At 61.7% G+C, this 461,373-nt stretch carries 409 protein-coding genes, 11 tRNA genes, 3 rRNA genes, 4 pseudogenes and 2 riboswitches (2 of these 429 cut by a window edge); of the genes and pseudogenes, 254 read left to right on the top strand and 173 right to left on the bottom strand.

What is annotated here, in order from left to right:
* The 38 genes from rplJ to bfr all read left to right on the top strand — a co-directional run.
* A protein-coding gene (rplJ, locus tag Q9451_RS28485) for a 50S ribosomal protein L10 (protein WP_003255497.1) crosses the window boundary here: on the top strand, positions 1–132 show its final stretch. The gene continues 369 nt to the left of window position 1, outside the view; only the last 132 of its 501 coding nucleotides appear in the window; its start codon lies beyond the left edge, outside the window; it ends in the stop codon at positions 130–132.
* 77 nt (positions 133–209) lie between these two features.
* Entirely contained in the window at positions 210–575 is a 366-nt protein-coding gene (gene rplL, locus Q9451_RS28480; protein ID WP_003255496.1) for a 50S ribosomal protein L7/L12, read from the top strand.
* A 219-nt stretch (positions 576–794) separates the two neighbouring features.
* Entirely contained in the window at positions 795–4,868 is a 4,074-nt protein-coding gene (rpoB, locus tag Q9451_RS28475; RefSeq protein ID WP_012270233.1) for a DNA-directed RNA polymerase subunit beta, read from the top strand.
* Positions 4,869–4,932: 64 nt separating this feature from the next.
* Positions 4,933–9,132 carry a DNA-directed RNA polymerase subunit beta' gene (gene rpoC, locus Q9451_RS28470; protein WP_012270234.1) on the top strand — a complete coding sequence of 1,400 codons (4,200 nt, stop codon included), beginning with the start codon at positions 4,933–4,935 and terminating at the stop codon, positions 9,130–9,132.
* Between the two features lie 211 nt (positions 9,133–9,343).
* A complete protein-coding gene (gene rpsL, locus Q9451_RS28465; protein WP_003255492.1) occupies positions 9,344–9,715 on the top strand; it encodes a 30S ribosomal protein S12 in 372 nt (123 codons plus the stop codon).
* Positions 9,716–9,821: 106 nt separating this feature from the next.
* Positions 9,822–10,292, top strand: coding sequence for a 30S ribosomal protein S7 (gene rpsG / locus Q9451_RS28460; protein ID WP_003246741.1), 471 nt, complete (start codon positions 9,822–9,824; stop codon positions 10,290–10,292).
* 30 nt (positions 10,293–10,322) lie between these two features.
* Positions 10,323–12,467 carry an elongation factor G gene (gene fusA, locus Q9451_RS28455; protein ID WP_012270236.1) on the top strand — a complete coding sequence of 715 codons (2,145 nt, stop codon included), beginning with the start codon at positions 10,323–10,325 and terminating at the stop codon, positions 12,465–12,467.
* Positions 12,468–12,494: 27 nt separating this feature from the next.
* The gene (gene tuf, locus Q9451_RS28450) at positions 12,495–13,688 is read left to right on the top strand and encodes an elongation factor Tu (protein ID WP_003255489.1); all 1,194 of its coding nucleotides are present in this window, start codon (positions 12,495–12,497) and stop codon (positions 13,686–13,688) included.
* A 141-nt stretch (positions 13,689–13,829) separates the two neighbouring features.
* A complete protein-coding gene (gene rpsJ / locus Q9451_RS28445; protein WP_003186070.1) occupies positions 13,830–14,141 on the top strand; it encodes a 30S ribosomal protein S10 in 312 nt (103 codons plus the stop codon).
* A gap of 80 nt (positions 14,142–14,221) precedes the next feature.
* Entirely contained in the window at positions 14,222–14,857 is a 636-nt protein-coding gene (gene rplC / locus Q9451_RS28440; RefSeq protein WP_003255486.1) for a 50S ribosomal protein L3, read from the top strand.
* A 12-nt stretch (positions 14,858–14,869) separates the two neighbouring features.
* The gene (rplD, locus tag Q9451_RS28435; RefSeq protein ID WP_003255485.1) at positions 14,870–15,472 is read left to right on the top strand and encodes a 50S ribosomal protein L4; all 603 of its coding nucleotides are present in this window, start codon (positions 14,870–14,872) and stop codon (positions 15,470–15,472) included.
* Complete coding sequence (gene rplW, locus Q9451_RS28430) at positions 15,469–15,768, top strand: 50S ribosomal protein L23 (RefSeq protein ID WP_003255484.1); 300 nt, start codon at positions 15,469–15,471, stop codon at positions 15,766–15,768. Before rplD ends, rplW begins: the two co-directional genes overlap by 4 nt.
* Before the next feature lie 14 nt (positions 15,769–15,782).
* Positions 15,783–16,607, top strand: a complete 825-nt coding sequence (gene rplB / locus Q9451_RS28425; RefSeq protein WP_345960827.1) for a 50S ribosomal protein L2 — start codon at positions 15,783–15,785, stop codon at positions 16,605–16,607.
* A 16-nt stretch (positions 16,608–16,623) separates the two neighbouring features.
* Positions 16,624–16,899 (top strand): 30S ribosomal protein S19, encoded by a 276-nt coding sequence (gene rpsS, locus Q9451_RS28420; RefSeq protein ID WP_003255482.1) that lies wholly within the window; start codon positions 16,624–16,626, stop codon positions 16,897–16,899.
* An 11-nt stretch (positions 16,900–16,910) separates the two neighbouring features.
* Positions 16,911–17,243: a 50S ribosomal protein L22 gene (gene rplV, locus Q9451_RS28415; protein WP_003103908.1), complete on the top strand. Its 333-nt coding sequence runs from the start codon at positions 16,911–16,913 to the stop codon at positions 17,241–17,243.
* A gap of 13 nt (positions 17,244–17,256) precedes the next feature.
* Positions 17,257–17,943, top strand: coding sequence for a 30S ribosomal protein S3 (rpsC, locus tag Q9451_RS28410; protein ID WP_003255481.1), 687 nt, complete (start codon positions 17,257–17,259; stop codon positions 17,941–17,943).
* Positions 17,944–17,955: 12 nt separating this feature from the next.
* Positions 17,956–18,369, top strand: a complete 414-nt coding sequence (gene rplP, locus Q9451_RS28405) for a 50S ribosomal protein L16 (protein WP_003255479.1) — start codon at positions 17,956–17,958, stop codon at positions 18,367–18,369.
* A complete protein-coding gene (gene rpmC / locus Q9451_RS28400; RefSeq protein WP_002555481.1) occupies positions 18,369–18,560 on the top strand; it encodes a 50S ribosomal protein L29 in 192 nt (63 codons plus the stop codon). Before rplP ends, rpmC begins: the two co-directional genes overlap by 1 nt.
* A 2-nt stretch (positions 18,561–18,562) precedes the next feature.
* Entirely contained in the window at positions 18,563–18,829 is a 267-nt protein-coding gene (rpsQ, locus tag Q9451_RS28395; RefSeq protein WP_008089812.1) for a 30S ribosomal protein S17, read from the top strand.
* Between the two features lie 23 nt (positions 18,830–18,852).
* The gene (gene rplN / locus Q9451_RS28390) at positions 18,853–19,221 is read left to right on the top strand and encodes a 50S ribosomal protein L14 (RefSeq protein WP_002555479.1); all 369 of its coding nucleotides are present in this window, start codon (positions 18,853–18,855) and stop codon (positions 19,219–19,221) included.
* A gap of 11 nt (positions 19,222–19,232) precedes the next feature.
* Complete coding sequence (rplX, locus tag Q9451_RS28385) at positions 19,233–19,547, top strand: 50S ribosomal protein L24 (protein ID WP_003255476.1); 315 nt, start codon at positions 19,233–19,235, stop codon at positions 19,545–19,547.
* A 20-nt stretch (positions 19,548–19,567) separates the two neighbouring features.
* Positions 19,568–20,107 carry a 50S ribosomal protein L5 gene (rplE, locus tag Q9451_RS28380; protein ID WP_003255474.1) on the top strand — a complete coding sequence of 180 codons (540 nt, stop codon included), beginning with the start codon at positions 19,568–19,570 and terminating at the stop codon, positions 20,105–20,107.
* A gap of 13 nt (positions 20,108–20,120) precedes the next feature.
* Positions 20,121–20,426, top strand: a complete 306-nt coding sequence (gene rpsN / locus Q9451_RS28375; RefSeq protein WP_008089807.1) for a 30S ribosomal protein S14 — start codon at positions 20,121–20,123, stop codon at positions 20,424–20,426.
* A 209-nt stretch (positions 20,427–20,635) separates the two neighbouring features.
* Positions 20,636–21,028, top strand: a complete 393-nt coding sequence (gene rpsH / locus Q9451_RS28370; protein WP_003255471.1) for a 30S ribosomal protein S8 — start codon at positions 20,636–20,638, stop codon at positions 21,026–21,028.
* Positions 21,029–21,040: 12 nt separating this feature from the next.
* Entirely contained in the window at positions 21,041–21,574 is a 534-nt protein-coding gene (gene rplF, locus Q9451_RS28365) for a 50S ribosomal protein L6 (protein ID WP_003255469.1), read from the top strand.
* Positions 21,575–21,584: 10 nt separating this feature from the next.
* Positions 21,585–21,935 (top strand): 50S ribosomal protein L18, encoded by a 351-nt coding sequence (gene rplR, locus Q9451_RS28360; RefSeq protein WP_003255467.1) that lies wholly within the window; start codon positions 21,585–21,587, stop codon positions 21,933–21,935.
* 3 nt (positions 21,936–21,938) lie between these two features.
* On the top strand, positions 21,939–22,439 hold the full coding sequence (gene rpsE, locus Q9451_RS28355) for a 30S ribosomal protein S5 (RefSeq protein ID WP_003255465.1): 501 nt from the start codon (positions 21,939–21,941) through the stop codon (positions 22,437–22,439).
* A 2-nt stretch (positions 22,440–22,441) separates the two neighbouring features.
* Positions 22,442–22,618 carry a 50S ribosomal protein L30 gene (gene rpmD / locus Q9451_RS28350; RefSeq protein ID WP_003255463.1) on the top strand — a complete coding sequence of 59 codons (177 nt, stop codon included), beginning with the start codon at positions 22,442–22,444 and terminating at the stop codon, positions 22,616–22,618.
* Between the two features lie 3 nt (positions 22,619–22,621).
* A complete protein-coding gene (gene rplO / locus Q9451_RS28345) occupies positions 22,622–23,056 on the top strand; it encodes a 50S ribosomal protein L15 (protein WP_003255461.1) in 435 nt (144 codons plus the stop codon).
* On the top strand, positions 23,057–24,388 hold the full coding sequence (gene secY, locus Q9451_RS28340) for a preprotein translocase subunit SecY (protein ID WP_003257108.1): 1,332 nt from the start codon (positions 23,057–23,059) through the stop codon (positions 24,386–24,388).
* Positions 24,389–24,416: 28 nt separating this feature from the next.
* Entirely contained in the window at positions 24,417–24,533 is a 117-nt protein-coding gene (gene rpmJ / locus Q9451_RS28335; protein ID WP_002555468.1) for a 50S ribosomal protein L36, read from the top strand.
* A 131-nt stretch (positions 24,534–24,664) separates the two neighbouring features.
* Positions 24,665–25,021 carry a 30S ribosomal protein S13 gene (gene rpsM / locus Q9451_RS28330; RefSeq protein ID WP_003255457.1) on the top strand — a complete coding sequence of 119 codons (357 nt, stop codon included), beginning with the start codon at positions 24,665–24,667 and terminating at the stop codon, positions 25,019–25,021.
* A gap of 18 nt (positions 25,022–25,039) precedes the next feature.
* Positions 25,040–25,429, top strand: coding sequence for a 30S ribosomal protein S11 (gene rpsK, locus Q9451_RS28325; RefSeq protein WP_012270237.1), 390 nt, complete (start codon positions 25,040–25,042; stop codon positions 25,427–25,429).
* A gap of 15 nt (positions 25,430–25,444) precedes the next feature.
* On the top strand, positions 25,445–26,065 hold the full coding sequence (rpsD, locus tag Q9451_RS28320) for a 30S ribosomal protein S4 (protein ID WP_012270238.1): 621 nt from the start codon (positions 25,445–25,447) through the stop codon (positions 26,063–26,065).
* 22 nt (positions 26,066–26,087) lie between these two features.
* A complete protein-coding gene (gene rpoA / locus Q9451_RS28315) occupies positions 26,088–27,089 on the top strand; it encodes a DNA-directed RNA polymerase subunit alpha (RefSeq protein ID WP_003255452.1) in 1,002 nt (333 codons plus the stop codon).
* Positions 27,090–27,131: 42 nt separating this feature from the next.
* Complete coding sequence (rplQ, locus tag Q9451_RS28310; RefSeq protein ID WP_003255451.1) at positions 27,132–27,518, top strand: 50S ribosomal protein L17; 387 nt, start codon at positions 27,132–27,134, stop codon at positions 27,516–27,518.
* Positions 27,519–27,689: 171 nt separating this feature from the next.
* The gene (locus Q9451_RS28305; protein ID WP_012270239.1) at positions 27,690–29,129 is read left to right on the top strand and encodes a catalase; all 1,440 of its coding nucleotides are present in this window, start codon (positions 27,690–27,692) and stop codon (positions 29,127–29,129) included.
* Between the two features lie 163 nt (positions 29,130–29,292).
* Positions 29,293–29,757 carry a bacterioferritin gene (bfr, locus tag Q9451_RS28300; RefSeq protein ID WP_003257116.1) on the top strand — a complete coding sequence of 155 codons (465 nt, stop codon included), beginning with the start codon at positions 29,293–29,295 and terminating at the stop codon, positions 29,755–29,757.
* Positions 29,758–29,829: 72 nt separating this feature from the next.
* Here the strand turns inward: bfr and uvrA are convergent, their stop codons facing one another.
* Entirely contained in the window at positions 29,830–32,664 is a 2,835-nt protein-coding gene (gene uvrA, locus Q9451_RS28295; protein WP_012270240.1) for an excinuclease ABC subunit UvrA, read from the bottom strand.
* Positions 32,665–32,793: 129 nt separating this feature from the next.
* Here uvrA and Q9451_RS28290 point away from each other — a divergent pair, with 129 nt between their 5' ends.
* The 5 genes from Q9451_RS28290 (at position 32,794) to Q9451_RS28270 (ending at position 38,669) form a co-directional block, all read left to right on the top strand.
* Positions 32,794–34,188, top strand: coding sequence for an MFS transporter (locus Q9451_RS28290; protein ID WP_012270241.1), 1,395 nt, complete (start codon positions 32,794–32,796; stop codon positions 34,186–34,188).
* A gap of 9 nt (positions 34,189–34,197) precedes the next feature.
* On the top strand, positions 34,198–34,743 hold the full coding sequence (locus Q9451_RS28285; RefSeq protein ID WP_003255446.1) for a single-stranded DNA-binding protein: 546 nt from the start codon (positions 34,198–34,200) through the stop codon (positions 34,741–34,743).
* 132 nt (positions 34,744–34,875) lie between these two features.
* Complete coding sequence (locus tag Q9451_RS28280) at positions 34,876–36,162, top strand: site-specific integrase (protein WP_012270242.1); 1,287 nt, start codon at positions 34,876–34,878, stop codon at positions 36,160–36,162.
* Complete coding sequence (locus tag Q9451_RS28275; RefSeq protein ID WP_012270243.1) at positions 36,155–37,720, top strand: site-specific integrase; 1,566 nt, start codon at positions 36,155–36,157, stop codon at positions 37,718–37,720. Before Q9451_RS28280 ends, Q9451_RS28275 begins: the two co-directional genes overlap by 8 nt.
* The gene (locus Q9451_RS28270) at positions 37,710–38,669 is read left to right on the top strand and encodes a hypothetical protein (RefSeq protein WP_345960826.1); all 960 of its coding nucleotides are present in this window, start codon (positions 37,710–37,712) and stop codon (positions 38,667–38,669) included. The genes Q9451_RS28275 and Q9451_RS28270 overlap by 11 nt, the downstream gene beginning before the upstream one ends.
* Here the strand turns inward: Q9451_RS28270 and Q9451_RS28265 are convergent.
* Positions 38,641–39,621 (bottom strand): IS5-like element ISPa41 family transposase, encoded by a 981-nt coding sequence (locus Q9451_RS28265; RefSeq protein ID WP_014003920.1) that lies wholly within the window; start codon positions 39,619–39,621, stop codon positions 38,641–38,643. The genes Q9451_RS28270 and Q9451_RS28265 overlap by 29 nt on opposite strands.
* A 79-nt stretch (positions 39,622–39,700) precedes the next feature.
* Between Q9451_RS28265 and Q9451_RS28260 the strand changes: the two genes are divergently transcribed.
* Together Q9451_RS28260 and Q9451_RS28255 are read left to right on the top strand one after the other, a co-directional pair.
* Entirely contained in the window at positions 39,701–40,951 is a 1,251-nt protein-coding gene (locus tag Q9451_RS28260) for a hypothetical protein (RefSeq protein ID WP_345960825.1), read from the top strand.
* Entirely contained in the window at positions 40,944–41,408 is a 465-nt protein-coding gene (locus Q9451_RS28255; protein ID WP_012270245.1) for a hypothetical protein, read from the top strand. Before Q9451_RS28260 ends, Q9451_RS28255 begins: the two co-directional genes overlap by 8 nt.
* A gap of 1 nt (position 41,409) precedes the next feature.
* Here the strand turns inward: Q9451_RS28255 and Q9451_RS28250 are convergent, their stop codons facing one another.
* Positions 41,410–41,685, bottom strand: a complete 276-nt coding sequence (locus Q9451_RS28250) for a helix-turn-helix transcriptional regulator (RefSeq protein WP_012270246.1) — start codon at positions 41,683–41,685, stop codon at positions 41,410–41,412.
* An 85-nt stretch (positions 41,686–41,770) separates the two neighbouring features.
* On the opposite strand from Q9451_RS28250, the gene Q9451_RS28245 reads away from it, so the two are divergent.
* From Q9451_RS28245 to Q9451_RS28230, 4 genes are all read left to right on the top strand, one after another.
* The gene (locus Q9451_RS28245; protein WP_012270247.1) at positions 41,771–42,103 is read left to right on the top strand and encodes a hypothetical protein; all 333 of its coding nucleotides are present in this window, start codon (positions 41,771–41,773) and stop codon (positions 42,101–42,103) included.
* A 44-nt stretch (positions 42,104–42,147) separates the two neighbouring features.
* The gene (gene tnpB / locus Q9451_RS28240) at positions 42,148–42,507 is read left to right on the top strand and encodes an IS66 family insertion sequence element accessory protein TnpB (RefSeq protein WP_012270248.1); all 360 of its coding nucleotides are present in this window, start codon (positions 42,148–42,150) and stop codon (positions 42,505–42,507) included.
* Positions 42,508–42,525: 18 nt separating this feature from the next.
* The gene (locus Q9451_RS28235; protein WP_041166353.1) at positions 42,526–44,055 is read left to right on the top strand and encodes an IS66 family transposase; all 1,530 of its coding nucleotides are present in this window, start codon (positions 42,526–42,528) and stop codon (positions 44,053–44,055) included.
* A gap of 203 nt (positions 44,056–44,258) precedes the next feature.
* On the top strand, positions 44,259–44,732 hold the full coding sequence (locus Q9451_RS28230; protein ID WP_345960824.1) for a hypothetical protein: 474 nt from the start codon (positions 44,259–44,261) through the stop codon (positions 44,730–44,732).
* A 150-nt stretch (positions 44,733–44,882) separates the two neighbouring features.
* Here Q9451_RS28230 and Q9451_RS28225 read toward each other — a convergent pair whose 3' ends face one another.
* Both Q9451_RS28225 and Q9451_RS28220 read right to left on the bottom strand, forming a co-directional pair.
* The gene (locus Q9451_RS28225) at positions 44,883–45,848 is read right to left on the bottom strand and encodes an O-methyltransferase (protein ID WP_322353530.1); all 966 of its coding nucleotides are present in this window, start codon (positions 45,846–45,848) and stop codon (positions 44,883–44,885) included.
* The gene (locus tag Q9451_RS28220) at positions 45,848–47,194 is read right to left on the bottom strand and encodes an ATP-binding protein (protein ID WP_012270252.1); all 1,347 of its coding nucleotides are present in this window, start codon (positions 47,192–47,194) and stop codon (positions 45,848–45,850) included. The genes Q9451_RS28225 and Q9451_RS28220 overlap by 1 nt, the downstream gene beginning before the upstream one ends.
* 371 nt (positions 47,195–47,565) lie before the next feature.
* Here Q9451_RS28220 and Q9451_RS28215 point away from each other — a divergent pair, with 371 nt between their 5' ends.
* The 4 genes from Q9451_RS28215 (at position 47,566) to Q9451_RS28200 (ending at position 51,626) form a co-directional block, all read left to right on the top strand.
* Positions 47,566–48,699 carry a DNA cytosine methyltransferase gene (locus tag Q9451_RS28215; RefSeq protein ID WP_012270253.1) on the top strand — a complete coding sequence of 378 codons (1,134 nt, stop codon included), beginning with the start codon at positions 47,566–47,568 and terminating at the stop codon, positions 48,697–48,699.
* An 8-nt stretch (positions 48,700–48,707) separates the two neighbouring features.
* Positions 48,708–49,940, top strand: coding sequence for an ATP-binding protein (locus tag Q9451_RS28210; RefSeq protein ID WP_345960822.1), 1,233 nt, complete (start codon positions 48,708–48,710; stop codon positions 49,938–49,940).
* A gap of 42 nt (positions 49,941–49,982) precedes the next feature.
* A complete protein-coding gene (locus Q9451_RS28205) occupies positions 49,983–50,963 on the top strand; it encodes an IS5-like element ISPa26 family transposase (protein ID WP_024086516.1) in 981 nt (326 codons plus the stop codon).
* Positions 50,964–51,158: 195 nt separating this feature from the next.
* The gene (locus Q9451_RS28200; protein WP_041166357.1) at positions 51,159–51,626 is read left to right on the top strand and encodes a hypothetical protein; all 468 of its coding nucleotides are present in this window, start codon (positions 51,159–51,161) and stop codon (positions 51,624–51,626) included.
* A 27-nt stretch (positions 51,627–51,653) separates the two neighbouring features.
* On the opposite strand, the gene Q9451_RS28195 is transcribed toward Q9451_RS28200, so the two are convergent.
* From Q9451_RS28195 to Q9451_RS28185, 3 genes are all read right to left on the bottom strand, one after another.
* Positions 51,654–52,034 (bottom strand): very short patch repair endonuclease, encoded by a 381-nt coding sequence (locus Q9451_RS28195; RefSeq protein ID WP_230388269.1) that lies wholly within the window; start codon positions 52,032–52,034, stop codon positions 51,654–51,656.
* Positions 52,035–52,129: 95 nt separating this feature from the next.
* The gene (locus Q9451_RS28190) at positions 52,130–52,831 is read right to left on the bottom strand and encodes a hypothetical protein (RefSeq protein ID WP_012270256.1); all 702 of its coding nucleotides are present in this window, start codon (positions 52,829–52,831) and stop codon (positions 52,130–52,132) included.
* An 87-nt stretch (positions 52,832–52,918) separates the two neighbouring features.
* On the bottom strand, positions 52,919–54,370 hold the full coding sequence (locus Q9451_RS28185) for a hypothetical protein (RefSeq protein WP_150104939.1): 1,452 nt from the start codon (positions 54,368–54,370) through the stop codon (positions 52,919–52,921).
* An 839-nt stretch (positions 54,371–55,209) separates the two neighbouring features.
* On the opposite strand from Q9451_RS28185, the gene fdnG reads away from it, so the two are divergent.
* The 7 genes from fdnG to Q9451_RS28150 all read left to right on the top strand — a co-directional run bounded on the left by fdnG (position 55,210) and on the right by Q9451_RS28150 (position 64,351).
* On the top strand, positions 55,210–58,278 hold the full coding sequence (fdnG, locus tag Q9451_RS28180; RefSeq protein ID WP_148043788.1) for a formate dehydrogenase-N subunit alpha: 3,069 nt from the start codon (positions 55,210–55,212) through the stop codon (positions 58,276–58,278).
* Positions 58,278–59,228: a formate dehydrogenase subunit beta gene (gene fdxH, locus Q9451_RS28175; protein WP_012270260.1), complete on the top strand. Its 951-nt coding sequence runs from the start codon at positions 58,278–58,280 to the stop codon at positions 59,226–59,228. Before fdnG ends, fdxH begins: the two co-directional genes overlap by 1 nt.
* A complete protein-coding gene (locus Q9451_RS28170; RefSeq protein WP_012270261.1) occupies positions 59,225–59,881 on the top strand; it encodes a formate dehydrogenase subunit gamma in 657 nt (218 codons plus the stop codon). The genes fdxH and Q9451_RS28170 overlap by 4 nt, the downstream gene beginning before the upstream one ends.
* 4 nt (positions 59,882–59,885) lie before the next feature.
* On the top strand, positions 59,886–60,806 hold the full coding sequence (fdhE, locus tag Q9451_RS28165; RefSeq protein WP_012270262.1) for a formate dehydrogenase accessory protein FdhE: 921 nt from the start codon (positions 59,886–59,888) through the stop codon (positions 60,804–60,806).
* A 96-nt stretch (positions 60,807–60,902) separates the two neighbouring features.
* Positions 60,903–62,330: an L-seryl-tRNA(Sec) selenium transferase gene (selA, locus tag Q9451_RS28160; RefSeq protein WP_012270263.1), complete on the top strand. Its 1,428-nt coding sequence runs from the start codon at positions 60,903–60,905 to the stop codon at positions 62,328–62,330.
* Positions 62,327–64,249 (top strand): selenocysteine-specific translation elongation factor, encoded by a 1,923-nt coding sequence (selB, locus tag Q9451_RS28155; protein WP_123109241.1) that lies wholly within the window; start codon positions 62,327–62,329, stop codon positions 64,247–64,249. Before selA ends, selB begins: the two co-directional genes overlap by 4 nt.
* Positions 64,250–64,255: 6 nt before the next feature.
* Positions 64,256–64,351 (top strand) — tRNA-Sec (locus tag Q9451_RS28150).
* A 24-nt stretch (positions 64,352–64,375) separates the two neighbouring features.
* Here the strand turns inward: Q9451_RS28150 and Q9451_RS28145 are convergent.
* A complete protein-coding gene (locus tag Q9451_RS28145; RefSeq protein WP_041166359.1) occupies positions 64,376–65,365 on the bottom strand; it encodes an asparaginase in 990 nt (329 codons plus the stop codon).
* Between the two features lie 71 nt (positions 65,366–65,436).
* Positions 65,437–66,879 carry an alanine/glycine:cation symporter family protein gene (locus tag Q9451_RS28140; RefSeq protein WP_012270266.1) on the bottom strand — a complete coding sequence of 481 codons (1,443 nt, stop codon included), beginning with the start codon at positions 66,877–66,879 and terminating at the stop codon, positions 65,437–65,439.
* 177 nt (positions 66,880–67,056) lie between these two features.
* On the opposite strand from Q9451_RS28140, the gene Q9451_RS28135 reads away from it, so the two are divergent.
* Positions 67,057–67,866: a helix-turn-helix transcriptional regulator gene (locus tag Q9451_RS28135; RefSeq protein ID WP_012270267.1), complete on the top strand. Its 810-nt coding sequence runs from the start codon at positions 67,057–67,059 to the stop codon at positions 67,864–67,866.
* 10 nt (positions 67,867–67,876) lie between these two features.
* Here Q9451_RS28135 and Q9451_RS28130 read toward each other — a convergent pair whose 3' ends face one another.
* The 3 genes and pseudogenes from Q9451_RS28130 to Q9451_RS28120 all read right to left on the bottom strand — a co-directional run bounded on the left by Q9451_RS28130 (position 67,877) and on the right by Q9451_RS28120 (position 70,579).
* Positions 67,877–68,722 carry an alpha/beta hydrolase family protein gene (locus tag Q9451_RS28130; RefSeq protein ID WP_012270268.1) on the bottom strand — a complete coding sequence of 282 codons (846 nt, stop codon included), beginning with the start codon at positions 68,720–68,722 and terminating at the stop codon, positions 67,877–67,879.
* An 8-nt stretch (positions 68,723–68,730) separates the two neighbouring features.
* On the bottom strand, positions 68,731–69,522 hold the full coding sequence (locus Q9451_RS28125; protein WP_012270269.1) for a TSUP family transporter: 792 nt from the start codon (positions 69,520–69,522) through the stop codon (positions 68,731–68,733).
* A gap of 17 nt (positions 69,523–69,539) precedes the next feature.
* Positions 69,540–70,579 (bottom strand): annotated as a pseudogene (locus Q9451_RS28120) (hypothetical protein).
* A 257-nt stretch (positions 70,580–70,836) separates the two neighbouring features.
* Here Q9451_RS28120 and Q9451_RS28115 point away from each other — a divergent pair.
* Together Q9451_RS28115 and Q9451_RS28110 are read left to right on the top strand one after the other, a co-directional pair.
* Entirely contained in the window at positions 70,837–71,721 is an 885-nt protein-coding gene (locus Q9451_RS28115) for a sugar nucleotide-binding protein (protein WP_041166360.1), read from the top strand.
* Positions 71,714–72,646 carry an NAD-dependent epimerase/dehydratase family protein gene (locus Q9451_RS28110; protein ID WP_012270273.1) on the top strand — a complete coding sequence of 311 codons (933 nt, stop codon included), beginning with the start codon at positions 71,714–71,716 and terminating at the stop codon, positions 72,644–72,646. The genes Q9451_RS28115 and Q9451_RS28110 overlap by 8 nt, the downstream gene beginning before the upstream one ends.
* 28 nt (positions 72,647–72,674) lie before the next feature.
* On the opposite strand, the gene Q9451_RS28105 is transcribed toward Q9451_RS28110, so the two are convergent.
* Positions 72,675–73,118, bottom strand: coding sequence for a helix-turn-helix domain-containing protein (locus tag Q9451_RS28105; RefSeq protein WP_012270274.1), 444 nt, complete (start codon positions 73,116–73,118; stop codon positions 72,675–72,677).
* Positions 73,119–73,219: 101 nt separating this feature from the next.
* On the opposite strand from Q9451_RS28105, the gene Q9451_RS28100 reads away from it, so the two are divergent.
* Complete coding sequence (locus Q9451_RS28100; RefSeq protein ID WP_012270275.1) at positions 73,220–74,425, top strand: MFS transporter; 1,206 nt, start codon at positions 73,220–73,222, stop codon at positions 74,423–74,425.
* Here the strand turns inward: Q9451_RS28100 and Q9451_RS28095 are convergent.
* The 5 genes from Q9451_RS28095 to Q9451_RS28075 all read right to left on the bottom strand — a co-directional run bounded on the left by Q9451_RS28095 (position 74,413) and on the right by Q9451_RS28075 (position 78,339).
* A complete protein-coding gene (locus tag Q9451_RS28095) occupies positions 74,413–75,096 on the bottom strand; it encodes an OmpW family outer membrane protein (protein WP_012270276.1) in 684 nt (227 codons plus the stop codon). The two genes, Q9451_RS28100 and Q9451_RS28095, sit on opposite strands and share 13 nt — an antisense overlap.
* A 109-nt stretch (positions 75,097–75,205) precedes the next feature.
* Positions 75,206–75,778, bottom strand: coding sequence for a DUF3299 domain-containing protein (locus tag Q9451_RS28090; protein WP_012270277.1), 573 nt, complete (start codon positions 75,776–75,778; stop codon positions 75,206–75,208).
* Positions 75,779–75,787: 9 nt separating this feature from the next.
* The gene (locus Q9451_RS28085; RefSeq protein WP_345960819.1) at positions 75,788–77,053 is read right to left on the bottom strand and encodes an ABC transporter permease; all 1,266 of its coding nucleotides are present in this window, start codon (positions 77,051–77,053) and stop codon (positions 75,788–75,790) included.
* Complete coding sequence (locus Q9451_RS28080; RefSeq protein WP_012270279.1) at positions 77,053–77,763, bottom strand: ABC transporter ATP-binding protein; 711 nt, start codon at positions 77,761–77,763, stop codon at positions 77,053–77,055. Before Q9451_RS28080 ends, Q9451_RS28085 begins: the two co-directional genes overlap by 1 nt.
* Positions 77,764–78,339: a DUF2796 domain-containing protein gene (locus Q9451_RS28075; protein ID WP_012270280.1), complete on the bottom strand. Its 576-nt coding sequence runs from the start codon at positions 78,337–78,339 to the stop codon at positions 77,764–77,766. It lies immediately after the preceding gene.
* A gap of 130 nt (positions 78,340–78,469) precedes the next feature.
* On the opposite strand from Q9451_RS28075, the gene Q9451_RS28070 reads away from it, so the two are divergent.
* Entirely contained in the window at positions 78,470–78,829 is a 360-nt protein-coding gene (locus Q9451_RS28070) for a hypothetical protein (protein WP_012270281.1), read from the top strand.
* 77 nt (positions 78,830–78,906) lie between these two features.
* Entirely contained in the window at positions 78,907–80,391 is a 1,485-nt protein-coding gene (locus Q9451_RS28065; RefSeq protein ID WP_012270282.1) for a hypothetical protein, read from the top strand.
* A gap of 61 nt (positions 80,392–80,452) precedes the next feature.
* Here the strand turns inward: Q9451_RS28065 and trxA are convergent, their stop codons facing one another.
* Genes trxA through Q9451_RS28050 form a run of 3 tightly spaced genes read right to left on the bottom strand, consistent with a single transcriptional unit; the run spans position 80,453 to position 82,469 of the window.
* On the bottom strand, positions 80,453–81,325 hold the full coding sequence (trxA, locus tag Q9451_RS28060) for a thioredoxin (protein ID WP_012270283.1): 873 nt from the start codon (positions 81,323–81,325) through the stop codon (positions 80,453–80,455).
* 31 nt (positions 81,326–81,356) lie between these two features.
* Positions 81,357–82,016 carry a 50S ribosomal protein L11 methyltransferase gene (locus Q9451_RS28055; RefSeq protein WP_012270284.1) on the bottom strand — a complete coding sequence of 220 codons (660 nt, stop codon included), beginning with the start codon at positions 82,014–82,016 and terminating at the stop codon, positions 81,357–81,359.
* On the bottom strand, positions 82,017–82,469 hold the full coding sequence (locus tag Q9451_RS28050; RefSeq protein WP_012270285.1) for a YbaY family lipoprotein: 453 nt from the start codon (positions 82,467–82,469) through the stop codon (positions 82,017–82,019). It lies immediately after the preceding gene.
* Between the two features lie 106 nt (positions 82,470–82,575).
* Between Q9451_RS28050 and nrdR the strand changes: the two genes are divergently transcribed.
* The 12 genes from nrdR (at position 82,576) to Q9451_RS27990 (ending at position 91,279) form a co-directional block, all read left to right on the top strand.
* Positions 82,576–83,040 carry a transcriptional regulator NrdR gene (nrdR, locus tag Q9451_RS28045; protein ID WP_012270286.1) on the top strand — a complete coding sequence of 155 codons (465 nt, stop codon included), beginning with the start codon at positions 82,576–82,578 and terminating at the stop codon, positions 83,038–83,040.
* A 2-nt stretch (positions 83,041–83,042) separates the two neighbouring features.
* Entirely contained in the window at positions 83,043–84,173 is a 1,131-nt protein-coding gene (ribD, locus tag Q9451_RS28040; protein ID WP_012270287.1) for a bifunctional diaminohydroxyphosphoribosylaminopyrimidine deaminase/5-amino-6-(5-phosphoribosylamino)uracil reductase RibD, read from the top strand.
* A gap of 43 nt (positions 84,174–84,216) precedes the next feature.
* Positions 84,217–84,882 (top strand): riboflavin synthase, encoded by a 666-nt coding sequence (locus tag Q9451_RS28035; protein WP_003255399.1) that lies wholly within the window; start codon positions 84,217–84,219, stop codon positions 84,880–84,882.
* A gap of 18 nt (positions 84,883–84,900) precedes the next feature.
* The gene (gene ribBA, locus Q9451_RS28030; protein WP_012270288.1) at positions 84,901–85,992 is read left to right on the top strand and encodes a bifunctional 3,4-dihydroxy-2-butanone-4-phosphate synthase/GTP cyclohydrolase II; all 1,092 of its coding nucleotides are present in this window, start codon (positions 84,901–84,903) and stop codon (positions 85,990–85,992) included.
* Between the two features lie 91 nt (positions 85,993–86,083).
* Positions 86,084–86,560, top strand: a complete 477-nt coding sequence (ribE, locus tag Q9451_RS28025; protein ID WP_003255395.1) for a 6,7-dimethyl-8-ribityllumazine synthase — start codon at positions 86,084–86,086, stop codon at positions 86,558–86,560.
* Positions 86,557–87,057: a transcription antitermination factor NusB gene (nusB, locus tag Q9451_RS28020; RefSeq protein ID WP_003255393.1), complete on the top strand. Its 501-nt coding sequence runs from the start codon at positions 86,557–86,559 to the stop codon at positions 87,055–87,057. Before ribE ends, nusB begins: the two co-directional genes overlap by 4 nt.
* 18 nt (positions 87,058–87,075) lie before the next feature.
* A complete protein-coding gene (gene thiL, locus Q9451_RS28015; RefSeq protein ID WP_012270289.1) occupies positions 87,076–88,044 on the top strand; it encodes a thiamine-phosphate kinase in 969 nt (322 codons plus the stop codon).
* Positions 88,041–88,544, top strand: a complete 504-nt coding sequence (locus Q9451_RS28010) for a phosphatidylglycerophosphatase A (protein ID WP_003255391.1) — start codon at positions 88,041–88,043, stop codon at positions 88,542–88,544. The genes thiL and Q9451_RS28010 overlap by 4 nt, the downstream gene beginning before the upstream one ends.
* Positions 88,545–88,560: 16 nt before the next feature.
* Entirely contained in the window at positions 88,561–89,304 is a 744-nt protein-coding gene (locus tag Q9451_RS28005) for a transporter substrate-binding domain-containing protein (protein ID WP_012270290.1), read from the top strand.
* Between the two features lie 129 nt (positions 89,305–89,433).
* On the top strand, positions 89,434–90,051 hold the full coding sequence (gene ribA, locus Q9451_RS28000) for a GTP cyclohydrolase II (RefSeq protein ID WP_012270291.1): 618 nt from the start codon (positions 89,434–89,436) through the stop codon (positions 90,049–90,051).
* Positions 90,048–90,467 carry a hypothetical protein gene (locus tag Q9451_RS27995; protein WP_012270292.1) on the top strand — a complete coding sequence of 140 codons (420 nt, stop codon included), beginning with the start codon at positions 90,048–90,050 and terminating at the stop codon, positions 90,465–90,467. The genes ribA and Q9451_RS27995 overlap by 4 nt, the downstream gene beginning before the upstream one ends.
* Entirely contained in the window at positions 90,467–91,279 is an 813-nt protein-coding gene (locus Q9451_RS27990; RefSeq protein WP_012270293.1) for a cobalamin-binding protein, read from the top strand. The genes Q9451_RS27995 and Q9451_RS27990 overlap by 1 nt, the downstream gene beginning before the upstream one ends.
* Here the strand turns inward: Q9451_RS27990 and Q9451_RS27985 are convergent.
* The 5 genes from Q9451_RS27985 to ribB all read right to left on the bottom strand — a co-directional run bounded on the left by Q9451_RS27985 (position 91,257) and on the right by ribB (position 97,230).
* On the bottom strand, positions 91,257–93,131 hold the full coding sequence (locus Q9451_RS27985; RefSeq protein WP_041166361.1) for a TonB-dependent receptor: 1,875 nt from the start codon (positions 93,129–93,131) through the stop codon (positions 91,257–91,259). The genes Q9451_RS27990 and Q9451_RS27985 overlap by 23 nt on opposite strands.
* Positions 93,132–93,253: 122 nt before the next feature.
* Positions 93,254–95,149, bottom strand: coding sequence for a 1-deoxy-D-xylulose-5-phosphate synthase (gene dxs / locus Q9451_RS27980; protein WP_012270295.1), 1,896 nt, complete (start codon positions 95,147–95,149; stop codon positions 93,254–93,256).
* 106 nt (positions 95,150–95,255) lie between these two features.
* Positions 95,256–96,143, bottom strand: a complete 888-nt coding sequence (gene ispA / locus Q9451_RS27975) for a (2E,6E)-farnesyl diphosphate synthase (RefSeq protein WP_345960818.1) — start codon at positions 96,141–96,143, stop codon at positions 95,256–95,258.
* The gene (locus tag Q9451_RS27970) at positions 96,140–96,382 is read right to left on the bottom strand and encodes an exodeoxyribonuclease VII small subunit (protein ID WP_012270297.1); all 243 of its coding nucleotides are present in this window, start codon (positions 96,380–96,382) and stop codon (positions 96,140–96,142) included. The genes ispA and Q9451_RS27970 overlap by 4 nt, the downstream gene beginning before the upstream one ends.
* A 197-nt stretch (positions 96,383–96,579) precedes the next feature.
* Positions 96,580–97,230: a 3,4-dihydroxy-2-butanone-4-phosphate synthase gene (gene ribB / locus Q9451_RS27965; RefSeq protein WP_012270298.1), complete on the bottom strand. Its 651-nt coding sequence runs from the start codon at positions 97,228–97,230 to the stop codon at positions 96,580–96,582.
* An 80-nt stretch (positions 97,231–97,310) separates the two neighbouring features.
* A riboswitch (FMN riboswitch) is annotated at positions 97,311–97,452 on the bottom strand.
* Positions 97,453–97,544: 92 nt separating this feature from the next.
* Here ribB and Q9451_RS27960 point away from each other — a divergent pair.
* Positions 97,545–98,750, top strand: a complete 1,206-nt coding sequence (locus Q9451_RS27960; RefSeq protein ID WP_012270299.1) for an RtcB family protein — start codon at positions 97,545–97,547, stop codon at positions 98,748–98,750.
* A gap of 36 nt (positions 98,751–98,786) precedes the next feature.
* On the opposite strand, the gene Q9451_RS27955 is transcribed toward Q9451_RS27960, so the two are convergent.
* The 3 genes from Q9451_RS27955 to Q9451_RS27945 form a co-directional block, all read right to left on the bottom strand.
* Positions 98,787–99,677: an alpha/beta hydrolase gene (locus Q9451_RS27955; RefSeq protein ID WP_012270300.1), complete on the bottom strand. Its 891-nt coding sequence runs from the start codon at positions 99,675–99,677 to the stop codon at positions 98,787–98,789.
* Positions 99,678–99,759: 82 nt separating this feature from the next.
* On the bottom strand, positions 99,760–101,106 hold the full coding sequence (locus Q9451_RS27950) for a sensor histidine kinase (protein ID WP_012270301.1): 1,347 nt from the start codon (positions 101,104–101,106) through the stop codon (positions 99,760–99,762).
* Positions 101,106–101,798 (bottom strand): response regulator transcription factor, encoded by a 693-nt coding sequence (locus Q9451_RS27945; protein WP_012270302.1) that lies wholly within the window; start codon positions 101,796–101,798, stop codon positions 101,106–101,108. The genes Q9451_RS27950 and Q9451_RS27945 overlap by 1 nt, the downstream gene beginning before the upstream one ends.
* Positions 101,799–101,980: 182 nt before the next feature.
* Between Q9451_RS27945 and Q9451_RS27940 the strand changes: the two genes are divergently transcribed.
* Together Q9451_RS27940 and Q9451_RS27935 are read left to right on the top strand one after the other, a co-directional pair.
* Entirely contained in the window at positions 101,981–104,158 is a 2,178-nt protein-coding gene (locus Q9451_RS27940) for a TonB-dependent siderophore receptor (protein WP_012270303.1), read from the top strand.
* Positions 104,159–104,446: 288 nt separating this feature from the next.
* Complete coding sequence (locus Q9451_RS27935) at positions 104,447–105,658, top strand: glycosyltransferase (RefSeq protein WP_012270304.1); 1,212 nt, start codon at positions 104,447–104,449, stop codon at positions 105,656–105,658.
* A 274-nt stretch (positions 105,659–105,932) separates the two neighbouring features.
* Here Q9451_RS27935 and Q9451_RS27930 read toward each other — a convergent pair whose 3' ends face one another.
* The 9 genes from Q9451_RS27930 to Q9451_RS27890 all read right to left on the bottom strand — a co-directional run bounded on the left by Q9451_RS27930 (position 105,933) and on the right by Q9451_RS27890 (position 115,144).
* Complete coding sequence (locus Q9451_RS27930; RefSeq protein ID WP_012270305.1) at positions 105,933–106,634, bottom strand: XRE family transcriptional regulator; 702 nt, start codon at positions 106,632–106,634, stop codon at positions 105,933–105,935.
* A gap of 186 nt (positions 106,635–106,820) precedes the next feature.
* The gene (ppa, locus tag Q9451_RS27925) at positions 106,821–107,348 is read right to left on the bottom strand and encodes an inorganic diphosphatase (RefSeq protein ID WP_003255365.1); all 528 of its coding nucleotides are present in this window, start codon (positions 107,346–107,348) and stop codon (positions 106,821–106,823) included.
* Between the two features lie 93 nt (positions 107,349–107,441).
* Positions 107,442–108,257, bottom strand: coding sequence for a zinc-dependent peptidase (locus Q9451_RS27920; protein WP_012270306.1), 816 nt, complete (start codon positions 108,255–108,257; stop codon positions 107,442–107,444).
* Between the two features lie 21 nt (positions 108,258–108,278).
* Positions 108,279–108,926 carry a DedA family protein gene (locus Q9451_RS27915; RefSeq protein WP_012270307.1) on the bottom strand — a complete coding sequence of 216 codons (648 nt, stop codon included), beginning with the start codon at positions 108,924–108,926 and terminating at the stop codon, positions 108,279–108,281.
* Between the two features lie 187 nt (positions 108,927–109,113).
* On the bottom strand, positions 109,114–109,572 hold the full coding sequence (locus Q9451_RS27910; RefSeq protein ID WP_012270308.1) for a GNAT family N-acetyltransferase: 459 nt from the start codon (positions 109,570–109,572) through the stop codon (positions 109,114–109,116).
* Positions 109,573–109,680: 108 nt separating this feature from the next.
* A complete protein-coding gene (gene eutC / locus Q9451_RS27905) occupies positions 109,681–110,499 on the bottom strand; it encodes an ethanolamine ammonia-lyase subunit EutC (RefSeq protein WP_012270309.1) in 819 nt (272 codons plus the stop codon).
* 8 nt (positions 110,500–110,507) lie between these two features.
* The gene (locus tag Q9451_RS27900) at positions 110,508–111,902 is read right to left on the bottom strand and encodes an ethanolamine ammonia-lyase subunit EutB (protein WP_345960817.1); all 1,395 of its coding nucleotides are present in this window, start codon (positions 111,900–111,902) and stop codon (positions 110,508–110,510) included.
* 46 nt (positions 111,903–111,948) lie between these two features.
* A complete protein-coding gene (gene eat / locus Q9451_RS27895) occupies positions 111,949–113,397 on the bottom strand; it encodes an ethanolamine permease (RefSeq protein ID WP_012270311.1) in 1,449 nt (482 codons plus the stop codon).
* Between the two features lie 226 nt (positions 113,398–113,623).
* On the bottom strand, positions 113,624–115,144 hold the full coding sequence (locus tag Q9451_RS27890; protein WP_012270312.1) for an aldehyde dehydrogenase family protein: 1,521 nt from the start codon (positions 115,142–115,144) through the stop codon (positions 113,624–113,626).
* A gap of 254 nt (positions 115,145–115,398) precedes the next feature.
* On the opposite strand from Q9451_RS27890, the gene Q9451_RS27885 reads away from it, so the two are divergent.
* From Q9451_RS27885 to Q9451_RS27870, 4 genes are all read left to right on the top strand, one after another.
* Positions 115,399–117,414, top strand: a complete 2,016-nt coding sequence (locus Q9451_RS27885) for a sigma-54-dependent Fis family transcriptional regulator (protein ID WP_012270313.1) — start codon at positions 115,399–115,401, stop codon at positions 117,412–117,414.
* A 66-nt stretch (positions 117,415–117,480) separates the two neighbouring features.
* Positions 117,481–118,830: a UDP-N-acetylmuramate:L-alanyl-gamma-D-glutamyl-meso-diaminopimelate ligase gene (gene mpl / locus Q9451_RS27880; RefSeq protein WP_012270314.1), complete on the top strand. Its 1,350-nt coding sequence runs from the start codon at positions 117,481–117,483 to the stop codon at positions 118,828–118,830.
* Positions 118,827–119,456, top strand: a complete 630-nt coding sequence (gene ubiX / locus Q9451_RS27875) for a flavin prenyltransferase UbiX (RefSeq protein ID WP_012270315.1) — start codon at positions 118,827–118,829, stop codon at positions 119,454–119,456. Before mpl ends, ubiX begins: the two co-directional genes overlap by 4 nt.
* A complete protein-coding gene (locus Q9451_RS27870) occupies positions 119,453–119,740 on the top strand; it encodes a YceK/YidQ family lipoprotein (protein ID WP_012270316.1) in 288 nt (95 codons plus the stop codon). The genes ubiX and Q9451_RS27870 overlap by 4 nt, the downstream gene beginning before the upstream one ends.
* Before the next feature lie 48 nt (positions 119,741–119,788).
* On the opposite strand, the gene Q9451_RS27865 is transcribed toward Q9451_RS27870, so the two are convergent.
* From Q9451_RS27865 to Q9451_RS27835, 7 genes are all read right to left on the bottom strand, one after another.
* Positions 119,789–120,433 carry an oxidoreductase gene (locus Q9451_RS27865; RefSeq protein ID WP_012270317.1) on the bottom strand — a complete coding sequence of 215 codons (645 nt, stop codon included), beginning with the start codon at positions 120,431–120,433 and terminating at the stop codon, positions 119,789–119,791.
* A 27-nt stretch (positions 120,434–120,460) separates the two neighbouring features.
* On the bottom strand, positions 120,461–122,194 hold the full coding sequence (locus Q9451_RS27860; RefSeq protein WP_012270318.1) for a C13 family peptidase: 1,734 nt from the start codon (positions 122,192–122,194) through the stop codon (positions 120,461–120,463).
* A gap of 226 nt (positions 122,195–122,420) precedes the next feature.
* Positions 122,421–123,485 (bottom strand): 2,3-butanediol dehydrogenase, encoded by a 1,065-nt coding sequence (locus Q9451_RS27855; RefSeq protein ID WP_223296409.1) that lies wholly within the window; start codon positions 123,483–123,485, stop codon positions 122,421–122,423.
* 52 nt (positions 123,486–123,537) lie between these two features.
* On the bottom strand, positions 123,538–124,644 hold the full coding sequence (locus Q9451_RS27850; RefSeq protein ID WP_012270320.1) for an acetoin dehydrogenase dihydrolipoyllysine-residue acetyltransferase subunit: 1,107 nt from the start codon (positions 124,642–124,644) through the stop codon (positions 123,538–123,540).
* On the bottom strand, positions 124,641–125,663 hold the full coding sequence (locus Q9451_RS27845; protein WP_012270321.1) for an alpha-ketoacid dehydrogenase subunit beta: 1,023 nt from the start codon (positions 125,661–125,663) through the stop codon (positions 124,641–124,643). The genes Q9451_RS27850 and Q9451_RS27845 overlap by 4 nt, the downstream gene beginning before the upstream one ends.
* 33 nt (positions 125,664–125,696) lie before the next feature.
* Entirely contained in the window at positions 125,697–126,674 is a 978-nt protein-coding gene (locus tag Q9451_RS27840; RefSeq protein ID WP_012270322.1) for a thiamine pyrophosphate-dependent dehydrogenase E1 component subunit alpha, read from the bottom strand.
* A 22-nt stretch (positions 126,675–126,696) separates the two neighbouring features.
* On the bottom strand, positions 126,697–127,752 hold the full coding sequence (locus tag Q9451_RS27835) for an NAD(+)/NADH kinase (RefSeq protein WP_012270323.1): 1,056 nt from the start codon (positions 127,750–127,752) through the stop codon (positions 126,697–126,699).
* Between the two features lie 43 nt (positions 127,753–127,795).
* On the opposite strand from Q9451_RS27835, the gene Q9451_RS27830 reads away from it, so the two are divergent.
* Both Q9451_RS27830 and Q9451_RS27825 read left to right on the top strand, forming a co-directional pair.
* Positions 127,796–127,924, top strand: coding sequence for a DUF2264 domain-containing protein (locus Q9451_RS27830; protein ID WP_218187659.1), 129 nt, complete (start codon positions 127,796–127,798; stop codon positions 127,922–127,924).
* A gap of 111 nt (positions 127,925–128,035) precedes the next feature.
* A complete protein-coding gene (locus Q9451_RS27825) occupies positions 128,036–129,889 on the top strand; it encodes a sigma-54-dependent Fis family transcriptional regulator (RefSeq protein ID WP_012270324.1) in 1,854 nt (617 codons plus the stop codon).
* 90 nt (positions 129,890–129,979) lie between these two features.
* On the opposite strand, the gene accC is transcribed toward Q9451_RS27825, so the two are convergent.
* The 6 genes from accC to Q9451_RS27795 form a co-directional block, all read right to left on the bottom strand.
* Positions 129,980–131,335, bottom strand: coding sequence for an acetyl-CoA carboxylase biotin carboxylase subunit (gene accC, locus Q9451_RS27820; protein ID WP_345960816.1), 1,356 nt, complete (start codon positions 131,333–131,335; stop codon positions 129,980–129,982).
* A 17-nt stretch (positions 131,336–131,352) separates the two neighbouring features.
* Positions 131,353–131,814, bottom strand: coding sequence for an acetyl-CoA carboxylase biotin carboxyl carrier protein (gene accB, locus Q9451_RS27815; protein ID WP_012270326.1), 462 nt, complete (start codon positions 131,812–131,814; stop codon positions 131,353–131,355).
* A 99-nt stretch (positions 131,815–131,913) separates the two neighbouring features.
* Entirely contained in the window at positions 131,914–132,369 is a 456-nt protein-coding gene (gene aroQ / locus Q9451_RS27810; protein ID WP_003255330.1) for a type II 3-dehydroquinate dehydratase, read from the bottom strand.
* A 179-nt stretch (positions 132,370–132,548) separates the two neighbouring features.
* A complete protein-coding gene (locus Q9451_RS27805) occupies positions 132,549–134,321 on the bottom strand; it encodes a protein-disulfide reductase DsbD (RefSeq protein WP_012270327.1) in 1,773 nt (590 codons plus the stop codon).
* A 341-nt stretch (positions 134,322–134,662) separates the two neighbouring features.
* On the bottom strand, positions 134,663–136,624 hold the full coding sequence (locus Q9451_RS27800) for a methyl-accepting chemotaxis protein (protein ID WP_012270328.1): 1,962 nt from the start codon (positions 136,622–136,624) through the stop codon (positions 134,663–134,665).
* A gap of 124 nt (positions 136,625–136,748) precedes the next feature.
* On the bottom strand, positions 136,749–138,107 hold the full coding sequence (locus Q9451_RS27795; protein WP_012270329.1) for a diguanylate cyclase: 1,359 nt from the start codon (positions 138,105–138,107) through the stop codon (positions 136,749–136,751).
* Between the two features lie 248 nt (positions 138,108–138,355).
* Between Q9451_RS27795 and Q9451_RS27790 the strand changes: the two genes are divergently transcribed.
* From Q9451_RS27790 to Q9451_RS27770, 5 genes are all read left to right on the top strand, one after another.
* Entirely contained in the window at positions 138,356–139,423 is a 1,068-nt protein-coding gene (locus Q9451_RS27790; RefSeq protein WP_012270330.1) for a DUF2333 family protein, read from the top strand.
* Positions 139,424–139,425: 2 nt separating this feature from the next.
* Positions 139,426–139,962, top strand: coding sequence for an NUDIX hydrolase (locus Q9451_RS27785; RefSeq protein ID WP_012270331.1), 537 nt, complete (start codon positions 139,426–139,428; stop codon positions 139,960–139,962).
* Positions 139,963–140,289: 327 nt separating this feature from the next.
* A complete protein-coding gene (locus Q9451_RS27780) occupies positions 140,290–140,661 on the top strand; it encodes a translation initiation factor Sui1 (RefSeq protein WP_012270332.1) in 372 nt (123 codons plus the stop codon).
* Between the two features lie 151 nt (positions 140,662–140,812).
* Positions 140,813–142,726 (top strand): arginine decarboxylase, encoded by a 1,914-nt coding sequence (gene speA / locus Q9451_RS27775; RefSeq protein ID WP_012270333.1) that lies wholly within the window; start codon positions 140,813–140,815, stop codon positions 142,724–142,726.
* Between the two features lie 211 nt (positions 142,727–142,937).
* Positions 142,938–143,393 carry a transposase gene (locus Q9451_RS27770; protein ID WP_012270334.1) on the top strand — a complete coding sequence of 152 codons (456 nt, stop codon included), beginning with the start codon at positions 142,938–142,940 and terminating at the stop codon, positions 143,391–143,393.
* Between the two features lie 88 nt (positions 143,394–143,481).
* On the opposite strand, the gene Q9451_RS27765 is transcribed toward Q9451_RS27770, so the two are convergent.
* The gene (locus tag Q9451_RS27765; protein WP_012270335.1) at positions 143,482–144,819 is read right to left on the bottom strand and encodes an MATE family efflux transporter; all 1,338 of its coding nucleotides are present in this window, start codon (positions 144,817–144,819) and stop codon (positions 143,482–143,484) included.
* A gap of 178 nt (positions 144,820–144,997) precedes the next feature.
* Here Q9451_RS27765 and Q9451_RS27760 point away from each other — a divergent pair, with 178 nt between their 5' ends.
* Entirely contained in the window at positions 144,998–149,896 is a 4,899-nt protein-coding gene (locus Q9451_RS27760) for an alpha-2-macroglobulin (protein ID WP_012270336.1), read from the top strand.
* 164 nt (positions 149,897–150,060) lie between these two features.
* Here Q9451_RS27760 and Q9451_RS27755 read toward each other — a convergent pair whose 3' ends face one another.
* Entirely contained in the window at positions 150,061–150,354 is a 294-nt protein-coding gene (locus tag Q9451_RS27755) for a hypothetical protein (protein ID WP_012270337.1), read from the bottom strand.
* Positions 150,355–150,431: 77 nt separating this feature from the next.
* On the opposite strand from Q9451_RS27755, the gene pbpC reads away from it, so the two are divergent.
* Entirely contained in the window at positions 150,432–152,786 is a 2,355-nt protein-coding gene (pbpC, locus tag Q9451_RS27750) for a peptidoglycan glycosyltransferase PbpC (protein WP_012270338.1), read from the top strand.
* A gap of 92 nt (positions 152,787–152,878) precedes the next feature.
* On the top strand, positions 152,879–154,543 hold the full coding sequence (locus tag Q9451_RS27745; RefSeq protein WP_012270339.1) for a POTRA domain-containing protein: 1,665 nt from the start codon (positions 152,879–152,881) through the stop codon (positions 154,541–154,543).
* Between the two features lie 39 nt (positions 154,544–154,582).
* On the opposite strand, the gene Q9451_RS27740 is transcribed toward Q9451_RS27745, so the two are convergent.
* From Q9451_RS27740 to Q9451_RS27705, 8 genes are all read right to left on the bottom strand, one after another.
* Positions 154,583–155,359, bottom strand: a complete 777-nt coding sequence (locus Q9451_RS27740; protein ID WP_012270340.1) for a response regulator transcription factor — start codon at positions 155,357–155,359, stop codon at positions 154,583–154,585.
* A gap of 119 nt (positions 155,360–155,478) precedes the next feature.
* A complete protein-coding gene (locus Q9451_RS27735; RefSeq protein ID WP_012270341.1) occupies positions 155,479–155,949 on the bottom strand; it encodes an A24 family peptidase in 471 nt (156 codons plus the stop codon).
* Positions 155,950–156,162: 213 nt separating this feature from the next.
* Positions 156,163–156,732 carry a DUF4136 domain-containing protein gene (locus Q9451_RS27730; RefSeq protein WP_012270342.1) on the bottom strand — a complete coding sequence of 190 codons (570 nt, stop codon included), beginning with the start codon at positions 156,730–156,732 and terminating at the stop codon, positions 156,163–156,165.
* 19 nt (positions 156,733–156,751) lie between these two features.
* Positions 156,752–157,387, bottom strand: a complete 636-nt coding sequence (locus tag Q9451_RS27725) for a DUF4136 domain-containing protein (RefSeq protein WP_012270343.1) — start codon at positions 157,385–157,387, stop codon at positions 156,752–156,754.
* A gap of 22 nt (positions 157,388–157,409) precedes the next feature.
* Positions 157,410–158,159, bottom strand: a complete 750-nt coding sequence (locus Q9451_RS27720; RefSeq protein WP_012270344.1) for a methyltransferase domain-containing protein — start codon at positions 158,157–158,159, stop codon at positions 157,410–157,412.
* Entirely contained in the window at positions 158,156–158,461 is a 306-nt protein-coding gene (locus Q9451_RS27715; RefSeq protein WP_012270345.1) for a MazG-like family protein, read from the bottom strand. Before Q9451_RS27715 ends, Q9451_RS27720 begins: the two co-directional genes overlap by 4 nt.
* Before the next feature lie 58 nt (positions 158,462–158,519).
* Positions 158,520–159,371 (bottom strand): MaoC/PaaZ C-terminal domain-containing protein, encoded by an 852-nt coding sequence (locus Q9451_RS27710; RefSeq protein ID WP_012270346.1) that lies wholly within the window; start codon positions 159,369–159,371, stop codon positions 158,520–158,522.
* Positions 159,372–159,373: 2 nt separating this feature from the next.
* Positions 159,374–160,726 (bottom strand): 3-oxoacyl-ACP reductase, encoded by a 1,353-nt coding sequence (locus Q9451_RS27705; RefSeq protein WP_012270347.1) that lies wholly within the window; start codon positions 160,724–160,726, stop codon positions 159,374–159,376.
* Positions 160,727–160,843: 117 nt separating this feature from the next.
* On the opposite strand from Q9451_RS27705, the gene Q9451_RS27700 reads away from it, so the two are divergent.
* Together Q9451_RS27700 and Q9451_RS27695 are read left to right on the top strand one after the other, a co-directional pair.
* Positions 160,844–162,121, top strand: coding sequence for an acetyl-CoA C-acetyltransferase (locus Q9451_RS27700; protein WP_012270348.1), 1,278 nt, complete (start codon positions 160,844–160,846; stop codon positions 162,119–162,121).
* A 66-nt stretch (positions 162,122–162,187) separates the two neighbouring features.
* On the top strand, positions 162,188–162,967 hold the full coding sequence (locus Q9451_RS27695; RefSeq protein WP_012270349.1) for a helix-turn-helix transcriptional regulator: 780 nt from the start codon (positions 162,188–162,190) through the stop codon (positions 162,965–162,967).
* A gap of 65 nt (positions 162,968–163,032) precedes the next feature.
* Here Q9451_RS27695 and Q9451_RS27690 read toward each other — a convergent pair whose 3' ends face one another.
* From Q9451_RS27690 to Q9451_RS27675, 4 genes are all read right to left on the bottom strand, one after another.
* Positions 163,033–164,976 (bottom strand): methyl-accepting chemotaxis protein, encoded by a 1,944-nt coding sequence (locus Q9451_RS27690; protein WP_012270350.1) that lies wholly within the window; start codon positions 164,974–164,976, stop codon positions 163,033–163,035.
* 168 nt (positions 164,977–165,144) lie between these two features.
* On the bottom strand, positions 165,145–165,555 hold the full coding sequence (gene cueR / locus Q9451_RS27685) for a Cu(I)-responsive transcriptional regulator (RefSeq protein ID WP_012270351.1): 411 nt from the start codon (positions 165,553–165,555) through the stop codon (positions 165,145–165,147).
* On the bottom strand, positions 165,552–167,954 hold the full coding sequence (locus tag Q9451_RS27680; protein WP_012270352.1) for a heavy metal translocating P-type ATPase: 2,403 nt from the start codon (positions 167,952–167,954) through the stop codon (positions 165,552–165,554). The genes cueR and Q9451_RS27680 overlap by 4 nt, the downstream gene beginning before the upstream one ends.
* A 52-nt stretch (positions 167,955–168,006) precedes the next feature.
* Positions 168,007–168,393, bottom strand: coding sequence for a hypothetical protein (locus Q9451_RS27675; protein ID WP_012270353.1), 387 nt, complete (start codon positions 168,391–168,393; stop codon positions 168,007–168,009).
* A gap of 143 nt (positions 168,394–168,536) precedes the next feature.
* On the opposite strand from Q9451_RS27675, the gene Q9451_RS27670 reads away from it, so the two are divergent.
* Both Q9451_RS27670 and Q9451_RS27665 read left to right on the top strand, forming a co-directional pair.
* Complete coding sequence (locus Q9451_RS27670) at positions 168,537–168,734, top strand: cation transporter (protein WP_012270354.1); 198 nt, start codon at positions 168,537–168,539, stop codon at positions 168,732–168,734.
* A 108-nt stretch (positions 168,735–168,842) separates the two neighbouring features.
* Positions 168,843–170,024: a multidrug effflux MFS transporter gene (locus Q9451_RS27665; RefSeq protein WP_012270355.1), complete on the top strand. Its 1,182-nt coding sequence runs from the start codon at positions 168,843–168,845 to the stop codon at positions 170,022–170,024.
* Here Q9451_RS27665 and Q9451_RS27660 read toward each other — a convergent pair.
* The gene (locus Q9451_RS27660; RefSeq protein ID WP_071984764.1) at positions 169,975–170,172 is read right to left on the bottom strand and encodes a hypothetical protein; all 198 of its coding nucleotides are present in this window, start codon (positions 170,170–170,172) and stop codon (positions 169,975–169,977) included. The genes Q9451_RS27665 and Q9451_RS27660 overlap by 50 nt on opposite strands.
* A gap of 487 nt (positions 170,173–170,659) precedes the next feature.
* On the opposite strand from Q9451_RS27660, the gene Q9451_RS27655 reads away from it, so the two are divergent.
* Positions 170,660–171,373, top strand: a complete 714-nt coding sequence (locus Q9451_RS27655; protein ID WP_012270356.1) for a helix-turn-helix transcriptional regulator — start codon at positions 170,660–170,662, stop codon at positions 171,371–171,373.
* 20 nt (positions 171,374–171,393) lie between these two features.
* On the opposite strand, the gene Q9451_RS27650 is transcribed toward Q9451_RS27655, so the two are convergent.
* From Q9451_RS27650 to Q9451_RS27630, 5 genes are all read right to left on the bottom strand, one after another.
* Positions 171,394–172,341, bottom strand: a complete 948-nt coding sequence (locus tag Q9451_RS27650) for an adenosine deaminase (protein WP_012270357.1) — start codon at positions 172,339–172,341, stop codon at positions 171,394–171,396.
* Positions 172,342–172,427: 86 nt separating this feature from the next.
* Positions 172,428–173,114 carry an SDR family oxidoreductase gene (locus tag Q9451_RS27645; RefSeq protein ID WP_012270358.1) on the bottom strand — a complete coding sequence of 229 codons (687 nt, stop codon included), beginning with the start codon at positions 173,112–173,114 and terminating at the stop codon, positions 172,428–172,430.
* Positions 173,115–173,484: 370 nt separating this feature from the next.
* Positions 173,485–174,069, bottom strand: coding sequence for a YigZ family protein (locus Q9451_RS27640; protein WP_012270359.1), 585 nt, complete (start codon positions 174,067–174,069; stop codon positions 173,485–173,487).
* 9 nt (positions 174,070–174,078) lie between these two features.
* A complete protein-coding gene (locus Q9451_RS27635) occupies positions 174,079–174,741 on the bottom strand; it encodes a TetR/AcrR family transcriptional regulator (RefSeq protein ID WP_012270360.1) in 663 nt (220 codons plus the stop codon).
* A gap of 90 nt (positions 174,742–174,831) precedes the next feature.
* The gene (locus Q9451_RS27630) at positions 174,832–175,749 is read right to left on the bottom strand and encodes a LysR family transcriptional regulator (protein ID WP_012270361.1); all 918 of its coding nucleotides are present in this window, start codon (positions 175,747–175,749) and stop codon (positions 174,832–174,834) included.
* Between the two features lie 118 nt (positions 175,750–175,867).
* Here Q9451_RS27630 and Q9451_RS27625 point away from each other — a divergent pair, with 118 nt between their 5' ends.
* From Q9451_RS27625 to Q9451_RS27580, 10 genes are all read left to right on the top strand, one after another.
* Positions 175,868–177,214 (top strand): aspartate aminotransferase family protein, encoded by a 1,347-nt coding sequence (locus Q9451_RS27625; RefSeq protein WP_012270362.1) that lies wholly within the window; start codon positions 175,868–175,870, stop codon positions 177,212–177,214.
* Between the two features lie 73 nt (positions 177,215–177,287).
* Positions 177,288–178,781, top strand: a complete 1,494-nt coding sequence (locus Q9451_RS27620) for a CoA-acylating methylmalonate-semialdehyde dehydrogenase (protein WP_012270363.1) — start codon at positions 177,288–177,290, stop codon at positions 178,779–178,781.
* 560 nt (positions 178,782–179,341) lie between these two features.
* Positions 179,342–180,878 (top strand): 16S ribosomal RNA (locus Q9451_RS27615).
* Between the two features lie 87 nt (positions 180,879–180,965).
* Positions 180,966–181,042: transfer RNA gene (locus Q9451_RS27610), tRNA-Ile, on the top strand.
* 24 nt (positions 181,043–181,066) lie between these two features.
* Positions 181,067–181,142: transfer RNA gene (locus tag Q9451_RS27605), tRNA-Ala, on the top strand.
* 244 nt (positions 181,143–181,386) lie between these two features.
* Positions 181,387–184,279: ribosomal RNA gene (locus Q9451_RS27600) — 23S ribosomal RNA — on the top strand.
* 136 nt (positions 184,280–184,415) lie between these two features.
* Positions 184,416–184,531, top strand: a 5S ribosomal RNA gene (gene rrf / locus Q9451_RS27595).
* Together the 16S, 23S and 5S rRNA genes with 2 tRNA genes alongside form the textbook arrangement of a ribosomal RNA operon.
* Before the next feature lie 168 nt (positions 184,532–184,699).
* Positions 184,700–185,359 (top strand): paraquat-inducible protein A, encoded by a 660-nt coding sequence (locus Q9451_RS27590; protein WP_012270364.1) that lies wholly within the window; start codon positions 184,700–184,702, stop codon positions 185,357–185,359.
* Entirely contained in the window at positions 185,346–185,969 is a 624-nt protein-coding gene (locus tag Q9451_RS27585) for a paraquat-inducible protein A (RefSeq protein ID WP_012270365.1), read from the top strand. The genes Q9451_RS27590 and Q9451_RS27585 overlap by 14 nt, the downstream gene beginning before the upstream one ends.
* Positions 185,962–188,262, top strand: coding sequence for an MlaD family protein (locus tag Q9451_RS27580; protein ID WP_041166362.1), 2,301 nt, complete (start codon positions 185,962–185,964; stop codon positions 188,260–188,262). The genes Q9451_RS27585 and Q9451_RS27580 overlap by 8 nt, the downstream gene beginning before the upstream one ends.
* 153 nt (positions 188,263–188,415) lie before the next feature.
* Here the strand turns inward: Q9451_RS27580 and rpsT are convergent, their stop codons facing one another.
* Positions 188,416–188,694, bottom strand: coding sequence for a 30S ribosomal protein S20 (rpsT, locus tag Q9451_RS27575; protein ID WP_003247625.1), 279 nt, complete (start codon positions 188,692–188,694; stop codon positions 188,416–188,418).
* A gap of 250 nt (positions 188,695–188,944) precedes the next feature.
* Between rpsT and murJ the strand changes: the two genes are divergently transcribed.
* From murJ to ispH, 6 genes are all read left to right on the top strand, one after another.
* The gene (gene murJ / locus Q9451_RS27570) at positions 188,945–190,483 is read left to right on the top strand and encodes a murein biosynthesis integral membrane protein MurJ (protein ID WP_012270367.1); all 1,539 of its coding nucleotides are present in this window, start codon (positions 188,945–188,947) and stop codon (positions 190,481–190,483) included.
* A 118-nt stretch (positions 190,484–190,601) separates the two neighbouring features.
* Positions 190,602–191,552, top strand: coding sequence for a bifunctional riboflavin kinase/FAD synthetase (gene ribF, locus Q9451_RS27565; RefSeq protein WP_041166363.1), 951 nt, complete (start codon positions 190,602–190,604; stop codon positions 191,550–191,552).
* Positions 191,549–194,380, top strand: a complete 2,832-nt coding sequence (ileS, locus tag Q9451_RS27560) for an isoleucine--tRNA ligase (protein WP_012270369.1) — start codon at positions 191,549–191,551, stop codon at positions 194,378–194,380. Before ribF ends, ileS begins: the two co-directional genes overlap by 4 nt.
* Positions 194,373–194,888, top strand: coding sequence for a signal peptidase II (gene lspA, locus Q9451_RS27555; protein WP_012270370.1), 516 nt, complete (start codon positions 194,373–194,375; stop codon positions 194,886–194,888). Before ileS ends, lspA begins: the two co-directional genes overlap by 8 nt.
* Entirely contained in the window at positions 194,881–195,318 is a 438-nt protein-coding gene (gene fkpB, locus Q9451_RS27550; protein WP_012270371.1) for an FKBP-type peptidyl-prolyl cis-trans isomerase, read from the top strand. The genes lspA and fkpB overlap by 8 nt, the downstream gene beginning before the upstream one ends.
* A 14-nt stretch (positions 195,319–195,332) precedes the next feature.
* On the top strand, positions 195,333–196,280 hold the full coding sequence (gene ispH / locus Q9451_RS27545; RefSeq protein ID WP_010951872.1) for a 4-hydroxy-3-methylbut-2-enyl diphosphate reductase: 948 nt from the start codon (positions 195,333–195,335) through the stop codon (positions 196,278–196,280).
* Here ispH and Q9451_RS27540 read toward each other — a convergent pair whose 3' ends face one another.
* Positions 196,281–196,766, bottom strand: a complete 486-nt coding sequence (locus Q9451_RS27540) for a GspH/FimT family protein (RefSeq protein ID WP_012270372.1) — start codon at positions 196,764–196,766, stop codon at positions 196,281–196,283.
* A gap of 109 nt (positions 196,767–196,875) precedes the next feature.
* On the opposite strand from Q9451_RS27540, the gene Q9451_RS27535 reads away from it, so the two are divergent.
* Genes Q9451_RS27535 through thiO form a run of 5 tightly spaced genes read left to right on the top strand, consistent with a single transcriptional unit; the run spans position 196,876 to position 199,679 of the window.
* Positions 196,876–197,058, top strand: a complete 183-nt coding sequence (locus tag Q9451_RS27535; protein ID WP_041166364.1) for a prepilin-type N-terminal cleavage/methylation domain-containing protein — start codon at positions 196,876–196,878, stop codon at positions 197,056–197,058.
* On the top strand, positions 197,055–197,696 hold the full coding sequence (locus tag Q9451_RS27530; protein ID WP_012270374.1) for a prepilin-type N-terminal cleavage/methylation domain-containing protein: 642 nt from the start codon (positions 197,055–197,057) through the stop codon (positions 197,694–197,696). The genes Q9451_RS27535 and Q9451_RS27530 overlap by 4 nt, the downstream gene beginning before the upstream one ends.
* Complete coding sequence (locus Q9451_RS27525) at positions 197,693–198,136, top strand: hypothetical protein (RefSeq protein ID WP_012270375.1); 444 nt, start codon at positions 197,693–197,695, stop codon at positions 198,134–198,136. The genes Q9451_RS27530 and Q9451_RS27525 overlap by 4 nt, the downstream gene beginning before the upstream one ends.
* Before the next feature lies 1 nt (position 198,137).
* A complete protein-coding gene (locus tag Q9451_RS27520) occupies positions 198,138–198,527 on the top strand; it encodes a type IV pilin protein (protein WP_012270376.1) in 390 nt (129 codons plus the stop codon).
* 54 nt (positions 198,528–198,581) lie between these two features.
* Positions 198,582–199,679: a glycine oxidase ThiO gene (gene thiO / locus Q9451_RS27515; protein WP_012270377.1), complete on the top strand. Its 1,098-nt coding sequence runs from the start codon at positions 198,582–198,584 to the stop codon at positions 199,677–199,679.
* Positions 199,680–199,792: 113 nt separating this feature from the next.
* On the opposite strand, the gene Q9451_RS27510 is transcribed toward thiO, so the two are convergent.
* The 10 genes from Q9451_RS27510 to Q9451_RS27465 form a co-directional block, all read right to left on the bottom strand.
* Positions 199,793–201,202, bottom strand: a complete 1,410-nt coding sequence (locus tag Q9451_RS27510) for an amidase (protein ID WP_012270378.1) — start codon at positions 201,200–201,202, stop codon at positions 199,793–199,795.
* Position 201,203: 1 nt separating this feature from the next.
* On the bottom strand, positions 201,204–202,481 hold the full coding sequence (locus Q9451_RS27505) for a Zn-dependent hydrolase (protein WP_345960815.1): 1,278 nt from the start codon (positions 202,479–202,481) through the stop codon (positions 201,204–201,206).
* Between the two features lie 13 nt (positions 202,482–202,494).
* A complete protein-coding gene (locus Q9451_RS27500) occupies positions 202,495–203,190 on the bottom strand; it encodes an ABC transporter ATP-binding protein (protein ID WP_012051120.1) in 696 nt (231 codons plus the stop codon).
* Positions 203,190–203,942, bottom strand: a complete 753-nt coding sequence (locus Q9451_RS27495) for an ABC transporter ATP-binding protein (RefSeq protein ID WP_041166365.1) — start codon at positions 203,940–203,942, stop codon at positions 203,190–203,192. Before Q9451_RS27495 ends, Q9451_RS27500 begins: the two co-directional genes overlap by 1 nt.
* Complete coding sequence (locus Q9451_RS27490; RefSeq protein ID WP_012270381.1) at positions 203,942–204,961, bottom strand: branched-chain amino acid ABC transporter permease; 1,020 nt, start codon at positions 204,959–204,961, stop codon at positions 203,942–203,944. The genes Q9451_RS27495 and Q9451_RS27490 overlap by 1 nt, the downstream gene beginning before the upstream one ends.
* Before the next feature lies 1 nt (position 204,962).
* Positions 204,963–205,823 (bottom strand): branched-chain amino acid ABC transporter permease, encoded by an 861-nt coding sequence (locus Q9451_RS27485; RefSeq protein WP_012270382.1) that lies wholly within the window; start codon positions 205,821–205,823, stop codon positions 204,963–204,965.
* A gap of 65 nt (positions 205,824–205,888) precedes the next feature.
* On the bottom strand, positions 205,889–207,091 hold the full coding sequence (locus Q9451_RS27480) for an ABC transporter substrate-binding protein (RefSeq protein ID WP_012270383.1): 1,203 nt from the start codon (positions 207,089–207,091) through the stop codon (positions 205,889–205,891).
* Between the two features lie 90 nt (positions 207,092–207,181).
* Entirely contained in the window at positions 207,182–207,946 is a 765-nt protein-coding gene (locus Q9451_RS27475; protein WP_041166366.1) for an FCD domain-containing protein, read from the bottom strand.
* A 184-nt stretch (positions 207,947–208,130) separates the two neighbouring features.
* Entirely contained in the window at positions 208,131–208,361 is a 231-nt protein-coding gene (locus tag Q9451_RS27470; RefSeq protein ID WP_012270385.1) for a PP0621 family protein, read from the bottom strand.
* A 94-nt stretch (positions 208,362–208,455) separates the two neighbouring features.
* Positions 208,456–209,475, bottom strand: a complete 1,020-nt coding sequence (locus Q9451_RS27465) for an outer membrane protein assembly factor BamD (RefSeq protein WP_012270386.1) — start codon at positions 209,473–209,475, stop codon at positions 208,456–208,458.
* A 147-nt stretch (positions 209,476–209,622) separates the two neighbouring features.
* Between Q9451_RS27465 and rluD the strand changes: the two genes are divergently transcribed.
* The 8 genes from rluD to Q9451_RS27425 all read left to right on the top strand — a co-directional run bounded on the left by rluD (position 209,623) and on the right by Q9451_RS27425 (position 214,871).
* The gene (gene rluD / locus Q9451_RS27460; RefSeq protein ID WP_041166635.1) at positions 209,623–210,585 is read left to right on the top strand and encodes a 23S rRNA pseudouridine(1911/1915/1917) synthase RluD; all 963 of its coding nucleotides are present in this window, start codon (positions 209,623–209,625) and stop codon (positions 210,583–210,585) included.
* Positions 210,582–211,322 carry a peptidoglycan editing factor PgeF gene (pgeF, locus tag Q9451_RS27455; protein ID WP_012270388.1) on the top strand — a complete coding sequence of 247 codons (741 nt, stop codon included), beginning with the start codon at positions 210,582–210,584 and terminating at the stop codon, positions 211,320–211,322. The genes rluD and pgeF overlap by 4 nt, the downstream gene beginning before the upstream one ends.
* Positions 211,323–211,461: 139 nt before the next feature.
* Positions 211,462–214,026 (top strand): ATP-dependent chaperone ClpB, encoded by a 2,565-nt coding sequence (clpB, locus tag Q9451_RS27450; protein ID WP_012270389.1) that lies wholly within the window; start codon positions 211,462–211,464, stop codon positions 214,024–214,026.
* A gap of 402 nt (positions 214,027–214,428) precedes the next feature.
* A tRNA-Asn gene (locus Q9451_RS27445) sits at positions 214,429–214,504 on the top strand.
* A 4-nt stretch (positions 214,505–214,508) separates the two neighbouring features.
* A tRNA-Pro gene (locus Q9451_RS27440) sits at positions 214,509–214,585 on the top strand.
* Between the two features lie 6 nt (positions 214,586–214,591).
* Positions 214,592–214,667, top strand: a tRNA-Lys gene (locus tag Q9451_RS27435).
* Positions 214,668–214,713: 46 nt separating this feature from the next.
* Positions 214,714–214,790: transfer RNA gene (locus tag Q9451_RS27430), tRNA-Pro, on the top strand.
* Between the two features lie 5 nt (positions 214,791–214,795).
* A tRNA-Lys gene (locus Q9451_RS27425) sits at positions 214,796–214,871 on the top strand.
* Between the two features lie 111 nt (positions 214,872–214,982).
* On the opposite strand, the gene Q9451_RS27420 is transcribed toward Q9451_RS27425, so the two are convergent.
* The 3 genes from Q9451_RS27420 to Q9451_RS27410 form a co-directional block, all read right to left on the bottom strand.
* Entirely contained in the window at positions 214,983–216,278 is a 1,296-nt protein-coding gene (locus Q9451_RS27420; protein ID WP_012270390.1) for an NAD(P)/FAD-dependent oxidoreductase, read from the bottom strand.
* Positions 216,279–216,362: 84 nt separating this feature from the next.
* The gene (locus Q9451_RS27415; protein ID WP_008091951.1) at positions 216,363–216,536 is read right to left on the bottom strand and encodes a DUF3094 domain-containing protein; all 174 of its coding nucleotides are present in this window, start codon (positions 216,534–216,536) and stop codon (positions 216,363–216,365) included.
* Positions 216,537–216,668: 132 nt separating this feature from the next.
* Positions 216,669–217,298 (bottom strand): DUF1780 domain-containing protein, encoded by a 630-nt coding sequence (locus tag Q9451_RS27410; protein WP_003247546.1) that lies wholly within the window; start codon positions 217,296–217,298, stop codon positions 216,669–216,671.
* Between the two features lie 97 nt (positions 217,299–217,395).
* Here Q9451_RS27410 and Q9451_RS27405 point away from each other — a divergent pair, with 97 nt between their 5' ends.
* Positions 217,396–218,079, top strand: coding sequence for an energy-coupling factor ABC transporter permease (locus Q9451_RS27405; RefSeq protein ID WP_012270391.1), 684 nt, complete (start codon positions 217,396–217,398; stop codon positions 218,077–218,079).
* Between the two features lie 211 nt (positions 218,080–218,290).
* Here Q9451_RS27405 and yacG read toward each other — a convergent pair whose 3' ends face one another.
* The 4 genes and pseudogenes from yacG to Q9451_RS27385 all read right to left on the bottom strand — a co-directional run bounded on the left by yacG (position 218,291) and on the right by Q9451_RS27385 (position 221,187).
* Positions 218,291–218,491 carry a DNA gyrase inhibitor YacG gene (gene yacG / locus Q9451_RS27400; RefSeq protein WP_012270392.1) on the bottom strand — a complete coding sequence of 67 codons (201 nt, stop codon included), beginning with the start codon at positions 218,489–218,491 and terminating at the stop codon, positions 218,291–218,293.
* A complete protein-coding gene (gene coaE / locus Q9451_RS27395; protein ID WP_012270393.1) occupies positions 218,488–219,111 on the bottom strand; it encodes a dephospho-CoA kinase in 624 nt (207 codons plus the stop codon). Before coaE ends, yacG begins: the two co-directional genes overlap by 4 nt.
* The gene (locus Q9451_RS27390; RefSeq protein ID WP_012270394.1) at positions 219,111–219,977 is read right to left on the bottom strand and encodes an A24 family peptidase; all 867 of its coding nucleotides are present in this window, start codon (positions 219,975–219,977) and stop codon (positions 219,111–219,113) included. The genes coaE and Q9451_RS27390 overlap by 1 nt, the downstream gene beginning before the upstream one ends.
* A 2-nt stretch (positions 219,978–219,979) precedes the next feature.
* Positions 219,980–221,187: pseudogene (locus Q9451_RS27385) on the bottom strand (type II secretion system F family protein).
* Between the two features lie 216 nt (positions 221,188–221,403).
* Between Q9451_RS27385 and Q9451_RS27380 the strand changes: the two are divergent.
* The 5 genes from Q9451_RS27380 (at position 221,404) to Q9451_RS27360 (ending at position 226,385) form a co-directional block, all read left to right on the top strand.
* A complete protein-coding gene (locus Q9451_RS27380; RefSeq protein WP_012270395.1) occupies positions 221,404–221,814 on the top strand; it encodes a pilin in 411 nt (136 codons plus the stop codon).
* A gap of 71 nt (positions 221,815–221,885) precedes the next feature.
* Positions 221,886–221,961 (top strand) — tRNA-Thr (locus Q9451_RS27375).
* Positions 221,962–222,395: 434 nt separating this feature from the next.
* Positions 222,396–222,902 (top strand): sigma-70 family RNA polymerase sigma factor, encoded by a 507-nt coding sequence (locus Q9451_RS27370; protein WP_012270405.1) that lies wholly within the window; start codon positions 222,396–222,398, stop codon positions 222,900–222,902.
* Positions 222,899–223,897 carry a FecR domain-containing protein gene (locus tag Q9451_RS27365; protein WP_012270406.1) on the top strand — a complete coding sequence of 333 codons (999 nt, stop codon included), beginning with the start codon at positions 222,899–222,901 and terminating at the stop codon, positions 223,895–223,897. The genes Q9451_RS27370 and Q9451_RS27365 overlap by 4 nt, the downstream gene beginning before the upstream one ends.
* Before the next feature lie 82 nt (positions 223,898–223,979).
* Positions 223,980–226,385, top strand: a complete 2,406-nt coding sequence (locus tag Q9451_RS27360) for a TonB-dependent receptor (protein ID WP_012270407.1) — start codon at positions 223,980–223,982, stop codon at positions 226,383–226,385.
* Positions 226,386–226,595: 210 nt separating this feature from the next.
* Here Q9451_RS27360 and Q9451_RS27355 read toward each other — a convergent pair whose 3' ends face one another.
* The 4 genes from Q9451_RS27355 to Q9451_RS27340 form a co-directional block, all read right to left on the bottom strand.
* Positions 226,596–229,040, bottom strand: a complete 2,445-nt coding sequence (locus tag Q9451_RS27355; protein WP_012270408.1) for a TonB-dependent siderophore receptor — start codon at positions 229,038–229,040, stop codon at positions 226,596–226,598.
* Between the two features lie 128 nt (positions 229,041–229,168).
* Complete coding sequence (locus Q9451_RS27350; protein WP_012270409.1) at positions 229,169–230,125, bottom strand: FecR domain-containing protein; 957 nt, start codon at positions 230,123–230,125, stop codon at positions 229,169–229,171.
* Entirely contained in the window at positions 230,122–230,628 is a 507-nt protein-coding gene (locus Q9451_RS27345; RefSeq protein ID WP_012270410.1) for a sigma-70 family RNA polymerase sigma factor, read from the bottom strand. The genes Q9451_RS27350 and Q9451_RS27345 overlap by 4 nt, the downstream gene beginning before the upstream one ends.
* 141 nt (positions 230,629–230,769) lie before the next feature.
* Positions 230,770–232,155 carry a gluconate:H+ symporter gene (locus Q9451_RS27340; RefSeq protein ID WP_012270411.1) on the bottom strand — a complete coding sequence of 462 codons (1,386 nt, stop codon included), beginning with the start codon at positions 232,153–232,155 and terminating at the stop codon, positions 230,770–230,772.
* A gap of 334 nt (positions 232,156–232,489) precedes the next feature.
* Between Q9451_RS27340 and Q9451_RS27335 the strand changes: the two genes are divergently transcribed.
* The 4 genes from Q9451_RS27335 to Q9451_RS27320 all read left to right on the top strand — a co-directional run bounded on the left by Q9451_RS27335 (position 232,490) and on the right by Q9451_RS27320 (position 237,606).
* Positions 232,490–233,419 (top strand): malate dehydrogenase, encoded by a 930-nt coding sequence (locus Q9451_RS27335; RefSeq protein WP_012270412.1) that lies wholly within the window; start codon positions 232,490–232,492, stop codon positions 233,417–233,419.
* Positions 233,420–233,705: 286 nt separating this feature from the next.
* A complete protein-coding gene (locus tag Q9451_RS27330) occupies positions 233,706–234,203 on the top strand; it encodes a sigma-70 family RNA polymerase sigma factor (RefSeq protein WP_012270414.1) in 498 nt (165 codons plus the stop codon).
* 5 nt (positions 234,204–234,208) lie between these two features.
* Positions 234,209–235,138 (top strand): FecR family protein, encoded by a 930-nt coding sequence (locus Q9451_RS27325; RefSeq protein ID WP_012270415.1) that lies wholly within the window; start codon positions 234,209–234,211, stop codon positions 235,136–235,138.
* A 131-nt stretch (positions 235,139–235,269) separates the two neighbouring features.
* Positions 235,270–237,606 carry a TonB-dependent siderophore receptor gene (locus Q9451_RS27320; RefSeq protein ID WP_345960814.1) on the top strand — a complete coding sequence of 779 codons (2,337 nt, stop codon included), beginning with the start codon at positions 235,270–235,272 and terminating at the stop codon, positions 237,604–237,606.
* A 51-nt stretch (positions 237,607–237,657) separates the two neighbouring features.
* On the opposite strand, the gene Q9451_RS27315 is transcribed toward Q9451_RS27320, so the two are convergent.
* From Q9451_RS27315 to Q9451_RS27305, 3 genes are all read right to left on the bottom strand, one after another.
* A complete protein-coding gene (locus Q9451_RS27315; RefSeq protein WP_012270417.1) occupies positions 237,658–238,611 on the bottom strand; it encodes a bile acid:sodium symporter in 954 nt (317 codons plus the stop codon).
* 244 nt (positions 238,612–238,855) lie between these two features.
* Positions 238,856–240,109, bottom strand: a complete 1,254-nt coding sequence (gene glyA, locus Q9451_RS27310) for a serine hydroxymethyltransferase (RefSeq protein WP_345960813.1) — start codon at positions 240,107–240,109, stop codon at positions 238,856–238,858.
* 193 nt (positions 240,110–240,302) lie between these two features.
* Positions 240,303–244,133 (bottom strand): EAL domain-containing protein, encoded by a 3,831-nt coding sequence (locus Q9451_RS27305; RefSeq protein ID WP_345960812.1) that lies wholly within the window; start codon positions 244,131–244,133, stop codon positions 240,303–240,305.
* A gap of 248 nt (positions 244,134–244,381) precedes the next feature.
* On the opposite strand from Q9451_RS27305, the gene Q9451_RS27300 reads away from it, so the two are divergent.
* From Q9451_RS27300 to gdhA, 3 genes are all read left to right on the top strand, one after another.
* Positions 244,382–244,795: a hypothetical protein gene (locus tag Q9451_RS27300; RefSeq protein ID WP_012270420.1), complete on the top strand. Its 414-nt coding sequence runs from the start codon at positions 244,382–244,384 to the stop codon at positions 244,793–244,795.
* Between the two features lie 300 nt (positions 244,796–245,095).
* Positions 245,096–246,763 carry an energy-dependent translational throttle protein EttA gene (gene ettA, locus Q9451_RS27295; RefSeq protein WP_012270421.1) on the top strand — a complete coding sequence of 556 codons (1,668 nt, stop codon included), beginning with the start codon at positions 245,096–245,098 and terminating at the stop codon, positions 246,761–246,763.
* Between the two features lie 221 nt (positions 246,764–246,984).
* Positions 246,985–248,325: an NADP-specific glutamate dehydrogenase gene (gene gdhA, locus Q9451_RS27290; protein WP_012270422.1), complete on the top strand. Its 1,341-nt coding sequence runs from the start codon at positions 246,985–246,987 to the stop codon at positions 248,323–248,325.
* Between the two features lie 188 nt (positions 248,326–248,513).
* Here the strand turns inward: gdhA and Q9451_RS27285 are convergent, their stop codons facing one another.
* From Q9451_RS27285 to Q9451_RS27270, 4 genes are all read right to left on the bottom strand, one after another.
* A complete protein-coding gene (locus tag Q9451_RS27285) occupies positions 248,514–249,011 on the bottom strand; it encodes a GreA/GreB family elongation factor (protein WP_012270423.1) in 498 nt (165 codons plus the stop codon).
* Positions 249,012–249,078: 67 nt separating this feature from the next.
* On the bottom strand, positions 249,079–249,435 hold the full coding sequence (locus tag Q9451_RS27280) for a hypothetical protein (protein ID WP_012270424.1): 357 nt from the start codon (positions 249,433–249,435) through the stop codon (positions 249,079–249,081).
* A gap of 255 nt (positions 249,436–249,690) precedes the next feature.
* Positions 249,691–251,544, bottom strand: coding sequence for a DUF4105 domain-containing protein (locus Q9451_RS27275; RefSeq protein WP_012270425.1), 1,854 nt, complete (start codon positions 251,542–251,544; stop codon positions 249,691–249,693).
* A gap of 71 nt (positions 251,545–251,615) precedes the next feature.
* On the bottom strand, positions 251,616–252,104 hold the full coding sequence (locus Q9451_RS27270) for a DUF3015 domain-containing protein (RefSeq protein ID WP_012270426.1): 489 nt from the start codon (positions 252,102–252,104) through the stop codon (positions 251,616–251,618).
* Positions 252,105–252,365: 261 nt separating this feature from the next.
* Here Q9451_RS27270 and Q9451_RS27265 point away from each other — a divergent pair, with 261 nt between their 5' ends.
* The 5 genes from Q9451_RS27265 (at position 252,366) to Q9451_RS27245 (ending at position 257,038) form a co-directional block, all read left to right on the top strand.
* A complete protein-coding gene (locus Q9451_RS27265; protein WP_012270427.1) occupies positions 252,366–254,804 on the top strand; it encodes an ATP-binding protein in 2,439 nt (812 codons plus the stop codon).
* Between the two features lie 160 nt (positions 254,805–254,964).
* Positions 254,965–255,303, top strand: a complete 339-nt coding sequence (locus tag Q9451_RS27260; RefSeq protein WP_003247487.1) for a hypothetical protein — start codon at positions 254,965–254,967, stop codon at positions 255,301–255,303.
* A gap of 109 nt (positions 255,304–255,412) precedes the next feature.
* Positions 255,413–255,901, top strand: a complete 489-nt coding sequence (locus Q9451_RS27255) for a TIGR00645 family protein (protein ID WP_012270428.1) — start codon at positions 255,413–255,415, stop codon at positions 255,899–255,901.
* A gap of 128 nt (positions 255,902–256,029) precedes the next feature.
* Positions 256,030–256,335 carry a DUF6482 family protein gene (locus Q9451_RS27250; RefSeq protein WP_012270429.1) on the top strand — a complete coding sequence of 102 codons (306 nt, stop codon included), beginning with the start codon at positions 256,030–256,032 and terminating at the stop codon, positions 256,333–256,335.
* An 85-nt stretch (positions 256,336–256,420) separates the two neighbouring features.
* On the top strand, positions 256,421–257,038 hold the full coding sequence (locus tag Q9451_RS27245) for an FKBP-type peptidyl-prolyl cis-trans isomerase (RefSeq protein WP_012270430.1): 618 nt from the start codon (positions 256,421–256,423) through the stop codon (positions 257,036–257,038).
* Positions 257,039–257,166: 128 nt separating this feature from the next.
* Here Q9451_RS27245 and Q9451_RS27240 read toward each other — a convergent pair whose 3' ends face one another.
* The 3 genes from Q9451_RS27240 to Q9451_RS27230 form a co-directional block, all read right to left on the bottom strand.
* Complete coding sequence (locus tag Q9451_RS27240) at positions 257,167–257,412, bottom strand: hypothetical protein (protein ID WP_012270431.1); 246 nt, start codon at positions 257,410–257,412, stop codon at positions 257,167–257,169.
* Positions 257,413–257,496: 84 nt separating this feature from the next.
* Positions 257,497–257,835, bottom strand: coding sequence for a zinc ribbon domain-containing protein YjdM (locus tag Q9451_RS27235; protein ID WP_012270432.1), 339 nt, complete (start codon positions 257,833–257,835; stop codon positions 257,497–257,499).
* A 167-nt stretch (positions 257,836–258,002) separates the two neighbouring features.
* Complete coding sequence (locus Q9451_RS27230; protein ID WP_012270433.1) at positions 258,003–258,971, bottom strand: polyprenyl synthetase family protein; 969 nt, start codon at positions 258,969–258,971, stop codon at positions 258,003–258,005.
* A gap of 244 nt (positions 258,972–259,215) precedes the next feature.
* On the opposite strand from Q9451_RS27230, the gene rplU reads away from it, so the two are divergent.
* From rplU to Q9451_RS27205, 5 genes are all read left to right on the top strand, one after another.
* Positions 259,216–259,530, top strand: a complete 315-nt coding sequence (gene rplU / locus Q9451_RS27225; protein ID WP_003247466.1) for a 50S ribosomal protein L21 — start codon at positions 259,216–259,218, stop codon at positions 259,528–259,530.
* A gap of 38 nt (positions 259,531–259,568) precedes the next feature.
* Positions 259,569–259,826, top strand: a complete 258-nt coding sequence (rpmA, locus tag Q9451_RS27220) for a 50S ribosomal protein L27 (RefSeq protein WP_003247464.1) — start codon at positions 259,569–259,571, stop codon at positions 259,824–259,826.
* A gap of 188 nt (positions 259,827–260,014) precedes the next feature.
* The gene (cgtA, locus tag Q9451_RS27215) at positions 260,015–261,241 is read left to right on the top strand and encodes an Obg family GTPase CgtA (RefSeq protein WP_012270434.1); all 1,227 of its coding nucleotides are present in this window, start codon (positions 260,015–260,017) and stop codon (positions 261,239–261,241) included.
* Between the two features lie 85 nt (positions 261,242–261,326).
* Complete coding sequence (proB, locus tag Q9451_RS27210) at positions 261,327–262,445, top strand: glutamate 5-kinase (protein ID WP_012270435.1); 1,119 nt, start codon at positions 261,327–261,329, stop codon at positions 262,443–262,445.
* Positions 262,442–262,903 (top strand): CreA family protein, encoded by a 462-nt coding sequence (locus tag Q9451_RS27205; protein ID WP_012270436.1) that lies wholly within the window; start codon positions 262,442–262,444, stop codon positions 262,901–262,903. The genes proB and Q9451_RS27205 overlap by 4 nt, the downstream gene beginning before the upstream one ends.
* Positions 262,904–263,007: 104 nt before the next feature.
* On the opposite strand, the gene mksF is transcribed toward Q9451_RS27205, so the two are convergent.
* The 3 genes from mksF to mksB are packed head-to-tail and all read right to left on the bottom strand — an operon-like array spanning position 263,008 to position 267,822.
* On the bottom strand, positions 263,008–265,839 hold the full coding sequence (gene mksF, locus Q9451_RS27200; protein WP_012270437.1) for an Mks condensin complex protein MksF: 2,832 nt from the start codon (positions 265,837–265,839) through the stop codon (positions 263,008–263,010).
* The gene (gene mksE, locus Q9451_RS27195; protein ID WP_012270438.1) at positions 265,836–266,543 is read right to left on the bottom strand and encodes an Mks condensin complex protein MksE; all 708 of its coding nucleotides are present in this window, start codon (positions 266,541–266,543) and stop codon (positions 265,836–265,838) included. Before mksE ends, mksF begins: the two co-directional genes overlap by 4 nt.
* Positions 266,533–267,822, bottom strand: coding sequence for an Mks condensin complex protein MksB (mksB, locus tag Q9451_RS27190; protein WP_012270439.1), 1,290 nt, complete (start codon positions 267,820–267,822; stop codon positions 266,533–266,535). Before mksB ends, mksE begins: the two co-directional genes overlap by 11 nt.
* A gap of 237 nt (positions 267,823–268,059) precedes the next feature.
* Here mksB and Q9451_RS27185 point away from each other — a divergent pair, with 237 nt between their 5' ends.
* The 3 genes from Q9451_RS27185 to Q9451_RS27175 all read left to right on the top strand — a co-directional run bounded on the left by Q9451_RS27185 (position 268,060) and on the right by Q9451_RS27175 (position 269,938).
* Entirely contained in the window at positions 268,060–268,845 is a 786-nt protein-coding gene (locus Q9451_RS27185) for a hypothetical protein (protein ID WP_041166369.1), read from the top strand.
* On the top strand, positions 268,842–269,297 hold the full coding sequence (gene rimI, locus Q9451_RS27180; protein WP_012270441.1) for a ribosomal protein S18-alanine N-acetyltransferase: 456 nt from the start codon (positions 268,842–268,844) through the stop codon (positions 269,295–269,297). The genes Q9451_RS27185 and rimI overlap by 4 nt, the downstream gene beginning before the upstream one ends.
* Before the next feature lie 65 nt (positions 269,298–269,362).
* Entirely contained in the window at positions 269,363–269,938 is a 576-nt protein-coding gene (locus Q9451_RS27175) for a DUF882 domain-containing protein (protein WP_012270442.1), read from the top strand.
* Here the strand turns inward: Q9451_RS27175 and Q9451_RS27170 are convergent.
* Positions 269,878–270,795 carry a LysR substrate-binding domain-containing protein gene (locus tag Q9451_RS27170; RefSeq protein WP_012270443.1) on the bottom strand — a complete coding sequence of 306 codons (918 nt, stop codon included), beginning with the start codon at positions 270,793–270,795 and terminating at the stop codon, positions 269,878–269,880. The genes Q9451_RS27175 and Q9451_RS27170 overlap by 61 nt on opposite strands.
* A 165-nt stretch (positions 270,796–270,960) precedes the next feature.
* Here Q9451_RS27170 and Q9451_RS27165 point away from each other — a divergent pair, with 165 nt between their 5' ends.
* Together Q9451_RS27165 and Q9451_RS27160 are read left to right on the top strand one after the other, a co-directional pair.
* Positions 270,961–271,575, top strand: coding sequence for a LysE family transporter (locus Q9451_RS27165; RefSeq protein ID WP_012270444.1), 615 nt, complete (start codon positions 270,961–270,963; stop codon positions 271,573–271,575).
* 107 nt (positions 271,576–271,682) lie between these two features.
* Complete coding sequence (locus Q9451_RS27160) at positions 271,683–271,967, top strand: DUF4880 domain-containing protein (protein WP_012270445.1); 285 nt, start codon at positions 271,683–271,685, stop codon at positions 271,965–271,967.
* An 89-nt stretch (positions 271,968–272,056) separates the two neighbouring features.
* On the opposite strand, the gene Q9451_RS27155 is transcribed toward Q9451_RS27160, so the two are convergent.
* Both Q9451_RS27155 and Q9451_RS27150 read right to left on the bottom strand, forming a co-directional pair.
* Positions 272,057–272,133: transfer RNA gene (locus Q9451_RS27155), tRNA-Met, on the bottom strand.
* Between the two features lie 95 nt (positions 272,134–272,228).
* Positions 272,229–273,161: a FecR domain-containing protein gene (locus tag Q9451_RS27150; protein ID WP_012270446.1), complete on the bottom strand. Its 933-nt coding sequence runs from the start codon at positions 273,159–273,161 to the stop codon at positions 272,229–272,231.
* Positions 273,162–273,345: 184 nt separating this feature from the next.
* On the opposite strand from Q9451_RS27150, the gene Q9451_RS27145 reads away from it, so the two are divergent.
* The 3 genes from Q9451_RS27145 to Q9451_RS27135 all read left to right on the top strand — a co-directional run bounded on the left by Q9451_RS27145 (position 273,346) and on the right by Q9451_RS27135 (position 276,040).
* Positions 273,346–274,560: an MFS transporter gene (locus tag Q9451_RS27145; protein ID WP_012270447.1), complete on the top strand. Its 1,215-nt coding sequence runs from the start codon at positions 273,346–273,348 to the stop codon at positions 274,558–274,560.
* Between the two features lie 101 nt (positions 274,561–274,661).
* Entirely contained in the window at positions 274,662–274,799 is a 138-nt protein-coding gene (locus tag Q9451_RS27140; RefSeq protein WP_171577253.1) for a hypothetical protein, read from the top strand.
* 83 nt (positions 274,800–274,882) lie between these two features.
* Positions 274,883–276,040 (top strand): MFS transporter, encoded by a 1,158-nt coding sequence (locus tag Q9451_RS27135; RefSeq protein ID WP_012270448.1) that lies wholly within the window; start codon positions 274,883–274,885, stop codon positions 276,038–276,040.
* Positions 276,041–276,046: 6 nt separating this feature from the next.
* Here the strand turns inward: Q9451_RS27135 and Q9451_RS27130 are convergent, their stop codons facing one another.
* The gene (locus tag Q9451_RS27130) at positions 276,047–277,003 is read right to left on the bottom strand and encodes a FecR domain-containing protein (RefSeq protein ID WP_012270449.1); all 957 of its coding nucleotides are present in this window, start codon (positions 277,001–277,003) and stop codon (positions 276,047–276,049) included.
* Positions 276,990–277,505, bottom strand: coding sequence for a sigma-70 family RNA polymerase sigma factor (locus Q9451_RS27125; protein WP_012270450.1), 516 nt, complete (start codon positions 277,503–277,505; stop codon positions 276,990–276,992). The genes Q9451_RS27130 and Q9451_RS27125 overlap by 14 nt, the downstream gene beginning before the upstream one ends.
* A gap of 171 nt (positions 277,506–277,676) precedes the next feature.
* On the opposite strand from Q9451_RS27125, the gene Q9451_RS27120 reads away from it, so the two are divergent.
* The 3 genes from Q9451_RS27120 to Q9451_RS27110 all read left to right on the top strand — a co-directional run bounded on the left by Q9451_RS27120 (position 277,677) and on the right by Q9451_RS27110 (position 281,894).
* A complete protein-coding gene (locus Q9451_RS27120) occupies positions 277,677–278,303 on the top strand; it encodes a DNA-3-methyladenine glycosylase (protein ID WP_012270451.1) in 627 nt (208 codons plus the stop codon).
* 70 nt (positions 278,304–278,373) lie between these two features.
* Positions 278,374–279,426, top strand: a complete 1,053-nt coding sequence (gene ada / locus Q9451_RS27115) for a bifunctional DNA-binding transcriptional regulator/O6-methylguanine-DNA methyltransferase Ada (protein WP_012270452.1) — start codon at positions 278,374–278,376, stop codon at positions 279,424–279,426.
* Between the two features lie 56 nt (positions 279,427–279,482).
* Positions 279,483–281,894: a DUF3772 domain-containing protein gene (locus Q9451_RS27110; RefSeq protein WP_012270453.1), complete on the top strand. Its 2,412-nt coding sequence runs from the start codon at positions 279,483–279,485 to the stop codon at positions 281,892–281,894.
* Positions 281,895–282,000: 106 nt separating this feature from the next.
* Here the strand turns inward: Q9451_RS27110 and Q9451_RS27105 are convergent, their stop codons facing one another.
* The 3 genes from Q9451_RS27105 to Q9451_RS27095 form a co-directional block, all read right to left on the bottom strand.
* Positions 282,001–283,431, bottom strand: a complete 1,431-nt coding sequence (locus Q9451_RS27105) for an aldehyde dehydrogenase family protein (RefSeq protein WP_012270454.1) — start codon at positions 283,429–283,431, stop codon at positions 282,001–282,003.
* 13 nt (positions 283,432–283,444) lie between these two features.
* A complete protein-coding gene (locus tag Q9451_RS27100) occupies positions 283,445–284,944 on the bottom strand; it encodes a cytosine permease (protein ID WP_012270455.1) in 1,500 nt (499 codons plus the stop codon).
* 91 nt (positions 284,945–285,035) lie between these two features.
* Positions 285,036–285,425: a nuclear transport factor 2 family protein gene (locus Q9451_RS27095; protein ID WP_012270456.1), complete on the bottom strand. Its 390-nt coding sequence runs from the start codon at positions 285,423–285,425 to the stop codon at positions 285,036–285,038.
* Between the two features lie 200 nt (positions 285,426–285,625).
* Here Q9451_RS27095 and Q9451_RS27090 point away from each other — a divergent pair, with 200 nt between their 5' ends.
* The 11 genes from Q9451_RS27090 (at position 285,626) to Q9451_RS27040 (ending at position 298,398) form a co-directional block, all read left to right on the top strand.
* Positions 285,626–286,129 carry a sigma-70 family RNA polymerase sigma factor gene (locus Q9451_RS27090; protein ID WP_012270457.1) on the top strand — a complete coding sequence of 168 codons (504 nt, stop codon included), beginning with the start codon at positions 285,626–285,628 and terminating at the stop codon, positions 286,127–286,129.
* Entirely contained in the window at positions 286,126–287,070 is a 945-nt protein-coding gene (locus Q9451_RS27085; protein ID WP_012270458.1) for a FecR domain-containing protein, read from the top strand. Before Q9451_RS27090 ends, Q9451_RS27085 begins: the two co-directional genes overlap by 4 nt.
* Positions 287,071–287,209: 139 nt before the next feature.
* Positions 287,210–289,630: a TonB-dependent siderophore receptor gene (locus Q9451_RS27080; RefSeq protein ID WP_012270459.1), complete on the top strand. Its 2,421-nt coding sequence runs from the start codon at positions 287,210–287,212 to the stop codon at positions 289,628–289,630.
* A 109-nt stretch (positions 289,631–289,739) separates the two neighbouring features.
* Complete coding sequence (locus Q9451_RS27075; protein ID WP_012270460.1) at positions 289,740–290,759, top strand: transporter; 1,020 nt, start codon at positions 289,740–289,742, stop codon at positions 290,757–290,759.
* Positions 290,760–290,861: 102 nt separating this feature from the next.
* Entirely contained in the window at positions 290,862–291,482 is a 621-nt protein-coding gene (gene ycaC, locus Q9451_RS27070; RefSeq protein WP_012270461.1) for an isochorismate family cysteine hydrolase YcaC, read from the top strand.
* Between the two features lie 108 nt (positions 291,483–291,590).
* On the top strand, positions 291,591–292,409 hold the full coding sequence (ppk2, locus tag Q9451_RS27065) for a polyphosphate kinase 2 (RefSeq protein WP_012270462.1): 819 nt from the start codon (positions 291,591–291,593) through the stop codon (positions 292,407–292,409).
* Between the two features lie 36 nt (positions 292,410–292,445).
* A complete protein-coding gene (locus Q9451_RS27060; protein ID WP_012270463.1) occupies positions 292,446–293,642 on the top strand; it encodes a monovalent cation:proton antiporter-2 (CPA2) family protein in 1,197 nt (398 codons plus the stop codon).
* Between the two features lie 40 nt (positions 293,643–293,682).
* A complete protein-coding gene (locus tag Q9451_RS27055) occupies positions 293,683–294,780 on the top strand; it encodes an AI-2E family transporter (RefSeq protein ID WP_012270464.1) in 1,098 nt (365 codons plus the stop codon).
* 3 nt (positions 294,781–294,783) lie between these two features.
* A complete protein-coding gene (locus tag Q9451_RS27050) occupies positions 294,784–296,298 on the top strand; it encodes an efflux transporter outer membrane subunit (RefSeq protein WP_012270465.1) in 1,515 nt (504 codons plus the stop codon).
* Positions 296,295–297,392 (top strand): HlyD family secretion protein, encoded by a 1,098-nt coding sequence (locus Q9451_RS27045; protein ID WP_012270466.1) that lies wholly within the window; start codon positions 296,295–296,297, stop codon positions 297,390–297,392. Before Q9451_RS27050 ends, Q9451_RS27045 begins: the two co-directional genes overlap by 4 nt.
* Positions 297,382–298,398, top strand: a complete 1,017-nt coding sequence (locus tag Q9451_RS27040) for a DUF2955 domain-containing protein (protein ID WP_012270467.1) — start codon at positions 297,382–297,384, stop codon at positions 298,396–298,398. The genes Q9451_RS27045 and Q9451_RS27040 overlap by 11 nt, the downstream gene beginning before the upstream one ends.
* A gap of 8 nt (positions 298,399–298,406) precedes the next feature.
* On the opposite strand, the gene sulP is transcribed toward Q9451_RS27040, so the two are convergent.
* Entirely contained in the window at positions 298,407–300,119 is a 1,713-nt protein-coding gene (sulP, locus tag Q9451_RS27035) for a sulfate permease (protein ID WP_012270468.1), read from the bottom strand.
* A 118-nt stretch (positions 300,120–300,237) separates the two neighbouring features.
* Between sulP and Q9451_RS27030 the strand changes: the two genes are divergently transcribed.
* The 6 genes from Q9451_RS27030 (at position 300,238) to Q9451_RS27005 (ending at position 309,755) form a co-directional block, all read left to right on the top strand.
* The gene (locus Q9451_RS27030; protein WP_060514813.1) at positions 300,238–300,744 is read left to right on the top strand and encodes a sigma-70 family RNA polymerase sigma factor; all 507 of its coding nucleotides are present in this window, start codon (positions 300,238–300,240) and stop codon (positions 300,742–300,744) included.
* Entirely contained in the window at positions 300,741–301,688 is a 948-nt protein-coding gene (locus Q9451_RS27025) for a FecR family protein (protein WP_012270470.1), read from the top strand. Before Q9451_RS27030 ends, Q9451_RS27025 begins: the two co-directional genes overlap by 4 nt.
* A gap of 99 nt (positions 301,689–301,787) precedes the next feature.
* Entirely contained in the window at positions 301,788–304,190 is a 2,403-nt protein-coding gene (locus tag Q9451_RS27020; RefSeq protein ID WP_012270471.1) for a TonB-dependent receptor, read from the top strand.
* 159 nt (positions 304,191–304,349) lie between these two features.
* The gene (locus tag Q9451_RS27015; RefSeq protein ID WP_012270472.1) at positions 304,350–306,458 is read left to right on the top strand and encodes a hypothetical protein; all 2,109 of its coding nucleotides are present in this window, start codon (positions 304,350–304,352) and stop codon (positions 306,456–306,458) included.
* Complete coding sequence (locus tag Q9451_RS27010; protein ID WP_012270473.1) at positions 306,433–308,370, top strand: dynamin family protein; 1,938 nt, start codon at positions 306,433–306,435, stop codon at positions 308,368–308,370. The genes Q9451_RS27015 and Q9451_RS27010 overlap by 26 nt, the downstream gene beginning before the upstream one ends.
* On the top strand, positions 308,367–309,755 hold the full coding sequence (locus tag Q9451_RS27005) for a hypothetical protein (RefSeq protein ID WP_012270474.1): 1,389 nt from the start codon (positions 308,367–308,369) through the stop codon (positions 309,753–309,755). The genes Q9451_RS27010 and Q9451_RS27005 overlap by 4 nt, the downstream gene beginning before the upstream one ends.
* A gap of 144 nt (positions 309,756–309,899) precedes the next feature.
* Here Q9451_RS27005 and ychF read toward each other — a convergent pair whose 3' ends face one another.
* From ychF to Q9451_RS26955, 10 genes are all read right to left on the bottom strand, one after another.
* Positions 309,900–311,000: a redox-regulated ATPase YchF gene (ychF, locus tag Q9451_RS27000; protein WP_012270475.1), complete on the bottom strand. Its 1,101-nt coding sequence runs from the start codon at positions 310,998–311,000 to the stop codon at positions 309,900–309,902.
* A 24-nt stretch (positions 311,001–311,024) separates the two neighbouring features.
* Positions 311,025–311,609 carry an aminoacyl-tRNA hydrolase gene (pth, locus tag Q9451_RS26995; protein ID WP_012270476.1) on the bottom strand — a complete coding sequence of 195 codons (585 nt, stop codon included), beginning with the start codon at positions 311,607–311,609 and terminating at the stop codon, positions 311,025–311,027.
* A 79-nt stretch (positions 311,610–311,688) separates the two neighbouring features.
* On the bottom strand, positions 311,689–312,282 hold the full coding sequence (locus Q9451_RS26990) for a 50S ribosomal protein L25/general stress protein Ctc (protein ID WP_012270477.1): 594 nt from the start codon (positions 312,280–312,282) through the stop codon (positions 311,689–311,691).
* Positions 312,283–312,402: 120 nt separating this feature from the next.
* Entirely contained in the window at positions 312,403–313,344 is a 942-nt protein-coding gene (locus tag Q9451_RS26985) for a ribose-phosphate pyrophosphokinase (protein WP_003247410.1), read from the bottom strand.
* 48 nt (positions 313,345–313,392) lie between these two features.
* Positions 313,393–313,467: transfer RNA gene (locus Q9451_RS26980), tRNA-Gln, on the bottom strand.
* Positions 313,468–313,487: 20 nt separating this feature from the next.
* Complete coding sequence (ispE, locus tag Q9451_RS26975) at positions 313,488–314,348, bottom strand: 4-(cytidine 5'-diphospho)-2-C-methyl-D-erythritol kinase (RefSeq protein ID WP_012270478.1); 861 nt, start codon at positions 314,346–314,348, stop codon at positions 313,488–313,490.
* Between the two features lie 4 nt (positions 314,349–314,352).
* Positions 314,353–314,970, bottom strand: a complete 618-nt coding sequence (lolB, locus tag Q9451_RS26970; protein ID WP_012270479.1) for a lipoprotein insertase outer membrane protein LolB — start codon at positions 314,968–314,970, stop codon at positions 314,353–314,355.
* A gap of 4 nt (positions 314,971–314,974) precedes the next feature.
* Complete coding sequence (locus tag Q9451_RS26965; protein WP_060492847.1) at positions 314,975–316,696, bottom strand: tetratricopeptide repeat protein; 1,722 nt, start codon at positions 316,694–316,696, stop codon at positions 314,975–314,977.
* A gap of 586 nt (positions 316,697–317,282) precedes the next feature.
* Entirely contained in the window at positions 317,283–318,257 is a 975-nt protein-coding gene (locus Q9451_RS26960) for a hypothetical protein (protein ID WP_012270482.1), read from the bottom strand.
* A gap of 10 nt (positions 318,258–318,267) precedes the next feature.
* Entirely contained in the window at positions 318,268–318,756 is a 489-nt protein-coding gene (locus Q9451_RS26955) for a type VI secretion system tube protein Hcp (protein ID WP_012270483.1), read from the bottom strand.
* Between the two features lie 467 nt (positions 318,757–319,223).
* Between Q9451_RS26955 and hemA the strand changes: the two genes are divergently transcribed.
* The 6 genes from hemA (at position 319,224) to Q9451_RS26925 (ending at position 324,572) form a co-directional block, all read left to right on the top strand.
* A complete protein-coding gene (hemA, locus tag Q9451_RS26950; RefSeq protein WP_012270484.1) occupies positions 319,224–320,501 on the top strand; it encodes a glutamyl-tRNA reductase in 1,278 nt (425 codons plus the stop codon).
* Positions 320,498–321,580: a peptide chain release factor 1 gene (gene prfA / locus Q9451_RS26945; protein WP_012270485.1), complete on the top strand. Its 1,083-nt coding sequence runs from the start codon at positions 320,498–320,500 to the stop codon at positions 321,578–321,580. The genes hemA and prfA overlap by 4 nt, the downstream gene beginning before the upstream one ends.
* Positions 321,580–322,410: a peptide chain release factor N(5)-glutamine methyltransferase gene (gene prmC, locus Q9451_RS26940; RefSeq protein ID WP_012270486.1), complete on the top strand. Its 831-nt coding sequence runs from the start codon at positions 321,580–321,582 to the stop codon at positions 322,408–322,410. The genes prfA and prmC overlap by 1 nt, the downstream gene beginning before the upstream one ends.
* Entirely contained in the window at positions 322,404–323,159 is a 756-nt protein-coding gene (locus Q9451_RS26935) for a molybdopterin-synthase adenylyltransferase MoeB (RefSeq protein ID WP_012270487.1), read from the top strand. Before prmC ends, Q9451_RS26935 begins: the two co-directional genes overlap by 7 nt.
* A complete protein-coding gene (gene murI / locus Q9451_RS26930) occupies positions 323,152–323,949 on the top strand; it encodes a glutamate racemase (RefSeq protein WP_012270488.1) in 798 nt (265 codons plus the stop codon). Before Q9451_RS26935 ends, murI begins: the two co-directional genes overlap by 8 nt.
* Before the next feature lie 104 nt (positions 323,950–324,053).
* On the top strand, positions 324,054–324,572 hold the full coding sequence (locus Q9451_RS26925; protein WP_041166373.1) for an acyloxyacyl hydrolase: 519 nt from the start codon (positions 324,054–324,056) through the stop codon (positions 324,570–324,572).
* A 56-nt stretch (positions 324,573–324,628) separates the two neighbouring features.
* On the opposite strand, the gene Q9451_RS26920 is transcribed toward Q9451_RS26925, so the two are convergent.
* The 5 genes from Q9451_RS26920 to Q9451_RS26900 all read right to left on the bottom strand — a co-directional run bounded on the left by Q9451_RS26920 (position 324,629) and on the right by Q9451_RS26900 (position 329,701).
* Entirely contained in the window at positions 324,629–325,327 is a 699-nt protein-coding gene (locus Q9451_RS26920) for an SDR family NAD(P)-dependent oxidoreductase (RefSeq protein WP_012270490.1), read from the bottom strand.
* An 11-nt stretch (positions 325,328–325,338) separates the two neighbouring features.
* On the bottom strand, positions 325,339–326,766 hold the full coding sequence (phrB, locus tag Q9451_RS26915; RefSeq protein ID WP_012270491.1) for a deoxyribodipyrimidine photo-lyase: 1,428 nt from the start codon (positions 326,764–326,766) through the stop codon (positions 325,339–325,341).
* On the bottom strand, positions 326,757–327,656 hold the full coding sequence (locus Q9451_RS26910; protein ID WP_012270492.1) for a MerR family transcriptional regulator: 900 nt from the start codon (positions 327,654–327,656) through the stop codon (positions 326,757–326,759). The genes phrB and Q9451_RS26910 overlap by 10 nt, the downstream gene beginning before the upstream one ends.
* Positions 327,646–328,614 (bottom strand): DUF523 and DUF1722 domain-containing protein, encoded by a 969-nt coding sequence (locus Q9451_RS26905; protein WP_012270493.1) that lies wholly within the window; start codon positions 328,612–328,614, stop codon positions 327,646–327,648. The genes Q9451_RS26910 and Q9451_RS26905 overlap by 11 nt, the downstream gene beginning before the upstream one ends.
* A gap of 100 nt (positions 328,615–328,714) precedes the next feature.
* Entirely contained in the window at positions 328,715–329,701 is a 987-nt protein-coding gene (locus Q9451_RS26900; protein WP_012270494.1) for an NAD(P)/FAD-dependent oxidoreductase, read from the bottom strand.
* 186 nt (positions 329,702–329,887) lie between these two features.
* Here Q9451_RS26900 and Q9451_RS26895 point away from each other — a divergent pair, with 186 nt between their 5' ends.
* Entirely contained in the window at positions 329,888–330,793 is a 906-nt protein-coding gene (locus Q9451_RS26895; RefSeq protein ID WP_012270495.1) for a TIGR01777 family oxidoreductase, read from the top strand.
* 13 nt (positions 330,794–330,806) lie between these two features.
* On the top strand, positions 330,807–331,820 hold the full coding sequence (hemH, locus tag Q9451_RS26890; protein WP_012270496.1) for a ferrochelatase: 1,014 nt from the start codon (positions 330,807–330,809) through the stop codon (positions 331,818–331,820).
* A gap of 118 nt (positions 331,821–331,938) precedes the next feature.
* Here the strand turns inward: hemH and Q9451_RS26885 are convergent, their stop codons facing one another.
* Together Q9451_RS26885 and upp are read right to left on the bottom strand one after the other, a co-directional pair.
* On the bottom strand, positions 331,939–333,213 hold the full coding sequence (locus tag Q9451_RS26885) for a uracil-xanthine permease family protein (RefSeq protein ID WP_012270497.1): 1,275 nt from the start codon (positions 333,211–333,213) through the stop codon (positions 331,939–331,941).
* A 2-nt stretch (positions 333,214–333,215) separates the two neighbouring features.
* Positions 333,216–333,854 (bottom strand): annotated as a pseudogene (gene upp, locus Q9451_RS26880) (uracil phosphoribosyltransferase).
* Between the two features lie 162 nt (positions 333,855–334,016).
* On the opposite strand from upp, the gene Q9451_RS26875 reads away from it, so the two are divergent.
* From Q9451_RS26875 to Q9451_RS26860, 4 genes are all read left to right on the top strand, one after another.
* Complete coding sequence (locus tag Q9451_RS26875) at positions 334,017–334,574, top strand: hypoxanthine-guanine phosphoribosyltransferase (protein WP_012270498.1); 558 nt, start codon at positions 334,017–334,019, stop codon at positions 334,572–334,574.
* A 2-nt stretch (positions 334,575–334,576) separates the two neighbouring features.
* Complete coding sequence (locus tag Q9451_RS26870; RefSeq protein WP_012270499.1) at positions 334,577–335,050, top strand: WbuC family cupin fold metalloprotein; 474 nt, start codon at positions 334,577–334,579, stop codon at positions 335,048–335,050.
* Positions 335,051–335,101: 51 nt separating this feature from the next.
* Complete coding sequence (locus tag Q9451_RS26865; protein ID WP_012270500.1) at positions 335,102–335,572, top strand: hypothetical protein; 471 nt, start codon at positions 335,102–335,104, stop codon at positions 335,570–335,572.
* 68 nt (positions 335,573–335,640) lie between these two features.
* Positions 335,641–335,931, top strand: coding sequence for a PA4642 family protein (locus tag Q9451_RS26860; protein WP_012270501.1), 291 nt, complete (start codon positions 335,641–335,643; stop codon positions 335,929–335,931).
* A 56-nt stretch (positions 335,932–335,987) separates the two neighbouring features.
* On the opposite strand, the gene mqo is transcribed toward Q9451_RS26860, so the two are convergent.
* Both mqo and Q9451_RS26850 read right to left on the bottom strand, forming a co-directional pair.
* The gene (gene mqo, locus Q9451_RS26855; RefSeq protein WP_012270502.1) at positions 335,988–337,496 is read right to left on the bottom strand and encodes a malate dehydrogenase (quinone); all 1,509 of its coding nucleotides are present in this window, start codon (positions 337,494–337,496) and stop codon (positions 335,988–335,990) included.
* A 600-nt stretch (positions 337,497–338,096) separates the two neighbouring features.
* The gene (locus Q9451_RS26850) at positions 338,097–338,330 is read right to left on the bottom strand and encodes a hypothetical protein (protein ID WP_012270503.1); all 234 of its coding nucleotides are present in this window, start codon (positions 338,328–338,330) and stop codon (positions 338,097–338,099) included.
* A 145-nt stretch (positions 338,331–338,475) separates the two neighbouring features.
* Here Q9451_RS26850 and Q9451_RS26845 point away from each other — a divergent pair, with 145 nt between their 5' ends.
* Positions 338,476–339,060 carry a YajG family lipoprotein gene (locus Q9451_RS26845; RefSeq protein ID WP_012270504.1) on the top strand — a complete coding sequence of 195 codons (585 nt, stop codon included), beginning with the start codon at positions 338,476–338,478 and terminating at the stop codon, positions 339,058–339,060.
* 57 nt (positions 339,061–339,117) lie between these two features.
* On the opposite strand, the gene Q9451_RS26840 is transcribed toward Q9451_RS26845, so the two are convergent.
* Positions 339,118–339,324 carry a hypothetical protein gene (locus Q9451_RS26840; protein WP_012270505.1) on the bottom strand — a complete coding sequence of 69 codons (207 nt, stop codon included), beginning with the start codon at positions 339,322–339,324 and terminating at the stop codon, positions 339,118–339,120.
* Between the two features lie 159 nt (positions 339,325–339,483).
* Between Q9451_RS26840 and Q9451_RS26835 the strand changes: the two genes are divergently transcribed.
* Positions 339,484–339,744 carry a hypothetical protein gene (locus tag Q9451_RS26835; protein ID WP_012270506.1) on the top strand — a complete coding sequence of 87 codons (261 nt, stop codon included), beginning with the start codon at positions 339,484–339,486 and terminating at the stop codon, positions 339,742–339,744.
* Between the two features lie 120 nt (positions 339,745–339,864).
* On the opposite strand, the gene Q9451_RS26830 is transcribed toward Q9451_RS26835, so the two are convergent.
* Positions 339,865–341,034, bottom strand: a complete 1,170-nt coding sequence (locus Q9451_RS26830) for a 1-acyl-sn-glycerol-3-phosphate acyltransferase (RefSeq protein ID WP_171577254.1) — start codon at positions 341,032–341,034, stop codon at positions 339,865–339,867.
* Positions 341,035–341,155: 121 nt separating this feature from the next.
* On the opposite strand from Q9451_RS26830, the gene Q9451_RS26825 reads away from it, so the two are divergent.
* The 4 genes from Q9451_RS26825 to Q9451_RS26810 all read left to right on the top strand — a co-directional run bounded on the left by Q9451_RS26825 (position 341,156) and on the right by Q9451_RS26810 (position 343,129).
* Positions 341,156–341,338, top strand: a complete 183-nt coding sequence (locus Q9451_RS26825; RefSeq protein ID WP_012270508.1) for a CPXCG motif-containing cysteine-rich protein — start codon at positions 341,156–341,158, stop codon at positions 341,336–341,338.
* The gene (locus tag Q9451_RS26820) at positions 341,338–341,598 is read left to right on the top strand and encodes a DUF2007 domain-containing protein (RefSeq protein WP_012270509.1); all 261 of its coding nucleotides are present in this window, start codon (positions 341,338–341,340) and stop codon (positions 341,596–341,598) included. The genes Q9451_RS26825 and Q9451_RS26820 overlap by 1 nt, the downstream gene beginning before the upstream one ends.
* A 15-nt stretch (positions 341,599–341,613) precedes the next feature.
* Positions 341,614–342,234 carry an SOS response-associated peptidase gene (locus Q9451_RS26815; RefSeq protein ID WP_012270510.1) on the top strand — a complete coding sequence of 207 codons (621 nt, stop codon included), beginning with the start codon at positions 341,614–341,616 and terminating at the stop codon, positions 342,232–342,234.
* Positions 342,235–342,310: 76 nt separating this feature from the next.
* Positions 342,311–343,129: a M48 family metallopeptidase gene (locus Q9451_RS26810; protein ID WP_012270511.1), complete on the top strand. Its 819-nt coding sequence runs from the start codon at positions 342,311–342,313 to the stop codon at positions 343,127–343,129.
* Positions 343,130–343,171: 42 nt separating this feature from the next.
* On the opposite strand, the gene Q9451_RS26805 is transcribed toward Q9451_RS26810, so the two are convergent.
* The 3 genes from Q9451_RS26805 to Q9451_RS26795 all read right to left on the bottom strand — a co-directional run bounded on the left by Q9451_RS26805 (position 343,172) and on the right by Q9451_RS26795 (position 346,042).
* Positions 343,172–343,756 carry a TMEM165/GDT1 family protein gene (locus Q9451_RS26805; RefSeq protein WP_012270512.1) on the bottom strand — a complete coding sequence of 195 codons (585 nt, stop codon included), beginning with the start codon at positions 343,754–343,756 and terminating at the stop codon, positions 343,172–343,174.
* An 88-nt stretch (positions 343,757–343,844) separates the two neighbouring features.
* Positions 343,845–343,984, bottom strand: a riboswitch (yybP-ykoY riboswitch).
* 39 nt (positions 343,985–344,023) lie between these two features.
* Positions 344,024–345,022, bottom strand: coding sequence for a class I SAM-dependent methyltransferase (locus Q9451_RS26800; RefSeq protein WP_012270513.1), 999 nt, complete (start codon positions 345,020–345,022; stop codon positions 344,024–344,026).
* Positions 345,023–345,076: 54 nt separating this feature from the next.
* Positions 345,077–346,042: a 2-hydroxyacid dehydrogenase gene (locus tag Q9451_RS26795; RefSeq protein ID WP_012270514.1), complete on the bottom strand. Its 966-nt coding sequence runs from the start codon at positions 346,040–346,042 to the stop codon at positions 345,077–345,079.
* A gap of 161 nt (positions 346,043–346,203) precedes the next feature.
* On the opposite strand from Q9451_RS26795, the gene Q9451_RS26790 reads away from it, so the two are divergent.
* The 8 genes from Q9451_RS26790 to Q9451_RS26755 all read left to right on the top strand — a co-directional run bounded on the left by Q9451_RS26790 (position 346,204) and on the right by Q9451_RS26755 (position 358,735).
* Positions 346,204–347,886 (top strand): fatty acid--CoA ligase, encoded by a 1,683-nt coding sequence (locus Q9451_RS26790; RefSeq protein ID WP_012270515.1) that lies wholly within the window; start codon positions 346,204–346,206, stop codon positions 347,884–347,886.
* Positions 347,887–348,217: 331 nt separating this feature from the next.
* Positions 348,218–350,104 carry a DUF1302 domain-containing protein gene (locus Q9451_RS26785; protein WP_012270516.1) on the top strand — a complete coding sequence of 629 codons (1,887 nt, stop codon included), beginning with the start codon at positions 348,218–348,220 and terminating at the stop codon, positions 350,102–350,104.
* A 25-nt stretch (positions 350,105–350,129) separates the two neighbouring features.
* Positions 350,130–351,494, top strand: coding sequence for a DUF1329 domain-containing protein (locus Q9451_RS26780; RefSeq protein WP_012270517.1), 1,365 nt, complete (start codon positions 350,130–350,132; stop codon positions 351,492–351,494).
* Between the two features lie 292 nt (positions 351,495–351,786).
* The gene (locus Q9451_RS26775) at positions 351,787–354,504 is read left to right on the top strand and encodes a LuxR C-terminal-related transcriptional regulator (protein WP_012270518.1); all 2,718 of its coding nucleotides are present in this window, start codon (positions 351,787–351,789) and stop codon (positions 354,502–354,504) included.
* A 159-nt stretch (positions 354,505–354,663) separates the two neighbouring features.
* Complete coding sequence (locus tag Q9451_RS26770; RefSeq protein ID WP_012270519.1) at positions 354,664–356,271, top strand: tetratricopeptide repeat-containing response regulator; 1,608 nt, start codon at positions 354,664–354,666, stop codon at positions 356,269–356,271.
* Positions 356,268–356,960, top strand: a complete 693-nt coding sequence (locus tag Q9451_RS26765) for a HAMP domain-containing sensor histidine kinase (RefSeq protein WP_012270520.1) — start codon at positions 356,268–356,270, stop codon at positions 356,958–356,960. The genes Q9451_RS26770 and Q9451_RS26765 overlap by 4 nt, the downstream gene beginning before the upstream one ends.
* A 298-nt stretch (positions 356,961–357,258) precedes the next feature.
* Positions 357,259–357,903, top strand: a complete 645-nt coding sequence (locus Q9451_RS26760; protein ID WP_012270521.1) for an MBL fold metallo-hydrolase — start codon at positions 357,259–357,261, stop codon at positions 357,901–357,903.
* 109 nt (positions 357,904–358,012) lie between these two features.
* Positions 358,013–358,735 carry an OmpA family protein gene (locus Q9451_RS26755; protein WP_012270522.1) on the top strand — a complete coding sequence of 241 codons (723 nt, stop codon included), beginning with the start codon at positions 358,013–358,015 and terminating at the stop codon, positions 358,733–358,735.
* Positions 358,736–358,772: 37 nt separating this feature from the next.
* Here Q9451_RS26755 and pta read toward each other — a convergent pair whose 3' ends face one another.
* Both pta and Q9451_RS26745 read right to left on the bottom strand, forming a co-directional pair.
* Positions 358,773–360,860, bottom strand: a complete 2,088-nt coding sequence (gene pta / locus Q9451_RS26750) for a phosphate acetyltransferase (protein WP_012270523.1) — start codon at positions 360,858–360,860, stop codon at positions 358,773–358,775.
* 31 nt (positions 360,861–360,891) lie between these two features.
* Positions 360,892–361,194, bottom strand: coding sequence for a DUF3565 domain-containing protein (locus Q9451_RS26745; RefSeq protein WP_041166374.1), 303 nt, complete (start codon positions 361,192–361,194; stop codon positions 360,892–360,894).
* Here Q9451_RS26745 and Q9451_RS26740 point away from each other — a divergent pair.
* Together Q9451_RS26740 and Q9451_RS26735 are read left to right on the top strand one after the other, a co-directional pair.
* Positions 361,193–361,678 (top strand): peptidylprolyl isomerase, encoded by a 486-nt coding sequence (locus tag Q9451_RS26740; protein ID WP_012270525.1) that lies wholly within the window; start codon positions 361,193–361,195, stop codon positions 361,676–361,678. The two genes, Q9451_RS26745 and Q9451_RS26740, sit on opposite strands and share 2 nt — an antisense overlap.
* A 145-nt stretch (positions 361,679–361,823) precedes the next feature.
* Positions 361,824–362,306 carry a glutathione peroxidase gene (locus tag Q9451_RS26735; RefSeq protein ID WP_012270526.1) on the top strand — a complete coding sequence of 161 codons (483 nt, stop codon included), beginning with the start codon at positions 361,824–361,826 and terminating at the stop codon, positions 362,304–362,306.
* A 127-nt stretch (positions 362,307–362,433) separates the two neighbouring features.
* Here Q9451_RS26735 and Q9451_RS26730 read toward each other — a convergent pair whose 3' ends face one another.
* On the bottom strand, positions 362,434–363,624 hold the full coding sequence (locus tag Q9451_RS26730; RefSeq protein ID WP_012270527.1) for a glycosyltransferase family 1 protein: 1,191 nt from the start codon (positions 363,622–363,624) through the stop codon (positions 362,434–362,436).
* A gap of 178 nt (positions 363,625–363,802) precedes the next feature.
* On the opposite strand from Q9451_RS26730, the gene Q9451_RS26725 reads away from it, so the two are divergent.
* A complete protein-coding gene (locus tag Q9451_RS26725; RefSeq protein WP_012270528.1) occupies positions 363,803–365,119 on the top strand; it encodes a PAS domain-containing methyl-accepting chemotaxis protein in 1,317 nt (438 codons plus the stop codon).
* Positions 365,120–365,155: 36 nt separating this feature from the next.
* Here the strand turns inward: Q9451_RS26725 and cysZ are convergent, their stop codons facing one another.
* Positions 365,156–365,884, bottom strand: coding sequence for a sulfate transporter CysZ (gene cysZ, locus Q9451_RS26720; RefSeq protein ID WP_012270529.1), 729 nt, complete (start codon positions 365,882–365,884; stop codon positions 365,156–365,158).
* A 322-nt stretch (positions 365,885–366,206) separates the two neighbouring features.
* On the opposite strand from cysZ, the gene trxB reads away from it, so the two are divergent.
* Entirely contained in the window at positions 366,207–367,169 is a 963-nt protein-coding gene (gene trxB, locus Q9451_RS26715; RefSeq protein ID WP_003247318.1) for a thioredoxin-disulfide reductase, read from the top strand.
* A gap of 58 nt (positions 367,170–367,227) precedes the next feature.
* Here the strand turns inward: trxB and nadC are convergent, their stop codons facing one another.
* Positions 367,228–368,076, bottom strand: a complete 849-nt coding sequence (nadC, locus tag Q9451_RS26710) for a carboxylating nicotinate-nucleotide diphosphorylase (RefSeq protein WP_012270530.1) — start codon at positions 368,074–368,076, stop codon at positions 367,228–367,230.
* 242 nt (positions 368,077–368,318) lie between these two features.
* On the opposite strand from nadC, the gene Q9451_RS26705 reads away from it, so the two are divergent.
* From Q9451_RS26705 to ampE, 3 genes are all read left to right on the top strand, one after another.
* Positions 368,319–370,478: a DUF1631 domain-containing protein gene (locus Q9451_RS26705; protein ID WP_012270531.1), complete on the top strand. Its 2,160-nt coding sequence runs from the start codon at positions 368,319–368,321 to the stop codon at positions 370,476–370,478.
* Between the two features lie 87 nt (positions 370,479–370,565).
* The gene (gene ampD / locus Q9451_RS26700) at positions 370,566–371,138 is read left to right on the top strand and encodes a 1,6-anhydro-N-acetylmuramyl-L-alanine amidase AmpD (RefSeq protein WP_012270532.1); all 573 of its coding nucleotides are present in this window, start codon (positions 370,566–370,568) and stop codon (positions 371,136–371,138) included.
* The gene (ampE, locus tag Q9451_RS26695; RefSeq protein WP_012270533.1) at positions 371,135–371,965 is read left to right on the top strand and encodes a regulatory signaling modulator protein AmpE; all 831 of its coding nucleotides are present in this window, start codon (positions 371,135–371,137) and stop codon (positions 371,963–371,965) included. Before ampD ends, ampE begins: the two co-directional genes overlap by 4 nt.
* Before the next feature lie 39 nt (positions 371,966–372,004).
* On the opposite strand, the gene Q9451_RS26690 is transcribed toward ampE, so the two are convergent.
* Both Q9451_RS26690 and cra read right to left on the bottom strand, forming a co-directional pair.
* Positions 372,005–372,781 carry a TatD family hydrolase gene (locus tag Q9451_RS26690; RefSeq protein WP_012270534.1) on the bottom strand — a complete coding sequence of 259 codons (777 nt, stop codon included), beginning with the start codon at positions 372,779–372,781 and terminating at the stop codon, positions 372,005–372,007.
* 2 nt (positions 372,782–372,783) lie between these two features.
* Complete coding sequence (gene cra / locus Q9451_RS26685) at positions 372,784–373,779, bottom strand: catabolite repressor/activator (protein WP_012270535.1); 996 nt, start codon at positions 373,777–373,779, stop codon at positions 372,784–372,786.
* Between the two features lie 284 nt (positions 373,780–374,063).
* Between cra and ptsP the strand changes: the two genes are divergently transcribed.
* The 3 genes from ptsP to Q9451_RS26670 are packed head-to-tail and all read left to right on the top strand — an operon-like array spanning position 374,064 to position 379,603.
* Complete coding sequence (gene ptsP, locus Q9451_RS26680) at positions 374,064–376,916, top strand: phosphoenolpyruvate--protein phosphotransferase (RefSeq protein ID WP_012270536.1); 2,853 nt, start codon at positions 374,064–374,066, stop codon at positions 376,914–376,916.
* Positions 376,917–377,864 carry a 1-phosphofructokinase gene (gene pfkB, locus Q9451_RS26675; RefSeq protein ID WP_012270537.1) on the top strand — a complete coding sequence of 316 codons (948 nt, stop codon included), beginning with the start codon at positions 376,917–376,919 and terminating at the stop codon, positions 377,862–377,864.
* Entirely contained in the window at positions 377,861–379,603 is a 1,743-nt protein-coding gene (locus Q9451_RS26670) for a PTS fructose-like transporter subunit IIB (RefSeq protein ID WP_012270538.1), read from the top strand. Before pfkB ends, Q9451_RS26670 begins: the two co-directional genes overlap by 4 nt.
* A 146-nt stretch (positions 379,604–379,749) precedes the next feature.
* Here Q9451_RS26670 and Q9451_RS26665 read toward each other — a convergent pair whose 3' ends face one another.
* Positions 379,750–379,971 carry a DUF3820 family protein gene (locus tag Q9451_RS26665; RefSeq protein WP_012270539.1) on the bottom strand — a complete coding sequence of 74 codons (222 nt, stop codon included), beginning with the start codon at positions 379,969–379,971 and terminating at the stop codon, positions 379,750–379,752.
* 202 nt (positions 379,972–380,173) lie between these two features.
* Here Q9451_RS26665 and Q9451_RS26660 point away from each other — a divergent pair, with 202 nt between their 5' ends.
* A complete protein-coding gene (locus Q9451_RS26660) occupies positions 380,174–380,650 on the top strand; it encodes a PA2169 family four-helix-bundle protein (protein ID WP_012270540.1) in 477 nt (158 codons plus the stop codon).
* Here Q9451_RS26660 and Q9451_RS26655 read toward each other — a convergent pair.
* The 15 genes from Q9451_RS26655 to norR all read right to left on the bottom strand — a co-directional run bounded on the left by Q9451_RS26655 (position 380,647) and on the right by norR (position 418,564).
* Complete coding sequence (locus Q9451_RS26655; protein ID WP_345960809.1) at positions 380,647–382,137, bottom strand: sensor domain-containing diguanylate cyclase; 1,491 nt, start codon at positions 382,135–382,137, stop codon at positions 380,647–380,649. The two genes, Q9451_RS26660 and Q9451_RS26655, sit on opposite strands and share 4 nt — an antisense overlap.
* A 234-nt stretch (positions 382,138–382,371) precedes the next feature.
* Positions 382,372–383,706 (bottom strand): OprD family porin, encoded by a 1,335-nt coding sequence (locus Q9451_RS26650; protein WP_012270542.1) that lies wholly within the window; start codon positions 383,704–383,706, stop codon positions 382,372–382,374.
* A 205-nt stretch (positions 383,707–383,911) separates the two neighbouring features.
* Positions 383,912–384,136 (bottom strand): hypothetical protein, encoded by a 225-nt coding sequence (locus Q9451_RS26645; RefSeq protein ID WP_012270543.1) that lies wholly within the window; start codon positions 384,134–384,136, stop codon positions 383,912–383,914.
* Positions 384,137–384,292: 156 nt separating this feature from the next.
* A complete protein-coding gene (locus Q9451_RS26640; protein ID WP_012270544.1) occupies positions 384,293–385,690 on the bottom strand; it encodes a heavy metal sensor histidine kinase in 1,398 nt (465 codons plus the stop codon).
* Positions 385,665–386,339 carry a heavy metal response regulator transcription factor gene (locus Q9451_RS26635; RefSeq protein ID WP_012270545.1) on the bottom strand — a complete coding sequence of 225 codons (675 nt, stop codon included), beginning with the start codon at positions 386,337–386,339 and terminating at the stop codon, positions 385,665–385,667. The genes Q9451_RS26640 and Q9451_RS26635 overlap by 26 nt, the downstream gene beginning before the upstream one ends.
* Before the next feature lie 9 nt (positions 386,340–386,348).
* The gene (locus tag Q9451_RS26630) at positions 386,349–389,441 is read right to left on the bottom strand and encodes a multidrug efflux RND transporter permease subunit (protein WP_012270546.1); all 3,093 of its coding nucleotides are present in this window, start codon (positions 389,439–389,441) and stop codon (positions 386,349–386,351) included.
* Positions 389,438–390,601: an efflux RND transporter periplasmic adaptor subunit gene (locus tag Q9451_RS26625; RefSeq protein ID WP_012270547.1), complete on the bottom strand. Its 1,164-nt coding sequence runs from the start codon at positions 390,599–390,601 to the stop codon at positions 389,438–389,440. Before Q9451_RS26625 ends, Q9451_RS26630 begins: the two co-directional genes overlap by 4 nt.
* A gap of 268 nt (positions 390,602–390,869) precedes the next feature.
* A complete protein-coding gene (locus Q9451_RS26620; RefSeq protein WP_012270548.1) occupies positions 390,870–391,604 on the bottom strand; it encodes a YkgJ family cysteine cluster protein in 735 nt (244 codons plus the stop codon).
* Positions 391,601–391,912, bottom strand: coding sequence for a hypothetical protein (locus Q9451_RS26615; RefSeq protein WP_012270549.1), 312 nt, complete (start codon positions 391,910–391,912; stop codon positions 391,601–391,603). Before Q9451_RS26615 ends, Q9451_RS26620 begins: the two co-directional genes overlap by 4 nt.
* 88 nt (positions 391,913–392,000) lie before the next feature.
* On the bottom strand, positions 392,001–392,900 hold the full coding sequence (locus tag Q9451_RS26610) for a chemotaxis protein (protein ID WP_012270550.1): 900 nt from the start codon (positions 392,898–392,900) through the stop codon (positions 392,001–392,003).
* 140 nt (positions 392,901–393,040) lie between these two features.
* On the bottom strand, positions 393,041–394,225 hold the full coding sequence (locus Q9451_RS26605) for an HlyD family type I secretion periplasmic adaptor subunit (protein ID WP_012270551.1): 1,185 nt from the start codon (positions 394,223–394,225) through the stop codon (positions 393,041–393,043).
* Positions 394,222–396,390 carry a type I secretion system permease/ATPase gene (locus Q9451_RS26600; protein WP_012270552.1) on the bottom strand — a complete coding sequence of 723 codons (2,169 nt, stop codon included), beginning with the start codon at positions 396,388–396,390 and terminating at the stop codon, positions 394,222–394,224. Before Q9451_RS26600 ends, Q9451_RS26605 begins: the two co-directional genes overlap by 4 nt.
* The gene (locus tag Q9451_RS26595) at positions 396,387–397,823 is read right to left on the bottom strand and encodes a TolC family outer membrane protein (RefSeq protein WP_012270553.1); all 1,437 of its coding nucleotides are present in this window, start codon (positions 397,821–397,823) and stop codon (positions 396,387–396,389) included. Before Q9451_RS26595 ends, Q9451_RS26600 begins: the two co-directional genes overlap by 4 nt.
* Positions 397,824–397,886: 63 nt before the next feature.
* Entirely contained in the window at positions 397,887–416,816 is an 18,930-nt protein-coding gene (locus Q9451_RS26590; RefSeq protein WP_345960808.1) for a BapA/Bap/LapF family large adhesin, read from the bottom strand.
* 191 nt (positions 416,817–417,007) lie between these two features.
* The gene (gene norR, locus Q9451_RS26585; protein ID WP_012270555.1) at positions 417,008–418,564 is read right to left on the bottom strand and encodes a nitric oxide reductase transcriptional regulator NorR; all 1,557 of its coding nucleotides are present in this window, start codon (positions 418,562–418,564) and stop codon (positions 417,008–417,010) included.
* Between the two features lie 154 nt (positions 418,565–418,718).
* Between norR and hmpA the strand changes: the two genes are divergently transcribed.
* The 14 genes from hmpA to Q9451_RS26515 all read left to right on the top strand — a co-directional run bounded on the left by hmpA (position 418,719) and on the right by Q9451_RS26515 (position 431,400).
* A complete protein-coding gene (gene hmpA / locus Q9451_RS26580; protein WP_012270556.1) occupies positions 418,719–419,897 on the top strand; it encodes an NO-inducible flavohemoprotein in 1,179 nt (392 codons plus the stop codon).
* A 388-nt stretch (positions 419,898–420,285) separates the two neighbouring features.
* Positions 420,286–420,792 (top strand): disulfide bond formation protein B, encoded by a 507-nt coding sequence (locus tag Q9451_RS26575; RefSeq protein WP_012270557.1) that lies wholly within the window; start codon positions 420,286–420,288, stop codon positions 420,790–420,792.
* A gap of 559 nt (positions 420,793–421,351) precedes the next feature.
* Positions 421,352–422,293: a ubiquinol oxidase subunit II gene (cyoA, locus tag Q9451_RS26570; RefSeq protein WP_012270558.1), complete on the top strand. Its 942-nt coding sequence runs from the start codon at positions 421,352–421,354 to the stop codon at positions 422,291–422,293.
* Positions 422,294–422,296: 3 nt separating this feature from the next.
* A complete protein-coding gene (cyoB, locus tag Q9451_RS26565) occupies positions 422,297–424,315 on the top strand; it encodes a cytochrome o ubiquinol oxidase subunit I (protein ID WP_012270559.1) in 2,019 nt (672 codons plus the stop codon).
* Positions 424,316–424,318: 3 nt separating this feature from the next.
* Positions 424,319–424,945, top strand: coding sequence for a cytochrome o ubiquinol oxidase subunit III (gene cyoC / locus Q9451_RS26560; protein ID WP_345960807.1), 627 nt, complete (start codon positions 424,319–424,321; stop codon positions 424,943–424,945).
* Positions 424,945–425,277, top strand: a complete 333-nt coding sequence (gene cyoD, locus Q9451_RS26555; RefSeq protein ID WP_012270560.1) for a cytochrome o ubiquinol oxidase subunit IV — start codon at positions 424,945–424,947, stop codon at positions 425,275–425,277. The genes cyoC and cyoD overlap by 1 nt, the downstream gene beginning before the upstream one ends.
* 11 nt (positions 425,278–425,288) lie before the next feature.
* Complete coding sequence (gene cyoE, locus Q9451_RS26550; RefSeq protein ID WP_012270561.1) at positions 425,289–426,176, top strand: heme o synthase; 888 nt, start codon at positions 425,289–425,291, stop codon at positions 426,174–426,176.
* A 226-nt stretch (positions 426,177–426,402) separates the two neighbouring features.
* Positions 426,403–427,608: a site-specific integrase gene (locus Q9451_RS26545; protein WP_024570156.1), complete on the top strand. Its 1,206-nt coding sequence runs from the start codon at positions 426,403–426,405 to the stop codon at positions 427,606–427,608.
* A gap of 134 nt (positions 427,609–427,742) precedes the next feature.
* On the top strand, positions 427,743–428,126 hold the full coding sequence (locus Q9451_RS26540; protein ID WP_019043430.1) for a type II toxin-antitoxin system RelE/ParE family toxin: 384 nt from the start codon (positions 427,743–427,745) through the stop codon (positions 428,124–428,126).
* Positions 428,107–428,412: a DNA-binding transcriptional regulator gene (locus Q9451_RS26535; RefSeq protein WP_019043431.1), complete on the top strand. Its 306-nt coding sequence runs from the start codon at positions 428,107–428,109 to the stop codon at positions 428,410–428,412. The genes Q9451_RS26540 and Q9451_RS26535 overlap by 20 nt, the downstream gene beginning before the upstream one ends.
* A 110-nt stretch (positions 428,413–428,522) precedes the next feature.
* Positions 428,523–428,972: a TIR domain-containing protein gene (locus Q9451_RS26530; protein ID WP_236509469.1), complete on the top strand. Its 450-nt coding sequence runs from the start codon at positions 428,523–428,525 to the stop codon at positions 428,970–428,972.
* Positions 428,972–429,598, top strand: coding sequence for a hypothetical protein (locus Q9451_RS26525; protein WP_072270844.1), 627 nt, complete (start codon positions 428,972–428,974; stop codon positions 429,596–429,598). The genes Q9451_RS26530 and Q9451_RS26525 overlap by 1 nt, the downstream gene beginning before the upstream one ends.
* A gap of 6 nt (positions 429,599–429,604) precedes the next feature.
* Complete coding sequence (locus Q9451_RS26520) at positions 429,605–430,741, top strand: nucleoside triphosphate pyrophosphohydrolase family protein (protein ID WP_029158621.1); 1,137 nt, start codon at positions 429,605–429,607, stop codon at positions 430,739–430,741.
* Complete coding sequence (locus Q9451_RS26515) at positions 430,738–431,400, top strand: uracil-DNA glycosylase (RefSeq protein ID WP_060446450.1); 663 nt, start codon at positions 430,738–430,740, stop codon at positions 431,398–431,400. Before Q9451_RS26520 ends, Q9451_RS26515 begins: the two co-directional genes overlap by 4 nt.
* A 74-nt stretch (positions 431,401–431,474) precedes the next feature.
* Here Q9451_RS26515 and Q9451_RS26510 read toward each other — a convergent pair whose 3' ends face one another.
* The 4 genes from Q9451_RS26510 to Q9451_RS26495 all read right to left on the bottom strand — a co-directional run bounded on the left by Q9451_RS26510 (position 431,475) and on the right by Q9451_RS26495 (position 435,745).
* Positions 431,475–432,062 carry a hypothetical protein gene (locus Q9451_RS26510; protein WP_019043436.1) on the bottom strand — a complete coding sequence of 196 codons (588 nt, stop codon included), beginning with the start codon at positions 432,060–432,062 and terminating at the stop codon, positions 431,475–431,477.
* Positions 432,063–432,064: 2 nt separating this feature from the next.
* Complete coding sequence (locus Q9451_RS26505; protein ID WP_080375558.1) at positions 432,065–433,207, bottom strand: toll/interleukin-1 receptor domain-containing protein; 1,143 nt, start codon at positions 433,205–433,207, stop codon at positions 432,065–432,067.
* Positions 433,208–433,287: 80 nt separating this feature from the next.
* Complete coding sequence (locus Q9451_RS26500) at positions 433,288–434,907, bottom strand: CBASS cGAMP-activated phospholipase (RefSeq protein ID WP_072270846.1); 1,620 nt, start codon at positions 434,905–434,907, stop codon at positions 433,288–433,290.
* A 31-nt stretch (positions 434,908–434,938) separates the two neighbouring features.
* Positions 434,939–435,745: a TIR domain-containing protein gene (locus Q9451_RS26495; protein WP_019043439.1), complete on the bottom strand. Its 807-nt coding sequence runs from the start codon at positions 435,743–435,745 to the stop codon at positions 434,939–434,941.
* Positions 435,746–436,045: 300 nt separating this feature from the next.
* Between Q9451_RS26495 and Q9451_RS26490 the strand changes: the two genes are divergently transcribed.
* From Q9451_RS26490 to Q9451_RS26480, 3 genes and pseudogenes are all read left to right on the top strand, one after another.
* Positions 436,046–436,873: a DUF932 domain-containing protein gene (locus Q9451_RS26490; protein ID WP_024570161.1), complete on the top strand. Its 828-nt coding sequence runs from the start codon at positions 436,046–436,048 to the stop codon at positions 436,871–436,873.
* A 65-nt stretch (positions 436,874–436,938) separates the two neighbouring features.
* Positions 436,939–438,987 carry a ParB N-terminal domain-containing protein gene (locus Q9451_RS26485; RefSeq protein ID WP_019043441.1) on the top strand — a complete coding sequence of 683 codons (2,049 nt, stop codon included), beginning with the start codon at positions 436,939–436,941 and terminating at the stop codon, positions 438,985–438,987.
* 61 nt (positions 438,988–439,048) lie between these two features.
* Positions 439,049–439,254: pseudogene (locus tag Q9451_RS26480) on the top strand (hypothetical protein).
* Positions 439,255–439,429: 175 nt separating this feature from the next.
* Here the strand turns inward: Q9451_RS26480 and Q9451_RS26475 are convergent.
* Positions 439,430–440,098: a hypothetical protein gene (locus Q9451_RS26475; RefSeq protein WP_019043442.1), complete on the bottom strand. Its 669-nt coding sequence runs from the start codon at positions 440,096–440,098 to the stop codon at positions 439,430–439,432.
* A 409-nt stretch (positions 440,099–440,507) separates the two neighbouring features.
* Here Q9451_RS26475 and Q9451_RS26470 point away from each other — a divergent pair, with 409 nt between their 5' ends.
* Positions 440,508–441,464: an IS110 family transposase gene (locus Q9451_RS26470; protein ID WP_024570162.1), complete on the top strand. Its 957-nt coding sequence runs from the start codon at positions 440,508–440,510 to the stop codon at positions 441,462–441,464.
* A gap of 58 nt (positions 441,465–441,522) precedes the next feature.
* Here the strand turns inward: Q9451_RS26470 and chrA are convergent, their stop codons facing one another.
* The 3 genes from chrA to Q9451_RS26455 all read right to left on the bottom strand — a co-directional run bounded on the left by chrA (position 441,523) and on the right by Q9451_RS26455 (position 443,619).
* Complete coding sequence (gene chrA / locus Q9451_RS26465; RefSeq protein WP_019043444.1) at positions 441,523–442,752, bottom strand: chromate efflux transporter; 1,230 nt, start codon at positions 442,750–442,752, stop codon at positions 441,523–441,525.
* Positions 442,749–443,051 (bottom strand): PadR family transcriptional regulator, encoded by a 303-nt coding sequence (locus tag Q9451_RS26460; RefSeq protein WP_019043445.1) that lies wholly within the window; start codon positions 443,049–443,051, stop codon positions 442,749–442,751. Before Q9451_RS26460 ends, chrA begins: the two co-directional genes overlap by 4 nt.
* A gap of 274 nt (positions 443,052–443,325) precedes the next feature.
* A complete protein-coding gene (locus Q9451_RS26455; RefSeq protein WP_024570163.1) occupies positions 443,326–443,619 on the bottom strand; it encodes a helix-turn-helix transcriptional regulator in 294 nt (97 codons plus the stop codon).
* A gap of 223 nt (positions 443,620–443,842) precedes the next feature.
* On the opposite strand from Q9451_RS26455, the gene Q9451_RS26450 reads away from it, so the two are divergent.
* The 13 genes from Q9451_RS26450 to Q9451_RS26390 all read left to right on the top strand — a co-directional run bounded on the left by Q9451_RS26450 (position 443,843) and on the right by Q9451_RS26390 (position 455,362).
* The gene (locus tag Q9451_RS26450; RefSeq protein WP_019043447.1) at positions 443,843–444,190 is read left to right on the top strand and encodes a DUF2958 domain-containing protein; all 348 of its coding nucleotides are present in this window, start codon (positions 443,843–443,845) and stop codon (positions 444,188–444,190) included.
* Between the two features lie 342 nt (positions 444,191–444,532).
* On the top strand, positions 444,533–445,282 hold the full coding sequence (locus Q9451_RS26445) for a DUF2285 domain-containing protein (RefSeq protein WP_019043448.1): 750 nt from the start codon (positions 444,533–444,535) through the stop codon (positions 445,280–445,282).
* 83 nt (positions 445,283–445,365) lie between these two features.
* A complete protein-coding gene (locus Q9451_RS26440) occupies positions 445,366–445,656 on the top strand; it encodes a helix-turn-helix domain-containing protein (protein WP_024570164.1) in 291 nt (96 codons plus the stop codon).
* 26 nt (positions 445,657–445,682) lie between these two features.
* Entirely contained in the window at positions 445,683–446,528 is an 846-nt protein-coding gene (locus Q9451_RS26435; RefSeq protein WP_019043450.1) for a replication initiator protein A, read from the top strand.
* A 265-nt stretch (positions 446,529–446,793) separates the two neighbouring features.
* Positions 446,794–447,432, top strand: coding sequence for a ParA family partition ATPase (gene parA / locus Q9451_RS26430; RefSeq protein ID WP_019043451.1), 639 nt, complete (start codon positions 446,794–446,796; stop codon positions 447,430–447,432).
* A complete protein-coding gene (locus tag Q9451_RS26425; protein ID WP_019043452.1) occupies positions 447,429–447,698 on the top strand; it encodes a hypothetical protein in 270 nt (89 codons plus the stop codon). Before parA ends, Q9451_RS26425 begins: the two co-directional genes overlap by 4 nt.
* Positions 447,695–448,219, top strand: a complete 525-nt coding sequence (locus Q9451_RS26420) for a DUF2840 domain-containing protein (protein WP_019043453.1) — start codon at positions 447,695–447,697, stop codon at positions 448,217–448,219. The genes Q9451_RS26425 and Q9451_RS26420 overlap by 4 nt, the downstream gene beginning before the upstream one ends.
* Complete coding sequence (locus Q9451_RS26415; protein ID WP_019043454.1) at positions 448,216–448,803, top strand: S26 family signal peptidase; 588 nt, start codon at positions 448,216–448,218, stop codon at positions 448,801–448,803. Before Q9451_RS26420 ends, Q9451_RS26415 begins: the two co-directional genes overlap by 4 nt.
* A gap of 448 nt (positions 448,804–449,251) precedes the next feature.
* The gene (locus Q9451_RS26410) at positions 449,252–451,240 is read left to right on the top strand and encodes a relaxase/mobilization nuclease and DUF3363 domain-containing protein (protein ID WP_019043455.1); all 1,989 of its coding nucleotides are present in this window, start codon (positions 449,252–449,254) and stop codon (positions 451,238–451,240) included.
* Positions 451,241–451,552: 312 nt separating this feature from the next.
* A complete protein-coding gene (locus tag Q9451_RS26405; protein ID WP_019043456.1) occupies positions 451,553–453,031 on the top strand; it encodes a SulP family inorganic anion transporter in 1,479 nt (492 codons plus the stop codon).
* A gap of 14 nt (positions 453,032–453,045) precedes the next feature.
* Complete coding sequence (locus tag Q9451_RS26400) at positions 453,046–453,909, top strand: universal stress protein (RefSeq protein WP_019043457.1); 864 nt, start codon at positions 453,046–453,048, stop codon at positions 453,907–453,909.
* Positions 453,910–454,150: 241 nt separating this feature from the next.
* Complete coding sequence (locus Q9451_RS26395; RefSeq protein ID WP_023083103.1) at positions 454,151–455,062, top strand: LysR substrate-binding domain-containing protein; 912 nt, start codon at positions 454,151–454,153, stop codon at positions 455,060–455,062.
* A 33-nt stretch (positions 455,063–455,095) separates the two neighbouring features.
* Complete coding sequence (locus Q9451_RS26390) at positions 455,096–455,362, top strand: EexN family lipoprotein (protein ID WP_024570447.1); 267 nt, start codon at positions 455,096–455,098, stop codon at positions 455,360–455,362.
* Here Q9451_RS26390 and Q9451_RS26385 read toward each other — a convergent pair.
* A complete protein-coding gene (locus tag Q9451_RS26385) occupies positions 455,329–455,508 on the bottom strand; it encodes a hypothetical protein (RefSeq protein WP_060446475.1) in 180 nt (59 codons plus the stop codon). The two genes, Q9451_RS26390 and Q9451_RS26385, sit on opposite strands and share 34 nt — an antisense overlap.
* A gap of 89 nt (positions 455,509–455,597) precedes the next feature.
* On the opposite strand from Q9451_RS26385, the gene Q9451_RS26380 reads away from it, so the two are divergent.
* The 6 genes in view from Q9451_RS26380 to trbE are tightly spaced (at most 12 nt apart) and all read left to right on the top strand, a layout consistent with a single transcriptional unit that may run on beyond the window.
* The gene (locus tag Q9451_RS26380) at positions 455,598–457,604 is read left to right on the top strand and encodes a conjugal transfer protein TraG (RefSeq protein WP_019043460.1); all 2,007 of its coding nucleotides are present in this window, start codon (positions 455,598–455,600) and stop codon (positions 457,602–457,604) included.
* Positions 457,601–458,089 (top strand): hypothetical protein, encoded by a 489-nt coding sequence (locus Q9451_RS26375; RefSeq protein WP_023083102.1) that lies wholly within the window; start codon positions 457,601–457,603, stop codon positions 458,087–458,089. Before Q9451_RS26380 ends, Q9451_RS26375 begins: the two co-directional genes overlap by 4 nt.
* The gene (gene trbB / locus Q9451_RS26370) at positions 458,086–459,156 is read left to right on the top strand and encodes a P-type conjugative transfer ATPase TrbB (RefSeq protein WP_019043462.1); all 1,071 of its coding nucleotides are present in this window, start codon (positions 458,086–458,088) and stop codon (positions 459,154–459,156) included. The genes Q9451_RS26375 and trbB overlap by 4 nt, the downstream gene beginning before the upstream one ends.
* Entirely contained in the window at positions 459,153–459,545 is a 393-nt protein-coding gene (locus Q9451_RS26365; protein WP_019043463.1) for a TrbC/VirB2 family protein, read from the top strand. Before trbB ends, Q9451_RS26365 begins: the two co-directional genes overlap by 4 nt.
* Positions 459,542–459,811 (top strand): VirB3 family type IV secretion system protein, encoded by a 270-nt coding sequence (locus Q9451_RS26360; RefSeq protein WP_019043464.1) that lies wholly within the window; start codon positions 459,542–459,544, stop codon positions 459,809–459,811. Before Q9451_RS26365 ends, Q9451_RS26360 begins: the two co-directional genes overlap by 4 nt.
* Before the next feature lie 12 nt (positions 459,812–459,823).
* Positions 459,824–461,373: the 5' portion of a conjugal transfer protein TrbE gene (gene trbE, locus Q9451_RS26355; protein ID WP_019043465.1), read on the top strand. Its footprint extends 901 nt past the window's final position; 1,550 of the gene's 2,451 nt are visible here — the first part of the coding sequence; its start codon is at positions 459,824–459,826; its stop codon lies beyond the right edge, outside the window.

Below are 461,373 nucleotides of genomic sequence, written 5' to 3'. Positions count from 1 at the left end.
GACGTGTTGGCTACCCTGCCGACCCGCGACGAAGCTATTGCACGACTGATGAGCGTTATCCAAGGCGCCACCAGCAAGCTGGCTCGTACTCTGGCAGCCATTCGCGACCAGAAAGAAGCTACCGCTGCCTAAGGCACGCGAACTCTTTCAAAATCATACGTTTAATTTGATGGCTGCGTAGGCTGTCACCCCAATACAGGATTTAAGTCATGTCTCTGACTAACGAACAAATCATCGAAGCAATCGGCCAGAAAACCGTTCTGGAAGTTGTTGAGCTGATCAAAGCAATGGAAGAAACCTTCGGCGTTACCGCTGCTGTTGCCGCTGCTGGCCCAGCTGCTGCTGCTGCCGTTGTTGAAGAGCAGACCGAGTTCAACGTTGTTCTGGTTGAAGCCGGCGACAAGAAAGTGAACGTGATCAAAGCCGTTCGCGAACTGACCGGTCTGGGCCTGAAAGAAGCCAAAGAGAAAGTCGATGGCGCTCCTCAGGTAGTAGCTGAAGGCGTTTCGAAAGAAGCCGCTGAAGACGCTAAGAAGAAGCTGGAAGAAGCAGGCGCCAAAGTCGAGCTGAAGTAATCTCGACTGTGCGATGCCAGCCTGAGCGTTGAGCGAAGGCTGATGGCTGGTGGCTTATGCCACCGGCCTTTTTCCGTTATTGGTGGCCGGTCAGGCCGGTCCCGATAACGAGCTGCAAGACACCCATGTGGGTGGCGCAAACCAAGGGGTTTGCACGATTTTCTGGCTGCTCCCGCCGGGAGAAGCCAAACAAGCAGGTGACCAAGCTGGGGAACGCTGATGGCTTACTCATACACTGAGAAAAAACGTATCCGCAAGGACTTTAGCAAGTTGCCGGACGTTATGGATGTGCCTTACCTCCTGGCCATCCAGCTGGATTCGTATCGCGAATTCCTGCAAGCGGGAGCATCCAAGGATCACTTCCGCGACGTCGGCCTGCACGCGGCCTTCAAATCGGTATTCCCGATCATCAGCTACTCCGGCAATGCTGCCCTGGAGTACGTAGGCTATCGCCTGGGCGAGCCCGCCTTCGATGTGAAGGAATGTGTCCTGCGTGGCGTGACCTTCGCGGTCCCACTGCGGGTCAAGGTGCGCCTGATCATCTTCGACAAGGAATCGTCGAACAAAGCGATCAAGGACATCAAAGAGCAAGAAGTCTACATGGGTGAAATCCCCCTGATGACTGAGAACGGTACCTTCGTTATCAACGGTACCGAGCGTGTGATCGTTTCCCAGCTGCACCGTTCGCCTGGTGTGTTCTTCGACCACGACCGTGGCAAGACTCACAGCTCCGGCAAGCTGCTGTACTCCGCTCGCATCATCCCTTACCGCGGCTCCTGGCTGGACTTCGAGTTCGACCCGAAGGACTGCGTGTTCGTGCGTATCGACCGTCGCCGCAAACTGCCGGCCTCGGTGCTTCTGCGCGCCCTGGGTTACAGCACTGAAGAAGTGCTGAACACCTTCTATACCACCAACGTGTTCCACATTTCCGGCGAGAAACTCAGCCTGGAACTGGTGCCGCAGCGTCTGCGTGGTGAAGTTGCAGTCATGGACATCCATGACGAAACCGGCAAAGTCATCGTTGAGCAAGGCCGTCGTATCACCGCGCGCCACATCAACCAGCTCGAAAAAGCCGGCGTCAAGCAGCTGGACGTTCCAATGGAATACGTCCTGGGTCGCACTACCGCCAAGGCTATCGTGCATCCGGCTACCGGCGAGATCCTCGCTGAATGCAACACCGAGATGACCACCGAACTGCTGATCAAGGTCGCCAAGGCGCAGGTTGTCCGTATCGAGACCCTGTACACCAACGACATTGATTGCGGTCCGTTCATCTCCGACACCCTGAAGATCGACACCACCAGCAACCAGCTGGAAGCTCTGGTCGAAATCTACCGCATGATGCGTCCAGGCGAGCCGCCAACCAAGGATGCAGCCGAGACCCTGTTCAACAACCTGTTCTTCAGCGCCGAGCGTTACGACCTGTCGGCCGTAGGCCGCATGAAGTTCAACCGTCGTATCGGTCGTACCGAGATCGAAGGTTCGGGCGTGCTGAGCAAGGAAGACATCGTCGAGGTCCTGAAGACCCTGGTCGATATCCGTAACGGCAAGGGCATCGTCGACGACATCGACCACCTGGGTAACCGTCGCGTACGTTGCGTCGGCGAAATGGCTGAAAACCAGTTCCGTGTTGGCCTGGTGCGCGTCGAGCGTGCGGTCAAGGAACGTCTGTCGATGGCAGAAAGCGAAGGCCTGATGCCGCAAGACCTGATCAACGCCAAGCCGGTTGCGGCGGCGGTGAAAGAGTTCTTCGGTTCCAGCCAGCTGTCCCAGTTCATGGACCAGAACAACCCGCTCTCCGAGATCACCCACAAGCGCCGCGTTTCCGCACTCGGCCCTGGCGGTCTGACCCGTGAGCGTGCCGGCTTCGAAGTTCGTGACGTACACCCGACCCACTACGGCCGTGTGTGCCCGATCGAGACCCCTGAAGGTCCGAACATCGGCCTGATCAACTCCCTGGCGGCCTATGCCCGCACCAACCAGTACGGTTTCCTGGAAAGCCCGTACCGCGTGGTGAAGGAAGGCGTTGTCAGCGACGACATCGTGTTCCTGTCGGCCATTGAAGAAGCGGATCACGTCATCGCCCAGGCTTCGGCCGCGATGAACGAGAAGAAGCAACTGATCGATGAGCTGGTAGCTGTTCGTCACCTCAACGAATTCACCGTCAAGGCGCCGGAAGACGTCACCCTGATGGACGTTTCGCCGAAGCAGGTTGTTTCTGTTGCTGCGTCGCTGATTCCGTTCCTTGAGCACGACGACGCCAACCGTGCATTGATGGGCTCGAACATGCAGCGTCAGGCTGTACCGACCCTGCGTGCTGACAAGCCGCTGGTAGGTACCGGCATGGAGCGCAACGTTGCCCGTGACTCCGGTGTCTGCGTGGTTGCTCGCCGCGGTGGTGTGATCGATTCGGTCGACGCCAGCCGTATCGTTGTTCGCGTTAACGACGACGAGGTGGAAACCGGTGAAGCAGGTGTAGATATCTACAACCTGACCAAATACACCCGTTCGAACCAGAACACCTGCATCAACCAGCGTCCGCTGGTGAGCAAGGGTGACAAGGTTCAGCGTAGCGACATCATGGCCGACGGCCCGTCCACCGACATGGGTGAGCTGGCACTGGGTCAGAACATGCGCATTGCGTTCATGGCGTGGAACGGCTTCAACTTCGAAGACTCCATCTGCCTGTCCGAGCGTGTGGTTCAGGAAGACCGCTTCACCACCATCCACATTCAGGAACTGACCTGTGTGGCGCGTGACACCAAGCTTGGCCCAGAGGAAATCACTGCGGACATCCCGAACGTGGGTGAAGCTGCACTGAACAAGCTGGACGAAGCCGGTATCGTTTACGTAGGTGCTGAAGTCGGCGCTGGCGACATCCTGGTCGGCAAAGTCACGCCAAAAGGCGAAACCCAGCTGACTCCGGAAGAAAAACTGCTGCGCGCAATCTTCGGTGAGAAGGCCAGCGACGTTAAGGACACCTCCCTGCGTGTGCCAACCGGCACCAAGGGTACTGTCATCGACGTACAGGTCTTCACCCGTGATGGCGTCGAGCGCGACAGCCGCGCCCTGGCCATCGAGAAGATGCAGCTGGACGAGATCCGCAAGGACCTCAACGAAGAGTTCCGCATCGTCGAAGGTGCAACCTTCGAGCGTCTGCGTTCTGCCCTGAACGGCCAGGTGGTCGACGGTGGCGCGGGCCTGAAGAAAGGCACCGTGATCACTGACGAAGTGCTGGACGGTCTGGAGCACGGCCAGTGGTTCAAGCTGCGCATGGCTGAAGATGCACTGAACGAGCAGCTGGAAAAGGCTCAGCAGTACATCGTCGACCGTCGCCGTCTGCTGGACGACAAGTTCGAAGACAAGAAGCGCAAGCTGCAGCAGGGCGATGACCTGGCGCCGGGCGTACTGAAGATCGTCAAGGTTTACCTGGCAATCCGCCGTCGCATCCAGCCGGGTGACAAGATGGCCGGTCGTCACGGTAACAAAGGTGTTGTCTCGGTAATCATGCCGGTAGAAGACATGCCGCACGATGCCAACGGTACTCCGGTTGACGTCGTACTGAACCCGCTGGGCGTACCTTCGCGTATGAACGTTGGTCAGATCCTTGAAACCCACCTGGGCCTGGCGGCCAAGGGCCTGGGCGAGAAGATCGACCGCATGCTCGAAGAGCAGCGCAAAGCCGCTGAGCTGCGCGTGTTCCTGACCGAGGTCTACAACGAGATCGGCGGTCGTCAGGAAAACCTCGACGAGTTCACCGACGAAGAGATCCTGGCCCTGGCCAACAACCTGAAGAAAGGCGTGCCTATGGCTACCCCGGTCTTCGATGGTGCCAAGGAACGCGAGATCAAGGCCATGCTGAAGCTGGCCGACCTGCCAGAGAGCGGCCAGATGGTGCTGTTCGATGGCCGTACCGGCAACAAGTTCGAGCGCCCTGTGACCGTTGGTTACATGTACATGCTCAAGCTGAACCACTTGGTGGACGACAAGATGCACGCGCGTTCCACTGGTTCCTACAGTCTGGTTACCCAACAGCCGCTGGGTGGTAAGGCGCAGTTCGGTGGTCAGCGTTTCGGGGAGATGGAAGTGTGGGCGCTGGAAGCATACGGCGCGGCATACACCCTGCAAGAAATGCTCACAGTGAAGTCGGACGACGTGAACGGCCGTACCAAGATGTACAAGAACATCGTGGATGGCGATCACCGTATGGAGCCGGGCATGCCCGAGTCCTTCAACGTGTTGATCAAAGAGATCCGTTCGCTCGGTATCGATATCGATCTGGAAACCGAATAACACGTGACGCGAAGGGGAGTGGGGCAGGTAATGCCCGCTCCCTGCTCCGCCAGGAGGAAAGGCCTTGAAAGACCTACTGAATTTGCTGAAAAACCAGGGTCAAGTCGAAGAGTTCGACGCCATCCGTATCGGTCTGGCGTCGCCTGAAATGATCCGTTCGTGGTCGTTCGGTGAAGTTAAGAAGCCGGAAACCATCAACTACCGTACGTTCAAGCCTGAGCGCGACGGCCTGTTCTGCGCCAAGATCTTTGGCCCAGTCAAGGACTACGAGTGCCTGTGCGGCAAGTACAAGCGCCTCAAGCACCGCGGTGTGATCTGCGAGAAGTGCGGCGTTGAAGTTGCCTTGGCGAAGGTTCGTCGTGAGCGCATGGCGCACATCGAACTGGCCTCGCCAGTTGCTCACATCTGGTTCCTGAAATCGCTGCCGTCCCGTATCGGCTTGCTGATGGACATGACCCTGCGTGACATCGAGCGCGTGCTCTACTTCGAGAGCTATGTCGTTATCGATCCGGGCATGACCACCCTGGAGAAGGGCCAGCTGCTGAACGATGAGCAGTACTTCGAAGCGCTGGAAGAGTTCGGTGACGACTTCGACGCCCGCATGGGTGCCGAGGCTGTCCGCGAGCTGCTGCACGCTATCGACCTGGAGCACGAGATTGGCCGCCTGCGCGAAGAAATTCCGCAGACCAACTCGGAAACCAAGATCAAGAAGCTGTCCAAGCGCCTGAAGCTGATGGAAGCTTTCCAGGGCTCGGGCAACCTGCCTGAGTGGATGGTCCTGACCGTCCTGCCAGTGCTGCCGCCGGATCTGCGTCCGCTGGTACCGCTGGATGGTGGCCGCTTCGCGACCTCCGACCTGAACGACCTGTATCGTCGGGTGATCAACCGTAACAACCGTCTGAAGCGCCTGCTGGATCTGTCGGCGCCAGACATCATCGTGCGCAACGAAAAGCGCATGCTGCAGGAAGCGGTCGACGCCCTGCTGGACAACGGCCGTCGCGGTCGCGCCATCACTGGCTCGAACAAGCGTCCGCTGAAGTCCCTGGCTGACATGATCAAAGGTAAGCAAGGTCGTTTCCGTCAGAACTTGCTCGGTAAGCGCGTGGACTACTCCGGTCGTTCGGTAATTACCGTAGGCCCGACCCTGCGTCTGCACCAGTGCGGTCTGCCGAAGAAGATGGCCCTCGAGCTGTTCAAGCCGTTCATTTTCGGCAAGCTTGAAATGCGTGGTCTGGCGACCACCATCAAGGCTGCCAAGAAGATGGTCGAGCGCGAGCTGCCAGAGGTGTGGGACGTTCTCGCCGAAGTGATTCGCGAACACCCCGTACTGCTCAACCGTGCACCAACACTGCACCGTCTGGGTATCCAGGCCTTTGAGCCGGTACTGATCGAAGGTAAGGCTATTCAGCTGCACCCGCTGGTCTGTGCCGCGTACAACGCCGACTTCGACGGTGACCAGATGGCTGTTCACGTGCCGCTGACGCTGGAAGCCCAGCTCGAAGCGCGCGCGCTGATGATGTCGACCAACAACATCCTGTCGCCAGCCAACGGTGAGCCAATCATCGTTCCGTCGCAGGACGTTGTACTGGGTCTTTACTACATGACCCGTGAAGCCATCAACGCCAAGGGTGAAGGTCGCGTATTTGCCGACCTGCAGGAAGTCGACCGCGTATTCCGCGCCGGCGAGGCTGCCTTGCACGCGAAAATCAAGGTTCGTATCAACGAAACCGTGAAAGATCGTGATGGCAGCGTGACCAAGAACACCCGCATCGTCGACACCACCGTTGGCCGTGCGCTGCTGTTCCAGGTTGTACCGGCAGGTCTGCCGTACGACGTGGTCAACCAGCCGATGAAGAAGAAAGCGATCTCCAAGCTGATCAACCAGTGCTACCGCGTGGTGGGTCTGAAAGAGACCGTCATCTTCGCTGACCAACTGATGTACACCGGTTTCGCTTACTCCACCATCTCTGGCGTGTCCATTGGTGTGAACGACTTTGTCATCCCTGATGAGAAAGCGCGCATCATCAACAGCGCTACCGATGAAGTGAAGGAAATCGAGAGCCAGTACGCTTCCGGCCTGGTAACCCAGGGCGAGAAGTACAACAAAGTCATCGACTTGTGGTCCAAGGCGAACGACGAAGTGTCCAAGGCGATGATGGCCAACCTCTCGAAAGAGAAGGTCATCGACCGCGAGGGCAAGGAAGTCGAGCAAGAGTCCTTCAACTCGATGTACATGATGGCTGACTCGGGTGCGCGGGGTTCTGCGGCCCAGATCCGTCAGCTGGCCGGTATGCGTGGTCTGATGGCCAAGCCGGACGGCTCGATCATCGAGACGCCGATCACTGCGAACTTCCGTGAAGGTCTGAGCGTACTTCAGTACTTCATCTCGACTCACGGTGCTCGTAAGGGTCTGGCGGATACCGCCTTGAAGACTGCTAACTCCGGTTACCTGACTCGTCGTCTGGTAGACGTGGCGCAAGACCTGGTCGTGACCGAGATCGACTGCGGCACCGACCATGGCCTGCTGATGACTCCGCACATCGAAGGCGGTGACGTTGTAGAGCCGCTGGGTGAGCGTGTACTGGGTCGTGTAATCGCCCGTGACGTATTCAAGCCAGGTACCGAAGATGTCATCGTTCCAGCCGGTACGCTGGTCGACGAGCAGTGGGTCGAATTCATCGAGCTGAACAGCATCGACGAAGTTATCGTACGCTCGCCGATCAACTGCGAAACCCGCTACGGCATCTGCGCCAAGTGCTATGGTCGTGACCTGGCGCGTGGTCACCAGGTGAACATCGGTGAAGCTGTCGGCGTTATCGCTGCGCAGTCGATCGGTGAGCCGGGTACCCAGCTGACCATGCGTACGTTCCACATCGGTGGTGCTGCAAGCCGTACTTCGGCAGCTGACAGCGTCCAGGTTAAGAACGGCGGTATGGTGCGTCTGCACAACCTGAAGCAGGTTGAGCGTGCCGACGGCAACTTGGTTGCTGTATCGCGTTCCGGTGAGTTGGCCATCGCCGACGAATTCGGTCGTGAGCGTGAGCGTTACAAGCTGCCTTACGGTGCGGTGATTTCGGTCAAGGAAGGTGAAAAGGTCGAAGCTGGCGCCATCGTCGCCAAGTGGGACCCGCACACCCACCCGATCGTTACCGAGCTGAAAGGTACCGTGACCTTCGTGGGCATGGAAGAAAACATCACCATCAAGCGTCAGACCGATGAGCTGACCGGCTTGACCAACATTGAAGTACTGGACGTCAAGGATCGCCCTGCCGCAGGCAAGGAAATCCGTCCGGCAATCAAGATGGTCGATGCCAATGGCAAGGATCTGTACCTGCCTGGTACCGACGTACCGGCTCAGTACTTCCTGCCAGCCAACGCCCTCGTTGGTGTGGCTGACGGTGCCCAGATCGGTGTTGGTGACGTTATCGCGCGTATCCCGCAAGAAACGTCGAAGACCCGTGACATCACCGGTGGTCTGCCGCGCGTTGCCGACTTGTTCGAAGCGCGCCGTCCGAAAGAAGCCTCGATTCTGGCTGAAGTCAGCGGCACCATCGCATTCGGTAAAGAGACCAAGGGCAAGCGTCGCCTGGTAATCACTCCGACCGACGGTAGCGATCCGTACGAAGAGCTGATTCCGAAGTGGCGCCACCTGAACGTCTTCGAAGGTGAGCAGGTAAACCGCGGTGAAGTTATCTCCGACGGCCCGAGCGATCCGCACGACATCCTGCGTCTGCTGGGTGTGAGCGCGCTGGCGAAGTACATCGTCAACGAGATCCAGGACGTTTACCGTCTGCAAGGCGTGAAGATCAACGACAAGCACATCGAGACCATCCTGCGTCAGATGCTGCGCAAGGTCGAGATCTCCGAGTCGGGCGATTCCAGCTTCATCAAGGGCGACCAGATGGAACTGACTCACGTACTGGTCGAGAACGAGCGTCTCGCCGGCGAGGACAAGTTCATCTCGAAGTTCACTCGCGTGCTGCTGGGTATCACCAAGGCGTCGCTGTCGACCGAATCGTTCATCTCCGCGGCTTCCTTCCAGGAAACCACCCGCGTACTGACCGAAGCGGCGGTAACCGGCAAGCGCGATTACCTGCGCGGCCTGAAAGAGAACGTGGTCGTGGGTCGTCTGATCCCGGCTGGTACTGGTCTGGCCTACCACAGCGAGCGCAAGCGTCGCCGTGATGCCGACAAGCCGCTGCGCGTAAGTGCCAGTGAGGTGGAAGCCGCACTGACCGAAGCGCTGAATTCCAGCGGTAACTAAGTACAGGGCAGGGCCCCGACCAGCCTCGAACGGGCATCGGCGACATAAAATGTTGCCGATGATCGGGCGGGGTTGGTCGGGGCCTCGTCTTGACTGGGTGCAAGATCCTCTTTAGACTTTTGTACCCTTAAATTTGGTGAGGCTCCGTCTCGCCAATTTTTGGCTTTCTTGCAAGACAATAGAGTCGCAAGACAATCAGTGGAGCTAGTAGATGGCAACTATCAACCAGCTGGTACGTCAGCCGCGTAAGCGTTCGGTCGAGAAGTCCGACGTTCCTGCGCTGCAGAACTGCCCGCAACGTCGTGGCGTGTGCACCCGTGTGTACACCACCACGCCGAAAAAACCTAACTCGGCACTGCGTAAAGTATGCCGTGTGCGTCTGACCAACGGTTTCGAGGTTTCCTCGTACATCGGTGGTGAAGGCCACAACCTGCAAGAGCACAGCGTCGTCCTGATCCGTGGCGGCCGTGTAAAAGACTTGCCAGGTGTTCGTTACCACACCGTTCGCGGCTCTCTGGATACTTCGGGCGTTAAAGGCCGTAACCAGGGTCGTTCGAAGTACGGTACCAAGCGTCCGAAGTAATCGGCCGTTTGCAGACATCCATTTTTTTGAGTCGATAAGAGTAAGGTCGGGCAGGGGTCGAAGACCCACGTCCCGGGCTAACCTGAAGACCGTTTGAGGGCTTATCATGCCAAGACGTCGTGTAGCAGCAAAACGTGAGATCCTTGACGATCCGAAATACGGATCCCAGATCCTCGCCAAGTTCATGAACCACGTGATGGAAAGCGGCAAGAAGGCCGTAGCCGAGCGCATCGTTTACGGTGCCCTGGATACCGTCAAAGCACGCAAGAACAGCGACCCCCTGGAAATCTTCGAGAAAGCTCTCGACGCCATCGCTCCGCTGGTCGAAGTTAAGTCCCGTCGTGTAGGCGGTGCTACTTACCAGGTTCCGGTTGAAGTTCGTCCATCCCGTCGTAACGCTCTGGCAATGCGCTGGCTCGTAGACTACGCCCGCAAGCGCGGCGAGAAGTCGATGGCTCTGCGTTTGGCCGGCGAACTGCTGGATGCTGCCGAAGGCAAGGGTGCTGCAGTCAAGAAGCGTGAAGACGTTCACCGTATGGCTGAAGCCAACAAAGCGTTCTCGCACTACCGCTTCTAATTCAAGCATCAATCATTTTGCGAGGGCTTTATGGCTCGTACTACAGCAATTAACCGCTACCGTAACATTGGTATCTGTGCCCACGTTGACGCGGGCAAGACCACCACTACCGAGCGGATCCTGTTCTACACAGGTCTGAGCCACAAAATGGGCGAGGTGCATGACGGCGCCGCGACCACCGACTGGATGGTGCAGGAGCAGGAGCGGGGTATCACCATTACCTCCGCTGCCGTTACCACCTTCTGGAAAGGCTCCGTTGGTCAGTATGACAACTACCGTGTAAACGTCATCGACACCCCCGGCCACGTTGACTTCACCATTGAAGTAGAGCGTTCGCTGCGCGTACTCGACGGCGCGGTCGTTGTGTTCTGCGGTACCTCCGGTGTTGAGCCTCAGTCCGAAACCGTATGGCGTCAGGCCAACAAATACGGCGTTCCACGTGTTGTTTACGTGAACAAGATGGACCGTGCCGGTGCAAACTTCCTGCGCGTCGTAGGTCAGATCAAGAACCGTCTGGGTCACACCCCGGTTCCTGTTCAGCTGGCCATCGGTTCGGAAGATAACTTCCAGGGTCAGGTCGACCTGATCAAGATGAAGGCTATCTACTGGAACGACGACGACAAGGGCACCACCTATCGCGAGGAAGAAATTCCTGCCGATATGCTGGAGCTGGCTCAAGAGTGGCGCTCCAACATGGTTGAAGCGGCTGCCGAGTCCAGCGAAGAGCTGATGAACAAGTACCTGGAAGGCGAAGAGCTGACCGTCGAAGAGATCAAGGCCGGTCTGCGCGCGCGCACCCTGGCCAGCGAAATCGTACCGGCCGTCTGCGGTTCGTCGTTCAAGAACAAGGGCGTTCCCCTGGTTCTCGACGCCGTCATCGACTACCTGCCTGCTCCGACCGAGATCCCTGCAATCCAGGGTATCAACCCGGACGACAAAGAGCTGGACAAAGAAGATCCGGCTGTTCGTAAAGACGTGCGTCACGCTGACGACGACGAGCCGTTCTCGGCTCTGGCGTTCAAGATCGCGACTGACCCGTTCGTGGGTACTCTGACCTTCGTTCGCGTCTACTCGGGCGTTCTGACCTCTGGTGACTCGGTCATCAACTCGGTCAAAGGCAAGAAAGAGCGCGTTGGCCGTATGGTGCAGATGCACGCCAACCAGCGTGAAGAGATCAAGGAAGTGCGCGCTGGCGACATCGCCGCACTGATCGGTATGAAGGATGTGACCACGGGCGAAACCCTGTGCAACGCCGACAAGCCAATCATTCTTGAGCGTATGGACTTCCCTGAGCCGGTTATTTCGCTCTCCGTAGAGCCGAAAACCAAGGCTGACCAGGAGAAGATGGGTATTGCACTGGGCAAGCTGGCCCAGGAAGACCCGTCGTTCCGCGTCAAGACCGACGAAGAGACTGGCCAGACCATCATCTCGGGCATGGGTGAGCTGCACTTGGACATCCTCGTTGATCGCATGAAGCGCGAATTCAACGTCGAAGCCAACATCGGCAAGCCGCAGGTTTCGTACCGCGAGAAGATCACCAAGTCCAACGTCGAGATCGAAGGCAAGTTCGTTCGTCAGTCGGGCGGTCGTGGTCAGTTCGGTCACTGCTGGATCCGTTTCTCGGAGCCAGAAGTCGACGAGAAAGGCAACATCACCGAAGGTCTGGTGTTCTCCAACGAAGTCGTTGGTGGTGTAATTCCTAAGGAATTCATCGCCCCGATCCAGAAGGGTATCGAAGAGCAGATGAAGAACGGCGTTGTTGCCGGCTATCCTCTGATCGGCCTGAAGGCCGCGGTATTCGACGGTTCGTACCACGACGTCGACTCCAACGAAATGGCGTTCAAGATCGCTGCTTCGATGGCGACCAAACAGCTGGCCACTAAAGGCGGCGGTGTGGTTCTCGAGCCGATCATGAAGGTCGAAGTTGTAACCCCGGAAGACTACCTGGGTGACGTGATGGGTGACCTGAACCGTCGTCGTGGTCTGGTCCAGGGTATGGATGAATCGGTCTCTGGCCGTGTCGTCCGTGCTGAAGTACCGCTCGGAGAAATGTTCGGTTACGCAACCGACGTTCGTTCCATGTCTCAGGGTCGCGCAAGCTACTCCATGGAATTCTCCAAATACGCCGAAGCTCCGTCGAACATCGTCGAAGCACTCGTTAAAAAACAAGGCTAATCCCCTTTAGGCAAGAGGTTCACTGTCGTGGCTAAAGAAAAATTTGATCGTTCCCTTCCCCACGTTAACGTCGGCACCATCGGCCACGTTGACCACGGTAAGACCACTCTGACCGCAGCTCTGACTCGCGTTTGCTCCGAAGTTTTCGGTTCGGCAATCGTTGAGTTCGACAAGATCGACTCGGCTCCGGAAGAAAAAGCGCGCGGTATCACCATCAACACCGCTCACGTTGAGTACAACTCGACCATTCGTCACTACGCTCACGTTGACTGCCCAGGTCACGCTGACTACGTGAAGAACATGATCACCGGTGCTGCCCAGATGGACGGCGCGATCCTGGTTTGCTCGGCCGCCGATGGTCCGATGCCACAAACCCGTGAGCACATCCTGCTGTCCCGTCAGGTTGGCGTTCCGTACATCGTGGTCTTCCTGAACAAGGCTGACCTGGTAGACGACGCTGAGCTGCTGGAACTGGTCGAGATGGAAGTTCGCGACCTGCTGTCCACCTACGACTTCCCAGGTGACGACACTCCGATCATCATCGGTTCCGCTCGTATGGCCCTGGAAGGCAAAGACGACAACGAAATGGGCACTACCGCTGTTAAGAAGCTGGTAGAGACTCTGGACAGCTACATTCCTGAGCCAGTTCGTGCCATCGACCAGCCGTTCCTGATGCCGATCGAAGACGTATTCTCGATCTCGGGTCGTGGTACCGTTGTTACCGGTCGTATCGAGCGTGGTATCGTCCGCGTTCAGGATCCGCTGGAAATCGTTGGTCTGCGTGACACCACCACCACCACCTGCACCGGCGTTGAGATGTTCCGCAAGCTGCTGGACGAAGGTCGTGCTGGCGAGAACTGCGGCGTTCTGCTGCGTGGTACCAAGCGTGACGACGTTGAGCGTGGCCAGGTTCTGGTCAAGCCAGGTTCGGTCAAGCCGCACACCAAGTTCACCGCAGAAGTCTACGTTCTGTCGAAAGAAGAAGGCGGTCGTCACACTCCGTTCTTCAAAGGCTACCGTCCACAGTTCTACTTCCGTACCACTGACGTGACCGGTAACTGCGAACTGCCGGAAGGCGTTGAAATGGTAATGCCAGGTGACAACATTCAGATGACTGTTACCCTGATCAAGACCATCGCAATGGAAGACGGTCTGCGCTTCGCAATCCGTGAAGGCGGTCGTACCGTCGGCGCCGGCGTTGTGGCCAAAATCATCGAGTAATCACTCGACCGATTGAAAAAACCCCCGCTCAGCGGGGGTTTTTTTTATTGGGTTGACACTAAATGGGGGCGTCTATAGAATCACGCCTCCTTTTAGCGGGCGTAGTGCGTCCGTTGGGAACAGCCTGGAGTCTGAAATCCAATGCAAAATCAGCAAATCCGTATCAGGTTGAAGGCTTTCGACCATCGCCTGATCGACCAATCCACCCAGGAAATCGTGGAAACCGCGAAACGTACTGGTGCACAAGTGCGTGGTCCAATTCCACTGCCTACCCGCAAAGAGCGTTTCACCGTTCTGGTCTCCCCGCACGTCAACAAAGACGCGCGTGACCAGTACGAGATTCGCACTCATAAGCGTGTTCTGGACATCGTCCAGCCAACGGATAAAACCGTTGACGCGCTGATGAAGCTTGATCTGGCGGCAGGTGTGGAAGTACAGATCAGCCTCGGCTAAGACTTCGGTCTAGTCGTGTAACGCTCTGAAATGGGCGGCCATAGCGGGTGAAAGCCCCGTACACTCATGAGGTTTACAACATGACTATTGGTGTAATCGGTCGCAAGTGCGGTATGACCCGCATTTTCACCGAAGAAGGTGTCTCCATTCCGGTCACGGTCATTGAGATCGAGCCGAATCGCGTCACCCAGTTCAAAACTGAAGAAACCGATGGCTACCGTGCAGTGCAAGTCACTGTCGGCGAGCGTCGTGCTTCGCGTGTGACTGCCGCTCAGGCAGGCCACTTCGCCAAGGCCAACGTTGCCGCTGGTCGCGGTGTTTGGGAGTTCCGTCTTGAAGAAGGCGATTTCCAGGCTGGCGATCTGATCAAAGCTGAACTCTTCACTGCAGGCCAGCTGGTTGACGTTACTGGTCAGTCCAAAGGTAAAGGCTTCGCCGGTACCATCAAGCGCTGGAACTTCCGTGGTCAGGACAACACCCACGGTAACTCCGTGTCGCACCGTGTTCCTGGTTCCATCGGCCAGTGCCAGACTCCTGGTCGTGTGTTCAAGGGCAAGAAGATGTCCGGTCACATGGGCGCCGAGCGCGTGACTGTTCAGTCCCTGGAAGTAGTTCGCGTAGACGCTGAACGCAACCTGCTGCTGATCAAGGGTGCCGTACCTGGCGCTACTGGCGGCGACGTGGTTGTACGTCCAGCTGTCAAGGCTCGCGGTTAAGGGGAAACTGACATGCAACTTAATGTAAATGACGCTCAGGCGATCGAAGTTTCCGAACTGACTTTCGGTGGCGAATTCAACGAGACGCTGGTTCACCAAGCAGTCGTGGCCTACATGGCCGGCGGCCGTCAGGGTACCAAGCAGCAGAAGACCCGTTCCGACGTGGCTGGTGGCGGTAAGCGCCCATGGCGTCAGAAGGGTACTGGTCGTGCTCGTGCTGGTACCACTCGTGGTCCGATCTGGCGTGGCGGTGGTGTAACCTTCGCAGCTCGCCCTCAAGATCACTCGCAAAAGCTCAACAAGAAGATGTACCGCGCAGCTCTGCGCTCCATCCTCGCTGAGCTGGTGCGTAGCGACCGTCTGGTCGTGGTTCAGGACTTCGCTGTTGAAGCACCGAAAACCAAAGATCTGCTGAACAAGCTGAACGGCATGGGTCTGAGCGACGTACTGATCGTCTCCGACGCTGTTGATCAGAACCTGTACCTGGCTGCTCGCAACCTGCCGCACGTCGACGTACGTGACGTACAGGGTTCCGACCCGGTCAGTCTGATCGCATACGAGAAAGTGTTGATCACTGTCTCGGCCGTGAAGAAATTCGAGGAGCTGCTGGGATGAACCAGGAACGCGTATTTAAAGTCCTCCTTGGCCCGCACGTTTCCGAGAAGGCTACCGTTCTGGCTGAGAAAAAAGGCCAGTTCGTATTCAAGGTTGCTACCGATGCAACCAAGCTGGAAATCAAGAAAGCTGTCGAAGGCCTGTTCAACGTAAAAGTTGAAAACGTGTCGACTGTTAACGTTCTGGGTAAAACCAAGCGTACCGCACGTGGTCTGGGCAAGCGTAATGACTGGAAGAAGGCGATCGTATCCCTTCAGCCAGGCCAAGATCTCGATTTCAGCAGCAGTGCTGAGTAAGGAAGGGGTGCATCATGGCAATCGTTAAATGCAAACCGACTTCCCCTGGCCGCCGTTTCGTGGTCAAGGTGGTCAACAAGGAGCTGCACAAAGGCGCTCCTCACGCACCGCTGCTCGAGAAGAAATCGAAGTCTGGTGGTCGTAACAACAATGGCCGCATTACCACTCGTCACGTTGGTGGTGGTCATAAGCAGCATTACCGTCTGGTCGACTTCCGTCGCAACGACAAAGATGGCATTCCAGCCACTGTCGAGCGTATCGAATACGATCCAAACCGTACTGCTCACATCGCCCTGCTGTGCTATGCAGACGGTGAGCGTCGCTACATCATCGCCCCTAAAGGCGTGAGCGCTGGCGACCAGCTGATCGCAGGTGCCCTGGCCCCAATCAAGGCCGGTAACTCCCTGCAGCTGCGTAACATCCCAGTAGGTAGCACCATTCACGGCGTCGAACTGAAGCCGGGTAAAGGTGCTCAGATCGCTCGTTCCGCTGGTGCTTCGGCTCAGCTGATCGCTCGTGACGGCGTATACGTGACTCTGCGTCTGCGTTCCGGTGAGATGCGTAAAGTACTGGCTGAATGCCGTGCGACCCTGGGTGAAGTCTCGAACTCCGAGCACAGCCTGCGTTCGCTGGGTAAAGCTGGTGCCAAACGCTGGCGCGGCGTTCGCCCAACCGTTCGTGGTGTTGCCATGAACCCGGTTGACCACCCGCATGGTGGTGGTGAAGGTCGTACCTCCGGTGGTCGTCATCCGGTATCGCCATGGGGCTTCCCAGCCAAGGGTGCTAAAACCCGTGGTAATAAGCGTACCGACAACATGATCGTCCGTCGTCGCAAGTAACTAGAGGGATACGACAGTGCCACGTTCTCTGAAAAAAGGTCCTTTTATCGATCTTCACCTGTTGAAGAAGGTCGAAGTGGCGGTGGAGAAGAACGATCGCAAGCCAGTTAAAACCTGGTCGCGTCGCTCGATGATCCTGCCACAAATGGTCGGTCTGACCATCGCGGTTCACAACGGTCGCCAGCATGTTCCAGTTCTCGTGAACGAAGACATGGTCGGCCACAAACTGGGCGAGTTCGCCGGTACCCGCACCTATCGCGGGCACGTGGCTGACAAGAAAGCCAAGCGTTAAGGGGTAAGGAAATGGAAGTAGCCGCTAAGTTGTCGGGCGCTCGCATCTCCGCCCAGAAAGCCCGCTTGGTCGCCGACCAGATCCGCGGGAAGAAGGTGGGCGAAGCGCTCAACCTGTTGGCCTTCAGCAGCAAAAAAGCCGCTGAAATCATGAAGAAAGTCCTCGAGTCGGCCGTTGCCAACGCCGAACACAACGAAGGCGCAGACGTTGATGACCTGAAGGTCTCCACCGTCTTCGTCAACGAAGGGCGTTCGCTGAAGCGCATCATGCCACGTGCCAAAGGCCGTGCTGATCGCATCGTCAAGCGGTCTTGCCATATCACTGTCAAGGTTGCGGACAAGTAACGGAGTCGATCAGATGGGTCAGAAAGTACATCCCACTGGCATTCGCCTGGGAATCGTCAAGGAGCACACCTCCGTCTGGTACGCAGACGGTGCTACTTACGCAGATTACCTGTTGAAGGATCTGAAAACGCGTGAGTACCTCCAAGACAAACTAAAAAGCGCGTCCGTAAGCCGTATCGATATTCATCGTCCGGCTCAAACTGCACGCATCACCATCCACACCGCTCGTCCCGGTATCGTTATCGGTAAGAAAGGTGAAGATGTCGAGAAGCTGCGTCAGGACCTGACCAAGCAGATGGGTGTGCCTGTGCACATCAACATCGAAGAGATCCGCAAGCCGGAACTCGACGCTATGCTGGTTGCGCAGAGCGTAGCTCAGCAGCTGGAACGCCGCGTAATGTTCCGTCGCGCCATGAAGCGCGCAGTACAGAACGCCATGCGTATTGGTGCCAAGGGCATCAAGATCCAGGTGAGCGGTCGTCTCGGCGGTGCTGAGATTGCTCGTACCGAGTGGTATCGCGAAGGTCGTGTGCCTCTGCACACCCTGCGTGCCGATATCGACTACAACACCTACGAAGCTCACACCACTTACGGTGTGATCGGTGTGAAGGTTTGGATCTTCAAAGGCGAAGTTATTGGTGGTCGCCAAGAAGAGCTGAAACCACAAGCACCAGCGCCTCGTAAAAAAGCTGCTAAGTAAGGGGTACGCCAAATGTTGCAACCAAAGCGTACAAAATTCCGCAAGCAGATGACTGGCCACAACCGTGGTCTGGCACTGCGCGGTAGCAAAGTCAGCTTCGGCGAATTCGCTCTGAAAGCTGTTGCTCGCGGTCGCCTCACCGCTCGCCAGATCGAGTCCGCACGTCGTGCGCTGACCCGTCACGTTAAACGTGGCGGTAAGATCTGGATCCGTGTGTTCCCGGACAAGCCGATCTCCAAGAAGCCTCTCGAGGTTCGTATGGGTAAAGGTAAGGGCTCCGTGGAATACTGGGTTGCCCAGATTCAGCCAGGCAAAGTCCTGTACGAGATCGAGGGTGTTTCTGAAGAGCTGGCGCGCGAAGCTTTCGCCCTGGCTGCTGCAAAGCTGCCTCTCGCCACCTCCTTTGTTAAGCGGACGGTGATGTGATGAAAGCGAATGAACTTCGTGAAAAATCGGCACAGCAGCTGAACGAGCAACTGCTCGGCTTGCTGCGCGACCAGTTCAATCTGCGTATGCAGAAAGCAACTGGCCAGTTGGGGCAGTCGCACCTGCTCTCGCAAGTTAAGCGTGACATCGCTCGCGTGAAAACTGTGCTCAACCAGCAGGCAGGTAAGTGATCATGGCTGAAGCTGAAAAAACCGTCCGTACGCTGACTGGCCGTGTCGTCAGCGACAAAATGGACAAGACCATCACCGTACTGATCGAGCGTCGCGTAAAGCACCCGATCTACGGTAAATACGTTAAGCGTTCGACTAAGCTGCACGCGCACGACGAATCCAACCAGTGCAAGATCGGCGACAAGGTTTCCATCCGTGAAACCCGTCCGCTGGCCAAGACCAAGTCCTGGGCACTGGTTGAAGTCCTCGAACGCGCTGTTGAAGTCTAAGGGCTAGGGGTCGGAGAAATTTTATGATTCAGACTCAATCCATGCTCGATGTGGCCGATAACAGCGGCGCTCGTCGCGTCATGTGCATCAAGGTGCTCGGCGGTTCGCACCGTCGTTACGCCGGCATCGGTGACATCATCAAGGTTACCGTCAAGGAAGCAATTCCACGCGGTAAGGTCAAAAAAGGCCAAGTGATGACCGCTGTTGTCGTGCGCACCCGTCACGGTGTTCGTCGCGCTGACGGTTCCATCATTCGTTTCGACGGCAACGCTGCTGTTCTGCTGAACAACAAGCAAGAGCCGATCGGCACTCGCATCTTCGGGCCAGTGACCCGTGAACTTCGTACTGAGAAGTTCATGAAGATCGTCTCGCTCGCCCCTGAAGTGCTGTAAGGAGATCCGACATGCAAAAGATTCGTCGTGACGACGAGATCATCGTGATCGCCGGCAAAGACAAAGGTAAGCGCGGTAAGGTGCTGAAGGTTCTCGCTGATGACCGTCTGGTCATCGGTGGTGTGAACCTGGTCAAGCGTCATACCAAGCCTAACCCGATGGCGGGCGTACAGGGCGGTATCGTCGAGAAAGAAGCGCCTCTGCACGCTTCCAACGTTGCCATCTTCAACGGCGAAACCAACAAGGCTGACCGCGTTGGTTTCAAAGTAGAAGACGGTAAAAAAATTCGTGTCTTCAAGTCGACCCAAAAAGCGGTTGATGCTTGAACACTGCTAGGTAGAAGACCATGGCACGACTGAAAGAGATTTACCGGAACGAAATCGCTCCTAAGCTTAAGGAAGAACTTAAGCTGTCGAACGTGATGGAAGTTCCGCGCGTTACCAAGATCACCCTGAACATGGGTCTGGGCGAAGCGATCGGCGACAAGAAAGTCATCGAGCACGCTGTTGCCGACCTGGAAAAGATCACCGGTCAAAAGCCGGTCGTGACTTTCGCTCGCAAATCCATCGCTGGCTTCAAAGTCCGCGAAGGCTGGCCGATCGGCGTCAAGGTGACCCTGCGTAGCGACAAGATGTACGAATTCCTGGACCGCCTGCTGGCGATCTCCCTGCCTCGGGTTCGCGACTTCCGCGGCCTGAATGCCAAGTCCTTCGATGGCCGTGGCAACTACAGCATGGGCGTGAAAGAGCAGATCATCTTCCCGGAAATCGATTACGACAAGATCGATGCTCTGCGCGGTTTGGACATCACCCTGACCACCACTGCTCGTTCGGACGACGAAGGCCGCGCTCTGCTGCGTGCTTTCAAGTTCCCGTTCCGCAACTGATTGGAGTAGGAAAATGGCCAAGAAGAGCATGAAAAACCGCGAGCTGAAGCGTCAGCTCACGGTAGCCAAGTTCGCTAAGAAGCGTGCTGAGCTGAAAGCGACCATCGTCAACGTTAACGCCTCTCCAGAAGAGCGTTTCGCTGCCGTTGTCGCTCTGCAGAAGCAGCCGCGTGATGCCAGCGCTGCGCGCCTGCGCAACCGTTGCCGCCTGACCGGTCGTCCTCACGGTGTATACCGTAAGTTCGGCCTGGGCCGTAACATGCTGCGTCAAGCTGCAATGCGCGGTGACGTACCAGGTCTGGTTAAAGCCTCCTGGTAATCGCTGCAGGCAAGATCCTGGTGGAAGGGGAGCAATCTTCCGACCGCCGGTGACCTTGCCATCAAACAAGCCCCTATATGGGGCTTGTTTCGTTTCTGCCTTGTGTCTAGAATGACCGGCTCACCTGAGCCTGGGTTTTTTGCCCAGTCCGCTCGGGTGGTTGTCATAGCCGCAAGGCTAATAATTCTTGTATCAGGAGCATCTAGCCCATGAGTATGCAGGACCCGTTAGCGGACATGCTAACTCGCATCCGTAATGCCCAGATGGCTGAAAAGTCCGTCGTAAGCATGCCTTCCTCTACCCTGAAGGTCGCGGTTGCCAAAGTTCTGAAGGACGAAGGTTACATCGCTGGCTACCAGGTAACTGGTGAGGCCAAGCCTTCCCTGTCGATCGAACTGAAGTACTTCGAAGGCCGTCCGGTCATCGAGGAACTGAAGCGCTCCAGCCGTCCAGGCCTGCGCCAGTACAAGGCCGTCACCGATCTGCCGAAAGTACGTGGCGGTCTGGGCGTGTCTATCGTCTCCACCAACAAAGGTGTGATGACTGATCGCGCTGCGCGCGCTGCCGGTGTCGGCGGCGAAGTTCTGTGCACAGTGTTCTAAGGGGGGATAGACATGTCTCGCGTCGCTAAGAACCCCGTTAAGCTGCCATCCGGTGTCGAAGTCAAATTCGCTGGCCAGCAGCTTTCGGTGAAGGGTGCTAAAGGCACTCTCGAACTGAACGTTCACTCGTCTGTTGAAGTTACCGAAGAGTCTGGTGAGCTGCGTTTCGTCGCTCGCAATGGTGACCAGCAAGCTCGTGCCATGGCCGGTACTACCCGTGCCCTGGTCAACAACATGGTCCAAGGCGTAAGCCAAGGCTTCGAGCGTAAGCTCCAGCTGGTCGGTGTTGGTTACAAGGCACAGGCCAAGGGCACCGTCCTGAACCTGGCCCTGGGCTTCTCTCACCCAGTGGACTACGAACTGCCAGCCGGTATCACCGCTGAAACACCTAGCCAGACCGACATCCTGATCAAGGGTATCGATAAGCAGCTGGTAGGTCAGGTGGCCGCTGAAATCCGCGACTTCCGTCCGCCAGAGCCTTACAAAGGTAAAGGTGTGCGTTACGCGGACGAAGTAGTCCGTCGTAAAGAAGCCAAGAAGAAGTAGGGCCTAGTAAATGACCGACAAAAAAGTTATTCGACTGCGTCGCGCTCGCAAAGCACGTCTCAAGATGCACGAACTCGAAGTCGTGCGCCTGTGCGTGTTCCGCTCCTCGCAGCACATCTACGCCCAGGTCATTTCGGCCGACGGCAGCAAGGTTCTGGCAAGCGCCTCGACCTTGGACAAAGACCTGCGTGATGGCGCCACTGGCAACATCGACGCGGCCACTAAGGTTGGCAAGCTGGTAGCTGAGCGTGCGAAAGCCGCCGGTGTATCTCAAGTTGCCTTTGACCGTTCCGGCTTCAAGTACCATGGCCGCGTCAAAGCGCTGGCTGATGCTGCTCGTGAAGGCGGGCTGGAGTTCTAAGTTATGGCAAATAACGATCAAAAGCGCGACGAAGGCTACATCGAGAAGCTGGTTCAAGTTAACCGCGTTGCCAAAACCGTAAAAGGCGGCCGTATCTTCACCTTCACCGCGCTGACCGTGGTAGGTGATGGTAAAGGTCGTGTTGGCTTCGGCCGTGGCAAGTCGCGCGAAGTACCAGCCGCGATCCAGAAAGCCATGGAAGCTGCTCGCCGCAACATGATTCAGGTTGACCTGAAGGGCACCACCCTGCAGTACGCCACCAAGGCTGCCCACGGCGCCTCGAAGGTTTACATGCAGCCTGCCTCGGAAGGTACCGGTATCATCGCCGGTGGCGCAATGCGTGCTGTCCTGGAAGTTGCTGGTGTTCAGAACGTTCTGGCCAAGTGCTACGGTTCGACCAACCCAGTGAACGTGGTTTACGCCACCTTCAAGGGTCTGAAAGCCATGCAATCTCCTGAATCCATTGCTGCCAAGCGCGGCAAGAGCGTCGAGGAGATCTTCTGATCATGGCAACCGTAAAAGTAACGCTGATCAAGAGCGTCTCGGGCCGTCTGCCTAACCACAAGCTGTGCGTTAAAGGCCTGGGTCTGCGTCGTATCGGTCACACTGTAGAAGTCCAGGATACTCCCGAGAACCGCGGGATGATCAACAAGGCTTACTACATGCTGAAGGTCGAGGGCTAATCGATGAAACTCAATGATCTGAGTCCAGCGCCGGGTTCCCGTCGCGAGAAGCATCGTCCAGGTCGTGGTATCGGTAGCGGTCTGGGTAAGACCGGCGGCCGTGGCCACAAAGGTCAGACTTCCCGTTCGGGTGGTTCGATCGCTCCTGGCTTCGAAGGCGGTCAACAGCCGCTGCACCGTCGTCTGCCGAAGTTCGGCTTCGTTTCCCTGAAAGCCATGGACCGCGCAGAAGTGCGTCTGTCCGAGCTGGCCAAAGTGGAAGGCGACGTGATCTCCGTGCAATCCCTGAAGGATGCCAACGTGATCAACCAGCACATTCAGCGTGTGAAAATCATGCTGTCTGGCGAAGTTACTCGCGCAGTCACCATCAAGGGCATCGCAGCCACCAAGGGTGCGCGTGCGGCTATCGAAGCAGCTGGCGGCAAATTCGAGGAATAAATGGCTAAGCAAGGTGCTCTCTCTTCGCTCGGTAAGGGCGGGATGTCGGAACTCTGGGCTCGTCTGCGCTTTCTGTTCATGGCGATCATCGTCTATCGGATAGGTGCGCATATCCCGGTTCCCGGCATCAATCCGGACCGTCTGGCGGATCTGTTTCGGCAGAATGAGGGGACCATTCTTAGCTTGTTCAACATGTTTTCCGGTGGCGCGCTCGAGCGCATGAGCATCTTTGCACTGGGGATCATGCCGTACATTTCGGCATCGATCATCATGCAGCTGATGACCGCGGTCAGCCCGCAACTGGAGCAGTTGAAGAAGGAAGGTGAAGCTGGCCGTCGCAAGATCAGCCAGTACACCCGCTACGGCACCGTTATCCTGGCACTGGTTCAAGCCATTGGCATGTCCATTGGCCTGGCCAACCAGGGCGTGGCGTTTTCTGTGGGCCTGGGCTTCCATGTCGTCGCCGTCTCCACCTTCGTGGCAGGCGCGATGTTCATGATGTGGCTGGGCGAGCAGATCACCGAGCGCGGTGTGGGCAACGGTATCTCGATGTTGATCTTCGCAGGTATCGTTGCCGGTCTTCCGAGAGCAATCGGGCAGTCTTTCGAGTCTGCACGCACAGGCGATATCAATATTTTCGCCTTGGTCGCTATCGGTTTGCTGGCAGTAGCGATTATCGGTTTCGTGGTGTTCATTGAGCGTGGTCAGCGTCGTATCGCCGTTCACTACGCCAAGCGTCAGCAGGGCCGCAAGGTCTTCGCTGCGCAGACCAGCCACTTGCCGTTGAAGGTGAACATGGCGGGGGTTATCCCGGCCATTTTCGCGAGCAGCATTTTGCTGTTCCCGGCTTCGCTGGGTGCCTGGTTCGGTCAGTCCGAAGGTATGGGCTGGCTGCAGGACATCTCGCAGTCGATCGCTCCTGGTCAGCCGTTGAACATTCTGCTGTTTAGTGCAGGGATCATTTTCTTCTGCTTCTTCTACACAGCATTGATGTTCAATCCGAAAGACGTAGCGGAAAACCTGAAGAAGTCCGGTGCCTTTATTCCGGGTATCCGTCCTGGTGAGCAGTCGGCGCGCTACATTGATGGCGTTCTGACCCGTTTGACCATGTTCGGTGCTCTTTACATGATGGCCGTCTGCCTTCTGCCCCAGTTCCTGGTGGTGGCAGCAAATGTGCCGTTCTACCTTGGCGGGACCTCGTTGCTGATTGTGGTAGTGGTTGTGATGGACTTCATGTCCCAAGTACAATCGCACCTCGTTTCGCACCAGTACGAATCCCTGATGAAGAAAGCCAACCTGAAAGGCTACGGTGGCAGCGGTCTGCTGCGCTGATACGCCCCTAAGGTTCGAGGAGTCGGTAATGAAAGTTCGTGCATCGGTGAAAAAGCTGTGCCGTAACTGCAAGATCATCCGTCGCGAAGGCGTCGTACGAGTGATCTGCAGCGCGGAACCGCGTCACAAACAGCGCCAAGGCTGAGTGTGATCTGCGCTTCAAACCCAGCAGCTAGTGTGCTGCTGGGTTGATTATTCGTTTCTACAGCGATATTATCTCGCGCCCTATTTCTTGGCTTCCGGGGCGTAGGTAGCTGTCAATTGGAGTCCCACTGAATGGCCCGTATTGCAGGCGTCAACATTCCAGATAACAAGCATACTGTTATCTCGCTGACCTACATCTATGGTGTCGGTCGCACAACTGCACAGAAGATCTGTGCAGACGCTGGTGTAAATCCAGCCGCTAAGATCAAGGATCTGAGCGACGAGCAAATCGAAACCCTGCGTGGCGAAGTTGCGAAGTTCACCACCGAAGGTGACCTGCGTCGTGACATCAACATGAAGATCAAGCGCTTGATGGACCTGGGTTGCTACCGCGGCCTGCGTCATCGTAAAGGTCTGCCGGTTCGCGGTCAGCGCACCAAGACCAACGCACGCACCCGTAAGGGCCCGCGTAAGCCGATCCGCAAGTAATCGCCCAGGAATATAGACATGGCAAAACCTGCTGCTCGTCCTCGTAAGAAAATCAAAAAGACAGTGGTTGATGGCATCGCCCACATCCATGCGTCTTTCAACAACACCATCGTGACCATCACCGACCGTCAGGGCAATGCTTTGTCCTGGGCGACCTCCGGTGGTTCGGGTTTCCGTGGTTCGCGCAAATCCACCCCGTTCGCAGCTCAGATCGCTGCTGAGCGTGCTGGTCAAGCTGCGCTGGAATACGGTCTGAAGAACCTCGACGTTAACGTCAAGGGTCCAGGTCCAGGTCGTGAGTCCGCCGTTCGTGCATTGAACAGCTGCGGCTACAAGATCGCCAGCATCACCGACGTGACGCCTATCCCGCATAACGGGTGCCGTCCGCCGAAGAAGCGTCGCGTGTAATCAGGAGACAGAAGAATGGCACGTTACATTGGTCCAAAATGCAAACTGTCTCGTCGTGAAGGCACCGATCTGTTCCTGAAGAGCGGCGTTCGCGCTCTGGAATCGAAGTGCAACATCGAAGCAGCCCCAGGTATCCACGGCCAGCGCCGTGGCCGTCAGTCCGACTACGGCACCCAGCTGCGTGAGAAACAAAAAGTCCGTCGTATCTACGGTGTTCTGGAGCGTCAGTTCCGCGGTTACTACCAAGCTGCTGCCTCGAAAAAAGGCGCAACCGGTGAGAACCTGCTGCAACTGCTCGAGTGCCGTCTGGATAACGTCGTTTACCGTATGGGCTTCGGCTCGACTCGTTCCGAGTCGCGTCAGCTGGTTTCGCACAAAGCGATCAGCGTCAACGGTAAGACTGTAAACATTCCATCCTACCAAGTTCGTCCGGGTGACGTGGTCGCGGTCCGCGAGAAGTCGCTGGCCCAGCTGCGCATTGTTCAAGCCCTTGAACTGTGCGCCCAGCGTGGCCGCGTTGAGTGGGTTGACGTGGATGCTGCTAAAAAGTCGGGCGTTTTCAAGAACGTTCCTGCTCGCAGCGACCTGTCTGCCGACATCAACGAAAACCTGATTGTCGAGCTCTACTCCAAGTAAGGGCTAGAAAATAGGTGCATCCATGCAGATTTCGGTAAATGAGTTCCTGACTCCCCGCCACATTGATGTGCAGGTAGTCAGTCCGACCCGCGCCAAGATCACGCTCGAGCCTCTCGAGCGTGGCTTTGGCCACACCCTGGGCAACGCGCTGCGCCGCATCCTGTTGTCCTCTATGCCTGGCTGTGCAGTAGTCGAAGCCGAGATCGATGGCGTACTCCACGAGTACTCCGCGATCGAAGGTGTTCAGGAAGACGTAATTGAAATCCTGTTGAACCTGAAAGGCCTGGCTATCAAACTGCACGGTCGTGACGAAGTTACGCTGACCTTGTCGAAAAAGGGTTCGGGGGTGGTTACCGCTGCCGATATTCAGCTGGATCACGATGTCGAGATCGTCAACCCCGATCACGTAATCGCGAACCTGGCGTCGAATGGCGCCCTGAACATGAAGCTCACCGTAGCTCGTGGTCGTGGTTACGAGCCGGCCGACTCCCGTCAAACCGACGAAGACGAAAGCCGTAGCATTGGCCGTCTGCAGTTGGACGCTTCGTTCAGCCCGGTGCGTCGTATCGCCTATGTGGTCGAAAACGCCCGTGTTGAACAGCGTACCAACCTGGACAAACTGGTCATTGATCTGGAAACCAACGGCACCCTGGATCCTGAAGAGGCTATCCGCCGCGCTGCGACCATCCTGCAACAGCAGTTGGCCGCGTTCGTCGACCTCAAAGGTGACAGCGAGCCTGTCGTAGTCGAGCAGGAAGACGAGATCGATCCGATCCTGCTGCGTCCGGTTGACGACCTGGAACTGACTGTACGTTCGGCCAACTGCCTCAAGGCGGAGAACATCTACTACATCGGCGACCTGATTCAGCGTACCGAAGTAGAGCTGTTGAAGACTCCTAACCTGGGCAAGAAGTCCCTGACTGAAATCAAGGACGTGCTGGCCTCTCGTGGTCTGTCTCTCGGCATGCGCCTCGACAACTGGCCGCCTGCAAGTCTTAAGAAAGACGACAAGGCGACCGCCTGATCGTCGTAATCACCGAACGTAGTGTTTGGTAAGGAATGAATCATGCGTCATCGTAAAAGTGGACGTCACCTGAGCCGTACCAGCTCTCACCGCAAGGCTATGTTCCAGAACATGGCAGTGTCGCTGATCGAGCACGAGCTGATCAAAACCACCCTGCCGAAAGCCAAGGAACTGCGCCGCGTTGCCGAGCCGCTGATCACCCTGGCCAAGGAAGACAGCGTTGCTAACCGTCGTCTGGCCTTCGATCGTACCCGTTCGAAGTCCGCTGTTGGCAAACTGTTCAACGACCTGGGCAAGCGTTACGCCACCCGTCAGGGCGGCTACCTGCGCATCCTGAAGTGCGGTTTCCGCGCTGGCGACAACGCGCCTATGGCGTACGTCGAGCTGGTTGATCGTCCGGTCGGCGGTGCTGTAGAAGCTGCTGAGTAAGACGTTCTGTCTGCTACAAAGAACCGGGCCTAGTGCCCGGTTTTTTGTTTCTACGTACATTGTTTATTTCTATTGATTCAAGTCATGTAATGAATTTGTCCCTGTAACCTTGCTCGTCAATACTCTCTCCAAGCCGATTAGCCGGCGCTTGAAGACCGATAAGGAGAGCCCATGAGCAAGATTCTTACTACCGCCAGCGGTGCGCCAGTAGCCGATAACCAGAACTCCCGCTCCGCCGGCCCGCGTGGCCCATTGTTGCTCGACGACTTTCACCTGATCGAGAAACTCGCCCACTTCAACCGCGAGAACATTCCTGAGCGCCGTGTGCACGCCAAGGGCTCGGGCGCCTATGGCACCTTTACTGTTACCCGCGACATTACCGGCTATACCAGCGCCAAGCTGTTTGAACAGATCGGCAAACAGACCGAGACCTTCCTGCGCTTCTCCACTGTCGGTGGCGAGCGTGGCTCTGCGGATACCGAGCGCGACCCGCGTGGTTTCGCGGTCAAGTTCTACACCGAAGAAGGCAACTGGGACATCGTTGGCAACAACACGCCCGTGTTCTTCATTCGCGACCCGCTGAAGTTCCCGGACTTTATCCACACCCAGAAGCGCCACCCGCAGTCCAACCTGAAGAATGCCCAGATGATGTGGGACTTCTGGTCCCACTCCCCTGAGGCGCTGCACCAGGTCACCATACTGTTTTCCGACCGTGGTATCCCGGATGGCTATCGCCACATGCACGGCTTCGGCAGCCACACCTACAGCCTGATCAATGCCAAGGGTGAGCGTACTTGGGTGAAGTGGCACTTCAAGACCCAACAAGGCATCAAGAACCTCGCTCCGGCAGAAGCAGCGCGCCTGGCGGGTACTGACCCGGACTACGCCCAGCGCGACCTGTTCGAAGCGATCGAGCGTGGCGACTACCCGCGTTGGACGGTTTGTATCCAGGTGATGAGCGAAGCCGAGGCTGCGAGTCGCGACGAGAACCCCTTTGACGTGACCAAGACTTGGTCGCAGAGGGACTACCCGCTGATCGAGGTGGGCGTGCTGGAGCTCAACCGTAACCCGCTCAACTACTTCGCGGAAGTCGAGCAAGCAGCGTTCGGGCCCAGCAATATGGTGCCAGGGGTCGGCCTGTCGCCGGACCGGATGTTGCAGGGCCGTGTATTCGCCTACGCCGACGCGCACCGTTACCGCGTGGGCACCAACCACCAGCAGTTGCCGGTGAATGCGCCTCGCTGCCCGGTTAATAGCTACCAGCGCGACGGTTCCATGGCCACTGGCAGCTACGGCAGTGCACCAAACTACGAGCCCAATAGCCACGTTGATGCGCCGAAGCAGTCGCCACGCCATGCCGAGCCAGCGCTGGCCTTGAACGGTTCGGCGGACCGTTACGATCACCGTGAGGACACCGACTACTTCAGCCACGCCGGCGCGCTGTTCCGCTTGATGAACGCTGAGCAGAAAGCCCTGTTGATCAGCAACATCGCCGGTACCATGGTGGGTGTCAGCGAGGACGTGATTCAGCGTCAGTTGCAGTACTTCTTCAAGGCCGATCCGGCCTATGGCGAAGGGATTGCCAAGGCGTTGGGCGTCCATCTCGCCTAACTCTAAGTGATAAGCAGAACCGCCCTCATTTGGGCGGTTTTTCAATGAATATCACTACTGTTTAACCGATTTTTTGCGTCTTATTGCGCGTTTTTCAGTGACCGCAGGCAAAAGCTGGTTCACACTATGTGGCATAGACGTTTTCACATGGAGAATCAGGGCGATGCAAGGCCACCCGGACGTAATCAACTACCTCGTCACGCTGCTGAAGGGCGAACTGGCGGCACGCGACCAGTACTTCATTCACTCGCGCATGTACGAAGACTGGGGCCTGTCCAAGCTCTACGAGCGCATCAACCACGAAATGGAAGAAGAGACCCAGCACGCCGATGCTCTGATGCGTCGCATCCTCATGCTTGAAGGCACCCCCGACATGCGTGCGGACGATCTGGAAGTCGGCAGCACCGTACCGGAAATGATCGAGGCTGACCTCAAGCTCGAGTACAAGGTGCGCGGCGCGCTTTGCAAAGGTATCGAGCTGTGTGAACTGCACAAGGACTACATCAGCCGTGACATCCTGCGTGCACAGTTGGCCGATACCGAAGAAGATCACACCTACTGGCTGGAGAAGCAGCAGGGCCTGATCAAGGCCATCGGCCTGGAAAACTACCTGCAGTCGCAGATGTAAGTTATCCACAGACTCAAGAAAAAGCCCCTGGCACCAACGGTACCAGGGGCTTTTTCATTGCATCGGCGGCAGTCAGGCTCGGTCCCGCTCCAGCAGCGGTTTCAGGTAATGGCCGGTGTACGACTGTTTCATCTCGCTCAGCTCTTCCGGCGTGCCGCAGGCAATGATCTGCCCACCCTTGGAGCCACCCTCGGGTCCCAGGTCCACCAGCCAGTCGGCGGTCTTGATCACATCCAGGTTATGCTCGATCACCACCACGGTATTGCCGTGGTCGCGCAGGCGATGCAACACGTCCAACAACTGCTGGATGTCGGCGAAGTGCAGGCCCGTGGTCGGCTCGTCGAGGATGTACAGGGTCTTGCCAGTATCGCGCTTGGACAGCTCGCGTGACAGCTTCACCCGCTGCGCTTCACCACCGGACAGCGTGGTTGCCGACTGCCCCAGCTTGATGTACGACAAGCCCACATCCATCAGCGTTTGCAGCTTGCGCGCCAGCGCCGGTACCGCATCGAAGAACTCGCGGGCATCCTCGATGGTCATTTCCAGCACCTCGTGGATGTTCTTGCCCTTGTACTTGATCTCCAGCGTTTCTCGGTTGTAGCGCTTGCTCTTGCACACGTCGCACGGCACGTAGATGTCCGGCAGGAAGTGCATTTCCACCTTGATCAGGCCATCGCCCTGACAGGCCTCGCAACGGCCGCCTTTGACGTTGAACGAGAAGCGCCCTGGGCCATAACCACGTGAACGCGATTCCGGCACCCCTGAGAACAGCTCGCGGATCGGCGTGAAGATACCGGTGTAGGTCGCCGGGTTGGAACGCGGGGTGCGGCCGATCGGGCTCTGGTCGATGTCCACCACTTTGTCCAGGTGTTGCAGGCCGTCCATGCTGCCATGCGGTGCGGCTTCCAGGCTGCTTGCGCCATTGAGGGCGGTGGCGGCCAAGGGGAACAGGGTGTTGTTGATCAGCGTCGATTTGCCCGACCCGGACACCCCGGTCACGCAGGTCATCAGGCCCACCGGGATTTCCAGGTCGACGTTCTGCAGGTTGTTGCCTCGCGCGCCCTTGAGCTTGAGCTGCAGTTTCTTGTTGCGCGGCGTGCGCTTGGCCGGTACGGCGATCTTCTTGCGCCCGGACAGGTACTTGCCCGTCAACGAATCGGGATGGTCCATGACCTCCTGTGGCGAGCCCTCCGCGACGATCTGCCCACCGTGCACACCGGCACCTGGGCCGATGTCGACGACGTAGTCGGCCAGGCGAATGGCGTCCTCGTCGTGTTCCACCACGATCACCGTGTTACCCAGGTCGCGCAAGTGGTTGAGGGTGGCCAGCAAGCGGTCGTTATCGCGTTGATGAAGGCCGATGGACGGTTCATCAAGAATGTACATCACCCCCACCAAGCCCGCGCCGATCTGGCTAGCCAGGCGGATACGTTGTGCTTCACCACCTGACAGGGTGTCAGCGCTACGGTCCAGGGTCAGGTAGTCGAGGCCGACATTGACCAGAAACTGCAGGCGCTCGCAGATCTCCTTGAGGATCTTCGCCGCGATTTCGCCACGGCGCCCGGTCAGGGTCAGCTCGCCAAAGTAGTTGCTGGCTTCACCGATCGGCAGGTTGGTGACGGCTGGCAGGGTCTTTTCGCCCACCCATACATGGCGTGCCTCGCGGCGCAGGCGTGTACCTCGGCAATCTGGGCAAGGTTGCGTGCCGAGGAACTTGGCCAGTTCTTCACGCACGGTGGCCGATTCGGTTTCGCGGTAGCGGCGCTCCAGGTTTGGCACAATCCCTTCGAACGGGTGTGAGCGCTTGACGATATCGCCACGGTCGTTGAGGTACTTGAAGTCGACACTCTGCTTGCCACTGCCCTGCAGAATCACCTTCTGGTGTTCGGCCGACAATTCGCCGAATGGCTCTTCGAGGCTGAAGCCATAATGTGCGGCCAGCGAGCCGAGCATCTGGAAGTAGTACACGTTACGCCGGTCCCAGCCGCGGATCGCGCCTTCGGCAAGGGTGAGTTCGGCATTGACCAGGCGCTTGGTGTCGAAGAACTGTTTTACCCCCAGGCCATCGCAGGTCGGGCAGGCACCGGCCGGGTTGTTGAAGGAAAACAGCTTCGGCTCCAGCTCGCTGATCGCGTGGCCGCACACCGGGCATGCGAAGCGCGCGGAGAAGATCATTTCTTCGCCTTGCTCGTCGTCCATCGGCGCCACCAGAGCGATGCCGTCCGCCAGCTTCAAGGCGGTCTCGAACGACTCCGCCAGGCGCTGCTGCAGGTCGGCGCGGACCTTGAAGCGGTCCACCACCACATCGATGCTGTGCTTTTTCTGCTTGTCCAGCTTGGGCAGCTCATCGAGCTCGTAGAGCTTGCCGTTGACCCGGGCCCGCACGAAGCCCTGGGCCCGCAGTTCGTCGAACACCGCCAGATGCTCGCCCTTGCGTTCGCGCACTACCGGTGCCAGCAGCATCAACTTGCTGCCTTCCGGGCGCTCCAGCACCAGGTCGACCATCTGGCTGATCGTTTGCGCCTCCAGCGGGATGTCGTGGTCCGGGCAGCGGGGGGTGCCGACTCGGGCGTACAGCAGGCGCAGGTAGTCGTAGATTTCGGTAATGGTGCCGACCGTGGAGCGCGGGTTGTGCGAGGTCGACTTCTGCTCGATGGAAATCGCCGGCGACAGGCCTTCGATGGTGTCGACGTCGGGCTTTTCCATCATCGACAGGAACTGCCGGGCGTAGGCCGACAGCGATTCGACGTAGCGGCGTTGGCCTTCGGCGTACAAGGTATCGAACGCCAGGGACGACTTGCCGGAACCGGACAGGCCGGTGATCACGATCAGCTTGTCCCGGGGCAGGGTCAGGTCGATGTTCTTCAGGTTGTGGGTACGTGCCCCACGAATCAGGATCTTGTCCACTGCGGCCTCGCTCGGCGGGCATAAACAAGGAAGTATACGGCGCGCCAGTATGACGCGGCAAAGCGTCGCGTAGATGCCGTCAAGCTGTCGGACTGATAGAATCGCCGCCGGTTCACACGAGGTTAATCCATGCACGACACCCACAACGAGCGCATGAGTGGCGGCGAAACCCGCGCCGCTGGCGGCCTTGCCCTGGTCTTTGCCTTTCGTATGCTGGGCATGTTCATGGTCTTGCCGGTACTGGCCACCTACGGCATGGACCTGGCCGGCGCCACACCTGCGCTGATCGGCCTGGCCATTGGTGCCTATGGCCTGACTCAGGCGGTACTGCAGATTCCATTCGGGATGATTTCCGACCGCATTGGCCGTCGTCCAGTGATTTACCTGGGGTTGGTGATCTTCGCCCTCGGCAGTGTGCTGGCAGCCCAGGCCGACTCCATCTGGGGCGTGATTGCCGGGCGCATCCTGCAGGGCGCCGGGGCGATTTCTGCCGCAGTCATGGCGTTGCTGTCCGACCTCACCCGCGAACAACACCGGACCAAGGCCATGGCCATGATTGGCATGAGCATCGGCTTGTCGTTCGCTGTCGCCATGGTCGTCGGCCCCTTGCTGACAAGTGCCTTTGGTTTGTCAGGTTTGTTCTTCGCCACGGCAGGGCTTGCCCTGGTTGGCATAGCGCTGATCGCGTTCGTCGTGCCCAACACCCACAGCATCCTGCAGCACCGCGAGTCGGGTGTGGCCCGCAAGGCACTCGGCCCAACCCTGCGCCACCCGGACCTTCTGCGCCTGGACGTGGGCATCTTCATCCTGCACGCCATCCTCATGGCCAGCTTCGTCGCGCTGCCGCTGGCCTTCGTCGAGCGTGGCGGCCTGCCCAAGGAAGAGCATTGGTGGGTGTACCTGACCGCGCTGTTCATCTCATTTTTTGCAATGGTCCCGTTCATCATCTACGGCGAAAAAAAGCGCAAGATGAAACGCGTGTTGGCTGGCGCGGTCAGTGTCCTGCTGCTGACAGAGATATACTTCTGGGAGTGGGCTGACGGTTTGCGCGGACTGGTGATTGGCACCGTGGTATTCTTTACCGCATTCAACCTGTTGGAGGCTTCGTTGCCTTCGCTGGTGAGCAAGGTGTCGCCTGCCGGTGGCAAGGGGACGGCGATGGGGGTGTATTCCACCAGCCAGTTCCTCGGTGCGGCACTGGGCGGAATCCTCGGTGGCTGGTTGTTCCAGCACGGTGGGCTGGACACGGTGTTCCTTGGTTGCGCGGTGCTGTGTGCCATCTGGCTGATCGTCGCCTTGCGCATGAACGAGCCGCCGTATGTGACCAGCCTGCGTATGCCGCTGACGCCCGAAGCAGTCCGTGAAGCCGGCCTGACCGAGCGCCTGATGGCCGTGCCGGGTGTGACCGACGCTGTGGTGGTGGCAGAAGAGGCCGCCATCTATATCAAACTGGATACGAAAATTTTGGACCGTGCGACCCTCGAGCGACTGGTGAATCCAGCCTCTTCGGCGTGCGAAGCCTAGGAGAACGTTATGGCCCGTGGGGTTAACAAAGTCATTCTGGTCGGCACCTGTGGCCAGGATCCCGAAGTCCGCTACCTGCCCAACGGTAACGCCGTGACCAACCTGAGCCTGGCTACCAGCGAGCAGTGGACCGACAAGCAGTCGGGCCAGAAGGTCGAGCGTACCGAGTGGCACCGTGTGTCGTTGTTCGGCAAGGTTGCCGAAATCGCCGGCGAGTACCTGCGCAAAGGTTCGCAGTGCTACATCGAGGGCAAGCTGCAGACCCGCGAGTGGGAAAAAGACGGTATCAAGCGCTACACCACCGAGATCATCGTCGACATCAACGGCACCATGCAGCTGCTTGGCGGTCGTCCGCAGGGTCAGCAGCAGGGCGGCGACCCGTACAACCAGGGTGGCGGCAACTACGGTGGCGGTCAACAGCAGCAGTACAACCAGGCCCCGCCTCGTCAGCAGGCCCAGCGCCCGCAACAGGCCCCTCAGCGCCCAGCGCCACAGCAGCCAGCTCCGCAGCCGGCCGCTGACTTCGACAGCTTCGATGACGATATTCCGTTCTGAAAAACAGCTATTTAAGAAGTGACAACATCTGAGGCGAAGCCATTGATTTGGCTTCGCTTTTTTATTGTTTACAGATTTTTGCGGAGTAAGAGCTACATTTGTTAAGCGTTTACCTCCCGAAGGTGTAAACAAATGACTCTGAATCCGTATGCGGTAAAGACGATTGTTTTGAGCTCTGGGGAGCGCCTGCCTGTGCTGATAGCACTTGCCACCGGTGATCCCTTATTCGAGCCGTCTGTTTATGTGCTCAGCGAGATTCGGGCTACCAACAGGGCGAGCAATACGATTGACCAAGTCTTGCGGTCAATCATGGTATTGCAGCTATTCCTCGACTCAAATCAGATTGATATTGACCAGCGGATTCAAGAGGGAAGTGTCTTTCGTTTGAGCGAGCTTGACGAGCTTGTTCGGCACTGTAGGCGGCCTGTCGCTGATCAACTGAAGTGCAATTCCATCCCTCCCTCCCATACATCCGTTCGTAGAGGCGCCGCTGAAAGTTTGCGCCTTGTTCAGCGGCAATTTGCACCAACTGAGGTAGCGGGTCATACCGCAGCTAACCGTATTCGGGTCATCCGGGGCTATCTTGATTGGCTTGTGAGATACCACATGGCGCGTCATCACTCTGGTGCAGCTGAGGGCGAGCGACTTTGGAATGAATGGACATCTTGCAAGGCTGCTCTGGATGCGCGACTGCCGCGCCACAAGGGCCGGAATACCATTGGACTGAGGGAAGGGCTTCAGCCAGAGGTTGCCGAGAGACTCCTCAGCGTCACATCGCCGATCTCGCCGGAGAACCCCTGGAAGGGGGAAGGCGCGCGTATTCGGAATTCTCTCCTGGTCCGCTGGTTCTACGAGCTTGGCCTACGTCGTGGCGAACTTTTAAATGTAAAAATTCCCGACATTAACTTCCAGTCGGAAGAGCTGATTGTGGCCAGACGGGCAGACGATCCGGAGGATCCCCGAAAGGATCAGCCATTGGTCAAGACACGTGATAGAAAGATTCCGTTATCCCCAGGTCTTTGCAGGCTGACGCACGAATATATAACGAATACACGCCGAAACACTGAAGGCGCAAGGCGTCACCCGTTCCTGTTCATCGCCATGGGCACAGGGTCGCCCCTGTCGCTAAGTGCCGTGAATGCTGTTTTCGCCGAACTTCGAAATGCCTTTAATGGCGAGTTCGATGCTGTGACTCCCCATGTTCTTCGCCACACGTGGAACGACCGCTTCTCGGACATAATGGACAATGCGAAGGTCTCTGACGCCGAGGAAGAACGCATGCGCTCGTTCTTGATGGGGTGGGCGCCGACCTCGAAAACCGCTGGGCAATACACTCGTCGACACGTTCGACTAAAAGCTCAGCAGGTGTCTCTAGGCATGCAGTCTAAGCAGACAGAAGGGTGGGGCAATAATGACTGAAGAAGCTGTCTTACCCTCCCGTCTTTCCGGCTACCAGAAGCTTCCGCCCACCGTGAGTACTCTAAGCGGGGCGGTCTTCGATCCGAGTGGAAAACGCTGGGCGTTTCACGATGGCCTCAGTGCAATTTGCGTGAACTTCAACAGACTGAGTGAGTATGCAACAGAGGAGTTTGTTGAGGCTGCGAAGGTCCCCCTGATCTGGTATGCCGAGAACACTGAAGCGTCGACCGTCGCTGCGATATTCGACAACCTAAGGGTGTTATTGGTATCGATAGCTACTGCTCGGGAGCGATTGGTAAATGAAATTGACGCACCACTTCTTATTACTTATAGAGCATCTCTGAGCTCCGATAAGGAGTGGAAGTTAGGAGGCTTGAGGGCATTCTTCAAAAAATGGTACCGCCTTGGAGTTCCAGGTGTGACGGGCGACGCCGTTCGCTTCCTAAATAGCATTCGCCTTAAAGGCGTCCGGAAAGGAACTGCGGTCCTGACCATGGATCCTCTTAAAGGTCCTCTTACGGACGTTGAACGTTCTGCTGTGCACGCGGCACTAAACGATGCCTTTGCCGTTGGCCAGATTCCTCTCGATGACTACCTTTTGGCTTGGCTCTGTTTGCTCTTGGGGCAGAGAAACATTCAGTTCGCAATGCTGAAGGTGTGCGATATAAGTGAGATTGATAAGTCCGATGGGCGAAAGGAGTACGTACTGAGAGTTCCGCGGGTTAAACAAGCCACTGCCGAGGCACGGCGGGAGCAGTTCAAGGACCGCTTGATAACGCCAAGCATAGGGAAACTCCTCGTTTCCCATGCGAACAGTATCCTGGAAAGATTTAAGGATAAAAGAGAATTCTTGGATGCGCCGTCGCAAGCGCCTTTGTTTCCCAAAAAGAACTCAATGAGTTGTGCTCGTCCAAATTTTCATGATCATTCGTCACCTGAGGCGATCGGACACAGAGTTAAGTCAGTGTTCAGTGCTTTGCATGTACGCTCTGAGCGCACAGGTGAACCGATTAAAGTTACATCAAAAAGGCTGCGACATACGGTTGCTACGTCCGCCGCACGGGAAGGGCACGGGGAGCTCATAATTGCTGAGCTGCTCGACCACAGTGACACGCAGAACGTTGGTGTTTATGTGAAAGCTACCCCGGAAATCGTTGAGCGAATTGACCATGCTATAGCACTTCACATGGCACCCCTGGCTCATGCTTTTGCCGGCGTCATCATCAACGACGAATCATTGGCAATCCGCGGCGATGACCCTAGGAGTCGTATCGTTGACCCCCGTTTCGACGCAAGCATGAAGCCAATGGGTAACTGCAGTCGCTGTGGTTCGTGCGGCTTTATGGCGCCAATTGCTTGCTACACATGTAAGAGTTTTCAAGCGTGGATTGATGGCCCTCACGAAGCGGTACTGGAGTACCTCCTGTCCGAGCGTGACCGGTTAATGTCGGGAGTGGATACTCGAATTGCAACCATAAATGATCGGACGATTCTTGCCGTTGCTGAGGTGATAAGACAAATTCGGGAAACTCGGAAGGAGGAAGGTGATGTCTGCTGATATCGCGGTATTCACGCCAAAGGCCGAGATAGATGCTTCAGCGAACTTAGCCGCGTTCGTCACTATGTGCAGATCGCAGCTCACCATTTTCGGTGCAGACCTGCGCTTTGATGACATGGCTTGGGACGTAACTGACACCACGCAGTTGAAGGGGCATGGGAAGAAGCGGGTCCGCGTCTATTTCTCTACTCAAGAAACTGTAGACGACATACTGCCAACTCAGATGGCTGAACCGTTTGTTTCGTTTGCCAAGGCTTACGTACGATATATGCAGGGTATGCGACCGACGAAGAATCCAGCTTTTCGCGTTACTGCGCTGCGCGCCCTTGATGCTGCCCTTAGGCAGAGCGGCCACTTGGTCCCAGTGATGATGGATGGCGACACGTTTAATCGAGCTGCGCGAGCTATCGCTGAACGGCTTTCAGGATCTACGGCCTATCGAGTGGGTTCTCAGCTTGAGTTGATTGCTAAGTTCATGTCAGAAAACCGTCTGACAGCGGTTCCGCTCTCGTGGCGTAGCGCTATCAAACGACCGCTCGATACGGTTCGTGTGGGGCAGGAGTTTGACAAGCGCCGTACCGAAAAAATGCCATCTCAAGCCGCATTGGAAGCGCTTCCTAAGACGTTTCAGATTGCGACCCAGCCTAAAGACGTGCTGTTTTCGTCGATTGCCGCGATTCTCTGCTCTGCTCCTGATCGTATCAATGAGGTGTTACTGCTTGCCGAGAGCTGTGAGGTTCATGACAAAACTTCGGGCGGTAAAGATGCCTACGGTCTGCGATGGCAACCGGCTAAGGATGCTCCGATCAACTTGTCGTGCAGCCGCGGCAAGTTGCAATTTTCCAGGCACCTACAGCGTCATTGGACGAAAAGTGACCGAAAAATCATGTACGGAGAGCTTTTTCGACCGGTTCTCCGTGTTAAACGCGAACCTCACCCATACCCATGAGCTGTTTTCGAACCCTCCACAGGTTTGCCAGGGCGAACAGCGTGGTCAACTGAGCCGTGTTTTTCATCAGCCCACGAAAACGTACTTTCACGTAACCAAACTGCCGCTTGATCACGCGAAACGGATGCTCGACCTTGGCCCGTGTCTGAGCCTTGCAGAACTCGATCTTGCGCTTGGCTTTGTACAGTACGCTGCGCTGGTTCAGCTTGGAATAGGTGCTGCGACGCGCTGCAATCTGCCAGATCACCCCCCGATTTTCATGCTCTTCGCGCCTTTCGACACCGGTGTAACCGGCATCTGCATACACGGCGTTTTCTTCGCCATGCAGCAGTTCAGCCACCTGCGTGACATCGGCCACATTGGCAGCGGTGCCATGGACGTGATGCACCAGGCCGGACTCGACATCGGCACCGATGTGCGCCTTCATCCCGAAGAAATACTGACCGCCTTTCTTGGTCTGGTGCATCTCGGGATCACGCTTGCCTTCTTTATTCTTGGTCGAGCTGGGGGCATGAATAATGGTGGCATCGACGATGGTGCCTTGGCGCAGCGACAGGCCTTTTTCCTGCAGATAACCATTGATGACCGCAAGGATTGCCGGTGCGAGCTGATGCTTCTCCAGCAAGTGCCGGAAGTTCATGATCGTGGTGTCTTCGGGGATTGGCGCGCTCAGCGTCAGGCGTGCGAACTGGCGCATGGGCGTGATTTCGTAGAGCGCTTCTTCCATGGCCGGGTCGCTCAGGGAGAACCAGTTCTGCAACAGATGGATGCGCAGCATGGTTTCCAGAGGATAGGGTTTTCTACCGCCGCCGGCCTTGGGGTAGAACGGTTCGATCAGCTCCAGCAGGCCTGCCCAGGGCACCACCTGATCCATTTCGGCGAGGAAGCGCTCTCGGCGGGTTTGCTTGCGCTTGCCGGCGTACTCAAAGTCGGAAAAGCTCATCTGGCTCATGGGCGGCTCGGATCAGGTGTTGCGGGGATTCTCGCATAACTGAAGGCTTGTTCGGAGATTCCCTAAGGGGGCTGATCCAATGGTTAAATGGATTATTCCCTCGATGGCTCCCGTTGTCGCTGAGGCCATCGCCAAAATTAGGCGTTTGACGGAAGACGCTCGTCGTATTGCTCAATGGTATGAGTTTAATCCTGAAAGGCTGTATCTGCCCCACGATTTGGAACACCTCAGGAGGCAAGAGCTGCTGACAATGGATGAAGTTCAACAGGTGATTTTGCTGGAGAAAGGGTCGGCTTCATTTGCGAGTCAATGGTGCACCGCAAATAATGTGTTGTTGATTAAGAATGACAGCGGCGTATGCGCGCGATTTGCTGATGTTGAAAAGGCCGCAATACTGCAACTTCCATCCGGGTTTCCGCTGCTAAACACGGAGATGGGACTCAAATATTCGGAGGCACTCATCGTAGTGCGGCGTAATGAGCTCCACTCTGCAAGAGGTACATTTAGCTGTGTCATTGAGCCGGTCAGCATCAATCAGGTGAATACAGCACTCGGCACCAGAAGTGAGCATGGCTTTGAGTCCATATTTGAGCGCCTTGGCTTCACTGAACCAGATGGCAGCCGAATCCGAGTATCTACCCATCAGTTCCGTCACTACCTGAACACCCTGGCGCAGGCAGGGGGGATGAGTCAGTTGGATATTGCGAAGTGGTCGGGGCGCTTGGATGTCCGTCAAAACGAGGTTTATGACCATGTGAGCGCAGATCAAATGGTGGCGAAGATTCGCGAGTCCATTGGCGACGAATCCCATATGTTCGGCCCGCTGGCGAAGCTGCCGAAGAATATCCCGATTTCACGAGATGAGTTTGCACGTCTTAAGATTCCGACAGCCCATACAACTGACTTTGGCTTCTGCGTCCATGACTACACGATGATGCCATGCGAGCGGCATGCCGACTGCATCAACTGTAACGAGCACGTATGCGTGAAGGGCGATGAAGGCAAGGCCATAATGGTGAAACGTCGGCTACAGGATGCGCAGGAATTGCTGGTGCGTGCTGAAGCTGCGACGGTGGAGGGCTACTACGGAGCGGATCGCTGGATGGAGCACCATAGAAAGACTGTACTACGTCTGATACAGCTTACAGAGATTCTTGATAACCCAGCAGTTCCAACCGGCGCTGTAATTCAGCTGGCTGATGTTCCGATCATTTCTTCGACGGGAGTGGAGCAAGCGCTAGAGGATCGAGCCGCATTGGATGGTTATTCGACGCTAAAGCGCTTGGCGCCGACTAACGCTAGCCGAATGAAGCGGAGCAAGCATGGCTAAAAGGCGAGCAAAAAATCTCGATGATCATGCCATCGAACACATTGTCTGTGTGTTGGATGGGTGGTCAGGCAAGCTTTCTTGGGATCTGCTCATTGAGGCAATTGAGAAGCACCTGGGTGTTCGTTACACGCGTCAGGCACTCGACAAGCACGCCCGTATTAAATCGACATACCAGGCTACTAAGGCGCGTCTTAGCAAGGTGCCTGGTTCGCGGCTCCACCAAAAATTATCTACTGCAGAGGTTGGAGCGCTTACAGAACGTCTTAAGCGCTTGGAGGCCGAAAACGCTCGCCTGAAAGTGGAGAACGAAAGTCTGCTCGAGCAATTCGTGACGTGGGCCTATAACGCATATTTGAAAGGGATGACGAAAGAATCTCTGAGCACGCCCCTTCCTCGCGTGGATAGAGAGCTGACTAAGCTTACCCGCACAAAGAGATTCGCAGGCGGTAAGGGGTGAGTCAAAGGTTTCCAAGCTCTTCCTGGACACGTTTGAACAGTTGCTCGATGGTCATTGATCTATCGCGCAGTAAGTAACTGTGGACAAGGATCGACACGGGGTGCACCTCCATGACATATGCAATCTCGTCAAGCTTATCGAGGGTCGGGCTCTTCAGGCCTCGCTCAAGCGTGCTGAGATAGGTTCTACTGCTTACGTCGGAAAAATCCTCCTGAGTGAGCCCTTGGCTCATTCTGAGCTGCTTCAGAGCCTGCCCGAATGCTTGTTTCAGTTCCATTTGCCAACCTCGCAAAAGGAACGATGAGGCCTGCGTGAGCTCTTTAGGGCTACAATCTATAGTGTTCATTTGGCGGAGCTATGGCATGTTCAGAACACATCTGAAGGCAGAGGTGAAAGGAGCCGGTGCGTTCGGCGATGGACTTCGCGTTTGGCGCTACGTCGAGCAGGCGATCCAGTGTCCATGGCTTTACGTCTGCTGCACAGAGGAGAGTGGCGACGTAACCTTGAGCAGCATGCTGATGATCGCAGACATGTCGGCGTTCGAAGACGTGCTGTCGCAGCAGACCGAGAGGCTGCGTGTGGAGAATGTGCTGCTGGTTAGCCCAAGGCATCTCAATCGGCACACGGGCTGGCTGATGGAGGGACTCGTGGAGTGTAAGCGCTCCATGAACCCCACATTCAAAGCGCTCAGCTGATTGCCGATGCTGTGCTCCCGATTTCATTCTGGAGCCCGCACGCCATGATGCGTCCCGACGCCAAAGTCGAAAAAGTCTATCTCTACCCCAAGCCCGTCGACTTCCGAAAATCCATTGATGGCTTGGCGGCGCTGGTCGAGTTGGACATCAAGGTGGCGGTGTTCGACCCCGTGCTCTTCGTATTTCTCAACAAATCCCGCAACCGTGTGAAGATCTTGTACTGGGAGCGCAACGGCTTCTGTCTTTGGCTCAAGCGCCTGGAATCCGAGCGATTCAAAACATCACCTGACGCCACCGACGAAGCGATTGTCCTCACCGTTCAGGAACTGAACTGGTTACTCGACGGTTTTGACCTCTGGCGCAATCGCCCGCATCAGGTTTTGACGCCGCGATTCGTCGCCTGATTCGGTATAATCCGGGGCATGATTTCCATGCCCGAAGACCTTCCCGATGACCCCGTACTGCTCAAGCAGATGCTTGCGCAGTTATTGATGGAGCGCACGGTCGATAAGGGCCAGATCGTCGATCTCAAAGAGCAGGTCAAGCTACTGCGCGACCGTCTGTTCAGTCGCAAGTCCGAGCAGACCGTTGAAACCAACACGCCGCAACTCGCGTTGTTCAACGAGCCGGAAAGCCTGTCGATACCTCCGGTCGATGACGACGAAGAAGTGATCGCGCCAACACTGCGTCGTGGCAAGCGCAAACCGCTGTCCGCTGACCTGCCGCGCATTGAAGTCATCCACGAACTGCCCGAACACGAGCAGGCCTGTGCCTGTGGTTGCCGCAAACACGTGATCGGTGAGGAAACCAGCGAGCAGCTGGATATCGTGCCGATGCAGATCCGGGTGCTCAAACACATCCGTAAAATTTACGGCTGCCGTGGTTGTGAAGCCGCTCCGGTCACCGCTGACAAACCCGCACAGTTGATCGAGAAGAGCATGGCCAGCCCGAGCGTGCTGGCCATGCTGTTGGCCACCAAGTATGTCGATGGTTTGCCGCTGCACCGTTTTGAAACGGTGCTGAGCCGACACGGTATCGAGATTCCGCGTCAGACTTTGGCACGCTGGGTGATTCAGTGCGGTGAGCACCTGCAACCACTGCTGAATCTGATGCGCGACCGGTTGCTGGAAAGCCCGGTCATCCATTGCGATGAAACCCGCGTCCAAGTTCTTAAAGAACCGGATCGAGACCCGACCAGCCAATCCTGGATGTGGGTGCAAGCCAGTGGGCCACCGGATCGGAAAGTCGTGCTGTTCGACTACACCTCCAGCCGTGCGCAGGAGGTGCCGTTGCGCTTGCTGGAAAGTTATCGCGGCTATGTGATGACGGACGATTACGCCGGCTACAACGCCCTGGCGTTGCAGCCGGGTGTCGAACGATTGGCGTGCATGGCGCATGCGCGTCGCAAGTTTGTTGAAGCTCAGAAAGTGCAGCCCAAGGGCAAAGCCGGACGCGCGGATATGGCGCTGTCATTGATCAATAAGCTATATGGCATCGAGCGTGAACTGAAGGACGCCAGTGATGAGCAGCGATTGACTGGCCGGCAGGAGAAGAGCCTGCCGATCATGGGGCAGTTGAAAAGTTGGCTGGACAAAACGCAGCCACATGTGACGTCGCAAAGTGTGCTCGGCAAGGCGGTGAATTACCTAGCGAGCAATTGGAGTCGGCTGGAGCGTTATGTGGAGGCTGGGTATTTGCCGATCGACAATAACCCGGCAGAGCGCGCAATAAAGCCATTTGTGATTGGCCGCAAAGCCTGGCTGTTCAGCGACACGCCCAAGGGTGCCGCCGCCAGTGCTCAGCTCTACAGTTTAGTCGAGACCGCCAAGATCAACGGCCAAGAGCCCTATACGTGGCTGCGCCACGTACTGGAGCGGCTGCCCCATGCGCAGTCGGTGGCAGATTATGAAGCGCTGTTGCCGTGGAACTGTTCACCGGAAATGCCACGGTAAACGATGGCCTCACCTTGCGGTAGGTGGGGTTCATGGATCGCTTACCGTGGAGTTATGCGAGGCGATCAGTCCTACGCAGGAGCACTTGGCATATGTCTACAAGTTGGAAGGTGGCGGTAGTTATTGGGACGGATATGTTCAGGATCTGGAGCATACCTCCCTTCGATTGATTTACTCTCGGAGATGACTTTGCGGAGGCGGCCTTGGATCTAGACCAGCAGGGTGAACTGTTTGTCCTTCAATTGATAGATGATATCAGTTTGCCTAGCCCACGACAGGTTGCTGAAGAGTCCCTGGCTGACTTTGAGAAACAAGTCTGGTATGGGGAATTGGACCTAGTTCATTTGCTCAGGAAGCATCTGGTTCGGCCGGATACGGCCGACGAGCAAAGGCGAAGGCTGCTGTACGTAATAGACCGGCTGATCCGTTATCCCTGCATACTGCGTTCGAAAGCTGCTCAGCTAAGGACGGTTTTGAACGAATGGGATGAACTGAAACCCCCACAACCTACCCTTGAGGCTGCTGAACTCGCTGCGCGTCACATGCTGGATAAGAAAGCCTTTGAGTGGGGACTAGAGGAAGATATTACCCCACAAATGAAAGCTGTTCTGAAATATCAGACCCGTCACTATGCCGCAACTTTGGGGCGAATAACGGGATATACTAAGTTAGAGTAGCTCATCTCTATGCAGTAAGTATAAAATCAATTGATTTCAGATGTTGTCAATGCTGTAGGTGGATGTTTTCGACGAATTGCCGGTGCTCGGGAATTTATATGGTAAGGTAAAATAGGTCTTTTTAATACGCGAAGTGGCTTCCGATTCCAGCTAGACCTCCATAACTGCAAAGTTTGGGAAGTACCGATACATTTTGCAAAATTTTTCCGCGTCTGATCGCGGTATGGAACCGAGAGAAAGCTCTACGCCTTCAATATTCGGTAGCTGCTGTTCAATTTTTCGAAGCTCTCTAACTGTAAGCTTAGGCATCTCTATGCGGATGGCTTTATTGTCTATAGGCATGAAGTCTAATTTGTTAAATGAGCAGGATTTATAGCGCTCAATTTCTTCCGGTGAAACAAATATCCCAACTATAGTTGTCATGCGCGCATCGTCCTGATATTCGATTTCGCATATTGGGATAAACTGCATGGCTGTTTCTGGATTTGTATTTCTATCTGATAGTGCAAGCTCTATTTCAGTTGTTAGAATTTTTCTGCATAGTTTGCCATAAGGCCATCCGGCAAGGTCCTCATCTCGCGCTTCATCAGGTACGCGCTCTCTACCAAAAGTTTGCCTAAATCTTTCAATGGCGCTCGCTTTTGACGGGTCATTTTCTTCATGATATTCAATAAGCGCCTTGGCTTTCATACATTGTACAGATACCGCTAAGATAGAGCCCGACACAGCCCTAGATGCTACAGATCGGACATCATGCAGCATTGATGTAACTAAGGTGTCGTCGTAATCTAGCCAGGCAATGGTGCGCTGGTCCCAATTAAGCTTGGGTAGTGCTTCTGACGAATTCGAAAACTTCATACTTATTTGGAATGGGCGGTTTTCTTCGAACCTCTCGCGTGCACCTTCTGATGCTTCTATTGAAACCATGTTTTTGATGCCGAGAGATTTATGGAATAAAATGAAGTCAGAAAACCATACAGACCCAAAGCCAACGTAGCCATAGTCCTCAATTGGTTGGAATGGAGTCAGTCGACGAAAAATGTCGACCAACATTTTTCTCTCTGCATATTTTGCGGGGCGCAGGGAGTAGTCAATCCTTCGAAAACTAGCTGCCATTAGTCACGTTGCCTTTTCAAAATCATATCAAAGCATGCCTCGCCAACAGCCTTGGCCGATCCAAGCCCTAGCGCATCTTGAAGGAAAGTTACATCATCCACGGCCCGGGAGTATTGAATCTTAACCATTTTAGGGCCCTTAACTATCGACCCTCGGGCGGGAGCAGTGAAGTCCTTTTTTACCGAAAATGACTCAGGACGCTGGGGGGACGCTTTTGTGACAAAGTCTAATAGGGCGCTTTTTTCGCGGGTGTTTTCATCAATGTCTGCGTCAAGTTCATTTAGGAAATCAATTACAGGGCGCATCATTTCAAGCATTCGCTGAAATGCCTTTCTCCATATAATACTATCTTGGTCTACATCAGTTTTTGTTGTATTCCAAGGGATTTGTGACGAATCCTCGGAGTCAAAGGATACTATGCCGCGAAATCTGGCAAACTGATTGTGGAAGCTTGGAATTAATGTTTTTCCTGCTTCCTCTTCAATCAAGCCCCAGCCAGTTACAGCTCGTCTGTCCGCCTCTAAAATAACTCGGCCGTTGCAGATGACATTCCATCCAGCTTCCTTAGGAGACGACGTTCCTACGCCTACGATTATTTTCGCAGTTACCGGAGCTGAACCTTCGCTTGTAAACGTGAGTATGTCTGTGCCAGGTGTAAAGCCATTGCTTACCAGCAAATAAATGTTGGTTGCGTCAATGCGAAAATCATTGACTGAAATCTGTAGGCCGTCGGATATGAACTGACGATGCTTTGACTTTATCAGCCCAACTATACTATTTCTGAACCAGGCCGTTCCGAACTTCAGGGCTACTTCAGGTCTTAATTTTGTAACTTTGATATCGGTTCCTGGCGAGGCAGTTGATACACTGTTGTCTTGAGGTTTTGCCCATGGAAAGCTCCACCCAGATTGTGCTTCCCATTCGTCAACATTTACATCAACAGCCCAAGCCTCATTTGAGGTGGCTGATTGCACATTGAAATGGCGGCCAAATTTGAATAGAGCACGCTTCATCCCAACACCAAATTGCCCAATGGAGTGAGATGTGGCTTTTGCGCCGGCTGGACGTCCAAATCGAAACGCGTACTCACGGGCTGTCTCGATATCAAAGCCTCCGCAGTTATCCAAAATGCGGAAATGTGTCTGATCAAGAGTAATTTTCACCGAGCAGCCTTCATACGGTTGCTCTGCCTGCTTAGCCAGTCTCTTGGCGCCGTCAACGCAATTATCGACAAGATCGAGCACTGCCTGTTCGAGAGGGATATCCCGGACAAGCATATCTACGAAGAAAGCCTTTGTTGGCTCTGCACTGATGCTGTCCCTGATCTCAGAATCCGTTTCTGCCACAGTTCCTCCTCGAATTGCACTGATGATGCGATGCTCGTTAGCACTACGCTACCTCATACCCGGTCCGGCGTCATCACGCCGCCATTGAGGACGAGCCAGGTGTAGCCATTCACTGCCTGTCGTCGCTGCAACCTATAAGCGTAGCCTGGGCTGAGTCTGCATGCGGTACGGCGTTCCCTAGCCGTCCTGCATGCGGGCCAGAGAGTCTAATGAATTTGTACTCTTGATGATGTCATAACGCCAGCTTATTCTGACACCATTCAGGTAACGGATCAGGGGTGGGCGTGCACAATAAAGGATTCGATGTCCTGACGATCGACAAAAATGCTATTTCATGGCACTCTCCCCCAATTCTCATCTAGGGGCATGCCGTGGACACCTCAAAACCTCTTGTGATCGACTTGTTTTCTGGTTGTGGCGGCCTTGGGCTTGGAGCTGAATTGGCAGGATTCCATTCGCTAGCAGCAGTGGACGTTGATAAGGATCTCCAGTCCGCCTATAGCTTAAACTTCCCTCTTACGCAAACCATCAACACTGATCTGGCGCTAGTTACACCAAGTATGTGGAAAGGTATCCTTAAAGGAAAAAGGATAGATGGAATTATTGGCGGGCCCCCTTGCCAAGGATTTAGTCGTATAGGTCTTCGGAAAACCGACGACCCGAGAAATGCTTTGCTAGGGCAATATTTTAAACAGGTGCGCGAGTTGAAGCCGAGATTCTTCTTGATGGAGAATGTAGAAGGGCTTTTGGATGAGAAGAATAAACTTGTTCTAGAGGCTGCGCTCAATTTAATTCCTGCAAATTATCATGTTGTTGGTCCGTTGAAAATTAATGCCCTTGACTGTGGGGCCGCAACCTCTCGGAAGCGAGTGGTGATAATAGGTGTCGACTCCTCTTCTATGGACGTTATCACCCAGCAGGAGGTGGTTGCTAGCCTTGTGAAAAGTTCCGTCACTGTTCGAGAAGCCATAAGTGATATCCCCTCTCCTAATGACGATGAGTTAAGAACGTCTGAGCTGTTCACTTGGGCGAAATATAGGAGGGTGTCATTGTCGGAATACGCTTTAAAAATGCGGGCGATGCCACCAAAAGGACTAGGCTCGAAACTTTCATTAGAACGTCTGATACATGGCGAGATTTCTGGCGTAATAAACACAAAGCACACGCAACCAGTAATTGAGCGCTTCAGCGAGACCCGCCCTGGTGAGACGGAGCTGGTAAGTCGATATCCTAGGCTTTCCTGGGGAGGGCATTGCCCTACGCTGCGCGCCGGCACCGGGAGCGATAAAGGCAGCTTTCAGGCTATGAGGCCTATTCACCCCTCAGAGCCACGAGTAATTACAGTTAGAGAAGCGGCCAGACTGCAGGGGTTTCCGGATTGGTTCCTTTTTCACCCCACGATGTGGCATTCTTTCCGGATGATAGGGAATAGTGTTTCGCCACTTATGTCTCATCATTTGATGAGCATTATTGCGGAAAAGTTAGAGCGCAGAGTTGCTGCGTAGGAGGAAGCATGGCGGTCGTGAAGGATAGCATTGAGGTAAGTTTTAACTCGGACGCCGACTATTTGATTCAAGGCCTCACTTCCGATGTGAGCACGATAGAGTGCATATACGACTTAATTGATAACTCTATAGATGCTGCTCGCTCGAAAATTATTCGCGCTTCAAAGAGGTTCAAAAAGGATTCATATGGGTTGCCAGCCTCATATAAGGGCTTTAAGATTGATCTGGATGTTACCTCTCGAAAAGTAGCTGTGTCCGATAATTGTGCTGGGATAGATGAAAGCACACTTTCTGACAAGGTTTTTACAATAGGGAAGAGGTCGAAACACGCTTTTGGTATTGGTCATTATGGGGTCGGGCTTAATCGGGCTATATTCAAGCTTGGAAGTTCTGTGCGGCTGATGACAGATAATGGGGTGCATGCATTCTCTCTTGGGTTTTCTGAGATGGATGTGCGATCAGCAGTCGAGAATAAATCAACTATCCAGGCGAGAAGACTTCCTACAAGTAAGAAAAGTTATTATAAGCTAGAAATCGATAGCGTTAAAAATGATGTGCTATCAGATTTAGGTTCAGATACTTGGCTTGATACCCTGCGAGATCAAATAAGAATTCGCTATGCAATATTTTGTGCTAAAGGGCTGGTAATTAGTGTTAATAAGAAAAAGGTGGGTAGCTTCGGCCCAAAAATACGAAATCCTGATTTCTTAGAGAAGCGAGCAAAGAATTTTGTATCTCAAAGTGGCGTATCCGTGTACCTGGAGGCCGGGCTTCATGAAAATTATCGCATAGCGAAATTTGAAATCGACTATGAACAATTTAAACCGGTTATTAAGGGGCTGACACCTGAATATGGGTGGTATGTTGTTTGCAATGACAGGATAATATTGGTTGCCGATAAAACCAAAATTACTGGCTGGACAACAACGGCTTGGCACAACGAGTATCATGGGTTCCTTGGTTGGGCTCACTATGTTAGCGAGGACCCCTCTCTGCTACCATGGGATACGAAGAAAACTGGTATAAATACAAATAATCAAACGCATATAGAGGTTTTGAGTTCGCTTAAGGAGCTTGCGGATGATTATCGAAGTAGAAATAGAAACTTAAGGCAGCCGAAATCTGGGGGCGTGGCCTCCGAGCCAGCTAAGCCCCGAGGTACTGGTGCTGCTAGCGGGCTTGGTGGAAAACCTCTAGGTGGAGGTGCTGATCCTAAGGAAATCCTGAAAAAGACTTCCTGATTTGGCAAAATCCCCGGACACCAATCGCCGAGCTTTTCGATGATGAAACAAATGACCTTCGCCGATGCCGAGTACGCCGGTAAGCGCAAGCAGACCCGCAAGGAGCTGTTCCTGATAGAGATGGATCGGGTCGTACCCTGGGAGGGTTTGATTGCTCTGATCAAACCTCATTACCCAAAGGGCGAAGGGGGCCGTCCAGCCTATCCGCTGATGGCGATGCTGCGGATTCATCTAATGCAGAACTGGTTCGGTTACAGCGATCCGGCGATGGAAGAGGCGCTGTACGAGACGACGATCCTGCGCCAGTTTTCCGGTCTGAGCCTGGAGCGAATCCCGGATGAAACCACCATCCTCAACTTCCGTCGCCTGCTGGAAAAGCATGAGTTGGCCACCGGTATTCTCGGCGTGATCAATGGCTATTTGGGCGACCGTGGCTTGTCACTGCGACAAGGCACCATCGTCGATGCCACTCTGATTCATGCGCCCAGTTCGACCAAGAACAAGGACGGCAAACGCGACCCGGAAATGCATCAGACCAAGAAGGGCAACCAGTATTACTTCGGTGCCAAAGCTCACATTGGTGTCGACGATGAGTCCGGGCTTGTGCACAGCGTGGTGGTCACTGCGGCCAACGTCGCGGACGTAACCCAAGTCGACAAACTGCTGCACGGTGGTGAGAACGTGGTCTGCGCTGATGCGGGCTATACCGGTGTAGAGAAGCGTGAAGAGCATGAGGGGCGCCAAGTCATCTGGCAGATTGCAGCCCGGCGCAGCACTTACAAAAAGCACGGTAACCGCAGCGCGTTATACAAAGCGATACGTAAGATCGAAAGAGCCAAGGCCCAGGTTCGCTCCAAGGTTGAGCATCCATTTCGGGTGATCAAGCGCCAGTTTGGTTATACGAAAGTGCGCTTCCGAGGCTTGGTGAAAAACACTGCTCAGATGGTGACGCTGTTCGCCCTGTCGAACATTTGGATGGCGCGTCGACATTTGCTCTCCAATGCAGGAGAGGTGCGTCCGTGAAGAGTGAAGTGACTGCTGCGAGGTGCTTGCAGCGGCAAAAAAGGCTGAAATAGACGGCAGGTTTGACCGGGATTTGAGCGGCTACCGTTTTTTGAAAGTGTCGATGGCGAAGTAGCCGGAAAACAGGGGCTACTTCAGACCATCCCTAAAGGCAAAGTGGTTCCTGGATCTGCGATTCATACTAAAGAAATGGATATGTTGATTTACAACTTATCCTCAATTAGTAGCTCGCCACGAATCGCATCCTTCCTTCAAGAGGCTCGGGAGATCTCAATCAAAGAGCACCCATATACAGCAATGATATTGCTTCGTGTATTGTTTGAGGCGGCGCTTCGTGATTATTTGTTGAGGCATAAACATTATCAGAAAGTAAAGGACTCCATTTTCGAGGAGCAGGCTGTTCAGGGTCGGCCTTTCAGTCAAAAGCAGAAGCGTGACTTTACTCCGTCTCTGGCAAATATGTTAAGTTGGGCGGTGAAAAATACTGAAATATTTAGCTCTGACCTGCGGAGAGGAACAAAGACCTCAATAGATAATTTTATTAAGGACCTATCGCGTCTGAATGGTATTGTGCACGAAGATGGAGTGCTTACTGATTTTTCTGAGGCAAAGCAGATAAGGAACAATGCTTTAAAGGCTCTGGAGACATTTTTGGGGAGCTGATTTTACTGATGGTATGTCAGATGGGCCTTATGTTATTGGCCCATCTATAAAATTTTGCAGTTTTTCCCTCAGTTGCTCTAGATTTCTAAGTTCGCATTGCCAGACCGTTAGTACCTGCCAGCCATCTGCTTGGAGGGCATGAATATTTTCTGTATCTCTTCTTTTGTTTTTCTCTATTTTCTCCTGCCAGTATTCGAGTCGGGTTTTCGGAAGTCGCCCATACCTACAGTTAGGGTGGCCATGCCAAAAGCAACCGTTTACGAATATCACCTTCTTCCTTCTCAGAAAGGTAAGATCTGGCCGTCCTTGTAGATATTTTAGATGTAGTCGATAACGATACCCCATGCCGTACACTAACTTTCTGACGATAAGTTCCGGGGTCGTATTTTTTCCTTTGATACGACTCATTAACCAGCTACGCTGCTCGACGCTCAATCTGTCCATTAGGGGGCCTAAGCAATTTCAATTCGACTCGAACGGTTGCTTAATTGAGATATGCTTCTTCAGTACCATACTATCCGGCAGGCTAGATATTCGCCAATAATAATTCTGACGTCGACACCATCTTGCCAATCAACCAGGTATCTGTAGCGTCCGGACTGTATGATCAACCATGCTCCAATTTGAATTGGAGGAACGGGTTTACCCGATGCTCGTAGAAACGCACGGCATCCTATTTCAGGCCATAGCGGCTGAACGCAGTCTTCAAGGATCTCGAAGTCATTTATCTCTTCAGTAGTCATCGTTGGGATGGCGCGAACCGAATAATGGTCAGGCTGATCGTTGCAGGACTCTCCCAACTCGTATGCCGCATGCCCCTGCGCCAACTTCATGATTACGTTGCGGACTCTCCTTTCGTCGGGCTGCCACCAGATATGTCCACAGTCATCCGTTCTACGACATTGTTCCAACTGATTTCTCAATCGCGGATTTCGGGCTAGTGCATGCTTTATCTTCTCTCGTGATAGCTCGCTGATCTCGGTTGTTCCGGACATGGTGCATTCCAGCAGGCACGCTATGTATTCCTCATCCAACGAGAAGCCGCCGTTGCATTTTTGGCAGGCTTCGACGACCGGAAGATTTGCTGGAAGTGGATTATCCAAAAGAACGCGGGAGGGCACATGGTCAACCGTTTCCGGCGGCCCACCGCAATAGGTGCATCTGCCTTTCAAGCGCTCATCTAGAAAGAGATGCTTCGGATCCATACATTAGCTCCAGTTACAGGTGCGGTGTGGGCTCTAAGCTTCAATAACAGTTTGAGGCTACCTCAAAACCTCCGACTCGGGGAAAAACTATCTTTTTCGATTAGCTTTTCTCGCTTGCTTCTGTTGTATGTTTTTTGATTTCTTTGTTTTTAGTTGCTTTCGCTTGCTTGCAGTTTGCCGAACAACGACGGCGGTGCCAAGTTGAAGGCTGTCCGCCGCCGGAAACTGAAAGCTCCTGCTCTCTGTCGGGGTGCTGGAATCCGCGTAGATTCCAAGCGCCGATCTCAGCCTTTCCACCTCAGTCCGCTCCTCCTCAGTGTATTCATCGCGAATGTATACACATACGTCTTCGGAGCCCCCTTGATAGTCTTTCAATGGATGATCGAAACCAAGTGCGATGATGGTCTTAGCTCCAGTGAACTTAAGTTTTGCGCACTGTGCATACGAAAGCAAAAGCCTACTTCGGTATTGCCTGTAGTCCACATAGGACTGCTCTGCAAACTTCGGACATGCCAAAAAAATATATAGGAGATCTGGAGCTTGCTGTGTAGTCAGGGTGCGAGCCCGGCGCACGTACTGCCCGGCCTTTGCTAGTTCCATCATCTCAAAGAAGTGGCGTGATAGCTCACGTCTCATGAACCTGGTTTCACTTGCCATAAGTCGCAGGGCGAGCTCAGTTTCATGATTCTTTTGATTCGCGCCCAGGTCAGTGATCGTTGGATCCCCTACGGTTATAAATTTTTCGATCAACGCATCCCAAAATTCACTTATCTCATTCTGGGCGTGCATCTCCCTGTACTCTGGGCGTGATAGCAGTTCAGGATAAAGTGTTTCATCGAAGCTGATGTGATGAGGAGCGCTTTCGGTACTAGGATGGAATGCATGCTCATTTTCATTAGTATGCATTAAGTAAGATGCAATCAGTTGCTCTTCCCCTGCACTCGTTATCATCGTATTCGGATTGAGCAAGAAGGCCCTACGCGCACCTAGGTATTCGACGAAGTCCTTGATGGTGCTCATCTCGTGCATCAGTACTTCGAGGGAGATCTCATCAAAGACGTGGACAAATTCTTTACTAGAATCTAGCGGGCCAGTGGTAAACGGAAGTTCCGCATAGGCGTTGTGGTCCACGCCGGTTTGGATCATGTGCGAGCCGACGCTGCCTGAGAAGTGCTTCGCGCAGGCCTCAGCACTCCCCCGTGTCACTGCGACAAGGTGAAAACGTATCTTTGTAATGTCGGGAATCTGCACGGGTAGAGGCCGAGTGCATTTGGAATCCAAAAACACCCTATGTGGGAAACGCTCCAGCCAGCTTTTGGCACCATACAACTGCTTTGCAGAACTAGTAACGGCACGTTTATACCAGCGCTTCCAAGCAACCTTGGTATCAGTTTCGGACTGATAGGTGATGTGCTTGTCGGAAAAAATGACGATGTCATCTCCGAATACGACCATTACATCGGCAAACTCTTTCGCGCTTCCCTTCCCATTGTGCATGTCCTGGTCAGTGTGCAAGTTGGCGTGGGCCCACAGGCTCAAGAACGACTTTCGGCATAGCCTCATCAGCAATCGCTCGGAGTCATTCACTCCCTCTGCATCCGATATGTCGAAAACACCTGGTCTTTCCGAGCTAGACATTCAAGTTCCCCCTACTTGTTCAAAATAATCTATCAGAAGCGGAAGCCGGGGTGACGGCGATCTGGCATCCAGCCCAAGCGATGCTTCTCGTCGGTTCAGGTGAGCAGCAGTTGAGCTCCACCCTTCGGCCGCTCTGCGGCGCCGGCAGGGATCTACCTGACGCTCCGTGTGATCTTGCTCGTACGGATGGATGGGTTTTGGCCATGACGAGCGGGAATGGGGCAGTTTAGCCCAACAGCTTTACTGGCTGACGGCTGCCGCTGAAGCAAGCAAAATGTAAACAACCCGCCTGTAGCCTGGGCTTTGTTTACTTTTTTTCTGTTCGGAGATCGTTATGTGTGTCCAAGACCTTGATTTTCAAAGGGTATGCGACCTGTTTACGCTCTCCATGTACACAGAACCGTTCTGATCAGAACAGTCAGACGTCTAGCAAGACCAGAAACCCAGGGCAGTTGCCCTGGGTTTTTTATTGCTTTCGGGGCATGCCAATAGAAAGGTGAATGCCACACGTTGCTTGTCGCAGCATCGGCACCGCTATGAAATCGAGCGCCGCTCGAACGCCGCTCGATTTCACAGACACAAAAAACGCTGAGGCAGGTGCCTTAACTCCTGACTCAAGTCATCGCACCTTCTCGATTCTTGACTAGTCTTATCTATTGGCGGCCGTCAAAACCGCCACCGTGACTACCAAGAGGCGCCGGCCATGTTCCGCGCGTCCACCACCTGATCAGGAGTGCACGATGGACCTCAACCGTCGGCAATTCTTCAAGGTCGCCGCTGTCGGCCTTGGAGGCTCGAGCCTGGCGGCGTTGGGCATGGCCCCGACGCCGGCCTTCGCCGAGCAGGTGCGTCACTTCAAGCTGGCGCATACCAAAGAAGCGCGTAACACCTGCCCGTACTGCTCGGTCGGCTGCGGCCTGATCCTGTACAGCCAGGGCGATGCAGGCAAGAACGTCAAACAGAACATCATCCATATCGAAGGTGACGCCGACCACCCGGTCAACCGTGGCACCCTGTGCCCGAAAGGCGCCGGCCTGCTGGACTTTATCCACAGCCCGAGCCGCCTGCAGTACCCCGAGGTACGCAAGCCGGGCAGCAGGGAGTGGGTGCGGGTGAGCTGGGACGAGGCGCTCGACCGCGTCGCCGACCTGATGAAGCAGGACCGCGACGCCAACTTCATCGAGAGAAACGCCCAGGGGCAAACCGTCAACCGTTGGCTCACCACCGGTTTTCTGGCTGCCTCCGCTGCCTCCAGCGAGGCTGGCTACCTGACCCACAAGGTCGTCCGCGCAACAGGCATGCTGGGGTTCGATAACCAGGCACGTGTCTGACATGGCCCGACGGTGGCAAGTCTTGCCCCGACGTACGGCCGTGGCGCCATGACCAACCACTGGTCCGATATCGCCAACGCGAATCTGGTCCTGGTGATGGGTGGCAACGCAGCAGAAGCGCATCCGTGCGGCTTCAAGTGGGTGACCGAGGCCAAGGCGCACAACAAGGCGCGGCTGATCGTGGTCGACCCGCGGTTTACCCGTACCGCTTCGGTCGCGGACTACTACGCGCCAATTCGCACCGGTACCGACATCGCCTTCATGGGCGGGCTGATCAACTACCTGCTGAGCACCGACAAGATCCAGCACGAGTACGTGCGCAACTACACCGACGTGTCGTTCATCGTCAAAGAGAACTATGGCTTCGAGGATGGGCTGTTCAGCGGCTACGACGAAGCCAAGCGTGTGTACGCCGACAAGTCCGGCTGGGGTTACGAGCTGGGTGAGGACAGCTATGCCAAGGTCGACCCGACCCTGCAGCACCCGCGCTGCGTGTTCCAGCTGATGAAGCAGCATTACAGCCGCTATACCCCGGAACTGGCGAGCATGACCTGTGGCATGCCGCAGGACGCCATGATGAAGGTCTGGGAAGAGATCGCCACATGCTCGGCACCGGGCAAGACCATGACGATTCTCTATGCACTGGGCTGGACGCAACACTCGATCGGTGCGCAAATCATCCGCAGTGCAGCCATGGTCCAGTTGCTGTTGGGCAACGTCGGCATGCCGGGTGGCGGGGTCAACGCCCTGCGGGGGCACTCCAACATTCAGGGCCTGACCGACCTCGGCCTGCTGTCCAACTCGCTGCCGGGTTACCTGACCTTGGCCGGCGATGCCGAGCAGGATTACGCCACCTATATCGACAAACGCGCTTCCAAGCCGCTGCGTCCTGGGCAGCTGTCGTACTGGCAGAACTACGGCAAGTTCCACGTCAGCCTGATGAAGGCCTGGTACGGTGCCAACGCCACGGCGGAAAACAACTGGGGCTATGACTGGCTGCCGAAGCTCGACGTACCGGCCTACGACGTGCTGCGCATGTTCGAGATGATGGGCCAAGGCAAGGTCAACGGTTACATGTGCCAGGGTTTCAACCCAATCGCCGCGCTGCCGGACAAGAACCGCGTCACGGCGGCGCTGGGCAAGCTCAAGTGGCTGGTGATCATGGACCCGCTGGCCACCGAGACCTCGGAGTTCTGGCGCAACGCCGGGCCGTTTAACGATGTCGACACGGCCAACATCCAGACCGAAGTGATACGCCTGCCCACCACCTGCTTCGCCGAGGAAGACGGCTCGCTGGTCAACAGCAGCCGTTGGCTGCAGTGGCACTGGAAGGGCGCCGACGGGCCGGGCGAGACCCGTACCGATGTGCAGATCATGAGCGAGTTGTTCCTGCGCCTGCGCCAACGCTACCAGGCTGAAGGCGGCGCCTACCCAGACGCGATGATGAACATCAGCTGGCCGTACAAGATTCCTGACGAGCCGTCTCCAGAGGAACTGGCCAAGGAAATGAACGGCTGGGCGGTCACCGACCTTACCGACACTACCGGCGCCACGCTCAAGGCCGGCCAGCAGCTGTCGGGCTTTGCCCAGATGAAGGACGACGGCAGCACGGCATCCGGTTGCTGGATCTTTGCTGGCTGTTGGACCGAGCAGGGCAACCAGATGGCCCGTCGCGACAACAGCGACCCATACGGCATGCACCAGGTGCAGAACTGGGCCTGGGCCTGGCCGGCCAACCGCCGCATCCTCTACAACCGTGCCTCCAGCGACCCGCAAGGCAAACCGTGGGACCCGGAGAAAAAGCGCCTGGTGTGGTGGAACGGCAAGGCCTGGACCGGCACCGACGTGCCGGACTTCAAGGTCGATTCGCCGCCCGAGGCGGGCATGAACCCGTTCATCATGAACCCCGAAGGTGTGGCGCGTTTCTTCGCCATCGACAAGATGGCCGAAGGCCCGTTCCCCGAGCACTACGAGCCATTTGAAACGCCAATCGGCATCAACCCGCTGCACCCGCAGAACAAGAAGGCCACCAGCAACCCGGCCGGGCGCATTTTCGACTCGGTGTGGGACACCCTCGGCACGCACGACGAGTTTCCCTATGCGGCGACCACGTACCGGCTGACCGAGCACTTCCACTTCTGGAGCAAGCACTGCCGGCTCAACGCCATTGCCCAACCCGAGCAATTCGTCGAGATCGGCGAGGTGCTGGCCAACGAGAAAGGCATCAAGGCTGGCGACCGAGTGCGGGTGTCGAGCAAGCGTGGGCATATCGACGCGGTGGCGGTGGTGACCAAGCGGATTCGTCCGCTGCAGGTCAACAACCAGACCGTGCACCAGATCGGCATCCCGCTGCACTGGGGGTTCACCGGCGCTACCCGGCATGGCTACCTGACCAACACCCTGGTGCCGTTCCTCGGTGATGGCAATACGCAGACCCCAGAGTCCAAGTCGTTCCTCGTCAAAGTGGAGAAACTCTGATGGCCAGCCAAGACATCATCGCCCGCTCGGCCACCACCACCGTGCCGTCCTCGGTACGCCAGCAGCAGGAGGTCGCCAAGCTGATCGACACCACCAAGTGCATCGGCTGCAAGGCCTGCCAGGTGGCGTGCTCGGAGTGGAACGAACTGCGCGACGAGGTGGGCCACAACCACGGCACCTACGACAACCCCCAGGACCTCACTGCCGAGACCTGGACGCTGATGCGCTTTACCGAGCACGAGCGCGACGACGGCAACCTGGAGTGGCTGATCCGCAAGGATGGCTGCATGCACTGCGCCGACCCAGGATGCCTGAAGGCCTGCCCGAGCCCAGGGGCGATCATCAAGCACGCCAACGGTATCGTCGACTTCAACCAGGATCACTGCATCGGCTGCGGCTACTGCATTACCGGCTGCCCGTTCAACATCCCGCGCATTTCGCAGAAGGACCACAAAGCATACAAGTGCACCCTGTGTTCCGACCGCGTGACCGTGGGCCTGGAGCCGGCTTGCGTGAAAACCTGCCCGACTGGGGCGATCGTGTTCGGCAGCAAGGACGAGATGAAGGTGCACGCTGCCGAGCGCATCGTCGACCTGAAGTCACGGGGTTACGACAAGGCCGGGTTATACGACCCTGACGGGGTCGGTGGTACCCACGTGATGTACGTGCTGCACCATGCCGACACGCCGAAGCTGTACGCCGGCCTGCCGGACCAGCCGGTGATCAGCCCGCTGGTGGGCCTGTGGAAGGGCTTCACCAAGCCGTTGGCGCTGCTGGCGATGGGCGCGGCGGTGCTGGCCGGGTTCTTCCATTACGTACGGGTCGGGCCACAGCGGGTAGAGGACGATGAGCACCCCACGGCGCCCGATGACAGCGTCCACCAGGTGGACCCGGCGGTGCATGTCTACGATCCGAAGCAGCCCGGTGGGCAAGGGGAGCAGCGGCCATGAGCGACAACAAACCCATCCTGCGCTACAACGCCAACGAGCGGACCAACCACTGGATCGTCGCCATCCTGTTCTTCATGGCCGGGCTTTCCGGGCTGGCGCTGTTCCATCCGGCGCTGTTCTGGCTTAGCCACCTGTTCGGCGGCGGGCCGTGGACACGCATCCTGCACCCGTTCATGGGGGTGGCGATGTTCGTGTTTTTCCTCGGCTTGGTGATTCGTTTCTGGCGGGCTAATTTCATCACCGCCAACGATCGCTTGTGGCTGCGCCGCATCGATCGGGTGATGGTCAATCGTGAAGATGGCGTGCCGCCGATCGGCAAATACAACGCCGGGCAGAAGCTGCTGTTCTGGACCCTGCTGGTGTGCATGCTGGTGCTGCTGGTCAGTGGTGTGGTGATCTGGCGCGCCTATTTCAGTCATTGGTTCGGCATCGATGCCATTCGCCTGTCTGCGCTGCTGCATGCGCTGGCGGCGTTCGTGCTGATCCTCAGCATCATCGTGCACATCTACGCCGGTATCTGGATCAAGGGCTCGATCGGCGCCATGCTGCATGGCTGGGTCAGCCGCGCCTGGGCACGCAAGCACCATGAGTTGTGGTACCGCGACGTGACCGGCGACAAGACGCCGGGCAATCACGGACGAAAAGAAGGATGAGCGCTTGAGCACGATACTTGAACCCGGGCAGATCGAAGCGTCGGCGGTGACGCCGCCGTTTCTGCACCTGCCCCCCGTCAATCTGTTCGAGCTGCGCGCCTTGCGCCTTGAGCACCTGGTCGAGGGCAACGCCCTTGGCGACTACCTGAAACTGGTCGCACGGTTGTGCCGCATCCAGCAACAGCTTGTGGATAACCCGCCCGGCGGCATGCCGGTGGCCGAGGAGCGTCAGCGCCTGTGCATAAGTCATGGATTGCCGCCGTTGGCGGCTGACAGCCTGGTGCGTGAGGGGCCTTGGTTGGTCTGGCTGCAGGCCCTGCTACAGCAATTGAGCGGAGAAACCAGCGGCCCGCTGGGTGAGGCGCTGCAGGTACTGCGCGGCAGTGATGACGAACAACGCAAGGGCTGGGGCATCGCTTTGCTAGCTGGCCAGTACGACGCGGTGCCGGCAGCATTGGTGCCGTTCCTCGGGGCTGCGCTTCAGGCGGCCTGGTCCAGTTGGTTGCTGGCGTTGCCGGCGCCTGAGCTCAAACCTGCCGGCAGCCTGGCCCAGTGCCCGGCCTGTGGTTCGCCGGCGATGGCCGGGGTGGTGCGCAACCGTGGCAAGCACAATGGCTTGCGTTACCTGGCGTGTTCGCTGTGTGCCTGTGAATGGCACGTGGTGCGGGTTAAATGTGTGTACTGCGAGTCGAGCAAGGACTTGCGCTACACCAGCCTTGAGGATGACCGTCATGCGCCGGGTAAGGCGCCGCTGCGCGCCGAATGCTGCCCAGGGTGCGAAAGCTACCTGAAACAGAACTACCTGGAGAACGATGCGGCGGCCGAGCCGCTGGCCGACGACCTGGCCAGCCTGGCGCTGGATATGCGCCTGGACGAGGAGGGCTTTCATCGCCTGGCACCCAACTTGATGCTTGCGCCTGGGTAGAGAGTAAGTGTCTACACTGACGTTTCGAGTTGCCCTTTTCGCGGCCGGCCCGCGAATAGGCCAGTACAGACACCGGATTAGCCAAGGTAGTACCGCATGTCTTCCAGCCTCGCCAGCGACACCCCACGCCTGCCTTCAATCGATACCCTCCTGCGCCACCAGGCCTGCCTTCCGCTGATCGATCGCCACGGTCGCGAAGGCGTCCTGGCCACCCTGCGGCAATTGCTCGACGACCTGCGCAACCTTGTCCGCAACGGTGAGCTCACCCCCGCCGAACTGGCCCCCGAAATCCTTCTGGGCCGCACGGGCGAACGCCTGGCCGCTCAGCAACGCAGCCAGGTCCGCCGCGTGTTCAACCTCACCGGTACTGTGCTGCACACCAACCTCGGTCGCGCCCTGTTGCCTGAAGCGGCCATCGAGGCCATGCAGACTGCCGCCCGCTATCCACTCAACCTGGAATTTGACCTGGCTACCGGTAAGCGCGGCGACCGTGACGATTTGATCGAGGGTTTGATCCGTGAGTTGACCGGCGCCGAGGCCGTCACCGTGGTCAACAACAATGCCGCCGCCGTGCTACTGGCGCTCAACAGCCTGGGCGCGCGCAAGGAGGGCATCATCTCTCGTGGCGAGCTGATCGAGATCGGCGGCGCCTTCCGCATCCCCGACATCATGGCCCGTGCCGGCGTGAAGCTGCACGAGATCGGCACTACCAACCGCACCCACGCCCGCGACTACGAGGCCGCCATCGGCCCACGTACCGGCTTGCTGATGCGCGTGCATTGCAGCAACTACAGCATCCAGGGCTTCACCACCCAGGTGCCCACGGCCGAGCTGGCGAGCATCGCCCACCAACGTGACCTACCGCTGCTTGAAGACTTGGGCAGCGGCAGCCTGCTCGACCTTACCCGCTGGGGCCTGCCCGCCGAGCCGACCGTACGCCAGGCCTTGGCCGACGGCGCCGATATCGTCACCTTCAGTGGCGACAAACTGTTGGGCGGGCCGCAAGCCGGGATCATTGTCGGCCGCAAGGACTTGATCGCCAGGATCAAGAAAAACCCGCTCAAGCGTGCGCTGCGCGTCGACAAGATCACCCTCGCCGCACTCGAAGCGGTCCTAGCGCTGTACCGCAACCCTGACCGCTTGGCCGAGCGCCTGCCCACCCTGCGTCTGCTGACCCGTAGCCAGGCCGAGATCCAAGCCCAAGCCGAGCGTCTGGCGCCTGAAGTCAAGGCGCACCTCGGCGAGCAATGGGCCGTCAGCGTAGCGCCTGCTTTGGGCATGATCGGCAGTGGCAGCCAGCCGGTGGCGCGCTTGCCCAGCGCTGCACTGTGTCTGCGCCCGCAGGTGTCGAAGAAGTTGCGCGGGCGCAGCCTGCACGTGCTGGAGCGAGCCCTGCGCGACCTCCCGGTGCCGGTGCTGGGCCGCCTCGACGACGATGCCCTCTGGCTGGACCTGCGCCAACTGGATGACGAAGCCCAGTGGCTCGCTCAATTGCCAGCCCTGCAGTTGGGGCCGGTGCAGTGATCGTTGGTACAGCCGGCCACATTGATCACGGCAAGACCGCGCTGCTGCAGGCGTTGACCGGCCAGGCCGGTGACCAACGCCAGGAAGAGCGCGCCCGTGGCATGACCATCGACCTTGGTTATCGCTACGCGGCGTTGAGTGAAGGCGCGCCGTTGACCGGCTTCATCGATGTGCCGGGCCACGAGCGTTTTATCCACAACATGCTGGCCGGCGCCCATGGCATCGACTTGGTGCTGTTGGTCGTGGCTGCCGACGATGGGGTCATGCCGCAGACCCGTGAGCACCTGGCGATCATCGAACTGCTGGGCATTTCCCAGGCCCTGGTGGCGATCAGCAAGTGCGACCGGGTCGAGCCGTCGCGCCTGGCCGAGGTGCAGATACAAGTTAGTGAACTGCTGGCGCCTGGGCCGTATGCCGGGGCGCGGCAGTTCCCATTGTCGAGCATCAGCGGGGAAGGCATCGAAGCGCTACGTCAGGCGCTGCTGGAAGCCGAAGCAGGTGTGCGACAACGGAGTGCGCGCGGTGGCTTTCGCTTGGCCGTCGACCGTGCCTTTGCGGTTACCGGCGCCGGTGTGGTGGTCACCGGCACGGCACTGGCCGGGCGGGTCAGTGCTGGTGATACGTTGTTGCTGGGTAAGGCCGGCAAGCCGGTGCGCGTGCGTGGCCTGCATGCACAGAACCAGGCCGCGCTGGTGGCTGAGGCGGGTCAGCGGGTGGCGCTGAACATCGCTGCCGAGCGCCTGACCGTGGAGCAGGTGCACCGGGGCGACTGGCTGGTACCCGAATGGTTGCACGCACCCAGTGTAAGGGTGGATATCGAGCTGAACCTGTTGCCGGGCGAAACGCATACCTTCGAACACTTCAGCGCCGTGCATGTGCACCTTGGCACCCAGGATGTAACCGCCAGGGTCGCCTTGCTTGAAGGCCAAAGCCTGGCGGCCGGCCAACGCATGTTTGCCCAGTTGCTGCTGAATGCGCCGCTGCAAGCGGTGCACGGCGACCGCCTGGTGCTGCGCGACCAGCGTGCCCAGCGCACACTGGGCGGCGGCAAGGTGCTCGACCCGTTCGCCCCCAGCCGCCAACGCCGCACCGATGAGCGCCTACGGCAGTTGCAGGTGCTGCGTGATGCCGTGGATCTGGAGCAGGCGCTGCCAGCGCTGCTCGCCAGCGCCCCGGCCGGTATCGACCCACAGCGACTAGAGCGGCAGTTCAATCGCCTGCGCGAAACCTGGCATTTGCCGAAGGATGTACTGGTGGTGGCTACGCGGCAGGGCCAACTGTTGTTCGCCAACGCCCAATGGCAGGCGCTCAAGCAGCAGGTGCTGGCGCAACTGGCGCGTTTCCATGAGCAAGAGCCCGACCAGCTCGGCCCGGACCGTGACCGCCTGCGCCGCTTCGTAGCCTTGCCCCTGGAACGGCCGGCGTTCGTCAGCCTGCTGGATGAATTGCTCGAAAACGGCGCCCTGGCCAGCAGCGGGCCCTGGCTGCATCTGCCCGATCACAAGGTGCAGTTGAGCGAAGCCGACAGTGCATTGTGGGCACGTTTGCAGCCCAGGTTGCTGGCAGGGCAATACGATCCACCCTGGGTCCGGACGCTGGCGAGTGAGGAGAGTTGCGCCGAAGCCGATGTGCGCCTGTTGCTGCGCAAGTTGGCTCGGCTGGGCTTGGTGCATCAGGTGGTGCGTGACCTGTTCTACCCAGAGGCGACGCTACAGCGCATGGCAGAGCTGCTGCTGGGGCAGGCCCGCGAAACGCCAATAGTGCAGGTTGCCGCGTTTCGCGATATGTTGGGCATCGGTCGCAAGCGCAGTGTGCAGATTCTGGAGTACTTCGACCGCATCGGCCTGACCCGGAGGGTGGCCGACCAGCGTCACATCCGCGCCGACAGCGCCCTGGCCCAACAGCAGGCCAGGCACTGAATTCAAGGAAGGCAATCGCGCCCGGTGGCGCGGCCGGGCTTCAAACCCGGTTGGGGACGGCAGCCGTTCCCGGGCAGGTTCGACTCCCGCTGCCTTCCGCCATTTTTCTGGGTACCAAGGCCGCTTCTACGCCCGTTCCCCACACAGGTCCAGCGCAAACCACTGCTCGGCGGCTTCGACATCCAACCCAGCCCCCAGCAGCGCAACCATCTTGCCCAGCGCTGCCTCACGGGTCATGCCGCCACCACTGATCAGGCCGGCCCCGCGCAAGCGGTTACCTGCCGCATAGGTATCGAACACCACGGAGCCTTCTGGGCACTGGCTGATAGCCGCCAGCATCACGCCGCGCTGGCGTGCCGCGCTCAGCACAGCAAGCAGCGCTTGGTCATCCGATGGACCCGTACCGCTGCCATAGCACTCCAGCAGAACCCCTTGTACACCGCTGTCGATCAGCCCCTGCAAGTGCTCGGCCTGCAGCCCTGGGAACACCGGCACTACGGCCAGGTTGACCGGCTGGCGTGGATGCATGTAGCCAAGTTCGGCGGGAATCGCCGAGGCCCGCTCACCACCCCGATGGCGCGGTAGAGCGGCAAAGGCATCGAACGCTTCGCTGCGCAGCTTGGACGCCCGGCAGCCATGCAGCAGTTGGCCGTGGAAGTACAGATGCACTCCACCTTCCAGGCCTTGTTCGAACTGGCGCAATGCGCCGCACAGGTTGGCCCAGGCATCGCTACCCGGTGCACCAGCAGGCAGCATCGAGCCGGTCAACAGCACCGGTACGGGCAGGCCCAGCAACAGGAACGACAACGCTGCAGCGCTGTAAGCCATGCTGTCGGTGCCATGCAACACCAACACGCCATCATGGCCTGCAACATCCACGGCTTCGACGATGGCATCGCGCATCGCCAACCAGTTGTGCTGTTGCATGTTGGCGCTGTCCAGCAGCGGGTTCAGCTCTTGCAGCGCCCATTGCAGCTTGGGTGCATCGGCCATCTGGGCAAAGTGTTCACGCATCCGCGCTTCGAAGCCACCGGCCGGCGCCAGGCCTTCCGGGGTTTCGAGCATGCCGATGGTGCCACCGGTATAGAGAACGAGAAGATTCTTTACTGCACGCATGGCAAGCATCCGTAGCGGTGAGCGGAGAAAGAAAAGCCGCCCGCGGAAGGGGCGGCTGGGCAGGGAGGATATCAGCGCTGCGGCTGAGCTTGGCCGGCTGCTTTGTCAGCGGCTGTTTCCACCTGCGGATTGGCAGGCCAGGCATTACGGTCCAGGTCCAGGTCGGCGAACTTGGATGAGTCGAACACTGGCTGCTGCACACCGGCCTTGCGCTGGTCGTCGTAGTCGCGCATGACGCGCAGGCCGACCTTGAACAGCAGGGCCAGGGCGACCAGGTTGACGAAGGCCAGGCAAGTCATGGTGATGTCGGCGAAGGCGAACACAGTCGACAGGTCTTGCATCGACCCCCAAACCACCAACGCCAGCACCAGGCCACGGAACACCATCAGCACCACACGGTTGCGGCTCAGGAACTGCAGGCTGTTCTCGCCCAGGTAGTAGTTGTAGAGGATGCAGGTGAACACGAACAGCGACAGCGCCACGCTGACGAACACGCGGCCCCAGTCACCCACCACGGCGGCCAGCGAGTTCTGGGTCAGGACAATGCCGTCGCCCTCGAAACCAGGGGTGTAGAAGCCCGACAGCAGAATCAGCAGTGCGGTGCAGGTGCAGATCACGAAGGTGTCGAGGAACACGCTGAAAGCCTGCACCACGCCCTGCGCACCCGGGTGTTTCACGGCCGCCACGGCCGCCACGTTCGGCGCACTGCCCAGGCCCGCTTCGTTGGCGAATACGCCACGTTTGACGCCCATGACGATGGCGCTGCCGAGCAGGCCACCGAAGGCCGGGTCAAGGCCGAAGGCGCTTTTGAAGATGGTTTCCAGCATGGCCGGCACATGTTCGATCTGGGTGCCGATCACGTACAGGGTCACACCGATGTAGGCCAGGGTCTTGACCGGCACCAGCAAGTCCGACACCGCAGCGATACGCTTGATGCCGCCGATGAAGGTGACGGCCAGCAGCACGGCCAGGACGATACCGGTGTGTTTCGGGTCGAAGGCGAAGGCGTTCTGCAGCGAGTGAGTCACGGTGTAAGACTGCAGGCCGATGAAGGCGAAGCCGTAGGTGACCAGCAGCAGGATCGAGAACACGATGGCCATGCTTTTCAGCTTCAGCCCGTGCTGGATGTAGTAGGCCGGGCCACCGCGGTACAGGCCATCGCCATCCGCGCGCTTGTACACTTGGGCCAGGGTACATTCGAAGAAGCTGCTGGACATACCCACCAGTGCGGTGACCCACATCCAGAACACGGCACCTGGGCCACCCAGGGTCACAGCGATACCGACACCAGCGATGTTACCGGCGCCTACGCGGCCGGCCAGGCTCAGCATCAGTGCCTGGAAGGAGCTCAGCTGGCCTGCCTGGCCACGCAGCGATTCCTTGAACACGCTGAACATATGGGCGAAATGGCGGAACTGGACGAACCGGGAGCGGAGGGTGAAGTAGCTACCCAGCCCTACGATCAGCACGATGAGGAGTTTCCCCGAAAGGAAATCGTTGATTACTTCGAGCATTGGAAAATGACCTCGATTCTTATTCTTCGTGTGGAAAGACCAGCGGACGGCAGGCGCACCGCTATTCGTTGGGGCGCATGGTTGGCTATGACAAGAGTGGTTACAATTTCGCGGGTTGCTCTGAGTTGATGCGACTTGATGCTACAATGGCGTCATTCGCGTCACCTGGATTCCGCTATGAGCGATCATTTCGCTACCAACCTCAAGTTGGCCTGCAGCCACTACCGCTCTATTTCCGAAGTTTGCCGCCAGCTGTCGATCAACCGCGCACAGTTCAACAAGTACCTGAGCGGGCAGAGCCGTCCGACGGCTTTCAACCTGAAGCGCATCGGCGATTTCTTCGGCGTTGAGGATTACGAGTTGAACCTGCCGGCCGAGCAGTTTGCCCGGCTGATTGGCGCACGGGTGTCGACCCTGGCCGAGCAGCCCAGCGACCCGATCAGTGAACTGTTCCGCCCGCTGCACGATCATGCCGGCAACCTGTCGCGCTATTGCGGTTACTACTTCGAGTATTCCAACTGCATGTCGGTGCCGGGCACGATCCTGGTGTCACTGGTGCACCTGTGGGAGGAGCGTGGCCGCTTCCTGTTCGAGCGCCAGGAGCGTCAGGAGCGCTCCAGCGCCACTGACCAGCATGCCGAGGTGCGTTGCCGTTATCTGGGGGCGGCGTTCCAGCTGCAGGACCGTTTGTTCCTCATCGACTACGAGTCGCTGACGTTCAACGAAATGAGCCAGACCATCCTCATCCCCAGCTTCAAAAGCCGAATCACTCGCCTGAACGGCCTGAAGGCCGGTGTGTCCAGCGGCGACCGGCGCAACCCGGCCTGCACCAGGGTGGTGTGGGAGTACCTGGGTGAGGAGATCAATCGCATCAATGCTTACCGGCAAGTGAAACTGTACCGGCCGGATGATCCGCGTATCGATGATGATGTACGTGAGCGGCTAAGCGTGAGGCCACTGAGTAACGGTTTGTTTGAAATCGAGTAACTGCCTACGGTCAGGCGTCTTCGAGGATGAAGGTTTCCACGGCGCTCGCAACCTGATCCGCAATCGCTGGCGTACTGCGTAAATGGGCGGCGATGCCATGGTCGCAGTCTGTAAGAAACACGCATTGCAAACGCGCGGCTGCAACTGATTGCATCAGGGCCTGGGTGACCTCCTCAGGAATCGGGCTGTAGCGCTCGGCGCCGGTCAGCCACAGGCTGCCTGCGCTGGTGCCTGGGCCTTTGCCGAATCGCTGTGAGTTGAGCCCGTCATATTCGCCTATCACCATCAGCACTCTGCCTTGGAACTGCTTGAGGAAGGCGTAACTGTCGCAATCGAGAAAGCCATAGGGTTTTCTGATGGCGGCTGTGAATGCCGGACCGAAGGGGGCCTGGTGAGCATGGTCTGGATAGACTGCTGGGCAGACCAGCACGATGCTGTTCACCTGCGGCAATTGTGCTGCAAGTTTCAGCGCAATTGCCGCGCCCAGGCTGTGGCCAATTATCGTTCGGCATTGAGGTGCGATATGCGCGTGGAAGCGTCGTGCCTCATCAAGGTTCGTAGCCAGTGAAGGCGAAGCTGCACCAGGTTCACTGGCAAGGCTATGGCCTGACAGATTAGCAGTGAGCGAACCTATGCCTGCGGCTTGCAAGCGATAGAGCAGGGGGTTGAGCCGGGTAAAGTCGGAGCGCGCGCCACCCAGGACGAATGCAGGCGCTGCGCGCTCGATATCGGGTACCAGCAATCGGGCCTGTTGCTGGTAGGTTCCGAATACTTCGTCGATGAAAAGTTCTTTGCCTGGGGCGGGTTCGTCAAACTGCCATTTCAGGCGCTGAGAAGATCCCGTTTGCAAGTGCATGGTGCCCTCTAAAGTAACAGGTTAAGCCACTCGCCGAGTGGATTGCTCGTGTCGAGCAGTAATTTGAGTGCCATGAGGATGCAGACACTGACCAGCAGCAGCCTTATGAGCCTCGTGCCGAAACGAACTGCGCAGCGTGCACCCAATTGCGCGCCCAGAAAGGCGGCAAGCGCCATTGCCAGCGCCAGCGACCAGATAATCGCTCCGCTGAGTGAAAAGACTGACAGTGCGCCCAGGTTGCAGGCTGCGTTCAAAAGCTTGCTGGTGCACACGGCCTGTATCAAGTGCTGGCCCAAGAGAATTACGCAGGCCAGCATGAAGAACGAGCCGACGCCAGGGCCAAATACTCCATCATAAAACCCAATGAACGGTGTAACCGCCACACAAAACAGGCTAGTCGACATCTTCGCCTTGCGCGCTTGTTCATTCGGGCTTGGACTAAAGGCAAAGTAGGCTGCTATCAGGATCAGCAGCGGGGGGACGCATGCCTGTAAAAGGCTTTTGGGCACATACGTTATCGACAAGGCTCCCAGAGCGCCGCCAATAAACGACATGACCGCCATCGAGCTGCCTCGTCTCCAGTCGATCATGCCTTTGCGGGCAAAGGCGCAAGTAGCCGAAACCGTCGCTGAAGCTGCCTGGAATTTATTAGTGGCAATTGCCGCCAAGGGCTCTATACCGGCGATGAACAGTACGGGGAGCGTGATCAGGCCACCGCCTCCGGCGATAGCGTCGAAAAAGCCGGCCGTGAGTGCGACGAGTGCCAGTATCAGGACAAGCGTTAAATCGATTTCAATCATTGGGTATTTTTCGCTAATCAGCCACGCACCAGCAGCGGATCCTCAACAAGTACCAACGGTGCTGCGAAGGGGGAGTATCCGAATTGACGAATGAGAAGGCGCCGGTTGTCCTCAACTGTCTGGCGACCGTGCAACGCTCTGCTGTTGTTGATTAACAATGCACGGTCGGGCTGCAAGACAAACACCAGTGGTTGTACGCTACTCAGCATTTTCCGAAAAGTACTGAACGCGCGTGCTGCAGCGCTGCAAGCACGCTCATTCAAACTGAAGCGGTAACTGTTGAAGCGTACAGAGAAGCCACCGTTAGGCTCGAACTGAAGCATTGAAACTGCTTCACCTGCTTTGCCTTTTCCGTCAGCAAGCACTCACTGCGAGTGAAGTCGAAAGATTTTGAGGTCAGTGCGAGCGCACCCAGGCTGCTCAAGCGCTCGATGATTTCTTGTAGGGGAAAGACATGCGTAGGGTCATTGGCGGGGTTCCAGCGAGCAGTGAGGATAAGTGCAGAGGGAGCAGGGGAGTGACCATCACTGGAGACTGTTGAACAGTTGTAAGGCGCTTCAGTGTGCGGCCCCAAGCACAAGCCTGCATGCGAGCTGGTTTCAACTTCCAGGCGTGGGTGTTCGCCAACCCGTGGAATTCGGCCTCCTCCCTTGAAGTTGCCAACCAGACGGACCTGCTTGCCCTCGTTGTCGATATCAAAAGCGAAATTTCGGTGTCGTGCGAGCTCCAGCAGCAGCTGATTGCGCGAGGCGAGGTATGTGCAGCGAGGGTTTTGCGCCAAGGCGGTGATATCGGGAAGGTTTTCAGGTATCGGCTCGTCGGCATAAGGCATGTGCCTGTACATCAGCGTAGACAATCTGCCTTCGCCGAAGCGCTGTAGCAGCGAACGCTGCTCGTCAGTCAAGGATTTCTGGATTTGGTCGGCCAATATACGTGCCTGGATTGCAGCCCCCTTTGCTTCCGGGCCGCCGGAGTCTGCAAGGGTTTGGCTTGCAAAGGCTATGGCCCGACTTTGCTCGGGGGAAAAATCCAGGTATGCGGCTTGCGAGTGAGGCATTGAACGTTCCTTGTACTTATTTTTGTGGGGCTCCCCTGTTGGCAAGGGGGGAACTATTGAATGCAGTTATGCTTTTGCGTGGTAGTCAGCTCGTTCCTGGTATGCCGTAGGAAATATCTGTGTGTCGCGATAGTGAGCTTTGGCAGCTCGGAAACCGCACCGCCTGAAGCAGTCACAGGGCCAGACGTTGGACTTCCCGCAGCGGAAACCGCAAAATGCCCCTTTCCTTCATCAACCTCTCCGGATCTGCTGACTCTATGCGTATGCGCCTAATGCTGTTGGGTGGTGGCAATGCCCTCGGGCAAGCGCTGATTCGTCTTGGGGCCGAGGAGGACATCGCATTCCTGGCGCCACGCCCGCCCGAGAACGGCTGGACGCCGGCCAGCCTCACTCAGTTGCTCGACGATCACCGCCCCGACGCGCTGGTCAACCTGGCCTATTACTTCGACTGGTTCCAGGCCGAGTCGGTCAGCGAGCAGCGCCTGGCTCAACAGGAGCGGGCGGTGGAGCGGCTGGCGGAGCTGTGCCAGCACCACCAGATCACCCTGGTGCAGCCTTCCAGCTACCGGGTGTTCGATGGTTCGCGGGCCACGGCCTATAGCGAAAAAGACGAGCCCGTGCCGCTGGGCCTGCGTGGCCAGGCCTTGTGGCGCATCGAGCAGAGCGTGCGTGCGGCCTGCCCACAGCATGTACTGCTGCGCTTTGGCTGGCTGCTCGACGAGAGCATCGACGGCTCGTTGGGCCGCTTCCTGACACGTGCCGAGCAACCACAAGAGCTGCTGCTGGCCGATGATCGACGTGGCAACCCGACGCCTGTCGATGATGCCGCCCGGGTGATCCTGTCGGTGCTCAAGCAGCTCGATTGCAATGCGCCGTTGTGGGGCACCTACCATTACGCTGGCAACGAGGCGACCACGCCGCTGGCGCTGGGCCAGGCGATCCTCACCGAGGCCGGCCAGCACCGCCAACTGGCCGTGCAGGCCCCCACACCGCAAGCCCATGCCGCGCGCCCGGATGCCAGCGAAGAGCCGCAACATGCGGTACTGGCCTGCAAGAAAATCCTTCATACCTTCGGTATCAAGCCGCGTGCCTGGCGCGCTGGCTTGCCGCCTCTACTGGACCGGTTCTACCGCCATGGCTGACGCCCCCATCCTGATCACCGGCGGTGCCGGCTTCATTGGCTCCCACCTGTGCGATGCGTTGTTGGACAAAGGCTACGCCGTACGCATTCTTGATGACTTTTCCACAGGCCGCAGGAGCAACCTGCAGGTCGACCACCCACGGTTGGAGCTGATCGAAGGCGATGTAGCCGATGCCGGGTTGGTTACACAGACAGCGGCTGGCTGCCGTGCTGTAGTGCACCTGGCGGCGGTGGCCTCGGTGCAGGCCTCGGTCGAGGACCCGGTACGCACCCATCAGAGCAACTTCATCGGCACCCTCAATGTTTGTGAAGCCATGCGCGTGCATGGCGTGCGTCGGGTGCTGTTCGCTTCCAGTGCGGCGGTGTATGGCAACAATGGCGAGGGCGAGTCGATTGCCGAAGAGACCCCCAAGGCGCCGCTGACCCCCTATGCCGTGGACAAACTGGCCAGTGAGCAATACCTGGACTTCTACCGCCGCCAGCATGGTCTGGAGCCGGTGGTGTTTCGCTTCTTCAATATTTTCGGGCCACGTCAGGACCCGTCCTCACCGTATTCCGGTGTGATCAGCATTTTCTGCGAGCGCGCTGTACAGGGCTTGCCGATCACGGTGTTTGGCGATGGCGAGCAGACCCGTGATTTCCTCTACGTGGGTGATCTGGTGCAGGTGATGGTGCAAGCATTGGAGCAGCCGCAGGTCGAGGAGGGGGCGGTGAACATCGGCCTCAACCAGGCGACTTCGCTGAACCAGTTGCTGGCAGCGCTGGAGAAGGTGGTGGGGAGCTTGCCAGCGATCAGCTATGTCGCGGCCCGTTCGGGGGATATTCGCCATTCGCGGGCGGATAATCAGCGGTTGCTGGCGCGGTTCAAGTTCGCGCAGGCGACGCCGATGGTCGAGGGGCTGGCGCGGCTTCTGGGCAAGGCCTGATAACCGGGGGCTGCGCAGCAGCCCCAAATCATTCATGCCGCACCATTCTGCGCAGGCAGTCTTCGGCATGCAAAACCCGCCCATCCTGGGCACGCACCTGCAACGTCTCAAGCGCCTGCCCGGTAGCTCCCTCCACCAATTCCGAACGCGCCTCACCCGCCTCGAACAGAAACCGCTCCCCCCATTGCCTCAAGCCAACCACCACTGGAAACACCGACCGCCCTTTCGCGGTCAGCACATATTCCTTGTAGGCACTGCCATCCGATGCCGGCTGCAAGGCCAGCAACTCGCTCTCCACCAGTAGTTTGAGCCGCGAGGCGAGGATGTTCTTCGCCAGCCCCAGGTTCTTGTGAAATTCACTGAACCGGTGCAGGCCGTCAAAGGCATCGCGCAGGATCATCAGCGCCCAACGGTCACCCAGCACCTCCAGGGCCCGGGCTACGGGGCATTGCGCATTGTGTTCATCGAGCATGGTGCAAACCTGTCTTAACGTCTGGTTGCAGATTAAAACCACATTTGCTAAATAGCCAGTGTGTGGTTTCAAATCGAAACCAGATTGACGAGGTTGGTCCGATGGCACCTTCACTGACACGCTGGACAACCCTGTTGCTTGCCATTACCAGCGCCATGGCCGTCGCGACGGTGTACTTCGCTCAGCCTCTGCTTGAGTCGATGGCTGCCGAGCTGGGGGTAGGGCAGCAGCAGATTGGCTGGGTAGTTGGCGCGACCCAGGCGGGCTATGCCCTGGGGTTGCTACTGATCGTGCCGCTGGGTGACTTGGTCGATCGCAAGCGCCTGTTGCTTGGCCAGTTGCTGTTCTCGGCTCTGGCGCTGATCGGCGTCGGCATGTCGCAAAGTTGGGCAATGCTGCTGGTGGCTCTAGCCGTCACCGGGTTGATGGCCGTGATGGTGCAGGTGATGGTGGCGCATGCCGCGAGCCTGGCCTCACCGGGCCAGCAAGGGCAGGCGGTAGGCGCCGTCACCAGTGGTGTGGTGCTGGGCATTCTGCTTGCGCGCCTGGTCTCGGGCGGGTTGGCCGACCTGGCCGGTTGGCGCAGCGTGTACTGGATGGCCGCAGGCGTCTTGATAGTGCTGGCACTGGTGATATGGCGTAGCTTGCCCTCGGTGCAGCCCGTCATGCATCGGTCTGGCTACCGGGCGCTGATTGTGTCCCAGTTCAACCTGTACCGGCACGACAGGTTGCTGCGCCAGCGAGGCATGTTTGGAGTGTTGATCTTCGCCTCGTTCAGCGTGCTATGGAGTGCCATGGTCATGCCGCTCAGTGCTGCGCCGTTGGCGCTGAGCCATACCGAGATCGGCCTGTTCGGCCTGGCAGGTGTCGCGGGTACCTTGGCAGCTTCGCGTGCCGGTCGTCTGGCTGACCAGGGGCAGGGTGAACGCACTACTGGGTTGGCGCTGGCCTTGCTGACGCTGTCGTGGTTGCCCACGGCGTTTGTCGGGGCTTCACTGATGGCCTTCGTGCTGGGAGTGCTGATGCTGGACTTTGCCGTGCAGGCGGTACATGTCACCAACCAGAGCCTGTTGCTGGCCGGGCGTGGCGCGATGGCCAGCCGGTTGATCGGTGCCTACATGTGTTGCTACTCGCTTGGCAGCGGGCTGGGAGCGGTGTTGGCGGCCTGGGTGTTTGCCCATTGGGGGTGGGTCGCAGTGTGCGGGCTTGGCATGGCCATCAGCGCGGTAGCGCTGGGCTACTGGCTATGGCTGCAACGTGCGAGGGCGGCCGAAGCCGCCCTGCCGTGTTCAGGTCAGAACTTGTAGCCAAGGCCGACCATGTACACCCACGGGTCGACATCGACGTCGACCTTGGTCTTGCTGTAGCCCAAAGCGGTCGGGCCGTTGACGCTGGCCTTGGTGTCGATGTCGACGTACCAGACCGAGGCGTTGACCAGCAGGTTGTCGGTGATCATGTAGTCCATGCCCAGCTGGCCGGCGATCCCGATCGAGTCCTGCAGTTTCAGGTTGCTGAAGCCTTGCTGCTTGCGGGCACTGCTGAGGTCTTCATCGAAGAACAGGGTGTAGTTGATGCCCACGCCGGCATAGGGCTGGAACTTGGAGTTCGGTTCCATCGGGTAGTACTGCAGCGACAGGGTCGGTGGCAGTTGCTTGATGTCGGCCAGCTTGCCGTCCAGGCCGCCGCCCAGGCCTTTTACGCCTACGGTGTGCTTGAACGGGGTGGCTGCCAGCAGCTCCAGGCCGATGTGGTCGGTGAGCATATAGGCAAAGGTCAAGCCCAGCTGGGTGTCGCTGTCCAGGGTTGCCTTGGTGCCCGAAACCTTGTTGCCATCGAATTTCAGGTCGCCGCTGCTTTCGTTAGGGGCGGTGGTGATGGCGCCTGCGCGGACGATGACATCGCCTGCCTGGTGAGCGTGGGCAACAGGGGCGGCGAGCGCAAGGGCCACAAGCGAGGCGCCGAGCAAGGACTTGTTCATGGAAGCTCCCAAAGGACGTTATTAATCGAGTAGTCCAATGGTACGGAGCTGGTTAAACAGAAAGTTTGACCCAGCTCAAAGAAGCGTCTTCACGAATTCGAAACAGTTCTCATCTCAGCTCATACGCGTATATTTTCTCGGCCTCCATCTGGTAGCCAGCGTCGGCCAGTTCGCTGCTGGAGGCTCTAACCTGCATCTTCCCCTCGATCCAGTAAGGTTGGTAGAGGTCTTCGACGCGCACGCCCATCTCACTGAAAATGTGCACGATCTGGTTCGACGGTGGGGGTGGCACGTGGATACACGCACCGTAGTAAGGGACCAGCAGGAATTCGGTGGTGCGGCCTTCTTCGCTGACCTCCAGTGGCACGATGTAGCCCGGCAGCTTGACCTGCTGGCCGTCGAGACCTTTCACCACCGGGGCATCGGGGGCTTGCTGGCGCGCGGGTGGGGCAGACTCGGCAGACAGGGCGTTGCTTAGCTGCGACATGTCGTGCAGCGGCGCCAGTTGTGGTGGGATGACCGGGGCGCCTTCGGGGATCAGGGCGGGCCAGTCCAGTTCACGGGGTTCTGAGGCCCAGGCAGGCAATGTCAGCGAGAGCAATATGACCAGTAGAAATTGTGTTGCCTTTACTGGCCTCTTCGCGGGTGAACCCGCGAAGAGGGCGATGAGGTGTTTGATCATTACGCGCACTCAGAGGTGTATGGACAAACCATCGGCCAGCGACTGCCGATACGCCCGCCACGCAGGCACGCTACCCATCAGCAACGCAGCCCCCAGGATGATAGCCAGCAAGGTCCATTCATGAGCGCTAGGTAGGGCCAGTGGCAGATACAAGCCATAGTTCGCCTGTACATACCCCTGCGCAAGGGCAATCCCCGCGTACAGCAAGCCAAGCCCGGCCACGATCCCGACCGCCGCCAGTGACAGTGCCTCCAGTACCAGCAGCCCCGCGATATGCCAAGGCCTGGCACCGACCGAGCGTAAGATCGCCATCTCCCGGCGGCGCTCGTTGAGGCTGGTAAGAATCGCCGTGAGCATGCCAATCAGGCCGGTCAGCACCACGAACAGCGACACCACGAACAGTGCTTGTTCGGCAGTGCCCATCAGGCTCCAGAGCTCCTGCAGGGCCACCCCAGGTAGGATCGCCAGCAGCGGCTCGCTGCGGTACTCATTGATCTCCCGCTGCAGGCTGAAGGTCGCGATCTTGCTGTTCAGCCCCAGCATGAATGCAGTGATGGCGGCAGGTTGCAGGTCCATCGCGCGTGCTTGCTCGGCGCTGATGCGCCCGGCGCCACGGGCGGGTACGCCGTTGTGCCAGTCGATATGGATCGCTTCCATACCCCCCAGGCTGATATGCAGGGTGCGATCGACCGGTGTGCCGGTGCGTTTGAGCACACCGACCACGGTGAATGGTTTGTCGTCGTGCTTGACCAGGCTGATGGCGGCCACGCCGTGGGCCAGTACCAGCTTGTCACCCAGCTTGTAATGCAGCGCCTCGGCCACTTCGGCGCCGAGCACCACTTCGAAGGGGTCGCTGGCGAACTCACGTCCCTGGCTCAGTTCCAGGTGCTGGCGGCGACCGTACTGGTAATGGCTGAAGTAATCCGCCGTGGTACCCATCACCCTGTAGCCACGGTGGGAGTCGCCCAGCGAGATCGGGATTGCCCACTTCACCCGTGGGTCCTGGGCATAATGCTGGAAGCTGTCCCAACGGATGTTGTTGGTGGCGTTACCAATGCGGAACACCGAATACAGCAGCAGGTTCACCGAGCCAGAGCGGGCGCCGACGATCAGGTCGGTTCCGCTGATGGTGCTGGCGAAGCTGGCGCGAGCCTCGGTACGGACCCGCTCCACGGCCAGCAGCAGGCACACCGACAAGGCAATGGCAAAAGCGGTCAGAAACGCAGTGAAACGGCGGTTGGCCAGGCTGGCCAGGGTAAGGCGGAGCAGGTACATCAGGCCTCCCGGGGCTTGGCGGCGCGGTTGAGGTCGGCCAGGGAAAGGTGGCGGTCGAACAGCGGTGCCAGGCTTTGATCGTGGCTGACGAACAACAAGCTTGCGCCGGCGGCGCGGCACTCATCGAACAGCAGGCGGATGAACGCTTCGCGGGTGTCGGTATCCAGTGCCGAAGTCGGCTCGTCGGCAATCACCAACTCGGGCTGGCCGATCAGTGCGCGGGCGGCGGCGACCCGCTGCTGCTGGCCGATCGACAGGCTGTCGGCGCGGCGGGCGAGCAGGGCGGGGTCGTCCAGGCCCAGGTGCGCCAACAGCGTGCTGGCTGCCTGGTCGACACCGCCATGGCGCTGCTCGGCGCGGGCCTTGCGGCTGCGCGAGAAGCGGCAGGGCAGCTCGACGTTTTCACGTACCGACAGAAATGGCAGCAGGTTGAACTGCTGAAAGATGTACCCCGTGTGATCCACCCGAAAACGGTCGCGGGCGCCCTGACTCAGCCCGCCGAGGTCCTGGCCGAGCAACTCGATACGGCCCTGGGCGGGCACGCTCACCCCGCCCAGCAGGCCCAGCAAGGTGGTCTTGCCACTGCCGCTGGGGCCCTTGAGGAACAAGGCTTCACCAGCGTTCAGGCGCAAGGCTGGAATGTCCAGCAGCGGCGGCTGACCTGGCCAGGCGAACACCAGGTCACGCAGTTCGATCAACGGCTGGCTCATTCAGAAGGCGACCGTTGCCTGGGCCGGCGTGGTTTCCACACCTTTCTGGCCATTGGGGCCGATCAGTTGCAAGTTGATTTTCTGGGTGGCCGGGAAGGCCTTGAACAGTGGTGCCAGGTCCACCTGTGTCAGTTTCTCGGGGTTGGCGCAGGTCAGCTGGTAATGGGCGCCAATGTCGCTGTGTTGGTGCCCATGCTCATGATCGTCGCCATCCTCGTCGGCTTTCGGGGCGTCACCGAACAGCGGGCTTTCCAGCGCCTGCTGTTCTTCTTTGCAGCCTGCGGCAGCAGCCAGGCCGACCAGCGTCAACGGTTGTTCGAGCTGCTGGCGTACGGCGGCGACCTTGGCCTTGTCAGCATCGCTGCTGGCCGCGTGCTCGAAACCGACCAGGTTCATGGCCGGGCTGTCCAGCTCAAGCTCCAGGGTGTTGCCATCGAGTACGACGTTGAGCTTGGCTACGCCATGCTCATGGGCGCCGAGTGTGCCATGGGCGTGGTCGTGATCATGGTCATCGTGGGCATGGGCCACGGCCAGTGGCAGCAAGGCGAAGGGCAGGGCGAGCAGCAGGCGACGCATGGACGACTCCGGAGCGGGCTGGAAGGTTGAGTTATGTTATAACAATTTTTCTGCGCGCCGCCAGCCTGCGTGGCTAAGGTTTCATGTTGCGGTAGCATGGCTGCATTGACCTGGGCTCAAGGAATGCATCATGAGAATTCGCGGACAGATTGGTGAATGGCCAGTGGACCTGACCATTGAGCTGGCGCCAGAAGAGTGGGCGCAGCTGGGGCAACGGGTGACGGGGCGTGAGGCGTCTGTAGACGCAACCGCAGTGGTCCACGCCCCGCCAAGTCAGGATGATGGGCAATGGGCAACAGCACGTGAGTTACTGCAACGGGCCGGGCACGTCGCAGGGCCTCAGCTGTTGGAGCAATTGGAAGCGCTGGTAGGAAGTGTCGCGGCAGGTAAACGATTGTTGGTCAGGTTGCGCCATAGTCCAGATGTGCGGGTTGAAAACGTGGGTGATGCGCCGGTTTACCATTGGGTGGGGCCACGAAAAGCCGAATGACCTGTCATTTCTGCCAGTTGTGACGCTTTGGGTGATACGTGACAGTCACCTGAACGGCACTACCGCGGGTGGAAAGAATGGATATCAGCAATGGCGCAAACGATGAAGTCCGCTCCGGCGAGGATAGCCTTTACGGCTGGCCCTTCATGGTGTTCTTCGATTGGCGCAAACTTAATGAGTATTGGAAGGCTCATGCGCTAGAACCGCAGGGCGACGGGTTCTGTGCGCAGGATATTGAGTTTGAAATCGACACGACAATGGAATCGGCACAGTTCTTTCGATGCTCATTGGGGCCATTGAAATTACAGGTGACGGGCGGTGACGGTAGCCCGTTACGGTTGGTGGTCAGACGCAGAATCCTGTCGTGTGTGGTTATTCACCTGGTCCGCTCATTGGGCGGACGGACAAGGACCATCACTCAAGTACGGCATGTGATAGAGGAACAGGGTGTTGAGCTCTGCCTGGAAATAGACCTCGAAGCCAACGCAGGACGCTATGACAGTGAGCAGCGTGTATCACTAGGGTGGGCTAAGTATCCCGTTTTCTATCTCTCCAATGCCTATCAAACATCCACTCGCGATGAACTGGGGGCATTGCCCTATGCCCTCTTTTTCCGGGGGCATGCTGATTCCAGCAAATTCATTCAGCTGGGTAAAATCCAGCCGTTGAGCACCCGAGTACTCAAGCCCATGCATTTCTGGCTTCGCTCGATAAGCGCGGTAGAGAATCAATCATCGTTTCTAGCCTTGTATCCTGTGATTGGGGAGCACGGTATCGCTTTCTTTCCCAACCTCTATCCGCCTATTCCTGTATCAACGGCAGGCGTGTCCATGGTGCTGGATGCGACACGCTATCCTGGGGCTGCGCTTGCCCAGCAGGATATACAAGACTGCCCCAGCCTCCTCATGCCACCGGGGCTCGTGCGTAGTGGGGTTTTGGAAACGGATGGCTCAATTGTTAGGAGTCGCTTTGAACTTCAATCGAGTGAGCCCCCACTCGCACACGTGCAAGTTGAGGGCCAGTCGTTCGGCCTTGAACCCAGGGTGCGGGTGATTAATGGGGCGCAAACGGTAACGCTGAGCCTTTTGCCCAGTAATGCAGGTGAGCATCCACGTTCGTGGAGTCAATATGGAGGTCGGATAGAGCCAAAGGGTTGGGGGTGTACCTTCCTGCCTGACGAACGAGAAGCATCTAGTATCGAGACACTGTGCGAGTATTGCGTCATTCAGGCCGCAGTGGAAAACAGCACGTTCACGTCCACAGTTATGGTTCTTCGTGGCGTTCCGACCGGCTATATTCGCTTGACGCCGTCATTACATGGTCATGTAAAGCTGTGCTATCGAAAGGGAGGTCAGGAAGTCGTGATCCCCTATGAAGATACCTATTGGAGCGGGTTTAACTGTTTTATTGCCAGCAACGGAGCTATCGAACGGTTTGATAATGAGCCCTTTTGTATCATTCGGGCGTACAGCGATCTGGGCGAGGCGTTTATCTGGGCAGTGTTGATCCTGCCTGTCCCACTGATCGACCTGCAGACGGCGCTGAGCCTTGATATTGGCTAATACCTGTAGAATCGATCGATGCAGCCGCCCGATGTCGGGCGGCCGTACCTGGCATTGGCTATCAATACATCGCAGCGAACAGCTTGCGTCGGTAAACGTTGACCAGCGGGTGATCATTGCCCAGTAGCTCGAACACCTGCAGCAATGCCTTATGCGGCAGCCCGTTCTCATAGGCACGGTTACGCTGGAACAGCTTCAGCAACCCCTCCAACGCCGCCTCATACTGTTGGCGCGCCAGCTGCTGGATGCTCAGCTGATAAGCCGCCTCGTCATCCTGCGGGTTCTGCGCCAGGCGGCTTTTCAGGTCAGCCACTTCCGGCAGGCTGGCAGCCTGGCGCAGGAAGGTCAGCTGTGCCTTGGCACCCGCCAGTGCAGCTTTGTGTTCGTCAGTCTTGACCGCGTCCAATACCACCTGCGCTTCGCCCAGCTCACCGCGCTCGGCCAGGCAGCGAGCGTATAGAATCAGCGCTTCGGCATTGCTGTTGTCCTCACCCAGCAGCACCTGCAGCAGTGCTTCGGCTTCCGCGAAGCGGCTTTCGGCAAACAGTGCCTTGGCCTGCTCCAGCGGCGAAGCGGCGGGTGCGGCGGGCATTTGCACATGCGGCTCGAGCATGGCGCGAATCGCCGATTCCGGCTGTGCTCCGGCGAAACCGTCCACCGGCTGGCCGTCCTTGAACAGGACCACGGTCGGCAGGCTGCGGATGCCGAACTGGGCAACCACCTGTTGCTCCACGTCGCAATTGATCTTGGCCAGCAGCAGTTCGCCCTGGTAACCCTCGGCGATCTTGGCCAGCAACGGCATCAGCGCCTTGCACGGCGCGCACCACTCGGCCCAGAAGTCCACCAGCACCGGCTTGTGGAAGGAGTTCTCGATCACCAGTTGCTGGAAGGTGGCATCGGTGGCGTCGAAAATGTAAGGCGTGTCTTGGCTCATTGCGACTCTCGCAAACTCGTGAATGGCACCACTATAAGGCGTCGCGGCTGGCGTGGTACAGGCTGACCCGGCGGAATTCGTGCGGCTCGGCCAGGTCTGGCAGGGTGAGTGCTTCAAGCACGCCCAACTGCCGGTACAGCGGGTGGCTGAAATCGCGTACCCGTGAGTCGGCCACCAGGGCCTGGCGACCGCGGCCAAGGAAGGCATCCAGTAGTGGCAGGTTGGCGCGGTCGTACAGCACGTCGGCAACCAGGATCAGGTCGAAACGGTCGCCTTCGGCGAAGAAATCGCTGCTGTAGTTCAGCTCGACGCCGTTCAGCGCGGCATTCGCGCGGCAGGCGTCGAGGGCCAGCGGGTCGAGGTCGCACGCCACCACTTCCAGCGCGCCAGCGCGTGCTGCGGCAATGCCAGCGATACCGGAGCCTGCGCCGAAGTCCAGCACGCGCTTGCCCGCCACCCATTCGGGGCGCTCGGCCAGGTAGCGGGCCATGGCCAGGCCGCTGGCCCAGCAAAAGCTCCAGTAGGGCGGTTCTTCCAGAATGCGCCGGGTTTCTTCGCTGCTGAAGGCCCGGTCCATGTTCTGGTCATCGATCAGCCACAGCTTCAGGTCGCAGCCGGGCAGTTCGCTGACGACCAGGCGCGCTTCGCCTATCAGGCCGCTGAGCGCCTGTTGCAGGGCCAGCGGTGCCACTTACGGCGCCTTCTCGAAACGCAGCGGGCCAGTGGCTTGGGTTTGGGCCTGGGTAATGCGCACGGGGGGCAGGTGCATGATCAGTTGGCCGGAGCTGCTGGCACGGCCACGCAGCTCGACCCGCGCACCGGCCGGGAAGGCTTCGGGGTTGAAGCGCAGGTGATAGGGCAGGGCCTGGCCGGTACCGGTCAGGGTGCTGCTGGCCAGCAGGCCTTGCGGGCGGTCGCGTTCGTCGATGACCAGCAAGGCCAGCTCCACGTTGGCACCGGCCGGAATTTCCAGCAAGGTGCCACTCAGCTCGCGCTGGTAGGCCGGCAGCGGGCCCAGTACTTCGGCCTGCTTGGCCGAGCGGGCGGGCGTGGGGGCTGGGAGGTTGTCGGTCTTCGGCCTGTCGCTGCCGCAGGCGGCGAGCAGGGCGGCGCAGCACAGCACGACGAGCGCTCGGTAGTGCATGGGGGAGTCCTTAACGGGCAGATTTCCCATGGATGTTAACCCCTTTGGCTTGTCTTGCCAGTGCAATGCGCTACCATGGCCCTCCCTTTTTTTGTTGCCTGCCACCATGCACTGTCCCTTTTGCGGTGCCAACGACACCAAGGTCATCGACTCTCGCCTCGTTGCCGAGGGCGAGCAGGTGCGCCGCCGCCGCGAATGCGTGGCCTGTGGCGAGCGCTTCACTACCTTCGAAACCGCCGAGCTGGTGCTGCCCCGGCTGATCAAGCAGGACGGCACACGCCAGCCTTTCGACGAAGAAAAGCTGCGCGCCGGCATGCAACGGGCTCTGGAAAAGCGCCCGGTCAGCGTCGAGCGCCTGGAAGCGGCGCTGGCGCACATCAAGAGCCGCCTGCGCGCGACCGGCGAGCGCGAAGTCAAATCGCTGGTGGTAGGTGAAATGGTCATGGCCGAGCTGCGCAAGCTCGATGAAGTGGCCTATATCCGCTTTGCCTCGGTGTACCGGCGCTTCCAGGACCTCGACGAGTTCCGCGAAGAAATCGACCGCCTGGCCCGTGAGCCTGCTAGAGAGTGAACATGCCCAGCCAAGCTGCCGTCCTCGACGCCCATTACATGGCCCGCGCGCTGGAGCTGGCGCGCAAAGGCCTGTACACCACTCACCCGAACCCGCGCGTGGGCTGCGTGATCGTGCGCGATGGCGAAGTGGTCGGTGAAGGCTGGCACGTGCGTGCCGGCGAGCCGCATGCCGAAGTGCACGCCCTGCGCCAGGCTGGTGAGCGCGCCATTGGCGCCTGTGCCTACGTCACCCTTGAACCGTGCAGCCATCATGGCCGCACGCCGCCGTGCGCCGAAGCACTGGTCAAGGCCGGTGTGGCGCGAGTGGTGGCGGCCATGCAGGACCCCAACCCGCAAGTGGCAGGCCAGGGCTTGCAGCGCTTGGCCGAGGCAGGCATTGAAGTCGCCAGCGGCGTGCTCGAAACCGAAGCCCGCGCACTGAACCCGGGCTTCCTCAAGCGCATGGAGCACGGCCTGCCGTTCGTCCGCGCCAAGCTGGCCATGAGCCTGGATGGCCGCACCGCGATGGCCAGTGGCGAAAGCCAGTGGATCACCGGCCCGGCTGCCCGTTCGGCGGTGCAGCGCTTGCGCGCCCGTTCCAGCGTGGTGCTGACCAGCGCTGCCAGTGTGCTGGCCGACAATGCACGAATGACCGTGCGTGGCACCGAGCTGGGCCTGGATGCCGAAACCACCGCCCTGGCACTCAGCCGTACACCGCTGAGGGTGCTGGTCGATAGTCGCCTGCGCCTGCCGCTGGATGCGGCTTTCTTCCAAGCCGGGCCGGCGCTGGTGGTGGCTGCTGTCGCAGATGACCCGCGTTATGCCGCTGCCGGCCACGAGTTGCTCAGCCTGCCGGGTGACAATGGCCAGGTCGACTTGCCGGCGCTGCTGCAAGCCCTGGCGGCCCGAGGTGTCAACGAAATCCTGCTGGAAGCCGGTGCCGGCCTGGTCGGCGCCTTTGCCCAGCAAGGCCTTGTCGATGAGTACCAGCTGTTTGTCGCCGGCACCTTCCTTGGCTCCCAGGCCCGGCCGCTGCTGGACTGGCCGCTGGGCAAGATGAGCGAGGCACCAAGGCTGAAAATTACCGAAATGCGCGCAGTGGGCGATGACTGGCGGGTCACGGCCATCCCCTTGCCGGCGCCCGGCGTATAATGCCGGGCTTGCCCCGCGCAAACCGCTTTTTGAGGAAGACCCCATGTTCACCGGCATCATCGAATCCATCGGCACCATCCGCAGCCTGACCCCCAAGGGTGGCGACGTGCGCGTCTACGTCGAAACCGGCAAGCTCGACCTGGGTGACGTCAAGCTCGGCGACAGCATCGCCGTCAACGGTGTGTGCCTGACCGCCGTGGAGCTGCCGGGCGACGGCTTCTGGGCCGACGTCAGCGTCGAAACCCTCAAGCGCACCGCCTTCATCGACCTCAAGAGCGGCAGCAAGGTCAACCTGGAAAAGGCCCTGACTCCCACCACCCGTCTGGGTGGGCACCTGGTCAGTGGCCACGTCGACGGAGTCGGCGAAATCATTTCGCGCAGCGATAATGCCCGCGCCATCCAGTTCCGCGTACGCGCACCCAAGGAACTGGCCAAGTACATCGCCCACAAGGGTTCGATCACCGTCGACGGCACCAGCCTGACGGTCAATGAGGTCAATGGCGCCGAATTCGAGCTGACCATTGTCCCGCACACCCTGTCCGAAACCATCATGGCCGACTACCGTGCAGGGCGTCGGGTAAACCTTGAGGTCGACCTGCTGGCCCGTTATCTGGAGCGTTTGCTTTTGGGTGACAAGGCCGCCGAGCCGAGCAAGGGCAGTGGCATTACCGAAAGCTTCCTGGCCGCCAACGGCTTCTTGAAATCCTGATTGAGAAGGGGGTGCCGCGTGGCGCTCAACAGCATCGAAGAACTGGTCGAAGACATCCGCCAGGGCAAAATGGTCATCCTCATGGATGACGAAGACCGCGAGAACGAAGGCGACATCATCATGGCAGCCGAATGCTGCCTGCCCGAGCACATCAACTTCATGGCCAAGCACGCCCGTGGTCTGATCTGCATGCCGATGACCCGCGAGCGTTGCGAAACGCTGAAGCTGCCACTGATGGCACCGCGCAACGGCTCGGGCTTCGGCACCAAGTTCACCGTATCGATCGAAGCCGCCGAAGGCGTCACCACCGGTATTTCCGCCGCTGACCGCGCACGCACCGTGCAGGCTGCCGCAGCCAAGGATGCCAAGGCCGAAGACATCGTCAGCCCTGGCCACATCTTCCCGTTGATGGCCCAGCCAGGTGGCACCCTGGCTCGCGCTGGCCACACCGAAGCCGCCTGCGACCTTGCGCGCATGGCTGGTTTCGAGCCAAGCGGCGTGATCTGCGAAGTGATGAACGACGATGGCACCATGTCGCGTCGCGCCGAGCTGGAGGTGTTTGCCGCCGAGCACGGTCTGAAGATCGGCACCATCGCCGACCTGATCCACTACCGCATGATCCACGAGCGCACCGTGCAGCGTGTTTCCGAGCAGCCGGTGGAGAGCGAGCTGGGTGAATTCAACCTGGTCACCTACCGTGATGCGGTGGAAGGCGACGTGCACATGGCCCTGACCCTGGGCAAGATCTGCGCCGAAGAGCCGACCTTGGTGCGTGTGCACAACATGGACCCGCTGCGCGACCTGCTGCTGGTCAAGCAGCCGGGCCGCTGGAGCCTGCGCGCAGCCATGGCTGCCGTGGCCGAGGCTGGCAGTGGCGTGGTCTTGCTGCTGGGCCACCCGCTGGATGGCGACGTGCTGCTGGCGCACATTCGTGAAAGCGCGGGTGATGCACCGACCAAGGCACCGACCACCTACAGCACCGTGGGTGCCGGTTCGCAGATCCTGCGCGACCTTGGTGTGCGCAAGATGCGCCTGATGAGTTCGCCGATGAAGTTCAACGCGATATCCGGATTCGATCTGGAAGTTGTAGAATACGTGCCCTCCGAGTGACTTGAGGCGGCATTGACGCCCTCTGCTCGAGTCCAGACCCCTGTCGAGGCCGCTTGTATGCGGCCTCGCTCTTGAAGATGAGAATATCGGAATGACCCTGAAGACCATCGAAGGTACCTTCATCGCCCCCAAAGGTCGCTATGCTTTGGTGGTTGGCCGCTTCAACAGCTTCGTCGTCGAAAGCCTGGTAAGCGGTGCCGTTGATGCCCTGGTTCGCCACGGTGTCAGCGAAAGCGACATCACCATCATCCGTGCCCCCGGTGCTTTTGAAATCCCGCTGGTAGCACAGAAGGTCGCCCAGCAAGGCGCCTACGACGCGATCATCGCCCTGGGCGCTGTGATTCGTGGTGGTACCCCGCACTTCGAATACGTGGCGGGCGAATGCACCAAGGGCCTGGCCCAGGTGTCCATGGAGTTCGGTGTACCGGTGGCCTTCGGCGTACTGACCGTCGACTCCATCGAGCAAGCCATCGAGCGTTCCGGCACCAAAGCTGGCAACAAAGGTGCTGAAGCTGCCCTGTCCGCTCTGGAAATGGTCAGCCTGCTGGCGCAGTTGGAGGCCAAGTGATTAGCGACGAAAGCGATCGTTTCAACCCGCGCGATCCAAAACCTGCGGATGCCGGCAAGCCCTCCAAGAGCGCCAAGCGCCGCGAAGCCCGCAAGCTCGCGACCCAGGCCCTCTACCAGTGGCACATGGCCCAGCATTCGCTGAACGAGATCGAAGCGCAGTTCCGGGTCGATAACGATTTCACCGATGTCGACGGTGCCTATTTCCGCGAGATCCTGCACGGGGTCCCGGCAATCAAGGGCGAAATCGACAAGGCACTGGTGCCTTGCATGACCATCGCACTGGAAGAGCTCGACCCGGTCGAGCTGGCCGTGCTGCGCCTGTCCACCTGGGAGCTGATCAAGCGCGTCGACGTTCCGTACCGCGTGGTGATCAACGAAGGCGTGGAGCTGGCCAAGGTCTTCGGTGCCACCGACGGCCACAAGTTTGTCAACGGCGTGCTGGACAAGCTCGCCCCGGCCCTGCGTGAAGCAGAAGTCAAGGCGAACAAGCGCTGATCCTGGCGCAGCCTGGCCATGGGTGAGTTCGAGCTGATCAACCATTACTTCGCCGCCGCGCCCTGTGCGCAGGGCGGCGAGGGCGTGGCCCTGGGGATCGGCGACGACTGCGCCCTGCTGGATCTTCCCCCCGGTGAGCAACTGGCGGTGTCCACCGACACCCTGGTCGCCGGGGTGCATTTTCCTGTTGCTTGCGATCCGTTGCTGCTCGGCCAGCGTTCGTTGGCCGTGGCGGCCAGTGACCTGGCAGCCATGGGCGCGACTGCAATCGGCTTTACCCTCGCCCTGACCCTGCCTGACGTTGGCCCTGGCTGGCTGTCGGCCTATGCCGACGGCCTCAGCCGCATGGCCCAGCGTTGCCGCATGAGCCTGATTGGTGGCGACACCACTCGCGGCCCGTTGAGTATCACTGTGACCGTGTTTGGTCGCGTGCCGGTAGGCCAGGCCTTGCGCCGCAGCGGCGCACGGCCTGGCGACCTGCTGTGTGTCGGTGGTTCGCTGGGCAAGGCTGCCGGTGCATTGCCGCTGGTACTCGGTGAGCGCGAGGCGCCGGCTGCGCAAGCCGAGCCGTTGTTGGCCCACTACTGGTCGCCAATGCCACAGCTCACCCTTGGCGCACTGCTGCGTGGCCGGGCCACAGCGGCACTGGATATCTCCGACGGGTTGCTCGCCGATTGTGGGCATATCGCCAAGGCGTCCGGCGTTGCGCTGGAGGTGAACCTGGCGCAAGTACCAGTGTCTCCTGCTTTGGAAGCCTTCCTCGGTCGTGAAGCTGCGGTGCGGGCAGCGCTCACCGGTGGCGACGATTACGTACTGGCCTTCACTTTGCCGCCCGAGGCGCTCGCGCCCCTGGCTGCCTTCGACACTATCGAAGTGCATACCATCGGCCGAGTGCTCGAAGGGCAGGGCGTGACCTTGCGCGACGCGCAAGGCCAGGACATCACCCCCGTTCAGCGGGGCTATCAACACTTTAGGGAGACACCGTGACCGATCACCCCAATCAGGTGCCTGCGGAGTTCGTTCCGCCCTCGGTCTGGCGCAACCCATGGCACTTCATCGCGTTTGGCTTCGGTTCCGGCACCTTGCCCAAGGCACCGGGTACCTGGGGCTCGCTGGTTGCCATACCGTTCATCCCGCTGTGGCAGATGCTGCCCGACTGGGGTTACTGGCTGTTGCTCGGCGTCAGCATGCTGTTTGGCTTCTGGTTGTGCGGCAAAGTTGCCAATGACTTGCGCGTACACGACCATGAAGGCATTGTCTGGGACGAGATTGTCGGCATGTGGATCACCCTCTGGCTAGTGCCGGAAGGCTGGCAGTGGCTGCTGGCAGGGTTCCTGATGTTCCGCTTCTTCGACATCCTCAAGCCGTGGCCAATCCGCTGGATCGACCGCCATGTGCACGGGGGTGTCGGCATCATGCTCGACGATATCCTGGCCGGTGTTTTCGCCTGGCTGGGCATGCAGGTTCTGGTGTGGGCGGTTGCCTGAAACAGGGAGCGCGTGAATGGCCATAAGGACTGTGCTGCTGGCAATGCTGCTGAGTGTCGCCCCGTGGGTGAGCGCTGCCGAAGGCGTACCCAAGCAGATCCATCTGGTCAGCGAGGAGTGGCTCGACTACACCAACGCCGACGGTACCGGGGTGGCCTGGGACGTGTTGCGCAAGGTGTTCGAGCCGGCCGGAGTCAAGGTGGTTACCCAGAGCGCGCCCTACAGCCGTGCGGTCGGCCTGGTGAAGCGCGGCGAGGCTGATGCCTGGGTTGGCTCGTACAAGGAAGAAAACGACGACAATCTGTACCCGCGCTGGCACTTCGACATGGACCATATCTACGCCCTGGGGCTGGCCAGCAAGCCAGTGCCTACACCGCAGAACGTGGGCAAATATCGCTTGGCCTGGGTGCGTGGCTACGACTACGGCAGCTACTTGCCTGATGTGCACGAATTTCGCGAGATTCAGCGCCGTGAAGGCATCTTGCCGATGCTTGAGCATGATCGCGTGGACTTCTACATCGATGCGCAGACCGAAGTCGATTATGTCCTGAGCCAGTCTTCGCAGCCCGAGCGCTTCCGTCGTACCCATGTGGCCGAACTGCCGCTGTACCTGGCTTTCGCCCGCAACGACCAGGCCAAGGCTCTGTGCGACCTGTTCGACAAGCGCATGGCCGAGCTGGTACGCAGCGGCGAGCTGAAGCCGATCTTCGAACGCTGGAAGCAGCCGTATCCGTTCAGTGCCGATAGCAAACCCCATTGAAGCCGGGCCTGCTTGACCTAAGCATCGAACTTTTCGATCTTAACCCACGGTATTGAGCCGGCCCACATTCCGCTACCTGCTGATACAATCGGCCCACGAGAAATTTTCAACTTATTCCAGGAGCACAACGTGCCCGTCGTCTTTGTTGCCGCCTCTAAACTCCCGACTCCCTTCGCGACCTTCACCATGCATGGCTTTCTCGACGAAGCCACTGGCCGTGAGCATGTGGTGCTCAGCCTGGGTGATATCGCGGACGGCCAGCCGGTGCTGGGGCGCCTGCACTCCGAGTGCCTGACCGGCGATGCCCTGTTCAGCCAGCGCTGCGATTGCGGCTCGCAGCTGGAAGCCGCGCTGCAGGCCATCGCCCGCGAAGGCCGTGGCGTGCTGCTGTACCTGCGTCAAGAAGGCCGTGGCATCGGCCTGCTGAACAAGATCCGTGCCTACGAACTGCAGGATGGCGGCGCCGACACCGTCGAAGCCAACGAGCGTCTGGGCTTTGCCGCCGACCAGCGTGACTACGCCATGTGCCTGCCGATGCTCGAGCACTTGGGCGTGAAGTCGCTGCGCCTGATGACCAACAACCCACGCAAGGTCAAAGCCCTGACCGACATGAATATCGTGGTTGCCGAGCGTGTGCCGCTGCACACCGGGCACAACCCGCACAACCGTTACTACCTGGCGACCAAGGCCGGCAAGTTGGGCCACATGCTGGGCAACGAGCACCAGGGCGAGGCGCCACAGGCGTGACACGCGCCGAGGTCAAGCGGCGCCTGGCGCTGGCCTGGTGGCAGTACCTGGCCGTGGGCCTGGTGCCGCTGCCGGTCATGGCCTGGGCCTTTGGTGGTGGTGATGCGCTGATCCCGGTGCTGGCCATGCCACTGTTCATCGCCGGTGCGGCCACCATGTTCCTCAGCTTGCCGCGCTTCGGCGCCTACAAGCGTGCACTGATCGCCACCTCCAAAGTGCTCGGCACGGGCGAAGAACCTGGCGCCTGGATCGAACTGGCGCGGGTACGGCGCGTGGCCATGCTGTATGCCTGCTTCCCAGCCTGGGTCGCAGCGCTGACGGTGCTTGTCGGTCTGGAGGCGGTGCCGCAGATCCTGCTGGCATTGTCCACGGTGGTAGTGCTGTACCTCTATCGTATTCCGCGTCAGCTCGGCTGATGCGCCTGCTGCCTGGCCTGCTGGCGCTGTTAGCCTGCACCGCGCTGGCCGCCGACCCCTTGCGGGTGGTCAGCCTGGCCCCCTCGATGACTGAAATCATGCTTGAGCTGCAGGCCGACGACTTGTTGGTGGGCGTGCTCGACGGTGGCGAACGGCCGGCTGCCCTGGGCGACTTGCCCTCGGTCGGGCGCCAAGGGCAGCTGGACATGGAGCGTTTGCTCAGCCTGCGCCCCGACTTGTTGTTGCTGTGGCCTGGCAGCGTATCGCCCGCCCAGCGCGACCAGCTCAAGCGCCTGGGCATTGCCACCTTCAGTGCCGAACCCCATGACATCGACCAACTGATCGAGCAGATCGAGGCCATTGCCGGGCGCATTGGGCGTGCCGAGCAAGGCCACGCGTACGCTCAAGCCCTGCGCAAGCGGCTGCAGCAGCTGCGCCAGCAGTATGGGCGAGACGAACCCTTGCAGGTGTTCTATCAAGTGTGGGATAGGCCGTTGTACACGCTCGGTGGCCGCCAGGTGGTGAGCGACGCCCTGGCCGTGTGCGGGGCGCGCAACGTATTTGCCGACCTCAGCCAGCCGGCACCGCAGGTGAGTGTGGAGTCTGTACTGCTGCGTGATCCGCAGGTCATCCTGGCCGGCGATCAGGCACAGTTGGCCAGCTGGAAGGCCTGGCCGCAGCTTCGAGCCGTGGCTGATGGGCGCCTGCTGGTGGTGCCTGACAAAGGCCTGGAGCGCCCCAGCGGGCAGATGATCGAGGCCACCGCCCGCCTGTGCGCGTTGCTCGCGGCTAAAGCACCGGTGTCCAGGTAACGCTGAACAGCAGCGTGCGGCCTTCTTCGCGGTAGCCGTACTGGCTGCCATCGAAGCTGTACATGGCTCGGCTGTACTGTTTGTCCAGCAGGTTGTCGAGCTTCAGTTCAAGCTCTACATCCGTCGTCAGGCGCATGCCGCCTCGTAGGCCGACAAGTCCATAGCCACCTATGTGCTCATTGTTCGATGGATCGTCGTAGCTGCCGCTGACAGCCTGCCAGCTCGCGCCCACGCTGAAGCGTTCGAACTGACGATCCAGGTCAAGGTTCAACGTGCGACGGGCGCGTCGCTGCAGGGTATGTCCGCTTTCGCGGTCTCGGGGATCAATCATGCTCACCCCCAACTGAGAGGTCCAGCCAGCCCACTCCTGCAGCAACGACAACTCGAAGCCATTGATGCGTGCATTGTCGACATTGCCGGGTCGCCTGAGCGTTGGGTCGTAGTTGATCGCATCGCGTAGGTCGGTGCGATACAGCGAGGCTTCCAGTCGGGTATGGCTGGCCAGTTGGCTGCGCCATTGCAGCTCGTAACTCTTCGAGTGCTCGGGGCGCAGGTCCGGGTTACCGTACTGTACGTCGTAGAGGTCATTGAAAGTGGGGGCGCGAAACCCTTCGCTGTAAGACGCCAGTAGGTCGTTGCGGGAATTCAATGGAAGGGTAAGGCTGGCGTTCCAAGTGGTCTGGTCGCCGTACTGTTGGTTGCGGTCGTGACGTACGCCGAGCTCGCTCGAGAAGTGTTCCCCGGTAAAACGGTACTGGGCGAAGGCGGCGCGGTTCCAGCGGCTGTCTTCGCTGAAGTTCGCCGTGCCATGGAAGCGTTCCTCGTACCAATCGCCACCGAGCATCAGTTGGTTTTGGTCGTCGAAGGCGAGATCGTTCTGCCAGGTGACCTGATCACGATAGGTGTTGTAAATGAAGCGCTGGTCGCTGAGTTTGTCGCGTTTGTCGTCGCGGTTTTCGCTGTGGCCCAGTTCCAGCCTCGAGTGCCAGGCGTCGTTGAGTTGGGCATCGAACCAGCCGCCCAGGCTGCTGACGCTGAAATCGGTGTAGGGCTGTTGTGGATAACTCAGCCAGGTATCTTCATCGAGTCGCCCGTACGGATTGTCGTATTCACTGCGCCCGCGGCTGTCGAGCAGGTTTACACCTGCCTCGAAACGTTCGTTGAACGTATGGCTCAGGCTCAGGTTGAGCGATCGGTTGCGGTAGGCGTCGTGGTCGCCATCGCTGTCGAAGGACGGCCCGGTCGAGTCGATGCCGGCAGTTTCATCCAGGCTGGCGCCCAGGTTGAAGCGGGTCGCATCGTTGCCGCCAGAAAGCCCCAGGCTGCGTTGAAAGGTCTGGTTGCTGCCAGCGGCCATGCGCAGGCGCGGCTGCAGGCCGGGGCCATTGCTACGGCGGGTGAAAATCTGGATCACACCGCCAATGGCATCGCTGCCGTACACCGCCGAGCGCGAGCCGCGTAGCACTTCGATGCGCTCGATCTGGTCGACGTCGAGAAACTGCAGGCCGCTGTCGCCGGAGGTGGCGTTGGCGATGCGCACGCCATCGACCAGCACCAGGCTTTGTGCTGCCTTGGTGCCGCGAATGAAGATGCCAGGCAGGCTGCCACGGCCACCGGTAGGTGCCACCTGCACGCCGGGCACGCGGGTGAGCAGGTCGGTGACGCTGGTGGGTTGCAGGCGGTCGATGTCGGTGCGGGTGAAGACGGTGTTGGCGGCGCTGGTAGCGGTGCGCGATTCGACTTGGCGGCTGGCGCTGATCAATACGTCGGGGAGCTTGAGGGCGTCGTCGCGCTCAGTGGCCAGCAGCGGAAGAGGGAGGCAGAGCAGGGTGGCGAAGGTTGGGGTTTTCATGGGCAGTACCATATTGCGAGGGCTGCGCCCTCGATCGCGACACAAGGCCGCTCCTACAGGAGTCCGCGTTCCTCTGTAGAAGCGGCCTTGTGTTGCGATGGGCCGCAAAGTGGCCCCGAGGGTTACAGCCCGAGCTTGGCCATGCGAGCCTTCACCGAAGCCTCGATCCCGGCTGCATCCAGCCCGCACTCTGCCAGCATTTGCGCAGGCTTGGCGTGCTCGACATAGATATCCGGCAGCCCCAGGTGCAGCAGCGGCTTGAGCACCGCCTGACTGGCCAGGAACTCACCCACGGCAGCGCCCGCACCACCCATGATGGCGTTCTCTTCGATGGTCACCAGCAGTTCGTGGCTGCCAGCCAGCTCCAGCACCAAGGCCTCGTCCAGCGGCTTGACGAAGCGCATGTCGACCACCGTGGCGTTGATCTGCTCGGCCACCTGCATGGCCTCGGCCAGTTGCACGCCGAACACCAGCAGGGCGATTTTCTCGCCTTGGCGGCGAACCACGCCCTTGCCGATTTCCAGTGGCTGCAGGTCACCGCTGATCGGCGCGTTCGGGCCAGTGCCACGCGGGTAGCGCACGGCCGCTGGGCCGTTGTACAGGTGGCCGGTGCTGAGCATCTTGCGCAGCTCGTTCTCGTCGCTAGGCGTCATCACCAGCATGCCCGGAATGCAGCGCAGGTACGACAGGTCGTAGCTGCCGGCGTGGGTCGGGCCGTCTTCGCCGACCAGGCCGGCGCGGTCGATGGCGAACAGCACGTCGAGGTTCTGCACGGCCACGTCGTGGATCAGCTGGTCGTAGGCACGCTGCAGGAAGGTGGAGTAGATCGCCACCACCGGCTTGCTGCCCTCGCAGGCCATGCCGGCCGCCAGGGTCACGGCGTGCTGCTCGGCGATGGCCACGTCGAAGTAGCGTTGCGGGTAGCGTTCGCTGAAGTCGACCAGGTCCGAGCCTTCCTTCATCGCCGGGGTAATGCCCACCAGGCGGTTATCGGCGGCGGCCATGTCGCACAGCCACTGGCCGAACACGGCGGAATATTTCGGGCCGCTGACTTTCTTCGGCGCGGCTGGCTTGTCGGCTGGCTCCAGCTTGGTGATGGCGTGGTAGCCGATCGGGTCGACCTCGGCCGGGGCGAAGCCCTTGCCCTTCTTGGTCACCACGTGCAGGAACTGCGGGCCCTTCAGGTCACGCATGTTGCGCAAGGTGGCGATCATGGTCGGCAGGTCGTGGCCGTCGATCGGGCCGATGTAGTTCCAGCCCAGCTCTTCGAACAGCGTACCTGGCACCAGCATGCCCTTGGCGTACTCCTCGGTGCGGCGGGCGATTTCCCAGGCACCTGGCAGGCGCGACAGCACTTTCTTGCTGCCTTCGCGCATGCTCGCGTAGGTGCGGCTGGAGAGGATCTTGGCCAGGTAGTTGGACAGGCCGCCGACATTGCGCGAAATCGACATGTCGTTGTCGTTGAGGATCACCAGCATGTCGGCGTTGACCTCCTGGGCGTGGTTCAACGCCTCGAAGGCCATACCGGCGGTCAGCGCGCCATCGCCGATCACCGCGATCGACTTGCGTGCACTGTTTTGCAGACGGGCGGCAATGGCCATGCCCAGCGCGGCGCTGATGGAGGTGCTGGAGTGGCCGACGCCAAAGGTGTCGTACTCGCTTTCGCTGCGGCGCGGGAAGGCGGCGATGCCGTCCTTCTGGCGCAGGCTGAGCATGCGGTTACGGCGCCCGGTGAGGATCTTGTGCGGGTAGGCCTGGTGGCCCACGTCCCACACCAGCCGGTCGTCCGGGGTGTCGAACACGTAGTGCAGGGCGATGGTCAGCTCGATCACGCCCAGACCGGCACCAAAGTGCCCACCGGTCTGCCCCACGGTATAGAGCAGTTCCTGGCGCAATTCGTCGGCCAGGGTCTCCAGGTCGGCTTCGGCCAACCGGCGCAGGCCGGCAGGCGTGTCAGCGCGGTCGAGCAACGGCGTGACCGGGCGTTCGCGGGGGATCTCTTGAAACGTCGTGGGCATCAGGCGAGTCGTTATAGGTGTGTGAAGACGCGGCAGTTTACCCCATTGTAGGAAATACTGCCCATTCAGACGGGTGTCGCATGGGGCGCGCAGCGGCCCCAATCCATCAGTTACGGCGTTCGACGATGTAGCGCGCCAGCGCCCGCAGCGGCTCGGCCGTTTCACCGAACCCTTGCAGTGCGATCAGCGCCTGGTCGCGCAGTTCGATTGCATAGGCCTTGGTCGCTTCCAGGCCCAGCAGGGCCGGATAGGTCGGTTTGTCACGGGCTATGTCGGCGCCCTGGCGTTTACCCAGGGTGGCGGTATCGCTTTCCACATCGAGGATATCGTCCTGCACCTGGAATGCCAGGCCGATGGCCTGTGCATAAGTTTGCAGGGCATCGAGCTGCGCTTGTTCGGCGCGGGCACTGGCCAGGGCGCCGAGGCGGACGCTGGCTTCGATCAGCGCGCCGGTCTTGTGTCGGTGCATGAATTCCAGCGCCTGCTGGTCCAGCTTCAGGCCCACTGAGCCGAGGTCGATGGCCTGGCCGCCGACCATGCCGGCCGGGCCGGCAGCCTTGGCCAATGCCTGGACCATGGCCAGGCGGATGTTGTCTGCCTGCGGGCTCAGGTGTGGGTCGAGCAGGGCGCTGAACGCCAGGCTCTGCAGGCCGTCGCCAGCCAGGATGGCGCAGGCTTCATCGAACGCTTTGTGAGTGGTTGGCTGGCCGCGACGCAGGTCGTCGTCGTCCATGGCCGGCAGGTCGTCATGCACCAGCGAGTAAGCGTGGATCAGCTCGACCGCGCAGGCGGCGCCGTTGGCCTGTTCGGCGGGTGCGCCCAGGGCTTCGCAGGCCGCGTAGGCCAGCAACGGGCGCACGCGCTTGCCGCCGTTCATCACGCTGTAGCGCATGGCGGCGTAAAGGCGCTCCAGCTCTTTGGTCGGGGCGATGAACAGCGGTTCGAGGGCGGTATCGACCCGCGCCTGGCAACTGGCCTGGTAGGTACCAATCATACGTCTGGCTCCGCGTCGAAGGGCTGGGCAGCCAGCTCGCCGTCGCGCTCCAGCAGAATTTGCACCTTCTGTTCGGCCTGGGCCAGGGCGCCCTGGCAATCACGGGTCAGGGCGATGCCTTGTTCGAAGGCGGCCAGCGACTCTTCCAGCGACAACTCGCCGTTCTCCAGGCGCTCGACCAGTGCTTGCAGGTCTGCGAGGGATTGCTCGAAATCGAGGGAGGCTTTTTTGCGGGCCATGGCGACTGTCTCGGTGGCATTCAGAACGGCGCGACACTAGCAGAGCGGGGCGGGGGGAGCAAACTTCAGGGGCAATGAGGTGGGTATCAAGGGCTCTTTCGCGGGCACCCCCGCTGCCACAGGTACTCCACAGCCTTGAAGAACTGTGGGGTACCTGTGGCAGCGGGCGTGAACGCGAACAACCTGAAGGTGACCTATCAGGCTGGCTCTGCTTCCAGCTCCAACAAGGCCTCACGATACCGCGCCAGTTCTTCGATGGTGAGCACCGGCAAATTGTACTGCCGCGCATACACCGCCACCTGCTCGCCCCGGGCCATGCTGCCATCGGGGTTCATCAGTTCGCACAACACAGCCGCCGGGCGCAGGCCAGCCAGGCGCGCCAGGTCAACCGAACCTTCGGTGTGCCCACGGCGGGTCAGTACCCCGCCATTGCGGGCGCGCAGCGGGAACACATGGCCTGGGCTGACGATATGGCGCTGTTCGGCGCTGGAACGCAGTGCCGCGTCGATGGTGGTGATACGGTCCTGGGCAGAAACCCCGGTGGTAATGCCTTCTGCTGCCTCGATGGTGACGGTGAAGCCGGTGCCGTGGCGGGCCTGGTTGTTCTGCACCATCGGTGCCAGCTGCAGCGCGTCGACGGTGGCTTCATCCAGGCACAGGCAGACGATACCGCTGCAGTCGCGGATCATCATGGCCATGGTCTGCAACGTAATGTTCTCGGCGGCGGCAATGATGTCCGCTTCGTCCTCGCGGTCGTTATCGTCGAGCAGCAGTACAGGGCGCCCGGCCTGGAAGGCGGCGATGGCGGCGGAAACATTGGGAAATTGCGAAAGGTGCTGGGTGGACATGAAACGCTCCTCGTGAATGATCGATGAACGTCTCGGGGCGAACAAAATGCGCGCGCAAGGGCGCCCGAATGGCCCCTGCCTGACGCCTTCTTTCATCCGGACTATGACCGTCGGCTCTGGAGTTGCACCAGATCTGCTGACCCCCGGCATGGCCGGGGCGCTCGCGGGCTCATCTTTCGATTTACCGCCGGTGGGGACTTTCACCCCGCCCTGAAGACCGGGCAAGCATACCGCACAGTGCCACCCCACTGGCAACCCGCTGTTCTACGACCTTCGGCGGTATCATGCAGGCATGGCCTTTCTGGAGTACCCCCATGGACATTCTCCAAGTCGCCGGCGGCAAGCCGGTCAAATTATGGACTGATGGCGTGCCGGTCGAGGAGGACGCCCGCCGGCAACTGATGAACACGGCCAGGATGCCGTTCATCTTCAAGCATCTGGCGGTGATGCCGGACGTGCACCTGGGCAAGGGCTCGACCATCGGCAGCGTGATCCCCACGGTCGGTGCGATCATTCCCGCAGCGGTTGGCGTGGACATCGGCTGCGGCATGATCGCTGCGCGCACTTCTTTGCACGCCCGTGACCTGCCAGACAACCTGCATGGCCTGCGCAGCGCCATCGAGCAGGCGGTGCCCCATGGCAAAACCTTCGGCAAACGTGACCAGGGCGCCTGGGCCGATGTGCCGGCCAAGGCAGACAAGGCCTGGGGCCAGTTGGCCGGGCGCTTCAAGGCCATTACCGACAAGTACCCGCGCCTGGAGAAAACCAACAACCGTCACCACCTGGGCACCTTGGGCGGTGGCAACCACTTCATCGAAGTGTGCCTGGATGAGGCCGACCGCGTCTGGTTCATGCTGCACAGCGGCTCGCGCGGTGTGGGCAATGCCATCGGCAACCTGTTCATCGAACTGGCCCAGGCCGACATGCGTCAGCACCTGGCCAACCTGCCGGACAAGGACCTGGCGTATTTCGAGGAAGGCAGTCGCCATTTCGCGGACTACGTCCAGGCCGTGGAGTGGGCACAGGACTACGCCCGGCAGAACCGCGAGCTGATGATGCTGGCCGTGGTCGGCGCTGCTCGCAAGGCGCTGGGCAAACCGTTCGAGGCCAGCCTGGAAGCGGTGAACTGCCACCACAACTATGTACAGCGTGAGCAGCACTTTGGCCGCGAAGTGTTGGTCACGCGCAAGGGGGCGGTGTCGGCGCAGAAGGGGCAGTTGGGCATCATCCCAGGCTCCATGGGCGCCAGAAGCTTCATCGTGCGTGGGCTGGGCAATGAGGAGTCGTTCTGCTCCTGCAGCCATGGCGCTGGGCGCGTGATGAGCCGGACCAAGGCCAAAAGCCGCTTCACCGTCGAGGACCAACGGCGGGCCACGGCGCATGTGGAATGCCGCAAGGACAAGGATGTAATCGACGAAATCCCGATGGCGTACAAGGACATCGACGCGGTGATGCGTGCCCAGCAGGCGCTTGTCGAGGTGGTTCACACCCTGCGGCAGGTGGTGTGTGTGAAGGGCTAGCCAGGAGCGCCTCGAACAACTGGCCCGGATACGTCGTTATCTGGCCAGCTGCTTGAGCACCGTACGCAAAGAAGCCCCCAGCATTTGCCCATGGTCCAGCCCCTCGAACCGTTCGAAGCGCACCTGAAGGCCTTTTACCTTGGCCAGGTCTGCCGTCAGTTCGCGCGCGGGCTTCTCCACATCGCCCTTTAACTGCGCCCTGGGGCTCGCAGGTTCCTCGCTGCCCCGCATCAGTAGCAGCCGCGCAGGGTTGTTGCCCAAGCGCTGCTCAAGCCCCCGCGCCTCCTGCACGATGGCCCCGTCATGCCACCACAGTGATGGGCTGGCGGCGGCGTAGTCGCTGAATGCGCCGGGCCGGGTGAACAGTGTATGCAGCACGGCCAGCCCGCCGTAGGAGTGGCCCCACAGGGTTTGCCTTCGCAGGTTGATGGGTGCCACGCCAGCCACCTTGTTGCGCATGGGCCCGGTCAGCAGGTCAACGAACGCCTCCACGCCGCCGCTGGGCTCCCCGGTCAACGGGTCGTGTTGTTCTGTCCGCCCAGGCAATGCCGGGGTGTAGTCATAGGTGCGCGCAGTTCGCTCGATACGCTGGTCGGTCTGGTAACCCACGGCCACAAGCAATGGCGCCTGACCGGCAGCGAGCTTGCCCAGTTGCTGGCTGTCCAGCGCCCCTAGCGCGGCATTGCCATCGAGCATCCACAGCACCGGATACCCGGATGCGGGTGCCGGGCGGTTCGGCTGGCCGACCCACAGGCGGTAGTGGCGCTGGCCGTCTGCCGAGTCCATATCGAGCTGGCTGAAGCGGTACGCCAGGCCCTTGCGCTGCAGCAGCGAAGTGTCCATTTTCTGGTTGTGCTCGGGCTGTGCCAGGGCGACAGGGGCTGCAAGGGCCAGTGCCAAAGCCAGCGTCAGGGTCATCTTGCTCATCAGGCGTCTCGTCAGGGCTTTGCGAGGAGCGCAAGGCGGGTGCGCCAAGATGATAATCAGTCCTGATTGAGCGTAAAGCGCATTAACTTTCTAAACAGTCCCTGGCAAGCGGCAAGGTCATGTGCAGGCACAGGCCAGGGTGGCCGTTGCTGGCCCACAAGCGGCCACCTTGCAGCTCGATGGCGCGGCGGGCGATGGCCAGGCCCAGGCCGAAGCCCGCTCCGCTACCGGCCAGGCGCTGGTAAGGCTTGAAGATGCGTTCCAGGTCGATGTCAGGCACACCGGGGCCTTGATCGCTCAGGCGCAGGTGCCAGCAATCGCCCTCACGCCAGCCATCCAGGCTCACCCGGCCCTCGGCCGGCGAGTGGCGAATGGCATTGCGCAGCAGGTTTTCCAGGGCTTGGGCCAGGCTGTCCAAGTGAGCCTGTACCCGGCAGTCGGTACCGAGCGAACACGGCAGGCGCGACGGGGCCCAGCCGCTTTCGAAGCAAACGTCCTGGCACAGTGCTTCCCATACCGAAAGCATCAACACCGGTTCGGTCGGCAGGCTGGGCTGTTCGGTGTCCATCCAGGCCAGGTCCAGCGTGTCTTCCAGCAGCTTTTGCATGTCGGCGACTTCGCGGTCCAGGCGTTCGCGCAGTTGTGGCGGTGGCAAGTCGCTGTCATGGGCAATGCGCAGCCGCGCCAGTGGCGTGCGCAATTCGTGAGACAGTGTGCGCAACAGCAGGCGCTGTTGTTCCAGGCTCTGGCGCAGGCGCCCGGCCATGTGTTCGAAGGCCTGTGCCAGTTCACCCAGCTCGTCACGGCGTTCCTGCAGGGGCAGGGCGGGGCTGTCCAGGTCGTCGGCACGCAGGGCGTCGGCGCGGTCGCGCAGGCGGTTCAGCGGTACGACCAAATGTCGGTACAACGCCAGGCCCAGCAGCAGTGCGAGCAGTGCGGGTGCAACGCCGTGGGTGATCACATGGGTCCACGGTGTCAGGCCGGTGGGCAGCAGGCGCTCGGGCAGTTGCAGCACCAGGCGGCCGTGCTCGGGGTGTTGCGGGAACTCGATGCTGACATACGGCAGCTCATCCTGCAGGCGCCGGCTCATTGGCCAGTCGAGTTTGCGCATGAAGGTCAGGTGGCTGGCTTGCTCGGCATTCAGTGGCGTGGTGCCAAGGCTTTGCAGGTGCGGCCCGACCAAGGCAACCCAGGTGTCCTCGGCTTGTTCCAGTTGCCTGCGCCAGGCCTCGGCGCCTTCCGCGCCGCCCTGGTTCCAGGCCTGTTCGGCTTGTTGTGCATAGCGGGCCAGGTAATCCTGGTCGGCCTGGGACAGGAAGTAGGTACTGCGCTCTACCGACAGGCCCCAGGTCCAGATCAGCCAGACCAGCAGCAGGCAGAAGCTGACCTGCAGTACCGCCAGTTTCCATAGCAAAGGGTGGCGACGCATCAGGGCTGTTCCGTGTCGATCAGGACATACCCTTGGCCACGCACGGCCTGGATCTGCAGGTGCTGGGCACTGATGTCGGCCAGCTTGCGGCGCAGGTTGCACACATGCACGTCCAGGCCCCTGTCCAGGCGGGTATAGGCCCGGTGCAGCACGCTCTGGTACAGGAAGGGTTTGCTCAAGGCTTCGCCGGGGTGCGCCCGCAGCGTCACCAGCAAGCGGAATTCGGAAGCGGTGAGGCCAGCGGCATTGCCGTTGTGGATAACGTCTTGACGGTCGTGGTCCAGCATCACCTCGCCGACGTCGGTACGCAGCGCCGTGCCACGGTCGAATGCCACACGCCGCAGCAAGGCGTCGACCCGGGCATCCAGCTCCGCCAGGCTGAAGGGCTTGGGCAGGTAATCGTCCGCGCCACGGGTAAAGCCGCTGATGCGATCTTGCTCGGCGCCTAGCGCCGACATCAGCATGACCGGTACCGCCTGTTGTCGGCGCAGCTCGTCGAGCAGGCTGAGGCCGTCGATGCCTGGCAGCATGATGTCCAACAGCACCAAATCGAACTGCGATTGCTGTATCGCATTCAGGGCCTGGGTGCCGCTGGCGCAGGCGTGCACCTGGAAACCGCGGTTGAGGAAATGGCGTTCCAGGTCTTGAAGCAGGCGAGGGTCGTCTTCGACAAGGAGAAGTGAGGTGGGCACGGCAAGCCTTGAATGAGAACTTCTATCAGTTACGAATCATCCCATTGCCAGCGGTCCGAGGGCAACGCCCCAATGTGTTAAGAAGGTTAATGATGCTGCACCCCCGTTTTCGCTCCGGTATCGTTCGCAAAAAGCAACTTGTTTCGTTTGCGAATTATTATCACTTGGGCGAAGGGTGTGGCATGAACGGTTTCAAAGGTGTGGGGAGCCCGCGACGGGTGCGGGGCTGGCTGGTACTGGGGCTGCTGGCGCCATTTTCGTTGTCGGCACTGGCTGAAACGGTAGCGACTCAGGCGGCAGCCGAGGATGCCTCGCTCGACCTGCCAGCATTGACCATCGAGGGCAACCGCCTTTACGACATGCTGCCATCGGAAGAAACCGGGGGCTACAGCGTCGATGCCGCTACAGTGGGCACCAAGACGCCAGCAGCGCTAAAGGACATTCCCCAGTCCATCACCGTCTACACCCAGGACTACGTCAAGGACCGCCAGTTCGTGCACCTGGATGACCTGGCCAAGTACACCGCCGGCCTGCGCACCCTGACCAACGATAGCGGCCGCTCGTCAATCTACGCCCGTGGCTACGAGTACAGCGAATTCAACATCGACGGCCTGCCGGCCCCCATGGCCAGTATCTTCGGCACTGTGCCGTCGCTGGCGGCGTTCGACCGAGTCGAAATCATGCGTGGCCCGGCTGGGCTGTTCAGCAGTACCAGTGAACTGGGTGGCATCGTCAACATGGTGCGCAAGCGCCCGACGGCCGAATTCCAGGGCCACATCGAAGGCAGCTACGGCACCTGGGACACCAACCACGAGGAAATCGACCTGAGCGGGCCGCTGGATGACGCCGGCCGCGTGCGCGGGCGCTTCATCGCATCCCGTGACGACACCAATGGCGAAGTCGATTACAACGCCAACACCAGCAACAGCTACTACGGTGCGCTGGACATCGACCTGGACGAGGCCACCACGCTGTCGTTCGGGCTGATGCACGAAGTGAAGAACATCACCCCGCACAACGGCTACCCGGCCACGTTGTCCGGTGAAGTGCCCGACTTCAGCCATTCGCGTTTCCTGGGGGCCGACTGGAACTACTTCGACGGCAAGACCACCGACCTGGTCGCCGAACTGACCCACCGCTTCGATAACGGTGGCTACGGCCGTGTCGCTGCCCGTGGCTCGCACCGCGATACAAATTACCTGTATGCCTTCACTGCGACCAACGCCACTACCGGTGCCAACTCCGAACGCGCCAGCGCCCGCGATTTCACCCAGGACACCTACTCGCTGGACGCCAGCTACAGCCAGCCGTTCGAAACATTCGGCCAGGTCAGCGAGTTCGTGGTCGGCAGCGACTATAAGAACTACGATACCGAGTACCTCAACGGCACCACCAACCTGGGTGCCATCAACGTCAACACCTATTCGCCGAAGCAGTTCGCCAAGCCGTCGCCCAACTACAGCACCGAAACCGGCATGCAGGAAGAGGAATACGGGCTGTACTCCAAGGTTACGTTCCGCCCGATCGATCGCCTGGCGCTGATCGCCGGTGGCCGTTTCAGCTGGTATCGCGGTGACTTCTACACCACTACCCTGAGCAGCGGCGCCACCACCAATGACAGCAAACGCGTGGACGGTCACTTCACTCCATATGGCGGCCTGGTCTACGACCTGACCGATAACCACGCGTTGTATGCCAGCTACTCGCAGGTGTTCAAGCCGCAGTCCGACACTGACAGCAACGGCCGCGTGCTGAAGCCGCGTGAAGGCGAGCAGTATGAGCTCGGCCTGAAGAGCAGCTACTTTGGCGGCGACCTGAATACCCGGTTGTCGGTGTTCCGGCTGACCGACAAGAACCGCGCCACCACGCTGTACGACGCTGATGGCGTAGCAACTACCGACTCCGTTGCAGCCGGCAAGACACGTGTGAAGGGCGCGGAAGTAGAAGTGAGCGGCAAGCTGACGGCAAATTGGGAACTGCTGGCCGGCTACACCTGGATGGAAACCGAAACCGTCAAGGGTGACGCCGAAACCACCTTCTTCATCATGCCGCGCAACCAGGCATCACTGTGGAGCAAATACACCATCAACCAAGGGCCGCTGACTGGCCTGGCCGTGGGTGGCGGCATATCGGCGATGAGCAACTTCTATTCCGAAAATGGCGGTGTGCGTATCGATGCACCGGGCTATGCCACAGTGGATGCGATGCTGTCGTACCCGGTTACCTCGAAGCTGACGGCCACCTTCAACGTCAACAACCTGTTCGATCGGGACTACCTGTCGCGGGTGGGGTCAACTTCGACATTCAACTTTTACGGGCCGTCGCGCAGCATGATGGTTGGCGCGCGGTATGACTTCTGATGCGTCGATATCCCAGGTGCGGCGCTCATTGAACGATATATATAGCTAGTTTGGCATGACTGTTTTTGGCGCCGGCTTACCGGCGCCACGACCGCCTGGTTTTTTTGCAGCACTGCGTGTGCAATCGGTTGAGTCGCACTAGAGTGTAGCCCTAGCGGAGTGCTTACTGCGTGTGCAGGAGGTCTGCAAGGACGCTGAAACGTTGTTGAGATGGACGGCTGGTTTTGAGGAGTAGGCCCCATGTAGACAATTCAACTGATCGTGTCCAGGCATCCCTGTGAGGGGAATATGATTGAAGACCCATATATCCTGTTTACCCGAATACCGATTGTTGTAAACGAGCAAGGTGAACTTTTTACTGACCCTTTGTGGGTCAAGGATATAGAGCTTCATCTGAGCTACATAGAAAACTTCGGCATCTGCTGCCCTGTTGAAAAAAGCAACAACGTCGAAGGGTTGCAAAGCATTAGTCATCTGAATGTGAAATGGCTTTACGGCTTGAGAAAAGACTATGGGCTTGCCTCTGTATTAAAGAATTTCCTACCCAATTTCATGTGCGTCGCCAAAGCCTGTAAATCGGCGAGGGTCGTGCATTCCGACGGTGCCGGTTGGGCATTTCCGTTGTCCTTCTACCTGCTGCCCCTGAAACCCCTGTTTCGCTTTCAATGGGTTGTTGTCATAGAGTCTTCATTCTGGATGCTGGGCCAGGGTGATACGCGGACGTTCAGGGCAGTCATCGAGCACTACGCACACTCCCTCCTGTTGAAACGCTGTTTGAAGCTGGCAAACGCCAGGATATTCACTCAATCTTTCTACAAGGAATATTTTCTCGGGGGCAACAATAGCCACACGTTAATTAACCCTGCCAGCTGGCTCGATAAGCAGTACATGGCGGCCCCGGAGGCAGTCAGGAGGCGATTCGAAGGTAGGCGTGAGCGTACACTCAACTTGCTTTACCCCTCACGCCTGGTCGTGGATAAAGGTGTCATGGTCGTTCTTGAAGCCATTGAACAACTGAACGTCGAAGGCGTTGAAATCACGATCACTCTCATGGGTGACGGGGATTTGAAAGCGCACTGCCTACGCTTTGCCGCTGAGTACCGTGGCGCCGTCGCGGTGAGGTTTCAGAGCGCAGTCGATTATGGCAAAGACTTTTTCACGATCATTGCCCAGCATGACTGGCTGTTGGTCCCGACATTGAAGCAGGAACAACCCCGAATCATATTCGATGCGTTCAGCCAGGGCGTTCCCGTCATCGGCTCCGACACATCCGGGGTGCAGGATATTACCAGCAGGCACAATGCGCTCACGTTTGAAACCGGTAACCCGTCCAGTTTGGCTGACCGTATTCGATATGCGGCGCGGCACCCCGAGCTGGCGCTGAAAATGGGGCTCGCGGGGCTGGACTATGCGACGGGGAAAACCCACTTGCAGATGCATCAGGTTCGTGAGGAATTCCTGAAGAGCAGCTTGAAGCTCTCGGCCAGCCCGCACATCTGACGCCACGTACGAGGATCTGCCGGTTGTAGCGTATACGACGGGGTATTAAAAAGCCGGCTTGTGGCCGGCTTCTCGGGGACGCTTCCGACTAATTTATGGTAAGCCGCAATCGCCTTAACTGTGTGGCCATCAAGGGCCTGAAAGAGATGGCAGATGCCCGTGTGGGATATCGCCGAGCCCTCTGGACCGCGGCTTGCGCCGGTCGGGGCTAAATGTGCCGCGTAGCATACAAGGGCCCGCGCAGGATGCCCAGCAAAAAATGGCACAGGGTGTTTCAGCCTGGCCGCTGCTGGCGGAAATGTGACCAGTGGAACACCCAGCCAAGGATCTCCAGCCCCTGCGCCTGGCGCTGCGCTGGGGTGTAGCGTTCGACCGCATAGTTACGCCGGTCATGGCTGTGCAGATAGAGCGTATCGTGCAGGCCAAGGCTGAGGCTGTTAACCCTGAGCATGCCGTTGTGCAGCAGGGCATAGGTCTCGCCATCGACCACTCGGGTCATGCTCAGGTCGATGGCCAGGGTGGCCTCCAGCGGAATCAACGGGAGCATGTTGCCGGCCGGCATCGCCAGGCAGATCGCGTTACCGGCCTGTACACCCAACCCCTTCAGGGCCTTTGCCGGCAGGCGCAGGTTTTTGCCCGCCACTGGCGACAGCAGGCTGTTATGCATCTCGTAATAAGGCACGTTCAGTACCCGACCGTGTCGCACCGACAGCGGAGTGGGTGGGTTGGCGAGTGCCGGCTTTGGCGGGCCGTTGCGCAGGATCGGGTTGGGGTGTTTGGGCCCTTCACCGGTGCGCAGCCAACGGCGGTGCACACAAAACAGGTCGGCCAGCTCATCCAGCCGGGCCAAAGGCACACCGCGTTTGAACCAGTTGTTGACGTGCTGCGGTGTGACGCTGCGCTGGGCGGCGAAATCGGAAGGGGTCAGGCCGCATTCATGCAGCAGGGCCTTGAGGCGGTCACCGGAAGTGTTCATGGCAGCGAGTGTAGCGGCGGGGCGCCAGCAAGGATATGAACCGGGTGTTGATGGGGTTTGTGTGAAAAGAGGCCGCCTGTAGGGCGTTGGTGTAGGACTGCGTAGGATTTGTTACTAGTAATCAGCGCATCGCCCTTTCAGGCGTAAAAAAACCCCGCCAAGGCGGGGTTTTTTATGCAACCGGTATCAGCCCTTGTAGGCAGCAACCGATTTGGTGATCGCAGCACGGGCAGCATCAGCGCCCTCCCAGCCTTCGATCTTGACCCACTTGCCCTTCTCGAGATCTTTGTAGTTGGCAAAGAAGTGCTCGATCTGCTGGATCAGCAGGGCTGGCAGGTCGGTGTATTCCTTCACGTCGACGTACAGCTGCGACAGCTTGTCGTGAGGAACGGCGATGACCTTGGCGTCGCCGCCGCCGTCGTCGGTCATGTTCAGTACGCCAACCGGGCGGGCGCGGATTACCGAGCCTGGCGCTACCGGATAAGGGGTAACCACCAGCACGTCCAGCGGGTCACCGTCGTCAGCCAGGGTGTTCGGGATGAAACCGTAGTTGGCTGGGTAGAACATTGGGGTAGCCATGAAACGGTCGACGAACAGCGTGTCGCTGTCCTTGTCGATCTCGTATTTGATCGGCGCGTGGTTGGCCGGGATCTCGATGGCGACGTAGATGTCGTTCGGCAGGTCTTTGCCCGCCGGAATCTTGCTGTAGCTCATTGGGCAGTGCCCCCGTGTTTGACCAAAAAAGTGGCGGCGATTATAGGCACATTCTGCCGGGGCATGCCACGTCTGGCCTGATGTGCGGCCCCGTCAGGCGTGGCTTTCGCGGTACTCGGGGTGTTCGGCCTGCAGCCGGCAAAGGCGCGCCAGCGGGTCTTGCCGGTAGAACTGCGACAACTGGCGGTAGACCTGTGGATAAGCCTGATGCAGCAGGTCGGGGGCACTAAAGAAGTATTCGCTGGTGACGGCAAAGAATTCTGCCGGGTTTTCTGCAGCGTATGGGTCGATGGCGGTTTCGGCGTCAGGGTCGGCATCCAACTGGCGGTTGAGGTCGTCGTAAGCCTGCTGCATGGCTGTTGCCCACTCATCCACCGGCATGCCGCTGTGCAGTGGTGGCAGGCCGTTGGCATCGCCGTTGAGCATGTCGAGCTTGTGCGCCAGCTCATGGATGACCAGGTTGTAGGCCTCCCAGCCACCGCTGCCCAGCACGCCGTTCCAGGCGAGGATGATCGGCCCCTGTTGCCAGGCTTCGCCGCTGTGCTCGCCGTCCCACACATGCTCCACGCCACTGGCATCGCGGTGCCGCTGGGGGCTCTTGAAGTCGTCGGGGTACAGGATGATTTCGTGGAAGCCCTGGTACCAGTTCAGCTCGCCCAGGTGCAGCAGTGGCAACTGTGCCTGGGCGGCCAGCAACAGGCGCTGCTCGTCGTCCAGTTCGACGCCGGGCAGGCAGGTGAGGTGCTTGTCGAGCAGGAACAGGATGCAGGCTTCGCGCAGCCATTGGTCTTCTGCGTCAGTGATGCCGTCCAGCATGGGCAGGCGCTCGCGTACGGCCTGCCATTGCTGTGGCGTGATCGGGTAACGCGCCAGAGTGCGCTTGCGCCGCCAGGCGCTGAATGACCACATGCCGGTTGCTCTTGTGCGGGTTCAGTGAGCCTTGGCCGTGCGGCCCAGACGCCCACGCAGCAGGCCGAGAATCATCGGCACCAGCGACAGGATGATAATGCCCACCACCATCAGCGACAGGTGCTGCTTGATGAACGGCACGTTGCCGAAGAAATAACCCAGGGTGACCAGCCCGCCGACCCACAGCAGCGAGCCGGCGACACTGAAGCCAAGGAAGCGTGGGTAATGCATGTGGGCGATGCCGGCGACGAACGGCGCGAAGGTGCGCAGGATGGGCAGGAAGCGCGCGAGGGTCACGGTCTTGCCGCCATGGCGTTCATAGAACTCGTGGGTGCGTTGCAGGTAATCGCGGCGGAATATCTTGGAGTTGGGGTTGTTGAACAAGCGCTCGCCGGCCGTTCGGCCGATCACGTAATTGGTGCTGTCACCCAGGATCGCGGCAACCATCAGCAGGCCGGCCAGCAGGACAGGGTCCATACCGCCACCCGCAGCCACGGCGCCGGCGATGAACAGCAGCGAATCGCCCGGCAGGAAGGGCATTACCACCAGCCCTGTTTCGCAGAAGATCACGGTGAACAGGATGGCGTAGATCCAGGGACCGTAATTGGTGACCAGCAGATCGAGGTAAGCATCGAGATGCAGGATAAGGTCCAGCGGGTTGAAATCCATGTACAGCACCTGTGTTCTGGGGCGTAGGCTCGGTTACCTGGGGATGGGTAAAATTTCACACATGACAGAAGAGGCATTATACGGCTAAGTCAGGAACATGCCCGGGGAGTTTGTAGCGGGGGGTTACGATAGAGGTAATCCTGTGGCGGCCTCTTCGGGGGCGTGCCCGCGAAAAGGCCGCCACCGGTCAATCCTGGCTGATCGGCAGGATATAGCTCTTGAACTCGGTGTCTTCGCGAAAACCGATGGATTCGTAAGTCTTGTGTGCGACTTCGTTGTCCGCGCTGGTCGACACCCGCATGCGTACGGCGTTGGTGTCCTTGGCCATTTTCTTCGCTTCGCGCATCAGGTGGTCGGCCACCAGCATGCGCCGCGAGTCTTCGGCTACATAGATATCGTTGAGAATCCACACCCGCTTCAATGACAGCGACGAGTAGCTGGGGTACAGCTGGCAGAAGCCCATCAGTTTGCTGTCGTCATCATCCGGTAGCGCCAGGTAGATCACCGATTCATCCCGTTTCAGGCGCTTTTCCAAAAAGCTGCGCGAGCTGTCGGGGTAGGGCAGCTGACCATAGAACTCGCGGTATTTGACGAACAATGGCGTGAGCAGGTCGAGGTGTTCCAGGGTTGCCTTGATGATGCGCATGTGCGGCCCTCAGAGTCCATTTTGGGAAACAGCGGAATGCCAGCAGCTTTCAAGGGCATGCTGCCCAATGCGCGGCACAAGTGCAATCCGCCTTCCGTGACATGTTTTTTACCCTTTGCCGAGCAGGAAGTTACCTTTCTGGCTGGCACTGCCTTCACTCTCCAGGCTATGGACCTCGGCCTCGTCCTTCAAATTCACCCCGGAAAGTTGGCGCCGGCAGGCTTCGCGCATCAAGTACAGCAGGCGGTGAGCCGCCATGCCATAGCTCAGCCCCTCCAGGCGGATGTTGGAAATGCAGTTGCGGTAGGCGTCGGTCAGGCCAACCTTCGGTGCATAGGTGAAATACAAGCCCAGGCTGTCAGGCGAACTCAGCCCCGGGCGTTCGCCGATCAGCATCACTGTCATGCGTGCGCCGAGCAGCTCGCCGACCTCATCGGCCACTGCCACACGGCCTTGCTGCACCAGCACCACCGGGGCGCTGGTCCAGCCGTCGGCGGCGGCCTGCTCCTCGAAGCGGTTCAGAAACGGCAGGGTGTGGCGATGCACGGCCAGCGCCGAGAGGCCGTCGGCGACCACGATGGCCAGGTCGACGCCGCCGGGGTTGGCCTGGGTGTGCTGGCGCAGGGTGGCAATCGAGTCTTCGTTCAGCCGTCGCCCCAAGTCCGGGCGCTGCAGGTACTGGTGGCGGTCGCTGGCGGCGCTGTGCAGCACCAGGCTGTCGCGCCCGCGATCACTCAGCTGGCTGGCCAGGCCGGCGTGGTCGAAGGCCAGGTGTACGGCATCGCGGGCCTGGGCATGGGCGAACTGGAAGTCCAGTTGCGCGCCGGTCGGCAGGCTGGTGCCGGTGCGGCCCAGGGCGATGCGCGCCGGGGTCAGGTTGCGCAGGGCCAGCCAAGGGTTGTCGGGGGTAGGCGTGCGATGGTCCATGGTCGTCCCTATGCAAGCTGTGCCAGGGCCTGGCGAAAGGCCGGTGGCAGGTTGTCACCAAAGCGCACCCGGCCATCGGCCTGGGTGAAGATGCCGGTGCGGGCCAGCCATGCCTCGAATTCCGGCCCAGGCTTCAGGCCGAGGGTCTGGCGCGCGTACAGCGCGTCATGGAACGAGGTGGTCTGGTAGTTGAGCATGATGTCGTCGGAGCCGGGGATGCCCATGATGAAGTTGATCCCGGCCACACCCAGCAAGGTCAGCAGGGTGTCCATGTCATCCTGGTCGGCTTCGGCGTGGTTGGTGTAGCAGATGTCGCAGCCCATCGGCACACCCAGCAGCTTGCCGCAGAAGTGGTCTTCAAGGCCCGCGCGGATGATCTGCTTGCCGTTGTACAGGTACTCCGGGCCAATGAAGCCGACCACGGTGTTGACCAGAAACGGCTTGAAGTGGCGGGCCACGGCATAGGCGCGGGTTTCGCAGGTTTGCTGGTCGACGCCATGGTGGGCGTTGGCCGACAGTGCGCTGCCCTGGCCGGTTTCGAAATACATCAGGTTTTGCCCAAGGGTGCCACGTTTCAACGGCAGGCCGGCTTCGTAGCCTTCCTGCAACACGTTCAGGTTGATACCGAAGCCAGCGTTGGCTGCCTCGGTGCCGGCGATGGACTGGAACACCAGGTCCAGGGGCACGCCACGGTTGATCGCTTCGATCGAGGTGGTGACGTGGGTCAGCACGCAGGACTGAGTAGGGATGTCGTAGCGCTGGATGATGGCATCGAGCATTTCCAGCAGGGCGCAGATCGAGGCGATGCTGTCGGTGGCCGGGTTGATGCCGATCATGGCGTCGCCGTTGCCGTACAGCAGGCCGTCGAGAATGCTGGCGGCAATACCGGCCGGTTCGTCGGTCGGGTGGTTGGGTTGCAACCGCGTCGACAGGCGCCCGCGCAGGCCCATGGTGCCGCGAAAGCGCGTGACCACGCGGATCTTCTGCGCCACCAGCACCAGGTCCTGCACGCGCATGATCTTCGACACCGCTGCCGCCATTTCGGGTGTCAGCCCGGGCGCCAGGGCGCGAAGGCTGTCTTCATTGGCCTCTTCGCTGAGCAGCCAGTCGCGCAGGCCGCCCACGGTCAGGTGGCTGACCGGGGCGAAAGCCTGGGCGTCGTGTGTATCGACGATAAGGCGGGTGACCTCGTCATCCTCGTAAGGGATCAGGGCTTCGTTGAGGAAGTGCGTCAGTGGGATATTGGCCAACGCCATCTGCGCCGCGACACGTTCGCCGTCGTTGCTGGCCGCGACGCCCGCCAGGTAGTCCCCCGAGCGTGCCGGGCTGGCCTTGGCCATTACGTCCTTGAGGCTGTCGAAGCGGTAGACCAGGTGGCCGACCGTGTGTACGAAACTTGCCATACAGAATCTCCAGAGCCGCGGGTTGCCCCGCGGCGGGTGGCGGCGATCAGTGCAGGGCCTCTTCGGCCTTCTGGATCGCGGCGAATTCCTCTTCCGGTGTGCCCGCGACCAGGTGGTGGCGGCTGTAGAAAGCAAAGTAGGCAATTAATACCGCATAGATCACTGCGGCGCCAATCACCACCCGTGGGTCGACCAGGAAGCCGGCGACCACGGCGATGCACGCCAGCACCAAGGCTACGCCCGAGGTGAAGACGCCACCCGGGGTGCGGTATGGGCGTTCCATCTTCGGCCGGCGGATGCGCAAGGTGATGTGCGCGGCCATCATCAGCACGTAAGACAGGGTAGCGCCGAATACGGCAACCAGGATCAGCAGGTCACCCTGGCCGGTCAGCGACAAGGCAAAACCGATGATGCCAGGGATGATCAAAGCCAGCACCGGGGCCTTGCTCTTGTTGGTTTGCGACAATTTGCGGGGCAGGTAGCCCGCGCGGGACAGGGCGAAGATCTGCCGGGAATAGGCGTAGATGATCGAGAAGAAGCTCGCGATCAGCCCGGCCAGGCCCACCAGGTTGACGAAACCGCCCATCCAGGTGTTGCCGCCGTAGGCCTTGGACAATGCCTCGACCAGCGGGTTACCGGACGCTTTCAGGGCTTCGGACCCCGCACCGCCAGGCCCGACCACCAAGATCAGCAGGGCGAAGGCCAGCAGTACCAGCATGGCACCGATCAGGCCGCGTGGCAGGTCGCGCTTGGGGTTCTTGGTTTCTTCGGCGGCCAGTGGCACACCTTCTACGGCAAGGAAGAACCAGATGGCGTAAGGAATCGCCGCCCACACACCGACATAGCCGAACGGCAGGAAGCTGCTGGCGCCTACCGCGTCCGTTTTGGCGATGTCGAACAGGTTGGCTGCATCAAAATGGGGCACCATGCTCACCAGGAACACCGCCAGGGCGATGGCCGCGATAGCGGTGATGATGAACATCAGCTTCAACGCCTCACCCACGCCAAAGATGTGGATGCCGATGAACACGATGTAGAACGCCAGGTAGATCATCCAGCCGCCGATGCCGAACAGTGACTGGCAGTAGGCGCCGATGAACACGGCGATGGCGGCGGGTGCGATGGCGTATTCGATGAGGATCGCCGTCCCGGTCAGGAAGCCGCCCCACGGGCCGAAGGCGCTGCGGGCAAAGCCGTAGCCGCCGCCTGCGGTGGGGATCATCGACGACAGCTCGGCCAACGAGAAACACATGCACAGGTACATGGTGGCCATCAGCAGGGTGGCCAGGAACATGCCACCCCAGCCGCCCTGGGCCAGGCCGAAGTTCCAGCCAGCGTAGTCGCCGGAGATGACATAGGCCACGCCCAGGCCGACCAGCAGTACCCAGCCGGCGGCGCCTTTTTTCAGTTCACGTTGCTGGAAATAGTCCGAACCGACTTTTTCGAAGTCTACGGAAGAGCCTGCCGGCGAGCCGGCGGAATGATCGCTTGGCATAGTTTCACCTGTTGTTTTTCTTGGTGGCCGGAAGGGTTCCGGGCCGATGGTGATGGGTACTGCAGGAAGCGAGCCAGAGCGGTTGGTGCACGGCAACCGCTTTGGCATTGTTAAATGCAGGCCCGGCCTCGTCGCGCGCTTGCCCGCCCTCACAGGGATTGCACAACATTCAAGTCATGTGCAGAGCTTGTGGGAGCGGGCGAGCCCGCGAGGGCCGCGACGCGGATTAGAAGAAGCCCAGCGGATTGATGTCGTAGCTCACCAGCAGGTTCTTGGTCTGCTGATAGTGGTCGAGCATCATCTTGTGCGTCTCACGGCCAACACCGGACTTCTTGTACCCGCCAAACGCGGCATGCGCCGGGTACAGGTGGTAGCAGTTGGTCCATACACGGCCAGCCTTGATGCCACGGCCCATGCGGTAGGCACGGTTGATGTCGCGGGTCCATACGCCGGCGCCCAGGCCGAACTCGGTGTCGTTGGCAATCGCCAGCGCTTCGGCTTCGTCCTTGAAGGTGGTGACGCTGACCACCGGGCCGAAGATTTCTTCCTGGAACACGCGCATCTTGTTGTTGCCCTTGAGCAGGGTCGGTTGGATGTAGTAACCGGTGGCCAGCGAGCCTTCCAGTTTTTCCACCTTGCCGCCGGTCAGCAGCTCGGCGCCTTCCTTCTGGGCGATGTCGAGGTACGACAGAATCTTCTCGAACTGCTGCTGCGAGGCCTGGGCGCCGACCATGGTGTCGGTGTCCAGCGGGTCGCCGCGCTTGATCTGCAGCACCTTCTTCATCACCACTTCCATGAACTGCGGGTAGATCGACTCCTGTACCAGTGCCCGCGATGGGCAGGTGCACACTTCGCCCTGGTTGAAGAATGCCAGCACCATGCCTTCGGCCGCCTTCTCGATGAAGCTTGGCTCGGCTTGCATGATGTCTTCGAAGTACACGTTCGGCGATTTGCCGCCCAGTTCGACAGTTGACGGGATGATGTTCTCGGCGGCGCATTTCATGATGTGCGAGCCAACCGGGGTCGAGCCGGTGAAGGCGATCTTGGCGATGCGCTTGCTGGTGGCCAGGGCTTCACCGGCTTCGCGGCCATAGCCTTGCACCACGTTCAGCACGCCAGGTGGCAGCAGGTCGCCGATCACTTCCAGCAGCACGGTGATGCCCAGGGGCGTTTGCTCGGCAGGCTTGAGCACCACGCAGTTACCCGCGGCCAGCGCGGGCGCCAGCTTCCAGGCCGCCATCAGGATCGGGAAGTTCCACGGGATGATCTGCCCGACCACGCCCAGCGGCTCATGGATGTGATAGGCCACGGTGCCTTCGTTGATCTCGGCCGCGCCGCCTTCCTGGGCGCGGATGCAGCCAGCGAAGTAGCGGAAGTGGTCGACCGCCAGCGGGATGTCGGCGTTTAGGGTTTCGCGGATTGGCTTGCCGTTGTCCCAGGTTTCGGTAATGGCCAGCAGCTCGAGGTTCTGCTCGATACGGTCGGCAATCTTCAGCAGAACGTTGGAGCGGTCCTGCACCGACGTGCGGCCCCAGGCGTCGGCCGCAGCATGGGCGGCATCCAGGGCCTTGTCGATGTCTTCGGCAGTGGAGCGAGGGAATTCAGCGATCAGCTTGCCATTCACCGGGGAGGTATTTTCGAAGTACTGCCCCTTTACCGGAGGAACGAACTCACCACCGATGTAGTTGCCGTAGCGGCTCTTGAAGGAAACCTTCGCGCCTTCGGTACCGGGATGTGCGTAACGCATGGTGTGTCTCCTGGCTATTGTGTTTGTTAGGGAGTTGAAAAGCGTAGAGCAAAGGTTGGGCCAGCGTTGGCTGTGCCAGGCAAATCAATGACTTGGGTCAGTATCACGGCGCTGATCAACAGTCGCTGTGCCGGCGCCGGTACGCGCTGGGTGACATTTTGTGCCATTTGCGACACGTCACAGGCGCGTGCATTGCAAAGCCTTTCCGGGTGGAGGATGCTGGGCTGACGCTCTATCTGCGGAGAACTACAACAATGCAGAGCAACCCTTTCAGTCGCCATGCCCAGCAGGTCCATAGCGTTGCCCATGGTCGGGCTGGGGAGGGCGGCAGTGACCCGTCCATCGCCCGCTCCTGGCTGCGCTGCCTGGAGGACTACCACCTCGACCCTACGGTGATCGAAGCGCCGGTGGTGCTTGAGCATGGGCGCCTGCTGGAAAGCCGCGAGCGCCTGCGCCAGGTGTTGCAAATTGCCGACCATGAAATGAACAGCCTGCACCAGCAGCTTTCCGGCGCGGGCCACGCAGTGCTGCTGACCGACGCCCGCGGGGTGATCCTCAACTGTGTCAGCGCCCCCACCGAGCGGCGTAGCTTCGAGCGTGCCGGGCTGTGGCTGGGCGCCGACTGGAGCGAGGCGCGCGAGGGCACCAATGGCATCGGCACCTGCCTGGTCGAGCGCCAAGCGCTGACTATCCACCAGAACGAGCACTTCCGTGGCCGCCACACCGGCCTGACCTGCTCGGCCAGCCCAGTGTTCGACCCGCATGGCGAGTTGCTGGCGGTACTCGACGTGTCCTCGGCGCGTCCTGACGTATCACGGCAAAGCCAGTTCCACACCATGGCGTTGGTCAACCTGTCGGCGAAGATGATCGAAAGCTGTTACTTCCTTCGCCATTTCGAGCAGCAATGGCTGCTGCGTTTTCACCTGCAGGCCGAGTCGGTCGGTTTGTTCAGCGAAGGCTTGCTGGCGTTCGACGGCGATGGGCGCATTTGCGCTGCCAACCAGAGCGCGCTTAACCTGCTGGGCACTGTGCGGGGCGGTGTGCTGGGCAAACCATTGGAGCGATTTTTTGCCTGTAGCCATGACGAATTGTTCAGCCGCGCCACGCCCGGCGGCAGCACCGCCTGGCCGCTGCGTACCCTGGACGGCCGCCAGGTGTTCGCCAGCCTGCGAGGGCAGGCCCGGGCGCCGGTATGGTCGGTGCCAGCCGCCCAGCCGCGGCCCGCGTGCGAAGTGGAGCCGCTGGTCTGCCTGCTCGACCCGGCGTTGCAAAACGACTTCCGGCGCAGCGTGCGGGTGTTCGAGCGCGATGTGCCCTTGCTGCTGCGCGGCGAGACCGGTTGTGGCAAGGAGGCCTTCGCCCAGGCTGTGCATCAGGCCAGTGAGCGACGCGGCAAGCCGTTCGTTGCCATCAACTGTGCGTCGATCCCAGAAAGCCTGATCGAGAGTGAGCTGTTCGGGTACCGTGGCGGCAGTTTTACCGGCGCGCGCAAGGAAGGCATGCGCGGCAAGCTGCTGCAGGCTGACGGCGGCACCTTGCTGCTGGACGAGATCGGCGACATGCCGCTGGCCCTGCAAACCCGCCTGCTGCGGGTACTGGAGGAGCGCCAGGTGGTGCCGATCGGGGGCGAGCCGCAGGCGGTGGACGTGCGCATTGTCAGCGCCACCCACCGTGACTTGCTGGAGCGGGTAGAGCAGGGCAGTTTCCGCGAAGACCTTTATTACCGCCTCAATGGCCTGGAAGTGGCGTTGCCAGCGGTGCGTGAGCGCAGTGACAAGGCGCAGTTGCTGGACTTCCTGCTGCGCCAGGAGGCGCAGGGGCAGTTGATCGACATCGAGCCCAGGGCGCGGCAGGCACTGCTCGAATTCACCTGGCCGGGGAACGTGCGGCAAATGCGCAATGTGCTGCGTACCTTGGTGGCGCTTTGCGAAGATTCCCGAATCGCATTGGCGGATCTCCCAACCATCGTCCGCAACAACGCCAATCCTGTGGGAGCGGGCTTGCCCGCGAAGGCTGCCTCACAGCCGTATGAGGGCGAGGGTTTTGCCCTCGTTCGCGGGCAAGCCCGCTCCCACACAACCTGCGTTGATTCCGCAGTTGACGGTGAATCCGTGGGTAACCAGGTTTTGCAGGATGCGGAACGGCAAGTTTTGCTGGCCATGCTGGAGGCAAAACACTGGCACTTGACCCGCGTCGCCGAGCACTTGGGCATCAGCCGCAATACCTTGTATCGAAAACTGCGCAAACACGGCATCACCAGGGCCGACTGAGCGAAACAGCGGGTGCGATTTGTCGCGCCCTGGGCTACCCTGCCTCGATGTTTTGCGAGGTCGACCATGCATATTCACATTCTCGGTATTTGCGGCACTTTCATGGGCTCGCTGGCGGTGCTGGCCAAGGAACTTGGCCACCGCGTCACCGGCTCGGACGCCAACGTCTATCCCCCGATGAGCACCCAGCTCGAGGCCCAGGGCATCGAACTGACCCAAGGTTATGACCCGGCTCAGCTGGACCCGGCGCCAGACCTGGTGGTCATCGGCAACGCCATGTCGCGCGGCAACCCGGCGGTTGAATACGTGCTGAACAAGGGCCTGCCCTATGTCTCCGGCCCGCAGTGGCTGGCCGACCACGTGCTGCAAGGCCGTTGGGTGCTGGCCGTTGCCGGTACCCACGGCAAGACCACCACCAGCAGCATGCTGGCCTGGGTGCTGGAGCACGCCGGCATGAGCCCAGGCTTCCTGATTGGCGGTGTGCCGCAGAACTTCTCGGTGTCGGCGCGTTTGGGCGACACGCCGTTCTTCGTGGTCGAAGCCGACGAATACGACAGCGCGTTCTTCGACAAGCGCTCGAAGTTCGTTCACTACCACCCACGTACTGCGATCCTCAACAACCTTGAGTTCGATCACGCGGACATCTTCCCGGACCTGGCCTCGATCGAGCGACAGTTCCATCACTTGGTGCGTACCATCCCCAGCGAGGGCCTGGTCATCCATCCGACCACCGAGCAAGCGCTGGAGCGAGTGATCGGCATGGGCTGCTGGACCCCGGTGCAAACCACCGGTGAAGGAGGCCAGTGGCAAGCTCGCCTGCTCAGCCCTGATGGCTCGCGCTTCGAAGTGTTGTTCGAAGGCGAGGCGCAGGGCGTGGTGGACTGGGCACTGACCGGCCAGCACAACGTCGCCAACGCCTTGGCCACCCTGGCTGCGGCCCGCCATGTTGGCGTGGTGCCGGCCATGGGGATCGCTGGCCTGAGTGCCTTCAAGAGCGTCAAGCGGCGCATGGAGAAGGTGGCCGAAGTGCAGGGCGTGACCATCTACGATGACTTCGCCCACCACCCGACCGCCATTGCCACCACCCTCGACGGCCTGCGCAAGCGTGTTGGCGAGGCACCGGTGATCGCGGTGATCGAGCCACGCTCCAACTCAATGAAGCTTGGTGCTCACCGTGACGGCCTGCCAGAAAGCGTCAACGATGCGGACCAGGTGATCTGGTATGCACCGGCCAACCTCGGCTGGGACCTGGCCGCCACCGCCGCCCAATGCAAGGTGCCGAGCGTGGTGGCCGACAGCCTCGAAGCGATCATCGAACGGGTCAAAGGCCAGGCTCGCCCAGGCACCCATGTGGTGATCATGAGCAACGGCGGTTTCGGTGGCCTGCACGGCAAGTTGGCCGAGGCGCTGAAGTGAACGGGCCGCAACGCATCACCCTGGCCATGACGGGCGCCTCTGGCGCCCAATATGGCCTGCGCTTGCTCGATTGCCTGGTGCGTGAGGACCGCGAGGTGCATTTCCTCATCTCAAAGGCCGCGCAGTTGGTAATGGCCACCGAGACGGATGTGTTGCTGCCGGCCAAGCCCCAGGCAATGCAGGCCTTTCTGACGGAGTACACCGGCGCCGCCGATGGGCAGATCCGTGTGTACGGCAAGGAGGACTGGATGTCGCCCGTGGCCTCGGGCTCTGGCGCCCCAGCAGCGATGGTGGTGGTGCCGTGTTCTACCGGCACGTTGTCGGCGATTGCCACCGGTGCGTGCAACAACCTGATCGAGCGGGCTGCCGACGTTACCCTCAAGGAGCGTCGCCAGCTGATCCTGGTACCACGCGAAGCACCGTTCTCCACCATCCACCTGGAAAACATGCTCAAGCTGTCGCAAATGGGCGCGGTGATCCTGCCGGCGGCGCCGGGCTTCTATCACCAGCCACAGACCATCGACGACCTGGTCGACTTTGTCGTGGCGCGCATTCTCAACCTGCTGAACATCCCCCAGGACATGCTGCCGCGTTGGGGCGAGCATCATTTTGGGGTGGATGATTGAAGCGAGCGCTGGCCAGTTTGCTGGCGCTGGGGCTGTTGAGTGGTTGTGCCACGGTGCGCACGCTGGATGCCGCCAAGCCTGGGGCACCGGTGGTATATGCCGGCACCCGGCTGGATTTGTATGTGATCAACGGCGGGTGCTGCCCGCGTGATCATTATGGGGCTGATGCGCCGGCCTATCCGGGGTTGGACCTGCCGGGGAGCATGCTGCTCGATACCCTGTTGTTGCCGTTATCCTTACTGACAGCGGCAGGTGTAGGCTTCCAGGCCACAGGCGGCCTTTAAGGGCCCTTTCGCGGGGTTGCCCGCGAAGAGGCCCTGGCAGGTAACCCCCTATTTTTTGCCCAGCTTGCGCAATTCATCGGACTCCACAATCCGTATCCCGTCTTCTTCCTCAAGCGCCAGTCGCCACAACGCCCGCGCCAGGGTACACGCCTCGATCCCCCGGTACTTGCCAGGAATCAACCTGGAAAGTGGCGCAACCAGCTGCTCAGTGAGCCGTGGCTCTATCCGCTCGCCCAGCAGGAAGGAGGGCCGCACGATGGTCAGCTGTGGCCAGTCCTGAGCCTTGAGCGCTTCTTCCATCTCGCCCTTGACCCGGTTATAGAAAATTGACGACTTGGGGTCGGCGCCTACTGCACTGACCACCAGCAGATGCCGTGCGCCCATTTCCCTTGCGCGTTTGCTGAACGCCACCACCATGTCCAGGTCCACCGCGCGGAAGGCCGACTCGGAGCCGGCCTGTTTCAACGTGGTGCCCAGGCAGCAATAGGCAATATCGACGCGCCCGGCCAGCTGCGGGAGGAACACCGCCGGGTCGCCCACCGGGTTTTCCAGGTGTGGGTGCTCGGCCAGTGGCCGGCGGGTGGGCGCCAATACGCGGGTAATGGTGGGCTCGTTGAGCAGGCGGTCCAGCAGGTGTTCACCCGTCAGGCCCGTGGCACCGGCAAGCAGGACATGCTGAGGCGTCAAATACATGATGTCTCTCCCTTGTTACACACAAGCTTAGTGGCTGCGGGGCGTTTTTGCCTGTTCCCCCACGGCGGCCTGTGCGGCATTACGCAAAGCTTCTTCGGCCTGTTGGCGGCGCAGGTGCTGCCAGTGTTCAAGCACGGCTGGCGGCGCCCATAGCTGCGGTTCAGAGGCTTCGAAGCCTTCCCTTTGTTCTCGTTCGGCAACGCTGGCGCGCGCCAGTTCAAACGCCTGTTTCAGGTCGTCGGTCTGGTTCAGCGCTTCGGCGAACAAGGCATCGCCAAAGTAGGTGAAGTCGGCCTCTTCCGAGCAGCCGAAGGAGACGCGGTCGGCCCGGGCGGCGGTCATGATCAGCGTGCGCTCATCTTTGAGAGGGGCGATATAGCCCCCTGAATAGCAGGCGGATATGACGATTACCTTGTCGCGGTCCTTCAACGGCGCCAGGGCGGTGGCCAGCTCGTCGGCGGACAGGTCGGCCAGCTGCAGGCGCGGCTGGTCGAGCACCAACTGGTGGTCCTGGCTGCCATGGCTGGTGAGGTAGATGAACACCAGGTCTTCGGGGCCGCTGCGTTCGGCCAGCGTGCTGGCGGCACGGGTGAGGTTCTCGCGGGTGGCCATGGGGCGGGTGGCCATATGGTCGCGGTGGTTGACCAGGGTCACCTGGCCACGGGCGCCAAAGCGCACCTTGAGCATGTTGCTGACATAATCGGCTTCACGCAGGAACACGCTCTGCTGGCCATCGCCGGCCACCACCAGGCTGTACAGCTGGATCGGGGGCGCCGAGCGCGGCACCCTGGCCAGCGCTTCTTCCAGCAGCCGGCCCTGGTTGAGCAGTGCCAGGTCCAGTGGGTCGGGCAGCAGCTTGCCCTTCTGGTCACGCACGCGCACGCCATTTGCCCATACGCCGCTTTCAACCTTGCCGCTGGGCAGGATCAATCGGCCATGGCCATGGTAGGCATCATTGAGGAAGCCGCCGATGTACTGGCTGCCGTCGGCCAGTTGCAGGCTGCCTTGGCCCGATAGGCGCCAATCGGCGAACTCGCCTTTGTAGTGGCTGCCATCGCTGCCCAGCAGTTCGCCTTCACCCACCAGCGAGCCATCCTTGAATTCACCGATCCATACATCGCCATCGGCATTTTCGTAGCGGCCACGGCCCTCCAGGCGGTTGTCCTTGAACTCACCGATGTACTGCTCGCCGTCAACGCTGTCGTAGGTGCCGCTGCCTTGTAACTGGCCGTTGATGAAGTGGCCGCTGAACTGGTTGCCGCTGGCGTCGCTACGCACGCCGGCACCGTTGGGCTTGCCTTTGGCGAACAACCCCTGGTAGCGGCTGCCGTCGGCCAGTTCCAGCTCGCCCGCGCCGTCGTAGAGGTCGTCCTTGAACTGGCCGCGGTAGGTCTGGTCGGCCTGCTTGAGGGTGCCTTCGCCGTCGCGACGGCCATGCTTGAACGTGCCGCCATAGTGGCTGCCCGGGGTGGTCAAATCGCCCAGGCCCTGGAACAGCCCCTCGGCGAACTGGCCACGGTACACCTCGCCGTTCTGGCCATGCCATTCGCCCTGGCCGTGCCACTGGCCATCCTTGAAGCTGCCGGCGTACCAGCTGCCGTTGGGGTAGTCGATCCGGCCCTCACCCTGCAGCAGGCCATCGACCACCTGCCCCCGGTAACGCCCGCCGTCAGGCAGGCGCGCGTCTGGCGGAAGCAGCGATTCGCCATCGCCACAGGCGGCGAGCAGCAGGACCAGGGTAATGGGGAGCAGTGGACGCATGGCGAGGACCGGGCAATAGGTCTGCCGAGTATGACGCAGAATGGGATCCTGAGACAGGGAGCGCAAGGCTTGTACGGCCCCTAAAGCTCACGCGGTACCTGTGGGAGCGGCTTTGGCCGCGAACACCGGCGAAGCCGGTGTCATGCACCGCGTCGCATTCTTCGCGGGTAAACCCGCTCCCACAGGGATTGGTGCCATATGCAAGTGTTTGCCCCAACCAATGGCTTCAGCGCACGCCCGGTGAAACGATGATCTTCACGTTCTCTTCCTTGTTGTTCACCAGTTCCTCGAAGCCCAGCTCGACAATCTGCTCCAGCCCGATCCGCCCGGTCACCAAGGGGCGAATATCCAGTCGTCCATCAGCGATAAAGGCAATCACATCGGCAAATTCACCGTTGTACGCCAACGCCCCCAGCACCTGCTTCTCGGTGGACACCAGTTCGAAAAAGTTGAACTCGCTAGGCTCTTCGAAAATGCCCACCAGCACACACTTGCCCGCCTTGCGGATGGTGTCGATGGCCAACTTGGCCGTGTGCTTGTTGCCGATGCACTCAAAGCTCACATCCGCCCCCAACCCGGCAGTGAGTGCGCGGATTTGCGCCAGGGCATCGCACTGGCTGGGGTCCAGCACCACGCTGGCACCGACTTCCTTGGCTTTGGCCTTGCGCGCCGAGGACATCTCAAGGGCAATGACCTGCGCTGCTCCCGCAGCCTTGGCGCACATGATGGTACACAGGCCAATGGTACCAGCACCCACCACCACCACGGTTTGGCCGAGCAGGCTGCCCGCCTTTTTCACTGCATGCATGCCCACTGCCAGCGGCTCGATCAGTGCCCCGGCTTCAGCAGGGAAGCCCTGCGGCAGCCGGTAGAGCAGGTTGGCAGGCACGTTGACCAACTCGGCGAAGGCGCCGTTGTTCATCAGGCCGGTGAAGGCCAGGCGCTCGCAGATGTTGTACAGGCCGTGGGTGCAGTAGTAGCAGGTGCCGCAATGCTGGCAGGCGTCTGCGGCCACCGGGTCGCCGACCGCAAAGCCTTCCACGCCTTCACCCAGCTTGGCGATCTGGCCGCAGAATTCGTGGCCGAGGATGCACTGGCCCTGAATGCCAGTCAGTGGGTGCGGGGCCTCCACCGGGATGAATACCGGGCCGGCGACGTATTCGTGCAGGTCGGAGCCGCAGATGCCGCACCAGTCCACCTTGATCTGTACCCAGCCCGGCGCAGGGTCGGCTGGCAGGGGTACCTGTTCGACGCGAATATCGTTGCGGCCATGCCAGACGGCGGCGCGCATATGGGTGTGGCTCAGGTCGTTCATTGTTGTTCTCCAGGCTCACGGAAAGGGCTTAGTGCTTGCGCAGGAACGCGAGCAGTTGCTGGTTGACCTGTTCAGCCGCTTCCATCTGCACCATATGCCCAGCCTCCGGCAGCACCAGTACTTCTGCCTCCAGGCCTTCGGCATGGCTGGCCGGGATGATCGCGTCCTTGCCGCCCCACACCACCAGTGCCGGGTGCTGTCCCAACACCCCGCGCAGGTCGTGGCGCTGCCGGTCGCCGTCGGCGAGGGCCGATGCCAGCTGGCGCAAGGCATCATCAACACCTTCCAGGCGCTTGAACTTGAGCATGTCCTCAAGCATTTGCCGGGTGACCAGCGCCGGGTCGGCAAACAGCTGCACCATCTGTGGTTTAAGCGCATTGCGGTTGGCGGCGCTGACAAAACCTTGCAGGTACTGCCCGTTGATTGCGTCACCCAGCCCGGCACTGGCCACCAGGCTCAGGCTGGCCACCCGCTGCGGCGCCAGGCGCGCCACGTTGAGGCTTACCGCACCGCCCATGGAATGGCCCGCCAGGTGGGCCTTGGCGATGTCCAGGTGGTCGAGCAAGGCCAGCACGGTTTCGCTCAGCTCGTCCAGGTCACCCCGTTGCAGGGCCTTGGCCGACTCGCCGTGCCCCGGCAGGTCCAGGGCGATTACGCGGCGTTCGGCGGCCAGCGCCGGGTGGTTGAACAGCCAGTTGTTGAGGTCGCCGCCAAAACCGTGCACCAGCACCAGCGGCGTGCCGCCTTCGCCCAGCTCGAACCAGCGCAGCAGGCGGCCACCGACTTCCGCCTTCTGCGGGGCCGGCCCTTGTGCCTGATCGGCGCCCCCTTCGGCGACGAACTCGGCCTGGAAGCGTTGCACCAGCGCATCGATTTCTGCTTCTTCGGCTTCGCCTTCCACCACCACTGCCAGTAGCGCGCCGACCGGCAGGGTTTCATCCGGCCTGGCCACCTGGCGGCGCAGTACACCACTGAACGGGGCTTCGACGCTGCTGCTGATCTTGTCGGTCTCGACGTCCAGCACCTCGTCGCCCTTGTTGATTTCGTCACCTTCCTGCTTGAGCCAGGCGTCCACCCGGCCCTCGGTCATCGACAAGCCCCACTTGGGCATGGTCAGGGTATGGATCTGGCTCATGCGGCACTCCTTGCAGCTTCGATCACCTTGCGCACGGCAGTTTCGATCTTCGCCGCGTCAGGGATGTACAGGTCTTCCAGTGCGTCGGAGAACGGCACCGGGGTGTGCGGCGCGGTGACCATTTCGATCGGGCCCTTGAGTGCGCCGAAGGCCTTCTGCGCCACCAGCGCGCTGATGTCGGTGGCCATCGAACAGCGCGGGTTGGCTTCATCGATCACCACCAGCCGGCCGGTCTTCTCCACGCTTTCCAGAATGCTGTCTTCGTCCAGCGGGCTGGTGGTGCGCAAGTCCAGCACCTCGCAGTCGATGCCCTGGCGGGCCAGATTGTTGGCCGCTTCAAGTGCCACGTGGACCATGCGTCCATAGGTCACCAGGGTCACGTCGTCGCCATCGCGCAGGAAGTTGGCTTCGCCGAACGGCACGGTGTACACCTCTTCTGGCACTTCGCCTTGCATGCTGTACAGCAGCTTGTGTTCGCAGAAAATTACCGGGTCGTTGTCACGGATCGCCTGGATCAACAGGCCCTTGGCATCGTAGGGCGAGGACGGACACACCACCTTCAGGCCGGGGATGTGCGTCCATAGCGAGGTGAGCATCTGCGAATGCTGGGCTGCCGCGCGCAGGCCGGCGCCGTACATCGTGCGCATCACCAGCGGGGTGACCGCCTTGCCGCCGAACATGTAGCGGAACTTGGCGGCCTGGTTGAGGATCTGGTCCAGGCAGCAGCCGGCGAAGTCGACGAACATCAGTTCGCACACCGGGCGCAGGCCCTGGGTGGCGGCACCGACCGCGGCGCCGACATAGCCGATTTCCGACAGCGGCGCGTCGAGCACGCGGCCGGGGAATTGGTGGTACAGGCCTTTGGTCACCCCCAGCACGCCACCCCAGGCGTCATCCTCGCCGGGTGCACCGGCACCACCGGCGACGTCTTCGCCGATGATGAACACGGTATTGTCACGGCGCATTTCCTGGGCCAGGGCTTCGTTGATGGCCTGCTGGTAGCTGATCTTTCTTGCCATGGTGGTTCTCCTGTTGTTCTTGTAATCCGCGGCTCAGGGGTAGGCGACGTAGACGTCGGTGAGCAGGTCGGCGGGCTGTGGCTTGGGATCGGATTTGGCGCGGCGCACGGCGTCTTCGATCAGGTCCTCGATGCGCGCGTCGATGGCGTCCAGTTGCTCGGCAGTGAGCAGGCCGGCGCGGGTGGTCTTGTTACGGAACTGCATCAGGCAGTCGCGGGATTCGCGCAGGTTTTTCACTTCATCGGGGGCGCGGTAGGTTTGCGCATCGCCCTCGAAGTGGCCGTAGTAGCGGCTGAGCTTGACCTCGATCAGCGACGGGCCTTGCCCGGAACGTGCGCGCTCGATGGCCGCGCCTGCGGCCTCGTACACGGCAAAGAAGTCGAAGCCGTCGATGGTGACGCCTGGCATTCCAAAGCCAGCAGCGCGGTCGGCGATGTGGTCGCAGGCGACCGACCAGTTGGAGGCGGTGGCCTCGGCGTAGCCGTTGTTTTCGGCCACGAAGATGCACGGCAAGTTCATGATCGACGCCATGTTCATGGCTTCGAACACGGCTCCCTCGTTGGAGGCGCCATCGCCGAAGAACGCCACCGACACGTCGTCACGACCCTTGAGTTTGGCCGCCAGCGCGGCCCCGGCCACCAGCGGAGCGCCAGCACCGACGATGCCGTTGGCACCGAGCATTCCCTTTTCCAGGTCGGCAATGTGCATCGAGCCGCCCTTGCCGCCGCATACCCCGGTTTTCTTGCCGTAGATCTCGGCCATCATGCCGTACACGTCCACGCCCTTGGCGATACAGTGGCCATGGCCGCGGTGGGTCGAGGCGATGCAGTCGCTGTCGCGCAGGTGGGCCATGACCCCGGCGGCGGAGGCTTCTTCGCCGGCATACAGGTGGACGAAGCCGGGGATCTCGCCCGTGGCGAATTCCACGTGCAGGCGTTCTTCGAAGGCGCGGATGGTGCGCATCACTTCATAGGCATGCAGCAGTTGTTCGGTACTGAGTTGATTGGACATCTTGTTGTTCTCCAGGGTTGTCTCAACACGGGTTTGCAGGGTGCAGCCGGTGGCCGCGCGGGACGGCCAGCAGGTGATGGCGAGCGGCATGCGCCAGTACGGCCTCGACGTCCACGCTGAGCGGGCCTTGGTGGTCGAGGGTGATGGTGGGCGTGTCGTGTTCGGCAAATTCGATTTCACGTTCGCCATCCAGGGCCAGGGTGCCGCTGGCCAGGCTCAGGCGATGGGCGACGCCGGGCGTCAGTGGGCCGCTGGCGGTAATGCCGCAGGCTTGCAGCAGGCCGGGGGCCAGGGGGGCGAGCAGCGCTTGCTCGGCAGCGGGGTTCAGGCGTACCCAGGCGCCGTGCGGGTCCTGGCGCGATACTGGGCACCACAGGCCGCACAAGGCCGACAGGCCGATGGCATGGGGCTCGGCGAAGCAGGCGAAGACCTCGCAGAGGTCCTCGCTGCGGCTGAGCGCGCGGGCACCGATGAAGCGTTGCGGTGACACGGCCACTTCGACCAAGGCCCATTCCGCCAGCTGTTGCTCTGGCACGTTCACCAGCAGGCGCTTGTTGCGGCGCAAGCCGATGCTGGCCGGCACCCGGCCACTGGCGAGCAGGCCGCCGGCCAGGCCCGCGCTGGTGGCTTCGCGCAGTTCGGGGAAGGCGTTGTTGGTACCGGTGGACAGGGTCACCAGTGGTACGTCACCGGCTTGGGCGGCGACCGCCTTGTGGGTGCCGTCGCCACCCAGCACAGCGATCATCGACACGCCACGCTCGACCATGCGCCGGGTAGCCAGGTGGGTATCGGCCACGGTCTGGGTCAGTGGCAGGTCGAGGATCTCGATGGCCGGCCAGTGCTGATCGTGGGCCCCTGGGCCCTGGCTGGCCTTGAGTACAGCGGCGGCGATGCCGGTCATGTCGCTGGGCAGCAGCACCTGGCCGATGCCGGTGGCGCCGAAGGCTGCGAGCAGGCGTTGAATCGCCGAGGCTTTGTCGGTGCTCGAATAGAGCCCGGCATTGGCGGTCAGGCGGCGTAGGTCGCGGCCAGAGGCAGGGTTGGCAATGATCCCGACAATCGGGGCGGGCAGCGGCATGGCGCACCTCGTATTTTTGTTTGCAAGGGCTTGAGCAAGCGCGGTGCCAGCTTTCTTCGCCTTGGCTGAAGTGGCCGCGCTAGAGGGCTTTGGTCGAGTTATGGCAGGCCTGCACGGCGGCGCCGACGAGACGCCGGGTGCCAGCGCGGGGCTGGCCATGCCGAGACGCTGAGACGCTGCGTCTCAAGCTCGGCAGTAATCACACAGTGCTTGTCGGGGCATGCACAGAGGCGCTTAATGGCCGGACAACGATAAAAACAGCAACGAGAACCGGAGGGCCTGAATGCTTGCCGCGAACTCCCGAGCCCACGTCGACTGCGTCAGCAGGGTGCTGAAGAATGCCGATCGCCTGCCACAGGCGCCGGTTCCTGCGCTGATCCTCGACTCATGGCGCCGCTCCATGGAGCTGTACCGCCTCGACCCTGGGTCCCAGCAGGGGCCGCGTATCCTTTCCCAAAGCCTGCTCAACGAATGCCGCGAACGCGCCGAGCTGTTCCTGCGTATCGCCAGCGATGCCGTGGCACGCCTGCATGAGCGGGTGCGCGGCGCAGACTACTGCGTGCTGCTGACCGACGCCCAGGGGCGCACCATCGATTATCGGGTCGAGTCAGCCATCCGCAACGACTGCCGCAAAGCCGGGCTGTACTTGGGTACCTGCTGGTCAGAGGGCGAGGAGGGCACCTGTGGCGTGGCGGCGGTGCTGACCAGCAAGGCCCCGGTCACGGTGCACAAGCGCGATCACTTTCGCGCCGCCTTCATCGGCCTTACCTGCACTGCCGCACCGGTATTCGACCCGTTGGGCGAGCTTTTGGGTGTGGTGGATGTATCAGCCTTGCAGTCGCCAGACGATCGGCGCAGCCAGCACCTGATCCGGCAACTGGTCGAGCAGACGGCCCGCGAGATCGAAAACGCCTTCTTCATGCACAGTGCCCAGGGCCATTGGGTGATGCGTGCCCATGGCACGCCAGGTTATGTGGAAAGCCAGCCCGATTACCTGCTGGCCTGGGATGCCGATGGCCGCTTGCAGGCCATCAACAGCCTGGCGCGGCAACGCTTGGTGGAGCGCTTGGGGCGTTTGCCCGAGCATATTGGCGAACTGTTCGACCTAGACCAGTTGCGCCGGGTGAGCGCGACTTCGGCCCAGCGCCTGCCCGGCTTGGGTGGTTTGTATGGCCGGGTCAGCGCGCCGCAACGACGCGAGCGCGCGCAGCCGTTGCATCAGGCCCAGGACGCGCGGATCGAGCAGCACCTGCGGTTGGCCACGCGGGTCAAGGACTGCAACCTGGCGGTGCTGGTGCTAGGCGAAACCGGTGCTGGCAAAGAGGTCTTTGCCCGCCAGTTGCACCAGCAAAGCCTGCGCCGCGACGGCCCGTTCGTCACACTGAACTGCGCGGCCATCCCGGAAAGCCTGATCGAGAGCGAGTTGTTCGGCTATGTCGCAGGAGCCTTTACCGGGGCTTCCAGCAAAGGCATGCAGGGGCTGTTGCAGCAGGCCGATGGCGGTACGCTGTTCCTGGACGAAATCGGCGATATGCCGTTGCACCTGCAAACCCGCTTGTTGCGGGTGCTGGCCGAGGGCGAAGTGGCGCCGCTGGGTGCTGCACGGCGCGAGCGGGTGGACATTCAGGTGATCTGTGCCACTCACCGCGACCTGGCAACCATGGTGGCGGACGGGCGTTTTCGTGAGGATCTGTATTTCCGCCTGGCCAATGCCCGGTTCGAGCTGCCGCCGCTGCGTGAGCGCGAGGACCGCTTGGGGTTGATTCACCAGTTGCTGGCCGAAGAAGCCCAGGCCTGTGGAGTGGAGGTGGTACTGGCCGATGCTGCGCTGCAGGCGTTGCTGGTTTATCGCTGGCCGGGCAATTTGCGCCAGCTGCGGCAGGTGTTGCGCTATGCCTGTGCGGTGAGCGAGGGCGGGCAGTTGCACTTGCAGGACCTGCCGCATGAGGTTCGCGGTGACGCGGTTGTTTCGGCTGAAAGCGGCGTATCGTGCCCGGCCCGGCAGTTGCTGCTGGATGCATTGATCCGTCATCGCTGGAAGCCAGCGGATGCGGCGCGGGCTTTGGGGATCTCGCGGGCGACCCTGTATCGACGGGTGCATGAGCATCGTATCGAGATGCCGCGGATGAAGGGGTAGGGCCATTGGGGCCGCATAGCGGCCCCAGATTGTTGCAGGCATAAAAAACCCCGGAACAGGTCCGGGGTTCTGGTACATCACACTACTCGATCAATGCTCGTTGGCCAGCTTGTGTTCGAGGTAGTGAATGTTGACGCCGCCTTTGCAGAAACCTTCATCACGCACCAGGTCGCGGTGCAGCGGGATGTTGGTCTTGATGCCGTCGACGACGATCTCGTCCAGGGCATTGCGCATGCGCGCCATGGCTTCGTCGCGGTCCTTGCCGTAGGTGATCAGCTTGCCGATCAGCGAGTCGTAGTTCGGCGGAACCGAATAACCGCTGTACAGGTGCGAATCGACACGCACGCCATTGCCGCCTGGTGCGTGGAAGTGCTTCACCTTGCCTGGGCTTGGGATGAACTTCTTCGGGTCTTCTGCGTTGATCCGGCACTCCAGCGAGTGGCCACGGATCACCACGTCTTCCTGGCGGAACGACAGCTTGTTGCCAGCGGCGATGCTCAGCATCTCCTTGACGATGTCGATACCGGTAACCATCTCCGACACCGGGTGCTCAACCTGCACGCGGGTGTTCATCTCGATGAAGTAGAAGCGGCCGTTTTCGTACAGGAACTCGAAAGTACCGGCACCACGGTAGCTGATCTCGATGCACGCATCGACGCAGCGCTTGAACACTTCCTGACGGGCCTTTTCGTCGATGCCCGGGGCTGGTGCTTCTTCCAGTACCTTCTGGTGACGGCGCTGCAACGAGCAGTCGCGGTCGCCCAGGTGGATGGCGTTGCCCTGGCCGTCGGACAGCACCTGCACTTCCACGTGACGTGGGTTGGTCAGGAACTTCTCCAGGTAGACCATCGGGTTGCCGAAGGCAGCACCGGCTTCGGTACGGGTGAGCTTGGCCGAGGAAATCAGGTCCTCTTCCTTGTGCACCACGCGCATGCCGCGACCACCACCACCACCGGCGGCTTTGATGATCACCGGGTAGCCGACGTCACGGGCAATCGCCAGGGCGACTTCTTCGTCTTCCGGCAGCGGGCCATCGGAGCCTGGTACGGTCGGTACGCCCGACTTGATCATCGCGTCCTTGGCCGAAACCTTGTCACCCATCAGGCGAATGGTGTCGGCTTTCGGGCCGATGAAGGCGAAGCCGGATTTTTCTACCTGTTCGGCGAAGTCGGCGTTTTCTGCCAGGAAGCCGTAGCCCGGGTGAATCGCGGTGGCGCCGGTGACTTCGGCGGCAGCGATGATTGCCGGGATATGCAGGTAGGAATCCTTGGACGATGCAGGACCGATGCAGACCGACTCGTCTGCCAGGCCCAGGTGCATCAGCTCACGGTCGGCGGTGGAGTGCACAGCGACGGTTTTGATGCCCAGCTCTTTGCAGGCACGCAGGATCCGCAGGGCAATTTCCCCACGGTTGGCGATCAGGACTTTTTCGAGCTTCCCAGACATCGTTGGCTCTCCGCGATTCAAACGACGGTGAACAGCGGCTGGTCGAACTCAACCGGCTGGCCGTCTTCTACCAGGATGGCGTCGATGACACCGCCAACATCGGCTTCGATGTGGTTCATCATCTTCATGGCTTCAACGATGCACAGGGTGTCGCCCTTTTTCACCGTCTGGCCAACTTCAGCGAAGTTAGGCGAGGTCGGCGAAGGCTTGCGGTAGAAGGTGCCGACCATTGGCGAACGGATCACGGTGCCTTTCAGGGCTGGGGCAGCAGCAGCGGCTTCGGCGACAGGGGCGGCGGCGGCAACTGGCGCAGCAACCGGGGCGGCAGCCATCGGTGCTGGTGCGTAGAACTGCTGGGCAGCTGGGGTTTTGCTGTGACGGCTGATACGGACCGACTCTTCGCCTTCCTTGATCTCCAGTTCGTCGATGCCAGACTCTTCCAGCAGCTCGATCAGTTTCTTGACTTTACGGATATCCATTAATCATCAACTCCCAAAGGTTCGGTCAGGGGGCGAAATACAAAAAAACGTATCGGAACGTTTCTCTCGAACCCCGGCCCACTTAGGCCAGGGTTTTCATCATTTGGGCTGTGCGTTGGCAGCCAGTTGTTCCAGCGCGGACTCCAGGGCCAGGCGATAACCGCTGGCGCCCAGGCCGCAGATCACCCCTACGGCAACATCGGAAAAGTAGGAGTGGTGACGGAACGGTTCGCGTTTGTGCACGTTGGACAGGTGCACTTCGATGAATGGGATGCTCACCGCAAGCAATGCGTCACGTAATGCGACGCTTGTGTGGGTGAAAGCAGCCGGATTGATCAGGATGAAGTCCACACCCTCGTTGCGTGCGGCGTGAATGCGGTCGATCAATTCGTATTCGGCATTGCTCTGCAGGTACTGCAGATGGTGGCCTGCGGCGCGGGCACGTTGCTCCAGGTCCTGGTTGATCTGGGCCAGGGTCACGGCGCCGTAATGGCCTGGCTCGCGAGTACCGAGCAGGTTGAGGTTGGGGCCGTGGAGCACCAGTAGCGTTGCCATCTGCGGATTCCTTGGATTTGTAGGGCAATTCGACACAGCGCGGCGAGTGTGCCGTAAAGCGACCGCAAGTGTCCAGTTCCCGGCAATAGCCAGCACGATGTCCGAGATTCGCGCGAAGTATGTGACCAAATAATTAAATCTGGTCACTGATTTCAGGATTTTCCCCGCCTCGCGGGAAGTTATAGACCGGCTTTGCCGCGTACGCGTGCCAGAATTTGTGCAAATTCAGCGGCGTTTATTTCGCCTATCACCCGATCAGCGGTAATTTCGCTGCCGTTCGCTGCAAAGAACAGCAGGGCAGGCGGGCCGAACAGCTGGTAGCGGTCGAGCAGTTTGCGTTGCTCGGCATTGCTTTCGGTGATGTCGAAACGCAGCAGTTTGAAGCCGGTCAACTGTGTCTGCACCTGGGGCGCATTGAGCACCTCATGCTCGATCACCTTGCAACTGATGCACCAGTCGGCGTACCAGTCCAGCAGCACTGGCTGCCCGGCCGCCTTGGCTTGCGCCAAGGCCGCGTCCAATGCGTCAGGCGTGGTGATGGTCTGCCAGGCATCGGCCTTTGCCGTCGGGCTGGCGCCGCTGGCGCCCAGTGTTGCAACTGGCAGCGGTCGCAGTGGGTCGCCCTGGCCACTGAGGGCGCCGTACCAACAGGCCAGCGCGTACACCAGCAAGGCCAGGCCGAGCAGTTGCGCCAGGCGCTGGGGCGCGGTTTTGACGACGAGCTCCAGGGCTCCGAGGAACAGGGCCACGCCAGCAGCGAGGAAGCCGACCAGCAGCAAGGTCACAGGGCCTGGCAGTACACGGCTGAGCAAGCCGATGGCCAGCCCCAGCAGCAGCACGCCGATGGCGTTTTTCACCGTGTTCATCCAAGGGCCGCTTTTCGGCAGCCAGGCTGCGCCACCGGTGGCCACCAGTAGCAACGGTGCGCCCATGCCCAAACCCAGGGCGAACAGCTTGAGCGCGCCGCCCAGGGCATCGCCGCTGGCGCTGATATACAGCAGGGCACCGGCCAGGGGCGCCGAGACGCACGGCGAAACCAGCAGGCTGGAGAGCACACCAAGTATTGCCGCGCCTAGCAGAGAGCCGCCGCGGGTATGGTTGGCGACGTTGTTCAGGCGGTTGCTCAGGGCCTGGGGCAGCTTCAGTTCGAACAGGCCGAACATGGCCAGGGCGAATACCACGAAGAACAGCGCGAAAGGCACCAGCACCCAGGCCGACTGCAGGCGTGCCTGCAGGTTCAGGCCCGCACCGAACAGGCCCATCAGGGCGCCGAGTGCCGCAAAGCTGGCAGCCATAGGCAGCACGTAGGCCAGCGACAGCGACAGCCCGCGTAGCCCGCCAACCTGGCCGCGCAGCACCACGCCAGACAGGATCGGCAGCATCGGCAGGACGCAGGGCGTGAAGGTCAGGCCGACCCCGGCGAGGAAGAACAGCAGCAGCGACTTCCAGTTCCAGGCAGGGGTGGTGGTGGTCGGCGTGTTGCCAAGGCCTTCGCCATCGATGGTCAGGCGTGCGGTTTCCGGTGGGTAGCACAGGCCTTTGTCGGCGCAGCCCTGGTAGCCCACCAGCAAGGTGAAGGCGCGCGGGTCGTTGCGTGGCAGCTCGATGTCGAGCACACCGTGGTACACCTCGACGTCGCCGAAAAACTCATCGTGCTTGGCTTCGCCCTTGGGGATGTTCGGCGTGCCAAGGGCGATATCGGCCGGTTCCGTGCGGAACTGGAAACGGTGGCGGTAGAGGTAATAGCCATCGGTGGCGACGAAACGCAGCTTGATGGTTTGCGCGTCGGCCTGGACCAGGTTGAGCTTGAAGGCTTCGTGCACCGGCAGGAAGTCGGCGTTGTTGGCCAGCGAAGCGGCGCCGAGTGTGGCGCTGGGGCGGTTGTCGAGCAGGCCCGTGGCGAAGGCAGGGCTGGCCAGCAGCAGGAACAGCAGGAAAAACAGGCGGCGCATGGCGGACTCGCGAGGTGGAACGTGCTGGGCATGATAGCGGAGTTGGTGTGGGTTGGGGCCAGTAGTGCCTGCCATGACATATGCGGCGCCTATGAGATCGAGCGCCGCCCGCGCGGCGCATCGCGAGCTGCGCTCGCTCCTACGTTTGTTTCGGGCCAATTATTTCTGTGCGATTTGCGCGCGAACGCCTTGGCGCATGGCGCGATATCGCGTCGTACAAACAAGGCGGTCGCGTGCGCCTGCCACAGGCGTTACTGGCCAATAACAAACGTAGGAGCGAGCGCAGCTCGCGATGCGCCGCGCGGGCGGCGCTCGATCTCACAGGCGCTGAAAGATCCAGGTCAGACTCTGAACGCCCGCACCGCCCGGTTCAGCTCGCCGCCCAGGCTCAGCAAATGCTCGCCTTGCTCACGCCCCTCACCAATACGCTGCAAGTTGTCCTCACCCAGCTCATGAATCCGCTCGCTGTGGTCACGAATTTCGCTCACCGCGCCGCTCTGCTGCGCCGTGACATCGGCAATCCGCACGGCCGTGTCCGAGATGGTACGAATGGCACAGACAATCTCATCCAGTGCTCCGTCTGCCGCCTGGGCCTGATTGGCCGTGGCCTCGGCATGCTCAAGCTGTGCGCGCATGCCGGCCACCGAGCCTCTGGCCGCCTGCTGCAAGCGGTCGATCAGGGCCTGAATCTCGCCGGTAGCGCCTGTGGTGCGCTGTGCCAACGAGCGCACCTCATCGGCCACCACGGCAAAGCCACGGCCCATCTCACCGGCGCGGGCCGCTTCGATCGCGGCGTTCAGTGCCAGCAGGTTGGTCTGCTCGGCAATCGAGCGGATTACCGTCAGTACGCCGCCGATGGTTGCCGACTCTTCCGCCAACTGCTCGATCATGCGGGCGTTGCCTTGCACTTCATCGACCAGGTCACGCAAGCCCGACAGGCTCTGGCCAATTACGGCCTGGCCTTGCTCCACGGCGCGCCCGGCATCGCGGCTGGCATCGGCGGCGGCGCTCGCATCCCCCGCCACTTGCTGAATGGTCGCCTCCAGTTCACCGAGGGCATCGCGGATCTGCCCGGTATCGCCGGCTTGGCGCTCGGCGCCATCGTGCAGCGCGACGCTCATGCCGGCCAGCGCGTGGCTGCTGCCGGCCACTTGCTCGGCGTTGTGGCGGATGGTGCCGACCAACTCGACCAGGTACTGACGCAGGCGGTTGAGCGACGCCTGGATGTCGTGCAGTTCGCGGTTGGTCTTGCCCAGCGCGATGGCCTGGGCGAAGTCGCCTTCGGCCCAGCGCGACAGAGCCGGGGCCAAGCCGGTCAGGGTGCGGGCCAGGCGCCGCTGCAGGGTGTCGATCAGTAGCGCGATCAGCAGGATCAGGCCGATCATCAGGCCTTGGATGATGCGCACTTCGGCAGCGATTTTTGCATGCTGGCCGCGTACCTCGGGCTCCAGCGCGGCGATGGCCTGCTGCACCGCCTCCAGGCGCTGGCGGGTGCTGGCCGCCAGGGCGACGCGGCGCTCGATTTGTTCGCGGGTGCGTTGCAGCTCGGCCGGGTAGCGGCTGAGCAGGCTTTGCAGTTCGCGCTTCAGGCCTACGGCAATGTCTTCCTGCTGGGCGCTGGCCTGGGACGCCAGGCCCATCATCGCGGCGAAGTCGTCGGCGCCGGATTCGGCCGCACGGGTTACGCCGAGCAGGGGCAGACCGTCGACCACCTGGGCCTGGACGCGGATCAGTTGCAGCTCGCGCTCGACTTCGTCGGCCAGCTCCGGGCGGCCGCTGCTGACCAGCTTGTCGCGGGCCAGTGACAGCCGGCCCAGGTGCACGGTGGCGTTGAGCAGTGGCAGCAGGTAACGGTTGGCCTCGGCATTGCCGCTGTCGCGGGCGTAGCCGGCCATTTGTTCAAGGTTCGCCCCCAGCTCCCGCTCGGCTTGCAGCAGCAAGGCTTGTGGGTCGCCGGCCAGCTTGCCGGCGGCCAGCAGTTCATTGGCAGTGAAGGCCTGCAGGCTGTCCAGGCTAGGGCGCAATTGCTCGGCCAGCTCAACGGGCCAGTCGGCCAGGGCGGCCTGCAGCTGCTGGTTGGCTTCCATGGCGGCGGCATGGCGCAGGGCATCGCCGCTGCCCAGGTACGCCTGGATGTTGCGTGCCGCCTGGTTCTGGAACTGTTGGGACAGGCCCAGGTAGCGCTCCATCATCTGGTAGGGGCGCTCCAGGGCCCGCTGCGACCACCACAGGGTTGCGCCCAAGGCGAGGCACACGGTCACCAGCAACAGGGTGTTGAAATTGGTCAGCCACTTCAGGCGCATAGCCGCGAGCTTCCTGGTGAGGGGGAGTGGCGGCTGAAGTTATTGCGATTTTGTGACGCGGTGATGACGGCAAGGGCTTGGCGCCAGAAAAAAGTGGCACAGTGCCGGTACGGTTTTAAGTGACTTAGGGCTCTACACGCACTACGCAATTGCGCCCCGCGTGCTTGGCCCGGTACAGCGCTTCGTCCGCCGCACTGGCCATGGTCAGTGCATCCAGCCCCTCGTCCAGCTGTACGACTCCGGCACTGAAGGTGCACTGCAAATCCCGTGGCTGCGCCGGGTAGAGAATCTCGGCAAAGCGCCGGCGAATTTCGTCCAGTACCCTGTGTGCCGCGTCCAGCGCGGTATTGGGCATGACGATGGCGAACTCTTCGCCACCATAGCGGCCAATGAAATCGGTCTTGCGCAAGCGCTGCTTGAGGAACAACGCCAGGCTCTTGATCACCCGATCGCCCATGGGGTGGCCGTGGCGGTCGTTGATCTTTTTGAAGTGGTCGATATCGAGCATGGCAAAGCTCAACGGCTGCTGTTCGCGGCGGGCGCGGAAGCTGCAGTCTTCCAGCAGTTGCAGGATGTGGGTGTGGTTGTACAGCCCGGTCAGGCTGTCGCGCACCATGCGCGCCTTCAAGTGCCGGGCGCGGGCGGCGCGGTTGCGCACGGTGGTGATCAGGTGACGTGAGCGAAAGGGTTTGGTCAAAAAGTCATCACCGCCTTCGCTCATGGCATCCAGCTGCTTGTCCAGGTCGTCCTCGGCTGACAGGTAGATGATCGGCACGCTCACATAACGGTCACTGTGGCGAATCACCTTGGCCAGTTCCGGGCCGGTGCAGGCTGGCATGTACAGGTCGAGGATGATCAGGTCGGGCTGGAAGTCGGCAAGCTCGGCCATGGTACGGATCGGGTCGGTCAGGCTGCGGGTGACCATGCCGGCGCCGGCCAGCACCCGCTCGGTGTACAGGGCCTGGGTGCGCGAGTCGTCGATGATCAGCACGCGCAGCGGGTCGTGCGGGGTGGCATTGGTCAGCAGTTCGACCTTTTCCAGCAGGCTGGAAGCCTCCAGGCTGCCGGTGAGAAAGTCCTGGCCACCGGCGCGTACGGCGGCAAGGCGGGTTGGGGTGTCGGCTTCGTGGTGGCTGAAGAACAGCAGCGGAATATGTCGCGCCAACCCTTGCTGCACCTGGGCGGCCAGCTGCAGGCCTTGGCCCGTACCGGTGAAGTCGACATCCATGATGATGGCCGAAGGCGGGTACTCGCAGATCGAGGCGAGAAACGCCGTAGCATTGGGCAGTGCTTGCACCACCAGGCCGAAGAACTCCAGTTGCTGGGCCAACCGCTGGGCACGCTCATGATCCTGCAGCAGGATGTACACCGGTTTGCGTGGGGGCGGCAGCAGCAGTGGGTCGAGCGGGTCGTCCTTGCGCAGGCCGTTACGCGTCAGCTGTTGCACGGGGCATTGCGGGCTCGGCTCGACTGCTTTGCTCATGTCCTGGCTACTTATAGGTTGGGATGTGCAGGGGCAATGATGGCTCTATGCTAGCAGCTCTTTTCAAGCGCGTGACTGCCCTGCATCAACAAAGCGGCCAGAACGAATATTCAGTTACTGACTGAATGGTCGCTTATGCGTACGGTGGTGTCTGCTTTATAGTGCTGCCACGCGGGCTTGCCGTGGCACCCTGGCGCAGGCCTGTGGTCCAAGCCCCTGAACCGTCGTGACTGATTAAGGACAAAGCCATGCTGGACTGGAAAAACCGCGAGGCCAAAGCCGAGCCCCGTGAGCGTGTCGATGGCCGCGGCGCTGCCGCCCGTAGCTACCTTGGCGGCCTGTGGAGCCGCGCCCTGGGGACCCTGATCGGGTTGTACCTGCTGGTGTGTATCGGCCTTGGCTGGTACTGGAGCCAGGAGCCCGCGCTGTTCCCGGTGCAGCAGAATGCCCAGGCCGCTGCCGAGCGCAATGGCCAGCAAATGGTGGTGGGCTACACCACCCTCGAAACCCTCAAGACCGTTGCCGGCACCTTGCTGAACAAGCCGGGCGGCTACATTTCCAACGACCGCTTCCCGCCAGGGCTGTGGATGGACAACATGCCGAGTTGGGAATATGGCGTGCTGGTCCAGGTACGCGACCTGTCGCGCGCGCTGCGCAAGGACTTCGCCCGGTCGCAGTCGCAGTCCACCGAAGACGCCGACCTGGCCAAGGCCGAGCCGCGATTCAACTTCGACAACAAGAGCTGGATCTTGCCATCGAGCGAGTCGGAGTTCGAAGAGGGCATCAAGTCGCTGTCCCGCTACCAGACTCGCCTGGCTGCTGGCGACAAGGGCGCGATCTTCTACACCCGTGCCGACAACCTGAACAACTGGCTGGGTGACGTGGCCACTCGCCTGGGCTCGCTGTCGCAGCGGCTGTCGGCCAGCGTTGGCCGGGTCAAGCTCAACAGCACGCTGAAGACCGAGTCGGTCGTCGCCGGCCAGGCGCCGCAAGTGGACGAGGAGTTGGTGGAAACCCCGTGGCTGCAGATTGACAACGTGTTCTATGAAGCCCGTGGCCAGGCGTGGGCGCTGTCGCACCTGCTGCGTGCTATCGAGGTGGACTTTGCCGATGTGCTGGCCAAGAAGAACGCCACGGTCAGCGTGCGCCAGATCATCCGCGAGCTGGAAGCCTCGCAAGAGCCGCTGTGGAGCCCAATGGTGCTGAACGGCAGTGGCTTCGGCATGTGGGCCAACCACTCGCTGGTCATGGCCAACTACATTTCCCGGGCCAACGCCGCGGTTATCGACCTGCGTCAGTTGCTGTCGCAGGGTTGATGATGGCTATCAGCCCAACCGAGGCCGCCCACCGTGCGGCTTCCGACCGCGAACTGGTCACCTGGGTGGACGAAGCCGACCAGGTGCTGGGCGCGTTGCCCCGTGCCGAGTTGCGTGAGCGCGGGTTGATCGGGCGTTGCACGTTCATCCTGCTGTTCAACAGTGCCGGTGAGCTGTGTGTGCATCGTCGCACCCTGAGCAAGGCGCTGTACCCAGGGTATTGGGATGTGGCGGCAGGCGGCATGGTCGCGGCCGGGGAGGCGTATGCCGAGTCGGCCGCACGTGAGCTGGCCGAAGAGCTGGGGATCGAAGGTGCGCAGCTGCGTTTCCACGAGCGGTTCTACTTTGACCAGCCGGACAACCGTCTGTGGTGTGCGGTGTATTCGGCGGTGTCCGATGCGCCATTGCGACTGCAGCCGGAAGAGGTGATCGAGGCGCGGTTCATTGGCCTGGAGCAGGCTGAGCAGGAAAGCCTCAGCAAGCCATATTGCCCGGACTCGTTGGCGGCGTTGCAGCGCTACAAGCTTAGCTTGAAATAAAGCAGGGGCCGCTTTGCGGCCCGATCGCGACACAAGGCCGCTCCTACAAGAGGTCGCGTCCCCCGGCCTTGCGCGGTCTCCTGTAGGAGCGGCCTTGTGTCGCGATCGGGCTGCAAAGCAGCCCCAATACGCGAAGGGTCGCAAAACATTCGCAAAATGCCGCAATCCTGTACTTAGCAACGGCTGCATTTATCGTTACACTGCGCGCCCTTTTCGGGCTGTCGCAAGTCTTGCGGCAGTAGCGCCGCCCCTGCCAGAGTGGGGCTTCGCGGTCGGCCTCAACCCCAAGGCACGACCAGTTTTTGTCCTCAGCACAGAGGAACAAAAGTGGCCAAGAAAGCTTCTTCCTTTTCCGCCCTTGGCGGTCTCGTGTATTCCACCGACGCTGGTCGGCACTGCCCTGACTGTGGCCAGCCAGTGGATGCCTGCATCTGCAAGCAGCAAATTATCCCCGAAGGCGACGGCATTGCCCGTGTGCGCCGTGAGAGCAAAGGCCGTGGCGGCAAGACCGTGACCACCGTCACCGGCGTGCCGCTGCCGCCCGACCAGCTCAAAGAGCTGGCGACCACGCTCAAGCGCCGCTGCGGTACCGGCGGCGCTCTGAAGGACGGGGTTATCGAGATCCAGGGCGACCATGTCGAGCTGTTGATCGGCGAGCTGACCAAACAGGGTTTCAAGGCGAAAAAGTCCGGCGGCTGAGGCCATCGCGCGATTTTTTGCCCAGCGCTTTCTAAACTCGTTCCCGTGGCCAGGGTCTATGCCTGAACACGGATGAATCGTCATTTTCAGCTTTTACACTCGCTCCGCTGCCTGCGGGGCAGTGTCTTCGACTTATCTATAGGGGACTTGAATGTCCGTACGACGCACACGCAAAGACGATGGTAGCCAATGGACCGTGGCCGACAGCCGCAGTGTTTATGGCATCCGCCATTGGGGCGCTGGTTATTTCGCCATCAATGAAGCCGGGCGCGTCGAAGTGCGCCCCAACGGCCCCAACAGCGCGCCGATCGACCTGTACGAACAGGTTGACGAACTGCGCCAGAGCGGCCTGTCGCTGCCCTTGCTGGTGCGCTTCCCCGACATTCTGCAGGACCGCGTACGCCAGCTAACTGGTGCGTTCGATGCCAACATCGCGCGCCTGGAGTACCAGAGCCAGTACACCGCGCTGTACCCGATCAAGGTCAACCAGCAGGAAGCGGTGGTGGAAAACATCATCGCCACGCAAAACGTTTCCATTGGCCTGGAAGCCGGCTCCAAACCCGAGCTGCTGGCCGTACTGGCGCTGGCGCCGAAGGGCGGCACCATCGTCTGCAACGGCTACAAGGACCGTGAGTTCATTCGCCTGGCGTTGATGGGCCAGAAGCTCGGCCACAACGTGTTCATCGTCATCGAGAAAGAGTCGGAAGTGGCGCTGGTGATCGAAGAGGCCGCCGAGCTGAAGGTGAAACCGCAGGTCGGCCTGCGCGTGCGCCTGTCGTCGCTGGCTTCGAGCAAGTGGGCCGATACCGGTGGCGAAAAGTCCAAGTTCGGTTTGTCTGCCGCCCAGCTGCTCTCTGTAGTACAGCGCTTCCGCGATGCAGGCCTGGACCAGGGCATTCGCCTGCTGCACTTCCACATGGGGTCGCAGATCGCCAACCTGGCTGACTATCAGCACGGTTTCAAGGAAGCCATCCGTTACTACGGCGAACTGCGTGCGCTGGGCCTGCCGGTCGACCACATCGACGTTGGCGGTGGCCTGGGCGTGGACTACGACGGCACCCACTCGCGCAATGCCAGCTCGATCAACTACGACATGGACGACTACGCCGGCGTGGTGGTGGGCATGCTCAAGGAGTTCTGCGACGCGCAGGGCCTGCCGCACCCGCACATCTTCTCCGAGAGTGGCCGCTCGTTGACAGCGCACCACGCCATGCTGGTGATCCAGGTGACCGACGTCGAGAAACACAACGACGACGTACCCACCATCGAGAACAAGGAAGCCCTGCCCGAGACCGTGCAGTGGCTGGTCGACCTGCTTGGCCCGACCGATATCGAGATGGTCACCGAGACTTACTGGCGCGCCACCCACTATATGGGTGACGTGGCCGCGCAGTATGCCGATGGCAAGATCAGCCTGGGCGAGAAGGCCCTGGCCGAACAGTGCTATTTTGCCGTCTGCCGCCGCCTGCACAACTCGCTCAAGGCCCGCCAGCGCTCGCACCGTCAGGTGCTGGACGAGCTGAACGACAAGCTGGCCGACAAGTACATCTGCAACTTCTCGGTGTTCCAGAGCCTGCCGGACACCTGGGCCATCGGCCAGGTACTGCCGATCATCCCGCTGCACCGCCTGGACGAAGAGCCGATGCGACGTGCGGTATTGCAGGACCTGACCTGCGACTCCGACGGCAAGATCAACCAGTACGTTGATGAGCAGAGCATCGAGACCAGCATGCCGGTGCATGCGCTGAAGGAGGGCGAGGACTACCTGCTGGGCGTGTTCCTGGTCGGTGCCTACCAGGAAATCCTGGGCGATATGCACAACCTGTTCGGCGACACCGACTCGGTGAACATCTACCAGAACGCCGACGGCAGCGTGTACCACGCCGGTATCGAGACCCACGACACCATCGAAGACATGCTGCGCTACGTGCACCTGTCGCCGGAGGAGTTGATGACGCATTACCGCGACAAGGTGGCCAGCGCCAAGATCACCGCACGTGAGCGTACCCAGTTCCTGGATGCCTTGCGCCTTGGGTTGACCCGGTCTTCGTACTTGTCGTCGTAACCGCCGGGGCCGCTTTGCGGCCCATCGCGACACAAGGCCGTTCCTACAGGCGATCGCGCAGTAATTGCCATACGCGATTTCCCTGTAGGAGCGGCCTTGCGTCGCGAACTGAGGGCGCAGCCCTCACGGCGTCATACCCGGTAATGATCCGCCTACGCCATCCCTCATTGCGACACCTATCCTGCGAATGCAATGTTCAAAGGAATTCGACATGGACCGTCACGGCAATCATCGCTTGCGCCAAGGGCGCTTTTCAGAGTCAGGCAGGCTTTATCTGCTAACTACCGTTACCCGCCAACGGCGCCCGCTGTTCCAGAACCTCTGGTTTGCACGAGCGGCCATTAATCAATTGCGCCTGAGTGATCATGAAGGTAGTTGCCGTACGTTGGCTTGGGCTCTGATGCCAGACCATCTGCATTGGTTGATCGAGCTTGGGCCTACCAGCCTGGACAAACTCATGTGTGCTTTCAAGTCACGCAGCAGTTGTGCGCTTTACCGTATAGGTGCCGAGCGAAAGCACATCTGGCAGCCTGGCTTTTATGACCGGGCATTGCGCAAGGATGAGGATGTAAGGGCTGCTGCCCGCTACATCATCGCCAACCCGATTCGGGCGGGTCTGGTTCGACGAGCGGGGGAGTACCCACATTGGAATTGTGTGTGGCTGTGAGCCGGCAGGTGAGGGCTTCGCCCTCATTTCGCGACACAAGGCCGCTCCTACAGGGATCGCGATACCGAGCCGTTCCGCGATCCCGGCATTACCGAACCCACTCACCTTTCTGCTGCAACCGCCACCCCACCCACCCCAGCGTCACCGCCCGCAACCCCATGAACCCGAGAAACGCCAACCATAGCCCATGGTTGCCGAACCCGTTCATGGCCACCGCCACCGGCAGTGCAATCAGTACCGACACCACCATCGCATTGCGCATCTCCCGCGCCCGCGTCGCACCGATGAACAACCCATCCAGCAAGTAACTCCACACTGCAATCAACGGCAGTACCGCCAGGTAGGGCAAATACGGATAGGCCGCATTGCGCACGCTTTCGATGTCGGTCTGCAGGTCGATGAACAAGTGCCCGCCCAGCAGGAACAACCCGGCAAACCCCAAACTGGTGATCAGCGACCAGCCACAGGCCACCACCAACGAACGGCGCAAGGTGTCGCGGTCGCGGGCACCAATGGCATGGCCGCACAGGGCCTCGACCGCATGCGCCAGCCCGTCGAGGGCATAGGCCGTCAGCAGCAGGCCATTGAGCAGCAGGGCGTTGGCCGCCACCGTGGCCTCACCCAGGCGCGCCCCCTGCACAGTAATCAGCAGGAACACCAGTTGCAGCGCCAGGCTGCGCAGGAAAATATCGCGGTTGACCGCCAGCAGCGGGCGCCAGGCCTGCCAGCGTTTGAGCGCTGCCCAGGCGATCTGCCCCGGGTAGGCACGCAGTGCCGGGCGGGTCAGGGCCAGGCCGAGCAGCGCGGCGCTCCATTCGGCAATGACCGAAGCCCGTGCCGACCCCAGTACGCCCCAATCCAGGCCCAGCACGAACCACAGGTTCAGGACGATGTTCAGCAGGTTGGTGGTCAGCAGGATGGCCAGTGGCGCCCGGGCGTTCTGGGTGCCCAGAAACCAGCCAACCAGCGCATAGCTGGCAAGCGCCGCAGGCAGGCCAAGCAGGCGGGTATGGAAGAAGTCTTCGGTGGATTGCTGCAGGGCTGCACTGGGTTGCATCGCATGCAGTGCCAGCTGGCTGAACGGCAGAGCCAGCAGGCCGATCATCAGGGCGAAACCGACCGCCAAAAGCAGCCCTTGTACCAGCACCTGGCGCAACGCGGCGCCGTCGCCACGGCCAGCGGCCTGTGCGGCGAAGCCAGTGGAGCCCATGCGCAGGAAGCCCATCAGGCCAACCATGAAGGTGAACAAAGTGGCGCCCACGGCCACGGCGCCTAGCTGGTGGGCGTGGGGGAGGTGGCCGATGACGGTGCTGTCGACCAGCGCCACCAGCGGTACGGAGATGTTGGACAAGATCATCGGTGCGGCCAGCGCCCAGACCTTGTGGTGGGTAGGGCGGTGGCGCCAGTCGGCGGAGAGTTGGGACATTTGCTTACCAAGGGGCTTGGGGCCGCTGTACGCCCCTTTAACGAAGGCCACAGTGTAACCACCAGGCAACCATTTCGCGCGACCGTGGTCTCACTGGGCGCGCAACGCCGGGTGCCGCACCTGACGTTGCGCTATAGTTGCTGCCCTCACGTACACGCTGCCCAAGAGTTCCTACTCCATGTTCAACAAAGGATTGTTGCTGGCCTGCGCGCTGGCGTTGCTCAGTGCCTGTGACTCATCCGCGCCGGACAAACCGGCGCCGGACAAACCGGCGGCCACCGCGCCCGCCGAAGCCCCCGCCCCCAAACGCGAAGACCCGGCCGTGCTCGCCAAGCGCTACGAGGGCCGCGAACTCACGGTGCTGGATGTATCCGAAGTGCAGCTCGATGGCGCTGCGACGCTGTCGATCAGCTTCTCCGCGCCGCTGGATGCCAAGCAGGACTTCGCCACCAAGGTGCACCTGGTCGACACCGTCAAAGGCAAGCTCGACGGCGCCTGGGAGCTCTCCGACAACCAGATGGAACTGCGCCTGCGTCACCTGGAACCGCAGCGCAAGCTGGTGCTGACCGTCGACAAGGGCCTGCTGGCGGTCAACGGCAAGCAACTGGACAGTGAATCGATCACCCAGCTGGAAACCCGCGACATGCAGCCGACCATCGGCTTTGCCAGCCGCGGCTCGCTGCTGCCCACGCGCCTGGCCGAGGGGCTGCCGGTGATTGCCCTGAACGTCGACAAGGTCGATGTCGAGTTTTTCCGGGTGAAGCCGGAAATGCTCTCGTCTTTCCTGGCCAGCTGGGGGCGCAACAGCAGCCTGTACTACTACCAGTCCAAGGAAACCCTGGACATGGCCGAGCTGGTCTACAGCGGCCGCTTCGACCTCAACCCCGCCCGCAACACCCGCGAAACCGTGCTGCTGCCCATCGCCGGCATCAAGCCGCTGCAGGACCCGGGCGTGTACCTGGCAGTGATGCGTGCTTCGGGCACTTACGACTACTCGCAGCCGGCGACCCTGTTCACCCTCAGCGACATCGGCGTGTCGGCGCACCGCTACCGCGACCGCCTGGACGTGTTCGCGCAGGCGCTGGAAGGCGGCAAGGCGATGAGCGGCGTCAATCTCGAAATCCATGACGAGAAGGGCAAGTTGCTGGCCCAGGCCAGCACCGATGGCAAGGGCCACGCCCAGCTGCCGATCACGTCCAAGGCCGATACCCTGATTGCTACCCAAGGTGTGCACACCACCCTGCTGCGCCTGAACACCGCCGCCCTGGACCTGGCCGAGTTCGACATTACCGGCCCGCAAGCCAACCCGTTGCAGTTCTTCATCTTCGGCCCGCGTGACCTGTATCGCCCAGGCGAAACGGTGCTGCTCAACGGCCTTCTGCGCGACCAGGACGGCAAGCCGGTCAAGGCCCAGCCGGTGAGTGTGGAAGTGCGTCGCCCGGATGAGCAGGTGAGCCGCAAGTTCGTCTGGGAGGCCGACAGCAATGGCTTGTACCAATACCAGTTGCAGCTCGCCACCGAGGCCCCGACTGGCCGTTGGCAACTGCTGCTCGACCTGGGCGGCGGGCGCAAGCAGGTGTATGAATTTCTCGTCGAGGACTTCCTGCCTGAACGCCTGGCGCTGGAGCTGAAGGGCAGCAGCACGCCGCTGTCGCCGGAGGAGGATGCGCGCATCCAGGTCAATGGCCGTTACCTCTATGGCGCCCCGGCTGCCGGTAATCGCCTGAGTGGCCAGGCCTATGTGCGTCCCCTTCGCGAAGCGGTGCCTGCGCTGCCGGGCTACCAGTTCGGCTCGGTCACCGAAACCGAGCTGAACCAGGACCTGGAGCTGGACGAAGTCACGCTCGATCAGGCTGGCAAGGCCGTGGTCGATATCGAAAGCCGTTGGGCCGAAGCCCGCTCACCGCTGCAACTGACCGTGCAGGCCAGCCTGCAGGAGTCCGGTGGCCGGCCGATCACCCGTCGTCTGGAGCAACCGATCTGGCCTGCCGAGCGCCTGCCGGGCCTGCGTGGCCTGTTCGAGGGTGAGGAAACCGATAGCGACGGGCCGGTGGAGTTCGAATTCCTGGTGGCCGACCGCGACGGCAACAAGCTGGCGGCCAACGACCTCAAGGTACGTCTGATTCGCGAGCGTCGAGACTACTACTGGAACTACTCGCAGAGCGATGGCTGGAGCTACGCCTACAACGAGAAGTTCCTCACCCAGCGTGAGGAGACCGTTAGCGTCAAGGCCGGCTCCACGGCCAAACTGAGCTTCCAGGTTGAATGGGGCCCGTACCGCGTGGAGGTCGAAGACCCGCAGACCGGCCTGGTGTCCAGCGAGCGCTTCTGGGCCGGTTATCGCGCCCAAGATAACGCCGAAGGCGGCGCGGTGCGCCCGGACCAGGTCAAGCTGGCGCTGGATAAACCGTCCTACGCCGATGGCGCTACTGCCAAGGTCACCGTCACGCCACCTGCTGCTGGCAGCGGCTACCTGATGATCGAGTCCAGCGATGGCCCGCTGTGGTGGCAGGAGATCGACGTGCCCGCCGAGGGCAAGACCTTTGATGTGCAACTGGACAACGCCTGGGCGCGCCACGACCTTTACATCAGCGCGCTGGTGATTCGCCCTGGAGAGCGCAAGGCCAACGCCACACCAAAACGCGCCGTGGGTGTGCTGCACCTGCCGTTGGACCGCGCCGAACGCAAGCTGGCGGTGAGCCTGCAGGCACCCGAAAAAATGCGCCCGAAACAGCCGCTGACCGTAAAGGTGAAAGCCGCCAATGCCGATGGCAGCGTGCCCAAGCAGGTGCATGTGCTGTTGTCTGCGGTGGACGTGGGCATCCTCAACATCACTGATTTCAAAACCCCGGATCCGTTTGCCAGCCTGTTCGGGCGCAAGGCCTATGGTGCCGACCAACTGGACATCTACGGCCAGTTGATCGAAGCCGGCCAGGGCCGCCTGGCGAGCCTGGCGTTTGGCGGTGACGCGGCAATGGCCAAGGGTGGCAAGCGCCCTAACACCACGGTCACCATCGTCGCCCAGCAGAGCCTGCCGGTGACCCTGGACGACAAGGGTGAGGGCCAGGCCACGGTCGATATCCCCGACTTCAACGGCGAACTGCGGCTGATGGCCCAGGCCTGGACCGAAGAACACTTCGGCATGGCAGAAGGCAAAACCGTGGTCGCTGCACCGTTGATTGCCGAGCTGTCGGCACCGCGCTTCCTGGCCGGTGGCGACCGCACCAGCCTGGCACTGGACCTGGCCAACCTGTCGGGCCGTGCTCAACAGTTGAACGTTGAAATCACCATCGATGGGCAACTGAGCCTGGCGGCCAACGCCGTGCAGAGCGTTAACCTGACCGAAGGCCAGCGCTCGACACTGATGATCCCGGTACAGGCCCAAGGGGGCCTGGGGCAGGGTAAAGTGCATGTGCGGGTCACTGGCCTGCAGTTGCCAAACGAGCCCGCCACCGCGTTCGAGCGTGAGTGGACATTGGGCGTGCGCCCAGCTTATCCGGCGATGCTCAAGCACTACCGCGTGGCGTTGAAAGACCAGCCATGGACCTTGCCTGAAGCGGACCTGGCAGCTTTCGAACCTGCCGGCCTGGAAGCCAGCCTGGCCTTGTCGAGCCGGCCGCCGCTGAACCTGGCCGAGCAGATTCGCGCGTTGGAAGCCTACCCCTACGGTTGCCTGGAACAGACCACCAGCGGCCTGTACCCGTCGTTGTACGCTGATGCCGATAGCCTCAAACGCCTGGGCATCAAGGGCGAGCCGGCGCAGGTGCGCAAGCGCAAGATCGAAATGGGCATCGAGCACCTGCTGGGCATGCAGCGCTACAACGGCAGCTTTGGCCTGTGGAGTTCGGACAGCGAAGAAGAGTACTGGCTAACCGCCTACGTCACCGACTTCCTGCTGCGTGCCCGTGACCAAGGTTACGGCGTGCCGGCCGAAGCGCTGAAGAAGGCCAGCGAGCGCCTGCTGCGCTACCTGCAGGAACGCAACCTGATCGAAGTCGACTACAGCGAAAATGCCGACCACACTCGCTTTGCCGTGCAGGCCTACGCGGCGCTGGTGCTGTCGCGCAGCCAGCAGGCGCCATTGGGTGCCCTGCGAGGCCTGTTCGAGCGCCGCGCCGATGCCCGTTCTGGCCTACCGCTGGTGCAATTGGCGGTGGCACTGGACAAGATGGGTGACAAACCGCGTGCCGAGCAAGCCTTGCAGGCGGGCCTGGGCATCAGCCGTGGCAAAGGCTGGATGGCCGATTACGGCAGCGCCCTGCGTGACCAGGCGCTGATCCTGGCACTGCTGCAGGAAAGCAACCTGGCCAGCAGCCAGGTCGATCAGCGCCTGTTCGCCTTGTCGGATGAGCTGGCGGCCAACCGCTGGCTGTCTACCCAGGAGCGCAATGCACTGTTCCTTGCCGGCCGTAGCCTGCTGGGCAAGCCGGAAGGCAAGTGGCAGGCACGCCTGGACAGTGCTGGCGAGGTGCGCGAGTTCAACAATGCCGAGGCCGGCATGAAGCTGGAAGGCCCGCTACTGGCATCGCCGCTGAGTGTGCAGAACGAAGGCAGCGAGACGCTGTACCAGCAGCTGACCTTGTCGGGCTACCCACGCCAGGCGCCTGCTGCTGGCGGCAATGGCCTGCAGATTCGCCGAGAGTACTTGGGCATGAATGGCCAGCCGCTGGACCTGCACAACCTGCGCAGTGGTGACTTGGTGCTGGTGCACCTGGCGCTCAAGGCTGAAGACCGTGTACCGGATGCGCTGGTGGTGGATTTGCTGCCAGCAGGCCTGGAGCTGGAAAACCAGAACCTGGCGCAAAGCGCCGCCAGCCTGGACAACGCCAGCAGCGCGGTGAAGGAGTGGCGCGAGTCTATGCAGAACGCCAGCGTAGTGCACCAGGAGTACCGTGATGACCGTTATGTTGCCGCGCTCAAGCTCGACAGCTACGGCACCACCCACCTGCTGTACCTGGCGCGGGCAGTGACCCCGGGCACCTACCGCGTACCGCCGCCGCAGGTTGAGTCGATGTACCGGCCGAACCTGCAGGCTGTGGGCGATGGGCAAGGGGAGATGACCGTAAAAGCCCGCTGAGGCTACGCGGTCTGTTGTAGGAGCGGCCTTGTGTCGCGATCGGGCCGCAAAGCGGCCCCAAAACCTGAGCGCGCGGAGCAACTGTGGTACCGCGTCGCCAGGTTTTGCGGCCGCTGCGCGCCCGATCGCGACGCAAGGCCGCTCCTACAGGAATGGCGCAGTTTCTAGTGAATCACCCAACTCATCACCCACAACCCCAGCACCAGCCAGATGATCCCGAGGATGATCGAGGCGCGCATGAACGCACGGATTGCCGAGTACAGCAGCATAAGGCCGATGATCAGGGCCAGGATGCTGAGTAGCGAGGTGTCCATGCCCAAGGTGCGCGCCAGGCCGTCGATGAAATTGCCACCGGCATTGGCCAGCAGGTTGAACAGCCCGCTCAATGCGTCGACGATGAAGCGGATCAACGACCCCAGTGCCTGGCCCAACCACTCGAAAAAACCTTCTACATGCATAGTTGCTTCCTGATGAACGAATCGGCGAGGTTGCCGTCCCAAAGCCTTTGGCCATTACCTGGCCAGGTCGGTTCCCGATGCCAAGCTTAGCGCGGCCACATCGCCATGCGGGCAGGATGTTGCGTGCCACGCTGATCGGCGTGCTGGTGCTGTGCGGCCTGTTGTGGCTGGCTGATCGTATCTGGCCGCTGCCCATGCCGGGCGACGACCTGGCCCGGGTGGTGCTGGCCGAGGACGGGACGCCGTTGTGGCGCTTTGCCGATGCTGATGGCGTGTGGCGCTACCCGGTCAGCCCCGAACAGGTGTCGCCGCTGTACCTGCAGGCCTTGCTGACTTACGAGGACCGCTGGTTCTACAGCCACCCTGGGGTCAATCCACTGGCCTTGGCCCGCGCTGCCTGGTTGAACCTGCGCGGTGGGCGCGTGGTGTCGGGCGGCAGTACGTTGTCGATGCAGGTGGCGCGCCTGCTCGACCCGCACGACCGCACCCTGGCTGGCAAACTGCGCCAGTTGTGGCGTACGGCGCAGCTGGAATGGCACTTGTCCAAGCGCGAAATCCTGCAGATCTACCTGGACCGCGCGCCGTTCGGCGGCACCTTGCAGGGCGTGGCCGCTGCCAGTTGGGCGTACCTGGGCAAGTCGCCCTTGCACCTGACACCCGCTGAAGCGGCGCTGCTGGCGGTGCTGCCCCAGGCACCCAGCCGGCTGCGCCCAGACCGCCACCACGAGCGTGCTCAGCGCGCGCGCGACAAGGTGTTGCAGCGCCTGGCCGAATACCAAGTGTGGCCTGAGCGGCAAATCCGCGAGGCGGCCGAGGAACCGTTGGTGTTGGCGCCACGCCAGGAGCCGGCCCTGGCACCCTTGCTGGCCCGGCGCCTGAACAGCGCCGACAGCCCGCCACTGATTCGCACCACGCTCGATGCCGCACTTCAGCGGCGCCTCGAAGACCTGCTGCTGGGTTGGCGCGCCCGGCTACCGGAGCGCACCTCGGCCGCCGTCCTGGTGGTCGATGCGCAGACCATGGCGGTGCGCGCTTACCTGGGCTCGATAGATTTGGCGGACGAGCGCCGTTTTGGCCATGTCGATATGGTGCGCTCGCTGCGTTCGCCCGGTTCCACCCTCAAGCCGTTTCTCTACGGCATGGCGCTGGACGATGGCCTGATCCATTCCGAATCGCTGCTGCAGGATGTGCCACGACGTTATGGCGATTATCGCCCCGGCAACTTCTCCATGGGCTTCAGCGGCCCGGTCTCGGCCAGCTCGGCGCTGGCCCTGTCGCTCAACCTGCCGGCCGTGCAATTGCTGGAGGCCTATGGCCCGAAACGCTTTGCCGCGCAGCTGCGCATGGCGGGCGTGCCGCTGATATTGCCGCCGCTGGCCGAGCCCAACCTGTCGTTGATACTGGGGGGCGCCGGCAGCCGGCTGGAAGATCTGGTGGGTGGCTACGCGGCGCTGGCACGGGACGGTAACAGTGCGAAGGTGCGTTTGCAGCCGCAGGACCCGCTGGTAGAGCGACGCCTGTTGTCGCCAGGCGCGGCGTGGATCATCCGACGCATCCTCAGTGGCCAGGCTCGCCCCGACCGCGACCCGCATGCCGAACTGGTGCAGCGCCCGCAACTGGCCTGGAAAACCGGCACCAGCTATGGCTTTCGCGATGCCTGGTCGATCGGCGTAGGGCCGCGCTACCTGATCGGCGTGTGGATCGGTCGCCCCGATGGCACGCCGGTTCCCGGGCAATTTGGCTTGGCTTCGGCGGCGCCGCTGATGCTGCAGGTGCATGACCTGCTGAGCAACCGTGACAGTCAGCGTGGCATCAGCGTGCCAGTGGCGCGTGTACCGGCAAACGTCGGTGTGGCGGCGATCTGCTGGCCGCTGGGCCAGCCGATGAGCAAGCAGGACCCCAACTGCCGACGCCAGCGCTTCGCCTGGACCCTGGATGGCACCACGCCGCCAACCTTGCAGGCCGCTGACCAACCGCTGGGCCTGGGTTTGCGCGAAAACGTGTGGGTCAACGACCAGGGCCTGCGTGTCGATGGCAGCTGCCCGGGCGCCAAGCCCCGTGAAATCGCCTTGTGGCCGGCGCCGTTGGAGCCCTGGCTGCCCCGCCTCGAACGGCGCGCGGCGCGTCTGCCCGCCCTCGACCCGGCCTGCCCGCCGCAACTACCGGCCAGCGCGCCACCGCTGTCGATCGTGGGCGTGCGCCCCGGCGATAATCTGCGTCGCCCAGCCACCAGCAGTGAGCCGCTGCAATTGCATGTATCGGCGTTGGGTGGTGGTGGACGGCGCTGGTGGTTCCTCAACGGCCAGCCGCTGGGTGAAACCCAAGGGCAGGACAGCTTGCTGCTGCGCTTGCCCCAGGTCGGGCAGGCCGAACTCAGCGCGCTGGACGAAAGTGGCGAGACGGCGCGGGTGGCGTTCCAGGTCAGCGAGTAGGTGTTCGACGGCAGCCGGGCCAGCACCTACGCTTGCAGGTGAGGGGGGTGAGCGGCGGGTGCCCCACAACCCAAGGGAACATGGAGCGCCCTATGCGTCCTCTGGCCGTGCCCCTGCTGTTGCTGCCCTGGGCGCTTGCGGCCCAGGGCGAGCCGTTGCCGGGTTTTCTCGACAGCCATGAATACGAGCGGCGCTTGCCCAGCGCCAACCTGCCGATTGCGGCCTACCGCCTCGTCAGCCCCAACATACGGCTGGCCGAGGCGGCTATCCACAAGCCTGACTGGGCTTCGGCCAATACCCCGCTGATACTGCAAAAAGTACGCTTCGAGGGCGGCACGGTGTTCCCCCTGAGCGACCTGCGTGAGCACTACCAAGCGCTGATAGGGCGCCAGACCACGTTGGGTGAATTGCAGCAATATACCGAGCGGCTGACCCAGCGTTATCGGCAGCAGGGCTACTTGTTGTCGTATGCCTATCTGCCACCGCAGGATGTGGCAGAGGGTAGGGTCAGCGTGGTGCTGGTCGAAGGTTACCTCCGTGATTACCGCGTGGACGGCGATATCGGCCCGGCCAGCGAGTATTTGCAACAGTTGCTGGCGCGCCTTGAGGCTGAGCGGCCGCTGACGCGGGAAACGCTGGAGCGTTTTCTGGGCCTGGCCGCGCGCATGCCTGGTGTGTCGGTAGAGGCTGAGCTGACAATGGCGCAGGCCGCTGATGGCGCCGCCCGGCTGACCCTGCATGCGCGGCGCAAGCCATTCGGCGCCGCTGTGACGGTGACCGACTCCAGCCGCGACACTGCACAGGCGTTGTTCACGGCAACCAGCAATGCCCAGACCCGCCATGGTGAACAACTCACGGCCAGTTGGCTGCTGCCTCCAGGAGACGACCAGGTCCATTACCAGCGTCTGGACTACAGCCAGTACCTGGACGCCGCCGGCAGTCAACTGCTGCTGTCGGCTTCGCGCTACCGCAGCGAGCCCGGCACGCGCATACGCCTTGACCATGGTCGCGATATCACCCGCGAGCACGACAGCGAGCGCTGTGCGATAGGGCTTCGTCAGCCGGTGATCGTCAGGCCGGATGAGTGGCTGGTGGTTCAGGGGCACTTGTACGCAGTTCGTGAGCGCGATGAAGACCACACGGATGAGCAGCCATCGTCTCGGGACTACGACACCTACGTGCGTGCGCTGTCGTTCGAGGGCGATTGGCGCGAGATGGAGCAGAGGCGTATGCGTATCGTCAGTGCTGGAGTCTATCAGGGCCTGGATTACCTTGGGGCTCGAAGCGATGCCGACTACGACCTGGACTTTCTGCGGCTGCGGCTTTCCGGCTTGCAGAGCGACGCACTGCTGGATAACTGGCAGGGCGTGGTGTCCGGGGCCTTGTACTGGAGTGATGACAAGTTGCCCGACAGCGAGCGCGCGGGTTTTGGCGGGCAGAGTTTTGGCCGTGGATACCCGCGTGACCAGGCGGACGGGGACAAGGGCTGGGGTGTGGCTTACGAGCTGAGCTACAGCATGCAGGGGAGCGGGCTGGCGCTGGTTCGGCCATATGCGGCAGTGGACACGGCGCAGGCCTGGCATAACCGAGGGCCGGTGGAGGATGCCCACCTGGCGTCGCTGGCGTTTGGTGTGCGGTTAGGAGATGGGCGCGTGTTCAATGTGGCGCTGGAAGTGGCCAAGCCGTTGGCGGATGTGGCGCTCGATAGCCTGGACCGTGGGCCTCGGCTGACCTTGAGCGTTGACGTTCAACTGTAGGGGCCGCGAAGCAGCCCCGGTAATTTACACGCTGCCCCCTCAATGGGTGGTAAACCGCTGATGCACCGGCGATGAGCTAGGGGTAAGCGCCAGTGCCAGCTGGGTGCGGTTGTGCATGTGGGTCAGGCGCAACACCTGTGACACGTAAAGCTTCACGGTATTCTCGGTAATGCCCAGCTCACAGGCGATCTGGTAATTGGTCTTGCCTTTGCTGACCAGGCGCGCCACTTCCAATTGGCGTGGCGACAGCTTCTCGAACGCCGCTGGCAGTTCGCTTTCGCTTTCCTCCACGTCACTGGCACGCCGGTGGGTGCCTTGGCCACGGGCTTTTTCCAGGTCCTGATACAGTTCGTCCACTGAGTCGGCCAGCTCTTGCAGGCGCTGGTTCAACCCACCCAGATCACGGAAGTTTCGCTGGCGCTCCAGCAAGGCTTCTTCCTGCCGGCGTACGCCCGCCAGCAGCTCGTCAAGGTCCATCGGCTTCTGGTAGTAGTCGGCAAAGCCTTCGCGTAGCGCGCGGATCACGTCCTGTTTCTCGGCACGCCCAGTCAACATGATGGCTTCGAACATGCGCGGGCTGCCGTCGAGCCCCTTCAAGGCGCGTACCAGCTCAATGCCATCTCGCTCCGGCATGTGCAGGTCACAGATGAGCAGACCGATGGCCGGGTCTGCCACATATCGCTCGATAGCTTCGTCAGTTGAGTGGGCTGGTATGCAGACATAGCCCTTGGTTTCGAGGAATTCACACAGTTGTTCGACAATGACCGGTTGGTCATCAACCACCAACACCTTCACTTCACTCACTGGTCTGGACACGATCAACTCCCTGTTCGTATACCGCCCTGCTCCCGTGCCAGACGCTCTGGCAGCTTAAAAGTAGTCGCTCTAAGCGAATATGTACAAGGCGTGTACAAGTCTTCGGACCACTGGAAGCCTTATTGGATCCATACGGCCGTCAGAAGAAACCCTGCCAGCACATAGGGGACGAACGCCTGTTTGTCGCCCATTTCCTCGGTCAGGGCCTGCAAACGCTTCTTTACCTTGGGGTTGAGCAAGGTCCACAGGCGCCGGCGGGTAAGCAGCCATACCAGCACACTGACGCCGGCGCCGATAAAGGTGCCGAGCACATATTGCGGGCTGGTGGCCAGGGCCAGGGCGCCCATCAGCTTGACGTCGTCGGCGCCGAAGCGGCCGAGCATATAGCCTGGCAGGGTCAGCAGCATGACGATGGCAAGCGCCCAGCCGGCATCGCTGGCGTCGGCGCCGATCCAGCTGTGGCCGGTGGCGAACAGCCAGATTAGGGCGCAGGTAGCCACGCCCAGGGTCAGCAGGTTGGAGATCTGGCGTTGACGCACATCCTGTTCGGAGCACAAGGCAAGCCACAGCAGGAGAACAATGCTTTGCATTGGCAGGTCGCCCTTCCCAAATGTTGAACACTTCTACCCGGTCAGTCAGGTTTCCTTAAGTGAAGATAGACGGGAACGTGCGGGGGAGTGGGGCGGGATGGGTAAAAAGGCGTGGCTGGAATGGATTTTGTCGTAGCTGACACAGGCCTGCGCGGTCTTTTGCAGGCGCGGCCTGGGCGCAAGGCCGCTCCTGCAAAGACCTGCATCAAGCCGCTATTTCTTGCTGCCTGGCGGATAGTTGGCCAACACCTTGGCCACGGTGTCGTGAATGGCGGTATTGCGTTCTTCAGGACTTGGCGGGTAGTTGTTCATGATCTGCTCGGCACTGCCGCGCCACACCAGCTTGCCGTCACGCCCATCGAACATGTCGACCTGAATCGTGGCGACCTTGTAGTCGACGCTGCGGGTTTCGTTGTACATCGGCCCCCCCCAGTAGCCGCCCCAGTAGCCACCCCAGCCACCGCCATAGTTGGTGGTGATCTGCTGCTGGCGCTGCTCGACGATCAGGTAAGTACGTACGCTCAGATCAGGCCGAGCGCCGCCTTGCACCGGGCGCAGGCCGCGCTGGTCGAGCTGATCAGCGACCGCTTGGCGAATGCGCTGTTCGGTGAGGTCGCTCTTGATCCGTGGGTCGTCCGGGCGATACTGCAGCCCCGGCTCCTGCCAAGCCCAGCTGCGGTAGGCGGCGAAATCGCGGCTGGCATCGAAATCCTGCTGGACGTTATTGCTGGAGCAGGCGGCGAGCAATAACGCGAATGACAGTAGAACGAGACGGCGCAACATGATGGTTCTCCGTTAGCGATTAACTGGGAGGATAGCCGCTGAGCGCCTTGTGCACAGAATCGCGCAAGGCACTTTCGCGTTCGCGCGGCGAGTCCTTGTCGCTGCCGCTTTCGGCGCTGGCGCTCCATACCGGCTGGCCGCTGCGGGCGTCGTACAGGTCGATACGCACCACCATGACTTCGACCTCATAGGTGCGCACGATGGGCACACTGGCATAGCCCCCGTAACCATGGCGGTAGCCACCATAGCCGACACCACCGTAGGGGTACGGCCCGTAGTAGGGGTCGTAGGTGTCGTAGTCACGCACCTGGCGCAAGCGTTTTTCCAGGCGCATGTCGGCGCTGACCAACAAGTCGCCGGAGGCCCCTCGGGCGGGGCGCAGGCCATGCTGATCGAGTGCGCCGCTGACGGCATCGGCCAACTGCGCCGGGTCAGCATTGGCCGAGCCGCTGGGTAACTGGCCGTTGCGCCAGCTCCAGCTGCGGTAGTGCCCGTAATCACGGGCGGGCGCCGGGTAGGCACTGGCGTCGAAAGTGGTAGCGGCCTGTGCAGGGGCTGGTGGTAACGGGCGGCTGCTGGCCACATACGGGTTGCTGCCCTGGCAGCCAGCCAGGGCAATGGGCAGCAGGGCCAGGCACAACAGACGGTACGGCATGTATTCCTCCCGGCGGGGCGGGTTAGCGAGGGCGGCAGACCCAGTGCAGGTAACGGCCAAGGCCAGCGAAACCGGGGTGGCGGCGGTAGGCCAGCTCCATTTCCAGCAGGTCGAGCAGCTCGGCCTTACCCTGGAACTCCTTGGGCATGTAGTCGTGGAACACCCGCACGCCGCTTTCGCTTTCAACCTGCCACATAGGTTCAAGTTGCGCCTTGAGTTCGCGTGGATCAAGCGGTTTCTGTGGGGTCAGGCTCTGCTTTTCACCTTCCAGACGGTTGCTGCGCAACTTGCGGAAATGGCCCTTGAGCAGGTTGCGATAGACCAGTGCATCGCGGTTGTAGAAGGCCAGCGATAACCAGCCGTCGGGGGCGGTGAGCTGGTGCAGCACAGGCAGGATGCTCTCGGGTTCGGCCAGCCATTCGAGCACGGCGTGGCAGAGCACCAGGTCGTAGGGCTCGGTCAGTTGGCCAAGCAGTTCTTGCCAGGGCGCATGAATGAAGGTGGCCGGTTGGCCCGCTTCGGCAAAGCGCGCACGGGCGCCGTCGAGCATGGGGGCTGCGGGCTCGGCCAAGGTCAGCTGATGGCCGCGCTCGGCCAGCCACAAGGCCATGTGGCCCAACCCGGCGCCAATGTCGAGGATACGTAGCGGGCGGTCGGGCAGCGCCTCGGCCAGGTCAGCCTGCAGCACGGCCAGGCGGATCGCACCTTTGGCGCCGCCGTAGATCTTCTCGGCAAAGCGCGTGGCCAGCTCATCGAAGTGACGGTCGTTCATAGGGCGAAGCGCCTCTCGCTATCGGCCAGCTTGGCCCGCACCACCTGATCCATGTCCAGGCCCAGTTCGCTGCAGAGCAGCAACAGGTAGAGCACCACATCGCCGACTTCCTGGCCGGCGTGGGCCAGTTTGTCGGCAGGCAACTGGCGCGATTCGTCCTCGCTCAGCCACTGGAAAATTTCCACCAGTTCGGCCATTTCGACGCTGGCGGCCATGGCCAGGTTCTTTGGGCTGTGGAAGCCGCGCCAGTCGTTGTTGTCGCGGATCTGATGCAGGCGTTGGGTGAGTTCTTGCAGGTTCATCGGGGGTCTCCTAATGCTGCATAGCTTCTGCCCAGGCCCGATGCAAAGCAAGCGGCGCCTACAGCAGAGCCCAGCGCCCGACCATATGCAGCACACCTCCATGGCCATCCAGCCGCAACGTCCCCGAAGGGCCCGCCTCACTGGCACTGAGCACCACCTCCGAAGGCAACCTTACCGGCTTGCGAAAATCCACCTCGAAGGCATAGCCACTGTGCGGCAGGTGCCCGCGTAATGCGGCCAAGGCCATGGCCTTGGTCCACATGCCATGGGCAATGGACGTGGGAAAGCCGAACAACCGCGCACTGACTGCACTGAGGTGAATAGGGTTGTAATCCCCGCAAACCTTGGCATAACGCCGGCCGATATCACTGTCGGCGTACCAGCGGGTGGCCTCGGGCAAAGAACCAGGTTCGGCGTCAGCGGGCTCATCCACTTCGCCTTCCAGCTTCAACCCACGCACCAGCATACGGCTGGTTTCACGCCACAGCAGACCGATGCCGTCTTCAGCCTCGGTGACCAGGTCGAAGGTGCCACCTTTGGCATGGGGCTGCAGGTTGTGCGCATACACCGCAAAGCGCAGCCCTTCGATAGCGCCAAGCGGGCGCAGTACCTCAATGCGGTTGCGCAGGTGCACCAGGCCGAGTAGCGGGAAGGGGAAGTCATTTGCGGTCATCAACTGCAATTGCAGGGTAAACGCCATGACATGGGGATAAGCCGCCGACAGGCGGCCATCATCGGGAAAGTGGCACAGCCTTCGATAGGCGTTCAGATTGCCCGGCTGAACCCGGATGAAACAGCGCAGGCCATCCTCCGGCAACTGCTCGCCGCTGATTGTGCGCTTGCTGGCTGCACGCAGATAAAGGCTGGCGCGGGCCGTTGGGCTGTGCAGGTCGTGCCACTGTCGGCTCATGCTCAAGCCCCCATCAATGCCTGGCCGCAAACGCGCAGCACCTGGCCGTTGACAGCCCCTGAGCCCGGCTGGCTGAGCCAGGCAATGGCTTCGGCGACATCTTGCGGGCGCCCGCCCTGGCCCAGTGAACTCAAGCGTCGCCCGGCCTCGCGCAGGCCCATGGGCATGGCTGCAGTCATATGGGTTTCGATAAAGCCGGGGGCCACTGCGTTGATGCTGCCACCGCGCTCGGCGAGCCGCGGCGCCCAGGCCTGGGCCAGGCCAATCAGCCCTGCCTTGCTGGCGGCATAGTTGGCCTGCCCACGGTTCCCGGCAATACCGCTGACCGATGCCAGCAGGGTGATGCGTGCGTTTTCCCCCAGCGCGCCGTTGTCATACAGCGCCTGGGTCAGCAACTGCGGGGCCTTGAGGTTGACGGCCAGCACTGCGTCCCAGTATTCCGGCGTCATGTTGGCCAGCGTCTTGTCGCGGGTGATACCTGCGTTGTGCACTACGATGTCGATGCCGTCGGGCAGGGCCGCAAGCAGTTGCGCTGCCGCGTCGCTGGCGCAGATATCCAGTGGCAGTGCCTTGCCGCCTAGGCGTGCCGCGAGGGCGTCGAGGTCTTGGCTGGCTTGGGGCACATCGAGCAGTAGCACCTCGGCGCCATCGCGGGCCAGGGTTTCAGCTATGGCAGCGCCGATACCGCGTGCGGCGCCGGTGATCAGAGCGCGGCGGCCCCCCAATGGGCGGGTCCAGTCCTCGACCTGACTGGCACAAGCCCCCATGCGCAATACCTGGCCCGAGATGAAGGCACTCTTGGGCGAGAGAAAGAAGCGCAGGGCGCCTTCCAGCTGGTTCTCGGCATCGGGGGCGACATACAACAATTGGGCGGTCGCGCCGTTGCGCAGCTCCTTGGCCAGCGAGCGGCTGAAGCCTTCGAGGGCGCGTTGAGCAACGCTGGCCAACGGGTTGTCGAGGCCTTCTGGTGCACGGCCAAGCACCAGTACATGGGCACACGGTGCCAGGCTGCGCAACAGCGGCTGGAAAAATTCGCGCAACTGCTTCAGTGCATCGCTGTCGGACAAATGACTGGCATCGAACACCACAGCCTTGATTTTCGGCCCCAGGCCGGCCACCCAGGCTTCAGCCTGCAGGTTGTCGGCATTGAAGCTGTAGACCTCGTCGGTCAGGCACGGGGCGATGGCTTCGACCTGGCTCGCCAGAGGCCCGCCACCCAATACCAGGGCGCCTTCCACCGGGCGCAGGCGGCCAGCTTGCCAGCGCTCCAGCGGCGCCGGGCGTGGCAGGCCAAGGGCATCCACGAGGCGACGGCCGAGATTGGAGTTGGCAAAACCGAGGTAGCGATCGCTCATGGGTGGTCTCCTGAAAGGCAAGCTTGAAAGTGTGGACCAACTTTGTGGCAGGGTCGTTCGAATACGGTAAAAACACCTAGGCTGTACGGATCAAATTGTTTCAGGAGGAGCTAGCGCATGCGTTCATCTCGCCGGGTCGCGATCCTGGGCGGCAACCGAATCCCCTTCGCCCGCGCCAATGGCGCCTACGCCACGGCCAGCAACCAGGCGATGCTCACCGTCGCGCTCGAAGGGTTGGTCGAGCGCTATCGCCTGCATGGGCAGCGCCTGGGTGAGGTGGTGGCTGGCGCAGTGCTGAAGCACTCACGCGACATGAACCTGACCCGCGAATGTGTGCTGGGGTCGCGCCTGTCCCCGCAGACACCGGCCTATGACATCCAGCAAGCCTGCGGCACCGGGCTGGAGGCAGCGCTGCTGGTGGCCAACAAGATTGCCCTGGGGCAGATCGACTGCGGTATTGCCGGCGGTGTGGATACCACCTCCGATGCACCCATTGCCGTCAACGAAGGCCTGCGCCATATCCTGCTGCAGGCCAACCGTGGCAAGAGCCTGGGCGAGCGGCTCAAGCCCTTCTTGAAACTGCGGCCTCATCACCTGAAGCCCGAGTTACCGCGCAATGGCGAACCGCGCACGGGGTTGTCGATGGGCGAGCATTGCGAGCGCATGGCCCAAGCCTGGCGCATTGGTCGCGCCGAGCAGGACGAGCTGGCGCTGCTCAGTCATCAGAAGCTGGCTGCGGCCTATGCCGAGGGTTGGCAGGACGACCTGCTAACGCCGTTTCTCTCGCTGACTCGGGACAACAACCTGCGCCCGGACCTTGGCCTTGAGCAGTTGGCCAGGCTTAAACCTGCCTTTGACCGCAGTGGGCAAGGCACCCTGACGGCGGGTAACTCCACGCCGTTGACCGATGGTGCTTCGCTGGTGCTGTTAGGCAGCGAGGCGTGGGCGCAGCAGCAGGGGTTGCCGGTGCTCGCCTATTTGGTCGATGGGGAAACCGCAGCGGTAGATTTCGTCACGGGCCGCGAAGGGTTATTGATGGCGCCGGTGTACGCTGTGCCACGCTTGCTGGCGCGCAATGGCCTGGCACTGCAGGACTTCGATTACTACGAAATCCACGAAGCCTTTGCTGCCCAGGTGCTGTGCACGCTGAAGGCCTGGGAGGATGTCGATTTTTGCCGCGAGCGGTTGGGGCTGGAGGCGCCGCTTGGGGCGATCGACCGCAGCAAGCTCAACGTCAAGGGCAGTTCGCTGGCGGCCGGGCATCCATTTGCGGCGACCGGGGGGCGGATATTGGCCAACCTGGCCAAGTTGCTGGCGACGGCGGGGAAGGGGCGTGGGCTGATTTCGATCTGTGCGGCAGGTGGGCAGGGGGTGACGGTAATCGTCGAGCGATGACACAGGTTGAACATCGAGACGATGCCAGCTGTTAGGCTTGTCTGGTCAGAACTACAAGAAACCGCCATGCCGATTATCGGTCATCCCCGCGCTATTCCGGTGCTGGACCACCTGCCCAGGCCCCTCTACGCCCGTGCCGAAAGCCTTGGTGCCGGTTCCTGGACCACCCGCCACCAGCACGACTGGGTGCAGTTTTCCTACGCGATCAGCGGCGTACTCGGCGTGTACACGCGTGACGGCAGCTACTTTGCCCCGCCACAGTGGGGGGTGTGGATCCCTGCCGATGCCGAGCATGAAGTGGTCACTTCGATGCAAGCCGAGATGCGCAGCCTGTATGTGCGCCGCGATGCCTGCCCATGGGCGCCTGAGCAATGCCGGGTGCTTGAGGTGACACCACTGGCACGCGAACTGATCAAGCAGTTTTGCCTGTTGCCGGCGGATTACCCGGAGGGTGACAGTGCCGAGGCGCGCTTGGTGGCGGTGCTGCTCGACCAGTTGCGCACGTTGCCGGAAGTCGGTTTTTCACTGCCCTTGCCACGCCACCCTGGCTTGCTGGCGCTGTGCAATGGCTTGATCGCCGCGCCGGACCAGCCGCAGACCTTGCAGCAATGGGCGCGCGAGCTGGGGTGTTCGGAGAAGACGCTGATGCGGCTGTTCCAGCGGGAGACCGGGTTGAGCTTTCGCAATTGGCGGCAGCGCATGCGGTTGCTGTCTTCGCTGGCGCTACTGGAGGCGGGGGAGAATGTGACCGAGGCGGCGCTGGGGTGTGGGTATGACTCCACATCGGCCTACATTGCGGCGTTCAAGCAGTTGTTTGGGGCGACCCCGGGGGAGCTGAAACTTTAGTGCTCGGTTGCCGGTGCCGGTCTCTTCGCGGCATTAGCTGCGAAGAGGCCGGCACAGGCAATGCATCAGGTGCGGAACCTGCGCACCAGCGTGTCCAGTTCATTGGACAGCCCGGCCAGGCTCTCGGAGTCCTGACGCGCCGCCTGGGCCAGTTCGGCCACCAGTTGCGCATCGCCGTGAATCTGGCTGATGTGGCGGTTGATGTCCTCGGCCACCTGGTGCTGTTCTTCGGCCGCCGTGGCGATCTGCGTGTTCATGTCGCGGATCACGTCCACCGACTCACGGATCTGCCCGAAGCTGTCGCGGGCCAGGCCGATACGGCTCACCGACTGCTGCGAAACTTCCAGGCTGGCATGCATCTGTTCGGCCACTTCGGCAGTGCGGCTGGCCAGGTTGCCCAGCAAACCGTCGATTTCGGCGGTGGAGTCGGCAGTGCGCTTGGCCAGGGCCCGCACTTCGTCGGCCACCACGGCAAAGCCACGTCCCTGCTCACCGGCACGAGCTGCTTCGATGGCCGCGTTCAGGGCCAGCAGGTTGGTCTGTTCGGCAATGGAGCGGATGGTGCCGAGGATCGACTGGATGGCGTTGCTGTCACGCTCCAATTGCTGGATCGACTGCGCCGACTGCTCGATCTCGTGGCTCAGGCGGTCCACGCTGCTTACCGCGGCATCGATCTGTTGCTGGCCTTCGCGGGCTTGCTGCTGGCCGCTGTCGGCCGACTGCGCCGCCTGGCTGCAAGACCGCGCTACTTCGTTGGCGGTGGCGACCATCTCGTGGAAGGCAGTGGACACCATGTCCACGGCTTCGCGCTGACGGCCGGCGGCCTCGGCCATGTCGCTGGAGACGCGGGTCGAGCTGCTGGAGGTGCTGAGGATCTTGCTGGCGGCAGCGCCGATGTGCTGGATCAGGCTGCGAATGGCGCCGAGGAATTGGTTGAACCAGCTGGCCAATTGCGCGGTTTCGTCGCGGCCGCGGATTTCCAGGTTGCGGGTCAGGTCGCCTTCACCTTGGGCAATGTCTTCCAGGCCATTGGTGACACTGTTGATCGGGCGCACGATCAGTTTGGCGAAGGCCGCACCGACCACGGCGAACAGCACGGCCAGCACCACGGCGATGACGCCGATCAGCCAGGTCAGGCGGGTGGTGGTCTGCATCACCTCGCTTTGTTCGATCAGGCCGATGAAGGTCCAGCCCAGTTGCTCGTCGGGGTAGACGTTGGCCATGTAGCGCACGCCATTGAGCTCGACCTCGACCAGGCCTTTGCCGGCCTTGGCCAGCTCGGCGTAACCGTCGCCAAAACTCGCCAGTTGCTTGAAGTTGTGGCCTGCATCGCGCGGGTCGACCATCACGTTGCCGTTGCTTTCCACCAGCATTAGGTAGCCACTTTCGCCCAGCTTGATCTGCTTGACGATCTCGGTCAGGCCCTTGAGGGAAACATCGATGTTGACCACGCCGCCGGGGTTGCCCAGCTGGTTGGCCACGGCGCGCACGGTGCTGACCAGCACCGCGTCGTCGGCGGCCCAGTAGTAAGCGCCGGTGCGCACGGTCTTGCCTGGGTTGGCCATGGCCAGTTGGTACCAGGGGCGGGTGCGTGGGTCGTAGTTGACGAACTTCTGCCCGGCCGGCCAGCCCGTGTAGCCGCCGTCATTCACGCCGTAGGACAGGTAGGCATAAGCGGGGTGCGAGTTGGCCAGGCGGGTCATGAATTCGAGGAGCTTGCTGGCCTGTTCGCCCAGTTCGTAGGACGGTGTGGCGCTCATGTACTTGTTCAGCTCGCTGCCCGTGGCAGCGACCATTGGCTGGGAAGCCAGGTACTCGACGTTCTGGTTGATGCCCTGGAAGAAGATGTTCATCGCGTTGCTGACCTGGCGGATTTCCCGGCTGCTACCGTCGAGGAATCCATCGCGGGCTTCGCCACGCAGGTTGAGGACCACCAGAGTGGCCACTAGGACGATGGGCAAGCCGGCGATGACCGCGAATGCCCAGGTCAGTTTCTGTTTGATGCTCATCGACGCTCCCGGAATTTTTTATTGTCGACCCACGAGGCAGGTAGCCAGTGCATCGGCAGCATCCGGGTTTTATGAAGCCAGAACCCCTGTATTTATTGGACAAAGTCGTGTTTGGTGACTATTCGGTCGCGTTTGGACGCTTTTGGCATACCAAACGCTTTTGATCGCTCAGTGACAGCAGTTGCCGGTAGCGCCATTGGCCAGGTCCTTGAGGATCGGGCAGTCCGGGCGGTCATCCCCTTGGCAGTGCGACACCAGCTCGCCAAGGGTATCGCGCAGGCTCACCAGCTCCTCGATGCGCCGGTTCAGTTCATCGATGTGCTGTATCGCCAGTGCCTTCACGTCGGCACTGGCACGCTGGCGGTCTTGCCACAGGGTCAGCAGCTTGCCGACCTCCTCAAGGGAAAAGCCCAGGTCGCGGGAGCGCTTGATGAAGGCCAGGCTGTGCAGGTCTTGCGCCTGGTACAAGCGGTAGCCGCTATCGCTGCGTGTGGCTGGTTTGAGCAGGCCGATGGACTCGTAGTAACGGATCATCTTGGTGCTGAGCCCGCTGCGGCGGGCGGCCTGGCCGATGTTCATGGCGCCTCCTGGGTGCTGCTACTGGTGGGTTTCCACGCCTTGAGCCACAGCGCGTTACTGACCACGCTGACGCTGGACAGGGCCATGGCGGCACCGGCCAGTACCGGGTTGAGGTAACCCAGCGCGGCCAGCGGGATGCCGATCAAGTTGTAGATGAAAGCCCAGAACAGGTTCTGGCGGATCTTCGCGTAGGTCTTGCGGCTGATTTCCAGCGCGGCGGGCACCAGGCGCGGGTCGCCACGCATCAGGGTGATGCCGGCGGCCTGCATGGCCACGTCGGTGCCGCCACCCATGGCGATGCCGATGTCGGCAGCGGCCAGCGCGGGTGCATCGTTGATGCCATCGCCGACCATGGCAACCACACCGTCGCGCTTGAGTGCCGTCACCGTCGCGGCCTTATCGGCCGGCAGCACTTCGGCATGCACATCGTCGATGCCCAGGGCATCGGCCACCACCTTGGCGCTGCCACGGTTGTCACCGGTCAGCAGGTGGCTGCTGATGTGCTGTGCATGCAGGGTGTCGATGGCTTGCGCGGCGCCGGGCTTGAGGCTGTCACCAAAGGCGAACAGGCCCAGCACGCGCGGTTGCCTGCCGCGTTCGATCAGCCATGACAGGGTGCGCCCTTCGGCTTCCCAGGCCTGGGCCTTGGAGGCCAGCTCACCAGGCTGCAGAGCGCTCTCGTCTAGCAGGCGGCGGTTGCCCAGCGCCAGCTCACGGCCCTCGACACGCCCGGCAATGCCGCGCCCGGTCAGCGATTGGCTGTCGGCAACCTCGGGCACGTCCAGCCCCTGTTCGGCGCACGCCTGCAGTACCGCCTTGGCCAGCGGGTGTTCACTGCCGCGCTGCAGGGCGCCGGCCAGGCGGTGCAGCTCGGTACTGCTGCCGTCCTGTGCCTGACTGTGAACCACCCGCGGGCTGCCGGAGGTAAGGGTGCCGGTCTTGTCGAAGACCACGCGGTTGACCGCATGGGCCCGCTCCAGGGCTTCGGCATCCTTGATCAAGATGCCATGGCGGGCGGCGACCCCGGTGCCGGCCATGATCGCTGCGGGCGTGGCCAGGCCGAGGGCGCAGGGGCAGGCGATGACCAGCACGGCAACGGCGTTGATCAGCGCGGTTTCCAGTGGTGCACCGGCCAGCCACCATCCGATCAGGGTGATCAGCGCCAGCACCAGTACAGCCGGGACGAATACCTGGCTGACCCGGTCGACCAGCTTCTGGATTGGCGCTTTGGCGGCCTGGGCGTCTTCCACCAGGCGGATGATGCGTGCCAGCACGGTCTCGGTGCCCAGTGCCTGGGTACGGACCAGCAACCGGCCTTCGCCGTTGATAGCGCCACCGGTGACGCTGTCGCCGGGTTGCTTGGGCACTGGCAGGCTCTCGCCGCTGATCAGGGCCTCATCGGCGTGGCTGCTGCCATCTTCGACCACGCCATCGACCGGGAAACGCTCGCCGGGCTTTACCAGGACCAGGTCGCCCAGGCGCAACTGGGCGATTGCCACGTCCTCCTCCTGGCCATCGACCACGCGCACGGCGCGTTCCGGGCGCAAGGCTTCGAGGGCGCGGATGGCGCTGGCGGTTTGGCGTTTGGCGCGGCTTTCCAGGTACTTGCCCAGCAATACCAGGGCAATCACCACGGCGGAGGCTTCGAAGTACAGGTGCGGGGCCATGCCGGCGGGGGCCTGCGCCCATTGGTACAGGCTAAGGCCATAGCCGGCACTGGTGCCCAGGGCCACCAGCAGGTCCATGTTGCCGGCACCGGCGCGCACGGCCTTCCAGGCGGCTACGTAGAAGCGTGCCCCAAGAATGAATTGCACCGGCGTGGCCAGCAGGAATTGCGCCCAGGCAGGCAGCATCCAGTGCAGGCCGAACGGTTGTACCAGCATTGGCAATACCAGCGGCAGGGCCAACAGCAAGGCTGCGCCGACCGCCAGGCGCTCGTTGCGCAGGCGGTGCTGGGCAGCGCTTTGCTCGTCCCTGGCAGATTGCGGCAGGCTGGCGCTGTAGCCGGCCTTTTGTACGGCGTCGATCAGCAGGTTGTCATCGAGGGCTGTGAGCACTTCGAGGTGCGCGCGTTCGCTGGCCAGGTTCACGCTGACCTGCTCGACGCCGGGCAATTTGCCGAGGGCGCGCTCTACACGGCCGACACAGCTGGCGCAGGTCATGCCGCCGATCTGCAGTTCGAGGGTGCGGGTGGGCACGCCGTAACCGGCTTCGCGCACGGCGTCGACCAACGCCGGCAGGCTGTCGGCCGGGGCCAGAACCCGGGCTTTTTCAGTGGTGAGGTTTACGCTGACCTGTTCAGCGCCTGTGACCTTGCGCAGGGCGCGTTCGACCCGGCCAGCACAGCTGGCACAGGTCATGCCGGTGATCGGCAGGTCGTAAGTGGTGGATGCGGGCATGGCTCTCCTCCTTGGACTGGCCTCCAGCATCAACCTTGCCACGCGGGCAAGGTCAATAGCCCAGATCGGCTCGCTTCAACTCCAGCCCATATTGCCCCATGGCGATGCGGTATTTGTTGATCTGGCCCGCCTGCAGGTTCAAACGCGTGCTGCGCTGGTCTTCGATGCCTGCGGCGCAACCCGGCATTTGCCCGGGTAGCAGGCGCAGGCGCACATCCACAGGGCCCGGCGGCAGGTTGAACGAGGTGGATTGCTCCTGAAATACGCGCCCGGAAAGCTGGTCGTTGAGGTACACGCCGATTTCGCAGCTGGTAGCTACCTCCAGCCGCTCCCGGGAAATGATCAGTACGCTGTAGGCCGAGTTGCCCTCGGCGCTGGCCGGTGGCACCACAGCCAGCGCGCCCAGTAGCCCGACGACGCCCAATGCTGCCCTGAACATGAAAAATCTCCTGCTTGCTTGATCGTCAAAGGCGCAGCTTGGCCGACGCGGGCGCGGATTTCCACCCCGGCTGTTGCAGGCGGGGCTTGACCTTGCCCTGATGGCAAGCTTGAGACTCGTGGAAAACCTGAAGGAGGTAACCCATGCAAGTGTTCAATGTACAAGGCATGACCTGCGGCCATTGCGTGAAAGCCGTGACCCGCGCGGTGCAGGAGCAGGATGCGGCGGCCAAGGTCGAGATCGACCTGGCGGCGAAACAGGTACGGGTGCAGAGTGAGCTGGCGCAGGAGCAGATCCTCACTGCCATTCGGGATGAAGGTTATCAGGCCGAACTTGCCTGAAGACTTGGCAGTGCCCTCCACAGGGGCACTGTGTTGCAAATGTTTTCAGACTGATGGGGTCCACAGCAGGTAGAATCACGCACTTGCTTAGCCTGCTATGGATTCCTGATGAACCTGCGAATGGTGCTCATCCTGGGCGCACTCAGTGCGTTTGGGCCTTTGGCGATCGACTTCTACCTGCCCGCCTTCCCGGCCATGGCGCAAGCGTTCGCTACCGATGAAAAACACGTCCAGGCCACGTTGGCTGCCTACTTCCTCGGCCTGTCCATCGGCCAGTTGGCCTATGGGCCAGTTGCCGACCGCTTTGGCCGACGCCTACCGTTGATGTTCGGCGTGACCCTGTTCACCCTGGCGTCACTGGCTTGTGCCTATGCCCCCAACCTCGACACGTTGGTACTGGCGCGTTTCGTCCAGGCACTGGGCGGTTGTGCCGGCATGGTGCTGTCGCGGGCCATCGTCAGCGACAAGTGCGACCCGGTAGCCTCAGCGAAAGTGTTCTCGCAGCTGATGCTGGTCATGGGCCTGGCGCCGATCCTGGCACCGATGCTGGGTGGGGTGCTGGTGAACCTGGCCGGCTGGCAGTCGATTTTCCTCGCGCTGAGCCTGTTCAGTGCCGGCTGCCTGCTGGCGGTCAGCCTGGGCCTGCCTGAAAGCCTGCCTGAGCATATACCCCGCCAGCCGCTGTCTGGCGCCTTGCGCCAGTACCTGCGTTTGCTCGCTGACCGGGCTTTCCTCGGCCATGCGTTGACCGGCGGTATCGCTATTGCCGGCATGTTTGCCTATATCGCCGGTTCGCCCTTCGTATTCATCAAGCTGTATGGGGTGCCCGCCGAGCATTACGGCTGGTTGTTCGGTACCAATGCTGCGGGCTTTATTCTGGTGGCACAGGTGAACGCCCGCTTGCTGGCCAGGCGCGGGCCAGCCTTCCTGCTGGCCCGCGCGGTTTGGCTGTACCTGGTTGCGGGCCTGGTGCTGCTGGGCGTGGCGGCATTGCGACCCGCGCAGTTGTGGCCGCTGCTGATACCGCTGTTCATCTGTATCGCCAGCCTTGGTTGCATCATTCCCAATGCTTCCGCCTGCGCCATGAGCGGGCAGGGTGCGCGGGCCGGCAGTGCCTCGGCACTGATGGGCTGCGTGCAGTTCAGCGTTGCCGCAGGTGCGGCGGCGCTGGTCGGGCTGCTGCATGATGGCAGTGCAGTGCCGATGGCAATGGTGATCAGCCTGTGCGGGGCGCTTGTGGTCAGTGTCGCGCTGTTGACCCGACGTTTGCAGGCCAAGGCTCCCGCATGAGCGGGTGAGGTGCCTGCAGACGGGTTTCCAGCGTAGCGACGAAGGCGCGCGCCTCGGCCTCGCTACGGAAACTGACCACATGCTGATCGAGCTGGACTTGCCAGGGGCAGGCGGGGTTTCGGCTCGACGCACTTACGACAATTTTCATCGCGGCATACCTCCAGGAAGGGGAGCCGCTCAAGTGTAGCGCTGGCCCACCAGCCTGCCATGGCACTGCTTCAGCGTCCTGACTGACGGTAAGTGCGTACATTTTCCAGACGGTGTTTCCTGCTTTGGGCGCAAAGCCTGCAATTCCCCAGAACTTTCGCTTTGTTGCGCGCTAATTTTTGAAGGTTGCTGTGGGCCGTATCTGAAATTGCTGCAAGCCTATTTTTATCAGAATGTTTCAGTGCTTCTGTATGGGTGTACCTGGGCCTTGTTTGGCTGGGTTCGAGCCGTTTTCCAAAGCTGCCTCGCTGAGTGCCAAGGGTAGGCATACCCAATGGTTTTCGCCTTGGGTAGGTCGGCGCGTGGTCGTCTGAACGGTGTTTTCTGCGGCTTATACTGGCGAACCAGGCCAGTGCCAGCGAGACGCGCTTCCCTGCCAGGGTTGGCAATCGCATCCACACAGTGAACTTGCAGGGAGTTACAGGGACATGAACGCAGCCAGCAGTATCAGCCAAATCGCCAGCCTGATGGCCGACCCCAAGCGCAGTGCCATGTTGTGGGCATTGATCGATGGCACGCCACGGTTGGCCAATGAACTCGCGATAATGACCGGCCTGACTTCGTCGTCGGCCTGCGCGCACCTCTCGTTGCTGTCGTCGGCCGGTTTGCTCAAGCATGAAGCCAGGGGCCGTAAACGCTACTTCTGCCTGGCAACCCCTCAGGTCGGGGCGGCGGTTGAGGCCTTGGCCAGCGTACAGCTGGAAAGCGTACGGGGAGAGCGTGACAAGGCGCCGGTATCATCGCTGCCCATGTCGATGCGCCGGGCACGCCGATGTGGCGACCACCTGGGCGGGGCGTTGGCCAGTGAGTTGTATGATCGCCTGGTGGTGGCCGGCTGGCTGGACGGCTGTGGTCGACAGTTGATGGTCAGTGACGAGGGGCGGGCGCAGTTGGCGTTGGTCGGGGTCTACATCGATGCTCTGGCGCCACACCAGCAACGAGGTTGCGTGATCTGCCGCTGCACCGAGTGGGATGACCAGGGCCCGCACCTTGGGGGCGTGCTGGGCCAGGCCTTGTTCAGGTTGTTTTTGCAATCTGGCTGGATACGTGAGGCCGAGGACACGCGGGCTTTGCATATTTCGGCGCTGGGCGTCCAGCAGATCAATCGCATTGCCCGCGTGGCGACGTTGCAGGTCGGTTGAGCGCAACGTCGTCATGCGACTCAGATCAAACGTGCGTCAAGGCTGTTCTGCGCCAGGCGACGGGCTTGGTCTTCGGTCATGCCCAGGTGGGTGTGCAGGGCGTGGAAGTTTTCCGTGACATAGCCGCCGAAGTAGGCCGGGTCGTCCGAGTTGACGGTGACTTTCACGCCACGCTCGAGCATGTCCAGGATGTTGTGCTGGCTCATGTGATCGAACACGCACAGCTTTGTGTTGGACAGCGGGCACACGGTGAGCGGGATCTGTTCTTCGATGATGCGCTGCATCAGGCGCTCGTCCTCGATGGCGCGCACGCCATGGTCGATACGCTTGATCTTCAGCAGGTCGAGGGCTTCCCAAATGTACTCGGGCGGGCCTTCTTCTCCCGCATGGGCAACGGCGACGAAGCCTTCGCTGCGGGCGCGGTCGAACACACGCTGGAACTTGCGTGGCGGGTGGCCCATCTCCGAGCTGTCCAGGCCTACGGCAATGAACGCATCGCGGAACGGCAAGGCCTGGTCGAGGGTCTTGTGCGCCTCATCCTCGCTGAGGTGGCGCAGGAAGCTGAGGATCAGGCCACTGCTGATGCCCAACTGCTCGCGGCCGTCCTTGAGCGCCTGGCTGATACCGTTGAGCACCACTTCGAAGGCGATACCGCGGTCAGTGTGGGTCTGCGGGTCGAAGAACGGTTCGGTGTGAACCACGTTCTGAGCCTTGCAGCGTTGCAGGTAGGCCCAGGTCAGGTCGTAGAAGTCCTGCTCGGTACGCAGCACATCGGCGCCCTGGTAATACAGGTCGAGGAACTCTTGCAGGTTGTTGAAGGCGTAGGCGCCGCGCAAGGTTTCCACATCGTTCCAGGGCAGGGCGATCTTGTTGCGCTCGGCCAGGGCGAACAGCAGCTCGGGCTCCAGCGAGCCCTCCAGGTGCAGGTGCAGCTCGGCCTTGGGCAGGGCGTTCAACCAGTCATACATAAAAAGGGGTCTCAATCAGGTACGGTTGCCGCCATTCTACAGGCACCGGCCAGGCAATGCGCCCGGCCGGCCCGCGACCGGGTGAATCACCAGACCAAGGGTTCGCCTTTGTAGTTGATGAAGCGCAGGCCGCCGTTGCCACTTTGCGCCTTGATCTGTTCGAGCATGCCACGGGTGCTGGTGAGCACATCGATTTCGGCGTTTTCGCCGCCCATGTCGGTTTTCACCCAGCCCGGGTGCATGGCCAGTACGCACAGGTCGGGGCGCTGCTGCTCGACAACAAAGCTGTTGATCATCGAGTTCAGTGCTGCCTTGCTGGCTTTGTACAGGCAGATTTCACCGCCGTCGGGTATGGTCACGCTGCCCAGAATAGAGCTCATGAACGCCAGAACACCGCTGCCCTCGCGTACCTGGCCTACCAGCCGGCGTGCCACGCGGATCGGCGCCACGGCGTTGGTCATGAACAGGTCGCCGATGTCTTTGGTCTGTACCGTCTCCAAGTCTTGCGGCAACGGGCCCATGACACCTGCGTTGATGAACACCAGGTCGAATGCCTGGCCTTGAAGGCGTAGCTTCAGGCCGTCGAGCTGGGCAGTGTCGTTCATCTCCAGCTGCTCGATGTGCACGCCGGGCACGTCCGCCAGGGCACCTGGCTGCTGCGGGTTGCGGACGGTGGCGGTGATGTTCCAGCCGTCTTCGTGCAGGCGTTGTACCAGGCCCAGGCCAAGCCCCCGCGAGGCGCCGATGATAAGTGCGTTTTTTGCGTTAGCCATGTGAGCGCGCTCCGTTGGTCGGTGGCAAAGAAAGGTATTGAGGATAATGCACAGCGGCAGTCGCTGCCTGCCTATGGCTGTATAAAAAACGATCAACTATGCCTGGGCCTTGCCTGGCCGGGCGCCTGGCCTGTTAGCGCACGGGTTATCCACAGGCTGGTCCACAGTTATTGTGTGCAAGCTGAGGCTTTCGCGCGCTGGCCCGCCAGGCCTTGCATTGAGGATAACTCGAGCGCTTTCAGCAATTTGCGGCTGTCATCAAATAGTGATCAATTTATGATCAAAACGCTGCAGGCCTTGAAAATAGCTGGCTGCAAATGAGTGCCCCAAGGTTATCCACAGGCAGGCCCACAGGTGTTGTGGGCAATGTTCAGCGCGCTTCGAGCAAAATGCGCCCGCGGCTCAGATCGGCCAGTTGCTGCTGCAATGGCGCCAGGTGGGCGTCACCCAGGGCAATCAACAGATCCACGCCATTGGCGGTGAACTGTTCATCCAGGACCAGGCCGTCAACCTCTGCCAGGCGCAGCTTCACCAGCGCAAGTTCGCTGAAACTGCAGCTGCAGGTGAATTCGCTGCGCTGTACCAGCAGGCGTTTGGGTGCTTGTTGCAGGCACTTGTTGGCGCCGCCGCCATAGGCCCTTGCCAGTCCGCCTGTACCCAGCTGGATACCGCCGTACCAGCGGATCACCAGAACCACCACCTGGTCGCAATCCTGCGCTTCGATGGCCGCCAGGATCGGCCGCCCTGCGGTCCCGCCGGGCTCGCCGTCATCGCTGCTGCGGTACTGCGCGCCGAGTTTCCAGGCCCAGCAGTTGTGGGTGGCGGCAAGGTCGCTGTGGCGTTCGATGAAACTCATCGCTTCGGCGGCACTGCTGATTGGCCCGGCGAGGGTGATGAAGCGGCTTTTGCGGATTTCCTCGCGGTACTCGCAGAGGTCGAGCAGGGTAGAAGGCATAAAAAGTAGTCAGGCAGCCGGCTTGATGCCGCAGCCCTTCAGAATGATGTGGATAAGGTTGTTGCTCGCGTCTTCCATGTCCTGCTTGGTCAGGCGGCTGCGGCCGGTCACCTGGCAGATCTGGGTGGCGAAGTCGGCGTAATGCTGGGTGCTGCCCCAGAGCAGGAAGATCAGGTGCACCGGGTCGACAGGGTCCATCTTGCCGGCTTCGATCCAGGCCTGGAACACTGCAGCCCGGCCGCGGAACCATTCGCGGTAGTCGGCACTGAAGTATTCGGTCAGGCAGGTGCCACCGCTGATCACTTCCATGGCGAAAATCCGCGAGGCTTGCGGGTTGCGCCGAGAGAACTCCATCTTGGTGCGGATGTACTGGCTCAGGGCTTCGCCGGGGTCATCCTCGACGCTCAAGGCGTTGAACGTGCTGTCCCACAACTCGATGATGTTGCTGAGCACGGCAATGTACAGGCCCAGCTTGTTGGTGAAGTAGTAGTGCAGGTTGGCCTTGGGCAACCCTGCCTTGAGCGCGATGGTGTTCATGCTGGTGCCCTTGAAACCATGGCGGGCGAATTCGTCTTCGGCGGCCTGGATAATGGCCTGTTCGTTCTTCTGGCGGATGCGGCCTGCGGGCTTGCCCGAGGCGGAGAGGCGATGCGCAGGGACTTCTAGGGTCATGGACGATTCCGTACGGGGCAATGGCTGCGGCTGTCGGACAAGATTACCTGCCTGTGCCGAAGTGACAAGCGTTTGCGGCACAGACTGGCATCAACGTGTCGCAGCCAGGCTTTCGAGGAAGCTTTCCAGCACCAGGTTGGGGCGCCGGCCTTTGCGGGTAACCCAGCTCAGGCTCAGGTCGTAGAAGCGCTGCCGGGGCTTGAGCGCACGCAAACGGCCCTGTTGTACCCAGAACGTGGCGTAGTGGTCGGGCAGGTAGCCGATGTAGCGCCCGGTCAGGATCAGAAACGCCATGCCCTCGCGGTCCGAAGCGCTGGCCGTGCAATTCAGCGCCTGGTAATGCGCCTGAATTTCGGCAGGCAGGCGGAAGGTGGGGGTGATGGCTTCCTGGCTATTGAGGCGCTCGTCGTCGATTTGCTGGTCATCGGCATAGAACAACGGATGGCCAACCGCGCAGTACAGCAGCGAGCGTTCGCTGTACAACGGCTGGTACTCCAAGCCCGACAACGGGCTGGTCTGCGGCACTACGCCCACGTGCAGGCTGCCGTCGAGCACGCCGTGCTCGACCTGGCTGGGGGCGATCATGCGGATCTGGATGCGTACATCCGGGCCACGATCCTTGAGCTCGGCCAGGGCATGGGTGATGCGCATATGTGGCAGCGTCACCAGGTTGTCGGTCAGGCCAATGTTCAGTTCGCCACGCAAATGCTGGTGCAGGCCGTTGACCTCGGTGCGGAAGCTCTCCAGAGCGCTGAGCAGTTGCAGTGCCGAGTGGTAGACCTCGCGGCCTTCCTCGGTCAGCGAGAAACCGGCGCGACCACGCTGGCACAGACGCAGGCCGAGGCGTTGTTCGAGGTCGTTCATCTGCTGGCTGATGGCCGAGCGGCCAATGCCCAGTACGTTTTCGGCGGCTGAGAAGCCACCGCACTCGACGACGCTGCGGTAGATCTTCAGCAAGCGGATGTCGAAATCGCTGACTTGAGCGAGTGGATCGGGGCGTCGGCTCATTAGTTTAGTCACGACCTGTCTGAAGATTAGAAATGTAGGCTTTTTCCGACTTTATCGCCGTGCCAATTTAGCTGCAACAACATCCATCGTTGCCTAATCGTCTTTCGAGGAACCGCCGATGAACATGCCCGAAACCGCCCCTGCCGGTATCGCCAGCCAGCTCAAGCTGGATGCCCACTGGATGCCCTACACCGCCAACCGCAATTTCCAGCGCGACCCACGCCTGATCGTGGCGGCCGAAGGCAACTACCTGGTCGATGACCAGGGGCGCAAGATCTTTGACGCCCTGTCTGGCCTGTGGACCTGCGGCGCCGGGCACACCCGCAAGGAAATCACTGAAGCGGTGACTCGCCAGCTGGGTACGCTGGACTATTCCCCCGCGTTTCAGTTTGGCCACCCGCTGTCGTTCCAGCTGGCGGAAAAGATCGCCGAGCTGGTGCCGGGCAATCTGAATCATGTCTTCTATACCAACTCCGGTTCCGAATGCGCTGACACCGCGCTGAAGATGGTACGTGCCTACTGGCGCCTGAAAGGCCAGGCGACCAAGACCAAGATCATCGGCCGTGCTCGTGGCTACCACGGGGTGAACATCGCCGGTACCAGCCTGGGGGGTGTCAACGGCAACCGCAAGATGTTTGGCCAACTGCTGGACGTCGATCACCTGCCTCACACTGTGTTGCCGGTGAACGCCTTCTCCAAAGGCATGCCAGAAGAGGGCGGTATTGCCCTGGCTGACGAAATGCTCAAGCTGATCGAACTGCACGATGCCTCCAACATTGCTGCGGTCATTGTCGAGCCGCTGGCAGGTTCGGCCGGTGTGCTGCCACCGCCGAAGGGTTACCTGAAACGCCTGCGTGAAATCTGCACCCAGCACAACATCCTGCTGATCTTCGACGAAGTGATCACCGGCTTCGGCCGCATGGGCGCGATGACCGGCTCGGAAGCCTTCGGCGTTACCCCGGACCTGATGTGCATCGCCAAACAGGTGACCAACGGCGCCATCCCGATGGGCGCGGTAATCGCCAGCAGCGAGATCTACCAGACCTTCATGGACCAGCCGACGCCGGAATATGCCGTGGAATTCCCGCACGGCTACACCTACTCGGCGCACCCGGTAGCCTGTGCCGCCGGTATCGCCGCGCTGGACCTGCTGCAGAAAGAAAACCTGGTGCAGTCCGCTGCCGAGCTGGCGCCGCACTTCGAGAAGTTGCTGCACGGCGTAAAGGGCACCAAGAACGTCATCGATATCCGTAACTACGGCTTGGCCGGCGCCATCCAGATCGCCGCCCGTGACGGTGATGCCATCGTTCGCCCATACGAAGTGGCGATGAAGTTGTGGAAGGCAGGCTTCTATGTACGCTTCGGGGGCGACACTCTGCAGTTCGGCCCAACGTTCAACACCACGCCGCAAGAACTGGATCGCCTGTTCGACGCCGTCGGCGAAAACCTGAACCTGATCGACTGATCTTTCCGATTTCGATGTCAGGCGCGTGCAGGTATCGCGCGCCTGTCTCTACCTTCTTTATCTGGAGTTTTGCATGAGCATTGTTCAGCACCTGATCCATGGCGAGCTGGTTTCCAAGGGAGAACGCACCGCTGATGTCTTCAACCCGTCCACCGGCCAGGCTGTTCGCAAGGTCGAGCTGGCCAGCCGCGCGACCGTGCAGGAAGCGATCGACTCCGCCAAGGCGGCCTTCCCGGCCTGGCGCAACACCCCGCCGGCCAAGCGCGCCCAGGTGATGTTCCGCTTCAAGCAATTGCTGGAGCAGAACGAAGCCAAGATTTCGCAGATGATCAGCGAAGAGCATGGCAAGACCCTGGAAGACGCAGCTGGCGAGCTGAAGCGCGGCATCGAGAACGTCGAGTTCGCCTGTGCAGCGCCAGAGGTTTTGAAGGGCGAGTACAGCCGCAACGTCGGCCCGAATATCGATGCCTGGTCCGACTTCCAGCCGCTGGGTGTGGTTGCTGGCATTACCCCGTTCAACTTCCCGGCCATGGTGCCTCTGTGGATGTACCCGCTGGCCATTGCTTGCGGTAACGCGTTCATCCTCAAACCTTCCGAGCGCGACCCAAGCTCGACCTTGTACATTGCCCAACTGCTGCTGGAAGCCGGCCTGCCGAAGGGCATCCTCAACGTGGTGCACGGTGACAAGGAAGCGGTGGATGCGCTTATCGAAGCGCCAGAAGTAAAAGCGCTGAGCTTCGTTGGTTCAACCCCGATCGCCGAGTACATCTATGCCGAAGGCACCAAGCGCGGCAAGCGCGTGCAAGCCTTGGGTGGCGCGAAGAACCACGCCGTGCTGATGCCGGATGCCGACCTGGACAATGCTGTAAGCGCACTGATGGGCGCGGCCTACGGTTCGTGTGGCGAGCGTTGCATGGCTATTTCGGTTGCGGTGTGCGTGGGCGACCAGGTAGCCGATGCCCTGATTGCCAAGCTGGAACCGCAGATCAAGGCGCTGAAGATTGGTGCCGGCACCTCGTGCGGCCTGGACATGGGCCCGCTGGTGACTGCTGCTGCCCGTGACAAGGTAGTGGGTTACATCGATGACGGGGTTGCTGCTGGTGCCAAGCTGGTGGTGGATGGCCGTGGCTTGCGTGTGGCCGGTAATGAAGATGGCTACTTCGTGGGGGGTACTTTGTTCGACAAGGTGACCCCGCAGATGCGCATCTATAAAGAAGAGATCTTCGGCCCGGTGCTGTGCGTGGTGCGTGTGAACAGCCTGGAGCAGGCCATGCAACTGATCAATGATCACGAGTATGGCAACGGTACCTGCATCTTCACCCGTGACGGTGAAGCGGCGCGCCTGTTCTGCGACGAGATCGAAGTGGGCATGGTGGGTGTGAACGTGCCGCTGCCGGTGCCGGTGGCTTATCACAGCTTTGGTGGCTGGAAGCGTTCGCTGTTCGGTGACCTGCATGCCTATGGCCCTGACGGGGTGCGCTTCTATACGCGTCGCAAGGCGATTACCCAGCGTTGGCCGCAGCGTGCCAGCCATGAAGCGTCGCAGTTTGCATTCCCTAGCCTTTAAGGCCGGTGACTAAAGCGGGGAGGCCGGTAGGCCTCCCCGCTTTGTTTTTCAGCGATATGAAGGTTTATTGAAATTAAAGGTTGACGGGGTTTCGAATCCCCTTATAATGCGCCCCACTTCCATCGACATCGGAACGACAAACTCCTTGATATTCAATGAGTTAAGTAGTTAAGGTGGTGCTGGAGGGGCTACGATCGAATGATCGCAAGCGGTTGAAATGGTGGTTGACAGCGCTTCTTGGTGCTGTATGATTCGCCTCCCGCTACGAGAGATCGCAGCGAGCCAAGTGTTTGAAGCTAAACGAGTTTCTCGCAAAAAACTTCAAAATAAACGCTTGACAGGCTCTGAGGAAAGCGTAGAATGCGCGCCTCGGTTGAGACGAAAAGCTCTTAACCAAACGCTCTTTAACAAATTGAATCAAGCAATTCGTGTGGGTGCTTGTGAGTACGGACTGATAGTCAAAAAGATTATCAGCATCACAAGTGGCCATGCGAGAAATCACATAGTCATTTGAGATTGCTGAGCCAAGTTTAGGGTTTCTTAAAAACCCAAGCAGTATTGAACTGAAGAGTTTGATCATGGCTCAGATTGAACGCTGGCGGCAGGCCTAACACATGCAAGTCGAGCGGATGACGGGAGCTTGCTCCTTGATTCAGCGGCGGACGGGTGAGTAATGCCTAGGAATCTGCCTGGTAGTGGGGGACAACGTTTCGAAAGGAACGCTAATACCGCATACGTCCTACGGGAGAAAGCAGGGGACCTTCGGGCCTTGCGCTATCAGATGAGCCTAGGTCGGATTAGCTAGTTGGTGGGGTAATGGCTCACCAAGGCGACGATCCGTAACTGGTCTGAGAGGATGATCAGTCACACTGGAACTGAGACACGGTCCAGACTCCTACGGGAGGCAGCAGTGGGGAATATTGGACAATGGGCGAAAGCCTGATCCAGCCATGCCGCGTGTGTGAAGAAGGTCTTCGGATTGTAAAGCACTTTAAGTTGGGAGGAAGGGCAGTAAGTTAATACCTTGCTGTTTTGACGTTACCGACAGAATAAGCACCGGCTAACTCTGTGCCAGCAGCCGCGGTAATACAGAGGGTGCAAGCGTTAATCGGAATTACTGGGCGTAAAGCGCGCGTAGGTGGTTTGTTAAGTTGGATGTGAAAGCCCCGGGCTCAACCTGGGAACTGCATCCAAAACTGGCAAGCTAGAGTACGGTAGAGGGTGGTGGAATTTCCTGTGTAGCGGTGAAATGCGTAGATATAGGAAGGAACACCAGTGGCGAAGGCGACCACCTGGACTGATACTGACACTGAGGTGCGAAAGCGTGGGGAGCAAACAGGATTAGATACCCTGGTAGTCCACGCCGTAAACGATGTCAACTAGCCGTTGGAATCCTTGAGATTTTAGTGGCGCAGCTAACGCATTAAGTTGACCGCCTGGGGAGTACGGCCGCAAGGTTAAAACTCAAATGAATTGACGGGGGCCCGCACAAGCGGTGGAGCATGTGGTTTAATTCGAAGCAACGCGAAGAACCTTACCAGGCCTTGACATGCAGAGAACTTTCCAGAGATGGATTGGTGCCTTCGGGAACTCTGACACAGGTGCTGCATGGCTGTCGTCAGCTCGTGTCGTGAGATGTTGGGTTAAGTCCCGTAACGAGCGCAACCCTTGTCCTTAGTTACCAGCACGTTATGGTGGGCACTCTAAGGAGACTGCCGGTGACAAACCGGAGGAAGGTGGGGATGACGTCAAGTCATCATGGCCCTTACGGCCTGGGCTACACACGTGCTACAATGGTCGGTACAGAGGGTTGCCAAGCCGCGAGGTGGAGCTAATCTCACAAAACCGATCGTAGTCCGGATCGCAGTCTGCAACTCGACTGCGTGAAGTCGGAATCGCTAGTAATCGCGAATCAGAATGTCGCGGTGAATACGTTCCCGGGCCTTGTACACACCGCCCGTCACACCATGGGAGTGGGTTGCACCAGAAGTAGCTAGTCTAACCTTCGGGAGGACGGTTACCACGGTGTGATTCATGACTGGGGTGAAGTCGTAACAAGGTAGCCGTAGGGGAACCTGCGGCTGGATCACCTCCTTAATCGACGACATCAGCCTGCTGATGAGCTCCCACACGAATTGCTTGATTCACTTGTATAAAGACGATGCTGTAACGCGACCCTGTTATAGGTCTGTAGCTCAGTTGGTTAGAGCGCACCCCTGATAAGGGTGAGGTCGGCAGTTCAAATCTGCCCAGACCTACCATCACATGGTTAAGGCGTAAAATACGGGGCCATAGCTCAGCTGGGAGAGCGCCTGCCTTGCACGCAGGAGGTCAGCGGTTCGATCCCGCTTGGCTCCACCACTTTCGCAGTAAGCAGTTACTTGTCAGAACTTAGAAATGAACATTCGTTGATGAATGTTGATTTCTGACTTTTGTCAGATCGTTCTTTAAAAATTCGGATATGTGATAGAAATAGACTGATGGCCAGTTTCACTGCTGGTTAATCAGGCTAAGGTAAAATTTGTGAGTTCTGCTCGAAAGAGCGACGTGCGAATTTTCGGCGAATGTCGTCTTCACAGTATAACCAGATTGCTTGGGGTTATATGGTCAAGTGAAGAAGCGCATACGGTGGATGCCTTGGCAGTCAGAGGCGATGAAAGACGTGGTAGCCTGCGATAAGCTTTGGGGAGTCGGCAAACAGACTGTGATCCAGAGATCTCTGAATGGGGGAACCCAGCCAGCATAAGCTGGTTATCTTGTACTGAATACATAGGTGCAAGAGGCGAACCAGGGGAACTGAAACATCTAAGTACCCTGAGGAAAAGAAATCAACCGAGATTCCCTTAGTAGTGGCGAGCGAACGGGGACCAGCCCTTAAGTTGGTTTGAGATTAGTGGAACGCTCTGGAAAGTGCGGCCATAGTGGGTGATAGCCCCGTACACGAAAATCTCTTATCAATGAAATCGAGTAGGACGGAGCACGAGAAACTTTGTCTGAATATGGGGGGACCATCCTCCAAGGCTAAATACTACTGACTGACCGATAGTGAACCAGTACCGTGAGGGAAAGGCGAAAAGAACCCCGGAGAGGGGAGTGAAATAGAACCTGAAACCGTATGCGTACAAGCAGTGGGAGCCTACTTTGTTAGGTGACTGCGTACCTTTTGTATAATGGGTCAGCGACTTATATTCAGTGGCGAGCTTAACCGAATAGGGGAGGCGTAGCGAAAGCGAGTCTTAATAGGGCGTTTAGTCGCTGGGTATAGACCCGAAACCGGGCGATCTATCCATGGGCAGGTTGAAGGTTAGGTAACACTGACTGGAGGACCGAACCGACTACCGTTGAAAAGTTAGCGGATGACCTGTGGATCGGAGTGAAAGGCTAATCAAGCTCGGAGATAGCTGGTTCTCCTCGAAAGCTATTTAGGTAGCGCCTCATGTATCACTGTAGGGGGTAGAGCACTGTTTCGGCTAGGGGGTCATCCCGACTTACCAAACCGATGCAAACTCCGAATACCTACAAGTGCCGAGCATGGGAGACACACGGCGGGTGCTAACGTCCGTCGTGAAAAGGGAAACAACCCAGACCGTCAGCTAAGGTCCCAAAGTCATGGTTAAGTGGGAAACGATGTGGGAAGGCTTAGACAGCTAGGAGGTTGGCTTAGAAGCAGCCACCCTTTAAAGAAAGCGTAATAGCTCACTAGTCGAGTCGGCCTGCGCGGAAGATGTAACGGGGCTCAAACCATGCACCGAAGCTACGGGTATCACCTTTTGGTGATGCGGTAGAGGAGCGTTCTGTAAGCCTGTGAAGGTGAGTTGAGAAGCTTGCTGGAGGTATCAGAAGTGCGAATGCTGACATGAGTAACGACAATGCGAGTGAAAAACTCGCACGCCGAAAGACCAAGGTTTCCTGCGCAACGTTAATCGACGCAGGGTTAGTCGGTCCCTAAGGCGAGGCTGAAAAGCGTAGTCGATGGAAAACAGGTTAATATTCCTGTACTTCCAGTTATTGCGATGGAGGGACGGAGAAGGTTAGGCCAGCCTGGCGTTGGTTGTCCAGGTTTAAGGTGGTAGGCTGGAATCTTAGGCAAATCCGGGATTCTAAGGCCGAGAGCTGATGACGAGTTGCCTTTAGGCGACGAAGTGGTTGATACCATGCTTCCAAGAAAAGCTCCTAAGCTTCAGATAACTGGGAACCGTACCCCAAACCGACACAGGTGGTTAGGTAGAGAATACCAAGGCGCTTGAGAGAACTCGGGTGAAGGAACTAGGCAAAATGGCACCGTAACTTCGGGAGAAGGTGCGCCGGCGAGGGTGAAGGACTTGCTCCGTAAGCCCATGCCGGTCGAAGATACCAGGCCGCTGCGACTGTTTATTAAAAACACAGCACTCTGCAAACACGAAAGTGGACGTATAGGGTGTGACGCCTGCCCGGTGCCGGAAGGTTAATTGATGGGGTTAGCGCAAGCGAAGCTCTTGATCGAAGCCCCGGTAAACGGCGGCCGTAACTATAACGGTCCTAAGGTAGCGAAATTCCTTGTCGGGTAAGTTCCGACCTGCACGAATGGCGTAACGATGGCGGCGCTGTCTCCACCCGAGACTCAGTGAAATTGAAATCGCTGTGAAGATGCAGTGTATCCGCGGCTAGACGGAAAGACCCCGTGAACCTTTACTATAGCTTTGCACTGGACTTTGAATTTGCTTGTGTAGGATAGGTGGGAGGCTTTGAAGTGGGGACGCCAGTTCTCATGGAGCCATCCTTGAAATACCACCCTGGCAACTTTGAGGTTCTAACTCAGGTCCGTTATCCGGATCGAGGACAGTGTATGGTGGGTAGTTTGACTGGGGCGGTCTCCTCCCAAAGAGTAACGGAGGAGTACGAAGGTGCGCTCAGACCGGTCGGAAATCGGTCGTAGAGTATAAAGGCAAAAGCGCGCTTGACTGCGAGACACACACGTCGAGCAGGTACGAAAGTAGGTCTTAGTGATCCGGTGGTTCTGTATGGAAGGGCCATCGCTCAACGGATAAAAGGTACTCCGGGGATAACAGGCTGATACCGCCCAAGAGTTCATATCGACGGCGGTGTTTGGCACCTCGATGTCGGCTCATCACATCCTGGGGCTGAAGCCGGTCCCAAGGGTATGGCTGTTCGCCATTTAAAGTGGTACGCGAGCTGGGTTTAGAACGTCGTGAGACAGTTCGGTCCCTATCTGCCGTGGACGTTTGAGATTTGAGAGGGGCTGCTCCTAGTACGAGAGGACCGGAGTGGACGAACCTCTGGTGTTCCGGTTGTCACGCCAGTGGCATTGCCGGGTAGCTATGTTCGGAAGAGATAACCGCTGAAAGCATCTAAGCGGGAAACTTGCCTCAAGATGAGATCTCACTGGGATCTTGAATCCCCTAAAGGGCCGTCGAAGACTACGACGTTGATAGGTTGGGTGTGTAAGCGCTGTGAGGCGTTGAGCTAACCAATACTAATTGCCCGTGAGGCTTGACCATATAACACCCAAGCAATTTGCGCGTCAGCCAAATTGCGGTGGTGAAGATGATACGAACCGAAAGTTCGCAACGAACCACACAATCACATATCCGAATTCGCTGGGCTGTCCATCTGGACATTCTGGCTACAGAATTTCTTGACGACCATAGAGCATTGGAACCACCTGATCCCATCCCGAACTCAGCAGTGAAACGATGCATCGCCGATGGTAGTGTGGGGTTTCCCCATGTGAGAGTAGGTCATCGTCAAGATTCATTTCGCAAAACCCCTATCTGCGCATGCAGGTAGGGGTTTTGTCTTTGTAGCCTGAAAAGCCACGTCTCATAGGGATTACCCCACCCCCCTCTAGGCCAAGGTCAGCTCCCACAATTCGAGCCAGAACACTAGAATAGCTCCACGCACCTATTCAGAAGCGCTATATGCCCAACTCTGTCGAACCTGAAACCTTGGCCCAATTGCCGTTGGACGAGCTTGTCGCCTGCCACGAATGCGACCTGCTGCTGCGCAAGCCCGTGCTCCAGCACGGTGAGAAAGCCCAATGCCCACGTTGCGGTTACGAGCTTTATGCTCATCGGCACAACGTGGTCAACCGTAGCCTGGCGTTGGTACTGACCGCGCTGTTGCTGTTCGTGCCTGCCAATTTTCTACCGATCATGCAGTTGCACCTGCTTGGCCAGACCTCGGACGATACTGTCTGGAGCGGCGTACTGGGCCTGTACAATTCGCAGATGCGTGGTGTAGCGGTAGTCGTCTTCCTGTGCAGCATGGCCATCCCCTTGGCAAAACTGCTCTGCCAACTGGCGGTACTGCTGAGTATCCGCTTGAACGTGGGGCGTAACTTCGGCCTGTTGTTCTACCGCATCTATCACCACCTGCGTGACTGGGGCATGCTCGAGGTCTATTTCATGGGGGTGTTGGTGGCTATCGTCAAGCTGGTGGACCTGGCCGAGTTGACCGTGGGCCTGGGGCTGTTCTGTTTCATCAGCCTGTTGTTGATCCAGGTATGGCTTGAGGTGGTGATGTCACCGCACCAGATTTGGAGTGCACTTTCGGGGGAGGACCTGCATGCGGGCGATTGATGCAGGCATTCTTGTCTGCAATGAATGTCATGAACTGAACAAGCAAGTGCAAGACAGCACGTCGCAGACCTGTACACGCTGCGGCGCCATTGTCCATGCTCGCCGCCCAAACAGTATCGTGCGTACCTGGGCGCTGCTGATTGCCGCGTCGATCTTGTACATCCCGGCCAACCTGCTGCCGATCATGACTGTGAGTACACTCGGTCAGGGCAGCCCCGACACGATCATGTCCGGCGTCATTACCCTGCTCAAGCACGGCATGGTGCCCATTGCTGCGGTGGTGTTCATCGCCAGTATCCTGGTGCCCACGTTCAAGCTGGTGGGCATTGGCCTGCTGCTGTACTCCGTTCAGCGTCACCAGCCGCTTTCGGCGCGGCAACGGATATTGATGTACCGCTTCATCGAATTCATTGGGCGCTGGTCCATGCTCGATATCTTCGTCATCGCCATCCTGGTGGCCGTGGTGAATTTCGGCCGAATAGCCAGTGTCGAAGCCAACCTGGGCGCTGTCGCCTTCGCAACTGTGGTGATCCTGACAATGCTTGCCGCTTTAACTTTCGATCCCCGACTGATTTGGGATAACACGGAGTCGGATGACGACCATGAGTGACCTGCCAACGGCTAAAACCCGCCCAGCCTCTAACTGGTCGGCCATCTGGATCTTGCCTTTGATCGCCTTGATGATCGGTGGCTGGCTCGCGTGGCAGGCCTACAGCTCGGCCGGCGTAGAAATTGAAGTCCGCTTCGAGTCGGGTGAAGGTATCGTCGCCAACAAGACCGAAGTCATCTACAAGGGCATGCCGGTAGGCAAGGTGAAGAACCTGGTGCTCGATGCCGAGGGTGACAACCAGGGGGTGATCGCCACCATCGAGATGAACAAGGCTGCGGAGCCTCACCTGACCAAGGGCACACGCTTCTGGCTGGTTAAGCCCAGTGTCAGCCTGGCGGGTATTACCGGCCTTGAGACACTGGTGTCGGGTAACTACATCGCCGTCAGTCCGGGCGAGGGGGAGCGTACCAAGCGCTTTACCGCGTTGAAGGTGGCACCGCCGCTCTCGGATACGGAACCTGGCCTGCATCTGACCCTCAAGGCCGACAGGTTGGGTTCGCTCAACCGTGACAGCCCGGTGTTCTACAAGCAGATTCAGGTGGGTCGGGTGAAAAGCTACCGACTTTCCGAGGACCAGAGCACCGTCGAGGTCAAAGTCTTCATCGAGCCCGCCTACGCCAGCCTGGTGCGTAAGCACACGCGTTTCTGGAATGCCAGCGGCGTCAGCATCGATGCTTCGCTGTCAGGTGTGAAGGTGCGCAGCGAGTCGCTGTCGAGCATCGTGGCTGGTGGTATCGCCTTCGCCACGCCGGAATACCGCAAGGACAGCCCGCCCACCGACCCGAGCCTGCCATTCCGCCTGTATGAGGACTTTGATGCAGCCCAGGCCGGTATTCGGGTCAAAGTGAAACTGAGCGATTATGAAGGCCTGCAGGCGGGTCGCACGCCGGTTATGTACAAGGGTATTCAGGTGGGCTCGCTGAAGGCCCTGAAGATGGAAGACAACCTGTCCAGCGCGTCGGCCGAGTTGACACTGGACCCGCTGACCGAAGACTACCTGGTGGACGGGACTCAGTTCTGGGTAGTCAAACCGTCGATTTCCCTGGCGGGTATCACTGGCCTGGAAGCGCTGGTCAAAGGTAACTACATCGCCATTCGCCCCGGTGAGAAGGGCGCACGGCCAGAGCGTGAGTTCGAGGCCCGTGCCAAGGCGCCGCCACTCGATCTCAAGGCGCCGGGCCTGCACATGGTGTTGTTCGCCGACACCTTGGGTTCGCTGGAAGTCGGCAGCCCGGTTATGTACCGCCAGGTGAAGGTGGGTAGCGTCCAAAGCTACCAGTTCGCTCGCAACAGCAACCGCATCCTGATCGGTGTACATATCGAGAAGGAGTACGAAAAACTGGTCAATGGTTCGTCGCGCTTCTGGAACGTCAGTGGTATCACCCTGACCGGCGGCCTTTCTGGCATCAAGATCAAGAGTGAATCACTGCAAACATTGATGGCCGGTGGTATCGCCTTCGACACGCCGCGGCCCGATGTGGCGCTGAAACGGCACATTCCGCGCTTCCGCCTGCATGACAGCCAAGAAGCGGTAAACCGTGCCGGCACGTTGATCACCATCCGTGTCGACCGTGCAGATGGCCTGAAGCCGGGTACGGCGATCCGCTTCCGTGGCCTGGATGTGGGCAGTATCGAAAGCGTCGACCTCACCGATGACTTGCAGGCCGTGCTGCTGCGGGCGCGCATTACCGAAGCGGCGGACCGTATCGCCCGCGCCGGTACGCAGTTCTGGGTGGTCAAGCCAGCATTAGGCCTGGTGCGCACCGAGAACCTCGACACCCTGATTGGCGGCCAGTACCTGGAAGTGCAGCCGGCAGCCAAGGACCGTGGTCCGCAGCGTGATTTCATTGCCTTGGCCGATGCTCCACAGGTGGCGGGGCCAGAGGTCGGTCTGCCGTTGACACTCAGTGCGCCACGCCGTGGCTCGATCAAACCGGGTGTGCCGGTGACCTACCGTGAGGTTGCGGTGGGCAAGGTGACAGGCTTCGAGCTGGGCCAGAGCGCTGACCGTGTGCTGATCCATATCCTCATCGAGCCGCGCTATGCCGCCTTGGTACGCAGCGGTAGCCGTTTCTGGAACAGCAGTGGCTTCGGTTTCGATTGGGGGCTGTTCAAGGGCGCTACGGTGCGCACCGAGTCGGTGCAGACCCTGATCGATGGCGGTATCGCTTTTGCAACGCCAGATGGCGAGCAGATGGGCAACCCAGCACGACCGCAGCAGACATTCGCCTTGTTCGACAAGGCGGAGGATGAATGGATGCAGTGGGCGCCGAAGATCCAAATCGCCAAGTAAGAGTGTCTGCAGGGGCGGGTTTGCCCGCTCCTGCAGGTGTCAATTGATGATGAATTGTGTCAATTGACCATTAATATTGGCGTCGAAGGATTTCAATAAATTGCAGGCAACAAAAAACCGACCCTAGGGTCGGTTTTTCGACTAGCGCGTCGCTTAGGCAGCTGCAGCTTCTTTCAGCGCCTTGATGTGGCCATTCAGACGGCCTTTGTGACGAGCAGCCTTGTTCTTGTGGATGATACCTTTGTCGGCCATACGGTCGATTACAGGTACAGCCAGAACGTAAGCGGCTTGCGCTTTTTCGGCGTCTTTTGCGTCAATGGCTTTAACTACATTCTTGATGTAGGTGCGGACCATGGAACGCAGGCTGGCGTTGTGGCTGCGACGCTTCTCAGCCTGTTTTGCACGTTTCTTGGCGGAAGGTGTGTTGGCCACCGTCGAGCTCCTCGAAAGACTTTAGGTAAATAGCAAACAAAATAGGCCGCGAATCATGCCGATCAGTAGATCGATTGTCAAGGCCACCTGCAAGGTTCCGCCGAGCGGTGCGCCAACAAGCGGGAAAGATTCCTTTCTGCTGCGCGACCTGTACACTCGGGAATTTTTGGCTCCCCTGCGAAGGCGCGGGAGTATCGCACATTCGGACGCTGTCTGGCAGCGTCCTCTGTCATTGGCGTGAATCTTTTCGATGAACCTGCTCAAATCCCTGGCTGCAGTAAGCTCGATCACCATGATTTCGCGGGTGCTGGGCTTCGTCCGCGACACCATCCTGGCGCGCATCTTCGGTGCCGGTGTCGCCACCGACGCCTTCTTCATCGCGTTCAAGTTGCCCAACCTGTTGCGGCGGATCTTCGCTGAAGGTGCATTCTCCCAGGCCTTCGTGCCGATCCTGGCCGAATACAAGACCCAGCAGGGCGAGGAGGCGACACGCACCTTCATTGCCTACGTCAGCGGCCTGCTGACCCTGGTCCTGGCCCTGGTGACCGCCATCGGTATCCTGGCGGCGCCCTGGGTGGTGTGGGCGACGGCCCCGGGTTTTGTTGACAGCGCCGAAAAATACGAGCTGACCACCGCCCTGTTGCGAGTGACCTTTCCTTATATATTGCTGATCTCGCTGTCTTCCCTGGCCGGTGCGATCCTCAATACCTGGAACCGTTTCTCGGTACCGGCCTTCACCCCGACCTTGCTGAACGTGGCGATGATCGCCTTCGCCGTGCTGCTGACACCGTACTTCGACCCGCCGATCATGGCCTTGGCCTGGGGCGTGCTGGCCGGTGGCCTGGCGCAGTTGCTGTACCAGCTGCCGGCACTGAAGAAGATCGGCATGCTCGTGCTGCCGCGCCTGAACTTAAAGGACGCCGGTGTGTGGCGGGTACTGAAGCAGATGCTGCCGGCGATTCTCGGGGTGTCGGTGAGCCAGATCTCGTTGATCATCAACACCATCTTCGCTTCCTTCCTGGTGGCCGGCTCGGTGTCGTGGATGTACTACGCCGACCGCCTCATGGAGTTGCCTTCGGGTGTGCTGGGCGTGGCATTGGGCACGATCCTGCTGCCGACCCTGGCCAAGACCTACGCCAACAAGGACCGCGAGGAGTACTCGCGGATTCTCGACTGGGGCCTGCGCCTGTGCTTCCTGCTGGTGCTGCCCTGCACCCTGGCGCTGGCCATTCTTGCCGAGCCACTGACCGTTGCGTTGTTTCAATACGGCAAATTCAGTGCGTTCGATGCGGCCATGACCCAGCGGGCGCTGATGGCCTATTCCGTGGGCTTGCTGGCGATCATTCTGGTCAAGGTACTGGCACCCGGCTTCTATGCGCAGCAGAATATTCGCACGCCGGTGAAAATCGCGATCTTCACGCTGGTTTGCACTCAGTTGTTCAACCTTGCCCTGGTCGGGCCGCTCGCACATGCCGGCCTGGCATTGGCGATCAGCCTCGGTGCCTGCCTGAATGCCGGCTTGCTGTTCTGGAAGCTGCGCAGTCAGCAGTTGTTCGAACCTCAGCCAGGCTGGGCAATGTTCCTGCTCAAGCTTGTTTTGGCAGTGGCACTCATGTCGGCGGTACTGTTGGCGGGCATGCACTATATGCCGGCCTGGGAGCAGGGCATCATGCTCGAGCGCTTCCTGCGCCTGGGGGCATTGATCCTGGCGGGCGTCGTGACGTATTTCGGCTGCCTGTACCTGTGCGGCTTCCGGCCTCGGCATTTCGCCCGCAAGGCCTTGCACTAAGGCTTGGGGCGGGTCAAACGTCGGTTTTTCGCATTCCACGCCGCCCTTGGGCGCTGCTGCCTGTCACCAGCGCCCGGGTGTGGTTATAATCGGCCACTTTATGAGCAAGAAGCGCGTTATGCAGCTGGTTCGAGGTCTTCACAACCTGCGCCCCGAGCACCGGGGCTGTGTCGCCACCATTGGCAACTTCGACGGGGTTCACCGCGGCCACCAGGCAATCCTGGCGCGTCTGCGCGAGCGCGGCCAGGCCTTGGGCCTGCCGACCTGCGTGGTGATCTTCGAACCGCAACCACGCGAGTACTTCGCCCCTGAAACCGCGCCGGCGCGCCTGGCCCGCCTGCGCGACAAGGTCGAGCTGCTGGCCGCCGAGGGCATTGACCGGGTTTTGTGCCTGGCGTTCAATCAGCGCCTGAGCAAGCTCAGCGCCGATGCCTTCGTCAAGGCCATCCTGGTCGACGGCTTGGGTGTGCGTCATCTCGAAGTGGGCGATGACTTCCGCTTTGGCTGCGACCGTGCTGGCGATTTCGCCTTCCTGATCGAGGCCGGCAAGCAGTACGGCTTTACCGTCGAGGCCGCCAACACGGTAATCCAGGACGGCCTGCGGGTCAGCAGCACCGAAGTGCGCAAGGCCCTGTCCGAGGGCAACTTCGAACTGGCCGAGCACCTGCTGGGTCGCCCGTACAGCATCACTGGCCGCGTACTGCATGGCCAGAAGCTGGCCCGCCAGCTCGGCACACCTACCGCCAATATCCAGCTCAAGCGCCGCCGCGTGCCGCTGTCCGGGGTCTACCTGGCCAGCATCGAAATCGACGGCAAGGCCTGGCCGGGTGTCGGCAATATTGGCGTGCGTCCCACCGTTGCCGGTGATGGGCGCCCGCACCTGGAAATTCATCTACTGGATTATGCCGGTGACCTGTATGGCCGGCGCCTGACGGTGGAGTTCCACCACAAGCTGCGTGAAGAGCAGCGATTCGCCTCCCTGGAGGCGCTGAAGTCGGCGATCGATGCGGATATCGCCGCCGCACGTGCACATTGGCACGCTCAACCGCTAACGAAGAGCCTGAAATGACCGACTACAAAGCCACGCTTAACCTTCCGGACACCGCCTTCCCCATGAAGGCCGGCCTGCCTCAGCGCGAACCGCAGATCCTGCAGCGCTGGGACAGCATTGGCCTGTACCAGAAGCTGCGCGAAATTGGCAAGGATCGTCCCAAGTTCGTCCTGCACGACGGCCCGCCCTATGCCAACGGCAAGATTCACATCGGTCATGCGCTGAACAAGATCCTCAAGGACATGATCGTCCGCTCCAAGACCCTGGCCGGCTTCGATGCGCCGTATGTACCGGGCTGGGACTGCCATGGCCTGCCGATCGAGCACAAGGTCGAGGTTACCCACGGCAAGCACCTGTCCGCCGACCGCACCCGCGAGCTGTGCCGCGAATACGCCGCCGAGCAGATCGAAGGGCAGAAGACCGAGTTCATTCGCCTGGGCGTGCTGGGTGACTGGGACAACCCGTACAAGACCATGAACTTCGCCAACGAGGCCGGTGAAATCCGCGCCCTGGCCGAGATGGTCAAGCAAGGCTTCGTGTTCAAGGGCCTCAAGCCTGTGAACTGGTGCTTCGATTGCGGTTCGGCCCTGGCTGAAGCGGAAGTCGAGTACGCCGACAAGAAATCCCAGACCATCGACGTGGCCTTCCCGGTTGCCGATGAAACCAAGCTGGCCGCTGCTTTCGGCCTGGCGTCGCTGGCCAAACCGGCCGCCATCGTGATCTGGACCACCACCCCGTGGACCATCCCGGCCAACCAGGCGCTGAACATCCACCCGGAGTTCAAGTACGCCCTGGTCGACACCGGCGAGCGCCTGCTGGTACTGGCTGAAGAGCTGGTCGAGTCGTGCCTCAAGCGCTACAACCTGGAAGGCTCGATCATTGCCACCGCCCAAGGTTCGGCGCTGGAGCTGATCAACTTCCGTCACCCGTTCTATGATCGCCTGTCGCCAATCTACCTGGCCGACTACGTCGAGCTGGGCGCGGGTACCGGCGTGGTGCATTCGGCACCTGCCTACGGTGAAGACGACTTCGTTACCTGCAAGCGCTACGGCATGGTCAACGACGACATCCTCACCCCGGTGCAGAGCAACGGTGTATATGTCGAGTCGCTGCCATTCTTCGGCGGCCAGTTCATCTGGAAGGCCAACCCGGCCATCGTCGAGAAGCTGAGCGAAGTCGGTGCGCTGATGCACACCGAAACCATCAGCCACAGCTACATGCACTGCTGGCGCCACAAGACCCCGCTGATCTACCGTGCTACTGCGCAGTGGTTCGTGGGCATGGACAAGCAGCCAACCACCGGCGAGCCGCTGCGTGAGCGCGCGCTGAAAGCCATCGAAGACACCAAGTTCGTGCCGGCCTGGGGCCAGGCGCGCTTGCATTCGATGATCGCCAACCGCCCGGACTGGTGCATTTCGCGTCAGCGCAACTGGGGCGTGCCAATCCCGTTCTTCCTGCACAAGCAGACCGGCGAACTGCACCCGCGCACTGTCGAGCTGATGGAGCAAGTGGCCAAACGCGTCGAGCAGGAGGGCATCGAGGCTTGGTTCAAGCTGGACGCCGCCGAGCTGCTGGGCGTTGAAGCCGACCAGTACGACAAGATCACCGACACCCTCGACGTGTGGTTCGACTCGGGTACCACCCATTGGCACGTGCTGCGTGGCTCGCACGACATCGGCCACACCACCGGCCCGGTCGCCGACCTGTACCTGGAAGGCTCTGACCAGCACCGTGGCTGGTTCCACTCGTCGTTGCTGACCGGTTGCGCCATCGACAACCACGCGCCATACCGCGAGCTGCTGACCCATGGCTTCACCGTGGACGAAAACGGCCGCAAGATGTCCAAATCGCTGGGCAACACCATCGAGCCGGAGAAGGTCAACAACACCTTGGGTGCCGACATCCTGCGCCTGTGGGTTTCGGCCACCGACTACTCCGGTGAAATGGCGGTTTCCGAGCAGATCCTGCAGCGCAGCGCCGACGCCTATCGCCGTATTCGCAATACCGCGCGCTTCTTGCTGTCCAACCTGTCCGGCTTCGACCCGGCCCGCGACCTGCTGGCCCCGGAAGACATGCTGGCACTGGACCGCTGGGCCGTGGACCGCACCCTGCTGCTGCAGCGCGAGCTGGAAGAGCACTACAGCGAGTACCGTTTCTGGAACGTCTACTCCAAGGTGCACAACTTCTGCGTTCAGGAACTGGGCGGCTTCTACCTCGACATCATCAAGGACCGCCAGTACACCACTGGTGCCAACAGTGTCGCCCGCCGCTCCTGCCAGACCGCGCTATACCACATCAGCGAGGCGCTGGTGCGCTGGATCGCGCCAATCCTGGCGTTCACCGCCGACGAAATCTGGCAGTACCTGCCGGGCGAGCGCAACGAGTCGGTAATGCTCAACGGCTGGTACCAGGGCCTGAGCGAGCTGCCGGAAGGCACCGAGCTGGACCGCGCCTACTGGGACCGCGTGATGGCGGTGAAGGCCTCGGTGAACAAAGAGCTGGAGAACCAGCGTACCGCCAAGGTGATCGGTGGCAACCTGCAGGCCGAAGTGACCCTGTACGCCGACGAAGGCCTGAGCGCCGACCTGGGCAAGCTGGGCGACGAACTGCGCTTCGTGCTGATCACCTCGGCCGCCAGCGTGGTGCCGTTCGCTCAGGCGCCGGCCGAAGCCGTGGCCACCGAAGTCGAAGGCCTCAAGCTGAAGGTGGTCAAGTCCGGCCACGCCAAGTGCGGCCGTTGCTGGCACTTCCGCGCCGACGTTGGCAGCCACCCGGAGCACCCGGAAATCTGCAGCCGTTGCGTCGACAACCTGAGCGGTTCGGGTGAGGTGCGCCACTATGCCTAACCCTGCAGCGGGGCGCTTCGGGCGCCTTGCATGGCTTTGGCTGAGCTTGCTGGTCCTGGTCCTCGACCAGGCCACCAAGCTGTACTTCAACAACGCCCTGACCATGTACCAGCAGATTGTGGTCATCCCTGACTACTTCAGCTGGACGTTGGCCTACAACACCGGTGCCGCGTTCAGCTTCCTCGCTGATGGCGCTGGCTGGCAGCGCTGGCTGTTCGCCCTGATCGCCGTGGTGGTCAGTGCCGTGCTGGTGGTATGGCTCAAGCGCCTGGGGCGCAACGAGACCTGGCTGGCCGTGGCACTGGCGCTGGTGCTGGGTGGCGCCATCGGCAACCTGTACGATCGCATCGTGCTGGGCCATGTGGTCGACTTCATCCTGGTGCACTGGCAGAACCGCCACTACTTCCCGGCCTTCAACGTGGCCGACAGCGCCATCACCGTTGGTGCGGTGATGCTGGCGCTGGATATGTTCAAGAGCAAGAAGTCCGAGGATCCGGTCCATGACTGACACCCGTATCGGCCAGAACACCGAAGTCACCTTGCACTTCGCGCTGCACCTGGAAAACGGCGACACCGTCGACAGCACGTTCGACAAAGCCCCGGCCACCTTCAAGGTTGGCGATGGCAACCTGCTGCCGGGCTTTGAAAGCGCCCTGTTCGGTTTCAAGGCCGGTGACAAGCGCACTGTGGTAGTGGCCCCGGAGAACGCTTTCGGCCAGCCTAACCCGCAGAACGTGCAGGTTATGCCGCGCTCCAACTTCGAAGGCATGGAGCTGTCCGAAGGCCTGCTGATCATCTTCAACGACGCCGCCAACACCGAGCTGCCAGGTGTGGTCAAAGCGTTCGATGACGACCAGGTGACCATCGACTTCAATCACCCATTGGCTGGCAAGACCCTGACCTTCGAGGTGGAGATCCTCGAGGTGAAGGCCCTGTAAGCCTGGAGCCGAGCATGCAAATCAAACTCGCCAACCCTCGCGGCTTTTGCGCGGGGGTCGACCGGGCGATCGAGATCGTCAACCGCGCGCTGGAAGTCTTCGGCCCGCCGATCTATGTGCGCCACGAAGTGGTGCACAACAAGTTCGTGGTGGAAGACCTGCGCAACCGTGGCGCCATCTTTGTCGAAGAGCTGGACCAGGTACCGGACGATGTCATCGTCATCTTCAGTGCCCACGGTGTTTCCCAGGCCGTGCGCCAGGAAGCGGCTGGCCGTGGCCTGAAAGTGTTCGATGCCACCTGCCCGCTGGTGACCAAGGTGCACATCGAAGTGGCCAAGTACAGCCGCGATGGCCGTGAGTGCATTCTCATCGGCCACGAAGGGCACCCGGAAGTCGAAGGCACCATGGGCCAGTACGACGCCAGCAACGGTGGCGCCATCTACCTTGTCGAGGACGAGGAAGATGTTGCCAACCTGCAGGTGCGCGACCCGGACCACCTGGCCTTCGTCACCCAGACCACGCTGTCGATGGACGACACCAGTCGCGTCATCGACGCCCTGCGTGCACGCTTTCCGAACATCGGTGGCCCGCGCAAGGACGACATCTGCTACGCCACCCAAAACCGCCAGGACGCCGTCAAGCAACTGGCAGGCGAGAGTGACGTGGTGCTGGTGGTCGGCAGCCCGAACAGCTCCAACTCCAACCGCCTGCGCGAGCTGGCCGAGCGCATGGGCACTCCGGCTTACCTGATTGATGGTGCCGAGGACCTGCAACGCGGCTGGTTCGACCAGGCCGCGCGTATCGGCATCACTGCCGGTGCTTCGGCCCCCGAAGTGCTGGTGCGTGGCGTGATCGAGCAACTCAAGGCTTGGGGCGCCACGGGCGCTGAAGAGCTGGATGGGCGGGAGGAGAACATCACCTTCTCGATGCCTAAAGAGCTGCGGGTTCGGTCGCTGATCTGATCAGGGCCTTGCGCACAGCGGATGATTCGGTTCGCCTGTGCGCAAGGCTACTCTGCCAGTGCTTGCCAGAACCACATGATAAGGGCTGTTGGTTTTTTCGCAGACTACAAGCCGGCCACTCAGCTGAGCGTTGTTTGGCTGCATCGGCACACCCTGTGCACTGAATTTCACCTGCCCCCCCGTATTCGCTGCGATGTACATGGGTCGAGAAAGCCGATGTTCACGCAGCACTTGCTGATTGTGCTCTAACACTGCACGCCAGCCATTCCCCCAATTACCGTCCAGCGCCACTACAACTACCGGTTGGCCCTGCAGCACGGCATGGCTGCGCGCACTGCGCAGTGCCTGGGCCAGATCTCGGGCCGCTGCCGCCCGGTGTAGGTCGTCACTCATCCTGGCGTAGGCCGGAATACCCAGCTGTGTCAGCAAGACAGCCACCGCCAAGGCCGACAACATTTGAATCAGTGTTACGCCGCGTTGCCTCACCGTGCATTCCTCCCTGGAAGTGCTTGGCTATAGCTTCACGTTCGCTGGCCAAGCGTTCTAGTCGGCCGGTTCCAAGGCTATTGCAGGAAAAGTCACGGGAGGTGCAAGGATGCACGTAAGGCAACGGGGCATGACGCTCCTGGAAGTGCTGTTGGCTGTCGCGGTTGTGGCCGTGGGCATGTTCGCAACCGCAGCGATGCAGTTGCAGGCATTGCAGGCGACGGAAAGCGCACGCCGTGATGGGCGGGCGGCGATGGCGGCGCATAGCGAGCTTGAGCGGAGGCGGCGATGAGGCGCCGCCAGATTGGGTTCGGTTTGCTTGAAGTTGTGATGGCACTGGCCATCGGGTTGCTGCTGCTGGCGGCGGCCAGCCAGCTCTTTACCTCCGCACACCAGGCTTGGCGCCTGCAAAGCACGGCAGTGCGTATGCAGGATGAAGCACGTCAGGCATTACTGCGTATGGCGCAGGACATCCGCATGACGGGGATGTTTGGCTGTCTTCAGCTCGGTCCAGGCGACTTCAACGCCCCGGGCTCACAGTTGGCTTTCGCCCGACCATTGGAAGTTGATTCCACTACCCTCAGCCTGGTTGTAGCGGAGTTGCCCGGACAGGCTGGCAAGTCTGACTGGCTCTTGCACACAGACTGCATCGAGAAAGTGAGCGTGGATGTGGATCCCAAAGAGGGCTATCCACTGGCGTTTCCTATCAGCAGATACGTCTACCAGCTCCAGGGCAACCAACTGAAGTTCAAGCGAGGAAGAAGCTTTCAGCCGCTGGTCGAGAATGTACGAGAGGCGCGCTTCGAACGTGTGCAAACACCCGAAGGAGTGAGAGTGGATATCGCGCTCACGTTGTACGAGCCCACGCTCAAACTCGAACAGCGCCATGAGCTTAGCGTGGCGCTGCGCAACTCGGTGCCGGGGCCATGAAGCGTCAACGCGGTGTCGTGCTGCTGTTGGCGTTGGTACTGAGCCTGCTGCTCGGCTTGCTGGCGGCCTCAGCCCTGAGTGATGCCTTGGTGGAAACGCGAATGGCCGGTCACCTGCGCGATGGTCTGCTGGCGCTCGAAGAAGCGGAGGCCACCTTGCAAGCAGGGGAGGCCGAGATCAAGCGTGCACCTCCTGATCCGTGTTCCGCGTGCATGCCGCCAGCTCGACCGCACGACCTGGCCGGGCAGTGGCACAGCACGCAAGAGGGCTATTTCCACCTGCAGAATCTTGGCCCGAGTAAGCGCGCGCAGGCCACCCTGTTTCGGATAACCGCCGTGAGCAAACAAACCCAGTCACGACAGGTACTGGAAGCCGTCTACGCCGTGGCCGACGACAAGATGCAACGCATGGCCTGGCGACAAAGACTCAGAGGAGACTGACATGCAGCAAGGCTTGAGCCTGATCGAGTTGTTGATTGTGCTGGCCGTGACCGGCATTCTGGCAGCCATTGCCTACCCCAGTTACAGCGACCAGCTTCGGCGAGCCGCGCGCAGCGAAGTGGTTGGCCTGCTGCATGATGCCGCCCTGCGTCTGGAGCGCCACCGCGTGCGCACCGGCGAGTATGCCGAGGGCGACCCGGCCTTGCCCGACGGTACCCGCTACTACAGCCTGCAGGCCCAGCGCGGCAGCGACACCTTCACGCTGCACGCCCGGCGGCTGCCGAATGGGCTGATGGCACAGGATGGCTGTGGCGATTTCCAGCTCGACCAGGCTGGCGCGCGCAGCAACCCCGGTGCCGTTGGTGGCAGCGAGCACTGCTGGGGAAGCTGAAGGTTGAATGATGCCCGGTGCATCGCGGTTTTACTTCAGGTGTTGGATCGACAGATGAACAAGCAAGTAGTGGTGGTCGGCGGCGGGGTGATTGGCCTGCTGACGGCGTTCAACCTGGCGGCAAAGGTCGGCCAGGTGGTGGTGTGTGATCAGGGCGAGGTTGGCCGCGAGTCGTCCTGGGCTGGCGGTGGCATTGTTTCGCCGTTGTACCCATGGCGCTACAGCCCGGCGGTGACCGCCCTGGCGCACTGGTCGCAAGACTTTTATCCACAGCTGGGCGAGCGCTTGTTCGCCAGCACCGGCGTCGACCCCGAAGTGCACACCACTGGGCTGTACTGGCTCGATCTGGACGACGAGGCCGAAGCGTTGGCCTGGGCCGAGCGCGAGCAGCGACCGCTTAGCGCCGTGGATATCTCGGCGGCCTATGACGCGGTGCCGGTGCTGGGCCCGGGCTTCAAGCGCGCCATCTACATGGCTGGGGTGGCCAATGTGCGCAACCCACGGTTGGTCAAATCGCTGAAGGCGGCGCTGCTGGCGCTGCCTAACGTGACCTTGCGCGAACACTGCCAGATCACCGGTTTCGTGCAGCAGGACGGGCGCGTGACCGGGGTGCAGACCGCCGACGGCGTGCTGGTGGCGGATGACGTGGTGCTCAGCGCTGGCGCCTGGAGTGGTGACCTGCTGCGTACCCTTGGCCTCGAACTGCCGGTAGAGCCGGTGAAGGGCCAGATGATCCTGTTCAAGTGCGCCGACGACTTCTTGCCGAGTATGGTGCTGGCCAAGGGGCGCTATGCGATCCCACGGCGTGATGGGCACATTCTGGTGGGCAGTACGCTGGAGCATGCCGGTTATGACAAGACCCCGTCCGGGGATGCGCTGGACAGCCTGAAGGCATCGGCGGTGGAGTTGTTGCCTGAGCTTGAGGGGGCCACGGTGGTGGCGCACTGGGCGGGGCTGCGGCCGGGCTCGCCGGAAGGTATTCCGTATATCGGGCCGGTGCCGGGGCATGCGGGGTTGTGGCTGAACTGCGGGCATTACCGTAATGGGCTGGTGCTGGCACCGGCTTCGTGCCAATTGTTTACCGACTTGCTGACCGGTGCCGAGCCGATTATCGACCCGGCGCCTTATGCGCCAGAAGGTCGTTTGGGCTGAGGGCTTCTTCGCGGGTAAACCCGCTCCCACAGGTGCAGCACAGGTTTGAAAACCGTGTGATCCCTGTGGGAGCGGGTTTACCCGCGAAAGGGCCAGCGAGCCTGTTAGAGCGCTCAACCGGTAATAGGAGCCTGCAAGTGCCGGCTTGGGTAATGCTGTTCATACACCTTGCACACCCGCAGCACCTGCTCATCGGCGAAGCGCCCGGCCACCACCTGCAGGCCCACCGGCAACCCTTCGCGGGTAAACCCGCAAGGCACCGAAGCCGCCGGCTGTTGCGTCAGGTTGAAGGGGTAGCTGAACGGCGTCCACTCCATCCACTGCGCCATCCCCGACCCAGGCGGCACGTTGTGCCCAGCCTCGAATGCCACCAGCGGCAGCATGGGGGATAGCAGCACGTCATAGCGCTGGTGGAAGGCATTCATCTTCGCTATCAACGCTGCCCGCGCCTCAAGCGCCTGGGTGTATTCGCGCAGGTTGATCTGCGCCCCTTGCTCGGCAATCCAGCGCAGCCCAGGGTCCAGCAGCGCCCGTTGCTCTTCGCTGAGCGCGCCGGCCAGGCGGGCCGCGCCGGCGAACCACAAGGTGTTGAAGGTTTCCAGCGGGTCGCTGAAGCCAGGGTCCACTTCCTCTACCTGCGCACCCAGCCGCGCCAGGCGTTGCACCGCTTGTGCCACCAGCGCCTGGACCTGCGGGTCGACCTGCACGTAACCGAAATTCGCGCTGTAGGCGATGCGCAGGCCGCTCAGGTCTTGCTGCTGGCCCAGCCACGGTGTCTGCCGTGGCGCACCGGCCAGGCCATCACGGGCATCGGGGCGAGCGACACAATCGAGCATCAGCACCGCGTCGTCCACGGTGCGCGTCATTGGCCCCAAGTGCGACAGCACGGTCATGGCGCTGGCTGGCCACTGCGGCACATAGCCGAAGGTTGGCTTGATGCCGAAGGTGCCGGTAAAGGCGCAGGGAATACGAATCGAGCCACCGGCATCGCTGCCCTGGTGCAGCACACCCAGGTTCAGCGCCGCGGCTGCCGCGGCACCACCCGACGAGCCGCCGGCAGTCAGCCTGGTATCCCAGGGGTTGCGGGTGATGCCGTACAGCGGATTGTCTGTTACCCCTTTCCAGCCGAACTCCGGCGTGGTGGTCTTGCCCACCAGCACCGCCCCGGCCTCACGCATGAACGCGGAGAAGGGCGCATCGATGTCCCATGGCCCGGCGCCCGAGGTGGTGCGCGAGCCTTTGCGGGTGGGCATGCCTCGGGTCAGGGTCAGGTCCTTGATCGAAGCGGGTATGCCATCCAGCCGGCCACAGGGCTCGCCACGTTGCCAGCGCTGTTCGCTGGCGCGGGCGGCGGCGCGGGCCCCTTCGCCGTCGACATGGCAGTAGGCGTTGACTGCCGGGTTGTGCAGGTCGATGCGCGCCAGCACATCGTCGACTACCTCGACTGGGGACAGTTGGCGGCGCTGGTACAGCTCGAGCAGTTCGACGGCAGTGAACTCGCCAATCGCGGTTTTCTGGGTCATCTCAACGGGCTCCCGGGTTGGCGGCCTGGAACATGGCGCGCAACAGTACGTCACAGCCGTCGGCCAGGTCCTGCGGTGCGGCATTTTCGATTTCGTTGTGGCTGATGCCGCCCTCGCACGGCACGAAGATCATCCCGGCCGGGCCCAGCTCGGCGAGGAAGATGGCATCGTGGCCGGCGCCGCTGACGATATCCATGTGGCTCAAGCCCAGCTCGCGCGCGCCCTGGCGCACGGCGTCCACGCACTGCTCGGCGAAATACAGCGGCGGGAAGTCGGCGGTCGGGGTCAGCGTGTAGCTCAGCCCGTGCTTGGCCGTGCTGCTTTCGATGGCGGCCTGTACTTCGCTGACCATGGCGGCGAGGTGCTTGGGGTCGAGGTGGCGCAGGTCGATGGTCATCTGCACCTGGCCTGGGATGACGTTGCGCGAGCCTGGGTGCAGGGTCAGGCAGCCCGCTGTGCCGCAGGCATGTGGCTGGTGGGCGTGGGCCGTGCGGTTGACCGCAGCCACCACGTCGGCGGCGCCGACCAGGGCGTCCTTGCGCAGGTGCATGGGGGTGGGCCCGGCATGTGCCTCGACGCCGGTCAGCACCAGGTCGAACCACTTTTGTCCCAGACAGCCCTGAACCACGCCAATGGTGGTGCGCTGGTCTTCCAGCACCGGGCCCTGTTCGATATGCGCTTCGAAGTAGGCGCCGACGGCATGCCCGGTCGGCACGCGTGGGCCGGCGTAACCGATGCGCTGCAGCTCCGCGCCAACCGACACGCCCTGCTCGTCGACCTTGTCCAGGGTCTCCTGCAGGCCGAACTTCCCGGCGAACACGCCCGAGCCCATCATGCAGGGCGGGAAGCGCGAGCCTTCTTCGTTGGTCCACACCACCACTTCCAGTGGGGCTTCGGTGGTCAGCTTCAGGTCGTTGAGCGTGCGCATCACCTCAAGGCCTGCCATGACGCCGTAGCAGCCATCGAACTTGCCGCCGGTGGGTTGGGTATCGATATGGCTACCGGTCATGACCGGCGGCAGGGCAGGGTTGCGGCCGGGGCGACGGGCAAAGATGTTGCCGATGGCGTCGACGCTGACCGTGCAGCCGGCCTCTTCGCACCAGCGTACGAACAGGTCGCGGGCCTGGCGGTCGAGGTCGGTCAGGGCCAGGCGGCACACGCCACCCTTGGCAGTGGCGCCGAGCTGGGCAAGGTCCATCAGCGATTGCCAAAGGCGCTCGCGGCTGACCAGTGAACCTTGGCCAAGCAAGTGCTGCGAAGGATCGATGCGGGTGTTCATGGGCGTTCTCCTTTCAGGCGCTCAGGGCCAGGTAACGGTTCTTGATGCTTGGGTCCTCGCGGAACTGCGCGGCGCTGCCCTGGTAGGCGACCCGGCCCTGTTCAAGCACGTAATGGCGATCGGCGAGTGCATCGCAGACCATCAGGTTTTGCTCCACCAGCAGGATCGACAGGCCTTCGTCCTTGATCCGCCGCAGGATCTTCACCAACTCGTCGACGATCACCGGGGCCAGGCCTTCGGTGGGTTCGTCGAGGATCAGCAGCTTGGGGCCGTTGAGCAGGGCGCGGGCGATGGCCAGCATCTGCTGCTCGCCACCGGACAGGGCGAAACCACCATTGCGGCGCCGCTCCTTGAGCCGTGGGAACATGCTGTAGACGTCCTCCAGCTGCCAGCGGCTGGCCTTGCGCACGGCTATCTTCAGGTTCTCTTCCACACTGAGCTGGCGGAAGATGCCACGGTGCTCAGGCACCAGGGCAATACCAAGCCGGGCGATATCGAAGATTTCACGGCCGACCAACTGTTGGCCGTTGAAGCTGATCTGCCCCTGCCGTGGGCGGACGATGCCAAGGATGCTGCGCAGGGTGGTGGTCTTGCCGGCACCATTGCGCCCGAGCAGCGTCACCAGTTCGCCTGCTTCAACCTTGAGCGAGACACCTTCGAGCACATGGCTCTTGTCGTAATAGGAGTGGATCGAATCGACGTTGAGCATCAGGCGGCCTCTCCAAGGTAGGCGGTGCGTACGCGCTCGTCGTTGCGCACCTGTTCAGGGGTACCCTCGACCAGAATCTGGCCGTGGCTCATCACCGTGATGCGCTGGCTGATCGACATGACGATGCTCATGTTGTGTTCGATCAGCAGCACGGTGTGGTCGCGGCCGAGGTCGCTGATCAGGTCGGTCATCACCGGAATGTCGTCGATGCCCATGCCCGAGGTGGGTTCGTCGAGCATCAGCAGGGTGGGCTTGGCGCAGATCGACATGCCCACTTCCAGCACCCGTTGCTGGCCGTGTGACAGCTCGCCGGCCAGGGTTTCGGCGCGGGCGCTCAGCTTCAGGCGTTCCAGCACCTGGTCGGCGGTGTTCCAGTGGCTGCGTTTGTGCTCCACACTGCGCCAGAAATTCAGGGCGCCCAGGCCGTCTCGGCCCTGGGCGGCCAAGCGCAGGTTTTCGCGCACGGACAGGTTTTGGAACAGGCTGGTGAGCTGGAACGAACGCGCCATGCCCAGCGCTACCCGCCCGTGGGACGGCTTGCGGATGATGTCCTGGCCGTTGAACAGGATCTTGCCCGCCGTGGCCTGACGCTCGCCGGTCAAGCAGTGGAACAGGCTGGTCTTGCCAGCACCGTTGGGGCCGATGACGGTGTGGATGGTGCCGGCGCGGACCTTGAGGTCAACGCCTGCGACTGCCTTGAACGGCCCGTAGGCCAGCTCCAGTTGGCGGGTTTCCAGGAGGTAGTCGCTCATCATAGGGTCTCCTTGGTCTTGGCCTGGGATTTGTCATTGGCACTGCGGGTGGCCAGCAGGCGCTTGCCCAGTTCGGCCAGTCCACCCCACAGGCCGCCCCGCATGAACACCACCACCAGAATCAGGATGACCCCCAGCAGCATCAGCCAGCGTGGCCACAGCTCCGACAGCACGTCACCCAGCAGCACGATGGCGCCGGCCCCCAGCAGTGAGCCGAACAACGAGCCGGTGCCGCCGACGATGGTCATGATCAGGATGTTCTCGCTCATCATCAGGTCGATGTTCGACAGCGGCGCAAAGTGCAGCAGCATGGCGTACAGCGCGCCGGCGATGCCGGTGATGGCGCCCGACAGCATGAACACCAGGATCTTGAAGTGGCGGGTGTCGTAGCCAATGGCGGCAGCGCGGGTCTCGTTCTCGCGGATAGCCAGCAGGGTGCTGCCGAATGGCGAGCGGATCACCCGCAAGGCAGCGGCGAAAATCAACAGGAACAGCCCGGCGACGAACACATAGAAATGCCGAGGGTCAGCCAGGTCGACCAGCACATGGCCGGCGATTTCGATGTTGGGCCGGGGCACATCGAGCAGGCCGTTGTCGCCGCCGGTCCAGCCGCTTAGGGTATAAGCCAGGAAATAGGCCATCTGGCTGAAGGCCAGGGTCAGCATGACGAAGTAGATGCCCGTGCGGCGGATCGCCAATGCGCCCACCAGCAGTGCCAGGAAGGCGCCGAACACGGCTGCGCCAAGCAGCGCGGCGAACATGCCCCAGTGCAGGTGAATCATCAGCAGCGCCGCGCCATAGGCGCCCACGCCAAAGAAGATGCCCTGGCCGAACGACAGCAGGCCGGTGTAGCCGAGCAGCAGGTTGCAGGCCAGGGCGGCCAGGGCAAAGATCAGGATTTCGGTGGCCAGGGTGGCCGAAGGCAGCAGCAACGGCAGCGCCACCAGGCTGGCAACCACCAGCAACAGCAGTGCCGGGGCGCGGCCCTTGGCGACTGGCAATGGGTTTTTCTCGCTCATGTCAGGCTCTCCCAAACAGGCCATAGGGACGGACCAGGATCACTGCGGCCATGGCGCCGTAGATCATCAGGCTGGCGCCTTGCGGCCAGAGGCTGGTCATCATGCTTTGCACCACACCCACCAGCAGGCCGCCAACCAGCGCACCGCCGAACGAGCCCATGCCGCCGATCACCACCACCACGAAGGCAATGCCGAGGATCTCCGGGCCGACGAAAGGCTGGGCGCCGCGTAGTGGTGCGAACAGCACACCCGCCACCCCGGCCAGGCCCACGCCCAGGGCGAAGGTCAGGGAGAACAGGCGAAAGATATTGGTGCCCAGCAGCGATACGGTTTCGGTGCTTTCGCTACCCGCGCGCACCAGTGCGCCGAAGCGGGTGCGCTCCAGCAGCAACCACAAGCCAACGCCGATCAGCGCGGCGAAGCCGATCAGGAACAGGCGGTAGTAGGGGTAGATGAAGTCACCGAGGATCAGCACGCCGCGCAGCTCCGGCGGTACGGCAATGTTCTTGCCCACCGGGCCCCAGATCAGCACCGAGGCTTCCTGGATGATCAGTGCGATGCCGAGGGTGACGAGGATCTGGAAGGTGTGCGGCAGGTGGTAGATGCGCTTGATCAACAGGCGCTCGACGGCCCACGCCAGTGCGGCCACTACCAGCGGCGCAATCAGCAGCGCCAGCCAGAAGTTGCCGGTTATCGCTACGGCGGTGTAGCACAGGTAGGCGCCCAGCAAGAAGAACGCACCGTGGGCGAAGTTGACGAAGTTGAGCAGGCCGAAAATGATCGTCAGGCCCACGGCGATGAGGAAGTAGATCATCCCCAGGCCCAGGCCGTTGAGCAGTTGGAACAGGTACAAATCGAGCATGAGCGTGCCCTCGACAGCGCGCGAGGCGGCTGCCTGTACAAGTGTTTGTGACTAACGCCGCGGCTTCAGGCCAGGGCGCAACCGGTGTGGTCGACCTCGACGAACGAGCGGCCCGAACTGATGACTTCGGCCAGGTCGTCCTCGTCGCGCATCTGCCCCTGGGGCTTGCCGCGCAGCAGGTAGTAATCCTTGAGCACCTGATGGTCACCCGGGCGGATCAGTTCTTCGCCGGTCGGGCCTTGGAAGCGCATGCCCTGCAATGCCGCAGACACGGCGGCACCGTCCAGGCTGCCAGCCTTGACGATGGCCTCGAGCATGACCTTGGTGCCGATGTAGTCAGCGGCCAGTGGGTAGTTGGGGTTGATGCCGTAAGCCTTGCGGGTGGCGGCGACCAACTGCTTGTTCAGCGGGGTATCGACCTGGTGCCAGTACTGCGCGCCCAGGTACACGCCCTCGAGCACGTCGCTGCCCAGCTCCTGGAACTGGTCGAGGCCGGCAGACCACACCATCAGCACTTTCATGCGGTCCTTGATGCCGAAGTTGACCGCCTGGCGCAGGGCGTTGGAGGCCTGGCTGCCGAAGTTGAGCAACACCAGCACGTCGGGTTTTGCGGCGATGGCGTTGGTCAGGTAGCCAGAGAATTCCTGTTCCTGCAGCGAGTGGTAGCTGTTACCGATGTGTTCCACCCCAAGCTCGGCGAACACCTTGCGGGCGTTGTCCAGCAACGCGTCACCGAACACGTATTGCGGGGTGATGGTGTACCAGCGCTTGGCCTGTGGTAGTTGGCGGATCATCGGCACCAAGGTTTCGCGAATGGCGCCGTAGGTGGGCACCGACCAGCGGAAGGTCGAGGCGTTGCAGTCTTTGCCGGTGATTTCGTCGGCGCCCACAGGCGTCATGAACACGCCGCCGGCTTTGTGGATTTCCTTCGACACCGCCAGTGCCGAGGAGGACAGGGTGCAGCCCTGGAAGAAGCGTGCGCCATCCTGGCCGATGGCTTCCTGTACCTTGCGCACCGCCTTGCCGGCGTTGCCTTCGGTGTCGATGACCTTGTACTTGAGCGGGTGGCCGAGCAGCTGGGGGTATTCGGCAATGGCCAGGCGCGAGCCCATGTCGGCGTACTTGCCGTAGCTGGCGAAGGCGCCCGACATGGACTTGAGCCCATAGAAGGTCAACGGTTGGTCGGCGAATGCCCGGTGCGCCCCCAAGGGGAGGCTACCTAAGGCACCCAGGGCAAGGCCTGCCTTGAGCAGGGTACGTCTTTGCATGAGTAACTCCTTGGTTGTGGTTATTAGGCAGGAGTGGCAATGACAAAGCGGGTACGGCCGGGCCTGTGTGCAGGCCTCTTTCCAGGCGCATCAGTGGTTGTGGTTGAACTCCAGCAGGAAGTTACGGGCAACCTCGCCTTCCAGCGCGGTCATGTGGTGCTCGGCGTCGCACATGTGTTCGTGCATCAGCCGGCGTACAGTGGGTTCGTCGCTGGCGCGCAGGGCGGTCAGCAGTTGCTTGTGGTAGTCGATGTTGGCGGCGGCGAACTGTTGGCGCTTGGGCAGGTAGGCCTTTTTCAGCACTACCAAGTCGCGCAACAGGTCGTTGAGGAACACCGCCATGAAACGCAGCAACGGGTTGGGGCAGCGGTCGGCCAGCAAGGTGTGGAACTCCAGCTCGGCCAGGCGCTGCTCGCGCTGGCCTTCTTCGCTGTCTTCCGGCGCGCTGCAGAAATCGATGTTGGCCTGCAGCACGGCATAGTCCGCTTCGCTCAGCTTGCCCATCACCGAGACCGCCAGCTCCACCTCGATGACTTTGCGCAGCTGGTACACCTGCTCGCCGTCCAGGTGTTGAAAGTGCAGGTAGTTGCGCAACGCACGGCTGGCCGGTTCGGTGCCCACTTCGTTCAGGTAGGCGCCGCCGGTCGGCCCGGTACGGGTGCTCACCAGGCCTTCGACCTCCAACGCCTTGAGCGCTTCGCGGGCGGTGCCCTTGGAACACTCGAAATGCTCCATCAGCTCACGTTCGGTGGGCAGGCGATCGCCTGGGTGCAGCGCTTCGGTGACGATCGAGCGCTTGACCGATTCGACGATCACATCGGACAGCTTCTGGCGCTTGCGTTTGGGTTTGAGCATTTCGCTATTTTTCATATTTATGCGGATAAATAGGATTTAGCGAATTTTACTGGGGTGGGTCAATGCTGGCGGCGGGGGAGGGGTCGTAAATGGTGTGAAAGGGTCGGGGAGGGATAAGTATCGGCAGGAGTATGCGTAGCGAGTGTAGGAGCGACGCAAGGTCGCTCCACAGCGGGCTTTGTGTTCAGTTCTGGCGGCCAGGGCCTTGCTGCAAGTGTGCCTGGCTGCAATACCAATCGTTGCCTTGCTGCAGCGCCCGGTCGTTGGGCAGGTGCACACCGCAATGGGCGCAGCGCACCATCTTCAGCGGCGCATCCAGCTTCGCCTCGGGGTGCGACTGTTGGCTGACTTTGAACTTGCGCCACAGCCAGAACGCGGCGGCGATCAGGGCAATCCAGAAAAGTAGGCGAACCATGGTGTCCAGCTTGTCGATTGAAGAAGCCGACAGTCTAGGACGCGGCCAATAAAAAAGGGAGGCCCAAGGCTTCCCTTTCATTTACCGCTGCGGGTCAGTCGAACAGACCAAAGGTCATGTAGCTGAACCAGGAGCGGTCTTTCTCGGCCTCTTTCGGGCCTTCCGGCACGATCGGGTCGCCGTTTTCGTCTTTAGGCAGCAGCTCTTGCGGCATCTCGTCACGCGCGTCCTGGAACTGCTTGACCACGTCCTGGTTGGCGCGGGTTTCGCCCGGCGGCAGCGGGGCGTCGGTCTCGATCAGGCCCAGGGTGGCCTTGGACAGCCAGCCACGGCCGTCAGACTCGGTCTGCTTGGGCTGGAACTCGCCATCGACCAGGCTCGGGTGGTCCGGGTAGTTGAGCTTGAGGGTTTCCAGGCTGCTGGCGGCCAGTTCGTCCAGGTGCATTTTCTGGTACGACTCGACCATCACTGCAAGGCCGTCACCGACCGATGGGGTTTCCTGGAAGTTCTCGACCACGTAGCGGCCCCGGTTGGCGGCAGCTACGTAAGCCTGGCGGCTCAGGTAGTAATCGGCCACGTGGATTTCGTACGAGGCCAGCAGGTTGCGCAGGTAGATCATGCGCTGCTTGGCGTCTGGCGCGTAGCGGCTGTTGGGGAAGCGACTGGTCAGCTGGGCGAACTCGTTGTACGAGTCGCGGGCGGCGCCCGGGTCACGCTTGGTCATGTCCAGTGGCAGGAAGCGCGCCAGCAGGCCACGGTCCTGGTCGAACGAGGTCAGGCCCTTGAGGTAGTAGGCGTAATCGACGTTCGGGTGCTGCGGGTGCAGACGGATGAAGCGCTCGGCGGCCGACTTGGCGGCCTCAGGCTCGGAGTTCTTGTAGTTGGCGTAGATCAGCTCGAGCTGCGCCTGGTCAGCATAGCGGCCGAACGGGTAGCGCGATTCCAGGGCCTTGAGCTTGTTCACGGCGCTGGTGTAGCTGGAGTTGTCCAGATCAGCCTGGGCCTGCTGGTACAGCTCGGCCTCGCTGAGGTTCTCGTCAATGACCTCTTTATTAGAGGAACAGGCCGCGGTAAGCCCGAGGATGGCGATCAGCAGCAGGTGTTTCACTTGCATGGCGGCTTGCGTCCCTTTGACGGCCGCTGTCTTGGGCGGTGCCGTCCTGTTATGATGAGCGCCCCGGCCAACCCCGGGACAAAAGAAGCCGTATTTAACCACAAGCTCGCAGCCGAAACCAAAGGCTGTGCGCCCGCCGAATCGAGCATGTCCGAGATCATTCAACTTAGCGCAGAGGTACCGTCCGAACTGGGCGGCCAACGCCTCGACCAGGTCGCCGCCCAATTGTTCGCCGAGTACTCGCGTTCGCGGCTAACTTCGTGGATCAAAGAGGGCCGCCTGACGGTCGATGGTGCAGTCGTGCGCCCTCGAGACCTCGTCTATGGCGGTTCGCTGCTTGCCTTGGAGGCCGAGCAAGAGGCCCAGGGTGAGTGGATCGCAGAAGATATCGAACTGGATATCGTCTACGAAGACGACCATATCATGGTGATCAACAAGCCTGCCGGGCTGGTCGTGCACCCGGCCGCCGGGCATGCCAGCGGTACGCTGCTCAATGCGCTGCTGCACCACGTGCCAGACATCGTCAACGTGCCGCGCGCCGGTATCGTTCACCGCCTGGACAAGGACACCACCGGCTTGATGGTGGTGGCCAAGACCTTGCAGGCGCAGACCAAGCTGGTCGAGCAGATGCAGGCCCGCAAGGTCAGCCGTATCTACGAGTGCATCGTGATTGGTGTGGTGACAGCCGGTGGCAAGATCGACGCGCCCATTGGCCGCCATGGCGGCATGCGCCAGCGCATGGCGGTAACCGACGGCGGCAAGCCGGCGGTCAGCCATTACCGTGTGCTCAAGCGCTTCCGCTCGCACACCCATGTACGAGTGAAGCTGGAAACCGGCCGCACCCACCAGATTCGCGTGCATATGGCCCATGTAGGTTTCCCCCTGGTTGGCGACCAGACGTACGGCGGGCGCTTCCGTATTCCGCCGGCTGCCAGCCCAACCATGGTCGAGGCGGTCAAGACCTTCCCGCGCCAGGCGCTGCATGCGCGTTTCCTCGCCTTGGCCCACCCGATTACCGGTGAAATCATGAAGTGGGAGTCGCCACTGCCGGATGACTTCGTCTGGTTGTTGTCGCTTTTGAACCAGGACCGCGAGAGCTTCATCGGATGAGTGGCCTGGCGCAGTCGCTGCTGATCCCCGACTGGCCGGCCCCGGCCTCGGTTCGCGCCTGTGTCACCACCCGTCAGGGCGGCGTCAGCCTGCCGCCTTATGAAACCTTCAACCTTGGCGACCACGTGGGGGACGACCCTGCCGCCGTCGCCGAGAACCGCCGTCGCCTCAGCGCCCCGTTCGGCATTCAGCCGGCCTGGCTCAAGCAGGTACATGGCCTGGTGGTGGCGGATGCCGACCCAGCCGTGGTGGCCGAGGCCGACGCCAGCTGGACCGACCAGCCTGGCATTGCCTGCACCGTAATGACTGCCGATTGCCTGCCTGCGCTGTTCTGTGACCGCGCGGGCACCCGTGTGGCCGCGGCACATGCAGGCTGGCGTGGGCTGGCTGGCGGTGTGCTGGAAGCCACCTTGGACCGCCTGGCACTGCCGGCGGAAGAGGTGCTGGTGTGGCTGGGGCCGGCCATTGGCCCGCAGGCGTTCGAGGTAGGGCTGGAAGTGCGCGATGCCTTCACTGCCGTGCATCCAGAAGCCGCCCGGGCGTTTGTCGAGGGCGAGCGGCCGGGCAAGCTGATGGCCGACATCTATGAGCTGGCGCGTATTCGCCTGGCTGCTCGTGGCGTCACTGCCGTTTATGGCGGTGGCTTTTGCACGGTCAGCGATCAGCGGTTCTTCTCCTATCGCCGTACCCCGCAGGGTGGGCGGTTTGCATCCTTGGTGTGGCTGGAGCCTCGCTAATCCAACAGGTTGACTTCGGTCAACCCCGCTACGCTTGAATCTTCCAGAATCAACCTTATCTATAAGGTCATCTCAGGCAGGTTCTTCATAAACAGGCGCTGTCCATCGCTCCGACCTGCCCTTTAAAGGAAGGTACACCATGCGAATAGACCGTTTGACCAGCAAGCTGCAACTTGCAATATCCGATGCCCAGTCCCTGGCCGTTGGCATGGACCACCCTGCCATCGAGCCCGTGCACCTGGTACAGGCGCTGCTTGAACAACAGGGCGGCTCCATCAAGCCTCTGCTGATGCAGGTAGGCTTCGACATCAACAGCCTGCGCCAAGGGCTGGTGAAAGAGCTCGACCAACTGCCGAAAATCCAGAACCCCACCGGCGATGTGAACATGTCGCAGGACCTGGCGCGCCTGCTCAACCAGGCCGACCGCCTGGCCCAGCAGAAGGGTGACCAGTTCATTTCCAGCGAACTGGTACTGCTGGCCGCCATGGACGAGAACAGCAAACTCGGCAAACTGCTGCTGAGCCAGGGCGTGACCAAGAAAGCCCTGGAAAACGCCATCAACAACCTGCGCGGCGGCGCGGCAGTGAATGACGCCAACGCCGAGGAATCGCGCCAGGCCCTGGACAAGTACACCGTCGACCTGACCAAGCGTGCCGAAGAAGGCAAGCTGGACCCGGTGATCGGCCGTGACGATGAAATCCGCCGTACCGTGCAGGTACTGCAACGCCGTACCAAGAACAACCCGGTGCTGATCGGTGAGCCTGGCGTGGGTAAAACCGCCATCGCCGAGGGCCTGGCCCAGCGCATCATCAATGGTGAAGTGCCAGACGGCCTCAAGGGCAAGCGCCTGCTGGCGCTGGACATGGGGGCGCTGATTGCCGGTGCCAAATACCGCGGCGAGTTCGAAGAGCGTCTGAAAGGCCTGCTGAACGAGCTGTCCAAGCAGGAAGGCCAGATCATCCTGTTCATCGACGAACTGCACACCATGGTCGGCGCTGGCAAAGGCGAGGGCGCCATGGACGCCGGCAACATGCTCAAGCCGGCCCTGGCCCGCGGCGAGTTGCACTGCGTCGGTGCCACTACGCTGAACGAGTATCGCCAGTTCATCGAGAAGGACGCCGCCCTGGAGCGCCGTTTCCAGAAGGTGCTGGTAGAGGAGCCGAGCGAGGAAGACACCATCGCCATCCTGCGTGGCCTGAAAGAGCGCTATGAAGTGCACCACAAGGTGGCCATCACCGACGGTGCAATTATCGCTGCGGCCAAGCTCAGCCATCGCTACATCACTGACCGCCAGTTGCCGGACAAGGCCATTGACCTGATCGACGAAGCGGCCAGCCGTATCCGTATGGAGATCGACTCCAAGCCGGAAGTGCTCGACCGCCTTGATCGCCGCCTGATCCAGTTGAAGGTGGAGTCGCAGGCGCTGAAGAAAGAAGAAGACGAAGCGGCAAAAAAACGCCTGGAGAAGCTGACCGAGGAAATCGAGCGGCTGGAGCGTGAGTATTCCGACCTGGAGGAAATCTGGGCCTCGGAAAAAGCCGAAGTGCAGGGCTCGGCGCAGATCCAGCAAAAGATCGAGCAGGCTCGCCAGGAGCTGGAAACCGCCCGTCGCAAAGGCGACCTGAGCCGCATGGCCGAACTGCAGTACGGGGTGATCCCGGACTTGGAGCGCAGCCTGCAGATGGTCGACCAGCACGGCAAGACCGAGAACCAGTTGCTGCGCAACAAGGTGACCGAGGAAGAAATTGCCGAAGTGGTGTCGAAGTGGACCGGTATTCCCGTGGCCAAGATGCTCGAAGGCGAGCGTGAGAAGCTGCTGAAGATGGAAGCGTTACTGCACCAGCGCGTGATCGGTCAGGGCGAGGCGGTAACCGCCGTGGCGAACGCCGTGCGCCGCTCGCGTGCCGGGCTGTCCGACCCGAACCGGCCAAGTGGTTCGTTCCTGTTCCTCGGCCCTACCGGCGTGGGCAAGACCGAACTGTGCAAGGCGCTGGCCGAGTTCCTGTTCGACACCGAAGAGGCGATGGTGCGCATCGACATGTCCGAGTTCATGGAGAAGCACTCCGTGGCTCGCCTGATTGGTGCACCGCCAGGCTATGTAGGTTATGAAGAGGGCGGCTACCTGACCGAGGCTGTACGGCGCAAGCCATACTCGGTGGTGCTGCTGGACGAGGTGGAGAAGGCCCACCCGGATGTGTTCAACGTACTGCTGCAGGTGCTGGAAGACGGCCGCCTGACTGACAGTCATGGGCGCACCGTGGACTTCCGCAACACCGTGATCGTGATGACTTCCAACCTGGGCTCGGCGCAGATTCAGGAGCTGGTGGGTGACCGCGAGGCGCAACGTGCGGCGGTGATGGATGCGGTGGGTGCGCACTTCCGTCCGGAGTTCATCAACCGCATCGACGAAGTGGTGGTGTTTGAGCCACTGGGCCGTGAGCAGATCGCCGGCATTACCGAGATTCAGCTGGGCCGCCTGCGCAGCCGTCTGCTGGAGCGCGAACTGTCGCTGAGCTTGAGCCCGGACGCGTTGGACAAGCTGATTGCCGTGGGTTACGACCCTGTATACGGCGCACGGCCGCTGAAGCGGGCAATCCAGCGCTGGATCGAAAACCCATTGGCGCAGCTGATCCTGGCAGGCAAGTTTGTGCCGGGTGCGGCGATTACCGCCAAGGTGGAAGGCGACGAAATCGTCTTTGGCTAATTTGCATCCTCATGAGCCCCGCATCTGCGGGGCTTTTTTTTGCTTCTTTACAGGCGCTGTGGATACCGAGAGGGGCGGGTTTGCCAGCGAAGAAGCCGGCACAGCCCAGTAAAACCGGGGCTTTCCGGCCGCTTTGGATAACCTGCTGAAATTTTTGAAATTTTTGCTTGCATCATATTTAGAGTGCCCCTAATATACGCCGCGTTGTCAGGCACTAAGCGAATCACCAGCAACAACGGTGACCGCAAAACAACTTACAAATCAGTAAGTTGAATGAAAAAAAGTGGTTGACAAGCAAAACGAAGAATGTAGAATAGCCGGCCTCAGCAGCGACAACGCGAAAGCGAAGCAGCTAAAGAGTCCGAAGCGAACACAGTCTTCGGAGTTGTACCGAAGTTCAGTTCCGCGATAGCTCAGTCGGTAGAGCAAATGACTGTTAATCATTGGGTCCCTGGTTCGAGTCCAGGTCGCGGAGCCAATCTCGGGGTGTAGCGCAGTCCGGTAGCGCGCCTGCTTTGGGAGCAGGATGTCAGGAGTTCGAATCCCCTCACCCCGACCATTTTCCGGGTCGTTAGCTCAGTTGGTAGAGCAGTTGGCTTTTAACCAATTGGTCGTAGGTTCGAATCCTACACGACCCACCATGTAAAGAAGGGCATCTCAAAGAGATGCCCTTTTTTTTGAAAGACCCGGGGTGTAGCGCAGTCCGGTAGCGCGCCTGCTTTGGGAGCAGGATGTCAGGAGTTCGAATCCCCTCACCCCGACCATTTTTGGGTCGTTAGCTCAGTTGGTAGAGCAGTTGGCTTTTAACCAATTGGTCGTAGGTTCGAATCCTACACGACCCACCATGAACAAAGGGCATCTCGCAAGAGATGCCCTTTTTCTTTGCCTGTCAGAATGTTGGGCCTGCCTTGCAGGCCTTGCGCCGCGAGAGGGGCGCTAAGCGCCCCCGGCAACTGTCAGTGCAGCTTCAAGCGCGGTTCTGTACCCCGGCCAATCTTGCTACCCAGCATCATCAACGCCGTGCGGAAAAACCCGTACAACGCCATCTGGTGCATGCGGTACAGCGACACGTAGAACATCCGCGCCAGCCAGCCTTCCAGCTTCACACTGCCCATCAGGTTACCCATCAGGTTGCCCACCGCCGAGAAGCGCGACAGCGACACCAGCGAGCCGTAGTCCTTGTACTCGTAGGTCGGCAGCGCCTTGTTCTCCAGCCGCGCCTTCAGGCTTTGCGCCAGCATCGAAGCCTGTTGGTGCGCAGCCTGGGCCCGTGGCGGTACGTTGCGGTCGCTGCCGGGTTGCGGGCAGGCGGCGCAGTCACCGAAGGCGAAGATGTTGTCGTCGCGGGTAGTTTGCAGGGTAGGGCGCACGACCAGCTGGTTGATGCGATTGGTTTCCAGACCATCGATGTCCTTGAGGAAGCCTGGCGCACGGATACCCGCCGCCCACACTTTGAGGCTGGCCTGGATCACTTCGCCGTCCTTGGTTTTCAGGCCGTCCTCGGTCACTTCACTGACCGCGGCGTTGGTCATCACCTTCACCCCGAGTTTCTCCAGGGTCTTGTGCACCGGCACGCTGATGCGCTCCGGCAGCGCCGGCAGTACGCGCGGGCCGGCCTCGATCAGGGTGATGTGCATGTCTTTGGGCTGGATGCGGTCAAGGCCATAGGCCGCCAGCTCGTGGGCAGCATGGTGCAGCTCGGCCGCCAGCTCCACACCGGTGGCACCGGCGCCCACAATGGCTACGCTGATTTTTTCGCTGGCCACGTCGCCGGCGTGGGCGCGCAGGTAGTGGTTGAGCAGTTGCTGGTGGAAGCGCTCGGCCTGCTTGCGGGTATCCAGGAACAGGCAATGTTGCGCTGCGCCCAGGGTGCCGAAGTCGTTGGTGTTGGAACCCACGGCGATGACCAGGGTGTCGTAGCCCAGGGTGCGCGCAGGCAACAGCTCGCGGCCCTCTTCATCGAGGGTGGCGGCCAGTTGAATCTGTTTGCCTTCACGGTCCAGGCCGCTCATGCGCCCCAACTGGAAATTGAAGTGGTTCCACTTGGCCTGGGCCACGTAGTTCAGTTCGTCTTCCGAGGAGTTCAGCGAGCCAGCGGCCACTTCGTGCAGCAATGGCTTCCAGATGTGCGTGAGGTTGGCGTCGACCAGGGTGATGTCGGCCTGCTTGCGCTTGCCCAGGCTTTTACCCAGGCGGGTCGCCAGTTCCAGGCCGCCGGCGCCGCCGCCGACAATCACGATGCGATGAGTCATGGGAATATCTCATAAGGTTTACGGAATTCGTGCCCCAGAGGGGCGGCCGCAAACTGCACGAGGGAAGGGCGAGCGCGAAGCAGCTCATAGCACCAATCCACTCAGCAGGCGGCTGATGAGACCCAACCCGATGGTCACGGCCAGCACCAGCACAAGGAGCAGCCACGGCCGGAAGGGCCTGCGCTCGACTTGGTGCTGGGGGGCTCGCAGATACTCATCGACACGACGCTGATCTTCCGGGTTCAGGCGGCTGGTCATGGTGGGCCTCGTCAGGTAGACGTTTGTGACTGCGCAAACGCTACAGCGTTCGCGCAAGCGCTTGAAACAAATGATAATGCTTTCTATCCCTGGCGCCGAGTGTACGCCATCGCAAACATTCGCTGCACTGGATCAAAGACTGATGCCTACGTCGAAGACGATGCTGCGGCCCAGGTTGCCGCGCAGGAAGTCTGGCGCGTCAGGGTGGGCGAACAGCACCCGGGCAAAGGTTGGCCCGACCAACGACAGTGAGCGCCAGCCCTGGCGCAGGTACTCGGTGGGCGGCGGGAAGTGGGTGTTGAGGTCGAGCACTTCGCGCTTGAGGCTGGAGAACGCGATGATGTCCAGCTCGTTCAGCTCCAGCCCGCGTTCCCGGTAATTGTGCGCCTTCTTGCGCAAGGTCGGCGCCAGGCGCCCCAGCAATTCGGTGGCACTGATGCGCCGTGGGCGTGCTTCACGCCGCACCAGCTGCGCCAAGGAAAACGCACTGCGCCTGCGCTGCAGCTCTTCGCGCCATTCATCGTTCAGTCGGCGGCCCTCGTCGAGCACGAAAAATACCTCGAAGGCCGCGTCGCGGAACAACACGTCCGGCGGCTCCTGGCCGGCTGGGGTGAAGTCCTCGCTGCGATAGGGAATGTTCAACCCCTGCAACAGGCGCTGGCACACCCAACGCTCCCGCTCCCACTTGCGGGCGTTGGAGAGAAAGGCATTGGCTTGTTCGGCCTGGATGGTAAGCAGGCGCAGGTAGTCTGAGTCATCCATGCAGACAAGCTTAGCCGTTAAACCATGACGATAAGATGCTGAATTTGAATGGGTGTAGACTGGGATTGTCCATAGCATCGATAGGGGTATTTGTCAGGTGATCAGCGCGCAGGTGTTGTCCGGCACCACCGTTACCCTTGGTTGGCTGGGTTATGTGCCATTGCTGATCTGGGCGGTAAGCCGGGTTCGCTGGGTTGAGCTGTTCACCGACCGGCGCCGTCAGCATTTGCTGTTTGGCACAGTCTTTTGCCTGTTCGCACTGTGGCTGGTGAGGCGCGATTTCGATACCGGGGTGTCTTACCACTTCATTGGTATGACGGCGGTCACCCTGTTGCTGGACTGGCCGCTGGCGGTGCTGGGCGGGGTCATGGCCCAGCTTGGTTTGCTCGTGTTGGGGCGTCAGGACTTGGCAGCGTTGGGGGTGAATGGCTTGTTGCTGGTGGGCTTGCCGGTGCTGATTACCGAAGTGTGCGCGGTCTTGGTCGAACGTGCCCAGCCGCGCAACCTGTTCGTTTATATCTTCTGTTCGGGGTTCTTCCCGGCCGCGCTGACCGTGCTGGTTTGTGTGCCTGCGGCGCTGGGGGTGTTGTGGCTGGATGGGCGCTTTGCCCTGCCGGAGTGGCTCAGCGACTTTGTCGGCTACCTGTGGCTGATGATGTTCCCCGAAGCGTTCATCAACGGCATGGTCATCAGTGCGCTGGTGGTGTTCTGCCCGGAATGGCTGGAAACCTTCAACCGCACACGGTACCTGCAGGCGCCCTGGAAGGAAGATGAGCGGTGATCATGCGGTCTAGAAAATAGTGGGGGACCTTGTAGGAGCGGCCTTGTGTCGCGATGGGCTGCAAAGCAGCCCCCGTTTTTGGCGTTAGAGCAACAATTGCTGGGGCTGCTTTGCAGCCCATCGCGACACAAGGCCGCTCCTACAGGTACCGCGCCAGTCTCAAGGATTTGGTCTGGGGCAAGGGGCCCGGCACAACCGCCTTGCAATCAGCTCAGTGCCGCGGCTCCAGGTCCCCCGAATACAGCTCATCTTCGGACTCTTCCGACCCCGCAATCTTGTGCTCCTCGGCCGCCCAGGCCCCCAGGTCGATCAGTTTGCAGCGGTCCGAGCAAAACGGCCGGAACGCGCTTTTTTCGGTCCATTCCACAGGTGCGCCACAGGTCGGGCAATCGACGGTCAACGGCTGGCTCATGGCTGGCCTCCTTTCAAAGTCAGGTAAAAGTGGTGCAGGCGGTCAATCTGCTCATGCAGTGCGGCCAGGTCGCCGTCGTTGACCAGCACATCATCGGCATGGCGCAGGCGTTCCTCGCGGGCCAGTTGGGCCTGCAGAATCGCTTGCACCTGCTCGGCACTGGTGTTGTCGCGCGCCAGAGTACGGGCTATTTGCAGTTCTTGCGGTGCATCGATCACCAGTACACGCTGGGTTTTGTGGTACTGGCCCGACTCGATCAGCAGCGGCGACACGTAGATTGCATAAGGCGACTGCGCCTTTGCCAGGTAGCTGAAAATCTCCTGCCCGATCAGCGGGTGCAGCAGTTGCTCCAGCCATTTGCGCTGCGCCGGATCGGCGAAGATCAGTTGGCGCAGAGCGGCGCGGTCGAGTTGGCCGTCCGCCTGCAGCACACCCGGGCCGAAGCGCTCGACGATGCTGGCCAAGGCCGGGCGGCCAGGTTCGACCACCCAGCGCGCTGCCTGGTCGGCATCGACCAGGTGCACGCCAAGCTCGACGAAGCGTTCGGCAGCGGCGCTCTTGCCGCTACCAATGCCGCCGGTCAGGCCGAGAATCCAGGGGGTAAAGGCTGCAGTGGCCATCAGTATCCAAGCAGTTGCATGTAAGAGGCGTACATTTCATCACCCCAGAGCACAGCAATCCACCCCGCAATCGCCAGATAAGGGCCAAACGGTATCGCTGTCCCCATCGCATGCCGGCGCAAACGCAGCAAGCACAGGCCAACCAGCGCCCCCACCACCGACGACAGCAGCAGCGTCAACGGCAGCACCTGCCAGCCACCCCAGGCCCCGATCAGCGCCATCAGCTTGAAATCGCCATAGCCCATGCCTTCCTTGCCGGTGATCAGCTTGAACAGCCAGTACACGGTCCACAAGCTGAGGTATCCGGCCACCGCGCCCCACAGCGCGTCGGTCAGTGGGGCATAGATGCCAAAGGCATTGACGATAAGCCCCAGCCACAGCATCGGCAGCACCAGCGCATCCGGCAGCAACTGGTGGTCCGCATCGATCAGGCTCAGGGCCAGCAGGCACCAGGTGAGCGGTAATGCCAGCAAGGCTTCGACCGAAGCGCCAAAGCGCCAGGCCACCACCAGCGAAAGCAGCGCGCTGGCCACTTCCACCAGCGGGTAGCGCGGGCTGATGCGGGTTTTGCAGGATGAACACCGCCCGCGCAAGGCCAGATAGCTGATCACCGGGATGTTCTCCCACGCGCGAATCGGATGCGCGCAATGTGGGCAGCGGGAGGCCGGTAGGCACAGGTCGAACCGTTCGTGTTGCGCAATCGGCTGCCCCAACATCTCCTGTGCTTCACGCTGCCATTGCCGCTCCAGCATGATCGGCAGGCGATACACCAGCACGTTGAGAAAGCTGCCCACCAGCAGGCCGAGCAGCGTGGCCAGGGTGAGGAAGTACGCCGGCTGTTCAGCCAGCAAAGTCCATGAAGTCATGTTCAGATCAAGCTACCCAACTGGAAGATCGGCAAGTACATCGCCACCACCAGGCCCCCCACCAGCAGGCCCAGGATCAGCACGATGGCGGGCTCCAGCAGGCTGGTCAACTGGTCCAGCGCCTGGCTGACCTGTTCCTCGTAATGGCTGGCGGCTTTTTCCAGCATCTGGTCCAGCGTGCCGCTGGATTCACCGATGGCCGTCAGTTGCACCAGCAAAGGCGGAAACAGCGGATCACTGGCCATCGCCTGGTTCAGCCCCTGCCCATTGGCCATGCCCTGGCGCAACCGCAGCACCGCTTGCTCGTGCAGCTCGCCCCCAGTCACTCCAGCCACCGTTACAAGCGCATCCAGCAACGCCACGCCGGCGCCGTAGGATGTTGCCAGGCTACGCGCAAACCGTGCTAGCGCCGCCTGCCCCAGCAATTTGCCAAACACCGGCAAGCCCAGCACCCGCCGAGATATCCACAGGCGCGCAGGCGTGTGCTGCCGGTAAAGCTGGCGCAAGGCAAAACCCAGCACCACGCCCATCACCAGCAGTAGCGGGGCAAACCGACTCAGCCCTGTGGACAAGTCGATCACCCACTGGGTAAATGCCGGCAACGTCGTACCCATGCCCGAGAACATGCTCTCGAACTTCGGAATCACCTCCAGCAACAAAATCGCTGACACCCCCAGCCCGGTCAGCAACAGCAGCAGCGGGTAGATCATTGCCTTGCGCACCTTCTTGTGCAGCACCCGTCGCTGCTCCAGCATGCCCGCCAGCTGCTTGAGCTGCCGGTCAAGCGTGCCGGAATGCTCACCCACCCGCACCAGGTTGCAGTACAACGCATCGAACCATGCCGGGTGACGCTGCAACGCATCCGCCAGCCCCAGGCCCGAGGCCACATCCTGTTTCAATCTACCCAGCAACGCAGCCTGCGCCGCATCGCAACCACTGCGCCCCATCACCTCGAACGCCTGCAGCAGCGGCACCCCGGCCCTGAGCAATGTCGCCAACTGCCGGCTGAACCCTGCTGGGTCAGCCTTTTCGCGCCGCTTCGGCAAACGGAACGTCAGCCCGCTGGCCGGCCGCAAACTGGCCACCGTGATGCCCTGGCGGATCAGCGCAGCGCGCACATAAGCGGGCTGCGGCCAGGTGTCTGGCCGCTGACCGATGTGCCGCTGGCGTCGGTGCCGTGCCAGCTGTAAAGGAGTGAAGATGAAGTCATGCGAAGGTCCTTTTTCTGCTCCAGCGACAAGGCTGGAAACAGCTTGCCGCGTCCATGCAAAGGCATGCGTCCGTGATGCTCACTAGAGTAGTTCAGCGAAGATGACGCCCAAGCGGGCAGGGGTGACAAAAGGTGTCTGTTCAGGCCTACTGCGCCGCTGCCGGTTGGGGCGCCACGGACCTCAACGTGTTAGCGAATCAAAAAGGAAATACGTTCATGAAAGGGCAACGCGGTATCACCCTGATCGAACTGATGATCGTCGTCGCGATCATCGGCATTCTGGCGACCATCGCCTTACCGATGTACACCAACCACCAGGCCCGCTCCAAGGCTGCGGCCGGGTTGCTGGAGATCAGCGCGCTGAAGACGGCGATGGATCTACGCTTGAATGACGGGAAAGACGTAACGGGCGTGACCGAGCTGGGTGGCCAGCCGGCGACGGCGCATTGTGCGATCGCAGCCGATGGCAAGGCGGCGGATGGCAGCGGCAGCATTGCTTGCACGCTGGTGGATGCGCCGGCCAATGTGGTGGGCAAGTCACTGACTTTGAAGCGTTCGGCAACTGGATGGGCGTGCACCACCGACATCGAGGAAGGCCTGGCGCCCAAGGGCTGCAAGGGGGCTTGAGGGTAGGGTAATAAACTAGCGGAAACAGGGGTTTGCGTTGCGGGTGTGAGCAGTGGTACGTTGCGCTACACGCCGGTGTAGCTCAGTCGGTAGAGCAGCGCACTCGTAACGCGAAGGTCGCAGGTTCGATTCCTGTCTCCGGCACCAGTTCAGGTTCCAGCGAAGGCTACCAAAATCTCTGGAACCCCCGTAAAACCCGCCTTTTGGCGGGTTTTTTCGTTATAGCGTTCCGTCGGATTCCGACAGCTGCCAGCCGATTTAAGGGGGTAATGGTCGGGATAAAGTCGATTCGAGAAAGGGGTTTGCCCTTTTGGCTCGTACTACTGCTTTCTTGACTGACACCGGCTGCTCGGCCAAACCTGGTTTTGGCATCACGATGAAATGCTGGAGTGCGAACACAACCCGCGATTGAGCTTTCGTAACAAGGCCGGTTACCGCAGCCTGGTGGTCCATTCCCGTTGGATAGGGGTATTGGGGCTGCTACGCAGCCCTTCACACACTGCGCCCTTTTGCATCCTTGTCGGCACCCTATTAGTCAAATATGATACCGCTTCTCATTTGCATCAATTCTGTGACCGCTAATGGCATCCGTCGATACCGCTCAGTTCACTGCTCTGTACGAACAGCAACACCGCTGGTTGCGTAGCTGGCTGTATCGGCAATTGAGTTGCTCACACCGCGCTGCTGATTTGATGCAGGACACCTTCATGCGTCTGTTGGTCAGTGACCAGGCGTTTGAAGTCCGCCAGCCTCGGCCTTTCTTGGCCAAGGTGGCACGCAGCGTCCTGTCCAACCACTATCGCCGCGCACGCTTGGAAAAAGCCTACCTGGATGCGCTCCAGACGGAAGACGAAAGCGTGCTGCCGGATCTGGCGACCCAACTGATTGTTTTCGAGACGCTGGTTCGGCTCGACGAAGCGCTCTGCGAACTGGATGTCGCCGTCAAAAAGGCTTTTCTCTGGTCGCAACTGGACGGGCTCAGCCACGGAGAAATTGCCGAACGGTTGGGTATTTCGATCGCTACCGTCAAACGCCATATCATCAAGGCGGGTGCGCGATGCATGCTGGTGACGGGATCGCTGCAATGACGATTTCCGGTAACGCCGTTAGCCGAGAACCATCGCTATCGCCAAAAATGTGTGAGGAGGCGATGGAGTGGTGGCTCGATATGCAGGAGGCCAATTTCGATTCATCCGCACAGGCCGCTTTTGTGGCATGGCGCAGTGAACACCCTTTGCATGAACTGGCCTGGGAAAAAGCCTTGGCGCTGGGGGAGCAGCTCGACTCTTTGCGCACCCGAGGCGATCCAGACCTTGCCCGGCGGGCGCTGTTGCTTCCCTCCCAGGAAAAGCTGAGCAGGCGTCGGGCGATAAAAGGGTTGGCATTGTTGCTGGCTGCAAGCGCCGGTGCATGGATGAGTCGAGACAGCGAAATGGTGTCGCGCCTCAGTGCCGATTACACCACGGGTGTGGGCGAGCAGCGACGTGTTGCGCTGGCCTCGGATCTGTCGCTAGAACTCAATACCCATAGCGCGATAAACGCTCGTGCGACGGGCCATCGTTGGCACCTTCGATTGCTCAGCGGCGAGGTCTTGATTGATGCTGCCTTGAACCCGGCGCTATACATCGATACCGCTCAGGTTCGCACGCAAGCGTCCTCGGCACGTTTCACGATACGGCAGCTCGACAATGGCTCTACCCAGTTGGCGGTCTATCGTGGCTCGCTTCAAGTGACCCCGACTCAGGCCGGCACCTGGACTGCCCTGCAAGCTGGGCAACTGGCGCGTTTCGGGCCGCTTGGGGTGCTCGATCAGGGTGTAATGCAAGCATCCAGCCCCGCCTGGGCCGAAGGCATGATCGTCGCCAACGGCCAACCGCTTCAGGCTTTCCTCGACGAACTTGGCCGCTATCGTCATGGGTATCTTGGGTGCGACGCCGCCTTGGCCAATCTGCGCGTGTGGGGCACCTACCCGCTGGCTGACAGCGATCGAGTCATCGATGCCGTCGCCCAGACGCTGCAATTGGAGGTACAGCGTTTCACTCGCCTGTGGATCAACTTGCGTCCCTCGCCAGCGAACGTCTGAAGTTTTTTCGTCCTCGATGAGCCGTTTTGATTTCTGGCGAGACTCATAGGCCATACATCAAAAATCATCGGGGGAACTTCACATGCCTCACCGCAGTATTTCGTCGCACTACAGGTCGCTCGCCAACACATTGGGTTGCGCCGCGGCGGTTCTGATCGCTACTTCATCGCCCGTGTGGGCAGCCGCCGATAACAGCGTGCAACACTACGAAATTCCCCCGGCGTCACTCGGTACTGCGCTCAACCAACTGGGCCAGCAAGCCCATTTGCTGCTGTCGTTTCCCAATGATTTGATTGCCGGGCAAAACAGCCCTGGTTTGAGTGGTGATTACACGGTCGACGGTGCTTTACAGGTGCTACTCGCAGGCAGCCAACTCATTGCGGTTCGCCAGCCGGATGGGCGATACACCCTGCAACGAGCGCCAGCTTCTAGCGCCCTGGAGCTTCAAAGCATTTCAATTTCGGGCAAAGCGCCCGGGTCGACGACAGAAGGTACCGGGCTGTACACCACCTATTCATCCAGCAGTTCGACCCGCCTGAACCTGACCCCCAAAGAAACCCCGCAGTCGCTGACCGTCATGACCCGCCAGCGCCTGGATGATCAGCGCCTGACCAATCTCAGTGACACCCTCGATGCCACGCCGGGCGTCATCGTGTTGCGCGACGGACTGGGTGCGGAGTCTGACGGTTACTTCTCTCGGGGCTTCGAGATTCAGAACTTTGAAATCGACGGCGTGCCCACCGTCAAGCGCATGGACAACTACACCCAGAGCATGGCCATGTATGACCGTGTGGAGGTGGTGCGCGGTGCTACCGGCTTGATCAGCGGCCTGGGCAGCCCTTCAGCGACGATCAACCTGATCCGCAAGCGTCCGACCGCTGAGGCACAGGCCAGCGTCTGGGCCGAAGCCGGTAATTGGGACCGCTACGGTACCGGCTTTGATGTGTCTGGCCCGCTGACCGAAACCGGTAACGTACGCGGTCGTGTGGTCGCCGACTTCAAGACCGAGCGGTCCTGGGTCGACCGCTACAAGCAGGACTCGCAACTGATCTACGGCATTACCGAGTTTGACCTGACTGAAGACACCCTACTGACCATGGGCTTCAGTTACCAACGCACAGACGTTGACTCCCCAATGCGCTCTGGCCTGCCGACCCGTTTCACCGACGGCTCTCGCACCAACCTCAAACGCTCGCTCAATTCAGCTCAAACCTGGTCGTACAACGACCATGAACAAACCAGCTTTTTCACGTCGATCGAACAGCAGTTCGCCAATGGTTGGAGCGGGAAGATCGAGCTGACCCACTCCGAAAACAAGTTCGATGAAGTCTTCAACTACGTAAACGGTGGCCTCAACCCGGACGGAAGCGGCACCACTCAGTTGCCCGTGCGTTTCTCTGGTATCCCGCGCCAGAACAACATCGATGCCTACCTGACCGGCCCGTTCGGCCTGTTGGGCCGCGAGCACGAGTTGATTGCCGGTGTGACCTTGTCCAACTACTACGAGAACGTGCCAAGCTATGGCGGCTGGAAGTACGACTATTCCGGCTCTCCGGCCGGGGCGATCGACAACCTGCTGAACTGGAACGGCAACTCGGTAAAACCGGAATTCAACGTCACTGGCAAATCCACTAACGACGAAACCCAATACGCCGCTTATCTCGCCACGCGCCTGCATGCCACCGACGCTCTCAGTATCTTGCTGGGTAGCCGCGTGATCGACTGGCATCGTGAGATCGAGGACAAACCCTACAACGCAGAAAAAACCAAGACCAAAGAGTCGGAGACCGGCGTCTACATTCCGTATGCCGGCGTAGTGTATGACGTCAACGATACGTGGTCGCTGTATGCCAGCTATACGAAAATCTTCAACCCTCAGTCGTCCTGGGTTCGCGACATCAACAACAAACCACTGGACCCGATGGAAGGCACCGGTTATGAAGTTGGTATCAAGGGCAGCCACTTCGATGGCAAGCTGAACTCCAGCGTCGCGCTGTTCAAGATCGAGCAGGACAACCTGGCGATCTGGATCGATACCCCAGGCGGCAACACGTACAAGTCAGAACAGGGCACCACTACCAAGGGCGCTGAATTCACCCTGGATGGAGAACTGGCTGAAGGCTGGCAGGCATCTGCCGGTTATGCCTATGCAGTCAGCACCGACGCTGACGACCAACGTATCGTTACTACCCTGCCTCGCCACAGTCTGAAGACCTTCACCAGCTATCGCCTGCCGGGCATCTTGAACAAGGTCACCCTTGGCGGCGGTGTGAACTGGCAGAGTAAAACCGGTGCCGACCTGCACACCTTCACTCAGGGCAGCTATGCCGTCACCAACCTCTTGGCGCGCTACGACTTCAACCAACATCTGAGTGCGTCTGTGAACCTGAACAACGTGTTCGACCGCGAGTACCTCAGCTATGCCGGCGACCACGGTATGTACGGTGCGCCAAGAAACATCATGACGGGTATCAAGTACAACTTCTGACTTGTGCCCTTGAGGGAGGCTGGGGCTGCTGCGCAGCCCATCGCAGGCAAGCCAGCGCCTACAGCGATTGTGTGGGTGTTTGAGTTCTGCGCAAGGCCGCTGCTGGGCGATGCCACGGTAAGCACGGAACCTGTAGGAGCAGCACAAGGCTGCTCTTACCGGGTGACGCGATAGCCTGGGTGATGGCCAGGCCCCTGGCCCGCGCTGGCCTCAGAAGTCCCAGCGAGTAGTGACCATGACGTTGCGCGGTTCGCCGTAGATGGCCGAGTTATAGAAGCCGACGTTGGTGTAGTAATACTTGTCGAAGATGTTGTTGAGGTTGACGGTCGCCGACAGGTTCGGGGTGATCTGGTAGCGGGTCATCAGGTCCACCACCCAGTAGGATTCTTGCGTAACGTCCTCGTTCACGCCCTTGGGGCTGTTCCAGATCTGCTGCCAGGCCTTGTTCTGCCAACGCGCACCACCGCCAACGGTGATCTTGTCCAGGTCACCGGTGAGTTTGTAGGTGGTGTAGAGGCTTAGCTGGTCTTCGGGCTCGAAGGTGGAGAGCTTCACGTCGTTGCTGTCGCGCACCACCTTGTGGGTGTAGCCGCCCTGCACCTGCCAGCCCGGGGCCAGCTCGCCGGACACTTCCAGCTCGTAGCCTTTGGTGGTCGCCTTGCTGCCCTTGAACGCGTAGTTGGGCGGGGTAGGGGTCTGGTTGTTGTAGGCGTCATCCGGCACCGAGCGGTTGCTTTCCTTGACCTCGAAGTAGGCCAGGCTGGCGTTCAGGCGGCCGTCGAAAAACTCGCTCTTGATGCCGATTTCGTAGTTTTCGCCTTCATCCGGCTCGATCAGTTTGTTGTCGCGGTCGCGGTTGTAGTTTTCCTGGGGCATGAACACGTCGGTGTAGCTGGCGTAGACCGAGAAATTTTCGTTCAGGTCGTAGATGGCGCCGGCATAGGGAATGAAGCGCCCGGACTCGGTGTAGGTCGGGGTCAGGCCGGTCAGGCTGTAGTTGACGACGCGGCCACCCAGCAGCACTTTCAGGTCGTCGGTCACGTTCAGGCGGGTGGTGAGGTACACGCCGGTCTGGCGGATGACATCGTCGGTGCGCTGCGACACCGGACCCCAGTCGGGCTTGGGCAGGTTGCCGTGCCAGTTGTTGTAGTCCACCCGGTTCGGCACCGAGAAGGTTTCGTCCCAGTAACCCTTGCCGCTCCAGTGGGCCTTGCTGATCGAGCCGCCCAGTACCAGGTCATGCTCGCGGCCGAGCATGCTGAACGGGCCGCTCACGTAAAGGTCAGCCGAGTCGCTTGTGGTGTCGCCCTTGTAGCGTTGTGCGTTGATTTCAGCGCTGCCGTCGGGCTGCGGCTGGTCGAATTGGATGGCGCCCATTTGCGCATCGTAGCCGTTGTACTTGTGGTCCAGTTGCAGCTTGGTCACCCAGCCGTCACCCAGGTCGTGTTCCAGGGTGGCGAACACCGTGCGGGTGTATTGCTGCCAGCTGCTCCAGTCGGTCGAGTTGCTGAACGAGCGCTTGGCGTCGTTGCGCTCGCCCTTGGAATTGAGCAGCGGGAAGCTGCCAGACCAGGTGGAACCCTTGGGGTCGTTGTCCTGGTAGTCGGCGCCTACCGTCAGCAGCGTGTCAGGTGACAGGTCGAACTCGAGGATGCCGTAGAACACCGAGTTCTGGCTCGAGTAGCGGTCGATGAACGAATGCTTGTCCTGATAGGCGGCCACGGCCCGGCCGCGAACGTTGCCGGTTTCGGTCAGCGGGCCGCTGACATCCAGTTCGCTGCGGTAGTTGTCCCACGAGCCTGCACCCAGGGTGGCGTGGCCCTGGAAGTCGGCGGTGGGCTTTTTGCGTACCAGGTTGATGGTGCCGCCCAGCGAGCCTGCGCCGCTGAGTAGGCCGGATGCGCCCTTGAGTACTTCGATACGGTCGTAGATCGCCATGTCGCTCAGGGTGTTGCCTGCCGAGTAGGCGACGTTGCGCACGGCGGAGGGGATGCCGTCGTACTGGAAGTTGTTGATCGAGAAACCGCGCGAATAGTAGTTGGTGCGATCAGTGTCGTAAGCCGACACGGTAATACCTGGGGTGTGGCGCATGACTGCGTCGACAGTGTTGAGGGCAAAGTCATCCATGTGCTGACGAGTGACCACGCTGATCGACTGCGGGGTTTCCCTGGGTTTCAGCACCAGGCGGGTGGCCGTGGCGATGGTGCCGGGCGTGTAGGACCCCGTGCCTTCGGTGACGGTGCCCAGCTGGTTGCTGATGATGTTGGTTGCACTCAACTCCAGGGCGCCACCACTGTCGGCAACGACCTCCACCGTATAGTTGCCACCGCTATTGAGTGCCCGAAGGCCAGTACCCGCCAGCAGCTGGGCCAGGCCCTCGTCAATGTCATAGCTGCCATTGAGCCCAGCGCTGCGCTTGCCGGCGGTCAGCTGGGCGTCGGCAGAAAGCAGGATGCCGGCCTCGCTCGCGAAGCGGTTCAACGCCTGATCCAGGCCGCCGGCGGGGATGGCGTAACTGCGTGATTGCTCGCTGGCGCCAGCCGATGTTGCGGGCAGCGCCAGTAGAAGGGGGCTGCTGCAAAGCAAGCCGGCAAACAGGGTGTGACGAACCGCAAGGCTCAATCGAGAACGGGGTGTTGTGGGCAGATACGGCATTCTGACTGTTCCTCTTGAGAATGCTTCTTGGTTAAATTCAAGAGGTATCCCGGACGAGTCGGTAAAACCGACAACGGGCAGCAGCGTTTTTTTCATTCATTGCCGTTGCAGCACTTGGGTAACGCTGGTCATGCGGGACTGATGGTGGTCCAATAACGTGTCAGGCGGTGTACTTTTACCGGTAGGGATTGCTCTAGCGCTGTAAGTACGCGGTCGGTGTCTGCCAGCGGAAAAACGCCGGTTAGCGGCAGGGCGGCGACGGCAGGGTCGCAGCGCAGCATACCGGCCCGATGGCGAGCCAGTTCTGCGGTGAACTGCCCGAGCGGCATGCGCTCGGCGATCAGCCGACCATCGTGCCAGGCGATGGCGTTGAGATTCGCGGGTGCGATGTCACCGATCTGGGTGGTGGAAAACCAGCAACCTTGTCCGGCTTGCAGGCGTATGGCGCGAGCCTGACGCGGGCGCAGTTCCAGTTCGCCCTCAAACAGGTCGACCTGGCATTTATCGTCATGTTGGTACACGGAAAAGCGCGTGCCGAGTGCCAGGACATCCCCGGCTATGGTGTCCACGATCAGTGGGCGTTGCGCGGGGTCATGGCCGCTGTCGAGCAGCAACTCCCCAGCGAGCAGGCGAATGCGGCGCTCGCTTGCGCTGAACTGGATATCAACCGCGCTACCGCTGTTCAAGCCAAGCCGGCTGCCATCGGCCAACGTGCGCTGCAGGCGCTCACCCGTGCCGCTGCGCAGATCTGCCATGGCCTCGCGCCAAGGCAATTGCGATTGGACGATGTAACCGCTGCCGCCAGCCAAAAGCAGGGCGCTGAGCAGTTTCAGCGTCTGTCGACGGCGCGCGTCAGGCTGCTCCCGTAGCACGGCCAGCGCGGTATCCGCTGACACACCGCTCAGGGTATGTTGCAGGTGCTCCAGGCGCTGCCACGCACGGGCATGTTCCGGGTCCGCATTTCGCCACTCAGCAAAGCGACGCTGTTGTGCCTTGTCCAGCTCGCCGCTCCATTGCAGCATTAACCAATGGCTGGCCTGTTCGACGATGGCTGCGGCGATGGGCGTTTCGTTGGAAGTTTTCATTCGGCGTACAGCACCTGATAGCAGGCGGTGATGGCGCGCAGCATGTACTTTTGTACCGAGCTGACACTGACTTCGAGGCGTTCGGCGATTTGGCTATAGGTCAGCCCTTCAAACTGCGACAGCAGGAACGCCTCGCGCACCTTCGCCGGCATGCTGTCGAGCATGGCGTCGATCTGCATCAGGGTTTCGATCACGATGGCGCGGGTTTCCAGCGACGGGCTTTCTGGTTCGGGGAGGGCGGCCAGGCTCTCCAGGTAAGCGTGCTTGATCCGTTGGCGGCGCCATTGGTCTATGACCAGGTTGCGGGCGATCTGGGCCAGGAAACGGCGGCCGTCGTTCTGCTCTGGCAGGCGTCGCGTTACCAGCAGGCGCAGGAAAGTGTCCTGGGCAATATCCGCAGCCCGTTCTCGATCACCAAGGCGCAGACGCAGCCAACCTTGCAGCCAGCCGTGGTGGTCGCGATAAAGGCTGTCGAGGGGTTGTAACGGGGCATCAGTGGGCACGTTCCTCTTCCCGTCAATTGGCCGCAGATAAGAATCAGTTGCAATTGTAGGGGGGAAGAGGAAATTTGGAAACTGCCTTTGCCGGAATCGGCTGCACAACCTTCTGGCGATGGGGCGTGCAGCTTGAGCAATGCCCCGGGATCAACTCACAGTAATTGCCGCATTCAAGACCAGCACCACAATCAACCCGACCACCGCCACGATGGACTGCACCACCGAGATGGTCCTGGTGGCTTCGCCCATGGTCATCCCAAAGGACTCTTTCACCATCCAGAACCCTGCATGGTTCGCATAGTTGAAGAACAGCGAGCCACAGCCGATGGACAAGGCCAGCAACGGCAGGTTGAGGCTGGGGTCAGCACCCGCCAGCGGTGCCAGCAAGCCGGCAGCCCCAACGATACCTACCGTGGCGGAGCCGGTAGACACCGAAAGCAACATCGCGATCAACCACCCCAGCATCAAGGGCGGGAAGGCCGATTGCTGAGTCAGGTGCACAATGGCATCACCCACCTTGGCGCTGGTCAGCATCTCCTGAAAAGCCCCGCCGCCGGCGATGATCATGATGATCGAGGCGATAGGCTTGAGGCTTTTGCCCAGTGCATCGCGCAGGTGTTCGGCGTCACCGCCGCGCGCCAGTACCAGGCTGGCGCCGGCGAACAGCACGCCCAGCAACATGGCGATCAGCGGGTTGCCGAGGAAACTGGCCAGCTCCAGCAACGGGTTGCCCTTGGGTAGCAGCATCTCGGCGACGGCATGCACCAGCATCAGAATCGCCGGCAGCAACGCGGCCAGCATGCCGATCGCTACGCCGGGGCGGGGTTGATCGTCGGCTTTTTCAGCCAGGGTGAACTGGTCCAGCAAAGCCTGATCAGGCCGAGTGCTCATGCGCGGCGAAATGAACATGCCATACAGCGGGCCGCCCAGGATCATTGCCGGGATAGCCGCCAGGAAGCCGTAAAGCATGGTGGGCCCAACCGAGGTCTTGAGTACCGCGATGGCGGTCAGGGGGCCAGGGTGCGGCGGTACCATGCCGTGCATGGCAGCCAGCGCCGAAATCACCGGCACGCCTACATACACGTATGCAGAGCCCTTGAAGCGGGCCTTGCTTTCCAGCTTGCGCGCCACGCTGAAAATCAGCGGCAGCATGATCACCAGGCCCACTTCGAAAAACATGGGGATGCCAATGACGAAGGCAACCAACATCATGGCCCACGGAATCATGCGGTCCGAGGTGCGCTTGAGGATGACATCAGCGACCTGCTCGGTGACGCCAGCGTCAGCCAGAATTTTGCCGAGCATCGCGCCAAGGGCAATCACCACCCCGACGGCCCCCAGGGTTTTTCCAGCGCCGGTAAGCAAGTGGGAGACGATGCTGCCTGGCTCCATGCGGGTAGCGAAGCCCACCCCAATGGACACCACCAGCAAGGCCAGCAGCGGGTGCATCTTCAGGCGCGACACGATGAGTGCCACCAGCACCAGGACACTGACCAGAGCGGTCAGTAGCAGCTGTATATCCAAGGGGGTCATTCAGGCAGTCTCGGTTGGGCGGGCGCTTTAGCTGAAGGGGTGAATCCGAGGCGGGTGCACACAGGGGCAGCACCGGGCGAAAAAGCATTGCAGGGCAGAGCATTCATGGGGTGATTCACCTTGTTATTTGGTCATCTATATGAATCCTCTCAAAGTATTCGCGTTGCGGCGGGAGACTGTCAAGAGCAGGCAGTCGGGTCTTGGCGGGCGTGCCGATGCGGGTTGGCTCTGATGGCCAGGTATCGCCTTCGGGTGGCCTTTTGGCCCCAGCGGGCAATACTTCTTTCTATACGCAGGCGTGTTCCTAGTGGCGCGCGCCGCTGGGAGGTGTCTGGTGAACAAATTGACAATCGTAGGTGCCGGCCTGGTCGGCGAGGCCGCGGCGCAGATCATTGCCCGGGATGAGTTGTGCCGTGAGCTGGTGTTGATGGATGTTCAGGGCGAGCTGGCGCAGGGCAAAGCGCTGGACGTGTGGCAGGCCGCCGTGGAGTCTGGCTCGGATACCCGAGTCTACGGCGGGGCCAAGGCCGAAATGCTGGACGGTTCCGACCTGGTGGTGATTACGGCGGGCGTACCGCGCAAGCCCGGCCAGTCACGTCAGGATGTGCTGAGCATCAACCTGCCGATACTGGATGGCATCATGACGGACATCAAACACCATGCCCCGGCAGCGACGGTATTGGTGGTGTCCAACCCGGTCGACGTGCTGACCTATCGCGCCTGGAGCGTCAGCGGGCTGGGGCGCGACAAGGTGTTTGGGCAGGCGGGCGTGCTGGATACCGCACGCATGAAGTGTTTCATCGCCGAGCAAACCGGCTTTTCTGCCAAGGACATCACGGCGCTGGTGCTGGGGGGGCATGGCGACAGCATGGTGCCGCTGATGCGCTACTGCCAGATCGGCTCGGTGCCGCTGTCGCATTTTCTCTCCAGCGAGCAGATCGAGCAGATTGTCGAGCGAACTCGCAAAGGCGGCGGCGAGATTCTGGGCTTGAAGAAGATGGGCAGCGCCTGCGATGCACCGGGCGTGGCGATTGCACAGATGGTGGATGCCATCGCCAATGGGCGAAACCGCATTTTGCCGGCTGTGGCGATTCTGCAGGGTGAATATGGGCGCAAGGATATTGCCATGGGCGTGCCCTGTGTACTCGCAGACGAGGGGCTTGCGCGGGTGATCGAGTTGCCGCTGGATGCGCAGGAACAGGCGATGTTCGACCAGTCTGCGGATCAGGTGGCGCGGGATATTGATGAGATGAAGGCTTTGTAAGCGAGGGGCAGATCACGCGCCGCGCAGGTGGCGCTCGGTTTCTAGACCAAGCGCCACCCATGACCAACGCCGCCGACGTTCCGCGCTCCAATTGCCCGTTCCCAGTGCTACAGCCCCAGGCCTCGAACTGGAGGCACTCTACCGTTTCCATCACGGCTGGATCCGCCAGTGGCTGCAGCGCAAGCTCGGCAATGCCCAGGATGCGGGGTGCAAGGCGCCCGTTGTAAATGAAAACCCTTATCGTTAAAGTCAGCGCCTTCTTCCCCCGCCCGGGTCGCCCCCACGCATGAAGACCGAAGAGCTGGAACTGGCTTTCAAGGCCCATGCCGGAGAGTTGCGCGCGTTCCTGTACCGCCAGTTGCGCAACACCGACACCGCCGCCGACCTGGTGCAGGAAACCTACCTGCGCATGCTGCGCCAACCACCCCGGGCCCCGGTGCTGAACCTGCGCAGCCTGCTGTTTCGCATTGCCCGCAACCTGGTCATCGACCACACCCGCAGCCGTGGCACGCGGGGGCAGCATGACGAAGGTATGGCGTACCTGTACGAAGTCACCGGCGAAAGCCCCGAGCCATTTGCCGAAGTCGCCGCCCGGCGCGAGCTGGCGCTGATGGCCGAGGCGTTGCAGCGCCTGCCGCCACGTTGCCAGGAGATTTTTCTGCTGTGCCGCCTGGAGGGTATGGCGCACAAAGCGGTGGCCGAGCAGTTGGGCGTTTCCGTGAGCACGGTGGAGAAGCAGTTGGCCATTGCGCTGGACTTTCTGGGCCAGAGTTTGCAACGTTGACCGTTATGCACAAGCCTTCCGCTCCCCTCGACCCCTCACCTGACGTACGCCGGGCTGCCCAGGCCTGGGTAGTGCGTCTGACTTCGGGGGATGTGCGGCCTGGCGACGTGGAGGCGGCGCGGGCCTGGTGCGCGCAGGCGCCGGAGCATCAGCAGGCGTTTGTCGAGGCAAGACGGCTATGGGCGTTGAGCGGGCAGCTTCAGGCCCCTGCGCGGCGGCGTGCGCCGGCCCGGCAATGGGCGTTGGCCAGTGCGGCGGTGCTGGTGCTGGGCGTCGGCGTGGCGTTGGCCTGGCATGGGCAATGGGGCGCGGATTATCGGACCGGGGTAGGGGAGCGCCGGGTTGTCACGTTGAGTGATGGCTCGCGTATCAGCCTGGATGCCGAGTCGGCTGTGGACGTTGAGATGAATGACCGGGCGCGGCGTATCACCTTGCGCAAGGGCGAGGCGGTGTTCGAGGTGGCGCATGACCCGGCACGGCCGTTCACCGTGCAGGCAGGGGCGGTGCAGGCTACGGCGTTGGGTACTGTGTATGCAGTGAGCCGTGAGGGCGCGTCGGTGGGGGTGGTGGTCAAGCGTGGGCGGGTGGCAGTCAGTGATACCGCCGACCGGGTCGAGCTTTCTGCCGGTGAAGCGGTGGGGCGAGAGGCTGGGCGGTTGGGCGGCAAGCACGGGCTGGATGTGGACAGTGCACTGGCCTGGCAGCAGGGGCGGCTGGTGTTCGAGCAGGCGCCGCTGGCGCAGGTGCTGAAGGCTCTGGAACGGTATCGGCCGGGGTGGTTGCTGATTGGCGATGAGCAATTGCGTGGGCTCAAGGTCAGTGGCACCTTCCAGCTGGACCGGCTGGATGAAGGCTTGGCGACCCTTGAGCAGGCGTTCCCCCTGAGCATTCATCGGTACTCGGATTTTCTGCTGGTGTTTGAGGCGCGCGACTGAGCACGGGTTAGCCTGCATCGACAATTATTTTTACGGGTCTGTCACAGTCATCCGTCATCCCTTCTCAAAAACGAATGCTTCGTATTTGAAAGGGGAGTGTGATGGACCGAGGGCAATTTCGCAGGGCGTCGATGACGTCGTTTTCTTTGCTGTGCGCGCTGCTCCCAGGGCTGGCCCTGGCCGAGCCGCGTGAGTTCGACATCGCCCCGCAACCCCTGGCCAGTGCGCTCAACCGTCTGGCCGCGCAGGGCGGACTGCAGGTGATCTTCGATGGCAATTTGGTGCAGGGCAAGAGCAGCCGAGGCGTCACTGGGCGGCATGAACCGGAAGCGGCGCTGTCCGAGCTACTGCAGGGCAGTGGCCTGACCTGGCGCGCCACCGGCAGCACCAGCGTCACCTTGGAGCCCGCTGCGCAATCGTCTGGCGCGCTGGAGCTTGGGGCCACGTCGATCGTTGGCCAGGCCTACAGCTCCGTCAGCCCGGACGATGGCTACGTGGCCAAGCGCTCCTCGGTCGGCAGCAAGACCGACACCCCGTTGATCGAGACCCCAGCCTCGGTCTCGGTCATTACCCGCGAGCAGATCGAGGCGCAGCAACCCAAGACCGTGGCCCAGGCGCTGCGCTACACCCCAGGCGTCAACACCGAACTGGCTGGCCCGCAGTTCGTCGTCGATCAATTGTCCATCCGCGGTTTCCAGCAGGGCACCGGGCGCATGCTGCGCGATGGCACCCGTACCTTCCTGCCGGAGTTTCTCGGCTGGGACGCGCCAGAACCGTATGGCCTGGAGCGCATCGAGGTACTGCGTGGTGCCAGCTCGGTGTTGTACGGCGCCTCGGACCCAGGCGGGCAGATCAACCTGGTGAGCAAGCGCCCCACCCAGCAGCCCTTGCACGAAGTGCAGTTGCAGGCCGGCAACCTGAACTATCAGCAAGGCGCCTTCGACCTGGGTGATGCGCTGGATGACGAAGGCATCTGGAGTTATCGCCTGACCGGCCTGTTCCGCGAAACCGATGCCCAGACCGATCACATCACCAACCGCCGGCAGTACATCGCCCCGGCGCTCAGCTATCGGCCCAGTGCCAATACCGAGTTCACCCTGCTGGGTGAGTATCAGCGTCAGACTGGTAACTTCGCCAACTCGCTTCCCGCCAGCGGCACCGTGTTCCGCGATGCGCGTGGCCGGCTGGACCGTGACACCTACGTGGGCGACAGCGCCTACGACTTCATGACCAACGAAAAGACCTCGTTGGGCTATGTGTTCGAACATCACTTCGATGAAACCTGGACCCTGCGCCAGAATGTGCGCTACAGCAACTACCGCCAGGCCAGCAGCGAAATCGCCTTGTTCGGCCCAGTCGGCGGTGGGCAGTATTCGCGTTACAGCGACCAGCGCAAGGGCGATGGCCGTTTGTTTACGGTGGACACCCATGTTCAGGCCGACTTCGCGACCGGGCCGGTGGAGCACACTTTGCTGAGTGGGGTGGACTACAACAACGGCAAGTTCGACCAGCAGCAGTCACTGGACTTCATCCTGCAAAGCTTCGACCCGTTCCAGCCGGTGTACGGTCAGCCGCTGAGCACAGTGCCGTTCAGCTTTGCCAGCTATGAGCAGAAGCTGTCCCAGACCGGCGTGTACCTGCAGGACCAGCTGCGTATCGACAACTGGGTGTTGCTGCTGGGCGGGCGCTACGACTGGGCGGTCAACCAGAAGGACGATCGCGCCCCGCAAACTCAGAAGGACGAGAAATTCAGCGGCCGTGCCGGGTTGGTCTACCTGTTCGATAATGGCCTGGCGCCGTACGTCAGCTACAGCGAGTCGTTCCTGCCGGTGATGGGCATTACCGCCGATGGCACCCAGCTCGACCCGGAAACCGGCAAACAGTACGAGCTGGGCCTGAAATACGAGCCACCGGGCAGCAACAGCCTGTACACCATCGCGGTGTTCGAGCTGACCAAGCAGAACGTCACCGAGACCATCAACGGCTTCAGCCGCCAGGAAGGCGAAGTACGCTCACGCGGTGTCGAGCTGGAGGCCAGAACCGAGCTGGCGCCGGGATTCAACCTGATTGGCAGCTACACCTGGAACGATGTCGAAGTTACCCAGTCCGAGCGCGGCACCCAGGGCAATACGCCGTTCCGTACGCCGGAGCACATGGCCTCGCTGTGGGCGGACTACCAGTTGCAAGGTGGATCGCTGAACGGGCTGCGGCTGGGCGCTGGCACCCGTTATGTGGGTAGCACCTTCGGCGATGCGCAGAACAGCTTCAAGGTCGACAGCTACGTGCTGGTGGATGCGATGGTCAGCTACGAGTTGGGCAAGCTGGACGCTTCGCTCAAAGGCGTGGAGCTGGCGCTCAATGCCAGCAACCTGTTCGACAAGGAGTATGTGGCCGGCTGTTTCAGCGATATGGGCTGCCAGTATGGGCAGCAGCGCACGGTTTACGGGACGGTGACGTATAACTGGTGATTACCCAAGGGGCCGCTTTGCGGCCCATCGCTGGTATTGCGGGTGCCGGTGTCAACGCACCAACCGAGGCACCATTCGCACATAAACCAGCTCACTCACCAGCTCCACCAGCGTTTGGGTGATCACCGCCGCTGCCGCCAACCCGCGTATGTCTTCCGGCAGCGCCAACGCTAGCGGCAATACGACCAACGAATTGCGTGTGGCGGCGCTGAAGGTTACCGAGCGTGCTTCGGTGGCCGGCAGGCGCAGCAGCCGCGCGCAGACGAACCCGAGCACAGGCGCCAGCAGCATGAAGCCGACGTACACCGGAATCACCGGCAGCAAACGGTCGAAATCACGCAGCACCACGGCTATCTGCGACGCGATCACTACAACCAGCACCAAGGCCATCGCTGGCACCGGCAGCCACGCCCAGGCGTCATTCCAGGCTGCGACAGTGCGCGAGCGACGGGCGCCGGCGCTGGTGAGTACAGCGAGCACCATCGGCAACACGATCAGCAGCACGAAGGCTTCCACGAACGGGGTGACGGAGATTGCCACCTGGTTGCTGTCGCCCAGCATCAGTGCCAGGTACACCGGCAGCAGCACCAGTTGCAGCAGCAGCAGCACGGGCGTGGCGGCCAGGGTCAGGCGCGAGTCGCCTTTGCCGATGTGGGTGAACACCACCACATAGTCGATGCAGGGCGTGAGCAGCACCAGCAAGGCACCGACGAGAATCGCCGGGTGCTCGACCAACCCGCGAGTGATCGCCCAGACCAACAGCGGCACAAGAATGAAGTTGGCGAGCAGCAGGGCGCCCATGAAACGGCGATTACCCAGGCCTTGGCGCAGGTCGAGGAAAGGGATTTGCAGAAACATCGCGTACATCAGCACGGCAATGGCCGGGGTGACCACGGCTTCCAGATACCGCGCGCTGTCAGTGGCCACCAAGCCGAAGGCAACGGCGGCGAGCACGGCAGCGAAGTAGATCGGGATCTGGTGGGTCTCGAGTTGTTCTCTGGTCAAGGTGTGGCCTGTGGTTGGTAATGGGGAGTCAGCTTGGACTGGGCCCAAGTACTGAAGGCAAGCATATTACCTGTGGGAGCGGGTTTACCCGCGAACACCGGCGTAGCCGGTGCCATTCACCTCGTTGCCTTCTTCGCGGGTAAACCCGCTCCCACAGGGACCGCGACAGGTCAGCGAACCTGGTTCATGAAAAACGAAAAAGCCCGGCACTGGGCCGGGCTTTTTCACTTCAGGCTGGCGCCAATCAGTTGCCGTAAACCGGCAGCTTCTTGCAGATGGCCTTGACCTTCTCACGTACGGCGTCGATCACCGCTTCGTTGTTCAGGTCAGCCAGGATGTCGCAGATCCAGCCAGCCAGTTCCTTGCACTCGGCTTCCTTGAAACCACGGGTGGTAACGGCTGGGGTGCCGAAACGCAGGCCCGAGGTGACGAACGGCGAACGTGGGTCGTTCGGGACCGAGTTCTTGTTCACGGTGATGAAGGCTTTGCCCAGGGCAGCGTCAGCGTCCTTACCGGAAATTTCCTGCTTGATCAGCGACAGCAGGAACAGGTGGTTCTGGGTGCCACCGGAAACCACGTCGAAACCACGCTCGATGAACACGCTGGCCATGGCCTGGGCGTTCTTCACGACTTGCTGCTGGTAAGCCTTGAACTCAGGTTGCAGGGCTTCTTTGAAGCAGATGGCCTTGGCGGCGATTACGTGCTCCAGCGGGCCGCCTTGGGCGCCTGGGAAGACAGCGGAGTTCAGCTTCTTCTCGATGTCGGCGTTGGCACGGACCAGGATCAGGCCGCCGCGTGGGCCGCGCAGGGTCTTGTGGGTGGTGGTGGTGACCACGTCGGCGAACGGCACCGGGTTCGGGTACACGCCAGCGGCAACCAGGCCGGCAACGTGGGCCATGTCGACGAACAGGTAGGCACCGACCTTGTCGGCGATGGCGCGGAAGCGGGCGAAGTCCAGAACCTGCGAGTAGGCCGAGAAGCCGGCAACGATCATCTTTGGCTTGTGCTCGACAGCCAGGCGCTCGACTTCGTCGTAGTCGATCAGGCCGTTGCCGTCGATGCCGTACTGGATGGCGTTGTACAGCTTGCCCGACGAGCTTACCGAAGCACCGTGGGTCAGGTGACCACCGTGGGCCAGGCTCATGCCCAGGATGGTGTCACCGGCCGACAGCAGGGCCAGGTAGACGGCAGCGTTGGCCTGGGAGCCAGCGTGCGGCTGGACGTTGGCGTAGTCGGCGCCGAACAGCTCCTTGGCACGGTCGATGGCCAGTTGCTCGACGATGTCGACGTACTCGCAACCACCGTAGTAGCGCTTGCCTGGGTAGCCTTCGGCGTACTTGTTGGTCAGGACCGAGCCCTGAGCTTCCATGACGGCCGGGCTGGTGTAGTTTTCCGAAGCGATCAGCTCGATATGCTCTTCCTGGCGCAGGGCTTCTTGCTGCATGGCTTCGAAGAGCTCGGCGTCGTACTTGGCAATGGTCAAATCACGGCTGAACATGGCGGTCCTCAAGGATCGGGGTAATTTGGGTGGGCATTCTAACCGATTGATTCGCGGCTGGCATATGAAGTGGCATCAAGTCGCGGACCAATGGGGCTCATGTTGCATCCCGCGCCGTGTCTGGGCTGCGTAGATCCATGAGTTGACTCTAAGGTCCATTTTCAGGGGCGCCGCGCGCCCCATCGCTGGCACATCAATGGAACATGAACAGGGTCTCGTTGGAGAACTGCGCCTCGAACTGATGCGCCGGCATCGGCCGCCCAAACAGGTAGCCCTGCACCTCGTCGCAGCCATGCTCGCGCAGGAACTCCAGCTGTTCGTGGGTTTCCACGCCCTCGGCGATTACCGCCAGGTTGAGGCTGTGGGCCATGGCGATGATCGCCCGGGCGATCTGCGCGTCCTGCTCGCCTTCGGGCAGGCCGTCGACGAAGGTGCGGTCGATCTTCAGTACGTCGATGGGGAACTGCTTGAGGTAGTTGAGCGACGAGTAACCCGTGCCGAAGTCGTCCACCGCAATGCTCAGGCCGAGGTTTTTCAGGCTGGCAAGAATCTGCAGCGCCTCGTTCACTTCGCGCATCAGGATACTTTCGGTCAGCTCCAGCTCCAGGCATGCCGGTGGCAGGCCGCTTTCTTCGAGGATATTGGCAATCCGCGTGCCCAGTTGCCCGTCCGAGAACTGCCGCGCCGATATGTTCACCGACACCTTGGGTACCCGCACCTTGGCCTTGTGCCAGGCCTTGAGCTGGCGGCTGGCCTCGCGCAGCACCCAGTCACCCACGTCCACCACCAGGCCCAGTTCTTCGATCACCGGGATAAAGTCGCCCGGTGGCACCAGACCACGGGTTGGGTGGCGCCAGCGCAGCAGGGCCTCGGCGCCCGTCAGGCGCTTGCCGTCGCCGCTGAACTGCGGCTGGTAGTACAGGATGAACTCGTTCTGCTCCATGGCATGGCGCAAGTCGCTTTCCAGCTCCAGGCGCTCCAGTGCGCTGGCGTTCATTTCGGCCTGGTAGAACTGGAAGTTGTTCTTGCCGCGTTCCTTGGCGTGGTACATGGCGGTGTCGGCGTTTTTCATCAACTGGCTCAGCTCGCTGCCATCCTGCGGGCTGAGGGCGATGCCGATACTGGCCGTGACGAAGAATTCACGGTTTTCCAGCACAAACGGCCGCACCAGGCTGCCGAGAATGTTCTCGGCCACATGGATGGCGCGGTTCAGGGCCATCTCGCGGGTGGGGCGCGGTTGCAGCAGCAGGGTGAACTCGTCGCCGCCCATGCGTGCCACGGTGTCGTCGTCATCCACGCAGGCCAGCAGGCGCAGGGCCATGTCCTTGAGCATGCGGTCGCCGGCGGCATGGCCGAGGGAGTCGTTGATCGGCTTGAAACGGTCGAGGTCGAGGAACATCAGCACCACCCAGGCCTTCTGCCGCTCGGCCTGTTGCAGGGCGTTGTACAAACGGTCCTGGAACAGCGTGCGGTTGGGCAGGTGGGTGAGGGCGTCGTAGTAGGCCAGGCGGTGGATGCGCTGTTCGCTGGCTTTGCGCTCGCTGATGTCGGTGAAGAAGCACACGTAGCTGGCCAGGTCGCCTTCGTCGTCCAGTACCGCCGTGATGCCCACCCAGGCCGGGTAGTGGTCGCCGTCACGGCGCTTGAGCCACACCTCGCCTTCCCAACTGCCGCGCTGGTGCAGTTGCTTGACCACATAGCGCAGGTGGCCCTCCTGCTGTTCGTCGACGGTGAGCATGCCCGGCAACTGGTCGAGCACTTCACTGACGGCGTACCCACTGACGCGGCTGAACGCCTCGTTGGCCTGGACGATGTAGCCGGCCGGGTCGGTGATGAGGATCGCCGACGTGGAGTGTTCGAATACCGTTGCGGCCATGCGTAGGTCTTTTTCGGCACGGCGTTGCTGGCTGATGTCGCGGCCCACCCCAAGCACGCCCTCAAAGCGCTGGTCATCGTCCCACACCAGCACCAGACGCAGCTCGATGGGGATCTTGCGGCCATCGGCACGCAGACAGTCGAACAGGAACAGCTGGGTCGGTAGCTGGCTGCGCAGTTGCGCCAGTTGCGATGGCTCCCCCATGGCTTTGCTGACGCGCTCCATCAGGCTGTAGATGCCGGTGAGCTGGGCCGGGTTGGCGATGATCGACTGCCAGCCGTTGGCGAAAATCCAGTCGGCCTGGTAGCCCAGCACGCTCTGCACCGAGGGGCTTACATAGTTGAGCTTGAGCAGGCTGTCGGTGGAGAAGATCACGTCGCTGATGCTTTCGGCGAGCATGCGGTAGCGCTGCTCGCTGTCGCGTAGCGACTGGCTGGCCTCGATCTGCACGGTCACATCCTTGCCCACGCCGATGATGCGCGTCACCAGGCCTTCGGCATCGCGGGTCAGCACCTGCTCGCGAATGTCGTAGCAGCGCCAGCCGCCGTCGCGGTGGCGGAAGCGCAACTGGCAGTGCAGCGGTTGGTCATGGCCGCTGTCGCGCTGTTGCTGGCGCAGGGCCTGGTAGTGCGCGGCATCCTCGGGGTGCAGCAGCAGCTCCCAGAAGCGGTCGCCCATCTGTGCCAGCTCGGTACGGTCGTAGCCCAGGGTCTGGCCGAGGTGACGGTTGCTGAAGATCATCCGCTGGCTCAGCACATCCTGCACGTACAACTGGTCGGGTACGGTGCGCACCACGTCCGACCAGAAGCCTTCGCGCTCCAGCAGCGACAGCTCGACCTGTTTGCGGCTGGTGATGTCGCTGATGCTGAGGATCACTGCCTGGTAGTCGCGGCGCTGCTGCGGCAGGCGCGCCATCAACCACAGGTGCAGCTCGCCGCCCAGCGGTGCCGGCAGGCGCACTTCCAGCTCAAGCAGCTGGCGTTGCTCGATCAGTGCGTCGATCAGCTGCATGCCGACGCTGTCGCGGCCATCGCCGGTGCCGTCGATCAGCCGCTGCCATGCGCCTTCGTGGCACTCGATGTTCAGCAGTTGGCGCGCCACCTGGTTGACCTCGGTGATCTTCAGCTCCAGCAGTAGCGAGCGACGCAGGTTCGGGTCCAGCGCCAGGCTGTGCTTGAGCGCAGCGCGGTTGCGCAGGTGGTAGCGGTCGAGCTGGCTGGGCAGGCTGGACAAATCGAGCACGCACAGGGCCACGCCGGTGCCTTCGAAAATTTCCTGATAGCGCCGGCGGTCTTCCTGCAGGGCGCGCTGGCGGCGGCGCATGTTGATCAGCGCCAGCACCGGCAGCAGGGCGCAAAACAGCACCAGCAGGCATTTGCCGATCAGCGCCGGCAATAACTTTTGCTGGGCCAGCTCGGCGTCGAACAGGCCGCGCAACTGCCAGGTACTGTTGTCGATGAAGGCCAGCATCACGCTTTGCAGCGGCGCGTTGCTGGTATCGGTTGGGGCGTGGCTCTGCAGCACCTCGCCACTGCGGCTGTTCTCCAGCAGCCACAGCGGGTGGCCGCCACCATCGAGGTAGAGGGTGAGCTCGCGGTAGTAGTCCGGTGAAAGGCGCAGCAACCAGTAGCCACGGTCCTGTTCGGCGGCCTGGCGCAGCAACAGATACAGGGTGCGGTTGTCGGCCGAATTGGTGAAGAAGTACGGGCGCCCCTGGTTCAGTGTCAGCAGTTCGTCAAGCAACTGGCGGTCCGGGCTGCCGGCCAGGCTGTCGACGCGCAGTTGCCCGGCACTGTCCAGCCAGGCCACGCTTTGCAAGGCAGGCAGGCGCTCGCGCAGGGTGTCCACCAGGCTCGGCAGGGCAGCGGGTGTCGGTGCATTGACATAGGGCTGCACCACATTCACTGCCTGCTGCGCCTTGAACGCCATGTTCAGGCTCAGGTGGTCGGCCAGTTCCGCGGTGGCGTCCAGGCTCTGTTTGCGCAGGTCGGCCTGGGTATGGTTGAACTGGGCGAATAGTTGCCACAGCAGCAGGCCCAGCAGAATCAGGGCCAACAGTGCCAGCGCACCCTTGATCGACCCGCGCAGGGTAACGGCGGGCGCTTGTTGCGCGGTACGCAATGACGACGGATGAGTAAGGTTGGTCAAGCGTTGATCCTGCGATTGGGCTGGCGATGGCAGGGAAGGATCATGCACGGTGTATGCCGGTGCCTGGTTGTTGCGACGCGGTGGCGCACTATAAGGCCGGACACCCGAAACCGGCTAGCATGCCTAGGATTATGGCAAAGTGCCAGCCATGTTGACCGATGGTGCCTGCCCGGTGGTTCGGCAAGCCCCTGCAACCTGTGCGAGAATAGCGCCCGCTTCACATGACAACGCATCGGAGATGTTCGGTTTTGGTTACTCACTTTTCCTCCAATGGCCTCGATTCCGCCTGTGGGCGCAGCAGTCAGACCCTTGTCAGCACTGCCGTGACCGAGGACGTATCCTGCAAATCGTGCCAGCGTTCGCTGGTCAAACCAGACGCGGCTGCCACCGCCAAGAGCAAGGCCCCATCGCTGGCTGAACTGCGCAAGACCGCCAAGGTGGCAGCTGCGCCGGCCGTTGCCGTGGCTGCGGCCAAGCCTGCTGCCAAGCTTGTCAGTACGGCGCCTGCGGCCGCCAAGCCGGCTAATGTGGCCAAGGGCGCCGAGCAGCAGCCTACCCTCAGCGCAGGCTTCAGCGTGAAGTCCGCCTGGGCCTCTCGCCTGGCTGAGCAGGGCGACCGTTGCCGTTTGCCGCGTGGCAAGGCCAAGCAGCGTCACGTCTGAGCCCTCTTCGGCCACTGCGGCGGCCCTTTCGCGGCTAAAGCCGCTCCCACAGGTGCTGTATTGCCCTTGAAGGCAGTGATATTCCTGTGGGAGCGGCTTTAGCCGCGAAGAGGCCGGAACAGGCAATAGACCCCCCCAAGGATCACACCGATCCCACCCCCCACTGGCGGTCCCTCCTATGCAACGCTGCGCGTTGGCGTAGAATGGTCGACTTTGTTCAATGACACCCAACACATCCCCCAGGCCATGCTGCCGGGGCGATCGTCGATGTCTTTACCTATCTGATTAGAGGGCTTGGTTTTGGCTCAATACGTCTACACCATGCATCGGCTGAGCAAGGTCGTGCCGCCGAAGCGGGAAATTCTCAAGAACATTTCCCTGTCGTTCTTCCCGGGCGCCAAGATTGGCGTGCTCGGCCTGAACGGCGCCGGTAAATCGACCCTGCTGCGGATCATGGCGGGCGTCGACAAGGAATTCGACGGCGAAGCCCGTCCGATGCCCGACATCAACGTGGGTTACCTGCCCCAGGAACCGCAACTGGACGCGACCAAGACCGTGCGTGAAGTGGTCGAGGAAGCGGTCAGCGTGATCAAGGACGCCCAGGCGCGCCTGGACGAGGTCTACGCCGCCTACGCCGACCCGGATGCCGACTTCGACAAGCTGGCCGCCGAGCAGGCCAAGCTGGAAGCCATCCTGCAGGCCGCCGACGGCCACAACCTGGAGCGCCAACTGGACGTCGCCGCCGATGCCCTGCGCCTGCCGGCCTGGGATGCGCGCATCGAACACCTGTCTGGTGGTGAGAAGCGCCGTGTGGCCCTGTGCCGCCTGCTGCTGTCGGCCCCCGACATGCTGCTGCTCGACGAACCAACCAACCACCTGGACGCCGACTCGGTGGCCTGGCTTGAGCGCTTCCTGCACGACTTCCCTGGCACCGTGGTAGCCATTACCCACGACCGTTATTTCCTCGACAACGTCGCCGGCTGGATCCTGGAACTGGACCGCGGCGCCGGTATCCCGTACGAAGGCAACTACTCGGGCTGGCTGGAAGCCAAGTCGGACCGTCTGGCGCAGGAATCCAAGCAGCAGAGCGCCCACGAGAAGGCCATGAAAGAGGAACTGGAGTGGGTGCGCAAAGGCGCCAAGGCCCGCCAGTCCAAGTCCAAGGCCCGTCTGCAGCGCTTCGAAGAAATGCAGTCGCAGGAATTCCAGAAACGCAGCGAAACCAACGAGATCTACATCCCGGCCGGTCCGCGCCTGGGTGACAAGGTCATCGAGTTCAAGAACGTCACCAAGGGCTACGGCGACCGCGTGCTGATCGACAACCTGTCGTTCGCCATGCCCAAGGGTGCCATCGTCGGCGTGATCGGTGGTAACGGTGCCGGTAAGTCGACGCTGTTCCGCATGCTGATGGGCAAGGAGCAGCCAGACTCGGGCAGCATCGAGATCGGTGAAACCGTGCAACTGGCCTGTGTGGACCAGAGCCGCGAGGACCTGGACGGCGCCAAGACCGTGTTCCAGCAGATCTCCGACGGCTCCGACCAGATCCGCATCGGCAACTACGAGATCCCTTCGCGTACCTACGTTGGCCGCTTCAACTTCAAAGGTGGCGACCAGCAAAAATTCGTCAAGGACCTGTCCGGTGGTGAGCGTGGCCGCCTGCACCTGGCGCTGACCCTGAAGGAGGGCGGTAACGTCCTGCTGCTCGACGAACCGTCCAACGACCTCGACGTCGAAACCCTGCGTTCGCTGGAAGAGGCCCTGCTGGACTTCCCGGGCGCCGCGATCGTGATTTCCCACGACCGTTGGTTCCTGGACCGTGTGGCTACCCACATCCTGGCGTACGAAGACGACTCGAACGTGGTGTTCTTCGAAGGTAACTACACCGAGTACGAAGCGGACCGCAAGAAGCGCCTGGGCGATGCCGCTGCCCAGCCGCACCGTGTACGGCACAAGAAGCTGGCTCAGTAAGCCGGTTTTTTGATGCACAGGAATGGGGCCCATGGTGGCCCCATTTTTGTGCCCGCAGCACAGGCAGAAGCAGGGTGCTTGGCGGTTATTTTGTATACATTTATATAAAACGCACCAAATAATTTCAAAAAAACGACATCTCGCCCTATTCCGGTGCGATTGCTTCTTGGTACATTCCTGAAAAAACCAATAAGTCCAAAACCTTCGGTGAGATGTCTACCATGATCGAATCTGTCGACAATTTCCTTGCACGCCTGCAACAGCGTGACCCTGGCCAACCGGAATTCCACCAGGCGGTGGAAGAGGTGTTGCGCACCCTGTGGCCATTCCTTGAAGCCAACCCTCACTACCTGCAATCCGGCATCCTCGAGCGCATGGTCGAGCCCGAGCGCGCTGTACTGTTCCGCGTGTCCTGGGTCGATGACCAGGGCAAGGTGCAGGTCAATCGCGGTTACCGCATCCAGATGAGCAGCGCCATTGGCCCGTACAAGGGCGGGCTGCGTTTCCACCCGTCGGTTAACCTCAGCGTGCTGAAGTTCCTGGCCTTCGAGCAAGTGTTCAAGAACTCCCTGACCTCGCTGCCCATGGGCGGCGGCAAGGGCGGCTCGGACTTCGACCCTAAAGGCAAGAGCGACGCTGAAGTGATGCGCTTCTGCCAGGCCTTCATGAGCGAGCTGTACCGCCACATCGGCGCCGACTGCGACGTACCGGCGGGTGACATCGGTGTGGGGGCCCGCGAAATTGGCTTCATGTTCGGCCAGTACAAACGCCTGGCCAACCAGTTCACCTCGGTGTTGACCGGTAAAGGCATGACCTACGGCGGCAGCCTGATCCGTCCGGAAGCCACCGGCTATGGTTGCGTGTACTTCGCCGAAGAAATGCTCAAACGCCAGGACAAGCGTATCGACGGCCGCCGCGTGGCGGTGTCCGGTTCGGGCAACGTTGCCCAGTATGCCGCGCGCAAGGTCATGGACCTGGGCGGCAAGGTGATTTCGCTGTCTGACTCCGAAGGCACCTTGTACGCTGAAGCCGGCTTGACCGATGCCCAGTGGGACGCCTTGATGGAGCTGAAGAACGTCAAGCGCGGCCGCATCAGCGAGCTGGCCGGGCAGTTCGGCCTGGAGTTCCGCAAAGGCCAGACCCCATGGAGCCTGCCGTGCGACATCGCCCTGCCGTGCGCCACGCAGAACGAACTGGGCGCCGAGGACGCCCGCACGCTGCTGCGTAACGGCTGCATCTGCGTGGCTGAAGGCGCCAACATGCCGACCACCCTGGAAGCTGTGGATATCTTCCTGGACGCCGGCATCCTGTACGCCCCGGGCAAGGCCTCCAACGCCGGTGGCGTGGCCGTATCGGGCCTGGAAATGTCGCAGAACGCCATGCGCCTGCTGTGGACTGCCGGTGAAGTGGACAGCAAGCTGCACAACATCATGCAGTCGATTCACCATGCATGCGTGCACTACGGTGAAGAAGCCGATGGCCGTATCAACTACGTCAAAGGTGCGAACATCGCAGGCTTTGTGAAAGTGGCCGATGCGATGCTGGCTCAGGGCGTCGTCTGATCTGAGGCTGCTGGGGGCCGCTTTGCGGCCCTTTCGCGACACAAGGCCGCTCCTACAGGGGGCCGCTTTGCGGCCCTTTCGCGACACAAGGCCGCTTCTACAGGGGACCGCGACAACCTGAATGATCGCGCAATCTTGTAGGAGCGGCCTTGTGTCGCGAAAGGGCTGCAAAGCAGCCCCCAGGGCCCTCAGCTTTCACCCTCAATTTCAAGTATCTCGATCACCTGATCCCCCACCGGCCGCCGCCAAACCACTTCATCCCCAGGCCCCGCACCCAGCAAAGCCCGCCCCAACGGCGACCCCCAGTTAATCAATCCACGCCCAGCATCCGCTTCATCCTCGCCTACCAGTCGCACCACATGCTCCTGGTCCTGCGCATCCACGAACCGCACCCGGCTACCAATCTGCACCTTGCTGCGAGAAGCCGCCGCCGGCACCACTTGGGCACTCTGTACCCGCGCGCTGAAATAGCGCAGGTCGCGCTCGGTATCGGCCAGCCGCTGCTTGTCGCCACGCTCACCTTGTGCCAGCAGTTCACTGCGCAAGGCATTCAGCTCGGCCACGCGCGCCTGTAACTGCTGCAGTCCGCTGGCAGTGACGTAGTTGGGTTGTTCGCTGATGCGTCGCTCGACCGGCTGGTCGGCCTGGGCGGCGGCCTGGTCTTCGTTGACGAATGCTCGGCTCATGCGGGGGCTCCTTGTGCAGGAGACCATCATGGCAGGCTGCCGGTTTCAAGGGATGTCCGTTTGCGACTCAGTCGTGGCGATAGGCCTTGGCGGCACCACGGTCCTTTTCCTGCTCCCACTCGCGGTCGCGCTGGTCCCAGAAGCGCTCGTGGTACTCGCGCTGTTCTTCACTGTTCTGCATGGCGTGGCACTGGCGGAAGCCGTCGTCCCAGCCGGTTTCGTACTGGCGCTCGTGCAGGTAGCGCGGCACGTTTTTGCTGAACCCGCCCACCATCAGCCCGGCCGCCTGGCGACCGCTGCTGCAGCCGTCCTGAAAGCCATCGGCATAGGCCGGGGGATAACCATGGTTGACCATCTGCTCGTGGGTGGTTTCGCAACCTGACAGCAACAACGCAATGCACACGCCGAACCAGTACCGCGACATAACCACCAGACCCTCCCGTTGATGGTGGAAAGTCTAGGTGGCGATTTGTCGGGGAGGTGTCAAAACAGTGTCAAAGAGTTGGTTGGGATACTCAGCTTTCAGCCTGACGCGCTGTCTGTAGGAGCGGCCTTGTGTCGCGATCGGGCCGCAAAGCGGCCCCGGGATTTCAGCGATGATGCAAATATTGCTGGGGCCGCTCTGCGGCCCGATCGCGACACAAGGCCGCTCCTACAAAAAGCGCGCAGGCCCGACCCGCTAGTAGTGATACCACTTCAGTTCCAGCATCACCTCGTTCTGCGCGGTAGCCAAATGGCTGAATTCGCGCGAAGCACTCAACCGCAGCCCAAGGTTCTGGCTGATTTCCCATTGCTGGTTCAGGCTCACGCTGCGCCGCACTTCGCCATTGGTGAAGTAGTCGCCCTTGGCCTCGAGCGTCATGTTGCCCAAGCCGTTGCGCCACAGCAGCCCGCCATTGAACCCCGCCGCTGGGGCGATGAACTGGGCGAAGTCATTGTGATGCTCGACCCGCACCGTGCCCAGGGCAAAGCCCAACAAACCGTCGGCCAGCTGCCAGGTGCCACCGGCGCCGCCGTTCACATGGCTCACCAGCACCTCGTCATCGTGCTTGCCCGGCACCCGCTCCAGCCCACCAGCCACCTGCCATGACCAGGGCTTGAGCAGCTCGTTGCGTGGCGTCAGTGAGCGAATGGTGGCCAGGTCCAGCCGTTGTACCTGCCAATCGTTGCCTTCGTACTGGCGCACCTTCAGTTGCAAAATTTCGATCTGCGCGCCCAGCGGGAAGCCATAGGCGTTGTCATTCAGGTCGTGGTAGGCCATGCGCAGGCCGTATTCGGCGTAGGCACGGTCTTCACGGGTGCCCACGCCCAACTGCCAGGTGCGCGAGTCATGACCATCCTCGGGCAGGCCGGGGCGTTCGATTTGCAGGGGCGGCGGTGGGTTGCCGTTGATTGCACGCAGCAGCTCGAAGCTGCGTTTTGCCTGGCCGGGGTCGCGTTCCTGGCCATTGGCCCGGTACCGCTCCAGGCGATACGCCGCATCTTGCACCAGCGCCTGGCGTTCGCGGGGCAGGGCCTTGAACTCGGCGCTTTGCAGCTGCGCGGTGTCGGCGCTTGCCGCCAGTACCTGGCGTTTTTCGTTGTGGTCAAGCGGCTCGGCACGGGCCAGCAACTCGCGCTCGCGAGAGGGGCGGTAAGTCTCACTGGCGACCAGGCCGGACTGCTTCACGGCTTTCACGGTGTCGGTGGGAATGGCGGTTAGCGGAAACTGTGATGTCAGGTCCAGGCTCGGCCGGGCCACTTGCAGCAGCTCCAGTAGGCGATACGAGCAGTTTTCATCGAAGAAGAAGTAGTCGAACTGGATCTGCTTCAGCTCCCACACGTGCTCGACCATGCGCCCGGTTTCCTCGGGTGTCAGGTCCAGCTGGTACTCCCACAGGTCGCGGTTTTCCAGGCTGCGGTATTCGGAGAGTTTTTCCTGGTAGGGCATCAGCGCGAACAGCCCTGGGTAGCCCCCCATCAGGCCTTTCCAGGCGTACAGGATGCTGTTGTCGCTGCCTTCGATGTAGGCACCGAAATTGATCGCGTAGCTCAGCAGGGTGGTGTCGTCGCTGCGGGTGGTGGACTGGTCGATGCGCAGCAGCGTGTGGCCGAACATCGACGACGGGCTGTTCAGGTAAGCTGCCGGGAAGATCAGCGCGGCGCTGTGCGGGTCGATCGACTGGTACCAGGTCTTGAATTCCTGGCAGTCCGGTTGCGGCAAGCCTTGCAGGTCGAGTTGTTCGCGCAGCCAGCGGGTACGCGCCGGGAATACGCATTGGGCGTGCTTGTCGCCGAGGCTGGCCGGGGCATACAGCGCGTCGACCGTGGCCTTCAGCTCCTTGTCGGGGTGATGCGCACCGTCCTCGGCGAGGAAGAACGCATCATCGTCCACATAACTGCGCCAGCCGCCGAGCTTGGCGGTTTCGTAGTGACCAATGGCGAGCCAGTAAGGGGTATTGGCCAGTTGCTGGAGACGGCCTTGATCCAGCACGGGCGCGGCTTGTACGGGGGCGCAGGCACACAGCGCCAGGGCAGCGAGGCGTTTGAGCATATCGGGCAACTACTTCTAAACGATGCCGAAAAAGGCGAAACCCGCCCCGGGTGGGGCGGGAGCAGCTGTGCTTAGGCCTCGGTGGCGTATTTGGCCAGGCGTGGGTCGCTTTTCAGAACGGCCAGGGTGTTGCTGTGAACCGTTTCGGCAGTGACGTCGGCGCTGCTGAAGATTTGGTTGAAGTGCTGGTGGGTGACCGAGTTGAAGTAGCCGCGGTCTTCCGGGGCCACACCAAGGACGACGGCATAGGTGGTCAGTGCTTCGCCCTGGCCCATGGCCATGTCTTCGGACAGCTCGTTCATCATGCCGTTCATGGCGAACCAGGACTTGCCGCCGTAGGTCAGCGAAGCCTTGGTCGAGCAGCCGTTGGTGCCGGAGGTCATGCCGAAGGTGGCGTTACCGGAGGTGCCGTTTGTGGTGGAAGCCAGGAAGTGTGCCGGCGTGCCGCGCTGGCCTTCGAACAGCATGTTGCCCCAGCCGCAGTTCGGGCCGCCAGGCGCTTCGGCCATGGCGTTCAGCGAGACCACGGTGAACAGAGTACCCAGAAGAATCCGTTTCATAGCATTTGTTCTCTTTGTCTTAACCAAGGGTCAGGGTTTCTGGCAACTCGGTTGCCAGGTCGGGAAAGCTTTTCACCCACCCGCGCAGCTTGGAGTTTAGGCACGATCTAAAGGTTGCGTTGTTGATTGCGAAAAATTTGCTGTTACATGACCTGCACGGGCTAAGACCTGCCGCGATATTAAAGTCCCGTAGAGCCTTGCAAGGCGCGCTGGGGCAGCGCCAGAATGCTGGTCATCTGCCCGCCGAAGTAAGGAAACCCAATGCCCGATCCTGTCGCTGCGCGCCTGCGTCTCGCGCCTGAAGCCCTGACCCGGCGTTTCTCCCCCGAGCAGTTTGCCTTTACCAATACCGACGATCTGGAGCCGTTTCGCGGAGTCCTGGGCCAGGAGCGTGCTGTCGAGGCCCTGCAGTTTGGCGTGGCCATGCCGCGCCCTGGTTACAACGTGTATGTAATGGGTGAGCCCGGTACCGGGCGCTTCTCGTTCGTCAAGCGCTACCTCAAGGCCGAGGGCAAGCGCCAGCAGACCCCGGCCGACTGGGTCTACGTCAACCACTTCGACGACACCCGTGAGCCACGGGCACTGGAGCTGCCGTCTGGGAGCGCCGCCGAGTTCATCAGCGACATGGGCGGGTTGATCGACAACCTGCTGTCCACGTTCCCTGCCGTTTTCGAACACCCGTCCTATCAGCAGAAGAAGGGTGCTATCGACCGTGCCTTCAACCAGCGCTATGACCGCGCCCTGGACGTGATAGAGCGCGCATCGCTGGAAAAAGACGTGGCCTTGTATCGCGATGCCAGCAACGTCGCCTTCACGCCGATGGCCGATGGCAAGGCGCTGGATGAAGCCGAGTTCGCCCAGTTGCCGGAAGCGGTACGCGAGCAGTTCCACGAAGACATTGCCTTGCTCGAGGAACAGCTGAACGAAGAGCTGGCCAGCTTGCCGCAGTGGAAGCGCGAGTCGAACAACCAACTGCGCCAGCTGAACGAAGAAACCATCACCCTGGCGCTGCAGCCGCTGTTGGCGCCGCTGTCGGAAAAGTACGCCGAGAACGCGGCGGTCTGCGCATACCTGCAATCGGTGCAGTTGAACCTGCTGCGTACCGTGGTCGAGCAACTGGTGGATGACAGCAAGACCGACGCCGTGGCCCGCAAGCTGCTCGAAGAGCAGTACGCGCCCAGCCTGGTGGTGGGCCATCACGCAGCCGGCGGCGCGCCGGTGGTGTTCGAGCCGCATCCGACCTATGACAACCTGTTCGGCCGTATCGAATACAGCACCGACCAAGGCGCGCTGTACACCTCCTATCGCCAACTGCGCCCAGGCGCGCTGCACCGTGCCAACGGTGGCTTCTTGATTCTTGAAGCCGAGAAGATGCTGGGCGAGCCGTTCGTTTGGGATGCGCTCAAGCGTGCACTGCAGTCGCGCAAGCTGAAGATGGAGTCGCCGATCGGTGAACTGGGCCGTGTCGCCACGGTCAGCCTGCAGCCGCAGATGATTCCGCTCAACGTCAAACTGGTGATCATCGGCTCGCGCCAGCTGTACTACGCGCTGCAGGACCACGACCCGGATTTCCAGGAGATGTTCCGCGTGCTGGTGGACTTCGACGAAGACATGCCGATGGTCGACGAGAACCTGGAGCAGTTCGCCCAGCTGTTGCGCACCCGCACCAACGAAGAGGGCATGGCGCCGCTGACCAGCGACGCCGTGGCGCGCCTGGCCACCTACAGCGCTCGCCTGGCTGAAAACCAGTCGCGCCTGTCGGCGCGTATCGGCGACCTGTTCCAGTTGGTGAGCGAGGCTGATTTCATTCGCCAGCTGGCCAGTGACGAAATGACCGACGCCGGCCACATCGAGCGTGCGCTCAATGCCAAGGCCACCCGCACCGGGCGTGTGTCGCAGCGGGTGCTGGACGACATGCTCGCCGGCATCATCCTCATCGATACCGAAGGTGCTGCAATCGGCAAGTGCAACGGCCTCACGGTGCTGGAGGTGGGCGACTCGGCGTTCGGTATGCCGGCACGTATTTCGGCCACTGTGTACCCAGGCGGCAGCGGCATTGTCGACATCGAGCGTGAGGTCAACCTTGGCCAGCCGATCCACTCCAAAGGCGTGATGATCCTTACCGGTTATCTGGGCAGCCGCTATGCCCAGGAATTCCCGCTGGCGATTTCCGCGAGCATCGCCCTGGAACAGTCCTACGGCTACGTGGACGGTGACAGCGCCTCGCTGGGCGAAGCCTGCACGCTGATTTCAGCCTTGTCGCGCACGCCGCTCAAGCAGTGTTTCGCTATCACTGGTTCCATCAACCAGTTTGGTGAAGTGCAGGCAGTGGGCGGGGTCAACGAGAAGATCGAGGGCTTCTTCCGCCTCTGCGAGGCGCGAGGCCTGACGGGCGAGCAGGGGGTGATCATTCCGCGTGCCAACGTTGCCACCCTGATGCTTGATGAGCGCGTGCTGCAGGCCGTGGAGAACGGCATGTTCCACGTCTATGCGGTCAGCCAGGCTGATGAGGCGCTGAGCCTGCTGGTGGGCGAGGAGGCCGGGGTGCTCGACGACAAGGGGCTGTTCACCGAGGGCAGCGTCAATGCTCGGGTGGTGGAGCGCCTGCGTGAAATTGCCGAGATGATCAGCGAAGAAGAAATCGAGAAGGCAGAAAAGGAACACCTGGAAGAGGTGATTGCCAAGGCCAAACCGGCTTGAGTCAATAAACTGGCGCTGGCGGCGATGTGCTACCGTTCAGCGCCGGTTTTCCATCTTTCTGTACTGTTCTTCTATGCTGGAACTTAAGGACGGTATCAGGTTCAGGATGGAAACAGCCTGAGGTTCAGGCTGAACAAGGCTTTTTGGAGGGGACGCGGCCATGCGCAACCTCAGCCTCACACGCCAGTGCCTGGGCCTGGTGACCCGCATCGAATGCAGCATCCGCCCACTGGCCGGGGACAACGGCATGTGGACGTTGCTGTTCGCCGCCGGCATGGCCGGTGAACAACCTTCCGCGATCAAGGCGCAGGGGCCGTTTCATGGGCCGCTGGTGGCCGAATCGGTGCTCAATGCCATCGTCGACAGCCTGACCTTGCATGGGTACCAGGTGGCCGAAGACCCGCAGATCTGGTGTTTGCATTTGCAGGCGCAGTTACGGCGGATCAATGGCGAGCGGTGCCGTAATCTTGGGGATTACCAGTTTCATCCAGAGACCTGAACGATTGCCGGGGCTGTAAAACAGCCCCCCGTTCACCGGGCTTTTGCTGTAACAGGTGGCTGGCTATACTCGCCGTCGATTTTTAGTCACCTGATGAGTCCTGAACTTCATGGAACGTATCCTCGAAAACGCGATGTATGCCTCGCGCTGGCTGCTCGCCCCGATCTACTTCGGCCTGTCCCTTGGCTTGCTGGCCCTGGCACTGAAATTCTTCCAGGAAGTGGTCCATGTCCTGCCCAACGTCTTCGCCCTGAGCGAAGCCGACCTGATCCTGGTGATCCTGTCGCTGATCGACATGTCGCTGGTGGGTGGCCTGCTGGTCATGGTGATGATCTCCGGGTACGAGAACTTCGTTTCGCAACTGGACATCGACGAAAGCAAGGAAAAGCTCAACTGGCTCGGCAAGATGGACTCTTCGTCGCTGAAGATGAAAGTTGCCGCATCGATCGTGGCGATTTCGTCGATTCACCTGCTGCGAGTGTTCATGGATGCGCAGAACATCTCCACCGATTACCTGATGTGGTACGTGATCATCCACATGACCTTCGTGATCTCGGCGTTTTGCATGGGCTACCTGGACAAGCTGACCAAGCACTAAGCCAGGTTGCTGCATTCACCGCCCGTCCGTTGCAAAACGGACGGGCGGTGTTGTTTCTGGCTTGTGCTTTCGGCTGGCCTGTAGAAAAAATGAGCACTCATGCGTGGTTCTCATCGCGAGGTGCTCTCATGAACCTGCATCAGCTCAACACCGAGGCCAGGGCTGGCCATGTCGACGAACTGAACCTGATCGCCATCGAAGGCGGTGACTACCTGCTCGAGGCCCGGGTCAAAGGCCACGCTCACCCTCTGTCCGATACCCGTGGTGAACGCTTGCGCGTGCACTCGGTGGAAGATGCGCGCAAGTTGCTGCAAACCATCCCCATGGTCTCGATGAACCTGGTGCATTGGTCGGTGCAGGACGAAATGTGCGGCATGGGTACGCACCCGGAAGAAGACCTGAAGGTGCCGATCTCCCAGCGCTCGGCCTGGTAGCTGCTCGCCGCGCCCCAGTGTGCTAGGCTGCTCGCCCTTTTCATCAAGGGCGCGGCTGCACTGCGCCCTGCAGTGGAGCACGACAATGTCCGAACTCAATCTGTCCACCGACGAAACGCGCGTCAGCTACGGTATCGGCCGTCAGCTGGGCGGCCAGCTGCGCGACAACCCGCCACCAGGCGTCAGCCTGGAAGCCATCCTGGCCGGCCTGACCGACGCCTTCAACGGCGCCGACAGCCGCGTCAGCGAAGCCGACCTGTCGGCCAGCTTCAAAGTGATCCGTGACATCATGCAAGCCGAAGCGGCCGCCAAGGCTGAAGCCGCTGCTGGCGCTGGCAAGGAATTCCTGGCCGAAAACGCCAAGCGTGATGGCATCACCACCCTGGCTTCGGGCCTGCAGTTCGAAGTACTGACCGCAGGTGAAGGCGCCAAGCCGACCCGCGAAAGCAACGTGCGTACGCACTACCACGGCACCCTGATCGACGGCACCGTGTTCGACAGCTCCTACGAGCGCGGCCAGCCGGCTGAATTCCCGGTTGGTGGTGTGATCGCTGGCTGGACCGAAGCCCTGCAGCTGATGAACGCTGGCAGCAAATGGCGCCTGTACGTGCCGAGCGAGCTGGCTTACGGTGCCCAAGGCGTTGGCAGCATCCCGCCGCACAGCGTACTGGTGTTCGACGTCGAGTTGCTCGACGTTCTGTAATGCCCCTCGGGGCCGCATTGCGGCCCATTCGCGGGCAAGCCCGCTCCTCCAGGTATTGCGCAGAACTCAAACCTTGCGCGGTCGCTGTGGGAGCGGGCTTGCTCGCGAAGAGGCCAGCCCTGCTGGCCTCAATTCCAATCTGTCCCCATCGGGCGCAATGCCCGCGCATAGCAGAACAGAAACAAGTTCCGCACCAATTCCTTCAGTACCCCAGGTTCACTCGAATTCAACCCGCTCATGTCCAGGTCGCCCTGGTCACGCAATTCGTCGAGTGCATCTTGTTCAAGCACCGCACACACTTCGCCGGTTTCCCGATGAAGAATGCGCAGGTAGGGGTGAGGGCGGTCCAGCCAGGCGTCGATCAGATAAGTCATGGCTATTCTCCTTGGAAAGCGGTTCCAATGAGAATAATTCTTATTGTCAAAATAGCAAGCGCCAATTGGCGGATTTTTGTGTAATCAGACTTTGCGCACGAATTCGGACTTCAGCTTCATGGCGCCGATACCGTCGATTTTGCAGTCGATATCGTGGTCGCCGTCACACAGGCGGATGTTCTTGACCTTGGTGCCAACCTTGACCACCAGGGACGAACCTTTGACCTTGAGGTCCTTGATCACGGTGACGGTGTCGCCGTCCTGCAGGATGTTGCCGACCGAGTCCTTTTTCACCACCTCGTCGCTGGCCTCGGCATCGCCGCTGGCCGACCACTCGTGGGCGCATTCAGGGCAGATCAGCTGAGTGCCATCCTCATAGGTGTATTCGGAGTTGCATTTTGGGCAGGGTGGCAGAGTGCTCACTTCGGATCCTCAAACAAACAGACGGGCGGTTAAAAGCCCACATTGTAAAAGGTATTTTTCCAGAAGTGATTATGTCCGGACAAAAGCATCGCGGGCAAGCCCGCTCCTACAGGCGGCGCAGTCCTTGTAGGAGCGGGCTTGCCCGCGAATGAAGACGACTCTGTCTGTCAGTGAGTACGCGCGACCGCAAACTCGCTCAGCTCAACCAGCGCATCCCGGTATTCGCTGGCTGGCAGTACTTCGAGGCATGCAATGGCACGCTTCACATAATCACGCGCCAGCTCTGCGGTGTACTTCAGCGCGCCGGACTCTTCGACCGCCACGCGAATCTGCTCCAGATCCTCCAGGCCACCCTTCTGGATCGCCTGGCGAACCAGTGCGGCCTGCTCGGCAGTGCCTTCGCGCATGGTGTAGATCAGCGGCAGGGTAGGCTTGCCTTCGGCCAGGTCGTCACCGACGTTCTTGCCCAGGGTTTGCGAGTCACCCTTGTAGTCCAGCAGGTCGTCGACCAGTTGGAAGGCCACGCCCAGGTGGTCGCCGAAGGTGCGCAGGGCTTCGCGCTGCTCATCAGTGGCTTCGGCCAGCGCTGCGGCGCTGTGGGTCGAGGCTTCGAACAGCATCGCGGTCTTGCCGCGAATCACCTCCATGTAGACCTCCTCGGTGGTGCTGGCGTCGCGTACCCGCGACAGCTGCAGCACTTCACCCTCGGCAATCACCCGGGTGGCCTTGGAGAGGATCTGCATGACCGGCATCGAGCCCAGTTCGACCATCATTTCGAACGAGCGCGAATAAAGGAAGTCACCCACCAATACGCTCGGCGCATTGCCCCACAGGGCATTGGCGGTGGAGCGGCCACGGCGCATGCCGGACATGTCGACCACGTCGTCGTGCAGCAGGGTGGCGGTGTGCAGGAATTCAATGGTGGCGGCCAGCAGGCGCAGGTCGTCGCCTTCACGGCCCAGGGCCTTGCCACACAGCAGTACCAGCAGGGGACGCAGGCGCTTGCCACCGGCCGACGTGATATAGTCGCCGATCTTCGATACCAGCGGCACGCGCGAGGTCAGCTGCTTCTTGATGATCTCGTCGACGGCGCTGAAATCATCAGCCACCGCGCGGTAGAAGGTTTGGGGTTGCATCGGCTGCTCCAGTGAGGTTGCGCGGCATGCTAGGTCGCGGGTCCCGGTGTGTCAAGGCGCGGTGCCAGCTGGCCGGGGGCGGTACTTGCAAGCAAAACCGCGGTTGCGTACAATCGCGCACCCTAACTTCCTGGGCAGCACCTGCCTTACGCAATTGCGCCGGGCCGTTCCAGCCCTGTGCAGCCATGCCAGCCAATACTCATCATATAAAGCGCTGGGTGAGCAGGATTATCGGAGAAATACCATGTCTTACGCAGTAATCGTTACCGGCGGCAAGCAGTACAAAGTCGCTGAAGGTGAATTCCTCAAGATCGAAAAACTGGAAGTCGCCACTGGCGAATCCGTGACCTTCGATCGCGTTCTGCTGGTCGCCAACGGTGAAGAAGTCACCATCGGTGCTCCAGTTGTTGCTGGCGCTAAAGTAGTGGCCGAAGTCGTTTCGCAAGGCCGCCACGACAAGGTTCGCATCATCAAGTTCCGTCGTCGTAAGCACCACATGAAGCGTATGGGCCACCGCCAGTGGTTCACCGAGATCAAAATCACCGGCATCCAGGCTTAATCCCCTAGATCCCCTGAATTTATTTGGAGAATTGAACCATGGCTCACAAGAAGGCTGGTGGTAGTACTCGTAACGGTCGCGACTCAGAATCTAAACGCCTTGGCGTGAAGATGTATGGCGGTCAGGTTATCAAGCCAGGCAACATCATCGTCCGTCAGCGCGGCACCGAATTCCACGCTGGCTACGGCGTTGGCATGGGCAAGGACCACACCTTGTTCGCCAAGATCGAAGGCGTGATCAAGTTCGAGAAGAAAGGCGAGTTCATGCGCCGTTACGTGAGCATCGTCGCCGCTTAATCGCGACGTCGCTCCAGAAGCCCCGTCATGCGACGGGGCTTTTTCGTTTGTGGTGAGCCTCTTGCAAAGCTGTTTGTCTGGGTTGCCGGCGTTGGTTTCTACGGTCGTACGGGGCCGCCGCGCTCATTTTTGCAAGAGCCTCATGTTTTTGAGTCATTCAGCTCGTCTGCCGACGAGAGGCGGTTTTAATGAAGTTTGTTGACGAAGTATCGATTCGGGTCAAAGCCGGTGACGGCGGCAACGGTTGCATGAGCTTCCGTCGCGAGAAATTCATCGAGAACGGTGGCCCCAACGGCGGTGACGGCGGTGATGGTGGCTCGGTGTACATGGTTGCCGACGAAAACCTGAACACCCTGGTCGACTACCGCTACACCCGTCACCACGAAGCCCAGCGCGGCTCCAACGGCGGCAGCACCGACTGCACTGGCAAGAAGGGTGAAGACCTGTTCCTGCGCGTGCCGGTCGGCACCACCGTGATTGACGCCTCGACCCAGGAAGTGATCGGTGACCTGGTGACCCCTGGCCAGAAGCTGATGGTTGCACAAGGCGGCTGGCACGGCCTGGGCAACACCCGCTTCAAGTCCAGCACCAACCGTGCGCCGCGCCAGACCACCCCAGGCAAACCGGGTGACCAGCGTGACCTGAAGATGGAAATGAAGGTGTTGGCCGACGTCGGCCTGCTGGGCCTGCCGAACGCCGGCAAGAGTACCTTCATTCGCTCGGTCTCGGCCGCCAAGCCGAAAGTGGCCGACTACCCGTTCACCACCCTGGTGCCAAACCTGGGCGTGGTCAGCGTCGACCGCTGGAAGAGCTTCGTCATCGCCGACATCCCCGGCCTGATCGAAGGCGCTTCCGAGGGTGCCGGCCTGGGTATCCGCTTCCTCAAGCACCTGGCGCGTACTCGTGTACTGCTGCACCTGGTGGATATCGCGCCGCTGGATGAAAGCAGCCCGGCCGATGCCGCCGAAGTCATCGTCAACGAGCTGACCCGCTTCAGCCCGTCGCTGGCCGAGCGTGAGCGTTGGCTGGTACTGAACAAGTCGGACATGGTCATGGACGACGAGCGTGATGAACGTGTTCAGGAAGTGATTGATCGCCTCGAGTGGGAAGGCCCGGTCTACGTGATCTCGGCTATCTCCAAGCAGGGAACCGACAAGCTCAGCCATGACCTGATGCGCTACCTCGAAGACCGCGCCGATCGCCTGGCCAACGACCCGGCCTACGCCGAAGAGCTGGCCGACCTCGACCAGCGCATCGAAGACGAAGCCCGTGCCCAGCTGCAGGCCCTGGACGACGCGCGTACCCTGCGCCGTACTGGCGTCAAGAGCGTGCACGACATCGGCGACGATGACGGTTGGGATGATGATTTCGAGGACGACGAAGACGGCCCGGAAATCATTTACGTGCGCGACTGACCGGTTGCAGTACACTAAACGCCGCTCTCTGGAGCGGCGTTTTTGTATCCACGGTATCTACAGATTCGACATAGGTTGGAAGAAGATGCGAAGCAAGGTGACGGGCGCCAAGCGCTGGGTCGTGAAGATTGGCAGTGCTCTGCTGACCGCCGATGGCAAGGGCCTCGACCGCGGTGCCATGGCCGTTTGGGTCGAGCAGATGGTCGCGCTGCGTGAGGCAGGCGTGGAGTTGGTACTGGTCTCCTCCGGGGCTGTGGCTGCCGGCATGAGCCAGCTGGGCTGGACCACGCGACCGAGCGCGATGAACGAGCTGCAGGCGGCTGCCTCGCTCGGCCAGATGCGCCTGGTGCAGGCCTGGGAGTCGAGCTTTGGCGAACACGGCAAGCACACCGCGCAGATCCTGCTGACCCATGACGACCTGTCCGACCGCAAACGTTACCTGAACGCCCGCAGCACCTTGCGCACCTTGGTCGACCTGGGTGTGGTGCCGGTGATCAACGAAAACGACACCGTGGTCACCGATGAAATCCGCTTTGGCGACAACGACACCCTCGCGGCACTGGTGGCCAACCTGGTCGAGGCCGACCTGCTGGTGATCCTCACCGACCGCGATGGCATGTTCGACGCCGACCCGCGCAACAACCCCGAAGCTCAGCTGATCTACGAAGCCCGTGCCGACGACCCGTCGCTGGACGCCGTGGCCGGTGGTACCGGGGGCGCCCTGGGCCGTGGCGGCATGCAGACCAAGCTGCGCGCTGCGCGCCTGGCCGCCCGTTCCGGTGCCCACACCATCATCATCGGTGGCCGCATCGAGCGCGTGCTGGATCGCCTCAAGGCGGGTGAGCGCCTGGGCACCCTGTTGTCGCCCGAGCGCGGCATGCTCGCTGCGCGCAAGCAATGGCTGGCCGGCCACCTGCAGACCCGTGGCACCCTGGTGCTGGATGCCGGTGCCGTGCAGGCACTGCGCCAGGCCAACAAGAGCCTGTTGCCGGTAGGTGTGAAGACCGTGCAGGGCAGCTTCCGTCGTGGCGAGATGGTGGTGTGCGTTGGCCCGGACGGTATCGAGGTGGCCCGCGGCCTTGCCAACTACAGCGCCCTGGAGGCGCAGAAGATCATTGGCCAGCCCTCGGACGCGATCGAGTCGATTCTTGGCTACAGCGCCGAGCCTGAGCTGGTACACCGCGACAATCTGGTGCTGGTATGAGCCTGTTCAAGCGGGTGATTGCCGTGGCAGCGCTGGCACTGCCAATGCTGGCCGGGGCCGAGGAAGTCGGCCAGGTGTCCACGGTCTTCAAGTTCCTTGGGCCGAACGACCGCATTGTGGTCGAAGCGTTTGACGATCCCAAGGTCGAGGGCGTGACCTGCTACCTGTCACGGGCCAAGACTGGCGGCATGAAGGGTGGCTTGGGGCTGGCGGAAGACCGTGCGGAGGCGTCGATTGCCTGCCGTCAGGTCGGGCCGATCAACTTCAAGGGTGAGTTGAAGGATGGCGAGGAAGTGTTCAAGGAACGCACCTCGCTGGTGTTCAAGACCATGCAGGTGGTGCGCTTTTTGGACAAGAAGCGCAATACGCTGGTGTACCTGGTGTACAGCGACCGCATGATCGAAGGCAGCCCGCAGAATGCGGTGACCGCGATACCGATCCTGCCTTGGGCTCATTGATAGCCTGGTAGATTGCCGGGAGGCCTTCGGCCTCCTTTCGCGACACAAGGCCGCTCCTACAGGGGAGCACATATCCCTGTAGGAGCGGCCCCATCACACCGATATCAGGCCAATTCCTCGGCCTGATCCTCACGCACAACCGCCTTCACTTCATCCAGCCGGCTGATGAACTTCCAGTCCGCCTCGTCGATGTAGATGCCGTTTGGCCCGCTGCCACCTTCCAGGTCGATCGCCACGCGTGCCGATACCTGCGGCTTCACGCTCGCCAGAATCGGCACGAAGCCCAGCTGCAGGCTGGTTTCCAGCAGTGCCGCCTGGTTGCGTTCGTCGATGTCCGCCGCTTCGTCCAGGTAGTACGGCAGGCGAATGCGACCGGCCAAGTCGCGGTCCATCAGGTGCAGCAACAGGTACATGTTGGTCAGCGCCTTGATGGTCATGGTGGTGCCGTTGGACGCTGCGCCGTCGATGTCGGCGTGGATGATCGGCTGGCCGTTGACCTTGGTGATCTCGAACGCCAGCTCGAACAGGTCCTTGAGGCCCAACTGGTTGTGGTTGGCTGCCACCAGGCGTGCCAGGTATTCCTTGGCCTCTTCGTTCTTGTTGTCCTGATCGGCACTTTGGGTCAGGTCGAACACCGACAGGGTTTCGCCTTCTTCGTACTGGCCGGCACTGTGGATGATCTGGTCGATGTGCTTGAGCGCTTCCTTGTTCGGCGCCAGTACCACACGGAAGCTTTCCAGGTTGGACACCTGGCGCTTGTTGATCTCGCGGTTGAACAAGGCCAGCTGGTGCTCGAGGCTGTCGTAGTCGCTGCGGATGTTGCGCAGGGTACGGGCGATGTCGGTGACTGCAGCGCGGCGGGCCTTGGCCAGGGTCAGGGCCTCGTCGGTTCGGTGCGCATAAGCGTTCACCAGCAACTGCAGGCGGCGTTCCATGTCGTCTTCGCTGTCGAACTTGGCCACGCCTTTCAGGCGCACCTGGGCGTACAGCGCCTCGATCTGGTTATCCACACGTTGCAGGCCTTGCCAGCTGTCCTGGTAGTCGTTAAGCAGCGGCAGCAGGTTGTCCATCGAGTCGTCGATGGCTTCCATGAACGGCGTGCCGTAGGGCAGGTCGGCCGGTAGCAGTTGGCGACGACGCAGGGCGTCTTCCAGGGTGCGCTGCTTGGACTCCAGGTCACCAAGCTGCCTACCGACCAGCTGCAGCTTGGCCGACAGCTGCTGGACACGCTCGGTGAAGGCATCGCTGGAGCGCTTGAGTTCGTCCTGGGCGGCTTCCAGTTGCGACAGCTGTTCCAGCTTCTCGGGCTCTTCGGCGGCCAGGGTTTGGCTGCGGCGGAAGTCCTCCAGCGCTTTCTGCGCATCCAGCACTTCCTGGTACAGGGTTTCGGTCTGCGCTTTGGAGGCGGAGCGGTCGGCGGCCACGGCTTGCTGGGTCTTGAGCTGCTTCAGCTCTTTTTCCAGGCGCTCTTTCTGGTCGCGCAGGGCGGCGCGGTCCGCCAGGGCTTGCAGTGCCGGCGGGTCGATGTGGGTCAAGTCGATGGCCAGGCCCGGGGCTTCGAAACGTTCGCCCTTGAAGCCATCCAGCACCGCTTCCAGCGTTTTCACCCACAGGTCGCTGTCGTCCAGCTCGATGCCACGGTCGCCCAGCGGCAGGCTGAACAGTGCGCCGTTGAACAGGCGCATCAGGCGGTCGACGTCCTGCTGCGAGAACTCTTCGCGCAGGCGGGCGTAGCTGTTGTTGTCGGCGTGGTCCAGCTGCTGCTTGACCTGCTTCAGGCGTTTTTCCAGGTCGCGTACGCGCTCGTCCAGGTCTTCGGCACTGAACTGCCGCGACTGGGCCAGGGCGCCGGCCAGTTCGTCGTGGGCGTCCTTGGCCGCCAGCAACTGCTGCTCCAGCACCTTGACGTCATCGACCAGGGCGAAGCGGTGCTTGAGCACCGACAGCTCGCCCAGCCAGCGCTGGATACCGGTGATTTCACGTTCCAGGCGCATCAGTTCCTGGGTACCGCCGCGCTGATCGTTCTGCAGGCGGTCCTGCTCGCCACGGTAGTGCTCGGACTGGATGACCAGCTCTTCCTTGCGCGCCATGGCGTATTCCTGCCAGGTGCCCAGCAGGGTGTCGAGCACAGGCGAAATGCGGTGCAGCTTGCCGCGCAGGATGTCGCGCTGGGCAACACCACCAGCCAGGGCCTCGACCAGTGGGCCGGCAGCAACCAGGGCGTTGTAGTCCTGCTCCATGCGGCGTACGTCGCGGAAGGCCTCTTCGCACGCCGCGATGTAGTCGACGCTGCCTGAACGCAGGCTGTGCTCGAACGCGTCGAGGAACAGCTGCTTGAGCTTGGCCGCGGTGATTTCGCGCATGTGCAGCAGGTTGATGAACAGCGCGCGGAAGGTTTTCAGGCTTTGTTCGCTGGTGGAGCGCAGCGGGATCATGGTCAGGTCCAGCGGCACCGAGGTGTGGCCGCCAACCAGCAACCGGCGCAGTTCGTCCGGCTTCACTTCATAAGCCTTGATGCCAAGGCGCTCGAGGTTGGTGAACAGCTCTTTCTGGCGTAGGCAGGTGTCGTTTTTCTGGTAGTGGGCCAGGTCCAGTTCGCCCTTGTAGGCGAAGAACTGGTGGCCGAAACCGCCACCCGGGCCGCGGCCGACCACGCCGATCACGTGCGGGCCGTGGGGCAGGCTCAGTTCGCAGAGAATGTACGAGGTGTCGCTGGCAAAGTAGAAGCGGCGCGACTGCTCGAGGCTGTACTTGCCGAAGCTCATGTCCGACATGCGCGCCAGGATAGGGAACTGCAGGGCGTTGATCGACGCCGATTTACCCAGGTTGTTGGCGCCGTACACCGACAGCGGGTGCTCCAGCGGGAACAGGCCAAGGCTGTAGCCGGCGGTGTTGAGCAATGCGAAGCGGCGGATGCCGTAGCGTTCCTGGCTCATGCGTCAATCTCCTGTTGCTCTTCGCGGATGGCCCGGGCCAGCGCGTCCTCTTCGCTTTCCTCGCCCTCGAAGGGCGTGAGGTCGAGCGGGTCGTCGGTGCGGTTGAGTTCTTCGGGGCTTTCTTCTTCGACCAGTACCGGGGTCGGCAGCGGCAGGTCGCTGTGCAGGGTGGCGGCTAGGTCGCGGTCTTGCTGCACCGAAAGGCACACATCGAGGAAGCGATGCATGGGCGGCAGGAAGCGGTAGATACCGCCTTCCTCGTGGGCGAAGCCGAGCTGGGTCATGCGCCGCAGGATTTTTTCTTCCAGTTCGTCCACGGTCTGCACTTCGGCCTGCAGGAACAGGTCGCGGTACTTGTCCAGCAGCGAGGGCAGTTCGTCGCGGCCAATGCTGCCGCCGTCGAGCACGGCCATCGGGTCACGGCCCTGGTCGGCAAGATGTTCGACCAGGATGAAGGTGAACAGCGACAGGCGCTGCGCGGTCTTGTTGACCTGGGCGGCGGTCATGTCCGGGACGAAGTAGTAGAAGCCACGGGTGTCGCACACCAGTTCGAAGCCCAGGGCCTTGAACAGGGTGCGGTACTGGTCCTGGAAATTCGACAGCTGCGCATACAACTCGGGGTCGCGGCGGCTGACGTGGAAGCCTTTGAACAGCTCGCGGAAGATCGGCGCGAGCTGGGACAGTTCGGAAAGATCAAGATGCATGGGCTGGGCTCGCGTTGGATTCGGTAGGCGCGCTGGCGGCGTCTTCGCGGCTGGAGGTCAGGGCGAACGAGCGCAGGCTGACCAGGTGTTCCTGAGTGGTGTACTCGCGGCGGTCGAGGCGTTCGCGCTTGAAGCGCTTTTCCCGCGACAGGCGCGAGAACCAGTACAGCAGCTCGTCGGTCGCGCCTTCGGGCTCCTGCTCAAGCAGCCAGACCATCAAGTCGGGCAGCGGCAGGGCTTGTTCGCAGCGTTCGGCCATTTCCTTGACCGTGCGCGGGGCGCGGGGCAGGGCACCGGACTGGGTCTTGTGGGCCTTGGGGAAGCGCGCCGGCTTGGGCTCGAAGCGGGCCAGGGCGTAAACGTAGGCCTCGACCTGGCTGGCACTGCCAAGGAAGGTGCTTTGCGGGCGGGTGAACATCGGCATGGCCGCTTGCGGCACGGCATCGATGCCCTTGCGCCGGATCACCGACAGGGCCAGTGCGGCGCCACGGGTCACGGCATTGTGCCGGCGTGCTTCTTCGCGCAGCGGCAGTAGCAACTCGCGGGCGTGGCGCAGCGTCAGCTGGGCGCTGGTCTGCATTTCCAGGATGCGTGCGTGGGTACGCAGCAGCATGTCGTCATCGACCAGGTGGCCCAGGCGCGCCTGTTCGCCCAGCAGCTTCAACAGCACGGTCTCGACCTTGCGTACGCCCTGCTCGAAGGCGCCGTCGGCGTTGACCAGCTGGATCATCGGCTCGACGTATTCGTCCCAGGTGGCGAGTACTTCGGCATAACGCTGGCGCAGCGGAATCTGGCGGTTGCTGGTCTTGGCCCGTTCGGCCACGGCTACCAGCGCCTGCTCGTCGTTGTCGAGTTTTTTCAGCACATCGCGCACGCGCATGTCGAGCAGGCGCAGCTGGCGTGCCAGGTCGTCGCTGTCGCGATTGTCGAAGGCATCCTGGATGTGCCCGGCCAGGCGTTCCAGGTGGCGCAAGTACGCTTCGATTTCCAGGCACAGGCCCAGCCGGTGTTCGCGGCGCAGGTAGGCGAGGAAGTCGTGGATCTGCGCGTTGAGCTCGAAACGGTTCGGGCTCTTGGCAACCGGGACCAGGATATCCAGGCGGATCCACACGTCGAGTAGCTGGGTGATGTCCTGCGGGGTGCTTTCGAGCTGCTGGCGGGCCACATGCTGGCGCAACTCGACCAGGCTCAGGGTGCCCTGGTCGAAACGCTCGCACAGCGGCTCGATCAGGGCCCAGTGTTCGGCTAGGGCGCGCAGGACGCGCTTGGGTTCGATCATTGGCTTCGACTCGTTGCCAAGAAAAAGGGGGCGATTGTACTGCATCCCGGGGGGAGGTTTTCACCCCTTGGTCTGTAATGAGGGATAACCTTATGGCTAGTAGGTGTATGGCGTTGTTTTTGGGGCGTTTTTGAGCGCGAGCGCCGCACCGGCGGCGCTCGGTCTGATAGGCGCTGCAAAAACCAAGGCGTACACGTTAGAATGCCCAATTGTCTTCACCCCTCGGATACCCATCCCTTGCTCACCGAACCCCGTCGCCGCGCCTACCTTTCCGCCATGCAAGTGGTGCACTGGTTGCCGCGCGCCGAACTGCCGTTCGCCGCACCGTCGCGGCCGGAGCTGTTGTTGCCGGTGGCGACGGTCGAGGATGTCGATTTCGAAATCAGGCCGGCATCGGCTGCAAATGACGCTCCCGCCACACCCCAGGCCCGTTCCGGCGAACGGCCGAAAATCGAGATCCCGCGCCCGAACAGCGCGCCCAAACCCGCCGCCAAGCCGGTCGAGGCCGAAGAGCAGCCGGCGGCACCCCGCCCGGCGCCCGTGCCACCTCCACGCTTCTCGTTGCAGTTGCTGCGCACCGGCAGTTGCCTATTGCTGGTGGAGTTGGCCACAGGCCAGCCGTTCCAGAGCCGCGACCCGTCCTACCTGCTGCTCAAGGACATGCTGCGTGCCGCCGGCCTGCCCGACGCCCCGCAGATCATCGGCGAGCCTGTGCGCTGGCCGCTGCTGGTGCGCGGCAACATGGACCAGGGCCCGGAGGCCGCGCGCGATTTCGTCCAGGGTTTTGTCCAGGCCCGCCTGGAAGACGCCCCGAGCACCTGTCTGTGGCTGATTGGCTTGCCGGCACTGCGCTTTGCCGCCAATGCCGATGCCGAGGCCTATTACCAACCCCTTAAGCTGGACGGCCTGGGCGACGCCTGGGCGCTGCCGGGCCTTGAACTGTTGATGGACGAGCCGCAACGCAAGGCGGACGTCTGGAAAGCCATGCGCCAGCTGATGGCGCGCTGGAAGAGCGTTGAATGAGTGACTCGATCAGTTTCCGCCCGATGACCGAGGCGGATCTGGATGCCGTGCTTAAGATCGAATATGCCGCGTTCAGTCATCCCTGGACCCGCGGAATCTTTCAGGATGCGCTCAAGTCGTACGAGGTCTGGCTGATGTTCGACGGCCAGCAGCAAGTGGGCCATGGCGTAATCAACGTGATCATCGACGAAGCCCACCTGCTCAATATCACCGTAAAGCCGGAAAACCAGGGTTGCGGCATGGGCCTGCGCCTGCTCGAGCACCTGATGGCCCGGGCCTACCAGCTCAATGGTCGCGAATGTTTCCTGGAAGTACGCGCCAGCAACCAGTCGGCTTATCGTCTATACGAACGTTACGGTTTCAACGAAATCGGCCGGCGCCGTGACTATTATCCGATTGCTGGTGGCCGTGAAGATGCCCTGGTGATGGCCTGCACGCTGCTTGAGGATTGACCTGGCTTAATCGATAGCAGCCACGGCGTGGTTTTCTTTGTTCTCCAAGCACGGATGGCTTAAGGATGAAAAAACTGCTTCTTGTAGCAGGCCTGTTGATTGCCGGGGCTGCTCACGCCGATGAGCGCGACGTGTGGATGTTCGCCCAGTGGGCTGGTGACCATCAAACTCGGCCCTTTCGTGAAATGCTGGTCGATGCCCGTCTATATGGGGTAGTGCCTATCCATCAGTTGCTGCGGTCGGCCTCGGACTGGAAGCTGTGCCGAGCGTCGCCTTTCGCCGTGCCACCCGCCGGCAATTGGCCGGCTGTGCGCACCACCCTTGCGTTGATCAAGACACTCGATGACCAAGGCATCCTGCGCCAGTTCGAGGTGGTTTCGGCTTACCGTGAGCCGCGACTGAACGCCTGCGCCGGCGGGGCAGCGAACAGTGCGCATATGCGCGCTTTCGCCGTCGATATCTTGCTGCCAGCCTGGGCCGACCCCAACCCGCTGTGCCGTTTCTGGCAGCAGCACGGGCAGGCCTGGAACATGGGCCTGGGGCGCTATCCTTCAGGCCGCATTCACGTGGATACCGCCGGTTATCGCACCTGGGGTGGCGATGGCAGTGCGGGGTCGTCGTTCTGCAACAAGCCCAAATGAGCCAGAGAGCGCCGGCATTCGTCCATTACCCACTCGGCGAAGCGCTGGCGTTTGCTGTTGTCGTCCAGGGGCAGTGGGCTAAGCAGGTGATAGGCCGAGCCGTCGCGCACAAAACCGTAGGGGGCCTGCAACTGCCCGCTGTCGAGTTCGTCGCCCACCATCAGGGCTGAGGCCATGGCCAGGCCCAGGCCGGCGCTGGCGGCCTGGATAGACAGGTAGAAGTGCTCGTAGTCGCTGCGTTCGTTGTGCAGTGCCTGCTGGCCGCTCAGGCGCAGCCAGGTGGGCCATGCAGCGGGGCGGGTGGTGCTGTGCAGCAAGCGCTGGCCGTCCAGTTGAATGGGGGCGCCGGGGTGGCGCACCGGGCCGATCCATTCGTCACAGATTTTCTGGTTGTACAGCTGGTTGCCCCAGTGGAAGTCGTCGCGGCGGATTGCCAGGTCGACACCGCTGCGGGCGAAGTCCAGCGGCCCGCCTGCGGCCACCAGGTGCAACTGCAGGTCGGGGTGTGCAGCATGGAAGCGGGGCAGGCGTGGGATCAGCCAACGCATGGCGATGGTCGGCTCGCAGGACAGCACCAGCACATTGTCGCGGGCCTGTTGTTGCAAGCGCTGCACGGCGCCTTCGAGTTGTTCGAATATTGCCTGGGTAGTGCCTTGCAGGGCTCGGCCGGCGGGGGTGAGGAAAATGGCCCGGTTACGGCGCTCGAACAGCTCGACGCCAAGGCTTTCTTCAAGCAGGCGTACCTGGCGGCTGACCGCGCCGTGAGTGACGTGCAAGTGTTCGGCGGCGCGCACGAAGTTCTCGGTTTGGGCGGCGATGTCGAAGTAACGCAAGGCATTTAATGGCGGCAGTTTCATGGTCTTCCTGCTGGCCTGAGCAAGCGTTTGCACAGGTTAACGTTTTGCTTGTCTGTGAGGAAAACTATCAGATTTACAGCACTTTAAATCGATTTTTACTCTTCTATAAGCACTCGATAATAACGCGGTCTGCGCATTTTCATCGCCTATCGAGAGCCCCTCAGCATGACCGAACTAATTGCCGTCGCCTTGTTTACCCTGCTCGCCGTCATCAGTCCTGGCGCCGACTTCGCCATGGTCACTCGCAGCAGTTATGCACAGGGCCGCAAGGCCGGGCTGGCCGCCGCAATGGGTATCGCCCTGGGGGTACAAGTGCACGTGCTGTATACGGTCTTGGGCATTGCCGTGGTTATCAGCCAGAGCCCGGCGCTGTTCCTGGGCATGAAAGTACTGGGCGCGGGCTATCTGGTTTACCTGGGCTACAAATCGCTTACCAATACTCAACGCATCAGCCTTGAGGGGGGCGGTCAATCGGCCGCCAGCATGGTGCAAGCGCTGCGCACCGGCTTTCTGACCAACGCCCTCAACCCCAAGACCATGTTATTCGTCATCAGCGCCTTCACCCAGGTGGTGCAACCTGGTAGCCCATTGAAGCAGGCATTCGCCTACGGCGCATTCATGTCCTTTGCCCATTGGCTTTGGTTCAGCCTGGTCGCAGTGTTTTTCTCCAGCACAGCATTGCGCAAGGCAATGATCGACCGTCAGGTGCTGGTGGACCGCGTCATTGGGCTGGCGTTGATCGGGCTTGGCCTGGCAGTGGCGGTGGCCGGTATCCGTTGAGCGGGGATGATTGCATGTTGGGGTGATGGCTATTTAGGATAGAATCATTCCCATTTGCGAAGCTTCGCGATGATACCAACCCCATCTGCCGCCGCTGAGGCCTGCCTGTGAGCCCGGAAATCCTTCACGAAGCTGCCGAATGGCTGGTGCGTCTGGAGGGCCAGCCGAGTGGGCGCGACCGTGAGGCGTTCCGTGCCTGGTTAGCGCAGGACAGTGAGCATCTGGAAGCATTCCAGCGCATGCATGAAACTCTGGGCCCCATGCAAGTGCTCAAGCAGGCGCCTGCATGCAGCGCGCAACTGAGCTGCAATCAGCAGCGCCTTTCGAGCCGGGGGCTGAAGGCACTGGCCTTGATCGTGGCCGTGGTATTGGCGCTGTCATTGGCGCTGTAGCTGCAGCAGGGGCCAGCCTATCGCCAGGCGACAACTTTTTCGTAGGCAAAGAAAAAGGGCTTACCTTGCGGTAAGCCCTTCGTCTTGTTTGGTGGCTACACAGGGACTTGAACCCCGGACCCCAGCATTATGAATGCTATGCTCTAACCAACTGAGCTATGTAGCCGATGGCGCGCATTATTCTCTTGAACGGCCCCCCTGTCAACACTCATTTCAAAAAAAATTTGCACGCTTTCAAAAACTTAGCAGCCAGCCCCTGTTTCAGCGCACCACAAGCCAGTGTCCCAGCACGCCCTGCAGTTGCAGATGCTGGGCGTCAGCCAGGGATTGCAGGCTTTCGCCAGGCCGGTCGAGATTGAAATCGCCGCTCACGCGTCGATGCGCCACTTGTTCATCCATCATCCACAGACGCTGCCCTTGGTAACCGGCAAGGCGTTCCAGCACTTGCCCCAAAGGCATGTCGGTGGCTTTCAGGCGACCGCTGCGCCAGCTGTCGGCGGTCTTCAGGTCGGCCTTCTGCACCGGGTCGATGCGCATGCCATCGAAGGTCACCCGCTCACCCGCCGAGACCATGCGCTGCTCACCGCCCTGGGTGACCATGGCCTTGCCACTGAGTACCACGAGTTCGTCACGCCCGGCATGGCGGGCTACCTGCAGGCGGGTGCCGTACACCTGGATGCGGGCGTTGCCGACTTCTACCTCCATGGCTCGCCCGTCGAGCATCACTTCCATGAACACCTGGCCCTGCACCAGGTGCAGCAGGCGGGTGCGCCCGCGCAGGTCGACGTTCATCGCGCTGGCGCTGTCCAGGTTCAATGTCGTGCCATCTGCCAGGCGCGTGCTGCGGCGCTCGCCCACATCGGTGTGCAGCTCACTGGCCAGGCGTTGCATCAGCGGCCAGTACAGGTAGGCTGCGGCGCCCAAACCAAGCAGGAATACAACCGCCAACCATTTGCCCAGGTGGCTGCGCTGCACAGCGACTTGCCGTGGGCGAGGGCGAGCGGGGGGTGGTTGCAGTTGTTGCCAGAACGTTTCCAGCTCGGCATAGGCGTGTGCGTTCTCAGGGGCTTGGCACCAGGCCGCGAATGCCTGGCGCTGGGTGTCGTCGCAACCGGGCTGGCGCAGCAACGAAAACCACTCCAGCGCTTCCTGCTGTGGGTCGGGCTGCAGTTGCTTGGCGGGCATCGGGCTCATGGGTTCGGTCTGCTCACGATAGGGGCCGTTTCGCCCAACGATGACAGGGATAATGAGCCAAGGATGCTAATTATATTGAGAACCATTTTCAAGTACGTTGCGACAGAGGGATAAAAAAGGTAGCTATGTATCTATTTGTTTCCCGATAATCGGATCCCAAACCTGAGGACGGAGATTTAGGCAAATGGCCACCAGTAGTGCCTCCACCGCATCCACCGCTGCAACGGCCAACCAGGCCACACCGCTGGTGATGCGCATCATCGGTTTCTGTGCCTTGGCGCACTTGATCAACGACCTGATCCAGTCGGTACTGCCGGCGATCTACCCCATGCTCAAGGCCAACTACGACCTGAGCTTCGCCCAGATTGGCATGATCACCCTGACATTCCAGATCACCGCCTCGCTGTTGCAGCCCTGGGTCGGCTTCTTCACCGACCGCCGACCGACGCCCAACCTGCTGCCCCTAGGCACCCTGTGCACACTGGTGGGCATCGTGATGCTGGCCTTCGTCGGCAGTTTCCCGATGATCTTGCTGGCGTCGGCGCTGGTGGGCATCGGCTCGTCGACCTTCCACCCGGAAACCTCGCGTATCGCGCGGTTGGCTTCGGGTGGGCGTTTCGGCCTGGCCCAGTCGACTTTCCAAGTGGGCGGCAACACCGGTTCAGCACTGGGCCCGCTGCTGGCGGCGGCCATCGTCATTCCGTTCGGTCAGACCCACGTGGCCTGGTTCGGCCTGGCGGGGCTATTCTTCCTCGGTGTCACCCTGATGCTGCGCGGCTGGTACAAGGAGCACCTCAACCAGGCCAAGGCGCGCAAGGCGGTGCAAGCCACCCACGGCATTTCGCGCAATCGGGTGATCGCGGCGCTGATCGTGCTGGGCCTGTTGGTGTTCTCCAAGTACTTCTACATGGCCAGCTTCACGAGCTACTTCACCTTCTACCTGATCGAGAAGTTCGGTGTATCGGTGGCCAGCTCGCAGCTGCATCTGTTCCTGTTCCTCGGCGCGGTAGCAGCGGGCACCTTCTTTGGCGGGCCGATCGGTGACCGTATCGGGCGCAAGGCGGTGATCTGGTTCTCGATCCTGGGCGTGGCGCCGTTCACCTTGGCGCTGCCGTATGCCGACCTGTTCTGGACCACGGTACTGAGCGTGGTGATCGGTTTTATCCTGGCGTCGGCGTTCTCGGCCATCGTGGTGTATGCGCAGGAACTGGTACCGGGCAGTGTGGGCATGATTGCCGGGATCTTCTTCGGCTTGATGTTCGGCTTTGGCGGCATTGGCGCGGCGCTGTTGGGGTATGTGGCAGACCTGCGCGGTATCGAGTATGTGTACGGGCTGTGCTCGTTCCTGCCATTGTTCGGGCTACTGGCGGTGTTGTTGCCGAGCACCGGTAAGCGCTGATGCAAGCGGGGCTGCAAAGCAGCCCCGACGATTGACGATTGGGCACCCTTGGCCTAGAGTGCCGCCTCTTTTTTTCAACCACCTGCGTAGTAGCCAAAGCAATGTGCCGTACCCAATCCCTGCCCAGCGCCCGCCAGCCTGCCTTCCAGGCCCTGCGTCGTGCATGGCCGAGCGACACGGTACTCAAGCGCCGCCGCAGCGTGCTGTTTGCCTTCACCTTTTCGCCACACCTCGCCTGAACTGATCTGCGCTTTTGCGTCGCTCGCCGCCCCGGCGTGCGCGCCTGTGTCTGCACGTCTTTTCGGTTTGCAAGGAGTGGTACATGAACATGCGTTTACTGGCGGGCCTGTTGTTCGCCGTTTCGGTTGTGGGTTTCAGCCTGGGGGCCAGCTTGCCGCTGGTGTCGTTGCGCCTGCATGAGGCGGGGGCAAGCACCCTGGAAATCGGCATCATCTCGGCCATCCCTGCCGCAGGCATGATGCTCTCGGCGTTTCTGGTCGACGCCTGTTGCCGTCATCTCACCCGGCGCACCATCTATCTGCTGTGTTTCAGCCTGTGCACGGTCAGCATTGCCTTGCTTGAATCGGCTTTCGGCTCGCTGTGGCTGCTGGCGCTGCTACGCCTGGGGCTGGGGCTTGGCATGGGGATCGCCATCATCCTCGGCGAGTCGTGGGTCAACGAACTGTGCCCAGAGCACAACCGCGGCAAGATCATGGCCCTGTACGCCACCAGCTTCACCGGTTTTCAGGTGCTTGGCCCAGCCATGCTGGCAGTGCTGGGCGCAAACAGCCCCTGGATAACGGGTGTCGTCACGGTCTGCTATGGGCTGGCGTTGCTGTGCATCGTGCTGACCGTGCCCAACGACCATGTCGAACACGAAGAGGGCGAAAAGAGCTTCGGCCTAGCCGGGTTTTTCCGTGTGGCGCCGGCGTTGTGCATGGCCGTGCTGTTCTTCTCGTTCTTCGATGCCGTGGTGCTGTCGCTGCTGCCGGTTTACGCCACCAGCCATGGTTTTGCCGTTGGCGTGGCGGCGTTGATGGTGACAGTGGTGTTTGCCGGCGACATGCTGTTCCAGCTGCCGTTGGGCTGGTTGGCCGACCGGGTCGAGCGCACCGGGCTGCACCTGGCGTGCGGGCTGGTGGCGATGGCGATCGGCATCGGCTTGCCTTGGCTGCTGAACCTGACCTGGCTGCTGTGGCCGCTGCTGGTGGTGCTGGGCGCGGTGGCAGGGGGCATCTATACCCTGGCGCTGGTGCTGATCGGGCAGCGCTTCAAGGGCCAGGACCTGGTGACAGCCAATGCCAGCGTGGGCTTGTTGTGGGGCGTGGGCAGCCTGGTGGGGCCGTTGGTCAGTGGGGCAGCCATGAACGTCGCGCCGCATGGCTTGCCCATGGCGTTGGCACTGATGGCCGGGCTGTTCGTGTGCTTTGCCAGGCAGTCGTATCGGCGTGCAGGGCGGATGCGGGCTGTGGCGGAATAATGCCCCTCACGCCGCGCCGATGCTCACCCAGTAGCGGGTCCTGTAGTCGACCCGCACCGGCAGGCTGCGGCTGAGCAACTGCAGGATTTGCTCGGTGTCGGCCAACTGATAGGTGCCTGAGACCTTCAGGCCCGCCACCTCTGGAGCGCAGCGCAACAGGCCCGGGCGGTAGCGGCCGAGTTCGCTGACAAATTCGGCAAGTGGCATTTGTTGCACGCTGAGTACCCCGTCAGTCCAGCCCCAAGGGTCGCTGTGCAGCGCCAACGCCTGGATGCTGCCGTTGGTCCCGACTTGCAAGGTTTCACCTGGCAGCACCTGCCTCGGTGAGGCCGAGGCAGGGAACAGCGTGACTTCACCTCGACGCACCGACAGCAGCAGGCCCTGGCTGTTTTCACGCAGCAACAGTTGGCCATCGACGGTGGTCAGCGGACCGATACGGGTGTCGATGTGGAACGGGCGGTTGTCATTCGGGTTGCTGTCCAGGCTGATTTCGCCCCGTATCAGCTCCAGCTGGCGTTGCTGCGCGCTGAAGTGCAGGTCGATGGCGCTGGCAGTGTTGAGCTGGATACGGCTACCGTCAGTACTTTGCCACTGGCGCCGTTCACCCGTGGCGGTGCTGCTGTCGGCCAGCAGTTGTGGCAGGCCCAGCGGTTCGCGTGCGGCCCAGCCCAGGCTGCCGCCTACGGCCAACAGCCCCAGCAACTTCAGGTGGTCCCGGCGGCTGACGCGTTGGCGCTGGCTACCCTCCAGGGTGCGTCGGCTCAGGTCCTTGGGCAGCCCGGCCAGCTCGTCGCTTAGATGACTGACCCGCTGCCAGGCCAAGGGGTTGTGCGGGTGGCTGCCCAGCCACTGCTGAAACTGCTGCTCGGTACGCGCGCTGGGGCTGTCGAAGCGCAGTTTCACCAACCAGTCGATGGCCTGATCGACCTGCACCTGTGCCGGCGTATCATCAGGCATCGGCATAGCGCAACCGATAGCAGACACCCAGGGCCTTGGCCAGATCGCGCTCGACGGTGGCCCTGGACACCTCCAGGCGTTGGGCGACCTGCACGATGCTCAAACCGTCGAGCTGTGCCAGCAGGAACGCCTGGCGCACGCGCGGCTTCAACTGGTGCAAGGCGCGGTCGAGGCGTTCCAGGCTATCGAGGATGACCAGCCTGTCCTCTTCGCTGGGCACTTCTGCTTCGGGCAGGTTAGCCAGGCTTTCCTGGTAAGCCCGTTCCAGCGCGCGGCGGCGGAACTGGTCGATCATCAAGCCACGGGCGATGCTGCTGAGGTAGGCGCGCGGCTCCTTCAGCGGCGACACCTGGCGGGCGCGCAACACGCGCACGAAGGTATCCTGCGCCAGGTCTGCGGCGTGTTCGCTACAGCCGACCCGGCTGCGCAACCAGCTGCGCAGCCAGGCATGGTGGGACTGGTAGAGCAGAGCGACCTCGGTCGGTTTGAGCGTGTCGTTGAACTGCATCGTAGCGAAGGCCCGGTCCCGTGATGTGTGCGATTGTGAATAGTTCTCAATTCTATGCGGGGAGGATGGCGCGGAGCAATGGTATGCCAGGAATTAGCCGCGCAAGAACCGGCGTTTGCCCGATGAGCGGCTGCGCTAAGCTGGACCTGCAATCGACTTGACGGAGTTGCCATGATTCTGGCCGACCTTTCCCCCGAGGCCTACCGCGAGGCCACCGCACACCTGGCGTCACTTGACCCGGACTGGTCGCGGCACATTGCGGCGACCGGGCCTTGTCTGCACCAGGCCACCTCGGGACGTGAGCCTTACGAAGCGTTGGTGCGGGCGATTGCCTATCAGCAGCTGCACGCGCGTGCGGCGGAAGCGATCCTGGGGCGGTTGCTGGCTCTGTTTCCGGCGAATGCCTTCCCGCAGCCAGAGCAGTTGCTGGCGGTTACCCCGCAAACCTTGCGGGCCTGCGGCTTCTCGGCGAGCAAGTTGGCGACGATCCAGGGTATCGCTCAAGCCAGTCTGGAGGGCTTGGTGCCGACGCGGGAGCAGGCGTTGGCCATGGCCGACGAGGCCTTGATCGAACGCCTGGTGGCGCTGCGTGGGGTAGGGCGATGGACGGTCGAGATGCTGCTGATCTATAGCCTTGAGCGATCGGACATTTTGCCAGTGGACGATTTTGGTGTGCGTGAAGGGTACCGGCGGCTCAAGGGGCTGGAGAAGGCGCCGACACCGGCGCAGATGCGCTCGCTGGGGGGCGCTTGGCGGCCGTTTCGTACGGTGGCGGCCTGGTATCTGTGGCGTGCCTGAGGCTATTGCATTGCCCGTTGCGGCCCTTTCGCGGGCCAGTACAGGCGACAACTTATCTGGATGCTGAACCATGACCCTCTACACCACCCCCGACCAACGCTGGCAAGCTGTCGAGTCCCGCGACGCCACCGCCACAGGCCACTTCGTGTACGCCGTACGCACCACTGGTGTGTACTGCCACCCTGGCTGTAAATCACGCCTGGCCAAACGCACGAACGTCGATTTCTACGACACCCCCGCTGCTGCCGAAGCCGCGGGCTATCGCGCCTGCAAACGCTGTATCGGCAAGGCCAGCACCGCCCGCCATCGCCAGCTGGTCACCCGCGCCTGCCGGCTGATCGAAACCAGCGACCCCGCGCCCAGCCTCGACCAGCTCAGTGCGCAACTGGCCGTCAGCCCCTTCCACCTGCACCGGCTGTTCAAGGCCGAAACCGGCGTTACCCCCAAAGCCTACGCCACGGCCTTCCGCGCCCGTCGCTTGCGCGCGCACCTGGAAGACGGCCAGCGCTCGGTCACCGATGCCATCTACGACGCCGGCTACAACTCCAACAGCCGCTTCTACGAAAGCGCCGACCAGCGCCTGGGCATGCGCCCACGGCAGTACCGCGCCGGCGGTGCCGGGGCTACCCTCCATTTTGCCTTGGGGCAGTGCTCGCTGGGCGCGATTCTGGTGGCCCAGAGCGACAAGGGCATATGCGCGATCCTGCTGGGTGACGACCCCGAAGCCTTGTTGAACGCCTTGCAGGACCAGTTCCCCAAGGCTCACCTGATAGGCGGTGACAGCGCCTACGAACGGCTGGTCGCCGAAGTGATCGGTTTCGTCGAGGCCCCGGCGCTGGGCCTGGCCCTGCCGCTGGATGTGCAAGGCACCGCGTTTCAGGAGCGAGTGTGGCAGGCCCTGCGCGAGGTGCCGGCCGGCAGCCGGGTCAGCTACACCGACATTGCCGAGCGCATTGGCGCGCCCAAGGCCGTGCGTGCAGTGGCCATGGCCTGCGCGGCCAACCCCATTGCCGTGGCCATCCCCTGCCACCGCGTGGTGCGCCGGGATGGCGACATCAGCGGCTACCGCTGGGGCGTGGAGCGCAAAGAGCAATTGCTGAAGCGAGAGACGGCACTCTCCTGATTGCCAGAAGCCGCGTAGAATCCACCGCCAAATCGAATTGTAAAGAGGAATATTCGATGAGGCGTGTCAGCCTTGCCCGTAGTTGCCCAGGCCTGATGGCCCTGCTGGCCTTTATGCTGGTGCTCGCCAGCCCGGCGTGGTCGGCCCCGGCCACGCCATTGTCCAATTTGGCGGCTGCCGAAGCGCCAGCACTGGACGAAAACGCCAGCCTTGAACAGCTGAACGACCGCCTGGACCAGATCCGTCAGGGCGTCACCAGCGAGGCCAACGACGACCTGCTGTCGCAACTGCGTCTTGCAGCCATGCAGGTTCAGCGTCAGGCCGATGCATTGAGTGCACAGCGCACTGCCGATGTGGGAAAACTCGACGACAAGCTGAAGGTCATCGGCCCGGCCCAGCCGGACGAGGCACTCACTCTGACCCAGCAGCGCAAAGCGCTGGAGGCTGAGAAAAAGGCGCTGGTAGCCCAGCAGGACCAGGCCATCAAGCTGACCCAGTCGGCCCGCGACCTGTCCACGCAAATCGTCAACCTGCGCCGCAGCCAGTTCAACTCGCAGATCACCAGCCGTGCCGCTTCGCCACTGAGCCCGGCGTTCTGGCAGAGCATCATCCGCCCCACCCAGGACGACGTGGCGCGCCTGCGCGACCTGCGCGGCGAGGCAGCCGATGCCATCAACAGCGCCTTCAGCGCCGATCACCGCTGGCTGTTCATTACCAGCCTGGTGGCGGCGATCCTGGTATGGACCTTGGTGCGCCGCGTGCTCGAGCGCTTGCTGGCCAGTGCCATGGTCGGCTGGCTGCCCGAAGGGCGCCTGCGCCGCAGCGCTTTGGCCCTTGGTGTCAGCCTGGCAACCTTGGGTACCATCGCCGGTTCTGTTTCGTTGCTGCGCTGGGGGCTGGAAAGCAGTGCAGAGTTGGGTTCGGATATCGCCAGCCTGACCAACCACATTCTCGCCCTGGTCGTGTTCAGTGCCTTCATTACCGGCCTGGGCCGCGCCATGCTGATGCTGCAGCGGCCGTCCTGGCGGCTGCCGCCGATCCATGACGAAGTTGCCAGCGCGCTGGGCTGGTTCCCGAAGGTACTGGCATTGGCCCTGATGGTCATGATGACCATGGAGCGCATGAACAGTGTGATCGGCGCCAGCCTGGCGCTGACGGTGGCCGTCAACGGGCTGACCGCACTGGTAGTGGCGTTCATCTTTGCCGGCGCGTTGCTGCGTTATCGCCACACCCTGCGCAAGCATGAACTGGAGCGCCCGACGGGCCTGGCTGGACTGATCCCGTTCGTGATGGTCATCTGGCTGGCGTTGATCCTGCTGGCACTGCTCACCGGCTACCTGACGCTTGCCTATTTCCTCACTGCCAAGTTGCTGTGGGTCAGCCTGGTGGTCACTTGTGCCTACTTGCTGACCACCTTCTTCGGCGACCTGTGCGAAACCCTGCTGTCGCCACGCCAGCCCGGAGGCCTGGCGCTGGCCTCGACCCTGGGCCTGGCACCTCGTCACCAGGCGCAAGCCAGCACCATCCTGGCTGGCATCGGCCGCACCATCGTGCTGTTCCTGGCGCTGTTGCTGGTGTTGATGCCATCGGGTACCAGCCCCAGCGAACTGCTGCTGAGCCTGGGCGATTGGGACGGCACCGGCGGCAAGCTGCTCGGCAACCTGAATATCGTGCCGCAGGACATCCTGCTGGCCCTGGCGATTTTCTTGGGTGGCCTGTTCGCCATCCGTGTGGTCAAGCGCTGGCTGAGCGATCGCCTGCTGCCGGAAACCGACATGGACGCCGGCATGCGGGCCTCGCTGGTGACCCTGGTGGGTTACCTGGGTTTCCTGTTCCTGGCCATGCTGGTGATGTCGACCTTGCGCATCAATCTCACCAGCCTGACCTGGGTGGTCAGTGCGCTGTCGGTCGGTATCGGTTTCGGCCTGCAGCAGATTGTGCAGAACTTTATCTCCGGCCTGATCCTGTTGACCGAGCGCCCGGTGAAGGTGGGTGATTGGGTGAGCCTGGCGGGTGTCGAGGGCGATATCCGCCGCATCAACGTGCGCGCCACCGAAATCCAGATGTCAGACCGTTCAACGGTGATCGTGCCCAACTCGCAGTTCATCTCGCAGAACGTGCGCAACGTGACCATGGGCAATGCGCTGGGTGTGGTCAGCATTACCTTGACACTGCCGCTGGAGACCGATGCCAACCAGGTGCGTGAGCTGCTGCTGGCGGCCTACCACGAGCATGAGGCGATTCTGGATGCGCCGGCTTCTTCGGTGTCGTTCAAGGACCTGACGACCAGTGGCATGGTGATTGGCGTCAGCGGCTACGTGGCCGGGCCGCGGCAGGTGTCAGGCACCCGCAGCGACCTGCTGTTCACCATTCTTGGGCGCCTGCGTGACGAAGGTATTCCCCTGTCTTCGCCACAGAGCATGGTACTGGTGCAAGAGGGTGTGCGCCCCGCTGACGAATCGGTGTGAATGCCGGGGGCTGCTCTGCAGCCCTATCGCGGCACAAGGCCGCTCCCACAGGTACCGCGCATGCTGAAGGGCTGCACACTTGCTGGGGGAGCGGCGCCTTGCGATGTTAGCCGAGGCAGCGCGTCACATGCTTGACCGATTGGTACGCCGACAACCCCCAAGGCCCCAGCTCGCGGCCGATCCCGCTGCCCTTGGTACCGCCCCACGAGGTTTCGACGAACACTGCCTGCACAGAGTTGATCCATACGTGGCCAACCTCCAGCGCATCGGCCACGCGCTCGGCACGCTCCAGGTCAGCGGAGCAGACGGTGGCTACCAGCCCGAAGCGGCTGTCGTTGGCTTCGGCAATCGCCTGTTCTTCTGTCGCAAAGCGCCGTGCGCACAGCACTGGGCCAAAGATTTCCTCGGTCCACAGGCGGCTGTCTTTCGGCACGTCGGCATACAGCGTGGGGCTGACGAACCAGCCATCACGGTCCAAAGCCTTGCCGCCGGCCAGGCACTGCAAACCTTCTTCCCGCGCCGTGGCAAAGTAGCTGGCCACCTTCAGCCACTGCGCCTGGCTGGTCAGCGGGCCCATGTCGACCTCTTCGGTCAATGGGTTGCCCACCCGAAGGTTTTCCAGTGCCGCCTGCAAGCGTGGCAACAGTGCATCGGCAATACCGTCCTGGACCAGCAGCCGTGAAGTGGCCGAACACATCTGCCCGGCGTTCCAGCTGATGCCGGCAACAATCCACTCCACTGCCTGGTCGATGTCGCAATCGTCGAACACCACGATGGCCGACTTGCCGCCCAGCTCCAGTGTCACCGGCCGGCACTGCGCCGACGCGCTACGCATTACCTGGCTGCCGACGCTGTTGCTGCCGGTGAACGACAGCTTGTCCAGGCCGTTATGGTTGCTGAGCGCGGCGCCAGTCTCGGCCTTGCCGTTGACAATGTTCAGCACGCCGGCCGGCAGGCCCAGCGCGTCGGCGAGCTGGCCGTAGGCTTGCTCGATCAGCGGGGTGACCTCCGACGGTTTGAGCACCACGGTGCAGCCGGCAGCCAGGGCCGGGGCGAGCTTCCAGGCACTGGTGACCAGCGGGAAGTTCCACGGCACGATCAGGCCGACCACGCCCACCGGCTCCAGGCGGGTGCGGGCGGTAAAACCGGGTGCGGCCAGCGGCACGTCACGGTTTTTCGACGGCAGTTGCTCGGCCAGTTCGGCGTAGTAGCCGAAGGTGGCGATGGCGTCATCCAGGTCGATTTCGGCCTCGTGACGGGGTTTGCCGTTGTTGCGCATCTGCAAGGTGATCAGCGCTTCACGGCGCTGCCCGAGCTGTTCGGCAAAGCCACGCAGGAAGGTTGCGCGTTCGCTGGCGCTGGTGTTTTTCCAGGCGGGCAGAGCGCTGCGGGCAGCGGCTACGGCCTGGTCGACCTGGGCCACGCTGGCGGCCATCAGTTCGGCGAACGGTTGCCCCAGCGCAGGGTCGTTGACGCTGATGCAGTCGCTGCCCTGGCCTTCGACCCAACGGCCGGCGATATAGTGGGAAGTGGTCATGGTCGGTTTCCAGTCAGGCCATTTCGGCAGTGGTCACAGGCGTGCGCGCGGTGCTTTTGCAGCGCACCCAACGCGGGCCCTGGGGGCCATACACGCCAGCAGGTTCAGGGAACAGGTTGAGCAGAAGCAGGTACAGCACGCCAGCCAGCCCCAGGGTGACCGGCAGGCTCAGGTCGATGCCACCGGCCAGGTCGCCCAGCGGGCCGACGAACTGCCCCGGCAGGTTGACGAAGCACAGGCCGACCGCCGCGCTGGGGATCCACGCCCCCATGCCGCGCCAGTTCCAGCCGTGCAGGAACCAGTAGTGGCCACCACGCTGGCCGCGGGTGAACACCTGCAGGTCATCGGCGTGGTAGAAGCCGCGGCGAGTAATCAGGCCAAGGACCATGATCACCATCCACGGGCTTGTGCAGGTAATGATCAGCACGGCAAAGGTCGACACGCTCTGCACCAGGTTGAAGGTGAAGCGGCCAACGAAGATGAAGCCGATTGCCAGCACGCCGATCAGCAGCGTGGCGCCGGCACGGCTGAGCAAGCGGGGGAACACGCTGGACATGTCCAGGCCCGTGCCATACAGCGCGGTGGTGCCGGTGGACATGCCGCCGATCACCGCAATCAGGCACACCGGCAGGAAGAACCAACTTGGCGCTACCGCCAGCAGGCCGCCCACATAGTTGTTGGCGGCGATGTAGTCCGGTGCCTGGGTGGCAACCAGGGTGGCAGTACACAGGCCGAACAGGAACGGAATCAGCGTTGCGCCCTGTGCCGCGATCACTGCCAGCATGATGCGTGCCTTGGGCGTCTCACGCGGGATGTAGCGCGACCAGTCGCCCAGGAAGGCGCCAAACGACACCGGGTTGCTCATGGCCAGGATCGCTGCGCCGACGAACGCCGCCCAGAAGCCTGCCTGGCCAAGGTTGACACTGCCTGCATAACCCGCATCGAACGGGCCGGCAAAGGCGACGATGCCCAACAGAAACAGCAGGCTTGAAGCCCACACGGCAATCTTGTTGACCCACAACATGAAGCGGAAGCCGAAGATGCATACCACCAGTACCAGCACCGCGAACAAGCCGTAGGCCAGGCCCAGGGTCAGGTCGGTTTCCGGCAGGCCGGCCAGGCGCTTGGCTCCGCCGACCAGGGCATCCCCCGAGCTCCAAACCGACAGCGAGAAGAACGCCACCGCCGTGAGCAGTGACAGGAACGAGCCGACGATACGCCCGTGCACGCCAAAGTGCGCGCCTGACGAAACGGCGTTGTTGGTGCCGTTGAGCGCGCCGAACAACCCCATTGGTGCAAGGATCAGCGCACCGACGCCAACGCCAAGCAGAATGGCCCACACACCCGCCTGGAACGACAGCCCGAACAGCACCGGGAAACTGCCCAGCACGGCGGTAGCGAAGGTATTGGCACCGCCGAAGATCAGGCGGAACAGGTCTAGTGGGGAGGCGTCGCGTTGATCGGCGGGGATCTGTTCGACGCCGTTGGTCTCGATACCGGTCGAGTGGCTCATGGTGGTGCTCCAGCGCGGTAGTTGTAGCCTGCGCAGTGCGCGGGCCTTCTTGTGGGTGCGATGGCAGGGCGGCAGTGCCGCGTAAAGGTGATCAGGCCGGCGTTACGACCGACAGGTGCTCGTGACAGGCCAACCACTGGTCGGCCTGGCGGCGAAAGACAATAGTCTCGCGTTCGCTCAAGCGGTGTTCTTCACCGGCGATACGGATATGCGTGGCCACATCGTGCATGAAGATCGCCACGTCACCTTGCAGGCTTACCTGAGCGTTGCTCGACTCGCAGGCGAGCACGGCAAAGCCTTCGGCCTGCCACTGGGCCCAAAGGTCTTCGTAGGCGCGGCGCGACAGCAGCGGCTGTGGCAAGGTGTGGAACAGGAATGTGGCGTCTTCGCTGAAACAGGCGAAATAGCGGGCGGTGTCGTTGCTGGCGAACGCGGCGACGAGGTCGGCGGCGGCTTGGCGCACCTGGAGTGTCTGGTCCACGGGAGTGGCCTCACGGTTTTTGTGATTATGGTGAAGCGATTCTGGTGGTGGTTGGCGAGGGGACAAATCGCTGACGGCAAATAATCAGTTCAGGAATTTGTGAAGTGATGGCCATGGGCAAGTCTCTTGAAATGCGCGCACTTGTAAATAATACTGCTTCCCATTAACACCCTCGCGTAACCCTGCCTCGAGGTACTCCCGTGTCGTCGCTGCCCCACAACGCTCAAGTCGGCGAGCTTTACCGTGGCCATCACTCCTGGCTGCGTGGTTGGCTGTTCAAGCGCCTGGAGTGCCAGCACCAGGCTGCCGACCTGGCCCAGGACACGTTCCTTCGCCTGCTGGGGCGTGACACCTTGAATGGCCTGCGCGAGCCACGTGCATTTCTGGCCACCGTCGCCAAGGGGCTGGTGGTGGACCATTATCGCCGGCTGAGCCTGGAACGGGCCTGGCTCGACAGCCTCGCGGCGCTGCCTGAGCCGGAAGCTCCGTCAGCCGAAGCGCGGGTGCTGGTGCTGGAAACCCTGGTGGAAATCGACCGGATGCTCGATGGGCTGAAGCCCAAGGTGCGTAGCGCGTTCCTGCTGTCGCAGCTGGACGGGCTGACTTATCCACAAATTGCCGAACAGCTGGGCCTCTCGCTCAGTTCGGTGCAACAGTACATGACCCAGGCGTTCGGCCATTGCTACCGGGTGCTGTATTCGTGAGCGCATCGGAACCGACTGAGCAAGTGGTGGCGCAGGCCATCGGCTGGCGCGTGCGCCTGGCCTCGGGGCTGGCCCAGGTCGAAGAACTGGAAGCCTGCCAGCGTTGGCGCGGTTTGCACCCAAGCCATGAGCAGGCCTGGCAACGGCTGGCGGTGTTCGACGGGCGCCTGGGGGCGATGCCGCCACCCCAGGCAAGCCAGGCCCTGCGTTACCGCGATCGACGCACGGTACTCAAAGGGCTGGCGTTGCTATTGGGCGGCTCAGCCGTGGTCGGTAGTGCCAGCCTGGGGATGCGCGGCTCGCCCTGGCTGGCAGGGCAGCGCACTGCCATGGGTGAGCGCAGGCGCCTGCAGCTGCCGGATGGCGGCTGGCTGCAGATGAACAGTGGTAGCGCGTTGGACCTGGCATTCGACAGCCAGCAGCGGCGTATAAATCTGCTGGCTGGCGAGGTGATGATCCAGACCGGCAAGCAAGGGGCCGAACGGCCATTCTGGGTTGAAACCCCCTTGGGGACCTTGCAGGCACTCGGGACCGGTTTCTCGGTGCGGCTGAATGACGAGAGTGCGTTGCTGGCCGTGGAGGAGGGGGCCGTTGCGGTGCGGCCGGGTACCTTGCTGCAATCTGCAGCCGTTATACGCGCGGGGGAGCAGGTGCGTTTCAACCGGCAAAGGGTATTTGCGACCCAGCCATTGGACCGTGACGCACTGGCTTGGCGCGACGGGTATCTGGTCGTTCGGCAGTGGCCTTTGGCCCGCCTGTGTGCCGAGCTCGGGCGTTATCGCAACGGGGTGTTGCGCTGTGACCCTGCGGTAGCGGACTTGCTGATTTCCGGGGTGTTTCCGCTGGACGAGCCGGACCGGGCGCTGGCGGCATTGGGCCGTACTTTGCCTGTGCGAACGCGGTACTTGACCCGCTGGTGGGTGACCCTGGAGCCGGCCTGACAAAGCGCGTGAGCCCCTTCGCGGGCATGCCCGCGAAAACGTTCATGCACATCTCACAGAAACTATTTTCTTTTTTTTGCAGTTTTTTCGCCGTGGCTCGGCCTCCTTGCAATTCCGCTCATGACCACAAGGAACCCCCATGGCGTCGTCCCCGCACACCCCGCTTGCCCGCGCTCTGCGTATCGCCCTGCTGGGCCTGAGTGTCAGCCTGCCCATTGGCAGCCTGGCGCAGGCTGCGCCAAGCCACCACGTCGAAGTCCCGGCCGGTAGCCTGGAAGGTGCCCTCAACGCCTATGCCCGCCAGGCCGGCGTGTTGCTGAGTTTCGACCCGGCACTCACACGTGGCCTGAGCAGCCGCGGCCTGTCAGGTGATTACCCGATCGACGTAGGCTTCGCTTCCCTGCTCGGCAACACTGACTTGGCCGCCGAAGCCAGCAGCGATGGCAGCTGGCGCCTGGTACGTGCGACGAGCCAAGGGGCGGTCACCTTGCAGGCACAGACCATTTCCGCCCTAGGCGAAGAGAACCCGCTGGGGCCGGTGGGCAGCTACGTGGCCAAGCGCAGTGTCACTGCAACCAAGACCGACACGCCTATCCATGAGACCCCGCAGTCAATTTCGGTGGTAACCCGTGAACGCATGGAGGCTCAAGGCGTGCAGTCGGTCAATGAGGCCCTGCGTTACACCCCGGGCGTGTCTTCCTACGGCGCCAACAACCGCTCCGACTGGTACACGGTCGTACGCGGCTTCTCGCCGACGACCTATCTAGACGGCCTGCAACTGCCGACCACCATCAACCTGGCCAGCTGGATGGTCGACCCCTACATGCTCGAACGTGTCGAAGTGCTGCGTGGTCCGGCAGGCGTCTTGTATGGGCAGGGCGACCCCGGTGGGGTGATCAACCAGGTATCCAAGCGCCCGAGCACGGTCAGCAGCCACGAAATCCAGGCCCAGTACGGCACTGACGCGCGCCGACAGCTGGGCTTCGACAGCACCGGCGCGTTGGATGACGAGGGCGTTTGGAGCTACCGCATAACGGCCATCGGCCATGAAGCCAACATTCGCGACACCCCTTGGGAGGACAAGCGCCAGGCACTCTCCGCCGCCCTGACCTGGCAGCCGTCGGAAGAGACCCGGCTGACCGTAATGGGCAATTACCTGGCGGACGATTCCAACGCCCAGGACAACTTCCTGCCGGCAGTTGGTACTTTGTCCCACTCGCCCTACGGCAAGATCGGTCGCGATACCTTCACCGGCGACAAGCACTTCTCAAAGTACGAGAAGACCCAGTACAGCCTCGGCTACGAATTCGAAACGCGCCTGAACGACGTCTGGCAGCTGCGCCAGAACCTGCGTTATTCGCATCTGGACCTGAATGACAACATGGTCTTTGGTGTTGGCACTACCGCCTACTACGGCATGGAAGGTGGTGACGAGCGCACACTGTTACGCTACGCCGGCATCGAGAACCCCAAGTACAGCCGCTGGGCTGTGGATAACCAGGCCCAGGCCGACTTCAGTACTGGCGACATCCGCCATACCCTGCTGATCGGTGTGGATTGGCAGCGTCAGCAAACCTCTGACCCGCAGGCCTACGTCCTGACCACCCCTGTCGACCTGTATGGCGGCACGGACTATGGCCCGGTCGACCCAAGCCAGTTCACTCCGGACACCTGGAGCTACAGCCATCAGACCAGCCGACAAACCGGGTTGTACCTGCAAGACCAATTGCACTTCGACGACCATTGGGTACTGACCCTGGGTGGTCGCTATGACTGGGCCACATCGCAAACCCGAAACTGGACCGATGCCGGTTCCGATCCCGAAATACATACCCGTGACGAGGCGTTCAGTGGCCGGGTTGGCCTGGTGTATCTGGCCGACAACGGCCTGGCACCCTACCTGAGCTACAGCGAAGGTTTCACGCCAAACCCTGGCACCGATGCCAACAATCAGCCATTCGAGCCCACCGAAGCCAAGCAATACGAAGCGGGTATCAAGTACCAGCCACCGGGCTCGAACAGCTCGCTGACTGCCGCTGTCTTCGAGATTACCCAGGACAACGTGCTGACCACTGCGCCAGGCAACCCCAATGACAAGGTACAGACGGGGCAGGTGCGCTCGCGTGGCATCGAGTTGGAAGGGGTGGCCAGCCTGAGCAACGAGCTCAACTTGATCGCCACCTATACCTACCAGGACGTGAAGGTGACCAAGGCCAACGACGAGACCGATGGCAAGACGCCCATCAGCATCCCGACACCGCGCAACCTGGCCTCGGTATGGGCTGACTACACCTTGCACGATGGCTTGCTCAAGGGCCTGGGTTTCGGCGCAGGGGTGCGCTACACCGGTCGCAATCCGGGGGCACCGGACAACTCGCTGAACGTGCCGGCCTATACCTTGCTCGATGCCGCCGTGCATTACGAAACCGGGCCGTGGCGGTTTGCGGTAAACGCCAGCAACCTGGCCGACAAAGAGTATGTGGCGGGATGCTATGACGCTACCCGCTGTATCTACGGCAATGGTCGCACAGTGCTGGGCACGGCCACCTATCGCTGGTAGACACCGACCCTGTGGGAGCGGGCAGTGCCGCTGAAGGTTGCTGTCATCTGGCTGCAACGAATATTCAGCAACATTTCTGCCATCTCCCCGTGCCTCATTGCGAGTTCGAATGGGCCATCCCGCGCTGCACCTGCCACAGGACCACGACCTGTTCGGCTTGCTCTACGCCTTCGCTTTCCGCCCCGGCCAGCCAGGGCGCGAAATCGATTCGACGCAGTTGTTGCACACGCTCGGCCAGCCGCTGGAGCCCGGCGAGTTTCTCTGGGTGCACCTGAACCTGGCCCACGCCGCCTGCGAGCGCTGGCTGCGCACCCACCTGCAGTTGCCCGACGCTTTCTTCGAAACGCTGCGCGAAGGTTCCCGCTCGACCCGCATCGAGCACGCCGACTCAGCACTGCTGGCAGTGGTCAACGATGTGGTGTTCAACTTCGGCCTGGTGTCGTCGGACATTTCCACGCTGTGGGCCTGTGCCAGCAGCCAGTTGCTGGTGAGTGCGCGACTGCAGCCGTTGCACTCGGTGGACAAGCTGCGTTCGTCGGTCAAGCAGGGTGAGCGTTTTCATTCGTCCATCGAACTGTTGGTCCACCTGCTGCGTGACCAGGGCGATGTGCTGACCCAGATCGTGCGTGAAACCACCACCAGCGTCGATCGCATCGAAGACCAGTTGCTGTCCCAGCGCCTAAGCGACAACCGTGCCGAGCTGGGCAGCATGCGCCGGGTTCTGGTGCGCTTGCAGCGCCTGCTGGCGCTGGAGCCGGGGGCGCTGTTGCGCTTGCTCAACCGCCCGCCGGAGTGGCTGAAGGAACAGGACATACGCCAACTGCGTGCCGCCACTGAAGAGTTCACCCTGGTGATCAGCGACCTCACCGCCCTGGGCGAGCGGATCAAGCTGCTGCAGGAAGAAATCGCCGCCAAGGTCAACGAACAGACCAACCGCACGTTGTTCACCCTGACCGTGGTAACGGTGCTGGCGCTGCCGATCAACATCATCGCGGGCTTCTTCGGCATGAACGTGGGTGGCGTGCCGCTGGCGGAAAACCCCCATGGCTTCTGGGTGCTGGTTGCCCTGGTGGCGACCTTCACCGTGCTGGTTGGGCGCTGGGCGTTTCGCAAGCGCCGGGAATACTAAAACTGGGCAGGCACAGAACAGGCGAACCGACTGACGGTCGCTCCCACCCTTCATCCTTGCCTACGCTGATACTCCCAACCCGCTGAAGCAAGGAGATCCACCGTGAGCTTCCAATACAAGCGTCTGGACAAGAACAACGCCGCCGTGCTGCTGGTCGACCACCAGACCGGCCTGCTCTCGCTGGTAAGGGACATCGACCCCGACCGCTTCAAGAACAATGTGCTGGCCCTCTCGGACCTGGCCAAGTACTTCAAGCTGCCGACCATCCTTACCACCAGCTTCGAGACCGGCCCCAACGGCCCGCTGGTGCCGGAACTGAAAGAGCAGTTCCCCAACGCCCCCTACATTGCACGCCCCGGCAACATCAACGCCTGGGACAACGAAGACTTCGTCAAAGCAGTCAAAGCCACCGGCAAGAAGCAGTTGCTGATCGCCGGTGTCGTCACTGAAGTGTGTGTGGCCTTCCCGGCCTTGTCGGCACTGGAGGAGGGCTTCGAAGTATTCGTTGTCACCGATGCATCAGGCACCTTCAACGAACTGACCCGAGATTCGGCCTGGCGGCGCATGGAGGCTGCGGGGGCGCAGCTGATGACCTGGTTCGGCGTGGCCTGCGAGCTGCACCGTGACTGGCGCAATGACATCGAGGGGCTGGGTACCCTGTTCTCCAACCATATCCCCGACTACCGCAACTTGATGACCAGTTACAACAAGCTGGCCAAATAGCGCCTCCCGGCGGGGCTGCACGGCAGCCCCCGCATCAATCTGCAAGCGAAGCGGCAAACCGTCATGAATCGACCATACTGACTCTTCATTCGCCTTCAGGAGAGTGTCATGTCGAAGCCGTCCAGGAAGAAACCCACCCAGGAACAGCCAGAAAAACTGGGCGGCAAGGCCTACGAAAAAGCGCTCAGGAACCTGCATGTAGAGCTGGTGAAGCTGCAGGAGTGGGTGGTGGCCAAGGGCTTGAAGGTATGCATTGTCTTCGAAGGCCGCGATGGCGCCGGCAAGGGCGGCACCATCAAGGCCATTACCGAGCGCGTCAGCCCGCGGGTGTTTCGTGTGGTGGCGCTGCCGGCGCCGACCGAACGGGAAAAATCCCAGATGTACCTGCAGCGCTACCTGGGCCACTTGCCTGCGGCAGGCGAAGTGGTGATCTTCGATCGCAGTTGGTACAACCGCGCAGGGGTCGAGCGGGTAATGGGCTTCTGCTCCGATGAGCAAGTGGATAAGTTCCTGACCGGTGTGCCGGTGTTTGAAAAGGTCATGGTCGAGTCGGGGATCATCCTCATCAAGTACTGGCTTGAAGTCAGCGCCGAAGAGCAAACCCGGCGCTTGCAGGATCGCATCACCGACGGCCGCAAACTGTGGAAGCTGTCGCCGATGGACCTCAAGTCGTACACCCGCTGGGATGACTATACCCAGGCGCGTGACGACATGTTCCAGGCCTCGGATACCGCTTGGGCACCATGGTTCATGGCCCACTCCAACGACAAACGTCGCGCTCGGCTGAACATCATCAGCCATCTGCTCAGCCGTATTCCCTACAAAGACATCACCCGCGAGCAGCTGGTGAAGCTGCCCAAACGCGGCAAGATCGGCAAGTACAAGGCTGTGGCCTACCCGTTCAAGGTCGTCGAAGAACGCTTCTGAACCCCTTCCTACGGGAAGCTGCGAAGGTACGAGCTCATGCCTCATGACGGCAGCCTGCTGCAGGCGACGGTGGTGTTCCTGTTGGCCGTGGTGCTTCTGGTACCGCTGGCGCAACGTCTGAAAATGGGGGCGGTACCGGGTTATCTGTTGGCGGGTATCCTGATTGGCCCGTCGGTGCTTGGGCTGCTCGGCAACCCGGACAACGTGGCGCGGCTGTCGGAAATGGGCGTGGTCATGTTGCTGTTCGTGATTGGCCTGGAGCTGTCCCCACGGCGTCTGTGGACCATGCGCCGGGCGCTGTTTGGCGTCGGCAGCTTGCAGGTGGGGCTTACCGCCGTGCTGCTTGGGCTGCTGGCGTATGGGGTGTTCGACCAATCCAGGGCCGCTGCCATCGTGCTGGGCCTGGGCCTGGCGCTGTCGTCCACCGCCTTTGGCTTGCAGGTACTGGCCGAACGCAAGGACCTGGGCAAGCCTCACGGCCGTCTGGCCGTGGCCATTCTGCTGTTCCAGGACATTGCCGCCATTCCCCTGATTGCTGTGGTGCCGTTGCTCGGTGGTGATGTCAGCACCGCCGACGAAGGTGCCTGGCCGTTGCTGGCCGTGGCTGTTGGCATTGGTGTGCTGATTGTTTTTGGCCGTTATCTGTTGACCCCGGTATTCAAGTGGACGGTGGGGTCGGGTCTGCCTGAGCTGTCGACCGCCACGGCTTTGCTGGTGGTGCTGGGCACCGCCTGGTTGATGGAGCACGTGGGTGTTTCGATGGCGCTGGGGGCCTTTCTGGCCGGCGTGCTGATGGCCGAGTCGCCCTTTCGCCACGAACTGGAAACCCAGATCGAGCCAATCAAAGGCCTGCTGCTGGGGCTGTTCTTCGTTGGCGTGGGCATGAGTGCCGACCTGCGCCTGCTGTTCGGCATGCCGCTGATGGTGTTGGGGCTCACCTTGCTGCTGGTCGCCATCAAGCTGCCCTTGTTGTATGGCCTGGGGCGCACGCTCGGTGGGCTCAACAAGGCACAGGCGCTCTGCCTGGGCGTAGTGCTGGCCTCGGGGGGCGAGTTCGCCTTCGTGGTGTTCAAGCTGGCGCTGGACCATCAGGTCCTCACCCAGCAGGTGCACGACCTGCTGGTACTGGCCATCACCTTGTCGATGGCCGTGGTGCCCTTGGTAATGATGGCCTTGGCGCGGCAGCTACGCGACGACAGCCCCGTGCAGGTATCCCCTGAAACGGGCCAGTGAATTGCGCCTGGCTGGTGCATTGAATGTCGGGAGGTGGATCATGCAGTCGAGTTTCAAGCTGGACAGCGCCCTGTCGCGGGGCTTGCTCGATGTACTCATCAAGGCCGGCCTGGTGGCAGCCTTGGTGATCTTCTCCTTCCAGGTATTCCAACCGTTCCTGGAGTTGATGCTGTGGGCGGTGATCCTGGCGGTCACGTTGTACCCGTTGCATTGCCGTATCCAGCGCCGCACTGGGCTCAAGCAAGGCTATGCGGCGACGCTGGTGGTGCTGCTGGTACTGGTGGTGCTGTTGGTGCCGATCTACCTGGTCGTGATGTCCATTGGTGAATCGGTGGACAGCCTGGTGACCTTGCTCAAGAGCGGTGCCTGGAGCGTGCCGGTCCCACCTGACTCCGTGGCGAGCTGGCCACTGATCGGGCCGAAGGTGCATGCGCTGTGGTTGGCGGCCTCCGAAAACATGGCCAGTGTACTGAATCAGTGGATGCCCCAGATCAAGGGTGCCGGGCTTACCGTACTGGGCGCTGCGGCCAGTGCCGGTGGGGCCTTCCTGCTGTTCATCGGCGCGATCATCATTTCCGGGGTCATCATGGCCTTCGGTGAACGCGGTGAAGTCGCAGCGCAGCGTATTGCCATGCGGGTTTCGGGCGAAGAGCGCGGTAAGCCCTTGGCCACGCTGTGCACCGCTACCATTCGCGCGGTGGCGCAAGGCGTGATCGGCATTGCGTTCATCCAAATGCTGTTGATCGGTGTCGGTTTCGTCATCAAAGGCGTACCAGGGGCAGGGATGCTGGCCATCGTCATCCTCATGCTTGGGATTGCCCAAGCCCCGGCCACGTTGGTCACGGTGCCGGTAATCATTTATGTATTCAACACCGACGGCTTCACGGTGGCGGCCATCGTTTTTGCCGTCTACACCTTCGTCGCCGGCCTTGCCGATAACGTGCTCAAACCAATGCTGCTGGGGCGCGGGGTCGATGTGCCGATGCCGGTGGTGCTGATTGGGGCACTGGGCGGCATGGTGGTCAAAGGCATCATCGGGTTGTTCATTGGCCCGGTAATCCTAGGCGTGACCTACGTGTTGTTCTGGCAATGGGTTGCGCTGCAGGTGCCGGAGCAACCGGCACCCCCCGCCGCCTGAGCCATGCCCAACTGCTGCTATGGCCTGGGGTTGCTGATGCTGCTGGCTGGTTGCACCCAGGTCGGCCCCGATTTCGAAAAGCCCCAGGCCCCGTGGCTGGACGGCTGGAGCACACCCATGCTGGAACAGGCAGGGCGTAGCGCCACCACCCCTGACCTGCGCCAGTGGTGGGCGGTGTTTGCCGACCCGATGCTGGACGCGCTGATTGCCGAGGCCGACGCCAACAACACCAACCTGCGCGTGGCTGGCCTGCGTATCGCTGAAGCTCGTGCGCAATTGGCCATCGTGCAGACCGGGCGTTATCCACAGCTGCAGCAACTGAGCGCGCAGAGCCTGTACCTGAAGCAGAACCAGTCCGGTACTGCCACCGCCCGTGATTCGGTGTTCTGGCAATCCAGCGTCGGCTTCGACATTGGCTGGGAGATCGACTTCTGGGGCCGCTTCAGTCGCGCCATCGAAAGCGCAGATGCCCTCTACTTCGCCTCCCAGGCCAACTACGCCGACGCCATGTTGCTGCTGCGTGCGCAAGTGGCCGACACTTACTTTGCCCTGCGTACCGCCGAGGCGCGGCTGGATATCGCGCAAGAGAACGCCAAGCGCCAGGCGCGTAGCCTGGAGATCACCGAGCGGCTTTTCCGCCACGGCGAACATGACGAACTCGACTGGCAGCAGGCGCGTACTCAATACCTGGCGACCCTGGCCACCATCCCTGAATTCGAGAATCAGCTCAACGCCCTGCGCAATGTGTTGTGCTCATTGCTGGGCCGCCCGCCCGGGCCGCTGCCGCAGTTGCAGGCCGGTCATGGCCAGCTGCCGCTGCCAGAGCGCGCAATATTGCAGGACGTGCCTGCCAACCTGCTGCAGCGCCGGCCAGACATTCGCGCCGCCGAGCAGGCAGTGGCGGCGCAGTCGGCGCTGGTCGGGGTGGCCGAGGCCGATCTTTATCCACAACTGAGCCTGCTTGGCAGTATCGGCTGGACCTTTCTTTCGGCCAGTCACCTGCCCAACACTTTCGACCTGGCGGCAGGGCCGAGCCTGATCTGGAACCCGTTCGACTACGGCCGGCGCAAAAATGCCGTGCGGGTGGAAGATGCCCGCTTGCAGCAACTGATCGAGCTGTACCAACAGGGTGTGCGCGAAGCCGCCCGTGAAGCCGACGACGCTGCCAGCGGTCTGGTGCGCTCGCTGCAAAGTGCAACCATTCGCGACCAGGCTTCCCAGGCGGCGCAACGCTCGCTGACCCTGGCCAGCTCGCAGTACCGCGAAGGCTTCGCCGACTTCCAGCGGGTGCTCGATGCCCAGCAACTGCTGTTGCAGCAACAGGATGGTTACCTGGTCAGCCGTGGCAACGCGGTCAGCAGCCTGGTGACGTTGTACAAGGCCCTGGGCGGAGGCTGGGACACCCGCCGCGCGCCGATCGACCCGGCCACCCGCCAGCACATGCAGCAACGCACCGACTGGGGCGAGCTGCTCGACGTGCCAGCCTCCAGCGCACATGCACAAGGTGAAACCGAATGAGCGACACCAGGCCAGCGCCGCCCCCGTCAGCCCCTGATCGCGGTATGCGCTGGGTGCTGTTGCTAATTGCCGTGAGCCTGCTTTGGTACCTGCTGGCGGACCGCTTCACGCCATACACCCAGCAGGCACGCCTGCAGGCCTACGTGGTGCCGGTGGCCGCCGAAGTGGCCGGGCAGATCAAGCGTGTGGCCGTCGGCAACAACCAGGAAGTGCGCCAGGGCGATGTGCTGTTCGAACTCGACCAAGAACAGTACCGCATTGCCTTGGCCCGCGCCGAAGCCGATCTCGATACCGTGCGCCGGCAGATCGGCGCCAGTACCGCTGGCATCGACTCCGCTCAGGCTGCGCTCGTGGCGGCCCAGGCCAATGAGCGCAAGGCGCGGCAGGACGCAGAACGCCTCAAGCGGCTGATTGACGAAGACCCCGGCACGGTATCGGTGCGCCGCCTGGAAGGCGCACAGGCCACCCGTGACCAGGCCATAAGCCAAGTGGCGGCGGCCCGTGCTGAAGTGGTGCGCGCCCGTGAACAGCAGGGCGGTGCACAGGAGGACAATGCCCAGCTGCGCAGTGCAGCGGCCAACGTGGAAAAGGCCCGCCTGGACCTTGCCCGTACCGTGGTACGCGCTGATGCGAACGGGTTGATCACCGACTTGCGCACCGACGTTGGCCACTATGTCGGGGCGGGCAGCCCGATGATGACCCTGATCAGTATTCATGACGTGTGGATAAGTGCCGACATGACCGAGAACAACCTCGGTCGGCTGCGCCCCGACACGCCGGTGCTGGTGGTGCTCGACGCGCTGCCCGGCACTGTGTTGAAGGGGCGTATACGCAGCATTGGCTACGGTGTGAGCGTGGGCCAGCCTGCAGCGCCGGGTACGCTGCCGACCGTGCAGAACAGCCGCGAGTGGCTGCGTTCGGCGCAGCGCTTCCCGGTGATCGTCGAGCTGGAGCGCGACCAGCTTCAGGACAAGACCGTGCTGCGGGTCGGTGGCCAGGCCGAGGTCATGGCCTTGCCCGGCGAAGGCAACCCCCTGAACCTGCTGGGCCGGTTGTTCATGTGGCTGATGAGCTGGCTGTCATATGCCTATTGAGCTGCGCCGCCTGCGCGCCCTGCGCCTGGCCTGGGGCGTGGCACTGTGCCTGGCGGTGAGCTTTGGTATCGGCTTGCCGGTGCCGATCCTGGCACCTGTGTTTGCAGTATTGCTGCTCGCCATGCGCAGTCAGCCACTGCCCCTGCGTGCGGCGCCGGCCCTGGCGCTGCTGGTGCTGCTAAGTTGCGGCAGCGGTCTGCTGCTTATTCCGCTGTTGCGCCATGCCCCAACGGCTGGCGTGTTGCTGGTGGGGGTGGGGGTTTTCCTGACATTGCGCTATGCGTTGAAGGGGGGCAACGGCCTGCTGGCCAACCTGCTGGTGGTCGGCCTGACCATGATTGCTGCTGCCGGCACCAGCGATTTCACATTGGCGCTTTCGGTAGTCGAAGCGCTGGCCAAGGGCATGCTGCTGGCGGTGCTGGGCACGACAGTGGCGCATGTGCTGTTTCCCGAGCCAGCCGATGCGCCGGCACAACCGGCGGCGGCGCTGCTGGCCAGCGAGCATGTCAGCTGGGTGGCGCTGCGGGCCACACTGATCGTGATGCCGGCCTTTCTCCTGGCGTTGATCGCGCCGGACCAGTACATGCCACTGATCATGAAAGCCGTGAGCGTTGGGCAGCAGGCCGGCGAAACCCGTGCGCGGCACGCCAGCCGAGAGCTGATCGGTTCAACCTTGCTTGCTGGGGTGTTGGCGATAGTGTTGTGGGGCGCGTTGAGCCTGTACGTGCACCTGTGGATGTTCTTCCTGTGGGTACTGCTGTTCGCGCTCTGGCAGGCGCGACGGCTGTACCAGGCCGTGTCGAACCGGCAGAGCCCGGCTTATTGGGTGAGCTGCCTGACGACAATGCTGATCCTGTTAGGGCAGTCGGTGCAGGACAGTGCCGGCGGGCAGGACGTTTACCGCGCCTTTGCCGTGCGCATGGCACTGTTTCTGGCGGTGTCGGTGTATGCCAGTGCCATGCTTATCTGGATTGACCGGTTTCGGCTTCGGGTACGGGCTGTTTAATTCCTCTGTCAGGGCTGCCAATCGACCCCACTCTCTTCCAGATAGGCATCCACTGCCGCGCCCACTGTAGGGTGAAAAGCCCTCTCTCCCATATGCTCGAACAACCCGAATCGCCGCATCTTGTCCTTCACCGGGTCCTTCATTTCGGCAAACTGCAACTCCACCCCCCGTGCCTCCAGCGCTCGGTCCAGCTCGGCCAGCATGTCCGCCGAGGTGATGTCGATACTGGTCACCGGTTCCGCCGCAATTATCAGCCGCTGCACCGGCGTCGGCGACGCGTCCACCGCCGCCATCACTGTGCTCTGGAACTGCTCGGCATTGGCAAAGAACAGCGGCGCGTCCCAGCGCAGCAGCACCAGCCCCGGAATACGCCGGGCCTGTGGATAACGCTGCACGTCATGGTAACCACGCAGCCCATCGGCACGCCCGAGCACCGCGTGGTGCGGCCGCCAGCCGTCCCACAGGAACTCGATCACCGACACCGCCACGGCAATGCAGATACCGGGAATGGCGCCGAACACCGCCACACCGACAAAGCAGGTGATCGACAGCCAGAATTCCCACTGCTGCATGCGGAAAATACGCTTGAGGTCGGCGAACTCGAACAGCCCCAGCGCAGCGGCAATGACCACCGCAGCCAGCGCGCTGTTGGGCAGGTGCTGCATCAGATTGGGCGCTACCAGCAGCAACAGGGTTACTGCCAGCGCGCCGATGATGCCGGTGAGCTGGGTCTGCGAGCCGGCGGCTTCGGCCACCGGTGTGCGTGACGAACTGCTGCTGATCGGGATGCCTTGGAACAGCCCCGAAGCCAGGTTGGCCACGCCCAGGCCGAACATCTCCTGGTTGGGGTTTACCGGCATTTTCAGGCGTGCGGCATAAGAGCGTGACAGTACGCTGGTGTCGGCGAACGACACAAGCGCCACGGCAACCCCGCCCAGTATCACTTCGACCAGGTCGATGTCGGTTACCCAGGGGAAGACGAAGCTGGGCAGGCCCTGGGGCAATTGCCCGAGTACCTTGACGCCCATTTGGTCGAGGTTGAACAGGCTTACTGCCAGCGTCGCCAACACCACGGCGATCAAGATGCCTGGCAGGCGCTTGAACGGTTTGAGCAGCAGGATCAGCACCAGGCTACCGGCGCCCACGACGAAGCTTGGCCAGTGCCCCTGGCCGGCGAACAGCGCCTGGCCCAAGTGCCAAAGGTCGCGCAAGGGCCCCTCACTGTCGACTTTGAGGCCGAACAGCTTGGGCAACTGGCTGATCAATACGGTGAGGGCGATGCCGTTCATGTAGCCGTAGCGGATCGGCTTGGACAGCAGCTCGGTGATAAAGCCCAGGCGCAGCAGCCCGGCAACCACACAGAACGCCCCGGCGACCAGCGCCATCATGCTGGCGATTGCGATCGCCCGCTGCGGGTCGCTGGCAGCGTACTGCACCACCACTGCCAGGATCGGCGCGGCCAGCGCCGAGTCCGGCCCCAGCACCAGGATGCGGCTGGGGCCGAACAGGGCATAGGCCAGCAGCGGGATGATGGTGGCGTACAGCCCATAGATACCGGGGACGCCGGACGCTTCGGCGTAGGCGATGCCCACGGGTACCAGCATGGTGGTGAGCACCAGGCCGGCGGCGATGTCCTTGGGTAACCAGGCCGCTTTGTAGTGGAGCAGGGTGACCAGGCCGGGCAGCCAGCGTTGCCAGTCGAAGCGTGTGGTGTCGGGCATGGTGCGGGCTCTGGAGAAGGAGGGGGCTCAATCACAGAATAGGTGTTGGCGCCGGGTAGCGCTTCCCGCGTCTCGCCTATAAAATGCGATAAATTCTCATTAGCTTTTGGTCCTGCCCGTGTCCGCATCCCACACCAGCAAGCTGGGTTTGTTTTTCAGCGATCACCACCGCTGGTTGCTGCGGCATGTGCAACGGCAACTGAGCAACCGCCCAGACGCCGAGGACACGGCTGCCGAAACCTTCTGCCAGCTGCTTGCCGCACGGGTCGACCCAGCGGCCATCGAGCAGCCGCGCGCCTACCTCTCGACCATTGCCAGGCGACTGATTTCCGACCGCCATCGCCGCCGACGCCTGGAGCAGGCCTACCTGGAGCGGCTGATGCTGCTGCCTGAAACGCTGGCGCCCTCGCCGGAAGAAACCCACCTGCTGCTGGAAGCCCTGCACGCCATCGACCGCAGCCTGGCAGGGCTGCCGCTGGTGGTGAAGAAGGCGTTTCTCATGAGCCAGCTCGATGGCCTGGCCTATGCGGAAATTGGTCGGCGCCTGGGCGTATCCGAACGTACGGTTGGCCGCTACATGACCCAGGCCTTGCGCCAGTGTTACCTGAGCGGGGCGCAAGCATGAACCGGCGCGTACTGAACCCTGCCGCCGAACAGGCAGTCGCGTGGATGGTGCGCCTGCGCTCCGGGCGAGACGATGCCCGGCAACAGGCGCTTTTTCAGCAGTGGCTGGGTGATGACCCGGCCAACGTCCATGCCTGGGAGCAATTGCAACGTGGCTTGGGCGAGCACTTCGAGGTTGTGCGCCGAGCTCCTGGCGCTTTGCGCGATACCTTGCTGCAGCCGGAAGTCGGTCGGCGCGATGTGTTGCGGGCAATGGCCGGGCTTTCTGTGCTGGGTGGCAGTTTGTGGTTCGCCGCCAGCAGCGATACCGGCCAGGCATTGACGGCCGATTTGCGTACAGGCACCGGCGAACGTCGCAGCCTGACGTTGGCTGATGGCAGCCGGCTGGCATTGAATGCCGACAGTGCGGTCGACCTCGCCTTTTCCGGCAGCCATCGGCTGGTGCGCTTGCGCAGGGGAGGGCTGGTGGTGCAGGTGGCTGCAGACCCGAGCCGTCCGTTCATCGTGCGTAGCGCGCAAGGTGATGTGCGCGCACTGGGTACGCGTTTTCTGGTCGAGCAACTGGCCGACGCCACCCGCGTGGTGGTGCTGGAGCACGCCGTGCGCGCTTCGTTGCCCAATGGCACCGAGCTGGACTTGGCAGAGGGTCAGGCAGCGTTGTTGCATGCGCAGCGCATCGAGCCACTGGCGGCGGGGCAGGCCTACCGCGCCGACTGGGTGCAAGGTCACCTCAGTGTGCTGGACGAGCCCCTGGCGTTGGTTATCGATGCCTTGCGCCCGTATCGCCCGGGGTTCGTCCGTGTCAGCCCGCAGGTGCGCAACCTGCGGGTACAGGGGGTGTTCCCGCTGGATGACAGCGAGCGCACCTTGGCTGCCCTTGAAGAGACGATGCCGATCAGCGTGAAACGCTACGGTGCCTGGCTGACCTTGATCGAAGCGCGCTGAGCGGGCTGCTTTCGAATGAAAATTTTTATCATTCGTGTCCGGTTTTTCTTGCTCGTCCCACCTCTCTCCTGACAACAGCAAAAATTCAGGAGTATCCACGTGTTCAAACCTTGGCCCCTCGCCCTTGCCATCGCGCTGGCAACCGCACCAACGGCCGTCGTCCAGGCGCAAGGATCTGCGCAGCAACAGCGGCAGCGTTTCGACCTGCCGGCCGCCAGCCTGGCGCAAACCCTCAACACCATCGCCCGCCAAGGTGGGCAGGTGATGTCGCTGGACCCGGCTCTGGTCGTCGGCAAGCAGGCCCCCGCGATCCAGGGTGAGATGAGTGCCTTGCAAGCCGTGCAGCAGGCGCTGGTGGGCAGCGGCCTGCAACTGATCGTCACTGGCAGCGGCACCTTCAGTGTGGTGCCGACGGTGGACGCCAAGGGCGCGCTGGAACTGGGTGCTACCAACATCAACAGCGTGGGGCTGGGCGAAACCACCGAGGGTTCTGGCTCGTACACCACCGGCGCCGTGACGATCGGCAAGACCCCTCAGTCGCTGCGCCGTACACCGCAGTCGGTGACCGTGGTTACGCGCAAACTGATGGACGACAAGAACCTGGTCTCACTGGACCAGGTGATGGTCCAGACCACAGGCATTACCCGCGCCAACCGTGGCTACGGCAACCATCACTTCAGCTCCCGGGGTTTCGACATCACCGACGACAGTTACATGGTCGACGGCGTGGCCGGGCAGGCCTACGCCTACACCGGCTGGATGATCCCCGACATGGCGGTGTTCGACCGTGTCGAGGTACTGCGAGGCGCCTCGGGCCTGTTGGTAGGGGCGGGCAACCCAGGCGGTGCGGTCAACCTGGTGCGTAAGCGCCCGACGTCGGAGCCACGTTTCTCCGTGACCACCCGTGCCGGCTCCTGGGACAATTACCGGCTGGACCTGGACGCCAGTGGCAGGCTGAACCCGCAAGGTTCTCTGCGCGGCCGCGTGGTGGCGTCCTACGAGGACCGTGGTTACTTCACCGATGTCAGCAAGTCCAAGCGGCCGTTGCTGTACGGCATAGTCGAAGGCGACCTGAGCGACGCCACTACCGTTGCTTTGGGTTTGCGCCGGCAGACTTCGCGCATTGACGGCTACAGCGTGCTGGGCTTGCCGAACAACCCGGATGGCAGCAACCCGCACCTCAAGCGTTCCACCTTCCTGGGCCAGGACTGGGCCACGCTGCAGACCCGCACCGACGAAGTGTTCGCCGACCTCAATCACCGTTTCACCGACAACTGGAGCGGCAAGCTGGCGCTGTCGCACTCCGAAAGCAGTTACAACCGCAGCGCCATCGAATGGAGCGCAGAGGACACGCTGGAGTACGGCAGCCCCACTGGGCCGATGATCAACGACACCAGCTTTCACAAGTTCGATGTCACCGCCAACGCGGTGGACGGCCACCTGGACGGCGAGTTCGAAGCGTTTGGCCTGAGCCATCAGCTGTCGCTGGGGGCCAACTGGTCCCGGCGCAAGATGAATGACAAGGACGCCACGGTAAAGCTCGACAGCCCCATCCCGCTCAATGTGTTCGACCCGGACCACAGCATTGTCCCAGAACCTTCGCGACAGGGATGGGACTACAAGGAAGACACCTTCGATACCCGTTACGGCACCTACCTCAATGCCCGCCTGCACATGACCGAGGACCTCAGCCTGGTACTGGGCGGGCGCCTGAGTTGGTACAAGACCGAGGCCTGGAGTGGCGGGCTGAAAAGCACCAATGAACAGAAGCACGAGTTCACGCCTTTCGTTGGTGCCATCTACGACCTGAACAACAACTGGTCTCTGTACGCCAGCTATGCCGATATCTTCATGCCCCAGGCCAGTTACCGCAGTGCGGGTGGCAAGATGCTTGACCCCGCTATCGGTTCCAACTACGAAACCGGCATCAAGGGCGAGTTGTTCGACAAGCGTCTGAACCTGTCCTTTGCGCTGTTCTATATCGAACAGGAGGACGTCGCCGCTCGCGACTATGCCAATGATGGCAACTGTCCCACAGACGTTGCAGGCCGTTGTTACGTGAACAGCGATGGCATCAGCCGCAGCAAGGGCTTCGAGGCAGAGGCCAGCGGTGAGTTGCTGCCGGGCTTGCAGGTGGCGGCGGGTTATACCTTCAACACCACGCAGTCGGAGACTGGCGGGCCGATCTCGGCACAAACGCCCAAGCATCTGCTGCGGGTGAACACCAACTACACCCTGCCGGGTGAGTGGAACCGCCTCAGTGTCGGCGGTGGTGTGTCGGCCCAGTCCCATTACTACGACGCTTACAATGGCGTGAGCAACAGCGGCCGGGCGGTGTTCGATGCACGGGCGGCGTACAAGCTCGACCAGCACTGGACGGTGGGCGTGGACGTGGAGAACCTGCTGGACCGCAAGTATTTCGACTCGACCGGTTACTGGACCCGCGGCACTACTTACGGCGCGCCGCGTAGCTACATGCTGACCTTGCGTGGGGATTTCTGACGTTCTAAGGGTGATTGCCCTGCGATCACCCAGCCCATCCGGGGGCGCAGACATGCATCGACCTTCGTCCCTGTAAACTTCTATCGATTGATGCCGATACACCTTGTGTATCCCGGTGCCCGTCCCGCCAGGCATTGTCAAAGAACAAGGAGTTTCATCATGTACGCCTCGCTCATCGATCCCGTCACACAGGCTTTGAGGCAGGCGCTCGATATCGCCGTACACTTTGACCGAAGTACTCAGGAGCGAGAAAAGCTTCGTGCGGTGCTGCGCAAGTTGTTGGTGATCCGTGAAATGCACTCCAGCTTTTTTGTGTGCATTGGCGGAACTCAGGGCGCGGGCAAGACGCATCTTTTGCGCGAGTTGTACGATCTGGAGGACTGGCTGCCAGACAACCCTGGGCGTGGCGAATGTCGGCCGCTCTTCGTGCTTGAGCGCGACTGTAAAACACCCTATGCCTGCGGTGTGGACGAGCTGGGTCAGGAAACAGAGATAGACCAGCAAACCCTGTTCAATGAACTGCGCAGCTTCGCGGCAGGCGAGCGTTTCATGTTGCTGCGCCTGTATGTGCCTAAGCGTCACTTCGGCGAGCGCGCGGGTTTCTTGCTGTTACCTGGCTACGAAAAACTCAACCGGACCAACAGCCTGTGGCAGCAGGAAATGCGCGATACGCTCAAGCATGCCACGGGCAGTATCTTGGTGACCAACGCCAATGCTCTGGCTACCCAGTCCACTCAAGATGTATTGGTGGAAATGCTGGAACAGGCGTTACCCGGCCGGCACCCGATCATTGCCATTGGGCGCACGGAGAACCAGTCCCAGGAAACACGTGAAGAATTGCGTGTCTCTGCGGCGTTGAACTGTCAGGTGCCGGCCGACCAGGCAGATCGTGTTGTCTGCGTTGGCCGTGGTGAGGAATACAAGGCGCTCTGGATACCACAACTTCTCCAAGCGTTAGGCCAATACGCCGAGCCGGGGCTGGACGTCTATCAGCAACGGCTGACAGATCTGCAGGCCGTTCTAGAGCTGGAGCTGGAAGTCGCGGTGGGTTTCCTGGATGGCCTGATCGACAATGCAGCAGCTTCTGCCAGTGCCAGCGAGGGGCTGGTCAAGAAGGTTCTGGATCAGTTCCGACGTTCCTCGGATGCCTACCGAGTGAAGTATAAAAAACGCCTTCTTCAACATGTCGACCAGTACACGCGGTGTGCGATAGGCAGTGCTACACATGCGTTTGGCGAGGAGGAGGAGGGGTGGTCCAATGTGGGTAGAAATATCGTCGATTTCCTCTCGCTCAAGACCAGCGAACCCGAGCAGCGCTACATCAGCCGTATTCACAAGCATTGGGAGCAGCAAGGCGAGCAAACCCCGGTGCATGCGATTTACCTGGCGCTGACGCATGTGGCTGACGATCACTTCAAACTGGGGCTGGAGGCTGCCCTGGATGAAAATCCTGCCCTGCTGCTGGAACACCGTCAGCAGCAACAGCCCGCTCGGTACCTGGGTTACGAGAAGGCTGACGGCACTGTGGTGGTTCCTGAGTGCAATCTCCCGGCTGCGCCTGACTTGCAAAAAAGTGTCTGCTTGTTGTTGAACCAGACTATCAGCGAGAACCACCTCGACCCCGCCACGGTTCGTACTCGGCAGTTCGATACTGCATTGAAGCTTCTGCCGGCACTGACCATGGAGTATCTACGCATGAGCCAAGGTATGGCGTTGTTCCAGCGGCAGGTGGTCGATACTGCCCAGCTGGTCAAGTATGACCCCGATGCCCTCGCCAAGGACATTCGTGCTTCGTTGCCAGGCTTTACCCAGGGAGCCAAGCAGGTAGGGCGTGCGTTGCTCGCAATAACCGCAGTGGACTTGGCCATCGATGGCAGCCTGGATGTCCTTCCGGTACTGGCTGGCGGTACTGCCACGGGGTTGGGAGCGACACTGTCCATGGCGGCAACCGGGCTCATGGGGCTGGGCTTCATTGGTTACAAGGCTGCCAGTTCGGTCCACCAATACAATGTCGCCAAACGCAACTTCATCGTGGCCAGCCTGGAGCGCTTCAGGGATCACCTGGTGGAAAGCAGCCTTGAGCACTACGACGAGCTCATGAACAAGATCGAGGAGCGGATCGAGCATAATCTCAGTGTGGCCTACGGCATTGATGCCAATCAGTTTTCCGAGCGTGATGCACTGGCAAGGGTGATGCGCGCCTTGAATGCATCGCGACGCCATCTGACTGCCGAGATTGATCGTGCCCAAGCCTCGTTCGTGGTCTGAGCGTTATCGTCAGCGCCATGACTGGGCGCTGCAAGCCTACGACCGTTTTGTCCATGAGCTGGCCCCGGAGGTCAGTGGCCAGCTCCGGCGTTCCGAGCAAGTGACCGTGGTGGTGTATGGCGCCACTCAAGTGGGCAAGACGACCTTGATCCTTGACCTGCTCGGCCTCGTCTCGGACACCCGCGAGGAAATTGCCGAGGTGCTGCGGGGTGGCCAGACGCTGGGCAAATCAGCGACGATCATGCCGTTGCGCTACGGGCGCTCAAGCGACGATCACTGGTACATCGGCCAGAGTGGTCCGCTGGACAGGCAGGCGGCTACCCGGGCACTTGCTGATACCCGCCGAGCGGTGGAGCAAGGGCAGCGCACTGGCATCGATCTAACCGACATTCTCATTCCTGCTCGGTTTTTCCCGCTGGCGAGCGAGAATGCTCTGGACGTCGATGTCAAACTCATCGACCTGCCCGGACTGGACGCGCGCAATGCCCACGAGCGTGAGCTGGTTGCAACACTCGCTCGAACCTTTGTCACGGTGGCCGATTTGGTGCTGCTCGTAACCCAGGCCAGCAGCCTTGGGTTCTTGCGGCCAGAAAACTTGCAGATAGAAGAGCTGGCTAATTGGGTGCATCAGCCGGTGCGCTTTCGGGTGGTCATTACCTCGAGCTTTTCTCTGAGCAGCGTGCGCAAGCGCATGTTGGCCGCCCCGATGGATGTAACAGCACTGCGCTCGGCAATGAGCGAAGAAATACAGACACTCGAATTGACCATCCCCGAGCATTTTCAAAGCAACCTCTTTGTGATGGAGCTTGGGGATTCGGCGCGTGAGATGGCTGAGGCAGACCCCGCGTACTTCGCCCTGGTATGCCCTGTTGTCGATACCTTTCGGCGACAGCTGATCGAGGATATCAAACGCTCCAGCGGGCCATTGTCCCGCGTGTTCGCTGCCTTTCAGCTCGACCAGGTGGTGACCGGGCAGATTGCGGCGTTCGAGGACAGTTATCGAGAGCAAAGACGTGAGCGGCTCGCAAGCCTGGAGGCATTCGAGTCACGGCAAAAAGCGCTTTATCCGTTGCAGTCAGATGATGATGTAGCCAGAGTGCTGCAGGTGCGCAGGGACGAGTTGCTGGCAGAGCGGCAATTGACGGAGCAGTGGACGCATATGCTCGAAGGACTGCTGCGTATCGACATCGGGCCAATTCTCGAAGGGCTTTTCCCCACACATGTCACTGCGCGGGGAGAGCAAACGGTACCTGCGGTACAGGAACTGCTTCGTTGTGCGAAAAAATGCCTCAAGCACCAGCTCGAAAGCTGGATAGAGGCCTTTCAAACACTGCTTTTTAGTAGTTTTGGTGAAGAACTACAGGGCCACTGCAAGGTGCTCATGCGCGCAGTGCGTCCTGTGGTTTTTGACGAAAGCGATTTTCATCCGTTGGACTATCACCTCGACCAATACACGCTGGAAAGCTATTTCTGGTCGTCCAGCTACGAAACAGACATGGGTATGCTCGAACATGTCATTGCTGTGAGCAGAGGCCGTTGTATTAAGTTGGCGCACATGTGCTTCATCGAGGCAGTGAAAAATCAAGCTTCTGAACAACAACGCGCCTTGCCAGAAGTCGATCGGCAGTTGCGCGCGGTGCAGGAAGCCCTTGATAAGCACGCCAGGCACCTGCGTGGACTGCAGGCCTTGAGCGACCAATTGAGCGTGAACATCGCCCGCATGGAAGGCTCGAAAAAGATGGCCCAGCATTTTGAGCAGCGTGTTGATCAGAGCCTGTCGCGGGCGTTACAGGCATGCACAGACGAACTTGATAAGGGGCAGTGCGCCACGGACAAGTTTCTTGGGCTCATGCAAGCCCATCTGCTTATCAGTGAAGCCGAAAAATTCTATTCCGGGAAGGATGCTCAATGATCGACCAGGACGTTAAGGGCGAACGCGCTGCTGCCAAGCAGGAGTTGACTCAGTTACTGGTCGATATTCTGGTACCGCCGCTGAAAACTGAAGTGAGCGCATTGCTCGAAGAAAACATTTACCCCTTGGAGCGCAGTATCCTCGAGCGCCAGGACCGATTGGAAGCTCAAACAGGCAAAGTCACACGTTTCATCAACAAGCATTACCCAGAGAGCAGTCTCCCGCTTGAAGAGCAACTGCAAACGCTGGAGTTTGCCCAGCAGGATGCAAACGAGCTTGCGCAGTCGCGCAATGTACAATTGCTGGAGATCCTCGGGCAGCACAGTCAGCAATCCCAGGATATTCAAACCGGTGTTGTGGGGTTGTCAGCGCAGATCGGTGGAGTTGGGGAACACCAGGTTGCCTTGCAGGCGCAAGCGCAACGGTTGGGCGATGCCAGTTTACAGAGCGTTGCCCAGCTAACTCAGAATCTGGCGTCCTTCGCGCAATGGCACCAGCAAGCACATACTCAAGCGGTAGACGCAGTCCAAGCCATGGGGGCCGCTGCAGACAGTAAGCTGGATCAGTACCAACAGCAGCAGCAATCGCAATGGCAGGCGGTCAGCCATCAAACCATCAGTATTCAAACTGAGCTTGAGGCGCTGGCCCAAGGGCTGGAAACCGCAGAGGGGCGCCGGGTAAATGCCGAAGACCAGCTTCAGCGCTGGGCTCAAACGAATCAGGAGGATGTCAGTCAACTTGCCCAGCAGCTGGCTTCGCTGATCTCGGCGCAGCAGCAGGGCCAAGCTGAGCTACATGAAACGATGTGCATGCTGGGTGAGGCTGCGGCCGGCAAGTTCGAGGGTCAACAGCAGCGGTTGGCGTCGTTGTTCATGGCGCAACAACAGGCCCAGATCGAGCTGCATGCAACGATACGGACACTAAGCGAGGTTACGGCCGGCAGGCTTGATGCTCATCAACAGCAAATGCAGAAGCACTGGCTTACAGTGCATGGCAGCGCACAGCAGCGTTTGGGTCGTAGCCTTGGCAGTTTGTTGGAACAGCTGCGTGAGTTGGACAAGGAAAGCGTGAGTCGATTGGAAAAACTCACCCTGCTAACGGCCGATCACTTGCGCTCGGCCGTGCACAAGGAGGTTTCAGCACTGGGGCAGCAATTGCAGGACCTATGGCAGACTCAGGCAAACAACCTGCATGAGCGGCTAGGCGAGCAACATCAGGCACTTTCGGCCGCCCATGCGCACCACCAGACATATCAAGCGCAGGCATTGGCGCTCAAGGCTCAGGTGGTCAATGGCCAAAAGCACCTTAAATGGGTGGCGTATGGTTGTGCGGCGCTTGCAGCGGCCAATCTTGGTGGTTTGTTGTATCTCGTATTGGGACCGTAGCGAGTTGGTTTCTAAGATACGAAGCTGTTTCTTGGCCGGGGTTACAGATGAAAATGGTGGCCCTTGAATACAAAACCCCCGTATCGCCTGGCGATCACGGGGGTTCTGAAGTCTTTCAAGTAGCGTGGAATTCCACGGTGCCCATCAGACGTTAAAGCGGAAGTGCATCACGTCACCGTCTTTGACGATGTAGTCCTTGCCTTCCAAACGCCATTTACCGGCTTCCTTGGCACCGCTTTCACCCTTGAACTGGATGAAGTCATCATAGGCCACCACTTCAGCGCGGATGAAGCCTTTTTCGAAGTCGGTGTGGATCACGCCTGCGGCTTGTGGTGCGGTGGCACCTACGCGTACGGTCCAGGCACGTACTTCCTGCACGCCGGCAGTGAAGTAGGTCTGCAGGTTCAGCAGCTCGTAACCGGCGCGGATCACGCGGTTCAGGCCAGGCTCTTCCAGGCCCAGGGCCTCGAGGAACATGTCCTTCTCTTCACCGTCTTCCAGCTCGGCGATTTCTGCCTCGATCTTGTTGCACACCGGCACCACTACCGCGCCTTCTTCCTCGGCGATGGCCTTGACCACGTCCAGGTGCGGGTTGTTGTCGAAGCCGTCTTCGGCCACGTTGGCGATGTACATCACCGGCTTGCTGGTCAGCAGGTGGAAGCCACGAATGACAGCTTTTTCGTCGTCAGCCATGTGCTTCATCAGGCTGCGTGCAGGCTTGCCTTCGGTGAAGTGCGGGATCAGCTTTTCCAGTATTGCCTTCTGCGCCAAGGCTTCCTTGTCGCCGCCTTTGGCGTTGCGGGCTACTTTCTGCAGCTGCTTTTCGCAGCTGTCGAGGTCGGCGAAGATCAGTTCGAGGTCGATGATCTCGATGTCACGCTTGGGGTCGACGCTGTTGGAAACGTGGATCACGTTCTCGTCTTCGAAGCAGCGCACCACGTGGGCAATGGCGTCGGTCTCGCGTATGTTGGCGAGGAACTTGTTGCCCAGGCCTTCGCCTTTCGACGCACCGGCAACCAGGCCGGCGATGTCGACGAATTCCATGGTGGTCGGCAGGATGCGGTTTGGCTTGACGATTTCAGCCAGCGCAGCCAAACGAGCGTCGGGCATAGGCACGATGCCGCTGTTTGGCTCGATGGTGCAGAAAGGGAAGTTCTCCGCCGCGATGCCAGACTTGGTCAGGGCGTTGAACAGGGTGGACTTGCCGACGTTGGGCAGGCCGACGATGCCGCAATTGAAACCCATGGGTATTCCCCTCTCTAAAGGAAATCAGGCCTTCTGGCTGTGCAGCTCGCGCATCGCCTTGGCGAAATCGCCGGCAAGCACATCCGGCAGCACGCCGAGGGCAAAATCGATGCTGGCGTCGAGCTTCTCCTGCTCGGCGCGCGGCGCGCGGCCCAGGACGAAGTTGGATACCAGTTTGGCGTCACCCGGGTGGCCGATGCCAAGCCGCAGGCGGTGGAAGTCGTTCTGGTTACCGAGCTGCGCGATGATGTCGCGCAGGCCGTTATGCCCACCATGGCCGCCGCCGCGCTTGAGCTTGGCAACGCCTGGGGGCAGGTCGAGTTCGTCGTGTGCCACCAGGATCGCTTCCGGCTTGATGCGGAAGAAATTGGCCAAGGCCGCCACGGACTGACCGCTGCGGTTCATGTAGGTGGTAGGGATCAACAAACGAACGTCGTTGCCCTGATGGCTGAATTTAGCCGTCAGGCCGAAATATTTTTTGTCAGCAGTCAGCGAAACTCGCTGGGCGCTGGCAATGCGTTCAACGAAAAGAGCCCCTGCGTTATGCCGGGTCTGTTCGTATTCGGGGCCAGGGTTACCCAGGCCAACGATCAACTGGATGGCGGTCACGTCAGGGGCTCTTCCTTGGAGTTGGTGGGTTACAGTGCGCGCGGCACTGTAACCCGATCAACGCCGGCGTGCGAGTGGATTACTCGGCAGCGCCTTCTGCTTCTGGAGCAACGCGTGGAGCGTGAACGTTGGCAACAGCTTTGTCATCACCGTGGGCCAGAGCGACGAACTCTACGCCTTTCGGAGCTTTCAGGTCCGACAGGTGGATGATGGTGCCGACTTCGGCGTTGGCCAGGTCAACTTCGATGAACTCAGGCAGGTCTTTGGCTTCGCAGGAAACTTCGATCTCGGAAACAACGTGCGAGATCTCGCCGCCTTTCTTGACCGGGGCTTCTTCACCGATGAAGTGAACCGGAACCTTGGCAGTCAGCTTCTGGCCAGCAACGACGCGAACGAAGTCGGCGTGCATGATGAAGCCTTTGGCTGGGTGGCGCTGCATGGCCTTGACCACGACGTTCTGCTTGGCGCCGTCGACGTTCAGTTCGATAACGTGGCTGTAGGCAGCTTCGTTTTCGAACAGTTTGGCGATTTCCTTGGCCACGATGGTCAGGGATTGGGCTTCTTTATCGCCACCGTAAACAACAGCAGGGATGCTGGCGGCGTGACGCAGGCGGCGGCTCGCACCTTTCCCCAGGTCAGTACGCGCTTGGGCGTTCAGGATGAAGTCAGTCATTTTGTTTCTCCAAAATAGCCTCCCGTATGGCGTTTGCGACCAGCGCCAGACGGGGATGGCAAAAAAGCCCCGCCCCAACACAGGTTGGGGCGGGGCGCTTCACATCAACACGTGTCCCGCTTAGCGGAACATCGCGCTGATCGATTCTTCGTTGCTGATGCGGCGTACCGCTTCAGCGACAACCGGTGCGATATCCAGCTGGCGGATACGGTCACAGGCTTGAGCAGCGGCGGACAGCGGTACGGTGTTGGTCACCACCAGCTCATCCAGTACCGACTTCTCGATGTTCTCGATCGCGCGGCCCGACAGGACAGGGTGCGTGCAGTAGGCGTAAACCTTGGCAGCGCCGTGCTCTTTCAGGGCTTTGGCCGCGTGGCACAGGGTGCCGGCGGTGTCGACCATGTCGTCTACCAGGATGCAAGTGCGCCCTTCGACGTCGCCGATGATGTGCATAACCTCGGAGTGGTTAGCCTTTTCGCGGCGTTTGTCGATGATACCCAGGTCGACGCCCAGGGACTTGGCGACAGCGCGTGCGCGCACGACACCACCGATGTCCGGGGAGACGATCATCAGGTTCTCGAAACGCTGGTCTTCGATGTCGTCGACCAGTACGGGCGAGCCGTAGATGTTGTCGACGGGGATATCGAAGAAGCCTTGGATCTGGTCAGCGTGCAGGTCGACGGTGAGTACACGGTCGATACCTACGACAGTGAGCATGTCAGCGACGACTTTGGCGCTGATGGCTACACGTGCCGAACGCGGACGGCGGTCCTGGCGGGCATATCCGAAGTAAGGAATCACGGCGGTGATTCGGGAGGCTGAGGAGCGGCGGAAGGCGTCGGCCATCACTACCAGTTCCATCAGATTATCGTTGGTCGGGGCACAGGTCGGCTGAATAATGAAAACGTCTTTACCGCGAACATTTTCATTGATCTCAGTGCTGATCTCGCCGTCGGAGAATTTACCGACAGAGACGTCACCGAGAGGGATATGCAGCTGACGTACGACACGCCGAGCCAGATCGGGGTTAGCGTTCCCCGTAAAGACCATCATCTTGGACACGCGCAGTACCTGAAGGCTGAGGGTATACCTGGATGAGTATAAGGAAAATGGCAGGGGCGGCTGGATTCGAACCAACGCATGGCAGGATCAAAACCTGCTGCCTTACCGCTTGGCGACGCCCCTGTATCTGTTGCTGCGAACGCTTATGCGCTCGACTTCTTGACCAGACTTTGCAGCTTGCGATGCAACATCGAAATATTGCTTCCTTTCGCCACAAACCCTGTTTGGGTCGCTGAAAGAAGGGCCAGAACTTTATCAGCTTCGGCTTTGCTTGGGAAGGCCCCAAACACACAACTTCCAGTGCCGGTTAGCCGAGCCTCAGTGAATTTCCCCAGTGAATTCAACGCATTGCGAACTTCTGGGTAATTCTGCTCTACCACCGGTTGGCAGTCATTTCGACTGTTTCCCTCGGGAACGGGGCGCATCTTAAGGGGGAGTGAATCACGTGTCAACTGTGGATGTGAAAAAATTTCTACTGTGCTGACAGACACTTGCGGCACCAGTACGACATACCAGGGCTCGATCGGGTCGACCGGTGTCAGTTGCTCGCCCACACCTTGGGCGAACGCCGCATGGCCGCGTACGAACACCGGCACGTCGGCGCCCAGGCTCAGGCCCAGTGCGGCCAGGCGGTCTTCGTCCCAATCCAGTTGCCACAGGTGGGCGAGGGCCAGCAGGGTGGTGGCGGCATCCGAGCTGCCGCCGCCGATGCCGCCGCCCATGGGCAGCACCTTGGTCAGCCAGATATCGGCACCGAGTGCGGTGCCTGATTGTTCTTGCAGCTTGCGCGCGGCGCGCACGATCAGGTTGCTGTCGTGGGGGACGGCCTCGATCTCGGTGTGCAGGCGGATCACGCCGTCTTCACGCAGGGCGAAGCTCAGTTCGTCGCCGTGGTCGAGGAACTGGAACACCGTTTCCAGCTCGTGGTAACCGTCGGCGCGGCGGCCGATGATGTGCAACCACAGGTTGAGCTTGGCCGGGGCGGGCAGGGTGAGCGTGTGCATAGGGTCAGTGCCCCAGCTGGCGCGGTTGCCAGTCCTTGACCACCAGGGTCACGTCCAGGTCCTTGCCGTGCAGTTTCAGGCGCTCGGGCAGCCAGTAACCGTTTTGTTCGGTGTAGCTCAGGTACTGTACCTGCCAGCCATCCTGATCGAGGCTGGCCAGGCGGCTGTCACCATCCAGGGTCAGCTTGCTCTTGCTGTCGGGGGCAGGCAGGCCGCGCACCCACCAGACCAGGTGCGAGACTGGCAGCTGCCAGCCCAGTTGTTCTTCAAGCAGGGCTTCGGGGCTTGTGGCCTCGTAGCGGCCCTGGTTGGCCACTTCGAGCACCACGCCACCTGGGCGCCCGGTCAGGCGTGCGGCGCCACGGCCCAGCGGGCCGGCCAGGCGAATGTCGTAGTAGTCCTGGCGTTGCAGCCAGAACAGGGTGCCGCTGCCGGAGTCGCGCGGGGCGCGGATGCCGACCTTGCCGTTGATCTGCCAGCCATCGAGGCTGCTCAGCTGTTCTTTATGGGCGCGCCACTGCTGCGGGTCGCCGTGACCCTGCAGGGCTTCTCGGCTACCGAAGCCGGCACAGCCGGCCAGCAGGGCGATAAGGGTGAAGGTGATGCAATGGCGCAGGAACATGGCGTTAAAGAGTCTCGGATCCGGTCAGGCGCAAAATGGTCTTGCGCAGGATGGGGCTGTCGGCCTGGGCTTCGAAGCCCTTCGCCCAGACCTGGCGGGCTTCACGGCGCTTGCCATTGGCCCACAGCACTTCGCCCAGGTGAGCGGCCACTTCGTGGTCGGGGAAGCTGGCAAAGGCCTGGCGCAGGTAGGTTTCCGCTGCGTCGAGGTTGCCCAGGCGGTAGCTGACCCAGCCCAGGCTATCGAGCACTGCCGGGTCGTCCGGGGTCAGCTGGTGGGCTTTGTCGATCAGTGCCTTGGCTTCGGTATAGCGAGTGGTGCGGTCGGCCAGGGTGTAGCCCAGGGCGTTCAGGGCCATGGCGTTTTCTGGCTCGCGGGCGATGATGGCGCGCAGGTCTTTCTCCATTTGCGCCAGGTCGTCGCGCTTTTCGGCCAGCATGGCGCGGGTGTACAGCAGGTTGAGGTCGTCCGGGTAGCGCTGGATGGCTTGCTGCAGCACCTGGCTGGCCTGGGCGTCCTTGTTGTTGTTGCTGTAGCTTTCCGATTCGATCAGGTACAGCTGGATGGCGTAGTCTGGCTGGGCTTCGCGGGCTTCGGCAAGTAGGCGCGAGGCCTCGCTGCTGCGGCCGTTGGCGATCAGGATGTCGGCCTGGCGCAGTTGTGCCGGCAAGTAGTCGGGGCCAGGGCCGACCAGGGCGTACTCACGCAGGGCGCCAGCAGGGTCGTGGCGCTCCTCGCGGATGCGGCCCAGGTTCAGGTGTGCGGCGTCGACGTTGCTCTCACGCTCGATCAATTCCTGCAGGTAGCCTTCGGCTTCATCCCAGTCTTTGTTCTCCAGGCACACCAAGGCCAACGAGTAGCGCAGTTCGTCATCATCGGGGTATTGCTGGACCAGGCTGAGGAACTCGCCCTTGGCATCGGCGATGCGGTCCTGTTCGACCAGGGTGCGGGCGTAGGTCAGGCGCAGGCGTTTGTCGTCCGGGTTGTCGCGGATTGCGCCGCGCAGCAGTGGCAGAGCCTCCGGACCACGGTCCAGGGCCTGCAACAGGCGAGCGCGCAGGAGGATCGGGGCAATTTCGCCGTTTTGAGCCGGGTGCGATTCGAGCAGCTCCAGGGCTTCTTCGGCCTTGCCGTCCTGATTCAGCAACAAGGCCTTGCCGAATACCAGTTGGCCGTTATCAGGGTATTTCACCAGCAGGCGCTCGAAGCTTTGCAGCAGGCCGTCGCGGGTGCTCTGGTCGGTTTCGGCCGCAGACAGGGCGAGGAAGTCGAAGTGGGTGTCGCCCTGGCCCTGCAGAACCTTTTCCATGTAGGCCATGGAGTCGTCATAGCGGCCAGCGCGGGCCAGTTGGATGGCGGCGGCACGTTGGGCGTCGAGGTTCTGCGGGTCGTTACGGGCCCAGACTAATGCATTGTCCAGCGACGGCTCGTCAGCGCCGAGGTATTCGGCAATGCGGTAGGCGCGCTCGGAAACCCCAGGGTCCTGGGTTTTTGCCGCCTGGTCGGTGTAGTTGGCCAGGGCGATGTCGAAGCGGTTGCGCTGGCCGGCCAGCTCGGCTACCAACAGGCTATAGAGTGTGTCCTGCTTGAACGAGCCATACACCACGGGCTTTTCCGCCTCGCCCTTGCCGGCTTCGGCGACGGGAGGCTCGGCTTTTTGCGGGGCCAGGCTCTGGCAGCCCTGGAGCAGGGCGAAGGCAAGCAGCAATGCGTATGGTTTGTTCATAGAAAGGCTTATAGGAGGACTCACCGGCGGTCGGAGCATGATGACACAAGCGCGGGGGCAAACCCACCTGCGAAGGTCGTGGTTTACAGCCTGGGTGGTGCAGGTGTGGGACAACAGGCTAAGGCATGGGTTCGTTGCAGTGCGGCTCGGGCTCAGAATGCCTGTTCCGCGAGAGGGTATGGGGATGTTCGCCTCTTTTGCACTTTGAACTAGCCTCGTTCGAGGTATCTTGTGACGCATTCGAAGATGATTAATGATGACACTGAGAGCATGAGGTGGTACCAGAAAAAGAGGATCAGGCGCTTGGTTCTCTGGGGGAAATTTTTTATGTCAGAGATATCTGCCAGATTACGGCGCAGGTAAAAATTCGGGGTCGACAGCATTCCTGCTATCATGCAAAGTCTCATCGTTTTGCCGAAAACGCCTGCCGTAGAGTACGCTGAGCGGTTTCCTTGTACGAATTTGCAATTTGTCAAAAGCGTCTCGAAGCTTTCAACGTGCCGATATGCGATATAGGTCAGTGCGGAAACACTGAAAAGCAGCGAGATCAGAACAAGAAAAGAGATGATTATCCATAAAGTGCTTGTCATTCACCTGAGACCTCGTACAAAAGTTCTCCGAGCCTTGCTCCCTGTGTTTTGCCGACATCACCTACTAGCATGCCTCCAGTCGCCCCCCCAATGACTGCACACGCGAGTGTGCCGAGGCCTCTTGTAGGAACACCAATCGCTATACAAAGTTGCTCAATAGCATAGCTACCCAGATACGCGCCACCCGCGGCTCCTCCTAGACTTCCGGCTAATGAAGCGCCTTCAATATATGCTGCTTTCCTGCAAGCGTCTTGCCGCCCTAATGTGCATGCCTTCTGAATATCTAATCCAATAGACGCAACCTCTAGCGATATGCCTAAATAGGTACCTTTTTTTATCAGGTTGGCAGCCTTGCCCACTCCGGCAACCTTATCCGCATACCCTGCAATTTCTCCTGTATGCAAATAGCTTTTCGTGGAGATGCCAAGGGTTCTTTTAATCGACCCTTGGTTTCGCAGGCTCGTACCGAACGCGGCCATTTTGCTCAACTGCTCATCCAGCCTCCCAAATAGCGCCGCTCGCTTGGCATAGAACTGATCGCGCGCTTTGAACGTCCCAGAACTCATGTGCTCCTGATACAGTTTCTCAATTTCCAGCAACGTGTCTTGAGTGGCCTTCAGGTATCTGCTCCACCCATCGCTGACCACGCCTGCACCCATGGATGCATGGGCGAGCAGGCTCTTCAGCAACTCGAAGTTCTCAAGAAAGAACTCGTCGGCACCTTGCCCGCTGCGCATTAGCCCCATGTGCGTAGCGGCAGCCTTTGCCATCAGATACGCCTCCTGGCTAGTACATGAAGGCGTGGACCAGTCACCGACAATGACCAGTTCGCCGCTTCTGACCACACTGTTGTAAATGTGTGAGTTCAGTACATCGAACTTGCTGGCCGAATTCCCGCTCAGGGCAAGGCCAGCCTTGAGTGTGTGGTAGTTCTGCATTTTGGGGTTGATGAACGCGCGAGCTTCGGTCATGGCAATTACCTCACGCGTATTTCTTGTTGCCGATCCGGTCCCAACCGCCGGCAATATTGCCGCCGCCCGAACCGTCGATACGCTTCTGTAAGGTGTAGGTGGTCTTGATCCTTCCGTAATCGAGGCGAACTACCTCGACAGGCACGCCATCGGCAGCACTCTGTGTGTAGTCTGCAATGATCACTTCTTCGAGAATAATCTCGTAATACTTGAGCTTGTCGCCGCCCGCGCGGCACAGTGCGAGTTTGACCTCCTTGAGATGCTGCCCTGCGCAGCTGGCCTCCATGAGCTTGCAACTGGCGCTGTCGAGAAACTTGGTAAAAGTGAAGTGGCTCACCTCGGCGCGCCCCGAAGTGGCGCCCCCTGCCGAGCTGGCAGTGGCGGAAGTGCTTTGGCTTACACCGAAATCATAACCGGTGACTTCAATCCATTTGCTGTGCTTTTCATCCAGAGCTTCGCCCGCGATGTCGTCGATTTTTATATAAGCGTCAAATGCCATGCTTATCTCTCTTTGGCAATCATTTTCAGGGGGGCTGATGGGGAACTTGACCCGGTCAGTGATTGGCAAGGCTAGGTACGGATATTGGGCAAGGCAATAGAGAGGGCTGACTTTAGGAAATGGACTACAAGGTTGTGGATAACTTTGCCAAGGGTGTATCGCTAAGTTTAATTAATAGGTGTTTTTTGTAGGAAATTTGTCCACATTACCAGCGCGCAGGTCGAGGAGCGCGGCGCGGGGAGGTGACCGGAGATAATCGCTTTGCCTGCCCTGGCCTCTTCGCGGGCAAGCCCGCTCCTACAGGATTCGTGCTTGCATCGGCTGCGGCGCTCTGCCGAGAGGGCTGTGGACAGAGCTGCCTTGGGGCCCGGTCGGCCAGGGCTATCACGACAATAGCGAACGGTGGTTGTCCTAAAACCTGCGAAAGAGGACAATTATCGGCTTCCCGTCACAACCAGCGACCTTGCATGGCCTTTCTTGCACTTGGTATCAACCATAAGACTGCCTCGGTAGACGTACGCGAGCGCGTGGCGTTTACCCCAGAGCAGCTGGTAGACGCCCTGCAGCAGCTCTGCCGACTGACATCCAGCCGCGAAGCGGCGATCCTGTCGACCTGCAACCGCAGCGAGCTTTATATAGAGCAGGACCACCTGTCCGCCGACGCCGTGCTGCAATGGCTGGCCGACTATCACCGCCTCAGCCTCGACGAGCTGCGTGCCAGTGCCTACGTGCACGAAGAGCACGATGCCGTGAAGCACATGATGCGCGTGGCCTCGGGGCTGGACTCGCTGGTACTCGGCGAACCACAGATCCTCGGCCAGATGAAGTCCGCCTACGCCGTGGCCCGCGAAGCCGGTACCGTCGGGCCGTTGCTCGGTCGCCTGTTCCAGGCCACCTTCAGTGCCGCCAAGCAGGTGCGTACCGACACCGCCATCGGCGAAAACCCGGTGTCGGTGGCGTTTGCCGCGGTCAGCCTGGCCAAGCAGATCTTCGCCGACCTGGGCCGTAGCCAGGCCTTGCTGATCGGCGCCGGCGAAACCATCACCCTGGTCGCCCGCCACTTGCACGAGCAGGGCGTACGCCGAATCGTGGTGGCCAACCGTACCCTGGAGCGCGCCAGCATCCTGGCCGAGCAGTTCGGCGCGCATGCGGTGCTGCTGGCAGACATCCCCCAGGAACTGGCCAACAGCGACATCGTCATCAGCTCCACCGCCAGCCAGCTGCCGATCCTGGGCAAGGGCGCGGTCGAAAGCGCACTGAAACAGCGCCGGCACAAGCCCATCTTCATGGTCGACATCGCCGTACCACGCGACATCGAAACCGAAGTAGGCGAGTTGGACGATGTCTACCTGTACACCGTCGACGACCTGCACGACGTGGTGGCGGAAAACCTCAAGAGCCGCCAGGGCGCAGCCCAGGCCGCCGAAGAGCTGGTTACCGTGGGGGCGGAGGACTTCATGCTGCGCCTGCGTGAACTGGCGGCGGTGGATGTACTCAAGGCCTACCGCCAGCAAAGCGAGCGCCTTCGCGACGAAGAACTGCAAAAGGCCCAGCGCCTGCTGGCCAACGGCGGCAACCCCGAAGACGTGCTGGCCCAATTGGCCCGGGGCCTGACCAACAAACTCCTGCATGCCCCCAGCGTGCAGTTGAAAAAGCTCTCGGCCGAGGGGCGCGTCGATGCGCTGGCCATGGCCCAGGAACTCTTTGCCCTCAACGAGGGCTCGACGGACAAATCCCCGCAATGAAAGCGTCGCTGCTGAACAAACTGGATATTCTCCAGGACCGCTTCGAAGAACTCACCGCACTGCTCGGTGATGCCGAGGTCATTTCCGACCAGACGCGCTTTCGCGCGTATTCCCGCGAATACGCCGAAGTCGAGCCGGTCTACGCTGCTTATAAAGAGTGGTGCAAAGTCCAGGGCGACCTTGAAGGTGCCCAGGCGCTGCTCAAGGACAGTGACCCGGACCTGCGTGAAATGGCCGTGGAAGAAGTGCGTGAAGCCAAGGAACAACTGCTGACGCTGGAGTCGCAGCTGCAGCGTATGCTGCTGCCCAAGGACCCCAACGACGGCCGCAACGTGTTCCTCGAAATCCGCGCCGGTACCGGTGGCGACGAGGCGGCAATCTTCTCCGGCGACCTGTTCCGCATGTATTCGCGCTACGCCGAGAAACGCGGCTGGCGGCTGGAGATCTTGTCCGAAAACGAAGGCGAGCACGGCGGCTACAAGGAAATCATCGCCCGCGTCGAGGGTGAGAACGTCTACGGCAAACTCAAGTTCGAGTCCGGCGCACACCGCGTCCAGCGTGTGCCCGAGACTGAATCCCAAGGCCGCGTCCATACCTCCGCGTGCACGGTCGCGGTGCTGCCCGAGCCGGACGAGCAGGCAGCCATCGAAATCAACCCGGCCGACCTGCGCGTGGACACTTACCGTGCCTCCGGTGCCGGCGGCCAGCACGTCAACAAGACCGACTCGGCGATCCGTATCACCCACTTGCCCACCGGTATCGTGGTCGAGTGCCAGGAAGAGCGCTCGCAGCACAAGAACCGCGCCCGCGCCATGTCCTGGCTGTCGGCCAAGCTGAACGACATGCAGACCAGCGCCGCGCAGAACGCTATTGCCAGTGAGCGCAAGCTACTGGTGGGCTCCGGTGACCGTTCCGAACGCATCCGCACCTACAATTATCCACAGGGCAGGGTGACCGATCACCGCATCAACCTGACCTTGTATTCCCTGGACGACATCCTCAGCGGTGGCGTAGAGGCGGTGATCGAACCGCTGCTGGCCGAATATCAGGCCGATCAACTGGCCGCCCTGGGGGACTGATGACTATCATCGCCAGCCTGCTGCGCAACGCGCAGTTGCCCGAATCGCCTTCTGAGCGGTTGGATGCCGAACTGCTGCTGGCTGCTGCCATCGGCAAGTCGCGCAGTTACCTGCACACCTGGCCTGAGCGTATCGTCAGCAGTGAAGATGCCGAGACCTATGCCGGCTACCTGCAGCGCCGTCGTGGCGGTGAGCCTGTGGCCTATATCCTTGGGCAGCAGGGCTTCTGGAAGATCGACCTGGAAGTGGCGCCGCATACCCTTATCCCGCGGCCCGATACCGAGCTGCTGGTCGAGACGGCCCTTGAACTGCAACCCGCTGCGCCAGCCAAGGTGCTGGACCTGGGGACCGGTACCGGTGCCATCGCGCTGGCGCTGGCCAGCGACCGCCCGGCCTGGCAGGTCACGGCGGTGGACCGGGTGGAGGAGGCTGCGGCCCTGGCCGAGCGCAACCGCCAGCGCCTGGGGCTGGACAATGCCCAGGTGCGGGTAAGCCATTGGTTCGACAGCCTGGCCGGCGAGCGTTTTGACCTGATTGTCAGCAACCCGCCCTACATCGCTGCCGAAGACCCGCACCTGGTTGCCGGGGATGTGCGCTTCGAGCCCAGCAGCGCGCTGGTGGCCGGTGCCGATGGCCTGGACGACTTGCGCGTGATCGCCGCGCAAGCCCCCGCGCACCTTTTGCCGGGTGGCTGGCTGCTGCTGGAGCACGGCTACGATCAGGCCGCTGCAGTACGTGCCTTGCTGGCTGAACAAGGCTTTGTCGAGGTGGCCAGCCGCACGGACCTGGGCGGCCATGAACGCATTACCTTGGGGCGCTTGCCATGCTGACTGATCAGGAATTGCTGCGTTATAGCCGCCAGGTATTGCTGGCTCAGATCGACATCGACGGCCAACTGCGGCTTAAGAAGAGCAAGGCGCTGATCGTAGGGCTCGGTGGCCTGGGCTCCCCGGTTGCCCTGTACCTGGCCGCCGCCGGGGTGGGGGAGCTGCACCTGGCGGACTTCGACACCGTCGACCTGACCAACCTGCAGCGTCAGGTGATCCATGACAGTGCCAGCGTCGGCATGACCAAGGTCGATTCGGCCTTGCAGCGCCTGCAGGCGATCAACCCGGAAATCGCCCTGGTCGCTCACCGTCAGGCCCTGGACGAGGATTCGCTTGCGGCCGCCGTGGCGGCGGTCGACCTGGTACTGGACTGCTCCGACAACTTCTCTACCCGCGAGGCGGTCAATGCGGCCTGTGTCGCCGCCGGCAAGCCGTTGGTCAGCGGGGCGGCAATCCGCCTGGAAGGGCAACTGTCGGTGTTCGACCCACGCCGTGACTACAGCCCTTGCTACCACTGCTTGTACGGGCACGGCAGCGAAGCCGAACTGACCTGCAGCGAAGCCGGTGTCATCGGCCCGCTGGTGGGTCTGGTGGGTAGCCTGCAGGCGTTGGAGGCCATGAAGCTGCTGGCCGGCTTCGGCGAGCCGCTGGTCGGCCGCCTGCTGTTGATCGATGCACTCGGCACCCGTATCCGCGAGCTGCGCGTCAAGCGCGACCCGGCTTGTGCTGTCTGTGGCAAGCGCGATGGCTGAGCGCTCGGCGCCGGTCGGCGTGATGGACTCGGGGGTCGGCGGTTTGTCGGTGCTCGCCGAGATCCAGCGCCTGCTGCCCAACGAGACGCTGCTGTATGTGGCCGATTGCGGCCATGTGCCTTACGGCGAGAAGTCGCCGGATTATATCCGCCAGCGCTGCCGACACATTGCCGGGTTCTTCCATGAGCAAGGCGCCAAGGCCATGGTGCTGGCCTGCAACACCGCCACCGTGGCGGCGGTAGCAGACCTGCGCGAGTTGTACCCAACCTGGCCTTTGGTGGGCATGGAACCGGCCGTGAAGCCTGCTGCGGCTGCTACCCGTTCGGGCGTGGTCGGTGTACTGGCAACCACTGGTACCTTGCAGAGTGCCAAGTTCGCAGCTTTGCTCGACCGCTTCGCCAATGATGTGCAGGTGATTACTCAGCCTTGTCCGGGGCTGGTCGAATTGATCGAGACCGGTGACCTGACCAGCCCGGTGTTGCGCCAGATGCTGTGGGGGTACGTGCAGCCACTGCTGGCTGCAGGTTGCGATACGCTGATCCTCGGCTGCACCCATTACCCTTTCCTTCGCCCGTTGCTGGCCGGCATGGTGCCGGCGGATGTGGCTGTCATCGATACGGGCGCTGCCGTAGCACGCCAACTGCAGCGGCTGCTGGGGGCAAACGATCTGCTGGCCGAAGGCCCGGCCGGCGACGCCCGCTTCTGGACCAGCGCTGATCCAGAAATCCTAAGAAAAATCCTACCTGTGCTGTGGCATAAGTGCGGCGATGTGCAAAGCTTTGCGTTGTGAAAAAAACGTGAAAAACAGCTGAACTATCGTTCCACTGCCGCTTTCTACCGCTTTGCCTGACATGAGGCGGACTAATAACAGCATCAGGAAGAAGGATGTTTCTCATGAAGAAACTGCTGGGCTTGGCGGCGGCTGCCGCTTTTACCTTGGGGCAAGTGGTATCGGCGCAAGCAGCCGATGTGTCGTTCTCGGTGGGGCAGACCGGTGACTCGACCATGGTCTACCGTCTGGGGCTGCAATCGAATTGGGATGCCAGCTGGTGGCAGACCAGTGTCGGCCGCCTGACCGGCTACTGGGATGGGGCCTACACCTACTGGGATGGCGACAAAACCGCGAGCAACCATAGCCTGTCGTTCGCGCCAGTGTTCGTCTACGAATTTGCCGGGGAGTCGGTGAAACCCTATATCGAAGCGGGGATCGGCGTGGCGGCGTTCTCCAGCACCGAGCTGGAAAGCAATGAGCTAGGCTCGGCCTTCCAGTTCGAGGACCGCATTGGTTTTGGTCTGCGCTTTGCCGGCGGGCATGAGATCGGAGTGCGGGCGATTCACTATTCCAACGCGGGAATCAAGCAGCCCAACGATGGCGTAGAGAGCTACAGCCTGCATTACCGCATGGCGCTTTGAATTCGCCTGCACCGGCCCTTTCGCGGGCTTACCCGCGAAGAGGCCGGTTTGAGGCCTTATCGCGTCAAAGGCCACAGGCTACTGATGTCCAGCGTCTCCAGTACCAGTTCTGGTTCTTGCTGCGGCAACCGTCGCAGCAACTCCTCAGCGACACTCTGTGCCGTCCACTCCTCCGGTATCGCCTGTGCCGACGTCACTGGCACCTTGAGCGACTGTGGCGCCACGATGGTCAACGCTATCCCTTGGTCCATCAGGGCCTTGCGCTGCTCGCGCAGCCACTGCGGTGTGTTGTTCCACCCTGCGGTCGTTTGGGTGGGCGCATACAGCTGCAATGCCGAATAACGGTTGAACACCGCCATCACTTGCGCTGAGACGCCCTTCGCCAGCAAAGGCAATGCCTGTGTGAGGCAATGCTCGCCCGCTAGTTGGTTGCTGGTGACGATGGCCTCTATCAGTTCGCTATCGGCCAAATTGTCTGCCAGGTAATCGCAGGTACCGGCGTTGATGATCAACCCATCCAGCGAACACCACGCATGGCAGATTTGTTGGCAGGCCGCTACTGCTTGTCCTTCGGTATGCAACTGCCAGGGCAGGCGCAAAAAGTGCCGACCATGCCGTGCTGCCAAAGCATTCAACTCATCGCTTTCCTTTGCGCTGGCGGCAACGCGATGCCCTTGTTCGAGCAAACGTTCCACCAAAGCCAGACCAAGTCCGTTGCTGGCGCCTGTAACCCAAAAACTTCGTGAGTTAGCCAAGACGTTGTCCTCTAATCCTGCCGACGTGGTAGGCCTTTGAAGGCTTCCAGTGCACGCTGGCGACTGCTGCCGAGAATGACCATTGGACGGTGATACGAATTATTAGCAAAAAGATCATCAGATTTCATCGGCTCATGGATAGTTTTCTCATCCATGTCGCGTAATTCGGGCAGCCAGTGCCGGATGAAGCGCCCCTGTGGGTCGAAACGCTGAGACTGAGAAACTGGGTTGAAAATGCGGAAATAAGGCACAGCGTCGGTGCCGGTGGACGCGCTCCACTGCCAGCCGCCGTTGTTGGCGGCCAGGTCGCCGTCTATCAGGTGGCGCATGAAGTGTCGCTCGCCCTTGCGCCAGTCGATCAGCAGGTTCTTGCTGAGGAACATGGCCACGACCATGCGCAGGCGGTTGTGCATCCATCCGGTGTGCAGCAGTTGGCGCATGGCCGCATCGATGATCGGGAACCCGGTGCGGCCCTGTTTCCAGGCTTCCAGGTCCGCCGGGGCGTCACGCCAGGGCAGGGCTTCGGTATGGGCGCGAAAGGCGCGGTGGCGCGAGACCTGTGGGTAACCGTTCAGGATGTGCTTGTAGAACTCGCGCCAGAGCAGCTCGTTGATCCAGGTCTGCACGCCCGTACTGCCGCTGTCGAACTCGCCCCGGTTGCTGGCCAGTGCGCCGTGCAGGCATTGGCGCGGCGAGATCACGCCAGCGGCCAGGTAGGTGGAGAGTTGGCTGGTGCCGTGCTTGGCAGGCAGGTCACGCAATTGTTGGTATTCGTCGATGGTTTCGTCCAGAAAGCGGGACAGGCGCGCCTGCGCTTCGGCCTCACCCGCCGGCCAATGCTCACGCAAGGCGCGCGTGGGGGTTTCAAAACCGTCTACGTGTTGTGGAATCGGGTCACTTTGGATTTGCAGCGGTGCCTGACGCTCCACCCGGCGGGCCAGGGCAGGCAGGCTGCGGTGCAGGTGTTCCAGGCAGGTCTTCTTGAACTGGCTGAAGACCTGGAAGTAGTCGCCGCTGCGGGTAAGGATGGTGCCAGGGCGGAACAACAGCTGGTCGAGGTGGCTGCAGGCCTGGATGGACGACTTCTCCAGCAGCGCGCGGGTCGCATCGTCGCGTTGCTGTTCGTTGATGCCGTACTCTTCGTTCCAGTGCACGCTTTGCACCTGGTGTTGGCGGCATACATCGAGCACCGCCTGGGGGGCCTGGTCCCAGGTGTCGATCTTGCGGATCAGCAGGGGGATATTCAGGCCTTCGAGCGATTGGCGCAGGGCGCGCAAGTTGCGCAGCCAGAAGTCGACCTTGCAGGCGGCGTCGTCATGGGCTTGCCATTGCCCTGGGCTGACCAGCCACAGGGCGATGGTCGGCCCGCGCTCGGTGGCGGCGCTGAGTGCAGTGTTGTCATCGATGCGCAGATCGCTGCGCAGCCAGGTCAGGTGCATGGGGTATTCATCTCTACAGGCTGACGGTCATGGGCTTGAAGCAAGCGCAATGCCGCCTGCGGGGTATCGAACAGAAAAACATCGGGCAGCGCGCAAGCCTGCAAGCGGGCTTCGTGCAGGGGCAGCGTAGCGCCGCCCAGCAGCGTGATACCGGGCATGCCTTGCAGGGTGCGTAGCAGCGCCTTGTCATCGATGCGTGGGCCCAGATGCAGCAGCACGGCCCGTGGTTTGAGCGCATTGACCGCGTGGTGCAGTTGCGGGCCGGCGACTGGGTGCTCGAACACTTCGACCGGCACGCCGTTGCTGGTGAACAGCCAGGCGCACAACCACAGGCCTGGGCTGAAGGCCCGCTCGCAGTCCTCCACCAGCAATACGGCGGGGCCTTGCAGCAATTGGTTGTCGTGGTAAATGCGGGCGCCGAGCTTGCTGCGCAGCCAACTGTGGAAAAACACTTGCTCAAGCCGCGCATTGAAGTAGTTGCGCCACCGCAGGTCGAGCAGATCGAGCAGTGGCAGCAGCAATTGCTCGCACAGGGTGACGGCCGGGTACAGGGCCATGGCCTGGTTGAGCTGTTGGTCCAGCGTGCGCTGCGACAGGTTGGCGATGGCCTCGATCAATTGGAACTGCCTGGCCTGCCAGTCGCCTTTGGGTAGCGTGCTGGAGGGTTTGTCGAGCAGCTCGCGTACTTGACCGACCGATGCGCCTCGCTGCAACCAGCCAAGGATCGCCTCGACCCGCTCGAGCTGTTCCAAGGGGTACAGGCGATGCCCCTTGGCGGTGCGCTGGGGTTTGAGCAGGCCATACCGGCGTTCCCAGGCGCGCAAGGTGACCGGATTGACGCCGGTACGGCGGGCCAGTTCACCGATGGGCAGCAAGGTTTCAGACTGCATTGCGCAAGCCCAGGCTTTCAGGGTGCGGTTGCAGGTAGGCCTGCTGCTGCAGGTACGGGTCAGGGTGCTTGCGCAGATGGTGCTTGAGCAGAGTCAGGGGCACTACCAGCGGCACGACGCCCTGTTGGTACTGGCCGATGACCGTCTGCAACTCGGCCTTGTCCTGCTGCGTCAGGGCATCCTTGAAGTAACCGCTCAGGTGCTGCAGCACGTTGCAGTGGGTGCCGCGGCTGGCGCAGCGGCGCAGGGCCTGCATCAGTTGGCTGAAATAGCGCGGGCCGAAGCTGAGCGGGTCGTCATCCTTGCTCATGCTGCCAAGCAGGCGGCCGAGGGTGCGATAGGCCTGCGGGTTGTTGGCCATCAGCAAATACTTGTAGCGCGAGTGAAAGCGCACCAGGGCGCCACGGCTCAGCCCTTCGGCCAGCAGGCGCTGCCAGTCGGCGTAGGCGTATACGCGGCTGATGAAGTTCTCGCGCAGCACGGGGTCATGCAGGCGGCCTTCTTCTTCAACGGGCAGGTCCGGGCGCAGAGCGCAGAAAGCGTGGGCATAGACGCCACGCCCGCCATGCAAGGCTGGGTGGCCGTTGGCCTGGTAAACCTTGACCCGTTCCAGGCCGCAAGAAGGTGACTTCTGCATGAAGATGTAGCCGCAGATGTCGTCGAGCTCAGCCGCCATTTGTTCGCCATAGGTGCGCAGCGGGCCGGTCAGGTCCATGCCAGGGTCGCGGGTGCCGACCACTTCGGGTTGTTCGGGGTTGCCTACCAGGCGAATGGGGTCACGCGGAATGCCCAGGCCGATTGCCACTTCCGGGCACACGGGCAGCCATTCGAAGTGTTGTTCCAGCTGTGTACGGCAAAGATCGGAGGCCTTGTGGCCGCCGTTGTAGCGCACGCTGTGCCCAGTCAGGCAGGCACTGATGGCGATACGCGGCTTGCTGCAGGCGAAAGAGTCGAGCATGGCTGCCTCCGAAAAACCTGTACATTACTAAAAACTTGTACAGGTTTATTCCAGCACAGCCTAGCCGTTATGCAAACCAGTATTTTTGTATAGCGCTACATCACTCAAGGTGTTCGAGCAAACGTCGCGCGGCTTCCTGGCCACTGAGCCACGCGCCTTCGACACGCCCGGAAAGGCACCAGTCACCGCAGGCGTACAAGCCCTGATCGGCATCGGCCAATGCGCCCCATTCATGGTTGCTGCTGGGGCGGGCGTAGAGCCAGCGGTGCGCCAGAGCGAAGGTGGGCGCCGGTACCACGCAGCCGACCAGTTCGGCGAATTCGCCCCACAGCTGTTCGATCACTTCTTCCTTGGACAGGTCGATGTGCTGCCGGCTCCAGTCCGAGGTGGCGTGCAGTACCCAGGTATCCAGGTGCTCGTCGCGGCCGGGTTTGCTGCGATTGCGGGCCAGCCAGTCGAGTGGGTTGTCCTGCACGAAGCAGCCTTGCATCGGGGTATCCAACGGTGACTGGAAGGCCAGGGCGACGGCCCAGGTCGGTTCCATCTGTACACCGGCGGCCACGGCGGCCAATTTGGGGGTTGCCGCCAGCAGTGGTGTGGCCTGCGGGGCCGGTACGGCGATTACCACGCGGCTGTAGGGGCCATGGCTGCAGCCTTCGGTATCCTGCAGGTGCCAATACTGCTTGCCGCGAAACACTTCCGCTATACGGCAGCCGAAGTTGACCGTCACGTCCTTGAGCAGGCCACGGGTGATCGCACTCATGCGTGGCACGCCTACCCAGCGCGTCTGCTCGTCGGGGGAGGGGGTGAGTTCGCCATCACGGTAGTTGTACAGCTGCGGCTTCCACTGCTCGGCCCAGCCAGCGGCAACCCATTGTTGCACCTGATCGACAAAGCGCCGGTCACGGGCGGTGAAGTACTGGGCGCCGAGGTCGAGTGCGCCAGCCTCGCTGCGCTTGCTGGCCATGCGCCCGCCACTGCCGTGGCCTTTGTCGAACAAATGCACGGATTGTCCGGCCTTCTGCAAGGCCTGGGCGGCTGACAAACCGGCGATACCGGCCCCGATGATGGCGATAGGTACTGTCATGATGGCCTCTTCAAACCTTGCTGTGAGCAGACTACGCTGTCAGGCAAACCTGTACAATGCAGAACTTTTGTATAAGGTTATTCCGCTTTGGTGGTAGGTTGGCCTATGTTTATCCGAGAGCGTCGGGTCAAAAAAGTGCCTTGATGTTAAAAATAGACCACCGCCGCACTCTGCGAGGACACAGCCATGCATATATTGCTGACAGGTGGCACCGGTTTGATTGGCAAGCATCTGTGCCAGTACTGGCTTGGCCAGGGGCATCGGCTCACGGTATGGAGCCGGCGTCCTGAGCAGGTGGCGAACATTTGCGGTAGTGGCGTGCGTGGCATCGCCCGCCTGGAGCAACTGGAAGCAGACGATCATCTTGATGCGGTGGTCAACCTTGCCGGTGCGCCAATCGCGGATAGGCCCTGGACGGCGGCCCGGCGCAACGTGCTGTGGGCCAGCCGCGTCACCCTCACCGAGCAGCTGCTGGCGTGGCTGGGCTCCCGTGAACAGCGCCCGCAAGTGCTGATTTCCGGCTCTGCGGTAGGCTGGTACGGTGACGGCGGCGAACGCGAGCTGACCGAGGCCTCACCACCGGTGCGGGAAGACTTCGCCAGCCAGTTGTGTATTGCCTGGGAAGAGACGGCACAGCGTTCTCAAGCGCAAGGAATCCGCGTGGTATTGGTGCGCACCGGGTTGGTGCTGGCCAGCGATGGCGGCTTTTTGTCGCGCCTGCGCGTGCCCTTCAAACTGGGGCTGGGTGGGCCTTTGGGCGGTGGGCGGCAGTGGATGCCCTGGGTGCATATAGACGACCAGGTCGCCCTGATTGATTTTCTCTTGCAGCACAAGGATGCCAGCGGTCCTTATAATGCCTGCGCCCCAGAGCCGGTGCGCAACCGTGAGTTCGCCAGGCGGCTGGGCCGTGCGCTGCATAGGCCGGCGCTGCTGCCTGTACCGGCGCTGCTGCTCAAGGCCGGCCTTGGCGAAATGTCGACCTTGCTGCTGGGCGGCCAGCGCGCGCGCCCGGTGCGCTTGCTGGCGGCGGGCTTCACCTTCCGCTTCAACGATCTGCAATCGGCGCTGGACAACCTGTCCAGCCGCCTCTGACATAGGACGCTGCATGACCGATCACGCCCTGCTGCTGGTCAACCTGGGTTCCCCGGCCTCCACCTCGGTGGCCGATGTGCGCCGCTACCTCAACCAGTTCCTGATGGACCCCTATGTGATCGACCTGCCTTGGCCGGTGCGGCGCTTGCTGGTGTCACTGATCCTGGTCAAGCGCCCGGAGCAGTCGGCACATGCCTATGGTTCGATCTGGTGGGAGGAGGGCTCGCCACTGGTGGTGCTGACCCGTCGCCTGCAGGCGGCAATGGTCGAACACTGGCCCCATGGCCCGGTGGAAATCGCCATGCGCTATGGCCAGCCGGCTTTGCCCGAAGTGTTGGAGCGCCTGGCCGCCCAAGGCGTGCGCAAGGTGACGTTGGCACCGCTTTATCCACAGTTCGCCGACAGTACGGTGACCACGGTGGTCGAGCTGGCGAAACAGACGGTCAGTGAGCGCGGGTTGCCGTTGCAGATGCGCGTGCTGCGGCCGTTCTACGATCACCCTGACTACATCGAGGCACTGGCTGCCAGCGCCCGGCCGTACCTGGAGCAGGATTACGACCACCTGCTGCTGAGCTTCCACGGTTTGCCGGAGCGGCACCTGAAGAAGCTGGACCCGACCGGTAATCACGACTTCCAGGCAGCTGACTGCTGCAAGGATGCCGGCGCCGAGATGCGCGCTGTGTGCTACCGCGGGCAATGCCTGGCTACAGCCAAGGCCTTTGCTCAGAAAATGGGCATACCCGATGGTAAGTGGTCGGTGTCGTTCCAGTCGCGGTTGGGGCGGGCCAAGTGGATCGAACCCTATACCGAGGCGCGGTTGGACGAGCTGGGCAAGGCGGGCGTGAAGAAGCTGCTGGTGATGTGCCCGGCGTTCGTCGCCGATTGCATCGAAACGCTGGAAGAAATCGGCATGCGGGGCAGCGAGCAGTTTGTAGAGGCGGGTGGGCGAGAGCTGGTGCTGGTGCCGTGCCTGAATGATCACCCGGAATGGGTGAGGGTGTTGGCGGATATGTGTGAAAAGGCCTGAATAGCTGGGGGCCGCTTTGCGGCCCTATCGCGACACAAGGCCGCTCCTACAAGCAGATCGCGGTCCCCTGTAGGAGCGGCCTTGTGTCGCGAAAGGGCTGCAGAGCAGCCCCGGGATCTTAAGGCAACTGGTCATCCAGCTTCTTGTGCTTCCAGCCATCGTTGCCCGGCAGGATCAGATTCAGGGCAATAGCCACGATGGCGCACAGGGCGATGCCCTTCAGGCCCCAGTCATCCGGGCCGTCACCACTGCCGATCAGCACGCCGCCGATGCCGAACACCAGGGTCACCGACACGATCACCAGGTTGCGTGCTTCGGCCAGGTCGATCTTGTGGCGGATCATGGTGTTCATGCCCACTGCCGCAATCGAGCCGAACAGCAGGCACAGGATACCGCCCATCACCGGTACCGGAATGCTCTGCAGCAGCGCGCCGAACTTGCCGATGAATGCCAGTGTGATGGCGAAAATCGCCGCCCAGGTCATGATCTTCGGATTGTAGTTCTTGGTCAGCATCACCGCGCCGGTCACTTCGGCGTAGGTGGTGTTGGGCGGGCCGCCGAACAGGCCGGCTGCAGTGGTAGCCAGGCCATCACCCAGCAGGGTGCGGTGCAGGCCGGGTTTTTTCAGGTAGTCACGGCCAGTCACGCTGCCGACCGCGATCACCCCGCCGATATGCTCGATCGCTGGCGCCAAGGCAACCGGTACGATGAACAGAATGGCCTGCCAGTTGAACGCAGGTGCGGTGAAATTGGGAATTTCCAGCCACGGTGCAGCGGCGATCTTGGCTGTGTCGACCACGCCAAAGGCGAATGACAGGGCAAAGCCCACCAGTACGCCGGAAATGATCGGTACCAGGCGGAAAATGCCTTTGCCGAACACGGCGACGACCAGGGTTGTCAGCAGGGCTGGCATGGAGATCAGCATGGCGGTCTTGTACGGCATCAGTGCCGCGCCGTCGCCACCCTTGCCCATCGCCATGTTGGCGGCGATTGGCGCCATGGCCAGGCCGATGGAGATGATCACCGGGCCGATCACCACCGGTGGCAGCATGCGGTCGATGAAGCCGGTGCCTTTGATTTTTACCATCAGGCCCATGAAGGTGTACACGAAGCCTGCAGCCATCACGCCGCCCATGGTCTCGGCCAGGCCGAACTGGCCCTTGGCGAGGATGATCGGGGTGATGAAGGCAAAGCTCGAGGCCAGGAACACCGGCACCTGGCGGCCGGTGACCAGCTGGAACAGCAGCGTGCCGATGCCGGCGGTGAACAGCGCGACGTTCGGGTCGAGGCCGGTGATCAGGGGCATCAGCACCAGCGCGCCGAATGCCACGAAGAGCATCTGCGCGCCCGAAACGACCTGGCGCCACAGCGGGTCGTTGAAGCCGTCCTGCATGGTCAGGCGTCCTTTTGCTTGGTGCCGAAGATCTTGTCACCGGCATCGCCCAGGCCCGGCACGATGTAGCCGTGTTCGTTCAGGCGCTGGTCGATCGAGGCGGTGTAGATCTTCACGTCCGGGTGGGCTTTTTCCACCACTTCGATGCCTTCTGGCGCGGCGACCAGCACCATGGCGCGGATCTCTTTGCAGCCGGCCTTTTTAAGCAGGTCGATGGTGGCGACCATCGAGCCGCCGGTGGCCAGCATCGGGTCGATGATCAGGGCCAGGCGCTGGTTGATGTCCGGCGCGAGCTTTTCCAGGTAGGTGTGGGCTTCGAGGGTTTCTTCGTTACGGGCAACACCGACGGCGCTGACCTTCGCCCCAGGGATCAGGCTGAGCACGCCGTCGAGCATGCCGATGCCGGCGCGCAGGATCGGTACTACAGTAATCTTCTTGCCGGCGATTTATTCAACCGAGACCTTGCCACACCAGCCATCGATCTCGTAGGTTTCGAGGGGCAGGTCCTGGGTGGCTTCATACGTCAGGAGCGCGCCGACTTCCTGGGCGAGTTCGCGAAAATTCTTGGTGCTGATATCGGCACGGCGCATCAGGCCGAGCTTGTGGCGGATCAGCGGATGGCGGATCTCACGAGTGGGCATAGGGGGGCTCCGAAAGGCGGGCAAAAAAACCGCGCTAGATTAATCTATTCAGCCTGTGCTGTCGTCTGGTCATTCTGGACGTTAGTCCATAAATGCTTGATCTGTGACGAGCGGATGCGTACCTTTGCCCGCTTTTCCAAAATGCACCCCCCGGAGAGCGCCATGTCCGCCGATCTCGAGCATATCCGTCAAGTCATGCGTGAAGCTGACTGCCTGTACACCGAAGCCGAAGTCGAAGCGGCCATCGCCAACGTCGGCGAGCAAATCTGCAAGGACCTGCACGACAAGAACCCCGTGGTGTTCTGCGTGATGAACGGCGGCCTGATCTTCTCCGGCAAACTGCTGACCCACCTGCAGTTCCCGCTGGAAGCCTCGTACCTGCATGCCACTCGTTACCGCAACCAGACCAGCGGCGGTGAGCTGTTCTGGAAGGCCAAGCCGGAAGTCTCTTTCATCGATCGCGACGTACTGATCGTCGACGACATCCTCGACGAGGGCCACACCCTCAGCGCCATCATCGAGTTCTGCAAGCATGCCGGCGCGCGCTCGGTGTACACCGCAGTTCTGATCGACAAGGATCACGACCGCAAGGCCAGCCCGGACCTCAAAGCCAACTACGTAGGCCTGCCTTGTGTCGATCGCTACATCTTCGGCTATGGCATGGACTACAAAGGTTACTGGCGCAACGCTAACGGCATCTTCGCCGTAAAGGGGCTGTGACCATGCGCCAGCCTGCGTTCATCGACCAATCGCTGTTCGCCGGGCTGGCCGAAAAGGCTGCTGCCAACCCGCGTGGGCGGCAGCACCACAACTTCCATGAAATGGAAGATCCCTGCCACCGCATGGCGGTCGGGCTGCAGCCGAGCACCTACATTCCACCGCACCGCCACTTGAGCGACGACAAGGCGGAGACCTTGCTCGTGCTCAAGGGGCGCTTCGGCCTGTTGATCTTCGACGAGCAGGGCGCCGTGACTGACAAGCGGGTGCTGCAAGCGGGTGGCGACTGTCTGGGTGTGGACCTGGCGCCCGGTACCTACCATGGGTTGGTGGTGCTGGAGCCGGACAGCATCCTGTTCGAATGCAAGGCCGGCCCATACCGGCCGGTGGGCGAAGGTGAACATGCACACTGGGCGCCACGTGAAGGCGAAGACGGCGTAGCCCAATACCAGGCCTGGATGCTTGCGCAGTTCGATTGATGCTGCTTGTACCCGGCATGCTAGAGTGCTCCTTCATACAAGGAGCCTCACATGCGTGCGATTCTTCCCCTCCTGCTGGCCGTCAGCCTGCCACTCGCCGCCGCACCACTGCACAGCCAGTTCCTGCCACCCGATGATCAGTCCCTGCGCCAGGAAGCACCGACCAGCCAGCAATTGCTGCAAGTGACCGACTATTCGGTGGTCGTAGGTGCCCAGCGCCAGTCCGACCAGCAACCGATCCCGATCACCTCGTCGTTGCAGGTGCGCCTGAAGGGCAAACCGCTGAGCAAGGGCGCGACCATCGCTCAGGTGCTGCTGACCTTCGACGGTGAAGCCGCCAAGAGCCTTAAAAAGCCCGTGTATGACGAAAAAAGCCGCACCTTGAGCCTGAATTACCCGGTTAGCGATTACCGCGTAATCATGGACCTGCTGCGCAACGAAACCCTGTACGTGCAATTTCTGACCTACGGCAACGGCCACATCTGGGCCGACCTGCACACCGGTACCGTACGTACGCGTTGAGGCGCGTAGCCTGCGGGGGGTAAACTGCCGGCCTTCGAAATTCCGTGATGGTCCAGTTGGAGTCGGCAATGCGTAAAGACAAGAAACAGGTAATCGGTGACGAAATCAGCGACGACTACATCAAGTCGTTCCTTCAGTTCGAGCCGGCCGATGGTGTGACCTCGCCGTCGGCGCACAAGCTGGTCAAAGCCTACCGTGGCCTGCGCGTCGACGATTTCGAGCGATTTGTCGGTTTCTTCGTCGAAGCAGGCCTGGACCTGGATGGCAAGGACGAGCACGGCAAAACCTTCGTCGAGCAGATTGCCGACCAGCGCAATGCGCCTGAGTACATCGAGATTATCGATAACGCCCGCGGCTGACCAAGGTCCAGCCACAAAAAAACGCCCCGAGGGGCGTTTTTTCGTTACCGGGCGGATCAGGCGTAATGCTTGGCTGCCGGGCTGCTTTCTACCAGCTCCAGCGCCACGTCGTTGTCGGCGCTGATCTTGTGGTACAGGGCGGCATCGGTTGCCAGGGTCTTCTCGCGAGCCGGGAAGATTTCTTTGAGCTTGGCAGCCCAGGCACCCTTGGCCTGCTCGGGGAAGCAGCGCTCGATCAGTTCCAGCATGATCGACACGGTCACCGAGGCACCCGGCGATGCGCCGAGCAGCGCGGCCAGGCTGCCGTCCTGGGCCGAGACCAGCTCGGTACCAAACTGCAGCACGCCGCCTTTTTTCGGGTCTTTCTTGATGATCTGCACGCGCTGGCCAGCCACTTCCAGGCGCCAGTCTTCGGCCTTGGCCTGTGGATAGAAGCGACGCAGGGCTTCCAGGCGCTGCTCCATCGACTGCATCACTTCGCTGACCAGGTACTTGGTCAGGTCCATGTTGTCGCGGGCCACGGCCAGCATCGGGCCGATGTTGCCCATGCGCACCGAGAGCGGCAGGTCCATCAGCGAACCGTGCTTGAGGAACTTGGTGGTGAAGCCGGCATAGGGGCCGAACAGCAGCGAAGTCTTGCCGTCCACTACGCGGGTGTCCAAGTGCGGAACCGACATCGGCGGGGCACCTACGGCGGCCTGGCTGTACACTTTGGCCTGGTGCTGCTTGACGATTTCCGGGTTGTCGCAGCGCAGCCACTGGCCGCTGACCGGGAAGCCGCCGAAGCCTTTGCTTTCCGGGATGCCGGACAATTGCAGCAGCGGCAGGGCCGCGCCGCCAGCACCGAGGAAGACGAAGCGGGCGTCGACTTCACGGCTGCCGCCGCTGTTGACGTCCTTGATGCTCACGGTCCAGCCGCTGCCATTACGGCGCAGGCCGACAACCTTCTTGCTGTATTTGACCTGCGCGTCCGGCGAGTCACCCAGCAGTTTGAGCAGCTTGTTGGTCAGTGCCCCGAAGTTCACGTCGGTGCCTTTGGCCACGCGGGTAGCGGCGATGTGCTGGTCGGCCGGGCGGCCAGGCATCATCAGCGGCATCCAGTCGTTCATCACGGCCTTGTCTTCGGTGTATTCCATCTCATGGAAGGCGTGGTGCTGCTTGAGCAGCTCGAAGCGCTTCTTGAGGAAGGAAACACCCTTGTCACCCTCGACGTAGCTCAGGTGTGGGACAGGGTTGATGAAAGCACGCGCCGAGCCGAAGTTGCCCTTCTTGCTCAGGTAGGCCCAGAACTGGCGCGAAACCTCGAACTGGGTGTTGATGTGCACGGCCTTCTTGATGTCGATGCTGCCATCGGCGGCCTGCGGCGTGTAGTTCAGCTCGCACAGGCCGGCGTGGCCGGTGCCTGCGTTGTTCCAGGGGTTGGAGCTTTCCGCGGCTCCGGAGTCCATCGCCTCGACGACCTCAAGCTTCAGGGTCGGGTCAAGCTCCTTGAGCAGTACGGCCAGGGTGGCACTCATGATGCCCGCGCCTACCAGTACCACATCAACCGATTCGTTCTGCGCCATTTAACGCGTCTCCACAATCTACAGCTACCTAATTGACAGCATAGGACCTGGGTTTGCCAGGGTCGCCATGTCCGACTTTTCGCAGTTCTTGCAACTTCCGCGGACACCGCCAATCAGTCTTCGGGTTCGTGTATTGAACGCCGTTTGCCACAGGTGCGGCAATTCGACTTATGGTCAAGGTGTCGTGCGTGCGTTATGGAACGGTTCAGACACTCATACGGGATGAGCGCATTTGCCGCCTGTTCAGGGCTGTTCGGGACACATCTGCCGCTTTTGCACATGCCAGACTGTTCATTTGCTCGCCACACTCTTGTGAAGTTGTGAAAACCGTTTTTTCACGCTCTTTTGGAGACGTGAACCTCAAAAGGGGACTGCGCGATGGCAACCCGCAGGTTCATGCAGTGTGAAGGGCCGGAAAAGCAGGCACGACAGCCGATGCAAGACCTGAGTGGAAGGCTCTCTGTGGGCGAAGCGGTGAAGTTGCCGGGGTCAATCGGCGAGTGCGGGGCCCGATCAGGAGACGTCCTTATAATCGGGGGGAGATTATAGCGATGTCGCGGGCAGAAATGTCGCCATTCGTGGTTTTTATTGCAGCGTTTGTCAGGCCGCGAGGAGGCGTTGATGCCAACGGCGGCTTGCACGCGCGCAAACACGGGCGTCGGCGGGCAGCTCGCGGCCCAGCCAGGCCAGCTGAATTTCACCGACCTGGACCCAGCCGCTGCCGCTTGGCGCCTGGCTGCATTGCTTGAAGGCCAGGCATTTGCCTTGGGCGTCGAGGCGGGCGTAGGCGTTGTGGCGCGGGCGTTGGAAGAGCAGAGTCCAGAGCGAGGCCATGGCAGTGAGTCCTTTGCGTTAGGGCTTGGCGCAAGGATAAGGGCGTGGCCATGAAACGATTGTGACAAGCGAGGCTGGCCGATGACTGGTCTGTGCCTGGCTAGGTATACTGTGGGCCTTTGCCGCATTTTCTGGAGAAACGCGCATGTTGCAACGTCTGTTGTTCGGTTTGATCGCCGTGGCCAGCCTCAGCCTGGTCGGTTGTGCCCACAGCCCGCAACAACTCAACCCGCAACCCACGCTCAAGGCCCAGCTCGCCCCGGTCGGCCATGGCCAGCCAGTGGTGGTCCGGGTAGTTGATGGCCGCCCATCGCAGTCCCTGGGCACTCGCGGTGGCATGTACCCCGAAACCAGCACCATCAGCGTCAGCGGTAACGACGTGGTGCCCAAGCTGCAGGCTCAAGCCGAAGCCGCTGTGCGCCTGCTCGGCTTCACCCCGACGGCAAACGCCTACAACGCGCCACAGCTGACCGTGACCCTGGCCGAACTGAAATATCAGTCGCCGAAAGACAACCTGTACGTGACCGAGGCCACCATCGGCGCCACCTTCCGTGCCGACGTACGTAACGGCGGTCGCAGCTACAGCGGCCGTTACGGTGCTTCGCTGGACCAGCGTTTCGGCATGGCGCCGAATCAGGACACCAACACCCAACTGGTGGGCGACGTGCTGAGCGATGCCTTGACCCGCATGTTCAAGGACCCAACCATTGGGCAGGTGCTGGGCCAGTAAGCGTTTAGGCGTATAAAAGAAACCCGCTGCCAGGCAGCGGGTTTTTTTATTGCTGGCTCAAGCTGCTGCTATGTGGAAGTCCAGCAAGCTGAAACCAGTCCCGGTATCCACCTCGGGCAAGTCTTCATGCACATGCCCGCCCAGCGCACAGTAGACCAGCCACTGGCGGTCCTGCACATTGATGGCAAAACCATCGATCAACGCCTGTTGTTCATCGCTCTGGGCAACGAGGTAGAGGCGGTCCTGGTTTTCGGCGTGCAGCATGAACAAGCTCCGGGTCATGAAAGGCCGACAGGGTGGCCTGCTCAGATGACGAGCGGATGACAGATGAAATTTAATGACACTTTGTCGCCCATACCGGGCGCCGGAGATCGACTTGGGTAGAATGCGGGCCTTTGCCGCTGCTCACACCGAGGTCGCGTGATGTCCTTGCAAGTGCTCTGGGGGTTTTTGGCCGCCCATCCCACCAAGTTGATCAACCTGCTGGCGCTGCTGCTGACCTGCCCAGGCGGTTTGCTGCTGCACAGTGCACGGCGACGCGAGGCCGAGACCCGCGAATACATGGCTGTGGACGAAGGGGTAGTGGACGCGTTCGACCTGCGGGTGCCACGCTATTTCTACATTCTCGGCTTTTCGTGCCTGGCGATGGCGTTGCTGTTGTCCTGGTTCAGTACCTGGGTCTGAGAACCATTGGGGCCGCTTTGCGGCCCATCGCGACACAAGGCCGCTCCTACAGGAGATCGCGGTCCCCTGTAGGAGCGGCCTTGTGTCGCGATTGGGCTGCAAAGCAGCCCCGACAATCCTTCAGGCCACAGGTGCCTGCTGCTTGACCTGATACTGGTTACGCACCGGCGTCGCATACTGCAACACCAGGTATGGCCGCTGCTCTTCAGGGCAGGCATCCAGACGGCGCTGCCATTCTTCCTTGGCTTTTGCCAGCTCATCCGTCGGGAACACCTTCTCGGCACTCGGCACCTGCAACGCCTCATCCTTGGCATCCCACATCGCATACGCCAGGTAATGCACCGGGAACAGCCGGTAGCCACCCAGAATCTGCCGGTCGATTTCCGACGCCAGCTGCTTGGTGTCTTCGTGGTATGCGGTCACTGGCGGGGCGAAGTTGATGTGCACCCGGCCCTTGTAGCCGGTAATGCCCTTGGCGATGCTGTTGTCGTCCTCGCCTGGCGCCTTCTTGTAGGTACCGGTGGTGGCGCGGATGTACAGCTCGCGGGCCTTGGCCTGGTCACACGGGTCGTATTCGTAGCTGATCGACACCGGCGTCAGGTTCAGGCTCTGGATCACCGCACCGAACGGCTCGTCCTTGCGGCTCATGTGGAACATCTTGAGGATCGCCGAGTCGGTGCGGTCGTCACCGTCCTTGGCCCGGCCTTCTGCCTGGGCGATCCAGATCGACGTAGCATCGTTGCGGATCGAGTGGTTGATATAGGCCGAAAGCAGCTGGTAAGCCGCCAGCTTCTCACGCCGGCCGCTGATCGAGCGGTGCACGATGAAGCTCTTGTTCAGGCGCATCATGTCGCTGACAAAGGGCTTTTGCAGCAGGTTGTCGCCAATGGCGATGCGCGGCGTGGGCAGGCCGGCATGGTACACCGCGTAGTTGACGAAGGCCGGGTCCATGACGATGTCGCGGTGGTTGGCCAGGAACAGGTAGGCGGTGCCGGCCTTGAGTTGTTCCACGCCGGAATAGGTAACGCCGTCAGTGGCGCGGTCGATGGTCTGGTCGACGTAATACTCGACTTTGTCCTGCAGGGTGGAAACGCAGGTGACGCCGGCGAATTCCTTGCGCAGGCGGCGTGCAATCAACGGCTTGAGCAACCAGCCGAGAGCACCAGCCGCACGCGGGAAGCGGAAGTGGGTGAGGATATCGAGGAATGCCGGGTCGCTGAGCAGGCGTGCCAGAACGGCAGGGACCTCAGCGTCGTCGTACGGTCGGATGGCATCGAATTCGCCCATCATGCTCTCTTGTTGGAAACGGCTAGGGTAATAGGTAGGGGCGGGCTCCGAAAAACGGCTCGGACGCACACAGGCCCTGTAAACAGACCGGCAATTATACGCATAAGTCACCCCGGAGGCCGCGATGCTGGAAACTGCGATCTACGATTGCCCTTATTGTGGCGAAGAAGTCGAAACCACGGTGGACCTGTCCGGTGGCGATCAGGAGTACATCGAGGATTGCCAAGTGTGCTGCAAGCCTATCCGTTTCGTGCTGCAGGTGCATGGCGAGGAGTGGATGCTGGATGTCTTTGGTGAGAATGACTGATGCGGCGGATCTACGAACCGGAAAACCTGCTCGAAGCCGAAATGCTGGTCGGTATGCTGGCCAGTGAGGGCGTCGACGTGCAACTGGTGGGCCGTGACTTGATGGGCGGTGTGGGCGAGCTGCCGCTGCAAGGGCTGCTGGGGCTTGCGGTGGCCGATGAGCAGGCCGAGTACGCACGGCAACTGATCGATGCGTACAATGACGCCCAGCCACTGGTTGGCGACGAACCGGAGAGTTTCCCCGGTACCTTGATCTGCTAGGTTCTGAATTCGCCCATGTGTGGACGTTACGCCCTGTTTCGCTGGCCCCAGGCCCTTGCCAGTCTGCCGGGCTTTCCCGTCGGTCAGCCGGCCCAATGGAATATCTCGCCCGGGGCTTCGGTGCTGATCCAGCGTCAGCTCGACGGCCAGCAGCAACTGGTCAAGGCGCGCTGGGGGCTGACCCCGGCCTGGCTCACCGACCTGTCCCGCACCCCGGCCCACGCCCGCGCTGAAACCCTGGCAGAGCAGCCGATGTTTCGTGAAGCATTTCGCCAGCGCCGCTGCCTGATGCCGGCCAACGGCTTTTACGAGTGGCGGGGCAGCGTGCGTAAGCGCCCATACTGGTTGACCCCGGGGGAGGGCGCCTCGCTGTACTTCGCGGCGGTGTGGGAAGCCTACCCGGTGCAGGACCAGGTGTGGCTGAGCTGCGCGGTGGTGACCCAGGCGGCCATGAACCAGCGCCGTCCGCTGATACTGGATGAGGCCGGGCAGGCGGCCTGGCTTGACCCGGATACGCCAATTACCCGCCTGCACGAGCTGCTGGCCAGCCCGCCTGCGGTGTTGCGTGAGCGGGCCTTGGCCAATTTCGTCAATGACCCGAAACTGGATGCGCCGGAGTGCCTCACCCCGGTTTGATAAATCTTCCCTGTGGCTATGGCAGCCAATGGCGACTCGGCCTAGGATACGCCGCATGTGGATAGGGAGTGTTTTCATGCGTAAGTCTTTTGTCGTCAGCCTGCTGAGTGCTGGCATCCTGCTGGCCGGCTGCCAGGCGGTGAACACCACCAGCGGAGGTGCTGTTGGCGTCGAGCGTCAGCAGTACATGTTCAGCATGCTCTCGACCGATGAGGTCAACCAGATGTACGCCCAGTCGTACCAGCAAACCCTGGGTGAGGCCTCGAGCAAGGGTGTGCTCGACAAGTCCAGTGCCGATGCCAAGCGGGTGCAGGTCATTGCCAACCGACTGATCGCCCAGGCGCCCAAGTTCCGCCCGGATGCCGCGCAGTGGGACTGGCAAGTCAACGTGATCAAGAGCGACGAACTCAACGCCAACTGCGGCCCGGGCGGCAAGATCATCGTCTATACCGGCCTGATCGATCAGCTCAAGCTCAGCGATGCGGAAATTGCCGCAGTGGTGGGGCACGAGATTGCCCACGCCCTGCGTGAGCACAGCCGCGAGGCCATGTCCAAGGCGTACGGTGTGGAAATGGCCCGCCAGGGTGCCGGTGCCATCTTCGGCCTCGGCCAGAGCAGCATGGCCATGGCCGACACCGTGGTGAACTACGCCATGACCTTGCCCAACAGCCGGGCCAACGAAAACGAGGCCGACCTGATTGGCCTGGAGCTGTCGGCGCGTGCCGGTTATGACCCGAATGCCGCGATCACCTTGTGGAACAAGATGAGCAAGGCTTCCGAGGGTGCACCGCCTGAGTTCATGAGCACTCACCCGGCGTCGGAAAGCCGCATTGCTTCGCTGCAGGCGGCAATTCCGAAGGTGATGCCGCTGTATCAGGCCGCGGCCAAGCCGTAACTGTGTGAACCCTGGGGCCGCTTTGCGGCCCCGCTTCCCTGCTTAACCTACCCAGCCACTGGCCTTCATTGCCGAGTACACGGCCACGATCGCCAGGACGAAGAACGCCGTGGCCGCCAGGCGACGAATCAGCGTCAACGGCAGTTTGTCTGCCGCGAAGTTACCCGCCAGAACCACCGGCACGTTGGCAATCAGCATGCCCAGGGTGGTGCCGAGGATGACCATGATCAGGTGCGGGTACTGTGCTGCCAGCATCACCGTGGCAACCTGGGTCTTGTCACCGATTTCGGCCAGGAAGAACGCAATCAGCGTGGTCAGGAACGGCCCGAAGCGGCGTGCCGGGTTCTCGTCGTCATCCATCTTGTCCGGTACCAGGGTCCACAGCGCTGTGGCGGTAAAGCTCGCGGCCAGGATCCAGTGCAGTGCCGAGTCGCTGAAGAAACTGCCGAACCACGCCCCTACGGCACCGGCCGCCGCATGGTTGGCCAAGGTGGCGGCGATGATGCCGGCGATGATCGGCCAGGGTTTGCGAAAGCGAGCCGCGAGAATGAGCGCGAGCAGTTGCGTCTTGTCGCCGATTTCGGCGAGGGCAACGATAGCGGTGGGGACCAGCAGAGATTCCAGCATCAGGATTCCTACGGGGGCGGGTCGACACGGCTATGACACGTACAGCCTCCCCGCCCCGGGTAAGGTGTGCGTGTCATAGGTCTTGTCAAACCCTGGATCCGTCTATGCGGATCTCTCCATGCAGGCTGGCATGGCGGGTCGCACGCGCCATGGTCTGTGGACCAAGTATGTTGACGCGTACCGGGCGAGCTGGGTGCTCGCGGGAGACTACTCCCCTAGGACGGTGCGGATTCTGCCTAGGCAAAACGCTTTCGGCAAGCGCTGTTTTTATCCGTGCGTTGCCTGATAGATGCGGAAACCATCGGCCTCGTCGCGTACCTGGCAGTTGCCCAATGCCCCTTCGATCAGCGGCTGGTAGCGCAGGAAGCTGTTGGCCACCAGGCGCATTTCGCCACCTTTTCGCAGATGAACGGCTGATTTTTTCAGCAAGTTCTCCGAAGCCTGATAGTTGGTGTGTACGCCGGTGTGGAACGGCGGGTTGCTCAGGATAAGGCTCAGTTCGGTGGGGGCTGCGTCAATGCCATCTCCGCTGATCACGTCGCCTTCCAGGCCGTTGGCGGCCAGCGTCAGGCGGCTGGCGGCCACGGCGAAGGCATCCACATCCAGCATGGTCACCCGGCTTTGTGGGTAACGGCGCTTGAGCGTGGCACCCAGCACCCCGGCACCACAGCCAAAGTCCAGCATGTGGCCGTCGGGTAGGCCATCGAGGTGTTTGAGCAGCAGGGCGGTACCCCGATCGAGGCGACCATGGCTGAATACACCCGGCAGGCTGACCACTTGCAGCGGGCCGTCTTCCAGGGCCAGCTCGAAGCGCTCGGCCAGGCTTTCCAGCGGTTTTGCCTGCGGTGCCTGGTCGATGGTCACTTGCCACAGTTGGCAATGGCGAGCGCTGTCCAGCTTGCGTGGCTTGCCAAAGGCCTGCAGCTGCTTGGCCGCCCCTTCGATGCCGCCGCGTTTTTCGCCGACCAGGTACAGCTCGCGGCCGGCCAGGCGCGACGCCAGGGCGTTGAGCAGGTAGGCGGCCAGCTCGCGGGACTTGGGCAGGAACAGCACGGCACTGTCGAAGGGCAGGTCGGGCGGCTCGACCGCATAGTGGCTGCGGCCGGCAAAGCGGCTGTCGAGCATGGCCTGATCGCCGGCATGCCAGGTCCAGGCCTGGGCCTGGGGCAACTGGCCGAGCAGGTCGTCGGCGGGGGCGCCAGCGATCAGCAGCGGCCCCTGGAACAGCTCTGCCTGGCGGAGCAACACTTCACTGCGCGGGTCCATGGACGACGCCTCCTGGAAAAAAGTGGCGCAGTGTAGCAGAGGCCGGCGCCGGGCTCAGCTGACCACGCGGCGTGGCTGACCAGCGAAGAAGGCCTGGGCGTTTTCGCTGAGCTGGCCAACGATGCGCTGGCGCGATTCCACCGCGCCCCAGGCGCTGTGCGGGGTGATGATCAGGCGCGGGATGTCGGGTTGGAGCAATGGGTTGCCATTGACCGGCGGCTCCACACTCAGCACGTCGGTGGCCGCGCCGCCCAGGTGGCCACTGCGCAGGGCGTCGGCCAGTGCCTGTTCGTCGATCAGGCCACCACGGGCAGTGTTGACAACCAGTGCATTGCGCTTGAGCAGGCCCAGTTCGCGAGCGCCGAGCATGTGCCGGGTATGCTCGTTCAACGGGCAGTGCAGGGTCAGCGCATCGACTTGCGGCAGCAGTTCGTCAAGCGGCAACCGGTCGGCGCGCTCCGGGCGACCGGGAATCTGTCCGCTCAGCACGCGCATGCCGAAGGCTTCGGCCAGCCGTGCCACCGCGCCGCCCAGTTCGCCGTGGCCGAGCAAGCCGAGGGTTTTGCCTTCCAGTTCGACGATGGGGAAGTCCAGCAGGCAGAACTGGCTGGCCTTGGCCCACTGGCCGTCGGCAACCGCCTGGTTGTAGTCGCACAGACGCGTCGCCAGGGCCAGCAACAGGGCGAGGGTATGCTGAGCGACTGACGGCGTGCCGTAGCCCTGGCAGTTGCACACCGTGATGCCTTGGGCGCGGGCTGCTGCCAAGTCGACATTGTTGGTGCCGGTGGCGGCCACCAGAATCAGCTTGAGCTGCGGGTTGGCGGCCAGGGTCGCGGCGTCGAGCATGACCTTGTTGCTGACCACCGCGACGGCGCCCTGCAGGCGTTGGCTTACCTGGTCCGGGCGGGTTGCATCGAACAGTTCGAGCTCATCGAACTGGCTTCGTAACGGGGAAAGGTCGAGGTCACCAAGATCTAGGGATTGGTGGTCGAGAAACACAGCGCGACGCGGGCTGGGCATCAGTAAGGCTCCGTTGGCAGGGCAGGGATGATCCATCACTCGGACAATGCCACTCATACCCCGCGTAGCCAAATCATTCCTTCGGCTGATTTAGCCGTCACATTGGCGAACTACAGTGGTTACCACATTTGTCTGGCCCGCTTTTCAGAAAAGGGATACCCATGTTGCAGACCCGCATCATCAAGCCCGCCGAGGGCGCCTACGCCTACCCACTGCTGATCAAACGCCTGCTGATGTCTGGCTGCCGCTATGAAAAGACCCGCGAAATCGTCTACCGCGACCAGTTGCGGCTCACTTATCCACAGCTCAACGAGCGCATCGCACGCCTGGCCAATGTGCTGACCGAGGCCGGGGTAAAGGCCGGTGACACCGTCGCGGTGATGGACTGGGACAGCCACCGTTACCTGGAATGCATGTTCGCCATTCCGATGATCGGCGCCGTGGTGCACACCATCAACGTGCGCCTGTCGCCCGAGCAGATCCTCTACACCATGAACCACGCCGAAGACCGCGTGGTGCTGGTCAATAGCGACTTCGTCGGCTTGTACCAGGCCATCGCCGGGCAGTTGACCACCGTCGACAAGACCCTGTTGCTGACCGACGGCCCGGACAAGACCGCCGATTTGCCCGACCTGGTCGGCGAGTACGAGCAACTGCTGGCCGCCGCCAGCCCGCGCTACGACTTCCCTGACTTCGACGAGAACTCGGTGGCCACCACCTTCTACACCACCGGCACCACCGGTAACCCCAAGGGTGTGTATTTCAGTCATCGTCAGCTGGTGCTGCACACACTGGCCGAGGCCTCGGTCACCGGCAGTATCGACAGCGTGCGGCTGCTGGGCAGTAACGACGTGTACATGCCGATCACTCCGATGTTCCATGTGCATGCCTGGGGCATCCCTTACGCTGCCACCATGCTCGGGATGAAGCAGGTGTACCCTGGGCGCTACGAGCCAGACATGCTGGTCAAGCTCTGGCGCGAGGAGAAGGTCACTTTCTCCCATTGCGTGCCGACCATCCTGCAGATGCTGCTCAACTGCCCGGCTTCGCAAGGGCAGGATTTCGGCGGCTGGAAGATCATCATTGGCGGCAGCTCGCTCAACCGCTCGTTGTATCAGGCCGCTCTGGCACGTGGCATCCAGCTGACTGCTGCGTATGGCATGTCGGAAACCTGCCCGCTGATCTCCGCCGCCCACCTTAACGATGAGTTGCAGGCCGGCAGCGAGGATGAGCGTGTTACCTACCGCATCAAGGCCGGTGTGCCGGTGCCACTGGTCGAGGCAGCCATCGTCGATGGCGACGGTAACTTCCTGCCAGCAGACGGTGAGACACAAGGCGAGCTGGTGTTGCGTGCGCCGTGGCTGACCATGGGTTACTTCAAGGAACCGGAAAAGAGCGAGGAGCTGTGGCAGGGTGGCTGGCTACACACCGGCGATGTCGCCACCCTCGACGGTATGGGTTACATCGACATCCGCGATCGCATCAAGGATGTGATCAAGACCGGTGGCGAGTGGGTCTCCTCACTCGACCTGGAAGACTTGGTCAGCCGCCACCCGGCGGTGCGCGAAGTGGCGGTGGTGGGGGTGGCCGACCCGCAATGGGGTGAGCGTCCGTTTGCCCTGCTGGTGGTGCGTGATGGCCACGCCATCGACGCCAAGTCGCTGAAGGAGCACCTCAAGCCGTTTGTCGAGCAAGGTCACATCAACAAGTGGGCGATTCCAAGCCAGATCGCCGTTGTTACTGAAATTCCCAAGACCAGCGTCGGCAAGCTCGACAAGAAACGCATCCGCCAGGACATCGTCCAATGGCAGGCCAGCAACAGCGCGTTCCTTTCCACCTTGTAACTGCTTTGCGGGTCGTGTGCGTCAGAACGCGACCCGCATGCTAGAGAGGCTGGCGCCTTGCCAAATGGCAAAAATGCGCCATCCTTGAGCACTGCCAGCACGCAATCGGGACAAATAGCAGCGAGTTGGCGGCATGGAGCGCAAATCACACTTTAGAGGGATCAAGCGCCTGTGCCTTGCTGGCTATAGTCGGGGCCAGGGGATTTTCAGGAATGGGGGAGGGCAACACGCGCAAGCCGTGTCGCCGCGGGTGCAAACCTGCAAACCGGTCGCTCGGGCCGTTCTTGAAAGGACTCACTGCCATAACAATAAAGTACATGGAGTAGCGTCGATGAAATCTGCAAACCTGTTCTGGCGCCGGGCCAAGTTGCCCTTGGCCGTCAGCCTTGCTTCCACGCTCGCAAGTCCTGCTTTCGCTGTCAGCTTCAACATGGGTGAAATCGAAGGCCAGTTCGACTCGTCGCTCTCCATCGGCGCCAGCTGGTCGACGGCCAACCCCAACAAGAACCTGATCGGGGTGAACAACGGCGGCAAGGGCCTGTCGCAGACATCCGACGATGGCCACCTGAACTTCAAGAAGGGCGAAACCTTCTCCAAGATCTTCAAAGGCATCCATGACCTGGAGCTCAAGTACGGCGACACCGGCGTGTTCGTGCGTGGCAAGTATTGGTACGACTTCGAGCTGAAGGACGAAGGCCGCGAGTTCAAGGACATCAGCGACTCCAACCGCAAGGAGGGCGCCAAGTCGTCCGGCGCCGAGCTGCTCGACGCCTTCGTCTACCACAACTACTCCATCGGCGATCAGCCCGGTTCGGTGCGCTTTGGCAAGCAGGTGGTGAGCTGGGGTGAAAGTACCTTCATCGGCGGCGGCATCAACTCGATCAACCCCATCGACGTGTCGGCGTTTCGCCGCCCAGGGGCCGAGATCAAGGAAGGCCTGATCCCGGTCAACATGTTCTACATCTCCCAGAGCCTGACCGACAACCTGTCGGCTGAGGCCTTCTACCAGCTTGAATGGGACCAGACGGTCGTCGACAACTGCGGCACCTTCTTCTCGCAGCCGGACATCATTGCCGACGGCTGTACCGACAACCTGCGCGTGCTGAACAGCAGCCGTACGGTGCCGGGCGCGGCCCAGCAATTCCTTGCTACCCAGGGCGTGAACATCAACGAAGAGGGTGTGATGGTGCGCCGTGGCGCTGACCGCGACGCGCGTGACAGCGGGCAGTTCGGCGTGGCCATGCGCTACATGTTCGAGCCATTGGACACCGAATTCGGTGCCTACTTCATGAACTACCACAGCCGTGCGCCAATCTTCAGTGCCACCGGCGCCCCGGCTTCGGTGTTCTCCGGTATCGCCGGCCTGCCGGCACAGCTGCGAGCCTTGGCACCCTTGATCGTGGCGGGTAATTCGCAGTACTTCGTCGAGTACCCGGAAGATATTCGACTCTACGGCCTCAGTTTCTCCACCACCTTGCCAACCGGCACGGCATGGAGCGGTGAGATCAGCTACCGGCCCAACGCGCCGGTACAGTTGAACACCACCGATATCCTGTTTGCCGGTGTTCGTCCTCTGGGCGGCGCACTGACCAATGCTTCGCTGCTGGCGGGTACACCGGGCCAGGACCTGCACGGCTATCGCCGTAAAGAGATCACCCAGTTCCAGACCACCTTGACGCACTTCTTCGACCAAGTGATGGGCGCTAGCCGCATGACCGTGGTGGGCGAACTGGGCGTCACCCACGTCGGCGGCCTGGAGAATGCGCACGATACCCGTTATGGCCGCGACCCGGTGTTCGGCCCTGGCCCATTGCCGTCCACGGGCGGCGCGGACACCTGCCAGGCGCTCAACGCCAGCACCATCGCCGGCGCCGGTGCCGGTGCATCCACCACCAACCTGAACCGCAAATGCGAGAACGATGGCTACACCACCAGCACATCCTGGGGTTATCGCGCCCGTGTCATTTGGGATTACAACGACGTATTCGCTGGGGTGAACCTGAAACCGAGCGTGGCCTGGTCGCATGACGTGTCCGGCTACTCGCCGGGCCCTGGCGCCAACTTCGAGGAAGGCCGCAAGGCTGTCAGCCTGGGCTTGGATGCCGAATACCAGAACACCTACACGGCAAGCCTGTCGTACACCAACTTCTTCGACGGCAAGTACAGCACCGTGGATGACCGCGACTTCGTCGCCCTCAGCTTCGGCGTGAACTTCTAAGCATTCAGATCCAGGACGACACGACATGAACAAGACCAGAAGTCTGCTGCAAGCCGGTGTGCTGGGCCTGTCCCTGCTGGCGACCAGTGTCATGGCTGCGGTATCCGCTGACGAGGCGGCCAAGCTGGGTAGCACCCTGACCCCAATGGGGGCGGAAAAGGCCGGTAATGCCGACGGCTCCATCGGCGCGTGGGAGCCGCTGTCGAAAACGGCGGGCAGCGTCGACGGCAAGGGTTTCCTGTCCGACCCGTACGGCAGTGACAAGCCGCTGTTCACCATCACGGCGCAAAACGCCGACCAGTACAAGGACAAGCTCTCGCCAGGCCAGCTGGCCATGCTCAAGCGCTACCCGGACACCTTCAAGATCCCGGTGTTCAAAACCCATCGAGGTTCAACCGTCCCGGCCGATGTGTTCGCGGCCATCAAGGAAAACGCCACCAAGACCACCCTGGTCGAGGGCGGCAACGGCCTGAACAACTTCCGCACGGCGGTACCGTTCCCGATCCCGAAAACCGGCCTGGAAGTGATCTGGAACCACATCACCCGCTACCGTGGCGGCAGTGTCAGCCGCCTGGTCACCCAAGCTACGCCGCAGCAGAACGGCTCGTTCAACCCGGTGTACTTCTCCGACCAGTTCGTCTTCCGTGACAAGATGAAGGACTACGACCCGAACAACCCAGGCAACATCCTGTTCTACTTCAAGCAGGAAGTGACCGCGCCCGCGCGCCTGGCTGGGACCGTGCTGCTGGTGCACGAAACCCTCGACCAGGTGAAGGAGCCGCGCAAGGCGTGGATCTACAACGCCGGCCAGCGTCGCGTGCGCCAGGCGCCGCAAGTGTCCTATGACGGCCCGGGTACCGCTGCCGATGGCCTGCGTACCTCCGACAACCTGGACATGTTCAACGGTGCACCTGACCGCTATGACTGGAAGCTGGAAGGCAAGAAGGAGCTGTACATCGCGTCGAACGCCTTCAAACTCGATGACCCCAAGCTGAAATATGCCGACATCATCAAGGCCGGGCACATCAACCAGGACCTGACCCGTTACGAGCTGCGCCGCGTGTGGCACGTGGTCGCAACCCTCAAACCGGGCCAGCGACACATCTATGCCAAGCGTGACTTCTACATCGATGAAGACACCTGGCAGGCTGCCGTCATCGACCAGTACGACGGCCGTGGCCAGCTGTGGCGCGTGTCCGAGGCCCACGCCCAGCCGTATTACAACGTCGAGGTGCCGTGGTACACCCTGGAAGCCATCTACGACCTGCAGTCCGGTCGTTATCTGGCCCTGGGCATGAAGAACGAAGAGAAGCGTGCCTACGATTTCGGTTTCAGTGCCAGCAAGGCCGACTTCCAACCAGCGGCGCTGCGCCAGTCGGGTATTCGCTAAGCTGAACACCACTAACTCCGTGTGATCCCCAGAACGCCCCGGCTTGCCGGGGCGTTTCTATTTTTCTGTTCTGGCCTCTACGCGGTCTTGCCCGCGAAGAGGCCAGAACAGGCAATAAATCTGCTGAATACCCACCCACACCCCCGCTACGGCCTCTGTCCATCAGCCATGTTGCTTTTTGTCGCAGTCTTTTCCGTGGCAATTGCGCCCATCATCTTCAAATGCGCCGCGTTACCCGCTAGTCTCGCAAACATCCATACCGCCGTAGTCTTCCAACCAGAACGAGCCGGCCATGACAGATCTGTCCCGTACGCATGGATTCGCGAGTCAGGCCCTGGGCCTGCTGGACGGGCGTTTCTTCCGGCCTCCGTTGCCGGACGGCCATGTGCCGCGCCAGCGCCTGTGTCAGCGTCTGCACGCCGGCCTGGGCGGGCGGCTGCTGCTGGTCAATGCCCCGGCAGGTTTCGGCAAAAGCTCCCTGGCCATCGAATTTTCCGAAGCGCTGCCCGAACACTGGCGCAGCTTGTGGCTAGGCCTGAGCCAGCGCGACGCCGACCCTGGCCGCTTCCTTGAACGCCTGCTCGAAGGCCTGCAGCAGTACTGCCCAGCACTGGGCGGCCAGGCCATGGGGCTGCTGAAAATGCGCCAGCGCCACCAGCCGTTCGCCTTCGAAGAGTGGCTCGACGGCCTGCTCGACGAGCTGGCGCTGTACCTGCAAGCCGATACGCCGCTGCTGCTGGTGCTGGACGACTATCACCTGGCCCAGGGGCCGGTGCTTGACCGCTGCCTGCAGTTCTTCCTCAATCACCTGCCCCCCGGCCTTGTGTTGCTGGTTACCAGCCGCCAGCGGCCAGACTGGCACCTGGCGCGCCTGCGCCTGTCACGGCAGCTGGTCGAGCTCAACGAGCAGGACCTGCGCCTCACCGCGGATGAGGCGCTGGCAGTGATTGGCCGCCAGCCCACGGGCCTGCGCGGTCAGGCCCTGGACAACCTTATTCAGCGCAGCGACGGCTGGGTGGCCGGGTTGCGCTTCTGGCAGCTGGCGGCCAGCGACAGCGCTGACGAGCAAGCCTTGCCCCAGGCGCTGCATGGCGGCGAGGGCCTGATCCGCGACTACTTGCTCGAAGAAGTCATCGACATGCTGCCCGTGGACGTGCAGGCCTTCTTGTACGAAACCGCCTGCCAGGAGCGTTTCTGCGCCCCGCTTTGCGATGCGCTGCGGGGCCGCCACGACAGTGCCGCGATCCTGCGCTTCCTGCAGGCGCATCAGGTGTTCCTGGTGCCGCTGGACGAGCATGGCCACTGGTTCCGCTATCACCACTTGTTCTCCGACCTGTTGCGCAGCCGCCAGGCCAGCGAGCCGCTAGCTGGCCTGCACCTACGGGCCTGCCGTTGGTTCGAAACCCAGGGCCTGCTGGACGAAGCTGTGGAGCAGGCCTTGCGTGCCGGCCACCTGGATGTCGCCGCAGACCTGGTGCAGAGCCTGTCCGAGGAGCAACTGCTGGCCGAACAGAACGTCGGTATGTTGCTGCGCTGGAAGATGGACCTGCCCGACAGCCTGCTGATCAGCACGCCACGGTTGATCGTGCTGTACAGCTGGGCGTTGGGCCTGGCTTGCCAGCTGGACGCAGCCGAGGAACTGGCCGGCTACCTCAGCCGTTTTCTACCCGCGCCTTCGGCAACCGCGCAAAAGTCGATGCTGGCCCAGTGGCTGGCGCTGAGTGGGGTCATTGCCCGTGGCCGTGGCGACCGCGAACGCACCCTGGCCTATTGCGGCGAGGCGCTACAGAGCCTGCCGAGCAAGCGTTATGGCCAACGCCTGGTGTGTTTGTCGACGCTGTCCAACCTGGCCATTGCCGATGGCGACTTCTGGCGGGCCCGAGGCTGGAACCGCGAAGCCCTGGAGCTGGCCCAACGGGTCGGCAACCCGTTGTTCGAGGCCCTGGCCCATTACGACCGGGCGCGAGTGCTGCACGCCCGTGGCGAGGTGCTGCGCGCACTGGACGAAGTGCGCCAGGGCCTGCAACGCCTGCAGGGGCTTTCGGCGCAGCGGCTGTATGCCGTGCGTGCGCGCCTGACGCTTTACGAAGGCTACCTGCTGGTCTCACGCCTGCAGCCGGCCCAGGGCCGAGCACGCTTGCGTGCAGGGCTGGGCGAGGCGCGGGCGTGCCGAGACATCAGTGTGCTCATCGGTCATTGCGTGATTGCCACGCTCGATGGCCGGGAAGGGCACTTTGCCGAAGCCTTTGCCGAATTGGCCGAGGCCGAGCGCCTGATGCATATCTGGGACGTGCCCCCGGTCTATTACCTGGCCATGATTACCCTGGTCAAATGCGAACTGTGGCTGGCCCAAGGGCGAACCGACCTGGCAGAGTCCTGGCTGCTGCGTCTGGGCCAGACCTACGGTGGCGAGCAACCGGCAGCAGCACCGGAGTTCCACCCGCTGCTGCCGTTGCATATTGCGTTGCAGCAGGCTTTGCTCGAGCGCATCCAGTTGCGTGGCGAGGATGCCGAGCAACGCCTGGCAAGCCTGGTAGCGCGTGGCCAGGCCAGTGGCGGCATGATGCTCACCGTCAGTGCCCTTTGCCAATGGCTTTCCCAACTGCTGGACGAAGGCAGGGAAGGGCAGGCCGCGCAGTTGCTGCCAGGTTTGCTGGAGGCAGCCCATGGCGGTGTGCTGCAACCGTTCCAGCCACTTCTGGAAAAGCACCCGCAATGGCTTCATGAGCAACTGCAGCCAGCGGCCGCTTGCCCGGTTCAAGCCGAACTGCTCAAGCACCTGCCGCCAGTGCCCACCGCCAGCACAGGCACCGGCGAGGCGCTGAGCGGCCGCGAACTGGCCGTGCTCGAACTGATTGCCCAGGGCTGTTCCAACCAGCAGATCAGCGAGCGGCTGTTCATTTCCTTGCACACCGTGAAGACCCACGCCAGCCACATCAACAGCAAGTTGGGGGTTGAGCGACGCACCCAGGCGGTGGCAAAGGCAAAAACGCTGGGGTTGCTGGCGTGATACTGGCTCTGCAGGTCATTGCTCGTTAAAGTGATGGCATGAGGCCATGGTTTGTGGCCGGTAATGCTCTACCCTCATCTTTCCCGACCGGCTGCCGATACAGCGATCGGTGGCATCGCCTCGCGCGATTTTTCAATCATTCCAAGGCAGGTCGTGTTGATGCTGCAGTACGGGCAAAAGAGCTTTCTGATCGTCGACGATTTTACCGACTTTCGCACGTCGACCCGTTCCATGTTGCGTGAGTTGGGCGTGCGCGACGTGGACACCGCTGACAGCGGCGAGCAGGCGCTGCGCATGTGCGCGCAGAAGCGCTATGACTTCATCCTGCAGGACTTCCACCTGGGTGACGGCAAGAAGAACGGCCAACAGGTGCTCGAAGACCTGATCATCGACAAGCACATCAGCCATGAGTGCGTGTTCATCATGGTCACTGCCGAGAGTAGCCAGGCCATCGTGCTCAGCGCCATCGAGCACGAGCCCGATGCTTACCTGACCAAACCCTTCAACCGGGTTGGCCTGGCGCAGCGCGTCGAGAAACTGTTCCAGCGCAAGACGCTGCTCAAACCGATCCTGCAGGCGCTGGACCGCAATCGCCCGGCTGAAGTGCTGGCCGCTTGTGCCGAGTTGTGCAAGAAGGACCCGCGCCTGGCACCGCTGTGCTTGCGCTACCGGGCCGATGCCCTGCGCAACCTCAACCGTTTTGAGGAACTTGAAAAGTTCCTCAAGGCCATCCTGGCCAGCCGCCCGCAGCCGTGGGTGTACGCCGCGTTGGGCGCACTGATGCACAAGCGTGGCCAGAACGCCCAGGCCCAAGGTGTCTACGAGCAGGCGCTCAAGGCGTTCCCGATCATGCCAGGCCTTTACGATGGCATGGCCGAGGTGCTGGTGGCTCAGGGTGATACCCGACGCGCGCAGAACCTGCTTGAAGAAGCCGTACGTTTATCGCCTCTGTCTGTGCGTCGGCAATCGACGCTGGGCAAGCTGGCGCTGGAAAACGAAGACTTCGAGAGTGCATCGAAGGCGTTCCGCCATGCGGTGAATCAGGGCCAGAGCTCGCGCTACAAGGATGCCGAAAACAACCTCGGCCTGGTGCAGGCGCTGATGAGCAAGAACGCAGGCTTCGGCTTGGATGCCCGTACCCGTGTCGAAATCAACACCACGCTCAGCGAAGTGGCCAAGGAAAACCCCGAGGACCAGGGCTTGCAAGTGCGTGCGCGGATGATGAAGGCTGCCAGCCTGCAGCAGGCGGGCGACCCGGAAACAGCCGGCAAGCTGACCGAACAGGCGATCCAGCGCCTGGACAAGATGAACCAGTTCTTCTCGGTCGATTCGGCCCTGACCGTTGCTGCGCAGTTGCAGGCAATGGGGCAGGAAGCCGCCGCCATCGGCGTGCTGAAGAGCTGTGTGGAAAGTTATGGCGATGACCCGAAGGTCATGGAAAAAGTGGGCAAGCTGACGGACGACCCCAGCGTGCTCAACGCCATTACCGAAGCGGTCACCCTCAATCGCCAGGGTGTACGCAGTTACCAGGGAGGGCAGCTTGGCGAGGCGTTGCAACTGTTCCGCAAAGCGCTGGGTATGCAGCCGAAGAACATCAGCATCGCCCTCAACACCGCCCAGGCGCTGCTGCGCATCGGCGGTGACAACCCTCAGCCCGCGATCATGCAGGAATGCCAGGACGCCTTGACCAGCGTCGCCGGTATCCCTGCCAGCGACAATCGCTATGACCGTTACCGCAAACTGCACATCCGAGTGTTCGGCGCATGAATCAAGACAATCAGGGGCTGGATTTTTCCACGGTGATCGCCTCCACCGTGCACGACCTCAAAAGCTCTCTGTCAGCGCTGATCCAGTCCCATAGCCAGTGGGTGGAGCGCTTGCCCGAAGAGCTGCGCGGTGGTGCCGAGCAGGGGATCATGGAGCACGAGTTTCGCCACCTCAACGGCATGCTGGTACAGCTGCTTGGGCTGTACAAACTGGGCATCAACCAGTTGCCGGTGTGCCCGGACTACCACGAACTGGATGATTTCATTGAAGCGCAGTTGGCGGCGCACCAGGAAGTGCTCAAGCACAACGACATCCTCGCCACCTGGCGCATCGACACCGACAACCCGCTTGGCTTCTTCGACCGTGAGCTGGTGGCCTCGGTAATCGCCAACGTCATCACCAACGCCACCCGCTTTGCCGGGCACGCCTTGCTGATTACCATCGAAGAGGCCGACAACCAGTTGGCTATCTGCGTCAACGATGACGGCCCGGGTTATCCCAAGCACATGCTCGAGCGCCAGGAGGAGTACATCCAGGGCATCGACTCGACCAGCGGCAGCACCGGCCTTGGCCTGTACTTCGCGGCGCGGATCGCGGCACTGCATGAAAGCGGCGGGGTGCGCGGGCGGATCGAGATCTCCAATGGCGGGGCGCTGGGGGGTGGGTTGTTCAGGTTGTTCCTGCCTTAGGCCGGCAGAGCATGGCGTTGGATTTTCAGCGCCCTTCAGATCGAGCGCCGCCCGCGCGGCGCATCGCGAGCTGGTGCTCGCTCCTACGCTTGTTTCGGGCCAGTTATGCCTGTTACAGACGCGCGCGACCGCTTTTTTTCGTACGGCACAATATCAAGACATGCACCAGAGGGTTCGCGCGCAAATCTCGCTGGTACAATTGGCCCGAAACAAACGTAGGAGCGAGCGCCAGCTCGCGATGCGCCGCGCGGGCGGCGCTCGATCTCACAGGCGCTGCAGCGTCCAAGACAGGCCCTTCATGAAGACTGCCCCGACCACCCTCATCCGCGAAACCTTTCCCGTAGGCCCCTTGCAGTGCAACTGCACGCTGATTGGCGACCCATTGACCAAGAAAGCCATCGTCGTCGACCCGGGCGGTGACCCGGACAAGATCCTCGCGCGCCTGCAAGCCCACGGCCTCACGCTGGTAAGCATCATCCACACCCATGCGCACTTCGATCACTTCCTGGCCTCGGGCAAGCTCAAGGAGCTGACGGGCGCCACGTTGCACCTGCACAAGGACGACCAGGCCCTGTGGGACAACCTGGAGATGCAATGCCAGATGTTCGGCGTGCCTTACACGCCGGTACCTCCACCCGATCGCTGGTTGGGCGATGACGAAGAGCTGGCCTGTGGCTGTGGTGTGGCCCTGCACACGCCTGGACATACCCCGGGCTCAATGAGCTTCTGGTTCGCCGACGCCAAACTGCTGATTGCCGGCGACACCCTGTTCCGCCGTGGCATTGGCCGCACCGATTTGTGGGGTGGTGACCAGCGGGCTATCGTTCGCTCCATCAAGGAGCGGCTGTACCGGCTGGACGAGGAGGCCATCGTGGTGACCGGCCACGGGCCTGACACTCGTCTGGGCGACGAGATGCGCGAAAACCCCTTCGTGCGTGCCTGATGGCACATGAAGGCACTTTCATGGAATTTTTCGTTGCCGATGCAATCCAAGGCTGGCATAGATCCCTTTGAGATCTGCCGCATTTACGAATTTTAGTAGGAGCTTGTCCATGTTCACCATGCGTCGTCTGATTATCGTCGCAACTGCCGCTGCCCTGATGACTGGCTGTGCCAGCCAGAATCCTTACGACAACCAGGGTCAGGCGCAGGGCTCCACTGGGATGAGCAAGACCGCCAAGTACGGCGGCCTGGGCGCGCTGGCCGGCGCCATCGCCGGTGCCGCCATCGACCACAACAACCGTGGCAAGGGTGCGCTGATCGGTGCTGCCGCAGTGGGTGCCGCCGCCGCCGGTTATGGCTATTACGCCGACAAGCAAGAGGCCGAACTGCGCGCGCAAATGGCCAACACTGGCGTGGAAGTGCAGCGCCAGGGTGACCAGATCAAACTGATCATGCCGGGCAACATCACCTTCGCTACCGACTCGGCCAACATCGCGCCAAGCTTCTACTCGCCGCTGAACAACCTGGCGGGCTCGTTCAAGCAGTTCAACCAGAACACCATCGAAGTGGTCGGCTTTACCGACAGCACCGGCAGCCGCCAGCACAACATGGACCTGTCCCAGCGCCGCGCGCAGGCAGTCAGCACCTACCTGACCTCGCAGGGTGTGGATGCCTCGCGCATCTCGGTACGTGGCATGGGCCCGGACCAGCCGATCGCCAGCAACGCCGACGCCAATGGCCGTGCGCAGAACCGCCGCGTGGAAGTGAACCTGAAGCCGATTCCGGGGCAGCAGTATGACCAGCAGCAAGGTCAGGTTCAGCAGTATCCCTGATTGATTCCTGGGGCCGCTTTGCGGCCCCAGTGATTTGCTAGCGCACCACGCTGGCCTGAATCGCCGTCAGGGCAATGGTATGCACGATATCGTCAACCTGTGCCCCGCGTGGCAAATCGTTCACTGGCTTGCGCAAACCCTGCAACATCGGCCCCAGGCTGACCCCGTCGGTGCTACGCTGCACCGCCTTGTGCGTGGTATTGCCGGTATTCAGGTCGGGGAACACGAACACCGTGGCACGCCCGGCCACAGGGCTGCCTGGTGCCAGCTCCCGAGCAATGGCCGGGTTGGCTGCCGCGTCATACTGCAAAGGCCCATCGATCAGCAACGCCTCTGCTGCACCTTGCGCCAGGCGAGTCGCTTCGCGCACTTTCTCGACTTCTTCATCGCTGGCCGAATCGCTTGAATAACTGATCATCGCCACCCGCGGCGCGATACCGAAGGCCTGCGCCGATTCGGCGCTCTGGCGGGCGATCTCTGCCAGTTCGGCAGCACTGGGGTGGGGGTTCATCACGCAGTCGCCGTACACCAGTACCTGCTCGGGGAACAGCATGAAGAACACCGACGACACCAGGCTTGAGCCTGGCGCGGTCTTGATCAACTGCAGCGCCGGGCGGATGGTATTGGCGGTGGAGTGAACCAGGCCCGAGACCAGGCCGTCCACTTCGTCCAGGGCCAGCATCATGGTGCCGATCACGACCGGGTCTTCCAGTTGCTGCTCGGCCATCGGTGCGTTGAGGTTCTTGCTCTTGCGCAGCGCCACCATGGGCTCCACGTAGCGCCCGCGAATCAGCTCGGGGTCGAGGACTTCCAGGCCGGGCGGCAGGGCAATGCCTTGAGCGCGGGCCACGGCCTCGACATCTTCGGGCTTGGCCAGCAGTACGCAGCGGGCAATGCCACGGGCCTGGCAGATGGCTGCGGCCTGCACCAACAGCGGCTCGGCACCTTCTGGCAAAACGATGCGCTTGTTGGCCTGCTGCGCGCGCTGGATCAACTGGTAGCGGAACACTGCCGGCGACAGGCGCATTTCACGCGGGGTGCCGCAGCGTTGGTGCAGCCAGGCTGCGTCGAGGTGGCTGGCGACGAAGTCGGTGATGAACTCGGCGCGCTCGCGGTCGTCCACGGGAATCTCGCGGTTCAGTGAGTTGAGCTGGTTGGCCGTGTCGTACGAGCCGGTGCTGACCGACAGGATCGGCAGGCCGGCCTGTAGGGCGCCGCGGCACAGGCCAAGGATGCGCGCGTCGGGCTTGCTGTCGCTGGTCAGCAGCAGCCCGGCCAGTGGCACGCCATTGATTGCCGCCAGGCTGACGGCGAGGATGATGTCGTCGCGGTCGCCCGGCGTGACCACCAGGGTACCCGAGGTCAGCAGCGGCACGGTGTTGGCGACCGTGCGTGCGCAGATGATGATCTTGCTCATGCGCCGCTGCTCGTAGTCGCCGGCATTGAGCACCTGGGCGCCGAGCAGCTCGGCCACGTCGCGGGTACGCGGGGCGTTCAGCTCGGGTTGGTAGGGAATGCAGCCAAGCAGGCGGAAGTCATTGCCGCGCAGCAACGGCGAGTGTTCACGCAGGCGGGTGGCGAAGTCGGCCATGCTCTCGTCGGTGCGAACCTTGTTGAGGATCACCCCGAGCACTTTCGGGTCGCGCGGCCCGCCGAACAGCTGGGCCTGTAGTTCGACCCGGCCGGACAGTTCGCTGAGCACTTCGTTTTCCGGTGCCGATACCAGGATCACCTCGGCATCCAGGCTTTTCGCCAGGTGAAGGTTGACCCGCGCGGCGTAGCTGGCGTGGCGCGTGGGCACCATACCCTCGACCACTACCACGTCATTGCCGATACAGGCTTGCTGGTAGAGACGGATGATTTCCTCCAGCAACTCGTCCAACTGGCCATCGCCGAGCATGCGCTCGACCTGGGCCAGGCTCAGTGGTACCGGAGGGTTGATACCGTGGGTGCGAGCCACCAGTTCGGTAGAGCGCTCGGGGCCGGTGTCACCCGGGTGGGGTTGGGCGATCGGCTTGAAGAAACCGACCTTCAGGCCGGCGCGCTCCAGGGTACGCACCAGGCCCAGGCTGATGGATGTCAGGCCGACACCGAAGTCGGTCGGCGCAATGAAAAATGTCTGCATGCGTGCTTCTCGAAATAAGCGGTGCAAGAAATTAACGGCCAAGGGTAGCGCTATCGGCCCCTTGTGCGCACCAGCCGCACGCGAAAGGCTGGCCAATGTGCTGCGCGCGCTGGGCCGGGTCAAGCACCCAGGGGCGTGCCTGCCACGGCGGTTGGTGGCGCAGGTGCTGGGTGTGGCCGCAGGACAGTTCGGCCACCCAGTGGCCTTCTTCGTCCTGATGGAAGCCTGTGATCCGACTGATGGGCCGTTGCTCGTCCGCGGTGCGTTCGCAATCGGACGATGGCTTGGTTACACTTGTCCGCTCTACATTCTTTTGCAAAAGGTCTTGCCCCATGCTGATCGCCGCCAACAAGGCTGTCTCCATCGACTATACCCTGACCAACGACGCCGGGGAGACCATCGACAGCTCCGCCGGTGGCGCGCCGCTGGTCTACCTGCACGGTGCCGGCAACATCATCCCAGGCCTGGAAAAAGCCCTGGAAGGTAAACAGGCTGGTGACGAGCTGAACGTTACCATCGAGCCGGAAGACGCCTACGGCGAATACCTGGCCGAGCTGGTCAGCACCCTGAACCGCAGCCTGTTCGAAGGCGTCGACGAGCTGGAAGTGGGCATGCAGTTCCACGCTTCGGCACCGGACGGCCAGATGCAGATCGTCACCATCCGCGACCTCGACGGCGACGACGTCACCGTTGACGGCAACCACCCACTGGCCGGCCAGCGCCTGACCTTCAAGGTCAAGGTTGTCGACGTGCGTGACGCCAGCGAAGAAGAAATCGCTCACCGCCACATCCACGGTGAAGGTGGCCATCACCACTGATTTTCTGCGCTAAGCTCAGAAAGTCGCCAGGCGCTCGGGCAAGCCGATTTGCCTTCCTACGGGAGGTGGACGGTTTGGACGAGCGCCTTTTTAGTGGGCGCAATTCGCCCCCGCGGCAACCGGGAACCTGAGAGGGGATTTCATCATGAGTGCATTTCACGACCTGAAACTGGACGCGCTGAACGGCGGAGAGCTGCCGCTCGCACCGTTCAAGGGGCAAGTGGTGCTGGTGGTCAACGTTGCCTCCAAATGTGGTCTCACGCCGCAATACAAGGCCCTGGAAAACCTCTACCAGGTTTACAAGGACAAGGGCTTCAACGTGCTTGGCCTGCCGTGCAACCAGTTTGCCGGCCAGGAGCCGGGTAGCGAAAAGGAAATCCAGGACTTCTGCAGCCTCAACTATGGGGTGAGCTTCCCGCTGGGGGGCAAGTTGGAGGTCAACGGCCCGCAGCGCCATTCGCTGTACCGTCTGCTGGCGGGTGAGGGGGCCGAGTTCCCCGGTGACATCACCTGGAACTTCGAGAAGTTTCTGGTGGGCAAGGATGGGCGAGTACTGGCGCGTTTTTCACCGCGCACGGCGCCGGATGACCCGGCGGTAGTCCAGGCCATAGAAAAAGCACTTGCCTGAAGTTTTACGCACTTCCTGTAGGCGCGGCCTTGTGCCGCGAAAGGGCCGCAACGCGGCCTCTCGATGGTTGCGGTAGTGCTGAAATCCGGGGGCCGCTGTACGGCCCATTCGCGGGGCAAGGCCGCTCCTACACTGATCGCGTGGGGCCCAAGCTTGAAGCAGGTGCGGCAGCAGATGGGTTCTGGGCTGAATGCAGATACCCCTCGAACTGCTCGACAATCGCGGGCCAGCCCTGACGGCTGGCATGCTGCCGCGCATTCAGGCGCACCCGGCGCAAGGTTTCCTCTTCTTCCAGCAGCCAGCAGGCGGCATCGATGAATGCGGCCTCATCCCCTGGCATGGCCAGCCCGCCACTGTGTCCATGGCGAATATGCTGCGCAGCTGCCGCCTCGTCATAAGCAACCACCGCCAACCCCGAAGCCATGGCCTCGAGCACCACGTTGCCAAAGGTCTCGGTCAAGCTGGGGAAAAGGAACAGGTCGCCGCTGGCATAGTGCTCGGCCAGCACCTCGCCGCGCTGGGCGCCACAGAACACTGCATCTGGCACCTGCTGTTGGAGGCTGGCACGCTGCGGGCCGTCACCGACCATGATCAGACGCAAGCGCTTCTGGGGATAAGTTTTCTGCAATGCCTCGAGACAAGGCCGCAGCAAGCCAAGGTTCTTTTCCACCGCCAGCCGTCCGACATGCAATACGGCGATATCATCCGGGCCGAGCCCCCAGCTTTCACGCAACGCCTGGTTGCGCCGGGTCGGGTTGAACAGGCCGGCATCGACACCTCGTGCCAACAGTTCCAGGCGCTCGAACCCACGGCGTTCAAGCTCCAGGCGCTGGCTGACACTGGGTACCAAGGTGATCGCCGTGCGCCGATGGAACCAGCGCAGATAGTGGGTGAGCAGGCGCGCCAGCAGGCCCAGACCGTACTGGCCGGAGTACTGCGGGAAGTTGGTGTGGAAGCCGCTGACGACCGCGATACCCAGGCGCCTGGCTGCGCGTAGGGCGCTGAGCCCTAGCGGCCCTTCGGTGGCGATGTACAGCACATCCGGGCGCTGCCGGCGCCAGCGCCGCAACAGCTTGTGCATCGATACCTCGCCCCACTGCAAACCCGGATAGCCCGGCAGGGCCCAACCACGGCACAGCATCAGGTGCGGGTCGTTTTGCACGGGGGCTTCGCCGGCCTGGCGCGGCCGTACCACCTCGACTTCATGGCCGCGTTGACGCAAGCCTTCACTGAGGCGGCCAAGGGTGTTGGCCACGCCGTTGATCTCGGGTGGGAAGGTTTCACTGACCAGGGTAATGCGTAGGGCGGGTGTATTCATGACAAAAAGTTTCCGCCTGCAGGATTGCGCCAATGTGACTGCCATGTGACGTACAGATGACGCCTGACCGCTGACGCTTTCGCCTTTATGAATATTTCCTCGCACGGCACTCAAGAAGGTGTCATCGGCAGCCGATGAAGATGCATTCGACTACGTGATGCGCTCCAGGAGAGCGGTGATGTTCAACAACAAGCTCAAGCAAGAAATTCGGCAGTTGCGCGAAGACCTGATGTCCATGGAACAGGTCAAGAGTAGCCTCGACAGCGAGATGCTGGTACTGCAGCTCGACCCTCAAGGACGGATCGAGATGGTCAACGGCAACTTCGAGAGCGAGATGCTCTACCGTGCCGAACAATTGCTTGGGCGCAATATCGAGGACATCGTCCCGGCTCATGTGAAGACCCTCGACTTTTACCAGCGCATGAAAAGCGCGATCAGCCGGGGCGAGCACCTGAACGGCGCGTTCCGTCTGTTGCGCGGCAATGGGCAGGAGGCCTGGCTGCGTTCGATCCTGCAGCCGGTCAAGAACAGCGAGGGGCGCATCAAGTACTTCACCCTGCATTCCAGCGACCTTACCCGTACTATCGAGACCTCGCGCGAGCACGAAAGCCTGATCAAGGCGCTGATGCGCTCCACCGCAGTGATCGAGTTCGAGCTCGACGGCACCATCCTCACCGCCAACGACCGTTTCCTCGCCACCGTCGGTTATCGTCTGGAGCAGATTCGCGGTAAGCACCACCGCATATTCTGCGAGCCGGAGGAAGCCAACTCGGCCGGCTACCAGGCCTTCTGGGACAAGCTGCGCCGTGGTGAATACGTTGCCGAGCGCTTCAAACGCATCGATGCCCATGGCCGGGTGATTTGGCTGGAGGCTTCGTATAACCCGATTTTCGATGCCCACGACGTGCTGTACAAGGTGGTCAAGTTCGCCACGGTGATTACCGATCAGGTCAACCAGGAGCAGGCAGTGGCCGAGGCGGCAGATGTCGCCTACAGCACCTCCCTGGGTACCGATGTCAGCGCCCGCAAGGCCACCGAGGTAGTCACCCAGACCGTCAGCGTGATGCGTGGCCTGGAGGCCTCGATGCAAGAGGCGGCCGAGGGCATCCAGGCACTTGATACTCAGTCGCGGGTGATCGGTTCGATCATCAAGACCATCAGCGACATTGCTGGGCAAACCAACCTGCTGGCGCTTAACGCAGCCATCGAAGCGGCCCGTGCGGGCGAGCAAGGGCGGGGTTTTGCCGTGGTTGCCGACGAAGTGCGCCAACTGGCCTCGCGCACCAGCACCGCCACCGAGGAAATCGCTCGGGTGGTGCAGCAGAACGAGCAACTGGCGCAGGCGGCAGTGTCGATCATCGACACCAGCAAGCGCCAGGCCGAACAGGGGCTGGCGCTGGCGGACGAGACGGGCAGCGTGATTGTCGAGATTCAGGATGGGGCGAAGCGAGTGGTGGATGTGGTGGGGCAGTTCTCCAGCCGATTGGGGCAGTGACGCCCCAGCCCGGCAGGGGTATGGCGGGCGCGGGGATCAGTTGCGCTCGCGCACCCAGAACAACGTAGCCCCCGCCACCGCCGCCGGCATCATCAGCACGTTCACCCCCGGAATCATCAGCGCCAGGTAGGTGATGCCGCCAAAACCCAGGCTTTGCCAGCGCTTCTGGCGCAGCCAGGCGAGCATGTCCTGCCAGCTCATCTTGTTGTTGTCCGCCGGGTAGTCGATGTACTGGATGGCCATCATCCATACACCGAAAATGAGCCACAGCGGCGCCGCCACCACGTTGACCACCGGGATCAGCGACAGGATGAACAGGCCGATGGCCCGCGGCAGGAAGTACCCCAGCTTGCGCATTTCGCGGCTGAAGGTGCGCGGTACCATGGCCAGCAGTTCGCCCCAGCTGAACGCCGGGAAGGTGTCTTCGCCACGGACCACCACCTCGACCTTTTCCGCCAGGAAGCCATTGAATGGGGCGGCGATGATGTTTGCCACCAGGGTGAAGGTGAAAAACACCATCAGCAGCAGCAAGGCAACGAACAACGGCCAAAGGATGTAGCTGAGGAAGCTCAACCAGTCAGGCAGCGTTGGCATCAAGGCATCGAGCCACAGCCCGAACTGGTGGCCGGCGAAGTAGATCAGGCCACCGAACAGCAGCAGGTTGACCGTTAGCGGCAGCAGCACGAACAACCGCAGGTTGGGGCTCAGCACCAGTTTCAGGCCTTCACGTAGGTACTGGGGGCCAGAGAGGACAGGGGCTTGCATCTAGTTACTCCGCACAGAAGGAAAACGCGCTGACCTTACCGAGTTTGCCGCGCCGACGAAAGGCGGGTAGCGGGCGGGAAACGGGCTGTAACAAAAGCGTCAGGGGCATGGCTATCGATGAAATCGCAGCATAGACGATGCCTATGAGGTGGATTGTCGAAGGATATTTCCTTAATCTTTGCGACCTCGCTACAGTGCGCTCAACTTTCCGCTTTCTGGGCCTGCGCGTTGTAGCCTTCCCCAAGTGCTGCGTGGGTCCTTTTTAATTTTCCAGCTGGCGCAGCCGGTACACCGATACCGGCCCGCTCGACAGGAGTTCGACATGTCTGAAGTACGTCATTCGCGCGTCATCATTCTCGGTTCCGGCCCTGCCGGTTATAGCGCTGCGGTGTATGCCGCCCGTGCCAACCTCAAGCCGCTGCTGATCACCGGCATGCAGGCCGGTGGCCAGCTGACCACCACCACCGAAGTCGACAACTGGCCGGGCGACCCCCACGGCCTGACCGGCCCGGCGCTGATGCAGCGTATGCAAGAGCATGCCGAGCGTTTCGAAACCGAAATCGTCTTCGACCACATCAATGCTGTCGACCTGGCCAACAAGCCGTTCACCCTGCAGGGTGACAGTGGCAAGTACACCTGCGACGCGCTGATCATCGCCACTGGCGCCAGCGCTCGCTACCTGGGCCTGCCGTCGGAAGAAACCTTCATGGGCAAAGGCGTTTCGGCCTGTGCTACTTGCGACGGTTTCTTCTACCGCAACAAGCCGGTCGCCGTGGTCGGCGGTGGCAACACTGCCGTGGAAGAGGCGCTGTACCTGGCCAACATCGCCAGCAAGGTGACCTTGGTACACCGTCGCGAAACCTTCCGCGCCGAGAAGATTCTGGTCGACAAGCTGAACGCGCGCGTGGCCGAAGGCAAGATCGAGCTCAAGCTCAACGCCACCCTGGACGAAGTGCTGGGTGACAACATGGGCGTGACCGGTGCGCGCCTGAAGAACAACGATGGCAGCAGTGACGAGATCAAGGTCGACGGCGTATTCATCGCCATTGGCCACACCCCGAACACTTCGCTGTTCGAAGGCCAGCTGACCTTGAAGGACGGCTACCTGGTAGTCAATGGCGGCCGTGAAGGCAATGCCACCGCCACCAACGTCGAGGGCGTGTTCGCCGCCGGTGACGTGGCTGACCACGTTTACCGTCAGGCCATTACCTCGGCCGGCGCTGGCTGCATGGCGGCATTGGATGTGGAGCGTTACCTGGACGGGTTGGCCAACGCTTCGTTCTGATCCAGCAAGGCAACAAAAAACCGGCTCAGTGGCCGGTTTTTTGTTGCCTGCGTTCAGCTCACAGGCTCAATCGCATCGACAGGTCTACCGCCTTTACATCCTTGGTCATGGCGCCAATCGAGATGTAGTCCACCCCAGTCTCGGCAATCACCCGCAAGGTCGTTTCGTTTACCCCGCCACTGGCCTCCAGCTTGGCCTTGCCAGCGTTGATACGCACCGCTTCGCGCATTTCGTCCAGGTTGAGCTCGTCGAGCATGATGATGTCTGCACCAGCGGCCAGCGCCTCACGCAGTTCTTCCAGGCTCTCCACCTCGATTTCCACCGGTTTGCCCGGTGCGATGCGGTGCGCCGCCGCCACGGCTTGGGCTACGCCGCCGCTGGCAGCAATATGGTTTTCCTTGATCAGGAAGGCGTCGTACAGGCCGATGCGATGGTTGTCGCAGCCGCCACAGGTCACCGCGTACTTCTGCGCCAAGCGCAGGCCAGGCAGGGTTTTGCGGGTGTCCAGCAGGCGTACCTGGGTGTCTGCCACCAGGTCGGCGAGGAAGCGTGCACGGGTGGCGACCCCCGACAGCATCTGCAAGAAATTCAGCGCGCTGCGCTCACCGCTGAGCAGCGAGCGGGCCGGGCCTTCCAGATGGAACAGCGGCTGATTGGCAGTAGCCCGTTCACCGTCGGCCACCTGCCAGTGCACTGCAACACGCGGGTCGAGCTGGCGGAACACGGCATCGACCCAGGCGGTGCCGGCGATTACGCAATCCTCGCGGGTGATGATGGTGGCCTTGGCCAGGCGCTCGGCCGGGATCAACTGCGCGGTGATATCGCCACTGCCGATGTCCTCCAACAATGCGCGGCGCACGTTGGCTTCAATTTCAGCGGTCAGGTCGGCAAGGCGTAGGTTCGGCATGTTCGGCTCCACAAGCTAGATGCCGGCGATTATAGGGCAGGGGGCTTGCGTGTACAGCCGCCTTGATGATGACCATTGGTCGGGCGTGGTGAGCAGACCGTGCAAAACAGGGTCACTGAACAGCCTGTAAAACGGCGCTGGCAGCTGTACGAAATTTTATCGATAATAGCGACCAGTATTTGGCGTCATAGCTTTGACGATGATGGGCCCGTCCGGGCAAGACACCCTGCAAGGAGTCCAGGATGCAAAAAGAAGGCAAGGTGGTGCCCTTGGCGGCAGCCATCGACCGAGGCGGGCGTGCGCCTCTGCCTTGCCTTCCGGTCTTGCTACTGCAAGTGCGCGACAAGGCTGCTCTGCAGTTGCGTCAGGGTTTGCAGGACTTGTTCGACAACGCCGACGACACCCTTTTCGAAATGGCCGACAAGGCCTTGGACTGCTGTGACCAGAGCCTGTACTTCGAGGCCATGCGCGACTTGCGCCTGAAGCGCAAAAGCATCGAACGTGGTTTTCTCGATACGTTCTACGACACCTTTGCGCGCATGGGCCAAATCGACCTGCTGGCTCAGCAGGTCGAGCCGGGCAACCTTTGCAGCAAGGCCCAACTGGAGCGGGCTGCCGCCATCGATGGCATGGTGGCGCGGGTGTTGTCACGCGATGGCATTGCCTTGCAGCAGTTGGGCTTGCGTTTGCAGGCGCTGCTCGACCGGCCGCTGTACGAGCCGCACAACCCGTTGGGGCCTGCCGCATTATGCAGTTACTTCCTCGATGCCGGGCGTAACCTTGGGGTTGGTTTGCGGGTCAAGCTGGTGCTGCTCAAGCTGTTCGAGCGCTATGTGCTGCGCGATGCCGATGTGATCTATGGCGAAGCCAACCAACTGCTGGCCGCCGCCGGTGTGCTGCCCGAACTGCAGCCGGCACCGCGGCGGCGGGCTGAAGACCAGCGCATGCGTGCACGGAGGGGGCACGCGAACCTTGGTCAGACGGTGGGCGCGGATGCGGCAGGGCAGGCTTTCTTTGCCTCGGTGCAGGCGCTGCTGGCCCCGGTGCGCGGGCAGTTCGCCCCGCGCTTGCAGGCAGTGTCTGCCGCCCAGCCGATCAGCTGCGCCGACCTGCTCCGGCTGCTATCGCATTTGCAGCACTACGTGCCCGCCACCCACGAGGCCGATGATTTCGAGCTCGGCCAGCAGCTTGAGCAACTGTTGTTGCGGGTCAGCGTGCGCAGTGGCACGCGCCGGCGCCTTGCCGTGGCCGACGAAGACATGATCAACCTGGTTGGCATGCTGTTCGCCTTCATCCACAACGACGACAACCTGCCGGCCAGCCTGCGGGCGCTGATTGCCCGCTTGCACATTCCGCTACTCAAGGTGGCCTTGTTGGACAAGGGGCTGTTCAGCCGGGCGAGCCATCCGGCGCGCCGGCTGCTCAACGAGGTCGCCGGTGCGGCGATTGGCTGGGAATACGGCAGGGAAGGGCAGCGTGACAGCTTGCACTTGCGGGTAGAGCGTATCGTCCAGCGCCTGCTCAATGATTTTGCCGAAGATGTCGGCTTGTTCACCGAGCTGCTCGACGACTTCCTCGCTTTCAACCAGGACGAGCGGCGGCGCAACGAGTTGCTGGAACAACGCACCCGTGATGCCGAAGAAGGCCGAGCCCGGACGCTGCAGGCCAGGCAGCAGGTGCAAGATGTGCTCAACCAGCGCCTGCGCGGCCGAGTATTGCCGCAGGTGGTGGTACATATGCTGGTACAGGCCTGGAGCCAGGTGTTGCTGCTGGCTTGGCTGAAACAGGGCGAGAACTCCCAGGAATGGCGCGACGCGTTGCAGACGATGGACACGCTGCTGGCCAGCATCACTGCGCCCCATGAGCCACAAGCCTTGTTGCAGCAGGTGCCGGGCCTGCTCAAGGCGCTGCGTGAGGGCTTGGCCAGCGTGGCCCTGGACGCGCTGGCCACCCGCGAGTTCTTCCTGCAATTGGAGCAGTTGCACCTGCGCGCCTGCGCAGGTGCCCAGGTGCTGCCGAGTGGCGATGGGCAACTTCTGGCTGATGTACGGGTGGCCGAAGACATTGTGCTGGCAATGGCCGAAGAGCCCGCCTGTGTGCCGCTGCAGATCGCCGACGGGCAGGCTGCAGCGTTACACCAGGTTCAGCGCCTGCGCATCGGCACCTGGGTCGAGGCGCTCGATGAAGACGAACCCCTGCGCTGCAAGCTGGTGGCACGTATAAACAGCAGTGACCGGCTGGTGTTCGCCAACCGCACCGGCATGAAAGTGCGCGAATGGAGCAGCACCAGCCTGGCCCAGGCACTGCAGCGGGGCGAAGTGCGCGTGCTGGATGACGGGCTGCTGTTCGAGCGTGCACTGGAGGCCGTGCTCGACGGCTTGCGGCAAGGGCTGGTGCAGTAGCGGCAGCATTACAATCATTCACATGCACACGGTGTTGGCCACAGGGCATACTGTTGTCTTGTTCATGGCGTTTTCAGGATCTGCCCCATGCAATTGGACCGTGCCACTGGCTGGTTCCACGGAATCGGAATCACCCACTGCCCCTCGCCGAACTTCAATGCGCGCCCAGAGGGCGAATCGATTTCCCTGCTGGTGATCCACAACATCAGCTTGCCCCCGGCCTGTTTCGGCACCGGCAAGGTGCAGCAGTTCTTCCAGAACTGTCTGGACCCCGATGAACATCCCTACTTTGCCAGCATCAACCATCTGACAGTGTCGGCGCACCTGTTCGTCGAGCGTGACGGTGCGGTGACCCAGTTCGTATCGTTACGTGACCGCGCCTGGCATGCGGGGGTGTCGAGCTTCGACGGGCGCGAGGGCTGCAATGATTTTTCCATCGGCATCGAACTGGAGGGCACCGACGACCAGCCCTATACCGATGCCCAGTACGCTGTGCTGGAGCAACTTACCCGGCACATCCGCGATGCCTGGCCGGCCATCGACCTGAGCCGCATCCAGGGCCATAGCGACATTGCCCCGCAGCGCAAGACCGACCCCGGCCCGGCCTTCGATTGGCCGCGCTACCGTCAGGCGCTGCAGCACAATGAGGATGAGGCATGAGTTTTCTGGTTTTGTTGCTGGCGCTGTGGGTCGAGAAGTTCTCGGCTTTGCGCCATCAGGTGCAGCGCGATGGGTTCTTCCTTGGCGAACTTGTACGCCTTGAGCGCAGCGGTAAGGTGCACCCGTGGTGGACGCTGGCCATTCTGGTCTTGGCGCCGGTCGCGCTGCTGGTATTGCTGCTGCATGTGCTGGAGCCAGTGGCCTATGGCTTGCTGGCCTTGCCGGTGCACCTGCTGGTGCTGATCTACAGCCTGGGCCGTGGCGATGCCAAGGCCTCGATGGGCCCGTTCCGCGATGCCTGGCGGCGGGGCGACGACCAGGCGGCGCTGCATGTGGCCGAGCGTGACCTGGGCCTGGTGGCCGATGAGCCGCACAGCCTGCTGGTACGGGTACAGGGCAACCTGCTGTGGCAGGTGTACCAGGGCTTTTTCGCGGTGATCTTCTGGTATTTCGTGTTGGGCCCCGGTGCGGCGTTGGCTTATCGACTGCTGGCACTGTGTGGCGAACACAGCAAGCAGCCGACGCTCAAGGCGCGTGCCGAGCAGCTGCGGCACATCATGGACTGGCTGCCAGTACGGGTGCTGGCGCTGAGCTTTGCCCTGGTGGGCAACTTCCTCGCCGTGACACGGGTAATGCTGCACGAGGTGCTCAACTGGCACATCAGCGCCGCGCACCTGGTGGCCCGGGTCGGGCGTATTGCCGATGACATTCCAGAGGAAGAAGACAGCCAGCGTGGGCTGGGGCGGCTGGACAGTCTGTGGGAGCTGCTGCTGCGCTGTGCGGTGTTGTGGTATGCCGGGTTCGCGCTGTGGACCGTGCTGGTTTGATTCATGGCCGCAGCCACAAAAACCACGCTCACCTGGATTTCACCAGCCAAACAACTCGCAGGCATTGCGGCTACTGGCCTGCGCCAGCTCTTCTACATCCAAGCCCATCACCTGGGCCAGCGCCCCGGCAATGTCCGGCAAGTGTTCCGGGCTGTTGCGCATCCCTGGGTGCATCACCGGCGCCATATCCGGCGCATCGGTCTCCAGCACCACGCTCTCCAGCGGCAGCCGCGCCAGCGTCTTGCGCAGCCGCAGCGCCTGCGGCCAGGTGCCGGCGCCACCAAGCCCGAGGCGGAAGCCCAGCTTGATGTACTCACGGGCCTCTTCGTAACTGCCGGCAAACGCATGGATCACCCCCGCCCGCGCCGGTTTGTAACGCTTGAGCGTGGCAATTACCTGGGCATGGCTGCGGCGCACATGCAACAGCGCGGGCAGGTCAAAGTCGCAGGCCATTTGCAGTTGCGCTTCGAACAGGCCCTGTTGGCGCGTTTTGTCCAGGTCCTCAAGGTAATAGTCCAGGCCAAACTCGCCCACGGCGCATAGCCGCGGGTCGCCGCGCAGGCGCTCCAGCCATTGGCGTAATTGCGTCAGGTGCTCTGGGCGATGCTCGTCGAGGTACACCGGGTGCAGGCCGAGTGCCGCAAACAGGCGTTCATTGGCGCAGGCCAGGTCCCACACCCGTTGGAAATTTGCCTGATAAACCCCCAGCACCACCATCCGTTCCACCCCGCGTGCCGCCGCGTTGGCCAGCAGGCGCGAGCGGTCGGCGTCGAAGTCGGGGAAGTCCAAGTGAGTGTGGGTGTCGATCAGGCGCATTTTCAGGCCGCTGTGATGCGTTGCTTGAAGGTGCGGCCAACGGCATGCACGCCGGGTTCGTAGCGTTTTTCCTCAATTGCGGCCAGGGCCAGTTCCAGCGCGGTGGCGGCAATCAGGCCATGCTGCTGGGCCATGGCATTGACCGGTAGCGGCAGGAAGTCGAGCAGTTGGTTGTCGCCAAAGGTGCCCAGTTGCAGCTGACGCGAGTCGGCAGGGCGTGCCTGCAGGGTGTCGAACACCCCTTGCAGCAGCACATAGGAGGTGGTCACCAGGGCATCCGGCAAGCCACCCAGGTCTTCGATCAGCTGCTGCATCAGGCGTTGGCCGCACTCGCGGCTGAACGCTTCGCCCTGGTAGCGGCGCACTTCGCCGGCATAACCTTGCAGGGCTTCGTCGAAACCGCCTGCGCGCGCCTGGCTGACCGACAGCTCGGGGCGTGCGCCGATCAAGGCAATGCTGCGTGGGGCCGAATTGAGCAGGCTGGCGGCCAGTTGGCGGCTGGCATCGCGGTCATCGCTGATCACCGAGCAGAAGTGCGCAGGGTCCAGGCGGCGGTCGATGGCGATCACCGGCAGGCCTTTGTCCTGCAAGTCACGGTAGCTGTCATCTTCTGGCGGCAGGCAGCTGGCAACGAACAATGCATCGCATCGGCGCGCACGGAACAGCTGCTGCAGTTGGCGCTCGCTGTCGGGCTGGTCGTCGCTGCTGGCGATCAGCAACTGGTAGCCGCGGGCGCGGGCGCCTTGCTCCAGTTGCTTGGCAATGCGGGCGTAGCTGGGGTTCTCCAGATCCGGGAGAATGAAGCCCAGGGTGCGGGTATGCCGGCTGCGCAGCCCAGCAGCCTGCGGGTTGGGGGTGAAGCCGTGGGCTTCGACCACCGCGCGTACCCGCTCGACAGTACTGTTGCTGATGCGCTGCTGTTCAGCCTTGCCGTTGATGACGTAGCTGGCAGTGGTCACGGACACACCGGCCAGACGGGCGATATCGCTGAGTTTCACCGAATTTTCCTTGTTATTACCGGGGCTGGCTGTAAGGCCGGACCGGGTAGTTTGACCCGGCACGGGCATCACGCGCAGACGACCATTGTCGCAATTGTCCGACAGGATGGGGCTTTTTACCGGGCAGATTATCGAGTAACGTGGCCGTCTGGTCAGGTTAAACGTTTCAGCTGCCGAATTTTCTGCCTCGGCTGCCATCCGTGCAAGGCTGCGGAACTGGCCCTTTATGTGAATTTCACAACAATACTCCAGTACCCGAACGGGAACTGCAAAAGGAGAAGGTCATGCTCGAGCTCGCCAAGGAGCAGATAGCCATGGGCCAGACGGCCGCCGACAAGGCCGAGGCATTGAGCCTGCTGGCGGACCGGCTGGTCGGGGACGGCCTGGTCGCCGAGGGTTACCTGCAAGGGCTGCAAGCCCGCGAGGTGCAGGGCTCGACGTTCCTTGGCCAGGGCATCGCCATCCCCCATGGCACGCCGCAAACCCGTGATCTGGTGTATACCACCGGCGTGCGTCTGCTGCAGTTCCCCGAGGGTGTGGACTGGGGTGACGGGCAAATGGTCTACCTGGCCATCGGTATCGCCGCTCGCTCCGACGAACACCTGCGCCTGCTGCAGCTGCTCACCCGCGCCCTGGGCGAGACCGACCTGGCCGAAGCGCTGCGCCGGGCCAGTTCCGCCGAAGCGCTGCTCAAGCTGCTGCAGGGCGCACCACAGGCACTGGCGCTGGATGCGCAGCTGGTTGGCCTGAACCTGCCGGCTGAAGACTTCGACGAACTGGCCTGGCGCGGTGCCCGCCTGTTGCAACGTGCCGATTGTGTCGACAGCGGCTTTGCCGCCGTATTGCAGCAAGCCGAGCCGCTGCCGCTGGGTGAGGGCCTTTGGTGGCTGCACAGCGAGCGTCAGGTACGTCAGCCGGGCCTGGCGTTCATCACCCCCCAGCAGCCGTTGCGCTATCGCGACCAACCGCTCAACGGTTTGTTCTGCCTGGCGAGCCTAGGCGCCGCTCACCAAGCCTTGCTCGAGCGCCTGTGTGAAGTGCTGATTGAAGGCCGTGGGCAGATGCTCTACCAGGCCACCAGCAGCCGCGCGGTACTGGAAGTGCTGGGCGGCGAAGCGCCGGCGGATTGGCCCAGCGCGCGTATTGTGCTGGCCAACCCTCATGGCCTGCATGCCCGCCCGGCCAAGGTGCTGGCACAGCTGGCCAAAGGCTTTGAAGGGGAAATCCGTGTGCGCCTGGTCGACAGCGCGCAGCCAGCGGTGTCGCTGAAGAGCCTGAGCAAGCTGCTGAGCCTGGGCGCCCGCCGTGGTCAGGTGCTGGAGCTGGTCGCCGAGCCTGGCATCGCCGCCGATGCCTTGCCGGTGCTGCTGGCCGCTATCGAACAAGGCCTTGGCGAAGAGGTTGAACCGCTGCCGCAGAGCGTCACGCCCATGGCCGATCACCCACCCGAAGTGCTGCAGGCCCCAGCCGCCGGCAGCCGTATCCAGGGTGTGGGCGCAGCGCCCGGCATTGCCAGTGGCCCGGCGCATGTCTGTGTCGAGCGTGAGTTCGACTATCCGTTGCGTGGCGAATCCTGCGCCCAGGAGCGGCAGAAGCTGCGCGCAGCCATCGCCAGTGTGAACAGCGAACTGCAGGCGTTGGTGCTGCGCAGCGACAAGGCCATTGGCGAAATTTTCGTCACCCATCAGGAAATGCTTGCCGACCCGGCCCTGACCGACGATATCGAACAGCGCCTGGCCCAGGGCGAAAGCGCTGCGGCCGCCTGGATGGCCGTGATCGAAGCCGCAGCCCGTCAGCAGGAGTCGTTGCACGATGCCCTGCTCGCCGAGCGCGCCGCCGACCTGCGCGACATTGGCCGCCGCGTGCTGGCGCAGCTGTGTGGAGTGCAGGCGCAGGTTGAACCCGAGCAACCCTATGTGTTGGTGATGACTGAAGTCGGCCCGTCCGATGTCGCCCGCCTGGACCCGAACCGGGTTGCCGGCATCGTCACCGCCCAAGGCGGTGCCACGGCCCACAGTGCCATCGTCGCCCGTGCATTGGGCATTCCGGCGGTGGTCGGCGCAGGTGCGTCGATTCTGCTGCTGGAGAGTGGCACGCCGCTGCTGCTCGATGGCCAGCGTGGAGTGGTCAGCGTGGCGCCGCCAGTGGATGAGTTGCAACAGGCGCTGGCCGAGCGCGACCTGCGTGAGCAGCGCCTGCAGGCTGCCTGGGCCAACCGCTTCGAGCCAGCCGTCACCCGTGATGGTCATGCCGTCGAGGTGTTCGCCAACATTGGCGACAGCAACGGCATCGCCAAGGTGGTGGAGCAGGGCGCCGAAGGCGTTGGCCTGCTGCGCACCGAACTGATTTTCATGGCCCACCCTCAAGCGCCGGACGTGGCCACCCAGGAGGCCGAGTACCGCCGTGTGCTTGATGGCCTGGGCGGGCGGCCACTGGTGGTGCGCACCCTCGATGTCGGTGGCGACAAGCCGCTGCCTTACTGGCCCATCGCCGCCGAGGAAAACCCGTTCCTTGGTGTACGTGGCGTACGCCTGACGCTGCAGCGCCCGCAAATCATGGAAGACCAGTTGCGCGCCTTGCTACGGGCCGCCGACCAGCGACCGCTGCGCATCATGTTCCCGATGGTTGGCCAGGTGCACGAATGGCGCGAGGCTCGGGCCATGGTCGAGCGCCTGCGTGCAGAAATCCCGGTCGCCGACCTGCAACTGGGCATCATGGTCGAGGTGCCTTCGGCGGCCCTGCTGGCAGCGCAATTGGCGCGCGAAGTGGACTTCTTCAGCATCGGCACCAATGACCTGACCCAGTACACCTTGGCCATCGACCGTGGCCACCCCAGCCTCTCGGCCCAGGCCGACGGCCTGCACCCGGCAGTATTGACCCTGATCGACATGACGGTGCGTGCCGCCCATGCCCAAGGCAAGTGGGTGGGCGTGTGTGGCGAGCTGGCGGCCGACCCGCAGGCGGTCGCCGTGCTGCTGGGCCTGGACGTGGACGAGCTCAGTGTATCCGCGCGCAGCATCGCCGAAGTCAAGGCACTGGTTCGCCAGGCCGATCACCAGACGGCCCGCGCCCTGGCGCGCGAAGCCTTGCAACAGGACAGCGCTGCGGCAGTTCGCGCGCTGGTGGAGCGTTACTGAATGGCCAAGATCCTCACCCTTACCCTGAACCCGGCGCTGGATATCACCGTCGGCCTGGACACCCTGCGCCCTGGGCAGGTCAACCGTAGTCAAGCGCAGCAAAGTCACGCAGCGGGCAAGGGGCTGAACGTTGCCCAGGTATTGGCCGACCTGGGGCACAGCGTGACCGTCGGCGGTTTCCTCGGGCAGGACAACCTGCAGCCCTTCGAGGCGTTGATCGCCTGGCGCGGCTTTGCCGACTGTTTTGTCCGCGTGCCGGGCGAAACCCGTAGCAACATCAAGCTGGTCGAGGCCGATGGCCGCGTCACCGATATCAACGGCCAGGGCCCGGAGGTCGATGAGGCGGCACGCAGCGCCTTGCTGCGCAGGCTGCAGCAGGTCGCCCCAGGTCATGATGCGGTGGTGGTGGCCGGCAGCCTGCCGCGTGGGATCAGTGCCGACTGGTTCCGTCAGTTGCTCGAACAGCTGAAGGCGCAAGGCCTCAAGGTGGCCCTGGATAGCAGCGGTGAAGCCCTGCGTGCTGGCCTGCAGGCTGCGCCCTGGCTGGTGAAACCCAATACCGAGGAGCTGGGCGAGGTGCTTGGTCTGGCTGTGGATAATCCGGCGCAGCAGCGCGCTGCCGCCGAGCGCCTGCTGGCCGCTGGCGTTGAGCACGTGGTGGTCTCTGCAGGGGAGCAGGGCGTCAGCTGGTTCCGCCGCGATCTGGCCGTGCATGCCTGCCCGCCCAAGGTGCGGGTCGCCAGCACGGTGGGGGCGGGGGATTCGCTGGTGGCCGGCATGGTTCATGGCCTGCTGCAGGGCGAGGCCCCCGCGCAGACCTTGATTCGTGCCACTGCAATTGCCGCCCAGGCCGTCACCCAGGTTGGCTTCGGCATCCGTGACCGCGAGCAACTGGAACGTCTGGAAGCCGCCGTGCAACTGACAGAACAACAAGAGGGTTGCCGATGAACATTGCCATTGTCACCGCCTGCCCCAACGGCCAGGTATCGAGTGTGCTGAGCGCGCGCCTGCTGGCTGCCGCTGCCCAGCGACGTGGTTGGAGCACCAGTGTCGAAGTGCTGGATGCCGAGCACCCTGAGCGGCAACTGAGTGCGGCACAGATCGCCGAGGCCGACTGGGTGCTGGTGGTCAGCACCGGCCCGGTGGACCTGGCCCGCTTCGTCGGCAAGCGCCTATACAAGAGTACGCCGTCCCAGGCCTTGGCTGATCGCGAGGGCTTCCTCGACGAAGCGGCCGCCAACGCCCAACTGCTGAGCGCATTGCCAGACACCCCGGCCGCAGCTGGCAGCGCCGCTGCTCGTATCGTTGCCGTCACTGCCTGCCCGACCGGCGTTGCGCACACCTTCATGGCTGCAGAAGCTTTGCAGCAAGCCGCACAGCAACTGGGATACCAGCTCACCGTCGAGACCCAGGGCTCGGTCGGTGCGCGCAACCCGTTGTCCGCCGAAGCCATCGCTGCAGCAGACGTGGTGTTGCTGGCCGCCGACATCGAAGTACCCACCGCGCGTTTCGCCGGCAAGCGTATTTACCGCTGCGGCACCGGCATCGCCCTCAAGCAGGCCCGCGCCACGCTGGACAAAGCCTTGGCCGAAGCCAAGGTGGAAAACAGTGCAGAGGCTGCGGCGGCCAGCACGGCAGCCAAAGGCGAGAAGAGTGGGGTATACAAGCACCTGCTCACTGGCGTGTCGTTCATGCTGCCGATGGTGGTGGCCGGTGGCCTGCTGATTGCCCTGTCGTTCGTGTTCGGCATCGAGGCCTACAAACAGCCGGGCACCTTGCCGGCGGCGTTGATGCAGATTGGCGGCGAGGCTGCGTTCAAGCTGATGGTGCCTTTGCTGGCCGGTTACATCGCCTGGTCCATTGCCGACCGACCGGGGTTGGCCCCAGGCATGATCGGCGGTTTGCTGGCCAGCACCCTGGGGGCTGGTTTCATTGGTGGCATCGTCGCGGGTTTTCTTGCCGGTTACAGCGCCAAGGCCATTGCCCGTTGGGCGCGCTTGCCGAGCAGCCTGGAAGCGCTCAAGCCGATCTTGATCATTCCGCTGCTGGCCAGCCTGTTCACCGGCCTGGTGATGATCTACGTGGTTGGCCAGCCGGTAGCGGCGATGCTCGAAGGCCTTACGCACTTCCTCGACAGCATGGGCACCACCAATGCCATTCTGCTGGGGCTGTTGCTGGGCGGCATGATGTGCGTCGACCTTGGCGGGCCGATCAACAAGGCCGCCTATGCGTTCTCGGTGGGGCTGTTGGCTTCGTCGAGCTACGCGCCGATGGCGGCGACCATGGCCGCTGGCATGGTGCCGCCGATCGGCCTGGGTATTGCCACCTTCCTGGCCCGGCGCAAGTTCGCCCAGAGCGAGCGTGAGGCGGGCAAGGCGGCACTGGCGCTGGGCTTGTGCTTTATCTCCGAGGGGGCTATCCCGTTTGCCGCCAAGGACCCGCTGCGGGTGATCCCGGCCAGTATCGTCGGCGGTGCGCTGACCGGTGCATTGTCGATGTACTTTGGCTGCAAGCTGATGGCACCGCATGGCGGCTTGTTCGTGCTGTTGATCCCCAATGCGATCAACCATGCGCTGCTGTACTTGCTGGCGATCGTGGCGGGCAGCCTGTTGACGGCGGTGGTGTATGCGGTGATCAAGAAGAGCGAGCAGGTGGAGCTGGCGGTGGCGCCGGTTAAAAGTGCCTGAGCTGACCCCGTCCTGAGGCAGAGGCCTTGTGTCGCGAACGGGCTGCATGGCAGCCCCAGATTTCAGCTTCGCCGCATAGATTGCTGGGGCCGCTTTGCGGCCCTTTCGCGATACAAGGCCGCTCTCACTAAGCCCGACTTGACCTGTCAGCGCCCATGTTTCTTGCGTAACGGCACCAACAGATCACCCAGCCCGTTGTGGTCGATCTCATGCATCAACGCCAGTAACCCACCCAGTTCTCCCGCCGGGAAACCCTTGCACGCGAACCACGCCAGGTAGTCCCCCGGCAGGTCGGCAATGATTCGCCCTTGGTACTTGCCGAACGGCATGCTGCGGGTCACCAGCAGTTCGAGGGTTTCCGGCTTCATCTACGGCGCACCTGGTTGTTCAAAAGCGCCGACCATACTGCAATCTGCACGAAGCCCCAAGCGGCAATCATGCAGAACGCCGTTGCCAGTCCGCGTCATTTGTTTTGTAACTATCTGAATAATAAGCGGTTTTATTTATCTGGCAGCATGGCACGAACGCTGCACCTGTGTAGATGACTATCACCTGCCAAGGAGTTCGACCATGAGCAACCCCAACAAAGACGTGATTGACGTGCTCAACGACCTGATCGAGTACAGCAAGGATGGCGAGAAGGGCTTCAAGGCCTCGGCCGATGATGTGAAGAACGCCGAGCTGAAAGCGTTCTTCGTCCAGCGTGCCAGCGAGTGCGCCAACGCGGCCGGTGAACTGCAGAGCGAAGTGCGCCGCCTGGGCGGCGACCCGGAAACCTCCACCAGCATCAGCGGCGACCTGCACCGCGGCTGGGTCAACCTCAAGTCGATGGTTACTGGCAAGGACGAAGAAGCGGTGCTGAACGAAGTGGAGCGCGGTGAAGACCACGCCCTCAAAGCCTACAAGGAAGCCCGCGAAAAACTGGTGAAGCTGGGCCGCACTGCCAGCGACACGACCTACAGCCTGGTGGAAAAACAGCTGCAAGGCGTGCAGCGCAACCATGACCAGGTCAAAGCCCTGCGCGACTCCGCCCGCGCCCGTTCCTAATCGGCCGGGCTCTCTACCCGGTTGCGGCCTTTGGCTTTGGCCCGGTAGAGCGCTTCATCCGCGGCACCCAGCACCCTGCTCAGGTCATGCTGGGTGCCGGACAGGCCGATGCCAATGCTCACCGTAACCGCGTGGGCATCATCGGCAAACGGCGCCAGCGCCTCGACGCTCGCACGGATGCGTTCAGCCAGCAGCTGCGCACCGGCCAGGTCGGTTTCTGGCAGCACTACCTGAAACTCCTCCCCTCCATAGCGCGCAGCCAGGTCCGCCGGGCGACGGATACAAGCCTCGATAGTCTTGGCCACTTCGCGCAGGGCGTGGTCGCCACCGGCGTGGCCATGGCGTTGGTTGAATGCCTTGAAATGGTCCACATCGACCATCAGCACCGCCAGTGGCTTGCGGTTACGTTGGGCGCGCGCCCATTCCTGGCGCAACACCAGATCCAGTCGGCGGCGGTTGGCCAGGCCCGTCAGGCTGTCAGTGGCCGCCAGCGTGGCCAAGCCTTCTTCGGCTTCGTGGCGGCGGCGCAATTCACGACCCAGCAGCAGCGTCAGCCAGAGAATGCCGACGCACAGCACCCCGGTGGCGACGCTGACCAGAATCGCGGTGCGGCGCCAGGATTCAAACACCTCGTCGGCCGAGTGCACCACCAACACGATCAGGGGCAATTGCGCGACACGGGCGAAGGTATACATGCGCGGTTTGCCGCTGCCGCCGGAGCGGGCGGTGAAGCTGCCGCTGCGTTCACTGAGGATGCGCTTGAAGTTGGGCCGTTCGGCGTAGTTGCTGCCGATCAGCGGGTCGTGCACGCGGGAGGGCTGGCGGGCGAGCAACTGCCCGTCGGTATTGAACAGGTTGATGCTGCTGTCATCCCCGATGTCCAGGCGCTGGAACAGTTCACTGAAGTACGACAGGCGCAGCGCACCCGCCGCCAACCCGGCGAACTCGCCATTGGGGCCGGAGATACGCCGGCTGAAACTGATGCACCAGTCCAGGTCGCCGAGCTTGGCCTTGAACGGCGGGCCTACCAGCAGGCCGAGGTTGGCATTGTGCTGGTGAGCCTTGAACACCCCGGTGTCGCCGAAGTTGGCCTTGCGCGGCACGCTGCTGGTGGAATCGCCGACGACGTTGCCTTGTTTGTCCAGCCACAGCACGTCACCGCGCTTGCGGTCGACGAACGCTTCATTGAACAGCAGGCGCTGGCGCAGTGGGCCAGGAGTTTGCGCCAGGTCCTTGCGCCCGACGGCCCAGATCAGGCCTTGCAGCGACTGGTCGTACAGTTCGGCGTTGCGCAGGATGTCGCTTTCGATCAGCTGGACGATGTTGTTCGACGCGCGCACCGCCGACAGCTCGACGCTGTCGCGCTCGCGGGCCAGCAGGTAGCTGACGATAGCCACGATGGCGAGCACGGCAAGGCAACTGCCCAGGTTGAGGATCAGTTCGGGGTGCGACCTGTAGACTGGGAAACGCGGGGATTGGGTGGGCATGCTCGCTACTGCGTGGGCAGGGCCATTCGCGGCGGCAATATTCTAGGGAAGCAGAGATTGTCGGACAAGATTTGTCCGACGGAATCACGCAGAGCTGTATTTCGGCTTCACGCCGAACCCTGTGGGAGCGGGTTTACCCGCGAAGAATCCACCGCGGTGCTTGGCACCGGCTTCGCCGGTGTTCGCGGGTGAACCCGCTCCCACAGAGTCATATGTATTGTTTACAAACGGCGATCAGAACACGTTAAGCGGGTAATCCACGATCACGCGTACTTCGTCGTTGTCGCTGTTGCTGTCGATCGACGCATAACCCTGGCTGCCACGGTGGGTGGCGTAGCGCACCAGTACCGACAGGTCCTTCAGGTCACCCGCCTGGAACACGTACTTCACGTCCAGGTCGCGTTCCCAGTGCATGGCGTTCTTGCCATCTTCCCGGTAGTAGTCGTAATGCGTGGTGTCCTGGGTGGCCTTGGTCAGGTCGGCTTCACCGCGCGAGTACGACAGCGAAGTGGTCAGGCCTGGCACGCCGACACCGGCGAAGTCATAGTCGTACTGCAGCTTCCACGAGCGCTCGTTCGGCGCGTTGAAGTCCGAGTACATGCGCGAGTTGTCCAGGTACACGCTGTCGCCCAGGTTGATGTAGTCGAACGGCGTGTTGCCGTTCACGCGCTGGTAGGCGGCGGTGATGCTGTGGAACCCGGCGTTGACGGTGAAGTGCACGCTGTAGGTGTTGTTGTCGATCTTGCCCAGCAGGGCCTGGCCGGTGTCCTGGGTGTGGTAGAAGTGCACGCCCGGGTTCAGGCTGACCAGGTCATTGACCACGTAGGTGTAGTCGAAGTCAGCGTAGTACTGGTTCCAGATGTCCTTCAGCTCGGCGGCGTACAGGTTGGCGGTGATGTTCTCGGTACCGCTCCACGATGCGCCGGCCCAGTTCAGGTGCTTGCTCTTGTCGTGCTCGTCCAGCGACCCGTAGTAGGTGTCGATGCGGCGGTGGCCGCTCTGGTTGTAGGGGTGGGTGAAGCTCACCTGGCCGCCTTCGAGCAGCAGGCCGTCGATGCTGGTGTTGGTCAGGCTCACACCACGGAAGGTTTGCGGCAGCATGCGGGTTTCGCCGCCGGCGATCACCGGGTTGGTGAGGAACAGGTCACCAGCTTTCAGTTCGGTGTCGAAGGCCTTGAGCTTGACCGCAGCGCCAGCCGTGGAGAACGAGTGCGGGGCAGCCCCCAGTTCGCCGTCGTCCTTGATGTGCTCAGGCAGGATGCTGGTGCCGGCATGGCCGCCACCGCCGTCGAGCTTCAGGCCCAACATGGCATGGGCGTCCAGGCCAAAGCCGATGACACCGGGGGTGTAACCCGACTCGAAGCGCGCAACCGCGCCCTGGCCCCATTCGCGGGTGTCGCGCACGCCAGCGTTGTGGTTGTCGCGGTTGAAGTAGGCATTACGAAAATGCAGGTTGAAGGACGACCCTTCGATGAAGCCATCAGCCTTGTCTTCATCTGCCTGGGCGGCGAAAGGGATCGTTGCAGTCAACGCAATGAAAAGCGGGGTAAAACGAAACGCGGAAGGCACCGGTACTAGCTCCTTTGGTCTGACGGTGGGGCAGTTTTTATTTTTGAATGTGCGTCTTTTTTATAGGGTGACGTTACAGCCGGGCTGAGAGTTAAAGCACATAAAAAAAGCCGCTGATTGGCAGCGGCTTTAAAAGGCTAACATATCGGCACCGGTGGTGCCCATGGCGTAGCCAAGGGAAAACGGGAGCAGTGACAGCGCGTGATCAGCTGTCGGCATTGGCATCGACAGAAACTTTGGAAGCTGTCTGTTTTGCGTCTTTGGCGGCGTCTGCCTTATTTGCGGCTACCGCGTCGCGGGCCTCTTGATGGACAGCGGCGAACTCAGCATTACGGGCGACGAAAGCCTGGGATTCTTCGGCCATGGCCAGGGGCGACAACAACAGGGAAGACAGGACGAAGACGCTGGCAATACCCATACTGTTGGACATTTGAAACTACCTTCTTGCGGTGCAAGTGCTAATGAGGACGGGGGTAAAGTTAGCCCTTTCAATGCACTTGAAACAGAGCGAAGTGCGATAAGCACTGTTGCGCAAAAGGTAACGATTCATGAGAAAGCAATAGTACTTTCGCCGCAAACCCCCGTCCTAGACGCGGTCCCTGTGGGTGGGTAACTGGATACCGAAGGTATTGGCCCCCGCTGCACTGCGTACAAACACCTCCCCACCATGCATCAGCGCGATCGCCTTGACGATCGCCAAGCCCAACCCATGGTTGCCACCACCACTGTTGCTGCGTGCAGCATCCACCCGGTAGAAACGTTCGAACAGTAACGGCAGGTGCTCATCATCAATTGCCGGCCCCGGGTTACTCACGGCAATGCTGACCTGTTCCGGCCGGGCATCGATCCGCACCTGGATCACCTGGTGTGGTGCGGTGTGCTGCACGGCGTTGTTCAGCAGGTTGATCAGCGCCCGGCGCAGCTGGGCTTTTTCAATCGGCGCCTGGGCGTCGCCGGTCACGCTCACGCTGACCTGCGCGTCTTCGAGGATGTAATCCAGGTAGTCGAGGGTGGTCGCTACTTCCTCGGCCAGCGAGGCCTGGGTCAGGGCGGTGGCCTTGCTGCCTTGATCGGCGCTGGCCAGGAACAGCATGTCGTTGATGATGCTGCGCAGGCGCTCCAGCTCTTCCAGGTTCGATTGCAGCACTTCGAAGTAGTGCTCGGCGCTGCGGCCACGGGTCAGCGCCACCTGGGTCTGACCGATCAGGTTGGTCAGCGGCGAACGCAGTTCGTGGGCTACGTCGGCGTTGAACGCTTCCAGCCGCGAATAGGCCTGGCTGACGCGGTCGAGCGCAGCGTTGAAGGCGCCGGCAAACTGCGCCAGCTCCGGGGCCAGCGCGTGGGTCTGCAAGCGCCCGTCCAGGCGAGGTGGCGCCAGTGCCTGGGCCTCGTTGGACAACGCCAGCAGCGGCCGCAGGCCAATGCGCGCCACCCAGTAGCCCAGCACTGAAGCCAGCAGCACGCCAAGCACGGCCAGCCCGACAATCGCCACCAGCAGGCTGTGCTGTGCCTGCCAGAAGGTTTCGGTGTCAATGCCGATCAGAAAACGCAACGCCGGCCGCTCGCCCAGCGCCGGCAGTTCGCTGACCAGTACTTTGTATGGGTAGGGCCGGTCAGGCAGACGCAAGTCGCGCATGCCTTGCGGCCCTTCGGCGAAGGCACGCACCAGCTCGCTGGGGTGGCCGTATTCATAGGCCGGGTTGCTGCTGACCACCCAGAAGCGAATGCGCTTGTCCTCTTCGCTAAGCAGGTTGAGCTTGTTGTTGATCTTGGCCCAGTGGTCGGGTGTGCCATAGCGGTTGAGGGTGGATTCGAGCACGCTGAAGCGCGCATCCAGCTCCGCCTGTGGCAGCAAGTCGAGGCTGCGATCGACCTGGCGGTACAGCGCCGAGCCGATCAGCACGAACACACCCAGCGCCACCAGGATGAACAACGCCGACAGGCGCAGCGCGATGGAGTTACCCCGCACGGTTTTCCAGGACATAGCCCATGCCTCGGATGGTGTGCAGCAACTTGTTGTCGAAAGGCCCGTCGAGTTTCGCGCGCAGGCGCTTGATTGCCACTTCCACGACGTTGGCATCGCTGTCGAAGTTGATGTCCCAGACCAGCTCGGCAATCGCCGTCTTCGACAGGATTTCACCCTGCCGCCGGGCCAGCACGCTCAATAACGAGAACTCCTTGGCCGTCAGATCCAGGCGTTGACCGGCGCGAGTGGCCTTGCGCGCCATCAGGTCGATCCACAGGTCTGCCACCTGCACCTGCAGCGGTTCGTGGCTGCTGCTGCGCCGGGTCAGGGCCTGCAGGCGGGCGACCAGTTCGAGGAACGAGAACGGCTTGCCCAGGTAATCGTCAGCGCCCTCACGCAGCCCATGGATGCGGTCTTCGACACGCTCGCGGGCGGTCAGCATGATCACCGGCGTTTGCTTGCGAGCGCGCAAGGCGCGCAGCACGCCATAACCGTCCAGGCCTGGCAGCATCACATCCAGCACGATTACCGCGTAGTCACCCTCCAAGGCCAGGTGCAGGCCATCGATGCCGTCCCGCGCCAGGTCCACGGTAAAGCCCTGTTCGCTCAGGCCGCGATGCAGGTAGTCGGCGGTTTTTTCTTCGTCTTCGATGATCAGCACACGCATGGTCTTGTCCTAACTGGCACTTGGCGCTGCCGTTCGGGCAGCCTGGCGGCGGTGGAACAGGCGCTCCAGGGCCAAGTATATGACCGGGGTGGTGAACAGCGTCAGCGCCTGGCTCACCAGCAGGCCGCCGACCACCGCAATGCCCAGCGGTTGGCGCAGCTCGGCCCCAGTACCAAAACCGAACATCAGCGGCACGGCGCCGAGCAAGGCTGCCAGGGTGGTCATGATGATCGGCCGGAAGCGCGTCAGGCACGCCTGGTGAATCGCCTGTTCAGGTGTCAGGCCGTGATGGCGCTGCGCTTCGAGGGCGAAGTCGATCAGCAGGATGCCGTTTTTCTTGACGATACCGATCAGCAGCACCACACCAATCAGCCCCATGATGCTGAAGTCCTGGCCCATGGCCCACAGCAAAATCAGCGCACCCAGGCCGGCCGAGGGCAGGGTGGAGATGATCGTCAGCGGGTGGACGAAGCTTTCGTACAGCACACCGAGAATGATGTACACCGCCACCAGTGCCGCCAGAATCAGCCACGGCTGGCTCGACAGCGAGCTTTGAAATGCCTGCGCCGCGCCCTGGAAGTTGCCGCTGATCGAGTCCGGCATGCCCAGTTCGCGCTGGGTGCGATCAAGGATGCTCACCGCATCGCCCAGGGCCACGCCGGGCGCCAGGTTGAACGACAGGTTGGCGGCCGGGAACAGGCCATCGTGGCTGATCGACAGCGGGCCGGTGCTGGGTGGCGCCACGTGGGCCACGGCCGACAGTGGCACCATTTGGTTGGTCAGCGGCGAGCGCAGGTAGAAGTAGTTGAGGCTTTCGGCCTTGCCGCGCTGGCGCGCGTCCAGTTCCAGGATCACCTTGTACTGGTTGGTCTCGGTCTGGAATTCGCTGATCTGCCGCTGGCCGAAGGCGTCGTACAGGGCCTGGTCGACGTCGGTGGTGGTCAGGCCGAAACGTGCTGCGGCCTGGCGGTCGATATCGATGCGGGTGACACTGGCGCCCAACTGCAGGTCATTGGACAAGTCGCGGAACGCCGGGTTTTCCCGCAGGCGGTCGGTCAGGCGCTGGGTCCACAGGTTAAGCGCGTCGCCATCGTTGCTCTTGAGCACATACTGGTACTGGGTGCGCGAGGGCCCGGAGCTGAGGTTGATGTCCTGACCGGCGCGCATGTACAGCACGATGCCCGGTACCTGGGCCAGCTTGGGCCGCAGCCGGTCGATCAGTTCGCTGGCCGAGACATCGCGTTCGCCGCGCGGCTTGAGGGCGATCCAGAAGCGGCCGTTGGCGATGGTCTGGTTGCTGCCGGTAACGCCCACCGAATGGGAGAACGCACGCACCGCAGGGTCTGCGCCGATGATTTTGGCCAGTGCCTGGTGCTTCTCGATCATCGACGGGTATGACACATCCGCCGCCGCTTCGCTGGTGCCCAGGATGAAGCCGGTGTCCTGCAGGGGGAAGAAGCCCTTGGGGATGCCCACGTAACCTGCCACCGCCAGCGCCAGGGTCACACCGAATACACCGAGGGTCAGGCGCTGGTGGGCGAGGGCCCGGTTCAAGCCTTTTTCATACCACTTGACCAGGCGCTCGCCAAACCCACCCTTGTGCTCGCCGGGCGGGCGGCGCATGAACAGTGCGCACAGGGTTGGCGCCAAGGTCAACGAGACCACCACCGAAATCAAAATGGTGGCGGTGGCAGTGAGGGCGAATTCCTTGAACAGCCTGCCGACCACACCGCCCATGAACAGCAGCGGGATGAACGCGGCAATCAGCGAGAAACTGATCGACACCACGGTAAAGCCGATTTCCCCAGCGCCCTTGAGCGCCGCCGTGCGGCTGTCGTCGCCGGCCTCCAGGTGGCGATGGATGTTCTCCACCACCACGATGGCATCATCCACCACGAAGCCCACCGAGATGACGATGGCCACCAGGGTGAGGTTGTTCAGGCTGAAACCCAGTACGTACATCAGCGCGCAGCTGGCGATCAGCGATACACCGAGCACGCTGGACACCACCATTGTCGCCGACCACTGGCGCAGGAACAGCGCCATGACCCCGATCACCAGGGCCACTGCGATCATCAGGGTCAGTTCCACTTCGTGCAGCGAGGCGCGGATGGTCTGGGTGCGGTCCTGCAGCACCGACACCTCGACCGAGGCCGGCAGCATCTCTTGCAGCTTGGGCAGGGCGGCCAGTACCCGGTCCACGGTATCGACGATGTTGGCCCCAGGCTGGCGGAAGATCACCAGGTTCAGCCCCGGCTGGTCGCCGGACCAGGCTTTGACATAGGCGTTTTCGGCGCCGTTGATCACCTTGGCCACGTCCTTCAGGTGCACGGGGGCGCCGTCGCGGTACGAGACGATCAGTTGCGCGTAGTCCTCGGGGTGGAACAGCTGGTCGTTGGCGGCGATGGTCGACACGCTGTGCTCGCCGTAGAGCGCGCCCTTGGCCAGGTTCAGGCTGGTTTGCTGGATGGCCTGGCGCAGGTCGGCCAGGGTCAGGCCGATGGCGGCCAGTTTTTCGGGCTGCGCCTGCACGCGGATGGCCGGGCGTAATTGGCCGGTGATGTTGATCAGGCCCACCCCTTCGATCTGGCTCAGTTGGCGGGCCAGCAGGGTTTCGGCGTAGTCGCTGAGGTCGTTGCCGGGCATTTGGTCGGAACTGACCGTCATTACCAGCACCGGGCTGTCGGCTGGGTTGACCTTGCGCCAGGTCGGCGGGTTGGGCAGGTCTTGCGGCAGGCGCGCAGTGGCGGTGTTGATCGCTGCCTGTACTTCCTGGGCGGCAGTGTCGATGTTCTTGTCCAGGGTGAACTGCAAGATCAGGGTGGTCGAGCCCAGCGCACTGCTGCTGGTCATCTGGGTCATGCCGGGGATGGCGCTGAACTGCACTTCCAGGGGCGTGGCGACCGACGAGGCCATGGTTTCCGGGCTGGCGCCGGGCAGTTGGGCCGTGACCTGGATGGTCGGGAAGTCTGCCTCGGGCAGTGGCGCCACCGGCAGGCGCGGGAAGGCGATGGCCCCCAGCAGCACCAGGGCGAAGGTCAGCAGCAAGGTGGCGATGGGATGGTCGATGCACCAGGCCGAAACACCGTTGCGCGTGTTCATGGCTGGCTCCGGCGATCCGCCATTTCCGACGGCACGGGGGCGTCATGGGTGATCTCGACCCGTGAGCCCGGCTTGAGCCGCGACTGGCCATCGAGCACCAGGCGCTCGCCCGGCTTGACCCCGGCTATGATGTTCAGCCCGCTGTCCTGGTACAGCACCTTGACCGGCACGCTGGTGACCTTGTCGCCGTCCAGGCGGTAGACGAAGTGCCCGTCGACGCCGCGTTGCACCACGGGCGGCGGCACCACCAGGGCGTTTTCTTCCACAGCTGTGCGCAGGCGAATGGTGACCAACTGGCCTGGCCACAGGCGGCCGTCCTTGTTGTCGAACTCGGCTTTTACCCGCACGGTGCCGGTGGTGGCGGAAATCTGGTTGTCGATCAGTGCCAGATGGCCTTCGCCGAGCAGGCTGCGTTCGCCATCGGCGTCCATATAGGCCTGCACCAGCGCCGGGGTTGGCGCCTTCAGCAGGCTCTGCAGGGTTGGCAGCATTTGCTGTGGCAGGGCGAATTCGACGGCGATCGGGTCGATCTGGGTGACGCTGAACAGCCCTTGGGTATCGCTGGTGCGCACCAGGTTGCCAGGGTCGACGTTGCGGATGCCGACGCGCCCGGTGACCGGCGAGCGGATCTGCGTGTAGGAGAGTTGCACCTCGGCGTTGGCGATGGCGGCCTGGTTGCCCTTGACCGTGGCCTGCAACTGGTTGACCAGCGCCTGTTGCTGGTCAAGGGTCTGCTTGGACACGCCGTCATCGCTGCTGAGCAGGCGGTAGCGCTTGAGGTCGACGCCGGCCACCTGGATCTGAGCCTGGCTTTGGCCGAGCTGGGCGCGGGCCTGGTCGAGGCTGGCGCGGATGCTGCGATCATCGAGGGTGGCGAGCAGGTCGCCCTCCTTGACCCACTGACCTTCCTTGACCAGCACTTGCGTGAGTATCCCCTCGACTTGCGGCCTGACCTCGACGCTGTGCAACGACAGCACCGAGCCGATGGCGCTGGCATAGCGCGGCACGTCTTGCTGGGCAACGCTGACAACGCGCACAGGGATGGCGGTTTGTGCGCGGGCGGCCGGTTCGGGTTGGCGCTGGCCGAACCAGATGCCCGCTACCACCAGGACCAGAAGCGCCAAGGCGGCGAGGATGACTGAGCGGGACGGACGTCGCATCGGTGCGGGCACCTTGACCAGGTAGGAGGGAACGGTTGTCGGTATTCAATCTTATAGCCCCCCAACCGGGTCGGCAGCGTGACCGCTGGCTGACAGCGCTGTCAGTTTCGCCTGCCGCAGAATACGATTCCGTGTAGGAGCGGCCTTGTGTCGCGATCGGGCCGCGAAGCGGCCCCGGCAATCTATGGGGTAACGCTGAAATCCGGGGGCTGCTTCGCAGCCCGATCGCGACACAAGGCCGCTCCTACAAGGGGGGCGTGCGTCTTGGCTAGAAACCGATAAAGGCGTAGTACAGCGGGGTTTCGTTGGTCGTGCGCAAACCAAGCCCCTGCAAGCTCCCCGCCAGCGCTTCATCCTGCACATGCAAGGTCCACTGCGCGGCGTCATCTCCCTGCACCTGCGCCAGGGCCGTGGCAAACGCCCCCATGTCTGGCAGGTACGCGGTAAACCCATTGCCCTTGAGCGCACTGGTCGTCATGCCCAGTGCCTGGCACACCGCCACCTTGATGGCAATGTCGTCGCGGTCGGCCTGGCGCGAGGCTTGTACCAGCGCCTTTAGCTCGGCGTCGACCAACTGCGTGCCATGGATCAGCTCCGGGCCCTGTTGCCAGGCCTCCGGCGGGCAGTCCTTGGTGTCCGGGCGTAGCGGAATATGGGGGTTGATTTCCACCGGATAGATGCGACAGACCAGCGGGCGCTGGTCATAGATGGTGCACAGGTCGTTGTCGTCGAGGTTGCGGCAACGCCCAGGGTTGAATGCGGCAAAGGTCACCGAAACGCGTGCCTCGCCGTCGCCGCACTGCACCGGATGGGAACGGCGCAGCACATGATCACGCTGCTCCAGCGGCATACCGGGGCCGTCGGTCACGAAGGCCTCGATCAGCACGATCACCTGGCCTGCATCCTGCGCCCAGCGGCGCGCTTCGGCCAGGGTCAAAGGTACATGGTGCCCGGTGCAGCATTTGCCGCAGCCGGTACAGCCGAAACGCAAGCTGTCGGTCACTTGGCTTCCGGGCTCCATTCGCTGACGAAGGCACGCTGGTGCTGGCGGTCGTATAGGCACAGTTCGGTGCCGGTGCGCTTCTGCATGTGCTTTTGCGGGTACACGCCTTCAATGAGCAGGGCACTCATGCCCACCTGGTCATCGAACTCGGCGGGCTTGCCGCGGGCGTGGGCGTCCTTGAACTGGCTGGCGGCCAAGCAGGCTTTTAGCATCTGCTGGCGCTGCTCGTTCCAGGCCTGGCTGCTTGAGGCCTGGGCAATACCGCTGAAGAGGGCACAGCTGATCAGGATGGCGCTGAAAAACTTCATACGTGATTCCGGCAATTTTCTTGCGAAGGGCGCAAATTATGCCCGACTCACCCCCGACGGCAAGCCGGGGAGATTGTCTCTGAATATATCAGTGCTCGGCGAATACCACGGTACGCGCGGCCACCACCAGACAATCGGTCAGTTCCGGTGAAGAGAACTTGGTAAGGATGGCATTGGCCCCGGCCTGGGTCGCCTTTTCGCTGCTCATGGCACTGTCCAGCGAGGTGTGCAGCAGCACGTACAGGTGCTGGAAGTCGGGTGTTTCACGCAGGGTACGGGTGAAGGCGTAGCCGTCCATTTCGCTCATTTCGATATCGGAGACGATGATGTTGATCTCCTGCGCGGTGCCCTGCAGCTCCAGCAGCACGTTGATGGCATCCTTGGCGCTGCGTGCGGTGTGGCACTCTATGCCCAGGTTGCGAAGGGTGTGCACCGACTGCTGCAGGGCCACCTGGCTGTCGTCCACCACCAGGATGTTGGCGGCGGCCAGCAGGCTTGCGTCTTCTTCGCTCAAGGTGCCGTGCGCAGGCTCCGCCACGGGCGGGGCGATGGCGTGAATGACCTTCTCGATGTCCAGCACCTGCACCAGGGTGTTGTCGACGCGGGTCACGCCGGTGATGAACGAGCGGTTGCCCGAGGCATAGGGTGGCGGTTTGATGTCGGTGCTCAGGCAATGCACGATGCGGCTGACCGCCTGCACATGCAGGCCCTGGCGCGAGCGGCTGATCTCGGTGACGATCAGGCAGCCACCCTGCGGGTCGGCCAGTGGTTGTTCACCGATGGCGCGGGACAGGTCGATGACCGACAGCGAATGGCCGCGCAGGGTTGCCACACCTTTCACATGGGGGTGCGACTCGGGCAGCTTGGTCAGAGACGGGCAGGGAATGATCTCGCTGACCTTGAGCAGGTTGATTGCCATCAGCTTGCCGCTGCGCAGGGTGAACAGCAGCAGGGACAGCGAGTCCGCGCGGGCATTTTGCGTGGCCATGGTGACCTTCGGTGGGGAACAGGGAATAACCGGTTATCGGCCTGTTTGGGTTGGGCTTTAGGGTTGGTGGGATTGTCTTGAGTTTTGTGTTGTTGGGGCGGCGCTCGGTCGCCCCAACAACACAAAACTCAAGGCATGCACTACCGTTCGCGCAGGGCCTCCTTGGCCCGGTTCAGCGGCTTGATCAGGTAATCGAGGATGGTCTTCTCACCGGTGCGGATATCCACCGTGGCAATCATCCCCGGCACGATCGCGAAATGCTTGCCGGCCTTGTTCTGCAAGCTGTCCTGCTCGGTGCGGATGAACACGCGGTAGTAGTAGATCTCCGGCTTCACCTCATCCTGCAGGGTATCCGGCGAAATGCCCACCACCTTGCCATCCAGCCCGCCATACACCGAGTAGTCATAGGCACTGATCTTGACCTTGGCCGCTTGGCCGGGGTGGATGAAGGCGATATCACGCGGGGCGATGCGGGTTTCGATCAACAGGCGCTCGTCCATCGGCACGATTTTCATTACCTGGCCGCCCGGTTGCACCACGCCGCCCAAGGTATTGACTTCGATGTCCTTGACGATGCCGCGCACCGGCGAGCGCAGGGTCAGGCGGGTGAGCGAGTCGCTGCGCCCGCGGATCACTTCCGACAGGCTGTCCGCTTCGGCGCTGGCCTTGGCCAGTTCTTCCCGGGCACGTACCAGGTAGTCGGAGCGGGCTTCGTTGGCCTTGAGCTCGAGCTCTGAACGCTGGCGGTTCAGGCGGATCACCTCGACCCGGCTGGAGGCGCCCATCTTCGCCAGGTTCTCGGTGATCTGCAGCTCGCTGCGCACCAGTTGCAGCGAGTCCTGAATGCCAGCGAGGGTCTGTTCCAGGCCACGGCGTCGGGTCTGGTACAGGGCGGTTTCGGCATCGATCAGGTCGGGAGAGTCGCGCAGGCTTTCCGGGAAGGTCAGCGGTTTGCCGGTCACTTCTGCCTGCAGGCGGGCCTGGCTCGCCTTGGCGGCACGGTACTTGGCTTCGCTTTCGCCAACGCTGGAAGCGGTTTTGGTCGGGTCGAGCTGGGCCAGCACCTGGCCGCGCTCGACCAGGTCGCCTTCGGCCACGCTCATCTGCGCGACGATGCCGCCCTCGAATGACTGGATCACCTGCTCGCGCGAACTGGGGATGACCTTGCCGGTACCGGTGGACACTTCGGTCACCTCGAACCAGGCCGCCCAGGCCAGGAACGCCGCCAGCATCAGCGCGCAAAGGGTGATGATGCGGCCGGCGCGGAATACCGCCTGATCGTCCTGCCCGTCCAGGTAGGAGGCCGGAAGCTCATGGTTGCTCATGCCTGGGCTCCTTGCAGTTTGGCCAGGGCGGCGTCGCGCGCGTCGTCGATGACGATGCGCCCGGCATCCAGCACCAGAATGCGGTCGACCCGTTGCAGCACGCTCAGACGGTGGGTGGCGATCACCAGGGTGCGGCCCTGGCAGAAGCGTTCGAGGTTATCCAGCAGCTTGCGCTCGGTCATGTCGTCCAGCGACGCGGTCGGCTCGTCCAGCAGCAGCACCTGCGGCTGGCGCACCAGCAGGCGCGACAGCACCAGGGCCTGGCGTTGGCCGCCGGACAAGCCCAGGCCGCCTTCGAGGATCAGGTGGTCCATGCCCTTGGGCAGACGGCGGACGAAGTCCAGCGCGCCGGTGGCGGCCAGCGCGGCCACCAGTTCCTGGTCGCTGGCCTGGCCGGCGCCGAGGGTGAGGTTTTCCCGCAGGGTGCCGTGGAACAGCCGCGCGTATTGCGGCAGCAGGCCCACATCACGGCGTAGGTCGGCAGGGTCGAGGTGGGCCATGGCGATGCCGTCCAGGCTGATCTCGCCTTGTACCAGGTCCATGGCCCCGCCCAAGGCTTGCAGCAAGGTCGATTTGCCAGCACCGTTGCGCCCAAGCACGGCAATGCGCTCGCCCGGCTGGATATCCAGCTGGCCGATGTTCAGTACCGGTGGGGACTCTTCGCTGTAGCGGAAGTTGGCCTGGCGCAAGCGGTACTCGCCACGGATGGCCGGCAGGTGCACGCGGGCTTCGCCTTCGGGGTGGTCGACCGGCGACTGCATCAGCTTGTCCAGGCCCTGGAGGGCTACCTTGGCTTGCTGCCAGCGGGTCAGCACATGGGTCAGTTGCGCCAGCGGGGCCATCATCCGCGACGACAGCATCGACGCCGCCACCAGGCTACCGGTCGTGAGGTCGCCGGCGATGACCATGGGTGCACCGATCACGATGACCACGGCGAACACCGCGCCCTGCACGTTCTGCGTCCAGGTCACCAGGCCGTTGGTGAGGGTGCGCAGGCGCAGGTTGGTGTGCGCGCAAGCCGCGTTGTACTGGTTCCACTGCCGCTCGAAGCGTGCCTCGGCCTGCAGTGCCTTGATCTCGTCCAGGCCCTGGATGCTCTCTACCAGCATGGCGTTGCGCAGCGCCGACTCGCGCATCGAGGCATTGGCCAGCCGTGCCAGGCGCCGTTGCGCGAGCAACCCGGGTAGGACCATGGCCAGCAACGCGACCAGTGGGATGAACACCAGCACGCCGCCGATCAGCCAGAACACCAACAGGAACAGCAGAAAGAACGGCAGATCGGCCAGCGCCGTGGCGGTGCTTGAGGTGATCAGATCGCGGATCGACTCCAGTTCGCGCAGTTGCGAGATGAACGAGCCAGTGGATTTCGGCCGCACCGAGTTGCGCAGGCGCAGGGCATGCCCGTAGACCAGGTCGCTTACCCGCAAGTCGGCGCGTTTGCCGAGCAGGTCGGTCACCTTCAGCCGCAGCAGGCGCATGCTGAAGTCGAACACCAGTGCCAGCACCACGCCACCAAACAGCACGTAAAGGGTTGGCAGGGATTCGGCCGGGATCACCCGGTCGTACACCTGCATCGAGAACAGCACCCCGGCCAGCGCCAGCACGTTGGCCACCAGCGAGGCGACCATCACCTGGCCATAGGGGCGCAGGTCGCGCAGCACGATGCGGGCGAACCAGTGGCGGTCGTAGGGCGCGGTGTAGTCGTCGGTGCGCACGTCACGCAGCGGCCTTGCCGGGCGCAGCAGGGCAACGCGGTTGATGCGGCCCTTGAGGGTGTCGCGTGGCAGGCGCGAGGTCAGGCCCTGGTCGCCGGCGAATACCACCGCCACGTCGTCCTCTTCGGTCACCGACTCGACCACTGCCAGCTGGCCATCGTCCAGCTCCAGCACCAGCGGCGTGCGCCATTGCCGCAGGCCCTTGGCATCGAAGCGCACGAAGCGCAGGGCCAGCCCGGCCTGACGGGCCATGTGCCGGAGGATTTCGTCCAGTGGGCGAGCATCCTCCACGGCGGCCAGGCGAATGCGCTGGGGCGACACGTCCAGGCGGTAGTGGTGTGCGACCTGAAGCATCACTTCCAGCCACGGCCCAAGGTCTGGCCGATGAGCTTCTTCGGCCGCTGGGGCAGGCGCCTGGTTGGGCAGGGTTACATTGATCGGATCGCTCATGGCTGGATCTCCACACCTTGCAGGTTGCGCCCCTCAAGGCCAAAGGCCGTGCGCAGGGCGCCGGTGTTGTACAGGCAGTCGACATCCAGGCGCAGCAGGTCGGAGCGGGTGCCGGCAAGTTCGAAGCGTGACTGGTAGATCTCCTGCTCGGCGTTGAGCAGGTCGAGCAGTGGCCGCGTGCCCAGGTCCAGGTATTGGCGGCCGTAAAGCATGCGTGCTTCCTGGATGCTGACCTGGCGCGCTTCCAGCGACGTCAGCCGGCGGCCCAGCCCGGAGGTTTGCGCCATGGCCTCGGCCAGGCCCCGACGCGCCTGCAGGCGTGCCGCATCTTCGGCGGAATCGGCGGCGGTCAGCGCATGGCCGGCAGCGCGGGTGCGGGCACTGATGGCACCGCCCTGGTAAATGGGCACTTCGACGTTCAGGTAGATGCCCGCCTGGGTGCGGTCCATGCGTGAGTTGTCGCGGTTGTAGTCGTTGTCCAGGTAATGGTTGACCTGCGGTTGCAACGACACCGTCGGGTAGGCTTCCGCCTTGGCCTGGGCCAGCTCGGCCTGGCCTTGGGCGCGCTGGGCCAGGGCCATCAGCACCGCAGGCAGGCGGTCATCGCCCTGCGCGGGGCGCTTGCAGGCCTGGTTCAGCTCGGCGGGTGAATCCTCGGTCAGAGCTGGTGGGGTAACACGCCCCATCAGCGCCGCCAGGGTCGAGCGCCAGCGCTCGTACTGCGACTGGTACTCCTCGAGCGTGGCGCGGGCGCTTTCCACACGAGATTCGGCCTGCACCACGTCGGAACGGGTGCTGGCGCCCATGTCGCTGCGCTGGCGGGCCATGCCGGCAATGTCGCCAACCCCGCGAACCTGGTCGCGGGCGATGGTCATCAGTTGCTCGTAGCGGCGGGTTTCGATCCAGGCATAGGCGGTGTCGCGAGCCAGTTCGTCGACCACCAGCAGGATATTGGCCTGGGCGCGAGCGGCGGCGGCCTGGGCCGCGCTGACGGCGCTGTCGACCTTGCCGAAGTCATAGAGCATTTGCTTGAGCGACAGGTTCAAGGCCTGGCTGTTGCGGTCGCCGCCGTAGCCGGTGTCATAACCGGTGCGGATACCGCCGGAAATTTGCGGGTAGTACCCGGCGCGGGCGACGTTGATGCCTTCGCCCTGCTTGTACAGGTTGCCGACGGCCTCGGCGATGCTTGGGTGCCACTGTGCGGCCTGCAGCACCGCATCGGTCAGCCCCAGGCGCTCGCCGCTGGCGACCGGGGCCATGCCGATGGGCGGGCGGGCGGGCACCGCTTCGGGCGCATCGCGTAACAGCGATGGCCTGATCTGGCGTAGTTGGGGGTCTATGTCATCGGCTGCGTGGGCAACCGGGTGGAAGTCAAGGGCCAGGAGCCCGAAGGCTCCCAGCAACAGCGGTGACAGCGGACTGCTTCGCTTCACATAGTTCCCTTACTGCTGGTCGTCCATGCCGCCGGGCATAGGCTCGGCGGGTTTGCAGCGGCTTCAGACCACATGGATACCGTTCTGTACCCACAGGTGATGGCTTGGATCCTCCTGAGCCGTGTATTGGTTATAGTCGATGCCGTCGACGGTTTGGTTCCCGACCAGCGTCCAGTTGTCCGTCATGTGAACCGAGTCTTTGTCGTCCCCTTTGATGACCAGGGTGTCGGTGCCGGTTTCGGTGATTGCCACCACGTCCGCCAGGTTGAGGGTCAGCGCCACCGAGCTGGTGTCGTTGAGGTCGATGATTTCGATGTCGTGCACCCGCCCGGCCAGGTTGCCCAGGTCGATGCTGGCATCACCGCCGCCCCACAGGAGGGTGTCGGTCCCCGTGCCGCCGTCAACGCTGGCGAAGTTCTGGTCGACCACCACCAGCGTGTCGTCACCCGCACCACCCTGCAGGGTGATGTGGCCACCCTGGCTGCCATCGAGGTGGTCGTTGCCGTCGGTGCCGGCGATCACATCGGTGGCGGCTGCCAGGCTGGCCAGCGCCACGGCTTCGTCACCGCTGTCGGCCAGCAGCGATGTAGTCGTGACCAGGCCGGCGGCATTGTCCAGGTTGATGGTCAGCGTTGCGGTGTCGGTGGTGCCGTTGGGGTGGGTCAGCTCGTAGGTGAAGGTGTCATGCTGGCCGACCGCCGCCGAGGTGAGCCCCGCGTTGAGGGTGTAGGTGTAACTGCCGTCGGCATGCACCAGCAAGGTGCCATAGGTGCCGGCAACGCTCACCCCGTTGTAGCCCGGGATGGTGTAGGTGTTGGCCGCTGTCAGCACGCTCAGCACGGTCAGTGCCGAACCTACGTTGTCGTCAGTCAGCAGGTTACCGGTAGCTGCCGTTGCACCACTGACCACGAACTCGGTCAGGTGCGTGGTGGTGGCGTTCAGGCTGGTGGTGATGGAGCTGAGCAGGCCGATGCCGCCGGCGGTGACACGTACGTGGTAGGTGCCGGCCCCCTGGTTCTGGAAGGTATAGCCGGCGCCGCCACCCAGCAGGCTGATCAGCGAACCACCCGGCACCGACTGCACCAGCACGTACTGGCCGGTGGCCGGGTTGAGCTTGAGCAGTTCGATGGTGGTGCCGTTGAGCAAGCTCAACAGGTTGGTGGAGTTGACCACCACCTGTAGGTTTGCGGTGGTATCGGCGGCCACCGTGGTGGTGTAGGTCGCCTGGCGCGAACCAACCAAGGGCAGGCTCAGCGAACCCAGCGTACTGCTGCTGGTGTCCACCCGGTTGGCCAGGGTGAGGTGGCTGAAGCCGACATCGTTGACCGCGTCGACCACCGTGGCGGGCGCTGCGTAGTTGATGTTGCTCCACACCTCGTTGGCCTGCGGGCTGTCGATACGCACGTACAGGTTGGCGGTATCGGACAGGCCGTTCGGGTGCACCAGTTGGTAGCTGAACACGTCTACCTTGCCGACGCTGTTCGGGCTGCCGTTCGGCGTGTAGGTGTAGCTGCCGTCGGCACTGATCACCAGGGTGCCATACAGGCCCTGCACCGTGGTGGACGTACCGGCCGAGACGTAGCTGCCGTTCTTCAACACTTGCAGCACGGCGGCGCTGTCCGGGCCACGGGCGTCCACGGCGCCGTCGGTGCCCACATCGGTGATGACGTTGCCCGAGGTGGCAGTGCCGGTGCCGGTGAACTGGGTCAGGCTGGTGGAGGTGATGTCCAGCGAGGTGGTGACGTTGGTGACCAGGCCAATCCCGCCACTGCCGACTGTCAGGCGGTAGTCACCGGCTTGCAGCACGCCGATATCCACCTGCAGGCCAAGCGGCAGCACGATCAGGTCGAGCAGCCCCTGGGTGTTGCCGGTGGCGATGGTCACCCAGGCGCCGCTGGCGTCTTTTACCTGCAGGGTGAAGCTGGAGTTGTTGAGCAGGGCCAGCACGCTGTTGGTGGTCAGTGTCAGGGTCGGGTCGGCCGTGGTACCGGCCGCCACCGTCCAGGTGTAGGTCTTGGTGAAGCCAGACAGCAGCGTGGTGAAGCTGTCGGTGTAGGTCTTGGTGGCGGTGACCGGTGCCAGGTTGACCGTGGCCGTGGCCAGGTTGTCGCTGGCGATGACCGGCGCGTTGGCATCCACATCCGGCGCGGTGACGTTGACGTTGCCCGACACGTTGCCGCGCGGGTCGCTGAGGGTCACCGAGACGACCTGGCCGTTGTCCTGAGGCGGGCTCAGGGTCACGCTGAAGGTACCGTTGGCCTGCACCGTTGCGGTTTGCAGCACGGTACCGCTGGCGCTGCGTACGGTCACGGTGGCACCCACTTCGCCAGTACCGGTGAGGGTACTGCCGTCGGCACTGAACAGCAGGTTGCCGGCAGCCGCAGGCGGGGTCAGGTCCGGTGCGGTCAGCCCCGTGCTGGTGGACACGTTGCCGGCGCTGTCGGTGAGGGTGACGCTCAGCGCCTGGTTGTCGATCTGCGCCGCCGTCAGGCTGACCACGAACAGGCCGTTGCTGCCCACCGTCGCGGTTCCCAGCACGGTGCCGGCGCTGTTGCGCACGGTGACCGTGCTGCCGATCTGGCCAGAACCACTGACCGCGGTGCCGTTGGCGTTGATGGTGGCCAGCGGGGCGGCGGGCGGGGTGGTGTCCGGTGCGGTCAGGCTGGTGCTGGCCGACAAATTGCCCGCAGCGTCCGACTGGCGCACTACCAGCAATTGCCCGTCGTTCTGTGGCGACGTCAGCGTGATGCTGAAGGTGCCATTGGCGAGGACCACGCCAGTACCGACCTGACCGCTCGGGCCTTGGACCGTGACGATCGCGCCTGCTTCGCCGTTACCGGTGAGTACGGTACCCGCGCCGTTGATGGTGACGTTGTTCGGCGCGGCAGGTGGCTGCAAGTCGGCGGCGGTGTAGCTGGTACTGCCGGACACATTGCCCGCGGCGTCAGCCTGGCTCACGCCCAGTACCTGGCCATTGAGTTGCGCGGCGTTCAGGTTGACGGTGAACACGCCTCCGCCATTCACCAGCGCGGTGCCGAGCACGTTGTTGCTGGCGTCGCGCACTGTCACCGTGGCACCGGCTTCACCCGTGCCGGTCAGCACCAGGCCATTGATGGACAAGCCGGTCACCAGCGGATTGGTCGGTGGTGTAATGTCAGTCGCTTGCAGGAAGACCGGCTGCGATTCGCCGCCCAGCAGCGATACTGCCGTCACCGAGATGTGTTGGCCATTGAGCTGTGCCGCATTCAGCGTCAAGGTGAAGGTGCCGCCGAGGTTAGCCACGCCTGAACCGATCAGGTTGCCTGCGGCATCGTAGACGCGAATGCTTGCGCCGGTAGTTGCACTGCCCGTCAAGGTCAGGCCGTTGCCGCCCAGTATCACGTTGGTAGGTGGCTCCGGTGGCGGGATCAGCGGGGTGACATACGATGCGACCGCAGACGTGTTGATACCGTCGGACTGCGTCACTGTCAGGGTTGCGGCTGAGCCCGGTGTTGGCGAAAGCGCTACTTGGAAGTTGCCAGCGGCATCCACCACGCCCGTCCCAATCACGACGCCGCCGAAACTGACGGTAACTGTGGCATTGGCTTCGCCCTTGCCAGTCAGCACGTTATAGGCGTTGTTGATCGCCAGGTTGGTTACCACGTCGGGTGGCGAGGTGTCATTGGTCTGGTAGGGGACAGCCACCGAAGCATTGCCGGCATCGTCCGTGGATACCACCGTCAGCAGCTGGCCGTTGTTCTGCGCCGGGCTGATCGGCACCGTGAACTGGCCGTTTTCACCGACTTCCACCGTGCCTACGATGTTGTTGTTCGGGCCACGTACCGTGATGGTGGTGCCGGCTTCGGCCGTACCGGTCATCGACGTACCTGCAGGGTTGAGCAGCAGGTTGGTCGGCTGCACGGGTGGCGTCAGGTCTGGCGCAGTCACTGTCAGTGGCGCCGACGGGTTGCCGGTGGCGTCCTGGGCGATGATGGTCAGTGTCTCGCCGTTGATTTGCGGGCGGTTCAGGTCAAGGACAAAGGTGCCGTCCGGGTCGACCGTCACCTGGCCGAGCAGGTCGCCATTGTTGTTGATCACGGTGACGCGGGTGCCGGCTTCAGCGGTACCCACCACTTGTGTGCCGCCGTCGTTGATGGACGCAATCACGGTGGCCGGTGGCGTGGTGTCAACCGCCGTGACCGAACTGATTGGCGAGACGTTGCCGGCGGCATCGGTCAGGGTCACTTGCAGAACCTGGCCATTGAGCTGCGCTGTCGTCAGCTCGACCACGAAGGTGCCATTGGCTGCCACCACGGCGGTACCGATCTGCGTAGTGCCGACGTACACGCGCACCGTGGCGCCCACTTCGCCGACACCACCCAGTTCATCGCCCGCTGCATTGAGCCGCAGCTCGGTTGCCGCGGTAGGCGGCGTAAGGTCCGGCGCCTGCACATTGACCGGCAGGCTGATGTTGCCAGGTGGGTCGGCCTGCAGCACCGACAGTGTCTGATTGTTGATTTGTGCAGGAGACAGTTCGACGTGGAAGCTGCCGTCGGCAAGCACGGTGCCCGTGCCCAGTACGACCCCCGCGGCGTTGCTGACGATCACCGTCGCACCGGCTTCGCCCAGGCCGCTGACCACGCTGCCGTCGGCATTGATCACCACTTGGGTGAGCGGCGCCGGTGGGGTGAAGTCCGGGGTCTGCAGGGTGGCCACTGGCGACACGTTGCCGGCCGCATCGGCCTGGGTGAAGCTGAGCAGCTCGGCGTTGCCCAGCGCAGGGTTCAGCGTGATGGTGAAGTGGCCGCTGGCATCGACGGTGGCACTGCCAATGGCCTCGCCTGCCGGGTTGGTCACGGTTACCAGCGCGCCAGCTTCGCCGCGCCCGGTGAGGGTGACGCCATCACCGGAAACGGCCAGTTCGCTGGGTGCTGTTGGTGGTGTGGTATCGGGGGCGGTAATGGCGCTGGCGGCAGACTGGTTGCCAGCGGCGTCCGTCAGCACCACTTGCACCTGTTGGCCGTTGGCTTGAGGCGAGGTGAAGTTGACCTGGAAGGTACCATCGGCTCGCACCGTGGCATTGCCCAGCACCGTGCCATCGGCGGCGATAACACGCACAGCCGCACCCGCTTCGCCGGTGCCATTGAGCAGGCTGCCACCCCCGGCAAAAGCCAGGTTGCCAGCAGCATCCGGCGCGACGCGGTCAGGGGCTGTCAGGCTGACGCTATTGGACTCGTTGCCGGCCACATCGGCTTGGCTGGCGCTGAGCTGTTCGCCGTTGATCTGCGCAGCACTCAGGTTGACGCTGAAGTTGCCGTTGGCGTCGACCAGGGCGGTACCCAGGTCGATACCGCCTTCGCCAATCACGGTAACGGTCGCGCCTGCCTCACCGTGGCCACTGAGCACCAGGCCGTCGTTGGACAGCACCAGGTTGGTCAGTGGTTGCGGCGCCGTGGTGTCCGGCGCCTGCAAGGTAGCCGGCAGCGAAACTGCGCCGTCACTGCCGGTGGCGTTCACTTGCAACACTTCGCCATTGGCCTGGGCACTGCCCAGGTTGACAGTGAAGGTGCCGTCGTTGGCGACCGGGCTGCTGCCCAGCAGTACGCCATTGGGGCCATACACCTTGACCGTGCTACCCGCTGCGGCGGTGCCGGTCACCGACAGGCCGTCGGCCGCCAGTACCAGGTTGTCCGGTGTGGCCGGTGCCAGCACGCCCGGCGCGGTGACGCTTTGCGCAGGGGAAACGTTCTGTGCAGCATCGGTTTGAACCACGCTGAGGCTTTCACCCGTGATCGCGGCCGGCGACAAGGTCACGCTGAAGTGACCGTCCGCCGCGACCGTGGCGTTGCCCAGCACGGTACCGTCCGGTGCCCGTACGGTAACCGTTGCGCCTGCCTCGCCGTTGCCTGTCAGGGTGACGCCATTGGCGGAGACCGCCAGGTTGGTCACGGCTGCTGGTGGCGTGGTATCGGCGGCGGTGTAAGGCGCGGCCGTCGACACGTTGCCGGCGGCGTCAGTGGCGGTCACTTGCAGGGTCTGGCCATTGGTCTGGGCGCTGTTCAGGGTGACCTGGAAAGTGCCGTTGCTGCTGGCTAACGCAGTGCCCAGCACATTGCCGCTGGCATCGCGCACGGTCACGGTGCTGCCGGCCTCGGCGTTACCGGTCAGTTGCAGCCCGGTACCGGACAGGGCCAGGGCTGTCGGCGCCGCAGGTGGGGTGAAGTCCGGCGCGGTGACGGCCACGGGGGTGGAGGTGTTGTTGCCCGCGTCGGTCTGGGTGACGCTCAGGTGCTGGGCGTTGAGCTGGGCGCTGTTGAGGGTAAGGGTAAAGCTGCCATTGGCTGCCACCAGGCCGGTGCCGATGATGGTGCCGTCCGGGCCGCGAACGGTGACCGTGGCGCCGGCTTCGCCCAGGCCAGTCAGGGTCAGGCCGTTGTTGTTCAGCGCCACGTTGGTCAGCGGCGCTGGCGGGGTGAGGTCCGGGGTTGGCACGTTGATCGCTGGCGAAGTGTTGCCGGCGGCATCCACTTGCGTAACGCCGATGGGCTGGCCGCTGGTTTGCGGGGTGTCGAAGGTCACCGTGAAGCGACCGTCGGCGCCCACCGTGGCGGTTCCGAGCACGGTGCCGGCGGCGTTGCGTACCTGCACGGTAGCGCCCACTTCACCGCTGCCGGACAGCTGCCGGCCGTCCTGGCTCAACAGCGGGTTACTGATGGCCGCGGGTGGCGTGCGGTCTGGCGTGGCCAGGCTGGCCGGGCCGGACACGTTGCCCGCAGCATCGCTGAGGGTGACTTGCAGCGGGCTGCCGGTGACCTGCGCGCTGGGCAGGGTGACCTGGAACTGGCCGCTCTGGTTGACCGTGCCTGTGGCCAGGATGGCACCACTGGCATCGCGTACGGTAACGCTGGCACCGGCTTCGCCCTGGCCGCTGAGCACGGTGGCTGCGCTGTTGAGGCTCAGGTTGCTGGCCGCCAGCGGTGCTTGCAGGTCGGGTGCCTGTAGGGTGGCCGCGAGCGAAACGTTACCTGCAGCGTCGGCCTGGGTGACGATCAGGTTCTGCCCATTGGCCACAGCTGGCGAGAAACTGATGCTGAACAGGCCGTTGCTGCCGACGGTGGTAGTCCCCAGCAGAGTGCCTTGCGCGTCTGTCACGCGCACGGTTGCGCCCACTTCGCCCTGACCGGTCAGCGTGCTGCCGGTGGCGGTGAGGTTTACTTGGGTCGGTGCGTTCGGTGCCGTGGTGTCGTTGGCCACGATGATGGCTGGCACCGAAGGCAGGCCATCGACGGTAACCTTGGCACTGACCTGCAAGGTCTGGGCATTGAGCTGGGCATTCTGGAAGAACACTCGGAAGGTGCCGTCGCTGCCGACCGTGGCGGTGCCCAGGGTGACGCCCCCGGAGGTCACGGTTATCAGCGAGCCGACCGTGCCCTGGCCGGTCAGCAGGAAGCCGTCGGCGCTGATGGAGAGGGCCGACGGCGTGGCCGCTTCGGTACCGGCCGGGCCAGCCAGCGATACTTCGGGCGATTGGTTGCCGGTAGGGTCGATCACGACCACATCGACCGTTTCGCCTGTCGTCAGCGGTGGGTCGACCTCTACCACGAAGGTGCCGTCCGGCCCCACGGTTGCCGTACCGCGCACGGTGTCATCCGGGTTGCGGATTTCCACTGTGCTGCCAGGCTCGGCGGTGCCGCCGACCGTGCTGCCGTCCGGGCTCACGGTGAGGCCGGTCGCAGGTTCCGGGTTGGTTGTGTCAGGGGCGGTGACAGGGACCGGCGCCGAGCTGTTACCGGCTGCGTCGGTCACCACCACGGTCACGGTCTGGCCATTGTTTTGCGGGGTATTCAGCGGCACGCTGAAACTGCCGTCCGGGTTGACCGCGACGGTGACCACATTGCCGGCCCCATCGCTCACGGTCACCGAGGTGGCGCCAGGTGCGTTACCAGTGACAGCCGTGCCATCGCCGCTGACGGCCACGTCGGTGGGCAGTGCCGGTGGCGTGATGTCCGGTGCATTGATCTGGCCGGGCTGCGATACATTGCCAGCCACATCGGTCAGGGTCACGTTGAGGGCCTGGCCGTCCAGCTGGGCGGGCGACAGTGGCACTGTGAAGCTTCCGCCTACGGGTACCACGATGGTGCCTACCAGCGTGCCATCGGTAAGCCGCACTTCAACCGTGGCGCCTGCTTCACCGGTACCCTGGATGGCATTGCCGCCTGGGGTGATGGTGAGCCCGGCCGGTGCGTTTGGCGCCGTGCTGTCGTCAGCGGTGAAACTGGCCGACGGCGAGGCATTGCCGCCGCCATCGATCAGCACCACGGACAGTACTTCGCCGTTGGTCTGGGCGGGGCTAAGCGGCACTTCGAATGTGCCGCCTGCACCCACCTGGATGGTACCCAGCAAATCGCCTGCAGCGTTGCGTACCTCTACGGTGCTGCCAGCTTCGCCTTGGCCGCTGAGCAGTGTGCCGGTAGGGTCAAGGCCCAGGCCTTGCGCCGGCAGTGGCGCCTCGAGGTCAGGCGCGGTAACGGTGCCCGCGAGTGAGCCGTTGCCCGTATTGTCCGCTTGAGTGACAGACAGCGTCTGGCCGTTGAGCTGCGGCGGGTCGATTGTCACCTGGAAGGTGCCATCGGGCTGGACCGTTGCGGTGCCCAGTACTGCGCCGCCAGTGCCGGTTACGGTCACCTGTGCACCTGGCTCGCCGCTGCCGCTCAGGCTGCTGCCGTCGCTAGCCAGGATCAGGCCGGTGGGTATATCGGGAGCCTGCGTATCCGGTGCCGCCAAGTCGACCGCCGCCGAAAGGTTGCCGGCTGCGTCGCGTTGCTCCACGGTCAGTGCCTGGCCGTTGGTCTGCGGCGTGTCGAGGGTGATTTCGAACGCGCCACCAGCGCCGACCAGCGTGCTGCCCAGTACGCTGCCATCTGGCCCGCGCACGGTAACGGTGGCGCCCGGTTCGCCGTTGCCGGTGACCGTGGTGCCGGTGCCGTCGATGGCAGGGCTGGTGACCACTTGCGGTGGGGTTGAGTCCGGTGCGGTGAAGTTCACCGGCCCGGCGCTATTGCCCTGGGTGTCGGTGGCTTCGACAGTCAGGCTTTCGCCATTGCGCTGTGCTGCATTGAGGGTGACGTCGAAGCGGCCGTCGCCGCCCACGGTGGCGGTGCCGAGCACGTTGCCGTTGGCGTCGCGCACGGTGACGATGGAACCGCTTTGACCTTGGCCGGTGAGGTGAAGGCCAGCGGTATCGATGGCCAGCCCCGAGGGTTGCAGCGGGCCATCGGTGTCGGGCGCGACGATGGTGGCGGTCGAGCTGTTGCCGGCAGCGTCGCGCAGTACCACGTCCAGCTCCTGGCCGTCGGTCTGCGGCGGGGTCAGGACCACGCTGATCACGCCATCGGCACCGACCTGGGCGTTGCCCAGCACGGTACCGTCGGCGCTGATGACCTGCACGGTGGTGCCCGGTTCGCCACGGCCGGTGAGCAGGCCGCCATCGGCGCTCAGTTGCAGGTCGCTGGCCTCATTGGGCGGGGTGATGTCGGGGGCGGTGATCGGGGTAGGCAGCGAACTGTTGCCAGCGCCATCGACCGCCACGACAGCCAGAGCCTCGCCGTTGGCCTGGGCTGGGGTCAGGCCGATGGTGAAACTGCCATCCGGGCCGGCCTGGACGCTGCCCAGCACATTGCCCTGCGCGTCACGCACCTGCACCTGCGTACCTGCCGGTGCGGTACCGGAAACGCTGGAGCCATCAGCGGCCACCACCACGTCGCTCGGGCTTTCGGGCCGCGGTGTATCGGTAACGATCACACTGACACCCACCGAGATATTGCCGGCGGCATCGGTTTGCACCAGGACGATGGTTTGGCCTGCGGTCAGTGGTACATCCAGATCGACCACGAAGGTACCGTTTGGCCCGACAATCCCGCTACCAAGGGCGGCGCCCTGCGTATCCCGTACCTCCACCGTGGCACCGGGTTCGCCACGGCCAGACACGGTTAGGCTGCCATCACCTGCCACCACCTCGGTGACGATCGTCGGTGCGGTAATGTCCGGGGCCACGTAGCTCAGCGGCACCGAGGTGTTGCCTGCTGCGTCGGTCACGGTGATGGACAGGGTTTCGCCATTGGCCTGTGGCGGGTCGAGGGTCAGGCTGAAACTGCCATCCGGTGCGACGATGACGCTGCCGATCAGGTTGCCCGAGGCATCTTTCACCTCCACCCTTGCGCCCCCTTCGGCAATGCCGGCGAGGCTGTCGCCATTGGTCAGCACCAGGCCGGTCGGTTGCAGTGGTGCTACCTGGTCTGGCGCTGTCAACGGGCTGGGCGTGGAGACGTTGCCGGCGGCATCGGTCAGGGTCACCTGCAGGGCCGAGCCATCCACCACTGGGGTTGGCAGTTGCACGTTGAAGCTGCCATCGGGCTGAACGGTGCCGCTTGCCAGCACTTGGCCCTGATCGTTGCGCACTTCTACAGTGGCACCCACTTCGCCACGGCCGGAGACCGTGCGGCCATCGTTGCTGATGGCCAAGTCGGTGGCCGGCGCCGGTGGCGTGGTGTCGCCGCCATTGTCCACGATCGGCGCGGTGACTGTGCCGGCCGTGGAGGCATTGCCTGCGGTGTCGGTGGCGGTCACTTGCAATTGTTCGCCCGCCACTTTTGGCGGTGTGAGGCCGATGTTGAAGGCGCCACTGGCCCCCACCACGACGCTGCCCAGCACAGTAGTGCCATCGGCGGCCAACACACGCACGGTGCTGCCGGCTTCTGCGCGGCCGCTGACGACGGTACCGTCGCCATTGATTGCCAGGTCGCTCGGCGCTACAGGTGGCGTGATGTCGGGTGCGGTGACCTGCACCGGCAGCGACGAGGTGCCGTTGTTGTCGATGGCCACGACGTCCAGTAACTCGCCATTGGCCTGGGCCGGCGTGAGCACCACGGTGAAGGTGCCCTCGGCACCGACCACGATGCTGCCAACCAGCGTGCCGTTGGCGTCGTGCACTTCCACACGGCTGCCAGCCGGGGCAGCGCCGCTGATGCTGCCGCCGTCAGCGGCCACCACCAGTTCACTTGGGCTGGTCGGCGTGACCACCAGTGGCACGTCGTAGGTCAGGGCCTGGGAAGCGTTGCCGCTCGGGTCGGTCTGCACCAGGCTCAGGCGTTCACCCGGCAGCGCTGCCGGGTCGAGGCCAATCAGGAAGGTGCCGTTCGCAGTCACGGTGCCGCTACCGATCAGCGTGCCATTGGCATCGCGTACCTCCACGCTGGCACCGGCTTCGCCGCGACCACTCAGGGTCAGGCCGTCGGCACCGACCACGATGTTGCTGACCACGGCGGGCGGGGTGATGTCCGGGGCGTCGAACTGCAGTGGGGAAGAGACGTTGCCAGCGGCATCGACCAGGCGGACGTCGAGCACTTCGCCATTGGCTTGGGCCGGCGACAGGGTGACGCTGAAGCTGCCATTCCCGTTGACCAGGCCGGTACCGAGCAGGTTGCCCGAGGCATCGCGTACCTGCACGGTCGCGCCTGGCTCGCCGCTGCCGCTCAGGGTCACACCGTCGGCCAAGGCCAGGCCGGTCGGCTGGGCCGGGGCCTGCAGGTCTGGGGTAACCACCGTAGCCGGTGTGGAGGCATTGCCAGCGGCGTCGGTCAGCACCACTTGCAGGGTGCTGCCATCCTTCACCGGTGGGTTGAGGGTGATCTGGAAGGTACCGTCGGGGTTAACCGTGCCGCTGGCCAGTACAGTGCCCTGGGCATCGCGCACTTGCACGCTGGCACCGGCCTCGCCACGGCCATTGAGCTGGGCGCCGGCCAGCCCGACTACCAGGTTGGTGGCGGCATCTGGTGGCGTGGTATCGCCACCGTCGATGTCCGGCGCGGTGATGTTGCCGGCGGTGGAGGTATTGCCGGCTGCGTCGGTGGCGGTGACTTGCAGCTCTTCACCATTCACCTGTGGTGGGTCGAGGGTGATACTGAAACTGCCGGTGGCGCCCACCATCACGCTACCCAGCACAGTGGTGCCATCGGTGGCCAGCACGCGCACGGTGCTGCCCACTTCGGCGCGGCCGGTGACCACGCTGCCGTTGGCACTGATCACCAGTTCGCTCGGGGTAACCGGTGGGGTGATGTCTGGCGCGGTGACTTGCACTGGCAGCGACGAAGCGCCGCTGCCGTCGATGGCCACCACATCCAGCAGCTCGCCGTTGGCCTGTGCCGGGTTGAGGATGACGGTGAAGGTGCCACCAGCACCCACCACCACACTGCCGACCAGCGTGCCGTTGGCATCGTGTACTTCCACCCGGCTGCCCACCGGCGCTGTACCGGTGATGCTGCTGCCGTTCGCAGCCACAACCAGGTCGCCTGGGCTGGCTGGCGCGGTGGTTACCGGCACTTCATATTGCAGGGCCACGGAGGCGTTGCCGCTGGCATCGGTCTGCACCAGGCTCAACTGAGCGCCCGGCTGCGCGGCGGGGTCGAGGTCGATCAGGAAGGTGCCGTTGGCACCAACGGTGGCGGTACCGATGACAGTGCCGTTGGCGTCACGTACTTGTACGGTGGCACCGGCCTCGCCACGGCCACTGAGCACCAGGCCATCGGCGCCGACCACGATATTGCTGACGGCGGCTGGCGGGGTAATGTCCGGTGCGGTGAACGCCAGCGGCGTCGAGCTGTTGCCAGCGGCGTCCACCACGCGAATGTCCAGTGCTTCACCATTGGCCTGGGCTGGGAACAAGGTGACGGTGAAAGTGCCATCCTCGTTGACCAGGCCAGTGCCGATCAGGCTGCCGGCGGCATTGCGCACCTGCACGGTGGCGCCGGGCTCGCCACGGCCGGTGAAGGTGACACCATCGGCCAGGGCCAACTCGGTTGGCTGCGCCGGGGCCTGCAGGTCTGGCGCGGCGACAGCGCCGGGTTGCGAGACATTACCGGCAGCGTCGGTCAGGGTGACTTGCAGGGTACTGCCGTCGGTGATGGCTGGGCTCAACGTGATGGCGAAAGTGCCATCCGGGTTGACCGTGCCCGTGGCCACTACGGTGCCAGCGCCATCGCGCACCTGAACGCTGGCACCGGCTTCGCCACGACCGCTCAGCTGGTTGCCGGCAGCGTTGATCACCAGGTTGGTCGGGGCATCCGGTGGGGTGGTGTCGCCGCCGTCGATATCTGGCGCGGTAAGGCTGCCAGCGGTGGAAGCATTGCCCGCCGCATCGGTAGCAGTGACTTGCAGCACCTCGCCGTTTACCTGTGGCGGGTCGAGGGTGATGCTGAAGCTGCCGGTAGCGCCAACGACCACGCTACCCAGCACGGTGGTGCCGTCGGCGGCCAGCACGCGTACGGTGCTGCCCGGCTCGGCGCGGCCAGTGACCACGCTGCCGTCGGCATTGATCACCAGTTCGCTCGGGGTAACCGGTGGGGTGATGTCTGGCGCGGTGACTTGCACCGGCAGCGACGCAGCGCCGTTGCCATCGATGGCCAGCACATCCAGCAGTTCGCCATTGGACTGGGCTGGGGCGAGGGTGACGGTGAAGCTGCCATCGGGGCCCGCTATCACACTGCCAATCAGCGTGCCGTTGGCATCATGCACTTCCACACGGCTGCCGGCAGGTGCCGTACCGCTGATACTGCTGCCGTCCTCGGCGAACACCAGGTCGGTGGGGCTGGCAGGTGCAGTGGTGACCGGCACTTCGAACTGCAGTGGCGCAGAGGCATTGCCGCTTGGGTCGGTCTGTACCAGGCTCAGTTGCTCGCCAGGCTGCACGGCGGGTGAAAGGTCGACGAGGAAAGTGCCATTGGCCGTGACCACGCCGCTGCCGAGCAAGGTGCCATTGGCATCGCGCACCTCCACGGTGGCGCCTGCTTCGCCGCGACCACTCAGGGCCAGGCCGTCACCGCCGACCACGATATTGCTGACGATCGCTGGCGGGGTGATGTCCGGCGCATCGAATTGCAGCGGGGCCGAGGTGTTGCCGGCGGCATCCACCAGGCGTACGTCGAGCGCTTCGCCGTTGGCTTGAGCAGGCGACAGGGTGAGGCTGAACAGGCCGTCAGCACCGACGATACCCGTACCGATGACCGTACCTGCAGCGTCGCGCACTTGCACAGTGGCGCCCGGCTCGCCGCGACCGGTGAAGGTCACGCCGTCGGCCAGGGCCAGGTCTGTCGGTTGTGCGGGCGGCAGCAGGTCGGCCGAGGTGACCGAGCCCGGTTGGGAAACGTTACCAGCAGCATCGGTCAAGGTGACTTGCAGGGTACTGCCGTCGTTCACCACGGGGCTCAGGGCTACCACGAACGTGCCATCCGGGCCGACAGTGCCGGTGGCCAGTAGATTACCTGCTGCATCGCGGACCTGCACGGTGGTCCCGGCTTCGCCGCGACCACTGAGTTGGCTGCCGGCCAGGCCGATGACCAGGTTGGTTGGGGCATCTGGTGGCGTGGTATCGACCCCATCGATGTCCGGCGCGGTGACCGAACTGGCCACAGAGGTGTTACCAGCGGCATCGGTGGCAGTGGCCTGCAGTACTTCACCATCTACCTGCGGTGGGTTGAGGTTGATGCTGAACGCGCCGGTCGGGCCGACCACGGCAGTGCCTAGTTCAGTGCCATCGGCTGCCAAGATACGTACCGTGCTACCGGGTTCGGCACGGCCGGTGAGCACCGTACCGTCAGCACTGACGGCCAGTTCGGTCGGGGCCGCAGGCGCAGTGATATCGGGTGCAGTGACTTGTGTTGGCAGCGAGGACACCCCGCTGTCATCGATAGCGACTACGTCCAGCAGTTCGCCATTAGCTTGGGCAGGATTCAGCTCGATGCTGAAACTGCCATCGGCATTGGCGATGGCGCTGCCGATCAGGGTGCCGTTGGCATCGTGCACTTCGACGCGGCTGCCAGCCGGCGCGGTACCGGTGAGCGTTGTGCCGTCGGCATCGATGGCCAGATTGCTCGGGCTATCAGGGGCGGTGGTCAGCGGAACGTCGTACTCCAGGGCCACGGAGGCGTTGCCGCTTGGGTCGGTCTGCACCAGGCTCAGGTGTTCACCCGGCTGCGCGGCTGGGTTGAGGTCGATCAGGAAGGTGCCGTTGGCACCGACCACACCCGTGCCGATCACGTTGCCGTTGGCATCGCGCACTTCGACGGTGGCACCCGGTTCGCCGCGGCCGCTCAGGGCCAGGCCATCTGCACCGACGGTAATGTTGCTCACCGCAGCAGGCGGGGTGATGTCGGGGGCATCGAACTGCAGCGGGGCCGAGGTGTTGCCGGCGGCATCCACCAGGCGTACGTCGAGCGCTTCGCCGTTGGCTTGAGCAGGCGACAGGGTGAGGCTGAACAGGCCGTCAGCACCGACGATACCCGTGCCGATGACCGTACCTGCAGCGTCGCGCACTTGCACAGTGGCGCCCGGCTCACCGCGCCCGGTGAAGGTCACGCCGTCGGCCAGGGCCAGGTCTGTCGGTTGTGCGGGCGGCAGCAGGTCGGCCGAGGTGACCGAGCCAGGTTGCGACACGTTGCCAGCAGCATCGGTGAGGGTCACCTGCAAGGTACTGCCGTCAATGACGGCAGGGTCCAGGGTGACGGTAAAGGTGCCATCCGGGCCGACGGTGCCGGTCGCGATGATGTTGCCTGCGGCGTCTCGCACCTGGACGGTGGTGCCGGCTTCGCCGCGACCACTGAGTTGGCTGCCGGCCAGGCCGATGACCAGGTTGGATGGGGTATCCGGTGGCGTGGTATCACCGCCGTCGATGTCCGGCGCGGTGACCGAACTGGCCACAGAGGTGTTACCAGCGGCATCGGTGGCAGTGGCCTGCAGTACTTCACCATCTACCTGCGGTGGGTTGAGGTTGATGCTGAACGCGCCGGTCGGGCCGACCACGGCGCTGCCCAGCTCGCTTCCGTCTGGTGCGAGGATGCGCACGGTGCTGCCCGGTTCGGCGCGGCCGGTAACCACAGTACCGTTGGCATTGACTGTCAGTTCGGTTGGTGCAGCTGGCGCAGTGATGTCCGGTGCGGTGACCTGCGCTGGCAGCGACGAAAGGCCGCTGCCATCGATGGCGACCACGTCCAGCAGTTCGCCATTGGCTTGGGCCGGATTCAGTTCGATGCTGAAACTGCCATCGGCATTGGCGATGGCGCTGCCGATCAGGGTGCCGTTGGCATCATGCACTTCCACGCGGCTGCCAGCCGGCGCAGTACCGGTGAGCGTTGTGCCGTCGGCATCGATGGCCAGATTGCTCGGGCTATCAGGGGCGGTGGTCAGCGGAACGTCGTACTCCAGGGCCACGGATTCGTTGCCGCTTGGGTCGGTCTGCACCAGGCTCAGGTGTTCACCCGGCTGCGCGGCGGGATTCAGGTCGATCAGGAAAGTGCCGTTGGCACCGACCACGCCCGTGCCGATCACGGTGCCGTTGGCATCGCGCACTTCGACGGTGGCACCCGGTTCGCCACGCCCACTGAGCGCCGCGCCACCCGGGCCAACCAGAATATTGCTGACAGCATCGGGCGGGGTGATGTCCGGCGCATCGAACTGCAGCGGGGCCGAGGTGTTGCCGGCAGCATCCACCAGGCGCACGTCGAGCGCTTCGCCGTTGGCTTGGGCAGGCGACAGGGTGAGGCTGAACAGACCGTCAGCACCGACGATACCTGTGCCGATGACAGTACCTGCAGCGTCGCGCACTTGCACAGTGGCGCCGGGCTCGCCACGGCCGGTGAAGGTCACGCCGTCGGCCAGGGCCAAGTCTGTCGGTTGTGCGGGCGGCAGCAGGTCGGCTGAGGTGACCGAGCCCGGTTGGGAAACGTTACCAGCAGCATCGGTCAAGGTGACTTGCAGGGTACTGCCGTCGTTCACCACGGGGCTCAGGGCTACCACGAACGTGCCATCCGGGCCGACAGTGCCGGTGGCCAGTAGATTACCTGCCGCATCGCGGACCTGCACGGTGGTCCCGGCTTCGCCGCGACCACTGAGTTGACTGCCGGCCAGGCCGATCACCAGGTTGGTTGGGGCATCTGGTGGCGTGGTATCACCGCCGTCGATGTCCGGCGCGGTGACCGAACTGGCCACAGAGGTGTTACCAGCGGCATCGGTGGCGGTCGCTTGCAGCACTTCGCCGTCTACTTGTGGCGGAGTCAGGTTGATGCTGAACACGCCGGTCGGGCCGACCACGGCAGTGCCTAGTTCAGTGCCATCGGCTGCCAAGATACGTACCGTGCTACCGGGTTCGGCACGGCCGGTGAGCACCGTACCGTCAGCACTGACGGCCAGTTCGGTCGGGGCCGCAGGCGCAGTGATATCGGGTGCAGTGACTTGTGTTGGCAGCGAGGACACCCCGCTGTCATCGATAGCGACCACGTCCAGCAGTTCGCCATTGGCTTGGGCCGGATTCAGTTCGATGCTGAAACTGCCATCGGCATTGGCGATGGCGCTGCCGATCAGGGTGCCGTTGGCATCATGCACTTCCACGCGGCTGCCAGCCGGCGCGGTACCGGTGAGGGTGGTGCCGTCGGCGTCGATAGCCAGGTTGCTCGGGCTGGTTGGGGCAGTGGTCAGCGGAACGTCGTACTCCAGGGCCACGGATTCGTTGCCGCTCGGGTCGGTCTGCACCAGGCTCAGGTGTTCACCCGGCTGCGCGGCGGGATTCAGGTCGATCAGGAAAGTGCCGTTGGCACCGACCACACCCGTGCCGATCACGTTGCCGTTGGCATCGCGCACTTCGACGGTGGCACCCGGTTCGCCACGCCCACTGAGCGCCGCGCCACCCGGGCCAACCAAAATATTGCTGACAGCATCGGGCGGGGTGATGTCGGGGGCGGTGAATTCCAGCGGTATCGAGCTGTTGCCGGCGGCGTCGACCTGGCGGATATCCAGGGCTTCACCGTTGGCCTGGGCAGGCGAAAGCGTAAGGCTGAAGCTACCGTCGGCATTCACCAGGCCGCTGCCGATGAGGTTGCCGGCCGCATCACGCACCTGCACGGTGGCGCCGGGCTCGCCACGTCCAGTGAGGGTTACACCATTGGCCAAGGCCAGATCGGTCGGCTGGTCGGGGGCGGTGGTGTCAGGGTTGTCGACGTCGGGTGCGGTGACGCTGGCCACAGGCGACGTATTGCCGGCCGCGTCTGCCGCGCTCACTTCAAGGGCCTGGCCGTCGGTTTGTGGCGGTTGCAGGGTTATGCTGAACTGGCCGTCCGCACCGGCCACCCCAGTGCCCAGCAGCACGCCGCCTGTGCCCCGTACCGAAACCGTCGAGCCCGGTTCGGCACGCCCGGTAAGGGTGGTGCCCTGTGCGTCGATGACCAGGTCGGTCGGTGCCAGCGGCGCCGTCACATCCGGGGCGGTGACAGTGCCGGGCGCCGAGACATTGCCCGCGCCATCGGTCAGGGTGACTTCAAGGTTTTCGTTGTTGATCTGTGGCGGGTTCAACGCCACATTGAAACTGCCGTCGGCTGCCACGGTGCCGCTGCCAATCAGGTTGCCGGCGGCGTCACGGATGTTCACCGTGGTGCCCGCTTCGCCGCGGCCGGTCAGGCGCAGGCCATCCGGCGAAACCAGCAGGTCGATGGGCGTGGCCGGTGCTGTGGTGTCAGGGTCCGAGCCACCGCTGCTGCCGCCACCGCTGTGATTGGCCGCAGCCGCCACACCCCCGACACCGAGCAGGCTGAGCCCGGCAATCGCGAAGGTCGACATGGCGCTACCGGCGGTGCCGATCCCTGCAACCAGTTCGTCCAGCGAAGCCACGTCCTCGAAGGTGAAACCGGTGAACGCTGCCGCGTCATACTGGGCGTGCCACAGGGTGCCGTCTTCGCCGACGAAGACGATGTCGCTGCCAACCCCGGCCTGGTCCACGGCGAAGAAGTTGCCGATGGTGACCTTTTCACCGGATTTCAGGGTCACGATCAAGTCTTGCCCGCGCTGGGTAACGGTGGCCACCTTGTCGGGCGATACCGGCATCTGCACGACGCCTGGCCCTTTGAGATTGATGTTGCCCCAGGCGCTCTGAGTGGCGACTTCGGATTGCTTATCGGCGACGACGATGTTGTCCATGGATGCTCCCTGCTGGTATCCGGATCCCCCGGCCCGACTGTTCGGGCCACAACCTGCGTAGCAGAGCCATTTCCGGGCTTTTTACGCACAGCCTCGACCAGGCAGTCGAGAATGGGGTGGTTAGGGAGATATAGCAGCCAGGGTGGAAGCAACCAGATGGCTTTCTGGGTTAATCCTTTTGTGAGTAGGTCTCAGCGAAGCCCCAATCGGCGGGCCAATCGGCTTAAATTGGCGCGGTCCAGGCCAAGCTCACGCGCCGCTGCTGCCCAGTTGTCCTGATGCTTTTGCAAGCAGGCCTCGATCACTTGGCGCTGGTAGATATCGACCGCTTCGCGCAGGCCGCCTTCAGGCAGGGTGGCCGCTGGCGACGGGGCCGCGTGGGAGGGCGGCGAACCTGGCATTGCCGGCGATACGCGCAGGTCCAGATCGATGGCTTCGAGGGTGAGGATGCGTGGCCGGTCGGGGTGCTGGCCCAGCGCCTTGAGTGCCGAGCGGCCGATCAGGTGCTCCAGCTCGCGCACATTGCCCGGCCAGTCGTAGGCGATGAGTGCGGCCTGGGCCTCATTGCTCAGGCGCAGGCTGTTCAGACCCAACCGTGAACGGTTCTGTTCGAGGAAATAGCCAGCCAATAGCAGCACGTCCCGTCCACGTTCGCGCAACGGCGGCACGTGCAACGGGTACACGCTGAGGCGGTGATAGAAGTCGGCGCGGAAGTTGCCGTTACGCACTTCGGCAGCCAGGTCGCGGTTGGTAGCGGCGATCAGGCGCACGTCCACCCGGTGCTCGCGGTCCGAGCCCAGGCGCTGCAACTGGCCGCTTTGCAGCACGCGCAACAGCTTGGCCTGCACCGTCAGGGGCAGTTCGCCCACTTCATCGAGGAACAGCGTGCCGCCGTTGGCCAGTTCGAACTTGCCACGGCGCTCGCCATGCGCGCCGGTGAAGGCACCGCGCACATGGCCGAACAGTTCGCTTTCCACCAGGGTGTCGGGCAGGGCAGCGCAGTTGAGGCTGATCAACGGCTTGTCGGCGCGGCTGCTGGCCTGGTGCAGGGCCTGGGCCACCAGCTCCTTGCCGACGCCGGTTTCGCCGGTAATCAGCACGGTCAGGTCACTGCCACCGACCAGGCGAATTTCCTCTACCAGGCGTTTGTGCGCGGGGCTTTGGCCAATCAGCTCTTTATCCTGGCCACTGGCCTGGCGGTAGATCTCGGCGCGGTGGTGTTCGTCTTCGGCGCGCAGGGCCAGGTGCTCGATGCGCTCGGCCACGGTAACGGTGGCGGCAGCCAGGCTGGCGAAGGCCTGCAGGGCGTCCAGCTCCAGGCTCTGGAACTGCCCGGGGGTGAGGGCGTCGAGGGTGACCAGGCCCCAGGGGCGCTCATCGACCATCAACGGGCAGCCCATGCAGTCGTGCACTTCAAGGTCGGCATCGGTGGCGTTGACCAGGCCATCGTAAGGGTCGGGCAGTTCGGAGTCGCTGGCAAAGCGGGTGGGTTCCGGGCGGCTGAGCAGTATCTGGAACCGTGGGTGCTCGCTGACCCGGAAGCGCCGGCCCAAGGTGTCCGGGCTCAGCCCATCCACTGCCAGCGGCACCAGCCATTCACCATCCAGGCGCAGCAGTGCGGCAGCATCGCACGGTAGCAGGCTGCGCATGGCCTGCAGCAGGCGGCGGTAGCGTTCCTGGTCGGGCAAATCACGGGACAGGTCGCTTACCAGAGGCAGCAGGGCGGTCAGCAGCGGCTTTGTGGTCATATGGACTCCTGTAGGTCGATATGACTATACGCTGGGGTAGGTCGTTTTGACATGACCTGCGTCAAACCCCTGATTTTGCGGGCGATAAAAGTTGGCACGATTGCTGTAGTAGCAGGGACAGTCATTTGAAGCCACAGGCTCAGGAGTTGTTGCAATGCTCAATGCCGAACAACGTGCAATCATCAAAGCCACTGTACCCCTGCTGGAAAGCGGCGGCGAAGCACTGACCACTCACTTTTACAAGATGATGCTTAGTGAGTACCCGGAGGTACGGCCGCTGTTCAACCAGGCCCACCAGGCCAGCGGTGACCAGCCGCGTGCGCTGGCCAACGGCGTGCTGATGTATGCCCGCCATATCGACCAGTTGGAACAACTGGGTGGCCTGGTCGGGCAGATCATCAACAAGCATGTTGCCCTGCAGATTCTGCCGGAGCACTACCCGATCGTCGGCAGCTGCCTGCTGCGCGCCATCGAGGAGGTGCTTGGCAAGGACATCGCCACCCCTGCCGTGATCGATGCCTGGGCTGCGGCCTATGGCCAGTTGGCCGACATCCTGATTGGTGCTGAAGAGAACCTCTATAAAGAGAAGGAAGAGGCCGAAGGCGGCTGGCGCGGTACTCGCGAATTCCGCCTGGTGCGCCGCGAGCAGGAAAGCAGCGAGATCGTCTCGTTCTACTTTGCCCCGGTGGACGGCAAACCGGTACTCAAGGCCGAACCTGGCCAGTACATCGGCTTGAAGCTGGACATCGACGGCGCCGAGCAGCGCCGTAACTACTCCCTGTCGGCGCTGTGCGATGGCAAGGAGTACCGGATCAGCGTCAAGCGCGAGGCGGGTGGCAAGGTCTCCAATTACCTGCACGATGAGCTGGTGGTGGGCGATACCCTGCAGCTGTTCCCGCCGGCGGGTGACTTTACCCTGGCCGCCAGCGACAAGCCGCTGGTGCTGATCAGCGGTGGCGTAGGCATTACTCCGACCTTGGCGATGCTGCAGGCAGCGTTGCAAACCCGCCGTGAGGTGCATTTCATTCACTGTGCGCGTAACGGCGCGGTGCATGCCTTCCGTGACTGGATCGATGGGCTGGCAGCGCGTCATCCGCAACTCAAGCGCTTCTACTGCTATGCCGAGCCAGAAGGTGGCGCTGCAGCCGATGCCGTGGGTTTGCTGAGCGAAGACCTGCTGGCCGAATGGCTGCCGCAGGAGCGTGATGTGGATGCCTACTTCCTGGGGCCCAAGGCTTTCATGGCCGCGGTCAAGCGCCAGCTGAAGGGCCTGGGTGTGCCGGAGCAGCAGAGCCGTTATGAGTTCTTCGGGCCGGCGGCTGCCTTGGAGTGATGTGAAACCTGTACCGGCCCTTTCGCGGGCAAGCCCGTGAAAAGGCCGGTACAGGCAAATATCGTTATCCCTGCGGCACTACACCTTCCTGCCTATATATAAGGAAAGATGAAACCGGGCACAGCGCTTTCATCTTTAATCCTCCTTTAATCACGGTATCCTTCACTCCCGGGTGTCGAGGGGCTTGCCCCTGCGCGGCACTCGGGCAGCCGTTTTTTTGCCGCTCGGCGTTGAACCGACGTCGTTGCGGCCGGTCTCAGCCACACCGGATAGCCCTGCGCAGCGCTATCACGCCGCTTCCTCGGCACGCTCACAGGCCTTGCCCAGCGTGTAGACTTGCGCTCAGGCAGGCGGACCACGCTGCCACTATCCATCGAAGGAACCGGTAATGAACGAACAAACATCGCGCCTGAATCGGGAACGGCGCTTTCTGGTGCTGCTGGGCCTGATCTGCCTCTCGCTGATCGGCGGCGCTCTCTATATGCAAGTGGTGCTGGGCGAGGCACCTTGCCCATTGTGCATCCTGCAGCGTTATGCGCTGCTGTTCATTGCCGTGTTTGCCTTCATCGCCGCAGCGATGCCTGGGCGCCGCAGCTTGAGCTTCTTCGAAGCGCTGGTGGTGCTCAGTGCCATTGGCGGAGTCGTTGCGGCCGGCAACCATGTGTATATACTCGCCAACCCCATGGTCAGTTGCGGCATCGATACCCTGCAGCCGATCGTGGATGACCTGCCACTGGCCAAGCTGTGGCCGCTGGCGTTCCAGGTCGATGGCTTCTGCAGCACGCCGTACCCGCCGATCCTCGGCCTGTCGCTGGCGCAATGGGCACTTGTGGCGTTCGTGCTGACTGCTGTGCTGGTTCCGCTCGGGATCTACCGCAACCGACGCCAGGCTTAGACAAAAGTCCCGAATTGCATGGGGTCTTTTACACCGCATGAGAAGAGCGAAAAGTTGCGCACCGCTTGATCCAGATCAACCTCTAGGCCTTGCAGAATGCGGCTTTGAGGCCTAGCAAGCGGGGTGCGACAAACTGTCGCGAAGTTGAATTATTGAGCAGCATTGTTACGCATTCTGTAAAAGACTGTTGCTCAATAAGTCATAGTCAAGGGTTGGCGACCTATCTACAATCGCCCCCAATTTCCGTTCGGCACTGCTTGCGAGTCGCAGGATTGAAGGAAGCCCCAGCGCTCCTTTTTGCTGACTTCGTCAAGTTTCGCCCAACGGCGATACCGGGCGGACACCCCTCCGCGTTTTCCCGCACCAAATGGACTTGGTCTGAAGTACAGGCCTGTTGCCTACGAAACCATAAGCACCGCTAACCCGCTTGAAGCCAAGGTCCTGCAGTCGGACCCCAGGCAGGAGCGAGTACGGGCGCGAAATGCCTCACTTGGCAGGACGAAGTGTTGGCTACCAAAACACAAATTGCATTGAAGCAAGCTGATCTAGAGGTCGTGAGATGAGTAAAAAGCGTTACCCCAGACTGTTTGGCATATTGCCCTTTTTAGGCATGCTTTTACTCAGTGGGTGCAACTGGACCCTGCTCGACCCGAAGGGCCAGGTCGGCATTGAGCAAAAGAACCTGATCCTGATCGCTACCGGCCTGATGCTGCTGGTGGTAATCCCTGTCATCATCATGACCTTGGCGTTCGCCTGGAAGTACCGTGCTTCCAACAAGGCAGCCACCTACACCCCTGACTGGTCGCACTCGACCAAGATCGAGGCTGCGGTGTGGATCATCCCGATCCTGATCATCATCGCCCTGGGTTACGTCACCTACCACTCCACCCACAAGCTGGACCCATACCGTCCACTGGATTCCGATGTGAAGCCGGTGCAGATCGACGTGGTCGCGCTGGACTGGAAGTGGCTGTTCATCTACCCGGAGCAGGGCATTGCCACGGTCAACAAGATCGTCTTCCCAGCTAACACCCCGGTCAACTTCCGCGTCACTTCCGACGCCGTGATGAACTCGTTCTTCATCCCGGGCCTGGGTGGCCAGATCTACGCCATGGCCGGCATGACCACCAAGCTGCACCTGATCGCCAACGAAAACGGCGAGTTCGACGGTATCAGCGCCAACTACAGCGGTGCTGGCTTCACCGGCATGAAATTCAAGGCTACTGCCACCTCTCAGGAAGACTTCGACAAGTGGGTCGCCGAGGTCAAGCAGTCGCCGAAGAAGCTGGACAAGGCCGAATACGACGCCTTGGCCAAACCAAGCGAAAACAACCCAGTCGCGCTGTATAGCGAGGCTTCGCCTGAGCAGTTCCAGCTGATCGTCGACAAGTACGAAGGCATGAACCGCGGCCGTAGCCACGAAGAAGCAGGCAGCAAAGATCTGGCCACAACCAAGGGTGTGGAATCGAGTATGCAACCAGCTGCCGGTGCAGAGGAGTAAGAGATGTTCGGTAAACTAAGCCTGGAGGCGATACCCTATCACGAGCCGATAGTCATGGTGACGCTTGCCATGATCGCGCTCGGCGGTATCGCTGTCGTCGGTCTTATCACCTATTTCCGCAAGTGGACCTACTTGTGGAGCGAGTGGCTGACTACTGTCGACCACAAAAAGATCGGCGTGATGTACATCATCGTCGCGATGATCATGCTGCTGCGCGGCTTTGCCGACGCCATCATGATGCGTACCCAGCTGGCTGCCGCAACCGGTGGCTCCGAAGGCTACCTGCCGCCTGAACACTATGACCAGATCTTCACCGCTCACGGTGTGATCATGATCATCTTCATGGCGATGCCGTTCTTCACCGGCCTGATGAACCTGGCGGTTCCTCTGCAGATCGGTGCACGTGACGTTGCCTTCCCGTTCCTGAACTCCCTGAGCTTCTACCTGCTGCTGGCAGGCGTGCTGCTGGTCAACATCTCGCTGGGCGTTGGTGAATTCGCCAAGACCGGCTGGGTTGCCTATCCGCCGCTCGCGGGCATTCAGTACAGCCCTGGGGTGGGTGTCGACTACTACATCTGGGCGCTACAGCTATCCGGATTGGGTACGACGCTTACCGGCGTGAACTTCCTCGTCACCGTGATGAAGATGCGCGCACCTGGCATGAAGCTGATGGACATGCCGATCTTCACCTGGACCTGCACCTGGGCCAACGTACTGATCGTCGCTTCGTTCCCGATTCTGACCGCTGCACTCGCACTGCTGACTGTTGACCGTTATCTGGACTTCCACATTTTCACCAACGAGCTTGGTGGGAACCCGATGATGTACGTCAACCTGTTCTGGGCGTGGGGTCACCCTGAGGTTTACATCCTGATCCTGCCGGCCTTCGGCGTGTTCTCGGAAGTGACTTCGACGTTCTCTGGCAAACGCCTGTTCGGCCACCACTCGATGATCTACGCATCGGGCGCGATCGCCATCCTGGGCTTTGCGGTATGGCTGCACCACTTCTTCACCATGGGTGCCGGCGCCAGCGTCAACACCTTCTTCGGCCTGGCGACGATGCTGATCTCCATCCCGACCGGTGTGAAGCTGTTCAACTGGCTGTTCACCATGTACCAAGGCCGTGTGCGCTTCACCGCACCGATGCTCTGGACCCTGGGCTTCATGGTCACCTTCTCCATCGGTGGCATGACCGGCGTACTGCTGGCCGTTCCGGGTGCTGACTTCGTTCTGCACAACAGCCTGTTCGTTATTGCGCACTTCCACAACGTGATCATCGGTGGCGCGGTATTCGGCTACATCGCCGGTTTCGCCTTCTGGTTCCCGAAAGCCTTCGGCTTCACCCTGAACGAGAAGTGGGGCAAAGCTGCCTTCTGGTTCTGGCTGTCGGGCTTCTACGTTGCGTTCATGCCGCTGTACGCCCTGGGCTTCATGGGCATGACCCGTCGTCTGAACCACTCCGACAACCCACTGTGGGAACCCTACCTGTACGTAGCCGTTGTCGGCGCCGTGCTGATCCTGTTCGGTATCGCTTGCCAGCTGATCCAGCTGTACGTATCGGTTCGCGACCGCAACCAGAACCTGGACGTGACCGGCGACCCATGGGGCGGCCGTACCCTGGAATGGTCGACTTCGTCGCCACCTCCGTTCTACAACTTCGCCCACATGCCTGAGCAGGTTGGCCTGGATGCATGGCACGAAACCAAGGAAACCGGCAAGGCTTACAAGCCGGCGACCAAGTTCGACGCCATCCACATGCCAAGCAACACCTCGACGGGTCTGTTCATGGGCCTGTTCCTGACCGTCTTCGGCTTTGCCTTCATCTGGCACATCTGGTGGCTGGTTGGCGCAAGCCTGGTTGCAACCATCGCTGTCTTCGTTCGCCACGCTGCCCGTGACGACCAGGGCTACATGGTTCCGGCCGAAGAAGTGGCGCGCATCGAAGGCGAGCGTATGAAAGCGCTGGCCAAAGCAGGTGCTCTGCCTGCCGGCGCACGTGTCGAATCGTTTGAGCGGGTGTAATCAATGTCCAGTCAAGTAATGCACGGCGGCGCTGCTCATGGTCACGACCATGGGCATGACGACCACCACCACGACTCGGGCCAGATGACCGTACTGGGCTTCTGGCTGTACCTGATGACCGACTGCATCCTGTTTGCGTCGCTCTTCGCCACCTACGCGGTGCTGTCCGGCAGTTTTGCCGGCGGCCCGTCGGGTCATGACATCTTCCAGCTCGATTTCGTAGCTGTTGAAACGCTGTTCCTGCTGCTGTCCTCGATCACCTTCGGCTTCGCCATGCTGAAGATGTTCGATGGCAAGAAAGCGGGTGTACTGGGCTGGTTGGCTGTGACCTTCCTGTTCGGTGCAGGCTTCATCGCGATGGAAATCTATGAATTCCATCACCTGATCAGCGAAGGCTTCGGCCCGCAGCGCAGTGGCTTCCTGTCGGGCTTCTTCGCCCTGGTAGGTACCCACGGTCTGCACGTGACTGCTGGTCTGATCTGGATGGCAGTCATGATGTACCAGATCAACAAGCACGGCATCACGCCGACCGCCAAGACCCGCATGAGCTGCCTGAGCCTGTTCTGGCACTTCCTGGACGTGGTCTGGATCTGCGTATTCACCGTCGTTTACCTGCTGGGAGTTCTGTAATGGCTAACGCACACGACACTCATCACGAAGGTAACCACGGCAGCGTCAAGTCGTACATGATCGGCTTCGTACTGTCGATTATCCTGACTGCGATCCCGTTCGGCCTGGCCATGACCGCCAGCCTGCCGAAGAACCTGACCGTACTGATCATCGTTGCCATGGCCGTGATCCAGGTAGTTGTTCACCTGGTTTACTTCCTGCACATGGACCGCTCGAAAGAGCAACGCAACAACGTATCGACGTTCCTGTTCACCACCATGGTGATCGCTCTGCTTGTCGGCCTGTCGCTGTGGATCATGTTCAGCATCCACTTCGAAATGTTGGCCAAGTGAGGTAAGACTGCATGTCCGTTAAGCACTTTATCCAAATCACCAAACCGGGGATCATTTTCGGTAACGTGCTTTCCGTGGCAGGCGGTTTCTTCCTTGCCTCGAAGGGCCATGTGGACTTCGCCCTGTTCCTGGCGGTGGTGATCGGTACTTCGCTGGTGGTCGCGTCCGGATGCGTGTTCAACAACTGCATCGACCGTGACATCGACCACAAGATGGAGCGCACCAAGAACCGCGTCATGGTGCAGGGCGGCATGTCGCTGCCCCTCGCGCTGATCTACGCCACCCTGCTCGGGGTGGCGGGTTTCAGCTTGCTGTATGTTCAGGCCAACCCGCTGTCGGCGTTCTGCGCGCTGATCGGCTTCATCGTCTACGTCGGTTTCTACAGCCTGTGGCTGAAGCGTAAATCGGTGCACGGCACCTTGGTCGGCAGCCTGTCCGGTGCCATGCCTCCGGTGATCGGCTACTGCGCCGTCAGCAACAGCTTCGACCTGGCTGCGGTAACCCTGCTGGTGATGTTCAGCCTGTGGCAGATGCCGCACAGCTTTGCCATCGCGATCTTCCGCTTCAAGGATTACAGTGCTGCCAACATTCCGGTTCTGCCGGTGGCGCGCGGTGTTCTTGCGGCGAAGAAGCAGATCGTGCTGTACGTGCTGGCCTTCGTGCTCGCCACCTTGATGCTTACCCTCGGCGGTTACGCCGGCCTCGGCTACCTGGCCGTGGCGGCTGCCATGGGCCTGTACTGGCTGTACATGGCTTGGGGTGGCTACAAGGCCGAGGACGACAGCAAGTGGGCCCGTAAGGTATTCGGCTTCTCCATCCTCACCGTCACTGCCCTGAGCGTGATGATGGGTGTGGACAGCCAGACCGCTGCGGACGTGCTGATGACTTACGCACGCTGATACTGCTGCCTGTTTCACGAAAACCCCGGCCATGTGCCGGGGTTTTTTTATTTCACCATGACTCCAGCACCGCATTTCGCTGGACTACGCCCAAGCCCGATACAGCAGGTTTATCAATAACTTAGGCGAGTTCAACATATGCCGGTGCTTTCCGAAACCTGACCCGGCTTCCCCTCTGCTGACCCCTATGAGGCTCCTGGAAACCGGGTCTTTCCGAGGAGTCATCGTGGCAAAAATCAAGCTCACCAAGTCCGCAGTCGATGCGGCACAACCTCAGGCGCAGGCCGTCGAATTCCGGGACACGCTGGTGCCCGGCTTCCTGTGCAAGGTTACGCCAGCAGGCCGCAAGGTGTTCATGCTCCAGTATCGGACGAACGCCGGCGAACGCCGCAAGCCCGCCTTGGGCCTCTATGGGGAACTCACCGTCGAACAAGCCCGTTCCCTTGCCCAGGAGTGGCTGGCCGAGGTCCGTCGGGGTGGTGACCCCGGTGCGGCCAAGACCGCCGCGCGCAAGGCCCCGACCGTCGCTGAACTGTGTGTGAAGTTCATGGAGGACCACTCCAAGCAGCGCAACAAGCCCAGCACGCAGGCCGGCTACCAAAAGTGCATCACCCGTAACATCATCCCGATGCTGGGCCGCATGAAGGTGCAGGACGTGAAACGCCCGGACGTGGCCGGGGCGATGAAGAAGATGGCGCACAAGCCCGCGGACGCGAACCGCACGTTCAGCGTGATGCGCAAGATGTTCAACCTGGCCGAAGTCTGGGGCTACCGGCCGGACGGCACCAACCCGTGCCGCCATGTCCCGATGTACCCCAACGGCAAGGCCACGCACCTCATCAGCGACGAGGAGATGGGCAAGCTGTTCCGGTATCTCGACTATCTGGAAACCGATGGGTTGGGGCTGGATCATGCGATCCTTCCGCTGGCCATCCGGTTGCAATTCGAGTTCGCGGGCCGCCGCTCCGAGATCGTCACCCTGCAATGGGATTGGGTGGATTTGGAGAACCGGCGCGTGGTCTGGCCCGACAGCAAGACCGGCGGCATGTCCAAGCCCTTAAGCGAGGAAGCCTACCGCCTGCTTTCCACCGCGCCGCACCAGGACGGTTGCCCGCACGTGTTCCCGTCCCCGAATCATCCGGGGCAGCACCTGACCACGGGCGAGTATTACAGCGGCTGGACGCGCATCCTCAAGCGCGCCGGCGTGACCCACGTGGGCACGCACGGCATCCGCCACCGTTCGGCCACCGACATCGCTAACTCGGGGATTCCGGTGAAGGTCGGCATGGCGCTGACGGCGCACAAGACCGTGGCAATGTTCATGCGTTACGTCCACACCGAGGACAAACCGGTACGCGAGGCGGCCGAACTGGTGGCGAACCGGCGCAAGGCGATCACCGGGGCGCAGCGCCCGGTAGAGGTGGCAGCATGAGCAGGTTCCAACACATGGCTTCTGCTGCCGGAATTGTCGCGACACTGTCACGACAATTTCAGGGTCCCCTCCTTGGCCGGCTGCGGGACTGGAAAAGTATGCCCGTTTCGGGCATACTTTAGAGGTTGCCTGACATGAATGTCCTCAAGCGCAAGGACTTTGCACGGTGGCAGGCGGGCGAGAAGCTGCCCGATGCCGCCTTGTGCCGGGCGGTTCACGAGATGGAGGCTGGCCTGATTGATGCTGACCTGGGCGGCTTCCTCTACAAAAAGCGGGTGGCCCGTCTTGGTGGCGGCAAGAGCGGCGGTTATCGAACGCTGCTGTCAGCGCGAATCGGTAGCCGCTATGTGTTTCTGCATGGATTCCCAAAAAGCGATAAGGCGAACATCACGCAGGACGAAAGGAAGGCGCTGCAGTTCGCCGGAAAGGTGTTTCTGGAGCTATCGGCAGAGGACTTGATGAAAGCGCTGCAGATAGGCGTTCTATTGGAGGTGTGTTGTGACGAGCAAGCTCATTGAATCCCTGCGCGGCGATCTGGCCGCGCTGCACGATGCCGGCGCGATCGGCAAGGTGACGATGCGCGAGTTCGACGCCATCTGCCCGCCGCCAGTACGGGAGTTCAGCGCGGCCGACATCAAGCGGCTGCGCGAGGAACTGAAGTTCAGCCAGCCGGTGTTCGCACTGCACCTGCACACCACGGCATCCACGGTACGCAAGTGGGAGCAAGGCGACACCCATCCTGCAGGGCCAGCCCTCAAACTGCTCAATGTCATCGCGAACAAGGGGCTGCAGGCAATCCTTTGATCAAGACAAATAGGTCTGCACTTCCCGCAGACATCTGCCTCAAATGAAGTTACGATGTTTAACGGTTGTAAAAACATCTATGGAGGTAACGGGTGGCGGAGACGAGAAACGTGTTTATCAGCCATGTCCATAAGGACGATCATGGACTCCAGAAGCTCAAAGATCTACTGGCTCCGAAGGGTCTGGATGTCAGAGACTCCTCGATTCATACAGGGAAGTTCAACAACGCCACTGATGAGCACTACATAAAGACCCAAATTCTGGCACCTGCGATCAACTGGGCTGGCGTCTTCATTTGCTACGTTTCTCCCCAGACAAAAGATAGCGATTGGGTTAACTGGGAGATTGAATATGCTGCAAAGCAGGGCAAACGCATTGTGGGCGTTTGGGAACATGGTGAAAAAGAATGTGATATTCCCGATGCCTTGAAGGAATACGCTGACGCCTTGGTTGGTTGGAACGGCGATGCAATCATTGATGCGATTAATGGCAAAGACACATGGGAAAAGCCTGATGGTGGTTCCTGCAGCACTGTTCCCCTTAAGCGACACCCCTGCTGATGGCTCGCATTCACTCCTACGTGGTGCGCTACGACAGTGGTTTTGCACCCAATCCGTTTTATGGTCACTGTACGCTAGTAACCTGTAAGCCAGGTATTCGCCGCAGTGCCGAAGTTGGTGACTGGGTCATCGGCAGCGGCAGCAATGCCCATGGCGTGGGTCGAGGTGGACATCTTGTGTACGGCATGCGCGTTACCGAGGTAATGACACTCGACGAATATGCGCTGAATCCCAGTTTTGAATCGAAAAAACCTTTTCGCAACGGAAGCCGGAAGCAAAGTTGTGGAGACAACATCTACTTTAGAGATGGGCCTGAGGCAGCTTGGCAGCAACGAGATTCTTTTCACTCCCGGGAAGACGGAACACTTAATCCTCAGCACGTACAGCGCGACACTGGAGTAAACAGGGTTTTGGTCAGCAATGACTTTGTTTATTTCGGAGGGACGGGGCCAAAGTTCCCTCTAGAACTGCAAGACCGAAATGGTAGACCTCTGTGCAAAAGTGGCATAGGGTTGACTTGCTTTAATGATCCTCAACTGCTTGCCAATCTAGAGAAATGGATACGTAGTTTGGGTGTTGCCGGCTATCAAGGGCCCCCATTCGAATGGCTCACTCTTCGCGGATAATTTGACATGCAAAAAGAAGGATCTCTTCTGCTCTCGGATTATGCAGCAGAAATTGCAGCTACCGATGTGCTCAATCCGACCGATTTTTCCCCAGTTCTTCAAGGTTTATATGGGGAAATAGGCGGAATTATGGCTACGGCAAAAAAGCATATTCGGGAGAAATCCGCCTATCCTGGGTTTAAGAAGGCGGCCGAAGAAGAGTTTGGCGACACTCTCTGGTATCTGGCAGCGCTCTGCAGGCGTATGCAAATTCCCCTTGAAGAGGTTTTTGCCGAGGCAGCGAACCATGGGGATTTTAAGAACGTGGGAGCCGCCAGCGACATGGCCGAGGGCGCGTTGGCTTACATTGCCATGCCAATTGCTGAACCGGGTTCGGTGGATACCACGCTGGTACGTTTAGGTCAGTCAGCCGCAGCATTGTTGGGTAGTTCCCCTACGCATAGTGATCTAGTTTCCTTTGCACGAGCTTATTTGGACGCCATTCGTGCTGCCGAATTGATATTTTCAGAAGTGGCGCGCGGCAATCTTCGGAAAGCTCGCGGGGCCTTTTTAGAGCCACAACCTGCTGATTTAATTGGTCTTGATTTCGATAGCGATTTCGGGGATGAAGAACAACTGCCCAGAAATTTCAAAATTAGAGTCAATCAACGAGGAAGCGGAAAGAGCTATCTTCAATGGAATGGGGTATTTATAGGAGACCCTCTGACTGACAATATTGCTGACCGCGATGGTTATCGATTTCACGACGTCTTCCATTTTTCATATGCGGCCGTACTACATTGGTCACCCGTGATTCGGGCATTGATCAAGCATAAACGAAAAAGCAAGCCGAAGTACGATGAGGAGCAGGATAGTGGTCGAGCCATTGTTGTTGAAGAAGGCCTTACTGCCTGGATTTTTTCTAGAGCAAAGGAATTGAATTTCTTCGAGAAGCAGGAGAAGATTTCTCTGGGAATTCTGAAAACCATTGGTGAATTTGTTAGCGGCTATGAAGTGGAAAAGTGTCCGCTGAAGTTGTGGGAGAAAGCTATCCTTGACGGGTATGCCGTTTTTCGGCAGCTCAAAGAAAATCAGGGAGGTTGGATCATTGGCGACCGTGAACAGCGCACAATCAAATATATGCCGCTGGAGCTTGAGAAATGAAGACTCACCCTTTTGTCGAGGCGGTGGCCTCGCTGCAGTTTGAAAACTGTTTTAACCCGTATTCAGATCGTTGCGAAGTGCATGACCGTCGCGATGCACCTCGGCGCCGAACTGCGGCGCTTTCTGCCATGCTGCGTTGCGCGCTGGAGGAACCGGTCGATGCAATATGGATTGGCCGAGACCTTGGATACCGTGGGGGGCGCCGCACGGGGCTGGCCCTGACTGATGACGTTCACATGACCCATCATGCCAAGCGTTGGGACCTCGATTTAGTTGCAGAACGACCTACCGTAGGAAGCGCAGTGGCTGAGCGAACTGCTGCAGTCATATGGAACATGCTGGAGCACATTGATGCTCGTATCTTCCTTTGGAACGTCTTCCCACTTCATCCGCACGAATCGGGTGATCCGTTTACCAACCGGCAGCACAATGCTCGTGAAAGACGTGCGGGCGAAGAATTGCTGCAGCAACTTATTGACCTATTGCAGCCATCCCGCATCGTTGCCATAGGAAATGACGCTGCCGCAGCAGCTCATCGCATCACGGATACGGTGCCCGTTATTTGTGTGAGGCATCCGAGTTACGGTGGCCAAACACAGTTTCAGGAGCAAATTTCGGAACTCTATGGATACCCACTACGGAATCAATCACTTTTTTGAACGGGCGTTGGCGGTTTCTTTAACCAGTTGCAATCGATGCTGCGAGCCAGCTGATCACATTGTCGCGGATATGGCTAGCGTCCCTTATCATCGATGGCCATCGTGAGGTGAGTGTGAAAGAGCCGAGCGAAGTCCACGTCGGCAAGATCTCCATCGGCGAAGTAGCCTCGATCCTTGGAGAGATTCAACGCCGCTCCCCCCGGTGAAGGGACAGGCAATACCTTGGCGGCTGGGTGAAAGTGTCTGAACAGTTCGTGCTCCGCCTCTACGCCCTCCATGCCCCCGATGAATACTGCCGCAACTAAGTCTTCACGTGACAGCATTTGCTCGCGCATCATCAACAGGCTCGCTTCCCGCTCATTGGGAATCGCTTCGGTATAAACGACATTCTGGAAGTGCTTGTTCTCTTCGGGATAGCGGTCCTCAAAGAATCTACTCTGATACAAGATCACTGACTGGGAGTAGTCCACACCCAAGTCTTCACAGATTGTCCAGATCATCGGCGTAATGGCAGGATGGCCGCCCCAGACAATCTTGTGCCGACGAATCACAGCCATTGCCAACTCTCGTACTGCACATTGGATAAGGAACGGATTAGCCGTTTCATGATAAGTGCCTCGGCCAACAAGCGGCACGCTGGCCGAAAGGAAGATGGCGCTCATGCTCAAGCCACCCAATCTGCAAATTGCCAACCTGCCTCGCTCGACTTGACCCATCGTGCGGAATGGATGTACTGGCCAAGCCAGTCCAAATGTCCTAGCCATCGAGGATGCAAGCCGACGTGATCGTAGACAACGGCGACTGACTGATCAGGTGAATTTGTCGAGGCCTCATGCAGTGTTGTCGATGTAGGAACACCAACCGTGGGATACACCACCACTGCCCGACCATCTGGCAGTCGGATATGAACGGCCCTGTTACTCCCCACTCCGATTACTTGACCACCGATCGTTTGAATGGCATTTCGCAGATTGCTCACAAGATTGACGGAACGCACGGCATGGCTCTGACTGCGGACTTCCTCAAGTTGCAAGCAGATGCGCTCTACCGCCCCGTCGGCCAGACGCCCTGTGCCCGGGTCTACTTCTTCGGGCAATAGTTCTGCCCGGCTTGCAGTAGCTGTGCGCGCAGAAGGTGTGGCATCCGGCCAGCCGACCCGAAGAACGCTGATGCCCTTGGCCAACGCGCGTCCGAACTCCGCGCTCGTCCAGCGACTTTCGAAATAACCTGGCGTGTCGAGCATCACGAGCACATCAGAATCGCAGAGCCGATGCCACAGCATGGTCTGGAAGTCCTCCGCAGGTGGAATGCCGTGCGTGTCGAGGAATACGTCGAAAAGTCGAACTGACAAAGCGTCAAACAGTTGCAAAGCAGCTTCTCGGGCTTCACCTCGGCGGTAGCTCACAAAAACCCGCCGCTGCCGAGGGAGTAATCCTGCACATTCCAGCAATGCGGTCGCAACGCGTTGTGCACCACCTGCTGCATACGCTAGGCAGTTGAGCGGTTGCAACATTGCAGGAATCTCTGCGCTGACTCTACTGACATCCGACGCCACCGGCAGCAATGGGATGCCACGCTCTAACAGCTTTGCAACATTGGCAATAGGAGCATTCTCACCTCCAAAAAAAACTGCGGCGGCTGATCTTTGCTGCGGCGGCTCGAACGATTCGGGACAAATATCCCATCCGACCTCATGACCCAGCCTCAGATTGAACATGCCTACGGCGTGAGCCACGATATTCTCAAGCTCAGAAATCTGAGCAGCACTTGGTGCCCCAAGTATTGCAAGCTGATATAGAGAAGGCATGTTTACCTTAGTCGAATAATTTTTAGAAATCGGGCGAAAGCATCCCACTCAGGCACGATTCCTGTGGGCCTCCAGGCAAATTAATACCGTTGCCATTCTGGAGCCAACAGTCCATCCAAGAATCTAGATCGAACGGAAACAAAAGAATCCTTGCCTACATCATTTCCCCGCACGGCCATATCTTCAATCGCTTCTGCATCATCAAGTTTAATTTCTACCGGAGTCTGTTGATTAATCCGAAGATGGCGTGTTGGGCCTAAAAAACCATCGGCCAAAACTAGTGCCCCATGCTCCTGGGCAGCAAAGAAGAGATCGGCACTATTGGGTGCCCATCCAGCTTTCCCTTTTCCAAGGGACTCCGTGAAATCGCTTTCACTGCCCATTGTGCCGACACTTAAAACATCTATTCGATCCAAGGGTATTTTTAGATAGCGAACAGCTTCTGCCAGTGCGGGGAGAATTGGATTGTTCGCCCAAACACCACCATCAAGAAAAGATTCAGGCGCAACCGGCCCATCCCAGACAGATTCGTCAAAATATGTAGGGGCAGCTGAAGATGCAAGTGCGGCATCGACCGCTGAGATATCTCGAAATGCTGTTCTATCTGGGGTATGGGCTGTGACAATAGCTTCAGCTTGTCCATGTTTGGCTCTTACTGTAGGAATAACGAGCCTGCAGCATGAGGCATCAGTTATTCTCCTATCACCATACACTTTGCACAGTAAATCTCGGAGCGTGGAAGATTCGTGCTTGGATTTCAACCAATGTCGAAGCTTCCTATCTTTTGGGAAAATTAACGGTCCTTGCTCTTGGTAGAATTTCAATATATCGCGCGGAGCTATTCCGAGGGCAAGCCCGATTGCGAGTATTGCACCTGTCGATGTGCCAGCCACTAAATCGAAATGCGATACTAGATTGTTACCGCCACCACTCCTGAGCATGTCATCCCACTTAGCCAAGACGGCGGCAGTAAACGTCCCTCGCAATCCTCCCCCATCAAGAGCAAGAATTCGAAAATTACGCCCCCGTGAAACACTGCGCCGCACGAGCGGCAGAAGCTTTAGCTGATTGACAATGGTTTCTACAATACGTTCGATAGACGTATCGTTCGCAATTTCTCGGTTTGCATTCTCAGATAGTCCATTTTGCAATCTTGAAGGCAAGCTCGGGTTGTCCTTTAGATAACCCGCAATTGCTCCCCCAAATCCTGCAACAACGAAACCTGGCTTTCCGAGTTCTAGCATCGCATCAAGCTCAGTGGGGACCCCTGCTTTGGCCTTATTTATGTCCCACCACTTACCTCCAACGCAGACAACCGCATCCGATCGCTCGGCCATCCAGTCTCGCATTGGAGTTAAATCACTATTGCTTACTCCATCAGCTTCTGCGGGAACTATTTGCACCGCTGCGAATTGGCGTTGGATTTCTATTTCTGCAATTTGTTCATCTGTTTCGGCAAATTTTTGAGCACGAACCAATGTTAAGGCTCCTACCTCACCTCCCGCATGAAGAAAATCTCTCGCGGCATCTTCTAATGGTTTAGACAAGGACGGGTGACTGCCATGAATCACTGAACCTCCCTCGCTAAATATTCGCGATGCTAGTGCCTTCACAAACAAGCATATTTCTTCTTGCCGCTCATCTGGAGCAGATCCTGAGAGGTGAATTCGCACCCCTGCAAGAGGTTGTCTTGGAATCATGCGTTAAACCTGGTTGGCTGGAACGATTAAATTACGAGTAATTTCCCCTGATCTCAATGGCTTTTTCGATCCAGTCCTCAAGGTTTTCCTTGATGTGACTGTACACATTAGTACTGGAGGAATATGGCGGATTGTAAGTTTTTACGATTTCATCCATGGAGACACCATTTATAGTGAATTTTGAAAATGGATTGCTTCCCTTTTCCGCTTGATCTCCGTCGCTATCCTTGAGATTGTGGATGTAGATCCCAAGCACCCCCTTCTTATCCTTCCACGCTTTCTTTATTTCGTAGTTAATCCATTTTCTCCCAGCCGTATTCTCTCCAACAAGAATGATTGCAACCGTCTTTCCTTTTAATTGCTCATCAATCCACTCTTGAATTGCATCATCTCCGCCTGCCTTCACATCTTCCCAGTCGTTATCGGAAGCGGGCTTGTTTCCATCTATAACACCCATGCTTCTGACTTGGGCAGCTCTCCAGTTGTCTGGCTGGTAGTGAAAGCTGTAAAAGGCTCTACGCGTCATTTTTTCTCCTGATGCTTCTTTGCGGCTAAAGATACGATTTCCATCCAAGTCACAATTTACAACAAGTATCTTCATTTGTTGAAATTTGGGGTGACTTGCGTGGGCATCCCCGGCCAAGTGGACATGGCCGGTCGCGCTGTCGTGCGCGTAGCGCATCGAGCCGCCGCACCCTTCGGCCACGGCGTCTCGCCCCCTTCGGGCTTCCATCGTTCCCTCGCTCCGCTTGGCTGACGCCTCCGGCCCGGCTTCCAGATCCGGGCCTGCGCGCTTGCGCTTGCCGTGCGGTCGGCACACAGGGAGGGCCGTTGCCATGTCCAGCCGTCTTCCCTGACTCCATCACCTTGTCAGCGACCGTAGCCCGCTCCCGTAGGCCGTCAAGGCGCGCAGGGCCGTGTCCTCGGCTGCGCCTGCGGGCCGCACCCACCCTGCGCTTGTTTCCTTGACGGCCCCCGTCCGCGCGCTCCTTTGGCCGCGGGCGATGAACTCAGGAAAGACGGTGGCAACAGGGCCAACCGGGTTCCTCGTGCCGACCGCACCGAACAGCCGAAAGGCTGGGCTCCGAATCTAGGAATCCGGTGTGCGGTTTTCTTCAACAGCCTCAGGAGAAAGACCATGCAACTCGCATCCCGCTTCGCTCACCACTCCCCCGCATTGCGCAGCGAAACCCCGCTGTCCGATGACCAGATTCGCAGGGTGGCCCCGTCCATCTTCGCGGACGCTCCGCATGAGAGCCGTTCCGAGCGGTACAGCTACATCCCCACCGCCGCCGTGTTGACCGAGCTTCGCAAGGAGGGTTTCCAGCCCTTCATGGTGTGCCAAACCCGCGTGCGCAACGAAGGCCGGCGCGAGCACACCAAACACATGCTGCGCCTGCGCCACTCCAACCAGATCAACGCCCGCGAAGCCAATGAAATCATCCTGCTGAACTCGCACGACGGCACGAGCAGCTATCAATTACTGGGTGGCATGTTCCGCTTCGTTTGCAGCAATGGCCTTGTCTGCGGCGACACCATGGGCGATGTGCGCGTGCCCCACAAAGGCGACGTGGCCGGGCATGTCATCGAGGGCGCCTATCAGGTGCTAGGTGGCTTCGAGCATGCGCAGGAATCGCGCGAATCCATGCAGGCCATCACGCTGGATGCAGGGGAATCGGAAGTGTTCGCCCGCGCTGCGCTGGCCCTCAAGTACGACGACCCGACCAAGCCCGCGCCCATCACGGAATCGCAAATCCTGATGCCGCGCCGGTTCGATGACCGCCGCCCCGACCTGTGGAGCGTGTTCAACCGCACGCAGGAGAACTTGACCAAGGGCGGATTGGCTGGCCGCGCCGCCAATGGCCGCAGGCAGCGGACCCGGCCCGTGCAGGGCATCGATTCCGACATTCGCCTGAACCGCGCCCTGTGGCTGCTGGCCGATGGCATGCGTCAGCTCAAGGCCTGAACCGTTCCCCCGCCGGAGGGGCGGTTCCCCTCCATTCCCTTGTTTCACTCGATTGGAGATTCACCATGAACGCCGTTACCTACACCGAAGCCCAAGCCCTCGACACCCGCGCCAACGTGCTGCAAGCCGCCGACCCGAGCAAGCACATGATTCTGGTTCCCCTGTCGCGGCTGGTGCTGCGCCCCACGGGCCGCAACGTGCGCAAGACCCCGCGCATGTCCATTCCCGAACTGGCCGCGAGCATCCAGCGCGTGGGCTTGCTGCAAAACCTGATCGTGATTCCCGCTGCCGATGGCGAGCATTACGAGGTGGTGGCCGGTGGTCGCCGCCTTGCGGCCCTCAAGCTGCTGGCGAAGAAACACCGCATCGCCAAGGATTGGCAGGTGCCTTGCCTGCAAGTGGCCGATGGCACGGCCCGTACCGCGAGCCTCACCGAGAACGTGCAGCGCGAAGCCATGCATCCGGCAGACCAGTTTGAAGCGTTTGCGGCATTGGTGGCCGAAGGCCGCCCCATCGAAGACATTGCAGCGGATTTTTCCGTCACGCCGCTGGTGGTGCAGCGCCGCTTGAAGCTGGCGAACGTCTCGCCGCGCCTGATGGCGGACTACAGGGCCGATGCCGTGACGCTCGATCAGTTGATGGCGCTCTCCATCACCGACGATCACGCCGCGCAGGAGCGTGCGTTCTACGATGCGCCGCTGTGGCAACGCAGCCCCTCCGCGCTGCGCGAACGCCTGACCGAGCGCGAGATTGACGCCTACCGCCATCCGCTCGTGCGCTTCGTGGGGCTGGATGCCTACGAGCAGGCAGGCGGCGGAGTTCGCCGTGACCTGTTCGCGGAGGATGACGCGGGCGTGTACCTGAGCGACGCCGCCTTGCTGGAACGGCTGGCGCAAGACAAGCTGGCAGGCATCGCCGCCGAGGTGAAGGCCGAGGGCTGGGCTTGGGCCGATGCCACGCCCGGCATGACCCATGCCGACCTGCACGCCTTTCAGCGTGCGCCGAGGGAGCGGCGCGCACCCAACAAGCGCGAAGCACAGCGCATCGAGAAGCTGCAAGAGAAAATGCGCGCCATTGGCGAAGCCGTGGACGCCGCGATGGATGCCGAGGACGAGGAGAAGGCCGACGCCTTGCAGGAGGAAGGCGAAGCCCTGGGCGAGCAGTTGCAGGCGCTGGAAGAAGGCTTGCGGGGATACGGCGCGAACGTGAAGGCCGCAGCCGGTGCCATTGTGACCATCGACCGCAACGGCGAAGTCGTGATTCATCGCGGGCTGCTGCGCGAGGCCGAAGCTAAGGCGCTGCGCACGCTCGAAAAGCTGCGCCAAGGCTTCAGCGACCCGGACGCCGCGAACGATGACGAAGGCGAGGAAGACGAAGCGCCCAAGACAGCAGCGATTTCCGACCGACTGGCTCAGCGCCTGAGCGCCCATCGCACCGCTGCACTGCAAATCGAGGTAGCCCGGCATCCACAGGTGGCGCTGGCCGCGCTGGTGCATGGCATGGTGCAGACCCTCTTGCAGGGCCGCTACTACGGTCATGATCTACCGCTGGGCGTGCGCCTGACGGTGCAAGACCGGCTGGAAGGCATGGCCCCGGACTGGCCCGATTCACCCGCCGCCGTGGCGCTGCGCGAATTGCAGCAGGCGTGGGGCGGCAAGCTGCCCGACGACAGCGCCGAACTGTTCGCCGCGCTGCTGGCGATGGAGCAAGGCGAACTGGTCAAGCTGCTGGCCGTGTGCGTGGCTTCGACCGTGGACGTGGTGACGCCGCGTGCCACGGTACAGCAGCCGGGCGCGGAACTGGTGCAGGCTGTGGGCCTCGACATGGCCGCATGGTGGAGGCCGACCGCAGAAGGCTACTTCAAGCACGTTCCGAAGGCAGCGATTCTGCAAGCCGTGGGCGAGTTGGTGCCCGAGAGCGTCAACCGGCTGGCGAAGCTCAAGAAGGCCGACATTGCCAGTGAGGCCGAGCGGCTGGTGAACGGCAAGGGCTGGATGCCTGCCATCTTCAAGACGGCAGACGCGCCCGAGGAAGGCCTGCAGGATGCGGCGCAGGACGGCGCGGAAGCAGCCGCCACCGTGACGCATGAACCTGCCGAGGCATTGACCGCCTGACCCACGCCGAAGGCAAGCGCCCCGCCCGGGGCGCTTTGCCGCAGGGAGCCGAACCATGCCCATCATCAACACCACCAGCCGCCCGCGCATGGCGGCAATCTACGCCCCCGGCACCGTGCGCCCCGCCGCTGGCACGGCGAGGGCGACGTGCGCGGCTATCGTCCGCCCTCGGGTTGGACGGCACGCGCCGACCTCACGGACATTCATCCCATCACGGGCCGTGCCTTGGCGCGGGCCGTGTGGTGGATCATCGAGACGAAGGAATAACCGTCGTCGACACCGCGCCCAGGCCGTTCCGCCCTGGGCGCGGTGAACTTCAAAAATCCGGGCGCGGCGGTGGCCGCGCCCGGTGTTGAGAGCCGACAGCCCAATCAGAACGCCGCCGCCTTTGCAGGCCCGGCTGCGGTGTTGGCGCGTTGATACAGATGGCGCGAAGGCGCAATCACACCTTGATCGGGCCAAACATCCCCGTGTAGATCAGCGTTTCCCAAACCTTCTTGATCCCCTGTCCGGTCTCCTGGCTCACGAACAGCGACGATCGCGCGCCATGGGGGGCGCCCAGGAAATACGAGCGCATCGACTCCCATGTCTCCGCGACCTGGGACCAGGTCCAGCACGGAACCTCTTTCTCCAGGATCAAAGGCACTGCGATGGACAGCGGGATCATCTTGTCCATCGGTAAGGGCTCTTCCCAGTTGCACTTGACCAGTATCGGGGTGGCTTCTGGGTTGTAGAACTGCACATCCAGCTTCTCCGCTGTGATGTAAGCAGCGTGGTGGCGAGGAAGGGCTAGAACCGAGTCCAAGACCTCCTGACCATCGCCATAGGGACAGGTGATGAATCCATTGGCGAAGTACCGCGTGTGGTCGAGGCCTTTGTAGCCGCAGCGATCACTCGGTGTGGTGACGGGGTGGCGGCTATCGTGGTTGCGCACCAGTGGGTGCCATGAAGGGTATCTGTCAACCACCGGCCCGAGTTCATCCACGATGTCCTGCAGCGCTTGCTTGCTTCGCGCTCTTTCAGATTCGTCCGCATCCCGGGGGCGCAGGACAAGGTATTTCTCCACTTCTTCGTACCCGGCTTGCGCCGCTTCGTCTGCTCGAAATGCCATGATAGAACCGTCTTTCCTGATTTATGCGCGATGTTGATGAGTTTCGCATAAAATTGATGTTTTGTGCAAATTATGTCTAATTCATGTGGATCGCCAAGGATGGGGGAGGTTTTGCTGGGTTTTGGCGTGTCGACGCTAGCGCCGCCAAGCTCTCGGGCTGCGCCCCGTGCCGACTTCGCTGTCACGGCCATTCGGCTTCGATCCCTTGTATCTTTGAAGTGCGTGTTCGGCAATGCCGTCACGCCCGGACCTGCCAGGGTTCGGGGTTGGCCGCAGCATGTAGCCCGTCATCCCTCGGTGCCACTTGAGCCCGTGCGTGAGTCCTGGGCGCATGCTCGCGCCCGATCTCTGAAAGCCCGAACAGTTGCGTGAACGCCGTTCGCATTTGCAAGGAAGGGACGCGGAGATCATGGCCAATCAAGTTGCAGTCGGTATCGACATCTCCAAGAAGACCATGGATGTAGCCATCGGGCACGAGCAGTCCACGGCCATATTCAGTAACGATGGTGCTGGGCACCAAGCGCTGATCGCAGCGTTGAAGAACCATCCGGTCTCGCTGATCGTGATGGAGGCGACTGGACAGTACCAACTGGCCTGTGCTTGCGCTCTACAAGCTGCGGGATTCGCTGTCATTGTCATCAACCCTCGGCAGGCCCGGGACTTCGCCAAGGCCATGGGGCGATTGGTCAAGACCGACAGCGTGGATGCCAGGATGCTGGCTGAACTGGCGCAGGTGCTGAACCAGCGTCCTGATCGAGATCGCTTCATCAAACCGATGCCAGACCAGGTACAACAACACCTGCATGCACTGGTGCTTCGACGGCGGCAGTTGGTACGCTTGCTGGTCAGCGAGCGCCAACGCAAACACATGGCGCATCCGGAGGTCGTGCAAGATATTGCGGAACTGATGGATATGCTCGCGACGCAGCTTGAGGCGCTGGATCGAAGGATTGCGGAGCATCTGGCTCAATACCAGTCCGATCTGGCCACATTGCTCAAGAGTGTCAAGGGAGTTGGCCCGGCGACGGCTGCGACGCTGATTTCCGAGCTGCCGGAGCTTGGCCAGCTCAAGGCCAAGCAGATCTGCGCGCTGGTAGGTGTCGCACCGATGAACCGGGACTCAGGCCAGGCTCGCGGTAAACGCATCATTTGCGGCGGGAGGGCTACGGTCAGGAGCGCGTTATACATGGCCGCCATCGTTGCCATGCGGCACAACGCCGTGATACGGCGTTGCTATGAGCGCCTGCTGGCGGCTGGCAAGCCGAAGAAGGTTGCCATCGTGGCCTGCATGCGCAAGCTGCTGATCATCATGAATGCCATGGTCAAAACCGGGCGGCCATGGAATGACCAGCCTGCTCCGGCGTGACTTTCTATATGGTGGGCGGTAGTCACCATGCCCGGCCTGCGCACTGCGCCGACTGGCTTCAGATACCGATCGCCATGACCCAGCCCGCCAGCCCGGCCAGCAGCACCACGAGCGCTGGAGGCACGCGACCCACCGTCAGTAGCCCGAACGCAAGCAGCGCCAGCCCAAAATCCGCCTTGCCGTGGATGGCGCTGGTCCACATAGGGTCGTACAGGGCCGACACCAGAATGCCGACCACGCCAGCATTGATGCCTGCCATGGCCGTCTGGATACCCGCGCGGTGGCGTAGCCCTTCCCAGAACGGCAGCGCGCCGACCAGCATGAAGAAGGCCGGGAGGAAAATGATGCCCAGCAGGGCCAGCCCGCCGATCCAGCCATGCAGCGGCCCGTGGGCGACCGCGCCGAGATAGGCCGAGAACGTGAACAGCGGTCCCGGCACTGCCTGCGCCGCGCCGTAGCCGGCGAGGAAGTCAGCGTTGCTGACCATGCCACTGGGCACCACGGTGGCCTGCAGCAGCGGCAGCACGACGTGCCCACCGCCAAAGACCAGCGCACCAGAGCGGTACACCCCTTCCAGCAGCGCGACCGTGGACGAGCCCGTGGCAGCGGCCCACAGGGGCAGCCCGACGAGTGGCACTGCGAACAGCAGCAGCGCCACGATGCCCAGCTTGCGCGAAACCGGGTAGCTGTGGGCCTGGCCGCCGCCAGGTTGCGCGATCTTCAATCTCCACCAGCCCAGGAATCCCGCCGCCGCGATGGCGGCAAGCTGTCCCGCGGCTGAGGGCATGATCATGGTCAGCAGTGCCGCCAGAATGGCCAGGGCGGCACGGGGCCGGTCAGGACACAACGACTTGGCCATGCCCCATACGGCCTGCGCCACGATGGCCACGGCTACCACCTTGAGCCCATGGATCCAGCCGGACTGGGCCAGCCCGTGGTACTCGGCGATGCCAAAGGCGAACAGGATCAGCGCAATCGCCGACGGCAAGGTAAACCCCGCCCAGGCCGCCAGCAGCCCCAACCAGCCCGCGCGGCCCAGCCCCAGCGCCATGCCCACCTGGCTGCTGGCCGGCCCTGGCAGGAACTGGCACAGGGCGACCAGATCGGAATAGCTGCGGTCGTCCAGCCAGCGGCGGCGCTCGACAAACTCCGAGCGGAAATAGCCCAGATGCGCGATCGGTCCACCGAAGGAGGTCAGTCCCAGTTTGAGGAAGGCGCCGAAGACTTCGACGGGTGAGCCACGTGCGGCTGCGGCCTCATGCTGCAAGGTGTTGGTGGAATCTGTCATCTGTGCATCGCCTCCCCGGTGAATTCTCGGATGCGTTCCTTGGCCAGCGCCAAGCCTTCATTGCCCTTGGGTGTAATCGTGTAGAGCTTGCGCACGGTGCGCCCCTCACGCTCTTGGCGGGAGACGAGGTATCCGTCGCGCTCCATCTTGTGCAGCATTGGGTACAGCGTTCCAGGAGACAGGCGGTAGCCGTGGTGGGCTAACTCGTCGATCATCCATTGCCCATAGATCTCCTGCTCGGCCGCGTGGTGCAGCACATGCAGGCGGATCAGCCCTGACAGCAGGTCGTGGTGCTCCATGGCGCGGGGTGTTGGTTGCTCTTTCATATCGAATAACGATAACGAAAGTCGATATTATCACGGCACGCAGATGCCCCGAAGAGGCGCGCCTCTTCGGGCGCGCTTGGGAGGCTTGACTTTCAAGACAGTTGCTCACGTCTTCGCGCCAACGGCGCTGCGCGCTTTGTTTGCCTCCAGGGGAAAGCCCTGCGGGCTATCCCCGCCGCGCAGGCTTGGCGCCCCTGCATACCTCGAACCGGCGGCGCCGGATCGGCCATGCCAGCGCCGACGCGCGCTATGGCGTGTCACTCTTCTTCGCCACAGTCTCCAACTCCTGGCGCACCTGCGCCAGCAGCTGGTCGGCCTGCTGCAGGTCGTCGCAGGCATAGGCCAGGGTCAGCAGCGTGAGCGGGTGCACCTCCATGACCTCGCACAGCTCGGCCAGCTTGTTCAAGGTGGGGCTTTTGAGGTCGCGCTCCAGCGTGCTCATGTAGGTGCGGCTGGACACGTCGGAGAACGCCTCCTGGCTCAATCCACGCGCTTTCCTGATGGTCTTTAGTGCCTCCGACAATGTATGTTTCGCTGCCAACCTTGGATCTCCCCAAAATCCAAGATGACAGCCGATTGCGCCCTATAGGACTACAATCTATAGTGTTCAACTATGCTCGCCTGCCGCTTTCGTGCTTTTACGGAAATCCGTATCTGTGGCTTCTCACAGAAGCGCAAAGCCGCATCCGTGTCTTTCCTCAAACCCGCCGATGCGGTTTTGCGCTTTCACGCTTCGGCGGTTTTGTGCGAATGAGGGGACGCCCATGAACCAGCTCATCACCGAGGACGAGCGCAGGCTGTTGCTGGAACACGGCCAGGCCCGCGCCGCTGGCCGGGCCATCGACCCGCTGCCCGTGGTGCGGCTGTTCACGCCGGACGCACACGCCACCTGGCTGCTGGTATCGCTCGACCCCGCCGACGGCGATACGGCCCATGGCCTGATCGACTTGGGGATCGGCATGCCCGAGCTGTGCGAGATCAAGCTGTCCGACCTCACATCCATCGTCGGGCCGAGCAAACAGCCCGTGATGCGGGACCGGTATTTCCGGGCGGTGCGCCCGTTGTCGGAGTACCTGCGGCTGGCTCAGGAGAATGGTTCCATCCTCGATTGAGCCGTTCGCGCCCAAGCCAAGCCGGGCGCATTGAGACTATTTCGGTCTTGCTCCAGACCCGTCAGGTCTTAGTCCGCACTGTTGCACCAAATCGGTGCCATCGTGACGTAAACGGTCATGATGCCGGCCGTGCCATCGGGCACGGTGGATATCGCAGGAGGCGCGCATGTTCTCGCGCGCCACCGTCGCATTCAGACGATCCATGCAACCCATCGGATGCATTTCGTCTTGACACGCAAGTTACTAAGCTACCAGCTTATTCACGATTGGATGCTAGTTCGATGCGGTGACGTTTGCGTGTGAAACCGGTGACGGCCGTCCTGCTCTACGGGAGCTTGCGTCATGGCCGAACCGCACCACCTCGCGCACTGGTATCCGACTGCCGCCTACCTCTACGTGCTGTGCCTAGACACGCTGGCGCTGGCCTGGGAATACCTGCGCCGCCATCCTGACTACCAGCTCGACTGGCTGCGCCGTGCGCACCGCCCCGATGCTGCGCATCGCTGGGGCATGCGTCTGCTGGAAGACCCAGCCCTGGATGCGCGTGACGCGCATCCGGCCTGGCTCCCCGGCCATGAGGCCGTGGTGCAACTCCACCCCGATGCCGATCCGCCACCGGATGCCGAGCCGTTCGCGTTTTGGCGTATTCCCGGCCACAAGCAACTGTTGCATGACGGCAAGGGACTGGCGCTGATCGCGCGCAGCCCCGGCCATTGCCTGCGCTATGCGCTGGCGCCTGGCCTGGAGGACGGCATGGCCGTGGCCCATGCCTACCGTGGCCGTGGGGCCACCCACGTGCCTGACACGCCAGCACCCATGGCTCGGCCCCGGCCGCCCCCTGCCGCGTTGATGGAGCTGCACACCCTGCAGGCGCTCGATGCGACCCTGGCGGGCGCGTCCTTGCGCGAGGTGGCTGAAGGCCTGTTCGGCGCGGATACCGCGGCCGGTTGGTACAGCGATGGCGGCTTGCGCTCCAAGGTGCGCCGCCTGGTGCGGCGCGGCGATGCGCTGATGCGCGGCGGCTATCGACGCCTAGCACAGCTTGCGCCGCTTGAGAAGGGCCGTTTTGAAGGCCACGCAAAACGACCCTGAGCAGGAGAGCTTCGTTTTCTGAGACTGCCTCCATCCGGTTGCGCTGTGTGGCCGGAGCCCTGCAACCGATGGAGGTTCTCACCATGCGTCCTGCTCCCTTGCGGCCTGCCGCCGCACCCGCAACCACCCCGGCCGCTGCCGCGCAACCGCAGCGTTATCTGACCAACGACGAGGCCGCCGACTACCTGCGGCTGTCGCCGCGCACGCTGGAAAAGCAGCGCGTGCTGGGTGGCGGCCCCAAGTTCCGCAAGTTCGGCCGGCGCGTCATGTACGCCGTGGCCGACCTCGATGCCTGGGCTTCCGAGCGCAGCTTCGAGAGCACGTCCGATCCCGAATACGCCGAGCAGCACTCGGCGGACAGCCGTGCGCGCTGACCGCTGGAGCGCCGGAGGCCATCGCCATGTCCAGCCCCTTGGGGCAAGTTCGGCAGGAACGCGAGCAGCTCGATCTGTTCCGTGCCCTGCCGGGCGACATGGCGCCGCGCGACAGCCAGGACCTGATGGCCTTTCCGTTCTTCTCGCTGGCGAAGTCGCGGCGCACGGAGCCGATCGACTTCCGCGCCAGCGGCATCACGATCCGCGTGGAGGGCACGCAGGAGCATGGCATCGCCACGATCTGGGATGCGGACGTTCTGATCTGGGCCGCCAGCCAGATCGTGGAAGCGCGCGATGCGGGCTTGCGCCCGTCGCGGCTGATGCAGGCCACACCCTACGAGATCCTGCGCTTTATCGGGCGCGGTACGTCGCTGCGCGACTATCAGCGCCTCAAGGCGGCCTTGGATCGCCTGCAGTCCACCACGGTGGCCACGTCGATCCGGGAGACAACCGGAAGGCGGCTGCACCGCTTCTCGTGGATCAACGAGTGGAAGGAGCTGGCCGATGCCCAGGGCACACCCTTGGGGCTGGAGCTGATCCTGCCGGACTGGTTTTACGCGGGCGTCATGGATGCTGCGCTGGTGCTGACCATCGACCCAGCGTATTTCCGGCTGACCGGTGGGATCGAGCGGTGGCTGTACCGACTGGTGCGCAAGCACGGCGGGCGACAGCCTGGCGGCTGGCAGTTCGACTTCCAGCACCTGTACCGCAAGTCGGGCAGCGTGGCGCGGTACTACGACTTCGCCGCCGACCTGCGGGCACTGGTGGCGCGGCAAGCCTTGCCTGGCTACCAGTTGGGCATCGAGTACGTCTCGGGCATTGCCTCGCCGCTGCTGACGTTCCGGCCCGTGCCGTCCACGGCACGGGGATAACTGCTGCGCAGCCTGTGGACGGACTCGTGCTATCAGGCAACAGAGGTATCGTGCTATCAGGCAACGAATCCTCGTGCTATCAGGCAACAAAATCGGCCGCCAAGCCAATGATGGCGCGGGTTTCGGCCTCTCCTAACTTCCCTAACTTAAATTCTCTAACTTTTAGTAGAAGCGCCGCGTCTCGGTGGACAACCACCCAACCGGCGAGCGAAGGGCACGAAAACCAGCAGCGACAGCCGGGCTCTCCAGCAGGGAGGGCCAGGCTATGATCGTCGCGCTGCTCAACCAGAAAGGCGGCGTCGGCAAGACCACGCTCGCCACCCACATCGCCGGCGAGCTGGCGATGCGCGGGCAGTCGGTCATCCTGCTGGATGCCGACCCGCAAGGCTCCGCACTGGACTGGACGCAGCGCCGCAGCCAGCAAGGTTTGCCACGGCTGTTCAGCGCCGTGGGCCTTGCACGCGAAACGCTGCACCAGGAGGCGCCAGAACTCGCCAGGCGGGCTGATCACGTCATCATCGACGGGCCACCGCGCATCGCCGCCTTGGCGCGCTCCGCGCTGATGGCAGCCGAACGCGTGCTGATCCCGGTGCAGCCCAGCCCTTACGACCTGTGGGCCAGCGCCGAGATGGTGGCGCTGATCCGCGAGGCGCAGGTGTTTCGGCCTGCGCTGCGCGCGGCCTTCGTCATCAACCGGCGCGTAAGCACCACCGTGATCGGGCGTGAAGCACGCGGCGCGCTGGCCGATCAGCCACTTCCTGCGCTGCACTCGGAAGTGCATCAGCGCATCGTGTTCGCCGACAGTGTGGCCGCTGGCCGGCTTGCGCGCGAGATGGCGCCAGACAGCGCCGCCGCGCGCGAAATCACTGCGCTGGTCGATGAACTGCTGCGGTGGCCGTCATGAGCAGTCCTGCCAGCAAGCGCACGGGCAAGCGCATCGGCATCGGCATCGGCGCGCGTCCGCCCGCGAATCCGCACGCCGAGGCGTGGATTCGCCAGGGCAGTGCCGATGACCTCCAGAAAGGCGACCTCTACACGGCCCGCCTGACCCTCGACATCACGCCCGCCATGCGGGCGCGCATCAAGGTATCGGCCTTCACGCAAGGCGTGACGGTGGCCGATCTGTTGCGCGCGCTGCTGGAGCGGGAATTCCCGGAGAAGTCCTCATGAACACACCCGCCTCGACGGCTTCGGCACCGCCGTCCATCCCGCCTGTCGGCGTGGCCGACGGCGTGCCGCTGACGCGCGTTGCGCTCGCATACATCGACCAACGCTTCGACCTCTACCTGCGCTTCGGTGATCCTGCTCGCATCATCCGGTTCGACCGCTGGCGCCGCTGCGCGGTGTTCACACCGAACGCGGTTCTATGCCGCATCCGTTGGCAGGCCAACGACTACGGCACGATCCGCTGGCAGCTCATGGTGATGCAGGCTTGCATGCCGATGGATGGCGCGCAGCGCATCCCCGGCGTGCAACCAGGCGCACGCCTGTTGCTGCACGTCGAGGGTGAGCAATCGGTGCGTGCCGTGCTGGCACGCATCGACGCCATTGAGGCGCTGAGCATCGCACCTGCTGGCACTTCGCCCGCGTACTGGCGCACGCTGGGCAACCGGCTCGCGGCGCGCTTGCCGTTGCCCGAATACAGCGCCGAGCGGCACGCCGCCTGGCTGGCCGGGAGGGCGCTGTCATGACCACGATTTCTGTTCCCACTGCTCTCACGCATCCACACTCGCGCCTGCGCGCCCGCCTCATGCTGGCGGGCCTGTCCGCCTGCGGCCTCGCTGCGCTGGCCTGGGCGTCCTTCGTGCATCCACTGCCGCGCCTGACCTACAACCCGTCCGACAGCGTGGCGGTCGGCTGGTATCGCGTCGATCCGCTCGACCATCGCACCAGCTCGCTGCCACGTCCTTTGTCCGTGGGCAGCATCGTGCTGGTGCCGATGCCCGCAGAGGCTGCCGCCCTCGCTGCGCATCGCGGCTACCTGCCGACGCGCATCCCGTTGCTCAAGCGCGTGGGCGCGATGGCGCCGCAAGAGGTGTGTATCGCTGACGGCAAAGTCCGCATCGACGGCGTGCCTTCAGCCGCCGTGCTGCCTGCCGATCGCTGGGGCCGGCCGCTGCCATCCTGGCAGCAGTGCCGTCGCCTTCAGCCTGGCGAGCTGTTCCTGCTCAGCGTGACCAATCCGGCGTCGTTCGACAGCCGGTATTTCGGGCCGGTCAGCGCAGCCGCCGTGATCGGCGTTGCGCGCCCGGTTTGGCTGGAGTCGCGCCCATGATGGCCGCCGATTCGCTGTACGTCGCCATGCATCTCATCGTGCCATCGGGCGTGTCGTTCCGCTGTTCGTCGCCGTGTCGTCGCGCATGCAGTGCGTGTGCATTCGCACCGCACTTCGCGCTGTCTCAGGCGCAGCCGTCCCACGTGCAGGCGTCTTGCCTCGAACACGGCTGGCCTGCGGCCATCGCCGTGTTCGCCGGTGCGCTGGCTGCTGGTGCAGCCTTGCCACCGGGCCGCAATTGCCGGGAGCGGATGCGGGAGGCAAATGCGGAAGGCAAGACAAAAGGACGCGGCACCGGGCCGCGCCCAAAGCCTGTCTGCACATGGGGGTGGCGCGGCACGGAGCGGCTTCGCCACCGTGCCGCGTGGGGCGCGAGGCCCGCGCCAACGCAGGCATGTCCGCGTGCTTTGCACGACAGGACACGCCGTAGCTTGCGAGGAGCGCATCCATGACCGACCACCGCGACGACGATTTCCGCGTGCGTCCCAGCGCCCCGAAGAACCGGGGCAAGGGCCAGGGCCAGAGCTTCGTTTCCAAGGTGCTCAAGCAGGCGGGCAAGGCCAGCGGCGGCAAGTCCTCGATACGCCATTCCGCCGTGTCCGGCGGCCAGCGCGCAGGCCAGCGGCCCGGCTCGCGCCTGGGGCGCGGCCACACGGCGGCGCGTTTCGCCGGGGCGAAGCTGACGCCCATGTCGCGGCGCGTGACCATCAAGACGCTGCTGGTCAATCACCAACGGGCCAGCCCGCAGTCACTCGCCAAGCACCTGCGCTACATCGAGCGCGACGGTGCGGGCCGCGATGGCGAGCCGGGTCTGGCCTACGGGGCGCAGGCCGACGATGCCGACCTTGAAGCCTTGAAGGAACGCTGTGCCGATGACCGGCACCATTTCCGCTTCATCGTCTCGCCCGAGGATGGCGCCGAACTGGACGACCTGCGCACCTACACGCGGCATCTGGTGAACCGCATGGAAGCTGACTTGGGCACGCGGCTGGATTGGGTGGCGGTGGATCACTGGAACACCGACAACCCGCACACCCACCTGATCGTGCGCGGACGCGACGACACCGGCAAAGACCTCATCATCGCGGGCGACTACATCGCCCACGGCTTCCGCCACCGGGCCGCCGAGCTGGCGACGGAATGGCTGGGGCCGCGCACTGAACTGGAGATCCAGCAGACCTTGCAGCGCGAGGTGGAACAAGAGCGGTGGACGAGCCTCGACTGCACGCTGCAACGCGAGGCCGGCGAGGATGGCCGGGTGCAGATCGAACGCTTCAATGAACCAAAGCTGCAACGCCAGCGCCTGCTGTTGATCGGCCGCCTGCAACGCTTGCAGCGCATGGGCCTGGCCGACGAGACGCAGCCCGGCACCTGGGCCGTCCATGCGGATGCCGAGAAGACCTTGCGCGCCCTGGGCGAGCGCGGCGACATCATCCGCACCATGCAGCGGGCCATGAGCGGCCAGCCGCGCGAGCTGGCGGTGTTCGAGCCCGGCGACGACGGCCGCACCGTCATCGGCCGCGTGGCCGCCAAGGGGCTGGCCGACGAGTTGCACGACCGCGGCTATCTGGTCATCGACGGCGTGGACGGCAAGGCCCACTACGTCGCGTTGAACACCCGCGACGAGCTGGCGAACTATCCCACCGGAGCCGTGGTGGAGGTACGCGGTTCCGCCGTGGTGCGGGCGGCCGACAGGAACATCGCCGCGTTGGCGAGCGATGGCCTCTACCGCACCGATCATCACCTGGCGATCGAGCAAGGCCGAGCTGAGCCCGGCCGCGACCCGCAGGAGGTCGTCGCGGCCCACGTCCGCCGGCTGGAAGCCCTGCGCCGGGCCGGCATCGTGGAGCGCGTGGCCGATGGCTTATGGAGGGTGCCGGACGACCTGGCCGAACGTGGCCGCCAGTACGACTCGCAACGGCTGGGCGGCGTGGCCGTAGAGCTGAAATCTCATCTGCCGATTGAGCGGCAGGCACGCGTGATTGGCGCCACTTGGCTCGACCAACAACTGATCGGTGGCGGCAAGGGGCTGGGCGACTCGGGCTTTGGCGGTGACGCCAAGCAAGCCATGCAGCAGCGCGCCGACTTCCTTGAAGAACAGGGGCTGGCCGAGCGGCGGGGACAGCATGTGATCCTCGCCCGGAATCTGCTGGGCACGCTGCGCAATCGAGAACTGGCGCAGGTCGCCAAGGACATTGCCGCCGAAACCGGCCTGGAGCACCGCCCGACCACAGACGGGCAACGTGTAGCAGGTATCTACCGCCGATCCGTCATGCTTGCCAGCGGGCGCTACGCGGTGCTCGATGACGGGATCGGGTTCAACTTGGTGCCGTGGAAGCCTGTGATTGAGCGGCGACTAGGACAGCAACTTGCTGCGACAGTCCGGGGCGATACGGCGGTTTGGCATTTCACGCGGCAGCGCGGGTTAAGCCAGTGATCCACCTCACGACGATGGCTTTTATGGGGTCGTCATGCCTCTCAACTTGCCGCTACGCGCAAAGACAGGTTACAATTCAAGAGCAATTTTCAAATTCACAGCCAACACTATTGGAGTATCGACCAGTGTAACTATCAGTCTCGCAGCGAGCCGTTTCCTAATTTCAATCTTCGCTCGCACGAGGCTGTATGTATGACTGGCTGTGGTTTGCCAGCCCATAGTCTTGGGCTGTTCTCTATTCCGGGATCGGAAAGAGGCATTCGCGCCTAGTCCCGTTCCAGCCTGCGGCCGAGCCTACACCGGAATAGATCAATGATGAAATCCTTACGTCAGGACTGGTTCTCCAATGTCCGACGCGACCTGTTAGCAGGCGTTGTTGTAGCGCTTGCCCTTATCCCTGAAGCAATCGCTTTCTCGATTATCGCAGGCCTTGATCCCAAGGTCGGCCTGTATGCCTCATTCTGCATAGCCACAGTGATAGCTTTCACTGGCGGTCGCCCTGGCATGATCTCGGCAGCCACAGGCGCGATGGCATTGCTGATGGTCACCCTCGTTAAAGAGCACGGGCTGCAGTACCTGCTCGCTGCCACCGTCTTAACCGGTGTACTCCAGATCATCGCAGGCTGGCTGCAACTGGGCACGCTGATGAGATTTGTTTCACGCTCAGTTATTACTGGCTTCGTAAACGCCTTGGCCATTCTGATCTTCATGGCTCAACTGCCGGAGCTGACGAACGTAAGCTGGCACGTCTATGCCATGACGGTTGCAGGCCTGGGCATCATTTACCTCTTCCCTTACGTTACTAAGGCGATACCGTCGCCGCTTGTCGCCATCGTGGTGCTGACAGCCGTCTCGATCTTACTCGGCCTCGACATTCGCACAGTAGGCGATATGGGGCAGTTGCCCGACAACCTGCCGGTGTTCCTACTGCCCGATGTCCCGTTGAGCTTGGAGACACTCCAGATCATCTTCCCAGTATCTGCAACTTTGGCCGTAGTGGGTTTGTTGGAATCCATGATGACGGCTTCCATCGTCGATGACCTCACCGACACGAGCAGTAACAAAAACCGGGAATGCGTAGGTCAAGGCGTCGCAAATATCGCGAGCGGCTTTCTTGGCGGAATGGCCGGTTGCGCGATGATCGGTCAGTCGGTCATCAATGTGAAATCCGGTGGCCGCGGCCGTCTCTCCACATTGGCCGCTGGCGTATTTCTTCTGCTGATGGTGGTTTTTATCGGTGACTGGGTGGCCCGTATCCCAATGGCAGCACTCGTCGCTGTGATGATCATGGTGTCCATCGGCACCTTTAATTGGGCCTCGATCCGTAACTTGCGAGAGCACCCTAAAAGCTCCAGTGTGGTGATGCTCGCGACTGTCGCTATGACAGTGGGCACCCACGATCTGGCCAAAGGCGTGCTGGTTGGTGTGCTGCTCTCGGGATTTTTCTTCGCCCAAAAGGTCGGTCGGATCTTCCATGCCTCCTCGCACACGGAGGACGAAGGCCGCATGCGCGTTTACACCATTACCGGCCAAGTGTTCTTTGCATCGGCCGAACGCTTCGTCAATTCATTCGACTTCAAGGAAGCCATTGAAAAGGTGCGAATTGACGTCGGCCGCGCCCATTTCTGGGACATCACTGCGGTTAGCGCCTTGGACAAGGTAGTCATCAAATTCCGGCGAGAAGGTACGGAAGTGGAGGTGACTGGCCTGAACGAGGCCAGCGCCACGATGGTGGACAAGTTCGGGATTCACGACAAGGACGGCGCAGCGGACATGCTCGCAGGCCACTAAGAGGAGAGCAAATCATGAAAAACGAAAATAAAGTGCTTGCTTGCGTCGATCAATCACGCTACGCGGTTCATGTGGCCGACTGCGCTGCCTGGGCGGCACGCCGTATTGATGCTCCGCTGGAGCTTCTGCACGTGATCGACAGCCATCCCGAGCGGGCAACGGATGACGATCACAGCGGCGCAATCGGTATCGACGCTCAAGAGAGTCTGTTGGCACATCTGTCTGCAGAAGATGAAGCACACGCCAAGAGCGCGAGGGAGCAAGGCCGGTTGTTTTTGAACCGACTGCGCGAACGCGCAATCTTGGCAGGTGCAGCCCGTGTCGATGTGCGACAGCGCCACGGTTCTCTGGAAGATACGTTAATTGAGCAAGCGCAAGGCTTGCGTTTGCTGGCGTTGGGGCGAAGAGGCAAAGGGGCCAGAACGCACGAAAATGAGCTAGGCCATCACGTCGAAAACATTATTCGCGCTTTAAAGCTTCCGATTCTTACTGTAAGTGAAGAATTCAAGCCTCCTGAGCGCGTCATGATCGCTTTTGATGGCGGCACTGCAATTCGGCGTGGCATGGAGATGTTGTCCAGCAGCCCTTTGCTGCGAGGCTTGCCCATCAGAATTTTGATGTCTGGAAATCAATTTGGCGGTCAAGCCAAATCGCTTGAATGGGCGAAGCAAACTCTGTCGAGAGCGAGCTCTGAAGTGACCGCTTCGCTAGTGCCCGGAGATGCCGGAGCAGTGGTCGAAAAGGCAGTGAAAGAACAGGAAATTGACCTGCTCATTATGGGGGCATTCAGTCACTCGCCACTGCGCGCTCTTCTGTTCGGAAGCAAGACGGCTGAATTACTGCGTTCGTCACACATTCCAATTCTTCTACTGCGTTAAGTCTTGATCAACGCCACTAATTGGCTGTCAGGTTTGAGCCAAACCGATCACCGTCAACCGGCAATACATCTGGATGGGAAGTTTGAAGCGAACTAGTTGATCTGCGCTGCATAAGGCGATTTGTCCCGCTGATAACAACCTGTCCTTTTAGAAGTTTTCAACACATTGGCGGTTCATGACGAGAGTTTGTTGAAAGGCGCGCGTGAGCGGTGGCCACGCGCCTATGGACAGGGAGATTCCTATGGAATTGCGTCATCTACGCTGCTTCTTGGCCGTCGCAGAAGAACTGCACTTCGCACGCGCCGCTGAAAAACTACACATCGAGCAATCGCCGTTATCGCGCACCATTAAAGAACTAGAAGCTGATGTCGGCGAGCAGCTATTCATCCGTACTAGCCGCAGCACTCGATTGACACGGGCAGGGAAGCTTTTCCTCGAGCATGTTCCTCGCATCTTCACGGCCTTACAGCAGGCTCGCGATAGCGTTAAGGCAGCGGCCAATGGCTTTCATGGGCAACTGCGCATCGCTCTGTCTGACGGCATCACGCCTTCACGTTTACCGACGTTACTCGCGCTATGTCGGCAGGAGGAACCCGAAGTCGATTTGCGCCTTTTCGAGGTGCCGCTTTCTCAACAGATCAAGGGGCTACATGACGATCTATACGATGTTGGGTTTGCGCAGTGGAACAAAGTCGGCCAAGGTATCGTAGCCGAGGCGGCGTGGCGTGATGCGTTAATGGTGGCAGTGCCTGCGCGGCATCCATTGCTCAGGTACAAGCGCATTCCGCTTGAAGAGGTTCTGCGTCATCCACTAGTGCTTTGTGATCCTTCGATTTGCGAAGGGCATGCCCGGCAGGTTGACGGCATGCTTCAGCGAGCAGGCCTGGAACCGCTGATTGCAGAACGTGTTGCGTCCTTCGACCTAATGATGGCGCTAGTGGCAGCAGGCTTTGCCTTGGGTTTAGCCGGAGCGCCACATATCACAGGTAGCCGCGAACCCGGCGTAGTCGCCCGTTCGCTGGCAGGGCGAACTCCCATGCTCGTTACGTATGTGCTGTACCGCGAGGACGAGTTCACCGAATCGGTGACACGATTCAAACAGCGCGTCCACGCAATCGACTCTCCCGAAGGGACGGAAAAACCCACGTTTTAAACCCTATCTGCGAGAGGATGTCGGATCATGATTTTGAAGCTGATTGCCCCGTTCTTGCTGGTTGCTGCAATCACCGCCTGCGGCCCATCCGAGCCGTCGAACCAGGAAGCTATTGTGCCGACCGTCGAAGAGCTGGCCGCCGATCCCGAGCGCTTGAAGGAACTGCGCCTCCAGTGCAAGACCGAGCGCCCGACGATGGGCGACGTGCTGTGCAACCGGGTGGCCGAAGCGACGAACAAGCGCTTCTTCGGCGACGGCAAGGTGCCTTACACGCCATCGGAAACGCCGCCGAAGTTCTGACCGTTGGCGGCTTGCCGCATATCCTGTTTTTCTTTCTTAACACGCCGCAGCGCGCTCATGCCTGCGGCGTTTTTATTGGCTTTGTCCCTGCATGAAACCATGCTTTCTGCATCACCTTGCTGCCGATAACGGTCTTTGACCGGCACTGAACCGACACCGATCCTGACGTCTGCGGCACGCCTTCGTGCCGCGTTTTCCACGGGGAATCAGCGCAGGAGAAATCGGAGGCCAAGGTATGCAGGCTCAAGGTGTGTTGTTCGGGCAGATCGCCGCCGTGTTCGGCATCGTGATCGCCGGTGTGTGGGTTGCCACGCAATGGACAGCCGCAGCCTTGGGCTACCAACTACGCCTGGGCTCGCCCTGGTTCGACTTCCACGGCAAGCCGGTCTATTACCCGTGGAAGCTTTTCGAGTGGTGGTTCTTCTTCGATGCCTACGCGCCGCAGGTCTTCGACACCGGCGGCATGATCGCGGCAAGCAGCGGCCTGCTGGCCGTGGCGGTCGCCATCGCCATGTCGGTGTGGCGCTCGCGCCAGGCGCGCAAAGTGACGACCTATGGCTCGGCCCGCTGGGCCGATGCCGCCGACATTCGCAAGGCCGGGCTGACGCAGCCTGCTGGCGTCTTTCTCGGCCAGCATGACGGCCACTACCTGCGGCACGAAGGGCCGGAACACGTCCTGACCTTTGCGCCGACGCGCTCCGGCAAGGGCGTGGGCCTGGTGGTGCCGACGCTGCTGTCCTGGCCGGCATCCGCCGTCATCCATGACATAAAGGGTGAGAACTGGCAGATCACCGCTGGCTGGCGCAGTCGATTCAGCCACTGCCTGCTGTTCAACCCGACCGATGCCAGTTCAGCGGCCTACAACCCGCTGCTGGAAGTAAGGCGCGGCGCGCATGAGGTACGCGACGTGCAGAACATCGCCGATATCCTGGTCGATCCCGAAGGCGCGCTGGAGAAACGCAACCACTGGGAAAAGACCAGCCACGCGCTGCTGGTCGGGGCGATCCTGCATGTGCTGTACGCGGGGGAAGACAAGACGCTGCGCGGCGTCGCCAACTTCCTCAGTGATCCGGCCAGCCCGTTCGAGCTGACCTTGCACCGGATGATGACGACCAAGCACCTGGGCGGTGCCCAGCATCCCGTCGTTGCATCCGCTGCCCGCGAAGTGCTCAACAAGTCGGACAACGAGCGGTCGGGCGTGCTGTCCACCGCCATGTCGTTCCTTGGTCTGTACCGTGATCCGACCGTGGCGGAAGTCACTTCGCGCTGCGACTGGCGCATCGGCGACCTGATCGCAGCAGAGTATCCGGTATCGCTGTATCTGGTAGTGCCGCCTTCCGACATTTCGCGCACCAAGCCGCTGATCCGGCTGATCCTCAACCAGATCGGCCGGCGGCTCACCGAATCGCTCGATGGCAGTGACGGTATCGAGCGCCGGCACAAGCTGCTGCTGATGCTCGATGAGTTCCCGGCGCTTGGCCGTCTGGACTTCTTCGAGACGGCGCTGGCCTTCATGGCGGGCTACGGCATCCGCAGCTTTCTGATCGCGCAGTCGCTCAACCAGATCGACAAGGCGTACGGGCAGAACCATTCGATTCTGGACAACTGCCATGTGCGCGTGACCTTCGCCACCAACGACGAACGAACCGCCAAGCGTATTTCAGAAACTTTGGGCACCGCCACTGAGTTGCGCGCCCAGCGCAACTACGCAGGCCACCGGCTTGCACCGTGGCTGGGGCACCTGATGGTGTCACGCCAGGAAACCGCACGTCCGCTGCTGACGCCGGGCGAAGTGATGCAACTACCGACCGATGAAGCGGTGGTGATGGTGTCCAGCGTCGCACCGATCAAGGCGAAGAAGCTGCGCTACTTCGCCGACGCCAATTTCAAACAACGGGTATTGCCCCCGCCTGTAGTAACGGCTGGCCCCTACGCCGATGTACCGCCTGCACGACCTGACGATTGGAGCGGCCTGGCAATACCCGCGGTTCCTGCGGCACCGGCCACGGCATCCGCCGATGACCTGGAGGCCTTGGGCTCGACTGACGACGGCGGCCCACGCCGCCAGCCCGAACTGTCGGAAGCCATCGCCTATGCCCCCGAGATGGACGCCCCGACCAGCGATCTGTCGCTGCTCGATGACGACGACATGCCCCCGGTGCTTCCCGACCAGCTCGACCCCGCACTGCAACGCACGGCGCGACTGGCTTCTCTCGACCCCAACGACGGAATCAACCTATGAGCCAATACCGATTGAACCTGTTCATTCAGCACGAGCACGCCAAGCGCCTGGACGAGCTAGCCACGAAGAAAGGCGTCTCGAAGTCCAGCATCGTCGCCGCTGCCTTGGCGTCCTGGCTGTCGCCCGATGCTGGCGACCAGCGTGAGGCCGCCATCGCCAAGCGGCTGGATCGTCTGTCGCGGCAGGCCGAGCGTCTGGAGCGTGACCAGAACATCCAGATCGAAACGCTGGCGCTGTTCATCCGCTACTACCTGACCGTCAGTACGCCGGTGCCCGAAGCCCATCAGGATGCGGCTCGCGCTCAGGGCAAGGCTCGTTTCGAGCAGTTCGTCGAACAGTTGGGTCGGCACCTGATGCGTGGCCGCAGCCTGGTGCGCGACGTGGTGGAAGAACTGCACCCCCAAGGTCGTGAGTTCGGCATGCGCATGGACGACGCGGCGGCGTTGGCCGAAGCCCATCAACGCACAGCGGAGCGTGCGTCATGAGTGCCGTTCCACAGACCCCGCCCGATCCACGCTCATCCGCTGAGGCGTCCCAGGATCGCCGCATCCAGATGCTGCGCACGGCGATGGGGCCGGTGATCGCTGCTGCGCTGGAAGACCCGGACGTTGTGGAGGTGATGCTTAACCCCGACCGGACATTGTGGGTGGATCGGCTGTCCTCTGGCCGTGCGCCGCTCGGCGTCGAACTGCCCGAGGCCGATGGCGAACGCATCATCCGCCTGGTGGCCGCCCACGTCGGTGCGGAGGTACATCGCGGCCAACCGCTCTTGACTGCCGAGCTGCCGGAGACGGGCGAACGCTTCGAGGGCATCTTGCCGCCCGCTGCACCTGGCCCGGCCTTTGCGCTGCGCAAGCGTGCCGTGAGCATCATCGGTCTGGATCGCTATGTGGCCGAAGGCATCCTGACTGCTGGGCAGGCCGAGTTTCTGCGTCACGCCGTGCGCGAGCGGCACAACATCCTAATCGCCGGAGGCACCAGTACCGGCAAGACCACGCTGGCCAATGCCTTGCTGGCCGAGATCGCCGCCACCGGCGACCGCGTACTGGTGCTCGAAGACACCATCGAACTGCAATGCGCTGCCCGTGACCATGTGCCGCTGCGCACCCGCGCAGGCGTGGTGTCGATGCAAGAGCTGGTGCGCGCCACGATGCGGCTGCGCCCGGATCGCGTGATCGTCGGCGAAGTGCGCGGCGGCGAAGCGCTGGATCTGGTGAAGGTCTGGGGCACTGGCCACCCCGGTGGCATCGCCACCATCCATGCCGGCTCCGCCTTGGGTGCGCTGCTGCGCCTGGAACAACTGATCCTCGAAGTGGCGGTGCATCCGCCCCGCGCCCTGATCGCCGAGGCGGTCAATGTCGTGATCCACATCGCAGGCCGTGGACGCAAGCGCCACGTCGAAACCATTTCTCGCGTCGTCGGTTTCGACGGCGAGGGCTACCGCCTGGCGGATGCGCTGGAAGCACCGTTCTCCGAGCTTCCGCCGGTTCCTCTTGCAGCCGCTGCCGCTGCGCCTTCCTCGATCCCTGACCAACCTGGAGAACTGCCATGACGCAGATGCACGTTCCTGCTTTCCGCTTTTCCGTAAATCCGCTTTCCCACCTGTCCAGCCTGGCACGACTGCGTAGCCTGGCCCGCCCCGCACGGCAAGGGCTGCTGCTGGCAGCGCTGCTGCTGTTCCTGGCCGGAACCGCGCAGGCGGCCGGTTCCTCGATGCCGTGGGAAGGCCCGCTGCAATCCATTTTGGAGTCGATCCAGGGGCCGGTGGCTCGCATCGTCGCGGTCATCATCATTATTGCGACGGGCCTGGCGCTGGCCTTCGGTGATACCAGCGGTGGCTTCCGCAAGCTGATTCAGATCGTCTTCGGCCTGTCCATCGCCTTCGCGGCTTCGAGCTTCTTCCTGTCGTTCTTTAGCTTCTCCGGCGGGGCCGTCGTATGAGCACGGCCACCGATCTTCCGGGGTTTGAAGTGCCGCTGCATCGCTCACTGACCGAGCCGATCCTGCTGGGCGGTGCGCCGCGCACCGTAGCGATCGCCAACGGCACGCTAGCCGCCGCCGTCGGGCTGGGCCTGCAACTGTGGATTCCCGGCGTGGTGATGTGGATCGTCGGCCATTCGCTGGCGGTTTGGGGGGCGCGTGTCGATCCGCAGTTCATGCAGGTCTTCGCCCGGCACATCAAACACAAGCCGCTGCTGGACGCATAGGGAGAAGCCGACATGCTGAACCTTGCCGAATACCGCCAGCGGCCAGCGCTCTTGGCCGACTGGTTGCCTTGGGCCGGGCTGATCGCGACGGGCGTGGTACTGAACAAGGATGGCTCGTTCCAGCGCACGGCACGCTTTCGCGGGCCGGATCTGGACAGCGCCACGCAAGGCGAACTAATAGCTACATCAGCGCGGCTGAACAACGCACTGCGCCGGCTTGGTTCGGGCTGGGCCTTGTTCATCGAAGCCGAGCGCCGCCCGGCAGCAGGCTATCCACGCTCCGAATTCCCGGAGCCGTTGTCATGGCTGGTGGATGAAGAACGCCGCGCGGCCTTCGAGGAATCCGGCCAGCATTTTGAGAGTGCCTATCACTTCACACTTGCCTATCTTCCACCAGAAGAGTCCCGCGCCCGCGCCGCCAAAATGCTCTATGAGAACCCGCCAGGCGATGGCGTGGACTGGCGTGGGCGGCTGGAAGCCTTCGTGGCGGAAACGGATCGCGTGTTCGACTTGCTCGACGGCGTGATGCCGGAAATCGCCTGGCTCGATGACAGCCAGACACTGAGCTACCTGCACGCCACGGTGTCCATGCGGCGCTACCGCGTCGGTGTGCCCGACGTGCCGTTCCATATCGACGCACTGTTGGCCGACTGCGCCCTGGTCGGTGGTCTGGCGCCCATGCTGGGCGACCAGCACCTGCGCGTGGTGTCGGTGCGAGGCTTTCCGACTTCGACGTGGCCAGGGATTCTGGACGACCTCAACCGCCTGGGCTTTGGCTACCGCTGGAGCACGCGCTTTTTGTGCCTGGACAAAGCTGAGGCGGAAAAAGAACTCGGCCGCCTGCGCCGCCAGTGGTTTGCCAAACGCAAGAACGTCGTCGCGCTGTTGCGCGAAACGATCTTCCAGCAGGAAAGCCCGCTGGTCGATACCGATGCTAGCAACAAGGCGGCCGACGCCGATGCCGCCTTGCAGGAACTGGGCAGCGATCAAGTCGCTTTCGGCTACCTCACCGTCACTGTGACGGTGCTCGATGCCGACCCGGCCGTAGCCGACGAGAAGCTGCGCATGGTGGAGCGCGTCATCCAGGGCCGGGGCTTCGTGACCATCCCCGAGACCCTCAATGCAGTCGATGCCTGGCTGTCGTCCATCCCTGGCAATGCCTATGCCAACGTGCGTCAGCCCATCGTCTCGACGCTGAACCTGGCGCACATGATGCCGCTGTCAGCGGTGTGGGCCGGGCCGGAGAAGAACGCGCATCTGGATGGCCCGCCGTTGATCGTCACCCGCACCGATGGCGCGACGCCTTTTCGCTTGGTCACGCACATCGGCGACGTGGGCCACACGCTGGTCGCCGGGCCGACCGGCATGGGCAAGTCGGTCTTGCTCGCTACGCTGGCGATGCAGTTTCGCCGCTATCCCGGCTCGCGCATCTTCGCCTTCGATATGGGCCGCTCCATGCGTGCCACAATCCTCGGGCTGGGCGGCGAGCATTACGACCTAGGCAATGACGGGGCGATTGCTTTCCAGCCATTGGCCCGCATCGACCAGGAGGGCTACCGCAC

This window comes from Pseudomonas sp. NY8896 (assembly GCF_039634505.1).
The sequence above is the reverse complement of the archived record's forward strand: the minus strand, read 5'-3'. Positions and strand labels throughout refer to the sequence as shown.

Coding starts and splice junctions, on each gene's coding strand:
- Q9451_RS26810 (WP_012270511.1), top strand. CDS start 342,311: ATGCGTAAGTCTTTTGTCGTCAGCCTGCTGAGTGCTGGCATCCTGCTG.
- sulP (WP_012270468.1), bottom strand. CDS start 300,119: ATGCCCGACACCACACGCTTCGACTGGCAACGCTGGCTGCCCGGCCTG.
- Q9451_RS27165 (WP_012270444.1), top strand. CDS start 270,961: ATGACCGAACTAATTGCCGTCGCCTTGTTTACCCTGCTCGCCGTCATC.
- Q9451_RS26365 (WP_019043463.1), top strand. CDS start 459,153: ATGACGCAGATGCACGTTCCTGCTTTCCGCTTTTCCGTAAATCCGCTT.
- rpsK (WP_012270237.1), top strand. CDS start 25,040: ATGGCAAAACCTGCTGCTCGTCCTCGTAAGAAAATCAAAAAGACAGTG.
- Q9451_RS26525 (WP_072270844.1), top strand. CDS start 428,972: ATGGCTCGCATTCACTCCTACGTGGTGCGCTACGACAGTGGTTTTGCA.
- Q9451_RS26505 (WP_080375558.1), bottom strand. CDS start 433,207: ATGCCTTCTCTATATCAGCTTGCAATACTTGGGGCACCAAGTGCTGCT.
- Q9451_RS26425 (WP_019043452.1), top strand. CDS start 447,429: ATGAGCAGTCCTGCCAGCAAGCGCACGGGCAAGCGCATCGGCATCGGC.
- Q9451_RS27125 (WP_012270450.1), bottom strand. CDS start 277,505: ATGCAGTTCAACGACACGCTCAAACCGACCGAGGTCGCTCTGCTCTAC.
- Q9451_RS27325 (WP_012270415.1), top strand. CDS start 234,209: ATGCACAAGCCTTCCGCTCCCCTCGACCCCTCACCTGACGTACGCCGG.
- pgeF (WP_012270388.1), top strand. CDS start 210,582: ATGAGTGGCCTGGCGCAGTCGCTGCTGATCCCCGACTGGCCGGCCCCG.
- Q9451_RS27355 (WP_012270408.1), bottom strand. CDS start 229,040: ATGCCGTATCTGCCCACAACACCCCGTTCTCGATTGAGCCTTGCGGTT.
- cyoD (WP_012270560.1), top strand. CDS start 424,945: ATGGCTAACGCACACGACACTCATCACGAAGGTAACCACGGCAGCGTC.
- Q9451_RS28305 (WP_012270239.1), top strand. CDS start 27,690: ATGAGCAAGATTCTTACTACCGCCAGCGGTGCGCCAGTAGCCGATAAC.
- prfA (WP_012270485.1), top strand. CDS start 320,498: ATGAAAGCGTCGCTGCTGAACAAACTGGATATTCTCCAGGACCGCTTC.
- Q9451_RS27760 (WP_012270336.1), top strand. CDS start 144,998: ATGTTCAACAAAGGATTGTTGCTGGCCTGCGCGCTGGCGTTGCTCAGT.
- Q9451_RS28170 (WP_012270261.1), top strand. CDS start 59,225: ATGAGCGACAACAAACCCATCCTGCGCTACAACGCCAACGAGCGGACC.
- Q9451_RS26590 (WP_345960808.1), bottom strand. CDS start 416,816: ATGGACAACATCGTCGTCGCCGATAAGCAATCCGAAGTCGCCACTCAG.
- Q9451_RS27690 (WP_012270350.1), bottom strand. CDS start 164,976: ATGAGCATCAAACAGAAACTGACCTGGGCATTCGCGGTCATCGCCGGC.
- Q9451_RS28050 (WP_012270285.1), bottom strand. CDS start 82,469: ATGCACTACCGAGCGCTCGTCGTGCTGTGCTGCGCCGCCCTGCTCGCC.
- Q9451_RS26820 (WP_012270509.1), top strand. CDS start 341,338: ATGCGGCGGATCTACGAACCGGAAAACCTGCTCGAAGCCGAAATGCTG.
- Q9451_RS26850 (WP_012270503.1), bottom strand. CDS start 338,330: ATGGCCTCGCTCTGGACTCTGCTCTTCCAACGCCCGCGCCACAACGCC.
- Q9451_RS28280 (WP_012270242.1), top strand. CDS start 34,876: ATGACTCTGAATCCGTATGCGGTAAAGACGATTGTTTTGAGCTCTGGG.
- yacG (WP_012270392.1), bottom strand. CDS start 218,491: ATGAGCCAGCCGTTGACCGTCGATTGCCCGACCTGTGGCGCACCTGTG.
- Q9451_RS27330 (WP_012270414.1), top strand. CDS start 233,706: ATGAAGACCGAAGAGCTGGAACTGGCTTTCAAGGCCCATGCCGGAGAG.
- Q9451_RS27955 (WP_012270300.1), bottom strand. CDS start 99,677: ATGAGCAAGATGACCCTGACGCTGGCTTTGGCACTGGCCCTTGCAGCC.
- Q9451_RS27475 (WP_041166366.1), bottom strand. CDS start 207,946: ATGCTCAAACCCAAACGCAAGCGCCAGAAGCTGTCCGATGTGATCGTC.
- Q9451_RS27805 (WP_012270327.1), bottom strand. CDS start 134,321: ATGCGCCGCCTGTTTTTCCTGCTGTTCCTGCTGCTGGCCAGCCCTGCC.
- prmC (WP_012270486.1), top strand. CDS start 321,580: ATGACTATCATCGCCAGCCTGCTGCGCAACGCGCAGTTGCCCGAATCG.
- Q9451_RS28255 (WP_012270245.1), top strand. CDS start 40,944: ATGGCTAAAAGGCGAGCAAAAAATCTCGATGATCATGCCATCGAACAC.
- Q9451_RS27470 (WP_012270385.1), bottom strand. CDS start 208,361: ATGGTTCGCCTACTTTTCTGGATTGCCCTGATCGCCGCCGCGTTCTGG.
- Q9451_RS27415 (WP_008091951.1), bottom strand. CDS start 216,536: ATGACCAGCCGCCTGAACCCGGAAGATCAGCGTCGTGTCGATGAGTAT.
- Q9451_RS27715 (WP_012270345.1), bottom strand. CDS start 158,461: ATGAACCTGCAAGAACTCACCCAACGCCTGCATCAGATCCGCGACAAC.
- Q9451_RS26445 (WP_019043448.1), top strand. CDS start 444,533: ATGGCCGAACCGCACCACCTCGCGCACTGGTATCCGACTGCCGCCTAC.
- Q9451_RS27960 (WP_012270299.1), top strand. CDS start 97,545: ATGGACATTCTCCAAGTCGCCGGCGGCAAGCCGGTCAAATTATGGACT.
- Q9451_RS27940 (WP_012270303.1), top strand. CDS start 101,981: ATGAACGGTTTCAAAGGTGTGGGGAGCCCGCGACGGGTGCGGGGCTGG.
- Q9451_RS27910 (WP_012270308.1), bottom strand. CDS start 109,572: ATGCGCATCATCAAGGCAACCCTGGAACACCTCGACCTGCTCACGCCA.
- Q9451_RS26900 (WP_012270494.1), bottom strand. CDS start 329,701: ATGACAGTACCTATCGCCATCATCGGGGCCGGTATCGCCGGTTTGTCA.
- eat (WP_012270311.1), bottom strand. CDS start 113,397: ATGCCAAGCGATCATTCCGCCGGCTCGCCGGCAGGCTCTTCCGTAGAC.
- Q9451_RS27535 (WP_041166364.1), top strand. CDS start 196,876: ATGCACGTAAGGCAACGGGGCATGACGCTCCTGGAAGTGCTGTTGGCT.
- Q9451_RS26725 (WP_012270528.1), top strand. CDS start 363,803: ATGTTCAACAACAAGCTCAAGCAAGAAATTCGGCAGTTGCGCGAAGAC.
- Q9451_RS28250 (WP_012270246.1), bottom strand. CDS start 41,685: ATGGAACTGAAACAAGCATTCGGGCAGGCTCTGAAGCAGCTCAGAATG.
- rpsL (WP_003255492.1), top strand. CDS start 9,344: ATGGCAACTATCAACCAGCTGGTACGTCAGCCGCGTAAGCGTTCGGTC.
- Q9451_RS27860 (WP_012270318.1), bottom strand. CDS start 122,194: ATGCGTCCACTGCTCCCCATTACCCTGGTCCTGCTGCTCGCCGCCTGT.
- Q9451_RS27985 (WP_041166361.1), bottom strand. CDS start 93,131: ATGAAAACCCCAACCTTCGCCACCCTGCTCTGCCTCCCTCTTCCGCTG.
- Q9451_RS26460 (WP_019043445.1), bottom strand. CDS start 443,051: ATGGAGCACCACGACCTGCTGTCAGGGCTGATCCGCCTGCATGTGCTG.
- Q9451_RS26375 (WP_023083102.1), top strand. CDS start 457,601: ATGAGCCAATACCGATTGAACCTGTTCATTCAGCACGAGCACGCCAAG.
- rpsN (WP_008089807.1), top strand. CDS start 20,121: ATGGCCAAGAAGAGCATGAAAAACCGCGAGCTGAAGCGTCAGCTCACG.
- hmpA (WP_012270556.1), top strand. CDS start 418,719: ATGCTCAATGCCGAACAACGTGCAATCATCAAAGCCACTGTACCCCTG.
- Q9451_RS27835 (WP_012270323.1), bottom strand. CDS start 127,752: ATGCCGCTGCCCGCCCCGATTGTCGGGATCATTGCCAACCCTGCCTCT.
- Q9451_RS27630 (WP_012270361.1), bottom strand. CDS start 175,749: ATGAGCCGACGCCCCGATCCACTCGCTCAAGTCAGCGATTTCGACATC.
- Q9451_RS26905 (WP_012270493.1), bottom strand. CDS start 328,614: ATGCTCGACTCTTTCGCCTGCAGCAAGCCGCGTATCGCCATCAGTGCC.
- Q9451_RS27705 (WP_012270347.1), bottom strand. CDS start 160,726: ATGAGCGATCGCTACCTCGGTTTTGCCAACTCCAATCTCGGCCGTCGC.
- Q9451_RS27150 (WP_012270446.1), bottom strand. CDS start 273,161: ATGAGCCCGATGCCCGCCAAGCAACTGCAGCCCGACCCACAGCAGGAA.
- Q9451_RS27135 (WP_012270448.1), top strand. CDS start 274,883: ATGAACATGCGTTTACTGGCGGGCCTGTTGTTCGCCGTTTCGGTTGTG.
- Q9451_RS28235 (WP_041166353.1), top strand. CDS start 42,526: ATGATTTCCATGCCCGAAGACCTTCCCGATGACCCCGTACTGCTCAAG.
- Q9451_RS28115 (WP_041166360.1), top strand. CDS start 70,837: ATGCGTATGCGCCTAATGCTGTTGGGTGGTGGCAATGCCCTCGGGCAA.
- Q9451_RS26910 (WP_012270492.1), bottom strand. CDS start 327,656: ATGCAGTCTGAAACCTTGCTGCCCATCGGTGAACTGGCCCGCCGTACC.
- proB (WP_012270435.1), top strand. CDS start 261,327: ATGCGAAGCAAGGTGACGGGCGCCAAGCGCTGGGTCGTGAAGATTGGC.
- Q9451_RS27650 (WP_012270357.1), bottom strand. CDS start 172,341: ATGTATGACTGGTTGAACGCCCTGCCCAAGGCCGAGCTGCACCTGCAC.
- Q9451_RS27640 (WP_012270359.1), bottom strand. CDS start 174,069: ATGCCTTCTACCCTGCTCGACCTCTGCGAGTACCGCGAGGAAATCCGC.
- rpsH (WP_003255471.1), top strand. CDS start 20,636: ATGAGTATGCAGGACCCGTTAGCGGACATGCTAACTCGCATCCGTAAT.
- Q9451_RS26835 (WP_012270506.1), top strand. CDS start 339,484: ATGTCCTTGCAAGTGCTCTGGGGGTTTTTGGCCGCCCATCCCACCAAG.
- Q9451_RS26415 (WP_019043454.1), top strand. CDS start 448,216: ATGACCACGATTTCTGTTCCCACTGCTCTCACGCATCCACACTCGCGC.
- Q9451_RS27060 (WP_012270463.1), top strand. CDS start 292,446: ATGCCTCATGACGGCAGCCTGCTGCAGGCGACGGTGGTGTTCCTGTTG.
- Q9451_RS27505 (WP_345960815.1), bottom strand. CDS start 202,481: ATGAACACCCGCATCGATCCTTCGCAGCACTTGCTTGGCCAAGGTTCA.
- Q9451_RS26790 (WP_012270515.1), top strand. CDS start 346,204: ATGTTGCAGACCCGCATCATCAAGCCCGCCGAGGGCGCCTACGCCTAC.
- rpsE (WP_003255465.1), top strand. CDS start 21,939: ATGGCAAATAACGATCAAAAGCGCGACGAAGGCTACATCGAGAAGCTG.
- Q9451_RS26935 (WP_012270487.1), top strand. CDS start 322,404: ATGCTGACTGATCAGGAATTGCTGCGTTATAGCCGCCAGGTATTGCTG.
- rimI (WP_012270441.1), top strand. CDS start 268,842: ATGAGTGACTCGATCAGTTTCCGCCCGATGACCGAGGCGGATCTGGAT.
- cyoE (WP_012270561.1), top strand. CDS start 425,289: ATGTCCGTTAAGCACTTTATCCAAATCACCAAACCGGGGATCATTTTC.
- trbB (WP_019043462.1), top strand. CDS start 458,086: ATGAGTGCCGTTCCACAGACCCCGCCCGATCCACGCTCATCCGCTGAG.
- Q9451_RS27770 (WP_012270334.1), top strand. CDS start 142,938: ATGGACCGTCACGGCAATCATCGCTTGCGCCAAGGGCGCTTTTCAGAG.
- Q9451_RS27920 (WP_012270306.1), bottom strand. CDS start 108,257: ATGTGGTCATTCAGCGCCTGGCGGCGCAAGCGCACTCTGGCGCGTTAC.
- Q9451_RS27485 (WP_012270382.1), bottom strand. CDS start 205,823: ATGCTCGATTTGTACCTGTTCCAACTGCTCAACGGCCTGGGCCTGGGG.
- Q9451_RS26615 (WP_012270549.1), bottom strand. CDS start 391,912: ATGAAGTTTTTCAGCGCCATCCTGATCAGCTGTGCCCTCTTCAGCGGT.
- rplR (WP_003255467.1), top strand. CDS start 21,585: ATGACCGACAAAAAAGTTATTCGACTGCGTCGCGCTCGCAAAGCACGT.
- Q9451_RS27025 (WP_012270470.1), top strand. CDS start 300,741: ATGAACCGGCGCGTACTGAACCCTGCCGCCGAACAGGCAGTCGCGTGG.
- Q9451_RS27800 (WP_012270328.1), bottom strand. CDS start 136,624: ATGCGCCTGAAGTGGCTGACCAATTTCAACACCCTGTTGCTGGTGACC.
- thiL (WP_012270289.1), top strand. CDS start 87,076: ATGGGTGAGTTCGAGCTGATCAACCATTACTTCGCCGCCGCGCCCTGT.
- mpl (WP_012270314.1), top strand. CDS start 117,481: ATGCATATTCACATTCTCGGTATTTGCGGCACTTTCATGGGCTCGCTG.
- Q9451_RS28090 (WP_012270277.1), bottom strand. CDS start 75,778: ATGATCAAACACCTCATCGCCCTCTTCGCGGGTTCACCCGCGAAGAGG.
- Q9451_RS26845 (WP_012270504.1), top strand. CDS start 338,476: ATGTTGCAACGTCTGTTGTTCGGTTTGATCGCCGTGGCCAGCCTCAGC.
- Q9451_RS27055 (WP_012270464.1), top strand. CDS start 293,683: ATGCAGTCGAGTTTCAAGCTGGACAGCGCCCTGTCGCGGGGCTTGCTC.
- Q9451_RS27680 (WP_012270352.1), bottom strand. CDS start 167,954: ATGCCCGCATCCACCACTTACGACCTGCCGATCACCGGCATGACCTGT.
- gdhA (WP_012270422.1), top strand. CDS start 246,985: ATGATCGAATCTGTCGACAATTTCCTTGCACGCCTGCAACAGCGTGAC.
- Q9451_RS27700 (WP_012270348.1), top strand. CDS start 160,844: ATGCGTTCATCTCGCCGGGTCGCGATCCTGGGCGGCAACCGAATCCCC.
- aroQ (WP_003255330.1), bottom strand. CDS start 132,369: ATGGCAACGCTACTGGTGCTCCACGGCCCCAACCTCAACCTGCTCGGT.
- fkpB (WP_012270371.1), top strand. CDS start 194,881: ATGACTGACACCCGTATCGGCCAGAACACCGAAGTCACCTTGCACTTC.
- Q9451_RS26440 (WP_024570164.1), top strand. CDS start 445,366: ATGCGTCCTGCTCCCTTGCGGCCTGCCGCCGCACCCGCAACCACCCCG.
- rplP (WP_003255479.1), top strand. CDS start 17,956: ATGTTGCAACCAAAGCGTACAAAATTCCGCAAGCAGATGACTGGCCAC.
- Q9451_RS26435 (WP_019043450.1), top strand. CDS start 445,683: ATGTCCAGCCCCTTGGGGCAAGTTCGGCAGGAACGCGAGCAGCTCGAT.
- Q9451_RS27725 (WP_012270343.1), bottom strand. CDS start 157,387: ATGCCGTACCGTCTGTTGTGCCTGGCCCTGCTGCCCATTGCCCTGGCT.
- Q9451_RS26705 (WP_012270531.1), top strand. CDS start 368,319: ATGCAAAAAGAAGGCAAGGTGGTGCCCTTGGCGGCAGCCATCGACCGA.
- Q9451_RS27005 (WP_012270474.1), top strand. CDS start 308,367: ATGATCGACCAGGACGTTAAGGGCGAACGCGCTGCTGCCAAGCAGGAG.
- Q9451_RS27245 (WP_012270430.1), top strand. CDS start 256,421: ATGTCCGAACTCAATCTGTCCACCGACGAAACGCGCGTCAGCTACGGT.
- Q9451_RS26395 (WP_023083103.1), top strand. CDS start 454,151: ATGGAATTGCGTCATCTACGCTGCTTCTTGGCCGTCGCAGAAGAACTG.
- rplU (WP_003247466.1), top strand. CDS start 259,216: ATGTCTTACGCAGTAATCGTTACCGGCGGCAAGCAGTACAAAGTCGCT.
- Q9451_RS27350 (WP_012270409.1), bottom strand. CDS start 230,125: ATGAAAACTTCCAACGAAACGCCCATCGCCGCAGCCATCGTCGAACAG.
- Q9451_RS26895 (WP_012270495.1), top strand. CDS start 329,888: ATGCATATATTGCTGACAGGTGGCACCGGTTTGATTGGCAAGCATCTG.
- Q9451_RS27735 (WP_012270341.1), bottom strand. CDS start 155,949: ATGCAAAGCATTGTTCTCCTGCTGTGGCTTGCCTTGTGCTCCGAACAG.
- Q9451_RS27285 (WP_012270423.1), bottom strand. CDS start 249,011: ATGAGCCGAGCATTCGTCAACGAAGACCAGGCCGCCGCCCAGGCCGAC.
- Q9451_RS28190 (WP_012270256.1), bottom strand. CDS start 52,831: ATGGATCCGAAGCATCTCTTTCTAGATGAGCGCTTGAAAGGCAGATGC.
- Q9451_RS26735 (WP_012270526.1), top strand. CDS start 361,824: ATGAGTGCATTTCACGACCTGAAACTGGACGCGCTGAACGGCGGAGAG.
- Q9451_RS28260 (WP_345960825.1), top strand. CDS start 39,701: ATGGTTAAATGGATTATTCCCTCGATGGCTCCCGTTGTCGCTGAGGCC.
- Q9451_RS28110 (WP_012270273.1), top strand. CDS start 71,714: ATGGCTGACGCCCCCATCCTGATCACCGGCGGTGCCGGCTTCATTGGC.
- Q9451_RS26520 (WP_029158621.1), top strand. CDS start 429,605: ATGCAAAAAGAAGGATCTCTTCTGCTCTCGGATTATGCAGCAGAAATT.
- Q9451_RS27015 (WP_012270472.1), top strand. CDS start 304,350: ATGTACGCCTCGCTCATCGATCCCGTCACACAGGCTTTGAGGCAGGCG.
- Q9451_RS27100 (WP_012270455.1), bottom strand. CDS start 284,944: ATGAGCCACTCGACCGGTATCGAGACCAACGGCGTCGAACAGATCCCC.
- Q9451_RS27645 (WP_012270358.1), bottom strand. CDS start 173,114: ATGGCTAACGCAAAAAACGCACTTATCATCGGCGCCTCGCGGGGGCTT.
- Q9451_RS27130 (WP_012270449.1), bottom strand. CDS start 277,003: ATGCCGATGCCTGATGATACGCCGGCACAGGTGCAGGTCGATCAGGCC.
- Q9451_RS27170 (WP_012270443.1), bottom strand. CDS start 270,795: ATGAAACTGCCGCCATTAAATGCCTTGCGTTACTTCGACATCGCCGCC.
- Q9451_RS26885 (WP_012270497.1), bottom strand. CDS start 333,213: ATGCAGGACGGCTTCAACGACCCGCTGTGGCGCCAGGTCGTTTCGGGC.
- Q9451_RS27930 (WP_012270305.1), bottom strand. CDS start 106,634: ATGAACACTTCCGGTGACCGCCTCAAGGCCCTGCTGCATGAATGCGGC.
- rpmA (WP_003247464.1), top strand. CDS start 259,569: ATGGCTCACAAGAAGGCTGGTGGTAGTACTCGTAACGGTCGCGACTCA.
- Q9451_RS28200 (WP_041166357.1), top strand. CDS start 51,159: ATGTTGATTTACAACTTATCCTCAATTAGTAGCTCGCCACGAATCGCA.
- Q9451_RS26660 (WP_012270540.1), top strand. CDS start 380,174: ATGAGCAACCCCAACAAAGACGTGATTGACGTGCTCAACGACCTGATC.
- Q9451_RS26805 (WP_012270512.1), bottom strand. CDS start 343,756: ATGCTGGAATCTCTGCTGGTCCCCACCGCTATCGTTGCCCTCGCCGAA.
- Q9451_RS27420 (WP_012270390.1), bottom strand. CDS start 216,278: ATGACTCATCGCATCGTGATTGTCGGCGGCGGCGCCGGCGGCCTGGAA.
- fusA (WP_012270236.1), top strand. CDS start 10,323: ATGGCTCGTACTACAGCAATTAACCGCTACCGTAACATTGGTATCTGT.
- bfr (WP_003257116.1), top strand. CDS start 29,293: ATGCAAGGCCACCCGGACGTAATCAACTACCTCGTCACGCTGCTGAAG.
- cyoC (WP_345960807.1), top strand. CDS start 424,319: ATGTCCAGTCAAGTAATGCACGGCGGCGCTGCTCATGGTCACGACCAT.
- Q9451_RS26955 (WP_012270483.1), bottom strand. CDS start 318,756: ATGGCATTTGACGCTTATATAAAAATCGACGACATCGCGGGCGAAGCT.
- Q9451_RS26495 (WP_019043439.1), bottom strand. CDS start 435,745: ATGGCAACGGCCCTCCCTGTGTGCCGACCGCACGGCAAGCGCAAGCGC.
- trxA (WP_012270283.1), bottom strand. CDS start 81,325: ATGAGCCAAGACACGCCTTACATTTTCGACGCCACCGATGCCACCTTC.
- Q9451_RS27140 (WP_171577253.1), top strand. CDS start 274,662: ATGTGCCGTACCCAATCCCTGCCCAGCGCCCGCCAGCCTGCCTTCCAG.
- Q9451_RS27490 (WP_012270381.1), bottom strand. CDS start 204,961: ATGAGCGAGAAAAACCCATTGCCAGTCGCCAAGGGCCGCGCCCCGGCA.
- Q9451_RS26670 (WP_012270538.1), top strand. CDS start 377,861: ATGAACATTGCCATTGTCACCGCCTGCCCCAACGGCCAGGTATCGAGT.
- Q9451_RS28035 (WP_003255399.1), top strand. CDS start 84,217: ATGTTCACCGGCATCATCGAATCCATCGGCACCATCCGCAGCCTGACC.
- Q9451_RS26875 (WP_012270498.1), top strand. CDS start 334,017: ATGTCCGCCGATCTCGAGCATATCCGTCAAGTCATGCGTGAAGCTGAC.
- Q9451_RS27205 (WP_012270436.1), top strand. CDS start 262,442: ATGAGCCTGTTCAAGCGGGTGATTGCCGTGGCAGCGCTGGCACTGCCA.
- Q9451_RS28005 (WP_012270290.1), top strand. CDS start 88,561: ATGGCCATAAGGACTGTGCTGCTGGCAATGCTGCTGAGTGTCGCCCCG.
- Q9451_RS28245 (WP_012270247.1), top strand. CDS start 41,771: ATGTTCAGAACACATCTGAAGGCAGAGGTGAAAGGAGCCGGTGCGTTC.
- rpsC (WP_003255481.1), top strand. CDS start 17,257: ATGGGTCAGAAAGTACATCCCACTGGCATTCGCCTGGGAATCGTCAAG.
- Q9451_RS27660 (WP_071984764.1), bottom strand. CDS start 170,172: ATGAAAATTGTCGTAAGTGCGTCGAGCCGAAACCCCGCCTGCCCCTGG.
- Q9451_RS27730 (WP_012270342.1), bottom strand. CDS start 156,732: ATGTTGCGCCGTCTCGTTCTACTGTCATTCGCGTTATTGCTCGCCGCC.
- Q9451_RS28095 (WP_012270276.1), bottom strand. CDS start 75,096: ATGAACAAGTCCTTGCTCGGCGCCTCGCTTGTGGCCCTTGCGCTCGCC.
- coaE (WP_012270393.1), bottom strand. CDS start 219,111: ATGGCCACTGCAGCCTTTACCCCCTGGATTCTCGGCCTGACCGGCGGC.
- Q9451_RS26610 (WP_012270550.1), bottom strand. CDS start 392,900: ATGGCCACGCAAAATGCCCGCGCGGACTCGCTGTCCCTGCTGCTGTTC.
- pfkB (WP_012270537.1), top strand. CDS start 376,917: ATGGCCAAGATCCTCACCCTTACCCTGAACCCGGCGCTGGATATCACC.
- Q9451_RS28125 (WP_012270269.1), bottom strand. CDS start 69,522: ATGATTGAAATCGATTTAACGCTTGTCCTGATACTGGCACTCGTCGCA.
- rplL (WP_003255496.1), top strand. CDS start 210: ATGTCTCTGACTAACGAACAAATCATCGAAGCAATCGGCCAGAAAACC.
- rplC (WP_003255486.1), top strand. CDS start 14,222: ATGACTATTGGTGTAATCGGTCGCAAGTGCGGTATGACCCGCATTTTC.
- Q9451_RS26630 (WP_012270546.1), bottom strand. CDS start 389,441: ATGAACACGCGCAACGGTGTTTCGGCCTGGTGCATCGACCATCCCATC.
- pta (WP_012270523.1), bottom strand. CDS start 360,860: ATGCAGACATTTTTCATTGCGCCGACCGACTTCGGTGTCGGCCTGACA.
- Q9451_RS28145 (WP_041166359.1), bottom strand. CDS start 65,365: ATGCGTGCAGTAAAGAATCTTCTCGTTCTCTATACCGGTGGCACCATC.
- Q9451_RS26360 (WP_019043464.1), top strand. CDS start 459,542: ATGAGCACGGCCACCGATCTTCCGGGGTTTGAAGTGCCGCTGCATCGC.
- Q9451_RS27255 (WP_012270428.1), top strand. CDS start 255,413: ATGGAACGTATCCTCGAAAACGCGATGTATGCCTCGCGCTGGCTGCTC.
- rpsJ (WP_003186070.1), top strand. CDS start 13,830: ATGCAAAATCAGCAAATCCGTATCAGGTTGAAGGCTTTCGACCATCGC.
- secY (WP_003257108.1), top strand. CDS start 23,057: ATGGCTAAGCAAGGTGCTCTCTCTTCGCTCGGTAAGGGCGGGATGTCG.
- Q9451_RS26760 (WP_012270521.1), top strand. CDS start 357,259: ATGAAGACTGCCCCGACCACCCTCATCCGCGAAACCTTTCCCGTAGGC.
- lolB (WP_012270479.1), bottom strand. CDS start 314,970: ATGTTCCTGCGCCATTGCATCACCTTCACCCTTATCGCCCTGCTGGCC.
- Q9451_RS26740 (WP_012270525.1), top strand. CDS start 361,193: ATGCTGATCGCCGCCAACAAGGCTGTCTCCATCGACTATACCCTGACC.
- Q9451_RS27900 (WP_345960817.1), bottom strand. CDS start 111,902: ATGGCAAGTTTCGTACACACGGTCGGCCACCTGGTCTACCGCTTCGAC.
- Q9451_RS27655 (WP_012270356.1), top strand. CDS start 170,660: ATGAACGCAGCCAGCAGTATCAGCCAAATCGCCAGCCTGATGGCCGAC.
- Q9451_RS26825 (WP_012270508.1), top strand. CDS start 341,156: ATGCTGGAAACTGCGATCTACGATTGCCCTTATTGTGGCGAAGAAGTC.
- Q9451_RS26420 (WP_019043453.1), top strand. CDS start 447,695: ATGAACACACCCGCCTCGACGGCTTCGGCACCGCCGTCCATCCCGCCT.
- rplN (WP_002555479.1), top strand. CDS start 18,853: ATGATTCAGACTCAATCCATGCTCGATGTGGCCGATAACAGCGGCGCT.
- clpB (WP_012270389.1), top strand. CDS start 211,462: ATGCGAATAGACCGTTTGACCAGCAAGCTGCAACTTGCAATATCCGAT.
- cyoB (WP_012270559.1), top strand. CDS start 422,297: ATGTTCGGTAAACTAAGCCTGGAGGCGATACCCTATCACGAGCCGATA.
- Q9451_RS27865 (WP_012270317.1), bottom strand. CDS start 120,433: ATGTATTTGACGCCTCAGCATGTCCTGCTTGCCGGTGCCACGGGCCTG.
- Q9451_RS27585 (WP_012270365.1), top strand. CDS start 185,346: ATGCGGGCGATTGATGCAGGCATTCTTGTCTGCAATGAATGTCATGAA.
- Q9451_RS27105 (WP_012270454.1), bottom strand. CDS start 283,431: ATGACCACTTCCCACTATATCGCCGGCCGTTGGGTCGAAGGCCAGGGC.
- Q9451_RS26510 (WP_019043436.1), bottom strand. CDS start 432,062: ATGAGCGCCATCTTCCTTTCGGCCAGCGTGCCGCTTGTTGGCCGAGGC.
- tnpB (WP_012270248.1), top strand. CDS start 42,148: ATGATGCGTCCCGACGCCAAAGTCGAAAAAGTCTATCTCTACCCCAAG.
- rpoA (WP_003255452.1), top strand. CDS start 26,088: ATGCAGATTTCGGTAAATGAGTTCCTGACTCCCCGCCACATTGATGTG.
- Q9451_RS27915 (WP_012270307.1), bottom strand. CDS start 108,926: ATGGATTTCAACCCGCTGGACCTTATCCTGCATCTCGATGCTTACCTC.
- Q9451_RS26635 (WP_012270545.1), bottom strand. CDS start 386,339: ATGCGTGTGCTGATCATCGAAGACGAAGAAAAAACCGCCGACTACCTG.
- murI (WP_012270488.1), top strand. CDS start 323,152: ATGGCTGAGCGCTCGGCGCCGGTCGGCGTGATGGACTCGGGGGTCGGC.
- Q9451_RS26925 (WP_041166373.1), top strand. CDS start 324,054: ATGAAGAAACTGCTGGGCTTGGCGGCGGCTGCCGCTTTTACCTTGGGG.
- Q9451_RS27280 (WP_012270424.1), bottom strand. CDS start 249,435: ATGTCGCGGTACTGGTTCGGCGTGTGCATTGCGTTGTTGCTGTCAGGT.
- mksB (WP_012270439.1), bottom strand. CDS start 267,822: ATGATCGAACCCAAGCGCGTCCTGCGCGCCCTAGCCGAACACTGGGCC.
- Q9451_RS27250 (WP_012270429.1), top strand. CDS start 256,030: ATGAACCTGCATCAGCTCAACACCGAGGCCAGGGCTGGCCATGTCGAC.
- pbpC (WP_012270338.1), top strand. CDS start 150,432: ATGCCAAGCTTAGCGCGGCCACATCGCCATGCGGGCAGGATGTTGCGT.
- Q9451_RS26745 (WP_041166374.1), bottom strand. CDS start 361,194: ATGGGGCAAGACCTTTTGCAAAAGAATGTAGAGCGGACAAGTGTAACC.
- Q9451_RS27990 (WP_012270293.1), top strand. CDS start 90,467: ATGCGCCTGCTGCCTGGCCTGCTGGCGCTGTTAGCCTGCACCGCGCTG.
- Q9451_RS27825 (WP_012270324.1), top strand. CDS start 128,036: ATGCTTGCCGCGAACTCCCGAGCCCACGTCGACTGCGTCAGCAGGGTG.
- Q9451_RS28135 (WP_012270267.1), top strand. CDS start 67,057: ATGAGCGATCATTTCGCTACCAACCTCAAGTTGGCCTGCAGCCACTAC.
- thiO (WP_012270377.1), top strand. CDS start 198,582: ATGAACAAGCAAGTAGTGGTGGTCGGCGGCGGGGTGATTGGCCTGCTG.
- Q9451_RS28065 (WP_012270282.1), top strand. CDS start 78,907: ATGGATATCAGCAATGGCGCAAACGATGAAGTCCGCTCCGGCGAGGAT.
- selA (WP_012270263.1), top strand. CDS start 60,903: ATGTCTTCCAGCCTCGCCAGCGACACCCCACGCCTGCCTTCAATCGAT.
- Q9451_RS26665 (WP_012270539.1), bottom strand. CDS start 379,971: ATGAAGCCGGAAACCCTCGAACTGCTGGTGACCCGCAGCATGCCGTTC.
- Q9451_RS27320 (WP_345960814.1), top strand. CDS start 235,270: ATGACGTCGTTTTCTTTGCTGTGCGCGCTGCTCCCAGGGCTGGCCCTG.
- Q9451_RS27175 (WP_012270442.1), top strand. CDS start 269,363: ATGAAAAAACTGCTTCTTGTAGCAGGCCTGTTGATTGCCGGGGCTGCT.
- Q9451_RS27935 (WP_012270304.1), top strand. CDS start 104,447: ATGATTGAAGACCCATATATCCTGTTTACCCGAATACCGATTGTTGTA.
- Q9451_RS27845 (WP_012270321.1), bottom strand. CDS start 125,663: ATGGCAAGAAAGATCAGCTACCAGCAGGCCATCAACGAAGCCCTGGCC.
- Q9451_RS28210 (WP_345960822.1), top strand. CDS start 48,708: ATGGCGGTCGTGAAGGATAGCATTGAGGTAAGTTTTAACTCGGACGCC.
- cgtA (WP_012270434.1), top strand. CDS start 260,015: ATGAAGTTTGTTGACGAAGTATCGATTCGGGTCAAAGCCGGTGACGGC.
- Q9451_RS26690 (WP_012270534.1), bottom strand. CDS start 372,781: ATGCGCCTGATCGACACCCACACTCACTTGGACTTCCCCGACTTCGAC.
- Q9451_RS27340 (WP_012270411.1), bottom strand. CDS start 232,155: ATGACCCCCTTGGATATACAGCTGCTACTGACCGCTCTGGTCAGTGTC.
- accB (WP_012270326.1), bottom strand. CDS start 131,814: ATGGATATCCGTAAAGTCAAGAAACTGATCGAGCTGCTGGAAGAGTCT.
- accC (WP_345960816.1), bottom strand. CDS start 131,335: ATGTCTGGGAAGCTCGAAAAAGTCCTGATCGCCAACCGTGGGGAAATT.
- Q9451_RS26600 (WP_012270552.1), bottom strand. CDS start 396,390: ATGAGCGATCCGATCAATGTAACCCTGCCCAACCAGGCGCCTGCCCCA.
- Q9451_RS27500 (WP_012051120.1), bottom strand. CDS start 203,190: ATGCTCAACGTCGATTCGATCCACTCCTATTACGACAAGAGCCATGTG.
- Q9451_RS28195 (WP_230388269.1), bottom strand. CDS start 52,034: ATGAGTCGTATCAAAGGAAAAAATACGACCCCGGAACTTATCGTCAGA.
- rpsD (WP_012270238.1), top strand. CDS start 25,445: ATGGCACGTTACATTGGTCCAAAATGCAAACTGTCTCGTCGTGAAGGC.
- Q9451_RS26960 (WP_012270482.1), bottom strand. CDS start 318,257: ATGACCGAAGCTCGCGCGTTCATCAACCCCAAAATGCAGAACTACCAC.
- ptsP (WP_012270536.1), top strand. CDS start 374,064: ATGCTCGAGCTCGCCAAGGAGCAGATAGCCATGGGCCAGACGGCCGCC.
- Q9451_RS27665 (WP_012270355.1), top strand. CDS start 168,843: ATGAACCTGCGAATGGTGCTCATCCTGGGCGCACTCAGTGCGTTTGGG.
- glyA (WP_345960813.1), bottom strand. CDS start 240,109: ATGTTCAGCCGTGATTTGACCATTGCCAAGTACGACGCCGAGCTCTTC.
- Q9451_RS28140 (WP_012270266.1), bottom strand. CDS start 66,879: ATGCTCGAAGTAATCAACGATTTCCTTTCGGGGAAACTCCTCATCGTG.
- Q9451_RS26400 (WP_019043457.1), top strand. CDS start 453,046: ATGAAAAACGAAAATAAAGTGCTTGCTTGCGTCGATCAATCACGCTAC.
- Q9451_RS27120 (WP_012270451.1), top strand. CDS start 277,677: ATGATTCTGGCCGACCTTTCCCCCGAGGCCTACCGCGAGGCCACCGCA.
- Q9451_RS28085 (WP_345960819.1), bottom strand. CDS start 77,053: ATGTACCTGCTCCGCCTTACCCTGGCCAGCCTGGCCAACCGCCGTTTC.
- Q9451_RS26770 (WP_012270519.1), top strand. CDS start 354,664: ATGCTGCAGTACGGGCAAAAGAGCTTTCTGATCGTCGACGATTTTACC.
- Q9451_RS27720 (WP_012270344.1), bottom strand. CDS start 158,159: ATGAACGACCGTCACTTCGATGAGCTGGCCACGCGCTTTGCCGAGAAG.
- Q9451_RS27885 (WP_012270313.1), top strand. CDS start 115,399: ATGCAGAGCAACCCTTTCAGTCGCCATGCCCAGCAGGTCCATAGCGTT.
- Q9451_RS28290 (WP_012270241.1), top strand. CDS start 32,794: ATGCACGACACCCACAACGAGCGCATGAGTGGCGGCGAAACCCGCGCC.
- Q9451_RS26830 (WP_171577254.1), bottom strand. CDS start 341,034: ATGATGGGCGAATTCGATGCCATCCGACCGTACGACGACGCTGAGGTC.
- Q9451_RS27525 (WP_012270375.1), top strand. CDS start 197,693: ATGAAGCGTCAACGCGGTGTCGTGCTGCTGTTGGCGTTGGTACTGAGC.
- phrB (WP_012270491.1), bottom strand. CDS start 326,766: ATGCACCTGACCTGGCTGCGCAGCGATCTGCGCATCGATGACAACACT.
- cysZ (WP_012270529.1), bottom strand. CDS start 365,884: ATGCAAGCCCCTGTCCTCTCTGGCCCCCAGTACCTACGTGAAGGCCTG.
- Q9451_RS27530 (WP_012270374.1), top strand. CDS start 197,055: ATGAGGCGCCGCCAGATTGGGTTCGGTTTGCTTGAAGTTGTGATGGCA.
- Q9451_RS27075 (WP_012270460.1), top strand. CDS start 289,740: ATGGGCCATCCCGCGCTGCACCTGCCACAGGACCACGACCTGTTCGGC.
- Q9451_RS26625 (WP_012270547.1), bottom strand. CDS start 390,601: ATGCGACGTCCGTCCCGCTCAGTCATCCTCGCCGCCTTGGCGCTTCTG.
- ppk2 (WP_012270462.1), top strand. CDS start 291,591: ATGTCGAAGCCGTCCAGGAAGAAACCCACCCAGGAACAGCCAGAAAAA.
- Q9451_RS27675 (WP_012270353.1), bottom strand. CDS start 168,393: ATGTTCAGGGCAGCATTGGGCGTCGTCGGGCTACTGGGCGCGCTGGCT.
- rpsQ (WP_008089812.1), top strand. CDS start 18,563: ATGGCTGAAGCTGAAAAAACCGTCCGTACGCTGACTGGCCGTGTCGTC.
- Q9451_RS26540 (WP_019043430.1), top strand. CDS start 427,743: ATGAATGTCCTCAAGCGCAAGGACTTTGCACGGTGGCAGGCGGGCGAG.
- Q9451_RS28285 (WP_003255446.1), top strand. CDS start 34,198: ATGGCCCGTGGGGTTAACAAAGTCATTCTGGTCGGCACCTGTGGCCAG.
- chrA (WP_019043444.1), bottom strand. CDS start 442,752: ATGACAGATTCCACCAACACCTTGCAGCATGAGGCCGCAGCCGCACGT.
- murJ (WP_012270367.1), top strand. CDS start 188,945: ATGAACCTGCTCAAATCCCTGGCTGCAGTAAGCTCGATCACCATGATT.
- Q9451_RS26870 (WP_012270499.1), top strand. CDS start 334,577: ATGCGCCAGCCTGCGTTCATCGACCAATCGCTGTTCGCCGGGCTGGCC.
- Q9451_RS26405 (WP_019043456.1), top strand. CDS start 451,553: ATGATGAAATCCTTACGTCAGGACTGGTTCTCCAATGTCCGACGCGAC.
- Q9451_RS26730 (WP_012270527.1), bottom strand. CDS start 363,624: ATGAATACACCCGCCCTACGCATTACCCTGGTCAGTGAAACCTTCCCA.
- Q9451_RS26475 (WP_019043442.1), bottom strand. CDS start 440,098: ATGGCATTTCGAGCAGACGAAGCGGCGCAAGCCGGGTACGAAGAAGTG.
- ileS (WP_012270369.1), top strand. CDS start 191,549: ATGACCGACTACAAAGCCACGCTTAACCTTCCGGACACCGCCTTCCCC.
- Q9451_RS27495 (WP_041166365.1), bottom strand. CDS start 203,942: ATGAGCGACTACCTCCTGGAAACCCGCCAACTGGAGCTGGCCTACGGG.
- eutC (WP_012270309.1), bottom strand. CDS start 110,499: ATGGACCATCGCACGCCTACCCCCGACAACCCTTGGCTGGCCCTGCGC.
- Q9451_RS27040 (WP_012270467.1), top strand. CDS start 297,382: ATGCCTATTGAGCTGCGCCGCCTGCGCGCCCTGCGCCTGGCCTGGGGC.
- speA (WP_012270333.1), top strand. CDS start 140,813: ATGTCCGTACGACGCACACGCAAAGACGATGGTAGCCAATGGACCGTG.
- Q9451_RS27635 (WP_012270360.1), bottom strand. CDS start 174,741: ATGACCCTAGAAGTCCCTGCGCATCGCCTCTCCGCCTCGGGCAAGCCC.
- ribB (WP_012270298.1), bottom strand. CDS start 97,230: ATGTCCACCCAGCACCTTTCGCAATTTCCCAATGTTTCCGCCGCCATC.
- Q9451_RS27795 (WP_012270329.1), bottom strand. CDS start 138,107: ATGAGCAAAGCAGTCGAGCCGAGCCCGCAATGCCCCGTGCAACAGCTG.
- Q9451_RS28080 (WP_012270279.1), bottom strand. CDS start 77,763: ATGAGCCAGCCGTTGATCGAACTGCGTGACCTGGTGTTCGCCTGGCCA.
- norR (WP_012270555.1), bottom strand. CDS start 418,564: ATGACCACAAAGCCGCTGCTGACCGCCCTGCTGCCTCTGGTAAGCGAC.
- parA (WP_019043451.1), top strand. CDS start 446,794: ATGATCGTCGCGCTGCTCAACCAGAAAGGCGGCGTCGGCAAGACCACG.
- Q9451_RS28265 (WP_014003920.1), bottom strand. CDS start 39,621: ATGAGCCAGATGAGCTTTTCCGACTTTGAGTACGCCGGCAAGCGCAAG.
- ppa (WP_003255365.1), bottom strand. CDS start 107,348: ATGAGCTACAGCAAGATTCCGGCGGGCAAAGACCTGCCGAACGACATC.
- Q9451_RS27785 (WP_012270331.1), top strand. CDS start 139,426: ATGGCTATCAGCCCAACCGAGGCCGCCCACCGTGCGGCTTCCGACCGC.
- ribD (WP_012270287.1), top strand. CDS start 83,043: ATGCCCAGCCAAGCTGCCGTCCTCGACGCCCATTACATGGCCCGCGCG.
- Q9451_RS26490 (WP_024570161.1), top strand. CDS start 436,046: ATGCAACTCGCATCCCGCTTCGCTCACCACTCCCCCGCATTGCGCAGC.
- Q9451_RS27230 (WP_012270433.1), bottom strand. CDS start 258,971: ATGCAACCCCAAACCTTCTACCGCGCGGTGGCTGATGATTTCAGCGCC.
- Q9451_RS26755 (WP_012270522.1), top strand. CDS start 358,013: ATGTTCACCATGCGTCGTCTGATTATCGTCGCAACTGCCGCTGCCCTG.
- Q9451_RS27365 (WP_012270406.1), top strand. CDS start 222,899: ATGACGATTTCCGGTAACGCCGTTAGCCGAGAACCATCGCTATCGCCA.
- Q9451_RS26775 (WP_012270518.1), top strand. CDS start 351,787: ATGACAGATCTGTCCCGTACGCATGGATTCGCGAGTCAGGCCCTGGGC.
- Q9451_RS27695 (WP_012270349.1), top strand. CDS start 162,188: ATGCCGATTATCGGTCATCCCCGCGCTATTCCGGTGCTGGACCACCTG.
- rplD (WP_003255485.1), top strand. CDS start 14,870: ATGCAACTTAATGTAAATGACGCTCAGGCGATCGAAGTTTCCGAACTG.
- ribF (WP_041166363.1), top strand. CDS start 190,602: ATGCAGCTGGTTCGAGGTCTTCACAACCTGCGCCCCGAGCACCGGGGC.
- ampD (WP_012270532.1), top strand. CDS start 370,566: ATGCAATTGGACCGTGCCACTGGCTGGTTCCACGGAATCGGAATCACC.
- lspA (WP_012270370.1), top strand. CDS start 194,373: ATGCCTAACCCTGCAGCGGGGCGCTTCGGGCGCCTTGCATGGCTTTGG.
- nrdR (WP_012270286.1), top strand. CDS start 82,576: ATGCACTGTCCCTTTTGCGGTGCCAACGACACCAAGGTCATCGACTCT.
- Q9451_RS26840 (WP_012270505.1), bottom strand. CDS start 339,324: ATGCTGCACGCCGAAAACCAGGACCGCCTCTACCTCGTTGCCCAGAGC.
- Q9451_RS27710 (WP_012270346.1), bottom strand. CDS start 159,371: ATGAGCCGACAGTGGCACGACCTGCACAGCCCAACGGCCCGCGCCAGC.
- mqo (WP_012270502.1), bottom strand. CDS start 337,496: ATGGCGCAGAACGAATCGGTTGATGTGGTACTGGTAGGCGCGGGCATC.
- ychF (WP_012270475.1), bottom strand. CDS start 311,000: ATGGGTTTCAATTGCGGCATCGTCGGCCTGCCCAACGTCGGCAAGTCC.
- Q9451_RS27765 (WP_012270335.1), bottom strand. CDS start 144,819: ATGTCCCAACTCTCCGCCGACTGGCGCCACCGCCCTACCCACCACAAG.
- Q9451_RS26410 (WP_019043455.1), top strand. CDS start 449,252: ATGACCGACCACCGCGACGACGATTTCCGCGTGCGTCCCAGCGCCCCG.
- Q9451_RS26765 (WP_012270520.1), top strand. CDS start 356,268: ATGAATCAAGACAATCAGGGGCTGGATTTTTCCACGGTGATCGCCTCC.
- Q9451_RS26380 (WP_019043460.1), top strand. CDS start 455,598: ATGCAGGCTCAAGGTGTGTTGTTCGGGCAGATCGCCGCCGTGTTCGGC.
- Q9451_RS27620 (WP_012270363.1), top strand. CDS start 177,288: ATGAGCATTGTTCAGCACCTGATCCATGGCGAGCTGGTTTCCAAGGGA.
- Q9451_RS27270 (WP_012270426.1), bottom strand. CDS start 252,104: ATGAAACGGATTCTTCTGGGTACTCTGTTCACCGTGGTCTCGCTGAAC.
- Q9451_RS26605 (WP_012270551.1), bottom strand. CDS start 394,225: ATGAGCAACCATGAGCTTCCGGCCTCCTACCTGGACGGGCAGGACGAT.
- Q9451_RS27840 (WP_012270322.1), bottom strand. CDS start 126,674: ATGTCCAATCAACTCAGTACCGAACAACTGCTGCATGCCTATGAAGTG.
- Q9451_RS27275 (WP_012270425.1), bottom strand. CDS start 251,544: ATGCTCAAACGCCTCGCTGCCCTGGCGCTGTGTGCCTGCGCCCCCGTA.
- Q9451_RS27360 (WP_012270407.1), top strand. CDS start 223,980: ATGCCTCACCGCAGTATTTCGTCGCACTACAGGTCGCTCGCCAACACA.
- Q9451_RS27480 (WP_012270383.1), bottom strand. CDS start 207,091: ATGCAAAGACGTACCCTGCTCAAGGCAGGCCTTGCCCTGGGTGCCTTA.
- Q9451_RS27625 (WP_012270362.1), top strand. CDS start 175,868: ATGAACATGCCCGAAACCGCCCCTGCCGGTATCGCCAGCCAGCTCAAG.
- cyoA (WP_012270558.1), top strand. CDS start 421,352: ATGAGTAAAAAGCGTTACCCCAGACTGTTTGGCATATTGCCCTTTTTA.
- Q9451_RS27265 (WP_012270427.1), top strand. CDS start 252,366: ATGCCCGATCCTGTCGCTGCGCGCCTGCGTCTCGCGCCTGAAGCCCTG.
- ispH (WP_010951872.1), top strand. CDS start 195,333: ATGCAAATCAAACTCGCCAACCCTCGCGGCTTTTGCGCGGGGGTCGAC.
- Q9451_RS27370 (WP_012270405.1), top strand. CDS start 222,396: ATGGCATCCGTCGATACCGCTCAGTTCACTGCTCTGTACGAACAGCAA.
- Q9451_RS26645 (WP_012270543.1), bottom strand. CDS start 384,136: ATGTCCAACAGTATGGGTATTGCCAGCGTCTTCGTCCTGTCTTCCCTG.
- hemH (WP_012270496.1), top strand. CDS start 330,807: ATGACCGATCACGCCCTGCTGCTGGTCAACCTGGGTTCCCCGGCCTCC.
- Q9451_RS27950 (WP_012270301.1), bottom strand. CDS start 101,106: ATGCGTCGCCACCCTTTGCTATGGAAACTGGCGGTACTGCAGGTCAGC.
- Q9451_RS26485 (WP_019043441.1), top strand. CDS start 436,939: ATGAACGCCGTTACCTACACCGAAGCCCAAGCCCTCGACACCCGCGCC.
- Q9451_RS27850 (WP_012270320.1), bottom strand. CDS start 124,644: ATGAGCCAGATCCATACCCTGACCATGCCCAAGTGGGGCTTGTCGATG.
- Q9451_RS26780 (WP_012270517.1), top strand. CDS start 350,130: ATGAACAAGACCAGAAGTCTGCTGCAAGCCGGTGTGCTGGGCCTGTCC.
- Q9451_RS27145 (WP_012270447.1), top strand. CDS start 273,346: ATGGCCACCAGTAGTGCCTCCACCGCATCCACCGCTGCAACGGCCAAC.
- rluD (WP_041166635.1), top strand. CDS start 209,623: ATGTCCGAGATCATTCAACTTAGCGCAGAGGTACCGTCCGAACTGGGC.
- Q9451_RS27745 (WP_012270339.1), top strand. CDS start 152,879: ATGCGTCCTCTGGCCGTGCCCCTGCTGTTGCTGCCCTGGGCGCTTGCG.
- rplV (WP_003103908.1), top strand. CDS start 16,911: ATGGAAGTAGCCGCTAAGTTGTCGGGCGCTCGCATCTCCGCCCAGAAA.
- rplW (WP_003255484.1), top strand. CDS start 15,469: ATGAACCAGGAACGCGTATTTAAAGTCCTCCTTGGCCCGCACGTTTCC.
- Q9451_RS26965 (WP_060492847.1), bottom strand. CDS start 316,696: ATGAACAAACCATACGCATTGCTGCTTGCCTTCGCCCTGCTCCAGGGC.
- Q9451_RS26655 (WP_345960809.1), bottom strand. CDS start 382,137: ATGCCCACCCAATCCCCGCGTTTCCCAGTCTACAGGTCGCACCCCGAA.
- rplB (WP_345960827.1), top strand. CDS start 15,783: ATGGCAATCGTTAAATGCAAACCGACTTCCCCTGGCCGCCGTTTCGTG.
- Q9451_RS26640 (WP_012270544.1), bottom strand. CDS start 385,690: ATGTCCTGGAAAACCGTGCGGGGTAACTCCATCGCGCTGCGCCTGTCG.
- Q9451_RS26785 (WP_012270516.1), top strand. CDS start 348,218: ATGAAATCTGCAAACCTGTTCTGGCGCCGGGCCAAGTTGCCCTTGGCC.
- Q9451_RS27790 (WP_012270330.1), top strand. CDS start 138,356: ATGCTGGACTGGAAAAACCGCGAGGCCAAAGCCGAGCCCCGTGAGCGT.
- rpmC (WP_002555481.1), top strand. CDS start 18,369: ATGAAAGCGAATGAACTTCGTGAAAAATCGGCACAGCAGCTGAACGAG.
- Q9451_RS26990 (WP_012270477.1), bottom strand. CDS start 312,282: ATGACTGACTTCATCCTGAACGCCCAAGCGCGTACTGACCTGGGGAAA.
- Q9451_RS27260 (WP_003247487.1), top strand. CDS start 254,965: ATGCGCAACCTCAGCCTCACACGCCAGTGCCTGGGCCTGGTGACCCGC.
- ribE (WP_003255395.1), top strand. CDS start 86,084: ATGACCCTGAAGACCATCGAAGGTACCTTCATCGCCCCCAAAGGTCGC.
- hemA (WP_012270484.1), top strand. CDS start 319,224: ATGGCCTTTCTTGCACTTGGTATCAACCATAAGACTGCCTCGGTAGAC.
- Q9451_RS26865 (WP_012270500.1), top strand. CDS start 335,102: ATGCGTGCGATTCTTCCCCTCCTGCTGGCCGTCAGCCTGCCACTCGCC.
- cueR (WP_012270351.1), bottom strand. CDS start 165,555: ATGAACATCGGCCAGGCCGCCCGCCGCAGCGGGCTCAGCACCAAGATG.
- Q9451_RS27380 (WP_012270395.1), top strand. CDS start 221,404: ATGAAAGGGCAACGCGGTATCACCCTGATCGAACTGATGATCGTCGTC.
- rplE (WP_003255474.1), top strand. CDS start 19,568: ATGGCACGACTGAAAGAGATTTACCGGAACGAAATCGCTCCTAAGCTT.
- Q9451_RS27050 (WP_012270465.1), top strand. CDS start 294,784: ATGCCCAACTGCTGCTATGGCCTGGGGTTGCTGATGCTGCTGGCTGGT.
- Q9451_RS27390 (WP_012270394.1), bottom strand. CDS start 219,977: ATGACTTCATGGACTTTGCTGGCTGAACAGCCGGCGTACTTCCTCACC.
- rplQ (WP_003255451.1), top strand. CDS start 27,132: ATGCGTCATCGTAAAAGTGGACGTCACCTGAGCCGTACCAGCTCTCAC.
- Q9451_RS27110 (WP_012270453.1), top strand. CDS start 279,483: ATGAGGCGTGTCAGCCTTGCCCGTAGTTGCCCAGGCCTGATGGCCCTG.
- mksE (WP_012270438.1), bottom strand. CDS start 266,543: ATGCATCTTGATCTTTCCGAACTGTCCCAGCTCGCGCCGATCTTCCGC.
- ampE (WP_012270533.1), top strand. CDS start 371,135: ATGAGTTTTCTGGTTTTGTTGCTGGCGCTGTGGGTCGAGAAGTTCTCG.
- Q9451_RS26800 (WP_012270513.1), bottom strand. CDS start 345,022: ATGGACCCGCGCAGTGAAGTGTTGCTCCGCCAGGCAGAGCTGTTCCAG.
- Q9451_RS27410 (WP_003247546.1), bottom strand. CDS start 217,298: ATGGATGACTCAGACTACCTGCGCCTGCTTACCATCCAGGCCGAACAA.
- rpoB (WP_012270233.1), top strand. CDS start 795: ATGGCTTACTCATACACTGAGAAAAAACGTATCCGCAAGGACTTTAGC.
- Q9451_RS27590 (WP_012270364.1), top strand. CDS start 184,700: ATGCCCAACTCTGTCGAACCTGAAACCTTGGCCCAATTGCCGTTGGAC.
- dxs (WP_012270295.1), bottom strand. CDS start 95,149: ATGCCCACGACGTTTCAAGAGATCCCCCGCGAACGCCCGGTCACGCCG.
- Q9451_RS26815 (WP_012270510.1), top strand. CDS start 341,614: ATGTGTGGACGTTACGCCCTGTTTCGCTGGCCCCAGGCCCTTGCCAGT.
- Q9451_RS27755 (WP_012270337.1), bottom strand. CDS start 150,354: ATGCATGTAGAAGGTTTTTTCGAGTGGTTGGGCCAGGCACTGGGGTCG.
- Q9451_RS27080 (WP_012270459.1), top strand. CDS start 287,210: ATGGCGTCGTCCCCGCACACCCCGCTTGCCCGCGCTCTGCGTATCGCC.
- Q9451_RS28205 (WP_024086516.1), top strand. CDS start 49,983: ATGAAACAAATGACCTTCGCCGATGCCGAGTACGCCGGTAAGCGCAAG.
- Q9451_RS26575 (WP_012270557.1), top strand. CDS start 420,286: ATGAACGAACAAACATCGCGCCTGAATCGGGAACGGCGCTTTCTGGTG.
- Q9451_RS27970 (WP_012270297.1), bottom strand. CDS start 96,382: ATGGCCCGCAAAAAAGCCTCCCTCGATTTCGAGCAATCCCTCGCAGAC.
- Q9451_RS27890 (WP_012270312.1), bottom strand. CDS start 115,144: ATGCGTTACGCACATCCCGGTACCGAAGGCGCGAAGGTTTCCTTCAAG.
- Q9451_RS27580 (WP_041166362.1), top strand. CDS start 185,962: ATGAGTGACCTGCCAACGGCTAAAACCCGCCCAGCCTCTAACTGGTCG.
- Q9451_RS28275 (WP_012270243.1), top strand. CDS start 36,155: ATGACTGAAGAAGCTGTCTTACCCTCCCGTCTTTCCGGCTACCAGAAG.
- rpsM (WP_003255457.1), top strand. CDS start 24,665: ATGGCCCGTATTGCAGGCGTCAACATTCCAGATAACAAGCATACTGTT.
- Q9451_RS28270 (WP_345960826.1), top strand. CDS start 37,710: ATGTCTGCTGATATCGCGGTATTCACGCCAAAGGCCGAGATAGATGCT.
- Q9451_RS28070 (WP_012270281.1), top strand. CDS start 78,470: ATGAGAATTCGCGGACAGATTGGTGAATGGCCAGTGGACCTGACCATT.
- Q9451_RS28130 (WP_012270268.1), bottom strand. CDS start 68,722: ATGCACTTGCAAACGGGATCTTCTCAGCGCCTGAAATGGCAGTTTGAC.
- rpmD (WP_003255463.1), top strand. CDS start 22,442: ATGGCAACCGTAAAAGTAACGCTGATCAAGAGCGTCTCGGGCCGTCTG.
- Q9451_RS26515 (WP_060446450.1), top strand. CDS start 430,738: ATGAAGACTCACCCTTTTGTCGAGGCGGTGGCCTCGCTGCAGTTTGAA.
- Q9451_RS27520 (WP_012270376.1), top strand. CDS start 198,138: ATGCAGCAAGGCTTGAGCCTGATCGAGTTGTTGATTGTGCTGGCCGTG.
- Q9451_RS26500 (WP_072270846.1), bottom strand. CDS start 434,907: ATGATTCCAAGACAACCTCTTGCAGGGGTGCGAATTCACCTCTCAGGA.
- nadC (WP_012270530.1), bottom strand. CDS start 368,076: ATGCCGAACCTACGCCTTGCCGACCTGACCGCTGAAATTGAAGCCAAC.
- Q9451_RS26860 (WP_012270501.1), top strand. CDS start 335,641: ATGCGTAAAGACAAGAAACAGGTAATCGGTGACGAAATCAGCGACGAC.
- Q9451_RS28225 (WP_322353530.1), bottom strand. CDS start 45,848: ATGGCAGCTAGTTTTCGAAGGATTGACTACTCCCTGCGCCCCGCAAAA.
- Q9451_RS27670 (WP_012270354.1), top strand. CDS start 168,537: ATGCAAGTGTTCAATGTACAAGGCATGACCTGCGGCCATTGCGTGAAA.
- trxB (WP_003247318.1), top strand. CDS start 366,207: ATGTCTGAAGTACGTCATTCGCGCGTCATCATTCTCGGTTCCGGCCCT.
- ispA (WP_345960818.1), bottom strand. CDS start 96,143: ATGATTGGTACCTACCAGGCCAGTTGCCAGGCGCGGGTCGATACCGCC.
- Q9451_RS28075 (WP_012270280.1), bottom strand. CDS start 78,339: ATGCGTCGCCTGCTGCTCGCCCTGCCCTTCGCCTTGCTGCCACTGGCC.
- rplO (WP_003255461.1), top strand. CDS start 22,622: ATGAAACTCAATGATCTGAGTCCAGCGCCGGGTTCCCGTCGCGAGAAG.
- Q9451_RS27045 (WP_012270466.1), top strand. CDS start 296,295: ATGAGCGACACCAGGCCAGCGCCGCCCCCGTCAGCCCCTGATCGCGGT.
- ada (WP_012270452.1), top strand. CDS start 278,374: ATGACCCTCTACACCACCCCCGACCAACGCTGGCAAGCTGTCGAGTCC.
- Q9451_RS26450 (WP_019043447.1), top strand. CDS start 443,843: ATGAACCAGCTCATCACCGAGGACGAGCGCAGGCTGTTGCTGGAACAC.
- Q9451_RS27465 (WP_012270386.1), bottom strand. CDS start 209,475: ATGCAAGTGAAACACCTGCTGCTGATCGCCATCCTCGGGCTTACCGCG.
- Q9451_RS26795 (WP_012270514.1), bottom strand. CDS start 346,042: ATGCCCAGCCCGCGTCGCGCTGTGTTTCTCGACCACCAATCCCTAGAT.
- rplF (WP_003255469.1), top strand. CDS start 21,041: ATGTCTCGCGTCGCTAAGAACCCCGTTAAGCTGCCATCCGGTGTCGAA.
- rpsG (WP_003246741.1), top strand. CDS start 9,822: ATGCCAAGACGTCGTGTAGCAGCAAAACGTGAGATCCTTGACGATCCG.
- rplX (WP_003255476.1), top strand. CDS start 19,233: ATGCAAAAGATTCGTCGTGACGACGAGATCATCGTGATCGCCGGCAAA.
- Q9451_RS27855 (WP_223296409.1), bottom strand. CDS start 123,485: ATGCGCGCCGCCGTCTGGCATGGCCGCAACGATATTCGCGTCGAACAG.
- Q9451_RS28100 (WP_012270275.1), top strand. CDS start 73,220: ATGGCACCTTCACTGACACGCTGGACAACCCTGTTGCTTGCCATTACC.
- Q9451_RS27510 (WP_012270378.1), bottom strand. CDS start 201,202: ATGACCCAGAAAACCGCGATTGGCGAGTTCACTGCCGTCGAACTGCTC.
- Q9451_RS26470 (WP_024570162.1), top strand. CDS start 440,508: ATGGCCAATCAAGTTGCAGTCGGTATCGACATCTCCAAGAAGACCATG.
- ispE (WP_012270478.1), bottom strand. CDS start 314,348: ATGCACACGCTCACCCTGCCCGCCCCGGCCAAGCTCAACCTGTGGTTG.
- fdxH (WP_012270260.1), top strand. CDS start 58,278: ATGGCCAGCCAAGACATCATCGCCCGCTCGGCCACCACCACCGTGCCG.
- mksF (WP_012270437.1), bottom strand. CDS start 265,839: ATGAGCCAGGAACGCTACGGCATCCGCCGCTTCGCATTGCTCAACACC.
- rpmJ (WP_002555468.1), top strand. CDS start 24,417: ATGAAAGTTCGTGCATCGGTGAAAAAGCTGTGCCGTAACTGCAAGATC.
- Q9451_RS27240 (WP_012270431.1), bottom strand. CDS start 257,412: ATGACTTATCTGATCGACGCCTGGCTGGACCGCCCTCACCCCTACCTG.
- Q9451_RS28105 (WP_012270274.1), bottom strand. CDS start 73,118: ATGCTCGATGAACACAATGCGCAATGCCCCGTAGCCCGGGCCCTGGAG.